The following is a 447,355-nucleotide window of genomic DNA, read 5'->3' as shown; positions in this document are numbered from 1 at the left end:
GCCGAAGATCTGCTCGTCGGGATGAAAGATCACGGTGGTGCCGCGGCGGTTCGGGGCGGGGCCGATCTTTTCCACCGGCCCCTGCGGGATGCCGCGGCTGAAGCCTTGCCGCCACAGCTCGCGGTTGCGGGCAACCTCGACCACCATGCGGTCCGACAGCGCGTTCACCACCGAGGCGCCGACCCCGTGCAGCCCGCCCGAGGTCTGGTACGCGCCTTCGGAGAACTTGCCGCCGGCGTGCAGCGTGCACAGGATCACCTCGAGCGCCGATTTGCCGGGGAACTTCGGGTGCGGGTCGATCGGGATGCCGCGGCCGTTATCGCGCACGGTGACGCTGCCGTTGCCGTGCAGCTCGACCTCGATGCGGCTGGCGTGGCCGGCGACGGCCTCGTCCATGGCGTTGTCGAGGATTTCCGCGACCAGATGGTGCAGCGCGCGTTCGTCCGTGCCGCCGATATACATGCCGGGGCGCTTGCGGACGGGCTCGAGCCCCTCGAGCACCTCGATCGAGGCGGCGGAATAGCTGTCGGAGGCGGCTTGCGCACCCGAAAGAAGGTCGTCGGACATCGGATCTGCCTGCTCGTGATTATGGGGCGTCATGCCACGACGGGGCAGGGCGGGGCAACCCGCCGCTGCCGGGGGCGCGGGACGTGGCGTCAAGCCCGGTCGCGCAGCCAGTCCGCCAGATGGCCGTCGTCAATGAGGCCCTGGGCGAGGGCGATGATCTGCTGGCCGATATCTTCGTGGTTCCAGACCATCTCGATCCCGTTCAGCGCCAGGCAGACATCCATCGCCTGGTGAGCGGTCCGCTTGTTGGCATCGTTGAAGCAATGCCCGCGCGCGATCGCCATGGCGTAAAGCGCCGCCAGGTCGAACACATCCCCGACCAGCCCATACAGAATGCGGTTGTCCACCCGCGCCAGCGCGCTCTCCAGCGACTTGCCCATGGCGCGGCCCTGCAATTCGCCGGGATTGAGCACCGCATCATGAATCGCCTCGACGGTTTCGACCGTCAGAAATACGAAGCTCATTTGTCTTTCAGGTAATCCAGGACCGGTTGGTTGATGGCGCGACGCCGCTCCATGACGGCGCGCACCTCATCCAGGGTGGCGTAACGCGGTTCAGGTTCGGTGGCGGCCTCGGGCACCAGATACCCCACCACCGCCGAATTGCGCAGGATCGCCACCGGCTTGCCGCCCGAGCGTTCCAGCACCTTGTGCGGCTCGCGCAGCTCGGTGATCGTGGCGATGTGGTTGGTCAGAAGGCGGGTCATGGCGAGCACTCCGGCAGGGTTGTGTCCTTTATATTGCATATTGCAGTGGGTATTTCAATGGCGGGCTCAGGGGGCCTCGGCCTCGCGCGCGGCCCACATCTGCCGAAAGCCGTCGCGGGTCTGGCAGGCGGACAGCCACGCCTGCACCGCCGGGAACTGCTGCATCAGCGCGCCGTAGCCCTGCGCATAGCGCAGGATTTCCGCGACGTTCAGATCGGCGACGGTGAAGCGGTCGCCGACCAGATGGCTATGGCGGGACAGGCGATCCTCCAGCACCTTCATCGGGCGGACCAGCCGCTCGGCGGCGTCGGCGACAAGGGTGGCGTCCTCGGCCGGCTGGGACTGGCCGGGGCGGTGCAGCATCTGGATGGTCAGCGACTCGGGCTCGATCGCGGTGGCGGCGTAAAGCGACCATTGCAGCATCAGCGCATCCTCGGCGGCATCAACCGGCGCCAGCGGCCCGCCGTGCTTGCGCGCCAGATACAGCGTGCAGGCCAGCGATTCCGACAGCACCAGCCCGTCATCCTCGATCACCGGGATGGTGCCGGCGGGCGACAGCGCCAGGAACGCGGGCGAGCGGGTGTTCACGGCCGCACCCGGCGCCTGCGGGCTGCCCAGCCGATAGGCCTGGATCACCGGCACCTGCCGGAAGGGCAGGCCGAGTTCGTGGCAAAGCCAGACGACGCGCGAGGCGCGCGAGCGGGTGACGCCGTGGATGGTCAGCATGGAGGGCCTCGTCTGCGATGGGCCTTCATGCAACGCCGCGCGGCTGCCGCCGTCAACCGTCCTTCAGGGCCCTTGCGCAAGCTGTCGGAAACACCTGCTGGAATCCGGCGCCGGATCGGCATAGAGCACGGCGCATGTCCACTGGCGGATGCCCCGCCCATCCCGAGGAAAACGATGGCCGCAGAACCGCGCATCATCACCACGACCGACGAACTTGCTGCGTTCTGCGAACTCGCCAAGGCGCAACCCTATGTCACGCTGGATACCGAGTTCCTGCGTGAACGGACCTATTATTCCCGGCTGTGCCTGGTCCAGATGGCGCTGCCGCCGGCCTCGGGGCCCAAGGCGGCAGGGGGGCCGGCGGTGCTGGTCGACCCCATGGCCGAGGGGCTGTCGCTCGAGCCGCTTTACGACCTGTTCCGACACACCGCCACGGTCAAGGTCTTCCACGCTGCGCGGCAGGATCTGGAAATCTTCTTCCACGATGCCGGGGTGTTTCCCGACCCGCTGTTCGACACCCAGGTCGCGGCGATGGTCTGCGGCTTTGGCGAGCAGGCGGGATATGAAACGCTGGTCAAGCGCATCGTCCGGCAGCCGCTGGACAAATCCTCGCGCTTCACCGACTGGTCGCGCCGGCCGCTGACGCAGGCGCAGGCGGAATATGCGCTGGCCGATGTGACCCATCTGCGGGCGATCTATGAGTATCTGTCGGCCCAGCTGAAAAAGACCGGCCGCGACTCCTGGGTGGCGGAAGAGGCCGCGGCGCTGGTCGATCCCGAAACCTACATCACCCGCCCGGACGAGGCCTGGGCGCGGGTGCGCACGCGCTCGGGCTCGCCGCGGTTCCTGGCGGTGGTGCGGGAACTGGCGCGGTTCCGCGAAACCTACGCCCAGACCCGGGACGTGCCGCGCTCGCGCGTGTTCAAGGACGATGCGCTGATCGAGCTGGCCTCGGCCAAGCCGCTGACGGACGAGGATCTGGGCAAGTCGCGGCTGCTGCTGCGCGAGGCGCGGCGGGGCGAGATCGCGCAGGGGATCCTGGCCGCGATCAAGGCCGGGGTCGAGACCAGCGACCTGCCCAAGCCCGTTCCCGACCAGCCCGGCCTGCCCGGCAATGCGGCGCTGTCGCAGCTGCTGCGGGTGTTGTTGCAGGCCAAGGCCGATGCGGCCGGGGTGGCGCCCAAGCTGATCGCCTCGGCTTCCGATCTGGACGCGATCGCGTCCGGGGTGCGCGACGTGCCGGCGCTGTCGGGCTGGCGCGCCGAGGTCTTCGGCAACGAGGCGCTGTTGCTGACCCAAGGGCGGATTGCCCTGTCGGCGCGCGGCGGCGCGGTGCTGGTGGTGCCGGTGGGCTGAGCCGGCTCAGCTTCGGTCGTCGAGCCCGATGTAGATCAGGCAATAGGGAAAGGCGATCTCGCGGTCCGCGAGCCGGTCCAGATCGCCCACGCTGCACCGGATCACCTCGCAGTCGGGATAGCCCGCGTTCAGCACCAGCGCCATCGCCGTGTCGGCGGGGTAAAGCTCGCGCGCCTTGGCGATCAGCCGCGGCAGGTCGAGGCCCATGCAGAACAGCACCCAGCTGTCGGGCAGGCAGTCGCGGCCGGCCTCCATGAAGGCGGCAAGCCCGCTCAGCTGCAGGCGCTGGTTCTGGTCGTGCAGCAGCGACTGCGCCAGCGCCGCATTGCCGGCGTTGAAGCTGGACACGCCGGGGACCAGTTCCGGCTGCAGGTGGCGGAACGCGGACAGATAGCCGCGATAGGGGCTGAACAGCGCCGCATCGCCGGATTCGAGCAGGACGATGGTCTGCCCCGCCGCATGGGCGGCCTCGATCCGCTGGCGGATCGCATCCTGCTGCCTGGCCGCCTCATCAGGGTCGAGACGGCGCAGGGCGAGATCGTCGAACAGCCCATGGCCGCCGTCGATCACCTGCTTGCCGGCCAGCTCGTCGGCAAAGCGCTTGCGCTGGCTGTCCGAGGCGATGACCAGATCCGCCTGTTGCAGGATCCGGTAGCCCCGCAGCGTGATGTTGTCATGCGCCCCCGCGCCGGCGTTGATGATGAAAAACCGCGATGTCTTCATATCTGTCCGCTTCGCCGTGGGATCGTTCCGTGGATTGCGCGCAGTCTGGCAGGGAAGCGGCGGCAGGCGCAAGCCGGGGGGCCTGCGTCGGATAGGCTGTTGGCAGCGGTGCTGATCGCGTCGCGTGCAGCTTTGGGCGGGGTAAGCCGGAGGTGAACGAGTTGGTCGAGGCGATGACGACTTTCGAGCTGCCGGTGCAACGAGGATCACCACATTCTTCCCTTCCGGCTGTGCCTCTTGAAGGAAGCCCCGATTTCGGACAGTTTGCGGCCGTGCCCGACAGTTCCTTCCCACAGCAGATTGCCGGTCTGGACGCGGTTGCGCTGGCGCGGCGGCTGATCGGGGCCCGGCTTGTCGTCCGCGGCGCCGGCGGCATCGTCATCGAGACCGAGGCTTACGGCCGCGACGATCCGGCCTCGCATAGTTTTCGCGGGCCGACGCCGCGGAATGCGTCGATGTTCGGACCGGCGGGCCATGTCTATGTGTATCGGTCCTACGGGATCCATCTTTGCCTCAACGTGGTGGCGCAGGCGGGCGAGGCGGTGCTGATCCGGGCGCTGGCCCCGGGCACCGGCATCGAGCTCATGCAGGCGCGGCGGGGCCGTGGGCCGTTGTGCAGCGGGCCCGGGCGGCTGGCGCAGGCGCTGGGGCTGGACATGGATGACGATGGCGCGCCCTTCGACGGCGGGGATTTCTCGATCACCCTGCCGGTGGCGTCCCCCAAGCTGCTGGTCGGACCTCGTATCGGCATCAGCAGGGCGCAGGACCTGCCCTGGCGCTTCGGCCTGGCCGGCGCCCAGGGGCTGAGCCGGCCATTCCCGCGCTTGGGCTGAAGGTCACGCCGGAAACCGGTGCCGCGGGGCTGGCGCTACAGCGGCCGGGTTTCCTTCACATAGGTCTCGAAGAAATCGGAAAAGGTAGCGACGCGCAGCGGCAGCCGCTCGTAGGGCGGATAGAACAGCGTCAGCCAGATCGAGGGCGCCGACCAGTCGGGCAGCAGCTGCACCAGCTCGCCCGCGGCCAGCGCCTCCTCGACCATGAAGCGCGGCAGCAGCGCGATGCCCTCGCCCTGCAAGACCAGCCGGGCCAGCAGGTCGCCGTTGTCGGTGCTGAACCGGCCCCGCGCCTTGTGCGCGCGGCGGGCGGGGCCGCGCGACAGCTCCCACACCTCGGTCCGCGCCTCGGGGCCGTAGCTCAGGCAGCTGAAGCGCGACAGATCCTCGGGGGTTTGCGGGGTGCCGTTGCGGGCCAGATAGCCCGGGGCGGCGACCAGCAGCCGCGGCACCGGGCAGACCTTGCGCCAGATGGTCGACTTGTCGCCCGGCGGCCCCGAGATGCGGATCGCCAGGTCGTAGTCCCCCTCCACGATGTCGACGAAGCCGTCCGACAGCGACAGCGCCACATGGGTGTCAGGGTAAAGTGCGGCGAATTGCGACAGCACCGCCGGCAGCACCTTGAGCCCCAGCGAGATCGGGGCGCTGACCCGGATCCGCCCCGAGGCGATGCCCTGCGCCTCGCGCGTGTCCTCGGCCGCCTCGGCCAGCCCCTGCGCCAGCGGCGCCACCCGCGCGGCATAGACCGCGCCCGCCGCGGTCAGCGCCACCTGCCGCGTGGTGCGCACCAGCAGCTGCACCCCCAGCCGCTGTTCCAGCGCCGCGATGGTGCGGGTGACCGAGGCCGGGGTCAGCCCCAGCTGGCGCCCGGCCCCGGCAAAGCTTTCCTGTTCCGCGACGGCCAGGAACACCCGGATGGATTCGAGTTCGCCCATGGCCCGACCGTTACGGCACGCGCAACAGTCTGCGCAAGCTTGCAGCGGTGGCTGGGTGTCATCGGCGGCCCCGGGGTGGGGCCGCCGCCTGCCGGATCAGGCGCGCTTGGCGTCCAGCGCCACCGGGCCCGCGCCGGCCGCCGCCAGATACAGGAAGACGAAGCAGAACAGGATCGCCGCCACCCCGCCGTTCTGCGCCGGATAGAAACCCTGCGGCGCATGGGCGAGGAAATACGCGAACGCCATCAGCCCCGACAGCACAAAGGCCGACAGCCGGGTCCACAGCCCGATCATCACCAGAAAGCCCAGGGTCAGTTCCAGCACGCCGGCGACCCAGGACAGCGAGCCTGCGGGCGGCATGGCGCCCGACGCCGGAAAGCCCAGGATCTTCTGGGTGCCGTAGCTGAAGATCACCAGCCCGGCGACGGCGCGCAGCAGGCTGTGCAGATAGGGTTGGTAGGGTTTGAGCATGGTCATCGGCTCATCCTTCGGTTTGTCGATGTCTGGTGAAAAAATCAGGCGCGGCGCAGGAAATCCGCGATCCGGCCCAGCTCGGCGGGCGCGATCTCGTGGCCGCCGTCGTGCAGGGCCAACTCGGTCCTTGCACCCTGCGCGGCCAGCCAGTCGGCCAGCGCCTGCGTCCGGGGCAGGGGGCAGATCGGGTCGCGCCGCCCGGCGGTCAGCAGCAGCCGGCTGCCCCTTAGCCCCGGCTGGTCGGCCGGGGTCCAGGGGATCAGCGGGTGCATCAGCACCACCCGGTCGAACAGCTCGGGCGCGCCGAACAGGACCGAGGCGAGGATGTTGGCGCCGTTGGAATACCCCAGCGCAAGGACCGCCCGGCCGGGGTTCGCGTCCCGATGCGCGCGCAGGAACGCGGTCATCCGCTGCGTGCGGGCGGCGAGGTCCGGCATGTCGTAGACCCCTTCGGCGGTGCGGCGGAAAAACCGGCTGGCGCCGTGTTCCGACACATCACCGCGGGGGGCGACGATCGCGGCCTCGGGCAGGATCTGCCCGATCAGCGCGGTGAACTGGTGTTCGTCCCCGCCGGTGCCGTGGAAGGCAAAGACCAGCGGCGCCCCCGGGCCGCCGGGCCGGGCGAAATGATGGTAAAGCTGGGTAGCCATGTCAGTCCCTGGTCTCTTCAGTCCCTGGTCTCGTCAGTCCCTGATCTCGGGCAGGAAGCGTTCCAGCTGGCTGCGCAGATGCGCGTGCTGCGCGGGCAGTTTCAGCGCCTCGCCCAGATGGGCGGTATCCTCGTCCCGGTCGAAGCCGGGTTCGTTGGTGGCGATCTCGAACAGCACCCCGCCGGGGGTGCGGAAATAGATCGCCCAGAAATAATCGCGGTCGATCACCGGGGTGACGTGGTAGCCGGTGTCCATCAGCGCCTTGCGCACCCGCAGCTGCGCGGCGCGGTCCTCGACCGCAAAGGCGACGTGGTGGACCGAGCCCGCGCCCTGCCGGGCCGGTTCGGCGACCGCCAGCGTCTCGATGTCGATGTAATCGGCGCCGTTGCCGTCGATGGCAAAGCGGGTGGTGGCGCCCTGTCTGCCGGCCTCGTGGTAGCCCATGAACTTCAGCAGCTCGGCCGTGGCGCCGGCGTCGCGCAGCCGCATGGTGACGCCGCGGAACCCGTGCACCCCCTCGCTGGCCGGAACCGGGCCGGCATAGGGCTGGCGGGGGTCACCCTCGACCTCGACCAGCGCGAAGCCGTCGCCGTCCGGGCCGCGAAACCCCAGCCGGGTTTCGCCGAAACTGTCGTATTCGCGCAGCCCGCCGACGCCCTGCGCCGCCAGCCGCTGCTTCCAGTAGCCCAGAGAGCCTGAGGGGACCGAGAACAGCGTCTCGGACACCTCGCCGGTGCCGGGACGGCCGCGGGCGATATGCGGAAACGGGAAATAGGTCATCACCGTGCCGGGGGTGCCGGTCTCGTCGCCGTAATACAGGTGATAGACGTCCGGCGCGTCGAAGTTCACCGTCTTCTTGACCCGCCGCAGCCCGAGGGTGCGGGTGAAGAAGTCGTTGTTTTCCTGCGCATCCGCCGCCATCGAGGTGACGTGATGCAGGCCCTTGATCTCGGTCAGCATGATGCGTCCGCCTTTGCCTGATTTCGTTGCAAGTGAGATAGAGGCGGGGCGAGGCCGGGAGAATATCCATAATCCGGCATTGATTGTTGCGATAATCGCAACAATTGGCTGGGGGGTGGGGACAGGGGCGCGGAATACCGCGCAAAGAAGGGGGAATGTGACGCTTCGTCGCGATGGCGAATATTCCCGTCGCACTCAGTCACATTTCCGGCGCGGTGGTCCCACAGAATGAGCCAGACCAAATGGCAACCGGGGTGGGGAGACCTCGTGCGGCTCCGCGGAGGAATCCGGTTGTGTGATCAGGGGGAGAATCGATGGTCAAACCTGCATTCCTGTCTTTCGAAAAGGTGGATCGAACGATCTTCCTGGGCGGCATCCTGACGGTCGTGCTCGTCAGCCTGCCGCTGGCGCTGTTTTCCGAGGCCGCGAGCGCCGTCCTCGGCAAGCTGTTGGCCGCGATCACCGCCAATTTCAGCTGGCTCTACCTGCTGACCGGGGCCGGGGCGTTCTTCTTTATGGTGTGCCTGGCGTTCAGCCGCTATGGCAACATCCGGCTGGGCCGTGCCGAGGATGAGCCCGAGTTCAGCAAGTTCAACTGGATCGCGATGCTGTTTTGCGCGGGCATCGGCATCTCGATCGTGAACTGGGCCTTTGTCGAGCCGCTGTATTTCCTGAACTCTCCGCCGCTGGGCCATGTGGCCAACAGCGCCGACGGCGCGGAATGGGCGGCGATGTATCCGATGTTCCACTGGGGCTTCGTGCCGTGGGCGCTGTATCTGATGCCCTCGATTCCGATCGCCTATGCGCTGTTCGTCCGCCAGGAAAACGTCGTCCGGCTGAGCCATGCGTGCCGTGGCGTGCTGGGCCGCTCGGTGGACGGCAATCTGGGGCGCTTCATCGACATGATCGTGATCTTTTCGATCATGGGCGGGGTCGGTACCTCGCTGGGCCTGTCGGTGCCGCTGGTGTCCCGGCTGGTCAGCGAGATGACGGGGCTGACGGTCACCTTTGGCCTGCAGATGGGGATTCTGGCGGTCTGGACGCTGCTGTTCGGCTGGAGCGTGTGGCGCGGCCTGGGCAGCGGCATCAAGATTCTCAGCGACATCAACGTCGGGCTGGCGGTGCTGCTGCTGCTGTTCGTGCTGGTGGTGGGACCGACGGTCTATATCCTGAACCTGTGGACGAACAGCTTCGGCCTGTTCATGGACAATTTCTTCCGCATCAACTTCTGGACCGACCCGATCGAAGGCGGCAGCTTCCCGCGTGACTGGACCGTGTTCTACTGGGCCTGGTGGATCGCCTATACTCCGATGATGGGGTTGTTCGTGGCCCGGATCTCGCGTGGGCGCACCATTCGCGAACTGATCCTGAACGGGGTCGGCTGGGGCAGCCTGGGCTGCTGGGCGTTCTTCGCCATCTGGGGCGGCTATGCGCTGCACCTGGAGCTGAACGACATCATCCCCGCGTCCGAGATCCTTGCGGCCGAGGGCACGCCCGCGACCGTGGTGGCGATCCTCAAGACCCTGCCGGGCGGTTGGCTGGTGCTGCCGGTGTTCACCGCGCTGTGCTTCGTGTTCCTGGCGACCACGCTGGACAGCTCGGCCTATATGGTTGCCTCGATCTGCTCCAAGGACCTGTCGGGCTATGAAGAGCCGGTGCGCTGGCTGCGGGTGGTCTGGGCGCTGGCCATCGCCTTTGTCGGGGTCGGGCTTCTGTCCGTGGGCGGGCTCGAGGCAGTGCAGCTGTCGACTATCATCGTGGCGCTGCCGATGATCCCGGTGCTGGTGATCGTGACGCTGTCCTTCTTGCGCTGGGTCAAGCGCGACTTCGGCTCCGAGATTGCCGCGCGCGAGCTGGTGCTGCCGCACCCTCCCGGCCACCAGTCCCGCTTCCGTACCGACGCCGTGCCCGCGGGCGACGCCGCCGCCGCTGCTGCCGCGCCGGCTGCTGCCGCCAGCCCCGCCCGGCCCGTGATGCCGCCGCAGGCCCTGCCGGCCCACGGCTAGGGCCGCCTGCGCCGGTAATCGGGGCACATGCGGCAGCCCGCATGTGCCCACTCCTGTTCCAACCATTCCCTGCCGTTTCGACATAGGTGTCCGCCATGGCCCATCCCGTCACCACCGTCCGCCGCGACGGCATCCATGAAATCACCCTCGATTGTCCCAAGGCCAATGCCATCGACGTCGCCACCAGCCGCGCACTTTATGACGCCTTTGCCGCGTTCGAGGCTGACCCGCAGGCTCGCGTTGCCATCCTGACCGGCGCCGGCGACCGCTTCTTTTCCGCCGGCTGGGACCTGAAGGCGGCCGAGCAGGGCGAGGCCGTCGATGCCGATCACGGTCCCGGCGGCTTTGCCGGGCTGACCGAGTTCCACCAGCGCCGCAAACCGGTCATCGCTGCAGTCAACGGGCTTGCGGTTGGCGGCGGGTTCGAGCTGGCGCTGGCCTGCGACATCATCCTGGCCAGCGACCACGCGCAATTCTTTCTGCCCGAACCGACGCTGGGCATCGTCGCCGATTCCGGCGGGGTGCTGCGCCTGCCGCGGGTGCTGCCCCGGGCGCTGGCCACCCGGATGCTGCTGACCGGCGAGCGGTTGAGCGCTGCGCAGGCGCTGCAGCACGGGTTGCTGTCCGAGGTGACTACACCGGACGCACTGCTGCCCGCCGCCCGCGCGCTGGCTCGGACCATCTGCGCGGCCGCGCCTCTAGCCGTGGCTGCGACGCGGGCGATCCTGGCGGGAACCGCGCATTTGTCGGTCGAAGAGGGCTACCGCGCCATGCGCGCGGGCGCCTTCCCGGCCTATCAGGCGATGCTGGCCTCGCGCGATTCGCTTGAGGGTGCCCGTGCCTTTGCCGAGGGACGCGCGCCGGTGTGGGAGGGACATTGAGATGGCCGAGACGATCTATCGCGACGGGCTTTTCGCCGGGCAGGCGGCGCTGGTCAGCGGCGGCGGCAGCGGCATCGGGCTGGGCATCGCCCGGCTGCTGGGACGGCTGGGCGCGCATGTCACCATCGCGGCCCGCGACGAGGACCGGCTGCGCCACGCCACCGGCGAGTTGCGGGCCGCTGGGATCGATGCCGAGTGGCGGGCCCTGAACATCCGCGACGACCAGGCGGTGGCGGCGCTTTTTGCCGGGCTTGCCGCCGAGGGGCGGCTGCCCGACATCCTGGTCAACAACGCCGGCGGGCAATTCGCTGCCCCTGCGCTGGAGATCTCTGCCAACGGCTTTCGCAGCGTCGTCGATCTGAACCTGAACGGCACGTTCCACATGACCCAGGCGCTTGCCCGCCACGCCATTGCGGCCGGGCGCCCGGCCAGCGTGGTCAATATCGTGCTGTGCCTGGGTTCCGGGCTGCCGGGCATGGCGCACGCGGCCGCGGCCCGCGCCGGGGTGGTCAACCTGACCCGCACCCTCGCCAACGAATGGGGCCGTCACGGCATCCGGGTGAACGCGGTGGCTCCCGGCACCATCGCCACCGACGGCCTGGAGAACTACGACCCCGCGCAGCTGGCGCGGGTGACGGCGCGACTGCCGCTGGCGCGCTTTGGCCGCATCGACGAGGTGGCCGAGGCCGTGGCCTATCTGGCCTCTCCGGCCGCCGGGTTCATCACCGGCACCACGCTGGAAATCGACGGCGGCGAGCACATGATGGGCGCCAGCGACCAGCTGGTCTTCGACTGAATCGCGGGCGCGGCCGCCCTCGTCCGGGCGGCACCGCCGGCCCATTTCCGGCTGCTTATCCGCCGAAGATCTTGCGGTCGCGCTTGGGCGAGCGGCCGAAGCGCGAGCTGTAGGCGCGCGAGAAATGCGCCGCGGCGCTGAAGCCGCATGCCACCGAGATCTGCGTGATCGACATGTCGGTCTGCTGCAACAGCCGCCGTGCATGGGTCAGCCGCAGCTTCATGTAGAAGTTGCTGGGCGTGTCGTTCAGATGCGTGCGGAACAGCCGCTCGAGCTGGCGCCGGGTCACCCCCACCTTGTCCCCAAGTTCTTCGACATCCAGAGGGGTTTCGATATTGCGCTCCATGGTCTGGATCGCCTGCACCAGCTTGGGGTTCGAGATGCCGAGTTGCTCGACCAGCGACATCCGCTGCGAATCGGACCGCACCCGAAGGCTGTTGTGGATGAATTGCTCGGCCACCCGTACCGCCAGGTCGGTGCCGTGGTCCTCGGCGATTAGTGCCAGCATCATGTCGATGGCCGCCGTGCCCCCCGCGCAGGTGAACAGCCGCGGCGACAGCTCGAACAAGTTCAGCGAGATCTCGATCCCGTCATAGGTTTCCAGAAAGGCCGGCACCGCCTCCCAGTGCATGGTGCATTGCTTGCCGGCAAGCAGCCCGGCTTCGGCCAGCACCCAGGCGCCGGTGTCCAGCGCTCCCAGCACCGCCCCCATCCGCGCCTGCTGGCGCAGCCAGCCCAGCAACTCGGGGGTTACGGATTTCAGCGGCTCGAAACTGGCCTGCACGATAAGGGTCTGCACCGATTTCACGTCGCGGATCGCGGCGTCGGCCGCAACGGGCAGCCCGTTGCTGGCCTGCACCGCGGCGCCGTCCACCGACAGGAACACCCATTCGTAAAGCGGCCCGCCAAAGCGGTTGGCGACGCGCATCGGTTCGATCAACGAGGCCAGCGCCATCATCGAGAACGACGGCAGCAGCAGGATGTGAAAGCGACGTGCCACCGTAATTCTCCGCCCCCCGGGCCGCGATAGTGCAAGTTGCCGACGCGCTCAGTCAAGTTGGCCAGAGCGGTTCCGCTAGCTTTGATCCAAGCCGGTCATGCGGCTGACGATCACGGAATGGAACAGCGGCGCAGGCCCCGTCCCGGCGCCACAGCGGAGGAAAAACCCATGGACTTCAGACTCTCGCTCGAACATCTGGCCTTGCAGAAAAAAGCCCGCGATTTCGTCGACCAGGTGCTGGTGCCGGTCGAGATGGAATGCGAGCTGAACGACGGTCTGTCCGCCGAGACGCTGGCCAGGCTGAACCCGCAGGTGCTCGAGTGGGGCTTCAATGCCATCAACCATTCCAAGGAAGACGGCGGCCAGGGCTATGACGTGTTCGAGCAGACCCTGATCAACGAACAGTTCGGGCGGGTGACCGGGGCGATCTGGGACGTGGTGTGGCAGCCGGCCTGGCCGCTGCGCTATGCCACCCCGGCGCAGCGCGAGGAATACCTGCTGCCGACCAACGCGGGCAAGCGCCGCGACGCCTATGCGATCACCGAGGCCGAGGCCGGCAGCGACCCGCGCCAGGTCCAGACCACCGCGGTCAAGGTCCCCGGCGGCTGGAAGATCAATGGCGAGAAGTGGTTCGTGACCGTTGGCGACGTCGCCGATTATTTCCTTGTCCATGCGCATGTCGACGGCGACCCGGACCTGCCGACGGTGTTCTTCGTGGAAAAGAACCTGCCCGGCGTGATTCTGAAGCGCACCCCGCTTTACACCCATCACTTCGCCTTCAAGCACCCGGAATACATCTTCCAGGACGTGATCGTGGGCGAGGACAAGATCCTGGGCGAGATCGGCCAAGGCTACAACATGACCAAGGACTGGTTCGTCGAGGCCAGGTTGGGCATCGCCGCCCGCTGCATCGGCGGCGCGACCCGCGCGCTTGAGGAAGCGAACGACTACGCCGCCAACCGCAAGCAGTTCGGCCAGAGCATCCGCGACTTCCAGGGCATCGAGTTCATGCTGGCCGACATGGCGGTCGAGATCATGGCCGCGAAAAGCATGATGTACCGCTGCGCCTGGGACATGGCCAACAACTATGACCGCAAGCTTGCCCATGCCCGCATCTCGGCCTGCAAGCTCTATTGCTCCGAAATGGTGGGCCGGGTCTGCGACAAGGCGCTGCAGATCCTCGGCGGGCGCGGCTACATGCGCGAGAACGCCGTCGAGCGGCTGTGGCGCGACACCCGTGTCGACCGGATCTGGGAAGGCACCTCGGAAATCCAGCGCGTGATCATCGCCGGGCAGATCAAGAAACGCGGCATCGGCGTCTATACCGACTGGTTCTGAACCCCCAAGGGCGGAGAAGCGAAATGAGCAAGCAGGACAACCTCAGGCGGTTGCTCGCCCCGCGCTCGGTGGCATTCATCGGCGGCCGCAACATCGCCGCTTCGGTGCAGGACTGCATCAACAGCGGCTTCGCCGGCGAGATCTTCGTGGTGAACCCGAAATATGACCAGATCGCCGGCTTTGACTGCGTGAAGTCCATCGCCGAGCTGCCCGCGCCCCCCGACGCCGCCTTCATTGCGGTCAACAGCGAGGCGACGGTCGAAGCCGTCGCCCAGCTTGCGGCGCTGGGGACCGCGGGATGCGTCTGCTACGCCGCGGGCTTTGCCGAGACCGGCGGCGCCGGGGTCGAGTTGCAGCGCCGGCTGGTCGCGGCGGCGGGCGACATGGCGGTGGTCGGGCCGAATTGCTACGGGGTGCTGAACTACGTGGATGGCGTGTCGCTGTGGCCCGACATCCACGGCGGCCGCCCGGTGCCGCGCGGCGTTGCCATCCTCAGCCAAAGCGGGAACATCGGCCTCAATCTGACGATGGCCGAACGCTCGCTGCCGCTGGCCTATGTCATCAGCGTCGGCAATCAGGCGGTGCTAGGCATCGGCGACTATATCGACGCGCTGATCGAGGACGACCGGGTGGATGCGATCGGCATCTATCTCGAGGGTCTGAACGACATCGCCGGTTTTTCCGCCGCCGCCGCCCGCGCCTTGCAGAAGGGCGTCCCGATCGTGGCGCTGAAATCCGGGGTCTCGGACCTGGGGGCCGAACTGACGCTGAGCCATACCAGCTCGCTGGCCGGCTCGCGCGAGCTTTATCAGGCGATGTTCGAGCGGCTGGGGGTGATTCAGGTCACCTCGCTGTCGCAGATGCTCGAGGCGCTCAAGCTGCTGTCGGCGCTGGAGGCGCCGGTACAGGGGCGGCGGCTGAACATCCTGACCTGCTCGGGCGGAGATTCGGCGCTGGCGGCCGATGCGGCGGCGGAATACGGCTTTGCCATCCCGCGGTTTTCCGACCGGCAGGTCGCGGCGCTGCGCGCGCAGCTGCCCTCCTTCGCCAGCGTCTCGAACCCGCTGGACTATAATACCTCGCTTTGGGGCAATGCGCAGGCGATGGCCGACTGCTTTGCCACCGTGATGGAAGGCGAGGCCGACCTGACCATCCTGATGCTGGACTATCCGCGCGAGGGGCTGGCCGGCCACCAGCCCTGGAATGCCGCCGTCGAGGCGCTGATCCTGGCCAAGGCCCGCACCGGCGCACCTGCGGCGGTGCTGGCCTCGATCCCCGAGCTGCTGCCCAAGGCGGCGCGCGACCGGTTGATCGAAAACCGCATCGCGCCGCTGCAAGGCATCGACATGGGCTTTCGCGGGCTGGCGGCGGTGGTCGGCTATCACCAGCGCCGTGCCGAGATCCTGGCCGGAGACGGGGTGGCCCAGATCCTGCTGTCCGCCCCCGTGCAGATCGACGGGCCGGTCGAGATGCTCGACGAATGGCATAGCAAGCAGGCTCTGGCGGCGCGCGGGCTGGGCATCTCGCCCGGCCGGCTGGTTGGTGCGGCCGATGCCGCCGCCGCCGCCGCCGAGATCGGTTTTCCGGTGGTGGTCAAGGCGGTCAGCCCCGCGCTGGCCCACAAGACCGAACTGGGGGCGGTGCGGCTGAATCTCGAGACCGAGGCCGAGGTCGAGCAGGCGGTGGCCGAGATCGCGGCCAATGTCGCCGCTGTGCCCGGCGCCGGTGAACGGTTCCTGGTCGAGAAGATGATCCCCGGCGCGGTGGCCGAGCTGATCATCGGGATCAGGCGCGACCCGCAGTTCGGCTTGGCGCTGGTGCTTGGCGCCGGCGGCATCCTTGTCAACCTGATCGAGGATTCCCAGGCGCTGATCCTGCCCACCACCCGCGGCGACGTGCGCCGGGCGCTGGGACGGCTCAAGGTGGCGCGGCTGCTTGAGGGTTATCGCGGCAAGGCTGCGGCCGATATCGAGGCGATCGTCGACGCCGCAATGGCGGTCGCCGGTTACGCGCTGGCCCATGCCGACCAGGTGGTCGAGATGGATGTGAATCCGCTTTTCGCCATGCCCGAGGGGAAAGGGGCCATCGCCGCCGATGCGCTGATCCGCCAGGTCACTGCCCGGCCGCTCGACCAGCTTGCCGCCGAGTGACCGGCCGCGCCCGCCCTGCCCGGGGGCGGGCGCCCCCATCCCCGGCCGACAGGAGGATCCCGTGCCGATCTATGAGTTTGAAGGTCTCGTCCCCGTTGTGGACCCGACCGCCTATGTTCACCCGACCGCGGTCCTGATCGGCGACGCCATCGTCGGGCCGAACTGCTATGTCGGCCCCTTCGCCTGCATGCGCGGCGATTTCGGACGGCTGATCCTCAGGGCCGGGTCCAATCTGCAGGATCATTGCATAATGCACGGCTATGTCGACATGGACACGGTGGTGGAAGAAGACGGTCATGTCGGGCACGGCGCAATCCTGCATTCCTGCGTCGTCGGGCGGGGCACGCTGGTGGGCATGAACGCTGTGGTGATGGACGGGGCGGTGCTGGGGCCCGACAGCATCGTCGCCGCCAATTCTTTCGTCCGGGCTGGATTCCGGGGGGCGCCGCGGCAGCTGCTGGCCGGCACGCCCGCTGCCGTCCGCCGCGAGGTCACGGAGGAAGAAATTTCCTGGATGGCGCTGAATACCCGCGAGTATCAGGAGCTTGCCGTTCGCTCGCACCGCGGGCTGCGTCCGGTTCAGCCGCTTGCGGCGGCCGAGGCCGACCGCCCGCGGCTGCGCGGGGCGACCGAGGTGGTGGCGATCCACGCAGCCGCGCGCGGCTGATCCGGCAGGCGGGCGCCCGGGAGCGTCGCGTCAGGAAGCGGCGGCCCGCTTCAGCGCCTCCTGGCAGGCGGCCTCGTCCCCGGCGGCAAGGGCGGCGCGGGCCTCCTGCAGCGCGGTGGCGCGGGCGTCGGTGCCGGATTCGGCCTGGGCCTGCTGGGCGGCGGTGGCTTGGCCTTCCTGCTGCGCCTGCGCGTCCTGGCCGGACATGGCCACGTCGCTGCTGGCCCCGCTGGTGCTTTCCAGCGGCGCGGTGCTGCCGTCCTTGGCGATCTCGTTGCCATCCGCCGCGTCACCCGCGCCAGTGGTGGTGTTAGTGGTGGTGCCAGTTGTCGTGCCCGCGGTCGTGTCGGTGGTTGCCGTGGCCGCCGTGTCTGCGGTTGTCGTGTCCGCAGGTGCCGTGGTTCCGGTAGTCGTGGTCCCGGTGGTCGCAGTTCCCGCCGTGGTGTCTGTGGCAGTATCCCCCTGCAGCGGCGCCAGCGAGCCGTCCTTGGCAATGCCGTCGGCCGCGGCCGAAGTCTCGGCCTCGAACTTCGCCAGGTCGGCGGCGCAATCGGCATAGGCGGTGCCGGTGGCAACCAGCGTCAGGCTGGCGACCAGTATCTTCAAAGATGCGGTCATCTCGATTTCCTCCCCTGCGCCGGATCGGCGCAAGGCATGTGAACCCGCAACGGCCGCAGATGTTCCAGCCGGGCGTATCCGGGTTAGCCGCCGCCGCCCAGCGCCACCGACATGAAGGCGCGGAAGACCGCGGCGGGGCCGGAGAGCGGGCGCGCGCGCGCCCAGGCCAGGCCCACGTCCATCGAGGGGATCGGCTCGGCCAGGTCGCGCAGGTCGAGCCGCTGCCCCTCCAGCGACCAGGGCCGATACACCATGTCCGACAGGATCGTCACCCCCATCCCGGCGGCGACCATGGAGCGCACCGCCTCGACCGATGAGGTGGCAAAGATCACCCGCGGCTCCAGCCCGGCGCGCGCCCAGTAGCGGCCGGCGGTGTCCCGGGCCTCGTCCACGGTCAGCATGACGTAGGGCTCGCGCGCCACATCTGACAGGCTGACCTGCGGGGCGGTGGCGAGGGAATGATCGGCGGGCAGCCACAGCCGGCGGCGCGAGCGCATCAGCGGCTCTTCCTCGAGCCCCTCGTGATCGGCGAGGTTCGAGACCAGCATCACCGCCATGTCCAGCCTGCCGCGGGCCAGGTCCTCCTCGATCGCCGGGCGCGGCAGCTCGACCATTTCCAGCGCGATCTCGGGGTAGGCGCGGCGAAAGCGCGCATAGTGCCGGGTCATGAAATAGCCGGCCACCGTATAGGTGGCGCCCAGCCGCAGCCGGCCGGTGATGCCGCGGCCTTCGCCCATCGGGCTGCGCATCGCATCCTCGACCGCGGCGACGATGTTGCGGGCGCGCGCCAGGAAGCGGCTGCCCTCGATGGTCAGCGTGACGCCCAGCGGGGTGCGTTCCAGCAGCGACACGCCCAGCTGCGCCTCGAGCCCCTGGATCGCCACGGTGACCGCCGATTGCGAGATGTTCAGCTCCATCGCGGCCTGGCTGATCTGTCCGGTCTCGGCGGCGGCGATGAAGTAGCGGACCTGTTTGAACGTCAGCGATATGGCGGGTTGTCCCATGTGCTATCTGTTTTTCCGATACGCTGATCGAAAAATTAGAATTTTACAATCGAATGCGACTCGGCTCAGCATCAGGGCAAGCGATCAGGGCCGGGGCGACGAATGGCGGTGACAATCAACTGCGACATGGGCGAAAGCTTCGGTCTCTACCGGATGGGAGACGATGCGGGCATCATTCCCTTCATCCATGTCGCCAACGTGGCCTGCGGCTTTCACGCCTCGGACCCCGACCACATGCGGGCGACGGTGCGGCTGGCCAGGGCGCACGGGGTCCGGGTCGGGGCGCATCCCTCGCTGCCCGATCTGCAGGGGTTCGGCCGACGCGAGATGAAGATGGGGCGCGACGAGCTGGCGAATGCCCTGATCTACCAGATCGGCGCCCTGACCGGCTTTCTGCGCGCCGAAGGGGTCGAGCTGAACCACATCAAGCCGCATGGCAGCCTGTACGGGATGGCCGCCCGGCTGGAGGACGCGGCCCATGCGGTCTGCGATGCGGCGGATGTGTTCGGGGTGCCGATCCTGGGAATGACCGGCACGCTGCATGAAACCGTCTATCCCGCCCGCGGGCACCGCTTCGTGGCCGAGTTCTATGCCGATCTGGATTACCGCCCCGACGGCAGCCTGATCGTGTCCCGCGAACACGAGGCCAAGGACCCCGCGCTGATGGCCGCGCGCTGCCTGCGTGCGATCACCGAGGGCAAGGGCACCGCGATCGACGGCAGCGACATCCCGGTGCGCTGCGAGACGATCTGCATCCATTCCGACACGCCGAATGCCATCGACATCGCCCGCGCGGTCTCGGCCGTCGTGGCCCCGTTCACCCCCGAAAGGACCGCCTGATGCAGACCATCCTGTCCCCCTTGCCCGGCACCTTCTATCGCGCCTCTTCCCCCGACCAGCCGCCGTTCAAGGCCGACGGCGATGCGGTGGCGGTGGGCGACGTGATCGGCCTGATCGAGGTGATGAAGTCCTTCCACGAGGTCAAGGCCGAGGTGGCCGGCGCCGGCATCCGCTTTGTGGTCGAGAACGAAGAGCCGGTGATGGCCGGCGCCGTCTTGGCGGAGCTGGGCTGATGCTGGAAAGGCTTCTGGTCGCCAATCGCGGGGAAATCGCGGTGCGGATCATCCGCGCGGCGCGGGATCTCGGCATTTCGACCGTGGCTGTCCATTCCGATGCCGATGCGGGCGCCTTGCATGTGCAGATCGCCGATGCGGCGGTGAACATCGGCCCGCCGGCCGCGCGCAAATCCTATCTGAACACCGAGGCGATCCTGCAGGCCGCTGCCGCGACTGGCTGCGACGCCATCCATCCCGGCTACGGGTTCCTGGCGGAAAACGCGGGTTTTGCCGATGCGGTGGCGGCGGCGGGGATGGTGTTCGTCGGCCCCTCGGGCGATGCGATCCGGTTGATGGGGGACAAGGTGGCCGCGCGCTCGGCCGCCCATGCCGCCGGGGTGCCGGTAGTGCCCGGCTCGATGGGGCGGGTGGCTGATATCGGCGAGGCCCGGCATCTGCTGATGGAAACCGGGTTTCCGGTGATGATCAAGGCCGCCGCCGGGGGCGGGGGACGCGGCATCCGCATCGCCCATAACCTGACGGAGTTCGAATCCGGCTTTCCGCAGGCCCAGGCCGAGGCGCTGGCGGCCTTTGGCGACGGCGGCCTCTACATGGAAAAGGTGGTCCAGCGCGCCCGCCACATCGAGGTGCAGGTGCTGGGCGACGGCACCGACGCCATCCATTGCTACGAGCGGGAATGTTCCCTGCAACGCCGCCGCCAGAAGGTCTGGGAAGAGGCGCCCTCGCTGGCGCTGACCGACCGGGCCCGCGACGAGCTGTGCGCCAGCGCGGTGCGGCTGGCCCGGGCGGTGGGCTATTCCGGCGCCGGGACGGTGGAATATCTTTACGACGACCTGTCCGGCGCCTTCTTCTTCATCGAGATGAACACCCGCATCCAGGTCGAGCATCCGGTGACGGAAATGGTCACCGGCGTCGATCTGGTGGCCGAGGGGCTGCGCATCGCGGCGGGCGAGGGGTTGCGGCTGCGCCAGTCCGACATCCGCGTGCAGGGCCACGCCATCGAGGTGCGGCTGAACGCCGAGGACCCCGCCCGCGATTTCGCGCCCTGTCCCGGAACCGTGGGCGAGCTGCGGGTGCCGGGCGGGCCGGGGCTGCGGTTCGACAGCATGCTGTATCCGGGCTGCCAGGTACCGCCCTTCTACGATTCGCTGCTGGGCAAGCTGATCGTCCATGCCGAGGATCGCCCCGCCGCCATCCGCCGCCTGTCGCGGGCGCTGTCCGAACTGTCGATCGGCGGGATGAAGACCACGCAACCGCTGTTCGTCGCGCTGGCCGGGGACCCCGAGCTGCGGGAAGGCGCCGTTCATACCCGCTGGCTGGAGGGCTGGCTGAACCGTCACGCCGGCCGGCTGGCCGCAGACATGGAACCCTGACGCGAGGAGGCCGTCGATGTCCATCCGTTTCACCTTTGGCGGGGATGAACACATCTTTGCCGAAGTGTCCGAGGAAATGTCTCTGGAAGCCTTCTTCAAGGGCATGTCGGTCACCAATGCCCTGCACGAGGCCAGGATCCGCGGGGTGACCGAGATCTGCCCGGCCAATGCCTCGTTCCAGGTGCGCTTCGATCCCGACGTGATCGCCCCCGACCGGATGCTGGCCGAATTGCAGGCGCTGGAGGCGGCGGCCGAGACCGCGCCCGCGGTGCTTCAGACCCGCATCATTGAGGTGCCGGTGCTCTACAACGATCCCTGGACGCACGAGACGCTGATGCGCTTTCGCGAGCGCCATCAGGACCCGGCCTCGACCGACATCGAATATGCGGCGCGGATCAACGGGCTGGACGGGATCGACGGCTTCGTCAAGGCGCATTCCGGCGCGCCGTGGTTCGTGTCGATGGTGGGTTTCGTCGCCGGGCTGCCGTTCCTTTACCAGATGGTCGAGCGCGGCCGGCAGATCCAGGTGCCCAAATACCTGCGGCCGCGCACCGACACCCCGGGGCTGACGGTGGGCCATGGCGGCTGCTTCGCCTGCATCTATTCGGTGCGCGGCGCCGGGGGCTATCAGATGTTCGGCATCACCCCGATGCCGATCTACGACCCGGCGCAGCGGGTGCCCTATCTGCGCGACTTCATGTGCCTGTTCCGGCCGGGCGACATCGTGAAATGGAAGCCGATCACCCGCGAGGAATACGACCACACCTTGGCCGAGGTCGAGGCCGGGCGCTGGACCCCCCGGATCGCGCCGGTCGAATTCTCGCTGGCCGGGTTCCAGGCCGATATTGACGGCACCAACGCCCGCATCATGGAGGCGCTCAATGGCCATTAACGTCGTCAAGCCGGGGCTTTCCACCACCGTCCAGGACCAGGGACGGCCAGGGTATTACCACATCGGCATCCCCATGTCGGGCGGGATGGACCTGCTGTCGCTGACCGCGGCCAACCTGCTGGTCGGCAACGACATGGGCGCCGCGGTGCTCGAGGCGGTCTTCCTGGGCCCCGAGCTGGAGTTCACCGCCGACGCCACCGTGGCGGTCACCGGCGCCGAGATGCCGCCGCGGGTGGATGGCGAGGAACGCCCCGGCTGGACCGCCTTTCGCATCCGCAAGGGGCAGGTGCTCAGCTTCGGGATGCTGAAATCGGGCGCGCGCGCCTATATCGCGGTGTCGGGCGGCATCGACGTGCCGGTGGTGCTGGGCTCGCGCTCGACCTATGCGCTGGGGGGCCTGGGCGGCTACCACGGGCGCACGCTTGCGGCGGGGGATGTGCTGCCGATGGGCGCGGCCGGGCCGCAGGTGGCCGAGGGGCGCAGCGTCCCCGAGGCGCTGCGCCGCAAGCCCGGCCAGCCGGCCGAGCTGCGGATGCTGCCCGGGCTCTACTGGCACCGCATCACCGAAAGCTCGGGCGCGCGGTTCTTCGAGGACAGCTGGAAGGTCGCGCCCGAGGCGGACCGGATCGGCTATCGCTTCCGCGCCGGCAGACCGCTGGAGTTCGTCCCGCGCGAGCAGCCCTTCGGCGCGGGCTCGGACCCGTCGAACATCGTGGACGCCTGCTATCCCTATGGCTCGGTGCAGGTGCCGGGCGGGACCGAGCCGATCGTGCTGCACCGCGACGCAGTGTCGGGCGGCGGTTATTTCATGGTCGGCACGGTGATTTCGGCGGACATGGACCTGATCGGCCAGTTGCAGCCGCATATGCCCACCCGTTTCGTCAAGGTCGATATGGAAGAAGCGCTGCAGGCGCGGCATGATCGGCGGGCCATCCTGGCCGGGATCCGCGACGCCCTGGCCTGAGCGGCACCGATCCGCAGCCGCGCGGGCGCCCGCCCGCCCGCGCCAGAACGCCCGAGGCCCCATGTCCGACGCAGCCTATGTCCCGCTGTCCGCGCCGCCGATCGTGCCGCGCCGCCGCCTGCGCGTGCTGGGCACCTCGGTCACGCTGCTCGAACCGGTGCGGGCGCAGGCCGAAGCGGATCTGGGCTTCGACGTCGAGTTCGACCTGCGGGATTTCCTGTCCTGCCAGCGCCACGCGGCGATGGAGCCGGAAATCTACGATGTCTACGAACAGTGTTTCCACAATCTCGACATCGTGTGGTTCTGGGGGGCGCTGCAACCCATCGATACCGCCCGCATCGGGGAATGGGACAATATCTCCAGCCTGGCGCGGCTGGGCACCAGCAGCCGCTATTCCGAGCGCGGCTTCGGCGATGCGCCGGTCAAGAAGCTGTATATCCAGCCCGGCGGATTCCTGGGGCCGCGGCCCTCGCGCCATATCAGCATGTTGCCGACGGTCCACAACATGGACAGTTTCGGCTATGATCCCAAGGTCTTCGGCCACGGCCCCGATGTGCGGCCCAGCTGGTCCTGGCTGCTGGACCGCCGCGCACGGGGCCGCATCGCGCTGGTGGACGAACCCGCCATCGGGTTCTTCGACGCGGCGCTGGCGGCCGAGGCCACCGGAGAGATCCAGTTCGCCGACATCGGCAACATGACCGTGGACGAGATCAACGCCCTGATGCGGCTGCTGGAACGCCGCCGCCAGGACGGGTTCTTCTGCGGCACCTGGCGCGACGGGGACGAGGCCGGGGCGCTGATCGCGGCGGGACGGGTCTCGGTGCAAAGCATGTGGGCGCCGGTCTACGGCAAGCTGGGCGAGGGACGCGCGCAATTCGTCGACGCCGTGCCGATCGAGGGCTACCGGGCGTGGTACGGCGGCGCCAGCCTGTCGCGGCATCTGCGCGGGGTGCAGCTGGACATGGCCTATGAATACCTGAACTGGTGGCTGTCGGGCTATGCCGGCGCGATCATGGCGCGCCAGGGCTATTACAGCGCCAATCCCGCCTGCACCCGCGAGCATCTGTCCCCCGACGAATGGGACTATTGGTACGAGGGCGCGGCCGCTTCCGGCGATCTCTGCGGCCCGGACGGCGAGGTGGCGGTGCGCGCGGGCGAGCGGCGCGCCGGCGGGTCCTATCTGGATCGCACCCGCCACATCGCGATCTGGAATACCGTGATGGACGAGTACAACTATGCCGCCCGCGCCTGGGAGCGCTTCGTGCGGCGCGTAAACGAGGGGGTGCCGGCATGATCCGCGCGGCCAATCCCCTGGCGCAGGAACCGCGCTACGAACTGATCACCCGGGTGCTGCGCGACAACATCCGGTCCGGGGTGCTGCCCGAGGGCTTCGTCCTGCTCGAGGCGCCGATCGCGGCGATGATGCAGACCAGCCGGGTGCCGGTGCAGGCGGCGCTGCGCCGGCTGCTGGACGAGGGGCTGGTCCATCGCTTCGAGGGGCGCGGCTATCTGGTGGGGTGCGCGCGGCCGGGGCTGCACCCCCGGCGCGGCGATATCCGCGAGCTGCCGATCGACATCCCTTCGGATGTGGACAGCGCCTTGCAGACCCGCGGCGCCTGGCGGCATGTCTATGATCAGGTTGAGGAAGAGATCGCCTCGTGCCAGATCTTCGGCGAGTTCCGCATCGTGGAATCCGAGCTGGCCGATTATCTGGGCGTCAGCCGCACGGTGGCGCGCGACGTGCTGGCGCGGCTGCACGAGCGGGGACTGATTCGCAAAAGCGCCACCTCGCACTGGATCGCCGGGCCGCTGACCGCCCGCACCGTGTGCGAAAACTTCGAGCTGCGCGGCATCGTCGAGCCTGCTGCGCTGCGGCTTGCCGCCCCCAACATCCATTATTCCGAGGTCGAATCCCTGCTTGAGCGGATCGGCACCGACCCGACGATCACCCCGCAGCTTCTGGGTGACGCGCTGCTGGAGCATTGCATCGCGCAGGCACCAAACAGCGCGCTGGTCGAAATGATCCGCAGCAACCGGCTGCTGTTGTCGGCCGTCGACCGGGCGCTGATCCGCCTGGGGTTGCCGCGCGACGAGGACACCATCGAGCAGTATCAGACGCTGTTCGACCTGATATCTCGTCATCCCATTGATTCTGCTTGCGAATATCTGCGCGACCACCTGTCGATCACCGCGCGCCGCTATCTGGCGCGGATGAAGATCGTTGCGCTGATCACCGATGCTGGCGAGTTCGCACCTTATCTCAGTCCTATGTGAACATTGTACTCGATATTCGAATTATTGAATGGCCTTCTGGGCCAGCTTTGCGCCCGCAGCATAGTAAAACCACACTGGAACGCCGGAAAATCGCGGTTTATTTTTCTGTTGACAGACAGATTAGAAGCTATTTCATACAAAGTGCGTTTCAAGATGCTGCTGGAGGAGCCGCATCTCAACCATCCAGACAATAAAGCGGGGCGGCCGCCGCGGCAGGTCGCTTCCATCTTCAGGCGAGGTGATCGTGGACACGGCGGTCTTCAGACTTGAGGGCGTGACCAAGCGCTATGGCGACCTGGTGGCCCTCGACAACGCGACGCTGGAAGCGGGGGCGAACGAATATATTTCGTTCCTCGGCCCCTCGGGGGCGGGCAAGACGACGCTTTTGCGGGTGATCGCGGGGTTCGAGGCCCCCGAGACGGGAAGCGTCTATTTCGAAGGGCGCGACATCACCCATGTGCCCGCGCATGAGCGCGGCATCGGCTTCGTGTTCCAGAATTTTGCGCTGTTTCCGCATCTGACGGTGATCCAGAACGTCGGCTTCGGCCTGGCGCACGGCAAATCCGGGCTGAGCGCCGCCGAGATCGAGCGGCGCAGCCTCGAGATGATCGAGCTGGTGGGCCTGACCGGCATGGAGGGCCGGGGCGTCGACCAGATCTCGGGCGGGCAGCGCCAGCGCGTCGCGCTGGCCCGGACCCTGACCATGCATCCCAAGCTGGTGCTGCTGGACGAGCCGCTGGGCGCGCTGGACGCGAACCTGCGCGGCCGGATGCGCAACGAGCTGCGCGCGATCCGCGAGCGGCTGGGCGTGACCTTCCTGCATGTGACCGGCAGCGAGACCGAGGCGCTGGCCATGGGCAACCGGGTGGTGGTGCTGGACCGCGGCCGGGTGATCCAGACCGGCCGGCCGGGCGACATCTACGACCGCCCGGTGTCGCCGGACGTGGCGCATTTCCTCAACCGCTTCAACCTGTTCGAGGGGCGGCTGTCCGCCGGCGCCTTTACCGGCATCTTCGGCACGGTGCCGGCGCCCCATGCGGTGCGCGCCGACCGCGATGTCTATGCCGTGCGCTACGACCGGATCAGCGTGCTGCCGGCCGGCGCCGGCACCGACGGCCCGCGGGTCGCGGCAAGGTTCCTCACCTCGGAATATCTGGGCTCGTCGATCATCGACTTCTTCGAGGCGGAGGACGGCCAGGTGATCGAGGTCGAGCACCACCTGAGCCTGGGCGCCCCGCAGAGCTTTGAACTGCGGCAGGAATATCTGCTGACCTGGAACCCCGAACAGGCCATCGTCTTTGGCCGCGAGGCACGCTGATGACCAGCCCCACCACGATACAGAAGCGCCAGGCCAGCGTGACGCGCTGGCTGCTGGCGCCCGGCATCATCTGGATGATGCTGTTTCTCGTCCTGCCGATCCTGATGATCGTCTATGTGTCGTTCTGGACGCAGACCACCTTCAACATCTCGCCCGATCCGACGCTGGCCAGCTGGAAGCAGTTCTTCACCTCGGACACCTATGTCGGGTCGCTGTGGACCACGATCCGCATCTGGCTGATCGTGCTGGCCTGCACCTTCATCGTCGGCTACCCGACCGCGCTGTTCGTGGGGCTGTTCGTCAAGTCCCGGACGCTGTCCACGATCCTGCTGGTGATCTGCGTGATCCCGTTCTGGACCTCGTTCCTGATCCGGGTGCTGGCCTGGCGGCCGATGCTGGGCAAGGAAGGCGCGATCAACATCGTGCTGATGAAGCTGGGTATCATCCAGCAGCCCATCGAGGTGCTGCTGTTCACCGAGCTGTCGGTGGTCATCGGCATGACCCAGATCTACTGCGTGTTCATGGTCGGCCCGATCGCCTTCATGCTGTCGCGGATCGACCGCAACATCATCGAGGCCGCCCGCGACCTGGGTGCCGGGTTCGGCCGGATCTTCTGGAAGATCATCTTCCCGCTGTCGCTGCCCGGCGTCGTGGTGGGGGCGATCTTCGTCAGCGTCATGGTGCTGGGCGAGTTCGCTACTTCGGGCGCGCTGTCGGGGCGCAAGGTCAATCTTCTGGGCAACATCATCGTCACGCAGGTCGGCTCGCTCAAATGGGCGATGGCCTCGGTGGTGGGCGTGATCCTGACCGTGGTCATGGGGATCGTGATCGCCGGCTTCCTGCGCATCGTCGATCTGAAGCGGGAGCTTTGAGCCATGGAATCGCGTGTCTTCAAACCCGTGCTGGCCGTCTATGTCGCGCTGTTCGTGCTGTTTCTCTATGGTCCCTTCGTGGTGCTGACGATCCTGTCGTTCCAGCAGGGCCCCGAGGGCGGGCCGCAGTTCCCGATCATCGAGTGGTCGACCTACTGGTATCGGCATCTGTTCGGGCTGACCCCGCCGTCGCGGGTGGCGCCGCTGCCCTTCGGCGAGGCGCTGGTGCGTTCGCTGCTGCTGGCGCTGATGACCATGGTGGTCTCAACCGTGCTGGGGGTGATGTCGGCGCAGGCGTTCCGGCGCCGGTTCAAGGGCTCGGGCCCGGTGTTCTACCTGATCGTGCTGGGCATGATGGTGCCGGGCGTGCTGACCGGGCTGGGCACCTCGCTGCTGGCCAACAACGTGATCGGGATCGAGCGGCACTGGTACACCACCGCCTTTGCCACCCATGTCGCCTATACCTTCCCCTTTGCCTTCCTGGTGATGCTGGCGGTGCTGAACCGCTTTGACGCCTCGGTCGAAGAGGCGGCCTGGTCGCTGGGCGTGGACCCCTGGACCACCTTCCGAAAGGTGACGTTTCCGCTGATCTTCCCGGGGGTGCTGTCGGCGATGCTGTTCGCCTTTACCCTCAGCCTCGACGAGTTCCCGCGCACGCTGTTCGCTTCGGGGCGGGACCAGACGCTGCCGCTGGCGATCTACGGCACCTTCTCGGTCGAGATCCATCCCAACATCTTCGCCTTTGGGGTGCTGACGACGCTGTTCTCGTTCGCGCTGCTGTCGGTCTACGGGATCCTGATGGGGCTGTCGGTGCGCCGGGCGCGCAAGATCGCGATGCAGGAGGATATCGCATGAGCACCATGGGCACTGTCATCGTCACCGGCGCGGGATCGGGGATCGGGCGGGCGATCGCCCTGCGGCTGGCCGCGGACGGTTTCAACGTGATGGTCAACGACTATCGGTCCGAGGCCGCCGCCGCGGTGGCCGCCGAGATCGGCCCCTGGGCCGCCAGCTGTGCGGGCGACGTGTCGGACGAGGGCGACGTCGCCGCCATCGTCGCCGCGGCCGAGGCTGCCTTTGGGCCCGTCACCCATCTGGTGAACAATGCCGGCCATGTGCACCAGGCGCTGTTCCGCGATCTGACGGCCGAGGATTTCGACCGGATGATCGCCGTCCACCTGCGCGGCAGCTTCCTGTGCAGCCGCGCGGTGATCGGGGGGATGCTGGCGCGCGGGGCAGGGGTGATCGTCAACATCGCCTCGCAGCTGGGCCAGATCGGCGGGGTCGAGCTGGTCCACTACAGCGCCGCCAAGGCGGGGATCATCGGCATGACCAAGGCGCTGGCCCGCGAGGTCTCGGCGCAGGGGGTGCGGGTGAATGCCGTGGCGCCGGGGCCGATCAACACGCCGCTGGTGCGCAGCCTGTCCGAAGACTGGCAGCGCGCCAAGGCGGCCGAGCTGCCGCTGGGCCGCTTCGGCGAGCCCGAAGAGGTCGCCGCCGCCGTGTCCTTCCTGTGTTCGCCCGAGGCCGCGCTGTTCGTCGGCCAGACGCTGGGCCCCAATTCCGGAGATGTAATGCTATGACCCAGACCGTGCTGATCACCGGCGCCGGCATCGGTATCGGCCGTGCCACTGCCAAAGCCTTTGCCGCCGCGGGCCATCATGTGGTGGTGACCGACGTGCTGGAGGCCGAAGGCCGGTCCTGCGTGGACGAGATCCGCGCCGCCGGCGGCAGCGCCGAGTTCCACCACCTGGACGTGCGCTCGACCGAGGCCGCCGATGCGCTGGTCGCCCGGATCGAGGCCGAGCGCGGCGGCATCGACGTGATCGTCGCCAATGCCGGCATCGCCCACAAGGTGCCGCTGCCCGCCCTGACCGACGAGAAATGGGACCACACCTTCGACATCGACCTGAAGGGCATCTTCCGCGTGGTCCGTCCGGCGCTGCCGGGGATGCGGGCGCGGGGCAGGGGGGCGATCGTGGCGCTGTCCTCGATCATGGGCGTGGCCTACGGCTGGGACGAGCATGTGCATTACTCGGCCGCGAAGTCCGGGGTGGTGGGGCTGGTGCGCGGGCTGGCGGTCGAGCTGGCGCGCGACGGCATCCGCGTGAACGGGGTGGCGCCGGGCTACATCCGCACCGCGCAGCTTCTGTCCGCGGAAAACTCGCTTGGCCCCGAGGCCGCGGAAAAGGCCGGGGAATTCATTCCCATGGGCCGTCTTGGCGAACCGGAGGACATCGCCGACGTGATCCTGTTCCTGGCGTCCGAGGGCGCCCGCTACATGACCGGACAGGTCGTGGTGGTGGACGGAGGACTGCTCGTCGGGCGCTACTGACGTCCGGCGACGAAGAACAACCGCATACCGAAAAATGGGAGGTAAAAAGGTATGTATCACAAGTCGCTGTCACGGCGCGGTTTTCTGCAGGGAACCGCAGGGACGGTGGCCCTGGCCGCTGCGGGGATGCCGTTCCTTGGCGCCCAGCAGGCCTATGCCGCCGACCTCGCCTCGCAGGAGCTGCGCACCGTCGGCCTGTCCGTCACCGTGCAGGAACGCATCCTGAACGATTTCAAGGCGGCCTCGGGCGTCAGGTCCGTGTCGGGCAAGGCCGACATCTTCCCCAACACCCAGACCGAGCTGCTGTCGGGCTCGACCGCCTATGACTGCTGGGAAATCATCGCCGAGCGCCTGCCCTCGATCGTGCAGACCGATCTGGTGGCGCCGATCCCGGTGTCGTCGCTGACCAACTGGACCGGGATCGGGGAATCCTTCCTCAAGCCCAGCGACAAATGGGAACCGCGCGCCCAGATCACCGGCCAGATCTGGACCGACGAGAGCCAGACCGAGCTTTACATGGTGCCCTCGGTCTACAACTTCGACTCGATCGGCTTCCGCCCGGATCTGGTCGATGCCGAAGAGGCGGCGATGTGGTCGTCGCTGTTCGATCCCAAGTTCAAGGGCAAGACCGGGCTGAACGTTGATCCGCTGATCGCCTTTGGCCAGGCGATCATGGCGATGAACGAGCTGGGGCTGCTCGAGGTCAAGAACCCCGGCAACCCCGACCCCGCCGCGGTGGAAGAGGCCGCGAAGTTCCTGATCTCGAAGAAGAAGGAAGGCCAGTTCCGCGCGCTGTGGGGCGATTTCGGCGAGTTGGTGAACCTGTTGGCCTCGGGCGAGATGATCCTGGCGGATGCCTGGCAGCCGGCGGTGATGGCGGTCAAGGCGCAGGGGGTGCAATGCTCCTACGCCACGATGAAGACCGGCTATCGCGGCTGGGCGATCGGGGTGTCGGCGCTGAAATCCTCGCCCAACTTCGATGCCGTCGTGGCTTACGCCGATTACTGGCTGTCGGGTCCGCCGGCGGTGGCAGTGTCGGAACAGGGCTATTACTCGCCCAACGACAAGGTCAGGAACATCATGGCCCCCGAGAAATACGCCTTCTGGTACGAGGGCGCGCCCTGGGTCGGCCCCGAGGAACGCGGCATCAAGGAAGGAGACCTGCGCGACGGCGGCTCGCTGGCGACCCGCGCGGCCAATGTCGCCTACTGGCACCAGTGGCCGGACGAATACGACCTGCTGATCCAGAAATGGGACGAGTTCCTTTCGGCCTGATCCTGCCACAGCGCGGCCGGGGCCTTGCCGTCCCGGCCGCATATCGCCCGCAATCCGAGGAATACCAGTGGCCTACGACCTGCAACTTTCGCATATCGGCAAGGTGTACGACAACGGCACCCCCGCGGTGATCGACTTCAACCTGGACGTGGAGAAGGGAGAGTTCATCGCCTTCCTGGGGCCGTCGGGCTGCGGCAAGTCCACCACGCTGCGCATGATCGCGGGGTTCGAATCGATCTCGTCGGGCGATCTGCTGATCGCGGGCAGGCGCGTGAACGACCTGCCCCCGGAAAAGCGCCCGACCTCGATGATCTTCCAGAACTACGCGCTGTTTCCGCACATGACCGTGCGGCAGAACGTGATGTTCGGGCTCGAGGTCAAGAAGCTGCCCACCGCCGAGGCACGGCGCAAGGTCGGGCGCGCCCTCGACATGCTGGGGCTGTCCGAGGTGGCCGACGTGCGGCCCACGAGGCTGTCGGGGGGGCAGCGGCAGCGGATCGCGCTGGCGCGGTCGCTGGTGATGGAGCCCGACATCCTGCTGCTGGACGAGCCGCTGGGGGCGCTGGACGCCAACCTGCGCAAATCGATCCAGAACGAGCTGAAGCTGCTGCAGCGCGAGCTGGGCATCACCTTCGTCTTTGTCACCCATGCCCAGTCCGAGGCGCTGGCGCTGTCCGACCGGATCGTGGTGATGAACGCCGGCCGGGTCGAGCAGGTCAGCCCGCCGCGCGAGCTGTATACCCGGCCGCAAAGCATCTTCGTGGCGCGGTTCATCGGCTCGAACACGCTGATCTCGGGGCAGGTGCGGCAGGTGGGGGGCGACTCGGTGTCGATCGAGACGCCCTTCGGCATCTTGCGGGCCGAGCCTGCGGCGCGCCCCGCCGCCACCGGCAACGCCGCCTCGATCGTGCTGCCGGCCGAGGCGATGCACGTCCTGCCCGCGACCATGGGCGAGGCGGAAATCCGCGCACGCCACGGCAGCAACGTCATCCCCTGCATGATCGACCGCCTGCAGCTGGTCGGCCATATCCTGCAGATCGGCATGACGCTGCCGAATGGCGAGCCCGTGTCCCTGGAGGGCCACGCCGACAAATACCGCGACATGCTTGCGACCGGCAGCCCGGCCTATGTGGCCTGGGATCCGGCCGAGGCCACGCTGATCGTGCAATAGGTGACGTGATGGAGTGCAAGACGGCACGGGAACTTGCCGACGACCTGCGCGAGGGACGCCGCGATCCGCTGGATCTGGTGGCCGAGGTCTATGACCGCATCGAGGCGTATGGCGACGATGCGCTGTTCATCCGCCTGACCCGCCCGCGCGCCGAGGCCGAGGCGCGCGCGGCGCGCGAGCGGCTGCGGGCGGGGCTGCCGGCCAGCTGTCTGGACGGCGTGCCGCTGGCCTGGAAGGACCTGTTCGACCTGAAGGGCACGGTGACCACCGCGGGCTCGGCCGTGCTGCGCGATGCCGCCCCCGCCGCGCAGGATGCGGCGCTGGCCCGGGCCGGGATGCGGGCGGGGCTGGTCAGCATCGGCACCGTCAACATGACCGAGTTCGCCTTTTCCGGGATCGGGATCAACCCGCATTACGGCACCCCCCGCAACCCCTGCGATCCGGCGGTGCACCGCTCGCCCGGGGGCTCGTCCTCGGGCAGCGGCGCGGTGGTGGCGGCGGGGATCGTGCCGCTGTCCATCGGCACCGACACCGGCGGATCGGTGCGGATCCCGGCGGCGTTCAACGGCATCGTCGGCTACAAGACCTCGACCGGGCATCACCCGATGGCGGGGGTGTTCCCGCTGTCGCGCAGCTTCGACACGCTGGGCCCGCTGGCCCGCACGGTCGAGGATTGCGTGCTGGCCGATGCGGTGCTGCGCGGGCTGGCCGCGCCGGAGGTGGCGGCCGCCGATGCCGCGGCGCTGGATTTCGTGGTGCCGGATGCGGTGATGCTGGACGATCTGGACCCCGGCGTCGCGCAGGCGTTCGAGGCCAGCCTGGCCCGGATCGAGGCCAGCGGCGCGCGGCTGCGCCGCATCGCCCTGCCCGAACTGCGCGAGGTGATCGAGGTGGGTGCGCGCTTCGGCCCGCTGGGCTCGGCCGAGTCGCTGGACATCCATGCCGAGCGCATCGCCGGGCCTGATGCCGCGCGGATGGACCCGCGGGTGGTGCGCCGGATGCGCATGGGCGAGCGGATGACGGCGGTCGACCTGATCCGGCTGCACGATCATCGCCGCCGCCTGATCGCATCCGCGGCCGAGCGGCTGGGCGATGCGATCCTGCTGTGCCCGACCACCCCCGGCACCGCCATGCCCATCGCGCCGCTCGAGGCCGACGAGGAGGTGTTCTTCCACCATAATTTCCGCACCCTGCGGAACACCTCGCTGGGCAATTTCCTTGACTGGTGCGGGCTGTCGATCCCCAACGGCCGCGATGGCGACGGGATGCCCACCGGGCTGCTGCTCAACGCCCGCCACGGCCGCGACCGGGCGGTGCTGGCCGCGGGCCTGGCCCTGGAACGGACCATAAGGGGATGACGACGCCCGGCCATATCCCGCGCCTGCGGCCGCGCCCGCCGCGCCCGCCGCGCTGACCGCCCCGCCCTGGACTAACTTCTCAACCACCTCAGGAGAAATCCCATGACCAAGAAAATCATCTGCGGCTTCGGCACCGACATCGACTCGGTCGCCGGCTGGATCGGTTCCTATGGCGGCGGCGACAGCCCCTCGGACATCCAGCGCGGCATCTTCGCGACCGAGGTGGGCGTGCCGCGGCTGCTGCGCATGTTCAAGAAATACGACCTCAAGACCTCGTTCTTCATCCCCGGCCACTCGCTGGAAACCTTTCCCAGGGAAATGGAGATGATCGTCAATGACGGCCACGAGATCGGCGCCCATGGCTATCTGCACGAAAACCCCATCGCCATGACCCCGACCCAGGAAGAGGACGTGCTGGTCAAGTCGATCGAGCTGATCAAGGGCCTGACCGGCCAGGCGCCGCGCGGCTATGTGGCGCCGTGGTGGGAAATGTCGAACTCGACCGCGGCGCTGCTGCTCAAGCACGGGTTCAAGTATGACCACAGCCAAGGTTATCGCGACTTCCAGCCCTTCTACGCCCGCGTCGGCGACGAATGGAACACCATCGACTATTCCAAGTCGGCCAAGGACTGGATGCACCCGCTGAAGCACGGCAAGGAAATCGACCTCGTGGATATCGCCGCGAACTGGTATGTCGATGACCTGCCGCCGATGATGTTCATGAAGAAGTCGCCCAACAGCCACGGCTTCGTGAACCCGCGCGACATCGAGGAGCTGTGGCGCGACCAGTTCGACTGGGTGTATCGCGAGATGGACTATGCCGTGTTCGCCTTTACCATCCACCCGGATGTGTCGGGCCGCCCGCAGGTGCTGCTGATGCTCGAGCGGCTGATCGAATATATCTCGGGGCACTCGGGCGTCGAATGGATGACGTTCGAGGACATCGCCGCCGATTTCCGCCAGCGCTTCCCCTTCGACGGTGGCAAGCGCCCCGACGTGATCTGACCCCATCCGGCACCGGGGTTCCGCCCCGGTGCCGTCCCAGACCGGAGGATGTCATGTGCAATGCCTGTGGAAACCCCGCCGCCCCCGGCCACTGGACCGAGGCCGGCGCCGCCACCCCCGGCGACCGGCTGCGCGCCCGGTTCCATCGCGCCGACATGCTGCGCGGTGTGCTGCGCCCCTATGGGCTGACCGCCCATGACGGCGGCGCGGTGCCGGGCATCCAGCTGGGCACGCTGTCGGGCGCGCACACTATCGTCCACAATCTGGAAGAGCTGTGGGCCGAGGCCGAACGCCTGGCCGGCCGGCCCATCGACCCGCTCGACCCGCGGTATCTGGGCGATGACTGACGGCGATCCGGCCGAGACCCGGCTGCGGCTGACCATCCTGGGCGGCTATCTCGGCTCGGGCAAGACCACCTGGCTGCGCCACCAGCTGCATGTCGGCGGTTTCGGCCCGCGGGTGCATGTCATCGTCAACGAGGCCGCGGAAGTGCCGGTCGACGACGCGCTGTTGCAGGGGGCCGAGGGGATCACGCTTCTGGCCGGCGGGTGCTGCTGCTGCGAGGGCAGGGCAGGGCTGATCGCCGCGCTGCGCGAGCTGTGCGATGCCCGCAGCCGCATCCCGGCCGACCAGCCGCGCCTGCGCCATGTGGTCCTGGAAACCAGCGGCCTGGCCGACCCGGGCGCGATCGTCGCCGCGATCCAAGGCGATCCGGTGCTGATCAACCATATCCTGCTGGCCGAGACCGTCGTCGCCGTGGATGCGCTGCACGCGCTGGCGCAGCTGCGCACCGAGCCGCTGGGCCGCCGCCAGATTGCCGCCGCCGACCGGCTGGTCCTGACCAAGGCCGATGCCGCCGATCCCGCCGCGCTGGCGGCTTTGCGCGCGACGCTGGCGGTGCTGAACCCCCATGCCACGGTGTCGGCCAGCAGCCTGGGCGAAGAGGTGCCGCTGCTGCCGCTACCCCCGGATGCGCAGCCCGTCCACCTGCCGCCGCTGGGTCCCGAGGACGAGCGCGGACCGATCCGCCCCACCCAGCTGGCGATCCCGCTCGATCTCGACTGGTCCGCCTTCACCCTGTGGCTGTCGGCGCTGCTGCACGCGCGGGGCGACGATCTGGTGCGGGTCAAGGGGGTGGTGCGCACCCCTGCGGGCCGGCTGCTGCTGCAAACCGTGCGCAAGGTGGTGCAATCGCCGGAAATCCTGCCCGAACAGTCCGACGGCCGGCATGACGACGTGATCGTCTTCATCGGCCGCGGCTACCGTCCCGAGGACCTCGGCCGCTCGCTGCGCCGCTTCCTGGGAGTGGTCTGATCGGGAGGGTGGATATTCATCCTTTCTCGGGCGCCTGACCTGCGCAACCGGGAGGGCAGTGCGTCTGGAACTGCGGTGCCTGGAGGCCGAGGAGATTCTTGGGTGGAGGCACCGTTTGTGCTGCTGGCAACCCGGCAAGCATCCGCCTGCGGAAGCACGCGCCCACCCAGAACTCTGGCCAACTCGTCAAGGTCGAGCGCCAACTGGTGTCCGTGATAGGACGGATTTGTCTGCGTGCAGACGGGGTTAGCCGGGATGCCCGCCGTGCCACGAAACCGCTGCCGTTGCCTGACAGACGTCAACGTCGCCGGGCACTATCGCTATGGCCATCTGCAGCCGCCGGTGCTAGGCATTTCACCCGCCGTCTTTCGTTGCGCTGGAAACTATCGGGTGGGTTAACGGCTACCTGCAATGGCGCGAAGACATCGGTCATTATTCGCTCCTTGGCAGTTCGGGCACGCAAGCACCCGGAGACCGCTATAGCTTGGGTTTAATATCGTACCTGTTTGGCATGGGGTGCAGCTTCTCACAACCCACCGGAGGTGCTGTCGAAACCGCAACGCAGGCGGCTTTTCGCCGGTGCGGGTGCGTTCAGCGGGGGGCGGCGGCGGTCCCGTCATGCCGGGTGCGGGCGCACGCCGCACGGCATCAGCCCAAATTGCGGCCGACCGATATCCCCGGAGTGCGGTCGCGGGTCATGATTTCCAGCTTCGCGCCGGTGCGCATGAAGCCGGCCGGAATGGAATGTAAAGCTGTGCAGCATCGGCATTCCGTTTCATCATCTCGCAGGTCGTCCTATTGCCCTGCACCGGGTTAACGCGGGGTGGTTTCGGCAACCCGATCATCAGCATTTGCCCGCATCCTTTCTCCGAATGGCCGCGTGCCCTCAGCCAGGCGCGTTCTCGCCACGGTTCGGCAGCTTCGGGGCATCGTCGCGTGCGGCGAAGGCCCAGTCGCGGAAAGCCCGGGCCTCGCGCGCCATGGCCATGTCGGCGGCCGGGCCCGAAAGCAGGTAGTAGCCGAACTCCTCCAGTACGCTCAGCTCCGACAGCTGCACCAGCCGGCCGGAATCGAGGTCGGCGCGGATCATTGCGACCGGGCAGAGCGCCACCCCCTGCCCGGCGAGGGCGGCGGCGCGCAGGAGGTTGAAATCCTCGAACACCGGGCCGCCCGACTGTGCCGGCGCCGCGTGGCCGGCGCGTTGCAGCCAGCTGCGCCAGCCCGACGAGTCGGTGTCGTGCAGCAGCCCCAGCGCGAGGATGTCCTCGACCCCCGCCCTGGTCTTGCCCAGCCGGGCGAGGGCGAGCGGGCTGCAGACCGGCACGCTCACCCCCGGCAGGAATGCCTCGGCCCGGATGCCCGGGCGCTCGGGCAGCCCGGCGGCGAAGACGAAGGCCAGATGGGCGTCGCGAAAGTCGATGTCGCGGCCGTGCATGGCGTAGATCACCCGGATCTCGATCTCGGGGTGCAGTGCGCGAAAGCCGGCGAGGCGCGGGATCAGCCAGCAGACCGCGACCGAGGGGATCGCCGCGATCACCAGCGGCCCGTCGCGGTGGCTGCGGACCCGCTGGCAGGCATTCTCGATCTCCGAGAGGCTCAGGCTGAGGGCGCGGGCCAGTTCCTCGCCATGCGGCAGCAGCCGCGGCCGGCTGCCCTCGCGGTCGAAAAGCGGCGTGCCGAGCCAGTCCTCGAGATGCCGGATCTGGTGGCTGACCGCCGACTGGGTGACGAACAGCGCCTCGGCCGCCCGGCGGAACGACCCGGTGCGGGCCACCGCTTCGAAGACGCGCAGGGCATTGAGGGGCAGGTGGGACACGGGACCGGACCCCGGGGTGGTTTAGATTTTCTCATAGACTGCATGAAAAACCGTCTTTTGACAATCCGCCCCCCGAATCGCGATCCTTTTCCCGGGAAGCGAGGCCCGTGCAGCGCCCGCGACAATCGGAGGAGAATTATGGAACGCGAACGTTTTCAGGACTATACGGGCAATGGTGAACCGGCGAAGCCGACCTTTTCCCGGTCCGAGATGCAACGGCGGGTGGATGCGATCCGCGGCCACATGGCCCAGGCCGGAATCGACGCGGCACTGTTCACCTCGTATCACAACGTCAATTACTATTCGGATTTTCTCTACTGCTATTTCGGCCGCCGCTACGGCCTGGTCGTCACCCATGACGCCCTGACCTCGATCAGCGCCGGCATCGACGGCGGCCAGCCCTGGCGGCGCACCTTCGGCGGCCGGAACGTGACCTACACCGACTGGCAGAAGGACAACTACTTCCACGCGGTGCGCCGGCTGACGCCGGGCGTCAAGCGGCTGGGGATCGAGTTCGACCACGTCAACATCGACCTGCTGAACCTGCTGCGCGAGGAGCTGCCGGGGGTCGAGCTGGTGGATATCTCGCAGGCCGCGATGCGGCTGCGGATGGTCAAGTCGGCCGAGGAGATCGCGCATATCGAGAAGATGACGCGCATCGCCGACATCGGCGGCGCCGCCTGCGTCGAGGCGACCGCGGTGGGCGTGCCCGAGCACGAGGTCGCGCTGCACTCGACCGCCACCATGGTGCGCGAGATCGCGAAGACCTTCCCCGATGCCGAGCTGATGGACAGCTGGACCTGGTTCCAGTCGGGCATCAACACCGACGGCGCCCACAACCCGGTCACCAGCCGCAAGATCCAGCGCGGCGACATCCTGTCGCTGAACTGCTTCCCGATGGTCGCCGGCTACTACGTCGCGCTCGAGCGCACGCTCTTTGCCGAGACCGCCAGCGACGAGCATCTTCGCCTGTGGGAGGTCAACTGCCGCGTCCACGACCGTGGCAAGGAGCTGCTGGTGCCCGGCAACAGATGCTCGGACATCGCCAAGGAGCTGAACGAGATCTACGCCTCCGAGAACCTGCTGCAGTATCGCAGTTTCGGTTACGGCCATTCCTTCGGCGTGCTCTGCCACTATTACGGGCGCGAGGCCGGCCTCGAACTGCGCGAGGACTGCGAGACGGTGCTCGAACCCGGCATGGTCGTCTCGATGGAGCCGATGATCACCATCCCGAACCACCTGCCCGGCGCCGGCGGCTACCGCGAGCACGACATCCTCGTCGTCACCGAGGGTGGCAACCGCAACATCACCGGCTTTCCCTACGGCCCGCAGCACCTGATCGTGCCCGGAAAGTCCAATGCCGCCTAAGGTCCGGGCGCGTCCGCGCGCCCCGGTCCAGGCCGATGACCGAAGCGACCGGCCCGCGGGAGGAGACGCGGGCCGGGACCGATAGCCGGTCCGCGACCGGCGACAACCACATGGGAGGAGACCATGGCAGCAACTGTTGCCGTCGGCGGTGCCTACAGCGCCCCGCCGCGCGAGACGGAGGTCGCGCCCGGCGTCCTGCGCAAGGTTCTGACGGCGAGCTTCATCGGCAACTTCGTCGAGTGGTTCGACTATGCCTCATACGGCTATTTCGCCACGGTCATCGCCGTGGTGTTCTTTCCCGATATCGCCCCCAGCGCGGCGCTGATGGCCACCTTCGCGGTGTTCGCGATCTCGTTCATCATCCGCCCGCTTGGCGGCATCATCTGGGGCAGCATCGGCGACAAGGTCGGGCGGCGCACGGCGCTGTCGTGGTCGATCCTGATCATGTCGGGCGCCACCACCGCGATCGCGCTGCTGCCGGGCTATAACCAGATCGGCATGCTGGCGCCGGCGCTGCTGCTGTTGATCCGCATGGTGCAGGGCTTCTCGGCCTCGGGCGAATATGCCGGCGCCGCCTCGTTCATCGCCGAATACTCGCCGGTGCAGAAGCGAGGCTTCTACACCAGCATCGTCCCGGCCAGCACCGCGGCCGGGCTGCTGGCCGGCTCGCTGATGTCGGCGACGCTGTTCTGGCTGCTGAGCGACGCGCAGATGCAGTCCTTCGGCTGGCGGCTGCCGTTCCTGCTGGGGCTGCCGCTGGGCCTGGTCGGGATCTACATCCGGCTGCGGCTCGAGGACACGCCGAAGTTCCGCGAGCTCGAGCAGCGCCACCACGTCCAGGCCATGCCGGTGCGCGAGCTGTTCCGCGACTATCGCCCGCAGATCCTGATCGCCTTCGGCGTGACCTGCCTCAACGCCGTCGGCTTCTACCTGATCCTCAGCTACATGCCCACTTACCTGATCACCGAGCTGGGCATGGGCGAATCCGAATCGTTCCTCGCCGCCAGCATCTCGCTTGCGGTCTATATCGGGCTGATCTTCCTGATGGGGATCCTGTCGGACCGCTTCGGCCGCAAGACGGCGCTGATCGCCGCCTCGCTGCTGTTCATGGCGCTGACGGTGCCGCTGTTCTCGCTGCTCGACGGCGCCTCCCTGGGGACGATCATCCTGATCCAGATTGCCTTCGGCGCGCTGCTGACCATCAACGACGGCACCCTGCCGACCTTCCTGACCGAGATATTCCCGACCAAGGTGCGGTTCTCGGGCTTCGCCTTCAGCTTCAACTCGGCCAACGCGCTGTTCGGCGGCACCGCGCCCTTCGTCGCCACCTGGCTGATCGCGCTAACCGGCAGCAAGATGGCCCCGGCCTGGTATCTGGTCGCCGCCGCCGCGGTGGCGCTGATCGCAATGATCGCAAGCCGCGAGACCGCCGGCAAGCCGCTCGCCGACTGAACCCCCGCGGGCTACCCCGGAAGCGGGCGGCAGCCATGCCGCCCGTTTCGTCATGTCCGCGCCGTCGCCCCCCGAATCAGAGGCGAGGCATCGCAGAAGCCGGCCTCGGGCGCGACTGGCGTTATGCCCCTCCATATCTTCTGATCAGATATCGGCTTTCGCAGCTATCTTTTATTTTTAGGGCTTGTGTGGATTGCCAATCCATCAATGCCATGCTGGGATAATACGTAACCGTGCGCCGCCAAGTACTTGCTCAGCTCTTTTGCTCGTTGTGGCGGCAAGTTTCTGTATTCAAAATTGATGACAGGTGGCAGGAATCTTTCGATGTCGCTGGCGTAGATAACCTGGTCGTCAAAGCCCTCGGCATCGATTTGAAGAACGTCAATAGAGTCAAACATGCCTGCTCGCCTCAAAAGCTCGCGCATATTGACGCAATCCACTGATACATCTTCAATAATGTCGCCTGGTGGAAGCTTTCCCTTATAGTGGTTCGATGCCCAGGTAAGGACGTGATCGTAACTTGAAGAGGTGACGCCTGTGGGGGCTCGATATTCTGGCCATCCCTGTGCATAGGCAGCTGAGCAATCGGGCCAGCACTCTCGCTTTATGCGATACAGCTTCAATGAAGGGTCGGGGCCAATTGCGCCATTGAAGATAAATTTGCCACTGTGGAACTCATAGTTTTTTTCGAGTTCCGGGATCAGGTAGGCTTGAGGCTCGCACAGAATAATTTGGGTGCGTTTCGGGTAATTCGATATGAAGCCGTAGAGTGGATCGTTAATCGCGCCGTCGTTTGCTCCAACCTGGACGATGTTTAATGTTTCGCGAAAATTTGCCAGAAGATGCAGGCAACTTTCGAAATGTGTCAACTCCCGCACGGAAGGAGCAACGGGTTTCCTGCGAATCTCGTATCCAAACTGATCAGCAAGAGCAATAATGCTCTTTTTTATTTTCCGAATCATTGTATCTCACGCTTTATCGCCGTCTCTGCTAGCTTCCGCCCTTTCGATACCGAAGTGGCGGAGGCGGTGGGATTCGAACCCACGGTGGGGTTGCCCCCACGTCGGTTTTCAAGACCGGTGCATTAAACCACTCTGCCACGCCTCCGTGCGCGGGTGTTAGCGTGGGGCGGGCGGGCGATCAAGCGAATGCGGGGTTGGGTTTCCCTGTGGATCACAGCCACCAGCGGCCGGTCAGCGCCAGCCGGGCGAGTGCTGCGCGGCGGGTGAACTCCGATGGGGCGGCGGGGATGGTTGCCGCCAGCGCGGCGTGCAGGGCGGGGCGGATGGCGGGGCCGGGGAACAGCGCCGGGGCGGCCTCGCGCGGGATTTCGCGGCGGGAGCGGGCGGCCTCGGCAAAGGCGGCAGCGGCGGTGCGGGCCAGCGATTGCAGGGCTGCGGGCTCGGGACGGGCGAGGGCCAATCCTAGTTCCTGCAGTGCGGGACGGGCGCGCAGCCAGGCGACCAGCGCGGCGCCGCGGCCTTGCGCGCGCAGGGCAGGCCCATCCGCGGCCCCCAGCGCCTGCGCGGCATGGGCCATCAGCGCGGCGCCGGTGGCGTCGGCATAGGCGACCACCGCGTCGGGGGTGGCAAAGGGCTCGCGGTCGGCGTCGTGCAGCCGCGCCTCGGCCAGCGGGGCGAACGCCGCGGCGTCGGCCCCCCAGGCGGACCACAGCGGCGACAGCAGTTCGTGCGGAGGCGGGGGCGCGTCGCGCAGCGCCGCCAGCTGCTCGACCCACCACTGCACCCGCATCCCGGCCAGCAGCGGGTCGCGCGCCGACAGCGCGGTGCGGGCAAGCTCGGCGTTCAGCGCGTAAAGCGTCAGCAGCCGTGGTCGCGCGGCGGGGGCGGCCAGCATCGCCATCGCCCAGCGGTCCGGGTCCTCGCCCCGCAGTCGCTGCGCGAGCGCGTCGAGCGCCTCAGCCGTCATGCCGCGCCGTCATGGATCAGCTTCCAGCGGATCGCGTCGATCAGCGCCTCGAAACTGGCATCGACGATGTTTGGCGACACGCCCACGGTGGACCAGGCCGCGCCGCTGCGGTCGATGGAATCGATGGTTACCCGCGTTACCGCATCGGTGCCGGCGCCGATGATCCGCACCCGGAAATCCGCCAGCGCCATCTGGTCGATCGAGCCCTGCCACGGCCCCAGATCCTTGGCCAGCGCCCGCCACAGCGCATGGACCGGCCCGGCATCCTCGCCATTCTCGCCCAGCCCGTCGCTGACCGACATCACCCGCTGCCCGCCGACCCGGGCCACCACCACCGCCTCGCTGACCGAAATGCGGTGCCCGAGCGCGTTCATCCGCCGCTCGACGGTGACGCGATAGCGCTCGACCTCAAAGAAATCGGGCAGGGCGCCCAGTTCCTCGCGCGCCAGAAGTTCAAATGATCCCTGTGCGGAATCATAGGCATAGCCCTGATCCTCGCGCTGCTTGACCGTGGCAAGGATGCGCGACAGCGCCGGGTCGCCGGGGGCGACCTCGATCCCCGCACCGGCCAGCCGCGCGCGCAGGTTGGACTGTCCGGCCTGGTTCGACATCGGGATCACCCGTTCGTTGCCAACCGTCGCGGGGTCCACATGTTCGTAGGTCTGCGGTGCCTTGAGGATGGCGCTGGCGTGCAGCCCGGCCTTGTGTGCGAATGCCGAGGCGCCGACATAGGGCGCGGCCCGCAGGGGCACCCGGTTCAGGATCTCGTCCAGCCGGCGCGAAATGCGGGTCAGGCTTGCCAGCGCCTGTGCCCCCACCCCCGTGGTCAGGGTCGAGCGAAAGGGTTCCTTCAGCAGCAGCGTCGGGATCAGGCTGGTCAGGCTGGCGTTGCCGCAACGCTCGCCCAGCCCGTTCAGCGTGCCCTGCACCTGCCGCGCCCCGGCCTCGATCGCGGCCAGCGAACAGGCGACGGCGTTGCCCGTGTCGTCATGGGCGTGGATGCCCAACCGCTCGCCCGGAATGCCGGCGGCGATCACCGCACGGGTAACCTCGCCCACCCGGGCGGGCAGGGTGCCGCCGTTGGTGTCGCACAGCACGATCCAGCGCGCGCCGGCGTCCAGTGCCGCTTGCAGGCAGGACAGCGCATAGGCCGGGTTGGCGGTGTAGCCGTCAAAGAAATGCTCGGCATCGAACAGCGCCTCGCGCCCCTGCGCCACCACATGGGCGACGGATTCGGCGATGCAGGTCAGGTTGTCGTCCAGCCCGATCCCCAGCGCCTCGGTCACGTGGTAATCATGGGTCTTGCCGACCAGGCAGACCGCCCTTGTTCCCGCGTCCAGCACCGCCGCCAGCACATCGTCATTCGCAGCCGAGCGTCCGGCGCGCTTGGTCATGCCGAATGCGGTCATCGTGGCCCGCGTCGTCGGCGCATCGGCAAAGAAGTCGCTGTCGGTGGGGTTGGCACCGGGCCAGCCGCCCTCAATATAGTCCACCCCCAAAGTGTCGAGCATAAGCGCAATTTCGGCCTTTTCCGCGGCTGAGAATTGCACGCCCTGCGTCTGCTGCCCGTCGCGCAGGGTGGTGTCGTAAAGGTAAAGGCGCTGGCGCGTCATGGGCTTGGCCCTTTTGGCTGGCTGAGGGATTATTGCGGCAGTCTTGCGGCATCGAAGCTGGCGCCGGGGATCAGTTCCACTCCTTGCGCACTCATGCGGACCTCGACCCCGGCTGCGTTCAATGCGGTTTTCAGTGCATCCACGGCCGAGAAATCCTTGCTGGCCCTGGCTTCGGCGCGCAGCGCCTCCATCCGTGCGACCAGCGGCGAAAGGTCAGGGGCAGGGGCGATCCAGCCGCCGAGCTCTTCGGTCAGCAGCCCCAGCATCCCCGCGCTGGCGACGAAAAGCCGCCTGAGTTCCAGCGTGTCGCCACCTGTGAGTTGTTGCAGATCGTCGGGGCTGGTAGCACTGCGGATCGCCTCGGCAATGCGGTGCAGTTCGGCAATGGCGCCCGCGGTGTTCAGGTCGTCGGCCAGCGCGGCGACGATGGCGGGCGCCGGGCTTGCCGCGGGCTCGATGCCCGCGACAAGACCACGCCAGCGGCGCAGCACCGCCTCGGCCTCGCGCGCCTTGTCGGCGGTCCAGTCCATCGGCTTGCGGTAATGCGTCATCAGAAACACAAAGCGGATCACCTCGCCCGGGATGCCCTGATCCAGCAGGTCGCGGACGGTGAAGAAATTGCCGAGACTTTTCGACATTTTCTTTCCCTCGACCTGCAGCATCTCATTATGCAGCCAGATCCGGGCGAATTCGTCATGTGGGTGGGCGCAGCAGCTTTGCGCGATCTCGTTCTCGTGGTGGGGGAATTGCAGGTCGATGCCGCCGCCGTGGATATCGAAAGAGCGGCCCAGCAGCGCCTCGGACATGGCGGAACATTCGATATGCCAGCCCGGACGGCCGCGGCCCCAGGGGCTGTCCCAGCCCGGCAGTTCGGCGTCCGAGGGTTTCCACAGCACGAAATCCATCGGATCGCGCTTGAACGGTGCGACCTCGACCCGCGCGCCGGCGATCATGTCATCGACCGAGCGTCCCGAAAGCTGCCCGTATTCGGGGAAGGAGCGCACGTCGAACAGCACATGGCCTTCGGCGGCATAGGCGTGGCCCTTGGCGACCAGCGCCTCGATCATGGCGATCATCTGCGGGATATAGTCGGTGGCCCGCGGCTCGTGGTCGGGGCGCAGCGCCCCCAGCGCGTCCATGTCGGCGTGATACCAGCCGATGGTCTCCTCGGTCCGTTCGCGGATCAGGTCTTCCAGCGGGCGGGGGTCGCCCGCCTGCCGCCGGGCCAGTGCGGCAGCGTTGATCTTGTCATCCACGTCGGTGAAGTTGCGCACATAGGTGACGTGTTGCGCGCCATAGACATGCCGCAGCAGCCGATAGAGCACGTCGAACACCACCACCGGCCGCGCATTGCCCAGATGAGCGCGGTCATAGACGGTCGGCCCGCACAGATACATCCGCAGGTTCTGCGGGTCGATCGGAACCAGTCGCTCTTTCGAGCGACTGCGGGTGTTGGTCAGCTGGATTTCGACCATGAGTTCCCCCTGTGGCGGGGTCCATGTCGCGCGTGAACGGCCCGCCTGCGCTTGCTCAGACGGTAATGCAGATAGTGGTGGAATAACCGTTCATGGCGGTCGCCATAGCAGCGGCAGGGCGCTGCGGCAAGCGGGTTGTCCCCCGGGCAGGCGCGCGGTTTCGCCGCTGTGGCGGGGGCTGCGGGAGCTGCGGGAGCTGAGGTGGTGGTGGGGACTGAGGCGGTCGCGGTGGCTCGGGCGACGAGGCGGACCGGGCGGCGAGGGTGCCTCGGCGGCTCCGGTGGCTTCGGCAGCGAGGGTGCTAAGGCAGCTCCGGCGACAAAAGCAGATCAGCTAGCGTCTGCAAGCCTGGCCCCGGTCCCGTCCTGTGGCGACGGCGAGTTGGTGGCAAGGGCGGATCAGCCACGGCAGCCGGACCGCTCACGCCCCGTCTTCCTCGCGCCAGACCATCAGCCGGTCGCGGCCGCTGCGCTTGGCGCGCAGCAGCGCGGCATCCACCCGTTCTAGCAGCGCTGCAGCCGCCGCGCCCGGCAAGCCTGGCGGCAAGGGCGGGTCAGCCCCGGCAGCCGGGGCGCGCTCATGCCGCGGCTTCCTCGCGCCAGACCATCAGCCGGTCGCGGCCGCTGCGCTTGGCCCGCAGTAGCGCCGCATCGGCCCGTTCCAGCAGCGCCGCAGCCGCCGCGCGGCCGGTGTCGGGGTGGCTTGCCCACGGCTGGCCTTCGCCCGCATGAAGCCTGCCGGCAAGGCTCTCGCCCGGATGGATCAGGCTCGCATGGCTCTCGCCTGCCTGGCTGCCGACGCCATAGGCTCCGCCGGAATGCCCCGCGCCGCCCGGGCCTGCGCCATGGCAGGCGACCCCGGCAGAGAGGGTGATCCGCAGCGCCAGCCCCGGGTCGCGGCCGGGCAGGTGCACGGCGGTCCCCGAGACCTGCGCCCGCATGATCTGTGCCAGCTCGGCCGCCTCGGTCTCGGCAAGGCCCGGCAGCACCGTCAGGAACTCCTCGCCGCCCACGCGGGCCACGAAGCCCGGTGCCGGGACGCAGCGTTCCAGCCGCGCCGCGATCTCGGCCAGCACCGCGTCGCCGGCGGCATGGCCGTAGCGGTCGTTCACCTCCTTGAAGCGGTCGATGTCCATGGCGACCACCGCGCAGCCCGGCCGCCCGGGTCCGTCCTGGCAATGCTCGGCCAGCCGCGGCAGCGCGAAGCGCCGGTTCGGAAGCCCGGTCAGCGGGTCGATCCAGGCCAGCGAGCGTTCGCGCTCGGCCGCCTCGCGCTGGGCGTCGGCGGCCAGCTTGCGGCGGATCAGCGCGGTCAGCCGCAGCGCGGCCTCGTCGGCCGCCTTGCCGCCGGTGAACCCCGAGGTCAGCACGTCCCCCGCCCCCAGGTCCAGCGCCACCGACATCATCTCCAGCCGTGCCGGGTCCAGCACCACCGCAAACGCCGCGTTCCGTGACGAGCGGCGCGAGCGCAGCTCGGACAGCAGCCGCAACCCATCGCCCGGCTGCATCATGTCGGCGGCGACGAGATAGAGATCCGGCACCATCCCCATCGCCGCCTCGGCCAGGGCGCGCTCGGGGTCGGCGATCCGCAGATGCGCCGAGAGCCGCGGCAGCAGCGCGTGGCGCCAGCCCAGCCCGGCGCCGGCATCCCCCGCAATCAGCAGCGCCGTGCAGGGGCGGGGGGGCGCCTCGTGCCGGAACGGCTGCTGCCCCTCGGCCAACCCCGGTCCATGGGCACCGCCATGCCCGGCCACGCCGGCAAGCTGGTTGCGCATCAGCCCGCGGATCCGCGCGAACAGCGCCATCTCGTCGATCGGCATGTCCAGCACCGCCGCCGCCCCGGCCTCGAGCGCGGCGATTCGCCGCTCTTGCGGGACCGTCATCACCACCGGCACCGCCGAGCCGGCAGTGATCCGGCGGCACAGCTCGATCGCGTCCATGTCGCCCGGAGTTCCGCCGATCAGCACCATGCTGGGCCGGGCGCCCTCCAGCGCCTCCAGCGCCTCGGCCCCGGTCCGTGCGGTCAGCGGCTGGTAACAGGCCGCCGCCAGCCGCACCTTGAGCGTGATCCGGTTCGTGGCCGCGCCGTCGACCACCAGGATTGGCCCCTCGATCAATTTTCCGCCCCCGCCGCCTGTGCTCTCCCGACTCACTCCTAGACCGAAACCATTAACAAAGCGTTTCCGCCGCCGCAGTCGGTGCTTGCGAAATCCGCCGGCCGGGGCCAAGCATCGGGCATGATCGACCGGAAATCCCTTGACCTGCTGGCGCAGGCGATCCTCGACCACCTGTTGCGCAACCCCGATCTGATCGAGGCGCTGGTCGCCGAAAGCGGGCTGCTGCCGGGCGATCTGCGGGGTCTTGCCGCCGATCCGACGCCGGCCTTCGCCACCGCGCTGGTCGATTTCATCTGCGCCAGCGACGAGCGCCTGACCGGCTTTGCCGCGGAATCGGGCTGGCCGCCGTTGAAGGTCGCGCAGATGCGCGAGGCGCTGTCCTGCGGATTCCCGGACTGATTCACCGCATCTTAATGTCTGCGGGCCATAGAGGCGGGGCAACAGGGGGAATCGGATGCACGGCCTCGTCAACCGCTCGATCGAATATTTCGCGCGCCAGACCCATGGCGACGCGGTGTGGACGGCGGCGGCGACCGCCGCGGGGGTCGATCCGCGCGGGGTCGAGCTGATGTGCGAACAGGATGATTCGACGGCGCGCCGGCTCTTGCACGAGATTGCGGCGCTGGTCGGCTGCTCGCCCCCGGAACTGGCCGGGGATATCGGCGCCTGGGTCGCGCAGCGCTCGGCGATCCGGCGGCTGCTGCGTTTCGCCGGGCGGGATTTTGCCTCCTTCGTCACCACGCTTGACGAATTGCGTGGCCGGGCACGGCTGGTGCTGCGCGATCTCGAGCTGCCGGCGATCTCGGTGGCGCCGCTGCCGCGCGGCTGGAAGCTCACCCCCGCCTGCGACGAGGTCTGGCTGCACGCGCTGGCCGGGGTGCTGCACGCCATGGCCGATGATTACGGGGTGCTGGCGGTGATCGAGATCCGGGGCAATTCCATCCTGGTCGATGTCCCGGTCGTCGATTTCAACGAGGGGCGGCCGTTTTCGATCAGCGACCCCAGCGTGGGCGCGGCATGAACCTGGAACGCGCCGCGCTGATGCTGATGCCGATGCATCTGCATGTGGATGCCGCCGGGCGGGTGCTGTCGGCCGGCTCGACCCTGCAGCGCATGGTCGGCCCGGTCCGGGATTTCGATGCGGCGTTCGAGGCGGTCGGGCCGGTCGCCGGCGCCAGCCTGGCGCAGCTTGCGGCGGCCGAGCGGGTGTTCCTGCGCAGCCGCGCCGACCCCGGGCAGGTGCTGCGGGGGCGGGCGATCGCGCTGGCGGATGGCGGGCTTGTCTTCAACCTCGGGTTGGGGATCGGGCTGGTCGAGGCGATCCGCAACCACGAGCTGACCGACCGCGACTTTGCGCCCTCGGACCTCGCGATGGAGTTCCTGTTCCTGCACGAGGCCAACAATGCGATGATGGACGAGCTGTCGCAGGCCAATCTGCGGCTGGAGGAGGCGCGGCGGCGGGCCGAGGCGCAGGCCTTCACCGACCCGCTGACCGGGCTGAGCAACCGCCGCGGGCTGCAGCTGTCCTTCGAGGCGCTGCGCCAGGGAACCCTGCACGCGGCGCCCGGCCATTTCGCGCTGGTCGCGATGGATCTCGACCGTTTCAAGGAGTTGAACGACAGCCGCGGCCATGCGGTGGGCGACGCCATGCTGTGCGAGGTCGCGGCGCGGCTGCGCGCGATCACCCGAAGCTGCGACACCATCGCCCGCACCGGCGGCGACGAATTCGTGCTGCTGCTGCCCGGAATTGCGGACCCCGCCGCGCTCGAGCAGCTGGGCCGGCGGATCGTGCGGCGGATCGAGGCCCCGGCCCGCATCGCCGGGGCGGTCAGCCGGATTTCCGCCAGCCTCGGGGTGGCGATCTCCTCGCGCTATGCCCGCATCGACTGGAGCCGGATGGAATCCGACGCCGACGCAGCACTTTACCGCGCCAAACGCGAGGGGCAGGGCCTGCTCCGCATCGCTCCGGGTGATCATGGGGAGGCTGGCCTAGCGGGGGATCGGGGCAATGGCGGGACGTGAGTTGGAGGTGGGGCGATGCGAGGACCAGTGGATTGCCGCCACTATGCGCCAAGGAGCGCCGCGGAGGGGCGAAGGGAGGGAATACAATGGCCTGAATTAAACGGCGGCGGCTGCGCAAGAAGCAGGCAACTGACGGCCGGTGATAACGGCGAAGCCGCTGGCGGGGCGGCTGCAGCGGGCAGGTCGCATCAACTTCCCCCTCAGCGGACCACGTGTGGCGGCGGATGAGGCAAGCAGTCTGGACGCTGGCCTGCGTCGCTTGAAACACGCTGCACGGCCCTCGCAAGCGCACTGCCCCTCGCCAGCACATGCCGACGGTCGCCCCGCCCAGTCGGCCGGCGGTTCAGTTGCGGGCGTAGACGTCGTCGTAGCGGATGATGTCGTCCTCGCCCAGATAGACGCCGGTCTGCACCTCGATCAGCACCATCGGCACCTTGCCGGGGTTCTCCATCCGGTGGACCGCGCCCAGGGGCACGTAGATCGACTGATTCTCCGTCACCAGCGAGACCTTGTCGTCCACCGTCACCTTGGCGGTGCCGCTGACCACGATCCAGTGTTCCGCCCGATGGACGTGGCTTTGCAGCGACAGCGCCGCGCCGGGGTGGACGACGATGCGCTTGACCTGGAACCGATCGCCCATCACCAGCGTCTCGAACCAGCCCCAGGGGCGGTGGTCGCGGCGGAAGCTTTCCGCCTGCCGCAGGCCGCGGGACTTCAGCGCGGTCACCGCCTGGCGCACGTCCTGCGCGCGGTCCATGTCGGCGACCAGCACCGCGTCGCGCGTGGCCACGACCATGGTGTTCTTCAGCCCGATGCCGACGACCTGCATGTCCTCGTCGTCCGAGCGCAGCAGCACGTCGTCGCAGTCGATGGCGGTCGAGCGCGAATCGGCCACCACCCCCCGCCAGGCCGGGCGGTCGATCTGCGCCTCGCGCCAGATCGCGTCCCAGCCGCCCAGGTCCGACCAATGCTCGGCGAATCGCACCACCGACAGGTTGTCGGCCTTTTCCATCACCGCATAGTCGATCGACAGCTCCGGCAGCGTCTCCCAGGGTTCGGGGGCAAGCCGCAGGAACCCGAGGTCGCGGGTGGCGCCGTCCAGCGCCGCCTGTACCGGTTCCAGGAATTGCGGGGCATGGGCGCGGAACGCCTCGATCATGCTGCGGGCGGTGAACAGGAAAATCCCGGCATTCCACAGGAAATTGCCGGCCCTGAGCATGGATTCGGCGGTCTCGGCGTCAGGTTTCTCGACAAAGCGGCGCAGCCTGGTGGGGCCGGGATCGGCGTGCTCCTCGCACTCCAGATAGCCATAGCCGGTCTCGGGGCGGGTGGGCTCGATCCCGAAGGTGACGATGCGGCCGGCCAGCGCCGGGGCGATGCCCTGGTCGACGGCGCGGCCGAAGGCGTCGGCATCTGGCACCACATGGTCCGAGGGCGCGACCAGCAGCAGCGAATCGGGGTTGTCGCGCGCGACATGCAGCGCCGCCGCCAGGATCGCGGGGGCGGTGTTGCGGCCGGCCGGCTCGATCAGGATGCCGGCGGGGGTGATTCCCGCCTCGGCCAGTTGCTCGGTCACGATGAAGCGGAAATCGGCGTTGGTCAGCACCAGCGGCGGCGCGTAGCGCGGCCCCGACAGCCGCAGCGCCGAGGCCTGGAACAGCGATTCCTCACCCGTCAGCGGCGCGAATTGCTTGGGAAAGGACTTGCGCGAGACCGGCCACAGCCTTGTCCCCGAGCCGCCGGACAGAAGAACGGGAATCACGCTGGACATGTCGGCTCTCCGCGATGGGCCCGGCGGCGCGGGCGGATATCTCCCTCATGCACCGCCGCGTGAAAATGCGAAAGCCCGCAGGAATATGCGGGCTTCGCAAGGCCTGCGCCGGAGGATGGACTCAGGAGCCCCAGGTCCGCAGCGGGCCGCAGTCCATATGGACGAAGTTCGAGCGCGAGTATTTGCCGACGCCGCCCGCCCGGCACGAGGCCGCGGCCTTGTACATCTGCCCGACCGAGCGCGATTTCAGCCGCAGATCCGCGGCCTTGCCGCTCATGTGCAGCGAGCTTTTCGCGACGCCGCTGCTTTGGGCGCGCAGCATGGCGTTGGTCTTGGGCGAGCGGTAGCCCGACAGCATCATGTAGGGTTCGTTGGTCTGCAGCAGCCGGTGGCTGGCGGCAGCGATGTCGATGGTCCGCGGGTCGATCCCGATCACCTGCCCGGTGCGCCAGTCCCTCATGAAGATGTTGATCTCATTGAGGGAATCGCGGATATACTTGCCGTCCACCCAATAGACCGTATCGATGCTTTCGCCCGTCCGGCCGGAATACATCCGGACGCGCCGGTAATCGCCGGCGCCGCGCATGAGGCCAAAGGCATTCGCCATAACCGGAGCCGCCGCAACCGTGGTTGCCGCGAACACGCCGAGAATGCCGCGTCGCGAGAATTCGAAGGTCATGTTCAGATCCGCCTGTCCTGCGTTCTTCTTTGCGCCAGTCGCCTGACGGTGCCGGTTTACCCCGGACTGCTTAACAATATGTCACCGCGGGCACGGTTGCGGAACCGTGAGTTCCCGCGGCAGGCGATTTCATGCCATCATAGGCGAAATCCTGCCGATCGTGACCAGGGTGCAGCAGATGGCCCACAGCACTGTATCCGCAATGCAACGCTCGGGGCCGCAATCCCGGCCCTCGCCGGTTCCATCTGCGCGATTCTGTCGCATATGTCTGGGGATGACCTGTCAGGATTCCGCATGATGCTCTGCCCGCCTTTCCTTTGCCGCATGGGGGCGATTCTGCTGGCGGCGGCCGTGGCGCTGCCAACCGCCGCCGCTGCCGGCGCGCCGGCGCCGCGACTCGACTTCGGCGCTACGGATTGGGCGCTGGCGCGGGGGGTGGCGGACGACCCGGGGCTGGCGGCGTGGTACGGCGGAACCGGCTTGCAGCCGGTCTTTGCCGCGCCCGAGGGGGCGCCGCTGCGGGCGGCGCTGATCACCGAGGCGGGACGGGCGGCGGCGCACGGGCTGCCCGATGTCTATGGCGTCGAACGTCTGCGCCGGCTGGATGCCGCGATGCCGGCGCCGGTCGAGACCGAGCTCGCCTTTGCCCGCAGCTTTGCCCGCTGGACCCATGACGTCGGCGGCGGCATCCTCGAGCCGCGCCGCGTTCACCCGGAAATCCGCCGCGATGTGCTGCGAACGCCGCTCGACCAGCTGCTGCGGCGCTTTGTCGAGGCCCCGGACCCAGCGGCCGCGCTGGCCTCGGTCGCGCCGCAGACCCCCGAATACCGCGTGTTACAGGCGGCGCTGGCCGCGCGCAGCGGCCCCGTCATTGCCCCGGACCTGCCGCAGGTGCCCGCCGGCGCCTGGCGCGAGGGCGCGCGCAACCACGCCGTCGCGCTGCTGCGCGCCCGGCTGGCGGCGGCGGGATTCGCGGCCGACTCGGCGGAGCCCGAGCTGTTCGACGCCGATCTCGCCCGGCAGCTTCGCGCCTATCAGGCCCGGGTGGGGCTGGCGCCCGACGGCGTGGCCGGGCCGCGCACGCTCGACCGCCTGAACGGAGGCAGGGATACCGATTCGCGCGACCTGCTGATCGCGCTGGAGCGGATGCGCTGGATGAACGGCCATGACCTGAACGCGCGGATGATCTGGGTGAACCTGCCCGAGTTCAACGTGCGGGTGAAGGACGGCGGTCGCACCATCTATGAAAGCCGCGCGGTGATCGGCAAGGACCGCGACGACTGGCGCACGCCCGAGTTTTCCGACGTGATGCAGAACGTGGTGGTCAACCCCAGCTGGAACGTGCCGCGCAACATGGCGATCCGGGACTATCTGCCGCGGCTGCAGCAGAACCGCTTTGCCGCCGCGCATCTGGACGTGGTGGACAGCCGCGGCCGGGTGGTGGACCGCGCCTCGGTCGATTTCTCGCGCTATACCGCCAAGAGCTTTCCCTATCGGCTGCGGCAGAAACCCAGCGCCGACAACGCGCTGGGCGAGGTCAAGTTCATCTTCCCCAACAGCATGAACATCTATCTGCATGATACGCCGACGAAAGGACTTTTCAGCGAATCGGTGCGCGCGTTCTCCAACGGCTGCATCCGGGTGCAGAAGCCGGTCGAACTGGCGCATGTGCTGCTGGAAGGCGCCAGCGCCGACCCGGCCGCCACCTATGAACGCGCCCGCCAGTCGGGGACCGAGCGGTTCCTGAAGGCCGCCGGGCAGCCGGTGCATCTGGTCTATTTCACCACCACCGTGGACGAGGACGGCACCATCCGCCATTTCCGCGATATCTACGACCGCGACCCCGCGGTGTGGCGCGCCCTGCAGCAGGCCGCCGCCGAGGCTGGGGCCACCGGGCTGGAAACGGCCGCGCTGGCGCAGTAGGACCATCGCAAGGAGAGCGGCATGACGATAACCTTGGAAGACCTTGCGCGCGATCTCGGGGCGCGGCTGTGGGGCGATGGCGCGCTGCGGATCACCGGCGCGGCCGAGCCCGCCGACGCCGCCCCCGCGGCGGGCGGCGCGGCGCGGATCGCCATGGCGATGTCGCCCAAGTTCGCCGCCGACCTGGTGCCCGGCGCCGTGGCGCTGCTGTCCGAAGGCATGGACCCGCAGGCGCTGGGCCTGGCCGGCGCCGCCATCGTGGCGCGGCCGCGGCTGGCGATGGCCGGGGTCACCCGCGCACTGGACCGCGGCGCCGAGTTTCCCGCCGGCATCCATCCCTCGGCGGTGATCGACCCCAGCGCAGAGATCGGCGAGGGCGCCTCGATCGGGCCCTTCGTGGTGATCGGGCCGCGGGTGCGGCTGGGCGGCGGCGCCCGGATCGGCGCCCATGCCAGCATCGGCGCCGAGAGCGTGATCGGCCGGGACGCCACCATCCACGCCGGCGTGCGCATCGCCCATGGCGTGACCGCCGGCGACCGGCTGATCGTGCAGTCCGGGGCGGTGATCGGCGGCGACGGGTTTTCATTCGTCACCCCCGAGGTCTCGGGGATCGAGGAAATCCGCCACACCCTCGGCGCCCGCAGCGAGATTCGCGACCAGCACTGGGTGCGCATCCATTCGCTGGGCGGCGTCACCCTGGGCGACGACGTCGAGATCGGGGCGAACGCCACCATCGACCGCGGCACCATCCGCGACACCTCGGTCGGCTCGGGGACCAAGATCGACAGCCTGGTGCAGGTCGGCCACAACGTCCGCATCGGCCGCGACTGCCTGTTGTGCGGGCTGGCCGGGGTCGCGGGCTCGGCCCGGATCGGCGACCGTGTGGTGCTGGCCGGGCATTGCGGGGTGAACGACAACATCTTCATCGGCGACGACGTGATCGCCGGCGGCGCCAGCAAGATCTTTACCAACGTGCCGGCGGGGCGGGTGGTGCTGGGCTCTCCGGCCACCAGGATGGAGACCCAGCTGGAAATCAACAAGGCGGTGCGCCGCCTGCCGCGCATGGCCGCGCAATTCGCCGAGCTGCAAAAGACCGTGGCCCGGCTGATGCAGAAGGACTGAGACAGAGGCGCTTTCATGTCGACCAGCACCCCCAGCATTCATGACCGCATCGTGGCGATCATCGCCGAACAGGCCATGCTCGACCCCGCGCAGATCACCCCGGATGCCAGCCCGGCCGAGCTGGGGGTCGACAGCCTCGGGCTGGTCGAATCGATCTTCGCCATCGAAGAGGCGTTCGACATCACCATCCCGTTCAACGCCAACGAGCCCGAGAAATCCGACTTCGACATCTCCTCGATGGGCGCGATCATCGCGGCGGTGGAACGGCTGATCGCCGAGCGCGGATGAGCGGTCCGCGGCGGGTCGCGATCACCGGGGCCGGCACGGTCAACGCGCTGGGCCGCGATGTGCCGCAGACCTTGGCGGCGATGCGCGAGGGGCGCTGCGGCATCGGCCCGCTGGAGTTCCGCGACGTCGAGCGCCTGTCGGTCCGCATCGGCGCGCAGGTGCGGGACTGGCGCGCCGAGGATCATTTCAACCGCCAGCAGATCGCGCTTTACGACCGCTTTACCCAGTTCACCATGCTGGCCGCGAAACAGGCGGTGGCGCAATCCGGGCTGAGCTTCCAGGGTGAGCTGGGGCTGTGTTCGGGGGTGGTGCTGGGCACCGCCGGGGGCGGGCTGAACACCTGGGACGAGAATTACCGCGCCGTGTTCGAAGAGGGGAAGAACCGCGTCCATCCCTTCGTGGTGCCCAAGCTGATGAACAACGCCGCCACCAGCCATGTCAGCATGGAGTTCGGGCTGCGCGGCCCTTCGTTCACCGTGGCGACGGCCTGCGCCTCGTCCAACCACGCCATGGGGCTGGCGTTCCAGATGGTGCGCGCGGGCGCGGCGCGGGTGATGCTGTCGGGGGGCGCCGAGGCGATGCTGTGCTTTGGCGGCATCAAGGCGTGGGAGGGGCTGCGCGTGATGTCGCGCGACGCCTGCCGCCCGTTTTCCGCCAACCGCAACGGCATGGTGCAGGGCGAGGGCGCCGGGGTCTTCGTCTTCGAGGACTGGGACCATGCCGCCGCCCGCGGCGCCGAGATCCTGGCCGAGGTGGTGGGTTTCGCCATGTCGGCGGATGCGCAGGACATCGTGATGCCCTCGGCTCAGGGCGCGGAACGCGCCATTGCCGGGGCGATGCGCGACGCCGGGCTGAACCCCGACGAGATCGGCTATATCAACGCGCATGGCACCGGCACCGCCGCCAACGACAAGACTGAATGTGCCGCCGTCGCCCATGCCTTCGGCCAGCACGCCGACCGACTGCTGATCTCGTCCACGAAATCCATGCACGGGCATCTGATCGGCGGCACCGGCGCGGTCGAGCTGCTGGCCTGCATCATGGCGCTGCGCGACGGGATCATCGCCCCCACCATCGGCTATGAAGAGCCGGACCCGGAATGCGCGCTGGACGTGGTTCCGAACCAGGCGCGCGAGGCAAGGGTCGGGGCGGTGCTGTCCAACGCCTTCGCCTTTGGCGGGCTGAATGCGGTGCTGGCGCTGAAACGGGCATGAGCTGATCCTGGCGGCACGGGTCGCATGGGTATTGGGACCAGAAAGAAACCCGAGGGGGTGCGCCCCGGCCAACCCCGCCGCGCGGGCGGGACGGGATGTTTCACCCATGACCGGGGCGGCTTCTCTCTGGGCGGTCATCGGCTCCCCAGCCTGTACCGCGATTCGGACCATGGCAGCGCCGGGTTAAGATTCGGTTGACGGGCTTCTTTCTGGTCCAAATACCCATGCGGCGGCGACGCGGGCTGGGCCGCGCATCTTTTCATCCGTGCCCCCATCGCCTATCTGCGTCGGCGCAGACAAAGGATGGGCCGATGGCGAAGATCACCTATATCGAATGGAACGGCACAAGGCACGAGGTCGAGGTCCGTCCCGGCATGACCGTGATGGAAGGGGCCCGCGACAACGGCGTTCCGGGGATCGAGGCCGATTGCGGCGGCGCCTGCGCCTGTTCCACCTGCCATGTCTATGTCGCGCCCGAATGGGTAGACCGGCTGCCGCCTCGCGACCCGATGGAGGCCGACATGCTCGATTTCGCCTGGCAGCCGGACCCGGTGCGCTCACGCCTGACCTGCCAGCTGAAGGTCACCTCCGAGCTTGACGGGCTGGTAGTCCAGATCCCCGAACGACAGATCTGAGCGCCCGCCCGGGGGGCTCAGCCCCCGGCGGGCCGTCCGGTCAGCAGCAGGTCGACAAGCTCGGCGATGGTGGCCGAGATCTCGGCGTCGAGATCCTGGTGCGGCGGCAGCCAGATGGATTCGCGTCGTTCCAGGATCAGGTCGGTCAGTCCGAACAGCGCCGCCCGCGCCAGCGCGGCGCGGCGGGTGGTGCTGCCCGGTTTGTCCTCGCTCAGATAGCGGCGGACCAGCGGCGCAAAGCTGGCATCATAGCGCCGCACGATCGAATCGGCGCCTGAGGGCTGCAGCAGCCGGCTCGAGATGGCGCCGTAAAGCGCGCGGTTGCGGCGCGCCCAGTTCACATAGGCCTCGGACAGGCCGATCAGCGCGGCGCGGTTGTCGCCGCCGGGCGCCGCGATCAGCGCCTGCGTCATCGCATCGGCCATCTGCACCATCGCAAACCCGGCGAGGGATTCGTTCAGCGCCGCATCCTCGGGAAAGATCGCCCGCGCCTCTTGCCGCGGAATGCCGGCCCGGTCCGCAACCTCGTCCACCCTGACCCGGAACGTGGGGATTTCACGCAGCTGATCCACTGCGGAATGCAGCAATCGGTCCATGACCGAGCGGCCAGCGTCATTTTCCGTCGAAGTCGTCATTTCAGGGTTGTCTGTTTGTCAGATCGCCACCAAGCCGGCGAACCTTGGGTCAGGGTCCGACGGATCGCAAGCGAATTTTCGTGTCTTTGCGCGGAATTGCGGTCCCGGGTCAGGTTTCCGCGCGGGCCTGGCGCTTGCGTTCATGCGGGTCCAGGAAGCGCTTGCGCAGCCGCACGATCTTGGGCGTGACCTCGACCAGCTCGTCGTCGGCGATATAGGCGATCGCCTCCTCGAGGCTCATCCGCACCGGCGGCGTCAGCCGCACCGCCTCGTCCGAGCCCGAGGCGCGGATGTTGGTCAGCTTCTTGCCCTTGAGCGGGTTCACTTCCAGGTCGTTGTCGCGGGAATGCTCGCCGATGATCATCCCCTGATAGACCTGTTCCTGCGCGCCGATGAACAGCCGCCCGCGTTCTTCCAGATTCCACAGCGCATAGGCGACGGACACACCGTCCTCCATGGAAATCAGCACGCCCTGGCGGCGGCCCTGGATCGGGCCCTTGTAGGGGGTCCAGCCGTGGAAGATGCGGTTCAGCACCCCGTTGCCGCGGGTGTCGGTCATGAACTCGCCCTGATAGCCGATCAGCCCGCGCGAGGGCACATGCGCGACGACGCGGGTCTTGCCGTGGCCTGCCGGGCGCATGTCGATCAGCTCGCCCTTGCGGTCGCCGGTCAGCTTCTCGATGACCACGCCGGTGAAGTCGTCGTCGACGTCGATGATGACTTCCTCGACCGGCTCCAGCCGCTGGCCGTCCTCTTCGCGGAAGATCACGCGCGGGCGGGAAATCGACAGCTCGAACCCCTCGCGGCGCATGTTCTCGATCAGCACGCCCATCTGCAATTCGCCGCGGCCCGAGACGACGAAGGCCTCGCCGCCCGGGGTATCCTCGACCCGGATCGCGACGTTGGATTCGGCCTCTTTCAGCAGACGCTCGCGGATGACGCGGGACTGCACCTTGCTGCCGTCGCGGCCCGCGAGCGGGCTGTCGTTGATCCCGAAGGTGACCGAGATCGTCGGCGGGTCGATGGGCTGCGCGGGCAGGGGGGTGTCGACCTCAGGGGCGCAGATGGTGTCGGCGACGGTGGCTTTCGCCATCCCCGCCAGCGTCACGATATCGCCCGCCACCGCCTGGTCGATCGGCGTCTGGGTCAGGCCGCGGAACGCCAGCACCTTGGAGATGCGGAACTGTTCCACCCGGTCGCCGTCGCGCGACAGCGCCTTGACGGTGTCGCCGGCCCGCGCGGTGCCCGCCTCGACCCGGCCGGTCAGCAGCCGGCCCAGGAACGGGTCGACGCCCAGGGTGGTGGCCAGCATCCGGAACGGCTCGTCGCGGCGGGCCAGCTGCCGGGGCGGCTCCACATGGCGCAGGATCAGGTCGAACAGCGCCCCCATCCCCTCGCGCGGGTCGTCGAGCGAGGCCACCGCCCAGCCGTTCACCCCCGAGGCATAGACATGCGGGAAATCCAGCTGCGCGTCCGAGGCGCCCAGATTGGCGAACAGGTCGAAGACCTCGTTCAGGGTCTGGTCGGGGTCGGCGGCGGGCTTGTCGACCTTGTTCAGCACCACGATGGGTTTCAACCCCAGCGCCAGCGCCTTGGAGGTCACGAACTTGGTCTGCGGCATCGGCCCTTCGGCCGCGTCCACCAGCAGGCAGACGCCATCGACCATCGACAGGATCCGCTCGACCTCGCCGCCGAAATCGGCGTGGCCGGGGGTGTCGACGATGTTGATGCGCGTGCCCTTCCATTCGACCGAGGTCGCCTTGGCCAGGATGGTGATGCCGCGCTCACGCTCGATGTCGCCGGAATCCATGATCCGCTCGGCCACGGCCTGGTTCTCGCGGAACGATCCCGACTGCTTGAGCAGCTGGTCGACCAGCGTCGTCTTGCCGTGGTCGACGTGAGCGATGATCGCGATGTTGCGGATGTCCATGCGGGGGGCCTGTCTTGCAGCTTTGGGCGCGACCTATCGCAGCAGCGGCGGGAACGCCACCCGGAATTGCGGGGCCGGCGCCCGTGGCGCTGCGGAACCTTGGGCCGGAACCCGGGGGCTGCCTGCCCCCGGACCCCCGAGCATCCTTGCGGCAAGATGAAAGACCCGGGCACCGCGGGGCGGGGCAGAACGGTCAGCGCAGGCCCAGCATCGACAGGATGAACAGCACGACGACGACCAGCCCGACGATGTAGATGATGGAGTTCATTGCAGAAGTTTCCTTTGTCCCTGGGGGCTGTCCTGTGGGCCAACGGCCGCGCCCCGGGCCGAGTTCCGTTGCGGCACCGGGGAATATGCCCATGGTTCGGCGGCGGTTTCCAGCCCGGGCGGGGTTTACATACATTCGTGAATGTTGGTAAGGGCGGCGGGCACAAATCCAGGCCCGACCCCATATGCGCCGCCGCAAGGACGATTCAGAACAGACCCGCGCCGCGATCCTCGACGCCGCCGAACAGGCGTTCTGCGAACGGGGCTACGCCGCCACCACGCTCGAGATGATCTCGCGCGCGGCGGGGGTGACGCGAGGGGCGTTCTACTGGCATTTCAAGGACAAGGCCGAGCTGCTGGCGGCGCTGCACGCCCGCATCCTGCTGCCGCAGGAACAGTTCCTGGCCGCCGCCGCCGATGCGGGCGGGCCGGGCGATCCGCTGGACCAGCTGCTGCACGCCGGGCTCGAGGCGCTGCGCGACTTCGAGGTGAACGAGAGCCGGCAGCGGATGTTCCGCATCATGTCCGACCTGGGGATCGGCCCGGCCGGGCGGGCGGCGCTGTCGCGGCTCGAGGGCGATCTGTGGAGCCTGATGCTGCGGGTGATGCAGCGGGCGCGCGACGAGGGTTCGCTGCATCCCGATTTCACCCCGCACGAGGCGGCGGTGATGGTCCATGTCACCTTCCTGGGGCTGCTGGGCGAATGGCTGCGGTCGGACCAGGGCTTTCCGCTGGTGGGATACGGCGAAAAGCTGGTGCGCCGCCAGTTCGCGGCGCTGCGCGCGGATGGCAGCGGCCGGGCGGATGCCGGCGGCGCCGGTCCCCGCGACCCGCCGGTTGTTCCCGTCCCCGAGTCGGAGGTTTTGGCGGATTGACAACCAGGCCCGAAACCCGTCGAAAAAACCCAGTCGGGACCGCCGCGAGTCCCGAACCCCCACCTGATCACCGAAAGCTGCCCCCGATGCCTCGCACCCCGATTCTCTTGTCTCTTGGCCTCGCCGCCGCGCTGGTGCTGGGCCCGGTCCCAGCCGCGCGGGCGCAGGAGGACGGCCCGCCGCCGACCCCGGTCACGGTGATCGAGGCCCAGCCCACCGACTACACCGTCACCGCAAGGCTGCCGGGGCGGATCAAGGCCTCGACCGTCTCCGAGGTGCGCCCGCAGGTCGCCGGCATCATCCGCGAGCGCCTGTTCGAGGAGGGCACGGTGATCGAGGCGGGGCAGCCGCTCTACCAGATCGAATCCGACACCTATGCGGCGGCGGTCGCGGCGGCGCAGGCGGCGGTGGCGCAGGCGCAGGCGAATTACGACCTGGCCATCCGCGAGGCCGAGCGCGCCCAGGAGCTGTTCGAGAGCAATACCGGCTCGGCCCAGCGGCTGGACAGCGCCGTCGCCGCCCGCGACGCCGCCGATGCGGCGCTGCAGCTGGCCAAGGCGCAGCTGCAATCGGCCGAGATCGACCTGGACCGCACCACGATCCGCGCTGCCATCTCGGGCGTGATCGGGTTTTCGCAGGTCAGCACCGGCGCGCTGGTCGCCGCCCAGCAGGCCAACCCGCTGGCGACGATCCGGGCGCTGGATCCGGTGCATGTCGACGTGACGCAATCGGCCAACGACCTGCTGCGCTGGCAGCAGACCCAGCACGCCACCACCCCGGAAAACCGCCAGGCGACGCTGATCCTGCCGACCGGCGAGCATTATCCGCTGCGCGGCGAGCTGCGCGCCGCCGAGCCGCAGGTCGAGCCGACCACCGGCATGATCACGCTGCGCATCTCGTTCCCCAACCCCCAGCACCTGCTGCTGCCGGGGCTTTACGTCGAGGTGATCCTGCCGCAGGCCGAGGAAAAGGACGTCTACCTGGTCCCGCAATCGGCGGTGATGCGCGACACCCAGGGCACGCCGCACGCCTGGGTGGTCGAGAACGACACCGTGGCGGTGCGCACGCTCGAGGTGCTGACCTCGGACGGCAGCAACTGGGTGGTGACGGCCGGGCTGGAGCCCGGGGACCGGATCATCACCTCGGGCTTCCAGAAGACCGGGCCGGGCGCCCCGATCACCGTCATTCCCGGCCAGCAGCCCACGCCCGCCGCCGGGGCTGCACCCGATGCGGCCCCCGCCGATGCTGCCCCCGACGCCGCGCCGGATGCCGCGCCGGAAGCGGGTGACGCTGTGAACGCCGATGCGCCGGAAGCGGGTGCGGACGCGGGCGACGCCGGTGATGCCGGTGACGCCGCCGCGGCGCAGGGGAACTGACCCATGGCCCGTTTCTTCATCGACCGCCCGATCTTTGCCTGGGTGATCGCGATCATCATCATGGGGCTGGGCACGCTGTCGGTGCTGCGGCTGCCGATCTCGCAATATCCGACCATCGCCGGGCCTTCGGTCGTCATCAACACCGTCTATCCCGGCGCCTCGGCCGAGACAGTGGCCGACACCGTGGTCCAGCTGATCGAGCGCGAGATGACCGGGCTGGACGGGCTGCGCTACATCAACTCGACCACCACCTCGACCGGCGGCGCGACGATCACCCTGACCTTCGAGATGGGCACCGACGCCGACATCGCGCAGGTGCAGGTGCAGAACAAGTTGGCGCGGGCGCAGGCGATCCTGCCCGAACCCGTGGTCCGCCAGGGCGTGGCGGTGTCGAAATCCGCCACCGGCTTCCTGATGGTGGTCGGGCTGATTTCCAGCGACGGCGCGCGCACCGCGGTGGACCTGGCGGATTACCTCAACTCGTTCATGGTCGAGCCGATCTCGCGGCTTGAAGGCGTGGGCAAGGTGCAGGTGTTCGGGTCGGAATACTCGATGCGCATCTGGCTGGACCCGACGCGGCTGAAATACTACGATCTCTCGCCCGCGCAGGTGGTGGCGGCGATCCGGGCGCAGAACGCGCAGATCTCGGCCGGGGCCTTTGGGGCCATGCCCGCGCCCCCCGGCCAGCAGCTGAACGCCACCATCACGGCGCAATCGCTGCTGCGCACCCCCGAGGATTTCGAGCGCATCGTGCTGCGCGCCGACACCGACGGCGGGCTGGTGCTGCTGCGCGACGTGGCACGGGCCGAGCTGGGGTCGGAAAACTACGAGATCGCCGGCACCTACAACGGGTTGCCGTCCTCGGGGATGGCGATCCAGCTGGCCTCGGGGGCCAATGCGCTGGACACCTCGAAGCTGGTCAAGGACAAGCTGGACGAGCTGGCGCAGTTCCTGCCCGCGGGGATGGAATACGTCATCCCCTATGACACCACGCCCTTCGTGCTGATCTCGATCGAGGCGGTGGTCAAGACGCTGATCGAGGCGATGGCGCTGGTCTTCCTCGTCATGCTGATCTTCCTGCACAACTTCCGCGCCACGCTGATTCCGACGCTGGCGGTGCCGGTGGTGATCCTGGGCACCTTCGGGATCATGGCGGCGCTGGGGTTCACCATCAACACGCTGACCATGCTGGCGATGGTGCTGGCCATCGGCCTGCTGGTCGACGACGCCATCGTGGTGGTCGAGAACGTCGAGCGGATCATGCGCGACGAGGGGCTGGGTCCGCTCGAGGCCACCCGCAAGTCGATGGACGAGATCTCGGGCGCGCTGGTCGGCATCGGGCTGGTGATCTCGGCCGTGTTCGTGCCGATGGCCTTCTACGGCGGCTCGACCGGCGAGATGTACAAGCAGTTCGCCGTCACCATCGTTTCAGCCATGCTGCTGTCGGTGGTGGTGGCGCTGGTGTTCACGCCGGCGCTGTGCGCCACCATGCTGAAGCCCCACGCCCATTCCCATGCGCACGCGCCGCGCCAGGGGCTGCTGGGCCGGCTCGGCTCGGGCTTCGGCAACTGGTTCGAGCGCAACTTCACCCACGTGACCCATGGCTATGTGGCGATCGTGCGGGCGACCACGGCGCGGCCGTTCCGCATGATCCTGGTCTATCTGCTGATCGTGGGCGGGATGGTGGTGCTTTATCAGCGCACCCCCACCGCGTTCCTGCCCGACGAGGACCAGGGCGCGCTCATGGTGATCGTGCAGGGCCCGACCGGCACCACCGCCGAGGCGACCGAGGCGGTGATGGCCCGGGTGTCCGAGTATTTCACCACCGCCGAGGCCGGCAACGTGGAATCGGTGTTCGCCGTGCGCGGGTTCTCGTTCGCGGGGCAGGGGCAGAACATGGGGATGATGTTCGTGCGGCTGACCGATTGGTCGGAACGCCCCGAGCCCGACCAGTCCGCTGCCGCCATCGCCGGGCGCGCCTTCGGCCCGCTGATGGGCGGCATCCGCGAGGCGCTGGTGATCCCGATCGTGCCCCCGGCGGTGCTGGAACTGGGCAACGCCAGCGGGTTTTCCGCCTATCTCTCGGCCGCCGCCGGCCAGAGCCACGAAGAGCTGCTGGCCGCGCGCAACCAGCTGCTGGGCATGGCCAGCCAAAGCCCGGTGCTGACCGCGGTGCGCCCGAACGGGGTCGAGGATGCCTCGCAGTTCAAGCTGAACATCGACTGGGCCAAGGCCGGTGCGGTGGGCGTGACGGCGACCGATGTCGGCTCGTTCCTGGCGACGATCTGGTCGGGCACCTATGTCAACGACTTCCTGTACAACGGCCGCATCAAGCGGGTGTATGTGCAGGGCGAGCCCTGGGCCCGCACGGCGCCCCGCGATCTGGAGCTGTGGCGGCTGCAGAACGGCAATGGCGAGTTCGTCGATTTCTCGACCTTTGCCACCCAGGACTGGGTGTTCGGGCCGCAGCAGGTGACGCGCTACAACGCGCTGCCCGCGATGGCGATCGAGGGCCAGCCCGCACCCGGCTATTCCTCTGGCGACGCGCTGGCCGAGATCGAGGCGCTGGCCGCGCAGCTGCCGCCCGGCTTCAACCTGCAATGGAGCGGTCTCTCGCTCGAGGAAAAAGAGGCCGGGGCCGGGGCGCTGACGCTTTACGCGCTGGCGCTGGCAACGGTGTTCCTGTGCCTGGCCGCGCTTTACGAAAGCTGGACCATCCCCATTGCGGTGCTGCTGTCGATGCCGGTCGGCATCCTCGGCGCGCTGATCGGCGCCTGGGTCGGCGGGCAGGCGAACGGGGTCTATTTCCAGGTCGGGCTGCTGACCGTGGTCGGGCTGACCGGCAAGAACGGCATCATGATCGTGGCCTTTGCCCGCGAACGCATGGAGGGGATGGGCGAATCCGCCCTGACCGCCGTGCGCGAGGCCGCAAGGCTGCGGTTCCGCCCGATCCTGATGACCTCGCTTGCCTTCGGGCTGGGGGTGCTGCCGCTGGTGATCTCGTCCGGTGCCGGCGCCGGCGCGCGCCACGCCATCGGCTACGCCACCTTCTTCGGCACCGTCACCGGCACCCTGCTGACGCTGCTTTTCGTGCCGGTGTTCTTCGTGATGGTGACGCGGCTGTTCCGCCCCCGCCGCAAGGATCCCGCGCCGCAACCGGCCTGACCTGACCGGTACCATGATTTGCAAAGGCCCCGCCCCCACCGGACGGGGCCTTTTGCCGTTCTGCCCGCCCGCTCCTGCTTTGCCGCCCCTGCTTTCATCGTGGGGGAAATATCCCGCGGGATCGTCGTATACGACGGGGCGCGCAGCCCCCGGCGGCGCCGCCCGAACCGCGTCTGGCCCTTTCCCCCCGCCCGCGCCATGATGCGCCCAACCACGAACACCAGGGGATATGATGCCGGCGCCGATCCTGACCGCCTTATCGCTTGGATTTGCCGCCTATCTCGTCGTCATCGGCGTCTACATCATCGCCGAGAACCGCCGCCCCAGCGCCACCCTGGCGTGGATGCTGCTGTTCGCGCTGCTGCCCGGGGTGGGGGTGGTGCTCTACCTGCTGTTCGGGCGCCAGCACCAGAACTTCGGCCTGACCGGCAAGCTGATGCGGCAGGAACTGGACGCGCGGCTGGCGCCGCTGATCGCCGGGCTTGAACCCGAACACCGCGAGGCGCTGGCAAGGATGGAGGCCGAGGACGGCTCGGCCGCCTCGCTGTCCGAGCTGGTGCGCAACACCACCCGCTCGACCGTGACCACCCGCAACCGGATCGAGCTGCTGCAGGACGCGCCCAACGCCTATCCGCGGCTGATCGAGGACCTGCGCGGGGCCACCCACTCGATCCACCTGCAGTATTTCAGCTGGAATGCCGATGATTTCGGCGAAGAGCTGAAGGCGATCCTGACCGAAAAGGCGGCGCAAGGGGTGGCGGTGCGCATCCTCTACGACCCGGTAGGCTCGATCTTCATGCTGCGCCGGCGCTATATCCGCCAGATGCGGGCGGGCGGGGTGCGGTTCGAGCCGTTCTCGAAACTGTGGCGGGTGCACACGATTTCCTACCGCAACCACCGCAAGATCGCGGTGATCGACGGGCGGGTCGGCCATACCGGCGGGCTGAACATCGGGGGCGAGCATATCCACCCGCCGCGCGGCTTCCGGCTGTGGCGCGACACCAATATCCGCATGACCGGATCGTCGGTGGCGCTGCTGCAGGCGGTGTTCGCGGTCGACTGGCGCAACGCCACCGGCGAGGACCTGTTCCAGCCCGACCATTTCCCGCCCACCCCGGCGGAGTTGCAGGACGCGCGGCTGCCGGTGCAGCTGACGCTGTCGGGGCCGGACTCGGAATGGCAGGCGATAAGGCAGCTGTATTTCGCGATGATCGTGGGGGCACGGGAACGGGTCTATCTGCAATCGCCGTTCTTCATCCTCGACACCAGCATCGCCGAGGCGCTCAAGGCGGCGGCGCTGTCGGGGGTGGATGTGCGGGTGATGATCAGCGAACGCGGTGCAAGGCAGTATGTGCCCTATTGGGCGGCGAACACCTATATGCGGGAAATTGCGGCCTCGGGGGCGCAGGTGCTGCTGTATCAGCCGGGCTATCTGCACGCCAAGACGGTAATCGCCGACGGGCGGGTCTGCTCCATCGGCTCGGCCAATATCGACATCCGCAGCTTTGGCATCAATTACGAACTGAACGCGGTGATCTATGACGCCGCGTTCTCGCAGCGGCTGGAACAGGATTTCCTGCGCGACATGCAGGATTGCCGCCAATTCACCGTCGAGGGCTACCGCGCCCGCAACCCGCTGCTGCGGTTCCGCGATTCGCTGGCGCGGCTGTTTTCGCCGTTGATGTAGCGGGGAAAGGGGGCTTTGCCCCCGCGGGCCTTGCGGCCGGCCCCCCCCAGGATATTTTCATGATGAAGAAGCGGCGGGCAGGGTGTGTCAGCCCTTGAGCCGGGCAAGCAGGGACGAGGTGTCCCAGCGGCCGCCGCCCATCAGCTGCACCTCCTTGTAGAACTGGTCGACCAGCGCGGTGACGGGCAGGCTGGCGCCGATCTCGTCCCCGGTCTTCAGGCAGATGCCCAGATCCTTGCGCATCCAGTCCACTGCAAAACCGAAATCATAGCGCCCCTCGGCCATGGTGGCGTGGCGGTTCTGCATCTGCCAGCTGCCGGCGGCGCCCTGGCTGATGACCTCGACCAACTCGGGGATCGACAGCCCCGCCCGCTGCGCGAAGTTCAGCGATTCGGCCAGCCCCTGCACCAGCCCGGCGATGGCGATCTGGTTGCACATCTTGGCCAGCTGCCCCGCGCCGCTGTCGCCCATGCGCCGGCAGATCCGCGCATAGGCGGCGATCAGCGGCTCGGCGGCGTCATAATCCGCCTGCGCCCCGCCGCACATCACCGACAGCTGCCCGTTTTCCGCACCCGCCTGCCCGCCGGACACCGGCGCGTCCACGAAACCGATGCCAAGCTCGCGCGCCGCCGCCGCCAGCTCCCGCGTGACCTCGGCCGACACCGTGGTGTGATCGACGAAGATCGCCCCCGGGGCCATCCCCGCAAAGGCGCCGTCCGGGCCCAGGCACACCGCGCGCAGGTCGTCGTCGTTGCCGACGCAGGCCATGACGAACCGTGCGCCCTGCACGGCCTCTCGCGGGGTGGCGGCGTGGCGGCCGGGATGGCGGCCGGTCCAGTCCAGCGCCCGTGCCGCCGTGCGGTTGTAGACCGTGACCTCGTGTCCCTTGGCGGCCAGATGCCCCGCCATCGGGAACCCCATCACGCCCAGCCCCAGAAACGCCACCTGCGCCATTGCATCCTCCTGTCCGGGCCGCGTTGAAAACCGGCGGCCGCTGCCCTATCAGCCTGTCACATTCCATTGCCCTCTGGCCCCGTCAACCGGGGCCGCCCGTTTTCAAGGACGCCGCCGCCCATGCTTTCGCTGTTTCGCTGGCTGGTCCGGCTGACCATCGGCCTGATTGCGGTCCTTGTCGGCGCGCTGGCGCTGGCGTGGTATTTCGCCGTCCGCTCGCTGCCCGACTATGACGCCGAGCTGGCGCTGGCGGGGGTCGAGCAGCCGGTCGAGATCGTGCGCACGACCGAGAACATCCCCCATATCCTTGCCTCGACCGACCGCGACGCCTTCTTTGCGCTGGGGTTCGCCCATGCGCAGGACCGGCTGTTCCAGATGGTGGTGCTGCGCCGCGCCGCGCAGGGCCGGCTGGCCGAGATGTTCGGCGAACGCGCCTTTGCCGCCGACGACCTGGCGCGCCGTCTGGGGCTGTGGCGCCATGCGCAGGACTCGCTCGCCGCGCAGGACCCGGCGACGCAGACGGCACTGCAGGCCTATGCCGACGGGGTGAACGCCTGGGTCGAGCAGGTCAACCAGGGCGCCCTGGGCCGCGGCGCGCCCGAGTTCTTCCTGCTGCCCGGCGACATCGCCTATTGGCAGCCGGCGGATTCGCTGGCGATCCTCAAGCTGGTCGCCGCCGGCGCCTCGCGTCAGGTCGCGGCCGAGGTGACGCGGGCGCGGGTCTCTCTGGCTGCGCCCGAGCGGGGGGGAGATCTGGTCCGCGCCGCCGGCGAAGCGCCGCTGCCCCCCTATGCGGCGCTGTTCGGAGAGGGCGCGCGCTTTGCCCCCGCCCCCGAGGCGGCGGCCGAGGACTGGTTCGCCGGGCTGGTCGGCTATATCCGCGTCGGCCGCGGCAGCTCTGCCAACGGCTTTGCCGCCGGCGCCAGCCGCACCGCCGCCGGCGCGCCGCTGCTGGCCAACGACCCGCAGGTGGCGCTGACCGCGCCCTCGCTGTGGTATCTGGCGCGGATGGATTTGCGCGCGGGCAGCGTGATCGGCGGCACCATCCCCGGGATCCCGGCGGTGCTGACCGGGCGCAACCAGCAACTGGCCTGGGGGCTGACCCCGGCCTGGGTGGACGACCAGGACATCGTGATGGAGGAGGTCCAGCCCGGCGCCCCCGACCGCTATCTGGCAGACGGCGGCTGGCGCGAGTTCACCACGCGGCACGAGGTGATCCGCATCCACGGCGCCGAGGACCGCCGCATCACCCTGCGCGAGACCGAATCCGGCCCGGTGATCCCGCCCGCGCATCTGGGGCTGCTGGCGGTTACCCCGGGCGGCTATGTCCCGGCGCTGCGCTGGACCGGGCTGTCCGGACAGGACACCACACTCAGCGCGCTGATCGCGCTGATGCAGGCGCCCGACCGCGCCGGCGCCGCGCAGGCCGCGCGCGGCATCGTCGCCCCGGCGGTGCAGGTGACGCTGGCCGATGCCGAGGGCGTGGCGCAGGTCCTGGCCGGGGAAATCCCCCGTCGCCCGCCCGAGCATCCGACCGCCGGGCGGATGCCCGCGCCCGGCCGCGACCCGGCTGTGCGCTGGCTCGAGCCGATGGCGCCCGACGATCCGCTGCGGATGACCGAGCCCGCGCAGGGCATGGTCGCCGCGACCGGGGCCGAGGCCACGGGGGCCAGCGCCCTTGCCCTTGGTCACGACCGCGACGAGCCGCTGCGGCTGCTGCGGCTGTCGCGGCTGCTCGCCTCGCGCGAGATCCATTCCCGCGACAGCTTCATCGACGCGCAGCTGGATACGGTCAGCCCGGCGGCGCGGGCGCTGCTGCCGCTGGTCGGCGCCGACCTGTGGTTCACCGGCGAGGCCGCCGCCCCCGGCACCCCGGAACGCCAGCGCCAGGACGCGCTGGCGCTGCTGGCGGAATGGGACGGCAACATGGGCGAGCACCTGCCCGAGCCGCTGATCTATTCCGCCTGGATGCGCCATCTGCAGGACCGGCTGATCCATGATGAGCTGGGGGCCCTGGCGGCAGAGGTCTCGGCCGAGCTGCGCCCCGCCTTCATCGACCGGGTGTTCCGCGACACCGGCGGCGCCGCGGTCTGGTGCGACGTGGTGCAGTCGGCTCCGGTCGAGGACTGCACCACCATCGCCCGGCAGGCGCTGGACGCGGCGCTGGTCGAGCTGAGCGCGCGCTTCGGCCCCGACGTGGAAAGCTGGCGCTGGGGCGATGCCCATGTCGCGCGCCACGAACACCCGGCGCTGGGGCGGATGCCGCTGATCGGCTGGGTGGTCAGCCTGGTGCAATCCACCTCGGGCGACGGCTCGAGCCTGGCCCGGGCGCCGGTGATGGGGCAGGGCGCCAACCCCTGGGCCGCGGTCGGCGGCGCCGGCTATCGCGGCGTCTACGACCTCGCCGACCCCGACAGCTCGGTCTTCGTCATCGCCACCGGCCAGTCGGGCCACCCGCTGTCACGCCACTACGACGACCTGTCGGAACGCTGGCGGCGCGGCGAATACGTGACGATGTCGCTGGACCCGACCCTGGCGCGCGCCGGCGCCCGCGGGGTGACTGTGCTGCGGCCGCTGCACTGAGCCGGGCCGGGTCGCGCACGGCGGCGCGGCCGGAGCGGGGGCGCTGCCCCCGCGCCCCCGGGATATTTTCGTGATGAAGAAGCAGGCGGACGCAGATGCCGCCTATACTGCCTTCTTCAGCGTCTCGGCCAGATCGGTGCGTTCCCAGCTGAAGCCGCCGTCCGCTTCCGGCGTGCGGCCGAAATGGCCGTAGGCGGCGGTGCGGCGGTAGATGGGCTTGCACAGGTCGAGGTGGTTGCGGATGCCCAGCGGCGTCAGGTCCATGACCTCGCGCAGGGCGCGCTCGATCTCGGCCTCGGGGACCTCGCCGGTGCCGTAGGTGTCGGCATAGATCGACAGCGGCTCGGCCACCCCGATCGCATAGGACAGCTGGATCACGCAGCGTTTCGCCAGCCCGGCGGCGACCACGTTCTTGGCCAGGTAGCGCGCCGCATAGGCGGCCGAGCGGTCGACCTTGGTCGGGTCCTTGCCGGAAAATGCCCCGCCGCCGTGAGGGGCGGCGCCGCCGTAGGTGTCGACGATGATCTTGCGCCCGGTCAGCCCGGCGTCCCCGTCCGGCCCGCCGATGACGAAGGTGCCGGTGGGGTTGACGTGCCAGACGGTGTCCTCGGTCAGCCAGCCCTCGGGCAGCACCTCGCGCACATAGGGTTCCACGATGGCGCGGATGTCGTCCGAGCCTTGCGTCTCGTCCAGATGCTGGTGGCTGACCACGATCTGCGACACCCCGACGGGGCGGCCGTTTTCATAGCGCACCGACAGCTGCGACTTGGCGTCCGGGCCCAGCGTCGGCTGCTCGCCGGACTTGCGGGCCTCGGCCAGGCGGCGCAGGATCGCGTGGGCATACTGGATCGGCGCCGGCATCAGCTCGGGCGTCTCGTCCACCGCATAGCCGAACATGATCCCCTGGTCGCCGGCCCCGTCCTTGTCCACGCCCTGCGCGATATGGGCGGATTGCTCGTGCAGGAAGTTCAGCACGTGGCAGGTGTTCCAGTGGAATTTTTCCTGCTCGTAGCCGATGTCGCGGATCACGCCCCGGGCGATTTCCGGGATCCGCCCCATGGTCGAGGTCAGCCGCCCCTTGTCCTTCAGCCCGATCTCGCCCCCGATCACCACCATTCCGGTGGTGGCGAAGGTCTCGCAGGCGACGCGGGCCAGCGGCTCCTGTTCAAGCAGCGCGTCGAGCACCGCATCCGAGATCTGGTCGCACAGCTTGTCGGGATGCCCCTCCGAGACGGACTCGGAGGTGAAGATGTAATTCTGACGGGACATGATTGCTCCATTGGTTCAGGACCTCTCCACGCCAGGAAGCCGTTGTGGGGGTCGTCGCCCGGGCGATACGCCCTTGTGCCGGTGGCGTCAATGACCGCGGCGGCTGCGCCGGGCGATGGCCAGCGCCGCAGCGGCCAGCGCCATCAGCGCCAGCATCGGCAGATCGCCCCAGCGCCACCACAGCGTCGGCGGCAGCGCGCCCGGCAGCGGTGCGTCCAGCACGCCGTCGCGATTCAGCGCCAGCGTTGCGCGCAGTCCCCCGCGCGCGTCGATCACCGCCGAGACCCCGGTATTGGCCGCCCGCAGCAGCGGCAGCCCGGACTGGATCGCCCGTAGCCGCGCCTGCGCCAGGTGCTGGTAGGGGCCGGACCAGGTGCCGAACCAGGCGTCGTTGGTCACCTGCAGGATCCACTCCGGGCGCTGGCCGCGCAACAGGTGGCGCTCAAAGATCGCCTCGTAGCAGATCAGCGGCTGGAAGGGGGGCAGGCCCTCGACCGCCATCAGCTGCGGGCCGGGGCCGCGGGAATAGCCGTTGCCGTGCTGGGCGGCAAAGGCGGTGATCCCGAACCGCGCCAAGGCATCGCCCCAGGGGATGTATTCGCCGAAGGGGACCAGGTGGAATTTGTCGTAGACCGCGCCGATACGGGCGTCCGGGGTGAACTCGGCCAGGCTGTTGAACCAGGCGGCGCCCTCGGCCCGCTGGATGCCGACCAGGGTGGTGGCGCCGGACTGGGCGGCGATGTCCTCCAGCGCCGGGCCGGCCTCGTTCAGCAGGAACGGCACCGCGGTTTCCGGCCAGACCACCAGATCGGGGCGGCCGCTCCCCAGCGTCGGGTCCAGCGGCAGCGCCGACAGCGCGGTCAGCCGGTCATAGAACTGCGGGGCCCAGAACGGGTCCCATTTCAGCGTCTGGTCGGCGTTGGGCTGGACAAGGCGGATGATCTGGGGCTGGTCCGGGGGCAGGGGCTGCGCCAGCCGTGCGAGCCCCACGCCCCAGGCCAGGGCGATCAGCGCCGCCGACAGCCCGGCGCCCGTGGCGAGACTGCGGCGCGTGCTGCCCAGCACCGGCAGCAATGCCGCCGCCAGCGTCAGCGCCGACAGCCCCGGCGCGCCCAGCCAGGCGGCGATCTGCCCGGCGGGGCTGTCGATCCAGATATGGCCGGTCAGCGCCCATGGCAGGCCGGTGAAGATCCAGCCCCGCAGCCAGTCCGAGACCAGTAGCGCCAGCGCCAGCGCCGCCGCGCGGCTGGTGCGGTTCCATCCGAACCGATGCGCGGCCAGCGCCGGCAGCGCCCAGAACAGCGCCCCGCCAAGTGCGGTCAGCAGCAGCGCAAAGGGCGACATCCAGCCGTAGCGGTCGGCCTCGACCAGAAAGGGCTGGGTGATCCAGGCCAGCGCCAGCGCGAAATGCCCAGCGCCGATGGCCAGCGCCCGCCAGGCGGCCGCGCGGGACGAGGGCGCCGTCGCCACCCGCCAGATCAGCGCCGCCAGCGCCAGCACCGTCACCGGCCAGAGCCCCCAGGGGGCCTGACCCAGCGCCGCCGCCGCCCCGATCAGCAGGTCGGCACCGAGGCGCAGCGCAAGGGGGAGCCGGCGGGCCGGGGTTGCCTGCAAAGCGCCGGACGCCGCCCCCGAGTCGGGCCGCCGCGGGGCCGGGCGCATCAGAAGCGTCAGCCCTGCGCCGGGCCAGCGTCCTTCTGGCCGTCCGCGGGCTTGGTGTCAGCGGCATCCGCGGCCGCGGGTGCGGCGGCATCCGTGTCCGTGCCGGCATCGCCCGCCTTGCCGGCGGCAGCCTTGGTGGACTTGGCAGGCGCCTTGCGGGTGCGCGGCTTTGCGGCGGGTTTCGCCGGCGCCTCGGTCGTTTCGGTTGCAACGTCCGCGGCGGGGGCCTCTGCCGCTTCGGCAGGGGCCTTGGCCGCGGATTTCGCGCTGCGGGTGGATTTCGCGGGCGCCTTGGCGGGGGTCTTGGCCGCGGGTTTCGCGGCGGTCGTGCGGCGGGTGCGCTTGGGCTTTTCCGCGACCCCGGCCTCGGCGGCGGGAGCCTCCGCGGGCGTCTCGCTGCCCGTATCCTGAACCTCGGCCGCCACCTCTGGCGCGGTCGTTTCAGGGGCAGCTGCCGGCACGGCGGCATCGGCCGCAGCAGCGTCGTCGCTGGCCGTTTCCACCGCTGCCGTCTCGGTCGCAGGGGCAACCGACTCGGGCGGCTGATCGCTGGCCGCTTCCGCCTCGACCGCTTCGGTTGCGGGGGTAACCGTTTCGGCGGCAGCCTCGGCCGCCTGATCGCCCACGGCCGTATCCGCGGCCTCGGTCACCACCTCGGCGCTGCGGTCCTTGCCGCGCGAGCGGCTGCGCGAACGGCTGCGACCCGAACCCGAACCCGAGGGCGCGGCGGCCGGGGTCTCGGCCGGGGCCGCGTCTTCCTCGGCCGGCTGCGGCTCGGACTGGCTGCGGCTGGCCATGCGGGCGTCGGTGATCGCCAGCGCCTCGGTGAAGCTGGTGCGCATGAAGTCGGGAACGTGATCGCCCATCCCGGCCACCGCCGGGCCGCGGTCGTGGTCGCGATGGCGGTCGCGCCGGTCATCGCGGCGCTCGTCACGCCGGTCATCCCTGCGGTCGTCGCGGCGATGCTCGCCGCCGTGGCGGCCCTCGCCACCCGACTGGCCGTTGCCGTGACCACTCCGCCGCGGCTCGGCGCTGCGCTCGCTGCGCGGCTCGCTGCGTTCCGGGGCCGCGGCGCGCGGCGCCTCTTCGGGCAGAGCGACGGGGGCGGCGGCGCTGGCCTCCGCCACCTCGGCGCTGTCCTTCGCCGGTTCCCTCAGCCCGCCGCGGCGCGAGCGGCTGCGCGCCGGCGCGCCCCGGGGGGCGCCGCGCTCGGATGCCGGGCGCGGCGGGCGCTGCGCCGCATCGGACAGGCGGAAGCCCTCGGGGACATCCGCGCGGGGCAGGGACTGCTTGACCAGATTCTCGATCGCCGACAGGTATTTCTCGTCCGCCGGGGTCGAGATGGAAATCGCCGTGCCCTGCCGGCCGGCGCGCCCGGTGCGGCCGATGCGGTGGACGTAATCCTCGGCGTGCGAGGGCAGGTCGAAGTTGAACACATGGCTGACCGCCGGAATATCCAGCCCCCGCGCCGCCACGTCGGACGCCACCAGGAAGCGCAGCGAGCCGTCGCGGAACCCGTCCAGCGTCGCCATCCGCACCCGCTGGTCCAGGTCGCCATGGATCGGCGCCGCGTCATAGCCATGCGCCTTCAGCGACTTGGCGACGATATCCACGTCGGTCTTGCGGTTGCAGAAGATGATGGCGTTCTTCAGCCCCTCGCCCTCGGCGTCGATCAGCGCCCGCAGCAGCTCGCGCTTCTGCTTGGCGGACTGGTCCTTGCGGGTGGGTGTCAGCTCGACCAGCTTCTGGGTGATCGTCTCGCTGGTGGTGGCCTGGCGGGCGACCTCGATCCGCTCGGGGGCGTGCAGGAAGGTGTTGGTGATCCGCTCGATTTCCGGTGCCATGGTGGCGGAAAAGAACAGCGTCTGCCGGGTGAAGGGGGTCAGCTGGAAGATCCGCTCGATATCCGGGATGAAGCCCATATCGAGCATCCGGTCGGCCTCGTCCACCACCATGATCTGCACGCCGGTCAGCAGCAGCTTGCCGCGCTCGAAGTGATCCAGCAGCCGGCCGGGGGTGGCGATCAGCACGTCGACGCCGCGGTCGATCAGCAGGTCCTGTTCCTTGAAGGACACGCCGCCGATCAGCAGCGCCTTGGTCAGGCGGGTGTGCTTGGCGTAGATGTCGAAGTTCTCGGCCACCTGCGCGGCCAGTTCGCGGGTCGGGCACAGCACCAGCGACCGCGGCATCCGCGCCCGCGCCCGGCCCCGGCCCAGCAGGGTGATCATCGGCAGCACGAAGCCGGCGGTCTTGCCGGTGCCGGTCTGGGCGATGCCCAGCACGTCGCGGCCTTCCAGCGCGGGGGGGATGGCGCCGACCTGGATCGGGGTGGGGGTCTCATAGCCCGCCTCGGTAACGGCCTGCAGCACCTTGGGGTCGAGCTTGAGATCGGAAAACTTGGTCATCGGGGTCTTTCGTCAGGAAGTATCGCGGTCCGACGCGCGACGCTTGCGCGCAAAATGGGACGCGGCCTTCCATGCGCCCCTCGGTCGCCCGCCGGATGCGGGCTTGCGGCCCCTAGCGCAGAATGGGCGTCGCGTCAATTCTTGACTGCGGTGCGCCACCCCCGGGGCGTTCATCTTGCAACAAATATCCCGCGGGGGAGCCTGAAGGGCGGGGGGGGGGCGCGAAGCCCCCGGTCCGGCCCTGCAAGGTTGCGGCTTTCAGGCCGCTTCGCTACTGCATTGCGGGCAAGAGCGAGAAAGCCCGATGAACATCTTTGCCGATATCCGCGTGCGCGTGCTGGACGCGCTGACCGACATGACCGCCGCCGGGCAGCTGCCCGCGGGGCTGGATTTCGCCGCCGTGGCGGTGGAGCCGCCGCGCGACCCCGCGCATGGCGACATGGCGACCAATGCCGCGATGGTGCTGGCCAAGCCCGCCGGATTGAAGCCGCGCGAGATCGCCGAGGCGCTGGCCGCCCGCCTTGCCGCCGACCCGAGGATCGAGGCCGCGGAGGTCGCCGGTCCCGGCTTCCTCAACCTGCGGCTTGCCCCCGGGGTCTGGACCGGGGTGCTGCGCGCGGCGCTGGAGGCCGGCGACGACTATGGCCGCGCCCCCGCCGGCCAGGGCGCAAGCATCAACGTCGAGTTCGTCAGCGCCAACCCCACCGGCCCGATGCATGTCGGCCACATGCGCGGGGCGGTGTTCGGCGATGCGCTGGCCAGCCTGCTGCATTTCGCCGGCAACGATGTGACCCGCGAATACTACATCAACGACGGCGGCGCCCAGGTCGACGTGCTGGCGCGCTCGGCCTATGAACGCTACCGCGAAGCCCATGGCCAGGAACCCCGCATCGCCGAGGGGCTCTATCCCGGCGACTACCTGATCCCGGTGGGGCAGGCGCTCAAGGACCGCTACGGCGACAGCCTGCTCGACCGTCCCGAATCCGAATGGCTGGCCGAGGTGCGCGACTTTGCCACCGGGCTGATGATGCAGGTGATCCGCGACGACCTGGCGCTGCTGGGCGTGGAGATGGACGTCTATTCCAGCGAAAAGGCGCTGTACGGCACCGGCCGGATCGAGGCCGCGATCCAGCGGCTTGCCGACGCGGGGCTGATCTACGAAGGCGTGCTGGACCCCCCCAAGGGCAAGCTGCCCGAGGACTGGGAGGCGCGCGAGCAGACCCTGTTCCGGTCCACCGCGCACGGCGACGACGTGGACCGGCCGGTGAAGAAATCGGACGGCAGCTGGACCTATTTCGCCCCCGACATCGCCTATCACTGGGACAAGATCGACCGCGGCTTCGACCAGCTGATCGACATCTTCGGCGCCGACCACGGCGGTTACGTCAAGCGGATGCAGGCGGCGGTGGCGGCGCTGTCGGGCGGGCGCGTGCCGCTGGACGTCAAGCTGATCCAGCTGGTGCGGCTGTTCAAGAACGGCGAGCCCTTCAAGATGTCCAAGCGCGCCGGCACCTTCGTCACCCTGCGCGACGTGGTGGAACAGGCCGGTCGCGACGTCACCCGTTTCCACATGCTGACCCGCAAGAACGACGCGGCGCTGGATTTCGACTTCGACAAGGTTCTGGAACAGTCCAAGGACAACCCGGTCTGGTATGTCCAATATGCCAGCGCCCGCATCAACTCGGTGCTGCGCCGCGCGGCCGAGATGGGCGTGGACGTGTCGGACGCGGCGCTGGCGCAGGCGGTGGCGCTGGACCACCCGGCGCAGGGGGCGCTGGCCCGGCGCATCGCCGAATGGCCGCGCACGGTGGAAATCGCCGCCCGCGCGCATGAGCCCCACCGCATCGCCTTCTTCCTCTACGACCTCGCCTCGGACCTGCATGCGCTGTGGAACCGCGGCAACGACGAACCCGGGCTGCGCTTCGTGCAGGATGGTGACATCGGCGCAACAGCGGCGAAAATCGCGCTGGCGCGGGCCGTCGGCGTTGTCATTTCGGCGGGCTTGGGTATCTTGGGGGTAACTCCGGCCAGGGAAATGCGCTGACTCAACGAGGCGTCCGGTCCGGGGAAGGAACGAGCAGTCAACGACAACCGGGTCAACCGGCGGACAGGCAGGACGATAGCGATGACGGTGGTGGATTTCCGCTCCGGCGGGTATGGGGACTCTTCTCACTTGTATCCGGGGCGCGAGGATGGTGATTCTCCCGCGCCCGGGCGTCACGCCGCGGATTGGGGCGTGCAGGACGACGAGGTTCTGGAAGGGCACAGCTGGACCGCGCAGGACTGGGACGAATCGCGCTATGCCACCCATGGCGACGGGCTGCGGCTGACCGACCGCGACAGCGTGCTGGGCCGGGTGGCGCGGCTGACCCATTACCTGGGCGCGCTGGTCTCGGTGTTCCTGATGGCCAGCCTGGCGGTCTGGGGCTACCAGCTGGTGGTGCGCGACGTGTCCGGCGTGCCGGTGATCCGCGCGGTCGAGGGCGACAGCCGCATCGCCCCTGCCGATCCCGGCGGGGTGCTCAGCGACCGCGAGGGGCTGGCCGTCAACGGCGTTGCCGCCGGTGCCGGCGCCGCCCCGGTCGAACGGGTGGCGATCGCCCCTGCGCCGACCGCGCTCGACCAGCAGGACGTCGCCATGGGAGAGCTGGGCGCCACCGCCCGCGAAGCCGCCGCCGAGGATGATTTCGTCGAGGATGCCGGCGCCCCGGTCGTCGCCACCAGCGACGCCGAGGCCGCGCGCCGCGCCGCCGAGCTTGCGGCCCAGGCCGATCTGGCCGTGGGCGTGCCCGCCGTCGGCCCGATGGAGGCCGATGCCGTGCCGGTGACCGCCGCGGTCACCGATGCCGCCGGCCAGCCCGCGCTGGACCACGCCATCACCGCCGCGCTGGCCGAGGCCGGGGCGCAGCCCGCGGTCGCCACCTCGGCACGCCCGATGCCGCGCCCGCGCCGTCTGGCCGCTGCAACCGCTGCCGCCCCGGCCCCCGCGGCCCCGGCTGCCGCCGAAACCGCCGTGGCTGCCGCCCCCGAGGCCGCGCCCGCCGCTGCTGCGCCGGCGCCGGTCAAGGTCGCCTCGGGCGCGCCGCTGGTGCAGATCGGCGCCTTCGACAGCAACGCCATCGCCGAAAGCGAATGGAGCCGCGTGTCGGGCCGCTATGGCGACCTGTTCGCCGGCAAGGCGCCCTTGGTGCAGGAGCACAAGGCCGGCGGCCGGGTGTTCTACCGCCTGCGCGTCGCCGGGTTCGAGACCCGCGACGAGGCCCGCAAGTTCTGCGCCGACCTGATCGCCGCCGGCACCGACTGCATCCCCGCGGCGGCGAATTGAGCCGGACCCCCGGTCCTGGCCCCGCGCATGGCGCCACCATCCTCGGGGTCGAGGGTCTGACCCTCGGCCGCGACGAGCGCGCCTTCCTGCGCGAGGCCGACCCCTGGGGCTTCATCCTCTTTGCCCGCAACGTCGATACTCCTGAACAGCTGCGCCGCCTGACCGCCGATCTGCGCGAGGCGGTCGGCCGCGACGCGGTGGTGATGACCGATCAGGAGGGCGGCCGCGTCCAGCGCCTGCGCGCGCCCCACTGGACCGACTGGCCCGCACCGCTCGACAGCGCAAGCGACGGCGCCGAGGCCGTGCGCCTGCGCCACCGGCTGATGGGCCGCGAGCTGCGCGCGGTCGGGATCGACGCGGATGCCGCCCCCTGCCTCGACATCGCCGGGGACCAGACCCACGAGTTCCTGAAGAACCGCTGCTTCGGCACCGATGCCGCCACCGTCGCCACCATGGGCCGCGCCGCGGCCGAGGGGCTGCTGGCCGCCGGCGTGCTGCCCATCGTCAAGCACATGCCGGGCCACGGCCGCGCGCTTGTGGACAGCCACCACCAGCTGCCGGTGCTGGACACGGCGCTCGACGAGCTCGACGCCAGCGATTTCCAGCCGTTCCGGGCGCTTGCCGACCTGCCGCTGGGGATGACCGCGCATATCCGCCTGACGCAGCTGGACGACCGCCCGGCCACCGCCTCACCCGCCGCGATCCGCCTGATCCGCGAACGCATCGGCTTTAACGGCCTGCTGATGAGCGACGACATCGGCATGAACGCGCTGAGCGGAACCCCGGCCGAACGCACCGCCGCCGCCATCGCCGCCGGCTGCGATGTCGTGCTGGCCTGCAACCTGACCCGCGCGGAACTTGAACAGGTCGCCGCCGCCGCCGGCCGCATGACCAGCCACGTACAGGCCCGCGCCGACCGCGCCCTTGCCCGCCGCACCCCGCCCGATCAGGTGGACGTGGCGGGGCTGCACGCCGAACTCGCCACGCTTCTCGGCTGAGATCGCTTCTTCATCACTCAAATATCCCGGGGTGAGCGCCGCAGGCGCGAGGGGCGGCGCCCCTTTCTTGCGGCCCCTCCGGCAAAGCTACCCCAGCCACCCCCGCGCCAGCGCCGGCAGCGCGTCGAACCCGGCCAGCACATGGTCGGGTTGCAGCCGCGAAATCGCCGCGCCCTCGGGGCCAAAGCCGACCAGCGACACCCGCACGCCGCTGGCCCTTGCGGTCTTCAGGTCGGTCTCGGTATCGCCCAGCAGGAACGACCGCGCCACCGTGCCGCCGGCGCGTTCCACCGCTGCCGCATAGGGGCGCGGGTCGGGCTTCCTGACCGGCAGCGTGTCGGCGCCGATCATGGCGCCGAACAGCCCCCGCACCCCAAGCGCCGCCAGCAGCTTTTCGGCCAGCGCCTCGGGCTTGTTGGTGCAGACCGACAGCAGATAACCCTCGGCCCGCAGCTGCTCCAGCGCCTCTTCCACCCCGTCATACAGCCGGGTCGAATCGGCGATGCAGTCGCCATAGAACCCCAGCAGCCGCGGGAAATCCTCGTCCTCGGCGCCGGGGGGCAGCAGCGTATCGGCCGGGATCCGCCCATAGCCCGCCCGCAGCATCGCCCGCCCGCCGTGGAATGCGATGCCGGCATCCGCCACCGGGTCCAGCAGCCGCCCGAGCCCGCGGGCCGCGAAACAGGCATTCGCCGCCGCGATCAGGTCGGCGGCGGTATCGGCCAGCGTGCCGTCCAGATCGAACACCACCGTGCCGCGATCGCCCCTTGCCGTCATCTTCCGTAACCTTTCGACAGATACCGTGACCGGGCGCACCCTTCCGTCCCGTGCCGGGCCTAGCTACAAGACGCCGAAAGATCAACGAAGGGCAGGCGCGGATGACGGAACGGGCGGTGGCGCTGATCGTGCTGGCGGCGGGGCAGGGCAGCCGGATGCAGTCCGAGCTGCCCAAGGTGCTGCACCGGCTGGGGGGCACGGCGCTGCTGGCGCACGCGCTGGCGGCGGGGCGCAGCCTCGACCCGGCGCTGGTGGTCGTCGTCGCGGGCCATGGCGCCGATGCTGTGACAAGCGCCGTGGCCAGGCTCGACCCTCAGGCGCAGGTGGCGCTGCAATCCGAACAGCTGGGCACCGGTCACGCGGTGGCGCAGGCGCTGCCGCTGCTGGACGGTTTCGACGGCCGGGTGGTGGTGCTTTACGGCGACACCCCCTTCATCGCCCCCGAAACCCTGGCGGCGCTGGCCGCGCACCCGGCCGATGTGGTGGTGCTGGGATTCCGGGCCGCCGATCCGGGCCGCTATGGCCGACTGGTGGCAGATGGCGATACGCTCGACCGCATCGTGGAATACAAGGACGCGGATGAGGCCACCCGCGCGATCACCCTGTGCAATTCCGGGGTGATGGCGGTGGATGCGGGGCTGCTGCGCGATCTGGTTGGGCAGCTGTCGAATGACAACGCCGCCGGGGAATACTACCTCACCGACGTGGTGGCGCTGGCCCGCGCCCAGGGCCGCAGCGCCGCCGTCGTCACCTGCGACGAGGCGGAAACCCTGGGCATCAACACCCGCGCCGAGCTCGCCGCCGCCGAGGCCGCCTTCCAGTCCCGCAAGCGCGCCGAGGCGCTGGAAAACGGTGTCACCATGGCCGACCCGGCCACCGTCTGGTTCGCGCTGGACACCCATGTCGGCCGCGACGCGATCATCGGGCAGAACGTAGTCTTCGGCCCCGGCGTCACCATCGAAAGCGGCGCCGAGATCCTGCCCTTCTGCCATCTCGAGGGCTGCCACGTCAGCGCCGGCGCCACCGTCGGCCCGTTTGCGCGGCTGCGCCCGGGGGCGGAGCTCGGCGGCGACGCCCATGTCGGCAATTTCGTGGAAATCAAGAACGCGGTGCTGGCCGAGGGCGTCAAGGTCGGCCACCTGACCTATCTGGGCGACGCCGAGGTGGGCGAGCGCAGCAATATCGGCGCCGGCACCGTCACTTGCAATTACGACGGGGTGGGCAAGCACCGCACGGTGATCGGGGCGGATGCGTTCATCGGTTCGGACACGATGCTGGTGGCGCCGGTCAGCGTGGGGGCGCGGGCGATGACCGGCTCGGGCTCGGTGATCACCCGGGACGTGCCGGACGGGGCGCTGGCGCTGGGCCGCGCCCGGCAGGTGACCAAGCCGGGGCTGGCCGTGCGGATCATGCAGGCGCTGCGCGCCGCCAAGGGGAGAGCCTGACATGTGCGGAATCATCGGTATCCTCGGCAAGAACCAGGTGGCGCCGCAGCTGGTCGAGGGGCTGCGGCGGCTGGAATACCGCGGCTATGACAGCGCCGGCGTCGCCACCATCGACAGCGAGGGGCGGCTGGACCGCCGCCGGGCGGTGGGCAAGCTGGTCAACCTGTCCGATCTGCTGGTGCATCAGCCGCTGGAAGGCCGCGCCGGCATCGGCCACACCCGCTGGGCCACCCATGGCGCAGCCACCGAGACCAACGCCCACCCGCACAGCCACGGCCCCGTCGCCGTGGTCCACAACGGCATCATCGAGAACTTCCGCGAGCTGCGCGCGGACCTTGCCGCCCACGGCATTGTCGCCCGGACGGAAACCGACACGGAAACCGTGGCCCTGCTGACCGCCCATCACATGGCGCAGGGCATGGCCCCGGCTGACGCCGTGCGCGCCACGCTCTCGCGGCTGCACGGGGCCTTTGCGCTCGCCTTCCTGTTCCAGGGCGAACCCGACCTGATGATCGGCGCCCGCAAGGGCAGCCCGCTGGCGCTGGGCCATGGCGAGGGCGAGATGTTCCTGGGCTCGGACGCGATCGCGCTGGCCCCGTTCACCGACCGCATCACCTACCTTGAGGACGGCGACCACGTGGTGATCACCCGCGCGGGGGCCGAGATCTTCGACGCAGCCGGCCGCCGTGCCAATCGCGACATGGCCCGCATCGACGTCGGCGCCACCGCCATCGACAAAGGCGGCTACCGGCATTTCATGGCCAAGGAGATCGCCCAGCAGCCGGTGGTGTTGGGCGACGCGCTCAGCCACTACATCAAGGACGGCCGCATCGTCCTGCCCGACTCAGTCGATTTCCGCGGCGTGGACCGTATCACCCTGGTCGGCTGCGGCACCGCCTATTACGCCGCCTGCGTGGCGAAATACTGGTTCGAGCGGCTGGCGGGTCTGCCCTGCGACGTCGATGTGGCCTCAGAGTTTCGCTATCGCGAGCCGCCGCTGTCGCCCGAAAGCTGGGCGATCTTCGTCAGCCAGTCGGGCGAGACCGCCGACACGCTGGCGGCGCTGCATTACTGCAAGGACAAGGTGGCGCGCACGCTGGGGGTGGTGAACGTGGGCACCTCGGCCATCGCGCGCGACACCGACATCGCCCTGCCGATCCTGGCGGGGGTCGAGGTGGGCGTGGCCTCGACCAAGGCATTCACCTGCCAACTGGCGGTGCTGGCGGTGCTGGCGCTGAAAGCCGCCGCCGACCGCGGCGCGCTGAAGCCGGCGGAGCTGGCGGCGCATCTGGACCAGCTGATCGCGGTCCCGGCGCTGGTGGCGCAGGCGGTGGGGGCCAGCGACGACTGCCGCCGGCTGGCCGACTGGCTGGCCGAGGCGCAGGACGTGCTGTTCCTGGGCCGCGGCGCGCAATACCCGGTGGCGCTGGAGGGGGCGCTGAAGCTCAAGGAAATCAGCTATATCCACGCCGAGGGCTATGCCGCGGGCGAGCTCAAGCACGGGCCCATCGCGCTGATCGACCGCAATGTGCCGGTGGTGGTGGTGGCGCCCTCGGACGCGCTGTTCGAAAAGACCCTGTCGAACATGCAAGAGGTGATGGCCCGCCACGGGCAAGTGCTGCTGGTGTCCGACAGCGCCGGGATCGAGGCGGGGGCCGAGGGCACCCATGCCACGCTGACCATGCCCGCCGGCGCCGGCGCCTTCGCGCCCATCGTCTATGCGGTGCCGATGCAGCTGCTGGCCTATCACACTGCGGTCGCCAAGGGCACCGACGTGGACCAGCCCCGCAACCTCGCGAAATCCGTCACGGTGGAATAAGCGCCGCCCGCCGGCCCAGCCTGCGGCACAAGCGGCTTCTTCATCATGAAAATATCCCGGGGCTTCCGAGCGCCCGGAATAGAAGGCGGATCAGAAAACAGCCCACAAGGCTGTTTTCCCGCCGGATGGTCCAGTGGACCGTTTTCAGCGAGGAAGGCCGCGGCAGCGGCCCGGGGCAGCGCCCCGGTCCGGCCGCGACTTCAGCCCACCCGCGCCGGCCTGCGGATCAGCGTCGCCGTATACAGCACCAGCGCCGCCCAGATCAGCGGGAAGGCGACCAGCCGCACGCCCGCAAAGGGCTCGTGGAAGATTGCCACCGCGATCAGGAACACCATAGTCGGCGCCAGATATTGCAGCACCGCGATGGTGGACAGCCGCAGCAGCTTGGCGCCGTTGGCATACAGCATCAGCGGCACTGCGGTGATCACCCCGGTGCCCACCAGCAGCAGCGATTCGCCGGCCGAGCGGCCGAAATGCCCGGCTCCGGTCCATTCCAGCCACAGCAGATAGCCGGCGGCGGGCAGGAACAGCAGCAGCACCTCGACGGTGAAGCCCTCGTTCGGGGGCAGCGGCAGGCGGCGCTTGCAATAGGCATAGACCCCCCAGGTCACGGTCAGGGTCAGCGCCACCACCGGCAGCCCGCCCGCGGCGGTGGTCAGCAGCACCACCGCCAGCACCGCCAGCGAGATCGCGGCCAGCTGCGGGCGGCTCAGCCGCTCGCCCAGCAGCGCCCAGCCCAAGAAGATGCTGAACAGGGGGTTGATGTAATACCCCAGCGCGGCCTCGACCGTCTGGCCATGGGTCACGGCCCAGACATAGGTCAGCCAGTTCACGGTGATCAGCACCGCGGTCAGCCCCGCCATGGCCACCAGCCGCGGCTTGCGCAGGGTCGCGGCCACCGTTTCCAGCTGCCCGTTCTGGCGCAGCACGATCAGCGCGATCGGCAGCGACCACAGCACCCGGTGCGCCACCACCTCGCCCGCGGGGACGTCGCGCAGCGTGTAGAGATACAGCGGCATCAGGCCCCAGATCAGATAGGCGCCGATGGCGAAGGACAGGCCGCGGGGGGAATCATGGGGGTTCATGCGGCATGATTAGCGCCGCGCCCCGGCAGCGTCCATCGCGACCATCGGCCCGCCCCGTGGCGTATCAGTGCTTGATGCGCCGCTTGCAGTTGTCGTAACGCTGTCGGATGCGGATACTTTTTCTTGGCGACGTGATGGGCCGCACCGGGCGGCGGGCGATCTCGGAACGGCTCGCGGGGCTCAAGTCCCGGCACCGGGCGGATTTCACCATCGTGAACGGGGAAAACGCCAGCGGCGGCATGGGGCTGACCGGCGCCCACGCGCGGCTGCTGCTCGAGGCGGGGGCCGACTGCCTGACGCTGGGCGACCACGCCTTCGACCAGAAGGACATGCTGAGCTTCATCGAGACCGAGCCGCGGGTGCTGCGGCCGCTGAACTTTGCGCGCGAGGCGCCGGGACGGGGCGCGCGGGTGTTCCAGGATGCGCGCGGGCGCAAGATCCTGGTGGCGCAGGCGCTGGGGCAGGTGTTCATGCGCCGCCCCTTCGACGATCCGTTCAGCGCCATCGACGCGGTGCTGCGCGCCCATCCCGCCGGCGGCATGGTGCAGGCGGCGGTGCTGGATTTCCACGCCGAGGCGACCAGCGAAAAGATGGCGATGGGGCATTTCTGCGACGGCCGCGCCAGCCTGGTGGTCGGCACCCACACCCATGTGCCTACCGCCGACACCCAGATTCTGCCGCGCGGCACCGCCTATCAGTCCGACGCGGGCATGTGCGGCGACTATGACAGCGTGATCGGCATGGACAAGGCGGAACCCATGCGCCGCTTCCTGACCGGCATGACCCGCGAGCGCTTCACCCCTGCCGAGGGTGAGGCCACGCTGTCGGGCCTGCTGGTGGTGACCGACGACCGCACCGGGCTGGCGAGCTCGGTCGAGCCGATCCGCGAGGGCGGCAGGCTGGCGCTGCCCCTGCCGGTCTGAGCTGCGCGCGCCCATGCAAGCCCGCGAAATCCCTTGCGGACAAGTAGGAAATAGCGCATCCGGGGCCGCGTCCGCCCCGCGGCGGTCAGGTGACGAGGTTCGACGATGTTCGATGCAGGACTGACCGGCCATGCAGCCGCGGTCACGACGCTGGTCATCATCGCGGCAATGTTCGTGATGTTCGTGCGCGAGCGCCACCCGCCCGAGGTGGTGGCGGTCGGCACCGCCGCCCTGATGCTGGCGCTGGGGCTGGCGCCCTATGACGATGCGGTGGGGGTGCTGTCCAACAGCGCGCCCTGGACCATCGCCTTCATGTTCATCCTGATGGGGGGGCTGCTGCGCACCGGGGCGCTGAACCAGCTCAGCCGGATGGTGACCTCGCGCGCCGAAGCGGCGCCGCTGCTGACCATTGCGGGGATGTTCGCCTTTGTCTGCATCGCTTCGGGGATCATGAACAATACCCCGGTGGTGGCGGTGATGATCCCCATCGTGATCCAGGTCGCCCGCAAGACCGGCATCCCGGCATCCCGGCTGCTGATGCCGCTGAGCTATTTCACCGTCATGGGCGGGATGCTCACCCTGATCGGCACCTCGACCAACCTGCTGGTGGACGGGGTGATCCGCGCCCGCGAGATGGAACCGTTCGGCATCTTCGACATCATGCCGGTCGGGCTGGCCGTGACCGTGGCCGGTGCGCTTTACCTGGGGCTGGTCGGCTGGCGGCTGCTGCCGGACCGGGGCTCGATGGCCTCGTTCCTGACCGACCGCAGCCAGATGAAATACTTCACCGAGTTCGCCATCCCCGAGGGCAGCAACCTGATCGGGATGGGCCTGTCCGACGTCAAGCTGTTCAAGCGCGAGAACGTGCGGGTGATGGACGTGCTGCGCGGGGACACCTCGCTGCGGCGCAACCTGGCCGAGGTGGTGCTTGAACACGGCGACCGGGTGGTGCTGCGCTCGGGGATGGCCGACCTGCTGGAAATGCAGAAGGACAAGGGGCTGCGCGCCTTCGACAAGCTGTCCTCGGTCGAGACCGAGACGGTGGAGGTGCTGATCTCGCCCGGTGCCCGCATGATCGGGCGGCGGCTGGGCGATCTGCGGCTGCGGCGGCGCTATGGGGTCTATCCCATCGCCGCGCACCGGCGGAACCAGAACATCGGCCGCCAGCTCGACGATCTGGAGGTCCGCGTCGGCGACACGCTGCTGCTGGAAGGCGCCCCGGCCGACATCGCGCGGCTGGCGGCGGACATGGATCTGGTGGACGTGTCCCACCCCACCACCAAGCCGTTCCGCCGCAGCCACGCCCCCATCGCCACCATCGCGCTGCTGGCGGTGGTGCTGCTGGCGGCGCTGGATCTGGCGCCGATCATGGGGCTGGCGTTCCTGGCCTCGGCCATCATCCTGCTGACCCGCTGCGTGGACGCCGACGAGGCCTTCGGCTTCATCGAGGCGCGGCTGCTGGCGATGATCTTTGCCATGCTGGTGGTGGGCGAGGCGCTGGAGGCCACCGGCGCCGTCAACCTGATCGTGGACAACGTGGCGCCGTGGCTGCAGGGGCTCAGCCCGTTCTGGACGCTGGTGGCGGTGTATTTCCTGGGCCTCGTCATGACCGAGGTGCTGTCGAACAACGCCGTGGCGGTGATGCTGACCCCGATCGCGATCGAGCTGGCGCTGCAGCTGGGCCATGATCCGCGCGCCTATGTGGTGGCGGTGATGTTCTCGGCCTCGGTCGCCTTTGCCACCCCCATCGGCTATCAGACCCACATGATGGTCTATGGGCCGGGGGGCTACAGGTTCACCGACTTCATCCGGGTCGGGCTGCCGCTGGACATCGTGACCGGGCTGGCCGCCTGCCTGACGATTCCGCTGTTCTGGCCGCTCTAGGCCCTACACGCGCGGCGGGGGCTCGGGGAAGGGCGCGCGTACCGCGGCCTCGGCTGCGGCGGCCAGCGACTTGCGGTCGTGGCCGGCGACCGGGATCGGCGGGTGCAGGGTCACGGTGACGCTGCCCTGCCGCCACTGGCCCAGCACCGCCAGCAGATGCGGGCCCAGATCCATGTCGCCCCACCAGCCATAAAAGCGCGGCTCGCGCCCCCATGGCGCGGTATAGCGCACGCTTACCGGTTGGATCGCCAGCCCCTGCGGCAGCGCCGGGTCCAGAAAGGCCTGAAACAGCGTCGGCTTGAACGGCAGCACCCGGCGGCCGTCGGTGCTGGTGCCTTCGGGAAAGAACAGCAGCCTGTGGCCAAGCGCGGTGCGTTCGGCGAACTCGGCCGCCTGCACGCGGGCAAGCCGGGGGTCGCGGGTCACGAAATGCGTGTCGGTCACGCGGGTCAGGATGTTGATCCCGGGCCAGCCTGCGACCTCGGACTTGCTGACGAAGAACACCGGCGCCGCCGCGTTCAGCACGAAGATATCCAGCCAGCTCGAGTGATTGGCGACCATCGCGCCCGGGCCGCGCATCCTTGCGCCGCGGCATTGCCAGCGGATGCCCAGCACCAGCAGGCACAGCCGGCACACGCCCTGCACCCACGGCCCGGTCAGCGGCCGCCTGCGCCCCGCGAACAGCCGTTCCGCAGCGCGCAGCGGCAAGAGCAGCAGCACCCCGACCAGCAGCACCGTCACGACCGCGCCCCCGCGCAGCGCCACCAGCACCCAGCCAGCCCCCGAGGGCCGCGGCGGCACGTCGGGGGGCAGTCCGCGCCAGGTGGCGCCGTTCGGCCGCGCGGCGGCGCCCGCTGCCGGATCATCGCCAGAAAGCGCCGCGGCGGCGGGCGAGGGTCGGGGGGGCGCCGTGGTCATGCCCCTTGCCGGCGGTCCTGATAATACTGGCGGTGGCGTTCGGACATGGCGGCGGTATCCATCAGCAGGAACACGTCGGTGGTATTGAACTCGTGGTCGATCCAGGCGCCGTCGCCGACCACCCCGCCCAGCCGCAGATAGGCTTTTATCAGCGCCGGCATGGCGGTCATTGCCGCGCGGCGGTCCAGCGCTTCGGGCGCGATCAGGTCCATGCGCTGGTAATGCGGGGCCCGTGCCACCGGCCGCAACGCCACGGGTGCCAGATGGTGGTGGTGCAGCCAGGACAGGGCCTGCGCCAGCGGCTCGATGCTGGTGCCGTGAAAACTGGCGACGCCGAACAGGATCTCTATCTCGCGGGCCAGCACGTAATCGGCCAGCGCATTCCACAGCAGGAACATCCCGGAACCGCCGCGATAGTCCGGGTCCACGCAGGAACGCCCCAGCTCGACCAGTCGCCGCCCCGACTGGCGCAGCGGGGTCAGGTCGTATTCGCTGTCGCAGTAATAGCGGCCGAACTCCTCGGCCACCTGGCTGCGCAGCAGCCGATAGGCGCCGACCACATGCTCGCCCGCGTCGGGGTCGCGGCGGGTGTCGACCAGCAGCAGGTGATCGACCACCGGGTCGAACTCGTCCCGCTCCAGCCGGGCGTCATGATCGACCAGCGGCCCGTCCCCGCCCAGCTCTTCGACAAAGACGCGATAGCGCAGCCGTTGCGCGGCGCGCAGGTCGCGCTCATCTGCCGCCAGCCGCACCTCGAGCCAGCCCGGATCGGTCTTCATCGGCTCTCCTTTCGCTCGGGCGTTGCAAATGCGCGGCACTCCGCCGACGGCAATCGCCAAATCGGCGGAAAATTGCTTGACACATCCGCAGATTGCAAGGAATTGGTTGTTGCAATTAGAGCAGAAAACATCACGAGGGCGCAGGAGTGAGCAGTTCTGATCCAACACGGCCCGGACCCGCATCCCGCCCGCACCAAGCGCGCCATCGCATCCGGCCCGGGGTGCAGCGGCCATCGGCCGGGACGGCACCGGGGGCGGGCATCCCGGCGATCGGCCCGGCGTCGGGCGCGGCTGTGGACGTCGTGTTCATCTTGGGATCCGCCTCGGCTGGTCTGGGCGCAAAGGCTAGCGGACGATGAGGCCGGTCACAATCCCGGCCGACGCGATCCCGGCCGGCACATCCGGCGGGCTGGGCATCGAACTGGCCAGCCTGGTCGCGGCGCGGTTGTGCCATGATCTGGTCTCTCCGCTGGGGGCGATCGGCAACGGGGTCGAGCTGCTGGAAATGGCCGGCGAATACCCGGGGCTGGCCAAGTCGCCCGAGCTGTCGCTGATCGGCGAAAGCGTCAAGGCGGCGCGGGCGCGGGTGCGATTCTACCGCACCGCCTTTGGCCATGCCACCCGCGACCAGCGCACCGCCGTGACCGAGGTCGCGCAGCTGGCGCAGGATTACGCCCGCGGCACAAGGCTGGCGGTCGAGATCGAGGGCAGCGGCGATCTGTCGCGGGTCGAGGCGCGGATGCTGCTGCTGGCGCTGATGTGCATGGATTCGGCGATGCCCTGGGGCGGGCGGGTGCTGGTCTGCCGCTCGATGTCGGGCTGGCGGGTGGTGGGCGAGGCCTCGCGCACCCGCAGCCAGCCGGGGCTGTGGGGCTGGCTGGCGCCGCTGGGGGCGCCGCTGTCGCCGCCCGAGCCGTCCGAGGTGCATTTCGCGGTGCTGGGGGTGCTGGCGCAGCAGCACCACCGCCCCATCCTGTGGGAGGTGGACGCGACCGGCGGCGAGATCAGCTTCTGACCCCGCCCGCCTGCGCGGTTCAGGGGCGGATGGTGCCGTCCCCGGTCACCAGATACTTGAAGCTGGTCAGCTGCTCGGCCCCGACCGGCCCGCGCGCGTGCAGCTTGCCGGTGGCGATGCCGATCTCGGCGCCCATCCCGAATTCTCCGCCATCGGCGAACTGGGTCGACGCATTGCGCAGCAGGATCGCGGAATCGATGCGCTGCATGAACCGGGCGGCGGTGGCGTCGTTCTCGGTCAGGATCGATTCGGTGTGGCCCGAGCTGTGCTGGTTTATATGGGCAATCGCCCCATCCACGCCGTCGACCAGCTTTGCGGCGATGATCATGTCCAGGAACTCATGCCCGAAATCCTCGGGGCGGGCCGTGGTGGTGCCGGGAATGGCGGCCAGCTCGCCCTCGGCCCGGACCTCGACGCCCGCGTCCAGCAGGTCGCGAATCAGCACCTCGCCGTGGCGTTCGTAAAAGCCGCGGTCGATCAGCAGGGTCTCGGCCGCGCCGCAGACGCCGGTGCGCCGGGTCTTGGCGTTCAGCACCACCCGCCGCGCCTTGTCCAGATCGGCGTCGCGGTCGGCATAGACGTGGCAGATGCCTTCCAGATGCGCAAACACCGGCACGCGGGCCTCGGCCTGCACCAGCCCGACCAGCCCCTTGCCGCCGCGCGGGATGATCACGTCGATCAGCCCCTGCGCGCGCAGCATCGCGGCGACGGCGGCGCGGTCGCGCACCGGCACCATCTGGATCGCGTCCTCGGGCAGCCCGGCCTGCCGCAGCCCCCGTTTCATGCAGTCGAGGATCGCGCCAGAGGAATGGATGCTGTCCGTCCCCCCGCGCAGGATCACCGCATTGCCGGATTTCAGCGCCAGCGCGCCGGCGTCGGCGGTGACGTTGGGGCGGCTTTCGTAGATCACCCCCAGCACCCCGATGGGCGTGGCCACCCGCTGGATATGCAGCCCGTTCGGCCGGTCCCATTCCGCCAGCACCCGCCCCACCGGATCGGGCTGTTCGGCCACCGTGCGCAGCCCGTCGGCGATGGCGCGGATGCGGGCCGGGTCCAGCCGCAGCCGGTCGATCATCGCCGGCGACAGGCCGTTTTGCTCGGCATAGGCCAGATCCTCGGCATTGGCGTTCAGGATGGCGGCTTCCGATTCGACGATGGCATGGGCGGCCCCGATCAGCGCGGCGTATTTGCGCTCGGCATCGGCATGGGCCAGCGCGGCCGCGGCGGCGCGCGCGGCCGCGCCCATGCGGGCGATCAGGGTTTCGGCATCGCGGGCGTCATCCTGCGGCATCTCGGCGGCACCTTCCAGCAAACCTGCCCGCACCAGCGGCGGGCCGGGCGTTGGTCGCACAAGCAGGCGCAAAACGAAAGAGCCCGCGCAGGCCCGCCCGCGCCCAAGCTGCGGGCTTGCGCGGGCCCATTGCGGCGTGGTCCACTTGCCCGACCGGGACCCGGAAACCCGGCAGGGAAGGGGAGGGGCAGGACTTGACCACGGACAGCGCCAGCGACGACCAGCCCGAGCCGCGCCGCTTCACCCCGGCCGAGCTTGGGGCGCTGGCCCATCTCTACCGGGGCGAGATCTATCGCTCGACCGTCTGGCGCACGCGGCTGGACACCACCACCAACTGGTCGGTGGTGACGCTGGGGGTGGCGCTGTCGATCACCTTCGCCTCGCGCGATTCCTCGCCGCTGCCGCTGGTGCTGGTGGGGATCCTGATCCTGCTGTTCCTTGCGCTCGAGGCGCGGCGCTATCGCTATTTCAACGTCTGGCGGGCGCGGGCGCGCTGGATGGAAAAGCATCTCTATGTGCCGATGCTGCGCGACGGGGTGCTGGACGACGGCACCAACTGGCAGCTGACGCTGGCCGACGACTATCGCGCGCCGCGCTATCACGTCAGCTATCTGGTGGCGATGTCGCGGCGGATCCGGCGCAACTACCTGTGGATCCTGCTGATCCAGTCCATCGCCTATGTCGGCAAGCTGCTGGTCCACCCCAACCCGGTCACCTCGCTGTCCCATTTCATCGAACGCGCCCGCATCGGCCCGATCCCGGGCGTCGTGGTGCTGGCGACGGGGCTGCTTTATATCGGGGTGTTCCTGGGGCTGGCGATCTGGGTCCGGCGCGAGGATGCGCGGCGCGCGACCATGCGCGGATCGCAGGGGCCGATGGGATAGCGGAAAAAGGGGGGGGGAAAGTGCAGGATTCTGTTGCCAGGCTCCTGCGGGCCCCGCCTGCCGCGGCTAAGCGACAGGGCTTAGTTTTCGGTTACCCGAGCTGCTTACGCAGCCAGAGCCACCGGAGCACGGTTGTCGTTGGCAACTGTACTTTTCGCACCGATAACGGTGGTAGCTCACCGAGACAAAGCAAACAGCTTTAGACGTTCGTCGATCCTGTTTCGGCCCCATTCGCCCCCAACGAGGGATGGATGGTGGAGCCGCCGGGTACCGCCCCCGGGTCCGATCCGCTTATTACCTGCGCGTTTATGTCCATAGTCCGGGCGAACCCGGACAGGACCAAGATAGGGGGGCCGCCGCCCCCCTGCAAGGCCCGATCGCGGGGCCTCGCGTCAGGGCTTGATATAGACAAAGCCCTCCTGCTGCAGCCGGGCGACCTCGGCCACCCCGGCCTGCACGATATCCTCGGGCCAGACGTCGAACAGGTCGGTCTCCGGGTCGATGTTGCGGCCGACCAGCGTGTTGTTGCAGACGAGGAACCGCACCCCCCGCGCCTTGAGATCCGAGATCGTGGCCTGCAGCGCCTGGTCCTTGTTCGCCGCGGCCAGCAGCCCCAGCCCGTCGCCGTGCATCACCACCCGCAGGTCCAGATTGTCCTCGCCCACCGCGTTCAGGTGGTTGTCAAGGTTGTTCAGCGCCGGCTTGTAGCCCGAGCCGTCGATGCCGCCCGGATAGTTGATGTGATAGACGGCCTTTTGCGGCGCGTATTCCTGCGCCGCCGCTTCCGGCGCGGCCTGTCCAGCGGTCTCGGCAGGGGCAGCGGCGTCCTGGGCCAGTGCCGCAGGGGTAGCCAGCAGCAGCATCAGCGCGGCGGAACGAAGGATGTCTTGCATGTTCATGGTCGGCCTTTCCTGTTGGGGGAACGGCCATGGTCGGGGCTGGGCAAGCTTATTACAACCTCCTTTGCCCGTTTTGTCGGTCCCCCGAGGACGCCCGCGCCGCCGGGGTCAGCCCTTCCAGTCGATCACCATCTGGGTCTGGGTGACGATCGCCGCCACCTTGCCGTCGCCGCGGGTGATGGTGGTCTGCCACACCATCGTCGTGCGCCCGCGGTGCAGCGGGATGCTGCGGCCGGTGGCGGTGTCGCCGACGCGGATCGGGCGCAGGAAATTGGTCTTGCTTTCCACGGTGGTGGTGGTCTTGCCGGGGGGCAGGTTGATCATCGTGGCGGTGCCGCCCAGATTGTCGGCCATCGCCATGATCGCGCCGCCATGCATGACGCCGTTGCGGTTGGCCAGCTCGTCGGTGACCGCGACCTCGCCCACCAGCTCGTCCTGGGTGATGCCGACCAGCCGAAACCCCAGCAGCCGCGCGAAGGCGGGCTGGTCAAGGGCGATGCGTTCCTGTTCGCTGCGGTCCATGCGCTGTTCCCGTTCATGAAGCGGCGCGGCCCGGACGGGGCCGCGCGCAGGTGGAGGTTGGAGTGTTACTGCCCGGCCTGGGCCGAGGTGAAGTAATCGTAGGGCAGTTCCGCCACCCGCAGCCACTGCTGCTGCCGGGTCCAATAGGCCGACCAGTGGTCGTAGATCTTGCGGAAATTGTCGTTCGCCGCCGCGTATTCCGCATAGAGCTTGCGCGATTCCGCAAAGGCCGCCGCCAGCACGTCGTCGGGGAACGCCTGCAGCTGCGCGCCGCTGGACACCAGCCGCATCAGCGCCTCGGGGTTGCCGTTGTCGTATTTGGCGACGCAATGGGTCATCGCCTCGGAGCAGGCGGTTTCCAGCACGGCCTGGTAGGACGCGGGCAGTGCCCCCCAGGCGTCGAGGTTGATGTACAGCCCGACGTTGGCCGTGCCTTCCCACCAGCCGGGGTAATAGTAATAGGGCGCGACCCGCTGGAAGCCCAGCTTCTCGTCGTCGTAGGGCCCCGAGAACTCGGCCGCGTCGATGGTGCCGCGTTCCAGCGCCGCATAGATGTCGCCGCCGCCGATCTGCTGGGGCACCACCCCCAGTCGCGACAGGATGGTGCCGCCCAGCCCGGCGATGCGCAGCTTGAGCCCGTTCAGGTCGGCGACCGAGGTGATCGGCTTGCGATACCAGCCGCCCATCTGCGCCCCGGTGTTGCCCGAGGGGATCGAGCGGACGTTGGCGCTGGCGATGAATTCGTTCACCAGTTCCAGCCCGCCGCCGTAAAGCAGCCAGGCGGTGTTCTGGCGGGTGTTCATCCCGAAGGGCAGCGAAGTGTCGAAAGCCCAGGTCGGGTCCTTGCCGATGTTGTAGGACCCAAGCGTATGCGCGCATTCCACCGTGCCGTCCGACACCGCGTCCAGCGCCTGCAGCGGCGGCACCAGCTCTCCGGCCGCAAAGGGCTGGATCTGGAAGCCGCCGTCGGTCATCTCGGCCACCCGGCGCGCGACATGGTCGGAAATGCCGTAGAGCGTCTCGAGGCTTTTCGGATAGCTCGAGGTCAGCCGCCAGGTGACATTCGGCCGGGCCTGCGCCAGCGCCGGGGCGGCCAGCGCGCCGGCGGCCGAGGCCAGCGCGGCGGTGGACAGGAAGTCGCGACGTTTCATGGGAATATCCTTCCGAGATTCATGGGCGCAAGCTACACAAAGCGGCCGCGGCCGCAATGTGATCCGCCGGGGGCGGGCGCCGCGCGCCCCGGAACCATCCGCCCCCCGCGGCGTTGCCGGGCAGTCACTTACATGATCGAGGTTTTCCATGCGTATCTTCCCCGCCGCCGCCGCCCTGACGCTGACCCTGGGTCTCGCCCCCGCCCTGGCGATCGCCGCGCCGCCGCCCGCCGACGGGCTGAAGCTGTCGCAGATCGTCGCGCAGGTCGAGACCAGCGCCGGCGCCGCGCTCGCCTATATCGACGAGCTGGAATGGGACGACGACGGCTATTGGGAGGTGAAATACATCACCACCGACGGCAGGAAGATCGAGGAAAAGCTGGATCCCCGCACCGGCGCCACCATGCCGCGGCGCTGAGCCTGCCCGAAAAAGAAAAGGGGGGCTGTCTGCCCCCCATCGCGTGGCGGCGATTCCCCCCGAGGATATTTGGGCCACGATGAAAGCCTCGGCTGGTTTCATCGTGGCCCAAATATCCCGGGGGTGCGGGGGCAGCGCCCCCGCGTTCGGGCCGCTCAGTAGCCGGCCTTGATCTTTTCGAACTCGATCAGCTGGCGCTCGCGCTGTTCGGGGTCGTTGGGGACCTGCGCCAGCACCGGGGCGTCGATCTCGGCCAGACCGTGGACCACGCGCGGGTCGTTGGCGACGGTTTCCAGCCCCTTGGTGTTGGTCAGCCCATAGCCGATGGTGTCCAGCAGCCCGATCGCCGAGCCGGGGTCCAGCCAGGCGTTGATGAAGTCATAGGCCTTGTCCTCGCTGCCCGGGCCGTTCTTCAGGTTCACGAAGCCGCAGAAGAAGGTCGAGGAGCCCTCGGTCGCGGTGCGCTGGAAGCCGATCGGATAGCCCTCGGCCTCGAGCAGCGGCAGCACGTCGTTCCACGACCACGCCACGTCCACCGCCCCCGAGGCCATCAGCTGTGCCTCTTCCGCGGGGTCGGCCCAATAGACGGCGACGTTCTGGTGCGCCTTGCGCAGCCAGTCGGCGGCGGCCTGGAACTGTTCGTCGCTGACGTCGGTCCAGTCGGTGACCCCGGTGGCCAGATAGCCCAGCGCCCAGACGTCATCGGCGGAATCGGGCAGCGAGGTGCGGCCCTGATAGGCCGGGTTCACGAAGATCTGCAGGGTCGAGACGTCTTCCTCGGGCACCGTCTCGGTGTTGTAGGCGACGGCGGTCGAGCCGAAATCGGCGGGGATGTACCACAGCCCCTGATCGTCGCGGAACACCTCGGAATCGAGGAAGCGCGGGTCGATGTCGGCCACCGCCGGGATGCGGCTTTCGTCCCAGGGCTCGATCAGCCCGGCGTCGCGGTATTTCGACACCATCTGACTGCACGGATGCGCCACGTCCGCCCGGAACCCCGAGGCGATTTTCTGGTACGCCTCGTCGTCGTCGCCGTAAAAGGCGAAGGTCGGGCCCTGGCCGTGCTTGTCGATGTATTTCTGATAGATCACCGGCTCTTCGAACCCGGCCCAGTCAAAGACGGTCAGCTCGGGATCGGCGGCAAGGGCGGGGGACAGGCTGGGCGCGGCAAGGACAAGCGCCATGGCGGTGGTGCGCAGGATGGACACGGGCTGGACTCCGGGTTGGACGTTTGGTCAGAACGCTAGCGGCGGGTCGGCCGCGGGGCAAGGGCGAAGGCCGCGGGTGCGGCCTGCCTTTGGCAAGACAGAGAATGTCGGCCGCGGCTGGGACGGGAATGGGACGGCAGCGAGGGGATGCGATGAACGGTGATGCAGGCGAAGCGTTCGGCGGGTTGCGCCCGCCCCGGATCGGCGCGGGGCTGCCGGCGGTGGATCTGGTCGCCGGGCGGCCGCTGCTGTTCGTCATGGCCGCGCCCGAGGAATACGGCCCGGCGCTGCGGGCGCGGATCACGCCGCTGATGACCGGCATCGGCCCGGTCGAGGCCGCCATCGCCGTCACCGCCGCGCTGACCCGGCTGGAATCCGCGGGCGCGCTGCCGCTGGCGGTGGTGTCGCTGGGCAGCGCCGGGTCGCGGCATCTGGAACAGGGCGGGGTCTATCAGGCGCAATCGGTCAGCTATCGCGACATGGATGTCTCGGCGCTGGGGTTTCCGCGCGGGCTGACCCCGGGGCTGGACCTGCCGGCCGAGCTGGCGCTGGCGCCGCACATCCCCGGCATCCCGCTGGCGCGGCTGTCCTCGGGGGCGGCGATCGTGTCGGGCGGGGATTACGACGCCATCGACGCCGACATGGTGGACATGGAGACCCATGCCGTCTGCCGCGCCTGCCTGGGGTTCGGGCTGCCGCTGATCGGGCTGCGCGGGATTTCCGACGGGGCCGAGCCGCTGGCGGGTTTCATGGACTGGACCCGCTACCTGGCCGAGATCGACCTGCGGCTGGCCGCGGCGGTGGACCGTCTGTCAGCGGCGGTGGCCGAGGGGCTGCTGGGCTAGGGGACCAGCAACTCGTCGTCGCGGGCGCGCAGGTCGTTGTGGATGGCGACGGCGGCGCGGGCGCCGGTGCCGATGGCGATGCCGATCTGGTCCAGCGCGTCCACCGCGTCGCCGGCCGCATAGACCCCGCTGGCGGTGGTGCGCTGATGGGCGTCGGTAACGAAACACTCGCCATCGACCAGCCGCGTGCCCAGCATCTCGCCCAGGCGGTTGCGGGTATGGGTGCCAAGCGCGGCATAGAGCGTGTCGAACACATGCTGCGAGCCGTCGGCCAGGGTCAGCCGCACCTCGCCCTTGTCAAAGCCGAAATGCGACACCGGCGCGGGGGTCAGCGCCACGCCGGCGCGCTCCGCCTCGGCCCGTTCGGCGGGGTCCAGCGCCAGCCCGGTCAGCGAGACCAGCGTGACGTCGCGGCTGTAGCTGCGCAGGAACACCGCCTCGGCCAGCCCGTGGCGGTCGCCGCCCAGCACCGCGATGCGCTTGCCGCTTTGTTCGTAGCCGTCGCAGATCGGGCAATAGCGCAGCAGCCCTGCGGCGACGGCGCGGTCGTGGGTGGCGGCGTCCAGCGGCGGGCGGTGGTTCACCACCCCGGTCGCCAGCAGCACGGTGCGGGCGCGCACCGGCCGGGCGAGGGGGGCGCCGGTGTCGGCGCCCGCGATCTCGGCCTCGATCACCCCGTCCGCGTGGCGCAGCGCGGTCACCTCGGCCTGAACCAGCGCCGCGCCGTAGCGGGCGGCCTGGCCGCGCATCTCGGACAGCAGGTCGGCCCCGCGGATACCCTGCGGATAGCCGGCAAGATTATGGGTCCGCGGGATCATCTGCAGCCGCCCCTCGCCCTTGTCCACCACCATCACCCGGCGGTGGAAGCGCGCCAGATACAGCGCCGCCGTCAGTCCGGCCGGGCCGCCGCCCACGATCAGGCAGTCAAGCGGGTCGGCGGCGGCGTCGGGCATCTTGCGGCACCTTTCGGGCTGGGGCAGGGCAGGGTCAGCGCATCCGCAACGCGCCGTCGATGCGGATCGTTTCACCGTTCATGTAGCCGTTTTCCACGATGAAGGCCGCCAGCCGCGCATATTCCGCCGGATCGCCCAGCCGCCTGGGGTTGGTGACCTCGGCCGCGAGGCTGTCCTGCACCTCTTGCGGCAGGCCGCGCAGCATGGGCGTGCCGAAGATGCCCGGCGCGATGGCGCAGATGCGGATGTTGTTGCGCGCAAGGTCGCGGGCGATCGGCAGGTTCATGCCCGCGATGGCGGCTTTCGAGGCCGCATAGGCCGCCTGTCCCGCCTGCCCGTCGAAGGCCGCGACCGAGGCGGTGTTGACGATCACCCCGTTTTCCTCGCGCCCGTTCTTCGCCATTTCGGCGGCGGCCAGCCGCAGCACGTTGAAGCTGCCGATCAGGTTGATCTCGATCACGCGGCGGAAGCTGTCCAGCGCCAGCGGCCCCTCGCGGCCAAGGGTCTTGCCGGCGGTGGCCACGCCTGCGCAGTTCACGCAGATGTCGATGCCGCCCATGCGTTCCATCGCCAGCGCGATGGCGGCGGCGACGGAGGATTCGTCGGTCACGTCGGTGCAGGCGAAATGCGCGCCGATGGCGTCGGCCGCCGCCTGGCCGGCCTCGTCACGGTCCAGCACCGTGACCTGGGCGCCGCGCTGGCGGAAAAGCTCGGCAGTGGCGGCCCCCAGCCCCGAGGCGCCGCCGGTGATGATGGCGCGGGCATTCGACAGATCCATGGTGTCCCTCTCCTCAACTTGGTTTCGGTGCCGGTGCTAGGGCGCGGGGGCGGCGCTGACAAGCGCCGCGTGGCTGGCCGCCGCCCGCTACCAGCGCCCCGAGGCGCCGCCGCCGCCCGAGGATCCGCCCCCGAACCCGCCGCCGCCGCCGCCGCCGCCCCCGCTGCGGCCCGGGGCTGGCTCGACCCGTTCCCGGCGCCCGTCGCGGTCGTAATGGGTGATGACCGGCAGCGGGATGGTCCGGTCGCGGCTCCAGCCGCAGGCGGGGCAATGCTGGCGCCGCGTGGCCTCGGCCGTGCGCCAGCCGCCGTCGGGGCGGTCCTCGCGCAGGGGGGTGTCGGCGGTGGAAAGCCCGGCGCCGCATTGCGGGCAGCGGTTGCGGCGGGCCCGCGCGCGCAGCTGCAGCCCGACCATCGCCGCCGCCGCGGCCAGGAATGCCGCCAGCCCGCCCCAACCGCTGCGGTCGCGCGGGGCTGGCACCGGCGGCTGCCCGGCGGCATGGGGGCGGGCGATGTGGTCGATCACCGCCAGCGTGCCGTCGCGCAGCGCGGCCGAGACCTCGCCGCGCCGCAACGCCGGCAGCATCACCCGCGACATGATGTCCTGCGCGACGATGTCGGATTCGACCGGATAGCCGCGCCCGAGCTCGATCCGCGCCTCGCGGTCGTCGCGCAGGAACAGCAGCATGAAACCGTTGTTACGCTGGGCGTCGCCGATGCCCCAGTGGTTGAACAGCCGCGTGGCAAAGGGCTCGAGCGCCTCGCCGCCGTAGCGGGCGCGGTCGGGCAGGGTGACCAGCGTGCCCTCGACGCCGCTGTCCCGGCGCAGCTGTGCCAGCGCCTGGTCGACCGCTTGTGCATCCTGCGGGGCCAGGACCGCGGCGAGGTCGTTGACCGTGGTCGCCTGCCAGTCGGGCAGCGCCTGCGCCCCGGCCCCGGTCGCGGCCCAGACCAGCAGCAGGAACGGCGCAAGGATTCGGCACAGGCGCATGGTGGGTCCGCGGGCGGTTGAAGAATCCGCCTCAGGGTTGGCGCCCGTTAACCCTCTGTCAACCTTGCTGCGCTAGGGAGGGGGTGAGAGGTCCCCATGCGCCTGTTTCGCCTGCTGTCCCTGCTGATCGCGCTCTGCGCCGCCGCCCCGGTGCTGGCGGCGGACGGCAGCTGGACCCAGCTCGACCTGCACCGCGAGGGCGGGCAGCTGGTGGTGCAGGTGGAAAAGGGCCGGCTGCTCTGGGGGATGTCGCTGGGCGAGGATGCCGAGGACCGCTGGGCGCGCGCCTCGGTGCTGTATACATGGCCGCTGGGCGGCGGGCGGGCGCCGTGGAACCTGCGCGCCGGCCCCGCGCTCAAGGCCGAGGAGATCGGCTGGTGGCAGGTTGCGGATTACCGCTGGGCCACCTGCCTGGAGGACCGCGACCGCTGCGGCGCGCTGCGCGCCGGCTGGCGGCTGTCGGCGGATCGCTGGGCGCAATACGGCGACTGGGGGTTGTTCCTGATGGCGGATTTCACCAGCATCGACCGGGCCACGCTGGCGGTGGCGGGGGCGACGCATCTGCCCTCGGGCTGGGGCGGGCAGGTTTCGCTGTGGCACGAGCAGGGCGGAGAGCCGACCCCTACGTTGATGCTGACCCGCCGGCTGGGCAAGCGGCTGACGCTGCGGCTGGGCCACAAGTTCGTTGAGGATGAAACCTTCCTGGGGATCAGCGTCTCGACCTATTGACGGGAGGCGGGACCGCGGCCCGCCCGCCCGGTCGTTCCCGCCCGATCTCGGCCAGGTCGAAGGGCGTGGTCTGGTAGATCTCGTTGATCCAGTTGCCGTAAAGCAGATGCGCGTGGCTGCGCCAGCGGTTCGTGGGCGTGCGCGAGGGGTCGTTGTCGGGATAGTAGTTCGCCGGCACCTCGATCGGCTTTCCGGCCGCCACGTCGCGGTCGTATTCGTCCTTCAGCGTGGTGGAATCATATTCCAGGTGGTTGAAGATATAGAGCCGCCGAGCCGCCGCATCCTCGATCAGGCAGGGGCCGACCTGTTCCGAGGCCAGCAACGTCTGCAATTCGGCGCGCGCGTCGATGTCGGACTGGCGCACCTCGGTCCAGCGGCTGACCGGGATCAGCACGTCGTCCGAGAACCCGCGCAAGTAAGGCGACGAGGGCGCGAGGTTGCGGTGGCGGAAGCAGCCGAAGGCCTTGTCATCCAGCATGTGCTTGGGCAGGCCGTGGAAATGCCAGGCCATCGCCATGCCGCCCCAGCAGACCCCGAAGCTCGAATGCACATGGGTCCGGGTCCAGTCGAACACCCGGCGCAGCTCGTCCCAATAGGTCACCTGGTCGAAATCCAGATGCTCGACCGGGGCGCCGGTGACGATCAGCCCGTCGAAACGCTCGCCCGAGGCCTCGACCTCGGTGAACGGCCGGTAGAAGGATTCCAGGTGGTCGGCGGCGGTATTGCGCGATTCGTGGTCCGACATGCGGATCAGCGACAGGTCGATCTGCAGCGGCGTCGCCCCGATCAGCCGGGCGAACTGGTTTTCCGTCTGGATCTTCTTGGGCATCAGGTTCAGCAGCGCGATCCGCAGCGGGCGGATGTCCTGGCGTGCGGCGCGGTCGGGCGCCATCACCATCACCCCTTCGCGCTTGAGGATTTCAAACGCCGGCAGGTTCGAGGGCAGCGTAATCGGCATCAGGCGTCCTTTCGGTGTTTGCGGGTGATCGCGCGGGCGATCAGCGCGGCGAAATCCGCGGGCGAGGCGACGCGGGCGATCTCGTCGGCCTCGACGGTCACGCCGCGCCGGGCCATGGCCTCGTATCGGGGCTGCCTGTGGGCCAGCGCGCGGGCATAGGTCCAGCGGATGAAGGCGTCGGGACAGACCGGGCCGGGGTGGGTATCGGCGTAATCGCTCCACGCGCGGGACAGGAAATCCGGCTGGTAATACATCGGCTTGGGCGCGCGGTCAAAGCGCCGCACCAGTTCCGCCGTATGCGCCTCGGTCCCGCGGATCCAGACCGGCAGCATCAGCCGGGCGGTCGCCGCCAGCACCGGATCGTCGGGATCGTCGGGGTCCACCACCTCGCACACCGAGCCCGAGGTGTCGCAGACGAAATCGCGATAGCCGTAGATCGCGCGGGCGCGGTCGATGAAATGCCCGCAATCCAGCATCGCCGCGATTTCCGCGGCGCGGTGCTGGTTCTGCCGGGTCATGTAGTCGGGAAACGCCAGCCCGCCCCGTGCCGGATCGCCGGGCTTGCCCAGATACATCGACAGCGGCGCCAGGTTGTCGAAGGTGATGTTCGAGCGGATGCGCACGGAATCGGTCAGCAGCAGCTCGCGCAGCAGCGGCACCTGCATGGCATGCAGCTTGAACTCGTCGGCGATCAGCTCGCCCATGTAGCGGGTGCCGATGCGGTAGTCGACGCTGTAGTGGAACCAGCCGCCGGCGCGGCGCAGCATCGAGGCGACATGGGTTTTCCCCAGCCCGGACATGCCGAACAGCATCACCCGCTTTTCGGGCGCCTCCAGCCACGATTCTGCGCTGTCGTAGATCATCGGTCCCGCCCGTCTGCCTTGCCGCCGCGATAGGTAGGCCGCGACGCGGCAAAGGAAAAGGGGCGGCCGACGGGCCGCCCCCTGTGACACCCCGGTGGAGGGGGTCAGAAGCTGTAGCCGACCTTGACGCCGATGCCCCAGGCGTCGTTGTCGCGAAACTCGGCGCGGGCGGTATCGGGCGTCCCCGTCTCTGCCTCGGCATCGCCGAGCTTGATATAGGTGATCCCGGTCGTGACCTTCCAGTTGTCCTGCGTATAGACTGCCGCGAGGCCGAGGCTCTTGCGCCCGGTGGTGGGCGACAGCGGCGAAACGAGTCGGCGGCCCGATTTCTCGTATCCGAAAGACAGCGCGCCCGACCAGTTCTCGGTGAACTTGCGGGCAACGCCGAGGGTATAGGTGGTGGTGTCCTCAAGATCGACGAGGCCGTCTCCGGTCACCGTTACAAGTCCAACCGGATCCACCCGGAATTCGGACCAGTTGACCCAGCGGATCGAGCCGAACACCAGCGTGTCGGCAGCGACGCCTGTCTGGCCCTCCAGCGTCCAGGATCGCGGGGTTTTCACGGTAGTCTCAGAAGCTCCGTTCAATCCAGGCACCGGCAAGCCGGTTTCCACCGTATCAAAATCGTGCTCGATGGGGGAGTTGTAGGTCAGCGAGACGCGCGCCGCGATCTCAGGCTTTTCCCAGCTTGCGCCCAGCACGTAGCCCCAGCCCCACGCGCTGTCGAGGTCCACATTGTATCCCGATAGGGTCGCGTAAGCGGCACCTTCCAGATTGACCCGGCCATCGGCGCGCGAGCCGCGGATGCCGCCGTGGATACCGAAGTTGTTGTCGAATCGATAGCGCAGCAGTGCAGTGTAGGTGGTCGAGTTCACATAGGCGTAGGTCCCGCCCAGATTGACCGACCCACCGACGGGATAGGAGATGTCCGCCCCGTAAGGCTGCTCAATGATCAGTGCAGCAGAGAGATTCTCGTTGAACTGATGTTTGTAGCCGAGGCCGAAGAAACTATAGTTCTCGGAAATATCACCGCTGCTGCTTCCGCCCGACAACGAGCCCAGCGGCAAGTCCGTTCCCGATACGTCCGGGCTCACCCGCCCGGCCGAGAACTCGACGTAATTCCCTTCCTCGAACAGGATGCCCAGCGACTGCGGCGCGCGCTCGATGGCGCCGGCAAAAACCGGTGCGGCGGTCAGCATCAGCGCCGCGGTGCCCGTCAACAGATGTTTCATCGAATTAACCTCCCCCTGTCTCGCAAAACCGTCATTGCCGGTTTCCTGTCATTTTCGGCCTGTTAAGGCGCTGGTCAATCCATTGTGCATGTGACGCGGCGTTCCGGGGGCCGGGTGGGGCTGTGCGTGGCGGCGGTGCAACGTCCGCGCCGCCGTCTCGCCCCCTGCGCCCGCGCGATTTGCCGCTATGTGCCAGCAGCACCATTGCAAGCAGCAGGACGTCTCGCCCCCCCCCGAGCCTGCGCGATTTGCCGCGCTTGGCAAGCGCGCGCGGGGCTGCGATCATGCGCCCATGACCAGGGACCGCCTGCATTTCGCCATGCCACGCACCGTTCCGCCCGGCCTGTGGCGCCGGGTGCCTCCGGCCGTGTTCCCGCCGGTGCTGGGGGCGCTGGGGCTGGCGCTGGCCTGGCTGGGGGGCGTGGGGGCCTTTGCGCTGCCGCCGGCGCTGGCGCAGCTGCTGGCGGGGATGGCGGTGGCGATCGCGGGGTTCGCGATGCTGGCCTATGCGGTCAAGCTGGCCCGCCGCCCGGCCGTTCTGGCCGAGGAGCTGGCGATCCTGCCTGGCCGCGCCGGGGTCGCGGCGGGGGTGCTGGCGGTCTATCTGGTGGCGGCGCTGCTGGCGGCGCTGGGCATGGTGGGCGCCGGCAAGGCGGTGCTGGGCGTGGGGCTGGTCCTGCACGGGGTGCTGCTGGTGGTGCTGGTCGCGGTGCTGCGCGGCCTGCCGCCCGAACAGCGCCGCGTCGCCCCGGCGTGGCATCTGAGCTTTACCGGCCCCATCGTCGCGGCGCGGGTGGCGGTGGCTGTGGGCTGGCCGGGGCTGGCGTGGTGGCTGTTCTGGCCGACGCTGCTGGTGGCGCTGGCGATCTATGCGGTGAGCGCCCGACAGGCGCTGGCCCTGCGGGTGCCGCCGCCGCTGCGGCCGCTGCTGGCCATCCACCTTGCCCCGATTGCGCTGTTCGGCACGGTGGCGCTGGGGCTGGGCTGGACCGCCGCGGGGACGGCGCTGGCCTGGCTGGCGCTGGCGCTGCTGGTCCTGGGGCTTGCCGCGGCGCGCTGGCTGCTGGCGGACGGGTTTTCCGCGCTGTGGGGGGCGCTGACCTTCCCGGTGGCGGCGACCGCGGGGCTGTGGGTAACGCTGTGGCAGGTCCAGCCGTCCGAGCTGCACCGGCTGATCGCCGGGGTGGTGCTGGTGGTCGCGACGCTGGTCGCCGTCCCGATCCTCGCGCTGGTGCTGAAAGCCTGGGCGCAGGGGCGGCTGCCGGTCAAGACCAACGCTGCCATCGCCTGAGCGCGCAGTCGCCTGACATACATTCTTATGGGCGGCTGGACTTTCCGGCCCGCTCGTGAAATGGGGAACCGCCAAACGAACCCCTGACAGGATTGCATCCCATGCAGATTCGCGAGGCGCTGACCTTCGACGACGTTCTTCTGGTTCCCGCCGCATCCAGCGTGATGCCATCGACGGCGGATGTGACCACGCGGGTCTCTCGCAACATCCGCATGAACATCCCGCTGGTCAGCTCGGCCATGGATACGGTGACCGAAAGCCGCATGGCCATCGCCATGGCGCAGGCGGGCGGCATCGGGGTGATCCACCGCAACCTGTCCCCCGAAAAACAGGCCGCCGAGGTCCGCCGCGTCAAGCGCTTTGAATCGGGGATCGTGTATGAGCCGATCACCCTGCGTCCCGACCAGACCCTGGCCGATGCCAAGGCGCTGCAGGAACACTATCACGTCACCGGGTTTCCGGTGGTGGACGACCAGGGCCGCGTCGTCGGCATCGTCACCAACCGCGACATGCGTTTCGCCAGCGACGACCGCACGCCGGTGCGGGTGATGATGACCTCGGACGACCTGGCGATCCTGCACGAGCCCGCCGACCGGGACGAGGCGATCAGCCTGATGAAGGCGCGGCGCATCGAAAAGCTGCTGGTCACCGACGGGCAGGGGCGGCTGACCGGGCTGCTGACGCTGAAGGACACCGAAAAAGCGGTGCTGAACCCGCTGGCCTGCAAGGACGACCAGGGGCGGCTGCGGGTGGCCGCGGCGTCCTCGGTCGGGGATGAGGGATTCGAGCGCAGCGTGGCGCTGATCGAGGCGGGCGTGGACATGGTGGTGATCGACACCGCCCACGGCCATTCCGAGGGCGTGGGCATCGCCGTGCGCCGCCTGAAAGAGGCCTATCCGCAGGTCGAGATCTGCGCCGGTAACGTCGCCACCGCCAGCGCCGCCCGCGCGCTGGTCGAGGCGGGGGTGGATGCGGTCAAGGTCGGCATCGGCCCCGGCTCGATCTGCACCACCCGGATCGTGGCCGGCGTGGGCGTGCCGCAGCTGACCGCGATTCTGGACGCGGTGGCGGGCGCGGGCGACGTGCCGGTGATCGCCGACGGCGGCATCAAGTATTCGGGCGATTTCGCCAAGGCCATCGCCGCCGGCGCCAGCTGCGCCATGGTCGGCAGCGCCATCGCCGGCACCGACGAATCGCCGGGCGAGGTGACGCTGTACCAGGGCCGCAGCTTCAAGTCCTATCGCGGCATGGGCAGCCTTGGCGCCATGGCCCGCGGCTCGGCCGACCGCTATTTCCAGAAGGACGCGGCCAGCGACAAGCTGGTCCCCGAGGGGATCGAGGGGCAGGTGCCCTACAAGGGCTCGGTCACCGCGGTGCTGCACCAGATGGTCGGCGGCCTGCGCGCCGCCATGGGCTATACCGGCTGCGCCACCATCGAGCAGATGCGCACCGGCTGCGAGTTCGTGCGCATCACCGGCGCCGGGCTGCGCGAAAGCCACGTCCACGACGTGCAGATCACGCGGGAATCGCCCAACTATCGGCTGGGGTGAGCCGCGCGGTGCGGCGGCCCGCAGGGGCGGCCCGCCCCCGTGGATTGCAACACCGCCCCCGGCGAGACCCACCGCAGCACCCGGCAGCAGTTCCAGCAGCCGCGCCGGCTGCGGGACCCGTCACCCCACATCGGTGAGCCAGCCCAGCCCGGCCTCGGTGGTGGTGGCGGGGATGTATTCGGCCGACACGAACCCGTCATAGCCCGAGGCCGCCAGCCGCCGGAAGAACGCCGGATAGTCGATGTCGCCGCCCCGTGGCTCGTGCCGCCCGGGGGCGCCGGCGATCTGGACGTGGCGGGCGCGGGCGCCGTGGCGGTCCCAGCAGGCGAGCGCGTCGCCGGTGATGCGCTGCGCGTGATAGGCGTCGAATTGCAGGCCGATATTCGGCGCCCCGATTTCGTCCAGGATCTCGGCGGCGAGGTCGAAATCATCCAGGAAATAGCCGGGCAGGTCGGCGGTATTGGCGGGCTCGATCAGCAGGCTGGCCTGCGGCGCCCGTGCCGCCGCCCAGGACAGGTTGCGGATGAAGCTCTGCCGCGCCTCTGGCCCCTGGGCGCGTCCGGCCATGACATGGATATGCTGCGCGCCCAGCTCGCCGGCAAAGCGCAGCGCGCGGTCGAAGTCGCGGCGAAAGCGATCCTCGCCGCCGGGGATGGCGGCAAAGCCGCGCGGCCCGCCCGCCCAGTTCGGGGGCGGGGTGTTCAGCGCCACGAACTCCAGCCCCTCGGCGCGGGCGGCGCGGGTCAGCTCGCGCGTGGCGAGGTCATAGGGGAACAGCACCTCGACCCCGGAAAACCCCGCCCGCCGCGCCGCGGCAAAGCGCTCGGTCATCGGCAGTTCGGTGAACAGAAAGGTCAGGTTGGCCGCCAGCCGCGCCATTCAGCCCTCCAGCGCGAAGCTGGCCCCGCGCGAGCGCAGCACCAGCCGGCCCGCTTCATCCTCGGACGCGGCCTCGACTAGCCGGTAAAAGGTCTTGCGGTCGATCAGCGCATCGAGCCCGCCGCGCACATGCACATAGGGGCGCGGCTCGCCGTCGCGGCTTTCGACCCGGATCGGGTTGTCAGGACCTGCCACAACCTCATCCCCGATATTGGTGACAAAGCGGATCTCGTCCGCGCCGATCTCGGCGTCCACGGCCAGGAACGGTGCGTCCTGCACCTTGATGCCCAGCTTTTCCACCGGGGTGACCAGGAAGAAACGGTCCCCCTCGCGTTTCAGGACCGAGGCGAACAGCTGCACCATCTCGGGGCGGCCGATGGGGCTGCCCACGTGGATCCAGCGCCCGTCGGCGCGGATTTCCAGGTCCATCTCGCCGCAATAGGGCGGGTTCCACAGATGCACCGGTGCGGGCCCGCGGCCCTTGGCCTGCCGCGCCGCGGCGATGATGCCGGCGCCCGGGGTGGTCGCCGTCGCGCGATCGTGCGGCGAATCTGCCTGTCTGTCCGTCATTGCTGGTGGAGCCTCTGCATTTCTCCTCATATGCTCGGGATAACGCAGAGCAGGGGCAGAGTCATGGCCGCACACGCCGATATCGCCGCAGGGCAGGATCTTGCCGCCGAGGCCGGGCAACTGGCCGCGCGGCTGACCGCGGCCCGCGCCAGCATCGAGCGCCGCTTCGTCGGCCAGCACGAGGTGGTGGAACAGGTGCTGGCCGCGATCCTGTCGGGCGGGCACGCGCTGCTGGTGGGGCAGCCGGGGCTGGGCAAGACCATGCTGGTCGATACGCTGTCCACCGTGCTGGGGCTGGACAGCGCCCGCATCCAGTTCACCCCGGACCTGATGCCGGCCGATATCCTCGGGTCCGAAGTGCTGGACATGAATGCCGACGGCAGCCGCGCATTCCGTTTCGTGCAAGGGCCGGTGTTCACGCAGCTGCTGATGGCGGACGAGATCAACCGCGCCAGCCCCCGCACCCAGTCGGCGCTGTTGCAGGCCATGCAGGAGGGCGAGGTCACCATCGGCGGCGCCCATCGCCCGCTGGGTCGGCCTTTTCACGTGCTGGCGACGCAGAACCCCATCGAGCAGGAGGGCACCTATCCGCTGCCCGAGGCGCAGCTGGACCGCTTCCTGGTGCAGGTGGACATCGACTATCCCGACCGCGACACCGAACGCGCGATCCTGCTGGCCACCACCGGGGTGGAACAGGACCGCCCCCATGCGGTGCTGGACGCGCCGGCGCTGATCGCGGCGCAGCATCTGGTGCGGGCGATGCCGGTGGGGGAAAGCGTGACCTCGGCCATTCTCGACCTGGTGCGCGGCGCAAGGCCCGGCGCGCCCGAGGCCGACGCGTGGCTGTCCGAGACGCTGGTCTGGGGGCCGGGGCCGCGCGCGGCGCAGGCGCTGATGCTGCTGGTGCGGGCGCGGGCGGTGCTGCAGGGACGGCTGGCGCCGACGCTGGACGACGTGGCCGCGATGGCCGCGCCGGTGCTGCGCCACCGCATGGCGCTGTCCTTTGCCGCGCGGGCGCGGGGCGCCACCTCTGACGAGGTGGTGGCGCGGCTGATCGAGGGCAGCCTGCTGGCGGCCGCCTGACATGCGGGGGGCTGGGTCCAGCCGCGGATTCGCGGCGACAGGAACGGGCGGGGCGGCGGCGCTGCGGTTGCGGGCCGAGGCCGCAGCGCTGGGCCTGCCCGAGCTGATGCTGGCGGCCGAGCGGCTGGCCTCCAGCGTCGATCCGGGCGCGCATGGGCTGCGCCGCGCCGGCACCGGCGAGGATTTCTGGCAATACCGCGCCGCGGTGCCGGGCGATCCGGCCGGGCTGATCGACTGGCGCCGCTCGGCGCGCTCTGACGCGGCTTTCGTGCGCGAACGCGAATTGCAGGCGCCGCAGGCGGCGGTGCTGTGGGTGTCCGGCGCGCCCGGCATGGGGTGGAGCGGCGATCCCGCCCGGCCGGCCAAGCGCGACCGCGGCCGGGTGCTGGCGCTGGCGCTGGGGCTGCTGATGCTGCGCGGGGGTGAACGGGTGGGCATCGGCGCCTCGCCCGCGCGGCCCGGCCGCACGCAGGCCGAGGCGCTGGCCCGCGATCTGCTGGCCGCGACGGATGAGCTGCCGGATGAAGCCGCGCTGCGCCCGCATCGCCGCGTGGTGCTGGTCGGGGATTTCCTGGGCGATCTGACGGGCCTGCGCGGGCTGCTGGGGCAGGCGGCGGCGCTGAATTGCCGCGGCGCGCTGCTGCAACTGCTCGATCCGGTTGAGGAGACTTTTCCTTTTTCCGGGGCGGTGCGGTTCCGTGCCCCTTCGGGGGAACGCCACGCCACCGGCAACGCCGCCGCCCTGCGCGACGCCTATCTGGCCCGGCTCGCCGCCCGCCGCGACGAGCTTGCGCAGCTGGCCGCGGGCGCGGGGTGGCGGTTCGGCACCCATGACACCGGCGCCCCCCCTGCAACCGCGCTGCTCTGGCTGCATGGGGCGCTGTCGCCATGATGACGCTGGGCCCCCTTGGCTTTGCGGCGCCGTGGCTGCTGGCGGCGGGGCTGGCGCTGCCGCTGCTGTGGCTGCTTCTGCGCGCCGTGCCGCCCGCCCCGCGCGAGGTCGAGTTTCCCGGCACCGCGCTGCTGCTGGGGCTGGCCGACCCGGCGCCGGTCACCCGCCATACGCCCTGGTGGCTGCTGGCGCTGCGGCTGCTGGCGGTGGCGGCGGCGATCATCGCCTTTGCCGGACCGGTCTGGCGTCCGCAGCCGCAGGCGGCCGGCGGCGATGGCCCGCTGCTGGTCCTGATGGACGCCGGCTGGGCGGCCGCGCCCGGCTGGGCCGAGGCGCAGGCCCGCGCCCGCGCCGCGCTCGACCGCGCGCAGGCCCAGGGCCGCCCGGTGGCGTTTTGGCTGGCCGACGGGCAGGGCGGGCGGGGGCAGGGGCCGGTGTTCGGCACCGCCACCGATGCCGCTGCGACACTACGTGCCGCCAGCCCGCAGCCGTGGGAAACCCGCTATCCCGCCGATCTCGCCGCGATGCTGGGCGATGCGCCCGCGCAGTTTCAGACGCTGTGGATCGCGGACGGGCTGGACCATCCGGGGCGCGCTTCGCTGCTGGCGGCGCTGGCCGCGCGCGGGGCGGTGACGGTGGCGCTGCCTGCCCGCCCGCTGCTCTCGTTGGCCGTGCAGGATAGTGCGCAGCCCTCGCTGATCCTGCGGGCACATCCCCCCGGCCCGCTGCCCGAGGTGCTGGCGATGGGGCCGGACCCGCAAGGCATCCCGCGCCAGCTCGCCCGACTGCGCGCGGCCGCGGACAGCGACCCCGCGGCCGCCGTCATCCCCATCGACCTGCCGCCCGAGTTGCGCAACCGCATCACCAGCTTCGCGGTTGAGGGCGCGGCCTCGGCCGGGGCGGTGGTGCTGGCCGACGACCGGATGCGGCGGCGCAAGCTGGCGCTGGTCGGCGACGCCCGCGCGACCGAAGGCCAGCACCTGCTGTCGCCGCTGCATTACCTGCGCCAGGCGCTGGCGCCCTCGACCGACCTGATCGAGGGCACGCTGGCCGATGTGCTGCAGGCAAGCCCCGATGTGGTGGTACTGGCCGATGCCGCCCCCGGTGCGCAGGCGCAAGAGCTGGCGGAATGGGTGGTGCAGGGCGGGGTGCTTGTGCGGTTTGCCGGGCCGCGGATGGCGGCGCAGCCCGATCTGTCGCAGGACGGGCTGCTGCCGGTGCGCCTGCGCCCGGGGGGCCGCGATGCCGGCGGCGCGCTCAGCTGGGGCGAGCCGCGGGCGCTGGCGCCATTCACAGCGGACGGGATTTTCGCCGGGCTGGCGATCCCCGCCGATGTGCTTGTGCGCGCGCAGCTGCTGCCCGAGCCGGACCCCGACCTTGCCGCCCGCACCATCGCGCAGCTTGAGGACGGCACCCCCCTGGTCACTCGCGACAGCGTGGGCGCGGGCCGGATCCTGCTGGTCCACACCACCGCCAACGCGGAATGGGGCAATCTGGCGCTGTCGGGGCTGTTCGTGGCGATGCTGGACCGGATCGTGCAAAGCGCCCCGGGTGCGGCGGGGGCGGATGCCCCGGATACCGCGCCCGCCGAGACCGGCCATTGGGCGGCGCAGCTGGTGCTGGACGGCTTCGGCCGCCCCCGCGCGCCCGAGGGGCTGGCCCCGGTCGCGGCCGAGGATTTCGCGCAAGGGCCCGGGCCGCTGGCGCCGGCGGGAGTCTACGCCTCGGGCGAGCGTCGGGCGGCGCTGAATGCGGGCGGGCCGATGGTGGCGGCGGACTGGCCCGGCGCCACGGTCGAGGCCGCCGAGGCCGCGCCCGGCACGCCGCTGGGCGGCTGGCTGCTGGCGCTGGCCGGGCTGGCGCTGGCGGCGGACGCCCTTGGCAGCGCGGTGGTCGCGGGCGGGCGGCGCCGGATGGGGGTGGCATGAGCAGGCGCATCCTTTCCCTGGCGCTGGCCCTGCTGCTGGCCGCACTGCCCGCGGCGGCGCAGGAGCCGCCCGCGCCCGAACCGCGGCTGGTCGCCGCGGCGGCGGATTCGGCGCTGGCCTATGTGATCACAGGCGATCCGCAGCTGGACCGCGCCTCGGAGCTGGGGCTCGCCGGGCTCAGCGCCGCGCTACGCGCCCGCACCACCGTCGAGCCGGGCACCCCGGTCGGCGTCGATCTGGACCAGGACGACCTGTCGCTGCTGACCTTCCTCTACTGGCCGGTGACGGCGGATCAGCCGCCGCCCTCGCCGCTGGCCTATGCGCGGCTGAACCGGTTCCTGCGCAGCGGCGGCATGATCCTGTTCGACACCGGCGACGGCGATCTGGAAGGGATCGGCGGGCTTGAGGGCACCGGCAGCGGCACCCTGCAGCAGCTGGCGGCGCCGCTGGAGATCCCCCCGCTGGCGCCGGTGCCGCCCGACCATGTGCTGACGCGCTCATACTATCTGCTGAGCGAGTTTCCCGGCCGCCACCGCGGCGGCACGCTCTGGGTCGAGGCGACCTCGGCCAGCGCCGAACAGGGGGCGCTGGGGGTGACCAACGACGGGGTGTCGCCGGTGGTCATCGGCGGCAACGCCTGGGCCGAGGCCTGGGCCGAAGACGACTCGGGGCGCCCCGCCTATGCGATCGGGCCGGGCTATGACAGCGGCCGCCAGCGCGAGCTGGCGCTGAGATTTGGTATCAACATCGTGATGTATGCGCTTGGCGGCAATTACAAATCCGACCAGGTGCATGTGCCGGAACTGCTGGAGCGGCTGGGCCGCGAACAGGGCGGGTATGATTTCAGTGCCCCCGACTATGCCCCGCTGCCGCAAAGGCTGCTGCCATGAGCGTGGCGGGTCTCGGGCTGGGTTTCGCGCCGCTGCTGGGCTGGGGCGTGGTCGCCGCCGCTCTGGCACTTGCGCTGCTGGCCGCTGCGCTGGCGTGGTGGCGCGGCCTGCGCGGCTGGCCGTGGCGGCTGGCGGCGGGGCTGGCGGCGGCGGCGGCCATGGCGGGGCCGATGCTGGAAACGGGCGTGCGCCGGGCGCTGTCCGACATCGTGCTGCTGGTCGAGGATCACAGTGCCAGCCAGTCCCTGCCGGGTCGGGCCGCGCAGCTGGCGGCGGCCTCGGAGGCGATGGCCGCGCAGATCGCCGCCCGCCCGGATACCGAACTGCGCCGCGTGACGCTGGCGGACGACCCTGACGGCACGCTGCTGGGCGAGACCATCGCCCGCGCACTGGCGGCGGAACCCGAGTCGCGCCTCGCCGGGGTGATTGTGATCACGGACGGGCGGCTGCACGATCCCGCGGCGCTGCCGGCCGAGGCGCCGGCGCCGGTGCATGTGCTGCTGACCGGGCAGGCGGAGGACTGGGACCGCCGGCTGGTGATCGAGGAATCCCCCGGTTTCGGGCTGATCGGCCAGCCGGTGACGCTGCGGCTGCGGATCGAGGATCAGGGCGCCGTCCCCGACGTGGTGGCCGGCCGCGCCGCCACCCTGCGGCTGTCGCTGGACGGCGAGGACGAGCAGATCATCTCGATCCCGCCGGGGATGCCGCTGGATATTCAGGTGACGCCGGAACACCCGGGGCAGAACGTGGTGGCGCTGGCGCTGGACCCGCCGGACGCCGGCCCGCCGCAGCTGACCGAGCTGAACGACCGCGCCGTGGTCCGCATCGAGGGCGTGCGCGACCGGCTGCGGGTGCTGCTGGTGTCGGGCGAGCCGCACCCGGGTGGAAGAGTCTGGCGCAACATCCTGAAATCGGACACGAATGTCGATCTGGTCCATTTCACCATCCTGCGGCCGCCGGACAAGATGGATGGGGTGCCGGTGGACGAGCTGGCGCTGATCGCCTTTCCGACCGAGGCGCTGTTCCACGACCGCATCAACGATTTCGACCTGATCATCTTTGACCGCTACCGGGTGCGCGGCATCCTGCCGCCGCAGTATTTCGACAATATCCGCCGCTATGTCGAAGCCGGGGGCGCGCTGCTGGTCGCCTCGGGGCCCGAGATGGCGGGGGTGGAAAGCCTACATCTGTCGCCGCTGGGTGCGATCCTGCCGGCGCGGCCGACGGGGCGGTTCGTTGATGCGCCGTTCCGGCCGCAGCTGACCGAGGCCGGGCGCCGCCACCCCGTCACCGCCGCGCTGCAGGGCGCGCCGGGCAGCGACGGCGCGCCCTGGGGGCGCTGGCTGCGCATGGGTGAAGTGGTGGCCGACCCCCGCGCCGAGGTGCTGATGACCGGCGAGGGAGAGCGCCCGCTGCTGGTCGCCGGCCGCGCGGGTCAGGGGCGGGTGGCGCTGCTGACCTCGGACCAGGTGTGGCTGTGGGGGCGCGGCTTCGAGGGCGGCGGTCCGCAGGCCGAGCTTTTGCGCCGCGTCGCGCATTGGTCGATGAAGGAGCCGGATCTGGAGGAGGAGACGCTCTCGGTCCGGGTCGCCGAGGGGCCGGTGCTGGCGATCACCCGCCGCACCATGGAGGACGCCATCGGCCCGGTCGAGATCATTCGCCCCGATGGGGCCACCGCGACGCTGGCGCTGGAGCCCGAGGGCGCCGGGCGGTTCTCGGGGCGGTTCCCGGCGCCGGCGCCGGGGCTGTATCGGCTGGCCGAGGGCGAGTTGACGCGGGTAGTCGCCGTCGGCCCTGCCGCCCCGCGCGAGTTCGAGCAGACCGTGGCTGATGCCGCGGCGCTGGAGCCGCTGGTGGCGGCGATGCAGGGCGCGGTGCTGCCGCTGTCCGAGGGCGTGCCGGACCTGCGCACGGTGGCGGTCGGGCGGCAGGCGCATGGGCAGGGCATCGCGCGCCCGTGGATCGCGATCACCCCGCGCGGGGCCGAGGCGGTCGAGGGGCTGGCGGTGCGGCCGCTGCTGCCGCCTTGGGCGTGGCTGCTGCTGATCGCCGGGCTGGCGCTGGCGGCATGGCTGGCCGAAGGCGGACGGCTGCGGACACGACGTGAGGATTCCGGGGTTCGATGATGAAAAGGCGTGAGTTTCTGCTGGCGGCCTCGGCTGCGGTTCTGGCCGGTCCGGCATGGGCCGGGCGGCCGCGCCGCAAGCCCGCGCCCTCGGTCGCGCAGCTGTTCGCGGGGGCGGGGCTGGGGGACGCCTCGCTGGGGTTCGCGGCGATCGACCTGGGTTCGGGCGCGGTCCTGCAGGCCGAGGGCGCAGAGCTGGCGCTGCCCCCGGCCAGCACGCTCAAGACCGTGACCGCGCTTTATGCGCTGGACCGGCTGGGGCCGCAGCACCGGTTCACGACGCGGGTGCTGCGCGACGGCGACACGCTGGTGCTGGCGGGGGGCGGCGACCCGGCGCTGGACACCGATGCGCTGGCGGTGCTGGCAGCCGAGACCGCGCAGGCGGTGGGCGACTGGCGGCCCTTGCGCTTTGCAGTCTGGGGCGGGGCGCTGCCGCAGGTGGAGGAGATCGCGCCGGGGCAGGCGGCGCATCTGGCCTATAATCCAAGTGTTTCCGGGATGATCCTCAACTATAACCGCGTCTATCTGGGCTGGCGCTGCGAGGTGGATTGCACGCTGGACCTGCAGGCGCGCGGGTCTGCGCAATCGCCGCGGGCCTGGACGATCAGCGCCGGCACCAAATCGGGCGGCGGCTTTGGCCACAGCATCGCCGAGGGGCGCGAGCATTGGCAGGTGCCGCGCGCCGGGCTGGGGCGCAGCGGTTCGCGCTGGCTGCCGGTGCGCCGCCCCGAGGCCTATGCGGGCGACGTGTTCCAGACGCTGGCGCGCGCGCAAGGCCTGCCGCTGCCCGCGCCGGAGGTGGCGCAGGCCGCGCCCGCGGGGGTCGAGATCGCGCGGCTGGACAGCGCACCGCTGACCGTGCTGCTGCGCGGGATGCTGGAACATTCCACCAACCTGACGGCCGAGGTGGTGGGGCTGGCCGCCAGCGGGGCTATGAGCCAAGCGGATTCGGCCCGGGCGATGGGCGAGTGGCTGGCGGCGGCGGGGATCACCGGCGCGGTGCTGGCGGATCATTCCGGGATGAGCCCGCAGAACCGCATTTCCGCGCAGGCGCTGGCGCGGCTGCTGGCGCGGCCGCAGGCCCGCGCGGCGCTGCGGCCGCTGCTGAACACCGACCCGCTGCGCGAGGTGCTTGGCGAGGCGGCGCAGGGCCACGGCCGCAACGGCGCCCCGCTGGTGCAGGCCAAGACCGGGACGCTGAACTTCGTGTCCTGCCTGGCCGGTTATGCGGCGGCGGAGGGGCGCGAGATCGCCTTTGCCACGCTGATGGCGGATGAGCCGCGGCTGGCGGCCACGACCGGGCAGGACTGGCCCCAGGGCTCGCTTTCCTGGGTCAAGCGCGCCAAGATCTTGCAGCGCGACCTGGTGGCGGCGAGCCTGCGCGACGATGCCGCACCCGCCACGCTGCCGCCGGAAATCTAGAGCTGGCGGTTGCGGGCGTTGGCGGCCAGCTCGATGGCGGCGGCGTGCAGGCGGTCGATCTGCAATTCCTCGCGCAGCTCGACCAGCAGCCGCAGCTCGACCTGATCGGCGCGGCCGTCGGCGGCGGCGACGTCGCAGGCCAGCACATAGGCGGTTTCGTAAAGCGATTCGGGCAGCGCGTCGCGGATCAGCCCGAACAGCGCGTCCAGCCCGTCCTCTTCCTCGAAGATCGACAGCACGGTCTGCGACACCCCCCGCACCCGGTCGATGTCATAGGCGGCAAACACCGGGGTGTGGTTCACCAGCCGCTCGATCGCCACCATCTCGGCGGTGCCCAGGCCCTGTCCGGCGGCCGAAACCGCCACCATCACGGCGACAAGCGCGTCGCAGGGCGACATTGCGGGCAGGGGCAGGGTCATGGGGGCCTCGGGGTCGCGGGCGGCGCTTGGGCGCGCCTGTGTTGACGATATCTGGACCGCCCGCTACGGCAGGGCCGAACGGACGGAGAATGACGATGACCACCCTGCGCGATGCCGCGATGAATTCCAAGGCCTGGCCTTTCGAGGAAGCGCGCCGGGTGCTGAAACGTTACGCCAAGAAGGACCCCGAAAAGGGCTATGTGCTGTTCGAGACCGGCTATGGCCCCTCGGGCCTGCCGCATATCGGCACTTTCGGCGAGGTGGCGCGCACCACCATGGTGCGCCGCGCGTTCGAGATCATCAGCGACATCCCCACACGGCTGTTCTGTTTTTCCGACGACCTGGACGGGATGCGGAAGGTGCCGGACAACGTGCCGCAGACCGAGATGCTGCGCCAGCATCTGCAAAAGCCGCTGACCAGCGTGCCGGACCCGTTCGGCGAATACCCCAGCTTCGGCGACCACAACAACGCCATGCTGCGCCGGTTCCTGGACACCTTCGGGTTCGAGTACGAGTTCATCAGCGCGACCGAGTTCTATCGCTCGGGGCAGTTCGACGCCACGCTGCTGCTGGCGGCGGAACGCTATGACGCGATCATGGAGATCATGCTGGCCAGTCTGCGCGAGGAGCGCCAGCAGACCTACAGCTGCTTTCTGCCGATCCACCCGGAAACCGGGCGGGTGCTGTATGTGCCGATCAAGAACGTCGATGCGGCCAACGGCGAGATCACATTCGACGACGAGACCGGGCGCGAATGGACGCTGCCGGTCACCGGCGGCAACGTGAAGCTGCAGTGGAAGCCCGACTTCGGCGCCCGCTGGGCGGCGCTGGACGTCGATTTCGAGATGTATGGCAAGGACCATTCCACCAACACCCCGATCTATGACGGCATCTGCGAGGTGCTGGGCGGCCGCGCCCCCGAGCATTTCACCTATGAGCTGTTCCTGGACCAGCACGGGCAGAAGATCAGCAAATCCAAGGGCAACGGCTTGTCGATCGACGAATGGCTGACCTATGCGGCCACCGAGAGCCTGTCCTATTTCATGTATCAGAAGCCCAAGACCGCCAAGCGGATGCATTTCGACGTGATCCCCAAGGCGGTGGACGAATACCACCAGCAGCTGCGCGCCTATCCGGGGCAGACGGTGGACCAGCAGCTGGCGAACCCGGTCTGGCACATCCACGGCGGCAAGGTGCCCGAATCGAATCTGGTGGTGCCGTTCCAGATGCTGCTGAACCTGGCCTCGGTTTCGGCGGCACAGGACAAGGAAACGCTGTGGGGCTTCATCCGCCGCTATGCGCCCGAGGCGACGCCGGAAACCCACCCCGACCTGGATGCGGCGGCCGGGTTTGCGGTGCGGTATTTCAACGACTTCGTGGCCCCCACCCGCGCCTTCCGCGCCCCCACCGACAAGGAGCGCGCGGCGCTGGAGGATCTGGCGGCGCGGCTGGCGGCGTGGGACGGGCCTGCGGATGCGGAAGCGTTGCAGACGATGGTCTTTGCCATCGGCAACGCGCACGGGTTCGAGCCGCTGCGCGACTGGTTCCAGGCGCTGTATCAGGTGCTGCTGGGCGCCGATCAGGGGCCGCGGTTCGGCGGCTTCATCGCGCTTTACGGGGTGGCCGAGACCCGCGCGCTGATCGAGCGGGCGCTGGCCGGAGAGCTTGAGGCGGTCTGAGGACAGGCGGTGCGTGCAGAGCACGCACCCTACAGAGCTTCCGGTGCGCGCTCTGCACACGCCATTCCTCGCGCCTCACCTGCGTAGGGTGCGCGCTCTGCACGCACCGCCCCCCGCATCTGCGTTGCCGTCCCCCTTCTTGCACCGCGCGGCTGGTTAACCGGGCGTCAACCCTTGCGCGGCAGTGTTCCGGGCTGCTGCGGGGCGTGTCGTGACCTCGCATCCTCAAGGGGAAGGACGAGCGCATGAACATCGCCATCACATCGGGGTTGCAGCTGATGCCGCCGGGGTTCGCCGCGGGGCTGGCGGCCTGGTCGCAAGAGGACGGGCGGTCGGGCCAGACCACCTGGGCCAGCGCCGCCAACGCGGCCATCGTCCCGGCCGATCAGGATTTCGGTGCCTGCCTGGAAATCGTCAAGCAGGCGAACGAGACCCGCATCCGCTTTACCGGGGAAACTCCGATCCTGCCGGGGACCTATCTGCGGGTCTCGGCGCGGGTCAAGGCGGTGGCGGGGAACCTGCCCTCGGTCCGCATCGCGGGCTGGCCGGGGAACGCGCAGCGCCAGCGGGTGAACGGGGTCACCGTCACCGGCCCGGTGGTGGCGCTGCCGGGGCACGGGCAGGTGGTCGAGGTCTCGGCCATCGTCGGCACCTCGGCCCGGCCGGGGGTGCATATGGGCTGGGGGCCGACGGCGGTGTTCGGCCATCTGGGGCTGGACATCACCGGCCCGAATGGCGGCGCCGTCCGTATCGAGAGCATCCGCATCGAGGACATCACCGCCGCCTTTGTCCCCGCGATGATCGACTGGGTGGATGTGCGCGACTATGGCGCAAAAGGCGACGGGGTGACCGACGACCGCGCGGCGTTCCAGCTGGCCGACGCGGCGGCGGCGGGCGGGCAGGTGCTGGTGCCGGCAGGCAGCTATTACATCGGCGGCAACCTGACCATGAACGAGCCGGTGCGCTTCGTTGGCACGCTGGTGATGCCCCGCACCGCCCGGCTGGGGCTGCGGCGCAATTTCGACCTGCCCTCCTACGCCGATGCCTTCGGGGACGAGACCGAGGGGATGAAGCGCGGGTTGCAGGCGCTGCTGGATTACAGCGACCACAACATCTTCGACCTGTGCGGCCGCAAGGTCGACCTGACCGAGCCGCTGGTGATCGGCGACATCATCCCCGGGCTGACGCAGTTTTCCGCCCGCCGCGTCATCGCCAACGGCCAGATCGCCATCGTGGACGGCCCCGCCTGGGAAACCGGCACGCTCACCGCCACCGCCACCTATGACCCCGAGCGCCCGCTGGAGCTGCGCGCCGTGGGCCAGATCGCCGCGATCGAGGTCGGCTCGCGCATCTCGGGCCCGGGAGTCGGGCGCGAGATCTATGTGCGCGACAAGAACATCGCCACCGGCACGCTGACCCTGTCGCAGGCGCTCTATGGCGGCGCCGGCACCCGCAGCTATACGTTCGAGCGCTACCGCTACGCCTTCGATTTCTCGACCGTGCCGCAGGTCGACCGCTTCTATTTCATGAACGTGGATTTCGGGCTGGACGGGCGGGCCAGCGGGGTGATGCTGCCGCCGCAGGGTGAGCTGTGGTCGTTCCGCGACTGTTTCATGACAAGGCCCAAGGACCGCGGCATCACCTCGATCGGCGAGGCGTGCCAGGGGATGCTGATCGACCGCTGCGAGTTCATGTCCCACGACATGGGCCAGCCGGTGCAAAGCCGCACCAGCGTCTGCCTGAACGTCAACGCCAACGACGTGAAGATCCGCGACAACCGCTTTGTGCGCTTCGGGCATTTCTGCGTGGCGGCGGGGACCGGGCACCTGGTTTCCGGCAACCACTGGTTCCAGGGCGACAGCCAGAACACCGGGCTGCGCAGCGCCGGGCTGGTGCTGACCGGGCGCAATGCCCAGGTGACGATTACGGGCAACTATATCGACAACGCCAGCATCGAATGGACGAACGAGCACCACCCGGTGCCGAACTCGTCGGGCCAGCCGCCGTTCGGGGGGGTGACGATGACCGGCAACACCTTCCTGTGCTCGCACACGGTGGCCAGCTTTTCGTGGATCGTCATCAAGCCCTTTGGCACCAACCACTGGCTGCACGGCTTGACGGTGATGGGCAACGTGTTCAAGTCGCTTTACGCGCAGATCGACCGGGTCGAGCGGGTGGACACCAGCTTTGCCAATCTGGACGTGGCGCGGATGCGCAACGTCCGGTTCGAGGGCAACACCTTCAGCGGCGTCCGCACCCCCACCGCCAACCCGCTGACCGTCAGCCACCGCCAGAACACCGCCGCCGCGCGCTGGGTGGTGGGAACGGGCGGCGCGCTGCCGTTCAGCGCGCAGGCGCTGCGGGTGGAATCGGTGGTGGCCGAGGGCGCGGTGACCACCGCCAGCGGCGCCCGCAACACCGACCTGCCCTCGGTCACCGCGGCGCAGGGGACGGCGAAAGACCAGCTCTATCTGGATTTCTCGCAGGCGGTGCGCGGCGCCATGGCGCTGAAGATCCGCATGGATCAGGCGGAATGACCCGCGTTCCGCGCTGAACATCCTGCCCGGCAGCCTTGTGCTGCCGGGGCTTTTTCGCGTCAGCTCAGATCGGCCGGGCCCAGCTGATAGGCCCGGCCGAAACCTGCGTTCAGCAGCCCGCCGCGGGGTTGCAGCCGCCACAGCCGGAAATCCGGCAGCCGCGCATAGACCGCTGCCTTGGGGTCGCGGGCCAGCCAGTCCGCGCGCAGGGTGGCGTCTTCGGCGGGGTCCCGCAGCTCTTGCGCCTCGACCTGCAGCGACAACCGCGCCCGCGCCAGGGCGATGCCGCGCGCATCCGGTGCGGCAGGGGCGTCGATCAGCAGCGCTGCGCGCGGGTCGCGGCGCAGCGCGGCGGTGTGCAGTGCCAGCCCCGACAACATCGCCCACAGCCCCCCGGCAGCATCCCGCTGCACCGCGATCCGCGACGTCATCGGCCAGCCCTGCGCGTCCAGAACCGCCAACACCGCGCTGTCTGCCGCCCGCAGGATCGCCTCTGCCTGCGCGCGGGCGGGGTCGTCGGCGGGACGATGCGGGCCGGTTGGCGGGTTCTCGCCGGTTTTGCCCGCGACAAATTGCCCAATTCCCATGATTATGTCCCCGAAACCGATGGTTTTTTACAGTATACGCAAGAAACAGGGTTTATTTTGCAATTTTTGCATATGACAACCGCGCCGGGCGCTTCTAGGCTCCGTCCTATCGTCGGCCGCTTGTGCCGGCGGTTCGCGGCGTTGAGGATCGCTGCGGTTCTGGACGGCTAGGGAGGTTATATGTCTGTCGCACCAGTGGCCAAGCACCCTGTTCCCGAAGGCTATGAAAAGGCTCATGTGACGCCCGAATCCTATCGTGCGCTCTATCAGGAATCCCTGTCCGACCCCGACGGGTTCTGGGGTCGCGAGGGGCGGCGGCTGGACTGGATCAAGCCCTATACAAGGGTGAAGAACACCGATTTCATGATGGGTCAGGTCTCGATCAAGTGGTACGAGGACGGGATCCTGAACGTCTGCGTGAACTGCGTGGACCGGCACCTGCCCAAGCGCGCCAACCAGACCGCGATCATCTGGGAACCCGACGATCCCGACACCCCCGCCCGCCACATCACCTATGCCGAGCTGTCGGAAAAGGTGAACCGGATGGCGAACGTGCTGCTGAGCCAGGGGGTGATGCGCGGCGACCGGGTGGTGATCTACTTGCCGATGATCCCCGAGGCCGCCTATGCGATGCTGGCCTGCGCGCGGATCGGGGCGATCCATTCCATCGTCTTTGCCGGGTTCTCGCCCGATGCGCTGGCCAACCGGATCAACGACTGCGGCGCCAAGCTGCTGATCACCGCCGACACCGCCCCGCGCGGCGGCCGCCGCACCGCGCTGAAATCCAACGCCGATGCGGCGCTGCTGCATTGCTCGGACAGGGTGCGCTGCCTGGTGGTCAAGCACACCGGCGACCAGACCACCTGGGTGCAGGGCCGCGACGTGGACGTGCTGGCGCTGATGGAACACGCCAGCCCCGACTGCCCGCCGCGCCCGATGGGGGCCGAGGATCCGCTGTTCATCCTGTATACCTCGGGCTCGACCGGCAAGCCCAAGGGCGTGGTCCACAGCTCGGGCGGCTATCTGGTCTATGCGTCGCTGACGCATCAGAACACCTTCGACTATCAGGACGGCGACGTGTTCTGGTGCACCGCCGACGTGGGCTGGGTCACCGGCCACAGCTATATCGTCTATGGGCCGCTGGCCAACGGCGCCACCACCATCATGTTCGAGGGCGTGCCGAACTATCCCGACCCCGGCCGCTTCTGGGCAGTGTGCGAAAAGCACAAGGTGACGCAGTTCTATACCGCGCCCACCGCGATCCGCAGCCTGATCAGCCAGGGCACCGAATGGGTCGAGAAATACGACCTGTCCAGCCTGCGGGTGCTGGGCTCGGTCGGCGAGCCGATCAACCCCGAGGCGTGGAACTGGTACGACAAGCACATCGGCAAGGGCCGATGCCCGATCGTGGACACGTTCTGGCAGACCGAGAACGGCGGCCACATGATCACTTCGCTGCCCTATGCGATCGAGACCAAGCCCGGCTCGGCGACGCTGCCCTGCTTCGGGGTGCGCCCCGAGGTGCTGGACCCGACCACCGGCGCCGTGATCGAGGGCAACGGGGTCGAGGGCGTGCTGTGCTTCGCCGACAGCTGGCCGGGGCAGATGCGCACGCTGTGGGGCGACCACCAGCGTTTCGAGGAAGCGTATTTCCAGCAATATCCCGGCTATTACTTCACCGGCGACGGCTGCCGCCGCGACGAGGACGGGTATTACTGGATCACCGGCCGGGTGGATGACGTGATCAACGTCTCGGGGCACCGCATGGGCACCGCCGAGATCGAAAGCGCGCTGGTCGCCCATCCCAAGGTGGCCGAGGCCGCGGTCGTGGGCTATCCGCACGACCTCAAGGGGCAGGGCATCTACGCCTATGTCACGGTGATGAACGGGGTCGAGCCCTCGGACGAGCTGCGCAAGGAGCTGGAGACCTGGGTCCGCACCGAGATCGGCCCCATCGCCAGGCCCGACCTGATCCAGTGGGCGCCGGGGATGCCCAAGACCCGCTCGGGCAAGATCATGCGCCGGATCCTGCGCAAGATCGCCGAAAACGACTATGGCAGCCTGGGCGACATCTCGACGCTGGCCGACCCGGGCGTGGTCGACGAGCTGATCGAAAACCGCATGAACCGCGGATAGCCCCGACAAGCGCAGCGCCGGCCGGATCGAGGAGGTCCGGCCGGCCACCGGCGAGCTGGCCGGATCCGTGACGGGCCCCCGTGGCCGCGCCGCGCGGGCAGATTGTCAAAGAATATCATTTTACTCGTGGGAGGATTTCTCCATGCAGGACTCGATGCTCGAACGTATCGCTTCCGACCCGAACTATCAGGAGCTGCGACAGAAACGGCTGCGATTTGGCTGGCGGCTGACCATTGCGATGCTGGTCGTCTATTACGGCTTCATCACGCTGATCGCCTTCAGCAAGGAAACGCTGGCTGCGCGCATCGGCGACGGCGTCATGACCTGGGGGATCCCGATCGGCTTCGGCGTGATCCTGTTCACCATCGTCATCACCGGGGTCTATGTCGCCCGCGCCAACAGCGAATACGACGACCTGAACGAGCGGATCAAGCGGGAGGCGCTGAAATGATGCCGGGACTTTCCATGGGCCGCTTCCTGGGCCTGTCCACGCTGCTGCTGGTGCCCTCGCTGGTCGTCGCCGCCCCCGCGCTGGAAGGCGAGATCCAGAAACAGGCGACCAACTGGACCGCGATCGGGATGTTCGCGATCTTCGTGGCGGCGACCCTGTTCATCACCAAATGGGCCGCCTCGCGCACCAAGTCGGCGGCGGATTTCTATACCGCCGGCGGCGGCATCACCGGGTTCCAGAACGGGCTGGCGATCGCCGGCGACTACATGTCCGCGGCCTCGTTCCTGGGGATCTCGGCGGCGGTGATGTCGAACGGCTATGACGGGCTGATCTATTCGATCGGCTTCCTGGTCGGGTGGCCGATCCTGACCTTCCTGATGGCCGAGCGCCTGCGCAACCTGGGCAAGTTCACCTTTGCCGACGTGGCCTCGTTCCGCTTTGCCCAGACCCCGGTGCGGGTGTTCGCCGCCAGCTCGACGCTGGTGGTGGTGGCCTTCTACCTGATCGCGCAGATGGTCGGCGCCGGGCAGCTGATCAAGCTGCTGTTCGGGCTGGAGTACTGGATGGCGGTGGTCATCGTCGGCGCGCTGATGATGGTCTATGTGCTGTTCGGCGGCATGACCGCCACCACCTGGGTGCAGATCATCAAGGCCTGCCTGCTGCTGGGCGGCGCCTCGTTCATGGCGTTCATGGTGATGATGTCGGTGGGCTTCAGCCCCGAGCGGCTGTTCGCCGGTGCGGTGCAGATCAAGACCGACCTGGCGCTGGGCGCCGGCCAGACCCCGGAACAGGCGGCGGTCGCCGGCCAGTCGATTATGGGGCCGGGCAACTTCATCAAGGATCCGATCTCGGCCATCAGCTTCGGCATGGCGCTGATGTTCGGCACCGCCGGGCTGCCGCATATCCTGATGCGCTTCTTCACCGTCCCCAGCGCGAAAGAGGCGCGCAAGTCGGTGATGTGGGCGACCGTCTGGATCGGCTATTTCTACCTGCTGACCTTTATCATCGGCTTTGGCGCCATCCTGTTCGTGCTGACCAACCCCGAGTTTCTTGAGGCGGACGGCGGGCTGATCGGCGGCGTCAACATGGCGGCGGTGCATCTGGCCGACGCGGTGGGCGGCAACATCTTCCTGGGCTTCATGTCGGCGGTGGCGTTTGCGACCATCCTTGCGGTGGTGGCGGGGCTGACGCTGTCGGGGGCCTCGGCGGTGTCGCACGACATCTATTCCAGCGTGCTGCGCAAGGGGAACGCCGACAGCGCCACGGAACTGCGGGTGTCGCGGATCACCACGATCGCGCTGGGAATCATCGCCGTGATCCTGGGGATCGCCTTCGAAAAGCAGAACATCGCCTTCATGGTGTCGCTGGCCTTTGCGGTGGCGGCCTCGGCGAACTTCCCGGTGCTGTTCCTGTCGATCCTGTGGAAGGACATGACCACCCGCGGCGCGGTGATCGGCGGCTTCCTGGGGCTGATCTCGTCGGTGCTGCTGACCGTGCTGTCGCCTTCGGTGTGGGAGGCCACGCTGGGCAACCCGGCCGGGTCCGCGCCCTTCCCCTATACCTCGCCCGCGCTCTTCTCGATGACTCTGGCGTTCCTGGGGATCTGGCTGTTCTCGGTTACCGACAAGAGCCGGCGCGCCGCGGTCGACCGCGCGGGCTTCCTGGCGCAGCAGGTCCGGTCCGAGACCGGGATCGGCGCCGCCGCGGCCTCGGCGCATTGACGCCTGCGGGGCTCAGGGAAAACGACGGTGCGGCCGGGCCTTCGGGTCCGGCCGTGCCGCTGGCGTCTGGCGGCGGCGACCATGCCCGGCGCGAGACGCTGACGCTGATCACTTCGCGCGTGGGGGACGCGCCGGTGCGCAAGCCGTTCTTTCTGGACGCGGGCACCGACATCGTCAGCGCCTGCCGGCAGATGGCGGCGGCCGGCGTCACCGACGTGCTGGTGCAGGACGGCGGCGCGGCGGGGGACCGGCTGGGCATCTTCACCACCACCAACCTGCGCGACGTGCTGCTGATGGACCGCCCGCCCGCGTCCATCACCCTGCGCGAGGTCGCGGCCTTTCCCGCCATCACCATCGAGCGCGGCGCCGAGCTGTTCGAGGCGATGATCCTGATGCTGCGCCACGGCGTCCACCGGCTGGTGGTCTGCGAGCGCGGGCAGGTGGCGGGGGTGCTGCGGCAGCTGGACCTAATGGGGTTCCTGGCCAACCATTCGCATCTGATCGCGCTCGAGGCGGCCGAGGCCGGCAGCGTCGCGGCGCTGAAACGCGCCGCCGACCAGATCGCGCCGCTGGTCGCGGTGCTGCATCAGGACGGGGTGCGCATCGAGGTCATCGCCAGGCTGGTGGGCGAGTTGAACCGCACCGTGTTCCGCCGCCTGTGGGAACTGGTGGCCCCCGAGAGCTTGCGCGAGAACTCCTGCCTGATCGTGATGGGCAGCGAGGGGCGCGGCGAACAGATCATGCGCACCGATCAGGACAACGGCCTGATCCTGCGCGACGGCGTGGCGCCTGAAATCGCGGCCGCCGCCACCGCCGCATTCACCGCCGCGCTGGTCGATTTCGGCTATCCGCCGTGCCCCGGCGGCATCATGGCCAGCCGCCCGGACTGGTGCCGGCCGGTGGCCGGGTTCCGCCGCGCCATCGGGCAATGGGTGCATGGCGACGACCCCGAGGGGCCGATGAAGCTGGCGATCTTCATGGATGCGCTGGCGGTGTCGGGCGATGCGGAGCTGCTGGCCGGCCTGCGCGCGCATCTGGCGCGGCTGATGTCGGACAGCGACGCCTATCTGGCGCGGTTCGCGGGGTCGGTGAACAGTTTCTCGCAGGATCGCAGCTGGTGGTCGCGGCTGCCGGGGATGACCGGGCGCGGCTCGGCCGAGATCGACATCAAGAAGCTGGGGATCTTTCCCATCGTGCAGGGCGCGCGGGCGCTGGCCCTGAAATACCGGGTGTCGGACCTGCCCACCACCGCCCGGCTGGCGGCGCTGGCGCAGGCGCGGCGGATCACGCCTGCGCAGGCCCGCGACCTGTCGGATGCGCTGCATTTCCTGATGGGGGTCAAGCTCGACAGCAACCTGCGCCAGATCGAGAACGGCCGCGCCCCCGACAACCTGATCCGGCTGGACGCGCTGGGGGCCTTGGACCGCGAGGGGCTGAAGGAGGCGCTGGCCATCGTGCGCGGTTTCCGCGACTGGATCACCCAGCATTTCCGGTTGCAGACATGATCGGGCGCGGCGGTCCCCCGGCGCCCGGCGCCATGGAAGCGCCGCATGACGACGAGGTGTTGGCCGCTGCCGTCCACGAATTGCGCACGCCGCTGACCGCGATCCGGGCGCTGGCCGAACTGATGCAGGACAGCCCCGACATGGACCCTGCCGAGCGCGAGGGCTTTCTGTCGATCATCGCCGATGAGGCGGCGCGGCTGGGGCGGCTGGTGGACGGCATCCTCGACGCCGCCCGGCTGGGCACTGCATTTGCCGAATGTGAGATGGCGGCGCTGGACCCGGCTGCGCTGCTGCGCGACGCGGCGGCGGTGGTGCGGCCGCTGCTGGCGGCGCGGGGGGTGGCGCTGGAGCTCGATCTTGCGCCGGTGCCGGTGATGCGCGGCGACCGCGACCGGCTGTTGCAGGTGGCGCTGAACCTGCTGTCCAACGCCGCCAAGTTCGCGCCTGAGGGCCGCGGCCGCATCACCGCCGCGCTGCATCCCGTGCCCGCGGGAATCGAGATCTCCGTCACCGACAACGGCCCCGGCATCCCCGAGGGCGAGGCCGAGGCGATCTTTCGCCCCTGGCACCAGTCCGGCGCGCCGGGCGCGCGCCCCAAGGGCAGCGGGCTGGGCCTGCCGCTGGCCCGCAGCATCGTCGCCCGCCACGGCGGCCGCATCGTCGCCGGACCCGCGCCGGACGGCGGCGCGCGCTTCGTCGTCACCCTGCCGCTGGACCCGGGCCCGGCAGGCGACGCTGCGGCAGGCGGAAAGGAGGAGACCCCATGACCCACACCGTGCTGATCGCCGACGACGAGCCGAACATCGTTGTCTCGCTGGAGTTCCTGCTGAAACGCGAGGGCCACCGCGTGCTGATCGCCCGCGACGGCGCCGAGGCGCTGGCGATGATCCGCGCCGAGCGCCCGCGGCTGGTGCTGCTGGACGCGATGATGCCCGGCCTGTCCGGCTTCGACCTGTGCGAGACGCTGCGCAGCGACCCCGCGCTGGCGGGCACCTGCATCGTCATGCTGACCGCCCGTTCGCGCGAGGCCGATCAGGCCCGCGCCATGGGGGCGGGGGCGGACGCCTTTGTCGCCAAGCCGTTCTCGACCCGCGATCTCGCGGCCCGCATCCGGGGGCTGCTGGCATGAAGCCCGGGCGGCTCGCACCCCTGATCGCGCCGGGGGTGGCGCTGGGGCTGTGGTCGCTGGGGGGCGCGGTGGTGTTCCTGTCGGTGCTGGGACCGCGGGGGGCGGCGCTGCGCCAGGCAGTGTTCCAGGCGCTGGAAGCGACCTGGATGGTGATGTTCCTGTGGTGGCTGGGGGCGGCGGTGCTGCTGGGGTGGCTCGCGCAGCGCGCCCGCCACCGGCTGATCGTCGCGCCCCAGCGCCTGCTGGGCGCGATGCGCATCGCCGCCGCCGATGAGACGATGGATTCCGTCCCCGACATCGCCCACACCCCCGAAACCCAGGCGCTGGCGCAGGAAATCGACCGGCTGCTGGGCCAGCGCCGGGCGCTGGCGTCCTACATGGCGCGGCTGGTCGCCGACGCCAGCCGCAGCGTCGCCGAGCAGCGCGACCAGCTGGCGGCGCTGATGACCGAGCTCGATCACGCGGTGGTGGTCTGCAACCGCGAGGGGCGGATCCTGCTTTACAACGGCCGGATGCGGGCGCTGGCGCGGCGGATCTCCGGGCGCGGCGGCGGCGACAGCGCGGGGGCAGAGCTGATCGGGCTGGGCCGCTCGATCCACGCGCTGATCGACAAGGCGGCGTTGGACCACGCGCTGGACCGGGTCGAGGCCCGCATCGCCCGCGGCGCCGACGGCAGCGCGGCGGCCGCGCAATTCGTCACCGCCTCGGACGCCGGGCATCTGCTGCGCGCCAGCGTGGCGCCGGTGCGGCGCACCGATTTCGCCGAGATGGGGGGCGAGGCCGACGACAGCGACGGGAGCGACCCCGAGGCGCTGACCGGGTTCCTGCTGATGCTCGACGACATCACCGAGGATCACGAGCGCCAGACCCGCCGCGACCGCGCCCTGCAGGACATGTATGAACGCAGCCGCGCCGCGGTCGCCAACATGCAGGCGGCGCTGGACATGCTGGAATATCCCGACCTTGGTGCCGCCGACCACGACCGCTTCCTGTCGGTGATCCGCGACGAGGTGGCGGCCATGCACCGGCGGCTGCTGGCGGACGAGGAGGCGGCGGCGCAGGACATCGGCTCGCGCTGGCCGCTGCACGACATGCTGGGCACCGACCTGCTGGCGGCGGCGGTGCGCCGGCTGGCCGCCACCGCGGGCGCGCCGATCACCACCCAGCCGATGGCGCAGGACCTGTGGCTGCGCATCGACAGCTTCGGGCTGATCGGGGCGCTGGACCATCTGGCGCGCCGCATCCTGGCGCTGCACCCCGACCCGGTGCTGTGGCTGCGGCTGACCCCGGCGGGGCCGCGGGCGCATCTGGACCTGGGCTGGGTCGCCGATGGCCCGGCGCTGGACCCGCGCGACTATTCGGCGCTGCCCGACGAGCCGATGGCGCAGCCGGTGGCCGGGGCGCTGAGCGTGCGCGAGGTGGTGGACCGCCACGGCGGCGAGATCTGGCTGGAGCGCGAGCGCGACGGTTTCGGGGGCAGTGGCGGCGGGCGGTTCTTCCGGCTGCTGCTGCCCCGCGCCACCGCCGACACCGCGCCCCCCGAATCCGCCATCGGCAGCCGCCCCGAGTTCTACGACTTCGGCCTGTTCGCCGCCGGCCACGCCAGCGCCGACGACAACCGCAAGCTGTCGGAACTGGCCTTCACTGTCTTTGACTGCGAGATGACCGGCCTCGACCCCGCCGGCGGCGACGAGATCATCCAGATCGGGGCGCTGCGTATCGTCAACACCCGCATCCTGCGCGGCGAGACCATCGACCAGCTGGTCGACCCGCAGCGCTCGATCCCCGAGGCGGGCATCGCCATCCACCACATCACCCCGCAGATGGTCCGCGGCCAGCCCGCCATCGCCGAGGTGCTGCCGGTGTTCCACCGCTTTGCCGCCGACAGCGTGCTGGTCGGCCACAACATCGCCTTTGACATGCGGTTCCTGAAGCTGAAGGAAGCCGCGACCGGGCTGCGCTTCGACCATCCGCTGCTGGATACGCTGCTGCTGTCCAGCGTGCTGCACCCGGCCGAGGACAGCCATTCGCTGGAGGCCGTGGCCGCGCGGCTGGGGGTGGAGATCGGCGCCCGCCACACCGCGCTGGGCGACGCCATCGCCACCGCCGAGGTGTTCGTGCGCATGATCCCGCTGCTGGCCCGGCAGGGGATCGAGACGCTGGGGCAGGCGCGGGCGGCCTCGGACCGCTCGCAATTCGCGCGGCTGCGCTATTAAAGCTCGATCTGCGGCAGCAGCGGCGGCGGGCTGGGCGGGTCGGACAGCGGCGGATGCCCGGGCGGCAGCACGCCGGGGCTGCGCGGCATCAGGTTTTCCACCGGCGGCGGCGGCGGTGCGCCCGGCTTGCGGCGGATCAGGATGTCGCCGTTCGCCAGCCGTTCGGGCGGCAGCTCGTAATTGCCGATGTCGTCCATCAGCCGCCCGAGGTCGTCGAGCATGGGGCGGTAGTCCTCCATCAGCCCGCCCATGTCCTCGGCCAGCCCCTCCAGATGCGGCTGCGCGCGGTCGAAAAGCTCCATCAGGAAGCCCTCGAGCACGCTTCCGGCGGGGGCCTCGTCGGAGGGCGCCCCGGGCGCGGGATCATCCGCGCGCGGCATCTGGAAGGGCGTCTCGGGGGCTTGCTGCGCGGCGGCGGGCAGGGCGGACAGCGCCAGTGCGAGGGCCAGTGCGAGGGCCGTGGCCAGGGTGAAACGGGACATCGGCACTCCTGCAACCGGAAAACGGGACGGGCCGCGGGGCCCGGTTCCCAAGGAACACCCTGAGCAGATGGGAGTTCCGCCGCGGGCGGTCAACCGGAGTGGGGGGCTCAGCCGAACTCGGCGCGATAGGCGGCCCAGGCGGCGTTGATCGCGCGGGTGCGCGATTCCGCCAGCCGCACCGCCTCGGGCGGCAGGCCGTGGGCCTGCGCGCGGTCGGGGTGGTTCTCGAAGATCAGCCGGCGATAGCGTTCGCGCGCCATCTCCAGCGGCGTGCCGGGGGTCAGCCCCAGAACCTCGCAGGGCAGGCAGCGGTGGTCGGGCACGCGACGGGCGCGGATCGCCGCATGGTCGCGCGGGGTGATGCCGAAGATGCGCGCCACCTCGTCCAGGAACACCCGCTCGGCCTCCAGCAGCCGCGGCTGGTCGCCGGCGGTGGCGATGACGTAAAGCCCGTCCAGCACGTCGACCAGCACCGGGTCGCCGGGGGGAAACAGCCGCGCCAGCCGTTCCGCCCACAGCTCGAACCCGGCCACGTCCTGGCGGGCAAGGTCGAAGACCCGCGCGGCGTGGCGTTCCTCGGACCGCGGGATCTTGAAGATGCGGCGGAAGGCGGCGACCTCGTCGCGGGTGACGCGGCCGTCGGCCTTGGCCATCTTGGCCCCCAGCGCGATCACCCCGATGGTGAAGGCGACCGAGCGTTCCGGCGGCACCGCGGCCCGCCGCGCCCCGATCAGCGCCGCCAGGCGATCGCCGATTCGCTGCCAGAACCCGCGGGGCGGGGGCAGCTGCGGCGCCGGGGTGCCGATATGGGCGTGGGTCGGATCGTCCATGCGCGCCAACCTATCCGACCGGGGCGGTGCGCGAAAGAAGAACCCTCGGGTTTGGTGGGGCGAAGCGCGGGGTTCGCGATCACAAGACGGACAGCTTGCCGTGCCTGCCGGTGGAAGCGGCGCAGGGCAGGGGCGCTGCGCCCGTCGCGCCTTGCGCGACTCCCCCGGGGTAGTTGGGCAAGGAAGAAACACCGGCACCACGGGCATTTGGCCGAGTGCTGGCTGCGGCCGGGCTTCGGGCGGTCTTAAATATCCCGGGGTCCGGGGCAGCGCCCCGGTTCGGCCGCGCCGCCGGGACCGCGCGTCAGGCCCGGCGCACGCCCTCGGCCAGGCTGCGCACGAAGCCCAGCACCTGATCCACCGGCTTGCCCTCGGCGATCTGGCGCACGATGGCAGAGCCCACCACGCAGCCATCCGCCACCGCCGCCACCGCCTGCGCGGAATCGGGGGTCGAGATGCCGAAGCCCACCACCACCGGCAGGCCCGAGGCGTTGCGGATGCGCGCCACCTCGGGGGCGACCTCGGCCGCGTCGGCGGCGGGGCCGCCGGTGATCCCGGTCACGCTGACGTAATAGACGAAACCGCTGGTGTTCTGCACCACCGCCGGCAGGCGCCGGTCGTCGGTGGTGGGCGTCGCCAGCCGGATGAAGCTGATCCCGGCCTCTGCGGCGGGGATGCAGAGCTCGGCGTCCTCCTCGGGGGGCAGGTCGACGACGATCAGCCCGTCCACCCCGGCCTCGGCCGCATCCGCCAGGAACTGCGCCACCCCGCCCGCGCGCGCATAGATCGGGTTGTAATAGCCCATCAGCACGATCGGGGTGTCGTCGTCGTGCTGCCGGAACTCGCGCACCATTCCCAGCACCCCGGTGGCCGACCCGCCCGCGGCCAGCGCCCGTTGCCCCGCCGCCTGGATCGTCGGCCCGTCGGCCATCGGATCGGTGAAGGGCATCCCCAGCTCGATGATGTCGACGCCCGCGCCCGGCAGCCCGCGCAGCACCTGCATCGAGGTTTCCCGGTCGGGGTCGTAGCCCATGGTATAGGTGGCGAACGCCTTGCGGTTTTCGCGGCCCAGCCGCTGGAACAGCCGGTCGATGCGCGTGCTGGGGCGGGTGGTGGGGCGGGTGATGGTGCGCGCGGTCGCGTCGGTCATGGGCGGGGCCTTTCCTGCATAGGGAAATCCTTAGCCGGGCCACGGCGAAAGGGAAAGATGCGCGGGGCGCCGCTCCCGCTTTACCCGCCCCCGCTTTACCCGGCCCCGCCCGTGACCTAGAACCCCGGCGAAACCGGGAAAGGATGCAAGATGGGCTTTCGCATGGGGATCGTCGGGCTGCCGAATGTCGGCAAGTCCACGCTGTTCAACGCGCTGACACGCACCGCCGCCGCGCAGGCCGCGAACTTCCCCTTCTGCACGATCGAGCCCAACGTGGGCGAGGTCGCGGTCCCCGACCCGCGGCTGGACCAGCTGGCCGAGATCGCCGGATCTAAGCAGATCATCCCGACCCGGATCACCTTTGTCGACATCGCAGGCCTGGTGAAGGGTGCCAGCCGCGGCGAGGGTCTGGGCAACCAGTTCCTGGCAAATATCCGCGAGGTCGACGCCATCGCCCATGTGCTGCGCTGTTTCGAGGACGGCGACATCACCCATGTCGAAGGCCGCGTCGACCCGGTGGCGGATGCCGAGACCATCGAGACCGAGCTGATGATCGCCGATCTCGAATCGATCGAGCGGCGGCGGGCCAACCTGTTGCGTAAGCTCAAGGGCGGCGACAAGGAGGCCGCGGACCAGGACCGGCTGCTGAAACTGGCGCAAGAGGCGCTCGAGGCCGGGCGCCCGGCCCGCAACGTTGCGGTGGCCGAGGACGACCGCCGCGCCTGGGGAATGCTGCAGCTGCTGACCGCGAAGCCGGTTCTTTACGTCTGCAACGTCGCCGAGGTGGATGCCGCCACCGGCAACGACCAGACAAGTGCCGTGGCCGAGATGGCGCGCGCGCAGGGGGCGGGGCATGTGGTGATCTCGGCCCGGATCGAGGAAGAGATCAGCCAGCTGCCCGAGGACGAGGCGCAGCTGTTCCTGTCGGAAATGGGGCTGGAGGAGGCCGGGCTCGACCGGCTGATCCGCGCCGGCTACGAGCTGCTGGGCCTGCAGACCTATTTCACCGTCGGTCCGAAAGAGGCCCGCGCCTGGACCATCACCCGCGGCACCCTGGCCCCGCAGGCGGCCGGCGTGATCCACGGCGATTTCGAAAAGGGCTTCATCCGCGCCGAAACCATCGCCTTTGACGATTACGTCGCGGGCAAGGGCGAGGCCGGCGCCCGCGAGGCCGGCAAGTTCCGCGTCGAGGGCAAGACCTATGAGGTCAAGGACGGCGACGTGCTGCATTTCCTGTTCAACGCCTGACCTTAAAAGCCATTCAGGAGAGCCCCGGAGATTCCGGGGTTTTCGTTTCCGGTGAAATGTCCGGGCTGCGAGGCGGCAGAGGACGCTTTTCCCCGGGCGCCGGATTTTCAAGGGCAGCACATGCACAACCGTTACGGAAAACTCGCCGCCTGGGTTTACAACCTGGACAAGCCCGTCGGCCGCTCTTTCGGTGACGTCGAGTTTTATCGCCGCCGCCTGGAACGCTGCGACGGCCCGATTCTGGAACCGGCGGTCGGCAACGGGCGGATGCTGGTTCCGCTGCTTGAATCGGGGCTGCGCGTCGAGGGGTTCGACAGCTCGGACGAGATGCTGGCCTATTGCGAAGCCGAGTGCCGGCAGCGCGGGCTGGAGGCGGGGCTGAGCCGGCAGAGCTTTGAGGATTTCAGCTATGAAACGCGGTTCTCTGCCATCATCCTGCCGGCAGGGTCTTTCCAGCTGATTACCGATGGCACTGCGGCCGCCGCGGTGCTGCGGCGGTTCCACGACCATCTTGCCCCCGGCGGGCGCCTGATTGTCGATCTCGACCCGATCGGCAGTTTCCTTGCGGGCGGCACATCGGTGCGCAGCTGGGTGACCGGGGACGGCGATCTTCTGACCCTGAACGACCAGCATGTCGAAACCTGCTACATCGCCCAGACCACGCTGTCCCATCTGCGTTACGAGCATTGGCGCGAGGGCAGCCTGGTCCGCAGCGAGCTCGACCTGTTCAAGCTGCGCTGGTGGGGTGTCGACGAGTTTTCCATGGCGCTGCGGGCGGCGGGTTTTGCCGAGGTGGAGGTCTCGGGCAATTACGAACACGGGCGCGCGCCACGGGAGGGCGATGCCATCATCAGCTTTGAGGCCACGCGCGGGGCAGGGTGAGAGCGCGGGGCGTTCCGGCTGACCGCCTGTTGTTTGGGGGCGCCCCTGCGAGGTATCTCAATCGTCATTCGGCAGCGGGATTTCCGGGTGTCCGAGCGTTCTTTGGATATTTGGACAAGGAAGAATGGCACAGGCCGGTCCCCGGCAGGCGATTGGTTTGGCGGGATGGAACGAAAGCGCGGCTCTGACGTTTCCGTGAGCGGGGGATATCCCCTGTTTTTCCCGGAAAAAAAAGGAGCCCACTCATGCGCAAGTTCCTGACCATGCTTGCGGTGTCCTCGGCCTTTGCGCTGCCGGTGGCGGCGCAGGACGCCGCCCCGCCCGCGACCGATGCCGTCCCCATGGCCCCCGATGCGGCCGCTGCCGCGGCCCCCTGGCTGACCAGCCTGATCACCGAGACCCCGCAGGCGGGGTTCGACCTTGCGGTCACCATGGCGCGCAAGGCGGTCACCACCACCCAGACCGACAAGGACACGCTGCACAAGCTGCGCCCGAACTACGCCCATGACCCGCAAAGCCTGATCGGGGTGTCGGGGGTGGCCGCGACCTGGTTTGCCACCATCGCCGCCGCCAACGATTACTGGCGCCAGTAAGGGGACGCGGCCATGTCGGATATCCATTTCCCGAAATCCACCCCCGACATCGCCCGCCGCCGGCATGAGCTGGCCCCGGCGATGGACGACGCCTTCAAGGCGTTCTCGCAGGCGGTGTTTGCCGATGGCGCGCTGGACAAGCGCACCAAGCAGCTGATCGCGGTGGCGGTCGCCCATGTCACCCAATGCCCCTGGTGCATCGAGGGCCACGTCAAGGGCGCCCGCCACGCCGGCGCCACCGACGCTCAGATCATGGAGGCGATCTGGGTCGCGGCCGAGATGCGCGCAGGCGCGGCGTTCGCGCATTCGATCAAGTCGCTCGACCTGCTGGGGCCCGCACAGGGGCAGGGACAGGAGGGCGGATGAGCGCGCGCCCCGCCATCCATCTGGCGCGGGCCTGGGACGGGCCCGGGGCGATGGTGGGCGCGCGGCTGCTGGTCGACCGGGTGTGGCCGCGCGGGGTGGCCAAGGACGAGTTGCGGCTGGACGGCTGGCTGCGCGACATCGCCCCCAGCAGCGCGCTGCGCAAGTGGTTCGGCCACGACCCCGCCCGCTGGGACGAGTTCCGCGACCGCTACCGGGCCGAGCTGGACCGGAACCCCGACGCCGTGGCGCAGGCGCTGGACTGGTGCCGCAAGGGGCCGGTGACGCTGATCTTTGGCGCGAAGGATCGCGACCGCAACCAGGCGGTGGTGCTGCGCGACTATCTGGCCGGGCGGCTGTAGCGGCGGGGTTTTCCGGCGCGGGCTGCCGGGGTTGCGGGCCGCCTGCGGCAACTTGTCGGCGTGCGGGGGGCGGCCCTACGGCCTTAGGCTGAAAGGCGGAAAGCCACGTCACGCACGTCTGCTGTTCGCATCCAGCCAGTGTCGCCGCATCCCGGGACCCGCCAGATCAAGAAGGAAGACCAATGACCAAGCCAGATCCCGCGCCTCGTCAGGGGGTGCTGCCACGCCTGCGTTCGCTGCCGTTGCTGGCGCTGATCCTGTGGGGCGCCGCCATCCCCGCCGCCGTCCCCGCCGCCGCCCAGGCCCCCGCCGCCAAGCCCGAGCCGCCCGCGGCCGCGCAGCCCGCCGCCCCGGCAGCCGAGCCCGCCGGGGCCGCGCCGCAGATGATGCCGGTCGAGCGGGTGCCGTTCTATCACGACTGGGCGCAATCGCCGCACGCCAAGGCCGATGCGCAGGCCTTCAACAACTGGAACGAGCAGGGCGAGATCCCGGAAGCCTGCGCGCGCTGCCACTCGACGCCCGGGTTCCTCGACTATATCGGCGCCGACGGCAGCGCCCCGGGGGTGGTCGACAAGAAGGCGCCGACCGGCTCGCTGATCGGCTGTTCGGCCTGCCACAACGAGACCACGCGGATGATGACCTCGGTCACCTTCCCCTCGACCCTGCGGGTGGAAAACCTCGGCGCCGATGCGCGCTGCATGACCTGCCACCAGGGCCGCACCGCCGGCGCCACGGTGGACGCCGCCGTCGCCGGGCGCGACGAGGACACGGTGGTCCCCGAGCTCGAGTTCATCAACGTCCATTATCGCGCTGCGGGCGCCACGCTGATGGGCACGCTGGCCCGTGGCGGCTATGAATACCCGGGCCGCGCCTATGCCTCGGCGCGCAACCACCCCGGCCCGTTCAACAGCTGCACCACCTGCCACGAGCTGCATACGGTGGCGCCGAAATCCGAACCCTGCGCCGCCTGCCACGACGGGGTGAGCAACCGCGAATCGCTGGCCTCGATCCGCAAGGGCAAGATCGACTTCGACGGCAACGGCAACGTGACCGAAGGCATCGCGGTTGAGATCGCCACCCTGCACGAGCGCCTGCTGGCTGCGATCCGCGCCTATGCCGTCGACACCGCCGGGGCGCCGATCGGCTATGACGGCCATGCGCATCCGTATTTCTTCAACGACAGCGACGGCGACGGCGCGATCAGCGAGGCCGAGGCGCAGGGGACGAACAAATACGCCTCGTGGACGCCGCGGCTGCTCAAGGCGGCCTACAACTATCAGTTCGTGGCCAAGGACCCCGGCGCCTATGCCCATAACGCGCCCTATGTCATCCAGCTGATGCACGATTCGCTGGCCGACCTGGCCGAGGCGAATGTCGCGGGGCTGACCCGGCCCTGAGCTTTCCCCGGCCTTGCTGTGCGCCCGGCCGCGCCACCGCGCGCGGCCGGGTTTGCGTTTCCGCCGCTTGCCTGCCGCCCCGGCGCGCGCTAGGGCGCAGCCATGTCGGACACCCCCTCACTCGCCCCCTTGCAGCCGGTCGTGATCCTCGTGCGGCCGCAGATGGGGGAAAACATCGGCGCCGCCGCCCGCGCCATGCTGAACTTTGGCCTGACCGAGATGCGGCTGGTGGCGCCGCGCGACGGCTGGCCGAACCCGCGCGCGGTGGCGATGGCCTCGGGCGCGGCGGGGCAGGTGCTGGACCGGGCACGGGTGTTTCCGACGCTGGCCGAGGCGATGGAGGATATCCACCACGCCTATGCCACCACCGCCCGCGGGCGCGAGCTGACCAAGACCGTCCACACCCCCGCCAGCGCCATGGCCGAGGCGCGACAGATCGCCGCCGGGGGCCGCCGCGTGGCGCTGATCTTTGGCCCCGAACGCGCCGGGCTGGAAAACGACGACGTGGCGCGCGCCAGCGCGGTGGTGACCGTGCCGGTGAACCCGGAGTTCCCCTCGCTCAACCTCGCGCAGGCGGTGCTGCTGCTGGGCTATGAATGGGCGCGCGAGGCGCTGCCCTCGCAGCCCGCGCCGCCCGGCCGGCGCCCGCCCGGTGAAACCCCCGCCACGCGGCTGGAGATCGAGCGGCTGGCCGACCACTGGGAGGAGCGGCTGGAGGCGGCGCGGTTCTTTTTCCCGCCCGACAAGGGGGCCTCGATGCGGCTGGCGCTGCGCAACCTGTGGTCGCGGATGCCCCTGATGCGGGCGGATGTGCAGATCCTGCACGGGGTGGTGCGGCAGCTGACCTGGAAGCCGCGCGACGATTGACCTTTGGCGCCGTCGCCGCCAATGTCCGGCCGCGGTTGCGCCACTGCGGCAGCCGCGCTTTCGCGCCCCTAACTCCGAAAGGCCCCGCCATGGCCAAGCGCCCGATCTTTCAAGAGGTGTCGAGCCAAACCCCGCCGGCACAACCGCCCGCGGGCGGCATGATCGACGCCCGCCCCAAGGGCGCGCGCGGCGCGATCCGCATCTGGCTGGTGGCGCTGTTCGTGATGGTCGCCGCGATGATCGCGCTGGGCGGTGCCACCCGGCTGACCGGCTCGGGGCTGTCGATCACGGAATGGAAGCCGGTCACCGGCGCGCTGCCCCCCAGCGGCCAGGCCGCATGGGAGGCCGAGTTCGCCAAATACCAGGCGATCCCGCAGTTCCAGGTGGACAACCCCACCATGGACCTGGCCGGGTTCAAGCGCATCTACTGGTGGGAATGGGCGCATCGGCAGCTGGGCCGTGCGGTCGGGCTGGTCTGGGCGCTGGGGTTCCTGTTCTTCTGGGCCTCGGGGCGGATGCCCGCGGGCTGGGCGCCGCGGCTGCTGGTGCTGGGGGCGCTGGGCGGGCTGCAGGGCGCGGTCGGCTGGTGGATGGTCAGTTCCGGGCTGGTCGAGGGGATGACGGCGGTGGCGTCCTACCGGCTGGCGGTGCATCTGGGGCTGGCCTTTGCCATCCTCGGGCTGATCGCCTGGCAGGTGCTGCAGCTGTCGCGCCCGGAATCGCAGCTGCTGCGCGCCCGCCGGGCCGGCGAGCCCAAGCTGTTTTCCATGGCCACCGGGCTGATGCATCTGGCCTTCGTGCAGATCCTGCTGGGGGCGCTGGTCGCCGGCATCGACGCCGGACGGCAGTATACCGGCTGGCCGAAAATGGGTGGCGAATGGATCCCGGCGGCGATCTGGGACGTCGGGCTGGGCTGGCGCAACTTCTTCGAAAACGCTGCCACGGTGCAGTTCACCCATCGCATGGTCGGCTATCTGCTGGCGGTGTTCGCGGTGGTGGTGTGGCTGCGCGCCCGCCGCTCGCCCCACCCGGTCACGCGGGGCGCGTTCACCGCGATGATCGCCGCCGTGGGCTTGCAGATCGCGCTGGGGATCGTCACCGTGATCCATGGCGCGCCCCTGGGCGAGGCGCTGGCCCACCAGTTCGGCGCGGTGGCGCTGTTCGTCCTGATCATCCGCGCCCGCCATCACGCGCGCTATCCTTTTGAAACCAGCGTCCGGGGGACGATCCGATGATTTCCGCAAATGCCGCGATGAACGAGCTGCTGGAATACCAGCGCCAGACCGAGGCGCTGTCGTCGGTGGCCGAGCGGCTGGTCTGGGACCAGGAAACCGTGATGCCACGCGGCGCCACCGAGCAGCGCGCCGAGGAAACCGCCGCGATGGAGGCGATGCTGCACGAGCGCCGCACCGATCCGCGCATCGGCGAGTGGCTGGACATCGCGGTGCCGCAATCGCCCTCTGAAGAACGCATCCTGGCGCTGATCGCCCGCGACTATGCCCGCGCCGGCGCGGTGCCGGCGCAGCTGGCCACCGAGATCGCCCGCCAGACCAGCCTGGGGCAGGGGATCTGGGCGGCGGCGCGCGCCAACGAGGCGCCCGAGGATTTCATGCCGCTGCTGGATCAGATCCTCAGCCTCAAGCAGGACGAGGCCCATGCGCTGGTCGCCGCCGGCTTCGGCAACGGCGACCCCTATGACGCGCTCCTGGACGATTACGAGCCCGGCGCCACCCAGTCCCAGATCGCCGGGCTGTTCGAGACCATGCGCCCGCGGCTGGTCGCGCTGCGCGAGGCGGTGCTGGACGCCGACGGCCAGCCCGAGCCGCTGCGCGGCCGTTTCGCGCAGGAAGCGCAGCTGCGGCTGGCCCGGGCCTGCGCCACCGGCTTCGGCTATGACTGGACCCGCGGGCGGATGGATATTGCCGTGCACCCGTTTTCCAGCGGTCGCTGGCAGGACAGCCGCATCACCACCCGCATCGTCGAGGCCGACCCCTTCAACTGCATCTACTCGACCATCCACGAGGTCGGGCATTCCAGCTACGAACAGGGCATCGACCAGGACCACGCCTTCACGCCGCTGGGCCGCGGCGTCTCGATGGGCGTCCACGAAAGCCAGAGCCGCATCTACGAAAACCAGCTGGGCCGTAGCCGCGCCTTTACCGGCTGGCTGTACGCGCGCATGGGCGACATGGTGGGCGGGCTGTCGATTGCCGACGCGGACGAGTTCTACCGCACCGTGAACCGCGTCACCCCCGGCTATATCCGCACCGAGGCCGACGAGGTGCAGTACAACCTGCATATCCTGATGCGCTTCGACCTGGAGCGCGAGCTGATCGCCGGGCGCCTGTCCACCGACGACCTGGAAGAGGCGTGGAACGCCCGCTTCCTGCGCGATTTCGGGGTGGGGGTCGACAAACCCTCGAACGGGGTGCTGCAGGATGTGCACTGGTCGGTGGGGCTGTTCGGCTATTTCCCCACCTATGCGCTGGGCAACGTCTATGCCGGTGCCCTGCACCGGGCGCTGCGGGCGGCGGTCCCCGATCTTGACGACAGCCTCGAGGACGGCGACGCCACCCCGGCGGCCGAGTGGCTGCGCGAGAACGTCCACCGCCACGGCGCGCTGTTCGAGCCGGGCGAGCTGATCGAAAGCGCCGTCGGCGGCCCGGTCACCCCCGAGCCGCTGCTGGCCTATCTGGAAGAGAAGTTCGGCGCGATCTACGATCTTTGATCGGCGCGGGTGATGGGGGCGCTGCCCCCGTCGCCCTGACGGGCGACTCCCCCGGGATATTTTCATGATGAAGAAGCGCGCCGCGGCCGTGGGCGGGGGAGGGCAGGGGGGCTGTTCTCGGCTACGCCGCGGCCTTCTTCGCTGAAAACGGTCCACCGGACCATCCGGCAAAAACGGCCTTGTGGGCTGCCTGATCCGCCTTCCATTCCGGGCGCTCGAAAGTCCTGGGATATTTCTGCAAGGAAGAAGGACGCCGCGGTCTTCCTCGCTGAAAATGGTCCACCGGACCATCCGGCGGGAAAATAGCCCGAGGGTTGTTTTCTGATCCGCGTTCCATTCCGGGCGCTCGGAGCCCCCGGGATATTTTTACAAGGAAGAAGAACGCCGCGACTTTTGAGGCGGAGCTTCTGGCTGCCTTGCCGCCGTCATGCGGTCGGTGACCCGTCAGAGCCCCCGAGGCGCGCACTGGCTGGCCTCGGCTTGGGATGCCGTTGGCCTGCGCACCGGGTCTGAAGTCTGGTTCAGTCGGCCAGTTCCGCCAGGATCCGTTCCGCCTCGGCCACGCAGGGGGTGAGGGCGGCGCGGTCCTCGCCGGGGTAGAAGCGGGCGCGCAGCGCGGTCGGCATCGGCTGGGGGGCGGCGATCACCACCTTGGGGCCGAGCCTGCGGTTTTCCGTCTGCCAGCTGCGGGCGAAGGCGATCTGCGCGGCCTTGGTGGCGCCATAGGCGCCAAAGAACGGCTGGCCGCCGCGGGGGTCGTCGAAGAACAGCGCCGTGCCCGCGCGCGCGCGCAGCAGCGGCTCGAACAGCACCGCCAGCCCATGGGTAGCCAGCAGGTTGACCGCGACCGAGCGTTCCATGTCCTTGGGATCGACATGCGGGGCGGGCGACAGGGGGGCGGCGTGGATCGCGGCATGGACCCACAGGTCGCAACCGCCCCAGCGTTCCAGCACCGCCTTGGCCAGCTGGATCATCGCTGCGGGCTGGGTGATGTCCATTGGCGCCAGCGTCGCCGCGCCGCCGACCGCGCGGATGCGGTCGTCGAGTTCCTCGAGCGCGCCGACCGTGCGGGCCACGGCCACCACGTGATGGCCGCGCGCCGCCAGCAGCCGCGCCATGGAAGCGCCAAGGCCGCGCGAGGCGCCGGTGACGATGGCGATCTTGCCGCCTTGGGCAGTCGCGGATTGCAGGGCGGGATCTTGATCGGTCTGGGTCATGCCCGCCCCTTGCCACCCCGCGCCGCTTATCGCAAGCGGTGAATGGCCGCAGGGGCGCGGGCGGGGCGGGGGCGGCGCGGCGGCCTAGACGTTCAGCAGCAGATGTTCGCGTTCCCAGGGCGAGATGACCTGCAGGAACTCCTTGTATTCGTTGCGCTTGACCGATTCGTAGACATCGACGAACTCGGACCCCAGCACCTCGCGCATGGGGTCGGATTCGACCATCAGGTCCAGCGCGTCGCCAAGGTTGGTGGGCAGCTCGTCCTCGGACATATAGGCGTCGCCCAGGCATTCGGCGCGCGGGCTGTCCTGATGGGTCAGCCCCAGATAGCCGGTCGCCAGCGAGGCCGCGAGCCCGAGATAGGGGTTGCAGTCCATCCCCGCCAGCCGGTTTTCCACCCGCCGCGCCACCGGCCCGGAAATCGGCACCCGCAGCCCGGTGGTGCGGTTGTCGCGCCCCCATTCCAGGTTGATCGGGGCCGCGAAGTCCGGGACATAGCGGCGATAGCTGTTCACATAGGGCGCCAGCAGCGCGATGGCTGCGGGCAGATGCGCCTGCATCCCGGCGATGAAATGCATGAAGGCGGGGGTCTCGCGCCCCTGTTCGTCGGAAAAGATGTTGCGGCCCGCGGCGTCCACCACCGAGTGGTGGATATGCATGGCGCTGCCCGGCTCGCCCTCGATCGGCTTGGCCATGAAAGTGGCGAAACAGTCGTGGCGCAGCGCGGCCTCGCGGATCAGGCGCTTGAAATAGAAGATCTCGTCGGCCAGCGCGACCGGATCGCCATGCGCGAGGTTGATTTCCACCTGCCCGGCGCCGCCCTCTTGCAGGATGCCGTCGATCTCGAACCCCTGCGCCTCGGCGAAATCATAGATGTCGTCGATCACCTTGCCGTATTCGTCCACCGCCGACAGCGAATAGGCCTGTTTCGCCGCCGCCCGCCGCCCGGATCGCCCCATCGGCGGCTGGATCGGCTGGTTGGGGTCGATGTTGCGGGCGACCAGGAAGAACTCCATTTCCGGTGCAACGATCGGCCGCCAGCCGCGTTCCGCATACAGCGCGACGATGCGTTTGAGCACGTTGCGCGGCGCCACCGGCACCGGGTTGCCCTGCTGGTCCAGCACGTCGTGGATGACCTGCAGCGTCACATCCGCCGTCCACGGCGCGGCCGAGACGGTCTCGAAATCCGGCACCAGCACCATGTCGGGTTCGGTGAACGCACCCGAGGGGTTGTCGGCCCATTCCCCGGTGATCGTTTGCAGGAAGATCGAGTTGGGCAGGAAGAAGCTTTCCTGCCGGGCAAACTTGGACGCGGGCATGGCCTTGCCGCGTGCGACCCCGGCGATGTCGGGGACGATGCACTCGACCTCGTCGAGCCTGCGGCCGGCGATGTATTCGCGCGCCGCTTCGGGGATTTTCGTCAGCCAGTCTGACATGGGAACTTTCCGCCGGGCTGTCCGGCTTTCGCTGTTGGGCGCCCGGGGGCGCGAGGGTCACGGGGCCGGGCGGCTCTGGCGAAAGAACGCCTCGATCCGGTCGGTGATGGGCGAGGGGTCGGCGCGGCCCTGCCGGTCGCGGGCGGCATCCAGCAGCGCCGGCGGGATCGCGGCGCCGCGATGCGCCATCAGCCCCTCGATGAACTCGTCGCGGAACTCGGGGTGGGCCTGCACGGTAAAGGCGTGGTCGCCATAGACCAGCGCGGCATTGGCGCAGAAGGCGTTGTGGGCCGCGACCTCGGCCCCCTCGGGCGGGGTCACCACCTGGTCCTGATGCCAGGCGTTCAGGGAAATGGTCTCGCCGCCGAAATCATAGTCCTGCGCCCCCACCGCCCAGCCGGCCGGGTGCTTGCCGACCTGCCCGCCAAGCGCCTGCGCGACGATCTGGTGGCCGAAGCAGATGCCGACCAGCGGCACCCGCGCCGCCACCGCCTTGCGGATGAAATCCTCCAGCGGCGGGATGAACGGGTGATCCTCGTAGACGCCGTGGCGAGAGCCGGTGATCAGCCAGCCGTCGGCGTCGTGGACGGAGGCGGGAAACTCCATCGCCTCGACGTGGTAGCTGGTGAAGTCGAAGCCGCGCCCGGCCAGCAGCCGTTCGAACATGTCGTCGTAGTCGCCGTGTTCGGCGCGGATTTCGCCGGGCGGCTGCCCGGTCTTGAGGATGCCGATGCGCATCGCGGTCTTTCCTGGTGCTGTCGCACCCAAGTTAGGCGCGGGGGCGGGGGGCTCGCAAGGGGGGCGGGGGCACGCATGGGGGCCGCCCAAGGTGGCAGGGGGCGGCGCGGATGCTGGCACAGCCGCGCATCCGCCGCTAGGATCGCGCGGTCACATGCAGGGGAAACGCAGATGTCGGGATTGCGCGCGGATGGTCACAGCAAGGTCGACCCCGAGGGGTTGATCGAGTTCTCGGTGGTGTTCACCGACCGCAGCCTCAACCACATGTCGCAGAAGTTCCAGCAGGTGATGCGCGACATCTCTGCCATCGCGCGCGAGGTCTATAACGCGCAAGCGGTGGCGCTGGTCCCGGGCGGCGGCACCTATGCGATGGAAGCGGTGGCCCGCCAGTTCGCCCGCGAATCGGACGCGCTGATCGTGCGCAACGGCCTGTTCAGCTTTCGCTGGAGCCAGATCATCGAGACCGCGGGCTTTGACGGCACCGCTATCGTGCAGCCGGCCCGGCCCGAAGGGAACGCCCCCCGCCCCGCCTATGCGCCGCCGCCGATCGAGGATGTAGTGGCCGAGATCCGCAGCAGCCGCCCCTCGGTGGTGTTCGCGCCGCATGTGGAGACGGCGGCCGGGCTGATCCTGCCCGACGACTATATCGCGGCGCTGGCGGCGGCGGTGCATGAGCATGACGGGCTGATGGTGCTGGACTGCATCGCCTCGGGGACGATCTGGGTCGACATGCAGGCGCTGGGGGTCGACGTGCTGATCTCGGCCCCGCAAAAAGGGTGGAGCGCGCCGCCCTCGGCCGGGATGGTGATGTTCTCGGCCCGCGGGGCGGAACGGCTTGCCGCCACCAGTTCCGACAGTTTCGCGCTGGACCTGAAGAAATGGCGCGCGATCATGCAGGCCTATGAGGACGGCGGCCACGCCTATCACGCCACCATGCCGACCGACGCACTGCTGACCCTGCGCGACGCGATGGTGGAAACCCGCGAGATGGGGTTCGAGGCCGCCCGCGAAGCGCAGTGGGAGCTGGGCCGCAAGGTGCGGGCAGTGCTGGCGGAACGCGGCTTCGCCTCGGTCGCGGCCGAGGGGTTCGGGGCGCCGGGGGTGGTGGTCAGCTACACCGACGACCCCGACATCCGCTCGGGGCGCAAGTTCGTGGAACAGGGCGTGCAGATCGCCGCCGGCGTGCCGCTGCAGGTGGGCGAGGGGCAGGATTTCTCGACCTTCCGGCTGGGGCTGTTCGGGCTGGACAAGCTCAAGGATGTGGACGGGACGGTGGCGCGGCTGACCCGCGCGCTGGACGCGGTGGCAGAGGGCTGAGGTTTCCGGCAGGCGGCGGAGCGTTTGCGTCGCCGTTGCAATGGGTATTTGGGCCAGAAAGAAGCGGCGTGCGCTGGTTTCCCGCCGCCCGGGCGCGTGGCTGCGGGGGTTTGGCAGCAAGTAAATCCGGCGTGGTCGGCGTGTGCCGGGGAGAGGTGGTGCCAGCGCTGGAACGCGGAGAGGCGTTTGCATGGGCAGGGGCTGGCCCAGACATTAACCCCCCGGTGCCGTTTTCCGCTGCGCAGGCTCGTCTTTGGTGCGGAAATATCCCGGGCTTCCGAGCGCCCGGAATAGAAGGCGGATCAGAACACAGCCCCTAGGCAGTTTTCCCGTCGGATGGTCTGGTGGACTGTTTTCAGCGAGGAAGGCCACGGCAGGGGCGGGGCTGGTGCCAGCGCTGGAACGCGCAGAAGCGTTTCGCAGGGGCTGTTCCAGACACCAACCGCCGAGGCCGTTTTCCGCCGCGCAGGCTTCTCTTTGGTGTGAAAATATCCCGGGCTTCCGAGCGCCCGGAAAACAGTCCAACGGACTGCTTTCAGCGAGGAAGGCCACGGCAGTGGCCGGGGGCAGGCCCCCGCTCCGGCAGTGCCGTTCTCAGGCGCCGATCATTTTCCGCGCCGCGCGGGCGATCACCAGCTCCTCGTCGGTCGGGATCACCATGATGGTGGTGCGGGAAAATGCGGTCGAGATTACCGGCGCGTTGTCCTGGTTGCGGCTGTGGTCGAGCTCGATCCCCATCCACTCGGTCCGCTCGCAGACGCGGGCGCGGATCAGGCGCGAATTTTCCCCGATGCCGCCGCAGAACACCAGCGCATCGACCCCGCCCATGGCGGCCGCCATCCCGCCCAGCTCGCGTTGCAGGCGGAACACGTAATAGTCGATGGCCTCGCGCGCGTGGGGGTGGTCCGAGGCCTCCAGCTCGCGCATGTCGTTGGAAATCCCCGACAGCCCCAGCATGCCCGATTGCGTATAGAGCAGCTCGGCGATCTCGTCGGGGGACAGGCCCTCCTGCTGCATCAGGTACAGCACCGCGCCCGGGTCCAGCTGCCCGCAGCGGGTGCCCATCGGCAGACCGTCCAGCGCCGAAAACCCCATGGTCGAGGCGACCGAGCGCCCGTGCTGCACCGCGCACATCGAGGCGCCGTTGCCCAGATGCGCGATCACCACCCGCCCCGCCGCCAGCGTCGGCGCGATGCGGGCGAGTTCCCCCGAGACATATTCGTAGCTGAGCCCGTGGAAGCCGTAGCGCCGCACCCCGCGGTCGTAGAAGCGCCGGGGCAGGGCGAAGGTGTCGTTCACGAAGGGCTGGTTGCGGTGGAAGGCGGTGTCGAAACAGGCGATCTGCGGCACGCCCGGATAGGCCTCCATCGCGGCGCGCACCCCATCGAGGTTGTGGGGCTGGTGCAGCGGCGCGAATGGCGACAGCGCGCGCAGTTCGTCAAGCATCGCCGCGTCCAGCATCACGGGGCGGTCGTGGAAGATGCCGCCATGCACGATCCGGTGCCCGATGGCGATGGCGCGGGCATCGGGGAACGCGCCGCGCAGGCTGCCCAGCACCCGCGCCACCGCGTCGTCGTGATCGCAGAGCGGCCCCGGCGCCACCGGCAGCGCCGCCCCGTCCGCGTCCTTCATGGTCAGCGTGGCGTCGGGGCCGATCCGGTCCACTTGGCCGCGGGCCAGCAGCGCCTCGGACTGGGCGTGATACATTGCGAATTTCAGCGAGGACGACCCCGCGTTCAGGGTCAGGATCACCGGGGTGGTCATGGTTTCGCCCCGCTCAGCCGCGCGTGATGCAGCGCCGCCACCGCGCAGGAGGCCAGCCGCGACATGGCACTGTCCGAGCGCGAGTTCAGGATCACCGGCACCCGCGCCCCCAGCACCAGCCCGGCGCTTTCGGCGTGGCTGATATAGGACAGCTGCTTGGCCAGCATGTTGCCGGCGTCGATCCCGGGCGCGACCAGGATATTGGCGCGGCCCGCCACCTCGCAGCGCAGCCCCTTGGTGCGGGCCGCGGCCAGGTCGACGGCGTTGTCCATCGCCAGCGGCCCCTCGACCAGCCCGCCGGTGATCTGGCCGCGATCCGCCATCTTGGACAGCAGCGCCGCATCGACCGAGGACTGGATGTCGGGATTGACCGTCTCGACCGCCGACAGCACCCCCACCAGCGGCTGCTGCGACCCCAGCGAGATCGCCAGGTCGATGGCGTTCTGCACGATATCGACCTTGGTGCGCAGGTCGGGGGCGATGTTGATCGCGGCGTCGGTGACCATGATCGGATGCGCCATCCCCGGCACGTCCATCACGAACACATGGGTCAGCCGCCGGTTGCCGACCCGCAGCCCGGTCTGCCGGTCCACCATCGGGCGCAGCAGCTGGTCGGTGTGCAGATGCCCCTTCATCACCGCGTCGGCGCGGCCCTCGTGGACCAGCGCGCAGGCGCGGGCGGCGGCTTTCAGGTGGTCGGGCTCGTCGATGATCTCGACGCCCGCCAGCGAGTCCTCACCCGCCGCCGCGGCGATCAGGGCCTTGTCGCCGATCAGGATCGGGGTGATCAGCCCCTCGCGCCAGGCCAGCAGCGCGCCGGACAGCGAACGGTCGTCCTCGGGTGCGACCACAGCGGTGCGCATGGGCGGCAGCGGGCGCGCGCGCTCCAGCAGCGCCTCGAAATGGCGGTGGCGCTGGACGACCAGCCCGGGGATCTCGATGTCGTCGCGGGCAAAGCGCACACGGGGGGCGCTAACCAGCGCCTCGCCCGACAGGATCAGCGCGCCATCGGCCGGGCGCGTCACCCTGATCGCCATGGTGACGCTGCCGTCATCATGTTTCGCGGCCACGGTCAGGCGGCTTTCCAGCTCGTCCCCTTCGCGGGCATGTTCGTGGAATTGCAGCGATTGCGTGCGATAGAGCGTCCCCGGCCCCGGCAGCAGCGTCCCCAGCACCGCCGAAACGAGCGAGGCCACGAACATCGCCGGCGCCAGCCCGTCCGGCACCCCGTCGCCGTCGCCATCCTCGCCCGGCAGGTGCATCGGGTTGTAGTTCCCCGAGGCCGCCGCGAATACGTAAAGGTCGTCGGCAGTGATCAGCCGCCGCAGGCAGGCGGTTTCCCCCGGCTGCAGCTCATCGAAGATGCGGTTTGTCAGGTGCATGGCGGTTCCCCGTCGCGTGGTCGGGCCGGTTATGGTCCGCCGGGCGGCCGCGGGGCAAGGGTTCCGTCACGGCCCGATCGCCGCAGGGGCGAGTTGCGGCAAGGCGGCGGTTCCACGAGACTGAGTTTCGGGGCCGGGTTTGGGCCGTGGGGTGCTGCTGCCCGTGCGGGGCCGGGTGGGAAGAGGAGCTCCTTCCCGATGCCGGAGCGTCCGGTCTGGTTCTGGAGCGGCCTCGGGCGCAGATTTGTGCGCGAGATGCGATGCGTCAAGGACTGCCAAGTCACGGAATTGTCGGGAGATTTCCCCCGTCAGAGGGGAAATGGTGCCGCAGAAGTGCTTCGGGAATAAGGACCCAACTTGCAGCAATCCGCGTTAAGCGCCATGGTATCAATAGCTTACTAAGGGCGGTCCGCCCCGGACTGCCCCGCCGTGTGTGCTTGGCGAGTGTGGACAGTGTGCCTATCCTAAGCCCTGCAAGGCCCCCTGCGCAACGGGTTACGGGTCTCAATTTGGCGGAAAAATCCGAGGCCCTATTTAGTCAAGATGAGCTCTGCTCGCTCCCCCCGGAGGGTAGGTCCAAGCAGACACAGCATGATCGCGCTTCCTTCCCTTCCAGAAAGCAACCCCACCCCCCCTCCGCTTTCCTTTTGTCAAAGCTAAAAGTTTTAGCGACACGCGCGCAACCAGTTTACATCTCAAACGTCCGTTGAAGATTGACAAATACCCCTGACGGCTCCACCTTCAGGGGAACTTGACGGGCAGCGCAGAGGGCCACGGGGGCATGAAACAATTCGTCACCTATCGCCGGGTCAGCACGGCTGGACAGGGCCGCAGCGGGCTGGGGCTTGAGGCCCAGGACCGCGACATTCGCTTGTATCTCGACAACTACGCCGATGTTCCTCACGAGGTCTTGGCAGAGTTCCTGGAGGTTCAGTCAGGCGCTGACGGGGATCGCCCCGAACTGTCCAAGGCTCTGGACCTCTGCCGAAGGACCGGGGCAGAACTGCTGGTCGCCAAGCTGGACCGGCTGTCCCGGCGTGTGTCCTTCATCGCTGCCCTGATGGATGATCCGAAGGTGAAGCTACGCGTGGCCTCCATGCCGAACGCCGACAAGTTCCAGCTTCATATCTATGCAGCTCTTGCCGAACAGGAGCGGGACTTCATCTCCATGCGCACCAAGGCTGCGCTGGGGGCCGCGAAGGCCCGAGGGGTGAAGCTGGGTGGCAACCGCGACGTGCTGCTGCAACGGGCAGAGGCGGTGAGGCGGGATGCCCAAGACTTCGCCCGCAAGGTGGCCCCTATCGTGCAACCGCTGCGGACCTCTGGGGCCACGCTGACGACCATTGCGGAGGCGCTGGACGGGGCAGGGATCGCCACCGCAAGGGGCGGAAAGTGGACCGCAACCCAGGTCAAGCGCGTTCTGGACAGGCTCTAAGCTCCTAGGGAGACTCAAGGAATTAGTCACTATATCACAACTAAATCAATGGTTTACATCTAGTCCCTTATATGGAATATAGGATGCACGGCACCTGCCGGACGGCTTCTGCCGTACAGAACTGATCCAATGAGGGACACCACCATGAACATGCACACCGCCACCGCCACCGCTGATGCTGCGCCGTCTATCCTTGACCACCTTGTCGCCGCAGCCGACGCGCTGGACCGCAACGCCACCGCGACGGCCCCCGATGATGCAAGTCTGCTGGACACCGTGCGGGCCCTGCGCGCCGCCGCTGACTTCCTTTATGAGGCCACCGAACGGGTCAGCCTCGGGGATGCCCTCAACGCTCCCAGCGTGGCCCAGAGGGTGACTTGGGCGCTGTCTAAGGTCGAGGAAGCCCGGAGGGTCCGCGCAACAGCGGCCTGACAGGACCCCGCGCCATGGGGGGCGTTGTGCTTCTATCTGTCTGTCTCCTCATGGCCGGGGGTCTGCCCCTCAGTGCCCCCGTAGGCCCCCGTAGGCCCCCGTAGGGCCCTCTACAGGCCCGAGTTCATTTCGCGCTAGGTAAGTAGCCGGGCGGGTCGCCCGTCCTGTCACGCCCCCTGTGGCCCTAAGGCCCCGTGACCTCCTCGCTATGGCCCCCTCCATGGTGCGGGTTCGTCCAGCAGACTTGCGTCCAGCAGACTTGCGTCCAGCAGACTTGCGTCCAGCAGCGCCAGGGCGGAAAAGTGTTGATTTTCACCCAGAACTGAGCCGGGTTTTCCATCGAGAATTGAGCCACCTCTGACTATGGATTGAGGGTCAAGCTGGGGTCAAGGCATGTGACGTCCCCTCCTTTTTCTGGGCTGCTGCGGCTGAACTGGCCTTGAAGCGGAAGCTGTCGTTTCCGGTCTCCAGGATGTGGCAGCGATGAGTAAGCCGGTCGAGCAGCGCGGTGGTCATCTTGGCATCGCCGAAGACCGTCGCCCATTCGCTGAAGCTGAGATTGGTGGTGATAACGACGCTGGTGCGTTCGTAAAGCTTGCTCAGCAGATGGAAGAGCAATGCACCGCCGGAGGCGCTGAAGGGCAGGTATCCCAGTTCGTCGAGGATCACGAGGTCGAGGCGGGTCAGGCTTTCGGCGACCTGCCCGGCCTTGCCCCTGGCTTTCTCCTGTTCGAGGGTGTTGACCAGTTCTATGGTCGAGAAGAAGCGAACCTTTCGGCGGTGATGCTCGATGGCTTGGATGCCGAGTGCGGTCGCGACATGGGTCTTGCCGGTGCCCGGCCCGCCGATCAGCACGATATTTTCGGCGCCGCTCATGAACTCGCAGCGGTGCAACTGGCGCACCGTCGCCTCATTCACCTCGCTGGCCGAGAAGTCGAAGCCCGCCAGATCCTTGTAGGCAGGGAAACGCGCGGCTTTCATGTGATAGGCGATGGAACGGACTTCACGCTCAGCCAATTCGGCCTTCAGCAGCTGCGACAAGATCGGGATGGCGGCTTCAAAGGCCGGGGCGCCTTGCTCGATCAGATCAGTGACAGCCTGCGCCATGCCATGCATCTTCAGGCTGCGAAGCATGATGACGATGGCGCCGCTGGCGGGATCATGACGCATGGCGGCCTCCGGCGATTTGGGTGCGCAACCCGTCATAGCGCTCGACATTGGCCTTGGGCTCACGGCGCAGGGCCAGCGCGTGTGGCGTATCCAGCGGCGGTCCCCCCACCACCTTGCCGTCGACCAGCCGGTGCAGCAGGTTCAGGACATGGGTCTTGGTGGGCACGCCCTCGGCCAGGGCCAGTTCCACGGCGGTGAGCACGGCTTGCTCATCGTGATGGAGCACGAGAGCGAGGACATCGACCATCTCGCGATCACCACCGGGCTTGCGTAACATGTGCTCCTGCAACTGCCGGAAAGCCGGCGGCAATTCCAGGAAGGGCGCGCCATTCCGAAGCGCCCCGGGCTTGCGTTGCACGACCGCCAGGTAATGTCGCCAGTCATAGATCGTTCGCGGTGGTAGCTGGTGGCTGCGCTCGATGATCCGCCGGTGTTCGCACAGGATGTTGCCCTCGGCCGCCACGACCAGCCGGTCCGGATAAATCCGCAGGCTGACAGGCCGGTTCGCAAAGGGTGCCGGAACGCTGTAGCGATTGCGCTCGAAGCTGATCAGGCAGGTGGGCGAGACGCGCTTGCTCTGCTCGACGAAGCCATCAAAGGCTGTGGGCAACGGCATCAAGCTCGCCCGCTCCTCGCCCCAGACATCGGCGATCGAGCCCGGCAAGGTGCCGTGTGCCGTCTCGCGCCACAGGTCCTGACAGCGCTGCTCCAGCCAGACATTCAGCGCGGCAAGGTCGGGAAAGTCCGGCATCGCTTGCAAGATCTGGTGGCGGGAATCCCGGACGTTCTTCTCGACCTGCCCCTTCTCCCACCCTGCCGCCGGATTGCAGAATTCCGGCTCAAAGACATAATGGTTTGCCATCGCGAGGAAGCGGATGTTGATCTGCCGTTCCTTGCCGCGGCCGACGCGATCCACCGCCGTCCGCATATTGTCGTAGATCCCGCGACCGGGCACACCGCCGAAGACGCGGAAGCCATGCCAATGGGCATCGAACAGCATCTCGTGTGTCTGCAAGAGATAGGCGCGAACCAGAAAGGCGCGGCTGTGCGCCAGCTTGATATGGGCCATCTGCAGCTTCGTGCGCTCGCCGCCCAGAACGGCAAAGTCCTCGCTCCAGTCGAACTGGAAGGCTTCGCCTGGGCGGAAAGACAGCGGAACGAAGGTTCCGCGCCCCGTGGTCTGCTGCTCACGCTGCCGATCTGCCCGCCATTGCCGTGCAAAGGCTGCAACCCGGCCGTAAGAGCCGGTGAAGCCGAGCGCCTCAAGATCGGCATGCAATTGCTTCAGCGTCCGCCGCTGCTTGCGCGACTTCCCGGCCTCGGTCTTCAGCCAGCCGGCCAGCTTCTCGGCGAAGGGGTCAAGCTTGCTCGGCCGCTCCGGCGTGGCAAAGGTCGGCTCGATCGTGCCCGCCGCAAGATGCTTCGTCACGGTATTCCGTGACAGTCCCGTGCGCCGCGCAATCTCGCGGATCGACAGATTCTGCCGCAAATGCATTCGTCGGATGATGTTCAAAAGTCCCATGTGGATCACTCCGTTGCCCCCGCCGCTCACTGCGTTGGGGAAAGGTTCACATGGCTCAATTCTCAGTGAAAATTATGCGCCTACCCGGCTCAGTTCTGGGTGAAAATCAACAATGCCGGGTTCATGGCGCAAGCCGAGAATACTCTCTCAGGGGTAGGCGCGAACGTCGCCCTTCTGTCCGAGTTCTGCACTGATGACGAACTGCGGCAAGCGCGCCAAGCCACCGTATTCGGGGCCAGCGATCGGCTTCAAGAGATTGGCAAGGCTGCCGTCGAGCGCCTCGCCCGGATGCCCGAACAGGACCCCGAGGGGTTCCGCGAGATGGTCGAAGGGATGACCGCAGAGGAACGCAAGATGCTGCACAAGCGGGACGATGGGGGCTGGACTCTCCGCGCCCCCGGGCACCCTGAAATGTCCTTCGGTGCTGCCGTGCTGGCCGGGCTGGTGCGCATATGACCCCCGCCCCCTCCATGCTGGCAGTCGCTCTTACGGAAACGCATCTGGGCAACCTCCGCAGCGTGGCGCTGGACGGGGAACCGTGGTTCGTGGCCGTGGACGTCTGCAAGGCCCTCGGCATCAAGAACAGCAGGTCCGCGCTGATTAAAGTCGACTCAACCGACAAAAATACCGCCAAGGTCACCGAGGGGCGCGGACGCCCCGTCGCTGTCATCAACGAAAGCGGGCTATATGCGCTGGTATTGCAGTCGCGCAAGCCAACCGCAAAAGCCTTCCGACGCCTTATCACGACCGAGGTCATCCCGTCTCTTGTTCGGCACGGCGTCTATGTGGCTGGGCAGGGCGCAATGACTGACTGCGAGCTACAATCGGCCCTCCAGAGTCGGGGGGAATTACTGGTGAACCGGACGCGGGAACAGCGCCGCATCGCCTATCAGCAGGAAATTGCCCGGATCGAAGCCCTATTTGGCCGCAGGGCAACCCGCTGGGAACGCTTCGTGGCAGACAAGCCGTAGGAAAGCTGCGGCGCGGGTGTCCGGCGGCACGGCAATCCTGAACACGGATAAAACCCGTGTTTGTGATTTCCGCTTCCCCGGGGCCCGCCTCCCCCTCCCTCTGCTGCACTAATACCAATGAAGGAAGAACCCAGATGAACTGTTGCGCGCCACCGCCCAGCGCCCCACCGCCGCCTCTGCCGTGCACCCCACCGCGCCCCCGCAGCGCCCCACCAGCGGGGATTGTGCATATTCCCCTTAGCGGGAAAGCCGCCCGGCTCCCTGACGGGGGCACCCTGACTGCCACCATGTCGGCCCATCAATGGGACTATTTGCAGGAACATTGCGGGATTTCCGGTCCCCTGATCCTGAACGACAACGGCGGCGGGAGGCTCTATGTCAGGGCCATGCGTCGGAGGGCTGACGGGACCCCTCCGCGCCTGGTGGTGGTCGCCCGGGAACTGCTGGGGGCTGGACCCCGGGTTCAGGTCAGGTATCGCAACGGCAACCGCCTGGACCTACGCCCCGGGAACCTGATCGCTGTAGTGGTGACCCCCGGGAAGCGCCGCCGGAAGGGGTCCTGATCGACGGGGAACCGTGGTTTGTGGTCCGCGAGGTCTGCGACGTTCTTGGGCTCCAGCTGGTCGGCCGGGCTCTGCTGAACATTCACGAAATGAATGTTGGGGAGTTCCGCTTCCGCAAGGACGGAGGCAGGGCCAACAAAATGGTCAACGAGGCTGGCCTCTACGCCCTCGTGATGCGGTCCAACAAGCCGAACGCCAAGGCTTTCCAGAAGTGGACGCCAGTCGGCTGGTCATTGGCACGGTCCTGCCCGCGATCCGCAAGGACGGGGCCTACAAATGGTCCGCGAGGTCTGCGACGTGTTGGGCCTCAAGCAGGTCACTTACGCACTGGCTAACGTGGATAAAACCCACCTTAGCGAACACCGCTTCAACCCTCGCTTCGGGAGGCCCAACAAAATGGTCAACGAGGCTGGCCTCTACGCCCTCGTGATGCGGTCCAACAAGCCGAACGCCAAGGCTTTCCAGAAGTGGACGCCAGTCGGCTGGTCACTGGCACGGTCCTTCCCGCGATCCGCAAGGGCGGCCTTGGGAAATAGCTACATTAATCGGACGGATGCAGGTCTGAACCCCGGCAGGAACCTCACCCGCTGCCCGGCCTCCTACGGCTCCCCTCCATCCTCCCCGAGCAATGCCCTGCGCATGGCCCGCGTGGTCACCCGCAACACCACCGGCGTTCCCCCATAGACCCGATCACCGATCCCGCCCAGCGCGTGGCCCAGGATAAGGTTCTGGTCCAGTGACGACACCTCGGCAAGCTGTAGCTTGTCCTTGAGGTTGTGCCGCAGGGAATGGACGGTGTGACGTGGGTCAGTGGTCACCGCCCTGATGTGCTTCATCAGCGCAGCCGACACCGCGTCAGGCCCTCGTGGGGTGGCATAGCGGGCAAACAGCATGGTCCCCGCGGGGTCCCTCTCACGGGCCGCAGCGACCGCCTCACGGGCTGCCTCAAGGCCATCCCCGACCAAAGGAACATGACGCAGGGATGCCGCCGTCTTGATCCTCCGCCCCTCGTGCCATGTCACAAGCACGTTGGGGGTCTCTCCGGCCAGTGTCACGTCCTCGACGCGCAACCCCACAACCTCGCCCAGCCGACAGCCGGTCCATTCCAGCAGCTGCCATATGAGTTGCAACTCGGGGATAGCCCCCGCAAGCACTCGTTCCCTGACTGCGCCCAGCACCTTGTCGGGCAGGGGCAACCGCCGGTCTCTCTCTGTCGCCGCCGCCTCTGCGCCCCCTCGCGCTCCCTTGGGGGTTACGGGAAGGGCGTCGAAGGGGCTCTTGTAGGTGGCCGGAAAGCTGAACTCACGGGCCGCCACGGACAGGATCGCCCGCAGCGTGTTCATGTCCCTGCGCACCGTGGCGGGGCTGACCGGCTTGCCTGTCCGCTTTAGCCTTCCAAGCATGTGGTCTCTGATGATCCGGGCATCCTCGCGCGTCAGGTCCAGCAGCGCCATGCTCTCGCCCCGCTTGCCCAGCGCCCCACGCACAAGACCCACTACGCGGTTCACCCGTGCTTCCTCATCCCCGCCCGGGTTCTCCGCCAGATACATCTTGCGGGCATCCTCCAGGGTCACCTTCGGGGGCTGATAGCTCCTGTGCGGTTCCAGCCGCAGCAGGTTCACCGCATGACGGTCCACGTCAGGGACCCCGGCCGGCTCCCCCGTCTCGGGGTCATCTGGGTAGGCGGCAAGGATCGCGTCGGCAGCGACGTCCCTCTCGCGTGTGGCAGCGGTCAGACTGGGGTCCTGCGCCTCCCACCGCTGGACCATCAACCGGGCCGCGCCATAGGCTTCCCTGTCGGTGACCTCTCCGCGCCTCACGGCTTCCTCGTGGACGGCAACGCGCTGGGCAGCGGCGATCTCCCTCTCCACAGCGGCATGGACCCGGGGCCACGCGTTCCGCGCCTCGCTCTCCGTGTCCCCCAACTTCTGCTTGAACTCCCGCTTCGGGATCACCGCAGAGACAGCCTTCGGGACCCTGCGCCGATACTGCCAGCCTCCCGCCTTGGTCCGCTCTACGTGCTTCAAGTAAAGCCTCTCCCGTTGTCCCATGTGTGCCCCGTGTGTGCTTGAATGTGCACCGGGGGGACCGTTATCTATCGGAAGTTATTGATATTTCTGCCCCATATCGGGGGAAATGGTGCCGCAGAAGGGACTCGAACCCCCGACCCCATCATTACGAATGACGTGCTCTACCAGCTGAGCTACTGCGGCCTGACCCGCGCGAGTTAGCACCTTCGCGCGGGCAGGGAAAGGGGGTCAGCGCGATTCCGCGGTCGCGGCGGCGGTCTGCTCGGGCGGTTCGACGTCGGGGCGCACCGGCGGGTCGCCTGCCGTGGGGGTGGGAGTTGCGGTCGGGGCCGCGGAGGATGCGGCGGCCGGGGCGGGGGGCTCCGTCTCGCTCACCGTAGGGCGGGCCCCAGTGATCGCGTCGATGCCGTCGCCGGGCGGGGTGATCGCGGCTGTCGCTTTCGGCGGGGCCGGGGCGGGCGCTTCGCGGTGGGTCAGCGTGACCGAGGGCGCATAGTCCGATTCGCGCGGGATGTAGCCGGGGCGGACCACCGGCACCTCGGCCGCCACCTTCTCGGGGGTCGGGGGGTGCGGGGGCGGCTCGGTCGCGGGGACGGGGCGCAGCGCCGGGGTTTCCGGGCGGGCGGTGTCCGCGGATGGCGCGCTCGCCCCCGCCTCGGTCGGGCGGCCGATGATCAGCGGCAGCATCTCGACGCCGTTGCCGGCGGTGGCCATGCGGGCGGCGACCGGGGGCTCGCGCCAGCTCAGCGTGTCGAAGCCGTGGCAGCTGTCGCAGACCGGCGACCATTCCGACATGATGTTGTGGCAGTGGTCGCAGACCCATTGCGGGCCGCGGCTGGCGTTCATCGCGCGCGCCAGCCACGCCCGCACCACGCTGTCGTCAGCGCCCGAACCGCGTTCCACCGCCGCCATGATCGCGATCGAGCGCACGGTCGGGTGCGTCTCGGCCAGATCGCCAAGCGCGCGGCGGGCGGCGGGGAAATCCTCGGCCGCCAGCGCCAGCTCGGCCTGCAGCAGCCGCGATTCCTCGTGGTCGGGGTTCTGGCGGATCAGCTCGCCGAACCGGCGCAGCCGCTGGGCCGGGGTCTCGTCCGGCTCGATCTCGGCATAGGCGGCGGCGAGCGAGGGGTGGGGCTGCACCGCCCAGGTCTTTTGCAGCAGCCGCGCGGCGTTGCGCGGGTCCTTCTGCGCCAGATAGCTGCGCGCGGCCAGCACCGCGGCCGGCACCAGGTCGGGCGAGGCGCGGTTCGCGCTGATCGCGGCCTCGCGCGCGCTGATCGAGTTGCCCTGCGCCAGCACTTCCGAGGCCTCTTGCAGCGCCAGCACCGCGTCGCGGCGGATCGCCACGTCCTTGGGCAAGAGCCCGTGGCGGCGCTTGTCCTTGATGGTGGTGCGCGCGCCCTTCCAGTCATGGGCGCGGGTCTGCAGGTCCAGCAGCGCGTCCTGCATCCCGATATGGGCGGGCTTCAGCGCATAGGCTTTCTCGGCCAGCCGCAGCGCGGTGGCGGTGTCGCCCATCGCCAGCCGCTGCTGCATCAGCCCGCGGATGCCGACGAAGCGGGTGCGCTGGTCGGTCAGCATGGTGCGATAGACCTGCTCGGCATGTCTGGCGTCGCCCGCGGTCTCGGCCGCCTGCGCGGCCAGCAGGTTGGTCAGATGCGGCTGGTCCAGGTATTTCGCGGCCTTCTGGGCATGGGCCTGCGCGGCCCGCCCCTCGCCCGAGGCGACGGCCAGCATCCCCTCGGCCAGCGCCCGGTAGCCCTTGCGCTCGCGCGAGCGGTCGAAATAGCGGTCGATGGCGGTGCGGTCCCCGGCCAGGAAGCGCAGGAAGGCCCAGAGGATGCGCAGCGCCTGCACCGCCAGCCACGCCAGGAACAGCGCCAGGATCGCCGCCACCGCCGCCTGCACCGGGCCCAGCGTGTATTCCATCCCGTTGAACTGGATGATCAGCGGCGCGCCGTGTTCGGCCAGATAGACCGCCCCCAGCGCCGCCGCCAGAACGACGCCGAAGAAGAACGTGACCTTGAGAAGCGTGAGCAGCATCTTCGGAGGACCTCAGTTGGATGGGGCGGCAGCAGAGGGGGCGGCGGCGGTTCCGGCGGGCGGCGACTGGCCCGGGGCGGGTGCCGGCGCGGATGCGTCGGGGGCAGGGGCCGCAGATGGCGCGGCCTCGCCTGCGGCGGGGGGCGCGACCAGCGCGCCAAGCGCCGCCTGGGCGGCGACATAGGCCTGCGCCTGCGCGGTCCAGTCGGCCATGGCCGGGCGGGCGGGTTCGGGCAGGGCGGCAAGCTCGTCCAGCGCCGCGGCGATGGCGCCGCGCTGCACCGCATCGCCCGCGCGCGACAGCACCGCATCGGCGTCCGCGCCCTCGCGCGGGGCGACCGAGCGGGCGCCGGTCTGGGCGCGCAGGAAATTGCCGATGACGCTGCCGGTGCCCTGCGCAGGCTCGGCGGCGCGGGCGTCGCGCAGCGCGGCGCGGGCGGCGGGGGCGAACCCCGCGGCCAGCGCCTCGAGCGTCGGCAGCTCGCCGGTCAGGGCGGGCGAGGGCTCGACCCCGGCCTCGGCCAGCGCGCTCAGCGCCTGCTGGCGGGGGGCGCCGGTCTGCAACGCCTCGGACAGGGCCACGGCGGCGCTGGCGGTGCGGGCGCGGCGGGCGGCCTCGTCCGCGGCGGCGGCAAGCTCGCCCGCGCGCGATTCGGCCTGTGCGAGCTGCGCCTGCGCCTGCTCGGCGGCTTCCAGGATGCGGGCGGTGGCGGATTCGGCATCGGCGCGCAGCTGCGCCAGTGCCTCGGGGTCGACGGCGGGGCGTTCGGCCAGCGCGGCAAGCTGCCGTTCCAGCGCCTCGATCCGGGGGGCGAGTTCGGCCGCGGGCGCGGCCCCGGCATCCGTGGCGGGTGCGGCACGCAGTTCCGCCAGCGCGTCGTTCAGCGCCTTGTCCAGCGCGGCCAGCTGCTGCGCCTGCGCGGCCAGCGCGGCCTGCACCGAAGGGTCGGCCTCGCCGTTGGCGCCGGCGGGCGCCTCGGCCAAGAGCTTGGTGGCAGCCTCGGCCCCGGCCTGCCGTGCCTGTGCCAGCAGCGCGTCCCCCTGCGCCAGCCCCTGCGCGAGGCTGGCATCGGCGGCAGAGGTGGCGGCTGCGGCAGCAGCCTCGCGCGCGGCCTCGACGGCGCGCGATTCGATTTCGGTGCCGGCGCGGGCCAGTTCGGTGCGCGCGGCCTCGGCCCCGGCCTCGCGGGCGGCCCCGGCCAAGGCGGCGGGGTCGGGGGCAGGGGTGCTGGTGGCGGGCTGCCAGGCGGCGGGCAGGCGCGGGATGGCGACCCACGCCGCCCCGGCGCCCAGTCCCGCGGCGACGATGCCGCCCAGCACCATCGGCGCAAATCCGCCGCGCCGCGGGGGCGGGGCGGCGGGGGGTGCTGCGGCGGGGATGGGGGCGGAGGCGGTTTCAGAGGAGGCCGGTGGCGCAGCGGATGCGGTGCGGCCAGTGGCTGCGGCCGCAGAGGAGGCCGGTGGCGCAGCGGATGCGGCTGCCTGAGTCGGCGCAGCAGTTGCGGCGGGAGCCGGCGTCTCGGCCGCGACCCCTGCGGCAGTCTCGCCCGGGCGCGGCAGTCCGGCGCCCGCCACGGCCTTGCCCGCCTTGGCCGCCGTCCCGTCCTCGGCAGTCCCTTTCGCGCCGGGCTGGTCCTTGCCGGCCTCGGTCGCGCCGTGAGCAGCTTCGCCCGCCCCGCCGGCCGCAGGAGTCGCCGCCCCGGCCGCGGCTTCAAGTCGCAGCGGCGCGTCCCGGTTCTCGGCCCCGGATGCGGCGGGGCGCGGACTCATCGGGGGCAGTTTGCCGCCCGTCCCGACCAGCGTCGATTCGATTGCGGGGGCCGGGTCGCGCGGTGGCGCGGTGCCCGCCCGCCCGTCCCCGATCCCGTGCGAGGGGACCAGCGTGCCCGGCGCGGCCGCCTGTGCCGCCGGCTTTGCGGGCGTTTCCGGGGCGGTTTTCGAGGTGCCCTTGGGCGGGGCGGCATCGGGGCGTTTGGTCATGGCGCGGCGAGTCCTTGCAGTCGAGGGGCGCAATCCGGGGGCTGGGCCGGCCCGCGGAACGGTCGAAAACCTTGGTCTGGATGGCGCCGCAGGCGGCGCGATTGCGCCAAACCTAGACGGGCCGGGGGAACTGCTCAACCCGCCGCGATGTCGCTGCGTTCCCCGCGCTCTTGCGGGGAAAGCGCGCGCAGCACCCCCTCGGCGTCGGGGGTGTCGGTCACCACCGCGGGCAGCGGCGGGTGGGGCCAGTGCGACTGCCACGCCTTGCGCGCGGCCTCGCTGATGGCGATCAGTCGCAGCGGCGCCAGCGGCCCCTCGGCGGCCAGCGGCGCGAAGGCCTGCGCCGCCAGCTGCGCCGAGCGGGGCGAGAACAGCGGCAGGATCACCGGCGCGCCCCCGCGCAGCAGCGCCTGTGCCGGCGCCGACAGCGGCAGCGCCTGCTGGTCGTAGACCACCACCCCCGGCACCGGCAGCCTGGCCGCCAGATGGGTGCCATGCGCGTGCAGCCAGCCGGGCCCGAGGTCGGAAATCAGCGGGATCAGCCGCGCCGCATCCCCCGGGCCGGTGATGGCGTCGTAACCGGCGGCGGCGGCGACCTTGGCCGTCCTCGGCCCCACGCACCACGCCGGCCGCCCGCGCCCCGGCCCGGCAAAGCGCACCCCGTTTTCCGAGGTGAACACCAGCCCCCGCGCCGCCTGCAACGCCGCCGCGTCATGGGGCACCGGCACGATCCGCAGCATCGGCGAGATCAGCGCGCGCAGCCCCATGGGCGCGATCCTTGCGGCAAAGCGCTCGGCCGCCTCTTGCGGGCGGATCAGCAGCACCACGGGCGCAGAATCGGGGGGAGCAGACTCAGGGGGCGCTGGCTCTTGCATGGCGTTTCCTCGCAACCGGTGTTACCCCCCCGATAAGCCGCAGCAGACCCGTGAATACAACCATGACCCTGACCGTGCTTGGGATCGAGAGCAGTTGCGACGACACCGCCGCCGCTGTCGTGACCGGGGACCGGCGGGTGCTGTCCTCGGTCGTGGCGGGGCAGGCGGCGCTGCACGCGGATTTCGGCGGCGTGGTGCCGGAAATCGCCGCCCGCGCCCATGCCGAGCGGCTGGACCACTGTGTCGAATCCGCGCTGGAACAGGCCGGCGCCACCCTGCGCGATCTGGATGCGATCGCGGTGACGGCGGGGCCGGGGCTGATCGGCGGGGTGATGGCCGGGGTGATGCTGGCCAAGGGGCTGGCGGCGGGGACCGGGCTGCCGCTGGTCGGCGTCAACCACCTGGCCGGGCACGCGCTGACCCCGCGGCTGACCGATGGCATCGGCTTTCCCTATCTGATGCTGCTGGTCTCGGGCGGGCATTGCCAGTTCCTGCTGGTCCGGGGGCCCGAGGATTTCACCCGGCTGGGCGGCACCATCGACGACGCCCCGGGCGAGGCCTTCGACAAGGTGGCCAAGCTTTTGGGCTTGCCCCAGCCCGGCGGCCCGGCGGTGGAAGCCGAGGCCGCGCGCGGCGATCCCGCCGCGGTGGCGCTGCCCCGGCCGCTGCTGGACCGCCCGGGCTGCGACCTGAGCTTTTCGGGGCTGAAGACCGCGGTGCTGCGGCTACGCGATCAGGCGGTGGCGGCGGACGGCGGGCTGCGTCAAGGCATGCGCGCCGATATCTGCGCCGGGTTCCAGCAGGCGGTGGCCGAGGTGCTGGCCGAAAAGACCCGCCGCGCGCTGGCGCTGGCCGGGGTGCCGGTGCTGGCCGTCGCCGGCGGCGTCGCTGCGAATCGCGCCATCCGTTCGGCGCTGGAACAGGTGGCCGAGGCAGAGGGCGTGCGCTTTGTCGCGCCGCCGCTGGCGCTGTGTACCGACAACGCCGCGATGATCGCCTGGGCGGGGATCGAGCGCTTTCGCCTTGGCCATCGCGACGGCATGGATCTGGCCGCGCGGCCGCGCTGGCCGCTGGACGAACGCGCCGCCCCGATGCTGGGCGCCGGCAAGCGGGGGGCAAAGGCATGAGCGGGAATATCGCGATCCTGGGCGCGGGCGCATTCGGCACCGCGCTGGCGGTGGCGCTGTCGGCGAACGGGCCGGTCACGCTCTGGGGTCGCCGCATCGGCTGGAGCGGCGAAAACCCGGCTCTGCCCGGGGTGGCGCTGCCGGATGCAGTGACGGTGACCGAGACGCTGCCCGCGGCGGACATGATGCTGCTGGCGGTGCCGGCGCAGGCGCTGTCGGGGTTTCTGGCCACCCATGCCGCGCATCTGGACGGGCGCGCGCTGGTCAGCTGCGCCAAGGGCATCGACCTGGCCAGCGGGCAGTCGCCGGCGCGGATGATGACCTCGGCCTGCCCGGCGGCGGTGGTCGCGGTGCTGACCGGGCCCAGCTTTGCCGCCGACATCGCCCGCGGCCTGCCGACGGCGCTGACGCTCGCTTGCGCCGACCCGGCGGCCGGGCACCGGCTGCAACATGCGCTGTCGACCGCGGTGCTGCGGCTTTACCGCACCACCGACGTGACCGGGGCGGAACTGGGCGGCGCGCTGAAGAACGTGATCGCCATCGCCGCGGGTGCGGCCATCGGCGCGGGTCTGGGCGATTCCGCCCGCGCCGCCATCATCAGCCGCGGATTTGCGGAAATGACCCGCTTCGCCGTCCACCGCGGGGCCGAGGCCGAGACTCTGACCGGGCTTTCCGGCCTGGGCGATCTGGTGCTGACCGCGACCTCGGAAGGGTCGCGCAACTTCCGCTATGGGCTGGCGCTGGGGCGGGGTGAGCGCTTCGATCCCGCGATCACCGTCGAGGGCGCCGCCACCGCCCGCGCCGTCGCCGCCATCGCAGCCGCCGAATCGGTCGAGATGCCGATCTCGACCCTGATCGCCGGGCTTGCCGCTGGGCAGGTTGACGTTAAAAAGGCAATGCGACTTTTGCTCGCACGTCCGCTCAAGGAGGAATGATGCCGCTTTATGCCGTGATCTGCCGGGACAAGCCCGGCCGTGTCGAGACCCGCGCCGCCACCCGCCCCGCGCATCTGGACTGGCTGGCCGCCCATGGCGGCGTGCAGTTCGCCGGGCCGCTGATCGAGGACGGCGCCCCCATCGGCTCGCTGGTGGTGATCGAGGCCGGGGATCTGGCGGCGGCGAAAGCCTGGGTCGCGACCGACCCCTATGCGGCGGCGGATGTGTTCGCCGCGGTCGAGGTGATCGAGTGGAAGAAGGCCATCGGATGAGGCTCTGGCTGTTCAAGTCCGAGCCGGACGTGTTTTCCTGGGACGATCTGGTCGCGAAAGGCGCCGCCGGCGAGGAATGGGACGGGGTGCGCAGCTATCAGGCCCGCAACTTCATGCGCGAGATGCGGCTGGGCGACCGCGGGTTCTTCTATCACTCCAACATCGGCAAGGAAATCGTCGGCATCGTCGAGGTGAGCGCCGAGGCGCACCCGGATTCGACCGCCGACGACCCGAAATGGGAATGCGTGGACGTGCGCGCGGTGGAAAAACTGCCGCGGCCGGTGCCGCTGGCCACGATCAAGACCGACCCGCAATTCGCCGCCATGATGCTGGTGACGCATTCGCGGCTGTCGGTGCAGCCGGTCACGCAGGACGAATGGGACGCGGTGCTGCGCCTGTCCCGCGACGCGCAGGGTGGGGAGTAGCCGGATGGAGCTGATGATCGTGATCGCCGCCGCGATCCTCGCCTGGGTGATCGGCGCCATCATCTATCGGCTGGCGGACGGGGTCTATGCCAGCGCCTCGGCCCTGCAGGTGCGCAATATCGGCGACCCGCGCGACCGCCCGGTCACCCCCTATCTGCTGGCCGGGGTCGGGCTGGTGGCGGTGTCGGCGATGATCCGGGTGCTGTTCCTGCGCGCCGGCATCGACGGGATGATCGCCGGCGCCGGCTGGGGCGCGCTGATCGGCGCGGCGCTGGTCTCGCCCTGGCTGGTGATCGAGAACACCCACGCCTCGCGGCCCATGCTCACCACGCTGATCGACGCCGGTTTCGCGGTCGCCGCCTGCGCGGCCATCGGCGCGGTGATGGGGGCGGTCTAGGGGGCAGCGCGGCGCTTGTGGCGCTGTCGGAGCGGGGGCCAGCCCCCGCACCCCCGGGATACTTGGATGATGAAGAACCCCGCGCCCTCCGTGACGGGGCGGTCTCGAGCTTGTCGCGAGGGCCGAGTGGCCGCCGGCGCGCGCTGGTGGCGGGCGTGGGCCGCGGGGGCACGGGTTGCCCTGCGGCCCCCCCGCGCCTAAACGGGGCCAGTCCCATGAACCGGGAGGCAGAATTGGCCCGCTCACCCTCGACCCCTGTCGATCGCCCGACCACCAGGCGCATCGGCGCGCTGAAGGCGCTGTGGCCCTTCATGCGGCCCTATCGGCTGCGGTTGCTGGCGGCGCTGGCGGCGCTGCTGCTGACCGCCGGCGTGAGCCTGGTGCTGCCGGTCGCGGTGCGCCGGATCGTGGACGGCTTCGATCAGGGCGCGGGGCTGTTGGACCAGTATTTCCTGGCGGCGCTGGCGATCGCCGCGCTGCTGGCGGTGGGCACGGCGCTGCGCTACGCGCTGGTCACCCTGCTGGGCGAGCGGGTGGTGGCCGACATCCGCCGCGCGGTCTTCGACCGGGTGATCGGTCTCTCGCCTGCGTTCTACGAGCGGGTGATGACCGGAGAGATCATCAGCCGTATCACCACCGACACCACGCTGATCCTGTCGGTGATCGGCAGCTCGGTGTCGCTGGCGCTGCGCCAGACCGTGGTGGTGATCGGCGGCATGGTAATGCTGCTGTTCACCTCGTTGAAGCTGACCGGGCTTTTGCTGCTGCTGGTGCCGCTGGTGCTGGTGCCGATCATCGTGCTGGGGCGGCGGCTGCGGGTGCTGTCGCGCGAAAACCAGGACTGGATCGCCAATTCCTCGGGGGCGGCGTCCGAGCATCTGCTGGCCGCGCAGACCGTGCAGGCCTTTACCGCCGAAGAGCCCGCGCGGCAGGGCTTCGCCCGGGTGACCGAGGCCGCCTATGCCTCGGCCGAGCGGCGCATCCGCATCCGGGCGCTGATGACCGCGGCGGTGATCTTCCTGATCTTTGCCGGGGTCGTCGGCGTGCTGTGGATCGGCGCCCGCGACGTGCGCGCCGGGGCGATGACCGTGGGCGAGTTGGTGCAGTTCGTCATCTATGCGGTGCTGGTCGCCGGTTCCGCCGGGGCGCTGTCGGAAATCTGGGGCGAGCTGCAGCGCGCCGCCGGCGCCACCGAGCGTCTGGGCGAGCTACTGGCGACCGAGGATTCCCTGCGCGACCCCGCCCATCCGGTGGCGCTGCCGCGCCCGGCCCGCGGCGGGATCGAGTTCGCCGGCGTCAGCTTCCATTACCCGACGCGGCCCGATGTCTCGGCCCTGCGCGACGTGACGCTGACCATCCGGCCCGGGGAAACCGTGGCGCTGGTCGGGCCCTCGGGCTCGGGCAAGACCACGGTGGTGCAGCTGATCCAGCGCTTCTGGGACCCGGCCGAGGGGCATGTCGCCATCGACGGCATCGACCTGCGCGCCATGGCCCGCAGCGATTTCCGCCGCGCCATCGCGCTGGTGCCGCAGGACCCGGTGATCTTTGCCACCACCGCGCGCGAGAACATCCGCTTCGGCCGCCCCGAGGCGACGGATGCCGAGATCGAGGCCGCCGCCCGCGCCGCCAACGCGCATGAGTTCCTGATGTCGCTGCCGCAGGGCTATGATTCCCAGGTGGGCGAGCGCGGGGTGATGCTGTCGGGCGGGCAGAAACAGCGCATCGCCATCGCCCGCGCCATCCTGCGCGACGCCCCGATCCTGCTGCTGGACGAGGCCACCAGCGCGCTGGACGCGCAGTCCGAGCGGCTGGTGCAGGACGCCATCGACGCGGTAGCCGAGGGGCGCACCACCATCATCGTGGCGCACCGGCTGGCGACGGTGAAAAAGGCCGACCGCATCGTGGTGCTGGACGAGGGCCGCATCGTGCAGCAGGGCACCCATGACGAGCTGGTGGCGCAGGGCGGGCTTTACGCGCGGCTGGCGCGGCTGCAGTTCACCGATGGGGCCGAGGCCGAGGTGGCGGCGGTGGTCGACGCCTGAGGCGGTCGCGCCGGGGTTGGCGCGGCTGGTGCAGGTGGCCCGGCCGGAGCGGGGGTTTTCCACCCCCGCACCCCCGGAGGATATTTGTGACCGCCCGAAGCATTGGAGGCCGGGCAGGGGAAAGCGGTTGCTTTTCTGGGGATGGCGCCGCGCGTCGTTCAGAAGCTGGGGAAGAACTTCCCGGCGGGCGAGAGGGTGAAGATCTCGCAGCCGTCGGCGGTGACGCCGATTGCGTGTTCGAACTGCGCCGACAGCGACTTGTCGCGGGTGACGGCAGTCCAGTCGTCGGCCAGTACCTTGGTTTCCGGGCGGCCGAGGTTGATCATCGGCTCGATGGTGAAGAACATTCCTTCCTCCAGCAGCGGGCCTTTGCCGGGGCGGCCGAAATGCAGCACGTTCGGGGGCGCGTGGAAGACGCGGCCGATACCGTGGCCGCAGAAATCGCGCACCACGGACATGCGGTGACCCTCGGCATAGGCCTGGATGGCGTGGCCGATGTCGCCGAAGCTGTTGCCGGGGCGCACCGCCTCGATCCCCTTCATCAGCGCGTCATGGGTGACCTGCATCAGCCGCCGCGCCTTGACCGAAGGCGTGCCCGCCACATACATCCGGCTGGAATCCCCGAACCAGCCGTCCAGGATCACCGTCACGTCGATGTTCAGGATGTCGCCGTCGGCCAGCCGCTTGTCGCCCGGAATCCCGTGGCAGACCACGTGGTTCACGCTGATGCAGCTGGCGTGCTGGTAGCCGCGATAGCCGATGGTTGCGCTGGTCGCGCCCAGCTCCTCGACCCGGCGGCGGATGAAATCGTCGATCTCGGCGGTGGTGGCGCCGGGCTGGACGTATTCGCCCACCTCGTCGAGGATGCGCGCCGTCAACTGCCCGGCCGCGTGCATCCCGGCGAAATCCTCGGCGGCATGGATACGGATCCCCTCGCGGGTGACGCGGGCTTCGTTCATCGGACGGTCCTTTCGCTTTAACGTCCGAGATAGACCCGGCAGCGCGGTTGTTCCAGCCCCCCGCCGCCTGCGGGACGGCCTTGTCCCGGCCCGGCAGCCTGTCATTATGGCGCCCGAAGCGAAGGGAACCCCGATGCAGTCCGACAATCCGACCGCCGCCATCCTGCTGATCGGCGACGAAATCCTGTCCGGTCGCACCCGCGACCTGAATGCCCATCACCTGGCCGGCGTGCTGAACGCGATCGGTATCGACCTGCGCGAAATCCGCGTGGTGGCCGACGATCACGCGGCCATCGTGGCGGCGCTGCGGGCGCTGGACCGGCATCTGGGCGGCGCCTGGGACATGGTGTTCAGCTCGGGCGGGATCGGGCCGACCCATGACGACATCACCGCCGACGCCGTGGCCGAGGCCTATGGCGCGGCGCTGGAGCTGAACCCGGATGCCCGCCGCGTGATGGAGGAGCACTGGGGCGCGCGCGGGGTCGAGATCACCGAAAGCCGCCTGCGCATGGCCCGCATCCCCCGCGGCGCCACGCTGATCCGCAATGCGGTGTCGGCGGCGCCGGGGTTTTCCATCGGCGGGCTGCATGTGATGGCGGGGGTGCCGTCGGTCTTTCGCAGCATGGTCGAGGCGATCGTGCCGCAGCTGGCCACCGGCCGCCCGGTGCAATCCGCCACCATCGAGGTGCTGCGCCCGGAATCCGAGGTCGCCGAGGATCTGCGCGCCGTCGCCGACGCCCATCCTTCGCTGTCGCTGGGCAGCTACCCGTTCCGCGACGACCGCGGCTACGGCACCAACGTGGTGGTGCGCGGTCTGGACGCGGGCGAGGTCGAGCGGGCTCGCGCCGCGCTGGTCGAAAGATTCGGCGCATGATCTCGGGGGCGTTCGATGCGGCCTGGGCCGCGACCTGGCCGGCGGCGGAATATGTGCTGGCCGGCGGGCTGGTGGTCGGGCGCGGCGCCGGCGGCGGCGGCCGCGTCAGCTGCGCGCGCCGGCTCGAGGATGCGGCCCCGGCCGGCCAGGGCGGCATCGGCGCCGATGTCGAGGCCGCCGAGGCCCGCCACCGCGCCTGGGGCCAGCCGGCGCTGTTCGCGGTCGAGCGCGAGGACGCGGCGCTGGCCCACGCGCTGCGCCGGCGCGGCTACGCCGAGAGCGAGCCGACGCTGATCCTGTCCAGCCCGGTGGCGCCGCTGTGCGAGCCCGAGATCCCCTCGGTCACCGCCATGGCGCTGTGGCCGCCGCTGGCGATCCAGCGCGAGCTGTGGCTGGCCTGCGACGTCGGCCCCGAGCGGCAGGCGATCATGGAGCGGGTGCAGACCCCCAAGGCCGCGATCATCGGCCGGATGGACGACCGCGCCGCCGGGGCCTGTTTCGTCGCCGTGCAGGGCGAGGTCGCGCTGATGCACGCGCTGGCGGTGCTGCCGCAATGGCGCGGCCGCGGCCTGGGCGCCTGGATGGTGCGCCGCGCCGCCCGCTTTGCCCGCGCGCAAGGCGCGGCGCAGCTGGGCCTGTCGGTGACCGAGGACAACGCGGTCGCGCGCGCATTCTACGCGCGGCTGGGGTTTTCCGAGATCGGCGGATATTCCTATTGGCGACAGGGGTGATTTCGACACCGTCCGAGCGGGGCTAGTCCCCGCACCCCCGGGATATTATTACAAGGAAGAAGGAGAGCGGGTAAACGGGGTTCTGTTGCCTGAGCCGCCCCCTGTTGTGGGTGCCGGGAAAGCCGGTATTTGCAAGAACGACGAAGCCGGGAAAGCCGGTAACGGGCTTCTGTTTTCTAACTCGCCCCCTGTTCCGGGTGCAGGGAGGCAGAAATGTTCTTACAAGAAAGAACGGGATATTTTTACAAAGTAAGCCGGAAAGCGGGTAACGGCCTTCTGTTCTTTGACCCGCCTCCTGTTTCGGGCGCTGGGAAGCCCGGGGCTATGTGAGGCAAGATGAAAGAGGACAGGCGGGGGCCTTGCGGGCTGTGCGGCGTCGTTTCCCGGGCGTTCGAAAGCAAGGGACAGTGGGCAGCGGCGGGCAGCCGGGGCGGCAGCCGGACAGCAGCCACGGCGTCCTGACCGGGCGCCGGGGAGTGCCGGGAGCTGCGGTAGCCCGGGCGCCACGGCATCGTTCAGCCGGGCCGCTGCAATCCTGTCGCCGCAGGACGCGCGGCAGCTCGGCTCAGCCAGTGGCGAGGCGGCGGAGTTCGGGTTTGGGCAGGTCCAGCTACGGGGTCCTGAACGGGCATCATGCCGGGCGCCGGGGAGTTGCGAGCAGCTGCGGTATCCCACCAGCCGCGGCATCTTTCAGCCGGGCCGCCGCAGTCCTGCCGCCGCAGTCCTGCCGCCGCAGTCCTGCTGCCGCGGGACGCGCGGCAGCTCGGCTCAGCCCGTGGCGAGGCGGCGGAGTTCGCGTTTGAGCAGGTCCATCTCGGCCCGCAGCAGGTCGATCTCGGCGCGCAGATCGTCGGCCAGCGCCTCGCCGGCCAGCAGCGGCAGATGCGCCAGGCGGGTGGCGCCGGGGCGGGGGTCCTCGGTGCCGTCGCCGTCGTCGGCGACCAGCAGATAGGTCTGGGCGCCGTCGGCCAGGGTTTCCGGGGGAATCCGGGCGCTGGCGCGCCAGCTGCCTTCGCCCTCAGGCGTCAGTTGGGCCAGCGCCACCGTGCGCCCCTCGAGCGTCAGCGCCACGCGCGGCGGCGGGGCGGCGCTGCGCCAGGTGCATTCCCACACCCCGCGGCGAAGCCCCAGCGACGAGACATCTGCGGCGGTGATCCGTCCGGGCATGGCGTTTCCTTTGTCAGACCTGGGCGCGGGGGTGGCGCGACAGGAACAGGTCGCGGATCCGGGCCGCGTTCATCTGCGGCGCCTCGAAGATCAGGTCGAGCCACATCTTTTCCAGCCGCCGCTCGTTGATGTCGAGATAATGCAGGTCGAACTCGACCACCCTCGGCGTGGTCTCGTCGGGGCGGAAATCGCCCAGGTGGCGCAGGGCGCTGTCGGTGTTCGGGCCGTGGCCGATGTTCAGCCGCGCAAAGATGCTGAGCGGGCGTTCGACGCTGAGCACGCTGTCCAGCCGCAGGATATGGCCGCGCGTCAGCCCGGCAAGGCTTTCCGGCGGCAAGTCGATGGCGATGGACAGATAGCTGCCCCGGAACCCCATGGTTTCCAGCTGCAGCCCATAGGGGGCCAGGTCGGCGGCCGAGCGGTTGGGCAGCTGCCGCAGCACCAGCGCCCGCGAATCGCAGTCGTGCCAGAGGCCGGTTTCCTCGCCCAGCCGGGTGCCGCTGTCGGGGGCGGCGATGCCGGGGCGGTCCAGCCGCGCCAGCAGCACCCCCGGGCGCCAGCGCCAGTCGGTGCCCGGCGGCAGATGCGGCACATCCGCCGCCCGCCCGGTCCCGTCCAGCCGCAGCTGCGCGCGGGCGATGAAACGGTCGAGGTCGCGGCGCAGCGCCCGGCCCTCGTCGCGCAGCCGCCGCAGCCGCCCCGGCGGCAGCGCCCCGGCCCGCTCGGCCAAGGCGTCCCATTGTCCGCAGCCGTGCAGCCGCAGCCGGTCGGCCAGCCAGCGCCGCGGGCGCAGCTTCATCGCCGCCGCTCCGTCATAGCCCCCGTCCCGTCACTGGTCCATGTAGACGTGGGTTTCTTCCTTGGCGCCGGGGTGGGTGACGGCGCCGTAGCGGGCCGAGCCCACCAGCTGCGCGTATTTCCACAGCGCCCCCGAGGCATAGTCGGTCTTGCGCGGGCCGGCCCAGTCCTGCTTGCGGCGGGCGAGTTCCTCGTCGGACAGGTCCACCGAGATCTCGCCTTTGATCGCGTCGATGGTGATCATGTCGCCGTTCCGGATCAGCGCGATCGGGCCGCCATGCGCGGCCTCGGGGCCGACGTGGCCCACGCAGAAGCCGCGGGTGGCGCCGGAAAACCGGCCGTCGGTGATCAGCGCGACCTTCTTGCCCATGCCCTGGCCGGACAGCGCCGCGGTGGTGGCCAGCATCTCGCGCATCCCCGGGCCGCCGGCGGGGCCCTCGTTGCGGATGACGAAGACGCAGCCTTCCTGGTAGGTGCGGTTCTGCACCGCCTCGAACGCGTCTTCCTCGCATTCGAAGACCAGCGCCGGGCCGGTGAAGATCTGGTCTTCCTCGGCCATGCCGGCGACCTTGACGATGGCCCCGTCGGGGGCAAGGTTGCCGCGCAGCCCGACCACGCCGCCGGTCTTGCTGAGCGGGTTGGCGACGGGGTGGATCACGCGGCCGTCGGGCTCGCCCCGGATGTCGTCCAGCTCTTCGCCCAGGGTGCGGCCGGATGCGGTGATGCAGTCCAGATGCAGCAGGCCTTCGCGGGCCAGCTCCTTCATCACCACCGGGATGCCGCCGGCCTCGTACAGGTCCTTGGCGACATATTCGCCGCCCGGGCGCAGGTTCACGAAATAGGGGGTGTCGTGGAAGATGTCGCAGACGTCGAACAGGTCGAAGTCGATCCCCGCCTCATGCGCGATGGCCGGCAGGTGCAGCCCGCCGTTGGTCGAGCCGCCGGTGCAGGCGACCACGCGGGCGGCGTTTTCCAGCGACTTGCGGGTCACGATGTCGCGGGGGCGGATGTTCTTTTCCAGCAGGTTCATCACCGCCACGCCCGAGGCATCCCCGAACGCGTCGCGCGATTCATAGGGCGCCGGCGCCCCCGACGAGTTCATCAGCGCCAGCCCGATCGCCTCGGACACGCAGGCCATGGTGTTGGCGGTATACTGGCCGCCGCAGGCCCCGGCCGAGGGGCAGGCCAGTTTTTCCATGATCGCCAGTTCCGCATCCGACAGCAGCCCGGCGGCGTGCTGGCCGGCGGCCTCGAACATGTCCTGGACCACGATGTCGCGACCCTTGTACTTGCCCGGCAGGATCGAGCCGCCGTAGATGAAGACCGAGGGCACGTTCAGCCGCACCATCGCCATCATCATCCCCGGCAGCGACTTGTCGCAGCCCGCCAGCCCGACCAGCGCGTCGTAGCAATGGCCGCGCATGGTCAGTTCCACCGTATCGGCGATGGCATCGCGCGAGGCCAGCGACGAGCGCATCCCCTCGTGCCCCATGGCGATGCCGTCGGTCACGGTGATGGTGGTGAACTCGCGCGGCGTGCCGCCGCCCTTCTTGACGCCCATCTTCACCGACTGCGCCTGGCGGTTCAGGGCGATGTTGCAGGGCGCGGCCTCGTTCCAGCAGGTGGCGACGCCGACGAAGGGCTGGTGGATTTCCTCTTCGGTGATGCCCATCGCGTAAAGATAACTGCGATGCGCGGCACGCGACGGCCCCTCGGTGACGTGACGGCTGGGCAGTTTCGACTTGTCGAAGCGCGTGTTCTTCATGGCAATCCCCTCTGGCTGAAGGTGGAATAGTCCCGCAGGGCGCGGCGGGCAAGGGTGCTGGGACGGGGGAAGGGCGCTGTCTCAGATCGCCAGCCAATAGGCCGCAACCCCGGCCAGCGTCGCCAGCCCGGCATCGCGTCGCCACAGCATGACCGCGGCGGCGGCGGCCGATCCCAGCGCAAAGGGGCGCCAGGCGTCGGCGGCCAGCGCGGCGCGGGCCTCGGGCAGCAGCACGGCGACGGCGATGGCGGCGAGGATGCAGGGGCCGAGCGCGTCCAGCCACGCAGGCGGCGGCGCCCCGCTGCCGCGGCGGCGCGACAGCAGCGGCAGGGCGCGGGTCAGATAGGTCAGCGCCCCGATCACGGCAAAGGCGAGCCACAGCGCCGCGCTCAACGGAACCACCTTGCGCTCAGGCACGCCAGCGCACCGCCGGGGATGGCCAGCTGCGCATGGCCCGACAGCACGGCCAGCGCGGCGATGGCGGCGGCAAGCGCCACCGGCACCGCGACCTCGCGCCGCAGGGCGCCCAGCATCAGCCCGATGAACAGCGCGGGCAGGGCAAAGCCCATGGCGGCGGCGGCCGATTCGCTTAAGCGCCGCAGCGCGTCGCCCGCGGCGGCGCCGGCAACGCTGCCCAGGCTCCACGCCGCCCAGGCGGTCAGGGCCAGCCCGATCAGCCAGCGGCCGCCGGGACGAGCCTTTCCATGATCGCCGGTGCTGGCGGCAAGGGCGGTGGCGAACACCTCATCCGTCAGCCCATAGGCGAATGCGGCGCGCTGGGGACGGCTGCCGCCGATGCGGTCGCGCAGCACCAGCCCGTAAAGCAGGTGCCGCAGGCTGGCGGCGGCGGTCAGCGCCACCATCAGCACGACCGGCATCCCTGCGGGAATCGCGGCCAGCAGGAACGCCTGGTTGGCGCCGGAAAACACGATGGCCGACATGGCGCCGACCTCGGGCGCGCTCAGCCCGATGGCACTGGCCGCGGCGCCAAAGGCGAAGGCCGCGGGCAGATACCCCAGCGCCACCGGCAACCCGGCCCGCATCCCTGCGGCGATCCTGTCCCAGTCCGTCCCGTCCATGCCGCGGTGATTGCCGCGCAGCGGGCGGGATGGCAAGCGGGCTTGGGTGGCGCGGCCCGAGCGGGGGCTGTCTGCCCCGGACCCCCGAGGATATTTCTTGCAAGATGAAAGAAGGTGGCAGATTGCGCTGTCCGCTCTTTCGGGCGGTTCTTAAATATCCCGGGGCTTCCGAGCGCCCGGAGAATGGTCCGGTGGACCATTTTCAGCGAGGAAGGCCGCGGCAGGGGCCCGGGGCAGCGCCCCGGTCCCAAGGGTCGGCGCGGCGTGCAGCGCCGGTGCGGTAGTCCATGGCCGCCCCCGGATTCCGGCTTTGCGTTGCATCATCCGTTCCGGCGGCCTATTTCACGCCCGAACCGTCAGGCAGGGGCAACAGGATGAACTGGATCACCAACTACGTCCGGCCGCGCATCAACTCGTTGTTTTCGCGGCGCGAAGTGCCCGAGAACCTGTGGACCAAATGCCCCGAATGCGGGACGATGCTGTTTCACCGGGAACTGGCCGACAACCTCAACGTCTGCTCGAACTGCGATCACCATCTGGCGATCTCGCCGCGCGCGCGGTTCACCGCGCTGTTCGACGGCGGGGTCTTCGTCGAGGTCAAGGTGCCCGAGCCGCTGGCCGACCCGCTGGGGTTCCGCGACCAGAAGAAATACCCCGAGCGGATGAAGGCCGCGCAGAAATCCACCGGCGAGAAAGAGGCGATGCTGGTCGCCGAGGGCGAGATGGGGCGCACCCCGATCGTTGCCGCCGCGCAGGATTTCAACTTCATGGGCGGCTCGATGGGGATGTATGTCGGCAACGCCATCATCGCCGCCGCCGAACGCGCGGTGGCGACGCGCCGCCCGCTGGTGCTGTTTTCCGCCGCCGGCGGTGCGCGGATGCAGGAAGGCATCCTGTCGCTGATGCAGATGCCGCGGTCCACCGTCGCGGTGCAGATGCTGAAAGAGGCCGGGCTGCCCTATATCGTGGTGCTGACCCATCCGACCACCGGCGGCGTCACCGCCAGCTACGCCATGCTGGGCGACATCCAGATCGCCGAGCCCAACGCGCTGATCTGCTTCGCCGGCCCGCGGGTGATCGAGCAGACCATCCGCGAGAAGCTGCCCGAGGGTTTCCAGCGCGCCGAATACCTGCTGGAACACGGGATGCTGGACCGGGTGACCCATCGCAAGAAGCTGCGCGAGGAGCTGATCTCGATCCTGCGGATGCTGGGCGGGCTGTCGGCGCCGGTGGTGGCCGACCTGCCGGCGCCCGGGGTGCTGCCCTCGGCCCTGCCGGCCGCGCCGGCCTCGACCCCGCCCGCCGCACCGGAAACCGCCGAAAACGGCGCCGAGCCCGCGCCCCCTGCCACCGGGCGCGACTGAGTTGACCGCCGCCGTCGATGCCATCCTGCAGCGCCTGACCGCGCTGCATCCCAAGGTGATCGACCTGTCGCTGGACCGGGTGCAGCGGCTGCTGTCCGATCTGGGCGACCCGCAGGACCGACTGCCGCCGGTGATCCATGTGGCGGGGACGAACGGCAAGGGCTCGACCCAAGCCTTCATCCGCGCGGGGCTGGAAGCGGCGAGGCTGCGGGTCCACGCCTATACCTCGCCGCATCTGGCCTGGTTCAACGAGCGTATCCGGCTGGCAGGCGCACTGATCCCCGACGACATGCTGGCCGCGACGCTGGCCGAGGTCGAATCGGTCAACGCCGGCCGCCCGATCACGTTTTTCGAGGTGACCACCGCCGCCGCATTCCTGGCGTTTTCGCGGGTGCCTGCGGATTTCACCCTGCTCGAGGTCGGGCTGGGCGGGCGGCTGGATGCGACCAACGTGGTGGCGCGGCCGCGGCTGACGATCCTCACCCCGATCAGCATCGACCACACGCAATATCTGGGCGAGACCCTGCCCGAGATCGCCGGCGAGAAAGCCGGTATCCTCAAGCGCGGGGCGCCCTGCGTGGTGGCCCGGCAAGAGGATGCGGCGCTGGCGGTGATCGAGGCGCGCGCCGCCCGGCTCGGCTGCCCGCTGTCGGTCGCCGGCCAGCACTGGACCATCGCGCGCGAGGGCGAGGCGCTGGTGTTCCAGGACGAGCGCGGGCTCCTCGACCTGCCGCTGCCGGCGCTGCCGGGGCCGTTCCAAACCGGCAACGCCGGCACCGCGGTGGCGGCGCTGCGCGAGCTGGGCTTCGGCCAGGCCGAGGCCGCAGCGGCGATGACCGGGGTCGAATGGCCCGCGCGGATGCAGCGGCTGCGCCACGGGCCGCTGGTGGCGGCGGCGGCGGGCTGCGAGCTGTGGCTCGACGGCGGCCACAACCCGGCCGGAGGGCAGGCGGTCGCCTCGACGCTGGCCGAATTGCCGCCGCGGCCCACACATCTGATCTGCGGGATGCTGAACACCAAGGACGTCGGCGGCTATCTGCGCGCACTGGCGCCGCAGGTGGAAACCCTGACCGCGGTCAGCATCGCGGGCGAGGCCGCGACGCTCTCGGCCGACGACACCGCCGCTTTTGCCCGCGATGTCGGCATCCCCGCCAGCACCGCGCCCGACGTGGCGCAGGCGGTTGCGGCGCTGGCCGCTGCCCATCCGGGGGCGCGGCTGCTGATCTGCGGCTCGCTGTATCTGGCCGGGCGTGTGCTGCGCGAAAACGGCTAGGGCACGGTTTCGTCTGTAACGATCCGGGGACATGGCCGGTTTTGCCCGCAAGGTCGGCATTCCCGCCAGCATCACGCCCGATGTGGCGCAGGCGGTCGCGGCGCTGGCCGCTGCCCATCCGGCGGGGCGCGGCTGCGCAAAAACGGTTAGGGCGCGGTTTCGCCAGTAGCGCGATCCGAGGCCCAGTCGGCGGCCTGCATCTCGTTCAGGCGGCTGGCGGTGCGTTCGAATTCGAAGGCGCCGCGACCCTCGGGGTAGAGCCGCTCGGGCTCGGCGGCGGCCGAGGCGTAAAGCTTGACCTTGGCCTCGTAGAGCGCGTCGATCAGGGTGACGAAGCGTTTCGCCATGTCGTAGTTCCCCGGGCCCAGCCAGGGGATATCGTCGATGATCAGCGCATCGAACGCCTCGGCGATGGCCAGGTAATCCGCCGGTCCCAGCGGCCGCCCGCAGAGGTCATAGAAATCCGCCCGGGCCACCCGTTCATGCGCGGCCGGAATGGTGACGCTGCGGCCCTTGAGTTCCAGCGCGCGCGGGCGGGCAGGGGCGGCGCCGGTCAGCTCGTCCCAGATCTCGTCCAGCGTGGCGCGGCGGTTGCCGTCCTCGGGCGTGAACCAGACCTGCCCGCCCGCGGCCCGGCCCTGCCGGTGGTCGCGGTCGGAATCGAGCCGGATCACCTGCATCCGTTCCCGGATCAGCGCGATGAAGGGCAGGAAAAGCTGGCGGTTGAGGCCATTCTTGTACAGATCCTCGGGCACCCGGTTCGAGGTGGTGACCACCGTCACCCCTTTCTCGAACAAGAGCTGGAACAGCCGCCCCACGATCATCGCATCGGCGATGTCGGTGATCTGCATCTCGTCGAAGCACAAAAGCCGGGTCGAAGCGGCGATGGACTCGGCCACCGGGCGCACCGCATCGGCGTCGCCGCGCAGGCGGGCGTCGTTGAGCCCGGCCTGGACCTCTTGCATGAACTCGTGGAAATGGACGCGGCGCTTTTCCGCGATGGGTGCGGCGCCGACCACCAGGTCCATCAGCATCGACTTGCCGCGCCCGACGCCCCCCCACAGGTAAACCCCGCGCGCCACCGGACCGGGCGGAGGCTTGGCGGCCGCCCCGAAGATGCGGCCCAGAAGCCCGCCGGGCTTGCTGGCCGCCGGCGCGCGCGCCACCGCCGCGACCAGCCGGTCGAGCGCCGGCAGCACCGCGCGCTGGGCGGCGTCGTCCTTGATCCGCCCTTCGGCGACGATGCGGTCATAAGCCGCGGTGACGGGGTGCGAAACGGGATCGGCCATGCCCCGGCCGTGCCAGAGTTTCGCCTTGCCTGCAAGCCGCAGTGCCGCGTGGGGTGCTGCTCGGTCAGCGGCCACGGCCTTGTTCGCTGAAAGCGGTCAGCCGGAGCATCCGACGAGAGACAGCCTCGGGGCTGTTCCCTGATCCGCTTGCAGTTCCAGCCGCTATCACCGGGGCTCTGCCCCGGGCCGCTGCAGCGGCCTTCCTCGCTGAAAATGATCCACCGGACCATCCGGCGGGGAAACAGCCTTGTGGGCTGTTTTCTGATCCGCCTCCTATTCCGGGCGCTCGGAAGCCCCGGGATATTCACGAACAGCCCCAAAGAGGGGACACCGCGCCGCGTCCTTACCTTTCATCTTGCTGGAAATACCCCGGCTTCTGAGCGGCCGGAAAACAGCCGGAGGAGTGTTTCCAGCGAGAAAGGTGGCAGCACGACGCCTGATCTTCGGGCGGTTCTAAAATATCCCGGGGGTGCGGGGGCTGGCCCCCGCTTGCGGCGCGCGGCCTCAGCGGGTCTCCGCAGCGATGCGGTCCAGCACGCGGCGTTTTTCGGCGTCGCTCATCCGGCTCCAGCCGCCGATTTCCTCCAGCGTGCGCAGGCAGGCGGTGCAGGTCCTCGTGTCGCGGTCGAGCGTGCAGATGTTCAGGCAGGGGCTTTCGACGCTCATTCCAGATAGCCCAGCCGGTCCAGCGCGCCTTGCAGGATATAGGCGGCGGCCACCTGGTCGATCACCTCGGCGCGCTTGCGGCGCGAGGCGTCGGCCTCGAGCAGGGCGCGTTCGGCGGCGACGGTGGACAGGCGCTCGTCCCAGAAGGCCAGCGGCAGGGGGGTCAGCCGTTCCAGGTTGCGGGCGAAGGCGCGGGTGGATTGCGCGCGCGCGCCTTCGGTGCCGTCCATGTTGCGCGGCAGGCCCAGCACCAGACCGGCCAGCCCGCGCTCGGCGGCGATGCGCAGCAGCTCGGCGGCGTCCAGGGTGAATTTCTGCCGCCGGATCACCGTCAGGGGCGAGGCGACGCTGCGCAGCCCGTCGCTGACCGCTACGCCGATGGTCTTGGTCCCCAGGTCCAGCCCGGCGATGGCGCCGGTGCGGGGCAGGGCGGCGGCGAAATCCTCGATCCGCTCGCAGATCATTCGGCTGCCGCCGCGGCGGCGGGAGTGGGTGCGGCCGCGGGTCCGGCGTCTGCGCCCGCCTCGGCGTTGCCGTCCAGCCCGACCTCGGCCGCGGCGGCCTCGATCACCGCGGCGGCTTCCGGGGTGGCGCCGAAGCGCGCCCGTGCCTCGGCCAGGATCTCCTGCGCATGGGAATCGTCGCCGATCCGCACCAGCGAGGTGATCAGCCGCGCCCATTCCTCGGGGGTGCCGCCCTCGGTCGCCAGCCGGGTTTCCAGGTTGGTGACCATGCCGCGGACCATCTGCTCGCGTTCCTCGGCGCTCATCTCGCCGGCGGCGGCCATGGCGTCGGCATCGGGGCCGGGCAGGGCGGGCATCCCCGGCGCGGCCGCTTCCGGCGGGCGGTATTCGGGATGGCCGGCGAACCAGGCCAGCTCGGGCATCAGCTGGCGGATGGTCAGGTTCCAGGGCGCGCCGGGGGCCGAGGTTTCCAGCAGGTCGCGCCACAGCTCGAAGGCCAGGTCCGGCCGGTCGTTCTGCGCATAGGCCAGCCCCTGCAGATAGCGGGCCTGCGGCAGCCGCGGGTCCAGGCGCAGCGCGGTCGCCACCTCGGCGGCGGCCTCGGCCGAGACCACGCCCCCCGCCGCCTCGACCCGCAGCAACGCCAGCCGCGCGTGGTCGAAGGGCTCGGCCGCGTCGCCGCGCAGGGCGATCAGCCGGGTCTGCGCCTCGGTCGCAGCGGCGATATTGCCCAGCCGCGCTTCGTGCTCGGCCAGCAGCTCCAGCCCCTGCTGGTCGTCGGGGTTGCGCGCCACGGCCTCGCGCAGCTTCTCGATCAGCTGCGCATATTCGGGGTCGGCGACCGGAGGCTCGCGCACGGGGGCGCGCGCCTCCAGCTCGGCCTGCGCGGGCAGGGCGGCAAGCCTTGCGTCGGCGGCGGCGATACGGCCCTTCAGCGGCACGTCCGGCATCCGCGGGCTGCCCTCGCGCCAGTAGACCGCGGCGCTGGCGGCCACCGCCAGCACCAGCAGCGCCACCGCCAGCCACGGCCGCGCCGCCGGGCCGTCGCCCGCGGCATGGCGGCTCAGCGCCCGGTCGGCGTCGAGGATCTTGCGCCCGATCTCGGTGCGCAGCCGCCCGGCCTCGGCCTCGGTCAGCACGCCGCGCTTCACGTCGCGGTCGACCTCGCGCAGCTGGTCGCGATAGACCCCCAGGTCATAGGCGGCGGCGGGAATGGCCCGGGCCTGTCCGCCACGCAGGAACGGCCGCAGGATCGCCCCCGCCACCACCAAGGTCATTGCCGCCGAAATGATCCAGAACATCGCCGCCTCGCTTGTGTCCCCGGGGTGATAGGCAGTTTCGCCGCCGGGCGAAAGCGCTGCGAGGCCGCAGGCAGTTCACGCGCGCGTGGGGCCGGGTCGGGCGCGGGCGGTTTCCGCGGTGAAAAACCGCAGCGCGGCGACTATCGCGCTGATGGCGCTTGATATTGCTGCGCCGCAGCGTATGAGTCGGGCCATATCAACGGAGTAATTGAAATGGCCTCGACCAACGAAAGCAAGAACCTGTGGTACCTCGTCGGCGCGGTGGTCGTCGCGGCGGCGGCGGCCTTCTGGTATTTCGGTTCGGATGCACCGACCCCGGCGGGCGATGTCTCGGTCGAGACCGCCCCGGTCGTGGAAGCCCCTGCCGTCGAGGCGCCTGCCGCCGATGCCCCGGCGGCTGACGCGCCCGTCACCGTCGAGCCTGTGACGGACGACGCCGCCGATGACGCGGCCGACGACGCCGACGACGTTGCCGAAGACGCGGCCGACGATGCCGCCGAGGCAGAGACCCCGGCGGTCGAGGTCGAGCCGGCAGCCGACGCCGAAACCACCGGCAACTGATTCCCGGCGCGGGGGCGGCAACGCCCCCGCGATGCAGGCCGAAACCGCGGCGCGGGTCGCGGCGTTGGGACAGTCCCACGGTGGCCCGCACCGGACGATCCGGCGCGGGCCCGGATCTGTTCCAAAGGTGCTTCCAATGGCTTTACCCCGCGAAACTTCCGGCATCGGCATCTGGCCCCTCATTCTCGGCGTTGCCGCCGTCATCCTGGCGGCGGTGCTGTTCTTCATGCTCGTCCCGATCCAGAGGCCGGTGCCGACGCCCGACAGCCCGGCCGCGCTGGGCATCGAGGGCGCCCCGGCCGGCGTCACCGGCGACGGGCTGCGCCCCGGCGCCCCGGAAGGCACCGAGGTGCCCCCCGCCGTCGTGCCGGTCGAGCCCGCCCCCGCCGCGCCCGCCCCGGCGGAGTGATCCCGGGCCGCGGCGCTGCCGCAGCTTCCTGGCCCCGCACCGCCGCTGGCGGGGCCAGTGCGGATCCGGCGCCCCTCCCGATCGTCTTTGGTGCCAAAATATCCTCCGGGGATCGCCCTATACGACGATGGGGTGGAAACCCCCGCTCCGGTGGCGCCGAAAGCAAAGGGCCCGCCAGTCTCGGCGGGCCCTCGCAATCACGTCTTCAGTCCCGCGCGATCACATCCGCGAGGCGACGTTTTCCCAGTTCACCAGCTTGCCCAGGAAGTTTTCCAGGTATTTCGGCCGGGCGTTGCGGAAGTCGATGTAGTAGCTGTGCTCCCACACGTCGCAGCCCAGCAGCGCGGTCTGGCCGAAGCACAGCGGGTTCACGCCGTTCTCGGTCTTGGTGACCTTCAGGCTGCCGTCCTGGTCCTTGACCAGCCAGGCCCAGCCCGAGCCGAACTGGCCGGCGCCGGCCTCGGCGAATTTCTTCTTGAATTCGTCGACCGAGCCAAAGCTTTCGGTCAGCGCCTTTTCCAGCTCTCCGGGGATGGCGCCGGGGGTGGGGGTCATCATTTCCCAAAACTGCGCGTGGTTCCAGTGCTGGCTGGCGTTGTTGAAGATGCCGTTCTGGGCGACCGCGCCGTCCTTGTAGTTGCCGCGCACGATGTCCTCGAGTGAGGCATTTTCCCACTCGGTCCCGGCGATCAGCTCGTTGAGCTTGTCGACATAGGCCTTGTGGTGCTTGTCGTGGTGGTATTCCAGGGTTTCCCGCGACATGCCCCCGCCGGCCAGAGCGTCGTGGGCATAGGGCAGATCGGGCAGAGTGAAAGCCATGGGTCTCAATCCTTTCAATGAGTTTCGGGCAGAGCCTCGAGCGTGGCTCGTCCAGCCGGCGGGCAGTCTCGCTGCCGGCCGAACGCGGGTCAAGCGGATAGGGTTCCACCGGCCTGCCTGCGGCCCCGCGCGCCGCCCTGCCGTTGCCCGCGTCGCTGCCGGTGCCGCCGCGCGGGCGTTGGCAAACCCCCGGCCGCATGTGTAGAAGGGCAAAAACCGGATCAAGGCAGGCGCGGACCCTTCATGGCGAACCAGAACGACCATTTCATCGACGAGGTGACCGAGGATCTGCGCCGGGACCGGCTGTTCCAGATGATGCGCCGCTATGGCTGGATCGCAGGGCTGCTGGTGGTGGCACTGGTGGGGGGCGCCGCATGGCGCGAATACGACCGCGCCCGCGACACCGCCTCGGCGCAGGCATTCGGCGATGCGATCCTGGCCGCGCAATCGGCGGGCGAGGACGCGGCCGCCCGCGCCGCCGCCATTGCTGCGGTGGCGGCGGACAACCCGCGCCAGGCGGTGCTGCGCGACATCCTGGCCGGGAATGCGCTGGTCGAGGCCGGCGACATTGCCGCCGCCGCGCAGCGCTATGACACCGCCGCCACCGCCGCCGGCAATGACGTGGTGATTCGCGACCTCGCGGCGCTGAAATCGGTGATTGCGCAGGGCCCCGACATGGACCCCGCCGCCCGCGATGCGGCGCTGTCGCGCCTGTCGGCGCCCGGCGCCCCGTTCGAGATGATCGCGCTCGAGCTCAAGGCCGTGGCGCTGTCGGGGGCCGGGCGCAGCCAGGATGCCGTCACCCTGATCCGCCAGATCCAGAAGATGAACGGGCTGAGCCCTCAGATGCGCCAGCGCCTGGCCGACCATCTGGTGACGCTGGGCGCCGACCCCGACCCCGAGGCCGCCAGCCAGACCGCCCCCGACCCCACGCTCGCCCCCGAGGTGGTCCAGCCCGCCGACGAGGACTGAGCCTCTGCCGACCCCCTTGACCGCCGACCCACCGCCTGCACCGCACCGGAGCCACAGATGTCCAGACTGAACGCGCTGCTGCCCCTGATCGCCCCGATGGTTGCCGTCGCCGCGCTGTCGGCCTGTGCCCCGCGCGAAGTGATCCTGACCGGCGAGCGGCTCGACCCCCGCGACATCGCCTCGGCCGAAGGCCCGGCGGTGCTGGGCGAGCCGGGCGTGACCTCGACCGCGCTGAACCTTGCGGCGCCGGTGTCGACCGAATGGACCACGCGGGCGGCGAATGCGGCGCATCTGATGCCGCACGCGGCGCTGGCGGGCGGCGGGCTGCAGCGGATCTGGTCGGCGCCGATCGGCCAGCCCTCGGGCAAGCGCCACCGCATCACCGCCGACCCGGTGGTGGCGGGGGGGCGCGTCTTCACGCTGGACAGCCGCGCGCAGGTGGTGGCCACCGCGCTGTCGGGCGGCACCGCGTGGATCGCCGATCTGCGCCCCGCGGCCGAAAGCGGCGACGGGGTGTCGGGCGGCGGCATTTCCTATGAAGCGGGCCGGGTCTTCGTGACCACCGGCTATGGCGAGCTGGTGGCGCTGGACGCGGCCAGCGGCCGGGTGCTGTGGCGCCAGCGCGTGCAGGCGCCCATCGGCGGCGCCCCCACGGCCGCGAGCGGGGTGGTCTATGTCGCGGCGCGCAACGCCACCGGCTGGGCGGTGCGGGCCGAGGACGGCAAGGTGCTGTGGACGGTTTCCGGCATCAGCGCGCCCTCGGGCGTGACCGGGGTCTCGGCCCCGGCGGTGGCGGGGGGGCAGGTGATCTTCCCCTTCGCCTCGGGGCAGCTGCTGGCCGTGGACACCGCCACCGGCGCCGAACGGTGGAGCGCGCAAGTCGCCGGCTCGCGGCTGGGCCGGGCCATCGCCTTTATCCGCGACCTGACCGGCGACCCGGTGATTGCGGGGAACGTGGTGCTGGCGGGGTCGTCCTCGGGGCGGATCAACGCCTTTGACCGCGACAGCGGCGCGGTGCTGTGGTCGGGTCGCGATGGTGCCAACAGCCCGGTGGTGCTGGCCGGCGGCTCGGTCTTTGCGGTGAACGACCAGGCCGAGCTGGTGCGGCTGGACGCGCAGACCGGCGGCCGCATCTTTGCCACCCCCCTGCCGCTGTTCGTCGAGCAGAAGACCAGGAAACAGGCCGCGATCCATGCGCATTACGGGCCGGTGCTGGCCGGGGGGCGGCTGTTCGTCGCCTCGTCCGACGGCTATCTGCGCGCCTTCGACCCGCGCTCGGGCGGGCTGGTCGGGCAGGCGGCGATCCCCGGCGGTGCGGCGACCGCGCCGGTCGTGTCGGGCGGCACGCTTTACGTCACCGGCCAGGACGGCCATCTGCACGCCTATCGCTGATGAGCTTTACCCTCGCCATCGTCGGGCGCCCGAATGTCGGCAAGTCCACCCTGTTCAACCGCCTGGTCGGCAAGCGGCTGGCGCTGGTCGATGACCAGCCCGGCGTCACCCGCGACCTGCGCGAAGGCGACGCACGGCTGGGCGACCTGCGCTTTGTCGTGATCGACAGCGCCGGGCTGGAAATGGTCGAGGACGACAGCCTGCAGGGAAGGATGCGGCGGCTGACCGAACGCGCGGTCGACGAATCCGACATCTGCCTGTTCGTGATCGACGCCCGCGTCGGCGTGACCGCCGCCGACGAATATTTCGCCGACATCCTGCGCAAGCGCGCCAAGCACGTGATCCTGGCCGCCAACAAGGCCGAGGGCGCTGCGGGGGAAGCCGGCGCCTCCGAGGGCTGGGCGCTGGGGTTGGGCGAGCCGCTCCAGATCTCGGCCGAGCATGGCGAGGGGATGGAGGATCTCTACCGCGTCCTCAAGCCGCTGTCCGAGATTGTGGAAAGCGAACGCCCCGCCCCCATCGCCCCCGCCGTCGAGGTGACGCTGACCGAGGCCGAGGCCGAATCGGGCGAGGGCGCCGAGGACTGGCGCCCCAGCGCCGCCCGCCCCCTGCAGATCGCGGTGATCGGGCGGCCGAACGCAGGGAAATCCACGCTGATCAACAAGATCATCGGCGAGGACCGGCTGCTGACCGGCCCCGAGGCCGGGATCACCCGCGATTCGATTTCCGTGCGGACCGAGTTCATGGGCACTCCGACCCGCATCTTCGACACCGCGGGGATGCGGCGGAAATCGCGGATCACCGACAAGGTGGAAAAGCTCTCGGTCGCCGACGGGCTGCGGGCGGTGCGGTTTGCCGAGGTGGTGGTGGTGCTGCTGGACGTGGCGATCCCCTTTGAGCAGCAGGACCTGCGCATCGCCGATTTCGCGGAAACCGAGGGTCGCGCAGTGGTGGTCGCCGCCAACAAATGGGACCTGGAAGAGGACAAGCCCCACAAGCTCAACGAGCTGCGCGAGGCGTTCGAGCGGCTGCTGCCGCAGCTGAAAGGCGCGCCGTTGGTCACGGTCTCGGCCCGCACCGGCAAGGGGCTGGACCGGCTGCACGCCGCGATCCTGCGCGCGCATGAGGTCTGGAACCGCCGCGTCCCCACCGCACGGCTGAACCAGTGGCTGAGCGCGATGACCGAGGCGCACCCGCCCCCCGCCCCGGGCGGCCGCCGCATCCGCCTGCGCTACATGACGCAGGTGAAGACAAGGCCGCCGGGCTTCGTGGTGATGGCGACCCACACCGACCAGCTGCCCGAGGCCTATCGGCGCTATCTGGTCAACGGGCTGCGGGCGGATTTCGACCTGCCCGGCACCCCGATCCGGCTGAGCTTCCGCGACCAGGGAACCAAGAACCCCTACAAGGACCGCTCGAACAAGCGGCCCACCGGGGCGCTGGCCAAGCACAAGGACCGGCAGAAGCCCAAGGGCAGCTGAGCTTCCGGCGGCGCGGCCGCAGCGGGGGCTTTCCACCCCCGCACCCCCGGAGGATATTTGCGCAAGAAAGAACGGCGCGGCATCCCCTCGTTCGGGCGGTTGTTAAGTATCCCGGGGCTTCCGAGCGCCCGGAAAATGGTCCGGTGGACCATTTTCAGCGAGGAAGGCCGCGGCAGCGGCCCCGGGGCGGGCATCTAGAACAGCAGGCGGATCAGGAAGCAACCCTCGAAGCTGTTTTCCGCCGGAGGGTCCCGGCGCGCTGTTTCAGCGAGGAGCGCCACGGTAGAGCCCTGACCACGCGAAACTGTGGACGGCTCAGCCTGCCGCCGCCATCGCATCCATGACCCGCACCAGCTCGGCGGCGATGCGGGGTTCGGTCAGGGCGTGGCCCGAGGCGGGGACCATGCGCAGCTCCGCCCCCGGCCAGCCGCGCGCCAGCTCCCACGCGCTTTGCGGCGGGCAGACCATGTCGTAGCGACCCTGTACGATCGCGGCGGGCAGGTGCTCGATGCGGTGGCGGTCGCGCAGCAGCTGCTCGGGTTCCAGAAAGCATTGATGCGCGAAATAGTGGTTTTCCAGCCGGGCGAAGGCGCGGGCATAGGCCGGCGGAATGTGGCTGGTGGTCGGGGTGTCCAGCCCGGCCAGCGCGTTTTCCCAGGCCAGCCAAGGGATGGCGTGGCGGGTCTCGGTCGGCTCGTCGCCGCTGAAAAGCCGGCGGTGATAGGCGGCGATCAGGTCGCCGCGCTCCTCGGGCGGGATCGGCGCGACGAAGCGTTCCCACAAATCGGGCCAGAACCGCCCGGCACCGCCGCCATAGAACCAGTCAAGCTCGCTCTGCCGTCCCAGGAACACCCCGCGCAAGACCAGCGCCGACACCGCCTCGGGCCGGGCCTGCGCATAGGCCAGCGCCAGCGTCGCGCCCCACGAGCCCCCGAACAGCACCGCCGGCGGCAGCGCCAGCGCGTGGCCGATCGCGTCGATGTCCGAGATCAGATGCGCGGTGGTGTTGGCCACCACCGACGCCTGCGGGCGCGAACGGCCGCAGCCGCGCTGGTCGAACAGCACCACCCGCCAATGCGCCGGGTCGAAGAAGCGCCGCATCACCGGGCTGGTGCCGCCGCCCGGGCCCCCGTGCAGCACGATCACCGGCCGCCCCTCGGGGTTGCCGCATTGCTCGACATGGATGTGGTGGCCGTTGTCGCGCGCGATCAGGCGCTGGTCGAACGGCTCGACCTGCGGATAAAGCCGCCCCTGCGACGATGATGCGGCGTTTCGGTCTGCCAAGCGGTCCATGTTTCCGCTATACACCCTGCGCCGGGCCGACGCCAATCGGTCGCCGAAGGAGATGGGCCATGACCACCGCGCACAGCAGCATCGACCGGGCCGAGGTCGCCAAGTTCCAGGCGATGGCCGAGGAATGGTGGGACCCCGCCGGCAAGTTCAAGCCGCTGCACATGCTGAACCCGCTGCGGCTGGAATACATCGTCACCCAGATCGCGGCCGAATTCGCCCGCGACCGCAGCAGCCTGCGCCCGCTGGACGGGTTGCGGCTGCTGGACATCGGCTGCGGCGGTGGGCTGGTGTCGGAACCGATGGCGCGGCTGGGGGCGCAGGTCACCGGCGCCGACGCGGCCGCGGAGAACATCGAGATCGCCCGGCTTCATGCCGAGCAGTCGGGGCTGCAGATCGACTATCGCGCCACCACCGCCGAATCGCTGCTGGCAGAGGGCGGCGGCTACGACGTGGTGCTGGCGCTGGAAATCGTCGAGCATGTCGCCGATCCGGCCGAGTTCATCGCCACCTGCGCGCGGCTGCTGCGGCCGGGCGGGGTGCTGATCGCCTCGACCGTGAACCGCACCCCGCAAAGCTTTGCCGCCGCCATCGTGGGGGCGGAATGGATCATGCGCTGGCTGCCGCGCGGCACCCACGACTGGCGCCGCTTCATCCGCCCCGATGAGCTGGCGGCGATGTTCGATGCCGCGGGTGCCAAGGTGGTTGACCGCGCCGGCATGGTGTTCAACCCGCTGGGGTGGAGCTGGTCGCTGTCGCCCCGCGACCTGGCGGTGAACTATCTGATGACCGGGATCCGGCGCTAGCTTTCATCCTCGAGCCGCTCGCGCAGGCGGCGCAGGACCGGCAGGGCGCGGCGCACCTCGGGCGCGCCGAGATCGCGCACGATGGTCGAGATCCGCGGCAGGAACGCCGCCAGCGCCGCATCGCGCGCCGCCCGTCCGGCGGGGCTGATCGCCACCCACTTGCGCCGCGCGTCGTCCCAGTCGGGGCGGACATGGACGTGCCCCGCCCATTCCAGCCGGGAAATCGTGTTGCTCATGGCGCTGCGGTTGACGTGGAACGCCTCGGCCAGCTGGGCGGGGGTGCGTTCCTCGTTCAGATGCGCCAGCAGGTTCAGCACCGAGAAATGCGACAGCTGCATCCCGCCGGGCAGGCTGCGGGTGACCAGCGCCCTTGCCAGCTGTTCGCTGGCCAGCAGCTCGGCAAACAGGCTCGCGGCCAGCGCCGGGATGGTGTCGAGATCGTCGCTCATGGTCCCCAGATCACCGGATCGTGCCGCCAGGCGGGAACGCGGGCGCGGGCCTCGGCCACGCGGGCGGGATCGAGATCGACCAGCGTCACCCCCGGCGCCGTGCCCGCGTCGGCCAGCACCTCGCCCCAGGGCGCGACCGCCAGCGAATGGCCGTAGCTGCGGCGGGGCTCTCGCCCCGGGCTATGGGGGGCGGGGTGGGTGCCGGTCTGGGCGGCGGCCAGCACGAAACAGCCGGTCTCGATGGCGCGGGCGCGCAGCAGCACATGCCAATGCGCGGCGCCGGTGGTCGGATGAAAGGCCGAGGGCACGGTCAGCAGCTGCGCCCCCGCCAGCGCCAGCCGCCGGTAAAGCGCCGGAAAGCGCATGTCGTAGCAGATGGTCAGCCCCATCGGCCACGGCCCCTGCGCCAGCACTGCCCGCGCGCCGGGGCGGAAGGCCGCGCTTTCGCGGATGGCGCGGCCGTCGATGTCGACATCGAACATGTGGATCTTGTCATAGCGCGCCGCGATCCGTCCGTCCGGCGCGATCAGGAAGCTGCGGTTGACGAAGCGCGGCTCGTCCGGGTCGTCGTGGCGCAGGGACAGCGAGCCGATGGACAGCCAGATCCCCCATTCCGCCGCCGCTGTGCGCAGCGCCGCCAGCGTCGGGTCGTCGGCCTCATGTCGCAGCAGCGCGCGCTGGCGTTCGCGGTCCGGGGTCAGCAGGTTGGTCGCCTCGGGCGTCAGCACAAGCTGCGCGCCGCCGCGCGTGGCCTCGGCAACAAACGCCAGCGTCCCCGGCAGATTCGCCGCCGGGTCGTCGCCGACATTCAGCTGCACCAGCGCCGCGCGCAGCATCGCTTACAGCCCCAGCATCGGGTCGAGCTTGCCCTGCCGGTCCAGCGCGTGGATGTCGTCGGACCCCCCGACGCCCACCCCGTCGATGAAGATCTGCGGCACCGTGCGGCGGCCATTGGCGCGCTGGGTCATCTCGGCGCGGCGGGCAGGCTCGCGGCCGACGTCGATCAGCTCGTACTCCACGCCCTTGCCCCGCAGCAGGGCGCGGGCGGCGATGCAATAGGGGCAGCTCTGGGTGGCATAGACCTCGACGCGGGCGGTCATGGCATTCTCCTGTCTTCGGGTCAGACGTATCTGGGATGAAACCGCGGCTTTCGCCAGCCCCACCGTGTCCCCGAACGCCGGCGGCTTCTTTCTGGCCCAAATACCCATGCCCCCGCGCCACAGGGCGCCGCGCCGCCGGTCCGGGCGCTGCTTGTCTCTTGGTCCGGTCTTGCCTATATCCCGGCTTTCCCTTTCCGCCCCGAGGGTTCCGCCGCCCATGACCCACCCGACCGACCCGCAGACGCCGTTCTACCTGATCGACCGCTCGCGGCTTCAGGCGAACATGGACAAGATGGCCCGGCTGCGCGAGCGGTCGGGGGCGAAAACCCTGCTGGCGCTGAAATGCTTTGCGACCTGGGGGGTGTTCGACCAGATGTCGCGGTTCATGGACGGGACCACCTCGTCCTCGCTGAACGAGCTGCGGCTGGGGCGGGAAAAGTTCGGGGGCGAGACCCACGCCTATTCCGTCGCCTGGGCCGATCACGAGATCGACGAGGCGGTGTCCTATGCCGACAAGATCATCTTCAACAGCCTGGGCCAGCTGGACCGTTTCGCCGACCGCGCGCAGGGGATCGCGCGCGGGCTGCGGCTGAACCCGCGGTTTTCCACCAGCGGCTTCGACCTGGCCGACCCGGCGCGCAAATTCTCGCGGCTGGGGGAATGGGACATGGCGCGGCTGGAATCGGCGCTGGACCGGATCAGCGGGGTGATGATCCACTACAACTGCGAAAACGACGATTTCGGCCTGTTCTCGACCCAGCTCGACCGGATCGAATCCGTGTTCGGCGATTTCCTGAAGAAGCTCGACTGGGTGTCGCTTGGCGGCGGCATCCATTTCACGGGTCAGGGCTATCCGCTGGATGCCCTCGCCGACCGGCTGCGGGCGTTTGCCGACCGCTTCGGGGTGCAGGTCTATCTGGAGCCGGGCGAGGCCGCGATCACCGGCACCACCACGCTGGAGGTGACGGTGCTGGACCTGCTCGACAACGGCAAGCGCATCGCCGTCGTGGACAGCTCGATCGAGGCGCATATGCTCGACCTGCTGATCTATCGCGAAAACGCCACCTTGCCGCAGGAGGGCGCCCACGGCTATCAGATCGCCGGCAAGTCCTGCCTGGCTGGCGACATCTTCGGCGAGGCGCGTTTCCCGGTGCCGTTGCAGGTCGGCGACCGCATCAGCGTGCAGAATGCGGGCGGCTATACCATGGTCAAGAAGAACTGGTTCAACGGCGTGGCCATGCCCGCCATCTGCATCCGCGAGACTGACGGGACCATCACCCCGGTGCGTTCGTTCTCGTACGAAGACTATCGGGACTCGCTGTCCTGACCCCGTTCCCGGCCAGATCCCCTGGCCCGATCCCCGGAAAGGAGACCGCTGCGGTGGCAAAACCCAACGTCCTCATCATCGGCGCCGGCGGCGTCGCACAGGTCGCGGCGCACAAGGTGGCGCAGCGGGCGGATGATTTCGGCGAAATCCACATGGCGAACCGCACCCGCGCCAAGGCCGACGCCATTGTCCAGAGCATCAGGGACAAGGGCCATGCGTCGGGCCGCACCATCACCACCCATACGCTGGACGGGATGGACAGCGCCGCCGTGGCCGCGCTGATCCGCAAGACCGGCGCCAAGATCGTGATCAACGTCGGTTCCCCCTTCATCAACATGACCGTGCTGCAGGGCTGCATCGACACCGGCGCCGCCTATATCGACACCGCCATCCACGAGGACCCGGCGAAGATCTGCGAAACCCCGCCGTGGTATGAAAACTACGAATGGAAGCGGCGCGAGGACTGCGAAAAGGCCGGCGTCACCGCCATTCTGGGCGCGGGGTTCGATCCGGGCGTGGTCAACGCCTATGCGCGGCTGGCCGAGGACGAATATTTCGACAAGATCGACGAGATCGACATCGTCGACATCAACGCCGGCAGCCACGGCCGCTATTTCGCCACCAACTTCGACCCCGAGATCAACTTCCGCGAGTTCACCGGCACGGTGTATTCCTGGCAGGGCGGCGAGTGGCGCGAGAATGCGATGTTCGAGGTCGGCCGCGAATGGGACCTGCCGGTGGTGGGCAAGCGCACCGCCTATCTGGCCGGGCATGACGAGATCCACTCGCTGTCCGCCCGCTATCCGCAGGCCGACGTCCGCTTCTGGATGGGCTTCGGCGAGCATTACATCAACGTGTTCACGGTGCTGAAGAACCTCGGCCTGCTCAGCGAGCAGCCGGTGACCACGGCCGAGGGGCTCGAGGTGGTGCCGCTCAAGGTGGTCAAGGCGGTGCTGCCCGACCCGGCCAGCCTTGCCGCGGGCTATACCGGCAAGACCTGCATCGGCGATCTGGTCAAGGGCTCGCGCGACGGCAAAAAGGGCGAAGTGTTCATCTACAACGTCGCCGACCACGAGGAAGCCTTTGCCGAGGTCGGCAGCCAGGGCATCAGCTACACCGCGGGCGTGCCCCCGGTCGCGACGGCGGTGCTGATCGCGCGCGGCGACTGGGACGTGAAGCGAATGGTCAACGTCGAGGACCTGCCCGCGCGCCCGTTCCTGGAACTGCTGGGCGAGATGGGCCTGCCCACCCGCATCATCGACGAGAACGGCGACCGCCCGCTGTAAGCGCCGCCCCCCATCGCGACCGGCCCGGCCCCCCCGGGCCGGTTCTGCATTTCTGCGCTCCGGATTCTTTCATCTTGTCCCAAATATCCGGGGGATCGTCGTATACGACGATGGGGCAGGCCCCCGCCGGGGCCGCGCCGTCAGCACCGCCCGCCGCTGCGGCTCTTTCATCTTGCCCCAAATATCCTGGGGCTTCCGAGCGCCCGGAATGGAAGGCGGATCAGAAAACAGCCCTCAAGGCGTTTTCCCGCCGGATGGTCCAGTGGACTGCTTTCAGCGAGGAAGGCCACGGCAGTGGCCGCGGGGCTGGCCCCCGCCGTGGCCGCGCCGTCAGCACCGCCCGCCGCTGCGGCTCTTTCATCTTGCCCCAAATATCCTGGGGCTTCCGAGCGCCCGGAATGGAAGGCGGATCAGAAAACAGCCCTCAAGGCGTTTTGCCGCCGGATGGTCCAGTGGACTGCTTTCAGCGAGGAAGGCCACGGCAGTGGCCGCGGGGGCAGCGCCCCGCTCGCGCCCTGCCGCCAGCCCCGGGGGGAACCAATCCGCACCGCCGCCGTTGGACGCTGGACCACGGGCGCCTGCAACGCCCCGATATGTATGCGGAAAGGCGGCGATGGCGCAGGATTCCTCTGACAGGCTGATGTTCCCGCCGCTGGCGGCGCGGCGGCGGCTGCGGCCGGCGAACTGGGCGATCATCGGCATCTTCATCATCCTTGCCTTCGACATGATCGCACGGGCGCGCGAGTTCCTGATGCCGGTGGCGCTGGGGGTGCTGCTGTTCTTCGTCTTCGTGCCCTTCCGGCGCTGGATGGACCGGCGCGGGGTCAAGCCGGGCATCACCGCCGGCATCGTGGTGCTGGGAATCCTTGCCACCATCGGCATGATCGGGTTTTCCGTCTCGGGCCCCGCGGGGCAGCTGATCGACGATGCGCCCCAGATCAGCCGCCAGCTCAAGCAGAAATACGAGGATTTCCGCGAGAACTTCCGCGGCATCGCCGAGGCCACCAGCCAGCTGTCGGGGGGCGAGCCGGGGGCGGTGGTCAGCTCGGTCACCTCGGACCCCGGGCAGGGCGTGACCACGACCACCACCACGCCGGCGGTGGACGGCGTCCCGGTCACGGTGCCGGTGCCGGTCCCCCCCGCTGGGGGGACGCTGCCGCAAGAGGAAATCGGCGGCGCGCCGGGGGCGGTGGCGACGGCCTCGGGGTCGGTCACCGCCTCGTCCACCGTCCGCCAGGGCGGGGACGAGGCCCCGGTCACCAACGACCTGCGGGTCGAGGTCCACACCGCGTCCCAAGGGACGTCGCTGACCGACACGCTGTTCAGCCTGGGCCCGGCGATCGTCAGCCAGACCGTGTTCACCCTGATCTTCCTGTTCTTCCTGCTGGCCTCGGGCGACCTGCTCTATCTGCGCATCGTGCAGAGCTTTGATTCGCTGGCCCGCAAGCGCGCCGCCTATGAGGCGCTGCGCCAGATCGAGGCCAACCTGGGCTCTTATCTGGGCACGATCACCGTGATCAACGTCGGGCTGGGGGTGGTGTCGGGGCTGGCGATGTGGGCCTGGGGAATGCCCTCGCCGCTGCTGTGGGGGATCGGGGCGGCGGTGCTGAACTACATCCCCTATATCGGCGCGGCGCTGGGCTATGTGGGGGCGGCGCTGGTGGCGCTGGTGGTGTTCGACGACGCCTGGACCGCGCTGCTGGTCGGCGGCACCTATTTCGGCCTGACCGCGATCGAGGGGCAGTTCGTGACCCCCTATTTCGTCAGCTGGCGGCTGCAGCTGAATCCGGTGGTGGTGTTCCTGACCGTGGCGCTTTGGGCCTGGCTGTGGTCGGTCATCGGCATGGTGGTGGCGGTGCCGCTGCTGGTGGTGGTGCGGGTGCTGTCCGAGCATATCCCGGCGCTGCAGAGCTTCGGCAATTTCCTGGCCGGGGAATCGCCCCCGGGGCTCGAGGACGAGCCGCAGGCCGACACCCCGGCGGTGTGAAGCCTGCGTCGCGGAGGAAAGGGGCTCCGCCCCGGCGCGTTGCCGCTGCCGCGGCCTTGTTCGCTGAAACAGTCCACCGGACCATCCGGCGGGAAAACAGCCTTGGGGGCTGTTTTCTGATCCGCCTCCTCCGGGCGCTCACAAGCCCCGGGATATTTGGGCAAGGAAGAAACTGCCGGCGGGTTGGCCTTGCAAGCGGGGGCCGGGCGGTCTATATGCTGGGTCACAGCGGTGCGGGGGTCCAAACCTCGCCCACCGGGACTTACGCACGGGCCGCCCTGACGGCCCGTTTTCTTTTTTCGGGATCGGACCATGACCGACCTTATCGCCAAGACCGCCATCGACCGGCGCCTGGCCGAGATCATCCAGCCGGTGATCGAGGGCATGGGGTATGAGCTGGTGCGCATCCGCCTGCAGGGCGGGCGCACCGCCACGCTGCAGATCATGGCCGACCGTCCCGAGGGCGGCATCGACGTCGAGGATTGCGCCGACATCTCGACCGCGGTCAGCGCGGTGCTGGACGTCGAGGACCCGCTCGAGGAGGCCTATCACCTTGAGGTCTCCAGCCCCGGCATCGACCGGCCGCTGACCCGGCTGAAGGATTTCGCCACCTTCGAGGGGTATGACGCGCGGCTGGAAACCGCCCAGCCCATCGACGGCCGCCGCCGCTTCAAGGGGGTGCTGGCCGGGGTCGAGGGCGACGAGGTGCTGCTGAACATCGAGGAGCAGGGCGAGACCCACACCATCGGGCTGGAGTTCGAGCTGCTGTCCGACGCCAAGCTGTTGCTGACCGACGAGCTGATCGCGCTGATGCTGAAGCAGCGCAAGGAGGCCGGCACCCTGCCGCCCGGCGCCGAGGCCGGTGCGGGGATCGGCGACGGCAAGGGCACGGCGGCCGAGGGCTTCGATTTCGACGAATCCGCCTTTGACGAGATCGAGGCCGATACCGATATCACCGACACCGACACCGACGACACGGAAACAGACCAGCGCGGCGATCCTGCCGCAACCAAGGAGTGAGCATGGCCATTACCTCTGCCAACCAGCTCGAACTGTTGCAGACCGCCGAGGCGGTCGCGCGCGAGAAGATGATCGACCCCGGTCTGGTGATCGAGGCGATGGAGGACAGCCTCGCCCGCGCGGCCAAGTCCCGTTACGGCGCCGAGATGGACATCCGCGTCACCATCGACCGCAAGACCGGCAACGCCCGCTTTACCCGAGTCCGCACCGTGGTCGAGGATGACGCGGTCGAAAACTATCAGGCGCAGTTCACCGCCGCTGAGGCGCGCGCCTATTTCGAGCCGCGCAAGGACACCCGCTGGCTGCGCGACGGCGCGGTGGTCGAGGATTTCGCCGGCGGCCCGCAGCCCGGCGACGTGTTCGAAGAGCTCGTCCCCCCGGTCGAACTTGGCCGGATCGCCGCGCAATCGGCCAAGCAGGTGATCCTGCAGCGCGTCCGCGAGGCCGAGCGTGACCGCCAGTACGAAGAGTTCAAGGACCGCGCCGGCACCATCATCAACGGCATCGTCAAGCGCGAGGAATACGGCAACATCATCGTGGACGTGGGCCGGGGTGAGGCCGTGCTGCGCCGCAACGAAAAGATCGGCCGCGAGAGCTATCGCCCGAACGACCGCATCCGCGCCTATGTCAAGGACGTGCGCCGCGAGGTTCGCGGCCCGCAGATCTTCCTGTCGCGCACCGATCCGCAGTTCATGGCCGAGCTGTTCAAGATGGAAGTGCCGGAAATCTACGACGGCGTCATCGAGATCAAGGCGGTGGCCCGCGACCCGGGCTCGCGCGCCAAGATCGCGGTGATTTCCTATGACAACTCGATCGACCCGGTCGGCGCCTGCGTGGGGATGCGCGGTAGCCGCGTGCAGGCCGTGGTGGGCGAGCTGCAGGGCGAAAAGATCGACATCATTCCGTGGTCCGAGGATCAGGCCACCTTCCTGGTGAACGCGCTGCAGCCGGCGCAGGTCGCCAAGGTGGTGGTGGACGAGGATGCGACCCGCATCGAGGTCGTGGTCCCCGAGGAACAGCTGAGCCTGGCCATCGGCCGGCGCGGCCAGAACGTGCGGCTGGCCAGCCAGCTGACCGGGCTCGACATCGACATCCTGACCGAGGAAGAAGAATCCAAGCGCCGGCAGGCCGAGTTCAACACCCGCACCCAGCTGTTCATGGACACGCTGGACCTGGATGAGTTCTTCGCCCAGCTGCTGGTGGCCGAGGGCTTCACCGACCTGGAAGAGGTCGCCTATGTCGAGCTGGACGAGCTGCTGTCCATCGAAGGCGTGGACGAGGGCACGGCCGAGGAATTGCAGGCCCGCGCCCGCGACCACCTGGAAGCCGCCAGCAAGGCTGCGCTGGAAAACGCCCGCGCGCTGGGGGCCGAGGACAGCCTGATCGGCTTTGACGGGCTGACCGCGCACATGATCGAGGCGCTGGCCAAGGACGGCGTCAAGACGCTCGAGGATTTCGCCACCTGCGCCGACTGGGAGCTGGCCGGCGGCTGGACCACCCAGAACGGCCAGCGGGTCAAGGACGACGGCCTGCTTGAACCCTTTGGCATCACGCTGGAACAGGCGCAGGACATGGTGATGACCGCCCGGGTGATGCTGGGCTGGGTGGACCCCGACGAGCTGCACCGCGCGAGCGGTGACGACGAAGCCGCCGACGCAACCGAGGAGGCCGGGGTGTAACGCCCCGGAACGCTGGTTGACGCGCGGGGGCCGGGACAAGGACCGCGAGGCGCCGTCGGAACGGCGCTGCCTCGTCACGGGCGAGGTACAGCCCAAGGCCGGGTTGATCCGCTTTGTTGCGGGGCCCGAGGGCATGGTCGTGCCGGATCTGGCCGAAAAACTGCCCGGCCGCGGCTTCTGGGTCGCGGCCGACCGGACGGCCCTGCAAAAAGCTGCCGACAAGGGGCTGTTTTCCCGGGGTGCAAAGGCCCACGTAAGGGCGGAACCGGATCTCGTGGAGGGAATCGAGACGGCGCTGGCGCGGCGGGTGATCGAACTGATCTCGCTGTCGCGCAAGGCCGGCGATGCGGTCGCGGGATTCGAAAAGGTCAAGGGCTGGCTGGCCGACGGCAAGGCAAAGGTGCTTTTCCAGGCCAGCGACGGGTCGGACCGTGGCAAGGGCAAGTTGTGGACGCCACCCGGCGGCCGCTGGTTCGGGTGCCTGACGGCATCGGAATTGGGTTTGGCATTCGGGCGCGATCATGTCATACACAGCGCGCTCGCACCCGGGGGTCTGACCGACAGGGTCATCAGGGACGCCGGCAGGCTGAATGGTCTGCGCGGGCAAATCGGCAGTTCCTCTGCCGGGAAGGATTCGAGAGCGGATGAGCGATAGAGACGGAAAGAAACCCCTGGGTCTGGGCGGCGGCGCAGGCGGGCGTTCGGGGCAGGTGAAGCAGAGCTTCAGCCACGGGCGCACGCATAACGTGGTTGTCGAGACCAAGCGCAAGCGCGTTGTGACGCCCAAACCCTCGGCCGCAGCGGCGACGGGGCTGCGCGCGAACACGCCTGCGGCAGTGGCCTCGGACCCGTCCAAGCGCCCGGCAGGGATCTCGGAAGCCGAGATGGAGCGGCGGCTCAAGGCGCTTGCCGCCGCCAAGGCGCGCGAGGCCGAGGATATCGCCCGCCGCGCCGCCGAGGAAAAGGCGCGCGAGGAAGAACGCGAACGCCGCCGCGCCGAGATCGAAGCGAAGGAACGCGAGGAGCGCGAGCGCGAGGAAGCCCTGCGGCTGAAGGCCGAAGAGGACGAGCGCCGCGCCCGCGAGGCCGAGCTGCGCGCGCAGCGCAAGGCCGAGGTGACGGCGAAGCCCGCCGAGCGCAGCTCTGCCACCACCGACCGCGCCGCCGCCGAGGCCGCGGCCGCGCGCGCCGACAAGGGCACGGCCCCGCGCCGCACCCCCGAACGCGCCCGTGCCCCCGAACCCGACCGCGATCGCGGCAAGGGCCGTGGCGGCGACACCCGCCGCGAGGGCAAGCTGTCGCTGACCCAGGCGCTGTCGGGCGAGGGCGGCCGCGTCCGCTCGCTGGCCGCGATGAAGCGCAAGCAGGAAAAGGCCCGCGCCAAGGCGCTGGGTCAGTCGCATCGCGCCGAAAAGCAGGTGCGCGACGTGCAGCTGCCCGAAACCATCACCGTCGGCGAGCTGGCGAACCGCATGGCCGAGCGTTCGGCCGATGTGGTCAAGTCGCTGATGAAGATGGGCATGATGGTCACCGCGAACCAGACCATCGACGCCGACACCGCCGAGCTGGTGATCGAGGAGTTCGGCCACCGTGCCGTGCGCGTGTCCGACTCTGACGTGGAACAGGTCATCGACACCGTCGACGACCGCGAGGAAGACCTGCGTCCCCGGCCCCCGATCATCACGATCATGGGCCACGTGGACCACGGCAAGACCTCGCTGCTGGACCGCATCCGCCAGGCGAACGTGGTGTCCGGCGAGGCCGGCGGCATCACCCAGCATATCGGCGCCTATCAGGTGCGCGCCGAAAGCGGGGCGCTGCTGACCTTCCTCGACACCCCCGGCCACGCGGCGTTCACCTCGATGCGGGCGCGCGGCGCCAATGTCACCGACATCGTGGTGCTGGTGGTGGCCGCCGACGACGCGGTGATGCCGCAGACGGTCGAGGCGATCAGCCATGCCAAGGCCGCGGGCGTCCCGATGATCGTCGCGATCAACAAGATCGACAAGCCGACCGCCAACCCGCAGAAGGTCCGCACCGACCTGCTGCAGCACGAGGTGGTGGTCGAGGCGATGTCGGGCGACGTGCAGGACGTCGAGGTCTCGGCCCATACCGGGCAGGGCGTCGACCAGCTGCTGGAAGCCATCGCGCTGCAGGCGGAAATCCTGGAACTGCGCGCCAACCCCGAGCGCGCGGCGCTGGGGGCGGTGATCGAGGCCAAGCTGGACGTGGGCCGCGGCCCCGTCGCCACGGTGCTGGTCCAGAACGGCACGCTGAAACAGGGCGACATCTTCGTCGTGGGCGAGCAGTGGGGCAAGGTCCGCGCGCTGATCAACGACAAGGGCGACCGCGTGTCCGAGGCTGGGCCGTCGACCCCGGTCGAGGTTCTGGGCCTGAACGGCACCCCCGAGGCCGGCGACGTGCTGAACGTGGTCGAGACCGAGGCCCAGGCCCGCGAGATCGCCAGCTACCGGATCCAGGCCGCCAAGGACAAGCGGGCCGCCGCCGGTGCCGCCACCACGCTGCAAGAGCTGATGGCCAAGGCCAAGGCCGACGAAAACGTCGCGGAACTGCCGGTGGTGGTGAAGGCCGACGTGCAGGGCTCGGCCGAGGCGATCGTGCAGGCGCTGGAAAAGGTCGGCAACGACGAGGTCCGCGTCCGCGTGCTGCATTACGGCGTCGGCGCGATCACCGAATCGGACGTCGGCCTGGCCGAGGCCTCCAGCGCCCCGGTCATCGGCTTCAACGTGCGGGCCAACGCGCCGGCGCGGGCCAGCGCCAACCAGAAGGGCGTCGAGATCCGCTATTACTCGATCATCTACGACCTGATCGACGACATCAAGGCGGCGGCCTCGGGGCTGCTCTCGGCCGAGGTGCGGGAAAACTTCATCGGCTATGCCGAGATCAAGGAAGTGTTCCGCGTCACCGGCATCGGCAACGTCGCGGGCTGCCTGGTCACCGAAGGGGTGGCGCGGCGCTCCGCCGGTGTCCGCCTGCTGCGCGACAACGTGGTCATCCACGAGGGCACGCTCAAGACGCTCAAGCGCTTCAAGGACGAGGTCAAGGAAGTGCAGTCGGGCCAGGAATGCGGCATGGCGTTCGAGAACTACGACGACATCCGCAAGGGCGACGTCATCGAGATCTTCGAGCGCGAGGAGGTCGAGCGGAAGCTCTGACCTGCCTGGAAAACGGAAAGACGGCGCGTCCCTTGGGGACGCGCCGTTTTCGTTTCGGGGGGCGGTGATTGGAGGAGGGGGCGCTGGCGTCGGCGGAGTGTCCGGGTATTTGGGCCAGAAAGAAACAGGCGTTTGGGTGCCGGCTGCGGACGGGGGGCGGTTTTCCGATGAGGGAAGCCGTGGCCGTGAAGTGTTTGGGTGTCTGGGCCAGCAAGAAATAGGCTTTCGAACGCTAGCTGCGTCACCAGGGGGTGTGACGACTGCCCGGCGAGGAAGCACTGGTGGATGCGAAGTGTTTGGGCGTGTGCTGGCTGCGGCGGCTGGGTCGGCGCTGCGGGGGTAAGATGTCAGCGCAGGAGGGCGTTGGCGCAGTCCCGGGTCAGGCCGAGGGCGATGCCGTCGGCGGTCTCCGCCACGGTGCCGCACCATGTTCCCTGCGGCGAGAACAGCGATTTCGTCCGCCCGCCGCCGGGGCGATAGGCGATGCGGTGGCCGCGGCGGTCGAACAGGTTCAGCGTGCCGCCGTTGCGGGTGTAATAGCCGACCGGCTCGTCACCCGCCCAGATCGTGCGGCCGCCGCCGGGCAGGTTCGCCGGATTGTCGGGGGCGTTGGCGCGGATGCCCGAGCCGTTCCCGGGCGCGGCGCCGCTGTTGCCGGGGGCGTGCGGCAGGTTTCCCGCCCGCGCCGGCTGGTTGCCGGGCGCGCCGGGGCCCAGGTCGAAGGGCATCTGCGACGGCTCGACGATGAACAGCGGCGCATCGGCAAATGCGGCGGACGGCAAGACGGGCGCCGCCAGCAGCGACAGGACCAGCAGGGCAGGGACCCGAAGCGAGGGTACCCTTAGCGACGGAGCCCGCAGCATGGAAAGCGCCCGCAGCGACCGGGCCGGCGGCAGGGCAGGGGCGCCCCGCCCGCTCACACCATCCGTTCCTGTTCCTTGGCGGCGCGGATGAAATCGGCGAACAGCGGCGCCGGGGCGAAGGGCTTGGATTTCAGCTCGGGGTGGGCCTGCACGCCAATGAACCACGGGTGGCCCTCGATCTCGACCACCTCGGGCAGGCGGTTGTCGGGGGACATGCCGGAAAACACCAGCCCCGCCGCCTCGAGCTGCTCGCGATAGGTCACGTCGACCTCGTAGCGGTGACGGTGGCGGTCCTCGATCTCGGTGGCGCCGTCATAGACCCGGCTGATCAGCGAGCCGGGCTTCAGCACCGCCGTATAGGCCCCCAGCCGCATGGTGCCGCCCTTGGCGTCGTCGGGCTTGCGTTCCACCTTGCGGTTGCCCTGCACCCATTCCTTGAGGTGATAGACCACCGGCGTGCAGCGCCCGGGGCCCAGGTCGCGGTCGAACTCTTGCGAGCCCGCGTCGGTGATGCCGGCCAGGTTGCGCGCCGCCTCGATCACCGCGGTCTGCATGCCCAGGCAGATGCCCAGATAGGGGACGCGCTTTTCGCGGGCGTATTGCGCGGCGACAATCATCCCCTCGGTGCCGCGCTCGCCAAAGCCGCCGGGCACGATGATGCCGTGATACCCGTCCAGCAAATGGGTGCCGCCGTCCTGTTCCAGATCCTCGGCCGCGATCCATTCCGGGCGCACGCGCACCCGATTGGCCATGCCGCCATGGGTCAGCGCCTCCGACACGGATTTATACGCGTCCTCCAGCTCGGTATATTTGCCGACCACGGCGATGCGGACCTCGCCCTCGGCATGGGTCAGCCGGTCCATCACGTCTTCCCAGCGCGACAGGTCGGGGCGCGGGGCGGGGCTGATCTGGAAGGCGTCCAGCACCGCCCGGTCCAACCCGGCGCGGTGATAGGCCAGGGGCGCCTCGTAGATCGACTTGAGGTCATAGGCGGGGATCACCGAATCCGGGCGCACGTTGCAGAACAGCGCGATCTTGGCGCGTTCGCGGTCGGGGATCAGCTGTTCGGAACGGCAGACCAGCACGTCCGGCTGCAAGCCGATCGAGCGCAGTTCCTTGACCGAGTGCTGCGTCGGCTTGGTCTTGAGCTCGCCGCTGGCGGCAAGCCAGGGCAGCAGCGTCAGATGCATCAGGATGACCTTGCCGCGCGGGCGTTCCTGCCCGAACTGGCGGATCGCCTCGAAGAAGGGCAGCCCCTCGATATCGCCGACGGTGCCGCCGATCTCGCACAGCATGAAATCGACCTCATCTTCGCCGATGGCAAGGAAGTCCTTGATTTCGTTGGTGACGTGCGGAATGACCTGGATGGTCTTGCCCAGGTATTCGCCGCGGCGTTCCTTTTCCAGCACGTTGGAATAGATGCGCCCGGCGCTGATCGTGTCGCTGCGCCGCGCGGAAACCCCGGTGAAACGCTCGTAATGCCCCAGATCCAGGTCGGTCTCGGCGCCGTCGTCGGTGACGAAGACCTCGCCATGCTCGAACGGCGACATGGTGCCGGGATCGACGTTCAGATAGGGGTCCAGCTTGCGCAGCCGCACCGTATAGCCGCGCGCCTGCAACAGCGCCCCCAGGGCGGCCGAGGCGAGCCCCTTGCCCAGCGAGGACACGACACCGCCGGTGATGAAGATATAGCGCGCCATTCAGGGTCCCCGTGATCGTCTAGGCAATGCGGAACTGGGCCGGTTGGACCGGCATCACGGGACCCGGCCTATAGCCGATTCTTCGCAAAACCGCAACGGACACAGCAAGATGTCGTGGGGGCACAGGCGGCGCGCCCCCGCATGTCGGTCGGTCAGTTGGCCGCCGGCGTGGCCGGGACCGGCGCGGTGGCCGGGGCCGATTCGGTGGTCCCAGCGACAGGCTCGGTGCTGGTGGCGTCGGTTGCGGGCTCTGCCGGGGTCTCGGCCGCCGGTGCGGGCGGGGTGACCGGAGCCGCCGGAGCGTCGGTTGCCGGGGCCTCAGCCGCGGGGGCTGCATCCTCGGCGGCCGACGCCTCGGCCGCGGGCGCCTCGGTTGCGGGCGCGGCGCCGGGCGGCAGCACCGGCTGGCCCACCCCGGGCGGCGGCGCATAGGTCGGCAGCGTCGGCAGGTTGCCCGCGGGCGCGGCCGGCGCCGGGGCGATGCGGTCCACCACCGAGCCGCCCACAGAATTGCGCGCCGCGATCACGGTCAGCGCGATCGAGGTGATCAGGAAGGCGGTGGCGATGATCCAGGTGCCGCGCGACAGCGCGTTCGCCGCCTGCCGCCCGGTCATCACGTTGCCGCCGCCGCCGCCGATGCCAAGCCCGCCACCCTCGGATCGCTGAAGCAGCACGATGCCGATCAGCAGCAGCGCAAGGATGAGATGCACGGTCAGGACGACGTTTTCCACGGGGCGGCAGCCTTATCTTTTCGGACCGGTGTTATCTATGCAGAGCCCCCGCGGAAGGCAAGCGATGCTTCCCCCAGCCCGACCCGGCAGCCCGTCTTTGGTGCGGAAATATCCCGCGGGCTTCCGAGCGCCCGGAATAGAAGGCGGATCAGAAAACAGCCCTCAGGGCTGTTTTCCCGCCGGATGGTCCAGTGGACCGTTTTCAGCGAGGACGGCCACGGCAGTGGCCCGGGGGCGTGAAGCCCCCGGCTGCGGCTCAGGCCAGTGCCTGCAGCGCCTGCGTCAGGTCGATGGCCCCGTCGTAAAGCGCCCGGCCCGAGATCGCCCCGGCGATCACGCCGCTGTCGCGCAGCTCGATCAGGTCCGACAGCCGCGACACCCCGCCCGAGGCGATCACCGGGATCGAGACCGCCCGTGCCAGCGCCGCGGTCGCGGCGACATTCGGCCCCTGCATGGCGCCGTCGCGGTCGATGTCGGTATAGATGATCGCGGCGACCCCGGCGTGCTCCAAGCTGCGGGCCAGGTCCGTGGCCATCACCTCGGTGTCCTGCGCCCAGCCGCGGGTGGCGACGCGGCCGGCGCGGGCGTCGATCCCCACCGCGATGCGGCCGGGGAAACGCTGCGCGGCCTCGGTCACCAGCGCGGGGTTCTCGACCGCCACCGTGCCCAGGATCACCCGGCGAACGCCGCGGTCCAGCCAGAAGCCGATCGTCTCCATGTCGCGGATGCCGCCGCCCAGCTGCACGGGGATGGAGACTGCGGCCAAGATCGATTCGACCGCCGCCGCGTTCACCGGCCGCCCGGCAAAGGCGCCGTTCAGGTCGACCAGATGCAGCCAGCGCGCCCCCGCCTGCTGGAATGCCAGCGCCTGCGCCGCGGGGTCGGTGCCGAACACCGTCGCCGCCTCCATGTCGCCGCGCAGCAGCCGCACGCAATTGCCGTCCTTGAGGTCGATGGCGGGGTAGAGGATCATGTCGCGCTCCGTTCAGCCGTGGCGGGGTTGCCCGCGTCCATGCCACAGCCGCCCCCTCCGGGAAAGCCCGTGCGGGCCGGGCGCGCGACCTCACGTCACGCTTGCCAGAACGCCGGCGCCGCGGCCCAATCGCCCCAGAGGAACCGGAGGAGATATCCATGCGAACCATCACCCTGGCCGCCGCCCTGTCGCTGGTGGCGGGCGCCGCGCTTGCCGCCGACCCGATCGAGGGCATCTGGCAGACCCAGCCTGACGAGGGCTCGGTCGCGCTGGTGCAGATCACCCCCTGCGGCCCGGCGTTCTGCGGCACGATCATGCGCACCTTCAAGGGAACCGAGGAATACCGCTCGCCCAATATCGGCAAGCAGATCGTGATCGACATGGTGCCCTCGGGCGGCGGCGCCTATGCTGGCAAGGTGCTGCGCCCGGCTGACAACAAGATCTACAACGGCAAGGCCAGCGTCAGCGGCACCTCGATGAAGCTGTCGGGCTGCGTGGCGGGCGGGCTGATCTGCAAGTCGCAAAGCTGGACCAAGCTGAAATAGCGGGGTGCAAGGCGGCGCGGCCGGAGCGGGGGTTTTCCACCCCCGCACCCCCGAGGATATTTCGATGATGAAGAGATACTAGAACAGGACGCTCGCCCCTTCGTCGGCCGCCGAGGCATTGGCGCGGAACAGGGCGAAGAGTTCGCGGCCCAGGCCTTCTTCGTTTGCCGACAGGTCGGCAGCGGCGGCGGGGCGGTTGGCGAAATCCGGCGTCAGGCAGTCGAGCGTGCCGGTGATCGCGTCCAGCCGCAGCAGGTCGCCGTCGCGCAGTTGCGCGAGCGGCCCGCCGGCGGCGGCCTCGGGCGTGCAGTGGATCGCGGCCGGCACCTTGCCCGAGGCCCCCGACATCCGCCCGTCGGTCAGCAGCGCCACCCGCAGCCCGCGGTCGAGCAGCACCGACAGCAGCGGCGTCAGCGTGTGCAGTTCCGGCATGCCGTTGGCGCGCGGGCCCTGGAAGCGGACGACGACGATGCTGTCGCTGGTGAACTCGCCCGCCTGAAACGCCGCCTTGACCTGCGCCTGGTCGGTGAAGATGCGGGCAGGGGCCTCGATCACATGCAGCTCGGGCTTGACGGCCGAGACCTTGATCACTGCGCGGCCGAGATTGCCGGACAGCATATGCAGCCCGCCGGTGGCGGCAAAGGGCGCGGCCACCGGGCGCAGGATGCGGTCGTTGAGCGTTTCGCGCGCGCCTGCGACCCATTCGGCGTGCTCGCCCGCCAGCCGCGGTTCCTGGCGGTAGCGGTCGAGCCCCGGGCCGATGATGGTGCGCGCGTCCCCGTGCAGCAGCCCCGCGTCGAGCAGCTGCGCGATCATGAAGCCCAGACCCCCGGCGGCGTGGAAATGGTTCACATCGGCCAGCCCGTTCGGATAGACCCGCGCCAGCAGCGGCACCACCGCGCTGATTTCGTGAAAATCCTGCAGATCCAGCAGGATGCCTGCCGCCCGCGCCATCGCCGGCAGGTGGATGACGTGGTTGGTCGAGCCGCCGGTCGCCATCAGCCCGACGATTCCGTTGACGAAGGCGCGCTCGTCCAGGATCGCGCTGATCGGGGTGTAGTCGGGGCCGAGCGCGGTGATCCCGGCGGCGCGATGGACGCCTGCGATGGTCAGCGCCTCGCGCAGGGGCGTGCCGGGGTTGACGAAGCTGGACCCGGGCAGTTGCAGCCCCATGAACTCCATCAGCATCTGGTTCGAATTGGCGGTGCCGTAGAAGGTGCAGGTACCCGGCGCGTGGTAGGAGGCCATCTCGGCCGCCATCAGCGCCTCGCGCCCGATATTTCCGGCGGCGAATTCCTGCCGCACCCGGGCCTTTTCGTCGTTGGGCAGGCCCGAGGGCATCGGCCCGCCGGGCAGGAATACCGCCGGCACATGCCCGGCGGTGGCGGCGGCGATCACCAGCCCCGGCACGATCTTGTCGCAGATCCCCAGCCAGACCGCGGCGTCATAGGTGTCGTGCGACATCGCCACCGTGGCGGCCAGCGCGATCACGTCGCGGGAAAACAGCGACAGCTCCATCCCGGCGCGGCCCTGGGTCACGCCGTCGCACATGGCGGGGACGCCGCCCGCCACCTGGGCGGTGGCGCCGGCGACATGGGCGGCGCGGCGGATCAGTTCGGGGTAATGCTCATAGGGCTGATGGGCCGAGAGCATGTCGTTATAGGCGGTGACGATGCCGATATTCGGCCGCCTTGTGGTAGCGAAATCCTGCTTGTCGTCCATCGCTGCATAGGCATGGGCCTGATTGCTGCACGACAGATGGGTGCGGCGGGGGCCGTCCTCGGCCGCACGCGCGACCCGGGCCAGATAGGCGGCGCGAGGGCCGGCCGAACGCTGCCGGATGCGGTCGGTCACGCGGTCGATGACGGGATGCAGGGCCATGGCTCGTTCGCTTGCTTGGCAATCGCCAGAGCTTAGCGCGTTAGCGATAACGGGGCAAATGTGGATTTACTCGGGCTGTCCGCGCGCCAGTTGTCGGGGCAGGGCTTTCCCGCGTGGGGCGTGTTGCCGAGGGTCCTGTCATCAGGCGAGATCAGGGATTGACCGCGCGCAGATATGGCGTCGGTCCGGATCCATATACGGGCATCCCGGCGCTTGCCGGCATACGGGCGCAAGCGGGGTTTCCGGTGTATTTTACCAAGCCTTGGCCCGGCTTGCGCATTGCCAGATGCACGGCCGGAGGGCGGCGGACAGGCCGCCGCACCCCTGGGATCAGCCCGCGGCGGCCGAGTCCTTTTTCGCCTCGGCGTGGATCTGCAGCGGCCGGGCGGCGGGGTTCTCCACCGCTTCCTCGTTCACCACGATCTCGGTGACGCTGTCCAGCCCGGGCAGCTCGAACATGCTGTCCAGCAGGATGTCCTCCATGATCGAGCGCAGCCCGCGGGCGCCGGTCTTGCGCTTGATCGCCCGCCGCGCAATCGCCTTCAGCGCGTCCTCGGTGAAGGTCAGCTTGACATCTTCCAGATCGAACAGCCGCTGATACTGCTTGACCAGCGCGTTCTTGGGCTTGGTCAGGATCGCGATCAGCGCGTCCTCGTCCAGGTCGGTCAGGGTGGCGATCACCGGCAGGCGGCCGACGAATTCGGGGATCAGGCCGAATTTCAGCAGATCCTCGGGCTCGAGGTCCTTGAAGATCTCGCCCACGCCGCGGTCGTCCTGTTCCTTGACCGAGGCGCCAAAGCCGATGGCGCTGCCCTTGTTGCGCTGCGCGATGATCCGGTCCAGCCCGGCAAAGGCGCCGCCGCAGATGAACAGGATGTTGGTCGTGTCCACCTGCAGGAACTCCTGCTGCGGATGCTTGCGCCCGCCCTGCGGCGGCACGCTGGCGACCGTGCCCTCCATGATCTTCAGCAGCGCCTGCTGCACCCCTTCGCCCGAAACGTCGCGGGTGATCGAGGGGTTGTCGGACTTGCGGGTGATCTTGTCGACCTCGTCGATATAGACGATGCCGCGCTGCGCGCGTTCGACGTTGTATTCCGACGCCTGCAGCAGCTTGAGGATGATGTTCTCCACATCCTCGCCGACATAGCCGGCCTCGGTCAGCGTCGTCGCGTCGGCCATGGTGAAGGGCACGTCGAGGATCCGCGCCAGCGTCTGCGCCAGCAGCGTCTTGCCGCAGCCGGTCGGGCCGATCAGCAGGATGTTCGACTTGGCCAGCTCGATGTCGGATTTCGAGCTGTGGTTCAGCCGCTTGTAGTGGTTGTGCACCGCGACCGACAGCACCCGCTTGGCGTGTTCCTGGCCGATCACGTAATCGTCCAGCACCGCCATGATCTCGCGCGGGCTGGGCACGCCGTCGCCGGTCTTGAGCCCGGCGCTCTTGGTTTCCTCGCGGATGATGTCCATGCAGAGTTCGACGCATTCATCGCAGATGAACACGGTCGGGCCCGCGATCAGCTTGCGGACCTCGTGCTGGCTCTTGCCGCAGAAGCTGCAATAGAGCGTGTTCTTGCTGTCGCCGCCGGGCTGGTTTGCCATCGTCGTCATCCTTGCCTTGTCTGGACCGCGCGGAGCCATCCGCCGCGCGGTTCGGCGCGTCCTGTCGGTTCCGCCCATGTTAGGGGGGGCGGCGTCCGGTCACAATCCCGCATTTCCGGGCCCGATTTCGGACCTGCGGTTTTCAGGCCCAGTCCCTCGGCCCCGCATCCCGCGGCCGGGCGATCTTCGCCGCCCTTGCCGCGCCGGCTCAGCTTTCGGGCACGGCCTTGCCGCGCGCCGCGAGGATGTCGTCGATCAGCCCCCAGTCCTTCGCCTCGTCCGGGGACATGAAGCGGTCGCGTTCCAGCGCCGCCTCGACCTCGGCCAGGGTGCGGCCGGTGTGCTGCACATAGATCTCGTTCAGCCGTTGCTTTAGCTTTTCGGTCTCGCGCGCGTGGATCAGGATGTCCGAGGCCGTGCCCTGGAACCCGCCCGAGGGCTGGTGCACCATGATCCGGCTATTGGGCAGCGAAAACCGCGCGCCCTTTTCCCCCGCGGCCAGCAGCAGCGAGCCCATCGAGGCCGCCTGGCCGATCACCAGCGTCGAGATGCGGGGGCGGATATACTGCATCGTGTCGTAGATCGACAGCCCGGCCGTCACCAGCCCGCCGGGGCTGTTGATATACATGCTGATGTCCTTGGACGGGTTTTCCGCCTCGAGAAACAGCAGCTGCGCGCAGACCAGCGTCGCCATCCCGTCATGCACCGGGCCGGACAGGAAGATGATGCGTTCCTTGAGCAGGCGCGAGAAGATGTCATAGGCGCGTTCGCCCCGGCTGGTCTGTTCCACGACCATCGGGACGAGCGTATTCATGTAATATTCTGCCGGATCCTGCATCTGCCCTGCCCGTTGCCTGATTTTCGATTCGCCTGCACTGGCCCTTGATCGGACCCGTCATAGCGGCGAACAGTTGACAGAGTCTTAGTTACGGGCGAGGTCCGCCGCAAGGGATGGGCTGAAAGCGCGGAAAATGCCGATGATCTTGATGGTGGGGCTTGGCAATCCCGGCGCGAAATACGCCGGCAACCGGCATAACGTCGGGTTCATGGCCGTGGACCGGATCGCCGCCGACCACGGGTTCTCGCCGTGGAAGCCGCGGTTCCAGGGGCTGGCGGCCGAGGGGCGGCTGGGCGACAGCCGGGTGACGCTGCTCAAGCCGCAGGGCTACATGAATCTGTCCGGCCAGTCGGTGGGCGAGGCGATGCGCTATCTCAAGCTGACCCCGGCCGAGGTGGTGGTGCTGCATGACGAGCTCGACCTTGCCCCAGGGGTGTGCCGGCTCAAGACCGGGGGCGGGCACGCGGGGCACAACGGGCTGCGCTCGATCCACCAGCATGTCGGCGAGGGCTACCGGCGGCTGCGCATCGGCATCGGCCACCCCGGCCACAAGGACCGGGTGACCGGCCATGTGCTCTCTGACTTCGCCAAGGCCGAGCAACCGATGCTGGAGGATCTGCTGCGCGGCATCTCGGACGGGGCCGCCGCGCTTGCCCGCGGCGACGGCGCCGCCTTTGGCACCGCGCTGGCCGCCCGGATGGCGCCGCCGAAACCCCCGCGCCCGGCCGCGCCCCCGGTTCCGGCCGACCCCGCCAAAGCCACCCCCACCCCCACCGCCCCGGAACCCCGCACGATGACCGACCGGCTCAGATCGCTCGCGGACCGGTTCCGCTAGGCCGGCTTCTCCCTTGTCCAAATATCCTCCGGGGGGGCCGGGGGTGGAAAACCCCCGGTCCGGCCGCAACGAAAGGAACCCCCGATGGAACCCTCGCTCAACGTCCTCGGCCAGCGGCTGCAGCCCTGTTCCACCGACCCGCTGACCGGGTTCTACCGCAACGGTTGCTGCGACACCGGGCCCGAGGACCGCGGCCGCCACACGGTCTGCGTGGTCGTCACCGCCGAGTTCCTGGCGCTGTCGAAATACCTGGGCAACGACCTGTCCACCCCGCGGCCCGAGTTCCGCTTTCCGGGGCTGAAGCCCGGCGACCGCTGGTGCCTCTGCGCCGCGCGCTTCCTGCAGGCGGCCGAGGAGTTCGCCGCCCCCAGGGTGGTGCTGGAGGCCACCCACGCAAGCGCCACCGAGATCGTGCCGCTGGAACTGTTGCGCGCCCATGCGGTAGATGTTTGAAATTACCGGGATAATATTTTCTGATCGGGCGTCCTGCCCAAGTGATTGAAGGGTATCTTTTTTGACCAGAAAAAACATTCTGCTGATCAGTTTCGATGATGCCGTGGCCCCCTGGCCCTACAAGAGCGTATTCAACGAGCCGATGCGGACGCCAAATCTGGATCGGTTCTGCGAGATATCAACGGCATTTCATGCAGCCTACGCTCAGGCGCCCATCTGCGGACCTTCGCGGGCCAGCATGATGACTACGCTGATGCCACATGAAACCGGTATTCTCGACAACGGAGTCTACGCATTCGATCGCATCACGCCGCAGTCGATCTGGACCTTCCTGCTGAACTCGGGGGGGTATTACTGTTCATCTGGCGGCAAGTTGCATCATGGTTATCGGCCGCTGAAGCCGGTGAACCATAATGTCCTGTATTCCGATGGAAGAAAGAAGTTTCCCGACGACATGAGCTTGCCAAAAGAGCTTCGAAAGCGAAGCAAGGCGTTTGGCGGGTTCAAAAAGGGCTGGGGAACGCCGGACGGAATCGACGACGATTTCTATTACGATGCAAAATCTGCAGATTCCGCGGTGAAGTTCCTGGCGGAGTATGACGGCGATCAGCCGTTCTACCGGGAGGTCGGCTTCTTCAGCCCGCATGTGCCATGCGCGACCCCGGCAAGGTTCAAGGAGATGTACGACGCCTCGAATCTTCGGCGGCCGCCGGAGTGGAATGGTTATGCCCCGGAAAGCGATTATATTGCGTCGCTGTTCCCGGAAAATGAGGATTTCCGTTCCGAGAAATATTGGCAGGACAGTATCAGGAACTATTTCTCGGCCTATAGTCACGGCGATTATCACTTTGGCCGCGTCATGGATGCGCTGAAAGCTTCCCGACATGCGCGGGACACCATTGTCATTGTCGTCTCTGACCACGGCTTCCATCTCGGGAACCGCAATCTGTTCAGGAAGACGACACTCTGGGAGCAGTCATTGCGGGTCCCGTTCATCATCTTTGATCCGGAAAATCCCGTTGGTCAGGAGATCCACGACCCGGTGGCGCTGATCGACCTTGGTCCTACCGTGCTCGATTTCGCCGGGATTACGCCAGCAGAACGCCGGCATGGGCGCTCGCTCCGGCCATTCCTCCACGGAGAGCGGGATGCAAGCCGGGTAATTCCGTCCTTCTACAAGCATCATGTTTCCATACGGAAGGGCGATTACCGTATCATCCGATATGAGGACGGGAGCATGCAGCTTTCCAATGTCGAGACGGATTTCTGGCAGTTGAGAGATCTTGGCGCCCAGCACGAAGAGTTCGCGCCAATGTATCAGGCCCTGAAAGAATGTTCGGCGGATTGCGGGTTCGATTTCAAGAACGCGATCAGCGCAGCAGTTGATCCGGCTGCGGGCGACGCTGGCTTGCAATCCATGTGACAGTCGGGGCGCCCCGGTTCGTGCGGTCAGAGGTCACCATGGGTTTCATCGAACATTTCGGAAAACAGCAATGTCGAAGATGAAAGCGCCTTGCGGCTGTTTGCCTGGATCGGGACAGGAGGCCGGAACAGTCAGCGACGACGTCGCGCCATGTGGTGCATCGGATTCCCTGCGCGCGGCGATATCGGCAGAGATGCGCCCGATTCCGGGCGGATTTTTCGAGATGGGCACCCCGCTGTCGCGTTATGAGGTCGATCTTGACAGCCCGCGGCGGCGGATCTGGGTCGATGGCTTTTCCATCAGCGCAACGACCGTGACGAACCGCTTGTTTGCGCGTTTCATCGACGAAAGCGGTTATCGCACGACGGCCCAGCGGGAAGGCTGGTCCTTTGTTTTCGCGAATTTCTTGCCGGATGCCGCCGCCTGGCCGAAACATCCGCCGCTGACTCCGTGGTGGCGGCAGGTTTTCGGGGCGGACTGGGCGCATCCTGAAGGACCGGGCAGCGATATCGCCCAGCGGATGGACCATCCCGTGGTCCATGTCTCATGGCACGACGCCGCCGCCTTTGCCCGTTTTACCGGCACGAGGCTGCCTTCGGAAGCACAGTGGGAATATGCGGCCCGCGGGGGACTGAAGCGCATGAAATTTCCATGGGGCAATGCGCCATCGTCGGGCAGTGTTCACCGCCACAATGTCTGGCAGGGACAATTCCCGAATGAAAACAGCGCAGACGACGGATATAGCGGTACAGCGCCGGCCCGCAGCTTTCCGCCCAATGCTTTCGGCCTTTTCAACATGACCGGAAACATATGGGAATGGGTCGCGGACTGGTTCGGTCCGCTGCCGGCGGCGGAAATGCCGCCGTTACGCAACCCCGAGGGACCGCGATCCGGCGCGGCCAAAGTCATGCGCGGGGGATCGCATCTGTGCCATGACTCATACTGCGCCCGGTATTTCGTGCATTCCCGCACCCGCAACACACCGGACAGCACCACGGGCCACATCGGCTTTCGCCTTGCAAGTGGCCCGCTTGCCGCGCGGTAGCGGACCGCGCCGGGGTTAACCCTCGATCTCCACGCCCAGGTGGCGGGCGACGGTGAAGATGTCCTTGTCGCCGCGGCCGCTGAGGTTCATCACGATCAGGTGGTCCTTGGGCAGCGTGGGCGCGATCTTCATCACATGCGCCAGCGCGTGGCAGGGCTCGAGCGCGGGGATGATGCCTTCGGTCTCGCAGCACAGGGTAAAGGCGGCCAGCGCCTCGGTGTCGGTGACGCTGACATATTCGGCGCGACCGATGTCGTGCAGCCAGGCGTGCTCGGGGCCGATGCCGGGATAATCCAGCCCGGCGCTGATCGAATGGCCTTCCAAGATCTGGCCCTCGGCGTCCTGCAGCAGATAGGTGCGGTTGCCGTGCAGCACGCCGGGGCGGCCGCCCGACAGGCTGGCGCAATGCTGCATGGTCTCGTCCACGCCCTTGCCGCCGGCCTCGACCCCGATAATCCGCACCGAGCGGTCGTCGAGGAACGGGTGGAACAGCCCCATTGCGTTGGACCCGCCGCCGATCGCCGCGACCAGAGTGTCGGGCAGGCGGCCCTCGGCCTCCATCAGCTGGGCCTTGGTCTCGCGCCCGATGATGGTCTGGAAATCGCGCACCATCGCCGGATAGGGGTGCGGGCCGGCCACGGTGCCGATGCAATAGAAGGTGTCGCGCACATTGGTCACCCAGTCGCGCAGCGCGTCGTTCATTGCGTCCTTCAGCGTGCCGCGGCCCGACTGCACCGGCACCACCTCGGCGCCCAGAAGCTTCATGCGGAACACGTTGGGCTGCTGGCGGCGCACGTCCTCGGCGCCCATGTAGACCACGCATTTCAGCCCGAAACGCGCGCAGACGGTGGCGGTCGCCACCCCGTGCTGGCCGGCGCCGGTTTCCGCGATGATCCGGGTCTTGCCCATGCGCCGCGCCAGCAGGATCTGGCCCAGCACGTTGTTGATCTTGTGGCTGCCGGTGTGGTTCAGCTCTTCGCGCTTGAGATAGATGCGCGCGCCGCCCAGATGCGCGGTCAGGCGCTCGGCGAAATACAGCGGCGAGGGGCGGCCGACATAATTTTTCCACAGATCGTCCATCTCGGCCCGGAAGGCGGGGTCGGTCTTGGCGCGCTCATATTCCGCCTGCAGATCGAGGATCAGCGGCATCAGGGTCTCGCTGACGAAACGGCCGCCGAAAATGCCGAAACGGCCGCGGTCGTCCGGTCCGGTCGTGTAGCTGTTGATCAGATCTTCGGCCATCGTGCTCTCCCGCGCGGCTGACTGGGGGCCTGCCTTGCCCGTCGAAGGAGCCCGTCAGAGAGGTTTCTTAAATCCGATGTGCGATGGGGTAAACCCGGCCCCCTGATAGAAGCGCAGCGCGTCGCTGCGGCTGGCGTTGCTGGTCAGCTGCAGCAGCCCGCAACCGGCGGCGCGGGCACGCGATTCGGCGTCGGCGATCAGCCGCGCGCCCAGGCCCTGGCCGCGCAGGCTGGCGGCGATGCGCACCGCCTCGATCTCGGCGCGGCGGGTGGCGGACAGCGACAGGCCGGACATGACGATCAGCTGATAGCAGGCGACGACGCGGCCGCCGGCATCCTCGGCCACGATCAGCTGGTTGCCGGTTTCGCCCTGCATGGCCTCGAAGGCGGCAAGATAGCGGTCGAGCCCGGCGGTCTCGCGCCCCGCACCCAGGATGTCGTCGGAAAGCAGCGCCACCACTTCGGGCACGTCCTCGCGGGTGGCAGGGCGGAAACGGATGCTCATGACCCGGCCTTGGCCCCGGCGGCGGCGACAAAGCGGCGGATGCGCTCCGCGTCCTTGATGCCCGGCGCGGATTCGACGCCCGAGGACACGTCGACCATCGGCGCGCCGGTCAGCCGCACCGCCTCGGCCACATTGTCGGGGGTCAGCCCGCCCGCCAGCATCCACGGCCGGAGCAGCCGCCGCCCGGCCAGCAGCCGCCAGTCAAAGGCCAGCCCGTTGCCCCCCGGCAGCGCCGCCCCGGGGGCGGGCTTGGCATCGACCAGCAGCAGGTCGGCGACCAGCCCGTAATCCCACAGCGCATCCAGATCCTGGGGGGCGGCGATGCCCACCGCCTTCATCACCGGCAGGCGGGTGCGGGTGCGGATCTCGGCCACGCGGGCAGGGGATTCGCTGCCGTGCAGCTGGATGATGTCCAGCGCCACCTGCGCCAGCACCGCATCCAGCGCCGCGTCGTCGGGGTCCACGAACAGCCCGACGCGGGCCAGCAGGTCGGGGGCATTCCCCGCCAGCGCGGCGGCCGATTCGATCGAGAGATGCCGCGGCGATTTCGGAAAGAACACGAATCCCGCATAGCGCGCCCCGGCCTGCGCCGCGGCCTCGAGATCCTCGGGGCGGGTCAGGCCGCAGATCTTGACCTGGGCCATCAGCTCTTGGCGGGCAGCGCCGCCGTACCCGCTGCCGGAGTCGTACCGGTCGCCGGCGGCTTGGGCGCGTCGAGAATCGCCAGCACCTCGTCGCGGGGGGCGTGGTGGGTCTTGCGCAGGCTGCCGACCTCGCGCTCCAGCACCTGCAGCTCATGCGCGCGCTGGGCGGATTGCCGGCGCAGCGACGATTCGCGCAGCCATTCCCAGACCACCCCCAGCAGCATCCCGGCCAGGATCGCCAGCAGGATGATCAGGAACAGCGGCATCCGCGCGCTCCACTCGCCGGGGACCCATTGGTCCAGCCCGGCCGGAATCAGGCTGACCTCGACGAACTGCCGGTTGGCCAGCGCGACCACGATCAGAACCGCCGCCAGCACCACGACGAACAGCAAGCGCAGATAACGCATCGGCAAGACCTTTCGCTGCCCGATCCTTACGCGCCCGATCCCGCCGGGCGTCGGTTTCGGGTGTCGGGCGCAAGTTTCCTAGAACCGGCGGCGGGACGCAACCACCCTGAACCACACTTGGCCCCGCCGGGACAACAGGGCGCAGGGCGGGGGTCAGTCGGCGTCGGTGCCGTCCGCGTCCAGCCCGTTCAGCCGGTCACGCAGCAGCTTGCCGGTCTTGAAGAAGGGGACGTGTTTTTCCTCGACCTGCACGGTCTCGCCGGTGCGCGGGTTGCGGCCCAGCCGGGCCTGCCGCTGCTTGACCGAAAACGCGCCGAAGCCGCGCAGCTCGACCCGCTCGCCCCGCGCCATGGCGCCGATGATCTCTTCGAACACGGTCGTCACGATCCGTTCCACGTCGCGCTGGAAAAGATGGGGATTTTCTTCGGCGATTTTCTGAATCAGTTCTGACCGGATCATGGGGCGTCCCGTTTTGTCTGTAGCACTGTCCGCGCGAGGAGATTCCAGGGAAGGAAACGCAACAGGACTGAAAAGGTTGCAGGTTTTCAGGGATATTACCATCCCCTTGCCATGAAAAAAGACCGCCCCCCGAACTGGGGGGCGGCCCGATGGCGCCGGCGCGGGGATTTTCCCGCGCCAGACCGGGATCAGCTGCGGCTCTTGAGCGCGGCGCCCAGGATGTCGCCCAGCGACGCGCCCGAATCGGACGAGCCGTACTGGTCGATGGCTTCCTTTTCCTCGGCGATCTCGCGGGCCTTGATCGACAGGCCCAGGCGGCGGGTGCGGGTGTCCACGTTGGTGACGCGGGCATCGACCGAATCGCCGACCTGGAAACGCTCGGGGCGCTGGTCCTGGCGGTCGCGGGCCAGATCCGAACGGCGGATGAAGGACTTCACGCCGTTGAACTCGACCTCGATGCCGCCGTCCTCGATCGCGGTGACAGTGGCGGTGACCACGTCACCCCGCTTCACGCCATCGACGGCCTCGGACATGCTGTCGTTTTCCAGGGCCTTGATCGACAGGCTGATGCGTTCCTTGTCGACGTCGACTTCCTGAACCACGGCCTGGACGACATCGCCCTTGCGGTAGTTCTGGATCGCATCCTCGCCGCGCTGGTCCCAGGACAGGTCGGACAGGTGCACCATGCCGTCGATGTCGCCTTCCAGACCCACGAACAGACCGAACTCGGTGATGTTCTTGACCTCGCCCTCGATGGGCGTGCCGGCGGGATGGGTTTCGGCGAACACTTCCCACGGGTTGCGCATGGTCTGTTTCAGACCCAGCGACACGCGGCGCTTCTGCTCGTCGATCTCCAGCACCATCACGTCGACCTCTTGCGAGGTGGACACGATCTTGCCGGGGTGGACGTTCTTCTTGGTCCAGCTCATTTCCGAGACGTGGACCAGACCCTCGACACCGGCTTCCAGTTCCACGAAAGCGCCGTAGTCGGTGATGTTGGTCACGCGGCCCTTGTGGACCGAGCCGATCGGGAACTTGTCCGACACGGTATCCCACGGATCCGACTGCAGCTGCTTCATGCCCAGGCTGATGCGGTGGGTGTCCTTGTTGATCTTGACGACCTGGACCTTGACGGTCTCGCCGATCGACAGGATCTCGGACGGGTGGTTGACGCGGCGCCAGGCCATGTCGGTGACGTGCAGCAGCCCGTCAACACCACCCAGATCGACGAAGGCGCCGTATTCGGTGATGTTCTTGACCACGCCGTCGACCACCTGACCTTCGTGCAGGTTGGCGATGACCTCGGCGCGCTGTTCGGCGCGGCTCTCTTCCAGGATGGCGCGGCGCGACACCACGATATTGCCCCGGCGGCGGTCCATCTTGAGGATCTGGAACGGCTGCTTGAGCCCCATCAGCGGGCCGGCGTCGCGCACGGGGCGCACGTCAACCTGCGAACCGGGCAGGAAGGCCACGGCGCCGCCCAGATCGACGGTGAAGCCGCCCTTGACGCGACCGAAGATGGCGCCTTCGACGCGCTCTTCCTTGGCGTAGGCCTGCTCCAGACGGTCCCAGGCCTCTTCGCGGCGGGCTTTCTCGCGCGAGATGCTGGCCTCGCCGCGGGCGTTCTCCACCCGGTCCAGATAGACCTCGACCTCGTCGCCGACGCTGAGTTTCGCGTCTTCGCCGGGGGCTGCGAATTCTTTCAGATCGACGCGGCCTTCCATCTTGTAGCCGACGTCGATGATGGCCTGCCCCGCCTCGATGGCGATGACGCGGCCCTTGACGACCGAGCCCTCTTCGGGCGTGTCGATTTCGAAGCTTTCGTTCAGGAGGGCTTCGAATTCCTCCATGGATGCGGTTTTCGCCATGCGGCAGTCGTTTCCTTTGAAGCTGTTACGGGCCGGGCGGTTGGCTCCGCCGGTCTATGGTTTGCGTCCCCCGCGGCAACGACAAAGGGTCGCGGCATGACGCCCGACCCGTGTACTGCCGGCCTGTTGTGGCCATGTCGCCCGAAAAGACTGTCGCGCCTATAGCGCGGAACGGGGTTCGGCGCAAGGCTGCGGGGCGGGGCGGGGCCGGACCGGGGCGCTGTCCCGGCCGCTGCCGCGGCCTTCCTCGCTGAAAACGGTCCACCGGACCGTTTTCCGGGCGCTCGGAAGCCCGGGATATTTCGGGCAAGATGAAAGCGCGGAGGGTCAGCGGGGGGTGAGCCCGCCCAGGGCGGCGGCGAGTTCGTCGCGCAGCTGGCGGCGTTCCTCGGGCGAGAGCAGGGCGCCGAGCTCGATTTCGCGCTGGCCGTCGGTCAGGGTCAGGTAGTCCTCGACCGGGCCGTCGCGGCGCAGGGTCAGCCGCACCCAATAGGGGTTGGCCTGCCACTGTCGCGGGGGGCGGCCGGGGTCGTGGCGGCTCACCAGCAGGGTGTCGGGGGTCAGGGTCAGCTCCTCGAAGCTGCCGCCGCCGCGCCAGTGGCGCTGCATCGCCCACCAGAGCCCGGCCAGCGCCGCCAGCGCAAACGGCAGCAGCCCCCACATCACCGCCGAGCCGGTCAGCGCCACCAGCGGCAGCACCAGCAGCAGCGCGGTGGCGCCGATGAACCAGACGAAACCATGGACGGTCAGCGAGCGGTGGCGCCAGATCAGCAGCCGGCGGGCGCCGTCCGGGGCATCAGGCTGCCAGGCATAGGGCATCGAAGGGGCAGGGTCCGTAAGGGGCACGAAAAACGGCCCCGGATCGCTCCGGGGCCGCGGGACTTGCCGGGGCGGGATCAGTGGGCGCGCGCCCGGTCCCAGTCCTCGGGCCTGGGCAGCTGCTCGAACGTATGCTCGGGCGGCGGCGAGGGCAGGCTCCATTCCAGCGTGTCGGCGTATTCGTTCCAGTAGTTGTTCTCGGTCACGCGCTTGCCGGCGAACAGCGTGTAGAACACGATGCCGATGAACAGCAGGAACGAGGCGAACGACAGATAGGCGCCCAGCGACGAGATGTTGTTCCAGTAGGCGAAGGCCTCGGGATAGTCGATGTAGCGGCGCGGCATCCCTTGCTGGCCCAGGAAGTGCTGCGGGAAGAAGATGAGGTTCGAGCCGATGAACATCATCCAGAAATGCAGCTTGCCGGCCCATTCGGGATACTGGCGCCCGCTCATCTTGCCGATCCAGAAATACGACCCGGCGAAGATGGCGAAGACGGCGCCCAGCGACATCACATAGTGGAAATGCGCCACGATGTAGTAGGTGTCGTGATACACCCGGTCCAGCGGCGCCTGGCTGATCACCACGCCGGTCACGCCGCCGACGGTGAACAGGAACAGGAAGCCGAAGGCCCAGAGCATCGGCGTCTTGAACTCGATCGAGCCGCCCCACATCGTCGCGATCCACGAGAACACCTTGATGCCGGTCGGCACCGCGATGGTCATGGTGGCCAGCATGAAATAGGCCTGCTGGGTCAACGACATGCCGGCGGTGTACATGTGGTGCGCCCAGACCACGAAGCCCAGGATCGCGATCGCCGCCATCGCCAGCACCATCGGCAGATAGCCGAAGATCGGCTTGCGCGCGAAGGTGGCGATGACGTGGCTGATGATCCCGAAGCCGGGCAGGATGATCATGTAGACCTCGGGGTGGCCGAAGAACCACAGGATATGCTGGTACAGCACCGGGTCGCCGCCGCCGGCGGGGTTGAAGAAGTTGGTGCCGAAGTTGCGGTCCATCAGCAGCATGGTGATGCCGCCCGCCAGCACCGGCAGCGACAGCAGGATCATCCAGGCGGTGATGAACACCGACCAGGCGAACAGCGGCACCTTGAACAGGGTCATCCCCGGCGCGCGCATGTTCAGGAAGGTGGTGATGATGTTGATCGCCCCCAGGATCGACGAGGCGCCCGAGACGTGCACCGCAAAGATCGCCAGGTCCATCGAATAGCCGGCCTCGGTCGTCGACAGCGGCGGGTAGAGCACCCAGCCCACGCCCGAGCCCATCTGGTCATTGCCACCCGGCGCGATCAGCGACGCCAGCCCCAGCGCCACGCCGCAGACATACATCCAGTAGGACAGGTTGTTCAGCCGCGGGAACGCCATGTCCGGCGCGCCGATGTGCAGCGGCAGGAAATAGTTGCCGAAACCGCCGAACAGCGCCGGGATCACGACGAAGAACATCATCAGGATGCCGTGATAGGTGATCATCACGTTCCACAGATGCCCGTTGGGGGTGCATTCGGCGCTGGCATCGGCGATGAAGCGCGCGCCCTCAAGGCACATGTACTGCACGCCGGGGTGCTGCAGCTCCATCCGCATGTAGACGGTGAAGCAGACCGAGATCAGCCCCACTATCCCGGCGGTGAACAGGTAAAGGACCCCGATATCCTTGTGGTTGGTGGACATGAACCAGCGGGTGAAGAACCCGCGGGTATCATGCTGCGCACCATGGCCGGGAACGGCGGCGTCTGCCATGCGAATGCTCTCCTCAGAATCTTGCCGGACCGGCGGGGCCGGTGGGACTCAGCCGAAACTCTAGAGCAGGATTCCGGCTGGGGCAATGTGTCGCGCCGCCCCGAGTGCGACAAAAAAGCCCAAAGGATGAGGCAGGTGGGGCTGGGCAGCGGCAGGGCCGCGAAAACCGGGCAGGAGAGGGGCGCGGGAAGGGAAGGGGGAAGGAAGATGCCCCCGGCCGGTGTCGCCGTCGGGGGCAGGCAGAGGCGGACCCGCCGGGTCCGCCCGTGTGGCCGCCGGGGAACGGCGGCCGGTGCGGGATCAGCCCTCGTCGCCGCCGGCAGCGGCCTCGCCCGCCTCGGGCGAATGCGCGGCCAGGAACGCGGCCACGTCGGCCTGGTTCTTGTTCAGCTTGAAGGTCATCTTGGTCTTGGCCTTGTCGTCGCCGGTGTGGGCTTTCAGATAGGCGCCCGGATCGGTCATGTATTCGATCAGCGACGCTTCGTCCCAGACCATGTCGGGGTTCTTCTCGGCCAGTTCGAGAATGCCCTCACCGTATTTGAAGCCCTCTTCCGCAGCCGGCTTGGAACCGACGATGCCGTACAGGTTCGGGCCGGTCTTGCCGCCCTTGACGATGTCGGTGCCGTCCGGCGCCTGCACCATGTGGCAGGCCTTGCACTTGTTGAATTCCTTCTGACCCTTTTCGGCATCGCCGTCCTGGGCAACGGCCGGCACTGCCAGAGCAAGCGTGGCGAGCGTGGCATAAAGGCTGATTCTCATTCGTCTTCCGTCCTTCCTCAGCGGTTCCATCCCTGCGAGGGACACCCCTCGCGCCGGGCATATCATTCCAGTCCCCCGCACGACACTACAAAAGTCATACGGATTCGGTTCCCGGTCCCATTGCACGAACAAATCCGTTCAGCAACGCGTGATCCAGGTCGGCCATGGTCACCGGCAGGCCCAGATCGACCAGGCTGGTGACCCCGTGGCCGCTGATTCCGCAGGGCACGATGCCGGCGTAATGCGACAGGTCGGGCTCAACGTTGATCGCCAGCCCGTGGAAGCTGATCCAGCGGCGCAGCTTGATGCCGATGGCCGCGATCTTGTCCTCGCGCGCGGTGCCGTCGGGCAGGGGGGGCTTGTCGGGGCGGGCGATCCAGACGCCCACCCGGCCCTCGCGGATCTCGCCGCGCAGGCCGAACTCGGCCAGGGTTGCGATCACCCAGCCCTCGAGCGCCCGGACGAAATGACGCACGTCGCGACCGCGGCGGTTGAGGTCGAGCATGACATAGACCACCCGCTGCCCCGGCCCGTGATAGGTATACTGGCCGCCGCGCCCGGTCTGGTGGACCGGAAACCGATGCGGGTCGGTCAGGTCCCCTGGGCGGGCCGAGGTGCCGGCGGTGTAAAGCGGCGGATGCTCGACCAGCCAGATCGTCTCGGGCGCGGTGCCGGCCGCGATCCCGGCGACGCGGCTCTCCATCCAGGCGACGGCCTGCGGATGCGGCATCAGGCCGGGGGTCAGCAGCCATTGCGGCGCGGGGGCGGCGCCGGGGGTGGCAAGCGGCAGCGTGTCGGGCGTGGGCAGGGTCATCGGGACGAGAGATAGCGGCCGGGCGGGAATCCGCAAGGCTTGTGGCCTTGGCCGCGCCGGAGCGGGGACCAGCCGCCGCGCCCTCCGGGATATTTTTCACAAGGAAGAAAGGGGCCGGGGGCGCGGCGCGCCGCCGTCAGGGCTTTTCCCCCAGCGGGCGGTGGATGGTGCGGCGGCGGCGGCGCACCTCGCGCAGATGCGACATATGGGCCGCGTTGGGGCCGGGGGGCGGCAGATCCAGCACCGCCCGGCGCAGCGCCTCGATCCCCTCTTCCGAGCGGGCGGGCAGCGAGGCGGAATCGATCGGCTGGCCGATGGTGATGCGATAGGTATGGCCGGCCTTGTTCAGCACCTCGTGGAACAGCGTCACGTCGCGCAGCGTCGGGTGGATCGCGTCCAGCAGGTAGAACAGCGCCGAGTTGCGCGCCCGGATGTGCAGCGGGATCACCGGGGCGCCGAACTTGCGCGCGATCATCGCGGCGCTGGCCATCCACGGCCGTTCGTGCAGCGTCAGCCCGCGGCGCTTGGCCAGCCGCCCGGAGGGGAAGATCAGCCCGATCCGCCCCTGTCCCAGCGCGGCGCGGGTATAGTCCATCGTCTGCTTGGTCTTGGCGTGGCTGCGCTTTTCCAGCCGCCACTCCACCGGGGCGATCAGCTCTTCGGTCTGGGGCAGCACCCGGATCATGTCGTGATTGGCATAGATGAACAGATCGTCGCGCACCGCCGAGACCACCGCGTGCAGCACGATCCCGTCGGCGATGCCGGTCGGGTGGTTGGCCACGATCAGCGCCGGGCCGGTGGCGGGGATATGTTCCAGCCCGTCCACCCGCAGGTCGCGCAGGATCAGCCCCGAGATGCGGCGCATGATCTCGGCCGTGGGCAGGTCGCGGAACTCGGCCGCCAGCTCGATCGAGCGGGGGTATTGCAGCAGCTGCATCATCAGCAGCCGCGCCGCGGTATGGTGCGGCCGCCCCGAATAGAGCCAGGGCGCACGTTCCTCGATCAGCGGGTCCAGCCGCTGCTGCATCTCGGTCCGGGCCGGCAGGCGGCCCGTCGGGTCTGGCGATTCTCTCGGCGGCATCTGGCTCATCTGTCTGTGATTCCGATGGTTGCCCCTGAGGATTGACGCGGACAAGCCCCGTCGGGTTCCCCTCAGCCCCCGGCGGCAAGAATGCGCCGGACCATCTCGGCGCTGTTGACGGACAGCGACGGCATCGCGGCGATCCGTTCCAGCGCCGCGCGGGCCGCGGCGCGGCGGCTGGCGTCGTGCCGGGGCCAGGTTTCAAAGGCGGTCATCATCCGCGCCGCGGTCTGCGGGTTCGCCGGATCCAGCCGCATCAGCCATTCGGCCACGAAGTCGTAGCCCGAGCCGTCGGCGGCGTGGAACGCGGCCGGGTTCGCCGTCACCGCCCCGATCAGCGCGCGGAAGCGGTTCGGGTTCTTCCAGTCGAAATCGGGACGCGCGGCGAGGCTGCGGGCGATGGCGACGGCGCGGGCGGGCGGGGCGGCCATCGGCTGGATAGTGAAGAACTTGTCCATCACCAGCCGGTTGTCTGCGAACTGCGATTCCATCTGCGCCAGCGCCGGGCCGGCGCGGTCCAGTCGCACCAGCGCCGCCAGCGCCCCCATGCGCTGGGTCATGTCGGGGGCGGCGTCCCACAGCGCCTGCGCCAGCGCACCGCCGTCCAGCCGCGACAGCAGCCCCAGCGCCGCCAGCCGCAGCGAGCGCCGCCCGGCCGAGGCCGCATCGGGCGAATAGGGGCCGGCCGGGTTCATCCGCTCGTAAAGCGCCGTCAGCACCGGGCGGTGGTCGCGGGCAATGGTTTCGGCCAGCGCCTCGCGCGCCTCGTGGATGCGGTCGGGGTCGGGGATGGCGCCGCGGGCTGCGATCGCGGCCGCAATCTCGTCCTCGGACGGCAGGCGCAGCACCAGCGCCACGAAGGCGGGGTCGAGCGTCTCGTCCCCCAGCACCCCCGACAGCGCCCGGGAAAACGCCGGGTCGGGGTCGCCGCCCTGCGCGGCGGCAACCAGCGCATCCACTGCCAGCTCATGCCCGGCCTGCCAGCGGGCAAATTCGTCGCTGTCATGGGCCAGCAGCAGGGCGCGGTCGGCGGCGCTCATCCGCCGCTCGACCGTGACCGGGGCGGAAAACCCGCGCAGCAGCGACACCACGGGCCGCGCGCCGAGGCCCTCGAAATGCCATTCCTGCTCGGCCTCGGTCATTTCCAGCAGCTGCGTCGGCAGCACCTCGTCGCCGTTGGGCGAGATCAACCCCAGCGCGATCGGGATCACCCGCGGCGGCTTGTCGGGCTGGCCGGGGGTGGGGGCGGTCGCCTGCGCAAACCGCAGGGTCAGGCGGCCGGCGTCCTCGTCCCAGCTTTCCGCCATGGTCAGCCGCGGGGTGCCGGCGTCGGTATACCAGCGCTTGAACTGCGCCAGGTCGCGGCCGGTGGCGTCCTGAAACACCAGCAGCCAGTCCTCGATGGTGCAGGCCTGCCCGTCGTGGCGGTCGAAATACAGATCCATCCCGGCGCGCCAGCCATCCTCGCCCACCAGCCGGCGCAGCATCCCGATCACCTCGGCGCCTTTTTCATAGACGGTGGCGGTGTAGAAATTGTTGATTTCCTCATACCGGTCCGGCCGAGGGGGATGCGCCAGCGGCCCCGCATCCTCGCGGAACTGGCGGGCGCGCAGCGTCACCACATCCTCGATGCGCTTGACCGCGGCCGAGCGCAGGTCCGAGGTGAACTGCTGGTCGCGATAGACGGTCAGCCCCTCTTTCAGGCACAGCTGGAACCAGTCGCGGCAGGTGATGCGGTTGCCGGTCCAGTTGTGGAAATATTCATGCGCGATCACGGATTCGATGCGCTCATAATCGGCATCGGTGGCAGTGTCGGGGCTGGCCAGCACCAGTTTCGAGTTGAAGATGTTCAACCCCTTGTTTTCCATGGCCCCCATGTTGAAATCGTCCACCGCGACGATGTTGAACACATCCAGGTCGTATTCGCGCCCGTAAGCCCGTTCGTCCCACGCCATCGAGGCCTTCAGCGCCTGCATCGCAAAGCCCGCGCGGTCCAGATCGCCCGGCCGCACCCAGATGTTCAGCGCTACCTCGCGCCCCGACATGGTGGTGAAGCGGTCGGAAAGCGCGCGCAGCTCGCCCGCCACCAGTGCGAACAGATAGGCGGGCTTGGGCCAGGGATCGTGCCATTCCGCCCAGCCCTGACCCTGCGCCACCGGGTTGCCGTTCGACAGCAGCACCGGCAGGTCGGATCGCACCACCACCCGGAACGGCGCCATCACGTCGGGGCGGTCGGGATACCAGGTGATGTGGCGGAAGCCCTCGGCCTCGCATTGGGTGCAGAACATGCCGCCCGAGAGATACAGCCCCTCGAGCGCGGTGTTGTCGGCGGGGTCGATCTCGACCTCGGCGGCAAAGGTGAAGGGACGGTCGGGCAGGGCGGCCTCGGCGATGCTCAGCGATTCCGCGCCGATGGTCAGATGCGCGGGATCGACCGGGCGCCCGTCGATGGCGACCGCGCGCGTGCGCAGCCCCGCGCCGCCGTCCATGACCAGCGGCCCCGGCCCGCTGCGCTCCATCGCGATGTCCGAGCGCACCATCGTCCCCCGCGGCGCCAGCGCGAACTCCAGCCGCGTTTCGGTGATGCGGAACGGCCAGGGGCGATAGTCGTCAAGCAAGCGGGTTTCCGCCATTTCTGCCTCCGCTGGGGAAATATGTTCGAACCGGGGAACTTGTGTCGAAGCAGAGTGTTAAGCGCAGGATTACGGGGTCGCAACCCGGGCTGTCCTCGTCTATGACGGCGCGGCAGAACCGGTCCCGAAATACCGAACAGCTTCAAGGAGTCACACACATGGCCAACTACGACCCCAACGATCCGCGCCGCACCGATGCCACCGACCCGCACCGTCCCGTGGATCCGGCCGGTCGCACCACCGCCGTGAACGAAACCTATGTCGAGCCGGTCGAGAAGAAAGCCTCGCCGCTGCCGCTGATCATCGGGATCCTGCTGGCCTTGGCGCTGGCCTGGTGGCTGCTGTCGAACTTCATGGGCAACGACACCGACACCGCGGGCGACACCACCACGACCACCACCACGGTGACCACGCCCGAGACCGACACCGCCCCGGCCACCACCACCACCGCCCCGGCAGTGACCGAACCGGCCGACACCACCACCGAAACCACCACCACCGAGGTGCCGGTGGAAGAGCCCGCGGCCGACACGGCGACCGACATCACCACGGATACCGCGCCCGCGGCCGATTCTGCCGCGACCGAGGCCGAGACGGCGGTGGATGACGCCGAAGCCGCGGCCGACGCCGCCGAGGATGCCGCGGCCGAGGCCGAGGCTGCCGCCGACGCGGCCGCCGATGCCGCCGCCGATTCCGCGACCGACACCACCACCCCGGGCACGGTGGTCCCGCCCGCCACGAACTGACGGTCCTTTGCGGCCGCTCGGGTGCCGGGGTCATCCCTCGCCCCGGCACCCACCGACCGGCCTCAGGGCCCCTCCGACCGCCGCGTCCCCAGCGCGGCGGTTTTTTGCCGTCCTCGCGCGTGCGCGTATGGCGTCCGCCCCGCTCTCAGGCTTGTGAAAGTCCGAAACGCGGTGCTAATGCAGGTGCAGCAACGGACAAAGGGGGGCGGGCCCGGTGAGAATTGGCGCGTTGAAGGAGATTTTCGAGGGAGAGGCGCGGGTTGCCGTCACTCCGTCGTCTGCGGGGCATCTGCAGAAGCTCGGGCACGAGGTTCACGTCGAATCCGGCGCCGGGGCGCGGTCCGGGTTTTCGGACGCGGCCTATGAGCGGGCGGGGGTGATCGTGCATCCTACCGCCGCGGCGCTGCTGGCGGCGGTGGATGTGGTCGCCAAGGTGCGGCCCCCGACCGAGGACGAACTGGCGGCGATGCGCGAGGGGCAGACGCTGATCTCGTTCTTCTATCCCGGGCAGAACTCGGAACTGCTGGAACAGGCGCGGGCGCGGGGCGTCGACGCCATCGCCATGGACATGGTGCCGCGGATTTCGCGGGCGCAGAAAATGGACGCGCTGTCCTCGATGGCCAATATCGCCGGCTACCGCGCGGTGATCGAGGCCGCGAACAACTTCGGCCGCTTTTTCACCGGGCAGGTGACGGCGGCGGGCAAGGTGCCGCCGGCCAAGGTGCTGGTGGTGGGCGCGGGCGTGGCCGGTCTGGCCGCGATCGGCGCCGCGACCAGCCTGGGCGCGCAGGTCTACGCCTTCGACGTGCGCCCCGAGGTGGCCGAGCAGATCGAATCGATGGGCGCCGAGTTCGTGTATCTCGACTTCACCGATCAGGTGCAGGACGGGGCCGCGACCGGCGGCTATGCCGCGCCCTCGTCGCCCGAGTTCCTGGCCAAGCAGCTTGAGAAGTTCCGCGAGCTGGCGCCCGAGATGGACATCGTGATCACCACCGCGCTGATCCCCGGCCGGCCCGCGCCGAAGCTGTGGACCACCGACATGGTCGAGGCGATGAAGCCCGGCTCGGTCATCGTCGACCTGGCCGCCGAGCGCGGCGGCAACTGCGACCTGACCGTCCCGGACGAAAAGATCGTGACCGAGAACGGCGTCACCGTCATCGGCTATACCGACTTCCCCTCGCGCATGGGGGCGCAGGCCTCCGAGCTTTACGGCAACAACGTGCGCCACATGCTGGCCGACCTGACGCCGGCCAAGGACGGCACGCTGGTCCACGACATGGACGACGACGTGATCCGCGGGGCCACCATCACCCGCGACCACGACATCACCTGGCCGCCGCCGCCCCCCAAGGTGCAGGCGATCGCCGCGCAGAAGCCGCGCGAGAAGGTCAAGGAGCCGACGCCCGAGGAACGCAGGGCCGCGGAACACGCAGCCTTCCGCCAGCAGACCCGCAACCAGGTGACGCTGCTGGTCGCCGGCGGCGCGGTGATGGCGCTGGCCGGGCTGTTCGCGCCGGCGTCGTTCCTGCAGCATTTCATCGTCTTCGTGCTGGCGGTGTTCATCGGCTTCCAGGTGATCTGGAACGTCGCGCATTCGCTGCACACGCCACTGATGGCGGTCACCAACGCGATCTCGTCGATCGTGATCCTGGGGGCGCTGCTGCAGATCGGCTCGGGCTCGGCCTGGGTGATCATCCTGGCGGCGCTGTCGGTGCTGATGACCGGCGTCAACATCTTCGGGGGCTTCCTGGTCACGCGCCGGATGCTCGCCATGTTCCAGAAGTCGTAAGGGTCGATGATGGAGAATACCGTGATCACCACCGCCCCCGCCGCGCCCCTGAACGTCGTCCTGGACGTGCTGCCGGCCTACGGCTTCACCACCGCGGCCTATGTTGTCGCCGCGGTCCTGTTCATCCTGTCGCTGGGCGGGCTGTCCGGCCAGGAAAGCGCCAAGCGCGCGGTCTGGTACGGCATCGTCGGCATGGCGCTGGCGGTGCTGGCGACGCTGTTCGGCCCGGCCTCGGCCAACTGGTGGCTGACGGTCATCATGCTGGCCATCGGCGGCGCCGGCGGCTGGGTGCTGGCCACCCGCGTGCAGATGACCGAGATGCCGCAGCTGATCGCCGCGATGCACAGCCTGGTCGGGCTTGCCGCCGTGTTCATCGGCCTGAACGCGCAGCTTGAACTGGGCCGGGTGATCCGCGCCCGGGCCGAGGGCGTTGTCGAGGGCTTCGGCGGCTTTGCCGCGATGCTGGCGCAGAAGACCCCGGCCGAGATCGCCATGCTCAAGATCGAGGTGGCGCTGGGCATTTTCATCGGCGCGGTCACCTTTACCGGCTCGGTCGTGGCCTATGGCAAGCTGGCCGGCAAGATCGACGGCAAGCCGAAGAAGCTGCCGGGCGGGCACATGCTGAACCTGACGGCGGCGCTGCTGTCGCTGCTGCTGACCATCCTCTACGTCACCGGCTGGGGCCCGGCGGTGCTGTGGCTGCTGATCCTCGCGGTGATCGCGGGCTTCATCGGCTGGCACCTGATCATGGGCATCGGCGGTGCCGACATGCCGGTGGTGGTGTCGATGCTGAACAGCTATTCCGGCTGGGCGGCGGCGATGATCGGCTTCACCCTGTCGAACGACCTGCTGATCGTGACCGGGGCGCTGGTCGGCTCTTCGGGTGCGATCCTGTCCTATATCATGTGCAAGGCGATGAACCGCTCGTTCATCAGCGTGATCCTGGGCGGCTTCGGTGGCGAGGCCGGCCCCGCGATGGAGATCGAGGGCGAACAGATCGCCATCGACGCCGACGGCGTGGCCGCGGCCCTGAACGAGGCCGACAGCGTCATCATCGTCCCCGGCTACGGCATGGCGGTGGCTCAGGCCCAGCAATCGGTCAGCGAGCTGACCCGCAAGCTGCGCGCCGCCGGCAAAGAGGTGCGCTTTGCCATCCACCCGGTCGCCGGCCGACTGCCCGGGCACATGAACGTGCTGCTGGCCGAGGCCAAGGTCCCCTATGACATCGTGCTGGAAATGGACGAGATCAACGAGGACTTCCCCTCGACCGACGTGGCGATCGTCATCGGCTCGAACGACATCGTGAACCCGGCGGCACAAGAGGACCCGAACAGCCCCATCGCCGGGATGCCGGTGCTGGAGGTCTGGAAGGCCAAGCAAGTGTTCGTGTCGAAACGCGGCCAGGGCACCGGCTATTCCGGCATCGAGAACCCGCTGTTCTACAAGGAAAACACGCGGATGTTCTATGGCGACGCCAAGAAGTCCATCGACGCGCTGCTGCCGATGATCGACTGAGACCGGCGGCGGCTGGAAACAGGAAACCCCCGCTTCGGCGGGGGTTTTTTGTTGGAAACGGCGGAGCGGTTTGAGGCGCGGGACCGGGGCTCTGCCCCGGACCCCGGGATATTTAAGAACCGCCCGAAGGGCCAAGGGGAGCGCGGCGCTCAGGGGCGCGGCCCCCTGGGCAGGGCGAGAGAGCCGGGGCCGATCGGGGCTCCTGCCGGCGGTGTCTCAGGGGGTGATCAGGACCGGGGTGCCATCGCGGACCATGGCATAGATATCCTCGATCTGGTCGTCGTTCACCGCGATGCAGCCGGCGGTCCAGTCGCGCTTGTGGGGCGCCAGCGCCCGGCCCTCGGGGCCCCAGCCGTGGATGAAGATGTCCCCGCCCGGGTCCTGCCCCTGCGCCAGCGCGAAACCGGCATCCTGCGGGTTCGGATAGGAAATCCCCAGCGACAGGTGATACTTGCTGTCGGGGTTGCGGCGGTCGATGTAATAGAGCCCCTCGGGGGTCTTGCCGTCACCCGAGAACTGCTTGTGGCCCACCGGCTCGTTCCCCAGCCCGACATCATAGGCCGCGATCACGCTCGACCCGCTGAAGAACAGCATCTGCCGCGCCGATTTGTTCACCACGATCTGGGTTACCGGAGGGCCGTCATAGCTCTTGAACTTGCTGGGCGCGCAGGACGCCGCCAGCGCCAGCAGCATCGCCGCGATCGGCAGTCTGAACGAGGGTCTCATGATCTGTCCCGTGATTATTGCCCCGATCTTGCCGCAGCCGCCGCCTTTGGACAACCGGGGCGGCGATCACGATAGGCTCAGCGGCGGGCCGGCGGCGGGGAATGGCCGGCGGGCCTTGCGCCGCGAAGCGCTTGCGCGGGCGGCGGTTTGCGGGTTGATGTCGGGGCATGGAAAAGCACCCGCCCCGCACCCCGAGCCCGCTGGACCACCCGCTGCGCTACGAGATGGTGAACGAGCTGCACGCCCGCCCATCGCCGCGGCTGAACGTGCCCTGCACCGCGGTCTATGTCGCGTTCAAGGAACCGCGCGACGCCGCCAGCCGCGACCGCAGCGTCGATCTTGCGCATCTGGCCGAGCTGGTGGCGCGCCACGGCGCCCCCGCGCCGCCGCCGGAAGCCGGGCATTACGCCGCCCAGCTGGGCCGGCACGAGCTGCGCTGGGAAAGCCACAGCGAGTTCGTCAGCTACGCCAGCTTCTCGCCCGGCCGGCCGCATCGGCCCTTCGATCCGGCGCTGGCCGAGCTGTTTCCCGACGAATGGCAGGCCCGCGCCCCCGGGCGGCGGGTGGCGGCGGCGATCGTGCAGGTGCTGCCGATGCCCGAGGACCCGGCCGCGATCACCCCGCTGCTGGGGCAGTGGTTCGCCGCCGACGGGCTGGTCGCGGTGCAGGTGCTGGACGGGGCCGGGGTCGCCGCCACCGATTTCCGCGTCGATCCGGCCGGCTGGATGCGCTTTGCGGTATTCGTCGCCCCCGATGTCGGCGCCGGGCGCATCGGCCGCATCGTGCAGCGGCTGCTGGAGCTGGAAACCTATCGCGCCATGTCGATGCTGGGTCTGCCGCGGGTGCGCTCGCTGACCGCGACGATGAACACGCTGGAAACGAGGCTCGCCACCCTGCTCGAGCGGCTGGGCGACGACAGCGGCAGCCCCGATTCGGCGCTGCAGGAGCTTCTGGACCTGGCGCAGCAGCTGGAATCCGCGGCGACCCAGCACGGGTTCCGCTTTGGCGCCACCCGCGCCTATGAGGCCATCGTCCACGACCGCATCGCCACCCTGCGCGAGACCCGTTTCCAAGGCCGCCAGACCCTGACCGAGTTCATGGTGCGCCGCTATCAGCCCGCCATGCGCACCGTGCACTCGGCCGAGCGGCGGCTGGCGGCGCTGGTCGACCGGGCGGCGCGGGCGGGCGAGTTGCTGCGCACCCGTGTCGACGTGCAGCGCAGCGGCCAGAACCAGGCGCTGCTGGAGCGCATGGACCGCCGCGCCGACCTGCAGCTGCGGCTGCAGCACACGGTCGAGGGGCTGTCGGTGTTTGCAATCAGCTATTATGCCGTGGGGCTGCTGGGCTATGCCGCGACGCCCTTGGCCGGCGAGTTCGGGGTGGACCGCGCGGTGCTGGTCGCGGTGCTCACCCCGCTGGTGGTGCTGGCGGTCTGGGCGGCGATGCGGCGGGTGCGTGCCCGGCTTCACGATGCGGCGGGGAATCGTTCCGGCCGCGGGGATCTTTGACGCAAGGAAAATGCGATGAGCGACAAGCGGTTAGAGATATACGGTCTGGCGCATTGCTCGACCTGCCAAAAGGCGATCGCGGCGCTGCAGGATGCGGGCTGGGTGGTGGATTTCCGCGACGTGAAGACCGCGCCGCTGTCCGAGGCGGAACGCGCGCGGCTGGTCGATGATTTCGGGCCCAAGCTGGTCAACCGCGCCAGCCTGACCTGGCGGGCCATGTCCGAGGCAGAGCGCGCCGAGGAGCCGGTGGCGATGCTGGGCGCGCGCCCCTCGGTGATGAAACGCCCGGCCATCGTCGCAGGCGACCAGCGGCTGCTGGGCTGGACCGCCAACGTCAAGCGCGCGCTCGGGGTCGAGGCCTAGACGATATAGCGGTCGCGGCGGTGGTTGATCGCGATGACGAGGTTCAGCACCGCCGCCCCCAGCGCCGACCACAGCACCCGCTGCCACGGCATCAGGGCGAAGGCGGCGGCGAACAGCGCCGCATCGAACCCCATCTGCACCCAGCCGGCGCGGATGCCGAGCCGGTCCTGCACATCCAGCGCCACCGCGCCGATGCCCCCTAGGCTGGTGCGGTGGCGAAACAGCGCCAGCAGGGCCGAGCCCGACACGAACCCCGCCAGCACCGCCGCCGCGCCGGGGTGCAGGTGGTCAAACCCGATCAGCCGCGGCAGCGCCATCGAGGTCGCCACCATCAGCAGCACCGCGACTATGGTGCGGATCAGGAACCCCGCCCCCAGCCGGCGGTAGCCGAAACCGTAGAACGGCAGGCTCAGCACCAGATAGACCGGCCCGAAGCCGTAATCCGTCGCGTTCGAGATCAGCAGCGCCAGCCCCGCCAGCTGCCCGGTAATCAACCCGGCGCTGCCCAGCAGCATCGCCCCGAATGCCGCCATCACGCCGCCAAAGGCGATGCCCTGCGCATCCTCCAGGACACTGTGGCGATGGGGCGCGGGTGGGGTGGGGGCGGGCTGGCTGCTCATGTGCGCGGGATGCCGGACTGCGCGGGCTCTGTCCAGAGGGAGCGGTGCGGGGCAGCGTCGAGGGGGGGGACCGGGGCAATGTGGCACTGCGTGAAACAGGAGGTGGCGTGGCCAGTTGCGACGACACGGTCATGAGGGTGGCGAGTGGCGCGGGCGGAACGAGCGACCTTGCGGCCAGAATCGGCGGTGAAGGTTCTGCTGGCGATGTTGCAGGGGTATTTGGACCAGAAAGAAGCCCGGTGGCGGCGAGTGGGCGCGCTTGCGGCCAGCGCGAGGCTGAGCGAGCGGCGCTGACAAGAGTTGGTGACAAGGGCGACGGAGGTGCTGCTGGCATTGCAGATGTGTTGGAGCCGGAAAGCAGCTCCGCTGCAGTGAGCGGGCTGTGGCGTCAGAGCAGTGCCGGCCAGCGGCGAGGGCGGCAAGAGCAGGCGGCGAAGGTCCTGCTGGTGGTGTTGCAGGGAGTATTTGGACCGGAAGAAGCCCGACAGCGGCAGGTGAGCGCGCTTGCAGCCGGGCGACGGAGGTGCTGCTGGCCTTGCAGCTATGATGGGGTTGGCAAGAAGTTCTGCTGCGGTGTGTGGGCGCTGTGGCGCCAGAGCAGTGCCGGCCAGCGGCGAGGGCGGCAAGAGCAGGCGACGAAGGTCCTTCGGGTAGTGTTGCAGGGGTATTTGGGCCAGAAAGAAGCCCCGGCAACGGCGAGTGGGCGCCCTTGCGGCCGGGTGCGAGGCTGAGCGGCGCTGGCGGCAAGAGTAGGGGATAAGGGCGACGTGCTGCTGGCGTTGCAGATGTGCGGAACTCCACTGCGGTGAGCGAGCGCCGTCGCGTCAGAGCAATGCCGGGCCAACGGCGGGGGGGGGGGCAGGAACTGGCCGCGGGGTGACGCAACTCCTGCTTGCGACGTCGCAAAGGTGCTGGGCCCGCCAGCCCCACCCCGGTTGCCGCCCTTCATGACCTCGACCCCGGAGCAAGAGGCCAAGCCGCAAGCTGGGGCTGGGCGCGCGGACCTGCATATCGGCGGCGCGGCGGCTGTGTATTCGGCCCGGAAGATACCCTGCCGCGGTGAAGCGGGCAGCCATTGTATCAGCACGCCGGCTGCGGTGAAGCGGACAGCCGTTACGTCAGGGCGTGGGGTTGCGGTCAAGACTGGCGATGCGGGTCGAGAGCAGGCGGAACAGCCCGTCGCGGTCGACCTCGCGGATGAACAGCGCATTGGGCGGGCGGCCGGTCACCCCCCACCAGTCGACTACGGTCATGCCGCGGGTCATGCGGCCCTCGGTCTCGATCTCGACATTGACGCGGCGGCCGGAAAACAGGTCGGGCGCAATCAACCAGGCCACCGCGCAGGGGTCGTGCAGCGGTGCGCCCTCGGCCCCGTATTTCGCCCGGTCGAAGCGCTCGTAGAACGAAGTCCAGCTGGCGACGGCGCGCCCGACCGGGCCGGTCTGTCGCATCGCCTCGGTCCAGTCGCGGCTGGTCAGCGCCTTGTGGGTCGCATCGAGCGGCAGCACCACGATCTCGGCGCCCGAGCCGAACACAAGCGCGGCGGCCTCGGGGTCGACGTGGATGTTGAACTCGGCGGCCGGGGTGACGTTGCCCAGCTCCGACCAGGCCCCGCCCATCAGCACGATCCGGCGCAGCCTGGGGATGATGTCGGGGGCGCGCTCGAAGGCGGTGGCGAGATTGGTCAGCGGCCCGATCGCGACCAGGGTGACGCTACCGACGGGTTCGCGGCGCAGGGTCTCGATGATGAAATCGACCGCGTGGCCGGGGGCGGGCTGCATCGTCGGCGCCGGCAGTTCGATCCCGTCGAGGCCCGAGGCGCCGTGCACATGTTCGGCCGTGACCAGCGCGCCCTTCAGCGGCCGGTCGCAGCCGGCATGGACGGGCAGGTCCGGCCGTCCGCCCAGTTCGCAGACGGTCAGCGCATTCTGCAGCGTCCGCTCCAGCGGCACGTTGCCCGCGACCACCGTCAGCCCCAGCAATTCGAGTTCGGGCGAGGCCAGCGCCAGCAGGATCGCCACCGCGTCGTCCTGGCCGGGATCGGTATCGATGATGAACTTCTGCGCCATGGCCACCCCCTCTTGCGCCCCGGCTGTTCCGGGGTCGCCCACACGCCCCAAGGGCGCCGTTCCGCCCGCAGCCTAGCGGCCGGGTTGCGGCGCCGGAAGGGCTCTCGCCACAATGCCCTTGTGCTTCTTTCTGGCCCAAATACCCCTGCAACGGCGCAATCAGGACCGCCGCCTGCGGTCACAGCCCCACCGCCATCCGCTCTGCCAGCGCCGCTTCCTGCGGGTCGCGCAGCACATAGCCGCGGCCCCAGACCGTCTCGATGTGGTTTTCGCCCCCTAGCGCCTCGGACAGTTTCTTGCGCAGCTTGCAGATGAACACGTCGATGATCTTCAGCTCCGGCTCGTCCATGCCGCCGTAGAGATGGTTCAGGAACATCTCTTTCGTCAGCGTGGTGCCCTTGCGCAGGCTGAGCAGTTCCAGGATCTGGTATTCCTTGCCGGTCAGGTTCACCGGCCGCCCATCCACCTCGACCGAGCGCGCGTCGATGTTGACCACCATGCGGCCGGTGCGGATCACCGCCTGGGCATGGCCCTTGGAGCGCCGGATGATCGCCTGGATGCGGGCCACCAGCTCTTCGCGGTGGAAGGGCTTGGTCATGTAGTCGTCCGCCCCGAAACCGAAGCCGCGCAGCTTGATTTCGGTGTCGTCGGCCCCGGTCAGGATCAGGATCGGCGTGTCGATCCGCGACAGCCTGATCTGGCGCAGCACCTCCATCCCGTTCATGTCGGGCAGGTCGAGGTCCAGCAGGATCAGGTCGTAGTCGTAAAGCTTCGCGAGATCGATTCCCTCCTCGCCCATGTCGGTCAGATAGACGTTGAAACTGGCGTGATTCAGCATCAGCTCGATGCTTCGCGCCGTGGTTGGGTCGTCCTCGACCAGCAGGATCCGCATTGACGTGGTCTCCGTCTTTTCGCCTCGATGCCTCCAGCATTGGTCCAATAGGTTAATATCTGGTGAACAGGTCAAGGATTGTTCGCCGCGGCATTCCGCGCGCCACGGTTTTTCGGGATCGCCTTGATTTTCAAGGCGGCGGGGCCAAGTTCCGCGACAGTTTCGATCCAGCCGTCCAGCTCTTCCTCGGTCAGGCCGTAGCGCTCGATCGCCTCGTCGCGGGCCAGCAGCCCGTGGGTGATCGCTTCGACCACCACGGCCTTGCGCCGCGCGACCCAGCGTTCCTGTCCGCTGGGCAGGTCGGCCAGCGTCAGGATGCGGCCGTCGCCCAGGGTGACGGTGCGCGGCCGCGTGGATTTTCGGACAAACATGGATGCCCCCTCAGCAATGCTCATGGGGCCATCTGGCATGACGGGTCTTAAGCCGGGGTGAACGGCTCGGGTTGTAAACAACCGCATTTTTCCTATATTTCGCGCGAACCCCGCCATCCGATGGACCGTTTCCGTGACAATGCACGACCCGCGCGGCGCGACGCGCCCGCTCAACAGCCTTGGTTTTGCGCGCCCGCCGGCCGAAACGCGGGTGGTCGTCGCCATGTCCGGCGGCGTCGACAGCTCGGTCGTGGCCGCGCAGCTCAAGGCCGAGGGGTATGACGTCATCGGCGTCACCCTGCAGCTTTACGACCACGGCGCGGCGCTGAAGAAAAAGGGCGCCTGCTGCGCGGGGCAGGACATCCACGACGCGCGCCGGGTGGCGGAACGCATCGGCATCCCGCATTACGTGCTCGACTATGAGAACCGGTTTCGCGAATCGGTGATCGAGGAGTTCGCCGACGCCTATCTGGCCGGCGCCACCCCGGTGCCTTGTATCCGCTGCAACGAGCGGGTGAAGTTCCGCGACCTGCTGCAGACCGCGCGCGAGCTTGACGCCGACTGCATGGCGACCGGCCACTACATCCGCCGCTTCGACGGGTCCGAGGGCGCCGAGCTGCACATGGCCGCCGACCCCGACCGCGACCAGAGCTATTTCCTGTTCTCGACCACGCAGGAGCAGCTGGATTTCCTGCGGTTTCCGCTGGGCGGGCTGGCCAGCAAGGCGCAGACAAGGGCGCTGGCCGCCGAACACGGGCTGATCGTTGCCGACAAGCCCGACAGCCAGGACATCTGCTTCGTCCCCGAGGGCAACTATGCCGCGGTGATCGAAAAGCTGCGCCCGGGCGCGGCCGAACCGGGCGATATCGTCGATCTGGATGGCAACATGTTGGGCCGGCACCGCGGGGTGATCCACTACACCATCGGCCAGCGCCGGGGCCTTGGCATCGGCGGCCTGGGCGATCCGCTGTATGTGGTGCGGCTGGACCCCGATTCGCGGCAGGTAATCGTCGGCCCGCGGGCGGCGCTGGCCACGCGCATCGTGCCGGTGGCCGAGGTCAACTGGCTGGGCGGCGGCGATTTCGCCGACGCGGGCGAACGCGAGATCATGGTCCGCATCCGCTCGACCCGCCCGCCGGCGCCGGCGATCCTGCGCCCCACCGGTCCGACCACCGCCGAGGTCGAGCTGGCCGCGGCCGAGGAAGGGGTCAGCCCCGGCCAGGCCTGCGTGTTCTACGAAGCCGGCTCGACCCGCGTGCTGGGCGGCGGCTGGATCACCATCAGGGAGTCGCGTCGATGACCGGACAGCTGGGCGATATCGCCCTCACCATGAACGACGGCAGCCCCGCCAGGCTGGATGACTGGCGGGGCAAGGTGCTGCTGGTCGTCAACGTCGCCTCGAAATGCGGGCTCACCCCGCAGTATGAGGGGCTCGAGGCGCTGTATCGCGCCAGGAAGGACCAGGGGCTGGTGGTGCTGGGCGTGCCGGCCAACGACTTCAAGCAGCAGGAACCCGGCACCGACGCGGAGATCTGCGAGTTCGCCCGCTCGCGCTTTGACGTGACCTTCCCGCTGGCCGCCAAGACCGAGGTGACGGGGCAGGGGAAGCACAAGCTCTATGCAACGCTGACCGCCGCCGCCCCCGACGCCGTGGGCGAGGCCGATTGGCGCGAGCGTATCGGCACCGGCGTCAACCCGAACCCCGAGGTGATGTGGAACTTCGAAAAGTTCCTGATCGGCCGCGACGGCAGCGTGGCGGGGCGCTTTGCCCCCGGGGTCAAGCCCGACGACCCGCGGCTGGTGGCGGCGATCGACCGCGCGCTGGCGCAGGACTAACCGAACGCCGGGACTTCTTTCTGGCCCAAATACCCATGCGACCGCGCCGCGGGACCGCCCGCGACGCCCCGCCGCGCTCAGCCCACAGCGGCCGCTGAGGCCTGTTCGCGGATCCGCTGCACCATCGCCCGCAGCCCGTTCGAGCGCTGCGAGGACAGATGCGCGTCCAGCCCCAGCCGGGCCAGTTCGGCCGGCGCGTCCACCTCGGCCACCTGCTCGACCGGCAGCCCGGAATAGAGCGCATGCAGCACCGCGATCAGCCCGCGCACGATCAGCGCATCGCTGTCGCCCTGGAAATCGAAGCGCCCGTCCTCGATCCGGGGCAGGATCCAGACCTGGCTGGCGCAGCCCTCGACCTTGGTGGCCGGGACCTGCAGCGCCGGGTCCATCGGCGGCATCGCCCGGCCCAGCTCGATCACGTGGCGGTAGCGCTCTTCCCAGTCGTCCAGAAAGGCGAAAGTGTCGGCGATGTCTTCAAAGGCGGGCGTGGCCATGCTGGTCCTCGCGTCTGGTCAGGGGGTCTCGATACCGCGTCTGGCCGACAAGGTCAAAGCTGCTGTCCCTTCGCCGCAACGGCGCCACGCCACCCCTTCCGGGCGCGGGGGCGATGTCCTATCAAGACGCAGACGCAGCTTGGGGAAGGGCAAACGATGAACCGCGTATTTTGGCCGCTTGCCGCCTGTCTGATGCTTGCCGGCTGCGGCGGCGACAGCAGCCTCAACCCTCTGCGCTGGTTCGGGGGTGGCAAGGCCGCGCCGCGCGCGACCGACTCGCTGGCGCCCAAGGGCGGGTATGAGGGGACAGAGGCCAACCGCCTGCCCGTCGCCCAGGTGCTGACCGCGCGCTGGGAGCCGACGGTCGAGGGGCGGCTGCTGGTCGTCACCGCGCTGGCCCCGACCAAGGGCTGGTGGGATGTCGAGCTGGTGACCGCGACGCCCATGCCCGAAGGCCGGGTGCGCCCCGATGCCGACGGGGTGCTGCGGCTGCAGCTGGTCGGTGCCCCGCCTGCGCCCGGCAGTGCCGCGGCCGCGATGCCGGCGCAGCAAGGCGCCGATACGCTGACCGTTGCCTTCCCGATCAGCCGCGCGGCGCTGGACCGGATCGATTCGGTGCTGGTGCAGGCCGGGCAGAATGCGGTGACGCTGCGCCGCTAGGGCGCAGCCTAAGGGCCTCAGCCCATCCGCCGCAGATAGGTCCAGGTCGGCACCCGCGCATCGCGCGCCACCGACCAGCTTTCCGCATCGCCCAGATAGGAAAACCCGGCGTTGGTCAGCACCTTGGCCGAGCCGGGGTTGTCCTGGAACGCCTCGGCGAACAGCGTGCGCGAGCCGTGCGGGTTGGCCGCGACCAGCGCCTGCACCGCCTCGGTGGCAAAGCCGGTGTTCCAGAACCCCGAGCCGATCCAGAACCCCAGTTCGGATTGTTCCGGCTCGATCCGGGTCAGCGACACCACGCCCAGCAGCTCGCCCAGGCCCGATTCGCTGGCGTCGATCGCCCAGACATCCTCGTTGCGGTCGGGCGACATGGCGCGGGCGACATATTGCCGGGCGGCGCCGGGAGGCAGCGGGTGGGGGATGGCGCGGGTGCCCTCGGCCACCCGGCGGTCGGCGGTGTAAAGCCGGATCAGCCCGGCATCCGATTCACGCAGCGGCCGCAGCAGGAACCGGCCTGCGGGGATGGTCTGCTGGGCGTCGGGCGCAGAGCCCTCTGTCGGGCGGGGCTCGGTGGTCCGGTCGAAAACCTGCACGTCCGGCGCGGATTTCGTCACGAGTCTGGTCTGGTTCATCCTGCTCCCCATCGGCGGCCCGTCCTCCTCCTCAAGGCAGGGCGACCCTGAAACGACAACGGGGACCGGCAGCGCGCCGATCCCCGTTGCAATGATCTGCTGCGATCGGCTTACTCGGCCGCGGTGGCCGCGGGCTGGATCGAGATATAGGTTCGGCCCTTCAGTCCCTTGCGGAACGCAACGGTGCCTTCGGTCAGGGCGAACAGCGTGTGGTCGCGGCCCATGCCGACGTTCTCGCCCGGCCACCAGGTGGTGCCGCGCTGACGCACGATGATGTTGCCGGGAACGGCCGACTGGCCGCCGAACAGCTTGACGCCCAGGCGGCGCCCCGCGGAATCGCGGCCGTTACGGGACGAGCCGCCTGCTTTCTTGTGTGCCATGGATCAGTCTCCTCAGCGGCTGGTGGCGGCTTCGGCCGCATAGGCGCGACGGGCCGCACGGGCGCCGGTCGCGGCCTTGATGTCGGACTTGTCGGCGCCGGTTTCAAGGATGTCGGTCACGCGCAGCAGCGTCAGCTGCTGGCGATGGCCGCGGGTGCGCTTGGACGAGTGCTTGCGGCGGCGCTTGACGAAGGTGATGACCTTGTCGGCCTTGATGTTGTCGATGACCTCGGCCACGACGCCCGCGCCCTCGACCAGGGGCGCGCCGACGGTGGCGCCGACCATCAGGATTTCATTGAACTGGACCTTGTCGCCGGCGGCGGCGTCCAGTTTCTCGACGCGCAGCACGTCGCCGGGCTGGACCCGGTACTGCTTGCCGCCGGTCTTGAGGACTGCGAACATCTGTCGTCTTTCTCTTCTGCCGCGCCCTGTGGCCCCGGTTTCCCGGCGTTCGGCGGGCTTTCGCCCCTGCCTCGGACAGCGCATCCTTCGGGGGATGGTGTTGAAATCATCTGTGCCGGCAGCGGGTAGAACCCGGCCGGTGCGCGGGTATATGGCGGATCGCCCGTCCCAAGTCAACGCGCAACAGCGCCGCAGGCTGCGTCTTCATCACGGAAATATCCCACGGGCTTCCGAGCGCCCGGAAATAGGAGGCGGATCAGAAAACAGCCCCCAAGGCTGTTTTCCCGCCGGATGGTCCGGTGGACCGTTTTCAGCGAGGGAGGCCACGGCAGTGGCCGGGGCGCGAAGCCCCGGTCGCGACGATTCAGCCCTCATCCCGCCCGGCCAGCTCCAGCCATTCCTCTTCGGCCGCGGCCAGTGCCGCCTGCCGCTCGGCCAGCCCCTCGCTGGCCTTGGCGAACTTGGCGGGGGCGGTCTGGAACAGGTCGGGCTGCGACAGGAACTCGGACAGCTTCGCGATCTCGGCCTCCAGCCGTTCCATGATCGCGGGCAGGGCCTCCAGCCGGTGCTTTTCCGTGAAGCTCAGCCCCGGGGGGCGCGCTGCCGCCGTGGCCCGGGCAGGGGCAGGGGCTGGGACAGGGGACATCGCAACCGCAACAGCAGGCGCGTCCTCGCCCCGCTGCGCGCGATAATCGTTCCAGCCGCCGGCGTAGATGATGGCGCGGCCGTCGCCCTCCATCGCCACGGTGGTGGTGGCCACGCGGTCGATGAAGTCGCGGTCGTGGCTGACCAGCAGCACGGTGCCGTCGTAATCGCCCAGAATATCCTGCAACAGGTCCAGCGTCTCGATGTCCAGATCATTGGTCGGCTCGTCCAGAACCAGCAGGTTCGAGGGTTTCGCCATGATCCTTGCCAGCAGCAGCCGCGCCTTTTCCCCGCCCGAGAGGCTGCCGACCGGGGCGCGGGCCTGCGTCTCGTCGAACAGGAAATCCTTGAGATAGCCGACCACATGCCTGGGCTGGCCGCGCACCATCACCTGATCGGCGCGCCCCGACACCCGCATGTCGGGATCGCCCGCCAGCGCATCCCACAGCGTGACGCTATCGTCGATGGCGGCGCGGGCCTGGTCGAAGACGGCAATTTCCAGATTGGTGCCGTGGGTGACGCTGCCGGTGTCGGGGGCGATCTCGCCGGTCAGCATCTTGATCAGCGTGGTCTTGCCGGCGCCGTTGGGGCCGACAAAGGCCACCCGGTCGCCGCGCAGCACCCGCAGGTCGAAGGGGCGCAGGATCACCCGCTCGCCGAAGCTTTTCGAGATGCCGCGCGCCTCGATCACCCGCTTGCCGGTCTGTGGGCCGGCGTCCAGCGCCATCGCCGCCGTCCCCTGCCGGCGGATCTGCGCCGCGCGTTCCTCGCGCATCGCCTGCAGGGCGCGCACCCTGCCCATGTTGCGCTTGCGGCGCGCGCTGATGCCTTCGACCGCCCAGCGGGCCTCGGCCTTGATCTTGCGGTCGAGCTTGTGGCGGGCCTCGTCCTCGGCGGTCCAGACCGTCTCGCGCCATTCCTCGAAGGCGTCGAAGCCGCGGTCCTGCCGGCGCACCTCGCCGCGGTCGATCCACAGCGTCGCGCGGGTCAGGCGGCGCAGGAACGCGCGGTCGTGGGAAATCAGCACGAAGGCGGCGCGGGTGTCGGACAGCTGCTCTTCCAGCCAGCCGATCGCCTGAATGTCCAGGTGGTTGGTGGGTTCGTCCAGCAGCATCAGCTCGGGCGCCTCGGCCAGCAGCCGCGCCAACGCCGCACGCCGGCGTTCCCCGCCCGAGGCGGTGGCGACGGGGCGGTCGGGGTCGAACTTCAGCCCCTCGGCGGCCATGGCGACGCGGTATTCCTCGCCCGGATCCAGCCCGGCGGCGGCGAAATCGCCCAGCGTGGCAAAGCCGGAAAGGTCGGGGTCCTGCTCCATATACCCGACGCTGGTCCCGGCCGAGGCCACGACCTCGCCCCGGTCTGGCTCGACCAGCCCGGCCATCACCTTCATCAGCGTGGATTTGCCGGAACCGTTGCGCCCGACCAGCGCCACCCGGTCGCCCGGCTGGACGGACAGCGACAGCCCGTCGAACACGGGGTTGCCGCCGAAGGTCAGGGAAATACCGGAGAGTTGCAAAAGCGGAGCGCGCGCCATGCCCCGGCTGCTATCCGCGCGCCGCCACCGCGTCAACTGCCCCGCGCCGGGCGATGCTGGACAAGCGCGGGCGGGGCTGGCTAGACCGGGCGCAAAGGGCAGGGATGGGCACGTGACAGCAGGGCAGGACCGGGACGACACCACAGCGGCGGATATGGCTGGCCGCATCGCCACGCTGCGCGACCGCGTGGCCGAGGCCGATGTCGCCTATCACCGCGACGACGCGCCGGTGATGTCGGACGCCGATTACGACGCGCTCAAGCGCGAGCTGGCCGCGCTCGAGGCCGCGCACCCCGAACTGGCCGCCGCCGACAGCCCCACCCAGACCGTCGGCGCCGCCCCGTCCGAGCGTTTCGCCAAGGTCCGCCACGCCCAGCGGATGATGTCGCTGGAAAACGCCTTCACCCCCGAGGCGGTGGCGGATTTTGCTGCCCGGGTGCGCAGCTTCCTGGGGCTGGCCCCCGACGCGCCGCTTGCGATGACCGCCGAGCCCAAGATCGACGGGCTGTCGCTGTCGCTGCGCTATGAACAGGGGCGGCTGGTGCAGGCGGCGACCCGCGGCGACGGCACCACCGGCGAGAACGTCACCGCCAACGCCCGCACCATCGCCGACATTCCCGCGACCATCCCCGATGCGCCCGAGGTGCTGGAGGTGCGGGGCGAGGTCTACATGACCCACGAAGATTTCGCCGCGCTGAACGATTCGGGCGCGGACCGGGTGTTTGCCAACCCGCGCAACGCCGCCGCGGGCTCGCTGCGCCAGCTGGACCCGGGCGTCACGGCCCGCCGGCCGCTGCGGTTCTTTGCCTATGGCTGGGGGCAGATCAGCGCGCCGCTGGCGGACACCCAGTCCGGCGCCATCGCGCGGCTGGCGGCGATGGGGTTCCCGACCACCTCGCCGCAGCTTTGCACCTCGCTCGAGGGGCTGCTGACGGTGTGGACCGACCTGGAACAGCGCCGCGCCACGCTGGGCTTCGACATCGACGGGGTGGTCTACAAGGTCGACGACCTGTCCTTTCAGGACCGGCTGGGCTTCCGCTCGACCACGCCGCGCTGGGCCCTGGCGCACAAGTTTCCCGCCGAGATCGCCTGGACCCGACTGGAACGGATCGAGATCCAGGTCGGCCGCACCGGGGCGCTGTCGCCGGTGGCGCGGCTGGCGCCGGTCACCGTCGGCGGCGTCGTGGTGCAGAATGCCACCCTGCACAACGAGGATTACATCGCCGGCCACGATTCCCGCGGCCAGCCGATCCGCGAAGGCCGGGATATCCGCGAGGGCGACTGGGTGCAGGTCTATCGCGCCGGCGACGTGATCCCCAAGGTCGCCGACGTGGACCTGTCGCGCCGCACCAATCCTGCGCCCTACGTCTTTCCCACCACCTGCCCCGAATGCGGCAGCGAGGCGATCCGAGAGCCGGGCGATTCCGTGCGCCGCTGCTCGGGCGGGCTCGGCTGTCCCGCGCAGGCCATCGAGCGGCTGCGCCATTTCGTGTCCCGCGCCGCCTTCGACATCGAGGGGCTGGGCGCGAAACAGGTCGAGGCGTTCCATGCCGACCCGACGCTTTGGGTCCGCGAACCTGCCGACATCTTCACCCTTGCCGCCCGCGATGCCGCCTCGCTGGCGAGGCTGAAGAACCGCGACGGCTGGGGCGAGCGTTCGGCGGAAAACCTGTTCCGCTCGATCGAGGAACGCCGCTCTATCCCCTTGGCACGGCTGATCTTTGCGCTGGGCATCCGCCATGTGGGCGAGGTCGCGGCCGCCACGCTGGCCCGCCATTACGGCACGTGGGAGGCGCTGGTGGCCGCACTCGACGCCGCCGCCCCCGCCGCCGCCCGCCACCGCGCCGCCGATGAGGCCGCCGCCGCCGAGCGCGCCGCCGCCGCGGCCGAGGGCCGCCGCGCCGCCATCGCCGCCGCCCGCGCCGCCGTCTGGGACGCCGACCCGCCGCTGCCCGCGGGCGCCCGCGCCGCGTGGGAGGATCTGACCGGCATCGAGGGCATCGGCGCGGTTCTGGGCGAATCGATCACCGCCAGCTTCGCGCAACCGGCCGAGCGCGGGGTGATCGACCGGCTGCTGGCGCAGCTGACCGTGGAACCCGCGGCACCGCTGGCCGCCGCCGACAGCCCCATCGCCGGGCTGACCGTGGTGTTCACCGGCACGCTGGAACACATGACCCGCGCCGAGGCCAAGGCCCGTGCCGAGGCGCTGGGCGCCAAGGTCGCGGGCTCGGTTTCCGCCCGCACCGATCTGGTGGTGGCCGGGCCGGGCGCGGGGTCCAAGGCCGCAAAGGCAGAGGAACTGGGCGTCAAGGTGATCGACGAGGACGCATGGCTGGCGATTGCCCGGGCGTGACGGGGGCAGCGGGAAGGGGCCGGGCGTTGCAGGAGCGGCGACATGCGAAGGCAGCGGAACCGGAGCTGCGGGTGATCGACGAGGACGCTTGCCCGGCGATTGCCCGGGCGTGACGGGGCCGGGGGCGATGGGGCGAGATGTGGCAGGACCGGCGACAGGGCCGGAGGCAAGGGCCAGACCCGCAAAGGCTGCGGAACCGTTGCTGCGGGTGATGGACGAGGACGCCGGCTCGGCGATTGCCCGGGCGTGACGGGACCGGGGGCGAAGGGGTCGGACGTGGCAGGACCAGCGACAGGGGCGGGCGGACAGAAACCCGAAGCGGCGGACCCCGGGGCCACCGGGCTGCACGACCCTGCCGCTGTCGCCCCGCGTCCGCCGCCCAAGGGCCGCCCGCCGATCCTGTTCCCGCTGTTCGCCGGCGCCGACACCCTGCCCGGCGTCGGTCCCAAGGCTGCCGAGGCGTTGGAATCGCTGGCCATCACCCGCCCGCGCGACCTGCTGTTCCACCTGCCCGCCGCCGGCATCGCGCGCCGCCACGTCGCGAAGCTTTCCGACCTGCGCCCGCCGGAAATCGCCACCGTGACGGTGCGGGTGGTGCGCCATCACCCGCCCTCGGGGCGCGGGCGGCCGTGGCGGGTGCTGTGCAGCGACGACTCGGGCGAGCTGACGCTGGTGTTCTTCCATGCCCGCCAGCCATGGATCGAATCGCAGCTGCCGGTGGGCGCGACCCGCGTGGTCTCGGGCAAGGCCGAGCTGTTCGACGGGCTGGCGCAGATGGTCCACCCGGACCATATCCTGACCCCCTCGGACCCCCTCCCGCCGGGGTTCGAGCCGGTCTATCCGTTGGCCGGCAGCCTGACCCAGCGCACGATCTCTCGCGCCGTCGCCGCGGCCATCGAGCGCGCGCCGCCGCTGCCGGAATGGATCGAGCCCTCGTTGCTTGCGCAACGACTCTGGCCCGGCTGGCTTGATGCGATCAAGGCTGCCCATGAACCCGCAGGCATGGACCAGCTCTCCGCCCGCGCCCCCGCGCGCGAACGGCTGGCCTATGACGAGCTGCTGGCCCATCAGATGACGCTGGCGCTGGTGCGCCGCGACCGCCGCCGCAGCGCCGGGCGGGTGACGCAGGGCGACGGGCGGCTGCGCGAACGGATGCTGGCGGCGCTGCCCTGGCCGCCGACCGGGGCGCAGACCCGCGCGGTGGCGGAAATCACCGCCGACATGGCCAGCCCCCAGCGGATGAACCGGCTGCTGCAGGGCGACGTGGGCTCGGGCAAGACGCTGGTCGCGGCGCTGGCGCTGGCGGCGGCGGCCGAGGCGGGCGGGCAGGGGGTGCTGATGGCGCCCACCGAAATCCTCGCCCGCCAGCATCTTGCCGGGCTGCAGCCGCTGGCCGAAGCTGCGGGGCTGCGCATCGCCGTGCTGACCGGCCGCGACAAGGGCGAGGCGCGGGAACAGTTGCTGGCCGATCTGGCCGCGGGCCGAGTCGACCTGCTGATCGGCACCCATGCGGTGTTCCAGCCCGGGGTCGAGTTTGCCGACCTGCGGCTGGCGGTGATCGACGAACAGCATCGTTTCGGCGTGGCGCAGCGGCTGGAGCTGGCGCAGAAGGGGCTGCGCCCGGACATGCTGGTGATGACCGCGACCCCGATTCCGCGCAGCCTGGCCTTGGCGCAGTTCGGCGACATGGACCTGTCGGTGCTGGACGAAAAACCGCCCGGCCGCCAGCCGATCACCACCACCGCGCTGCCCGACAGCCGCATGGAACAGGTGGTGGCGCGGCTCGACGCGGCGCTGGCGCAGGGGGCGCGCGCCTATTGGGTCTGCCCGCTGGTCGAGGAAAGCGAATCCGTCGACCTCACCGCCGCCGAGGAGCGTTTCCGCCAGCTGCGCGCCCGTTTCGGTGATCGCGTGCGGCTGGTCCACGGCCAGATGCCGCCCGATGCCCGCGACGCCGCGATGGCGGATTTCGCCGCAGGCCGCGCGCAGCTGCTGGTCGCCACCACGGTGATCGAGGTCGGCGTCAACGTCCCCGAGGCGACGATCATGGTGATCGAGCGCGCCGAAAGCTTCGGCCTCGCGCAGCTGCACCAGCTGCGCGGCCGGGTCGGGCGCGGCACCGGCGCCTCGAGTTGCCTGCTGCTTTACCACGAACCGCTGTCCGACTCCGGCCGCCGCCGCCTGCAGATCCTGCGCGAGACCGAGGACGGGTTCCGCATCGCCGAGGAAGACCTGATGATGCGCGGCGCCGGCGACGTGATCGGCACCGCGCAATCCGGCCTGCCGCGGTTCCGCGTCGCCGACCTGGAACGCCAGTCCGAGCTGCTGGCGCTCGCCCGCCAGGACGCAAGGCTGCTGCTGGAACAGGACCCGGCGCTCGCCTCAAAGCGCGGCCTCGCGATCCGCAACCTGATGTGGCTGATGGAGCAGGACCGTGCCATCGCGCTGATGGCGGCGGGCTGACGCTGCTGGCAATCCGCACCGCCTGTGCCCCGCGCTCTATCATCTTGCCTGAAACATCCCGGGCTTCCGAGCGCCCGGAATAGAAGGCGGATCAGAGAACAGCCCCCAAGGCTGTTTTCCCGCCGGATGGTCCAGTGGACTGTTTTCGGCGAGGAAGGCCACGGCAGTGGCAGGGGGCAGCGCCCCCGCCTTGCCCGAACCGCCCTAGCCGCCGTTCCCGCGCAGGAACTGCGCCGCGCCCTCGGCGGCGCGCACCATGGCGCGGGATTTATGCACGCATTCCATGTATTCGCTGGCCGGGTCGCTGTCATAGACCACGCCGCCGCCGGCCTGCACGTAAAGCTTGCCGTCCTTGACCACGCCGGTGCGCAGCGCGATGCACATGTCCATCTCGCCGTTGGCCGCGAAATAGCCGATGGCGCCGCCGTAGATGCCGCGTTTCTCCGGCTCCAGCTCGTCGATGATTTCCATCGCGCGGACCTTGGGGGCGCCGCTGACGGTGCCGGCGGGCAGCCCGGCCAGCAGCGCCGACAGCGCGTCCTGATCCTCGCGCAGCTCGCCCACCACGTTCGAGACGATATGCATGACGTGGGAATAACGCTCGATGATGAACTCTTCGGTCGGGCGCACGGTGCCGGGCTTGGCCACCCGGCCGACGTCGTTGCGGCCGAGATCCAGCAGCATCAGATGCTCGGCCAGCTCCTTTTCGTCGGCCAGCAGGTCGGCCTCGTTCGCGCGGTCCTCGTCGGGGGTGGCGCCGCGGGGGCGGGTGCCGGCGATGGGGCGGATCGTCACCTCGCCGTCGCGCAGCCGCACCAGGATTTCCGGCGAGGCGCCGACGATCTGGAACCCGCCCATGTTGAGATAGAACATGAAGGGCGAGGGGTTCGTGCGCCGCAGCGAGCGATACAGCGCGAAGGGCGGCAGCGGAAACTCGATGGTCCAGCGCTGCGCCGGCACCACCTGGAAGATGTCGCCGGCGCGGATGTGGTCGCGGGCGGTTTCTACTGCGGCCATATAGGCGTCGCGGGTAAAATTGGACTGCGGCTCGCCGATGGTGCGGCCCTCGCCAAGCGCGCGCGGCTCGGCCGGCTGGCGGTCCAGCGCGCGCAGCGCCTCCATCACCCGCTCGGCCGCCTGCGCATAGGCGGCGCGAGCGGGCACCGCGGGGTCGTGCCAGGCGGGGGCGCACAGCAGCACCTCGCCCTTGACCCCGTCCAGCACCGCCACGACCGAGGGGCGCAGCAGCATCGCATCGGGGACCCCGATCGGGTCGGGGTTCACGTTCGGCAGATGCTCGACCAGCCGGATCATGTCGTAGCCCAGATAGCCGAACAGCCCGGCGCCGCTGGCGGGCACGCCCTCGGGCATCTCGATCCGGCTTTCGGCGATCAGCGCGCGCAAGCTGTCCAGCGGCGGGCGCGGGTCGTCCTCGAAAGCGTCGGAATAGCGGGCCTGGCGATTGATCCGGGCCTGGGTGCCGCGGCATTCCCAGATCAGGTCCGGCTTCATGCCGACGATGGAATAGCGGCCGCGGAGCTCGCCGCCGGTGACGCTTTCCAGCATGAAGGACAGGGGCGCTGCCTCGGCCAGCTTCAGCATCAGGCTGACCGGCGTGTCGAGGTCGGCGGCCAGCCTGATGGTCACCAGCTGGTTGCGGCCTTCGGCCCAGCCGCGCTCGAACGCCGGGAAATCGGGGGAAAGTTCCATCACTGGATCATCGCATTGGCAGCGTTCAGCGCGCTGTCGTTGAGGGTGACGCCGTGGCTGGCCTGCAGCGCCCGCACATAGGCCTCGAACAGGTCCGACTGCACCGATTCGGTCAGCCGGGCCGCGACGCCGGACAGCACCGGCTGCGATTCCGCCGCCGACAGATCGGCGGGGCGGATCGCGTCCAGCCGGATCAGGAACACCCGCCCCTCGGCCTCGACCGCGGCGGCATCGCCCACGGTTTCCAGCTGGAAGCCGCGGGTGACCACCTCGGCCGGGACGCCTTCGATGCCGTAGTTGCGTTCGACATCGGTGGCGGTCTGGAACCCGGCGGCGGGATCGGGCGCGGCCGCATCGGTTTCGGCAGCGGGGGCGGGCGCGTCGCCATTGGCCTCGGAATCCAGCAGCAGCTCGCGTTCCTCGGCGCGGATCTTCAGCTCGCGGCGGGTCTCGGCGGCGGTCCAGTCGGCCAGCACCAGCTCGCGCACCTGCTCGAACGGGATCAGCTCGGGCTCGATCAGCTCGTCCAGCCGCAGCGCGAACACCCCGCCGTCGTCCAGCTCGTGCAGCTGCAGGAACTCGCCCTCGGTCACCGCCGCGGCGCGTTCGCGGAACGCCTCATAGGCGGCGATGCCTTGCGAGGGGGTCTCGGCCGAGAACTCGATCTCGCCCAGCTCCATGTCGGTTTCCGCGGCCAGATCCTCCAGCGAGGCGCCCCCGGCCAGCAGGTCCTCAAGCGCATGGGCCTGTTCGTCGATCACCCGGCGGGCGCGGTCGGCCGCGGCCTCGCCGCGCAGCTCGGGCACGGCCTGCTCGAAGCTCACGTCCACGGGATCGAGGATGGCGTTCATGGAAAACAGCGCCGGGCCGAGATCGGTGGGCAGCGGCCCCACGACGCCGGGCTGGTCCAGCGCGAACACCGCCGCACCGGCGGCGCCCAGCTCGGATTCCGAACGCTCGCCCAGGTCGATGTCGGTCAGGGTCAGGCCGCGTTCGGCCGCGAGCTGTTCGAAGCTGACCTCGCCTGCGTCCAGCCGGGCCTTGGCAGCCTCGGCCTCGGCTTGCGAGGAATAGACCAGCCGCTCGACCATGCGGCGCTCGGGCTGCTGGAACTCGTCGATGCGGGACTGGTACAGCTCGCGCAGCGCGGCCTCGTCCAGCTGCACGGTGGATTCCAGCATGTCCGGGGTCAGCCAGGCATAGGTGATGCGGCGGCGTTCGGGGGCGGTGAACTGGGCGGCATTGGCCTGATGCCAAGCGACCAGGGTTTCCTCGGCCGGGGCGGCGATCGGCGCGGCCAGATCGTCGGCGGTCAGCTCGTCCCAGGAGAAATCCCGGCGTTCCAGGATCCAGCGGGCGGTGGTGTCGCGCAGCGTCTGGGGGGCGGTGACGCCCCCGACCACCGCGCCCTGCAACAGCAGCCGCGCGGCATCCATGCGCATGTCTTCCTCGAACCGCGCCGGGGTCAGCCCCTCGCGGCGCAGCACGTCCTGATAGACCGCCGCGTCGAACTGTCCGCCGGCGGTCTGGAAGGCGGGGGCGGAGGTGATGTCGCGCAGCACGGTCTCGTCGCCGACCGACAGGCCGATGCGGCGCGCCTCGGCCTCGAGCGCGGCGGCGGCGAACAGCCGTCCCTGCACCTGCTGGGGGATGCCGATGGCGCGGGCCTGGTCGGGGGTCAGCACCTGCCCGGTCTGCATCGCGAACCCCTGCATGTCCGAGCGCACGCCCCGCACATAGTCGCGGCTGTCGATCTCGGCGCTGCCGACCGCGCCGATCGCGCCCGAGCTGACGCCCGAGAAATTGGTGATGCCGAACCCGCCCAGCCCCAGAAGCAGCAGCCCCATCAGCAACCAGACCACCGTCGATTTGCCCTTGGTGCGCAAGCTGCTCATGGGTTCGTCCCTTTTTGCGGTTTCTGCCGGCTTCTTAGGCAAGGCCCCGCGGGCGGGCAAGGCAAAGAAGTTCGCAGCCCTACGGAATGGCGCGGCCCGCCAGCGCCCGCAGCCTGTCGGCCAGCGCCGCGATCCCGGCCGCGTCGACATTGGCAAAGGCGATGCGCAGGTGGCGGGCGCCGTCGGGGTCGCCCTCGGGCATGAACATGGTGCCCGGCAGCAGCAGCACGCCCGCCTCATGCACCAGCCGCTGCGCCAGCGTGGCGGAATCCTCGGCAAAGGGATGCTCGACCCAGGCGAAATACGCCCCGCAGCCCTTAAGCCGCCAGCCGTCGAGCCCCGCCACCGCCCGTTCCATGGCGGCGCGGCGGCGCAGGATCTCCTGCCGTTCCCCGGCCAGCCAGCCCTGCAGATTCTGCATCCCCCACAGCGCCCCGATCTGGCCCAGCTGGGCGGTGCAGATCGACAGCGTGTCCAGCAGTTTCTCGACCTGCACCTGCCGCGCGCCGCTGGCGACCAGCGCGCCGACGCGGTGGCCGGTCAGCCGATAGGCCTTGGAGAACGAATAAAGCTGGATCAGCACCTCGCCCCAGTCGGGGTCCGAAAACAGCCCGTGCGGTGCGGTGTCCCGCGAATCGAAGTCGCGATAGGTCTCGTCCACGATCAGCGCCAGCCCATGCGCCCGCGCAAGGTCGTAAAAGCCGCGCAGCACCTCGGCCGGGTATTCTGCCCCCGAGGGGTTGTTGGGCGTGACCAGCAGGATGGCGCGGGTGCGGGGCGTGATCAGCGCCGCTGCCGCCTGCGGGTCGGGCACCATCCGGGGGCCGCATTTCAGCGGCACCGCCTCGATCCCCTGCATGTCCAGCCACATCTTGTGGTTGAAATACCACGGCACCGGCACGATCACCTGATCGCCCCGCTGCGCGACCGAGGCGGCGGCGATGCAGAACGCCTGGTTGCAGCCGGGGGTGATCGCCACATTTTCGGCCCGCAGCGTGGCGCCGTAAGCGGTTGAGAACGCCGCGGCCACCGCCGTGCGCAGATCGGGGTTGCCCAGCACCGGACCATACAGATGCGCCTCGGCCCTTGTCAGCGAGGCCTCGGCAATGGCGCGGCGCAGCCCCTCGGGCGGGGGCTCGACCGGGGCGGCCTGGCTGACGTTGATCAGCGGCCGGTCGGCGGGAAAGCTGGCGCCTTCGAGCCAGCGCCGCGCCTCCATCACCGGGGGGCGGAAGGTGGCGGCAAGATCGGGGTTCAGCGGCAGCATCAGCGGGTTTCCTCGGGTAGCGGGGTGTGCGGGCCGGGGCCGGCCGCGCTGCCGAGCCCCGGCAACGACAGGTCGGGCAGCGACAGGTCGGGGGCAGGGCGGGGCGCGCGCGCCTGCGCAGAGGCGGCGGTCGGCGGGCGCGGACCTGCCGGGGTTACGGCGGGGGCGGTGTCGGCCGGGCTGTCGAGGCCGGTTCGTGCAGCCGCATCCGCGCCGGGGGCGCTGTCCCCGGTCGCGGTTTCAGCGGGAGGCTCTGCTGCGTCAGGAGCGGAGTCCGCTGCCGGGGAAGCCGAGGCGCCGGTCGGGACTTGCGCGGCCGGATCAGGGTCAGCGCTCGAGGCTCCCTCCGCCGCGGTGGAGGTTTCCCGCGGTTCGGCCGGATCCGCAGCCGGAGCGGCCCCCTCTGCCTCGGCGGCGCCAGAGTCGATCTCCGCGGTCTGGGGCAGGGCGGTTGCCGCTGCGTTCGGCGTGTCAGAGCCGGTTTCGGCCTGCGGCCCCGGGTCCTGGGCCGCTGTAAAAGCACCATCCGCAGCGGCAGGGCCGGTATCGTCTTGCTCGCCCTCTGCACCCGGGGCGGGCGCCTCCGGCTCGGCGGAGCCGGCTGCGAGTCCCGCAGCAGCGACGTCGGCTTCGGCAGCAGGAGGAGAATCGCCGCCAGAAATCCCGCCACCGTCGCCAGTGGCCATGCCATCCATGACCCTGCCGTCCGTGCCGGTTGCATCCTTCCGCGGCAAGGCCGCGCCGGGGGGCGCGGGAGAAGTCGCGGCCGGGGAGGCCGGGGTTTCCGCTGCATGCCCCGGCGTCGCGGCCTCCGGTTCCACGGCGCCCTCGGCCGTCTCCTCGTCCGCGGCATTGCGGCCCGGTTGCGGGTCGGGATCGGGCGCGGGCAGGCGTCCGGGCGTCAGCGCCGGAGTGCCGGGCTGCGGTTGCGGCGCGGGTTCCGGTTCGGGGTCCGCGGTTTCGGCCAGCACCGCCGGGACTTGTGGCGCGGCGGCCTCGGCCGGGCGTTCGGCCGGGGTGGCGGGGGCGGGCTGGGGTTCGATCCCGTCGCTGTCGCCGTCGTTGCGGCGGGGCGGGGGCGCTTGCTGCGGCGCCAGCGCGGCGGCGGGCGCCACGGGGGGCAGGTCGGCGCCGCGCAGGAACTCCGACCCCACCGGATCGCGCAGCTCTGCCAGCGGCGGGCGCCGGAGCGGAGAGGCGGGGCCCGCATCAGCCGAGACCGCACCCGCTGCGCCCTCTGCGCCCGGGTCGGTTACGACGTCCGCCTGCGCCTCTGCTGGTGTCGCCGCCGCCATATCCATGGCGGTGTCCGTATCGGACACGGCTTCCGCGGCTGTATCCGACGCGGCGTCCGCCGGTGCCGCTCCTGTCGCTTCCGTGGCCGAAGCCGGTGCGGCCTCCGCGGTCACCGTATCCGCTGCGCCCGGCACAGGCGCCGTCGCCACGGATTCCTCGACCAGCCCCGCGGGCAGGGCGTCGGTTGCGTCCGGGGCGGGTAGCGCCTCGGTCGGCGACTCGGCGGGCAGCTCGATCGCGGCGGGCCGGGCGGGGGCCGCCGGGGAAGATGCCCCGGCTGCGGGCTCTGCCTCTCGGGGCGCGGGGCGGGGAAAACCCAGCGACAGCGCGGCCAGAGTCGCCCCGCACAGCAGCGTGCCGTGAACCAGTCCGGTCCAGAAACCCGCCATCCGCCTGTCCCCTGCACGTTGCCCCTGCCGCTCGACGCGCGCCCCGGCGGCGGAAAAACCGCGGCCCGGGACCCGCGGCGGGGGTTGACCCCCCGCGCGGCTTGGGACCATCTATATCCAACCGCCGGTGGCGGGCCACCCCCTTTCCTTGCCCCTTTCGGGCCCCTTCTTTGCCCCCGTGTCCCCAAGCGCCCCATCTGTCCGCGAGCCTGAAGCGAGTCGCATGACCTTCCTTTCCACTGTCCCGGCGGTCCGTGCCGCCTCGGTTTCCGCCGAAGCCGGTCCGGCGCCGCGGATCCTGATGATCGACAATTACGACAGCTTCACCTGGAACCTCGTCCATTATCTGGCCGAGGCCGGCGCCACGGTGGAAATCGCCCGCAACGACGCGCTGTCGGTGGACGAGGCGCTGGCGCGGCGGCCGGCGGGGCTGCTGGTGTCGCCCGGCCCCTGCACGCCGGGCCAGGCAGGGATCATCGTGCCGCTGATCCGGGCTGCCGCGGAAACCGGACTGCCGGTGCTGGGCGTCTGCCTGGGCCACCAGGCCATCGGCGAGGCGTTCGGCGGCCGCGTCATCCGCGCCCCCCGCATCGTTCACGGCAAGACCGACATGATCACCCATGACGGCAGCGGGGTGTTTGCCGGGCTGCCCTCGCCGCTGCGGGCGACGCGCTATCATTCGCTGTGCGTGGACCCGGACAGCCTGCCCGACTGCCTGCGGGTGACCGCCACCGCTGCCGACGGCACCATCATGGGGCTGGCGCACCGCAGCCTGCCGGTCGAGGGCGTGCAGTTCCACCCCGAAAGCATCCGCTCGGAACACGGGCACGAGATGATCGCCAGCTTCCTGCGCCGTTGCAGCAACTCGACCGAGGCCGCATGACCGCTTCTGCCACCCGTCCCGCTTCCGACCCCCGCCCCGCCACCGACCCGCGTCCCGTCACCGATATCCGCCCGCTGATCGGCATCGCCGCCACCCGTCCCCTGACCGGGGCCGAGGCCGAGGCCGCCTTCGGCGCGCTGTTCGACGCGCGGGCGACGCCGGCGCAGATCGGCGGGCTGCTGATGGCGATGCGGGTGCGCGGCGAGACGGTCGAGGAAATGGCCGCCGCCGCCCGGGCCATGCGGGCGCGGATGAACCGCATCACCGCCCCCGAAGGCGCCATCGACATCGTGGGCACCGGCGGCGACGGCAAGGGCACGCTGAACATCTCGACCGCCGCGGCGCTGGTGGTGGCCGGCGCCGGGGTGCCGGTGGCCAAGCACGGCAACCGCAACCTGTCCTCGAAATCCGGCAGCGCCGATGCGCTGACCCATCTGGGGCTGGACGTGATGGGCGGCCCTGCGGTGGCGCAGCGGGCGCTGGACGACTGCGGCATCTGCTTCATGATGGCGCCGACCCACCACCCGGCGATGCGCCACGTCGGCCCGGCGCGGGCGGAACTGGGTACGCGCACCATCTTCAACCTGCTGGGGCCGCTGACCAACCCGGCCGGGGTGCGCGCGCAGCTGACCGGGGCGTTTTCCAGCGACTGGCTGCGGCCGATGGCGGAAACCCTGCGCGAGCTCGGCTCGACCTCGGCCTGGCTGGTCCATGGCGGCGACGGCACCGACGAGCTGTCCATCGCCGCGCCCAGCCGGGTGGTGCAGCTGAAGGACGGCGAGATCACCGAGTTCGAGATCTCGCCCGCCGACGCCGGCCTGCCCACCCACAAGTTCGAAGAGATCATCGGCGGCGAGCCGGCCGAGAACGCCGCCGCCCTGCGCGCGCTGCTGGCCGGCGCCCCCGGCGCCTATCGCGACGCGGTGCTGCTGAACGCCGGCGCTGCGCTGCTGGTCGCGGGCCGCGCCGCCGACCTGCGCGAGGGGGTGGCGCTTGCCCGTGACTCGATCGATTCCGGCAAGGCGGCCGAGCGGCTGTCGCGGCTGGCCGCGATCACCGGCGCGCCGGAAGCCTGACGGCACGATGCCCGGCGCGATCTCCTCTCTTGTCCCCAAATATCCCCGCCGGAGGCTCCGGCGGTGACGCAGCCGCTGCCGCCGCCGGCCTGGGCGCATCTGCCCTTCTTCACCCGCGACTGGCCGGCAATCCGCGAGCGGCTGCGCGGCAAGGACTGGCTGCCGGGGCCGGGGCGGGTCTTTGCCGCGCTGGAGGCGGTGCGGCCGCAGGATGTGAAGGTGGTGATCCTGGGGCAGGACCCCTATCCGACGCCGGGCCACGCCAACGGGCTGGCATTCTCGGTCAATCCGGGGGTGAAGCTGCCGCGCTCGCTGGCCAATATCTTTGCCGAGCTCGAGGCCGACACCGGCGCGCGCCCGCCCTCAGGCGACCTGAGCCACTGGGCGCGGCAGGGGGTGCTGCTGCTCAACACCTCGCTGTCGGTGCTGCCGGGGCAGGCGGGGGCACATGCGGATTGGGGCTGGGACCGGCTGGCGCGCGAGGCCATCACTGAGGCGCAGTCCCATGGGCCGCTGGCGTTCATCCTGTGGGGCGCCCATGCCGCCCGCGTCGCCCGCGGCCTGCCGCGCCCGCAGGACCTGGTGATCGAAAGCCCGCATCCCTCGCCCCTGTCGGCGCGGCGCGGGTTTTTCGGCTCAAGGCCGTTCAGCCGGGTGAACGCGTGGCTGCTGGCGCAGGGGCGCGATCCGATCGACTGGTCGGGGTGACGGCGCGGCGGGGACCGGGGCGCTGCCCCGGCCACTTCCGTGGCCTTCCTCGCTGAAAACAGTCCGCCGGACCATCCGGCGGGAAAACAGCCTCGGGGGCTGTTTTCTGATCCGCCTCCTATTCCGGGCGCTTGGAAGCCCCGAGGATATTTATGTGGTGAAGAAAAGCCGCGCGTTGCCGTGTGGGCGCGGGCGGTGTGGGGGGGCAGTTGCGTCCGGCCCTGCCGTGGCGCTATCTGTGTGCATGGATATTCTGGAACGCATCAAGAGCTACAAGCTCGAGGAAATCGCCGCCGCCAAGGCCGCGCGCTCGCTGTCGGCGGTCGAGGCCGAGGCGCGCGCCGCCCCGCCCCTGCGCGGCTTTGCCCGCGCCCTGGCCGACAAGGCCGCGTCCGGCCCGGCGCTGATCGCCGAGATCAAGAAGGCCAGCCCCTCCAAGGGCTTGATCCGCCCCGACTTCGACCCGCCGGCGCTGGCCCGCGCCTATCAGCAGGGCGGCGCCGCCTGCCTGTCGGTGCTGACCGATGCGCCCTCGTTCCAGGGCGCGCCCGAGTTCCTGACCGCCGCCCGCGAGGCCTGCGAGCTGCCGGTGCTGCGCAAGGATTTCCTGCACGACCCCTATCAGGTCGCCGAGGCCCGCGCCTGGGGCGCCGACTGCATCCTGATCATCATGGCCTCGGTCGACAACGCGCTGGCGGCCGAGCTTGAGGATGCGGCGCGCCACTGGGGCATGGACGCGCTGATCGAGATCCATGACGAATGGGAACTGGACCGCGCCATGCGGCTGGATTCGCCGCTGATCGGGGTGAACAACCGCAATCTCAAGACCTTCGAGGTGGATCTTGAGACGACGCTGCGGCTGGCCCCGCGCATTCCCGACGACCGCGAGGTGGTCTGCGAAAGCGGGCTGTTCACCGCTGCCGATCTGGCGCTTGTGATGCAGGGCGGCGTCCGCCGCTTCCTGATCGGGGAAAGCCTGATGCGCCAGCCCGACGTTGCCGCCGCCACCGAAGCCATCCTGAAGGTCGAGCGATGCTGACCCATTTCGACGCCGCCGGCCAGGCGCATATGGTCGATGTCTCGGGCAAGACCCCCACCACCCGCGAGGCTGTGGCCGAGGCTGTGGTGATCATGTCCCCGAAAACCCTGGCGCTGGCCCAGGGCGGCGCCGCCAAGGGCGACGTGCTGGGGGTGGCGCGGCTGGCCGGGATCATGGGCGCCAAGCGCACCGCCGACCTGATCCCGCTGTGCCATCCGCTGCCGCTGGACAAGGTCTCGGTCGATCTGGTGGCCGACCCGGCGCTGCCCGGCGTCCGCATCACCGCCACCGCCCGCACCACCGGCCGCACCGGCGTCGAGATGGAGGCGCTGACCGCGGCCTCGGTCGCGGCGCTGACGGTTTACGACATGCTCAAGGCGGCGCAGAAGGACATGCGGATCGAGGGCATCCGCCTGCTGAAGAAGACCGGCGGCAAGTCCGGCACCTTCGAGGCCGCGCCGTGACCGCGCTGAGTGTCGATCAGGCGCTGGCCTTAGTGCTGGGGCTGGCGCGCGAGCCGCAGCCGGAACGGCTGGCGCTGGCCGAGGCCCGCGGCCGGGTGCTGCTGACGGACGCGGTGTCGCAGATGACGCAACCGCCCTTCGATGCCGCCGCGATGGACGGCTATGCGCTGCGCCGCTCCGACCTGCCCGGGCCGCTGCGTGTGGTGGCCGAGGCCGCCGCCGGCCGCGGCTGGGGCGGCACGCTGGGGCCGGGCGAGGCCGCGCGCATCTTCACCGGCGCCCCGGTGCCCGACGGCGCCGAGCTGGTGGTGATGCAGGAGGATACCACCCGCGACGGCGATCTGGTCACCGTGACCGTGCCACAGGGGCGCAGCAATATCCGCCCGCGCGGAAATGATTTTTCCGCCGGCGACCGGGTGGTGGCGGGGCGGGTGCTGTCGGCGGTCGACCTGGCGCTGCTGGCGGCGATGAACGTGCCGCAGGTGACGGTCGGGCGGCGCCCGCGCGTGGCGGTGCTGGCCGGCGGCGATGAGCTGGTGGCCCCCGGCGGGGCGCCGGGCCCCGGCCAGATCATCAGCTCGAACGATCTCGCCGTGGCGGCGCTGGCCCGCGATGCGGGGGCCGAGGCCCGGATCCTGCCGCTGGCCCGCGACACCGAAGCCAGCCTGCGCGAGGCGTTTGCCGCGGCCGCTGGCGCCGATCTGGTGGTGACCATCGGCGGCGCCTCGGTCGGTGAGCACGACCTGATCGCCCGCGTCGCCGCCGATCTGGGGATGGAGCGCGCCTTCCACCGCATCGCCATGCGCCCCGGCCGGCCGCTGATGGCCGGGCGGCTGGGCGATGGCGCAATGCTGGGGCTGCCGGGCAACCCGGTCTCGGCGATCGTGACCGCGGTGCTGTTCATGCAGCCGCTGATCCGCGCGATGCAGGGCCACGCGGCGCCGCAGCCGGTGGTCCGCCACGCCGCTTTGGCCGGCGACCTGCCGCCCGAGGGCGGGCGCCAGCATTATCTGCGCGCGGCGCTGCGCGAGGACGGGCGCGGCACCGTGATCGCCCCTTTCGGCGACCAGGATTCCGCCCGGCTGGCGCTGCTGGCGCAGGCCGATGCGCTGCTGGTCCGCCCCGCGGGCGACCCTGCGCGGCGTGCGGGCGAGCTGATGCAGTATATTCCGCTGCCGCGTTAACGGTTTCTTCATCCAAATCGGGATATGCGTTGACCTGAAAGGTGAACGTGCCTAGAACATTGGATGAACCTGCCCCGTTCCGGGGCCGTTTTTGCGGGGATTATGCGGTGCTGACCAGAAAGCAGATCCAGTTGCTCGAGTTCATCCAGAAACGGGTGGCGCGCGATGGTGTGCCGCCCTCTTTCGATGAAATGAAGATCGCGCTCGACCTGCGGTCGAAATCGGGCATCCACCGGCTGGTCACCGCGCTTGAAGAACGCGGCTTCATCCGCCGCCTGCCGCATCGCGCGCGGGCGCTGGAAATCATCCGCCTGCCCGACGCACTGGCGCGGGGCGAGGAAGGGGCGGGTGAGGGGGCGGGCGGCTTTCAGCCGCGGGTGATCTCGAACGACCGCCCGGCGCCGCCGCCGCGCCCGCGCGGGGCGATGCCCATCGTCGACAGCCCGGCGGTGGAACTGCCGGTGATGGGTCGCATCGCTGCCGGAGTGCCGATCGAGGCGATCTCGGAAATCTCGCATCATATCGCGGTGCCCGGCTCGATGCTGTCGGGGCGCGACCATCACTATGCGCTCGAGGTCCGCGGCGATTCGATGATCGAGGCCGGGATCAACGACGGCGACGTGGTGGTGATCCGCGAACAGGACACCGCCGACAACGGCGACATCGTGGTGGCGCTGATCGAAGGCGCCGAGGCGACCCTGAAACGCTACCGCCGCCGCGGCGGCATGATCGCCCTTGAGGCCGCCAACCCGGCCTATGAGACAAGGGTCCTGCCCGAGGACAAGATCCGCATCCAGGGCCGCTTGGTTGGGCTGATCCGCAGCTATTGATTCGCGAGCGGCTGCGGCGGCAGTTCTGTGGCAAGCGCGGGTGATAGAAGCGCACGGTGCGGAGGCCTGCGCCGACGCATGACGCGTTGTTGCCGGAGCGGCGCGGTGGTTGCTGTGTCTCTCGCTTGGCCTGCTGCAAGGCAGAGGCTGCAATGTCGCTTCTCGAAGCTGCGCCGGGGTACGCCGGGTGAGCAAGGGCACTGCCTCGTATGATCGCATTGTCACAGGAATGTCGGCCTCGACCGACCCCGCAGCAGGATCCGCGGCAGGACAGAGGTGCAATGCGGGGCGACATCAAGTGCCATGGAGTGCTGCGCCGTCGCGGGAATTCTACTCATGCAGTGATACTTCAACTACCTAGCCCACGGAGAGCTTGGTAGCGGCATTCGAAATCCAGCCTCACGGAAGCGGCGTCGGGAGGTCTGCATGGTACGAGCGCATCATTGCAGGGATGCTGGCCTTAGCTGCTCCGCAACAGGATCTGCAGCGAATAAAGGTTGCAATGCTTGGCGACATCAAGCGCAGCTATGGGGCTGCTGCGCCGTTGTGGGAATTGCGTTCCTGGAATGCGGTTCTAGCCGCCGAGCCCGTGGGTAGCTTTAACGGAGTCAGCGGTAGAACTGTGGCATACAGGGTTCAGCAGCATGGCGCGCCATTGCCGGAGCGGCTTGCGTTTCATGGCCCCTGGGAAAAATTTGCGGCAGGGCCGGACCGGAACCTTCCCTTATGGACAATGCCGCGGAGATGCTGGTTCGGCACTGTGCTGTTGGGATTCAGCAGGGCTCTGTCGGTGTAGCGCGACAGCGTAGGCCTGCAGCGGATGCGACGGTGATGACGGAAGCCGTGTCGGAAAGAATCCGATGTCGTGCATCGAGAAGCGTCCCTTGGAACCGCACTGGTCTGATGCGCCGCTGACCTGCGCGATTCTGCGGCAAGGAAGCGCGTCAGAGAAGCCGGACAATGGCCTGCGTGCTTGGGATTCCGGTCGTTGCCTGCCAGTCGGATTTCACCCGCTTTGTGCTCGGGCTGAGCGGCCAAGCGTGGGGAAACCTTACAGACGCGCCCAGTGCAGGGCGGCATTCCAGAGGCGTGGAAATCGCTGGAGAATCCTTGTGACCGCCGTTCCGCCTGCGCTCAGCCCAGCCAGAGCACGGCGATGGTGGCCAGCGAGATGGCGGCAACTCCCAGCATATCGGCGATCGCTTCGGGCAGCTTGGACAGGGGGAACATGAGTGTCTCCATGTGTGTTTTTATTTTGTTCCCATTATTTTTACCCTTTGTAAAGAACAATCGTGGAACATGGTTGGAGATGAGAGCTGCTAGGGGAGGCGATAGGATGATGCTCTGCGGTTGAAACACCGCGGCGCGCCGCCTCGATTCGTTCGGGGTGGCGCGGATCCGCGGATATGCTGTGGAAACAGGTGCCGCGGTTGCGCCGAAAGACCGCACCGAGATGCAACCCTGCGCCCGCGCCGCACGTTGTGAAGCGAACGGAAAAAGGCTCCGGCCACGACCTCAGCCCGAAAGGAGAGAGCCATGGGCAATCTGCCCTTCGAACGCAACCGCTACAACCCGGTCCGCGACACCACCCCGGAGGAAGCCGAACGAAACAAGCGCCGCCAGGCCGAACAGGACGCCGCTCAGGACCAGGGCGAGCCCGGGCGCAGTGTGCCCCCTGAAGGCGAGGACAAGATCCCGGGTGAAAGTGGCGAGTGATTGGACCCACCGGTACCGGAGAAGGGGCCCATGTTGAGATGACAGGATCGAGCCCAGCTGCTTGGCCCCGTGCTTCCTGGTCGGGGGAACTCTTCCGCGGCGTGTTTGTTGAAAGTTCCTAGCTTTGAACGGCCTCTCGCCAATGCGAGTTCTTGCGCAAGTTGCACTGCCGTCGGCTCTGCTCGCACCGGGAAGAGCAACACCGCTTGTCTGCTGAAATCGGACGGGCTCGCGATATGGCTATACGTCTGCATGAGAGGTCCCCACGGAAGGAAGAACCCAGAGGTTGTGAATGACGTTGGTGATGGGGGCGGTAATGTGAAACGTCTGCCGGGCGTATCCGAGGAACCAGGCGTATCCGGGGAAGCTCCAACGCCTTCCCCATAAAATCAGCTAATTCCCGCTGAGGCTCGACGTGTTGCAGCACGAAGTCCTAGGGAATGACGATCGCGCTACCTTGGCTGAAGTCGCCGACATAAGAACGTCCGCCCTACCCGTCTCTGGCGAAGAACTGCAACGCGTCGCCCCGGGAAATCAGTCGTCCGGCAGTCCGTGGCCTTGTCGACACAGGAGCGCCGGCTCTGCACACACTTGGAAAAAGCGACAACTTCTCGCCCCAAAAAATCGGGCGCTCTCGCCGTACAGCTCAACATATTTCAGCGGCAGATCCCGCGGGAAGCCTCAGATGCCCTCGCTGACCTCGGTGATACAGCGGTGTTTGCGCGGAACGCATCTCGGACAGAGCGACAACGCTTCGCCTCAGAGAATCAGATGGGCTTCCCCTCAGAAAATCAGACGATCCCGCCGCACAGCCCGACCTATTGCAGCGTCAGGTCCTAGGGAAGGAGGCCCCAAGCCTCCCGGCTGACCTCGACATAGGAACCTCCACCCCGACCCGCATCCGGGAAGCCCCCACCCGAAAGATCAGTCGCTCCCCCGATACGGCTCGACATATTGCAGCGCCAGGTCCCAGGGGAAGAAGATCCAGGTGTCCTGGCTGACCTCGGTGATATAGGTCTGGGTCATCGGCTGGCCCTTGGGCTTGGCGTAGACGGTGGCGAAATGCGCGCGGGGGTAGAGCTTGCGCACCAGTTCCAGCGTGCGGCCGCTGTCGACCAGGTCGTCGACGATCAGCACCCCCTCGCCGTCGCCCATCATCTCGGCATCGGGGGCTTTCAGCACCTGCAGCTCACCCTGTTCGCCCTTGCGATAGGATTTCACGCTGATGGTGTCGATGGTGCGGATGTCGAGCTCGCGCGCGACGATCATCGCCGGGACCATGCCGCCGCGGGTGATCGCCACCACCGCCCGCCACTCGCCGCCGCCCTGTGGGGCCTTGTCCTGCAGCCGCCAGGCCAGCGCCCGGGCGTCGCGGTGCAGCTGGTCCCAGCTGACGTGAAAGCCGCGCTCATGCGGCAGGCGGTCGGGGCGCGAGGTGGAGGGCGGGACGGACATGGGGGTGGGCTCCTTGGGTTCTTGTCAGTTGCGAAGCATCAGCGTCAGGCCGAGTGCCCCGATCAGCGTGCCGGCAATGCGGTCGATCGCGGTCTTGGCGGCGCGATAGGCGCGGCGCATCGGGCCGGTCGCCATCAGCGCGGTGACGGCGGCGTAGAACCCCAGCTCGACCGCCAGCGCCACCAGATAGACGACGGCGCCGCCGAGGCTGGACAGGCCGGGAAACAGGGTCAGGATGACGCTGCCATAGAACAGTGCGGGCTTGGGGTTGGACAGGTTCAGCGCCAGCCCCTGGCGAAAGCCGGGGCCGGTGGCGGCGGCGCCCTGCATCTCCAGCGGCTCGGCGGCGTGGCGCCACATCTGCACCGCGATCCAGATCAGATAGGCGCCGCCCAGCAGCCGCAGCAGCGTGTAGGCTTGCGGCACCACCCGGAACAGCACCGTCAGCCCGAACAGCGCGAACAGGCACCAGACCGAGGCGCCGACGGCCAGCCCCATCGCATAGGGCATCGACGCCTGCCGCCCGCGCGCCGCGGCCGAGCGGCTGGCCGCGATGATCGCCGGCCCGGGCGAGAGGATGGCGAACCCCAGCGTGGTGACGAACAGCGCCAGCGCGGGCAGGGTGATGGCCTGCATCAGCGTCGTCCCGCGCCCGCAAGTGTCATTCGGCGGCCTTGCGGCCCGTCACCGCGTCGATGTCGGGGGCGTCCACCGCCTTCATGCCGACGACGTGATAGCCGGCGTCGACGTGGTGGGTTTCCCCGGTCACCCCGGACCCGAGGTCGGACAGCAGATACAGCGCCGACTTGCCCACGTCGTCGGTGGTGACGTTGCGGCGCAGGGGCGAGTTCAGCTCGTTCCATTTCAGGATATAGCGGAAATCGCCGATGCCGCTGGCGGCCAGGGTCTTGACCGGCCCGGCCGAGATCGCGTTGACGCGGATCCCGTCCTTGCCCAGATCTTCGGCCAGATAGCGGACCGAGGCCTCCAGCGCGGCCTTGGCCACGCCCATGACGTTGTAATGCGGCATCACCCGCTCGGCCCCGTAATAGGTCAGGGTCAGCACCGAGCCGCCGTCGGGCATCATCGCCGCCGCCCGCTGCGTCACCGCGGTGAGGGAATAGACCGAGATATCCATCGTCATCAGGAAATTGTCGCGGGTGGTGTCGACATAGCGGCCGCGCAATTCGTCCTTGTCGGAAAACCCGATGGCGTGGACGACGAAATCCAGCTTGCCCCAGCGATCGTTCAGCGCGGCGAACAGCGCATCGACCGATTCCATGTCGCCCACGTCGCAAGGCAGCACGATGTCCGACCCCAGCTGTGCGGCCAGCGGCTCGACCCGCTTCTTCAGCGCCTCGCCCTGATAGGAAAAGGCCAGTTCGGCGCCCTGCGCCGCCACGGCGCGGGCGATTCCCCACGCCATGGACTTGTCATTTGCAAGGCCCATGATGAGCCCCCGCCTGCCGGCCATCAGCCCCATCGCCGGGGTATCGCTTGACATGGGTTGTCCCTCGCGCTTTCAAACTTGCTCCGAGAATTAGGCGAAAGGCCGGAAGGCATCAAGATGAGCGACCGCACCGGGATTTTTCAGGGCGAGGATCCTTTCGCCATTGCCCGCGCCTGGCTGGACGAGGCCAACGCGACCGAGCCCAACGACCCCAACGCCATCGCGCTGGCCACGGTGGACGCGGACGGGCTGCCCGACGTGCGCATGGTGCTGCTGAAAGAGATCGAGCCGGGGCCGGACGGCGGCTTCGTGTTCTATACCAACTACGACAGCGCCAAGGGCCGCCAGATCGCCGCGACCGGCAAGGCGGCCTTTGTGATGCACTGGAAGTCGCTGCGCCGGCAGATCCGCGTCCGCGGTAGCGTCACCCGCGAGGAAGGCGCCGCCGCCGACGCCTATTATGCCAGCCGCGCGCTGCAGTCGCGCATCGGCGCCTGGTCCAGCCGGCAAAGCCAGCCGCTGGACAGCCGCGGGACGCTGATGGCCGAGGTGGCGCGGCAGGGGCTGCGCCACGGGCTGACGCCCGCCCGGCCGCCGTTCTGGGGCGGCTTCCGCATCACGCCGGTGCAGATCGAGTTCTGGGCCGACGGCGCCTTTCGCCTGCACGACCGTTTCCGCTGGACCCGCCGAGACGCGGCCGCGGGCGGCGGCTGGGACATCCAGCGGCTGCAGCCCTGAGTCCGGGCGCCGCTGCCGCGCCATCCCGGCCGTTCCGACGGGCCCGCGTGCCCGCCTGCGCCGGGCCGGCCTCAGGCCGGCCGCGGACAACTGCCGCCGGGGCCGCGCGCCGCCCTTCGGGTCAACATTGTTTGTGGACAAACTTGTCGCATCCGACCTTGCGCAGCTTTTCCTGCGCCCGGACGGGTGTTAGCTTGTCCCCGAAGCCGGTTTGCGGCACGACTTTGCAACTTGTGCCCGGCGCGACAGGAATATCTCCGCGCCGAGCCTCAGAGGTATAATCTTGTAATGAATGGCGAAGAACCCGGGATCGGCGAATACGTCAAAGGCCAGATCAAGTGGTTCGATCCGGTCAAGGGGTTCGGATTTCTGGCGGATGCGGAAGGCGGGCCCGACGTGCTCGTCCACGCCAATGTGCTGCGCAACTTCGGGCAAAGCTCGGTGGTAGAAGGCGCGCTGGTCGAGGTGCTGGCGATCCGCACCCCGCGCGGCCGGCAGGCGTCCGAGGTGGTGGCGGTGGTGCCGGCCCCTGCCGAATCCATCGCGCCGATCGCCGATCTCGAGCCGCTGGAGGATGCCGACCTGAACGCGCTGCCGCTGCTGCCGGCGCGGGTCAAGTGGTTCGACCGGATGAAGGGCTTCGGCTTTGCCAATATCTTCGGGCGCAAGGGCGACGTGTTCCTGCATGTCGAGGTGCTGCGCCGCTGGGGGTTCGCCGATCTGCAATCGGGCGAGGCCGTGGGGCTGCGCGTGGTCACCGCGCCCCGCGGGCTGATGGCGGCGCAGATCCTGGCCTGGGAACGCGCAGTGTCGGATTCGCTGGACCCCGAGCGTTCGGGTGAGGGCGAGTCGCAAGAGGATACCGGCCCCGCCTCCGCCCCCGCGGCTTCGCTGGAATCGCGGTCCGATCTGTCTGCGCCCCGGGGTGAGCCCCGCGCCGACCCGCCCGCCGCTCGTGGCGAACGTCGCGTCGCGGCCGGGCGGCTGCTGCAGGGCGGCTCGGCGCTGATGCCGATGTCGAAACAGGCGCTGTGAGCGGCGCCCGGCGCATCGTCGCCGGGGCGCTGTTGCCGCTGGCGCTGTCGGCGGGGGCGGCGGCTGCGCAGGGCAGCTGCGACCCCGGGCAGGTGATGCTGACCACGCCATCGGGGTCCCATGCGGTGTTTTCCGTCGAGATCGCGGCCGATCCGGCCACGCGCGCCCGCGGGCTGATGGGGCGCCGGCAGCTGCTGCGCAGCCACGGGATGCTGTTCGTCTATGAAGCGCCGCAGCCCGCCGGGTTCTGGATGAAGGACACGCTGATCCCGCTGGACATGCTGTTCTTTGACGAAAAGGGCGTGCTGCGCCACGTCCACCCGCAGGCGCAGCCCCACGACCTGACCATCATTCCCGGCGCCGCCCCCGGCGACCCCGACCCCGAGCGGCTGCTGGTGCTGGAGCTTGCGGGCGGCGAGGCCGCGCGCCGCGGGCTGGTCCCCGGCACCACCCTGCGCCACCCCGCCGTGCCACAGGCCACCGCTGCCGCCCCCTGCGACTGAGTTTCGCCCTTTCGCCCGCCGCGCCGCTGGTCTAGAACACGCTCGGTCCGGGGCGTGGCGCAGCCTGGTAGCGCGACGGTTTTGGGTACCGTAGGCCGGAGGTTCGAATCCTCTCGCCCCGACCAGCAGTCAGGCGGTTCCCGGGTGGGCCGTTTTGCAGGGCATTTTGCAGGATGGTTCTTGAATGACCCGCATGATCCATGTCCTCAACGGACCGAACCTGAACCTGCTGGGCCAGCGCCAGCCCGAGGTCTACGGGCACGAGACGCTGGCCGATGTGGAAACCCGCTGCATGGCGCTTGCGGATCAGCTGGGGCTGGGGCTGCGGTTCCGGCAGTCGAACCACGAGGGCCAGCTGGTCGACTGGATCCACGAGGCCCGCGCCGAGGCCGCCGGCATCGTCATCAACCCCGCCGCCTACAGCCATAGCTCGGTCGCGATCCTCGACGCGCTGAACGCCTATGACGGGCCGGTGATCGAGGTGCATATCTCGAACATCCACCGGCGCGAGTCCTTCCGGCACCATTCCTTCGTCAGCGCCCGCGCCGAGGGGGTGATCGCCGGCTGCGGGACCGAGGGCTATCTGCTGGCGCTGCGGCGTCTGGCCTCGATCCTGGGGCAATAGCGGCTTCCCGGGGCGATCTTTCGGGGCTATACCGCGCCCCGCGCACGTGACCAAAGGAATTGTGATGGCGAATGTGGTGGTGGTCGGCGCCCAGTGGGGCGACGAGGGCAAGGGCAAGATCGTCGACTGGCTGTCCGAGCGCGCCGACGTGATCGCGCGGTTCCAGGGCGGCCATAACGCCGGGCACACGCTGGTGATCGGCGGGCAGGTGTTCAAGCTGTCGCTGCTGCCCTCGGGGATCGTGCGCAAGAACAAGCTGGCGGTGATCGGCAACGGCGTGGTGCTGGACCCCTGGGCGCTGTTCTCCGAAATCGACAAGCTGTCGGGGCAGGGGGTCGAGATCTCGACCGCGAATCTGGTGATCGCGGAAAACACCCCGCTGATCCTGCCGCTGCACCAGGACCTGGACCGCCTGCGCGAGGAAGCCGCCGGCAAGGCCAAGATCGGCACCACCGGCCGCGGCATCGGCCCGGCGTATGAGGACAAGGTGGGCCGCCGCTCGATCCGCGTCGCCGATCTGGGCGACGAACAGACGCTGGACGACCGGCTGGACCGGCTGCTCGCCCATCACGACCCGCTGCGCCAAGGGCTGGGGGCGGACCCCATCGACCGCGCGGCGCTGCGCGCGCAGCTGCTGGAGATCGCGCCCAAGCTGCTGCCCTATGCGCAGCCGGTGTGGAAGGTGATGGCCGACGCCCGCAAATCCGGCAAGCGCATCCTGTTCGAGGGCGCGCAGGGCTCGCTGCTGGACATCGACTTCGGCACCTATCCCTATGTCACCTCGTCGACCACCATGTCGGGGGCGGCGGCCTCGGGCACCGGGATGGGGCCGGGGGCGATCGGCTATGTGCTGGGCATCGTCAAGGCCTATACCACCCGCGTGGGTTCCGGCCCGTTTCCGACCGAGCTCGAGGACGGGATCGGCCAGCGGCTGGGCGAGCGCGGCCGCGAGTTCGGCACCGTCACCGGCCGCAAGCGCCGCTGCGGCTGGTTCGACGCGGCGCTGGTGCGCCAGACCTGCGCCATTTCCGGCGTCCACGGCATCGCGCTGACCAAGCTCGACGTGCTGGACGGGTTCGAGACGCTGAAGATCTGCACCGGCTACACCGTCGACGGGGTGCATTACGACCACCTGCCCACCGCCGCCGCGCTGCAGGCCCGCGCCGTTCCGGTCTACGAGGAAATCGAGGGCTGGTCGGAATCGACCGAAGGCGCGCGCTCCTGGGCCGATCTGCCGGCGGCGGCGGTGAAATACGTCCGCCGCATCGAGGAACTGATCCAGTGCCCGGTCGCGCTGCTCTCTACCAGCCCCGAACGCGACGACACCATCCTTGTCCACGACCCTTTCGCGGATTGATCCGATGGCGGGGCCGGGCAACGGAAAAGAGATGTCGCTGAAGGCCCGCAAGCGCTGGTCGCTGGTGCTGCTGCTGGTCTGGCTGCCGATCTGGATCGTGATCGCGGTCACCCTGATGAACTGGCTGGACGCGCGCTTCGGCCGGATGCCGATCTGGGCCGAGGTGCCGGTCTACATCTTCCTGGCCTTTGCCTGGGCGATCCCGTTCCGGCATGTGTTCCGGGGGATCGGCCGCGGCGAATGACGCCGCTGCTGTCCAGCGCGCAGGGCGTCACCCTGATCGGCGGCGGCGCGGTGCCGGACGTCGATCTGGCGCAGGCGACGACGCTGGCCCCGGCGATCATGGCTGCCGACAGCGGGTCCGAACGGGCGCTGGCGGCGGGGCTGATGCCGCTGGCGGTGGCGGGGGATTTTGATTCCCTTTCGGCTGAAGTGCGGGCGCAAATCCCCGCCGGCCGGCTGCACCATATCGCCGAGCAGGAGAGCACCGATTTTGAAAAATGCCTGTCGCGGATCGCCGCGCCCTTCGTGGTGGCGGTGGGCTTCGCCGGGCCGCGCCATGACCATCTGCTGGCCAATCTGACCACGCTGACCCGGCTGCGCCACCCGCCCTGCCTGCTGCTGGCGGGCACCGACGTGATGATCGCGGCGCCGCCGCGGCTGGCGCTGGACCTGCCGGCGGGCACGCGGGTCTCGCTCTATCCGCTGGGGCGGGTGAGCGGGGAAAGCCGCGGCCTGCGCTGGCCGATCTCCGGGCTGGTGTTCGAGCCGGCGGGCCGGGTCGGCACCTCGAACGCCGCGCTGGGGGGGGCGGTCGAGCTGGCGCTGGACGGGCCCTGCATCCTGATCCTGCCGCGCCGGCATCTGGCCGATGCGGTGGCGGCGCTGACCGGGGGCTGATCTCGCCGCAACGGCTTGCGCCCGCCCCGCCGCGCTGTAGCCTGCCCGGGTCACAGGAGTTGCGCCATGCCCGTCAGGAACCGCTTTGCCGAACTGCTGCCCGAGATCACCGGCTGGCGGCATGATTTCCACCGCCACCCCGAACTGGACTATGCCGTCCACCGCACCGCCGCCCGCGTGGCCGAGCTGCTGCGCGGCTTTGGCGCCGACGAGGTGACCGAGGGCGTCGGCCGCAGCGGCGTGGTGGCGGTGATCCGCGGCGGACGCGATACGCGCGCGCGGGTGGTGGCGCTGCGCGCCGACATGGATGCGCTGCCGATCACCGAGATCACCGGCGCCGCATATGCCTCGACCACGCCGGGGGTCATGCACGCCTGCGGCCACGACGGCCACACCGCGATGCTGCTGGGGGCGGCGAAATACCTGGCCGAGACCCGCAATTTCGACGGCACCGCCGTGCTGGTGTTCCAGCCGGCCGAGGAAAACGGCGCCGGCGGGCTGGCCATGGTCCAGGACGGGCTGGTCGAGCGCTGGGGCATTCAAGAGTTCTATGCGCTGCACAATCTGCCCGGCCTGCCCGTCGGGCAATTCGCGATCCGCGAGGGCGGGATCATGGCCGCCGCCGACCAGTTCGACGTGGTGCTGACCGGCCGCGGCGGCCACGCGGCGCGGCCGCAGGATTGCGTCGATCCGGTGCTGGCCGCGGCGCAGCTGGTGACGGCGCTGCAATCGCTGGTGGCGCGCAACCTCGACCCGTTGCAGGCGGGGGTGGTCTCGGTCTGCTCGGTCGAGACTTCCAGCCACGCCTATAACATCATCCCGCAAGAGGTGCGGCTGCGGGGCACCGTGCGCTCGCTCGATGCCTCCGTGCGCGACCTGCTGGAACAGCGCTTTCACCGGGTGGTCGCCAGCACTGCCGAGGCGCTGGGGGTCAGCGCCGCCATCGACTATCGCCGCGGCTATCCGGTGACGGTGAACCACCGGGACGCCACCGCCCACGCGGCCGAGGTCGCCCGCGCCGTCGCCGGGTCGGTCGACACCGCCGCGCCGCCGCTGATGGCGGGCGAGGATTTCAGCTACATGCTCGAATCGCGGCCGGGGGCCTATATCTTCCTGGGCAACGGCGACAGCGCTATGCTGCACCACCCCGCCTATGATTTCGACGACAGCGCCATCCCGGCCGGGGCCAGCTGGCTGGCCGGGATGGTCGAGGCGCGGATGCCCGCCGGATGAGCGGCCGCGAGTCCCTGCCGCCTGTGTTGGCGGCGGGGCTGGATGCGCTGGGGCTGGCGGCGCCGGGCTTCGTGCCGCCCCCCGAGGTCGCGGCGGCAGCGCAGCAGGGGCTGGCGCTGCGCGCGCGCCACGGCCGCGGCGGCACCGAGGTCGGGCTGGCCCGGGCGCAGGCGCTGGCCGCGCGCCGCCCGCAATCCGCGCGCGAGATGCGGGTGATCGCCGGCTGGTTCGCCCGCTTCGCTAGCCTGCGGGCGCGCGAGGGCTGGGGCGAGGGCGCGCCCTCGGCCGCCTATATCGCCTGGCAGCTGTGGGGCGGCGACCCCGGCCGCGCCTGGGTCGAACGCCATCGCCCCGACTGGAGCTGAGCCCGCCGTCAGTTCCGATACACCTCGACCTCGGGCAGGTCGGTCAGCCCCACCCCCAGCGTGGTCAGCACCGGCAGCGACACCTGGCTGCCGGCCGAGGCCGGGCCGGGCAGGGGGATCAGGTCGACATTCACCGATTTCCCGGTCGCGGGGTCCACCAGCCGCCCCTTGCCCGGGGCCTGCACCAGCGGCGTGCGGATCCAGAACCCGCCCTTGGTCGCATCCCCCAGCGAGGCGATGGTGGTCCCCAGCCGCGCCCCTGCGGCGGCAGGCCGGCTCGCCGCCGCCTTTTCTGCCGCCGAGGCATCCAGCGACGCGACCGAGCGCGCGCTGGCCGGGCGCTGCAACGCGGTTTCGGTCACGCCCGAGGGGGCGGCCGGGGCCGTGGCCCGCGGTGGCGGCTGCGGCGTCCCGGTGGCCGCCAGGTCGCAGCCGGCCAGCGCCAGCAGCGGCAGCAGCAGCGCCAGTCGGTTGAACGCTTGTGCGGTGGTCATGGATCGGTCCCCGGGGTCTGTTGGCTTTCGCCCCAGACTGCCGCGCCCGGGCGCCGCTGTCCACGCCCGCGCCGGTTCTTCGGCGCCCCGCCGCCGCTCTTGCCGGGCCTTGAGCCGCCGCCCCGCGCTGCCTATGTTGCGGCCATGTCCTGCGCCCCGCTGATCGACCCCTTCGCCCGCCCCATCACCTACCTGCGGGTCTCGGTCACCGACCGCTGCGATTTCCGCTGCACCTATTGCATGGCCGAGCACATGCAGTTCCTGCCCAAGGCCGAGCTGCTGACGCTGGAGGAACTCGAACGCCTGGCGGGCGCCTTCATCGACCTGGGCGTGCGCAAGCTGCGCATCACCGGGGGCGAGCCGCTGGTGCGGCGCAACATCATGTCGCTGTTCCGGGTCATGTCCGGGCGGCTGGGCAACGGGCTGGACGAGCTGACCCTGACCACCAACGGCAGCCAGCTGTCGCGCTTTGCCGACGAGCTGGCCGATTGCGGGGTGCGGCGGGTGAACGTCTCGCTCGACACGCTCGACCCCGACAAGTTCGCCGCCATCACCCGCTGGGGCCGGCTGCCGCAGGTGCTGGGCGGTATCGCTGCCGCCAGGGCCGCGGGGATGCGGGTCAAGATCAACACCGTGGCGCTGAAGGGCTTCAATGAGGACGAGCTGTTCCCCCTGCTCGACTGGTGCGCGGGCGAGGGCCACGACCTGACCTTCATCGAGGTCATGCCGATGGGCGAGATGGGCGAGGAGGACCGGCTGGACCAGTACTGGCCGCTCAGCGACCTGCGCGCGCGGCTGGCCGAACGCTTCACCCTGACGCCGCTGGCCGAGCGCAGCGGCGGCCCGGCCCGCTATGTGCGGATCGAGGAAACCGGACAGAAGATCGGCTTCATCACCCCCTTGACCCATAATTTCTGCGAAAGCTGCAACCGCGTGCGCGTCACCTGCACGGGCGAGCTTTACATGTGCCTGGGGCAGGAGGACCGCGCCGACCTGCGCGCGCCCTTGCGCGCCAGCCCCGACGACGGCCCGCTGCGCGAGGCGATCCGCGCCGCCATCGCCCGCAAGCCCAAGGGCCACGACTTCGACTATTCCCGCGGCGTCGCCGGCAAGGTCTCGCGCCACATGAGCCACACCGGCGGCTGAGGGCGGTGCGCAAGCGCCCGGAAACTTGCGCCGATCAGGCAGATGCCCCGTCAACAACCTGCGAATCGAGCGCCCGCGCATCCACCCCGTCCAGACAGTTGACGTTCACTGCCACGATCGTCTGGCCGTCCTGTTCCCCGGTCGCATAGGGCTGGATGCCGCAAGTCGGACAGAAACGGTGCGAGATGACGTGCTTGTTGAAGCGGTATTCCGTCGTCGGACCGTCTGCGGTCAGCCGGAATGCCGCCGCCGGAACAAAGGTCAGCACCGCCCCCAGCCGCCGGCAGCGCGAGCAGTTGCAGGTGATGGTGCGATCCACATCCGCCGTGACCTCAAAGGCGATGGCACCGCATTGGCAACTGCCGGTATAGGTCTTGTCAGGCATGGCGAACCCTCGCGCGTTAACCGCTTGCAACGCCATTCTGCCATAGATGCAGCCATGCGCAAGTTCATATTCCGTTCCGTCTCGGCCGTTGTCTTTCAACAGCTGCCTGCCTATCTGTTGCCCCTGTCCCCCGAAAAGGCCCCCGCATGGAACAGAAGTTCATCGAGGTGCGCGGCGCGCGCGAACACAACCTCAAGAATGTCGACATGGACATCCCCCGCGACCGGCTGGTGGTGATCACCGGGCTGTCGGGGTCGGGGAAATCCAGCCTCGCCTTTGACACCATCTATGCCGAGGGGCAGCGGCGCTATGTCGAAAGCCTGTCGGCCTATGCGCGGCAGTTCCTCGACATGATGGGCAAGCCGGATGTGGACCACATCACCGGCCTGTCGCCGGCGATTTCCATCGAGCAGAAGACCACCAGCAAGAACCCGCGCTCGACCGTCGGCACGGTCACGGAAATCTACGACTATCTGCGGCTGCTGTTCGCGCGGGCAGGGACGCCCTATTCGCCGGCCACCGGCCTGCCGATCGAGGCGCAGCAGGTGCAGGACATGGTGGACCGGATCATGGCTCTGCCCGAGGGGACCCGCGCCTATCTGCTGGCCCCGATCGTGCGCGACCGCAAGGGCGCCTATGAGAAAGAGCTGCTGGAGCTGCGCAAGAAAGGCTTCCAGCGGGTCAAGATCGATGGCACGTTCCACGAGCTCGACACGCCCCCCACGCTGGACAAGAAGTTCCGCCACGACATCGATGTGGTGGTGGACCGCATCGTGGTGCGCGAGGGGCTGGAAACGCGTCTGGCCGATTCCCTGCGCACGGCGCTGGACCTCGCCGCCGGCATCGCGGTGCTGGAAACCGCACCAGCGGAAGGCGAGGGCGAACGCATCACCTTCAGCGAGAACTTCGCCTGCCCGGTCTCCGGCTTCACAATCCCGGAAATCGAGCCGCGGCTGTTTTCCTTCAACGCGCCGCTGGGGGCCTGCCCTTCCTGCGACGGGCTGGGGGCGGAGCTGGTGTTCGACGAGCGGCTGATCGTGCCCGACACCGGCCTGTCGCTGGCGCAGGGCGCCATCGCGCCCTGGGCGAAGTCGAAATCCGCCTATCTGACCCAGACCATCAACGCGCTGGCGAAACACTACGGCTTCGACCGCAAGACCCCGTGGCGCGACCTGCCGGACGAAATCCGGCAGCTGTTCATGCACGGCTCGGGCAGCGAAGAGATCCGTTTCCGCTTCGACGACGCCGGCCGGGTCTACGAGGTCAGCCGCACCTTCGAGGGCGTGATCCCCAACATGGAACGCCGCTACCGCGAAACCGACAGCGCCTGGTCGCGCGAGGAGATGGAGCGTTACCAGAACGCACGCCCCTGCCATGTCTGCAACGGCTGGCGGCTCAAGCCCGAGGCGCTGGCGGTGAAGATCGCCGGCACCCATATCGGCCAGGTCACCGACCTGTCGATCCGCGAGGCGCTGGCCTGGACCGAGGACGCCCCCAACCACCTGACCAAGCAGAAGAACGAGATCGCCCGCGCCATCCTCAAGGAAATCCGCGAACGGCTGGGGTTCCTGGTCAATGTCGGGCTGGATTACCTGACGCTGAGCCGCGCCGCCGGCACGCTGTCGGGCGGCGAAAGCCAGCGCATCCGGCTGGCCAGCCAGATCGGCAGTGGCCTCACCGGGGTGCTCTATGTGCTGGACGAGCCCTCGATCGGGCTGCACCAGCGCGACAACGACCGGCTGCTGGGCGCGCTAAAGGGGCTGCGCGATCAGGGCAACTCGGTGATCGTGGTCGAGCATGACGAGGACGCGATCCGCCATGCCGATTACGTCTTCGACATGGGGCCGGGGGCGGGGGTCCATGGCGGACAGGTGGTGGCCAAGGGCACGCCGGCCGAGATCGAGGCCAACCCCGACAGCCTGACCGGGCAATATCTGTCCGGCGCGCGCGAGATCCCGGTCCCCGCCGAGCGCCGCAAGGGCAACGGCAAGGCCGTGACCGTCGAGGGCGCCACTGGCAACAACCTGCGCGACGTGACGGTGGATTTCCCGCTGGGGCGGTTCGTCTGCGTGACCGGCGTCTCGGGCGGCGGCAAGTCGACGCTGACCATCGAGACGCTGTTCAAGACCGCCTCGATGCGGCTGAACGGCGCCCGCCAGACCCCGGCGCCCGCCCGCGCGGTCAAGGGGCTGGAACAGCTGGACAAGGTGATCGACATCGACCAGCGGCCCATCGGGCGCACCCCGCGCTCGAACCCGGCCACCTATACCGGCGCCTATACCCATATCCGCGACTGGTTCGCCCGGCTGCCGGAATCCAAGGCCCGCGGCTACGGCCCCGGCCGCTTCAGCTTCAACGTCAAGGGCGGCCGCTGCGAGGCCTGCCAGGGCGACGGCGTCATCAAGATCGAGATGCATTTCCTGCCCGACGTCTACGTCACCTGCGAGACCTGCAAGGGCAAGCGCTACAACCGCGAGACGTTGGAGGTCGAGTTCAAGGGTCGATCGATCGCCGACGTGCTGGACATGACCATCGAGGACGCGCAGGAGTTCTTCCGCGCGGTGCCCTCGATCCGCTCGAAAATGGATGCGCTGGTCGAGGTCGGGCTGGGCTATGTCAAGGTCGGCCAGCAGGCCACCACCCTGTCGGGGGGCGAGGCGCAGCGGGTCAAGCTGGCCAAGGAGCTGTCGCGCGCCTCGACCGGGCGCACGCTCTATATCCTCGACGAGCCCACCACCGGGCTGCATTTCGACGACACCCGCAAGCTGCTCGAGGTGCTGCACCGGCTGGTCGAGCAGGGCAACACCGTGGTGGTGATCGAGCACAACCTCGACGTGATCAAGACCGCCGACTGGATCATCGACATCGGCCCCGAGGGCGGCGATGGCGGCGGGGTGATCGTCGCCACCGGCACGCCCGAGGATATCGCCACCGTTCCCGACAGTCACACCGGCCGCTATCTGGCGCCGCTGCTGGAACGGACGGCCGCGGCGCGGCCCGCAGCCGCGACCAAACCGCGCAAGGCCGCCAGCGCCTGACCCGGCCCGGGCGGCGGCCGGCGGTGCGAGGGAAGGGGGGCTGTCCGCCCCCCATCGCCTGGCGGCGATTCCCCCCGAGGATATTTGCGGCAAGGAAGAAACACCGCGTGGCTGCTTCTTTCTGGTGAAAATACCCGATGGCGCGGCCGGGCCGGCAGCGATTCCGTCCCAGCGGGGGCGTGGCGCCCGGTCGGCGGGGGGATCCGGGCAGCGGCTGGAAAACCCGGGCGCCGCGCCCCGGCTTTGGCGCCATGGTTGCATTGACCACCGGGCGGGGGAGGGATAAACGAAACCCCAGCCACACAGCCACGCGGCACCCGAGGGTCGCCGCCGTCAGGGGAGCCCTCTCGTGGACTATCTTCTGTCCGAATATCTGCCCGTCCTGGTCTTCATCGGCATGGCCGCGGCGCTGGCGATCATCCTCGTCCTTGCGGCTGCCGTGCTGGCGGTGCGCAACCCGGACCCGGAGAAGGTCAGCGCCTATGAATGCGGCTTCAACGCCTTCGACGATGCGCGGATGAAATTCGACGTGCGGTTCTATCTCGTGTCGATCCTGTTCATCATCTTCGACCTCGAGATCGCGTTCCTGTTCCCCTGGGCGGTGAATCTGTCGTCGCTCAGCGATGTGGCCTTCTGGTCGATGATGGTCTTCCTGGCCGTCCTGACCATCGGATTTGCCTATGAATGGCGGAAAGGGGCGCTGGAATGGGCGTGATGACCGGGGCCAATACTGCGGGCGCCGACCGCGAGGTCGCGACGGCGCAGCTGAACCGCGAGCTGCAGGACAAGGGTTTCCTGCTGACCACCACCGAGGACATCATCAACTGGGCGCGCAACGGCTCGCTGCACTGGATGACCTTCGGCCTGGCCTGCTGCGCGGTCGAGATGATCCACGCCTCGATGCCGCGCTACGACCTGGAACGGTTCGGGACGGCGCCGCGGGCCTCGCCCCGGCAGTCGGACCTGATGATCGTCGCGGGCACGCTGACCAACAAGATGGCGCCGGCGCTGCGCAAGGTCTATGACCAGATGCCCGAGCCGCGCTATGTGATTTCCATGGGCAGTTGCGCCAACGGCGGCGGCTATTACCATTATTCCTATTCCGTCGTGCGCGGCTGCGACCGGATCGTGCCGGTCGACATCTACGTCCCCGGCTGCCCGCCCACCGCCGAGGCGCTGCTGTACGGCATCCTGCAACTGCAGCGGCGCATCCGCCGCACCGGCACCTTGGTGAGGTAAGCGATGGCCGTCTATCCCGATCCGCAGGCGCTGGCCGAGTTGGGCGAAATGATCGCCGCCCGCCGCCCCAACGACGTGCTGAAATCCGAGGTCGCCTTTGGCGAGCTGACGCTGACCGTCCATGCGCAGTCCATCGTGGCGCTGGTGCAGGCGCTGCGCGATGATCCGGCCTGCCGCTTTTCGACCCTGGTCGACATCACCGCCGTCGATCACCCGGAACGCCCGGCGCGCTTCGACGTGGTGTGGCATTTCCTGTCCATGTACACCAACCAGCGCATCCGGCTGAAGGCGGCGGTGCGCGAGGACGAGCTGGTGCCCTCGATCACCGGGCTGATGCCCTGCGCCAACTGGTTCGAGCGCGAGGTCTTCGACATGTTCGGGATCCTGTTCTCGGGACACCCGGACCTGCGCCGGCTGCTGTCGGACTATGGGTTCCGCGGCCATCCGCTGCGCAAGGACTTCCCGACCACCGGCTATCTGGAAGTGCGCTGGGACGACGCCGAAAAGCGCGTGGTCTATGAGCCGGTCGATCTGGTGCAGGAATACCGGCAGTTCGATTTCCTCTCGCCGTGGGAGGGTGCGAAATACGTGCTGCCCGGCGACGAGAAGGCCCCCGCCACCACCGGCGTCACCGCAGAGGGCAAGAAGTGATGGACGGCGACATCCGCAACAACCAGTATGACGACGGCAGCGCGGACGTGCTGACCGACGAACAGCGCATCCGCAACTTCAACATCAACTTCGGCCCGCAACACCCTGCGGCGCATGGTGTTCTGCGCATGGTGCTGGAGCTTGACGGCGAGATCGTCGAGCGCGCCGACCCCCATATCGGGCTTTTGCACCGCGGCACCGAAAAGCTGATGGAAAGCCGCACCTATCTGCAGAACCTGCCCTATCTGGACCGGCTCGACTATGTGGCGCCGATGAACCAGGAACATGCCTGGTGCCTGGCGATCGAGCGGCTGACCGAGACCGAGGTGCCGCGCCGGGCGCAGCTGATCCGGGTGCTCTACAGCGAGATCGGGCGGATTCTGAACCATCTGCTGAACCTGACGTCGCAGGCGATGGACGTGGGCGCGCTGACCCCGCCGCTGTGGGGCTACGTCGAGCGTGAAAAGCTGATGGTGTTCTACGAGCGTGCCTGCGGGGCGCGGCTTCACGCCAATTATTTCCGCCCCGGCGGCGTCCACCAGGACCTGCCGCCGCAGCTGATCCAGGACATCGACGACTGGGCGGTGGCCTTCCCCAAGGTGGTCGACGACCTGCATGTGCTGCTGACCGAAAACCGCATCTTCAAGCAGCGCAACGTCGATATCGGCATCGTCAAGGAACAGGACATCCTCGACTGGGGCTATTCCGGGGTGATGGCGCGCGGCTCGGGCCTGGCCTGGGACCTGCGCCGCAGCCAGCCCTATGAATGCTACGACGAGTTCGAGTTCCAGGTGCCGGTCGGCACCAACGGCGACTGCTACGACCGCTATCTGGTGCGGATGGAGGAGATGATCCAGTCGACCTCGATCATCCGCCAGGCCTGCGCCAAGCTGCTGGCGGAACCGCCCGGCGACGTGCTGGCGCGCGGCAAGCTGACGCCGCCCCGGCGCGCCGAGATGAAGCGCGACATGGAAGCGCTGATCCACCATTTCAAGCTGTATACCGAAGGGTTCAAGGTTCCCGCCGGCGAGGTCTATGCCGCGGTCGAGGCCCCCAAGGGCGAGTTCGGCGTCTACATGGTCGCGGACGGGACCAACCGTCCCTATCGGGCCAAGCTGCGGGCGCCGGGCTACCTGCACCTGCAGTCGATGGACTGGCTGTCGCGCGGGCACATGCTGGCCGATGTCGCGGCGCTGCTGGGCTCGATCGACATCGTGTTCGGAGAGATCGACCGGTGAGCATGTCGTCCCTCGGCCCGTCCCCGGCGCACGCCGCCGCCCCTCGCACCGGAGAGTTCGCCTGATGCTGCGCCGCCTGTCCCCCGTCCAGCCCGAGTCGTTCGAGTTCACCCCTGCGAACCTTGAATGGGCGCGGGCGCAACTGACCAAATATCCGCAGGGCCGGCAGGCCTCGGCGGTGATCGCGCTGCTGTGGCGCGCGCAGGAGCAAGAGGGCTGGCTGTCGCGGCCGGCCATCGAATATGTCGCCGATTTCCTGGGGATGCCCTATATCAGGGTGCTGGAGGTCGCGACATTCTACTTCATGTATCAGCTGCAACCTGTTGGGAAGATTGCGCATATCCAGATCTGCGGCACCACCACCTGCATGATCTGCGGCGCCGAGGAGCTGATCGCCATCTGCCGCGAGAAGATCGCGCCGACCCCGCATACGGTCTCGGCCGACGGCAATTTCTCGTGGGAAGAGGTCGAGTGCCCGGGCGCCTGCTCGAACGCGCCGATGGCGCAGATCGGCAAGGATTACTACGAGGACCTGACCGCCGAGAAGCTTTCGGCGCTGATCGACGCCATGGCCGCGGGGCAGGTGCCAGTGCCGGGGCCGCAGAACGGCCGGTTCTCGTCGGAGCCGCTGGGCGGGCCGGTGGCGCTGGCCGCGACCGAGCGGGTGGAGCAGGCGAATGCCTCGGTCGCCCGGGCGACGCGGCTGCGCGACACGCTCAAGCGCATCGACGGGACCGAGGTGCCGATCCTGACCCCCTGGGTGCGCCCCGACACCGCCGATGGCGATTCCGGGGTTGAGCCCAAGCCCAGCCTGGGCCGGCCCGCCGACAAGACCGGCGTGACCGTGCAGGAGGCGGCGGCGACATCTCCGGGGATGCCCGTTTCCAAGATTGAACCGGCCGGCCAACCCGCCGATGCGAAAGACACCGACTGACCCCGAACCCCAGCTGTAAAGGACCCCGCCATGACCAATTGCGCACGGAACTGCTGGATCTTCGCTGCGGTGATGGGGCTGGTCGTGCTGCTGTTCTCGCTGGGCGGGGTCGGCTTCATGGGCGGGCTGTTCCTGGGTTTCGTGACCGCGTGGCTGCTGGGCGGGCTGGGGGTGTTCCTGCTGTGCCAGGGCGCCGAGGCCGATGAGAGCTGGGTCCCGGTCGAAGACGCCCGCGACCCCGACGAGCCGGTGCGGCAGTCGATCCGCCGCGACGGCGGGGCGGCGGCGCAGGTGGCGATCGCGCGGCCGCGGCGCCCGGCCGGGATGGCCGGCGCACCGGCCGAGGCCTCGGTCGGCGGCGGGCAGGCGGTGACGTTTCAGCCGGGCAAGGGCAGCGCCACGAAGGCCAAGCCGGCGCCGCGGCGCAAGGGCGCGCGCGCGCTTGCAGCCGACGGGGATTCGGCGCATGCCCCCGCCGGCGGTGACGCTGCCGGCAGCGGCGGGACGACATGACGGCGCCGCGTCGGCCGCCCGGCCCTGCGCCGGGCCGGGACGACAGCGGCCAGATGCGGCTGGTGGCGCTGGTGATCGCGGGGGCGATGCTGGCGTGGCTGGCGGCGAACTGGGCGGGGCGGCGTTACGGCTGGCCCGCGGAATATGCCTTTCTCGCCGATCTCGCGGCGATCGGGGCGCTGGTCTGGTCGCTGATGGTGACCTGGCGGATCTGGCGGCGGCGCGCTGATGCGCCGCACGAACGATAGGACGACGACGCGATGCTGAGCGATCAGGACCGGATTTTCACGAATCTCTACGGCATGGGTGACCGCAGCCTGCGCGGCGCCCGCGCCCGCGGCCACTGGGACGGCACCGCCGGGATCATCGCCCGCGGCCGCGATGCCATCATCGACGAAATGAAGAAATCCGGCCTGCGCGGCCGGGGCGGCGCGGGGTTCCCCACCGGGATGAAGTGGTCCTTCATGCCCAAGGAAAGCGACGGGCGCCCGTCCTATCTGGTCATCAACGGCGACGAATCCGAGCCCGCGACCTGCAAGGACCGCGAGATCATGCGCCACGATCCGCATACGCTGATCGAGGGGGCGCTGATCGCCGGCTTCGCCATGGGCGCGCATACCGCATACATCTATATCCGCGGCGAGTTCATCCGCGAACGCGAAGCGCTGCAATCCGCCATCGACGAATGTTATGACGCGGGGCTGCTGGGGCGGAACGCGGCAGGCTCGGGCTGGGATTTCGACCTGTTCGTGGCGCATGGCGCCGGCGCCTATATCTGCGGCGAGGAAACCGCGCTGCTGGAAAGCCTCGAGGGCAAAAAGGGGATGCCGCGGATGAAGCCGCCGTTCCCGGCCGGGGCGGGGCTTTACGGCTGCCCGACCACGGTGAACAACGTCGAATCCATCGCGGTGGTGCCGACGATCCTGCGCCGCGGCGCGGAATGGTTCGCGGGCTTCGGCCGCCCGAACAACGCCGGGGTCAAGCTGTTTGGCCTGACCGGCCACATCAACACCCCCTGCGTGGTCGAGGAATCGATGTCGATCCCGATGCGCGAGCTGATCGAGCGTCACGGCGGCGGCATCCGCGGCGGCTGGAAGAACCTCAAGGCGATCATCCCCGGCGGCGCCTCGTGCCCGGTGATCCCGGCGCATCTGTGCGAGGATGCGATCATGGATTTCGACGGGATGCGCGAGCTGCGCTCGTCCTTCGGCACCGCCTGCATGATCGTGATGGATCAGCAGACCGACATCATCAAGGCGATCTGGCGGCTGTCGGCGTTCTTCAAGCATGAAAGCTGCGGCCAGTGCACGCCCTGCCGCGAAGGCACCGGCTGGATGATGCGGGTGATGGAACGGCTGGTCCGCGGCGACGCCGAGGTCGAGGAAATCGACATGCTGCTGGACGTGACCAAGCAGGTCGAGGGCCACACGATCTGCGCGCTGGGTGACGCCTCGGCCTGGCCGATCCAGGGGCTGATCCGCCATTTCCGCGAGGAGATCGAGGACCGCATCAAGGCCAAGCGCACCGGCCGCATGGGCGCCATGGCGGCCGAGTGACCGCTTTTCCCGCATATCCCGCCGCTGCGGCGGCCGCGGCGCCCGCCGCCCGCGTCCCCACCGGGGCGCGTGTCGCTGCCTGCGCAGGGGTTGCGGCATGAAAGGGCAGATCCTGCATATCGACCCGCGCACCGGCGAGGGGGTCGTCACCGGCGCCGACGGGCGGCGCTATGCGTTCGCGGCCGAGGACCTGCTGGGCAGCGGCCAGATCGCGCGGCCCGGCGTCGCGGTGGATTTCCAGCCCCGCGGCGAGCGCGCGGCCGAGATCTATCCCGACCCCGGCGCCCCGCAGCCTGCCCGCCACTACGGCAAAAGCCGCATGGTCGCGGGGCTGCTGGCGCTGTTCTTCGGCTCGGTCGGGGCGCATAAGTTCTATCTGGGCTACAACCGCGCCGGGCTGATCATGCTGGCGGTCACCGCGCTGGGGTGGCTGCTGTTCTTCATCCCCTCGGGGGTGGTCTGGCTGATCGCCTTTGTCGAAGGGGTGATCTATCTGACCCGCACCGACGAGCAGTTCCACGACACCTACGAGCTGGGCGAAAGGGACTGGTTCTGATGCGCGGCGCGGTGGTCCAGCGCGGCTTTCGGCGGCGCGCTCACGCGGGGTTGACCCATTCGTGCGGCCGCCGGGCGCCGCGGCGGGCCTATGTTGCAACTCTGTGCAACAAGGATATCGCCATGACCCGCAAGATCACCGCCCCCCTGAAACCCCTGGCCGCCGCAGCGCTGGCGCTTGCCGCGCTGAGCGGCCCGGCACTCGCGCTCGAGCCGCTGGCGCAGGAACGCTATATCAACGACCGGCTGATCGCGGCGCGGATCGCCGACCGCATCCGGCGCGAATGCCCGACGATCAACGGGCGGCTGATCTACGCCTATGGCCAGGCGCGCGCGCTGGAACGCTATGCGCTGGACAAGGGCTATTCCCGCGCCCAGGTCGACGCGTTTCTGGACAGCAAGGAAGAGCGCAAGCGCATCTATGCCGTGGCCGAGGACTACATGGCCCGCAACGGCGTCACCAAGGGCGATCCGCAAAGCTTCTGCCGGCTGGGGATGCAGGAAATCGCCAACCGGACGGTGACCGGCTCGCTGCTGGTGGCGAAATGAAGCGGGCGGTGCGCTGGATCGGGCTGGGGATCACCGCGGCCGCGGCGGCGACGATGCTGCTGGCGGACCTCGCGCTGGCGGCGCCCGCGCAGGCCCGTGGCGCCACGACATTCATTCCCGCGGAAACCCGCGGCGCGATGACATTTATCATTGCCGGACCCGGCGACGGGGCCGAATATCCGCACAAGTCCATGGCCCCGTCGGGCCAAGGCACAGGCAAGGCAGTCAGATGAGCAACCTTCGCACCATCAAGATCGACGACCGGCTGGTTGATGTCGACCCGAACCTGACGCTGCTTCAGGCTTGCGAACAGGCGGGGATCGAAATCCCGCGGTTCTGCTACCACGAGCGGCTGTCGATCGCGGGCAACTGCCGGATGTGTCTGGTCGAGGTGGTGGGCGGGCCGCCCAAGCCCGCGGCGTCCTGCGCGATGCAGGTCAAGGACCTGCGCCCGGGGCCCGAGGGCGCGCCCTCGGAAATCCGCACCAACAGCCCCATGGTCCGCAAGGCCCGCGAAGGGGTGATGGAGTTCCTGCTGATCAACCACCCGCTGGACTGCCCGATCTGCGACCAGGGCGGGGAATGCGACCTGCAGGACCAGGCGATGGCCTATGGCGTCGATTTCTCGCGCTTCCGCGAGCCCAAGCGCGCGCTCGAGGATCTGGACCTCGGCCCGCTGGTCGAGACGCACATGACCCGCTGCATCCACTGCACCCGCTGCGTGCGCTTCATCGACGAGGTGGCGGGGGTGCCGCAGATGGGCCAGACCGGCCGCGGCGAGGACGAGGAAATCACCACCTATCTGGGCGCCTCGCTGGACACCAACCTGCAGGGCAACATCATCGACCTGTGCCCGGTGGGGGCGCTGGTCAACAAGCCCTATTCCTTCACCGCCCGCCCGTGGGAACTGCGCAAGACCGAATCGATCGACGTGATGGACGCGCTGGGGTCGGCGATCCGCATCGACACCAAGGGCCGCGAGGTCATGCGCATCCTGCCGCGCAACAACGACGACGTGAACGAGGAATGGATTTCCGACAAGACCCGTTTCGTCTGGGACGGGCTGCGCCGGCAGCGGCTGGACAAGCCCTATATCCGTGAAAACGGCCGGCTGCGCCCGGCGGGCTGGGACGAGGCGCTGAACGCCGCCGCCGCCGCGATGAAGGGGCGCCGCGTTGCCGGGCTGGTCGGCGATCTTGCCCCGGTCGAGGCCGCCTTCGCGCTCAAGCAGCTGGTCGAGGGGCTGGGCGGCGCGGTCGAGTGCCGCACCGACGGCGCGCGGCTGCCGGCGGGCAACCGCTCGGGCTATGTCGGCACCGCCACCATCGCCGACATCGACGATGCCAAGCGCATCCTGCTGATCGGCACCAACCCGCGCGACGAGGCGCCGGTGCTGAACGCGCGCATCCGCAAGGCCTGGATCAACGGCGCGCAGGTCGCGCTGCTGGGGCAGGCGGTGGACCTGACCTACGACTACCACCACCTGGGCACCGACCGCGAGGCGCTCTCGGGGCTGCTCGACGAGGATCTGGCCAATACCGAGGGCACGCCCGGCATCGTCATCATCGGCCAGGGCGCGCTGCGCGAGGCTGACGGCGCCGCCGTTCTGGGCCACGCCATGCGCGTCTGCGAGCTGGGCGACTGCAAGCTGCTGGTGCTGCACAGCGCCGCGGCCCGCGTCGGCGCCATGGACGTGGGCGCGGTGACCGAGGGCGGGCTGACCGCCGCCATCGAAGGGGCCGAGGTGATCTACAGCCTGGGCGCCGACGAGGTCGAGATCGCCCCGCGCGACCAGGGCGGGCCCTTCGTGATCTATCAGGGCAGCCACGGCGACCGCGGCGCCCATCGCGCCGACCTGATCCTGCCCGCCGCCTGCTACACCGAGGAAAACGGCATCTTCGTCAACACCGAGGGCCGGCCGCAGCTGGCGATGCGCGCCAATTTCGCGCCGGGCGAGGCCAAGGAGAACTGGGCGATCCTGCGGGCGCTGTCGGCCGAGCTGGGCCGCACCCAGCCCTGGGACAGCCTGCCCGAGCTGCGCCGCGCGGTGTTCGAGGCGGTGCCGCATCTGGCCGAGATCGACATGGTCCCGGAAAACGACTGGCAGCCGCTTGAACCCGGGCCGCTGGGCCGCGCCAGCTTCCGCAACGCGATTGCGGATTTCTACCTGACCAACCCGATCGCGCGGTCCTCGCCGATCATGGCCGAACTGTCGGCGATGGCGGCGGCACGCCGCAACCCGGCGCTGGCGGCGGAGTAGGCGGGATGCGTGTCGCGGTCACTGCGCTGATCGCCGCGGCGGGGCTGGGCCTCGGGCTGGCCGGCTGCGCGCCGACGGGCGCGAACAAGGGTGCGATGGGACTGGCGGCGCCGCCCCCGGCCAAGCCGGCCGAGGTGGGCGTGCGCATCGTCGACCGCAGCGCCGCGGGCACCAGGCTGACGCGGGCGCGGGTCTCGACCAAATCGGGCGAGATCCTGATTCTGGAACCCGACGGCTCGACCTCGCAGGTGGCGCTGGACAGCCCGCAGGGCCGCGACGTGTTCGAGGTAACCGAGGACGAGCTGGCGGCGCTGGCCGACAACCTGGGGCTGAACCTGTCGCCCGCCGACATCGCCAATTTCCGCGTCGTCGCGCCGCAGTTGCGGCGGATGCCCACCGCGCAGGAACGCGCGCTCGCGGAGTTCGCCGCGCGCACCCGCCCGGCGCTGCCCGAGTTTCCGGCCGGATTCACCGCCGATCCCGAGGATTTCATCGCCGTCCGCGTGGACCGGCTGCAGCCCGGGGCAAATCAGCGCACCTCGGGCGACGAGCTGGTCGAGGTGACCGCGAATCTCAAGGCAGGGGTGGACGCCGATGTGGCCTTCGCCTATGCAACCTGCGCGCTGGCGGGCTGGGCAAACGGCAATGGCAAGGGCTATGGACGGCATATCCGCACCGTGCAGAACAAGCGCAACGGCAAGCTGCTGCTGGGCGCGGTATTCACATTGTCCGACACGCAGCCGATGGGGCTGCGGGTCATGGAAACCGATGATACCTTGCGCGTGTGCAAGGACCGCGGCATTCCCGCGGCATGACTAGGGGAAACCGAAAGCATGGCTGATTTCCTGGCATCCCCCATCGGGCATTTCCTGATCCTGCTGCTGCAGGGGCTGGCGATCATCGCCTTCGTGATGCTGTCTCTGGTGTATCTGGTCTATGGCGACCGCAAGATCTGGGCCGCCGTGCAGATGCGGCGCGGCCCGAACGTGGTCGGCCCCTGGGGCTTGCTGCAGACCTTTGCCGATGCGCTGAAATATCTGGTCAAGGAAATCGTGGTGCCCGCGGGCGCCGACAAGTTCGTGTTCTTCCTGGCCCCGTTCCTGTCGATGACGCTGGCGCTGGTCGGGTTCGTGGTGATCCCCTTCGCGCCGGGCTGGGTGATGTCGAACCTCAACATCGGCATCCTGTTCGTGCTCGCCGTCTCCTCGCTCGAGGTCTACGGGGTGATCATGGGCGGCTGGGCCTCGAACTCGAAATACCCGTTCCTCGCCTCGCTGCGCTCGGCCGCGCAGATGGTCTCCTACGAGGTCTCGCTGGGGCTGATCATCATCGCGGTGATCATCTCGGCCGGCACCATGAACCTGTCGGGCATCGTCTACAGCCAGCAGGGCGCCTACGGGATGCTGAACTGGTACTGGCTGCCGCATCTGCCGATGCTGGTGCTGTTCTTCGTCAGCGCGCTGGCGGAAACCAACCGCCCGCCCTTCGACCTGGCCGAGGCGGAATCGGAACTGGTCGCCGGCCACATGGTCGAATATTCCTCGACCCCCTATCTGCTGTACATGGCCGGCGAATATATCGCGATCTGGCTGATGTGCGCGCTGATCTCGCTGCTGTTCTTCGGCGGCTGGCTGTCGCCCATCCCCGGCATTCCCGACGGCGCGCTGTGGATGTTCGCCAAGATGGTGTTCTGGTTCTGGATGTTCGCGATGGTCAAGGCGATCGTGCCGCGCTACCGCTACGACCAGCTGATGCGCGTGGGCTGGAAGGTGTTCCTGCCGCTGTCGCTGGGCTGGGTGGTGCTGATCGCATTCCTTGCGCGCTATGACGTGCTGGGCGGGTTCTGGGCACGCTGGGACCAGATCGCCCCGGCCGTGGGGGGCTGAGCCATGGTTCGTGCAACCGCTGACAATCCGGGCCGACGCGCCCTGCCGGTGACTTCTGCAAGGGAGGCGCGCTGAAATGGCCCTCGATCTCGTCCGCGCGACGAAATATTTCCTGATGTGGGACTTCATCAAGGGCTTCGGCCTGGGGGTCCGCTACTTCTTCGGTCCCAAGGAAACCATCAACTATCCGCATGAAAAAGGGCCGCTGTCGCCCCGGTTCCGCGGCGAACACGCGCTGCGCCGCTATCCCAACGGCGAGGAACGCTGCATCGCCTGCAAATTGTGCGAGGCGATCTGCCCCGCGCAGGCGATCACCATCGACGCCGAGCCGCGCGAGGACGGCTCGCGCCGCACCACGCGCTATGACATCGACATGACCAAATGCATCTATTGCGGCTTCTGCCAGGAAGCCTGCCCGGTCGATGCCATCGTCGAGGGGCCGAACTTCGAGTTCGCCACCGAGACGCGCGAGGAACTGTTCTACGACAAGGCCAAGCTGCTTGCCAACGGCGAGCGCTGGGAGGCCGAGATCGCCCGCAACATCCAGCTCGACGCGCCCTACAGATGAGCGACGGTTTCACCAGATTGTTCCAGCAGATGCTCCAGTCCGGGCAGGAGATGGCGCGCGCCTTCAACCCGGCGCTGGAAAGCCTCGATCCGCGAGCGATGGAAAAGCTGATCCCCACCATGTCCGCCGACATGATGGAGATGTGGTTCGGCAAGACCTTCAACCGCGAGGGGCTGGACGCCAAGACCCGGTTGCTGTTGACCATCGCCGCGCTGACCGTGCAGGGCGCGCTGGCCGAGCCGCAGCTGCGGCTGGCCGTGCGCCACGCCCGCGCCGCCGGTGCCAGCCAGCGCGAGATCGCGGAAACCATCTGGCAGATGAGCGTATTCGGCGGCCTGCCCGCCATGCAGAAGGCGCTGGAACTGGCGCAATCGGTCTTTGCCGAGGAGGACACCCCCGAATGATGGTATTCGCCTTCTATCTGTTCGCGATCTCGGTGCTGACGGCCGGGTTCATGGTGGTGATCTCGCGCAACCCGGTGCATTCGGTGCTGTGGCTGATCCTGTCCTTCGTGTCGGCCTCGGGGCTGTTCATCCTGCAGGGGGCGGAATTCGTCGCGCTGCTGCTGGTGATCGTCTATGTCGGCGCGGTGGCGGTGCTGTTCCTGTTCGTCGTGATGATGCTGGACGTGGATTTCGCCGCGCTCAAGGGCGAGATGGCGCGCTATCTGCCGCTGGGGCTGATGATCGCGCTGGTGATGATGGCGCAGCTGGGCATCGTGTTCGGCATGTGGGAATCCGCGCCGACGGCCGAGGCCGCCCGGGTGGCGCCGATCCTGGCCGATGTGCAGAACACCCACGCGCTGGGGGATGTGCTTTACGACCGCTATCTGCTGCCGTTCCAGCTGTCGGGGCTGATCCTGCTGGTGGCAATGATCGGGGCGATCCTGCTGACGCTGCGCCACCGCCGCGACATCAAGCGCCAGGACGTGCTGCAGCAGATGTGGCGCGACCCGGCCAAGGCGATGCGGATGACCAACCCCAAGCCGGGGCAGGGGCTGTAACCAACCCCGCCCCCGCCGCCAGGGCGGGGCGCGAGATACAAGGAACGGGGCGCCGCCGCGGCGTCCGACACGAACAACCGGGCCACGAACCCGAGAGGGACGAAGCGAATGATCGGACTGACACATTACCTGGTCGTGGGGGCGATCCTCTTCGTCACCGGCGTGTTCGGCATCTTCGTGAACCGCAAGAACGTCATCGTCATCCTGATGTCGATCGAGCTGATCCTGCTGTCGGTCAACATCAACTTCGTCGCCTTTTCGGCGCATCTGGGCGATCTGGCCGGGCAGGTGTTCACCATGTTCGTGCTGACCGTCGCCGCGGCCGAGGCGGCGATCGGCCTGTCCATCCTGGTGGTGTTCTTCCGCAACCGCGGCACCATCGAGGTCGAAGACGTCAACGTGATGAAGGGCTGAGGCGGTCATGGAACAGTTCATTCTCCTCGCTCCTCTTGCCGCGTCGGTGATCGCCGGGTTCCTCTGGCGGGTGATTTCCGAAAAAGGCGCGCAATACCTGACCACCGGGGTGCTGTTCGTCTGCGCGGCGCTCAGCTGGATGGTGTTCCTGAACTTCGACGGGGTGCCGCGGCAGATCCCGATGATGGACTGGATCGTCTCGGGCGATTTCGCGGCGCAATGGACCATCCGGCTGGACCGGCTGACCGCGATCATGCTGATCGTGGTCACCACGGTGTCGGCATTGGTGCACATGTATTCGCTGGGCTACATGGCCCATGACGACAACTGGTCCGGGGACGAGCCCTATCGCGCCCGCTTCTTCGCCTATCTGTCGTTCTTTACCTTTGCCATGCTGGCGCTGGTGACCGCCGACAACCTGCTGCAGATGTTCTTCGGGTGGGAGGGCGTGGGCCTCGCGTCCTATCTGCTGATCGGCTTCTACTACAAGAAACCCAGCGCCAATGCCGCCGCGATGAAGGCGTTCGTGGTCAACCGGGTCGGAGATTTCGGCTTTCTGCTGGGGATCTTCGGGATCTGGTGGCTGACCGGCTCGATCCGCTTTGATGACATCTTCGCGCAGGTGCCGATGATCGCGCAGACCGAGGTGCCGTTCCTGTGGACGACCTGGAACGCCGCGAACCTGCTGGCGGTGCTGCTGTTCATCGGCGCGATGGGGAAATCGGCGCAGCTTGGCCTGCACACCTGGCTGCCCGACGCGATGGAAGGCCCGACCCCGGTATCCGCCCTGATCCACGCCGCCACCATGGTGACCGCAGGGGTGTTCCTGGTCTGCCGGATGTCGCCGCTGTATGAATTCGCGCCCGAGGCCAAGAACTTCATCGTTCTGGTCGGCGCCGCCACCGCGTTCTTTGCCGCGACCGTGGGTCTGGTGCAGAACGACATCAAGCGGGTGATCGCCTATTCGACCTGTTCGCAGCTGGGCTACATGTTCGTCGCGGCGGGGTCGGGGGTCTATTCGGTGGCGATGTTCCACCTGTTCACCCACGCCTTCTTCAAGGCGATGCTGTTCCTGGGCGCCGGTTCGGTCATCCACGCGATGCACCACGAACAGGACATGCGCAATTACGGCGGGCTGCGGAAGAAGATCCCCTATACCTTCTGGGCGATGCTGATCGGCACGTTGGCGATCACCGGCGTCGGCATCCCGCTGACCACCATCGGCTTTGCCGGCTATCTGTCCAAGGATGCGGTGATCGAAAGCGCCTTTGCCTCGGGTCACTCCTACGCCTTCTGGCTGCTGGTGATCGCGGCCTGTTTCACCAGCTTCTATTCCTGGCGGCTGATGTTTCTGACCTTCTGGGGCGCGCCGCGCCCGCAGCGGGCCTGGGACACCGAGACCGAGGAAGAAGTGCAGCCGGGTTCCCCCGCCGCCGCCGAGGCGCATGAGCATCACGACCCGATGCACGCCCACGACCACGCGCATGAAAGCCCCGGCGTGATGCTGGTGCCGCTGGGCGTGCTGGCGGTGGGCGCGGTGTTTGCGGGCATGATCTGGTATGCGCCGTTCTTTGGCGACCACGACCGGGTGACGCAGTTCTTCCACATGCCGCATGTCGAGGCGGTTGCCGTCGAGGCCGGCGCCGAAACCGAGGCTGGTGCAGGTGACGAGATCGCCACCGCCGCGGCCCCGGTCGCCGTGGCCGACGCAGGCACCGTGGGCGGCGCGATCTACATGCACCCCGACAACCACGTCATGGACGAGGCGCACCACGCGCCCGCCTGGGTCAAGGTCTCGCCCTTTGTCGCGATGCTGCTGGGGCTGCTGGTCGCCTGGGCCATGTATATCCGCAATCCGGCGCTGCCGGCGCGGATGGCCGAGGTGCAGCGCCCGCTGTATCGCTTCCTGCTGAACAAGTGGTATTTCGACGAGCTTTACGACTGGATCTTCGTGCGTCCGACGCGGCTTCTGGGCCGGGTGCTGTGGAAGGGCGGCGACGGGCGCGGCATCGACGGCGCCATCAACGGCGTCGCGATGGGGCTGATCCCGCGCCTGACCCGCTTTGCCGGGCGGGTGCAGTCGGGATATCTTTTCCACTATGCCTTCGGCATGGTCCTGGGCCTGCTGGGCCTGCTGATCTGGGTGATGGCGCGGGGCATGAACTGAGATGACGACCTATCCGCTTCTTTCGATCATCACCTTCCTGCCGATCGTCGCGGCGCTGATCCTCGCGCTGTTCCTGCGGGGCGAGGACGTCGCCGCCGGGCGCAATGCCAAGTGGCTGGCGCTGGTTGCCACCGTCGCGACCTTTGCGGTGTCGCTGGTGGTGCTGGTCGGGTTCGACCCGCAGAACACCGGCTTTCAGTTCGTCGAGGACCAGCCCTGGGTGATGGGGCTGCGCTACAAGCTGGGCGTGGACGGGATCTCGATCCTGTTCGTGATGCTGACCACTTTCCTGATGCCGCTGGTGATCCTGTCCACCTGGCAGGTGACCGACCGGGTCAAGGACTACATGATCGCCTTTCTGGTGCTGGAAGGGCTGATGATCGGCGTTTTCGTCGCGCTGGACCTGGTGCTGTTCTACCTGTTCTTCGAGGCCGGGCTGATCCCGATGTTCCTGCTGATCGGGATCTGGGGCGGCAAGGACCGCATCTACGCGGCGTTCAAGTTCTTTCTGTATACCTTCCTCGGCTCGGTGCTGATGCTGGTCGCGATGATCGCCATGTGGCGCATGGCGGGCACCACCGACATCCCGACGCTGCTGGGCTTTGATTTCCCGGCCGAGCCGATGGCGGTGCTGGGCATCCGTATCGGCACCGGGGTGCAGATGCTGCTGTTCTTGGCGTTCCTTGCGTCCTTTGCGGTCAAGCTGCCGATGTGGCCGGTCCACACCTGGCTGCCCGACGCGCACGTGCAGGCGCCGACTGCGGCCTCGGTCCTGCTGGCGGCAGTGCTGTTGAAGATGGGCGGCTACGGCTTCCTGCGCTTCAGCCTGCCGATGTTCCCCGAGGCGTCATACGCGGCGCAGCCCTATATCTTCTGGCTGTCGGCGATCGCCATCGTCTACACCAGCCTTGTGGCGCTGGCGCAGTCCGACATGAAAAAGCTGATCGCTTATTCCTCGGTCGCGCATATGGGCTATGTCACGCTGGGCATCTTTGCCGCCAACCATCAGGGGGTGGACGGAGCCATTTTCCAGATGCTGTCGCACGGCTTCATCTCGGGGGCGCTGTTCCTGCTGGTGGGCGTGATCTACGACCGGATGCACACGCGCGAAATCGACGCCTATGGCGGGCTGGTGAACCGGATGCCGGCCTATGCGCTGGTGTTCATGTTCTTCACCATGGCCAACGTCGGGCTGCCCGGCACCTCGGGCTTCGTGGGCGAGTTCCTGACCCTGCTGGCGGCGTTCAAGGTCAACACCTGGGCGGCGGTCGTGGCGACCTCGGGGGTGATCCTGTCGGCCTCTTACGCGCTGTGGCTCTATCGCCGCATCACGCTGGGGGCGCTGGTCAAGGAAAGCCTGGCCGGGATTTCCGACATGAGCGCGCGCGAGCGCTGGATCTTTGCGCCGCTGATCGCGATGACGCTGCTGCTGGGCGTCTATCCGCGGGTGGTGACCGACATCACCGGCCCGTCGGTGGCCGCGTTGCTGAACAATTACCACGCCAGCCTGTCTGCCGAGGCCGCGACCGAGTTCGCCGCCCTGCCGGCCGACGGCAACTGAGAGGCCCCGCCATGAGCTCGATCGAACTGTCCATCCTGATGCCCGAGGCGGGGCTGGCGCTGTTTGCCCTGGCGGCGCTGATGTTCGGCGCCTTCGCCGGCAAGGACCGGGTCGCGGGGCCGGTGCTCTGGGCTGCGGTGGCGGCGCTGCTGGTCGCGGGCTTCGCCATCGGCTGGGGCGGGCGCAGCGACGGGCAGGGCTTCTTCGGCATGTTCATCGACGATGCCTTCGCCCGCTTTGCCAAGGTGACGGTGCTGCTGTCCGCCGCCGGCGTGCTGGCGATGAGCGCGGCCTGGCTGCAGCGGCAGGGGCTGCTGCGCTTCGAGCTGCCGGTGCTGATCGTGCTGGCGGTGATCGGCATGATGATCATGGTCTCGGCCGGCGACCTGCTGACGCTGTACATGGGGCTGGAACTGCAGTCGCTGGCGCTTTACATCGTCGCCGCGCTGCGCCGCGACAGCGTGCGCTCGTCCGAGGCGGGGCTGAAATATTTCGTGCTGGGCTCGCTCAGCTCGGGGATGCTGCTTTACGGCGCCTCGCTGGTCTATGGCTATGCGGGCACCACCAACCTGGCCGGGATCATGCAGGCGCTGGACGGCGGGCTGTCGGTGGGGCTGCTGTTCGGGCTGGTGTTCCTGCTGGTCGGTCTGGCCTTCAAGGTCTCGGCGGTGCCGTTCCACATGTGGACCCCCGACGTCTACGAGGGCTCGCCCACTCCGGTGACCGCGTTCTTCGCCACCGCGCCCAAGGTCGCCGCCATGGCGCTGATCGCGCGGCTGGTCTGGGGCGCCTTCGGCAGCGTGCCGGCGGAATGGTCGCAGATCATCGCGCTGCTGGCGGTGCTGTCGATGTTCCTGGGCTCGATCGCCGGTATCGGCCAGCGCGACATCAAGCGGCTGATGGCCTATTCCTCGATCGCGCATATGGGCTTTGCCTTCATCGGGCTGGCCGCGGGCACCGCCTATGGCGTGCAGTCGATGCTGCTCTACATGGCGATCTATGCGGTGATGAACGTCGGCACCTTTGCCTTTATCCTGTCGATGGAGCGGGGCGGACGTCCGGTCACCGCGCTCGAGGATCTGAACCTGATGGCGCGGACCGAGCCGCTGAAGTCGCTGGCCATGGGCATCCTGCTGTTCAGCCTGGCGGGGGTGCCGCCGATGCTGGGCTTCTTCGCCAAGTTCGGGGTGCTCAAGGCGGCGGTCGATGCGCAGATGGGATGGCTGGCGCTGCTGGGGGTGGTCGCCTCGGTGATCGGGGCGTTCTATTACCTGCGCATGGTCTACTACCTGTATTTCGGCAGCCCCCGTGACGACATCGCCGAGGCCCGCACCGATGCCGCGCAATGGCTGGCGCTGGTCGGGGCCGCCGCGGCGATGGTGATCGGGGCGTTCTCGATGTTCGGCACCGAATCCGCGGCGCAGCGCGCGGCCGAGGCGCTGGTGCTGGCCGAGGCTGCCCCGGCGCCCGCCGCCGCAGCCGCCGCCGCTGCGCCTGCCGCTCTTGACTGACCCGGCCGCGCAACGGCCGCAGCCATGGCCCGCCGGTGTCGGCCGGGTCGTGCTGCCGCGCGTCGACAGCACCAACGCCGAGGCGCTGCGCCAGGCCGCCACGCTGGGCGCGCCGACCTGGATCATGACCCGCGACCAGACCGCCGGCCGGGCCCGCCGCGGCCGCGGCTGGGTGATGCCCGCGGGCAATTTCGCCGCCAGCTTGGCGGCGCGGCCGCCGGGCACCCCCGCCGATCTGTCGCTTTACAGCTTCGTCGCCGCGCTGGCGCTGCACGAGGCGCTGGCCGCCGCCTGCGGCCCCGCCGCGCGGCTGGCGATCAAATGGCCCAATGACGTGCTGCTGAACGGCGGCAAGGTCGCTGGCATCCTGCTGGAAAGCACCGGGCAGGGCGGCCGCGGCGGCATCGCGCTTGCCGTCGGCATCGGCGTGAACCTCGCCGCCGCCCCCGATGCCGCGGCGCTGGAACCCCGCGCGGTGGCGCCGGTGTCGGTGCTGGGGGAAACCGGGCACAAGGTCTCGCCCGAGGACTTCCTCGACCTGCTCGCCCCCGCCTTTGCCCGCTGGCAGCAGCAGTTGGAAACCCTGGGCTTCGCGCCCATCCGCAGCGCTTGGCTGGCGCGCGCCGCAAGGCTGGGCCAGATCATCACCGCCCGCATCGGCAGCAGCACCCGCAGCGGCCGGTTCGAGGGCATCGACGACAGCGGCGCGCTGATCCTGCTCACCGCCGCCGGGCGCGAAGCCATCCCCGCCGCCGAGATATTCTTTGAAGAGGACGCCTGATGCTGCTGTGTATCGACACCGGCAACACCAACACCCAGTTCTCGATCTGGGACGGGCGGCGGTTCCTGTGCCACTGGCGTTCGGCCACCGACCACCGCCGCACGGCGGACCAGTATTACGTCTGGCTGCGCTCGATGATGTCGCTGACCGGGATCGAGGTCGACATCGACGCCTGCATCATCAGCTCGACCGTGCCGCGGGTGGTGTTCAACCTGCGCGTGCTCTGCAACCGCTATTTCGAGACCCGCCCGCTGGTGGTGGGCAAGCCCGACTGCCTGCTGCCGGCGCCACCGCGGGTGGACCCGGGCACAGTGGTCGGCCCCGACCGCATCGTCAACACCTGGTCGGCCTTTGACCGCTACGGCCCCGATCTGGTGGTGGTGGATTTCGGCACCGCCACCACCTTCGACGTGGTGGACAGCGACGGCGCCTATGTCGGCGGGGTGATCGCGCCGGGGGTGAACCTGTCGCTTGAGGCGCTGCACATGGGCGCGGCCTCGCTGCCGCATGTCGACGTGACCCGCCCGGCGCAGGTGATCGGCACCAACACCGTCGCCTGTATCGAATCGGGGGTGTTCTGGGGCTATGTCGGGCTGGTGCGCGAAATCTGCGCCCGCATCGCCGAAGAACGCGGGCAGGCGATGAAGATCATTGCAACCGGCGGGTTGGCCGCGCTGTTCCATCAGATCGAGGATCTGTTCGACACCTGGGACGACGATCTGACGATGCACGGGCTGCGGCTCATCCATGATTACAACAAGGAGATGGGCAATGTCTGAACGCCTGATCTATCTGCCGCTGGGCGGCGCGGGCGAAATCGGCATGAACGCCTATGTCTACGGATATGGGCAGCCGGGGCGGGAACGGCTGATCCTGGTCGATCTGGGGGTCACCTTCGGCGACATGGACAGCGCGCCGGGCATCGACCTGATCATGCCCGACATCCGCTGGCTCGAGGATAACCGCGACCGGCTGGACGGCATCTTCATCACCCACGGGCACGAGGATCACGTCGGCGCCCTGGGCCTGCTGTGGAGCCGGCTCAAGGCCCCGATCCATACCCGCCGCTTTACCGGCGCGCTGGCGCGGATGAAGCTGGAAGAGGCCGGCCAGCCCACCGACAGGCTGCGCATCGTCGAGCCCTATCCGCATGTGGTCGAGGCCGGGCCGTTCCGCGTGCAGTTCGTGCCGGTCAGCCACTCGATCCCCGAAAGCGCGGCGCTGGTCATCGACACGCCCGCCGGTCGCATCGTCCATTCCGGCGACTTCAAGCTAGACGGCACCCCGGTGGTGGGCGAGGCGTTCGACCCGGTGCTGTGGCACAAGATCGCCAGCGAGGCGCCGGTGGCGGCGCTGATGTGCGATTCGACCAACGTGTTCAGCACCCATCCCGGGCGCTCGGAATCGGCGTTGGCGCAGCCGCTGCTGGAATTCGTCAGCGCGCAGAAACAGCTGGTGGTGGCGACGACCTTCGCCTCGAACGTGGCGCGGCTCAAGACGCTGGCCGACGCCGGCGTGGCGGCAGGGCGGCAGATCTGCCTGCTGGGCCGGGCGATGCGCAAGATGGTCACCGCGGCGGTCGAGGCCGGGATCCTGCGCGACTTTCCCAAGGTGATCGGCCCGGATGAGGCCGCGGATCTGCCCCGCGACAAGGTGATGCTGATCGTCACCGGCAGCCAGGGCGAACGCCGCGCCGCCTCGATGCAGCTGTCGATGGGCCGCTATCTGGGGCTGCAGCTGCGCGAGGGCGACAGCTTCCTGTTTTCCAGCCGCACCATCCCCGGCAACGAACGCCCGGTGATCCGCATCATGAACAACCTCAGCCGCATGGGGGTGAATGTGTTCGATGCGGATTCGGGGTTCTTCCACGTCTCGGGCCACGCCAACCGCCCTGATCTGGAAGCGGTGCACGAGCTGCTGAAACCGGCGGTGGTGATCCCGATGCACGGCGAACACATGCATCTGCGCGAACACGCCAACCTCGCCCGCGCCAAGGGGCTGTCGGCGGAGGTGGTGACCAACGGCACCATGATCGACCTGGCCGGCGGCGGCATCCGCGTCGTCGACCAGATCGAGACCGGCCGCATCTATCTGGACGGCAACGTGCTGATCGGCGCCATGGACGGGGTGGTGCGCGACCGCATCCGCATGGCGCTGAACGGCCATGTCACCGTCTCGGTGATCGTCGACGAAAACGACGAGGCGCTGCCCGACGCCTGGGTGGAAACCATGGGGCTGGCCGCGCAGGGCCGCGCCGGCGTGCCGCTTGCCCGGCATCTGGAAAGCGAGCTGGGCGAGTTCCTGGAACGCGCCGACCATGCCACGGTGATGAGCGACAAGAAGCTGGAAGAGGGGCTGCGCCGCATCACCCGCCAGGTCGCGATGGAAGAGATCGGCAAGAAACCCGAGGTCAAGGTCGTCATCAGCCGCCTCGCCGCCGACTGAGCCGGCCCCCCGCGGCCCGCCGCTTGCGCGCAGAAGCTTCTTTCTGGCGAAAATACCCCGGGGGGCCGCCCCCGGGCGGCGGGGGCAGCGCCCCCCTGAACCTTGCCGCTTGACCTTCGCCCGCCGTCGCGGCATCGCGCCTGCATGAGCGAGTTCGACCCCACCCCCCCGCGCCGCAATTTCTACGGCCGCCGCCACGGCAAGACCCTGCGCCAAAGCCAGAAGGGCTATCTGTCCGAGGATCTGGGCAGCCTGCGCCCGCGCGGGATCACCACCGCCGAAAACCCCGACCGCACCCCCATCGACCCGGCGGCGATCTTTGGCGACGCCCGCCCGGTCTGGCTGGAAATCGGGTTTGGCGGCGGCGAGCATATGGTCGCCATGGCCGCGCGCTATCCGGAGATCGGGATCATCGGCTGCGAGCCCTTCATCAACGGCGTCGCCATGCTGCTGGGCAAGATCCGCGCGGCGGGCGTGTCGAACGTCAGCGTGCATCCGGGCGATGCGCGCGACCTGATGGACGTGCTGCCGGATGGCTCGATTGCCCGCGCGTTTCTCAATTATCCCGACCCCTGGCCCAAGGCCCGCCACCACCGCCGCCGCTTCGTCACGCCCGAGCATCTGATCCCGCTCTACCGGGTGATGGCGCCGGGGGCCGAGTTCCGGGTGGCGACCGACATTCCCGACTATATGCGCCAGACGCTGGAAGAGGTCCCGGCCGCCGGCTTCACCCTGGTCCACGAAGGGCCCGCGCCCTGGGACGACTGGCACTCGACCCGCTACGAGCAGAAGGCGCTGCGCGAGGGCCGCGTGCCGCATTACGCGACCTTCCGGCGCTAGGGGGGAGGTCGCTGGCACGGCCTGCCTCCGGCGGGGATATTTTTGCAAGGAAGAAGGGCATGGCCGCGCCCCTTTGGCCACGCTATCACTGCCGCGACCAAGGAGCCGATCATGTCCCACAGCACCCAGCCGCAACCGATGACCGCCCGCCGCTCGGGGCCCCTCAAGGGGAATGCGCTGGTGCCGGGGGACAAGTCGGTCAGCCACCGGGCGCTGATCCTGGGCGCGCTGGCGGTGGGCGAGACGCAGATCACCGGGCTGCTGGAATCGCAGGACGTGATCGACACCGCCCGCGCGATGGAAGCCTTTGGCGCCAGCGTCGAGCAACTGGGCCCGGGTGAATGGCGGGTGCGGGGCGTCGGCGTTGGCGGGTTTTCCTCGCCCGAAACCGTGATCGACTGCGGCAATTCCGGCACCGGGGTGCGGCTGATCATGGGCGCGATGGCGACCACGCCGATCACCGCCACCTTCACCGGCGACGCCAGCCTGTCGCGCCGGCCGATGCGGCGGATCACCGGCCCGCTGGAACTGTTCGGGGCGCAGGTTGTCGCGCGCGAGGGCGAGTTCCTGCCCGTCACCATCACCGGCGCCGCCGATCCCGTGCCGCTGCGCTACCCCACCCCGGTCGCCAGCGCGCAGATCAAGTCCGCGGTGCTGCTGGCCGGGCTGAATGCCCCCGGCGACACCGTGGTGATCGAGGCCGAACCGACCCGCGACCATACCGAGCGGATGCTGGCCGGTTTCGGCGCCACCATCCGCACCGAGATCACCGACGAGGGCCATGTGATCACCCTGACCGGCCGCCCCGAGCTGCGCCCCTGCGCGGTGGCGGTGCCGCGCGACCCGTCCTCGGCGGCCTTCCCGGTGGCGGCCGCGCTGATCGTGCCGGGGTCGGAAATCCGGGTCGAGGGCGTCAGCCGCAACCCCACCCGCGACGGGCTTTATCACGTGCTGGCCGAGATGGGCGCCGACCTGACCTGGGAAAACGACCGCATCGAGGGCGGCGAGCCGGTGGCAGACCTGACCGTCCGCCATGGCCCGCTGCATGGTGTGACCGTCGCCCCAGAGCGCGCCGCCAGCATGATCGACGAGTTCCCGATCCTGTCGGTGATCGCCGCCTTTGCAGAGGGCAGCACGGTGATGAACGGAGTGGCCGAGCTGCGGGTCAAGGAAAGCGACCGTATCGACGCCATGGCCCGCGGGCTGGAAGCGAACGGCGGCCGGGTCGAGGAAACCCGCGACAGCCTGACCGTCCACGGCACCGGCGGGCTGAAGGGCGGCGCCACCGTCGCCACCCATCTCGACCACCGCATCGCCATGTCGTTCCTGGTGGCCGGGCTGGTCTCGGAACGCCCGATCACCGTCGACGACGCCGGGCCGATCGCGACCAGCTTTCCCGATTTCGTGGCGCTGATGCGCTCGCTGGGCGCCGAGCTGGGCTAGGTCGCATCCGCATTAACCGGGTTGCCATGCCAGGCAAGTTGACAGCGACGCTGCGCGACGGTGTTGCCGCGCGGGGTGCCAAGGCGGACATCCGGCCGATGCCGATGCCGATGCCGATGCCGATGCCGATGCGAAGCGGAGCCCGGATTTCGGCCGGATGCTCTCTCGACGCAAGAACCAGATTGCCGGTTCTTCAGCCACGGCAAGTCCGCGCCGTCGCAACCCGTTATGACAAGCGCAACGACCATATCCTTACCTGCGTCCAGCTCGTTTCACCCGCATAAGGTTGCGAACATCTGAGTTGGCCTTGGGACAGGAGCGACACAAGAACCAGATCGACCGGTTCCTTAGCAAGCTCAGGCAGGTCCGCGCCGTCGCAACCGGCCTTGACCAGCGCGGCGACAACGTCCTTGTCTCCACCCACCGCGTTTCCATCCGCATAGGGGTGTGAACATCTGAGCCGGCTACCCAGCGGGGCAGGGCGCCCGGGGCGGGCTCAGCCGCCCGCCAGCCCGATCTTTTGCAGCGCCGTGCGGATCTCGTCCAGCACCGCCGGGTCGTCGATGGTCGCCGGCATCTTGAAATCCTCGTTGTCGGCGATCTTGGCCATGGTCGCGCGCAGGATCTTGCCCGAGCGGGTCTTGGGCAGCCGATCGACCACCACCGTGGTCTTGAAGGCGGCCACCGGCCCGATCTGATCGCGCACCATCTGCACCACCTCGCGCGCGACCTGCTCGGCCGATGCCGCCGCGCCTTTCTTCAGGCACAGGAACCCCAGCGGCGTCTGCCCCTTGAGCAGGTCTGCCACCCCGATCACCGCGCATTCGGCCACGTCGGGATGCGAGGACAGCACCTCCTCCATCGCGCCGGTGGACAGGCGGTGGCCCGCGACGTTGATCACGTCATCGGTGCGCGCCATGATGTAGAGATAGCCGTCCTCGTCGATGAAGCCGGCGTCGCCGGTCTCGTAATAGCCGGGGAAGGCGTCGAGATAGGATTTGCGGAACCGCTCCTCGGCGTTCCACAGCGTCGGCAGCGTGCCGGGGGGCAGGGGCAGCTTGATCGTGACCGCGCCCAGCGTGCCGGCGGGGACCGGGTGGCCGGCCTCGTCCAGCACCTGCACGTCATAGCCCGGCATCGGCACGCTGGGCGAGCCGTGCTTGACCGGCAGCAGCCCCAGCCCCAGCGGGTTGGCGACGATGGGCCAGCCGGTCTCGGTCTGCCACCAGTGGTCGATCACCGGCACCTGCAGGTGCTCCTCGACCCATTTCACCGTGTCGGGGTCGGCGCGCTCGCCGGCCAGGAACACCGCCTGCAGCGACTTGAGGCTGTAGTCCTTGATATAGCTGCACTCGGGGTCCTCGCGCTTGACGGCGCGGATCGCGGTCGGCGCGGTGAAGAAGGACTTGACCTTGTGGTTCTGGATGATGCGGCCGAAGGTGCCGGGGTCGGGGGTGCCGACGGGTTTGCCCTCGAACACGATGGTGGTGGCGCCGGCGAACAGCGGCGCATAGCAGATATAGCTGTGGCCCACGACCCAGCCCACGTCGGAGGCCGCCCAGAACACGTCGCCGGTGTCGATGCCGTAGATGTTCTTCATCGTCCAGTTCAGCGCCACTACATGGCCGCCGGTGTGGCGCACCACCCCCTTGGGCTGGCCGGTGGTGCCCGAGGTATACAGGATATAATGCGGGTGGTTGCCGGCGACCGGCACGCATTCGGCCGGCTCGATCCCGTACTGGAAGCTGTGCCAGGCGACGTCGCGCCCCTCGACCAGCTTGGCGACCTCTTGCTCGCGCTGCAGGATCACGCAGAATTCGGGCGCGTGTTCGGCCAGTTCCAGCGCCCGGTCCAGCAGCGGCTTGTACTGCACGATCCGCCCCGGTTCCAGCCCGCAGGAGGCCGCGATGATCGCCTTGGGGGTGCAGTCGTCGATGCGCACTGCCAGCTCATGCGCGGCGAAGCCGCCGAACACGACCGAATGGATCGCCCCCAGCCGCGAACAGGCCAGCATCGCCTCCAGCGCCTCGGGCACCATCGGCATGTAGATGATCACCCGGTCGCCCTTTTCGACGCCCTTGGCACGCAGCGCGCCCGCCAGGCTGGCGACGCGGGATTGCAGGTCGCGATAGGTGATGCCGCGATAGGAATGGGTGATCGGGCTGTCGTGGATGATGGCCAGCTGGTCGCCGCGCCCGGCCTCGACATGGCGGTCGACCGCATTCCAGCAGGCGTTGAGCTGCCCATCGGCGAACCACTCGTAGAAGGGCGCGCGCTCGTCGAACAGCGCCTTGCCGGGTGGGGTCATCCAGTCGACGCGCGACGCCGCCTCCATCCAGAACGCTTCGGGATCGTTCTTCCACGCGGCGTAGACTTCCTGATAACTCATACCCCGGCTCTCCGCTGATCTTCCCTGTCTTCTGGTAAGACCCGGGCGCGCGGGGATCAAGAATATTGCCCCGGGAAGGCCGGGCAGGATCGAAAAATACCCGCGCTTTCCGGCAGGTGGGTTTGCAAACCTCGGGGGCCGGGTTTGCAGCCGCGGGCGCGACGCCGTGGTCTTGCAAACCCGGCGCCGCGCGCCCGGGGCGCGGCGCGCGATTCGCCCTAGCCGTAATGGGCGACCGGGGTCCCGGCCAGCGCCGAGATGTTCAGCAGCCCCCGCGCGGTGATCGAGGGAGTGACGATATGCGCCTTGTTGCCCATGCCCATCAGGATCGGCCCGACCTCGAGCCCCTGCGCCCGGGTCTTGAGGATGTTGCGCACCCCCGAGGCCGCGTCGGTGCTGGCAAAGATCAGCACGTTCGCCGGGTCGTCGCCCAGCCGGGACGAGGGCAGCAGCCGCGCCCGCACCGCCGGGTCCAGCGCCGCGTCGACGTGCATTTCGCCGTCATAGAGGAAATCGACCTCGCGCTCGGCCAGGATATCCATCGCCTCGCGCATCTTGCGCCCCGAGGGGGTGTCGAGGTTGCCGAACTGCGAATGGCTGCACAGCGCGATGCGCGGGGTCAGGCCAAAGCGGCGGACGTGGCGGGCGCAGCCGATCGCGGTCTCGGCCACGTCGGCGGGGCTGGGGTCGTGGTGGACCTGGGTGTCGGCGATGAACAGCGGCCCGTCCTGGATCATCATCGACAGCGCCCCGATCGGGTGCAGCCCCTTGCGGGCCAGGATCTCGCGGATATAGCGCAGATGCCAGGTGTATTGCCCGAAGGTGCCGCAGATCAGGCTGTCGGCCTCGTCCCGGTGGACCATGACCGCGCCGATGGCGGTGGTGTTGGTGCGCATGATGGCGCGGGCGATGTCGGGGGTGACGCCGCGGCGCGCCATCAGCCCGTGGTAGGTTTCCCAGTAGTCGCGATAGCGGGGGTCGTCCTCGGGGTTGACGATCTGGAAATCGACATGCGGCCGGATCGGCAGCCCGGCGCGCTTGGCGCGCGTCTCGATCACCTCGGGACGGCCGATCAGGATCGGCACGCCGTTGGTCTCCTCGAGCATGGCCTGGGCGGCGCGCAGCACCCGCTCGTCCTCGCCCTCGGCAAAGACGATGCGGCGGGCGGCGGTGGCGGCGGCCTCGAACACCGGGCGCATGATCAGCGAGCTGCGGAACACCGAGGCGTCGAGCTGCCGCTTGTAGGCGTGGATGTCGGCCAGCGGCCGCGTCGCCACCCCCGATTCCATCGCCGCGCGGGCGACGGCGGTGGCCACCACGCCGATCAGCCGCGGGTCGAAGGGCTTGGGGATCAGGTAGTCGGGGCCGAAGTTCATGGTCTCGCCGCGATAGGCGGCAGCCGCCTCGGCGCTGGTGGTGGCGCGGGCCAGCGCTGCGATCCCCTCGATGCAGGCCAGCTGCATGGCGTCGTTGATCTCGGTCGCGCCCACGTCCAGCGCGCCGCGGAAGATGAAGGGGAAACACAGGACGTTGTTGACCTGGTTGGGATAATCGCTGCGGCCGGTGGCAATCAGCGCATCGGGGGCGACGGCGCGCACCTCTTCGGGCAGGATCTCGGGGGTGGGGTTGGCCAGCGCAAAGACGATGGGGCGCGGTGCCATGCGCGCGACCAGATCGGGGGTCAGCACCCCGGGGCCCGAGAGGCCCAGGAACAGGTCGGCGCCCTCGATCACCTGGTCCAGCCGGCGCAGCTCGGTCGCCTGGGCAAAGGCGGCCTTCTGCGGGTTCATGTCGTCGATCCGGCCCTCGTAGATCAGCCCGTGGATATCGCAGAGCCAGACGTTTTCCCGCCGCACCCCCAGCTTCAGCAGCATGTTCAGGCAGGCGATGCCCGCGGCGCCGCCGCCGGTGGACACCACCTTGATCTGGTCGAAGCTGCGCCCGGTCACGCGCAGCGCGTTGGTGGCGGCGGCGCCGACCACGATGGCGGTGCCGTGCTGGTCGTCGTGGAACACCGGGATGTTCATCGACTCGCGGCACAGCCGCTCGACCACGAAACAATCGGGGGCCTTGATATCCTCGAGGTTGATGGCGCCGAAGGTCGGCTCCAGCGCGCGCACGATCTCGGCCAGCTTCACCGGGTCAGTCTCGTCGATTTCCAGGTCGAAACAGTCGATGTCGGCGAATTTCTTGAACAGGACCGCCTTGCCCTCCATCACCGGCTTCGAGGCGCTGGCGCCGATATTGCCCAAGCCCAGCACCGCGGTGCCGTTCGAGACCACCGCGACCAGGTTCCCGCGCGAGGTATAGCGGGCGGCGGTGGCGGGATCGTTGCGGATCTCGAGACAGGCCTCGGCCACGCCCGGCGAATAGGCCAGGCTGAGGTCGCGGCCGTTGGCCAGCGGCTTGGTCGCGCGGATCTCGAGCTTTCCGGGCCGCGGAAACTCGTGATAGTTCAGCGCCGCCTGCCGGGCATTGTCCTGCCGCCGTTCTTCCATGGTCCGATCTCCTGCTGCCTGCAGGTTTTTCCTAATCCCGCGCCCGCCCGGTCACAAGCGCGCCCCGCTGCCATCCCGTCTGGCGAAAGCCCGCCTGCCGGGGCCGAAGCGCTGCGGCCGCGCGTGGTGGCCCCGGGGAAAGCCCTACGGCGCGCCCGTGGGTGTCCCGGAAGCCAGGCCCCGTGGCTGCCGCCCGTGGTTGCTCCGAGGCCCCGCGGCGCGCCCGTGGTTGCCCGGGAGCGAAGCCCCCGCCGCTGCCGCCCGTTGGTTGCCGCTGTGCGCAGGTTCTTCCCGCATGTGGTCCTTCACGCTCCTTTCTGCTCCTGCTCGCCGCGCGATTTCGGCGCCCGGATTGTTGCAGCCTGCCGTCTCGTTCCTTCGCCTCCTCATCGTTGCACTTGTCCGTCCTGTCGCACCCCGGCAGCGACGCCGTGCTGCTGCCCCGGCGCACCTCACCGTCCCACCGGCCCGTCGCGCCCATGTCCCCGTCCACCTCGCACCCAACCTTGCGCGCAAGCGCCGCCCCGGGAATGATGGCCCGGCAACCAGAGGGTAAGCCCATGTCCCTGATCGACGCCGCCCGGCGGGTCCGCGAGGCCGCCTATGCCCCCTATTCCGGCTTCAAGGTCGGGGCCGCCGTACGCGGGGCCTCGGGCGCGATCTATGCCGGGTGCAACGTCGAGAACGTCGCCTACCCCGAGGGCACCTGCGCCGAGGCCGGCGCCATCGCCCGCATGGTCGCCGCCGGCGAGACGGTGATCGTCGAGGTCTGCGTCATCTCGGCCAGCGCCCAGCCGGCGCCGCCCTGCGGCGGCTGCCGCCAGAAACTGGCCGAGTTTGCGCGCAGCGACACGCCGGTGCTGCTGGCCACGCTGGACGGCAAATCCGTGACCACCACCGTGGGCGAGCTGCTGCCCGGCCGCTTCGACGCCGGCCACCTGGGCCGATAGGAGTGTCAGTTTCGCTGCATGGTGCCGGTCCTTTCGATTCGCCCGCCTTGCCCCAGTTGCGCATGAAAACCTTGCCAAAAGATTGACGCCGAAGGAGCCTTGATGACCCTGCACCCCAGCCTGACCATCGTCGATCACCCGCTGGTCCAGCACAAGCTGACGCTGATGCGCGACGAGGGCGCCTCGACCGCCACCTTCCGCCGGCTCTTGCGCGAAATCAGCCTGTTGCTGGCCTATGAGGTCACCCGCGACTTGGAGCTGCGCACCACCCGCATCCGCACCCCGATGTCCGAGATGGAGGCGCCGCTGCTCGCCGGCAAGAAACTGGCGCTGATCTCGATCCTGCGGGCGGGAAACGGGCTGCTGGACGGGATCCTCGAGCTGGTGCCCTCGGCCCGGGTCGGGTTCATCGGCCTGTATCGCGACCCCGAGACGCTGCGCCCGGTACAATATTACGACAAGGTGCCCGGAGAGCTGGGTGCGCGCATGGTGATCGTGGTCGATCCGATGCTGGCGACGGGCAACAGCTCGGCGGCGGCGATCGACCTGCTCAAGGAAAAAGGCGCGCGCGACATCCGCTTCCTGTGCCTGTTGGCCGCGCCCGAAGGCGTGCGCCGGATGGCCGAGGCCCATCCCGACGTGCCGATCTATACCGCCGCGCTGGACGATTGCCTGGACGAGCATGGCTATATCGTGCCCGGGCTGGGCGACGCCGGGGACCGGCTGTTCGGCACGAAATGAGCGCGCGTTAACCGGCAGTTAGCGACTGCTGCGCTATGGATCGGTCCAGGGCCCGCGAATCGGGGCTGGAAGGGAAGGGCCGGCGATGTGGCTGCGGGTTGTCGCGCTGTTGTTATACATGCTCCCGGGGCTGGTCCTGGCCCAGGGGGCCGAGACTGCCGTGCCGCGTCCCGAAGGGCCGGTCGCGGGCGCCCTGGACCCGCGCCGCCCGGCCGAGCCGCCGCCGCCGGATTTCACCGGCCGGCAATATATCGATTCAGGCGGCTGCGTGTTCCTGCGGACCGAGGCGGGCTGGCGCGCCCGCCTGTCCCGCGACGGCGCGGCGATCTGCGGCTGGCCGCCGACGCTTGCCGCCCGCGGGGCCGATGCCCCGCCGCTGCCCGGGGCGGAACCGCGCGCGGCGCAGATCGAGCGGCTGCTGACCGAGACCATCATCACCAACCTGCACGAGGGCGAACTGGTCGCGGGCGAAGCGCTGCCTCCGGTCGGGGGCGCTGGGGATTCCGCGACAGACCAGGCCTCGCGCGCGGCCAGGCCGGACGCCGATCCGCTGGGTATCGGCCGCATGATCGCGACCGCCCCGGACCTGCGCCGGCAGCTGGTCGGCCCCGCCCGTGCCGAGCATATGTGCCAGCTGATCGGCGCAGGTGACCCCTTGGGCCTCTGCGGCCCTGCGGAAAACCAGCTGGCGCTGGCGCCCCGGGTCCCGGTCGCGACAGCCGGTCCGAAGCTCGTGACGGCAGCACCCGACATTCCGCCCACTCCGTCTGCTACTGATGCGACGGCCCCGCAGATCGCGCCTCGGGCCACGACTCTATCGGCCGCTGCTGCGACAGCCCCACAGGTGGCGCCTCCGGTCTCGGCTCCGCCGGGCGCTGTTGTGGCGGCTGCGCAAGCCGTGCCTGCGGCCACCACTCCGCCCGCCGCTGCTGCGACGGCCCCGCAGGTCGCGCCTCCGGCAGCGACTCCTCCAGCCGCTACAGTGGCGGCTGCGCAAGCCGCGCCGGCAACAACCTCTCCTCCGACGCCGGCAACTTCACCGCCCACCGCTGCTCCACCGTCCGCCACCTCGCCCGCCTCCAGCCCGGCCACCGTGTCGCGCACCGCTCCCGGTCCGACGGGGGCGCGGCCCGAGGTTCCTCTGCTGATCCCGCCGGGCGCGCGATATCTCGAGGTCGGCGCCTTCAAGGATCCGCTTGACGCACATAGGCTGGCGCAGAAACTGGTTGCCATGGGTCTGCCGGTGGTGCGCAGCAAGCCGGGGCAGACCACCCTCAGCGCCGTCATGGTCGGGCCGCTGGAGGGGCGAGAGGCGATGGTGCGCATGGCCGACCGGCTGCGCAAGGCGGGTTTCGTCCGGCTGGTGGCGCGATGAGTTCGTTACATCCGCAACGTCGTCTTCAGGACGCGCCGCCGCGGTTCCGCCGGGTGCCGCCCCCCTCCGGCCCGAGGCTCAGTGGGCACAGATCTGTTGCAGCTGCAACCACTCTCCCTCGCTGGCCAGCGGCTCGGGCTCGGACGATCGCCAGGGATCGGCCTCGATCAGCGTCAACACGGTTTCCCCGGTGGGGTCGAGCGAGCGCGCATAGGGTTGGCTGGACACGCCCGCCTCTTCCATCCGCGCCAGCAGCGTCTCGTCATCGGGACGCGGCGCGGGGCGTGACAGCAGCGCCGCGCCCTGTCCGGCGATGGCTTCGGCCGCCAGCTCGCCCGAGGTCAGCATTGTCAGCGCCGCGCGGATCCCGGCCGCGCGCAGCACCGCCTCGAGCGGATCCGCATCCGCCGCCACCGCATCGGCCGCGAGCACATGCCCCGCCGCCACCGCCGGCCCCGGCTCGCCCGCGATCATGTCGTCGCCGATCACCACGATGCGCCCCGGCAGCGCCCGCGCCCCCCGCATCGTCGCCGGCAGCACCACGATCCGCCCCTCGGGGCCCAGCAGCCGCGCCGACAGCCGGTCGAGCACCGCCGCCCCCGCCGGCCGGTCGCAAGGGGTGCCGGCCGCTTGCCGCATGTCGGCCAGCAGCGCGAGCCCGACCGCCGTGCGCTGCGCCGGCGGCGCCACCCGTGCCGCATGGGCGATCACCGCGCCGGGCAGCCAGACGGCCGCGGCCAGCGCCCCAGCAGCAACGGCTGACCAGACCAGCGCGCTGCGCAACCGGCCCTTGTGCGGGCGGCTGGCGGCGATGGCGGAATGGACGCGCTCGATCGCCTGCACCATCAGCCGGTCGTCGATCTCCACCACCTCGTCCTGGGCGGCGTCGCCGGGGGCGAAGATCGCGGGCAGCTGGCCGGGATTGAGCCGCGTCACCGCCGGCAGCGACCAATGCGACAGCGGCTCTTCCGAGCGGGGATCGCGCAGGATCAGCGTGGCATCCCCGAAGGACACGATCACGTCATGCAGCCGCCCGCCCGGTTCGGGGCGCCACACCCCCGCGGCCTCGAGCCGCTGGAACTGCGTCAATGCGGTCACGGTGGCCGAATTCTCCGTTGCGGTTGTGCCGGGCGAACCGCCGATCGCGGCCTGGCCCGACGATGATTGTGCCGATTCCGGGCAATTCGTCCAGCCCCGTGGGCGCGGGTGCCATTTCAAGACCTGCTGAACTTTCCCGGCACGGGGCACATGCTGCCGTTGTGCGGGCAGGCGCCGGATTTTGGGGCTGTATCGGCCGCGGGGTCCGGGGGCGGCGTCAGGCGGAGAGGCTCGTTCCGGTTGCTCCCCCTGACCAACTAGCGCGGCGACCCGTCTCGGACCTTGCCGGGTTGTGGAGTGCTTCGGCTACGCCAAGCGGGCAATTCATGCCGAGCGCTATGCCCGAGAAGCAGCCATCAGCTGGAACCCGTTCCGGACTATTCGTCCAGCCGCGGGGACGTGGGTTTTCTCAAAGCTTTGCCGAACTTCCCGGGGGCATATGCGGATGTGGTACGGAACAGGCATCGGGCTTCTGGCCGTTGCCAGTTGTGGGGCCCGCAGGCAGCACCAGTCGATAAAGCTAAGTGCGGTCGCTCATCCCTGGCCGGGGTGGGGGTATATTTGGACTTTGCCGGCAATATCGGCCGTGCCGAGCGCGCGATCCGCGTCAGGCGTACGATATCCGAAAAGCAACCACCCGTTGAAATTCGGGCCATTTGTTCGGTCTCGAGGCGCAGGTGCCATCCGGACCCCATCGAAATTTCCCAGCACGGAACACATGCTGCCGTTGTAGGAACAGGTGTCGATTCCTGGGCCGTTGCCTGCCGCGGAGCCCGCAGACGGTCCCTGCAATAAAGCTCGTTCCGGCCGCTTTTCTTGCTCCCGAGAGCGGCCTCTCGTTCCAGACTCGGGCTGCTGTGTGCACCCGCTGCGACGAGCGGGCGATATGACCGCGACCTGCACTGCGTAAAAAAGCATCCACCAGTTGGAATTTGTTTCGGGCCATCGTCCAGCCTCGTGGACGCAGGTGCCATCCGAACCCTGCCGCACTCCCGCGGCACGAGCGACATGCTGCCGTTGTGCGGGCCCCTGCCGGTTTTGGGGCGAGGGGCGCGCGCGGGACGTCCGTCCAGATCCCGAGGCTACCCAGCCGTCAAGCCTGTTCTGCGGTTCGTCGTGCCGCAGGCGGGCAGGATTTCCAAACTAGAGGGAGTTCCCCCGGCGTGGCACAGGCTGCTTTGCCGGCGACTGCCCGTGGACGCGTCAAGCTGCTGTCGCGGGCAATTACCGTGTTCCGGGACCGGGGTCGCGGCTGGGCGCCTGATTCCAAGCCGGTCGTTTATCCAGCGGTCGGGCCGGCTCTGTGGCTTCCGCCGTCCCGCAAGCGGGCGTGCATTCCGATCCGGGGAACTCCGCCGCACGACACATGCCGTCTTGCCGGCAACTTGCACGCCCGCGCCCGAACTGCTGCCTGGTGGGCCACTGTCGGCTTCGCGGAAAACGGGGGCTGCGCTGGCTCTGGCTCCAGCCCTCGTGACCCAACCTTCAGGCGGGGTTCTTGGTGTCTTCCCGTCCCGCCGCAGTGCGCATTTCCGATCCCTTGAGATCTACCAAACGGCATATATCCCACTTTGCCGGGAACTCCCCCGCGTGCCCTCAGCTGCCGCCCGGCTTACGAGCATCAGCCTTGCGGGATCCACGGCCGCTTACGCGGACAACTGCCGGACCTCCGGAGGAGCGGAACCGCATGTTCCTCTTCCCCACCCATGCCTCCCAGCCTCACCAGCCGATGAAGCTCGAAAACTCCGAGGCGCCGACCCGCCACATGTCCAGCGCCAGTTCAAAGCCGTTGTCGCTGAGCCCGTCGGGGCCGAGCGGCACCAGCATTTCCAGGAACGGGTCGCCCTCGTCGTCGATCCAGGCCTTGCCGAAGCGTTTGGTGCGGTTCCACTCGTTCACCTTTGCCGCGCTCAGCGGGGTGTCGAGGTCGAAGCCGGCGCGGAACTCGAGCGAGGTGCAGGAGGCATCCTCGCAGCCGTAGAACCAGATCGAGAAGCGGATCCCTTCGATCCGCGATTCGATCTTGGGGTCGCCTTCGGAATCGAGGCTCGTGTCGGCCTTGAGCCCGTAGTCCCGCAGCGCCGCGGCGACGGAATCGGCGGTGCCGACGACCTGCGCGGACGAAGGTAATGCCAACAAGGGAGTCGCCAGTGCGGAAGCAAGCAGGACCGGAACCAGAGCTTTCATCGCGACCACCCTTGCATCATCGCGCGGACCGCCCCGCGCCGCCCCCAGATGCCGCGGCGGCGCCAAGGGCGCAAGGGGTTCCGCCGCGCGGGCCTATTCCTCGCCGATCTCCAGCCCCTTCTCGCTGGCCAGCCGGTGCATCCGGTCCTGCAGCTTTTCAAAGGCGCGGACCTCGATCTGGCGGATGCGCTCGCGCGAGACGCCGTAGCGTTCCGAAAGCTGTTCCAGCGTCACCGGGTCGTCACGCAGCCGGCGCTCGGTCAGGATGTCGCGCTCGCGGTCGTTCAGCACGTCCATCGCCGCGGCCAGCATCGAGCGGCGGGTGTCCAGCTCGTCGGCCTCGGCGTAATCGCCGGCCTGGTCGGCGCTTTCGTCCTCGAGCCAGTCCTGCCACTGCGCGGTCGAATCGCCGTCGGCCGAGCCCACCGTCGCGTTCAGCGAGGCGTCGCCCCCCGACAGGCGCCGGTTCATCTCGATCACTTCCTGCTCGGTCACGCTCAGGTCATGGGCGATCTGGGCGACGTTTTCCGGGCGCAGGTCGCCCTCTTCAAAGGCGCCCAGCTTGGCCTTGGCCTTGCGCAGGTTGAAGAACAGCTTCTTCTGGGCCGAGGTGGTGCCCATCTTCACCAGCGACCACGAGCGCAGGATATATTCCTGGATCGAGGCGCGGATCCACCACATCGCATAGGTGGCCAGCCGGAACCCCTTGTCGGGGTCGAAGCGCTTGACCGCCTGCATCAGCCCGACATTGGCCTCGGAAATCACCTCGGCCTGCGGCAGGCCGTAGCCGCGGTAGCCCATGGCGATCTTGGCGGCCAGCCGCAGATGCGAGGTCACCAGCTTGTGCGCGGCCTCGGCGTCCTGATGGTCGACCCAGGCCTTGGCCAGCATGAACTCCTCTTCGGGTTCAAGCAGGGGGAACTTGCGGATCTCTTGCAGATAGCGGTTGAGACCCTGTTCGGGGCTGGGCGCAGGCAGTTTCGTGTAATTCGCCATCGTCATCCTTGTGCGGCATCGGGCCGCAACTCATATATCAGAACGCAGGGTGTCCGGGCCGGTTCCACGCAGGGCGGCGGCCAGTGTCGTCATGTCCGCGGGCATGGGGCTGTCGAAGCTCAGCCTGCGGCCGTCGGCGGGGTGGTCGAAGCCCAGATGCGCCGCGTGCAGCGCCTGCCGGGGAAACTCGGCGATGGCGGCGGCAGCCTCGGGCCCCAGCGCCCGGACCGAGGCGCGGCGCGCGCCACCATAGACCGGATCGCCGATCAGCCCCAGCCCGCAATAGGTCAAATGCACCCGAATCTGGTGGGTGCGCCCGGTTTCCAGCCGGCATTCCGCCAGCATCGCCGCCGGGGGCTGGCCGAAGCTTTCCAGCATCCGCGCCCGCGTCACCGCATGGCGGCCCTGGGTGGTGCTGACCGCCTGGCGCTGGCGGTCGCTGGGGTGGCGGCCGATGTTGGTCGCGATCCGCAGCACCCCGCCGGGCTCGAAACTGATGCCGGGCAGGCCGCGCAGCCGCGGGTCGGCGGGGTCGATCACCCCATGCGCCAGCGCCAGATAGCGGCGCGAGGCGCTGTGATCCTCGAACTGCCGGGCCAGCGCGTGATGGGCGCGGTCGGTCTTGGCGACGACCAGCAGCCCCGAGGTGTCCTTGTCGATGCGGTGCACGATGCCGGGGCGCAGCGCGCCGCCGATCCCCGACAGGCTGCCCGCGCAATGCGCCAGCAGCGCGTTGACCAGCGTCCCCGAGGGGCTGCCGGGCGCCGGATGCACCACCATGCCGGCCGGCTTGTCGATGACGATCAGTTCGTCGTCCTCATAGGCAACGGTCAGGGGGATGGCTTCGGGGCGGGCGTCGATGGGCTCGGGCTCGCCGAATGTGATCACATATTCACCGGGGGTGGCACGGGCCTTGCCGTCGCGCACCATGCCCTCGGGACCGCGCACCGCGCCCTCGGCGATCAGCCGCACGATGCGGGACCGCGACAGCGACGCCGACGCTGGCGCCGCCGCGGCCAGCGCCTTATCAAGCCGCAGATGGTCGGTCGGCGGGATGTCGGCCGCAAGGGTAAGGACGAGGTCGGGCATGGCTGCGCATGATAAGGCAGAGAGCGGCGCGGGGAAAGTGCCCGAACTGGCCTGGCTGCGCCGGCTGGTGACGGCGCTGGCGCTGGTGATGATGCTGGGCATCGCGGCGGTGGCGGCGACGCTGTGGCTGCGGCTGTCGCCATCGCTGCCGGAACTGCCCGCAGCCATCACCCTGCCGCAGGGGGAAACCGCCGCCGCCGTCACCTTTGCTCGCGACTGGACGGTGGTGGTCACGGGCGCCGGAACGATCCTGCTGTTCGACCGCGGCGGCCGGTTACGGCAGAGCGTGACGCCCGATTCCTGAGCCGCGGCGTTCCGATCAACTCGCCCGCCCGGCGTCGCCGCTGCATGGGTATTTGGACCAGAAAGAAGCCCGCAGCCCGGCGCGCGCGCCTCGTGGCTTCTTTCTGGCTCAAATACCCATCGCAGCGCGGCCGCAGGCGCGGCGCCCGACTGTTGGGCTCAGCCGACCGGCTGGTCGGGCTCGGATCCCTGCAGCGCGGCGATCATCGCGCGCAGCTCGGCGTTTTCGGTGCGGGCCTTGATAGCCATGTCGCGGACGGCCTCGAATTCCTCGCGGGTGACAAAGTTGCGGTCCGCCAGCCAGCGGTCCACCCAGCTTTTCATCGCGGTCTCGGCCTCGTCCCGGGCGCCCTGGGCCACGCCCATCGCATTGGTCATCAGCCGGGACATGTCGTCCAGAAAACGGTTCGGCCCGCTGCCCTGGGTGGTCATGGTGTCGTCCTTTCGCGTCCTGCGTCGGGGCTCTATATGGCGCCGCCGCGCTCTCGCTTCAATGATCGGCTGTCAGCGGCGGCGCGGTTGACAGCGCCGCCCGGCCCGGCCAAGCAAACCCGGCCAATCCCCCGGCGGTCCAGGAGGAAACCATGATCCCATTCCCCGAAATCTCGCCGGACGTGTTCGCGATCACCATCGCCGGGCGCGAGTTCGCGCTGCGCTGGTATGCGCTGGCCTATCTGGCCGGGCTGCTGATCGGCTGGCGGATCATCGTGGCGCTGATGCGGCGCCCGCAGCTTTGGGGCGGGACCGCGCCGATGCGCCCCGAACAGGTCGAGGAGTTGCTGACCTGGGTCGTCGTCGGGGTGATCCTGGGCGGGCGGCTGGGCTTCGTGCTGTTCTACGAGCCCGGCTATTACCTGTCGCACCCGGGTGAGATCATCAAGGTCTGGCAGGGCGGCATGTCGTTTCACGGCGGTTTCCTGGGGGTGGTGCTGGCCGCCTGGGCCTGGGCGCGCCGCCACGGCATCGCGGCGCTGCGGCTGGCCGATGCGCTGGCGGTGGCGGCGCCGGTCGGCCTGCTGCTGGGGCGGCTGGCCAATTTCATCAATGCCGAGCTGTGGGGGCGGCCGACCACCGCGCCCTGGGGGGTGATCTTCCCCGGCGAGGCCGCGCAGGACTGTCCCGGCATCGTCGGCGCCTGCGCCCGCCATCCCAGCCAGCTGTATGAGGCCGGGCTGGAGGGGCTGCTGCTGGGGCTGGTGCTGCTGGTGCTGGTGCGCCGCGGCGGGCTGGCGCGGCCGGGGCTGGCGCTGGGGGTGTTCCTGGCCGGCTACGGGCTGGCGCGTTTCGTGGTCGAGTTCTTCCGCCAGGCCGACGCCCGCTTCATCACCCCGGACAATCCGCTGGGCCATGTGCTGGGCGGGCCGGTCTGGGGCGTGACCATGGGACAGCTGCTGTCGCTGCCGATGGTGGCGGTGGGCGCCGGCTTTGTCCTGTGGGCGCTGAGGTCGCGGTGACGCCGCTGGCCCGGATCATCGCGGCCCGCATCCGGGCCGAGGGGCCGATGCCGCTGGACGAGTACATGCGGCTGTGCCTGATGCACCCGCAGCACGGGTATTATTCCACTCGCGACCCGTTCGGCGCGCAGGGCGATTTCACCACCGCGCCGGAAATCAGCCAGATGTTCGGCGAGCTGGTCGGGCTGGCCATCGCGCAGGCGTGGCTGGACCAGGGCGCGCCGGCGCCGTTCACGCTGGCCGAGCTGGGGCCGGGGCGGGGGACGCTGATGGCGGACGTGTTGCGCGCCACCGCCCGCGTGCCCGGGTTCCGGCAGGCGGCGACGGTGGCGCTGGTCGAGGCCTCGCCGCATCTGCGCCTCGTGCAGCGCCAGCGGCTGGGCGAGGTGCTGCATCTCGATTCGGCGGCCGATCTGCCGCAGGCGCCGCTGTTCCTGATCGCCAACGAGTTCTTCGACGCGCTGCCGATCCGGCAGGTCCAGCGCACCGCGCAAGGCTGGGCCGAGCGCATGGTGACGCTGGACGCCGCGGGCGCGCTGGCGCTGGCGCTGGGCGCGCCGCAGCCGCTGCCCCTGGACGGGCCCGAGCGCGAGGTCCGCGAGAGCTGCCCCGAGGGCGCGGCGATCATGGCCACCGTCGCCGGGCGCATCGCCAGCCACGGCGGCGCGGCGATCGTCATCGACTATGGCACCTGGGACGGGCGCGGCGACAGCCTGCAGGCGCTGCGGGCGCACGCCCATGACGACCCGCTGGCCCATCCGGGCGAGGCCGACCTGACCGCCCATGTCGATTTCGCGCCGCTGGCCGCTGCCGCGATCCGCGCTGGTGCGCTCGCATCCCCGCCCGAGCCGCAGGGCCCGTGGCTGCAGGCGCTGGGGATCGAGGCGCGGGCGGCGCGGCTGGCCGCTGCCGGCGATGCGGGGGCGACCGAAGCACTGGACCGCTTGACCGCGCCTGCGCGGATGGGTCACCTGTTCAAGGCGATGGCCGTCTGGGCCAAGGATTCGCCGCCGCCGCCGGGGTTCCGCCCGCTGCCGCTGCGGGACGGACCCGCGCCGCAAGACCGACCTGGCCCCGGCGGGGCTGGCCCTGCAACCTGACGCTCGATCCCCTTGACCCGGTGACGCTGACCCGATGACGCTGGAAATCCTGACCCATCCCGCCCTGCGCCCGCTGAGCCACGGGTTCTTCACCCGCAAGGGCGGGGCCTCTTCGGGGCTGTTTTCGGGGCTGAACTGCGGCCGCGGCTCGACCGACCAGCGCGAGATTGTGGCGATCAACCGCGCGCGGGTGGCGGCGGCGATGGGGGTGGGGCCGGACCGGCTGGCGACGGTGCACCAGACCCATTCCGACCTGGTGGTGACCCTGACCGGGGGCGAGGATCTGGACAGCGTGGCCGCGACCGAGGCCGACGCCATCGTCTCGACCGTGCCCGGGCTTGCCATCGCGGTGCTGACCGCCGACTGCCAGCCGATCCTGCTGGCCGACCGCCGGGCCGGGGTGGTCGGCGCCGCCCATGCCGGCTGGAAAGGCGCGCTGGACGGGATTCTGGACGCCACGGTCGCCGCCATGCGCGCGGCCGGCGCGCGCGAGATCAGCGCGGTGATCGGCCCCTGCATCAGCCAGCGCGCCTATGAGGTGGGCGAGGATTTCATGGACCGCTTCCTGGTCGAGGACGACCGCCACGCGCGGTTCTTTTCCGGCGGGCCCAATGGCCGGCCGATGTTCGACCTGCCGGGATTCGGGCTGGCGGCGCTGCGCGATCTGGGGGTCGAGGCCGAATGGATCGGCCATTGCACCTATTCCGACCCCGACCGCTTCTTCAGCTATCGCCGCGCCACCCATCAGGGGGCGGCCGATTACGGGCGGCTGATCTCGGCGATCACGCTCTAGCGCGGCTCGACCAGTTCGAAGGGCACGCCGGGCTCGTCCTTGGCGCAGCGGATCACCAGGCTGGTCTTGACGCTGGCCACGTTGTCGGCGGCGGTCAGCTGTTCGGTCAGGAAGCGCTGGAAGGTGGACAGGTCCGGCGCCACGCATTTCAGGATGAAGTCGATCTCGCCGTTCAGCATGTGGCATTCGCGCACCAGCGCCCAGCCGCGGGCGCGGTCCTCGAAGGCGGTCAGGTCGCGTTCGGACTGGCTGTGCAGGCGCACCATGGCAAACACCTGCACCTCGAACCCCAGCTCGCGCGGGGCGACGTCGGCGTGATAGCCGCGGATGAAGCCCTGTTCTTCCAGCGTGCGGACCCGGCGCAGGCAGGGCGGGGCCGAGATGCCGACCCGGCGGGCCAGCTCGACGTTGGTCATCCGCCCGTCCGCCTGCAATTCCGCCAGGATCAGTCGGTCGATGTCATCCAGCCTGGCGCCTGCCATGTTCTGCCCACTCCTGCGTTCCGGCGCGGAACTTACGGGTTCGCGGCGGGCGGCGCAATATTGTTTCAAAAGATCGCCACGCGACGCAGCGCTTAGCGGAAAGACCCCCGGGGGCAGAGGGGTGCGACAGGGGGTGCGGCATAATGCGCAGTTATCGTATATACGAATGTAAACATATCTGGTCCCGAACAATTCTCGGAGACCATTCATGTCCGCCATCCTGTCCTTTGGGGAAAGCCGCCCCGGCTATGACGTGCCGGTGCTGAACGAGCGCGAGGCCCGCGCCGCCGCCGGCATCCTGCTGCTGCTGTCGGTGATCGCCGCGATCAATGCGGCGCTGCTGGAAAACTTTCTGCCGATGCGGCTGGTCGTCACGCTGTTCTTCGTCGATTTCGCGCTGCGGGTGCTGGTGAACCCGCGTTTTGCCCCCAGCCTGGTGCTGGCGCGGCTGATCGTCGGCAACCAGCAGCCCGAATTCACCGGCGCCCCGCAGAAGCGCTTTGCCTGGTCGCTGGGGCTGGGGCTGGCGGCGGCGGTGATGGTGATGATCTGGGGCTTCAACATCGCCGGGCCGTGGCTGATGGCGGCCTGCATGGTCTGCATGGCGCTGCTGTATCTGGAAGCGGTGTTCGGGATCTGCGTGGGCTGCAAGCTCTATCCGCTGGTGATGCGCCGCGCGGTCAGCCACTGCCCGGGCGGGGTCTGCGCGATGAAGCCGCGCCGCGACCCGATGACCCGCGCCCGCAAGGCCGAGGTCGCGGTGCTGCTGGCGGTGCTGCTGGGCATCGCCGCGCTGATCCCGGTGGTGGCGACGATGGAGCCGCCGGCGCGGCCGGGCGCGGCCACCACCCCGGCCACGGCGCCGGCCCCCCTCTCGATCACTGCGCCGGGCCCGGGCGAATAGCCCGCTTGTGAGCCACGCCCCGCGGCGCTACATCCTCAAGGTTCAGGAAGGAAATCCCATGGCCCAGACCCGTCACACCCGCGTTCTGATCATCGGCTCCGGCCCGGCCGGCTATACCGCCGGGGTCTATGCCGCCCGCGCGATGCTGGACCCGGTGCTGATCCAGGGGATGCAGCCGGGCGGGCAGCTGACCATCACCACCGACGTGGAAAACTGGCCGGGCGACGCCATGGTCACCGGCCCCGAGCTGATGGCGCGCATGGAAAACCACGCCCGCGAGGTCGGGACCGAGATCATCTCCGACACGGTGACCCGGCTCGACCTGTCGCAGCGGCCCTTTGTCGCCGAATGCGACAGCGGCGCGCGGTGGACGGCCGATGCGGTGATCCTGGCCACCGGGGCGCAGGCGCGCTGGCTGGGGCTGGACAGCGAGACCCGGTTCCAGGGCTTCGGCGTCTCGGCCTGCGCCACCTGCGACGGGTTCTTCTATCGCGGGCGCGAAGTGATCGTGGTCGGCGGCGGCAATACCGCGGTCGAAGAGGCGCTGTTCCTGACCAATTTCGCCAGCAAGGTGACGCTGGTCCACCGCCGCGACAGCCTGCGGGCGGAACGGGTGCTGCAGGACCGGCTGTTCAAGCATCCCAAGGTGGAAATCCTCTGGAACCACGAGATCGCCGAGATCACCGGCACCGACCAGCCGCTGGGGGTGACCGGGGCGGTGCTGCGCTCGACCGTGGACGGCGCCACCCGCAACATCGCCGCGGACGGGGTGTTCATCGCCATCGGCCATTCGCCCGCGTCGGAACTGGTCAAGGACCAGCTGAAGCTGCGCGAGGGCGGCTATGTCTGGGTCGAGCCGGGCACCACCCGCACCTCGATCCCCGGGGTGTTCGCGGCGGGCGACCTGACCGACGACAGCTATCGGCAGGCGGTGACCAGCGCCGGCATGGGCTGCATGGCGGCGCTGGATACCGAGCATTTCCTGGCCGCCGAGGGCATGGCCGAGCGCGCCACCACCCCCGCCGCGGCGACCGATGTGCACCACGCGCCCGAGCGCGCCGGCACCGCCTGAGCCGTCGCAGACGCGCCCGCACCGCCGGCAGGCGGGCAAGCGGGCGCGCAACGGCAAAACCGCCGGGAAAAAATCGCAACGACTGGCTGTTGCAGCGCAGCGGCACGGCGGCTAAGGCTGGATTCGCGCACCGCAGCAATTCGCGGCAGGCGCATGTTTTGTCCTGATGATCGAGTGTGCAGATGAGCCAGCCCAACCTCGTGCCGATTCCGGAACTTTACGTCAACGCCGACTCGGCGCAGAAGCTCAAGGCCGATGCGGGCGAGATGCCGTCCTGGGACCTGACCCAGCGGCAGCTGTGCGATCTGGAACTGCTGATGAGCGGGGGGTTCCATCCCCTCAAGGGGTTCCTGACCGAGGCCGATTATGACGGCGTGGTCAACGATATGCGGCTGTCCTCGGGGGCGCTGTGGCCGATGCCGATCACGCTGGACGTGTCCGAGGAATTCGCCGCAAAGGCCGAGCCGGGCACCGACATCGCGCTGCGCGACCCGGAAGGGGTGATCCTGGCCATCCTGTCGGTCACCGACCGCTGGACCCCCGACAAGAAGCACGAGGCCGAAAAGGTCTTTGGCAACGGCGCCGACGACATCGCGCATCCGGCGATCAACTATCTGCACAACGTGGCCGGGCCGGTCTATCTGGGCGGGCCGATCACCGGCATCCAGCCGCCGACGCATTACGATTTCAAGGCCCGCCGCGACACCCCGAACGAGCTGCGGGCGTTCTTCCGCAAGATGGGCTGGCGGCGGATCGTCGCGTTCCAGACCCGCAACCCGCTGCACCGCGCCCATCAGGAGCTGACCTTCCGCGCCGCGCGCGAGGCACAGGCCAACCTGCTGATCCATCCGGTCGTCGGCATGACCAAGCCGGGCGACGTGGACCATTTCACCCGCGTGCGCTGCTACGAGGCGGTGCTGGACAAATATCCGTCCGCCACCACCCATCTGTCGCTGCTGAACCTGGCGATGCGCATGGCCGGCCCGCGCGAGGCGGTGTGGCACGGCATCATCCGCCGCAACCACGGGCTGACCCACATGATCGTCGGCCGCGACCATGCCGGCCCCGGCAAGAACAGCCAGGGGCAGGATTTCTACGGCCCCTATGACGCGCAGGAACTGTTCCGCAAGCACCAGGCCGACATCGGGGTCGAGATGGTCGACTTCAAGCAGATGGTCTATGTGCAGGAACGTGCGCAGTATGAGCCTCGGGACGAGGTCGAGGAGGGCGCGACCATCCTCGACATCTCGGGCACGGAACTGCGCCGCCGCCTGCGCGAGGGGCTGGAAATCCCCGAGTGGTTCAGCTTCCCCGAGGTGGTGACCCAGCTGCGCCGCACCTCGCCGCCCCGCGACAGGCAGGGATTCACGGTGTTCTTCACCGGGCTGTCGGGGTCGGGGAAATCCACCATCGCCAATGCGCTGATGGTCAAGCTGATGGAGCTGGGCGGACGTCCGGTGACGCTGCTCGACGGCGATGTGGTGCGCAAGCACCTGTCCTCGGAACTGGGGTTCAGCAAGGAACACCGCGACATCAACATCAAGCGCATCGGCTATGTCGCGTCCGAGATCACCAAGAACGGCGGCATCGCGCTCTGCGCCCCGATCGCGCCCTATGCCGCCACCCGCCGCGCCGTGCGCCAGATGATCGAGCAATACGGCGCCTTCCTTGAAGTCCACGTCGCCACCAGCCTTGAAGAATGCGAGCGCCGCGACCGCAAGGGGCTCTACAAGCTGGCGCGCGAGGGCAAGATCAAGGAGTTCACCGGGATTTCCGACCCCTACGAGGTTCCCGAAAACCCCGAACTGCGCGTCCAGACCGAGGGCGTGGACGTGGACTATGCCGCCCAGCAGGTGCTGCTGAAGCTGGAAAGCATGGGGCTGATCGGGCTGGCGTGAGCGGCTGACGGCAGGGCGGCAGGCCCTGCCCGACACTCCCCTGTCCCCGGTTTCATCCGCGGGGCAGGGAACCCGGATGCTGCGCCGGGATTTCCTTCTGACGGCGTGACGGCCGCATGACCGGGCAGGGTCCCCTGCCGCCGTGTCGTGCAGCGTTGCGCCCCGGGAGGGATCGCAGATGTCGCTGCATATCGTCACCGGCTCGGACGACAATTACGTCCCCGGCGTGCTGGTGCTGCTGGCCTCGGTCAATTTCCACAACCCGGGCGCAAGGTTCACCGTGCTGGACCTGGGGATCTCGCCTGAAAACCGCGCGCGGCTGGACCGGCTGGGCGAGCGGCTGGGCGCGCGGGTGGACCGGGTCGAGGTGCCGGTGGACGTTTTCGACCATGTGCCGGTGCGCCGCGCGCATCTGACCCGCGGCACCTTCCTGCGCCTGCTGGTCCCTGAACTGCTGCCGGCCGACGACCGCGTGGTCTACATGGATTGCGACATGGTGGTGCTGGGCGATCTGTCGCCGCTGGCCACCGTGGAGTTGGGCGAACAGCTGGTCGCCGCCGTGCGCAGCCCCGGCAACCGCGACAACAAGGTCAACGCCGGGCTGCTGGTGATGAACCTGCCGCGGTGGCGCGCCGAGGACATGGGGCGGCGCTGCCTCGCGCGGTTCGTTTCCGATGAAAAGCCGGTGCTGAACGGGGATGAAGCGACGCTGAACCTGATGGCACGCGGGCGGATCGTGTTCCTGCCGCCGGGGTTTAACCTGTTCGCCTTTTCCGGGTTCTACCCCGCGCCGGCGGCGCTGCCGCCGGAGGTGCGGGTCGTGCATTACGTGGTGGACCGCAAGCCCTGGCGGCTGCGCACCGAGATGGACCGGCTGTGGTGGTTCCACGCCCGCCGCATCGCCGATCTGCTGCCGCCGCCGCGGCCGCTGCCGCTGCGGGCGCGGCTGTCGCAGCTGAACCGCGCGCGGCGCAAGGCGATGGGTCTGTGGCTGGGGCGGCGGAAATATCGCGCGCGGCGCGAGGTGGCGCGCGCGATGGAGCAGGGGATTGTCGAGCCCTATCTGGCCCGCTGGGCCGCCGCGGCGACCCAGGGCGCAGCGACTATCAGTGCACGCTGACCGGGTTCAGTTCATTCTGGCGAGCCAGCATGAAGGCCAGGCCGCGGTCCGCGACCAGCGCCAGCCGCTCGCCGTCGATGCCGTGGACGGCGTAAAGCGCCTGCAACTCGGGCGCCTGCTGGCGCACCTCGGCGGGCAGGCTGTCCATCTCGACCCGGCGGACATAGACGGTGTTGCCCTCAGCGGTCGGAAAATTATGTTTCATGTTCATGGCGATCCCCTTTACTTGCGGCTGATCGGTATGGTCTGGACGATGCTTTGCGGCGCGATCCGCCGCAGGTCGACGTGGAGCAGCCCGTTTTCCAGCGCCGCGCTTTCGACCTCGATCCCCTCGGCCAGCACGAAGCTGCGCTGGAAGGCGCGCGAGGCGATGCCGCGGTGCAGGAACACCCGCTCGGCATCGGCGTCGGCCTGGCGGCCGCGGATCACCAGCTGCCGGTCCTCGACCGTCAGCGACAGGTCGTCCTCGGCGAAACCGGCGACGGCCAGGGTGATGCGGAACCCGTCCGGGGCGCGATGCTCGATGTTGTAGGGAGGGTAGCCCTCGGCCCCCTTGGCGGCGCGTTCGGCCAGCCGTTCGAGCTGGTCGAAACCCAGCAGATAGGGATGCGTTCCCAAGCTCATCTTGGTCATCGGCGTCCTCGGTCAAGCGACTGCTTTTCCGGGCCCCGATTGCGGCGACCCGGCCACGGGACAGATATGTGATCCGGCGGACGCATCCGCAAGAGCCCGGGCGGGTCGAGCCAAACTTCCCCTTATCGAAGCGCTGCGGACCCTGTATCCTGCCGCCAGCCCCGCACGGCCCCCGCACCACGGACCCGCACCATGACCACCCCGCAAGAAATGTCGCCCGAGGACATCGCCCGCGCCCGGCTGGCCGCTCTGCGCCGCCAGCACCGCGAGCTGGACGAGCAGATCGCGGCCATGGCGGCGGGGGGCGTGGTGTGCAGCCTGACGCTGGGGCGGCTCAAGCGGCAGAAGCTGGCGCTCAAGGACCAGATCGCGCGGCTCGAGGACGAGCTGACCCCCGACATCATCGCCTGACTGCGCGCTTTTCCCCCGTTGCGCCCGCCCGGCGCGCGGCTATGATCCCGGCTTTCCGCGGGGTGAAGGGGTGACGAATGACGGTTCCGGTGGGCATCATCATGGGCAGCCAGTCCGACTGGGCCACGATGCGAGAGGCGGCGCAGGTGCTGGACGAGCTGGGCATCGCCCATGAATCGCGCATCGTCAGCGCGCATCGCACGCCGGACCGGCTGTGGGATTACGGGCGCGCCGCCGTCGGCCGGGGCTTGCAGGTGATCATCGCCGGGGCCGGGGGCGCGGCGCATCTGCCGGGGATGATGGCCTCGAAAACCCGGATCCCGGTGATCGGGGTGCCGGTGCAGACCCGCGCGCTGGGCGGGGTCGATTCGCTGTATTCCATCGTGCAGATGCCCAAGGGGTTCCCGGTCGCGACCATGGCGATCGGGGCGGCGGGGGCGGCGAACGCCGGGCTGATGGCGGCCGGGATCCTGGCGCTGTCCGATCCGGCGCTGGCCGCGCGGCTGGACGCCTGGCGCGCGGCGCTGAGCGCCTCCATCCCGGAGGCGCCGGAGGACATCCGGCCCGAGAGCTGACGCCCCGCCTGGGGTTTTCGCAGGCTGCCGCACCTCGGGCATTCCATCAGGGGTAGGTGAGACGGACGATGAGCAAGCCCAAGCAACTGCCGCCGGGCGCGGTGATCGGCATCCTCGGCGGCGGCCAGCTGGGGCGGATGCTGTCGGTCGCGGCCAGCCGCCTGGGCTATCGCTGCCATGTCTATGAACCCGGCGCCGCGCCCGCGGGCGACGTGGCCCACCGCCTGACCACCGCCCCTTACGAGGACGAGGCCGCGCTGCGCGCCTTTGCCGCCTCGGTCGATGTGGTGACCTATGAGTTCGAGAACGTCCCGGCCGAGGCGCTGGACCTGATCGAGAGCATCGTCCCGATCCGCCCCAACCGCCGCGCGCTGGCGGTCAGCCAGGACCGGCTGGCGGAAAAGGATTTCCTGTCCGGGCTGGGGCTGTCGGTCGCGCCCTATGCCGCCGTGGACAGCGCCGAGGACCTTGCCGCCGCGATGGCAGGCCGCGCGCGCGGCATCCTCAAGACCCGCCGCTTCGGCTATGACGGCAAGGGGCAGGTGCGGGTCGCCGCGGGCGACGACCCCGCCGCCGCCTGGGCGCAGGTGAATGCGCCCGCGGTGCTGGAAGGCTTCGTCGAGTTCTCGGCCGAGATCAGCGTGATCGCGGCGCGCGGGCAGGACGGCGCCGTCGCCGTCTATGACCCCGGGCTGAACGTGCACCGGGACGGGATCCTGCGCACCACCACCGTGCCCTGCGGCCAGCCCGCGCGGCTGATCCCCGAGGCGGTGCTGCTCGCCAGCCGCATCGTCACCGCGCTTGACTACGTTGGCGTGATGGGGGTCGAGCTGTTCGTGACCCCGCAGGGGCTGGTGGTGAACGAGATCGCGCCGCGGGTCCACAACTCGGGGCACTGGACGCAGGCCGGCTGCGCGGTGGACCAGTTCGAGCAGCATATCCGCGCCGTGGCCGGGCTGCCGCTGGGCGACGGGCAGCGCCATGCCGACGTGGTGATGGAGAACCTGATCGGCGACGACATCCAGCGCCTGCCGCAGCTGCTGGCCCAGCCCGACACCCAGATCCATCTTTACGGCAAGGCCGAATCCCGCCCGGGCCGCAAGATGGGGCATGTGAACCGGATCCGGCGCTAGGCTTGCCGCCGGGCCGGACTGCCGGGCGCGCCCTCTGCCGGGGTGCCGCACCCGGGCGCCTTTGCGACGTGCGGAAACGCTTGACCGCGGGCGACCCGCTCCGCCATATCCGCGCATCGTCGAGTGCCGCAGCGGCTTCGTGGCCCGCGCAGATGCGCCCCCGACCCCCGCTGCCAGAAGAGGAATGAGTTCATGGGCGGCCTGTTGGCCCTGTCGCGCGGCATCGACCGCATCAACACGGTGATCGGGCGCAGCGTCAGCTGGCTGATCCTGATCGCCGTGATCGTGAGTGCGGGGAACGCGATCATCCGCAAGGTCTGGTCGATCTCGTCCAACGCCTGGCTGGAACTGCAGTGGTATCTCTACGGGGCGGCATTCCTGCTGGCCGCGGCCTATACGCTGCTGGAAAACGAACATATCCGAATCGACATCCTGTATGGCGCGCGGTCGCGGCGCACCCAGCACTGGATCGACCTGATCGGGCATCTGCTGTTCCTGATGCCCTTCGTCACGCTGATGATCTGGCTGATGATCCCGTGGTTCGAGCGGTCCTACCTGTCGGGCGAGCGATCGATGAACGCGGGCGGGCTGATCCTGTGGCCGGCCAAGGCGCTGCTGCTGGCCGGGTTCATCCTGCTGTTCTTCCAGGGGATTTCCGAAATCATCAAGAAGATCGCGGTGATGCGCGGGCTGATCCCCGACACGCAGGCGCAGTTCACCAGCCACGGCGAGCTGGAGATCGACGAGCAGCTGCTGGCCGAGGCGGGCTTTGTCCAGCCCGGCGCCGACACTGACGACACCGACGGCAGCAAGCGGGGAGAGCCGCGCAAATGATGGCCCTCATCGCGCAGAACATGGCGCCGATCATGTTCATGAGCCTGGTGGTGTTCCTGCTGCTGGGGTATCCGGTCGCCTTCGCGCTGGCCGCCAACGGGCTGCTGTTCTTCGTCATCGGGGTGGAGCTCGCGCCGCTGTCGGGCGGCTCGATCAACCTCAGCTGGCCGCTGCTGCAGGCGATGCCGGAACGGCTGTGGGGGTTGCTGAGCAACGAGACCCTGCTGGCGATTCCCTTCTTCACCTTCATGGGCATCGTGCTGGAGAAATCCGGCATGGCCGAGGATCTGCTGGATACCGTGGGCCAGCTGTTCGGCCCGGTGCGCGGCGGTCTGGCCTATGCGGTGATCATCGTCGGCGCGCTGCTGGCGGCGACCACCGGCGTGGTGGCGGCCTCGGTCATCGCCATGGGGCTGATCTCGCTGCCGATCATGCTGCGCTACGGCTATGACCGGCGCATCGCCTCGGGGGTGATCGCGGCCTCGGGGACGCTGGCGCAGATCATCCCGCCCAGCCTGGTGCTGATCGTGCTGGCCGACCAGCTGGGGCGTTCGGTCGGCGACATGTACAAGGGGGCGATGATCCCCGGGCTGGTGCTGACCGGGCTCTACATGGCCTATGTGTTCGTGATGACGCTGGTGCGGCCGAACTCGATGCCGGCGCTGCCGAAAGAGGCGCGGACGCTGGGTTCCGGCGTCGCCTCGCTGCTGGTGGCGACCGCGGCGACGGTGGCGATGGCCTGGCTGGCGTTCCGCTGGCTGCATCCGACGCAGGGCACCAATGCCGACATCCTCGCCCCGGCGCTGGCGGTGGTGGTGATCTATATCGTGGCGCTGCTGGACCGCGCCCTGCGCATCAACGCGATGAGCCGGCTGGCGCAGCAGGTGATCATCGTGCTGATCCCGCCGCTGGCGCTGATCTTCCTGGTGCTGGGCACGATCTTCCTGGGCATCGCCACCCCCACCGAGGGCGGCGCCATGGGCGCGGTCGGCGCGCTGGTGCTGGCCGCCGCCAAGGGCCGGCTCAAGGGCGGGGTGATCAGCCAGGCGCTGACCGCGACCACAAGGCTGTCGGCCTTCGTCATGTTCATCCTGGTGGGGGCGCGGGTGTTCTCGCTGACCTTCTACGGGGTGAACGGGCATCTGTGGGTCGAGCATCTGCTGACCTCGCTGCCCGGCGGCGAATACGGGTTCCTGATCGTGGTCTCGATCCTGGTGTTCCTGCTGGCGTTCTTCCTCGATTTCTTCGAACTGGCGTTCATCATCGTACCGCTGCTGGCCCCCGCGGCCGAGGCGCTGGGGATCGACCTGATCTGGTTCGGGGTGCTGCTGGCGGTGAACATGCAGACCTCGTTCATGCACCCGCCCTTCGGTTTCTCGCTGTTCTTCCTGCGCTCGGTCGCGCCCAAGGCGCCCTATCGCGACAAGGTGACCGGGCGGATGATCGAGCCGGTGCGCACCGGGCAGATCTACTGGGGGGCGGTGCCCTTCGTGGTGATCCAGCTGGTGATGGTGGCGGTGGTCATGCTGTTCCCGGGGCTGGTCATGCATTACAAGGGCCCGCCGATCGACACCTCGAACGTGCAGATCAACATCCCGATGAGCGGCGGCCTGGGCGGCGGCGGTCTTGGAGGGCTTGGCGGAGGCGGCCTTGGCGGTCTGGGCGGCAACCCGTTCGGCGCCCCGGCCACCCCGCCCTCGCCGGGCGAAACCCCCGCCCCGGCCGCACCCCCCGCCGGCGGCCTGGGCGGCCTCGGCGCGCCCCCGAGCTTCGGCACCCCGGCCCCGGCCGCGCCGGAGGCAGCACCCGCCGCGCCTGCGGCAGGTGGGCTGGGCGGGTTGGGCGCGCCGCCGAGCTTCGGCACGCCCGCACCGGCTGCGCCGGGGGCCGCGCCCGCTGCCCCGGCCGTGCCGGGGGCGGTAGTTCCCGCAGCTCCGGCGGGTGGTCTTGGCGGGCTGGGTGGGCCGCCGAGCTTTGGCGCTCCGGCCGCCACCGCCGACTGAGCCGGCAAACGAGACGACGAAAAAGGGCGCCCCTGTGGCGCCCTTTCTGCTGTCCGAAATCGGGAAAGATGCAGCGCCCGGACCTCGTGCCCGAGCTGCGGCCCGGCTGTGGTCCCTGACGGGCGGACGCAGGCGCTGCTCGCATCAGCCGCGCATGAAAAAACCGCCGCCCTGATGCGGGGCGGCGGTTCTTGAGTGGCGGTCCTTACAGCTTGCCGTTGCGCTGCTGGATCATCATCATCGTGTCGAAGGTGTATTCGCCGGTCTGGCTGTAGAGATACCAGTCGGCGAGGAAGGGCTTCTGCGCCTCCCACATGCGCTTGAACTCGGGGTTCTCGGCCGAGAGCTCGTCATAGACCTGGCGCGAAGCCTCGAAACCCGCGACCATCACGTCCTCGGGGAAGGGCAGAGGCTGGGCGCCGCTCTGCGCCAGCCGCTTCAGCGCCGCCGGGTTCTTGTAGTCGTATTCGGCCAGGGTGTTCATGTCGACCGCCATGCAGGCGGTGCGCAGGATCGACTTGTAGGACTCCGGCAGCTCGTTCCACTTGGCCAGGTTGAAGAACATGCCCACCGTCGGCGCGCCTTCCCAGAAGCCGGGGTAGTAGTAGTAGGGCGCGACCTTCTGGAAGCCCAGCTTTTCGTCGTCATAGGGGCCGACCCATTCGGCCGCGTCGATGGTGCCCTTTTCCAGCGCTGGGTAGATGTCGCCCCCCGCCAGCTGCTGCGGCACCACGCCCAGCTTCTCGACGATGCGGCCCGCCAGCCCGGCGATGCGCATCTTCAGCCCCTGCATGTCGGCCAGCCCGGTGATCTGCTTGCGATACCAGCCGCCCATCTGCACGCCGGTGTTGCCGCAGGGATAGCAGATCAGATTATGCTTCTGCAGGAACTCGTTATAGGCGTCGATCCCGCCGCCGTGATAGTTGTAGGCGGCCTTGCCGCGGGCGTTGAAGGTCCAGGGCAGGTCGGCGCCGCAGGCGAATGCCGGGTCCTTGCCCCAGCTGTAGTAACCGACCGAGTTCGCCATTTCGACCGTGCCGTCGGTGGCCGCGTCGATCGACTGCAGCCCGGGGACGATCTCGCCGGCGGCAAACACCTGGATGTTGAACTTGCCGTCGGTCGCCTCGCGCACCCGGTCGGCGACGTCGACGCCGCTGCCATAGATGGTTTCCAGCGACTTGGGGAAGGACGAGGCGCAGCGCCAGTTGATCGTGGGCTGCTCCTGCGCGATGGCGGGGGCGGCCAGCCCGGCGCCGGCGGCTGCGGCCGCGCCGCCGACCGAGGCGGTGGTCAGGAACCGGCGGCGATCCAGTCGGGTGGTGTCGGTCAAGTCGTATCCTCCTGTCGAGTGATCCGGGCGCGCTCTTGACCGGAGCGCTGCCCGCTTGCGCTGCAGATTGCATTCTTGCCGCGGCGCTGTCCACAAGCCGATGCAAGGGTTTGCCCGGTTCCGGCCCGCGCGGCGATGGCGGGCGCGCCAGCCCCCGTGTTTTGCGTCTTTCCCTTCTGTGCCGACTGTGGAATCCATGGTGAAAACAAGGACCGACAGGGACGGCAATGGCAGCAAGCGGCACAGAGACGGGGCAGGGCCTGCGCATGATCACGCCGCCGCTGCTTTATGCGGTGCTGATGCTGGCGATTCCGCTGCTGACCATCCTGACGTTTTCCTTCATCCGCGACGGCTACCAGATTGTCATCTGGGAGTTCACGCTGGAGAACTATCGCGCGGTCTGGGCCGACCAGATCTTCCGCGCGCTGATGCTGCGCTCGCTGGGGGTGGCGATGCTGGTGACGCTGGCCACAGTGGTGCTGGCGTTCCCGGTCGCCTATTTCCTGTCCTTCGTGGTGGCGCCGCGGCGCAAGGCGATGTGGATCTTCCTGATCACCATCCCGTTCTGGACCAGCTACCTGATCCGGGTGTTCCTGTGGAAGGTGATCCTGGGCTATAACGGGGTCATCAATTCGGGCCTGAAATCGCTGGGGCTGATCGAGCAGCCGCTGTCCTTCCTGCTCTACAACACCGGCTCGATCGTGGTGACGCTGGCCCATGCCTATGCCCCCTTTGCGATCCTGCCGATCTATGTGGCGCTGGAACGCATCGACCGCTCGCTGCTGGAAGCCGGGCGCGATCTCGGCGAAAGCCGGGCGATGACCTTCTGGCGGGTGACGCTGCCGCTGGCGATGCCGGGGGTGCTGGCGGCGGTGCTGATCGTGTTCATCCCCACCATGGGCGATTACGTCACCCCCACCCTGATCGGAGGCGGCAAGATCCCGATGGTGGCCAACCTGATCCAGGCGCAGATGCTGGACATCGACAACAAGCCGCTGGGCTCGGCGATCGCGGTCACCGCGATGCTGATCGTCACCCTGCTGGCGGCGCTGTTCCTGCTGCTCAACCGCCGCTTCCTGCGGGTGCGGACATGAGGGGCGGGGGCTTGCGCGCCTATGCGCTGCTGTATCTGCTGTTCCTTTACGCGCCGATCCTGCTGCTGCCGGTCTTTGCCTTCAACTCGGGCACCATCGTCGCCTTTCCGCTGAACGAGTTCACCACCCAGTGGTTCTCGCAGCTGTGGGGCAACACCACCCTGCGCCGCGCGCTGGTCAATTCGCTGACCATCGCGGTCAGCGCCGCGGTGCTGGCGACGGTGCTGGGGATGTTCGCGGCCCGCGCCTCGACCCGCTACCGCTTTCCGGGGCAGGGGGCGGCGCTGGGGCTGATCATGCTGCCGCTGGTGCTGCCGGAGATCATCGTCGGCGTGTCGCTGCTGGTGGTGCTGCTGGCGGTCGGGGTCGAGCTGTCGGTGCTGACCGTCATCATCGGGCACACGCTGATCTGCACCCCCTATTCCGTGGCGATCCTGACCACGGCGTTTTCCTCGCTGGACCAGTCGCTGGAGGAAGCGGCGCAGGACCTGGGCGAATCGCGCTGGAACGCGTTCCGGCTGGTGATCCTGCCGCTGGTGATGCCCGGCATCATGTCCTCGCTGCTGATGAGCTTCACCATCAGCCTGGACGAGTTCATCATCGCCTTTTTCCTGGCGGGGAACGAGCCGACGCTGCCCACCTATATCTTCAGCCAGCTGCGTTTCCCCAAGGCGATCCCGATGATCATGGCGCTGGGGACGGTGCTGGTGGCGGCCTCGATCCTGCTTCTGGCGCTGGCCGAATATTTCCGCCGCCGCGGCGCCGCCCGCACCGGCCAGACCAACAGCGGAGGATTCCTGTGACCGCCCAGACTTCCGGTCCCGCCCTGAACCCGGGCACCGCGCCTGCGCCCGCCGCCGCCGGCCCGGCCCGCGATGCACAGGGCCGCCCCACCCCCATCTCGTCGCGCCGGGCGATGATCGAATGCCGGGGCGTGCATAAATATTACGGCGACTACCACGCGCTACGCGGCATCGACCTGACCATCCGCGAGGCCGAGTTCTTTTCCCTGCTCGGCCCCTCGGGCTGCGGCAAGACCACGCTCTTGCGCACCATCGCCGGGTTCGAGGATATTTCCTCGGGGGTGGTGCTGATCGACGGGCGCGATATGGCCAGGGTGCCGGCGAATGCGCGGCCGACCAACATGGTGTTCCAGTCCTACGCCATCTTCCCGCATCTGACCGTGGCGCAGAACGTGGCCTTCGGCCTGCGCCGCGACCCGCGAAGCCGCGCCGAAAAGGCCGCCGCGGTGGACGAGGCGCTGGCGATGGTCGGGCTGAAGGGCTATGGCGCCCGCGCAGCGCACGCGCTTTCGGGCGGGCAGCGGCAGCGGGTGGCGCTGGCCCGGGCGCTGATCCTGAAACCCAAGGTGCTGCTGCTGGACGAGCCGCTGTCGGCGCTGGACCGCAAGATGCGCGAGCAGATGCAGGTCGAGCTGATCAAGCTGCAGCGCCAGGTCGGCATCACCTTCGTGCTGGTCACCCACGACCAGGAAGAGGCGCTGGTCATGTCCGACCGCATCGCCGTGATGTTCGAGGGCGAGATCGCGCAGCTTTCCTACCCCGAGGAGCTTTATTCCCGCCCGGTCAGCCGCCGCGTCGCCGATTTCATCGGCATGATGAACTTTCTGCCCGTCCGCATCCTCGGCGACAGCGACGCGGGCGTGCGCGTCGACGTGCCGGGTTTCGGCGAGTTCGACATTCCCGCCGCCAATGTCAGCCGCGCCGATCCGGGCGACCCCGGCCCTTCGGTCGGCTTCCGCCCCGAGGCGGTGACGATCCTGTCCCGCGACGCCCCGGCGCCGCATCGCGAGACTCCGGGGGTGATCGAAGAGGTCGTCTATTACGGCGACATGACCTATTACGACGTGCGGCTGGAGGGGGCCGAACGCCCGGTCCGCATCTCGATGCGCAACGTCTTCGGCCGCGACATCCAGGACCTCGGCACCCGCACCCGCGTCAGCTGGTCCCCCGGCTCGCTGATCCTGTTCCGCTGACGCCGCCTGCGGCCGCGCGGCGCTTCTTCATCACTCAAATATCCCGGGGCTTCCGAGCGCCCGGAAAACGGTCCGGTGGACCGTTTTCAGCGAGGAAGGCCGCAGGCGCGAGGGGCAGCGCCCCTCCGCCCACCTTGCCGTCAGGCCGCGTCGAGCGCCGCGATAATGGCGCCGAAATCGCTGGCCTTGAGGCTGGCGCCCCCGACCAGTGCCCCGTCGACATCGGCAATCGCAAAGATCTCAGCCGCGTTCGCGGGCTTGACGCTGCCGCCGTAGAGCAGCCGGAACCCGGCGCCGTCACCGAAACGGGCGACCAGAGCCGCGCGCATGGCGGCGTGGACCTCGGCAATCTGCTCGTTCGTCGGGGTGCGGCCGGTGCCGATGGCCCAGACCGGTTCATAGGCGATCACGGTGTTGGCCGCGGTGGCGCAATCGGGGACGGACCCCGCCAGCTGCCGGGCGATCACGTCCAGCGTCTCGCCGGCGTCGCGCTGCGCCTCGGTTTCGCCCACGCAGATCACGCTGGCGATGCCGGCGCGATGGGCGGCGACGGCCTTGGCGCTAACGGCCGCGTCGGTCTCGCCATGATCGGCGCGGCGCTCGGAATGGCCGACGATCACATAGACCGCGCCGGCGTCGCGCAGCTGCTCGGCCGCGATGTCGCCGGTATGGGCGCCCGAGTCTTTCGCATGGCAATCCTGCCCGCCGACCGCGACCACCCCTTGCCCGGCGCGTTCCACCATCGGATGGACCAGCGTCGCGGGCGGGCAGATCAGGATCTCGCAGCGGGCGCTGCCATGCTCGCGCATCAGGGTTTCCACCTCGGCCAGCGAGGCGATCGTTCCGTTCATCTTCCAGTTGCCGGCGGCAAGCTTGCGGGGCGCCATGTGATCCTCCGTATGGGTCGGCCCTCGCCTAGCCCGGCAGGGCGGCGGGGATCAAGGGCGGCAGCGCCGCAAGCCCGCCCGGACATGAGCTGCGTTCATGTAAAGCCTGCAAGACATGAATTACACATCTTGCCGCGCCTGCCCTATACAGGCGGCAATCCCAGCCGAACCCGATAGGTCGCCATGTCCTTCCAGTCCCAGCCCACGCTGTCCCCCGTTTTCGATGCCATCCGCGAAGCCGCCGCAAAGCGTATCCTGATCCTCGACGGGGCGATGGGGACGCAGATCCAGCAGCTGGGCCTGTCCGAGGATGATTTCACCGGCCACGGCGCAGGGTGCGGCTGCCATATCCACTCGAACCACCCGCAAAAGGGCAACAACGACCTGTTGAACCTGACCCAGCCCGCGGCGATCGAGGAAATCCATTACCGCTATGCGCTGGCCGGCGCCGATATCGTGGAAACCAACACGTTTTCCTCGACCAGCATCGCGCAGGCCGATTACGGGATGGAAGCGCAGGTGTTCGAGCTGAACCGGCAGGGCGCGATCCTCGCCCGCCGGGCGCTGGACCGGGCCACCGCGCAGGACGGGCGGCCGCGCTGGGTCGCGGGTGCGCTGGGGCCGACGAACCGCACCGCCTCGCTCAGCCCCGACGTGAACAACCCGGGCTTCCGCGCCATCAGCTTTGACCAGCTGCGGGTGGCCTATGCCGAACAGATCCGCGGGCTGATCGCCGGCGGCGCCGACCTGATCCTGATCGAGACGATCTTTGACACGCTGAACGCCAAGGCCGCGATCTTTGCCGCCGACGAGGTGTTCGAGGATACCGGCCTGATCCTGCCGCTGATGATTTCCGGCACCATCACCGACCTGTCGGGGCGCACCCTGTCGGGGCAGACGCCGACCGCGTTCTGGCATTCGATCCGCCACGCGCGGCCGCTGACCGTGGGGCTGAACTGCGCTCTGGGGGCGGATGCGATGCGCCCGCATCTGGTCGAGCTGTCGGATATCGCCGACACGCTGACCTGCGCCTATCCCAACGCCGGGCTGCCGAACGAGATGGGCGCCTATGACGAAACGCCCGAGCTGATGGCCGCGCAAATCGGCGGTTTCGCGGCCGAGGGGCTGGTCAATATCGTTGGCGGCTGCTGCGGCTCGACCCCGGAACATATCGCCGCCATTGCCGCGGCGGTGGCCGCGCATCCGCCGCGCCGGGTGCCCGAGATCGCGCCACAGCTGCGGCTGTCGGGGCTGGAGCCGTTCATCAAGACCGACGCGATCCCCTTCGTGAACGTGGGTGAGCGCACGAACGTCACCGGCTCGGCCCGGTTCCGCAAGCTGATCACCGCCGGGGATTTCCCCGCGGCGCTGGAGGTCGCGCGCGACCAGGTGGAAAACGGCGCCCAGATCCTCGACGTGAACATGGACGAGGGGCTGATCGATTCGGCCGCCGCCATGACCACCTTCCTGAACCTGATCGCGGCGGAACCCGACATCGCCCGCGTGCCGCTGATGATTGACAGCTCGAAATGGGAGGTGATCGAGGCCGGGCTGAAATGCACCCAGGGCAAGGCGGTGGTGAACTCGATCAGCCTGAAAGAGGGAGAGGAACAGTTCCTGCACCACGCCCGCCTGTGCCGCCGCTATGGCGCCGCGGTGGTGGTGATGGCCTTCGACGAAACCGGGCAGGCGGATACCGAGAATCGCAAGGTCGAGATCTGCTCGCGCGCCTATGAGCTGCTGGTGAACACGGTCGGCTTCCCGCCCGAGGACATCATCTTCGACCCCAATATCTTCGCCGTGGCGACCGGGATCGAGGAACACGACAATTACGGCGTCGATTTCATCCGCGCCACCGCCCGCATCCGGCAGGGGCTGCCGCACGCCCATGTCTCGGGCGGGGTGTCGAACCTGTCCTTCAGTTTCCGCGGCAACGAGCCCGTGCGCGAGGCGATGCACGCGGTGTTCCTCTATCACGCGATCCAGGCCGGCATGGACATGGGCATCGTGAACGCGGGCCAGCTGGCGGTCTATGACCAGATCGACCCGGCGCTGCGCGAGGCCTGCGAGGATGTGGTGCTGAACCGCCGCCCGGCGGGCGAGGGCACCGCGACCGAGCGGCTGCTGGACCTTGCCCAGCGGTTCAAGGGCGAGGGTGGCGCCAAGGCCCGCGAAAAGGACCTGAGTTGGCGGGAATGGCCGGTGGACAAGCGGCTGGAACACGCGCTGGTCAACGGCATCACCGAATATATCACCGAGGACACCGAAGAGGCCCGTCTGGCCGCCGCCCGTCCCCTGCATGTCATCGAAGGCCCGCTGATGGCCGGGATGAACGTGGTCGGCGACCTGTTCGGGGCCGGCAAGATGTTCCTGCCGCAGGTGGTGAAATCGGCCCGGGTGATGAAACAGGCCGTCGCCCACCTGCTGCCCTTCATGGAGGCCGAAAAGTCCGAGGGCGGATCAAGTTCCGCCGGCAAGGTCCTGATGGCAACGGTGAAAGGCGACGTGCACGATATCGGCAAGAACATCGTCGGCGTGGTGCTGGCCTGCAACAACTACGAGATCATCGACCTGGGGGTGATGGTCCCGGCGCAGAAGATCCTGGAGACCGCGCGGGCGGAAAAGGTCGACATCATCGGGCTGTCGGGGCTGATCACGCCCTCGCTTGACGAGATGGTGCATGTCGCCTCGGAAATGGAGCGTGAGGGCTTCGACATCCCGCTGCTGATCGGCGGCGCCACCACGAGCCGCGTGCATACCGCGGTCAAGATCAACCCGCGCTATCACAAGGGGCAGACCGTCTATGTGACGGATGCCAGCCGCGCGGTGGGGGTGGTCTCGAACCTGCTGTCGGATGAGAAGGTCAGCTATATCAGCGACCTGCGCCGGGAATATGAGGAGGTCGCGAACCGCTATAACCGCGGCGACGACAACCGCCCGCGGCTCTCGATCGAGGATGCGCGCGCCAACGCGGTCAAGCCCGACTGGTCCGCCTATCAGGCGACGCCGCCGCAGTTCACCGGCACGCTGGCGCTGCCCGACTGGGATCTGGCCGAGATCGCGCGCTATATCGACTGGACCCCGTTCTTCCAGACCTGGGAGATGAAGGGGGTCTATCCCCGCATCCTCGACGACCCGAAACAGGGCGAAGCGGCGCGGGCGCTGTTCGCCGACGCGCAGGCGATGCTGGCGCGGATCATCGAGGGGCGCTGGCTGAACCCGCGCGCGGTCATCGGCTTCTGGCCGGCGAACCGGGTCGGCGACGACATCCGGCTGTGGGCGGACGAGAACCGCGCCACGCCGCTGGCCACGCTGCACACGCTGCGCCAGCAGGTGATCAAGCGCGATGGCCGCCCGAACGTGGCGCTGGCCGATTTCATGGCGCCCGAGGGCCAGCGGGACTGGATCGGCGGCTTCGTGGTGACGGCGGGCGACGAAACCGACCGGGTGCAGGCCTTCAAGGATGCGCATGACGATTTCTCGGCGATCCTGCTGCAGGCGCTGGCCGACCGCTTCGCCGAGGCGCTGGCCGAGCTGGTGCACGAGCGGGTGCGCCGCCAATACTGGGGCTATGCGCAGAACGAATCCTTTACCCCGCAGGAACTGATCGCCGAACCCTATCAGGGCATCCGCCCGGCGCCCGGCTATCCCGCCCAGCCCGACCACACCGAAAAGCGCACGCTGTTTGCGCTGCTGGACGCCACCGCGGCGACGGGGGTGGAACTGACCGACGGCATGGCGATGTGGCCGGGGTCCTCGGTCTCGGGGCTCTATCTGGCGCATCCCGACGCCTATTATTTCGGCGTCGCCAAGGTCGAGGCCGACCAGGTGGCCGATTACGCCGCCCGCAAGGGGATGACGCTGGCCGAGGCCGAGCGCTGGCTGGCGCCGCTGCTGAACTATACCCCCGGCGCGGTGATCGCCGCCGAGTGACGAAAACCGGCCCCGAAATCTGCCGCGCCCCCTTTTCAAACGCCGCGGGCGCGGCTATGTCAGCGCTCACCACGGATATGCGGTCGTGGCGGAATTGGTAGACGCGCAGCGTTGAGGTCGCTGTTCCTTAACCGGAGTGAAAGTTCGAGTCTTTTCGACCGCACCATGACAAAGGCGCCCCTAGCGGGCGCCTTTTCGTTTCTGCTGCGCCCGGGCCCGGCGCTGCCGCCGGTGCAATCGCCGGCGGGATCGGCCAGTTTCACCAAAATACGGCATTGCGGGACGATTGTGGCGCTGGTTAGAGTGTCCATGCGCAGACAAGAACGACGGGGAGCGAGCGCCTTGACCACTGCCTTCGGCAACGACGGTTTCGTCGTCTTCGACCATGTCCAGAAAAGCTACGACGGCCAGACCCTTGTCGTGAAGGACCTCAACCTCTCGATCGGCAAGGGCGAGTTCCTGACCATGCTGGGCCCCTCGGGGTCGGGCAAGACCACCTGCCTGATGATGCTGGCGGGGTTCGAGACCGCCACCCATGGCGAGATCCGGCTGGACGGACGCAACATCAACGACGTGCCGCCCCACAAGCGCGGCATCGGCATGGTGTTCCAGAACTATGCGCTGTTTCCGCATATGTCGGTGGGCGAGAACCTGGCGTTTCCGCTGGAAGTCCGCGGCATGGGCAAGGCCGAACGCGAAAGCCGCATCACCCGCGCGCTGGACATGGTGCAGATGGGCAAGTTCCGCAACCGCCGCCCGGCGCAGCTTTCGGGCGGCCAGCAGCAGCGGATCGCGCTGGCCCGGGCGCTGGTCTTCGACCCGCAGCTGGTGCTGATGGACGAGCCGCTGGGCGCGCTGGACAAGCAGCTGCGCGAGCATATGCAGTATGAAATCAAGTCTCTGCACGACAGTCTTGGAATCACCGTGGTCTATGTGACCCACGACCAGGGCGAGGCGCTGACCATGTCGGACCGCATCGCCGTGTTCAACGACGGGCGTATCCAGCAGCTTGCCGCGCCCTCGGTGCTGTATGAGCAGCCGGAAAACAGCTTCGTCGCCGGATTCATCGGCGAAAACAACAAGCTGCTTGGCACGATCGAGAAAATGGACGGCTCTCGCGCGCTGGTCCGGCTGGCCACGGGCGAGCTGATCGACGCCACCGCCGTCAATGTCAGCGGTATCGGGCAGCAGACGCTGGTGTCGATCCGCCCCGAACGGGTCGAGTTCAAGCCCGAGCTGATGCCCTCGGACGCCCACACCATCGATGCGCAGGTGCGCGACGTGATCTACATGGGCGAACTCCTGCGCGCCCGGATGACCGTCGCCGGCAGCGAGGATTTCGTGATGAAGTTCCGCAACACGCTGGGCCAGACCCGGCTGGAGCCGGGCCAGCGCATCAGGATCGGCTGGCACCCGCAGGACGCGAGGGCGCTTGATCCGGTCTGACAAGAATCGCACTCAACGGGAGGAAAGACATGAAGAAACTGCTGATCGCCTCGACGGCACTGGTCGGGATGGCCTCGATGGCCTCGGCCCAGGGCAGCGGCGTGCTGAACATTCTCGACTGGGGCGGCGCCTATGGGGCCTCGCACGCGACGGCCTATAACGCCCCCTTCGAGGCCGAAACCGGCATCCGCATCACCGTGGCCGACGCCGACAACCCCTCGACCCCGATCAAGGCGATGGTCGAGGCTGGCAACGTCACCGCCGACGTGGCCTCGGTCGAATATGCCGACGCGCTGCGGCTGTGCGACGAAGGCGCGCTGGAAGAAATCGACCTGTCGGTGCTCAAGCCCGGCCCGGACGGCTCGACCCCCGAGGATGATTTCCTGCCCGGCGCGCTGACCGAATGTTTCGTCGCGACCGACGTGTGGTCGATGGTCATGGCCTATGACGACAGCAAATTCCCCGATGCAAAGCCCTCGTCCCCGGCGGATTTCTTTGACACCGCCGCGTTCCCCGGCAAGCGCACCCTGCGCAAGGGCGCCAAGTTCAACCTGGAATTCGCGCTGATGGCGGACGGGGTGGCGCCGGCGGATGTCTATGACGTGCTGGCCACGCCTGAGGGTGTGGACCAGGCCTTTGCCAAGCTCGACACCATCAAGGGCGACGTGGTGTGGTGGGAAGCCGGGGCGCAGCCGCCGCAGCTGCTGGCCGACGGCGAGGTGACGATGGCCTATGCCTTCAACGGCCGCATCTTCAACGCCGCCATCGGCGAGAACAAGCCGTTCAACATCGTCTGGACCGGGCAGGTCTACGAGATGGAGGGCTGGATCATCCCGAAAGGCGCGCCGAACAAGGACAACGCGCTGGAATACATCGCCTTCACCACCGAGGCCGAGCGCCTGGCCCGCGCCGCCGAGCTGATCAGCTATGGCCCGACGCGGAAGTCCTCGTCCGGGCTGGTCGGTAATGTCGACGGCAAGGACATCCCGATGGCGCCGCATCTGCCCACCACCCCCGGCAATATCGAGCAGGGCATCAACTCGAACGCCGATTTCTGGGTCGACCACGACAGCGAGCTGAGCGAGCGTTTCAACGCCTGGCTGGCCAGCTGACCTGACAGGGTGGGGGCGTCGCCGCGGCGTGGCGCCCCCATCGACCGCCCCCGCAACCGACCCCATCAACGGGAAGGAACCCTTATGACGAAACGACTGATCGCGGGCACCGCGCTGGCGCTGATGGCGGCCACAGCGGTTTCGGCCCAGGACGGGATCACCATCACCACCTATGGCGGCGCCTTTGGCGAGGCACTGAACGAATCGCTGGCCAAGCCCTTTACCGCGGAAACCGGCATCCCGGCGATGATGGTCGACAACTCGGACCCGCCGGCCAAGCTCAAGGCCGAGGTCGAGGCCGGCAACGTCACCGGCAACGTGTTCGACGTGGAACAGTCCGACGTGATCCGGCTGTGCGACGAGGGGCTGATCGAGCCCATCGACCCCGCGATGCTGGCGCCGGGCGCCGACGGCTCGACGGCCGAGGACGATTACCTGCCGCAGGCGCTGCACGAATGCGCCACCGCGATCATGGTCTGGGCCACGGTCATCGCCTATGATGTCGGCGCGTTCGACACCGCGCCGACCAAGGTCGCGGATTTCTTCGACCTCGAGAACTTCCCCGGCAAGCGCGGGATCATCAAGCGCCCGAAATACGCGCTGGAGTTCGCGTTGCTGGGCGACGGCGTAGCCCCGGACGAGGTGTATGACGTGCTGTCCACCCCCGAGGGCGTGGACCGCGCCTTTGCCAAGCTCGAATCCATCAAGGACCAGGTGGTCTGGTGGGAAGCCGGCGCGCAGGCCCCGCAGCTGCTGGCCGATGGCGAAGTCGCGATGACGCTGGCCTATAACGGCCGGATCTTCGATGCGATGGTCGGCGAGGGCAAGGACTTCGGCTTTGTCTGGGACGGCGCCAACCTCGACATGGACTACTGGGTGATCCCGAAGGGCGCCCCCAACATGGAGGCGGCGCAGAAGTTCATCGCCTTCGCCTCGGACCCGGCGCGGCAGGCGGATCTGTCGAAATACATCGCCTATGGTCCGCCGCGCAAATCGGCCGCGCCCAGCGTCGGCACCTACAAGGACGGCACCACCGAGATGGCGCCCTATCTGCCGACGACGCCCGAGAATGCCGAAAGCGCGCTGGTCAACGACGCCGGGTTCTGGGCCGACCACGGCACCGAGCTGACCGAGCGTTTCAACGCCTGGCTGGCCGGCTGAACCAGACCGGGGCGCGCGCAGACCCGCGTGCGCCCCGACCCCGCAAAGGCAATTCGATGCTCAAGCCGCTGATCCTGTCCGCTGTCCTTCTGCCGGCCGCCGTTCTGGTCCCCGCGCTGGCGGATGATGCGCCCCTGACCGTGGTGTCCTGGGGCGGGGATTTCGCGGCCATGCAGGATGCGGCGCTGGCGCAGCCCTTTGCCGCCGCCACCGGCCGCAAGCTGCGCTTCGTCGACACCGACGACCCGGCCGGGCTGGTCAAGGCCCAGGTCGAGGCCGGCAATGTCACCACCGATGTGGCCAGCGTCGGGCAGGGCGCCGCCATGCGCCTGTGCGCCGAGGGCGATGTCGAGCCGATCGACCCCGCCACCCTGCCGCCCGCCCCCGACGGCACCCCCGCGGTGGCGGATTTCATGCCCGGCACGCTGGGCGAATGCTTCGTGCCGACCGACATCTATTCGACCGTCATCGCCTATGACGCAAGCGCCTTGGATCCCGCGCCGCAGACCGCGGCGGATTTCTTTGACCTGCAGCGGTTCCCGGGGCGGCGGGGGCTGGGGCGCACCCCGCAGTTCACGCTCGAGCTGGCGCTGATCGCCGACGGGGTGCCCGCCGGGCAGGTCTATGAGCTGCTGGCGACCGAGGCGGGCGTGGAACGGGCGCTTGCCCGGCTGGACGGTATCCGCGACCAGATCGTCTGGTGGGACGCCGGCGCGCAGCCGATCCAGCTGCTGGCCGATGCCGAGGTCGCCATGGCCCACGCCTATAACGGCCGCGTCTACAAGGCGGCCGAGCTCGACGGGCTGCCGCTGGCGATCCTGTGGGATGCGCAGCTTTACGAGGTCGAGGGCTGGGTGATCCCCAAGGGCGCGCCGCTGGCCGAGCAGGCGCGCGCGTTCGTGGCGTTCTCGACCTCGGCCGAGGCGCAGCTGCGCAGCGCCGCGATCCTGCCCTATGGGCCGCCGCGGCTGTCGGCGCAGGCGATGCTGGCCGACGCGGGCACGGGGCTGGCCCCGCATCTGCCGACCGCCCCCGCGAACATGGCGAATGCGCTGTTCGTGGCCCCCGAGTTCTGGGCCGACCATGAAACCGAGCTGCGCGAGCGCTTTACCGCGTGGCTGGGACAGGATTGACTGGTCCCGGGCAACCGCCGGACCGATAGATATGACGAAGGACGCCATGCAGACCGCACTCGATCCTCACGCCGCAGTCGTCTCGGAAGCCTCGGGCGGGGCGGCAACGCTGCTGACCACCGCAGACGGGCAGCCGCTGGCGCGGGCGCTGGCCCGCAGCTCGGCCCGGGCGCGGCGGCGGGCGTTCCTGCTGGTGGCGCCGCTGCTGCTGTTCGTGGTGATCACCTTCGTGATCCCCATCGGGCAGATGCTGCACCGCTCGATGTACAACGCGGGGTTCGCCGACAACATGCCGCAGGTCTCGGCGTGGTTCCAGGACAACCCGCCCGGCACCCCCATCGACGACGCCGCCTGGGGGGCGCTGGCCGCCGATCTCAAGGCCGCGGCCGAGAACCGCACCATCGGCATCGTCGGCACCAGGATCAACTATGACGTGCCGGGCACGCGCTCGCTGTTCACCTCGACCGGGCGCAAGGCCCGCGACGGGTTCGAGCCGCCCTACCGCGATGCGCTGCTGGCGGCGGATGCGAAATGGGACAACCCGACCCTGTGGCGGGCGATGCGCAGCGCCTCGTCGGCCTATACGGCCAATTTCTACCTGGCGGCGCTGGACCGCACCCGCGACGACGAAGGCAACGTCACCACGGTCCCCGAGCGCCAGCAGGTCTATGTGATGCTGTTCAAGCGCACGCTGGGGTTGTCGCTGCTGATCACCGGCATGACCTTCCTGCTGGGCTTCCCGATCGCGCATCTGCTGGCGACGCTGCCGATGCGGAAATCGAACCTGCTGATGATCCTGGTGCTGCTGCCGTTCTGGACCTCGCTGCTGGTCAGGACCACCGCCTGGATGGTGCTGCTGCAGCAGCAGGGGGTGCTGAACGACATCTTCGTCTGGCTGGGAATCGTGAGGCCGGACGGGCGGCTGCAGATGATCTACAACCGCACCGGCACGATCATCGCCATGACCCATATCCTGCTGCCGTTCATGATCCTGCCGCTGTATTCCGTGATGCGCACGATCAACCCCAGCTATGTGCGCGCCGCGCGCAGCCTGGGCGCGACCAGCTGGACGGCGTTCCGGCGCGTCTATTTCCCGCAGACCCTGCCGGGGCTGGGGGCGGGGGCGCTGCTCGTGTTCATCCTCGCGGTCGGCTACTACATCACGCCGGCGCTGGTCGGCGGCTCGACCGGGCAGCTGATTTCCAACATGATCGCCATGCACATGACCGAGACGCTGAACTGGTCGATGGCGGCGGCGCTGGCCGCGCTGCTGCTGGGTGGCGTGCTGGTGCTTTACTGGGTCTACGACCGTCTGGTCGGGATCGACAATCTCAAGCTGGGGTAATCCGATGGCGCTGCCGACCTACGCCTCGCCGCTGGAGCGGATCTGGCACTGGACCTATATCGCGCTGTGCGTCGCGATCTTCACCTTCCTGATCGCGCCGATCCTGGTGGTGATCCCGCTCAGCTTCAACGCCGAGCCGTATTTCACCTTTACCGCCAGGATGCGCAGCTTCGACCCCGAGGGATATTCGCTGCGCTGGTACGACACGCTGCTGACCTTCGGCATGGCGCGCCCCGACGCGCCGCGCGACGCGGCGTGGTGGGCGGATGTCTGGGCCAATGCGCGCTGGATCAACGCGGCCAAGAACTCGGTGATCATCGGCATCTTCTCGACCATCCTGGCGACGGTGCTGGGGACACTGGCGGCGCTGGGGCTGTCGCGGCCGGAGATGCCGTTCCGCCGGATGATCATGGCGGTGCTGATCTCGCCGATGATCGTGCCGATCATCATCACCGCGACGGGGATGTTCTTCTTCTACTCCTCGGCCTGCGTGGACAGCACCACCACGCTGGGGCGGCTGCTGGCGCCGGTGCTGTCGAACAACGGCTGCCTGGCGAATACCTATCTGGGGGTGATCCTGGCCCATGCCACGCTGGGGATTCCGTTTGTCATCATCACGGTGACCGCGACGCTGATCGGGTTCGACCAGTCGCTGAACCGGGCCGCGGCCAGCCTGGGGGCCAACCCGCGGCGGGTGTTCTTCAAGGTGACGATGCCGCTGATCCTGCCCGGGGTGATCTCGGGGGCGCTGTTCGCCTTCGTCACCTCGTTCGACGAGGTGGTGGCGGTGCTGTTCATCGCCGGCCCCGACCAGCAGACCATCCCGCGGCAGATGTGGAACGGCATCCGCGAACAGATCTCGCCCGCGATCCTGGCGGTGGCGACGCTGCTGGTGGTGTTCTCGATCGCGCTGCTGACCACGGTCGAGCTGTTGCGCCGGCGCGGCGAAAGGTTGCGCGGCCTGACCCCGGCATGACCCCCGCATGACCCCGGACGAGATCGAGGACGACGCCGCCCGGCCCCGCGCGCCAGAGTTCGCCCTGACGCCGTTCCAGGAGCTGAACGGCAAGGGGCTGGCGGCGATCCACCGCTGGTATCTGCGCGACCTGTCGGCGGTGGGGGCGCTGATGGGCGACATCCGCGCCGGACTGGCGCAGCCGGGGGAACTGGCCCCGGCGGTCAGGGGGATGCCGATGGCGCGGAACCTGGCGCTGTTCGGCACCGCCTGCGGCCAGCAATGCCGGGCGATCACCACCCACCACCAGATCGAGGATTTCCACCTTTACCCGGCGCTGGAACGGCAGGGAAACCCGGGGCTGAACGCGGTCCTTACCCGGTTGCGCGCCGAACATCGCGGGCTGGAGGTGCTGATCGAGACGCTGGCCGCCGACGCCGATGCGCTGGCCGAGGACCCGGCGCCCGCGCGTTTCGACGCCTGCGCCGCGGGTTTTGCCGCGCTCGACCGGGCGGTGCGCTCGCATTTCCGCTATGAGGAAGACGAGATCGGCCCGGCGCTGGGGTATTACGAGGTCCGGGTCTGACGGCGCGCGCCTAGGGCAGCAGCCCCAGCCAGAACCATGCGGTCAGCAGGCTCAGCGCCGTGGCGACCAGTACGCTGGACGCCGCCACCCGCTGCGCGCGCCCGTAAAGCGCCGCGAACAGATAGGCGTTGACCCCCGGCGGCATCGCCGCGGTCAGCACCGCCGAGCGTACCCCGGCGGGCGGGGTGCCGAAGGCATGGGTCAGCGCCAGCGTCACCGCCGGGTGGATGACCAGCGAGGCCGCGCAGCATAGGGCGACCAGCCGCAGCTCACCCTCGGGGCGGTAGCGATAGAGGATGCCGCCCAGCCCGAACAGCGCCGCCGGCAGCGCCGCGCGCGCGATCATCCCCGCGGCGGCCCAGAACCCCTCGGGCAGGACCAGCCCGGCGGTCTGCGCCAGGTTGACCGCCAGCCCGGCGAGGATGCCGATCACCAGCGGCGTGCGCAGCACGCCCCCCAACGCCCGCAGCGCCACGGTCGCCACCGACAGGTTCTGGCCGCGGGCGCGGGTGAACTCCATCACCGTGATCCCGAAGGTGTAAAGCAGCGGCGAATGGATCGAGATGATCGCATAGTTCCCCGTCAGCGCCTGCGCCCCGTAAGCGCGTTCGGTGATCGGCACCCCCAGCAGCAGCGAGTTGGAAAACAGGCACACGAAGCCGATCGCCACGCAATCCTCGGGCGGGCGGCCAAGCGCCTGCGCGCCGAAATACCCCAGCGCGAACCCCAGAAAGGCGCCGGCATAGAACGCCCCCAGCATCCCCGCATCCAGATCGGCGCCCAGGTCCATCGCCGCCATGGATTGGAACAGCAGCACCGGCAGGGCAAAGTTCTGCGCAAAGCGCTGGATGCCGTCGATGGCGGAATCCGACAGCATCCCGCGCCAGGTCACCACATAGCCATAGCCGAGGATCAGGAAGACCGGCAGGACGACGGTGAAAAGGACGCTCACAACTCGATCACCATGAGGTCGTGGGCGGGGACCACATTCGCGGGCGTTTCGGCCAGCAGCTTGTCGTGGTCGAGGTCGATATGCATGTTCGTCAGCACCCCGCGCCGCGCGCCTGAGCGCCGGATCCAGTCCAGCGACAGCGCCAGATGCGCGTGGCTGGGGTGCGGCGTGCGGCGCAGCGCGTCGCAGATGAACACCTCGGGGTGCATGATCGCGGGCCAGGCCTCGTCGGGGATCTCGCGCACGTCGGGCAGATAGACCAGCGCCTTGCCGCCCTCGGCCTCGGCGATGCGGAACCCCAGCGAGGGGATGCCGCCGTGGTCGACCGTGAACGGGGTGAAATGCAGCCCGCCGCCCGCGCCCTCGATGGTGAAGGGGCCGTCGATCAGGTTCAGCTGCAGGATCGGCGGATAGGTCGAGCCGGGCGGCGTCTCGAACGCATAGCCGAAGCGGTGCAGCAGCGCCTGCGCCGTGGGCTGGTCGGCCCAGCCCGGCAGCAGCGCGCGGCGGTTGTGGACGATCTGGCGCAGGTCGTCGAGCCCGTGGATATGGTCGGCGTGCGGATGCGTCCAGACCACCGCGTCCAGCAGCCCCACCCCCGCGTCGGTCAGCTGCGCCACCATGTCGGGGCCGCTGTCGATCAGCACCTGCGTGGCACCCAGGCGGCCCGGAAGCTCGACCAGCAGCGAACAGCGGCGGCGGCGGTTCTTGGGGTTGGCGGGGTCGCATTCGCCCCAATGCCCGCCCAGCCTCGGCACCCCCCCGGACGAACCGCAGCCGAGGATCGTGGCGCGGATCACCGCGCTGGCCCCGCGGCCCGGGTAAACAGCCGGTCGAAATTGGCGCTGGTGGCGGCGGCGAACTCGGCCTCGGTCAGCCCGTAAAGCGCGGCGCCGGCGCGGGCGGTGTGCACGACATAGGCGGGTTCGTTGCGCTTGCCACGATAGGGGGGCGGGGCCAGATAGGGCGCGTCGGTTTCGACCAGCACCCGGTCGAGCGGTGCTGCGGCAAAGATCTCGCGGATCTCGGTCGAGCGGGGGAAGGCCGCGATCCCCGACATCGACAGATAGAACCCCAGGTCCAGCGCCACCTGCGCAAGCCTTGGCCCCGAGGTATAGCAGTGCATCACGCAGGAAAACGCCCCCGCCGCGTGTTCGCGCGCGAGGATCGTGGCCATGTCGTCGTCGGCGTCGCGGGAATGGATGATCAGAGGCAGCCTGGTGCGGCGCGCGGCCTCGATATGCACCACCAGGCTTTCGGCCTGCGCGCGGGCGCTGTCGGCAGTGTAGTGATAGTCGAGCCCGGTTTCGCCGATACCGACGAATTTCGGGTGCGCGGCCAGCGCCTCCAGCGCCTCGACCGTGACCAGCGGTTCCTCGGTCGCATACATCGGATGGGTGCCGGCGGCGTAGAACACGCCGTCATGCGCCTCGGCGATGGCGCGGACCTGCGGTTCCAGCCGCAGCCGGGTGCAGATGGTCACCATGCGGCTGACCCCGGCGGCGCGGGCGCGGATGACCAGATCGCCGTGTTTTCCGTCGAAATCGGGGAAATCGAGGTGGCAATGGCTGTCCACCAGCTGCGGTGGCGCGGTGTCGGGGGTCATCGGTTCATCCTCGGCCGGGCGTGTCGGCGCGGCCTTGCGCAAGGGTCAGAAGCATATCCATCACCAGCGCCGCAGGGTCAAGGTTGACCGCCCGACCGGCGCGGGCGCGCGCCGACAGTTCGGCCAGCGCGGCGGCCCAGTGCCGGGCGGCACGGTCGTCGGGGGATATGCGGGCGAGGGTGGCGGATTCCTGCGGCGCGGCCTCGGGCAGGGGCGGGCCCAGCAGGCCGCTGCGGGCGGCACGGGCCAGGAACAGTTCGATCAGGGTCATGGTCAGGTCGAAGGGGTCGCCTTCGGCCCCCGGCCGTCCGGCGGCGGCCTGCGCGAACGCCGCCGCGGCGTGGCGGTCCATGTCGGGATGGCGCGAAAACAGCGCCACCAGCTGCGCATAGCGGTCGAGCCCGTCCTGCCCGGCCAGCCGCAGCGCCTCGCCCACCGAGCCGCCCGACAGCGCCGCCAGCCGCGCCGCGTCGCCCGGCACCTGCAGCGGCGCGAGCGCCCGCGCCATGTCCTCGGGCGACAGCGGCGCCAGCCGCAGCTCGCGGCAGCGCGAGCGGATGGTGGGCAGCAGCCGCGCCGGCCGATGCGCGACCAGCAGCAGCAGCGCGTCGCGCGGCGGTTCCTCCAGCAGCTTGAGCAGGGCGTTGGCGGCGTTGGGGTTCATGTCGTCGGCGGCGTCGATGATGGCGACGCGGCGCCCGCCCTCGACCGCTGAAAGCTGAAAGAACGACAGCAGCCGGCGCATGTCGTCGACGACGATCTCCCCTCGCAGCCGGCCCTTGTCGTCAAGGCTTCGGCGGACGAGATGCAGCCGCGGCTCGGACAGGGCCAGCAGCCGGCGGGCGACGGGGTGGTCCGGCGGCACCGACAGGTCGGGGCTGTCGGCGTCCGCCAGCAGCCAGCGGGCAATGCGCCAGGCGAGCGTCGCCTTGCCGGTGCCGCGCGGGCCGGTGATCAGCCAGCCGTGGTGCAGCCGCCCCGAGGTGGCGGCGGCGTGGAACTGCGCGATGGCGGCATCCTGGCCGACCAGAATGGCGGTCTCGCGCGGGTGGGGGGCGCCGGGAACGCGGTCGGATTCGACGGGGATATCCTCGGTCATGGCGCGGCCAGCGCCTCGCGCACGCGGGCGGCAACGACACCCGCATCGCCGCGCCCGTCGATCAGCTGCACCCGTGCGGGGTGGCGGCGGGCAAGGTCGCGGAACCCCGCGCGCAGGCGTTGCTGAAAGCCCAGCCCCATGGATTCATAGCGGTCCTCGGCCTGTGGCGTGGCTTGTCCTTCGGCCCGGCCGGTGGCCCGGGCCAGCGCCTCGGCGGGGTCGAGGTCGATGACCAGGGTCCGGTCGGGCTCGACCCCGATCACCAGCCGGTGCAGTACCTCGACCAGTTCGGCGAACCGCGCCTGTTCGGCCGGATCATCGCCGCGCGCCGCGCCCTGATAGACCCGGGTCGAATCGGCGAAACGGTCGCTCACCACCCAGGCGCCGCGGTCGAGCGCCGGGCGGATCAGGCGTTCCAGATGGTCGCGGCGGGCGGCGGTGAACAGCAAAAGCTCGGTTTCCGGTGACCAGCGGTCGGGCGGCCCCTCGACCAGCAGCCGGCGGATGTCCTCGGCGCCGGCCGAGCCGCCGGGCTCGCGGGTCAGCACGACCTCGTGCCCCTCTGCCCGCAGCGCCTCGGCCAGCAGCCGCGCCTGGGTGGATTTTCCCGACCCGTCGATGCCTTCGAAGCTGATGAACACGCCGCCGCCGGTCAGCCGCGGACCGCGGCCATCGCCCGCTGCCCCAGCCGCAACGCCGCGTTCTGCAACCGCCCCATGAAACCGGCCCGCGCCACATCCGTGGCCGCAAACAGCGCCAGCCGCGATTCGACCGAGCCGGGGACCGAGATCACCAGCTCTCCCAGCCGCTGGCCGGCGGCGATGGGGGCCTCGACCGGGCTGTCGAATACCGCTTCGGCGGTGACGCCGGAGGCCGCGCCCGCGGGGATCAGCACGTTCACCCCGTCGTCGGTGGTCAGCGCCACCCGCCGCGATTCGCCCAGCCAGACCGGCGCCCAGGCCACCGTCTCGCCCTTGGGGATCACGGTCTGCATGGTGAACTGGCCAAAGGCCCAGTTGACGATCCGTTCGGATTCCTCGGCCCGCGCCCGTTCCGAGCCCAGCCCGTTCAGCACGAAGATCACCCGCCGCCCGTTCTGCACCGCCGAGCCGACCAGCCCGTAGCCCGCCTCTTGCGTGTGCCCGGTCTTGAGCCCGTCGGCCCCCAGCCCCATCCCGAGGATCGGGTTGCGGTTGTGGATATTGGCCGGCGCGCGGTTGTCGTATTCAAAGGTCTTGAGCGCGAAATTCGTGTAAAGCTGGGGGAAATCGCGGATCAGCCGCTCGGCCAGCAGGCCGAGATCGGCCGCGGACATGACATGGCCCGGCGCCGGCCACCCCGAGGCGTTCACCAGCCTTGTGTCGTTCAGCCCCAGTTCGCGGGCGCGGGCGTTCATCTGGCGGGTGAACTCTTCCTCGCTGCCGGCCAAGCCTTCGGCCAGCACCACGCAGGCGTCGTTGCCCGACAGCACGATCACGCCCTTGATCAGCTCGTCCACCGTGGGACGGTCCTGTTCGTTCAGGAACATGGTCGAGCCGCCCATCTGCCGCGCCTTGGTCGAGACCGGCATGGTGGTGTCCAGACTGATGCGGCCTTGCCGCAGCGCTTCGAACACCATGTAGATGGTCATCAGCTTGGACATCGAGGCCGGGGGCAGGGCCTCATGCGCGTTCTTTTCCAGCAGCACGGTGCCGGTGGTCATGTCATAGACCCAGGCGGCGCGGGCCGAGGTGTCGAACCCCTGTGCCGCGGCGGGAATCGCCAGCAGCAGCGCCAGCGCCGCCGAGAGACCGGCCAGAACACGGGACAGAAGCGTGCGCATGAGTGGTCCTTTGCCTGTTTGGCGACAGGGTTAACCGAGCCGGCGCCATCTCGCAACGCCGTCCTCCCGCACAGCCTGCACCGGCACAGGTAAAGATTCGCTGAACGCGCGCAGAGAAACTGCGCGCGTTCGTTCTTCCTTGCAGAAATATCCCGCGGGCTTCCGGGCGCCCGGAAAACGGTCCGGTGGACCGTTTTCAGCGAGGAAGGCCACGGCAGTGGCCCGGGGGCGCGTAGCCCCCGGATGCAACCTAGCCCTGAGACGCCCTCGGCGCGCGCGAGGGCCGCCGGGCCGGGCGCTTGCGCGCCGCAGCAGGCGCCGCCCCGCGGGACGGGCGGGCAGAGGGGGCAGGAGCCCCCGCCGGAACCTCGCCCCCGATCACCGGGATCGCGGTCTTGATGGTCTTTTCGATGGCCCGCAGCTCGCCCAGTTCGGCGGGCGCGCAAAAGGCCACGGCGCGGCCGTCGCGGCCGGCGCGGGCGGTGCGGCCGATGCGGTGGACATAGTTTTCCGGCACGTTCGGCAGGTCGTAGTTATAGACATGCGCGACCTGCGGAATGTCGATGCCGCGCGCCGCCACGTCGGTGGCGACCAGCACCTGCGTATCCTCGGACCGGAACGAGGCCAGCGCCCGTTCCCGCTGCCCCTGGCTCTTGTTGCCGTGGATGGCGGCGACCTTGAAGCCCCATTTCTCCAGCAATTTAGACAGTTTTTCCGACCCGTGCTTGGTGCGGCCAAAGACGATCGCCAGCTCGCCCGGGTGCTTGGCCAGATACTCGGCCAGCAGCGTGGCCTTGTCGCCCTGGTTCACGAAATGCACGCCTTGCGCGATCTTCTCGGCGGGGCGGCCCGGAGGGTTCGCTTCGACCCGCACCGGATCGGTCAGGTAGCTGTCGGCCAGCTCCTCCATCAGCTTGGGCATGGTGGCGGAAAACAGCAGCGTCTGGCGGTTGCGGGGCAGCAGCTTGGCGATGCGGCGCAGCGCGTGGATGAAGCCGATGTCCAGCATCTGGTCGGCCTCGTCCAGCACCAGATAGCTGGTGTCGTCGAAACGGATGGCCTTGCGCTCGATCAGGTCGATCAGGCGGCCGGGGGTGGCGATCAGCACGTCGACGCCGCGCGACAGCCGGTCGATCTGCACGTTGATCGAGGCGCCGCCGACCACGCGAAAGGCGCGCAGCCCGGTGCCCTGGGCGAAGGCCTCGACGTTCTGGGCGATCTGCGTCGCCAGTTCGCGGGTCGGCGCCAGGATCAGGGCGCGGCAGGTGCCCGGCTCGGGGCGCTTGCCGGCGACCAGCAGCCGGGTCAGCATCGGCAGGCTGAAGGCCGCGGTCTTGCCGGTGCCGGTCTGTGCCAGCCCCAGCAGGTCGCGCCCCGCCACGATGGACGGAATCGCCTGCGCCTGGATCGGCGTCGGCTCGTTCAGCCCCAGCGGCGGCAGGTTGATCGCCACGCGGGCGTCGATGCCCATGCGGGTAAAGGCGGTGTCGATATCGGGAATGGCGCGGCGGACAAAGGGCTCGGCCTCGGCGCGGGCCTTCTTGGCGCGGCCGGGGCCGCGGCGGGCGTCGAACCCGGCCGAGCGCGGCTTGCCGCCCGCCGGGCCGTCCTCGTCGCGGAAGCGGCTGCCGCCCTGCGGCTTGCGGTTGCCCGAGGGACGCGAGCTATCGGGGCGGGAATTGCGGATATGTTCGTTCATTCTGGTTTTCCGTGCCGCGATTCCCCGTATCGGAAACGCAGCGACATGGGCCGCGGGCAGCGCCGGCGGCAGGGCAAGGGTCGCGGGTCAGATACGAAACCCGCCGGCAACCCTGCGTGAAATGGGGAACCAGTCGATTGTCGGACCCTGACGGAAACGGCGTTTCCGCGGCTGCTCACGCGGCAGCGGGTGGCGACCGGGCCAAGATGGCGATCCGGCCGCAAAAGTCAAGGGGTTGAGGGATTACCCCTCGGCCAGCAGCTCGCGCACCATCGGGATCACCTCTTGCCCGTACAGCTGGATGCAGGACATCAGCTGGTCGTGCGGCATCGGGCCGGTGGCGTATTTCAGGTCGAACTGCGCCACCCCCAGCGCGCGCACACTGGCGGCGATCTTGCGCGCCACCGTCTGCGGGCTGCCGACGTAAAGCGAGCCGTGCTCGATCTCGGCCAGATAGCGGTCGCGGGTGACCGCGGGCCAGCCGCGTTCCCGGCCGAGGCGGTTGGTGAAGTCGCGGTAATGCGGCCAGAACGCCTCGCGCGCGGCCTCATCGCTGGCGCCGACGAAGCCGGGCGAGTGCATCCCGATCGGGCGCGGCGTGCGGCCAAGCCGGGCGCAGGCGTCGTGATACAGATCGACAAAGGGGCGGAACCGCGCCGGCTCGCCGCCGATGATCGCCAGCATCAGTTGCAGATCGTGGCGCACGACCCGCAGCACGGATTGCGGCGAGCCGCCGACGCCGACCCAGACCCGCATCCCCTCGGGCCCCAGCGACGGATAGACCGCGGCATCCACCAGTGGCGCGCGGGTGCGCCCCTGCCAGGTCACGCGATCTTCGCGCAGAAGCCGGGCGAACAGCTCCAGCCGTTCCTCGAACAACGCCTCGTAATCCTGCAGGTCAAAGCCGAACAGCCCGTAGCTTTCGGTGAAGGACCCGCGCCCGAGAATGGGTTCTGCCCGACCGGAGGAGACCGCATTCAGCGTCGAGAACCGCTCGAACACCCGCACCGGGTCGTCGGTGGACAGTACCGTCACCGCCGTGCCCAGCCGGATGCGCGAGGTCCGCCCCGCGATCGCCGCCAGCAGGATTTCCGGCGCCGAGATGGCGAAATCGGGGCGGTGATGCTCGCCCAGCCCGATGAAGTCGATGCCCAGCCCGTCGGCCAGCACCGCCTGTTCCACCACGTCGCGCAGCACCTGCTGCATCGGCACCGGCTGCCCATCCGCGCCGAGGTTCACGTCGCCGAAACTGTCCAGCCCCAAGGCGATTGCGGTCATGCGATGCTCCTGCTGCGGGTCCGGTGCGATGCCCTAATCCGCGACCTTCTTCACGAATTGCGATTTTAGGCCCATCTGCCCGATTCCCGGGATCTTGCAGTCGATATCGTGGTCGCCGTCCACCAGCCGGATGCCGCGGACCTTGGTGCCGACCTTGACGACCGAGGACGAGCCCTTGACCTTCAGATCCTTGATCACCGTCACCGTGTCGCCGTCACGCAGGACGTTGCCGACGCTGTCCCGCACCTCGGGCGCCTCGTCGACCGTCCCCGGCTGCCATTCGTGGCCGCACTGGGGGCAGTTCAGCAGGGCATCCACCTGGTAGGTGTAGGTCGAGGCGCATTCGGGGCATGGAGGCAGGATATCGGACATGCCGCCTGCTATAGAGGCAGCAAGCGCCGGAGGCCAGACATGCTGCGGAAAGTCCGGCGCCGTATCGGGCGGAACTGCGCGCGCCGGCGTGACGAAGCCGGGGGCGCTGCCCCCGGACCCCCGGGATATTTTCAGACAGAAGAGAAGGCAGGCGCGCGCGGTTGCGCCCTGTCCATTGAGGCGCATCACCCGGCACCCGAGGTTTCGGTTTCCGAGGCGCTGGGCGAAGCCGCCGTGCAGAACTTTCGCCATCGCGGGATCGAGGTCGATTACCTGCCGATATGCCGGCGCGGCATGGTCTCATTTCGCCCCGCTGGCGTCTTTTCCTGTCCTAAAGACCAAGGCCGAGGCTTGCTCAATATTCTTGGAGCGACGGGGGGTTCCGTGTTAAACAGGCAGGAAGTTCTGCACGAGACCCGTGACCGGATGTCGATAGATTTGCAGGGGACCGAGGGATGGCATTTGTCAGGGTCGGGCAGAACTTCTCGGGGCGTTTCGCGATGGCGGCCGGGCTGCTGGTCCTGGCCGTGGCGGCGCTGGTCGCTTTCGGCTTTCTGGGCATCGGCCGCGGGGGTGGCGTCTACGGTTTCGACATGCGCTACATTCATGTCGCCGGCGAAATGTGGGACAATCTGCGAAACCCCTATGACGCTGCCGACTTCAAGGCTCATATGAAGTCGATTGCCGATTTCGATTCCGAAATCTTCGCCTATCCGCCGAACTCGGCACCGCTCGCGATGTTGCTGTCGATCGGCGATCTCGACTATGCCAGAATGGCGATGGGGGTGTTGAATATTGCCTCGATCCTGTTTCTGGTCCTGTTCCTCTGCAATGGGGCGTTGAAGGCGGGGGCGATCGACGCGGCCGATCAGGCCCGGATGCGCGCGGATATCCTTTTTGCCTCGGCCGTGGTCATCGGCAATCCCTTTACCGCCCATGTGGTGTGGATGGGGCAGACCACCTTGGTCGCAGCCGCGCTGCTGATGGGCTGCTGGCTGCTGGCCGACCGGCGCCGGGACCTCCTGGCGGGCGTGCTTCTGGGCCTGAGCGCCTTCAAGCCGCAGCTGGCGCTGCTCGTCGGCCTCTGGTTCCTTCTCGACCGCAGATGGTCGCTGCTGCTGGCCGCCGCTGCGGCCACGCTGGCCGCCACCGCCTGGCCGATCATTGCGGCCGGGATCGAGGGCTCGTGGATCGCGTGGATCCGGTCGCTGGGCGAATATTCGGACAGCGAGTTCAACACCGCGACGTTCCGGCATGTGTTCGGCCTGCGCAGCGTCCTCGCGTCGGCGGGAATCGAGACGCCGTCGCTGATGCCGCTGGCCGCAGCCAGCGTGTTCCTGCTTTACCTTGTGCGCGAGGGATACGAGAATATCTGGCTGATCGCGGCTATCCTCATCATCTCGGCGCTGCTGTTCATGGCGCATGACTACGATCTGGCGCCGGCGGCGGTGATCACCTACCCGCTGCTGCGGGCGGCGCGGGGACGAAGGACCCTGCTTGCCATCATCGCGGTTCTGGCCTGCATCCTGTTCTTCCCGCAGAGGATCTGGGAACGGCTCGACCTCGGCGCCGTTGCCCGCTCGCGCGAGCTGGCGCTGCTGGCGCTGCTGGCGATCTATCTGGTCATCTGCCGCAATCCGGTCCGCTCTGCCGCGGCGTTGCAGACAGGCAGGTCGGCATGACCGAAATACGCCCCGCACCGGAACTGCTCTCGATCGTCTGCCCCTGTTTCAACGAAGAGGGCGGGCTGGGTGAGTTCGTGAGCCGCCTTGGCCAGGTCCTGAGGCCGGTCGGGCAGGGCTACGAGATCGTCTTTGTCAATGACGGCAGCAGCGACGGCACCCTGACCGAGATGCATGGGCTTGCCGAGCGCGAGGGCAACATCACCATCGTCAACCTGTCGCGGAACTTCGGGAAAGAGATCGCCCTGACCGCAGGCCTGTGCCACGCCTCGGGCGATGCGGTGGTGGTGATCGACGCCGACCTTCAGGACCCGCCCGAGCTGATCCCGGCGTTCATCGAACGCTATCGCGACGGCTACGACATCGCTTATGGCCGGCGCATCGAGCGGCAGGGGGACAACTGGCTGAAGCGGGCGACCGCGCGCGTCTTCTATCGCCTGATGCGCCGCCTTGGGCCGGTGCCGCTGCCCGAGAACGTCGGGGACTTCCGGCTGATGAGCCGCCGCTCGGTCGATGCGCTGCTGCGGCTGCCGGAAACGCATCGCTTCATGAAGGGGCTGTTCGCCTGGATCGGCTTTCCCGCGGTCGCCGTGGATTACGTGCGCAAGCCGCGCTTTGCGGGCTCGTCCAAGTGGAATTACGGGCAGCTGGTGAATCTGTCCATCGAGGGCATCACCTCCTTCACCATCGTGCCGCTGCGGCTGACCGCCTATCTCGGATTCGCCATCGCGCTGGTCGCCTTCCTGGCCGGCACGTTCTATTTCCTCCGCACGATCTTCTTCGGCGAAGAGGTGCAGGGCTTTCCGACCCTGTTCCTGACCATCCTGCTGCTGGGCGGCGCGCAGCTGATCGCGCTGGGGGTGATCGGCGAATATCTGGGCCGCATCTTCAACGAGACCAAGCGCCGGCCGCTGTTCCTTGTCGATGACGTCCGCTGGTCGGGCCCCGCCGCCGGGCGCCGGCCCGAGGACAGGCTGGCCCCCGGGATGCCACTGTCCCGGGTGGATGAAGCGGCGCCCGACATCATGTGGCTGACCGCGAACCCGGCGCTGCCCCTAGCGCGGACGGAAGATGGCCCGCGATGACAGCATGTAGTTGATGACCGAGGCGATTGCGATTGCCGCCGCCAGGGCAACCGGCAGCGGCAGGCCGAGGGTCTGGAAGCCCAGAAGCATCGCGGCGCGCAGCGCAAACACCACCCCGCTCCACAGCATGAAGGCGGTGTAGCGCCGCGATTTTCCGCGGGTTCCCGCGGCGCCGAAGGTGATGTGCTCGTGCCAGAAGAACACCCCGGTGGCGCTGACCAGCATCGCCAGCCCCAGCGCCACCGCAGAGGACAGGCCGAACAGCCCGACCGCGCCGAGGGTCACGACGTAATCGACCACGGCGCCAAGCGCCGAGCCTCCGGCAAACAGGCCGTATCGCCGTAATATCCGCAGCATGTCCGCCTTGCGCTTGCCTGTGTCGTTCCCCGTGGCCCGCTGGGCGTTCCGCCGTGCCGGCACCGGCATGATCCCCCGGGCCGAGCGGTCCGGTCTGGAAATTAGGGCAGGACCGGCGCGCGGTCCATCGGAATGACGATTCCCGGCGCCGCTGGGCGTGCCTCGGCTTGAAACGATCGCGCGTCGGCGGTAATCTGGGCAAATGCATTAGGCTGATGTGATGGGCGTGGAATATGCCCTCCGTCAAAGTGCCGATTATCTGGGCGGGGGCGGAATTGGATCGGAGAAGCCTGCTTTTCGGTGCCGGATTATCGGGGCTTTTCCTGATTGCGTCCGGCCGTGGCATTCCGGCCGCGGACAAGGATGATTTCAGCCTGCGCGTCGTCGAGTCCGGTCATAGCCTGACCGATGGCATCATGCCGCCGCTGGAGAGTTTCGTCCGCCTCAAGGGATCTCGTCGCGGAGTGCTGGTGAAGTCGACAATTCCCGGCAGCCCGATGGAATGGCGCTGGGAACATGCGCCCGAGGGCGACGCTCCCGATATTCGCGATCCCAAGGTAATGGCCAATTTCGACGTTCTGGTCATCACCGAGCGGGTATCGCTGGCCAACACCGCCCCCTATCACCGCTCGTCAGAGATGGCGCTGCGCTGGGCCGAACATGCCTGGCGGCATGGCAGCGACGGTGCCGGGGCGCGCAGCATCCTGTTTGCGACCTGGGTCGATATGACCTCGGGGCCGGATCACCCCAATCCCTACAACGACCCGGAAGGGCATATTGCCTTCCGTGAGCGGTTGCCGCTCGAGATGGCCCGTTGGGAAGAGATTCGAAGCCATGTGAATGCAGGATTGGCCGACGGGATGCCGCAAATGGCGATGATCCCCGGGCCATTGATCATGGCGGCGGCGCATGACGATATTCTGGCTGGCAAGGCGCCGGGGCTGGGCTCTTTGTCCGATCTGTTTGCGGATGACATCCATCTCAACGACAGGGGCAATTACCTGATCGCCCTGGCGCATTTCGCGGTGATCTACAACAAGGATCCCCGCGGCCTGCCGGCGAATATTCCCCCCCGCACCGGCCCGGATCAGGCACAGGCCGCATGGATGCAGGATCTGGTCTGGCGGGTGCTTGCAGAATACCGCGGCGGGAACGGCGGCGATTGACGCTGGCGCGGTGCAGGGTCGCGATGCGGAAGGCGCCGCGCCCCGATTTTCCAAGCTGGCGACCCCGAGAGGATTCGAACCTCCAACCTGCCCCTTAGGAGGGGGCTGCTCTATCCAGTTGAGCCACGGGGTCGCTGGCGGTCTTGTCGCATGGGTGGCGGGGGCGTGGCAAGGTTGCGCCGGTATCTTGTCGTGCGCTAACACGATTCCATTCCCTGCCGCGCAACCCGGTGATTTCCGCATGAGCCCTGAACCCCGCCGTCGCCCGCTGACCCTTCGCGACGTGTCGCTTGCCTCGGGGGTCAGCGAGATGACCGTCAGCCGGGTGCTGCGCAACCGCGGCGATGTCTCGCCCGCCACCCGCGAAAAGGTGCTGACCGCGGCGCGGACGCTGGGCTATGTGCCCAACAAGATCGCCGGCGGGCTGGCCAGCCAGCGGGTCAATCTGGTGGCGGTGGTGATCCCGTCGCTGTCCAACCTGGTGTTTCCCGACGTGCTGGGCGGGATCTCGGCCGAGCTCGACGACACCGGGCTGCAACCCGTCGTGGGGGTGACCAACTACGGCCCCGCGCGCGAGGAAACCGTGCTTTACGACATGCTCAGCTGGCGGCCCTCGGGGGTGATCCTGGCCGGGCTGGAACACAGCCGCGCCTCGCGCGCGATGCTGGGCAATGCCGGGGTGCCGGTGGTCGAGATCATGGATGTCGACGGCGAGCCGATCGACTGCGCCGTCGGCATCAGCCACGAGCGCGCGGGCGAAGAGATGGCAGCGCAGATCCTGGCCGCGGGCTATCGCCGCATCGGCTTCATCGGCACCCACATGCCCGAGGACCACCGCGCCCGCAAGCGGCTGGTCGGGTTCGAACGGGCGCTGGCGCAGGCCGGGCTGACGCTGGTGGCGCGCGAATATTACCAGGGCGGCTCGTCGCTGGCCAAGGGGCGCGAGCTGACCGAGCGGATCCTCGCGCGCGAGCCGGACCTGGATTTCCTGTATTATTCCAACGACCTGATCGGGGCGGGCGGGCTGATCTGGGCGCTGGGGCAGGGGATCGACATCCCCGGGCGGCTGGGGCTGGCCGGGTTCAACGGCGTCGACCTGCTGGACGGGCTGCCGATGCGGCTGGCGACCACCGATGCGCGGCGGCTGGACATCGGCCGGCGCGCGGCGCGCATCGTCGCCGGCAAGGACCCGCGCCCCGAGGACGGCATCATCGCGCTGGCCCCGACCTTTCTGCCCGGCGACACCATCCGCCCCCGGCGCGGCTGATCGCCGCGGCTCCTCGCGCTTGCCCGCCAGCAGCGCGAAACCCGGAAACGCCGCAGCGGCACTCGGGGGCCGAATCCTTGCGGCAGGCGGTTTCCTCCCCATATGGTGGCGACGTCACGCCGCAGGACCGCCGCAGCACGCCGGCCACCGCCAGACGCGGCGCAAGAGAACGGCGCGAGAAAGCGGCGCGCAGGACATGCGCAGGACACGGGCGCAGGATACGGGGGCCATTCGGAATGGGCAGGGCACCAGACAGCAGGCTGCAGGATTGCGCGGTCATGGTGGTCGAGGATGAATTCTTCCAGGCCGACGACCTTGCCTCGGCGCTGGGCCGTGCCGGGGCGCGGCTGGTCGGCCCCTTCGCCACGGTCGAGGCGGCGCTGGCCGCGCTGGAGCGGGGCGAGCATGTGGATGCGGCGATCCTTGACACCAACCTGCGCGGGGCCGCGGTCACGCCGGTGATCGCGGCGCTGACAAGGCGCGAGATCCCCTATGCGCTGGCCACCGGCTACGACCGCGACATGCTGCCGGCGGACTGGCGCGAGGCGCCGGTGTTCCAGAAACCCTTCGAGATTTCCGCCCTGCTCGAGGCGATCGCCGAGCTGTGCTGCCATCGCCGCCAGGCGGGGCGCGGCAAGGGCGCCACCGACGGCGCCGGTCCCCCGGGGCGGGGCACGGTCTCGGCGCCGCGCTTCATGTAGGGGCGCGCCCGCCGTCAGCCCCGCGGCGTCAGCCCCGCGCGGCACGGATCCAGCCGCCGCTGGGGCCGTCGCTGTCGGCGCTGCTGGGAAGCGGCAGGGCGATGGTGCAATGAACCCCGTTCGGGGTCAGCTCATAGCTGGTCTCGGCCCTCAGCTGATAAGGCAGCGCCCGCTCGATCAGCTCGCGCCCCGAGCCGCTGCGCGGCCGCGGTCCCGGCCCGCGGTCGGGCCTGGGCACCGCCACCCCGCTTTCGCGCCACTCGACCCGCAGCACGCGCTCGCAGTCCCCATCCCCGTCCCCCGCGTCCTCGCCCTCGCCGGGCGCGCGATCCTCGAGCCGCCATTCGACCGACAGCCGCCCCTCGGGCAGCGACAGCGCCCCGTATTTCAGGGCGTTGGTGGCCAGCTCGTGCAGCCCCAGCGCCAGCGGCTGCACCATGGACGAGCGCAGGCGGATCCCCTCGGGCCCGTGCAGCCGCAGCCGCCCGCCATAGTCCGAGCCGTTCGAGACCCCGTGCGCCGCCAGTTCCACCCGCAGCAACTCGTCAAAGGTGATGCGGTCGCCCTCGGACAGCCGCGACAGCAGCCGGTTCACGCGGGCCAGCGCCCCCAGCCGGTCGCGGAAGCGGTCGCTGAACTCCTCCAGCGAGGCGCTGCCGGCCAGGGTCCGGTCGGCGACCGAGCGCACCACCCCCAGCAGGTTGCGGGTGCGGTGCTGAAGCTCGGCGACCAGGATCTCCAGCCGCTCGGCGGTCTCCTGCTCTTCGGTGCCGTCGTGGCAGACGCCGCCGATGCGGGTGACCCGGCCCATCGGGTCGCGGATCGGGAAATCGGTATTGCGCAGCAGCCGCACCCGCCCGTCCGAGGGGCGGCGGATGCGCAGGTCGTAGGTCAGGTGCTCGCCCTGCCGGATTCTCTCGAACGCCTGCCGGGCGGCGGCGCGGTCCTGCGGGACCACCAGCTCCAGCCAGTCGTCCAGCCCCTTGCCCTGCGCGGCCCAGTCCGGCGGCAGGCCGAACATCCGCGCTGAGGCCGGGCTGAGATATTCCAGCGCCAGCGTGCCCGCGTTGCGGATCCACAGCACGTCCGAGGACGCCTCGCCAAAGCTGCGCAGCCGTTCCTCGCGGTCGCGCAGCTCTTCGGCGGCGCGGCGGGCCTCGGTGACGTCGGCATAGAACACCGAGAACCCGTTCTCGCCCCCGAACGGCGCCACCCGCAGCGAGAACCAGCGGTCGAGGTCGGGGACGAGATCCTCGACCCGCTCGGCGCGGCCGGTGCGCAGCACCCGGTCGGCGATCGCCATCAGCGTCGGATGGTGCAGCGGGAACACCGCGCTGGCCAGCGTGCCCAAGGCGCGGGCCCGGTCCAGCCCGGTCTGGCGTTCATAGGCGGGGTTCAGCTCGACATAGCGCGCGTCCACCACCCGCCCGTCGCCGTCGCGCAGCGCCGCGCAGATCGCTACCCCTTCGTCGATGCGGTCGAACAGGGTGCGGTAGCGGGTCTCGCTGGCCTGCTGCGCGGTTTCGGCGCGGGCGCGCTGCACCGCGGCCCAGACCCGCTCGGCGGTTTCCTCGACCAGCGCCACGTCCAGCGGCGACCAGTCGCGCGGGGCGGTGTGGATGACGCTCATCACCGCGCGGAACATGCCGTCCTTGATGATCGGCACTCCGATGACCGAGCGCGCCTGCACCTCGGCAAAGCTCTCGCGGCCGGGGTCGTCGCCGGGCAGGGCGGCGGTGTCGGCGCAGACATAGGTCTGGCCGGCGGCATAGGCGCACCGCGGGCCGGGGCCGAAATCCTCCAGCCGAAAGCGCAGCTGGTGCGGCGGCTCGCCGGCATTGCCGCGCTGCAGGGTGGCGAACTGCCCCGACGGGTCGATCTCGTAATATTCGGCGCGGGCGACGCCCAGGTGGCGGGCCAGCACCTGCATCGCCAGCGCCTGCATCGCCTGCGGGTCCGACACCGGCCGCAGCGCATCGGCCAGCCGCAGCAGGAACTCGTGGCGCTGCTCGCGCTGGCGCAGCTCGTGCTCGGCCTGCCGCCGCTCGGTGATGTCGCTGCACACCACGGTGATCCAGCCGGAGTCGCGGGCGCCGACCGGGGCGAAATGGACCTCGAACCAGCGCCCGCGCAGGTGCAGGGGCGGGCCGGGGCGGATGCCGGTGCCGTCGCGGCGGATGCGCGCGAACGCGGCCATGCAGCCGGGGACCAGATCGGGCAGCAGCTCGGCCATGCTGCGCCCGACCGCCGCGCCGATGCCCGAGCCGAGGCCGAACTGCCGGGCAAAGGCCGGGTTCACCTCGCGGAACACCAGGTCCGACACCGCGCCGGCGCCGTCGGTCACCGCCTCGATCAGGGCAATGCCCTCGTTGATGGAATCGACGATGGCGCGGTACTTGGCCTCGCTGGCGCGCAGGGCGGTCTCGGCGCGGGCGCGCTCGACGGCGGCGCGGGTGCGCTCGGCCACCTCGGCGATCAGCTCCACCTCGGCGTCGGTCCAGCGCCGGGCCGAATGGTGGTGGCAGCCGAAATGCACCACCTCGCGGCCGTTGCGCAGCAGCGGCACCGCCACAAGGGCCAGCACCCCGGTGGCCAGCCAGGCGCGGCGCACCGCCGTGTCCAGCCGCCGGTCGGTGGCGGCGTCGGCGACCACCACCGGCCGGCCCAGCCGCAGCTGCGCGCTGACCCAGCCGAGGCTGCTGGCATCGTCGTCGAACCGTTCGGGCAGCGGCGGGAAATGCCGGCTGTACTGGCCGCGGACGTGGCACTGCCGCTCGCCGTCCGCGTCCTCGATGCCCAGATACAGCGTCCGGTCCGCGTCCAGATGCTCGCACAGCAGCCGGGCGCTGGTCTGCATGATCGCGGCGGGATCGTGCAGCGCGGCATGGGCGTCGCCCAGCTGCAGCAGGAACGCCTGCTGCCGGTCGGTGCCGGGCAGGGGCGGGACGAGGCGGCGCCCCTGCGGCGCATCCCCAGGTGCAATCGCGTCAACGGACATCGGCTCCTCCGGCGCTGCGTCGGGCCGTTGCCGCCCGGACCATCCTTGCCTGTGTGATCCTATCAGGAAACCCCGCGCTGGCGACGGCGTTTCCGCGCCGGGCGGCCGCTCAGGTGGTGGTGCGCACCACCACCACCGCCACCGCCGAAATACCCAGCACGCAGGCGGTTGCGATGGTGATGCTGGTGCCGGCGGTCGCGGCCGCGATGCCGATCATCGCCCAGATCGCGGCGGCAGAAAACATCACCAGCCGGGGCAGGCGCAGCTGCACCCAGGCCGCGGCCAGCGCCGCCACCAGCAGCCCCAGCAGGATCGCGCGTTCCAGCCCCATCCCCAAGTCGAACAGCACCAGCCCCAGCGCGCTGGTCGCCGCCATCACCACCCAGCCCGCGACGAAGGCCAGCGCCGAGGCCCCCGGCGCCCGCGGGATCTCGACCCCCGGGATCGGCTCTGCCTGTCCCTGCACGGCATCGCATTGCCAGGCGAGCCCCAGCGTCAGCGCGGTGCAGGCACCCGCGGCCAGCGCCAGCCCCGGCAGCGGCGCGGGGCCGATCACCCAGGGCCACAGCGCCGCCATCGCCAGCCCCAGCGCGATCGCCGGGGGCTGCGGCGCCGCCCGCCGCGCCCGCAGCCGGGCTGCCAGATGCAGCACCACCGCCGCCAGCACCGCCGCCAGCAGCGCCCACAGAATCGCCGTGGTCGGCTGCGCCACCAGCCCCAGCAGCGACAGCTCGCCCGCGCCGCCGCCCAGCGACATCCGCCCCGTCAGCGTGCGCTCGAAGGACAGGGGGGTGCTGGTGACCGGCGCCCAGCCTGACAGGGTGCGCAACGACGTCAGCAGGGCCGAGACGGCAAAGCCGCCCGCCGTCGCCACCTCGATCAGCACCTGCAGGTTCCGGTTCATGGCTCTGCAACGCCCCGTGCCGGGCCCGGGTCCATCGCAATCCCGGCATCATATGGTTTTCCCGGGGTCAGGAAAGCTCTCCGCCGGCGGTCAGCCGCGATGCGCCGCCCAGATAGGGCTTCAGCACCGCCGGCAGCTCGACCGAGCCGTCCGCCTGCTGCCCGTTTTCCAGCACCGCGATCAGCGTGCGCCCCACCGCCAGCCCCGAGCCGTTCAGCGTGTGCACGAACTCGGGCCTGCCGCCGCCCGCGGGCCGATAGCGGGCGTTCATTCGCCGCGCCTGGAAATCGCCGCAATAGCTGACGCTGGAAATCTCTCGGTAGCGGTTCTGTCCGGGCAGCCAGACCTCGAGATCATGGGTGATGCGGGCGCCGAACCCCATGTCGCCGGTGCACAGCACGATGGTGCGATAGGGCAGCCCCAGCGCCTCGAGCACGGCCTCGGCGCGCCGCGTCATCGCCTCATGCTCGGCCAGCCCCGACTCGGCGTCGGTGATCGACACCATCTCGACCTTTTCGAACTGGTGCTGGCGCAGCATCCCGGTGGTGTCGCGGCCCGCCGACCCGGCTTCGGAGCGGAAGCACTGCGAATGCGCGACCATGCGGCGGGGTAGGGTGGCGTGCTCGACCAGATCGCCGTGGACGGTGTTGGTCAGCGTCACCTCGGCGGTCGGGATCAGCCACCAGCCCTCGCGGGTCTGATAGCTGTCCTCGCCGAACTTGGGCAGCTGGCCGGTGCCCTCCATCATCGCGGGCAGCACGAGGACCGGCGCCCAGACCTCGGTCAGCCCGTGGCGGTCGACATGCAGGTCCAGCATGAACTGCGCCAGCGCCCGGTGGATGCGCGCCACCGCGCCGGTCAGCATGACGAAACGCGCCCCCGACAGCTTGGCGGCGGTGGCGAAATCCATGCCCGGGCGGACACCGGCGATCTCGAAATGCTCGACGGGGGTGAAGTCCAGCGCCCGCGGCTCGCCCCAGCGGCGGATTTCCAGGTTGTCGTTTTCGTCCGCCCCCTCGGGCACGCTCTCCAGCGGCAGGTTCGGGATGGTCATCAGCAGGTCGCGCAACTCGGCGTCCAGCGCCTCGGCCTCGGCCTGCATGGCGGCGACCTCGGCCTTCTTGGCGGCGACCAGCGTGCGCAGTTCCTCGAACGCCGCCTCGTCGCCGCGCGCCTTGGCGGCGCCAACCTCCTTGCTGGCGCGGTTCTGCTCGGCCTGTGCGGTCTCGGCGGCGTTGATGCGGGCGCGGCGCTCGGCGTCCAGCGCCAGGATTTCAGGCGACAGCGGCGCCAGCCCGCGCCGGGAAAGCGCGGCATCAAACGCGGCCGGGTCGTCGCGGATCACGCGGATGTCGTGCATGAGGGGGTCCTTTCGCCGTGTCGCCGGTGGATACAGGCACCCCCTTAACCCAGCGGGCGGCTTGACAAAAGCCCCGCGGCACTCAGCCCGCCGCGGCCATAAGCGCCCCCAGCTCGCGCCAGAACCATGAGGGCGATTCATAGCCCTGAAAGCGCCCGACCTCGACCCGGTCGCGCAGCAGGATGAAGGTCGGCGTCGCATAAGGCGCGCCCGCCAGCGCCAGCCCGTCGGGCCACGGCCCTTCCAGCGGCACCGGCACGACGGGCGCCGCCCGCCCCTCGGCCCGCGCCGCATACCCCGGCAGAACCTCGCGCCGGAACGCCGCGCAGAACGGGCAGCCCGGCGATTCCACCAGCAGCAGCGCCAGTCCGCCCGGCACCGCCGCGGGTTCCCGCAGCGGCGCCGCCCCTGCCGGAGCGGCGGCAGCAAGTGCAAACCAGGACAGCAACGCGCGCCGGCGGATCATGCAAGGCTCCTTCCAGAAACCCCCGTGGTCTCGACCAGCGGCCCGCAAGGTGCAAGGGCCCGAGTTCTTCCTTGTGAAAATATCCTCGGGGTCCGGGGGTGCAAAACCCCAGGTCCTGCCGCGCGGAAAACAATTCGGTGGACTGTTTTCAGCGAGGACGGCCAGGGAAGTGGCCGGGGCTGGCGCCCGCTCCGGCCGCGACGCAAGCGCGCCTCAGCCCGCCGCCAGCTTCCGCTCGATCGCGATCAGCGCCTGCTTGCGCCACAGCCCGCCGGCATAGCCGGTCAGGCTGCCGTCGGCGCCGATCACCCGGTGACAGGGCACCACGATGGCGATCTGGTTCGAGCCCACCGCCCGCGCCACCGCCCGCACCGCGCTGGGCCGCCCGATGCGGGCGGCAAGCTCGCCATAGCTGACGGTGGCGCCGGGGGGGATGCGGCGCAGCTCTTCCCAGACCTGGCGCAGGAATTGGGTGCCGTGCAGGGTCAGCTGCAGCTCGAAATCGCCGCTTTCGCCGGCGAAATAGCGCTGCAACTGCGCCTCGGCCGCGTCGGTGACGCTGGTGCGGCCCAGCCCGATCCGCCCGCCCGCCGCCTTGGAGAGGCGCTGCAGTTCGGCCGCCAGCCCCTTGCGGTCGGTGAACTCGAGCAGATGCAGGCTATGCGCATCCGCCACCGCGATCATCCCGCCCAGCGGCGTGTCGAGCCATTCCGCCACCAGCCCCTGCGCGCCCCCCGCCATCGCCGCCGGCGGATGGCCGAACAGCCGCGCGAAGGCGTCGCGAAAGCCACTGGCGCTGTCAAATCCCGCGTCCAGCTGCGCCGCGATCACCGGCGCGCCCTCGGCCAGCGCCCGCGCGCCTTCGCGCAGCCGCATCTGCCGGGCGAGTTCCAGAAAGCTCATCCCGTAATGGCGCTTGAAGGCGCGGCGCACCGTCGAGGGGTCCAGCCCCAGCGCGGCCACATCGGCCTCGGTCCAGCGCCGCCCGGGATCGGCCTCGAGCGCGTCGAGCATCCGGCGCAGCACCGCATCGCCCTCGGCCTCGGCGCCCAGCGGGTGGCAGCGCCGGCAGGGGCGAAATCCCGCGGCCAGCGCCTCGGCGGGGCTGGCGAACCAGCGGCAGTTTTCCGGGCGGGGTTTGCGCGCCGGGCAGGTCAGGCGGCAGAAGATGCCGGTGGTGGCGACGCCGACCCAGGCGCGGCCCTCATAGGCCGGGTCGCGGCGGATCAGCGCCTGGTAAAGCGCGGCGGAATCGGGGGTGAGGGGCAGCGTGTCCATACCCTTACCATATCCGATTCGCGCGGGCGCGCAGCCGCGGATCGGGCGTTTATTTCCGGGCTGTCAGGGCGGGGGCCAGCCCCCGCGCCCCCGGGATATTTGGGCACCAAAGACCGGGCAGAGGTCAGCCGAGGAAGTCGAGCATGTCCGCGGCGGCGGCCACCGGGTCGGCCTGGCCGGCAGCCACCTGCGCGCCGAGCGTGGCCAGCTTCGATGCGGCGGGTTCGCGCTCCAGCCGGGCGAGCAGCCCGGCGCGGACCTCGGACAGGAACCAGCTTTGTGCCTGTTCGGCGCGGTGGCGGTCGAAATGGCTGGTCTCGCGCCGCCATCGGGCCAGCGCCTGCATCTCCTCCCAGGCGCGCGACAGCCCGCCGCCCTCGACGGCCGAGACTGGCAGCGCCTTGGGAAACCCCTCGGGATCCTGCGGGCGCTTGCGCAGCAGCCGCAGCGCGCCCGCGTAATCCGAGACGGTGCGGTTGGCGGTGGCCTTGAGTTCTCCATCCGCCTTGTTGACCAGGATCAGGTCGGCCATTTCCATGATCCCGCGCTTGACGCCCTGCAATTCGTCGCCGCCCGCGGGAGCCAGCAGCAGGACGAACAGGTCGCTCATCTCGGCGACAAGGGTTTCGCTTTGTCCGACGCCCACCGTCTCGATCAGCACCACGTCAAAGCCCGCGGCCTCGCACAGCCGCACGGTCTCGCGGGTGCGGCGGGCGACGCCGCCCAGTTCCGCGCGCGAGGGCGAGGGGCGGATATAGGCGTTTGGATTGCGCGACAGCTGCTCCATCCGCGTCTTGTCGCCCAGGATCGAGCCGCCCGAGCGCGCCGAGGACGGATCGACCGCCAGCACCGCCACCCGCAGCCCCAGCCCGGTCAGCATCAGCCCGAAGGCCTCGATGAAGGTGGACTTGCCCACCCCCGGCGTGCCCGACAGCCCGATGCGCAGCGCCTGCCGCCGGGGCAGGGCGGCCAGCAGCGCCACCGCCTGTTCGCGGTGATCGGCCCGGGTGCTTTCGATCAGCGTGATCGCGCGGGCCAGCGCGCGGCGTTCCCCCGCCGCCACGCGGGCGGCAAGCTCTGCGGCGGGATCGGCGGCAGGATCACGGGCGGCGGCAAGAGTCTCGGGCATCGTCGGTCCCTCTGGCTGGCGGTTGCCGGTGTGGTATTGGTCCGGGGCGCCATTGCCAAGCCTGCGGGCCGCCGCAGGGGGGCGCGGCGATTCGGGGTTGACGCAGGACGCGGGCGACCCTATCCACGCACAACGGATTTCCGGGCGCTGCCTTGGCAAGCGCCCTTTCAATTTCCGGCACCGGCCGCAGCGGGGCCGGTCGCTGCAACGAAGGATCAAGATCATGTCGCGCGTCTGCGAACTGACCGGCAAGGGGCCGATGTCCGGCAACACCATCAGCCATGCCAACAACAAGAACCGCCGCCGGTTCCTGCCGAACCTGAACGATGTCACGCTGATGTCGGACAAGCTGGGGCAGTCCTATTCGCTGCGCATCTCGGCCGCGGCGCTGCGCTCTGTCGACCACCGCGGCGGGCTGGATGCGTTCCTGGCCAAGGCCAAGGACGATGAGCTGTCGCCCCGCGCGCTGAAGATCAAGCGCGACCTGGCCAAGGCCTGACCGCCCGCGGGCGGGTCGCGGCGCCATGGCCCACAGGGTCCGCTGCGATTCGCCCCCGTTCTGTCCATGCCATGCTGCAAGCCCTGCCCGAGCGGCGGGGCTTTGGGCGTTGCGCGCCCGGCGGTCCCCCTGTCCCGCCGGCGCCGCTGCCGGACGCACCCCCTTGGTCCCCGGCCTCTCACGGCGTAGACTGCCGGCGATGATCCCGATGCTGCGCCTGTCCCTCGTCCTGCTGATGCTGCTGACCAGCATTGCGCTGGGGATGGCGCGCGGGCAGCTGCGCCACGGGTCCGAGATCGTGCTGTGCACCGGCAGCGCCGTGGTGGTCGTCACCCGCGCCGCCCTGCCGGGCGACCCGGCCCCCCAGAGCCACGCCCATTACTGCCCCGACATGGCGACGGCGCTGATCGCCGCGCTGGACCTGCCGCCGGTGCTGCCCCGGCGCCCCGCCGGGCCGCCGCAGGCAGCGCTGCTGGCCGTCGCCTCCGTTCCTGCCACGGCGGATCGTCCTGCCCCCCAGGCCCGCGGCCCGCCGCCGGCGTTGGGTTGAGTCGACGATACTGCCACATCAGGAACAAGAGATTTCCCATGAACCGCACTTCCTTCATCGCGGCCGCGCTGGCGGCCATCCTGCCCGCGGCCGTGCTGGCGCAGGACATCACCGTGACCAACGCCTATGCCCGCTCGACCAACCCCTCGGTCGGCGCCGCCTTCATGTCGATCACCAACAATGGCAGCGCCGATTGCGTCTTGGGCGCGGCCAGCGCCCCGCAGGTCACCGACCGCGCCGAGCTGCACACCCATGTCGAGGAAAACGGCGTGATGTCGATGGTGCAGGTCGACAGCATCACCATCCCCGCCGGCACCACCCACGCGCTGGAGCGGGGCGGCGATCACGTCATGTTCATGGCCACCAAGGCGCCGATGGCGCAGGGCGACGAGTTCGAGCTGACGCTGGACTTCGGCGCCTGCGGCACGGTGCCGGTGGCGCTGCGGGTGGACAACGACTTCGCCCCCGCCGGCGGAAATGACGATCACAGCGGCCACGGCGCCGCGCACTGAACCAGAGGGCTTCTTTCTGGTGAAAATACCCTCCGGGGATCGTCGTATACGACGATGGGGGTGGAAAACCCCCGGTTGCGGCCGCGCAGATCGCGCGGCCGTTCCCTTTACAGACCCTGCGGATGCAGCCCGGCCACCGCGGCCTCGACCCGGGCGGCGGCATCCTCCAGCCCGGCCGCGTCCAGCCGCTCGACCCCGATCACCGCGCGCTCAAGCGCGTCGTGGCGGGCGCGGTGCTTTTCATAGCGCGGGTCGTAGTGGTGGCGCATCAGCCCCTCGGCCAGCGCCGCCCATTCGCCGCGCTGCGCCAGGGCGCGCCAGTCCTCGATCCGCTCGGCCGGGTGCAGGGGGGCAAGCCGGGCGACGGTGGCCTCGACCCGGCCGGGTTCCAAGACCGCATCGGCATAGGCGCGGGCGGTATAGGCGGCGCGGGCCGCCACCGGCACCGACAGCCGCAGCCGCGGCGCCTCGCAGATCGCCCGCCACATCGCCCGCGGCAGCGCCAGCCCGCCGATGCGAGAGCTTTCCGCCTCGACCACCACCGGCCGCGCGGGATCGAGCCCGGCCAGCGCCATCGCCAGCCGCGTCTCGAACAGCTTCTGCGCCGGCTGGCCGCCGGGGCGCGCGCCGAACAGGCTGCCGCGGTGGTTGGCCAGCCCCTCGAGGTCGACCACCTGCACCCCGCGCGCGGCCAGAAGATGCAGGATCTCGGTCTTGGCGGCGCCGGTATTGCCGTCCAGCACCACCACCGGCGCGGGCGGGCCGCGGCGTTCGACCTGATCCAGCACCAGCGCGCGCCAGCTTTTCCAGCCGCCCGACAGCCGCGCGGTGCGCCAGCCGATCTGCGCCAGGATCGTCGCGAATGCGCCGGAACGCTGCCCGCCGCGCCAGCAATAGACCAGCGGCCGCCAGCCGCCACCGTGGCCCGCCAGCGGCCCCGCCACATGGCGCGCGACATTGGCCGCGGCCAGCGCGCCGCCGATCTTGCGGGCGTGAAAGGGCGAGACCTGCTTGTAGATGGTGCCGACCTCGGCCCGCTGCGCGTCGTCCAGAACCGGCAGGTTGATCGCGCCGGGCAGGTGGTCCTCGGCGAACTCGGACGGCGAGCGCGCGTCGATGATTGCATCGAACCCGGCGCCTGCCAGCCCGGTCAGCGCGTTCAGCTGGAATTCGGTCGGCTGCAAGCTCAGTAGACGTAGACCGGGGTGCCCAGCGGCACCTTGTCGAACAGGTCCATCACCGCCTCGTTGCGCATCCGGATGCAGCCGTTCGACACCGCCCGCCCGATCGATCCCGGCTCGGTGGTGCCGTGGATGCGGATCGAGGTGTCCTGCCCGGAGACGGTGTGCAGATACAGCGCCCGCGCCCCCAGCGGGTTCTGCGGCCCGCCCGGCATCCCGTTGGCATATTTGGCATATTGCTCGGGCTTGCGCTCGATCATCGCCGGCGTGGGGGTCCAGCTGGGCCATTCGACCTTGCGCCCGACCACGGCGCGGCCCTTCCAGACCAGCTCGGCGGTGCCGACGGCGACGCCGTAGCGCACCGCCCGGCCCGGGGCGATGACGTGGTAAAGGTAATACTGGTTCGACACCACGATGATCGAGCCGACCTCGAACCCGTCGCGGATCGCGACCTCGGTCGGGGCGGGGTCATAGGGCGCGCGGCTGCGCGGTGCCGCCGGGGTCGCGGCAGCAGCGGCAGGCGCGGCGGCAGCCGTGGGCCTTGCCGCCTGCGCCAGCAGCGCCGAGGGCGCGGCCATGAGCGGCAGCGACAGCATCATCATCTGGCGGCGGTTCATGCGGCCGGTCATCGGTGTCCTGTCCCCCGTTGATTTCGGGCGTGGTTCCAGACTTGGTTTTGGCCCCCAGCGCTAACCTGCGGCGGCGGCGGTTTCAACTCAAAGCAGCGTGACGGTTGCAGCGGCGCGGTTTCGCGCCCATATCGTGATGGCGTAAGGAACCCCGCCCATGTGCTGCAACTCCAGCAAACCGACCCCTGCCGCTACCCCGGCGCGCCGTGCCGCGGTGCGCCCGGCGCATCTGTGCCGCGGGCAGGGCGGGCGCGGCTGCCGCTGTCACCAGCGCGGGCGGCGGGTCACCGCGCAGCCCCCGCGCGTCGCGCAGCCCCGGGACCGGATGCCGCCGCGGCGCCCGGCCGAGGCTGCGGCCGAGCCGCCGGGCCGCCCGCAGGGCCCGCCGGCCCGCTTCTTCGATCCTGACATCCATGCGAATCGAAGAGGCATCCCATGCAACACCCCAGACAGATCGAACTGCAGCTCGAGGGCCTGAGCTGCGCCTCCTGCGTCGGCCGGGCCGAGCGCGCGCTTGCCGCCGTGCCCGGCGTTGCCGCGGCCAGCGTCAACCTGGCCACCCGCCGCGCGCGGCTGGAGCTTGATGACGCGGCCGCCCTTGCCCCGGCGATCGAGGCCGTGGGCCGCGCCGGCTACCCCGCCGCGCTGGACAGCACCCGGCTGTCGGTCGAGGGCATGACCTGTGCGTCCTGCACCGGGCGGGTCGAGCGCGCGCTGCTGGCCCTGCCCGGCGTCACCACGGCGGTGGCCAACCTCGCCACCCGCTCGGTCACCGTCACCCATGCGCCGGGGATTTCCCCGCAGGCACTGGCAGGGACGGTGACGCGCGCGGGCTACAAGGCCAGCGCGCCCGAGGATGCCCCCGACGCCCCGCCGCCCGAGGATGAGGCCGGCGCGATGCGCCGCCGGATGATCCTGTCTGCGACGCTGACCCTGCCGGTGTTTATCATGGAAATGGGCGGCCACGCCTACCCGCCGTTCCACCACTGGCTGATGTCGATGGTCGGCACGCAGCCGCTGTGGATCCTGCAGTTCCTGCTGACCCTGGCGGTGCTGGCCGGACCGGGGCGGATCTTCTTTACCATCGGCATTCCGGCGCTGCTGCGCGGCGCGCCGGAAATGAACAGCCTGGTGGCGATGGGGGCGGGGGCGGCGTTCCTTTACTCCACAGTCGCCACATTCGCGCCCGGCGTGCTGCCCGAGGGCGGTGTGCATGTGTATTACGAGGCCGCGGCCGTCATCGTCACCCTGATCCTGCTGGGCCGCTGGCTCGAGGCGCGGGCACGGGGCCGGGCGGGGCAGGCGATCCGGCGGCTGGTCGAGCTCGCCCCCGCCACCGCCCGCGTCATCCGCGCGGGCGAGCCGGTCGAGGTCGCGGTGGCCGAGCTGGTCCCCGGCGATCTGGTGCAGCTGCTGCCCGGCGGCCGCGTCGCCGTCGATGGCGAGCTGGTCAAGGGCGAAGGCGCCATCGACGAATCCATGCTGACTGGCGAGCCGCTGCCCGTCGCCAAGGCCCCCGGCGATCCGGTGACCGGGGGGACTGTGAACGGAGCCTCGGCGCTGGTCTACCGGGTGACGGCCACGGGCGCCGACACCGCGCTGGCGCGGATCGTGCGCATGGTCGAGGACGCGCAGGCCGCCAAGCTGCCGGTGCAGGGGCTGGTCGACAAGGTGACGCGGGTGTTCGTGCCGGTGGTGATCGCGCTGGCGGTGCTGAGCTTTGCGGTCTGGCTGGCGCTGGGGGCCGGGCTGGCGGTGGCACTGGTGTCCGCCATCTCGGTGCTGATCATCGCCTGCCCCTGTGCGATGGGGCTGGCGGTGCCGGTCTCGATCATGGTCGGCACCGGGCGCGGGGCCGAGCTGGGCATCCTGTTCCGCCGCGGCGACGCCTTGCAGCGGCTGGCCGACGCGCGGGTGGTCGGGTTCGACAAGACCGGCACCCTGACCATGGGCCGCCCGGCGCTGGTCGCGCTGGAGGTTGCGGGCGGGGTTGCCGAGGATGAGGTCCTGCGGCTGGCCGCGGGTGCCGAGGCGCAGTCCGAACATCCGCTGGCCGCGGCGGTGATCGAGGCGGCGCGGGCGCGCAGAATTGCGCCTGCCGCGGCCAGCGGCGTGTCGGCCTCGGCCGGGCGCGGGCTGGCGGCCACGGTCGAGGGCCGTGCGGTGCTGATCGGCAACGCCCGCGCCCTGTCCGAGGCCGGGATCACCCCCGAGCCCGCGCTGATCGCCCGCGCCGAGGCGCTGTCGGCCGAGCCCGCGACCCCGGTGCATGTGGCGCTGGACGGCGCCCATGTGGCGGTGATGGCGATGGCCGACCCGCTGCGCGAGACCTCGGCCGCGGCGATTGCCGGGCTGCATGGGCTGGGCATCCAGACGCGGCTGATTTCCGGCGACGTGCAGGCGGCGGCGGATGCGGTCGGCGCCCGGCTCGGCATGGACCACGTCACCGGCGGCGTCCTGCCCGAGGGCAAGCTGGACGCGATCCGCGCCATGGGCGAGGGCAGCGTCTTCGTCGGCGACGGCATCAACGACGCCCCGGCGCTGGCCGCCGCCGAGACCGGCATCGCCATCGGCTCGGGCACCGACGTGGCGATCGAGGCGGCCGAGGTGGTGCTGTCCTCGGGCGATCCGGCCTCGGTCCCCCGCGCCATCCGGCTGAGCCGGGCGGTGATGCGCAATATCCGGCAGAACCTGTTCTGGGCCTTCGCCTATAACGTGGCGCTGATCCCGGTGGCCATGGGGGTGCTGGTGCCCTTCGGCGGGCCGCGGCTGTCGCCGATGCTGGGGGCGGCGGCGATGGCGCTGTCCTCGGTGTTCGTGGTGACCAATGCGCTGCGGTTGCGGCGGTTTTCGTGATGGCGAGAGTGGGACCGGGGCTCTGCCCGGGCCACTGCCGTGGCCTTCCTCGCTGAAAACAGTCCACTGGACTGTTTTCCGGGCGCTCGAAAGCCCGCGGGATATTTCCGGACAGAAGAAAAGGGGGCCGGAACGGCGCGCGCCTCAGTCCAGCAGCGCCGCGACCCAGGCGGGGACGGTGCTGGTGGCGGGGCCCGCGATCACCCGGTCGAAGCGGCCGGGGGCGGTTGCGGCGAGGTTGAGCTCGATCGTTTCCGCGCCGTTGTCGCGGGCCACGTCGACGAAGCCCGCAGCCGGGTAGACATTGCCCGAGGTGCCGATGGCCGCGAAGATATCGGCGCGGTCGAGCGCCTGTTCGATCCGGTCCATGTGATAGGGCATCTCGCCGAACCACACGATGTCCGGGCGCGCCCCGGGGGTGGCGCAATCGGGGCAGGGCAGGCCCACCGCCATGGTCCGGGGCGCCGGCCAGCGCCGGTCGCAGGCGGGGCAGAGCGCCTGGTCCAGCCGCCCGTGCATGTGGATCACGTCGCGCGCGCCTGCATGTTCCAGCAGCGTGTCGACATTCTGGGTGATCAGGGTGACGCCCTCGGCCCGGCTCAGCCGCGCCAGCGCCTGATGCGCGGCATTGGGGCGGGCAGCCGCCGCTCCGGCGCGGCGCTGGTCGTAGAAGCGCAGCACCAGCGCCGGGTCGCGGCGGAACGCCTGCGGCGTCGCCACATCCTCGACCCGGTGCTGTTCCCACAAGCCCCCGCCGTCGCGAAACGTGGCCAGCCCGCTTTCGGCGGACAGCCCCGCGCCGGTCAGCACCACGATGCGGGCGCGGCGGCTCATCGCCCGCAATAGGCCTCGGCGGTGCTGGCGAAGGTCTTGTAGCGCGCCCAGAACTGGTTGTCGGCGGCGGTCTTGGACATGCGCACGTCCTGCGCCTGCTGGGCGTCCTTGAAGAACCCGGCCGCCCGCCGCTGGTCGGCGCGCGACAGCGTCATGTTGGCGACCTGCTGGATGCAGCCGCACAGCCCGGGGCTGCGCGCGCCGCGGTCGGAACGGATGCAGGCGTTGTCGATGGGACCGGCCACGGCAAAGGGGGTGGTCAGCAGGATGGCGGCCACGGCCACGACGGGTTTCATCATGGGAATCTCCTGTCCTCGGGGTGCTGCGCTTGCGGCAGTCGTTTGTCTTGGTGTCCGCCGGTGGCGGCTGTGCCGGAAAATACCACCGCCGCGGGTGCGGGGCAACAAAACCCGCGCCCGTTCCATGGGCAGTGGTGTCGCAGGCGGCGGCCACCAGATGCGGCCCTTGCGGGGCGCGGCGGTCCGGTGGCCCGGGACGCGCGGGCGCGAATCGCGCGCCAGTCAGGTCGCGGGGGTGGCGCTGTAGCCGGCCTCGGCCAGCACCGCGGTGGCGCGGGCGGCGTCAAGCCCCGAGATGGTCACCGTGCGGCTGTCCAGGTCGACCGAGACGGTCCCCCCGGCGGCGGCGATCGCCTGTTCGATGGCGGCGCGGCAGTGGCCGCAGCTCATGTCTGGAACGTGGAACTTCATGCTGGCGCCTTTGGTGCTTGACGGAACGCGGGCAGTCTAGCACTGGCTGGGACATGACCGCCATATTCGCCACCATGAGGGTGCCATGAAATCCGGTGCCATGAACGGTAATGCACGCCCACAGCCGGTTCCACAGCCTGGTTCCGTACCGGACGCCGCGCCGATCCCGGGCGCGATCCCGGTGGCGCCGGCGCTGCCGTCCTCGATCCGGCCCGCACCGCCGGCCGTTCCCGACCCGGCGGCGGGAAATCGCCAGGCGGTGATGCTGATGACCGGCTCGATGGCGGCCTTCGCGTTTGAGGATGCGCTGATCAAGACCCTGTCGGCCAGCCTGCCGGCGGGGCAGGTGCTGGCGACCATCGGCGTGCTGGGGATGGTGGTGTTCTGGGTGCTGCTGGCCCGGCAGGGCGGGCGGCTGTGGACCCGCGACCTTCTGGCGCGGCCGGTGCTGCTGCGCAACCTGGGCGAGGTCGTGGGCTCGATGGGTTTCGTCATGGCGCTGGCACTGACCGACCTGTCCTCGGCCTCGGCGATCCTGCAGGCGCTGCCGCTGGCGCTGGTGCTGGGCGGCGCGCTGTTTCTGGGCGAGCGCGTGGGCTGGCGGCGCTGGACCGCGATCCTGGTGGGGTTCGCGGGGGTGCTGATGATCATCCGCCCCGGCACTGGCGGGTTCGAGCCGCGTTCGGTGCTAGCGCTGATCGGGGTGGCAGGGCTGGCGCTGCGCGACCTGGCCACGCGGCGAATGCCGCGCCACATCCTGTCGCACCAGCTGTCGGCCAGCGCCTTTGCCACGCTGATCCCGGGCGGGCTGGCGCTGGCTCTGCTGCGGGGCGAGGCGCTGCGCCTGCCCACCCCGGCCGAGGCCGCGGGCTTTGCCGCCTGCATCACCGTCGGCGTCGCGGGCTATGCGATGATGATCGTGGCGACCCGGGTGGGCGAGGCCTCGCTGGTCGCGCCTTTGCGCTATACGCGGCTGGTCTTTGCGCTGGTGGTGGCGGTGGTGGTGTTCGGCGAACGCCCCGACGCGCTGACGCTGGCCGGGGCCGCGCTGATCGTGGGTTCCGGCGCTTTCGCCATGTGGCGCGAACTGCGGCTGGCGGGGCGCCGCTAAGCCCCCTTTCCGCAACGCGCGGGGCGCTGTAATAGCGGCGCATGACCCAGCTTGATCTCATCCGCAACTTCTCGATCGTGGCCCATATCGACCACGGCAAATCCACGCTGGCCGACCGGCTGATCCAGCTGACCGGCACCGTCGCCGAGCGCGACATGAAAGAGCAGATGCTCGACAGCATGGATATCGAGCGCGAGCGCGGCATCACCATCAAGGCCAACACGGTGCGGATCAGCTATCCGGCCAGGGACGGCCAGACCTATGTGCTGAACCTGATCGACACCCCCGGCCACGTCGACTTCGCCTATGAGGTCAGCCGGTCCATGCGCGCGGTCGAGGGCTCGCTGCTGGTGGTGGATGCGACGCAGGGGGTCGAGGCGCAGACGCTGGCCAATGTCTATCAGGCCATCGACGCGGGGCACGAGATCGTCCCGGTGCTGAACAAGATCGACCTGCCCGCGGCCGAGCCCGCGCGGGTCAAGGAACAGATCGAGGATGTGATCGGCATCGACGCCCAGGACGCGGTGGAGATTTCCGCCAAGACCGGCCTTGGCATCCCCGACGTTCTGGAAGCCATCGTCACCCGCCTGCCGGCCCCCAGGGGCGACCGCGATGCGCCGCTCAAGGCGATGCTGGTCGACAGCTGGTACGACCCCTATCTGGGCGTGGTGGTGATGATCCGGGTCATGGACGGGGTGATCCGCAAGGGCGACCAGGTCCGCATGATGCAGACCGGCGCCAGCTACCGGCTGGACAAGCTGGCGGTGCTGACCCCGGCGATGAAGGACATCGCCGAGCTGGGCCCGGGCGAGATCGGCGTGTTCACCGCCTCGATCAAGCAGGTCCGCGACACCCGCGTCGGCGACACCATCACCCATGAGCGCAAGCCGACCGAAGTGCCGCTGCCCGGCTTCAAGCCCGCGCAGCCGGTGGTGTTCTGCGGCCTGTTCCCGGTCGACGCCAACGACTTCGAGGCGCTGCGCGACGCCATCGAGAAGCTGGCCCTGAACGACGCCAGCTTCAGCTATGAGATGGAGACCTCGGCCGCGCTCGGCTTCGGCTTCCGCTGCGGGTTCCTGGGGCTCTTGCATCTCGAGGTGATCCGTGACCGGCTGGAACGCGAATACGACCTGGACCTGATCACCACCGCCCCCAGCGTGGTGTTCCACCTGTTCATGCGCGACGGCGAGATGCGCGACCTGCACAACCCCGCCGACATGCCCGACCTGACCCTGGTCGACCATATCGAAGAGCCCCGCATCAAGGCTACGATCATGGTGCCCGACGAATATCTGGGCGACGTGCTGAAACTGTGCCAGGACCGCCGCGGCATCCAGCTGGACCTGACCTACGCCGGCAACCGCGCCATGGTGATCTATGACCTGCCGCTGGCCGAGGTGGTGTTCGATTTCTACGACCGGCTGAAATCAGTCACCAAGGGCTACGCCAGCTTCGATTACCAGATCAGCGAATACCGCGAGGATCACCTGGTCAAGATGTCGATCCTGGTCAACGACGAGCCGGTGGACGCGCTGTCGATCATGGTCCACCGCGACCGCGCCGAGGCCAGAGGCCGCGCCATGGTCGAAAAGCTGAAAGACCTGATCCCCCGCCACATGTTCAAGATCCCGATCCAGGCGGCAATCGGCGGGAGGGTGATCGCCCGCGAAACCCTCGCCGCCCTGCGCAAGGACGTGACCGCGAAATGCTACGGCGGCGACGCGACCCGGAAAAAGAAGCTGCTGGAGAAGCAGAAGGCCGGGAAGAAGAAGATGCGGCAGTTCGGCAAGGTGGAGATCCCGCAGAGCGCATTTATTTCGGCGTTGAAGATGGATGGGTGAAAATGGCAAGAGTTGGTGAGGTCTTTGTTGCTGGCGGTATGCCTGTTCTGACTTATGTTCAGCGAGATAATCTTAAGCTTGAGGAAAAGCTTCAGACCGCACTAGACGACAAGTATCAGATAATTTGCATTACAGGCCCTACAAAATCGGAAAATCAGTTCTTTGCCAACGTGTATTGAGCAAACGTGAAAGTGTCTCTATACAGGGTGGGCAGGTTGAATCAGCGGAAGAGTTTTGGAAAACCGCCGCTGAGAAAATGGGTTTGCCTAGCGAGGTGAGCTCTAGTTCCTCTACGAAATCAAGCGCTGGCTTGAGATATGTCGTTAAAGTCGACAGGGAGGAAGTAGCAACGGAACAAGTTAAGTATTTTTCTACTGCTAAGCAGGCAGTCTTGTCAACCTGTAAGCAGTTAAATACCTGCTTAGTTGTAGACGATTTTCATTATATGAGCTCTGAGATTCAGAAAGCAATTATCAGGAGCTTTAAGTCGGAGATTTTTGAGGGACTGGACGTAATTCTGATTGCTGTACCGCACCGCGCTTTCGATGCAATCGCGGCAGAGCCTGAAATGCAAGGAAGATTTGTCCACATTGAGATACCTAGTTGGAAAGAACTGGAACTGCAACAGATCGCCCGACGCGGTTTCCCGGAATTGCACATTCAGGCTGCGGAAACCGACATCTCTGAGTTTGCAGCTGAGGCTCACGGTAGCCCAATCCTTATGCAGAGGTTCTGCAATAATGCGTGTAGAGCGATAGGTGTTACGGAGACAGTCAATCCTTGGATGGATCTTGATATTAGCAAGGCAGATAAGGAAAGAATATATTCTCAGGTCGCAGAGAATTTTGGCTTTCCAACCTATAAGGTTCTTGCCGATGGGCCCCAAACAAGAACGGATCGTAGTCCACGAAAGCTAAGAAAATCCAGTAAAACTGTAGATATTTATGAAGCGGTGTTGCTTGCCATTGCTTCTACGGGTCCTCGCGACGCCACAAAATATGACGACATCCGTGATGCTCTTCGAAATACATTGGTGGAAAGTGATCTTCCTCAAAAGCAGCAGATTACAAATACCCTTAACTACATGGTAAGAGAAGCCAAGGAGAAGCTCAAGGGAGAGCCGCCTATCGAGTGGAAGGACGATGTGCTGTATATTACTGATCCTATGTTACAATTCTATCTGCGCTGGATGGCAAGGTAAGCAAACGTACGTGCGTGCTCCGCACGCACCACCCCACCGCACAACGGTGCGTGGAAACCACGCACCCTACGTGGCCGTCGCCCATTCCCATCGCGGCCCGCCGATTTCGCGGTGAACCGAGGAGAGCGGCCAATCCTGCGCCCGCGCCACCAGCCCGTGCTTCACCGGATTGAACCAGCAATAGCGCAGATGCGCCGCGAAATCCCCTTCATCCCGGATGTGATGGTCCCAGAACCGCCGCTGCCACACCGCGCGCTCGCGCCGCGCCACATGGCTGGCGCGCCGTGGACCGGGCTCCACACCCCGCGAAAACCGCGCCTTGATAAGACGCCATCGCGTCGCGTAATCCGTATCCCCCTCGGGCAACCGCCAGATGCAGTGCAGATGATCCGGCAGCACCACCCATGCCTCGATCGCAAACGGGCGTTCTGCGCGGGTGTCGCGGACGGCCCGCCGCAGCAGCTCCACTTCGGCGACCAGCAGCTGCGACCCGCGTGTCGCCAGCGCAACCGTGAAGAAGATCGTGGCGCCATGGCGGCGCGGTCTGATGTAACGCGACATTCCCGCAGTCTGCACCGCGAGCGGTTAATAAAGCCTCACCGCCGAAACTCGCGGCGCAGCTTCTGACAGCTGCGCGCAAAGCCCGCACCTGCCCGCGACCTTCGGCCCTCTGCGGGCCACTTGACGCAAGCCGTTGTCTCGCCCCACTCTCTCCCGAACGACCGGAGAGAGCCATGACCCCCGAGACTGCCCGCAAGATCCTGACTGCCCGCCGTGATGAGCTGCTGGCCTCGCTGCTGTCGATCGAGGATCAGCTCGACGACCCCATGCCGCAGGACTGGGACGATGCCGCGACCGAGCGGCAGGGGGATGAGGTGCTCTCGGCGCTGGGGCTTTCCGATCAGGCCGAGCTGCGCCGGATCGACGCGGCGCTGGCGCGGATCGAGGCGGGGGAATACGGCGATTGCGTGCGCTGCGGCAACCCGATCCCGCCCAAGCGGCTGGAACTGCTGCCCGACACGCCATTCTGCGCCAATTGCGCGGTCTGATCTGGATCAAGGCGCCGGCGGCGAAGTTATTCAGAATAGGGCGGAAATCTGCTGAAAGGGTCGCGAATGCCGCGTCTGTTCCTGCTGCTTCTGTCGGTCTCGATGGCCACGCTTGCCGGTGTCGGCGTGATCGTGGCGCTGGTCATGGGGTATTATCACTGGCAGCCGATCGCGCTGTCGGCGGCGATCGGGGCGGCGATCTCGCTGCCGGTCAGCTGGTATGCGGCGGGCCGGATCCAGGACATGGATCCGCTGGACGGCCCCGAGTAACGCCCCTCAGCCGTTCAGGAACGCGGCCACTCGGCCGGCCACCTCGGCCGGCTTTTCCGCGTGCAGCCAGTGACCGGCGCCGGGGAGACAGGCGATCTCGGCCTGCGGGAACAGCGTGCGGATGGCGGCCTTCCCCTCGGCCTCGACATAGGGGCTGTCGCCGCCATGCAGGAACAGCGCCGGGCCGGTGAACTTGGCGCTGCCGCCGGGCCAGCCGGTCAGCTGCCCCATCTGCGTGCGCAGCGCTGCCAGGTTCATCTTCCACCGCGGCGGCTGGGCTTTCAGGTCCAGCGACTGCAGCAGGAACGCCCGCACCCCGGGGTCATCCAGCTGCGCGGCCAGCGCCCGGTCGGCGGCGCTGCGGCTGCTGATGCCGGTCAAGTCGGTGGCCTCGAGCGCGTCGATGATGCCGGTCTGGCTGTGCTCATAGGCGACCGGGGCGATGTCCAGCGCCACCAGCCGCCGCACAAGCTCGGGCCGGGTCAGCGCCAGCCACATCGCGGCCTTGCCGCCCATGGAGTGCCCGACCACATCGGCGCGCCCGCCATGGGCGGCGATCACCCCGGCCAGATCCGCGGCCATCGCCTCGTAATCATGCCCTGGGTCCCAGGGCGAATCGCCGTGGTTGCGCATGTCGACGGCGATCACCTGCCGCGTCTCGGCCAGGGCGCGGGCGATCACCCCCAGGTTGCGGGCCTGCCCGAACAAGCCATGGGCCAGCAGGACGGGGGGCAGCGGGCCGGCAGCGCCGGTGATGGTCAGCGACAGTTCCATGCCCCTGCTCTAGCCGTTCTGGCGAAGCCGCGACAAGGGGCATATCCTGCCGTCAGGAATCGCGGAAAGCAGGGGACCGATGGCGCAGGACGACGTGCGGGCGATGGCTGACGAGGTCGCCGCCCTGATGGCGCAGCGGCTGGGCGGCGCGCGGCGGGGCAGCCAGCCCGACCTCGCCACCATGATCCGCCGCCGCGGCGGTGCGCTGCCGCGGCGGCAGCGGCGGGCGGCGCGGGTGCTGCTCAGGGCGCAGGCGCAGGCCGCCAGCCCCAAGGTCGCGCGGCAGATGGACAGCACCGCCGCCGCCCGCGCCCATGCCGAGCTGCTGCGCTATCTGCGCCCGCTGGGCGCCTCGGCGCGCTGGCAGGCGGGGGCGCTGAACGTGGCGGCGGCGGTGATGATGGGGCTGCTGCTGGTGGGCGCGGTCGCCGTCTGGATCATGGTCCGCCGCGGTCTGGCCTGACGACAAAAGGCGCCCCGGCAAGGGCGCCTCTTTCTTCCTTGTGAAAATATCCCGGGGGCTTCCGAGCGCTTGGGAAACAGTCCAGTGGACTGTTTTCAGCGAGGAAGGCCGCGGCGGCGGCCCGGGGCAGGGCTCCGGTCCGGCGGCGTCGCCGTGCGCTCACATCCCCGCGTAAAGCGGAAACTTCGCGCACAGCGCTTTGACCTCGGCGGCCACGCGGGCCTCGACTTCGGCATTGCCGTCCTCGCCCTCGGCGGCGAGCCCGTCGACCACCTCGACGATCCAGCGGGCGATCTGGCGGAACTCGGCCTCGCCGAAGCCGCGGGTGGTGCCGGCGGGGGTGCCCAGGCGGATGCCGCTGGTCACGAACGGCTTTTCCGGGTCGAAGGGCACGCCGTTCTTGTTGCAGGTGATATGAGCGCGCCCCAGCGCGGCCTCGGTCGCCTTGCCGGTCACCCCCTTGGGGCGCAGGTCGGCCAGCATCAGGTGGTTGTCGGTGCCGCCCGACACGATGTCGATGCCGCCCTTCATCAGCTCATCCGCCATGGCGCGGGCATTCGCCACCACCTGCGCGGCGTAGTCCTTGAACGAGGGCTCCAGCGCCTCGCGCAGCGCCACCGCCTTGGCGGCGATCACATGCATCAGCGGCCCGCCCTGCAGCCCGGGGAACACCGCCGAGTTGATCTTTTTCGCGATATCCGGGTCGTTGGTCAGCACCATGCCGCCGCGCGGCCCGCGCAGGGATTTATGCGTCGTGGTGGTCACCACATGCGCATGGGGCAGGGGCGAGGGATGCTGCCCGCCCGCGACCAGCCCGGCGATATGGGCCATGTCCACCATCAGATACGCGCCAATCTCGTCGGCGATGGCGCGGAAGGCGGCCCAGTCCCAGACGCGGGAATAGGCGGTGCCGCCGGCCACGATCAGCTTGGGCTTGTGCTCCAGCGCCTTGGCGCGGATCTCTTCCATGTCCAGCAGCTGGTCCTGGGGCCGCACGCCATAGCTGAGCACGTTGAACCACTTGCCCGACATGTTCACCGGCGAGCCGTGGGTCAGGTGCCCGCCCGAGTTCAGGTCCAGCCCCATGAAGGTATCGCCGGGCTGCAGCAGTGCCAGGAACACCGCCTGGTTCATCTGGCTTCCCGAGTTCGGCTGCACGTTGGCGAAATTGCAGCCGAACAGCTGCTTGGCGCGCTCGATCGCCAGATCCTCGACGATATCGACGAACTGGCAGCCGCCGTAATAGCGCTTGCCCGGATAGCCCTCGGCATATTTGTTGGTCAGCACCGAGCCCTGCGCCTCGAGCACGGCGCGGCTGACGATGTTCTCGGATGCGATCAGCTCGATCTCGTCGCGCTGGCGGCCCAGCTCCTTGCCGATGGCGTCAAAGATCTCGGGGTCGCGCTGCGAAAGGGGGGCGGTGAAAAACGCGCTGTCGGTCATGTTGTCCTCCGGGCCGGGGTTCGACCGCCTGTTAGCGGCTTTGCGCGGGGGTGGCCAGCGGGGGCAGTAGAAAACCTGCGCCCACATCGGGTTGCGCGGCTGCAAACAGCCCGGCCGCCCTTGCCAAGCCCGCGCTCAGGTGCATGGATGCGCGCCATGACTGCGATCCATTTCTGCGCCAGCGACACCGATACCGCCCTGACCGCGCTGGGGCGGCTGATGCAGCGCTATGGCCAGGTGCCGGCGACGCGGGCCGATGTGGTGGTGGCGCTGGGGGGCGACGGGTTCCTGCTGTCCACGCTGCGCCAGAACCTGGGCAAGCCGGTCTACGGGATGAACCGCGGCACCGTCGGCTTTCTGATGAACGATTATTCCGAGGACGGTCTGCACGAGCGCATCGCCGCGGCCGAGGAAACCGTGATCAACCCGCTGTCGATGGTGGCGGGCGCCCCCGACGGCACCGAATCCCGGGCGCTGGCGATCAACGAGGTCAGCATGCTGCGCACCGGCCCGCAGGCGGCCAGCGTCCGCGTCACCGTCGACGGGCGCGTGCGGATGGAAGAACTGGTCTGCGACGGGCTGATGGTGGCGACGCCCGCGGGCTCCACCGCCTACAACTATTCCGCCGGCGGGCCGATCCTGCCGATGGGCTCGGACGTGCTGGCGCTGACGCCGATCGCCTCGTTCCGGCCGCGGCGCTGGCGCGGCGCGATCCTGCGCCATGATTCGGTGATCCGGCTGGACGTGCTGGACGCGGCCAAGCGCCCGGTGATGGCGGACGCCGATTCCAAGCAGGTCGACCGGGTGCTGTGGGTCGAGATCCGCAGCGAGCCGCGCATCGCGCACCGGCTGCTGTTCGACCACGGCCACGGGATGGAGGAACGGATGATGCGCGAGCAGTTCCTGTAACCAGGCCGCTCGCGCGCCGGGCGGGGCTCAGCCCTGCCAGTCGAAGCTCAGCTGCTCGCGAAAGGCGAAGCGCTCGATATGGGCGTCGATGACCCGCTGCGTGGCCGCGGCCGATTCGGCTGGGGCGGTCAGCGCGATGGTCAGCGCCTGCGGCCCGGCGGTCAGCGTGATCACCCGGTCCTCGGGCATCGCGATCCGGCCCCGGTTCGGATCGAACTCGACCTCGAACTTGTGGGCCCAGTGCTTGCAGAGCTGTTGCAGATATCGGCTGCCGTGTTCGGTGGCGACGGTGCAGGTGGTGTGGGTCAGATTCTGGGTCATGTCCCCGACCTAAGACGGCGCCGCGCGATAGACAAGCGCGGCGCGCAGCGCCCGGCTCAGCGCAGTCCGGTGGCTTCCAGCAGCCCCTTGCGCTTGGCCTCGTAGTAATAGCCGCGCGCATACCATTTGACCGCCGCGTCATGGTTGCCGTCGGCGACCATATAGGCGCCGCGCAGGTATTTGACGCCGTATTTCAGGTTGGTTTCGGCGTCCAGCAGCCCGGCGGGCTCTCCGCGATAGCCCATGCCGCGGGCAGTCGCGGGCAGGATCTGCATCAGCCCGTAATAGGGGCCGTTGCGGGCGCCGGGGCGATGGCGGCTTTCGCGGATCACCACCCGGTGCACCAGGGCCTCGGGGACGCCGTAGATCCGGGAATATTTCTGGATCAGCGCCCGCAGCTCGGGGGTCTCGTTGGGATGCAGCGCGGCCTGCGAGGCCCGCGGCTCGACGAAATACATGGCGTCGGGCTTGCCGCCGCCACAGGCGGAGAGCGCTGCGACCAGCGCCAGCGCGCCAAGCCGGCGAGTGGTGGGCCGGGGGATGGAAAGGGTCATCACTGCCTCGGGTGGTTTCTGCCTGTGATTGCGTCCTGCTTAACGTGCCGGACCCGGCGCCGTCAGTCGCAAAACAGGGCCGGCAGGCCGCAAGCGCCGCTGTCGGCGAGAAATCGCCGAGGCTTCTTTCTGGTAAAAATACCCCCGCCGGAGGCAAGGCCGGGCACCCGCCCGGCCTTTCCCGCCGTCCCGGGGCCGCGTGTCAGACGTGGATGGCGCCGTCGCCGCAGGCCAGCGCGGCCTCGCGCACCGCCTCGGAGACGGTGGGATGGGCGTGGCAGGTCAGCGCCACATCCTCGGCCGAGGCCCCGAACTCCATCGCCACGCAGATCTCATGGATCATCTCGCCGGCGCCGGGGCCGATGATGTGGCAGCCGAGGATGCGGTCGGTGTCGGCATCGGCGATCAGCTTCACGAAGCCCTCGGCCTGCAGCATCGCCTTGGCGCGGGCGTTGCCCATCAGGGGGAACTTGCCGGTCTTGACCTTGCGCCCCGAGGCCTTGGCGGCTTCCTCGGTCAGCCCGACCGAGGCGATTTCCGGGGTGGTGTAGATCACGCCGGGGATCACGTCGTAATTCACATGCCCATGCTTGCCGGCGATCACCTCGGCCACGGCCATGCCCTCGTCCTCGGCCTTGTGGGCCAGCATCGGGCCGGGCACCGCGTCGCCGATGGCGTAGATGCCGGGGACGTTCGTCGCCCATGTCGCATCCACCGCGATCTGGCCGCGGTCGGTCAGCTGCACCCCCAGCGCCTCCAGCCCCAGCCCGTCGTGATAGGGGCGCCGGCCGGTGGCGACCAGCACCACATCCGCCGCGATCCGCTGTTCCTCGCCGCCCTTTTTCGGCGCATAGACCACGGTCGCGCCGCCGTCGCTGGCCTCGACCCCCGACACCGCGGCGCCGAGGATGAACTTGAAGCCCTGCTTGGTCAGAATCTTCTGGAAGCTCTTCTGCACTTCGGCGTCCATGCCGGGGGTGATCGCGTCCAGATATTCGACCACCGTCACCTGCGCGCCCAGCCGGCTGTAGACCGAGCCGAGTTCAAGCCCGATCACGCCCGCGCCGATCACCACCATGGTTTCGGGGATCTTCTTCAGCGCCAGCGCGCCGGTGGAATCGACCACCACGCCTGCGTCGTTGTCGACCTGCACCCCTTTCAGCGCCGAGGGCACCGAGCCCGAGGCGATGACGATGTTCTTTGTCTCATGCACGGTATCGTCGACCTTGACCTTGCCCGGCGCCTCGATGCTGGCCCAGCCCTTGAGCCAGTCGATCTTGTTCTTCTTGAACAGGAACTCGATGCCCTTGGTGTTGGTGCCGACGGTTTCGTCCTTGTAGCCCTGCATCCGGCCCCAGTCGATGTCGGCCGTCGCGTTCATCAGCCCCAGCTTGGCAAAGTTCTCGTGCAGCTCATGCGCCATGTGGCTGGCATGCAGCAGCGCCTTGGACGGGATGCAGCCCACGTTCAGGCAGGTGCCGCCCAGGGTCTCGCGCCCCTCGACACAGGCGACCTTGAGCCCCAGCTGCGCCGCGCGGATGGCGCAGACATAGCCACCGGGGCCGGCGCCGATGACGATCAGATCATACATCACTTGGTCCTTTGTTGATGACCGCCGGCCCGGGGGCTTCGCGCCCCCGGACCCCCGCGGGATATTTGCAGACAGAAGATGCTCACAGGATCGCCGCGAGAATCATGGCCATCGTCGCGACGAAGCCGATGCCGAAGATGACGGAGCGCCACGGCACCCAGCCGAGCGCATAGGCCGGGACATAGAGGATGCGGGCGACCAGATAGGCCCAGGCGCAGGCGGCGGTCAGGGTTCCGTTCGAGCGGGTGAACTGCACCAGCACCACGGCAATGGTGAAAAACACCAGCGCCTCGAAATGGTTGTCCACCGCGCGGCGCAGCCGGCCGGTCAGGGGCGAAAACGCGGGCGCGCTGTCGCGGGGGCTGGCATTCCATGCCGCCAGCCCGTCGCGGTTCATCGACCATGCCGCCAGCCCGATCTGCACCGCCTGCAGGATCGCGGCGAGCCCGAGGACCAGCAGTTCGGCCGAAAGGGCGCTCATGCGGTCTGCACCGCGTGGTATTCGGCTGCCTGCACCCCGGCGCGGCTGGCGAAGACCTCGCCCCCGGCGCCCTGCAGGTAATCGAGCGCGCGCTTGCCGTCGGCGATGGCGTAGAGCACCCAGACGCGGGTCTCGCCCTCGCGCCAGATCTGCAGCACCGACAGCGAGGCATGGCCCCGGTCCTCGGCATCGGCGTCGAACTCGGTGCGGAACTGCGGATAGTCGGCGATGTCGTAGCGGGCGATCAGCTGGTTGGTCATGGTATGGTTCCTTGTGGCTTGCGGGGCGCGTCCCCGGCAGGGAACGCGCCGCGCCGGATCACAGGTCCATCAGCAGCCGGCGCGGATCCTCCAGCGCTTCCTTGACGCGCACGAGGAAGGTGACCGCGCCCTTGCCGTCGACGATGCGGTGATCGTAGCTCAGCGCCAGATACATCATCGGGCGGATCACGATCTGGCCGCCGACCACCACCGGGCGATCCTGGATCTTGTGCATCCCCAGGATCCCCGATTGCGGCGGGTTCAGGATCGGCGAGGACATCAGCGAGCCATAGACCCCGCCGTTCGAGATGGTGAAGCTGCCGCCCTGCATGTCGGCCATGGTCAGCTTGCCGTCACGCGCGCGCAGCCCCAGCTCGGCGATTTCCTTTTCGATCTGGGCGAAGCTCTTCTGGTCGGCGTCGCGGACCACCGGCACCACCAGACCGTTGGGGGTGCCGACGGCGACGCCCATGTGCACGAAGTTCTTGTAGACGATGTCGCCGCCGTCGATCTCGGCATTGACCTCGGGCACTTCCTTCAGCGCGTGGCAGCACGCCTTCACGAAGAAGGACATGAAGCCCAGCTTGACGCGGTGCTTCTTTTCGAACTGGTCCTTGTAGCTGTTGCGCAGCTCCATGATGCCGGACATGTCCACCTCGTTGTAGGTGGTCAGGATCGCGGCGGTGTTCTGCGCGTCCTTCAGCCGGCGGGCGATGGTGGCGCGCAGTCGGGTCATACGGACCCGTTCCTCGCGATGCGCATCCTCGGGCGAGGAGGGCGCCCGCGGGGCCGAGGCCGGGGCGGGCGCAGGCGCGGGGGCAGGGGCTGCGGCGCCGCGGGCCACGTCCTCTTTCATCACCCGCCCGTCGCGGCCCGAGCCCTGCAGCTGGTCGCGGCTGAGCCCGGCTTCCGCCATGGCCTTCTTCGCCGAGGGCGCGTCCTCGACGTCGCTGCGCAGGGTCAGCTGTTCGGGGCCGGCGCCGGGCGAGTTCACGATGTCGGCCTGTTCCTGCCGCTTGTCGGGGTCGCTGACCGGGGCGTCGCCCGGGCCCGCGCCGCCGGTCGAGCCGCCCGCCGCGCCTTCGGTGATGATGGCCAGCCGCGCCTTGGCGTCGACGGTGGCGCCTTCCTCGGCGAGGATCTCGGCCAGCACGCCCGCGACCGGGCTCGGCACCTCGACCGAGACCTTGTCGGTTTCCAGCTCGCACAGCATCTCGTCCTGTGCGACGGCGTCGCCCACTTTCTTGAACCAGGTGGCGACCGTGGCTTCGGTCACGCTTTCGCCCAGCGTGGGCACCATCACGTCAACGGATTTTCCGGCCATCTTCGGCTTACCCCTGTCTGCGGTCTCGTCTGCGGCGGGCTGCGCCGCGCCGGTGGTTGCATCGCGCGGGGCGGCGGCCGCCCCCGTCTCGTCGATCTGCGCCAGCAGCGCGTCCGGGCCGACCGTCTCGCCCTCGGGCGCGACGATTTCGGCCAGGATGCCGGCGGCGGGGCTGGGAACCTCGACCGTCACCTTGTCGGTCTCCAGCTCGCACAGCATCTCGTCCATGGCGACCGCATCGCCCGGTTTCTTGAACCAGGTCGCGACCGTCGCTTCCGAGACGCTTTCCCCCAGGGTGGGGACGCGGACTTCGATGGCCATGCTATCCTCCGATCGTGATCGCCTCGGCGACCAGCGCATCCTGTTCCGCCTTGTGGCGGCTGGCCAGCCCCGTCGCGACCGAGGCCTGCGCCACCCGCCCGACATAGCGGGCGCGCGGGTGGTCGGCGCCGACGCGGTTCAGCACCCATTCCAGGTTCGGCTCGACAAAGCTCCAGCCGCCCTGGTTCTTGGGCTCTTCCTGGCACCAGACGATCTCGGCGTGGCGGAAGCGTTCCAGCTCCTTGGTCAGCGACTGCGCCGGGAAGGGGTAGAACTGTTCCAGCCGCAGCAGATAGACGTCATCGGCCCCGGCCTCGTTCCGCGCCGCCAACAGGTCGTAGTAGACCTTGCCCGAGCAGATCACCACGCGGCGGATCCGTTCGTCGGGCGCCAGCTGGAAATCGACCGTGCCGCGCTGCGCGTCGTCGTGCAGCACCCGGTGGAAGGTCGAGCCGGTCAGGAACTCGGCCGCGGTCGAGACCGCCTGCGGGTGGCGCAGCAGCGATTTCGGCGTCATCAGCATCAGCGGCTTGCGGAACGGCCGGTGGATCTGGCGGCGCAGGATGTGGAAATAGTTGGCCGGGGTGGTCAGGTTGGCCACGATCCAGTTGTCCTCGGCGCACATCTGCAGCCAGCGTTCCAGCCGGGCCGAGGAGTGTTCCGGGCCCTGGCCCTCGAAGCCGTGCGGCATCAGCACCACCAGCCCCGACATCCGCAGCCATTTCTTTTCGCCCGACGAGATGAACTGGTCGAACATGATCTGCGCGCCGTTGGCGAAGTCGCCGAACTGCGCCTCCCACATGGTCAGGGCGTTGGGTTCGGCCATGGAATAGCCGTATTCGAAACCCAGCACCGCGTATTCCGACAGCATCGAGTCGATGACCTCGTAGCGGGCCTGACCGTCGCGGATGTGGTTCAGCGGATAGTGGCGTTCCTCGGTGGCCTGATCGACAAAGGCAGAGTGCCGCTGGCTGAAGGTGCCGCGGGCGCTGTCCTGGCCGGCCAGCCGGACGGGATGGTTTTCCAGCAGCAGGCTGCCGAAGGCCAGCGCCTCGCCGGTGGCCCAGTCGAAGCCCTGTCCGGTCTCGAACATCTGCTTCTTGGCTTCCAGCAGGCGGGCGACGGTGCGGTGCAGGTTGAACCCTTCGGGCACGCGGGTCAGCGCCGCGCCGACATCGGCCATGGTCTCGGCCGAGATGCAGGTCTCTCCGGGGTGATAATCCTCGCCCTCGGCAGTCAGCCCGGCCCATTTGCCGTCCAGCCAGTCGGCCTTGTTGGGCTTGAAGTTCTTGCCGGCCTCGAACTCCTCGTTCAGATGCGCCTGGAACGCGGCCTTGAGATCCTCGATCTCGCCCTCGGGGATCAGCCCGTCCTTGACCAGCCGCTCGGTATACAGCTGCAGCGTGGTCTTGTGGGACTTGATTTCCTTGTACATCACCGGGTTGGTGAACATGGGCTCGTCGCCCTCGTTGTGACCGAAGCGGCGATAGCAGAAGATGTCGATCACCACGTCCTTGTGGAACTTCTGCCGGAACTCGGTCGCGACGCGGGCGGCATGGACCACCGCTTCGGGGTCGTCGCCGTTGACGTGGAAGATCGGCGCCTCGACCATCAGCGCGATGTCGGTCGGATAGGGCGAGGTGCGGCTGAAATGCGGCGCGGTGGTGAAGCCGATCTGGTTGTTCACCACGATGTGGATACAGCCGCCGGTGCGGTGGCCGCGGATTCCCGACAGCTGCAGGCACTCGGCCACCACGCCCTGGCCGGCGAAGGCCGCATCCCCGTGCAGCAGCACCGGCAGGCAGGCGATGCGTTCCTCGGTGTCGTGCATCTGGTCCTGCTTGGCGCGGACCTTGCCCAGCACCACCGGGTTCACCGCCTCAAGATGCGAGGGGTTGGCGGTCAGCGACAGGTGCACCTCGTTGTTGTCGAAGACCCGGTCCGAACTGGCGCCAAGGTGATATTTCACGTCGCCCGAGCCGTCCACGTCCTCGGGCTTGTAGCTGCCGCCCTGGAACTCGTGGAAGATCGCGCGATAGGGCTTGCCCATCACATTGGCCAGCACCGACAGCCGGCCGCGGTGCGGCATCCCGATCACGATGTCCTTGACCCCCAGCGCGCCGCCGCGCTTGATGATCTGTTCCATCGCCGGGATCAGCGCCTCGCCGCCGTCAAGGCCAAAGCGCTTGGTGCCCATGTACTTGACATGCAGGAACTTTTCGAAGCCTTCGGCCTCGACCAGCTTCTTGAGGATGGCGCGCCGGCCTTCCTGGGTGAACTGGATTTCCTTGCCGTAGCCCTCGATCCGCTCTTTCAGCCAGGCGGATTGCTCGGGGTCGGAAATATGCATGAACTGCAGCGCGAAAGTGCCGCAATAGGTGCGCTTCATCAGCTCGGTGATCTGGCGGATCGAGGCGACCTGCAGCCCCAGCACGTTGTCGATGAAGATCGGCCGGTCGAGATCGCTGGCGGTAAAGCCGTAGGTGGCGGGGTCGAGCTCGCCCAGCGGCGGCATCTCGCGCATCCCCAGCGGGTCGAGATCGGCGAACAGATGCCCGCGGATGCGATAGGCGCGGATCAGCATGATCGCGCGCACGCTGTCCAGCACCGCGCGGCGCAGCTGCTCGTCCGACAGCGACACGCCCTTTTCGGCGGCCTTGGCGGCGATCTTGTCCTGCGCGCCCTTGGCTTCGGCCTTTGCCGCCGGCCATTCGCCGGTCAGCGCGGCGGTGTTGTCGTCGGCGGGCAGCGGCGGCCAGTCGCGGCGGGCCCAGCTGGCCCCCTGCGCCTCGCGGGTGACGGACGAAAGATCGTCGCCGAGGCTGCGGAAATACTCGTCCCAGGCCTGGTCGACGGCCGCGGGGTCGTTGGCCCACTGGCCATAAAGCTGTTCCACCCAGGCGGCGTTCGCGCCCTGAAGGAACGAGCTGTCACGGAAGGCGGCGTTGGGGGATTGATCGTTCATCGCGCTAGAGCCCTGCTGAACCGGTCTTGTTGAAGCGGCGCCGCACGAGCACCGGGCGGCACCCGGTCGTCCATCCGCCCCAGACTAGGCCGGGGCGGACCATCCTCCAATAGGCTTACCTGCCCATGGCCTTGAGCACCGCTTCGCCCAGCCCGGCGGGGCTGTCGGCGACGATGATGCCGGCCTCTTTCATCGCGGCGATCTTGGATTCCGCGTCACCCTTGCCGCCCGAGACGATGGCCCCGGCGTGGCCCATGCGGCGGCCGGGGGGGGCGGTGCGCCCGGCGATGAAGCCGGCGGTGGGCTTCCAGCGGCCGCGCTTCTTCTCGTCGGCCAGGAACTGGGCGGCCTCTTCCTCGGCGGAACCGCCGATCTCGCCGATCATGATGATCGATTCGGTTTCCGGGTCGGCCAGGAACATCTCGAGCACGTCGATATGCTCCATCCCCTTGATCGGATCGCCGCCGATACCGACCGCCGAGGACTGGCCCAGCCCCACGTCCGAGGTCTGCTTGACCGCCTCATAGGTCAGGGTGCCGGACCGCGAGACCACGCCGACCGAGCCGCGCTTGAAGATCGAGCCGGGCATGATGCCGATCTTGCATTCGTCGGGGGTCATGATGCCGGGGCAGTTCGGCCCGATCAGGCGGCTGGCCGAACCTTCCAGCGCGCGCTTGACCCGCATCATGTCCAGCACCGGAATGCCTTCGGTGATGCAGACGATCAGCGGGATTTCCGCGTCGATCGCTTCCAGGATCGAGTCGGCCGCGAAGGGCGGCGGCACATAGATCACGCTGGCGTTGGCGCCGGTGCGCGCGACCGCCTCGTGGACCGAGTTGAAGACCGGCAGGTCCAGATGGGTGGTGCCGCCCTTGCCCGGCGTCACGCCGCCGACCATCTGCGTGCCATAGGCGATCGCCTGCTCGGTGTGGAAGGTGCCTTGGGATCCGGTGATCCCCTGGCAGATGACCTTGGTGTTTTTGTCAACGAGAACGGCCATGTTTTCCGTGTCCTTCGTTCAATGCTGAATCAGCGCTGCATCAGCGCCAGTATGATTTCGTTGTCGTGGGGGCCGAGAGGGTTGCGGGTGATGCCGATCCCTTCGCCGGGGCGACGGCCGGTCACCCAGATCTCGGATGCGCCAGAGTTCCTGACCTTTACCGCCTGCGGGAACCACGTGCCGATGGCGGCGTGGATGGCGACGGTCTGGCCGGTCGAGGCCCGTGCCCCCACCGCGCAGGATCTTCCGTCGCGGGTCAGGCGGACCAGCGGTCGCCGGTCGTTGGTCACGAAGTCCCGCACCCCTCGGCGCCAGCCCCCGGCCGGGACATATCCGGCCGCGCGCAGTCGCGCCGAGCGGGATGCGGGGTCGGCAGCGCCTTCCAGGCAAAATTGCTGGAACACCCGGACCAGACGCCAGCCTTCGGCCTTGTTGACCGCCACGCGGGGCGAGGTGTTGGCCAGTTCCTGCCGCTCGGCAAAGGTCGAATCGTCGTCGCCGCTGCAAGCGGCCAGCGCCGCCAGCGACAGCGCCGACAATCCGACCCGCAGAGCAGCCCGGCCCTGCATCAGCCCTTGACCGCCTTGACGATCTTCTGCGCGCCGTCCTTCAGGTCGTCGGCGGCGATCACGTTCAGGCCGGATTCGGCGATGATCTTCTTGCCCAGCTCGACGTTCGTGCCCTCGAGCCGCACGACCAGCGGGACCTGCAGCCCGACTTCCTTCACCGCGGCGATGATGCCCTCGGCGATGATGTCGCAGCGCATGATGCCGCCGAAGATATTGACCAGGATGCCTTTGACGTTCGGGTCCGAGGTGATGATCTTGAACGCCTCGGTCACCTTTTCCTTGGTGGCGCCGCCGCCGACGTCCAGGAAGTTCGCCGGTTCCGCACCATACAGCTTGATGATGTCCATCGTCGCCATGGCGAGGCCCGCGCCGTTCACCATGCAGCCGATCTCGCCGTCCAGCGCGATGTAGTTGAGGTCGTATTTCGAGGCTTCGAGTTCCTTGGGGTCTTCCTCGGTCTCGTCGCGCAGCGCCAGGATGTCCTTTTGGCGGTAGAGCGCGTTGTTGTCGAAGCCGACCTTGGCGTCCAGCACCTTCAGTTGGCCCTGCTCGGTGACGATCAGCGGGTTGATCTCAAGCATCTCCATGTCCTTCTCGACGAAGGCCTTGTAGAGCAGCTTGACCAGCGCGCCGCATTGCTTGACCAGATCGCCCTCCAGCCCCAGCGCAAAGGCGACGCGGCGGCCGTGGAAATCCGACAGGCCCGAGGCCGGGTCGACGCTGAACGAGACGATCTTTTCCGGGGTCGAGGCCGCGACTTCCTCGATGTCCATGCCGCCCTCGGTCGAGGCGACGAAGCTGATGCGCGAGGTCGAGCGGTCGACCAGCAGCGCCAGATACAGCTCGCGCGCGATGTCGCTGCCGTCTTCCAGGTAGATCCGGTTCACCTGCTTGCCGGCGGGGCCGGTCTGGTGGGTGACCAGCGTGTTGCCCAGCATCTGGCGGACGTTCTCGACCACCTCGTCCACGGATTTGGCCAGCCGCACGCCGCCCTTGTCGCCGGCCTCGGGCTCTTTGAAGCGGCCCTTGCCGCGGCCGCCCGCATGGATCTGCGACTTGACGACCCACAGCGGGCCGGGCAGTTCACGGGCCTTGGTCGCCGCGTCGTCGACGGTAAGGACCGCGCGGCCCTCGGACACCGGGGCGCCATATTGCTTCAGCAGCGCCTTGGCCTGGTATTCGTGGATGTTCATGGGAACCTCGCAAGGAAACTCGCCCACTCCCTTGGCACAAGCTGCGGGCAAAGCAAGCGCGACGGCGGGGATTCGGCGGGCTTCCGCCGTTTTGCCAGCTTCCGTGATCACAGGCTGCGCGCGTGTGATCACAAGCCCGCATACCGTGGCATCCAAGGGGTGCGGGGGCTTGTCGCACCCCCGATGCGGGCGCCGGATCGGGCGCTGGATCATGCGGCCATCGGCACCCCCTCGGGCATCGGAAGCACGTCGCCCAGCAGGTCGCGGCGCAGCACCGCCGCGATGCGCGCCGCCGCCCTGCCGTCGCCATAGGGCGAGTGGTGGCGCGCCATCGCCGCATGGGCGGCGGGGTCGTCCAGCAGCTGTTGCGCGGCGGCGCGGATGGTCTCGGTCTCGGTACCGACCAGCCGGGTGACGCCGGCCATCACCGCCTCGGGGCGTTCCGTCGTGTCGCGCAGCACCAGCACCGGCTTGCCAAGCGCCGGCGCCTCTTCCTGCACCCCGCCCGAATCCGACAGGATCAGCGTGGCGCGCTGCATGGCGCCGACAAAGGCGGCGTAATCCAGCGGCTCGCACAGGATCACCCGCTCTGCCGTGGCGAAGCGGGCGCGGATCACCTCGCGCACGTTGGGGTTGTGGTGGACCGGCAGCACCATCTGCACCTCGGGGTTGTCCCGGATCAGCGCCGCCAGCGCGTCGCAGATCCGCTGCAGGGGCGCGCCGAAGTTCTCGCGCCGGTGCAGGGTGACCAGCAGCATCCGCCGCGCCGGATCCAGCCCCAGCCCGGGGTCGGGGGCGGTGGCCGCGACATGGTGCAGCGCGTCGATCACGGTGTTGCCGGTGATGTGGATGCGGGCGCCGTCGTGCCCCTCGGCCAGCAGCCGGTCGGCGGCCAGCCCGGTGGGCGCGAAATGCCAGCGGGAGAGCTGGCTGGCGACGACGCGGTTCATTTCCTCGGGGAAGGGGCTGTCGAGGTCGCCGGTGCGCAGCCCGGCCTCGACATGGCCGAAGGGGATGCGCTCGTGGAACGCGGCCAGCGCCGTGGCCAGCACGGTGGTGGTGTCGCCCTGCGCCAGCACCGCGTCGGGTCGCTCGCGGGCCAGCACCTCTTCCAGCCGCAGCAGCAGCCGCCCGGTCAGCCCGCTGAGCGTCTGGCCGGGCTGCATGATGTCCAGGTCGATATCGGGAATGATCCCGAAGATGCCGAGCACCTGGTCCAGCATCTGGCGATGCTGGGCGGTGGCCAGCACCCGGCAGTCGAAATCCGGGTCGGCCTGCAGGGCGCGGATGAGCGGTGCCATCTTGATCGCCTCGGGGCGGGTGCCGATGGTGCAGAGGATCTTCTTCATGGCCGGTGGTCCCTGGAAATCAGCGCCGAGGCGCGGTCGTAAAGTGCAAGGTCCTGCGCATTGGCGCGGACCAGCCGGTCGCGCAGCGCCTGGGGCAGGGGGTCGAGCACTGCCGCGACCTGGGCGTCTGTCGAGCCGGCGTCCTGCCGTGTGACGTTGTGGCGGGTCTGGGCGGGCAGGGTCAGCGCCAGCCCGTGGTCAGCGAGGATGGCGCCGAAGCGGGCCACGTCGCTTTCGAAACTCTCGGCCCGGCCCAGCAACTCGACCCCCGCCAGCATCCGCAGCGCGGTGGCGAGGTCGTAGTCGATGCCGGTGCCGCTGCGGCGCAGCAGCGGCCGGTTGCGGAACGGCGCGGCCAGGAAGCGGGTCTGCGCGTTCGAGACATGCACGGTCTCGGCCGGGGTCGCCAGGCAATGCGCCACCCAGCCGGCGAAGTCATGCTGCCGCGCCGCAATCCCGGTCGAGGTCATGTCGACGGGCGGCGGCTCGGCCAGCCCGCAATCCGCCAGCGCCGCCGGCAATTCGCCGGGCGGCAGCGCCGCCAGCGGCACCCCGTCGCCACGCTCCGGCCCGCGCTTGAAGCGGTAGATCGAGGCGATCCGCAGGAACGGGTTGCGCAGGAACAGCGCCGCGAACACCCGATACTCCAGCGACGAGGGCTGCGGCAGCACCACCTGATGCGAGGAGAACGCCACCGTGTCCGGCCGGCGCATGATGATCCGGTCCAGCTGTTCCTGGTCGATGGTGAAGAACGGATAGGGCCCGTCGAAACATTCGTGCCGCGCCCCGAAGTTGTGGCGCAGCACATGGTCGAACGAGGTGCCGGCGTTCTTGTAGAGATGGTAGTGCACGATCACCGGCCGCGGCCCCGGTTGAGGGGCGGGCGCCGGTCCGGCAGGGCGATTCTGTTGGCTTCGGGTCCACATGATCTGAACCTGCCACGCAAGGATGAAGATCCGGTTAAGCGGGCTCAGCGCGCGGGCAGGCTGCCGGCGGGGCGGCGCTCGCGATAGCGATGCGGGGTCCATGCCCCCCAGCGCCCCTCGAAGATCGCGCGGTTACGGGCGAACAGCGCCTGTTTTTCACCGGACGGCAGGGCGCCGAAGCTGGCGGAAAGATGGTGGTGGCAGAACGCATCCTCGGCCAGCGCCATCCCCAGCCCGGCGGCGCGGAAGGTCGCGCAATGGTCGTCGTCCTCGAACATGCCGCGGCCGTAGATTTCCGGCAGATGCCCCAGCCGGTCGAGGTCTTCGCGCCGGAACATCGCGCAGAAATAGGCGCAGACCCGCAGCGGGGTCGCGCGGCCGCGGTGGCCGGTGGCCAAGGCGCGCGCAGCCAGGGCCATCTGCTCCATGTCGGCATAGGCGATCTCGACCCGGGCCTCGTTGCCGATGTTGTTGGTCAGGGGCCCGACGATGCCGATCTGCGGGTTGCGCTGCAGGTGGCGCAGCATCGCCAGCAGCGCCCCGGGCGCGAGGAAGGTGTCGTTGTTCAGCAGCACCACATATTCGCCGCGCGCCGCCGCGATGCCGCGGTTGTTGCCCCCCGCAAAGCCCAGATTCCGGTCGTTTTCGACCAACAGGATGCGCGGATCGGCGGCAGCGCGGGCCCGCAGCACCTCGCGCACCGGCGGCGCCGAGCCGTTGTCGACCAGCACCACCTCGAGATTGGGATAGACCTCGCCGCGCCCCAGCAGCGCGTGCAGCGCCGCCAGCGTCATGTCGGTGTCGTCGCCGTAATGCAGCACGATCACCGACAGCAGCGGCTCGTCCCGCATATGGGACAGCATATCGGCGGCGCGGAAATCCCAGGCATTCTCAAGCGCATAGCGCCGCAACCTTGCCGCAAAATTTGCATCGCGCGCCAGAGGCGCGGCCCGGCGGATGGCGGCGGCGAACTCCTCGGGAGAGTCGGCGCGCAGCACCAGATCGCCGGCCCGCGCCAGTTCCGGCAGCGAGGTCGAGACCGTCGGCCGTCCCACCGCCGCATATTCGTAGAACTTGACCGGATCGCAGGCCTTGATGATCGGCAGCAGCTGGAAGGGGATGATCAGCGCCTCCATCTGCTGCAGGAACGCCGGCACGTCGGCATAAGGGATTTCCCCGTGCAGCGTGACGTTGTCGAGCCTGCCCAGCCGCAGCGGCGGCTCGGCCGTGACCGCGCCGCACAGGTGGATGTCGAAATCCGGGTTGGCGCGGGCGACGCGTTCCAGCAGGTCGCTGTCGAACCACTCGGCGATCGCGCCGACATAGCCGACCCGGATCGCCCCCGGGCGCAACGGACCCAGCCAGTCCGGCGCGGGCTCGTCATGGTTGCGGATGAAATGGCTGACATCGGTGCCGTTGCGCACCAGCGCCACCTCGCGCAGCGGACCGAAGCGGTCGGCCAGATACTGCGAGCTGACCACCATCTTGTCGACGCTGGCCGCCATCTCGTGCTCGGCTGTGAGCACCTGTGGCTCGGTGTTCGAGAACCCGCCGATGTCGTCCATGCAGTCGAAGGTCAGCTGGAACTCGGGCGACAGGTGGCGGGCGAGATGCCACCAATAGGGGTGCTGGATCACCACATGGCTGACCGGCGAGGCGCCCACCGCATCGGCCAGCGCGTGGAAATGATCGACCCAGGCCCGCGCCTGCGCGGCCGAGGGCACGCCGGTATAGGCCGCGATCCCGCGCATCCCCCGCAAGGGCAGGCGGATGGCATGGACCCCCGGCGCAACCTCGCGCGCGCTGCCGTTTCCGGGCGAGCTTTCCATTTCCAGATAGAACACCCGGTGGCCGGCGGTGGCCATGCGGGTGGCCAGATGCTGCGGGCGCTGGGTGCGGAAATCCCAGCCGATGATCGAGAGGATGAAGATGTCGGGCTTGTCGCCCTGGCGCGGCGGGATGCCGGCATAGCCGCAGCCGGGCGCGGTCGGGGGGGCTTCGGCAAAGGCCAGCGCGCGCGGGATCCCGCCCGGTTGCGGCAGCTGCCGGCGCAGCCGCTCGACCGCCGGCCCGGGCAGCACCCGGCGCAGCGCCCGCCCGCCGGCGCGCCAGGCACGGCGGTAGATCGGCTTGAGCACGGTCAGCCGCTCACGGTTCAGCCAGTCCGCGGTCTCGGCCAGCACCCGCTCGGTCGCGGCAAGATGCCCGCGCAGCCGCGCCTCATGCTCGCGCAGCTCGGCGAGGGTCTGGGCCTGCTGCTCGGCCTGCTCGGCCAGCTCGTCGCGCTGCGCCTCGGCAGCGGCCGCACGGTCGCGGCTGGCGGCGGCATCGGCCAGCGCGGCGTCGCGCTGCGCACTGGCGTCGGCAAGCTGCGTGGCCAGCGTGGCCGCCGCTTCGTCGTTCTGCGCCCGTGCTGCGACCAGCGCGGCAGAGGCGGCATCGCGCTGCGCCGCGATGTCCGCCTGCACGGCAACGGCCTGGTCGCGCTGCACCTCGGTCGCCTGCAGCTGCGCCGTCAGGAGGGCAATGGATTCGCCCCGTTGCGCCTCGGTTGCTTCCAGCCGCGCCGTCAGCGTCGCCACTGCGTCCCGTTGCGCTTCGGTCGCCTGCAGTTGCGCTGTCAGAAGGGCGATGGATTCGTCCCGCTGCGCCTCGGTCGCTTCCAGCCGTGCCGTCAGTACCGCCACCGCCTCATCTCGCTGCACCTCGGTCGCTGCCAGCTGCGCGCGTAGCGCGGCAAGCCCCCGGTCCCGCTGGGCCTCGGTGGCGGCAAGCTGCTCGCTGCGCGCCGCCAGCGCCTCGTGCAGCGCCGCGGCAGAGCGGTGGCCGGCGCGCAAGGCTGCGGCCGAGGCGGCCTCGACCTCGGCGGCGACTGCGGCCAGCGCATCATGGCGCAGGCGGAACCCGGCCAGCGCGGCTTCGCCGGGGAAGTTCTTCATCACCGAAATATCCTCGGGGGTCCGGGGGCAGACAGCCCCCGGTCCGACATCGCCCATGGACCCCGACAGCGCCCGGTAAAGCGCCCCCGCCAGCCGCGCGGCGGGCGTGTCGGGCAGCGGCGCGCCCGCCCCATGCACCGCCGCCGGCAGGAACATCGCCGCGGCCTGCGCCTGTGTGGCCGCGTCAGCCTCGCTGCCGCACAGCGCCCCGATCCGGGCCAGCGTCGCCCCCGGATCGGCGGTCCAGCCCGGGAAGGGCACCAGCAGCCGCGGCATTTCCCGGCCGTGCTCCAGCACCGACAGCATGTGCTGGACCCAGGACAGCATCGCCATCTCGGCGCCGGTGCGGTTGCGGCGGGCCAGCGACTGCGCGACCTCGGCCGGGTCGCGCAGGGCGATCAGCAGCGCCGCGCCGATTCCGCGCGCGTCGAGCCAGGCTCGCCACAGCGGCAGGGTCAGCGACAGCCGCGGGTCCTTGATCACGATGCGCCGCGCGGTGCCGAAGCTTTCCGCCACCGCCGCGTCCATCCGCGCCAGCAGCGCCGCGTCGGGGGCGGGCAGGTCCAGCCGTCCGGCGCGCAGCCAGACCGCGCCCTGCTGCGCCAGGATCGCGTCGTTCAGCGCCACCACCGCGCGTGGCTCGAAATGCCCACGCGGGTTGTCGGGGGCGGGGCCGCCCGCATCACGCGGCAGCGCCAGCCCCAGCGCCCCGCAGCATTCGCCCAGATATGAGGTGCCGCTGCGGTGCATCCCCGCGATCAGCAGCGCAAAGTCGGTCCTGCCCAATGTCCTGCCCGAAACCATGGTCTTTCGGGCAGGCTAGCGGCGGCGGGTTAATTTCCCCTTAACGGCAGCTCAGATCTCGCCCTCGGCGCGCAGCCCGTCGAACACCTGTTCCAGCGCGCGGTCGAGCTTCTGGAACATCTCGTCCATCTGCGCGTCGGTCAGGATGAAGGGCGGGCACAGCACGATCGACTGCCCCAGCGGCCGGCAGATCAGCCCCAGGTCGGTGCAGGTGTTGGCGATGCGCTCGCTGACCGAGAGATGCGGCGGGAAGGGCTGGCGGGTCTCGGCGTCCTTCACCGCCTCGAGCGCCCACATGAAGCCGACGCCGCGCAGCTCGCCGATGTTCTCGTGGCGCTGCATGATGTCGCGCAGGCCGGCCTCCATCCGCGGGGCCTTGTCGATGACGTTCTGCGCCAGCCCCTCGTTCATCACCACGTCGATCGCCTTCAGCGCGATGGCGCAGCCGACCGGGTGGCCCGAGGCGGTGAAGCCGTGCGGAAACTCCTCGATCGGGGCGATGGCGGCGTCGAGCCGGTCCGAAAGCTCCGGGCCGAGGATCACCGCCCCCATCGGGAAGAACCCGGCGGTCAGGTTCTTGGACGAGATGATCGCGTCGGGGGTAAAGCCATAGGTCTCGCAACCCCAGGTATTGCCGGTGCGGCCGAACCCGCAGATCACCTCGTCCGAGATCACCGGGATCCCGTGTTTCTTCAGGATCGGCACCAGCGCCTGGAAATACCCCTGCGCCGGCGGGATCACGCCCCCCGCGCCCTGCACCGGCTCGGCAAAGAACCCGGCGATGGTGTCGGCGCCTTCGCGGGCGATCACCTCCTCCAGCTCGGCGGCGAGGCGGGCGACGAACTCGGCCTCGGATTCGCCGGGTTTGCCCTCGCGCCAGAAATGCGGGCAGGTCAGGTGGATGAAGCCGGGCAGCGGCAGGCCGAACACCTCGTTATAGGGCTTGCCGGTCATGCTGGCGGACACGGCGGTGACGCCGTGATAGGCGTTCCAGCGGGTCAGGATCTTGCGGCGGTTCGGGTTGCCCTCGGCCCGGTGCAGGAACCACAGCATCTTGACCATGGTGTCGTTCGCCTCGGACCCCGAGTTGGTATAGAAGACCTTGCCCCGCGCGAAGGGAGAGACCTCAACCAGCTTTTCGGACAGCATCACCGTCTGGTCGGACATGCGCCCGAAGAATGCGTGATAGCCGGGAAAGCGGTCGTATTGCGCCTTGGCGGCCTCGGTCAGGCCCTTGTGGTCAAAGCCCGCGACCATGTTCCACAGGCCCGAATTGGCATCCAGCCAGCGCCGCCCCTGGGTGTCGATGACATAGGGCCCCTCGCCATGGGTCAGCACGATGGTGCCGCGCCGCTCCACGCTGGGCAGGTCGGTAAAGCCGAACATCGACACGGTTTCGGCGCGGGCCGACCAGCTTTTCTCGTCCATGATGCAAACACCTCTCTCTGGTTGGGATCAGGCTAGCGCCGCCGTGGCGCGGGTTCAACGCGGCAAGGGGCGGCAGAATGGCCGGTCGCGCCGGCAGGCTGCCGGGCGGGCGCGGGTCATCCCTTGGTCTTGGGTGCCGGCGGCAGTGCTGGATCGGGGCGGCGGCCGCGGGCAGGCTGGGCGGATGATGTCCCTGTCTCGCACCCGTGCGCTTGTCTGCGTGGCTGCCCTTGCGGCCCTCACCGCCGGACCGGCAGCGGCCGAGGTGGTGGCGCTGCTGCCGGTCAAGTTCCTCGACACCTCGGGCGAGGCCGCGGACCAGGGCGCGGCGCATCTGGCGCGGCTGGAGGATTTCGGCGCCACGCTGGCCGAGGAAATGGCGGCCGGGCAGGGCGCCAGCATCGCCCGCATCGACGCCGCCACCGTCGCTGCCGCCTGCTCGCCCGAAACCCCGGAATGTCTGGTGGCCCTTGCCCGCGACCAGGGCGCCGAGCGGGCGCTGTTCGTCGTCGTGCTCAAGACCAGCACGCTGATCATGCAGGGCTTCGCTACGCTGGTCGACACGAAGGCCGAGACCGTCACCGCACAGCGCGACCTGAGCTTTCGCGGCGATTCCGACGACAGCTGGACCCGCGCCGCCCGCTTCCTGGCCCGCGACCTGCGTTAAGCGGCGCGGGTTCCCATGGCCCGCCCGGGCCGCTATATGTGCCGGGTTCGACCGGCCGGCATATCGCGGCCAGCATAAGGGCAGGGCGCGCCATGACCGACCAGACGCCGAAGAAGCTGTTCATCAAGACCTACGGCTGCCAGATGAACGTCTATGACAGCCAGCGCATGGCCGAGGCCATGGGCGCCGAGGGCTATGTCCAGACCGACCGCGCCGAAGATGCCGACATGGTGCTGCTGAACACCTGCCATATCCGCGAGAAGGCGGCCGAGAAGCTGTATTCCGACCTGGGCCGGCTGCGGCCGCTGAAGGGCGCGCGCCCGGATCTCAAGATCGGGGTCGCCGGCTGCGTGGCGCAGGCCGAGGGCGAAGAGATCATCCGCCGCGCGCCGCTGGTCGATCTGGTCGTGGGCCCGCAGTCCTATCACAACCTGCCCGCCATGGTGCGCGGCGAGGCCCCGGCCGTGAACACCGAGTTCCCGCCCGAGGACAAGTTCGACCACCTGCCGCAACGCCGCGCCACCCGCCGCGCGCCCGCGGCCTTCCTGACCGTGCAGGAGGGCTGCGACAAATTCTGCGCCTTTTGCGTGGTCCCCTATACCCGCGGGGCCGAGGTCAGCCGCCCCATGGCCCGCATCATGGCCGAGGCGCGCGACCTGGTGGCGCGCGGCGTGCGCGAGATCACCCTGCTGGGCCAGAACGTCAACGGCTGGCACGGCGAGGGGGGCGAGGGTTTCGGCGCGCTGATCCGGCAGCTGGCGGGGATCGAGGGGCTGGACCGCATCCGCTACACCACCAGCCACCCCAACGACATGGGTGACGACCTGATCGAGGCGCATCGCGACATCCCGCAGCTGATGCCCTATCTGCACCTGCCGGTGCAGTCGGGGTCGGACCGCATCCTCAAGGCGATGAACCGCAAGCACACGGCCGAGCAGTATCTGCGGCTGATCGACCGCATCCGCGCCGCCCGGCCCGACATCATGCTGACCAGCGACTTCATCGTCGGCTTCCCCGGCGAAAGCGATCAGGACCACGCGGCCACGCTGCGGCTGGTGGAACAGGTCGGCTTCGGCACCGCCTTCAGCTTCAAGTATTCGCCGCGCCCCGGGACACCTGCCTTCGGGCGCGAGATGGTTGCCGATGAAATCGCCGACGCGCGGCTGCAGGAACTGCAGGCGCTGCTGGACCGCCAGCAGAAGGCCGCGCAGGAATCCATGGTCGGGCGCACCCTGGGGGTGCTGTTCGAGAAACCCGGCCGGATGCCGGGGCAGATGGTCGGCAAGTCGGACTATCTGCACTCGGTCTTCGTCCACGCGCCCGAGGTGGCGCCGGGCGAGCTGCTGCAGGTGCGGATCAAGGCCAGCGCGCCGAACTCGCTTGAAGGCGAGCTGGTCTGACGCTGATCTTGTGAAGACCTGGCGCGGCTGCGCCCCGTGGGCGCAGCCGGACGGGGGCTGTCTGCCCCCGCGAGGCCTGCGGCCTCTTCCCCCGAGGATATTTTCGACCGCCCGAATCCTCGCCCGCGGGAATAGTCGGGGGCGGATTCTTCCTTGTGCAAATATCCTCGGGGGTCCGGGGGCGGACAGCCCCCGGTCCGGCCGTGCCGCCGGCAGAACGCTCAGAAGCCGAGGTCGTCGGTGCCTTTCAGGTCCAGGATCTCGCGCGCCTCTTCCGGCGAGGCGATCTCCAGCCCCAGCCCTTCGATGATCTGGCGCACCAGCCGCACCTGCTGGGCATTGGTCTCGGCCAGCTTGCCGGGCCCGGCCCACAGCGAATCCTCCAGCCCGACGCGGACATGGCCGCCCATCGCCGCCGCCATCGCCGCGATCGGCAGCTGGTTGCGGCCCGCGCCCAGCACCGACCAGCGATAGTTGTCGCCGAACAGCCGGTCAGCGGTGCGCTTCATGTGCATCACGTCGTCGGGGTGGGCGCCGATCCCGCCCATCAGCCCGAACACGGTCTGGATGAACAGCGGTCCCTTGACGATGCCGCGGTCGTAGAAATGCTTGAGGTTGTAGAGATGCGAGGTGTCGTAGCACTCGAACTCGAACCGCGTGCCGTTGGCGCCCAGGTCCGTCATCACCTTTTCCAGGTCGCCGAAGGTGTTGCGGAACACGATGTCGCGGTTGCCCAGATAGGTCTTTTCCCATTCGTGCTTCAGCTTGCCCTCGAAGCGGTCGAGCATCGGGAACAGGCCGAAGTTCATGGTGCCCATGTTCATCGAGGCGACCTCGGGGCGGTAGGTCGCGGCGGGGCGCATCCGCTCCTCGATGGTCATGGTGGGGGCGCCGCCGGTGGTCAGGTTCACGATCACCGGCGAGCGCTGCTTGATGACCTGCAGGAAGGGCAGGAACGCCTCGGGCGACTGGTCGGGACTGCCGTCCTGCGGGTTGCGGGCGTGCAGGTGGACGATGGCGGCGCCGGCCTCGGCCGCGCCGATCGCGGCCTCGGCGATCTCGGACGGGGTCACCGGCAGATGGGGCGACATCGACGGAGTATGGATGGCGCCGGTCACGGCACAGGTGATGATCGTCTTGCGGGGAGTCTTGGCCATGATGGGTCAGTCCTTGTCGGTCTTGGAATCGGTTCGGAAACGAAGATGGCGGTCCAGCGCCGCCAGCTCGCGGTCGCGCCAGGCGGTGCGGTCACGGATAGCCTGCGGATCGGTCTCGGGGAAGGCGGCGGCGACGATGGCGGCGGCACGTTCCGAAAACGCCTCGGACCCCGCGCCGTCGTCGGCCAGCCGCCCCATGGTCGGGCCATAGCGGCGCATGTAGTCGTGCACCCCCGCCGGCGCGTTCAGCGAGACGGTTTCCAGCGGCCCCATCAGCGTCCAGCGCCGGCCCAGCCCGTGACGCATGGTGTCGTCGAGCGCCCGCACGGAGCAGACCCCCTCGCCGACCAGCCGCAGCGCCTCGGCCAGCAGCACCGCCTGCAGCCGGTTCAGCACGAAGCCGGGGATTTCCCGGTTCAGCACCGCCGGCACCTGCCCGGCGGCGCGATAGATCGCCTCGGCCCGCGGCAGCACCCAGGGTTCGGTCTGGGGCGAGGGGCAGAGCTCGACCACCGGCACCACATGCGGCGGGTTGACCGGATGCGCGACGATGCAGCGCCCCGCCCCCGCCAGCCCGACCGCGAATTGCGAGGCGACCAGCGCCGAGGACGACGAGGCGAGGATCACCCCCGGCGCCGCCGCCGCGTCCATGCGGGCGAACAGCTCGCGCTTGATCTCCAGCACCTCGGGGCCGCTTTCCTGCACCAGCGCCACCCCGTTCAGCGCCTGCTCCATGCTGTCGCAGGTGGTGACGCGGGCGGCCGCTTCGGGGTCGTCGCCCGCCTCGAGCAGCATGGCGCGCAGCAGCTCGGGCATCTGGGCGCGCAGCGTCGGGTCGGGGTCCCACAGCTGCACCTGGTGCCCGGCGCGGGCAAAGACGCAGGTCCAGGCCCGGCCGATCAGCCCGGCGCCGACGATGCCGATGATATCCTTGTTGTCCATTCCCTCTCTCACAGCCACAGCACCTTGCGGCGCAATTCAAGATCCTCGGCCAGTTCGCGCGACGGGCCGTCGTGGAAGATGCGCCCGCGTTCCAGCGCCACCGTGCGGTCCGACAGCGCCAGCGCCAGGTCGAGGTTGTGGTCCACGATCACGATGGACAGCCGGTCGCGCAGCCGGTCGAAGGTGCGGAACAGCTGTTCGACGACCGCGGGAGCCAGCCCCTCGAAGGGCTCGTCCAGCAGCAGGATCTTGGTGTCGCCCGACAGCGCCCGGGCCACGGCCGCCATCTGCTGCTCGCCCCCCGACAGGCGGTCGGCCTCGGTCTCCATCCGTTCGGCGAGGCGGGGGAAATATTCCAGGATCTCCTCGTCCGACCAGTGGGTGCCGGCGCCGGTGCGGCGGCGGATGCGGCCGAGTTCCAGGTTGTCGCGCACGGTCATCCCGGCGAACAGCCCGCGGCCCTGCGGCACATAGCCCACCCCCGCCCGCGCCACGGCAGAGGGCGGCAGGCCGGAGATCTGCTGACCGTCCAGCGTGATGGTGCCCGAGCTGACCGGCGCGATCCCGATCATCGCCTTGAGCAGCGTCGATTTCCCGGCGCCGTTGCGGCCCAACAGCGCGAGGATCTCGCCCTTGCGGATGTCGAAGCCAACGTCGTGCAGGATGTGGCTCTTGCCGTAATGGACGTTCACACCCTCAAGCCGGCACAGGGTTTCCGTGCCCGCCTGCCCGTGATGGGCGGTCGCCGCCACCGCCGAGGTGCCCGAGCCGATGTAGATTTCCTGCACCTTGCCCGAGCTGCGCGCCGCCGCCACGTCGCCGTCCAGCAGCACCTTGCCCTCGTTCATCACCGTCACGTGGTCGGCAAGGCTGAACACCCGGTCGATGTCGTGTTCGACCAGCAGCACCGGTACGTCCTGCGACACCTGCTTGATCAGGTTGCCCACGCGTTCGCGTTCCGCGACCGACAGCCCGGCCAGCGGCTCGTCCGCCAGCAGGATGCGCGGGCGGGTGGCCAGCGCCAGCCCGAGGTCCAGCAGCCGCTGCCCGCCGTAGGAGAGCGAGCCCGCGCGGGCGCTTTCCATCCCGCCAAGCCCGACCCACTCGATGATCTCGCGCGCCTGCGCGTTCACCCGCTCGATCGCGGCGGCCGAGCGCCAGGCGTTCATCCGCTGCGGGTCGGTGGATTGCACCGCCAGGCGGACGTTCTCGAACACGGTCAGTTCCGGGAACAGGCTGGTGATCTGGAACGAGCGGCCGATACCCTGCCGGGCGATCTCGTCGGCGCTTTGCCCGGCGATCTCGGCGCCTTCCAGTGTCACCCGGCCGGCGTCGGGGCGCAGCATCCCGGTCAGCAGGTTGAAGGCGGTGGTCTTGCCGGCGCCGTTCGGCCCGATCAGCGCGTGCAGGGTGCGGTCGCGCACGGTCAGGCTGACCCCGTCCACGGCCTTGAGCCCGCCGAAGCTCTTGGCGATCTCGTCGGCTTTCAGCACCTCGTCCGGCCCAGGCGCGCCGTCGCGGCGCAGCATCGCGGGCAGGGGCAGGGCGGTGGCGCGACGGTCGGCCATGGCCGCGGCCAGCGTCGGGCCGGGGCGCAGCCGCGCCATCACCTGCCGGCCGATGCCCACCAGCCCCTCGGGCGCGAACATCACGAAGCCGACGAACACCAGCCCGAACCAGAACAGCCAGTTTTCCGTCCACATCGACAGGTATTCGCGGAAGAACACGTAGAACAGCGCCCCCAGCGCCGGCCCCAGGAAGCCGCGCATCCCGCCGATGACGGCCATCGCCAGCAACTCGCCCGAAAACGCCACCGACATCGGCTCGGCCGAGGTCATGCGGTTCTTGAACATCAGAAGTGCGCCGGCCAGCGCCGTGACCGAGGCCGAGGTGACGAAGGCCGCCAGCTTGTAGCGCACCACCGGGAAGCCCAGCGCCATGGCGCGGGTCTGGTTCTCGCGGATCGCTTCCAGCACCCGGCCCAGCGGCGCGTTGACCAGCCGCCACAGCCCGAACGCCACCGCCAGCGCGATCAGCGCGGTGACGATATAGAAGTTCATGTTGTTGTTCAGGTCGAAGCCGCCCCAGGCAGGACGCTCGACCCCGCCCAGGCCGTTTTCGCCGCCGGTCAGCGCGGTCCAGCGGAAGGCGATGGTGAACCCCAGCGCCGACAGCGCCAGCGTCATCAGCGAGAAATAGACGCCACGCCGGCGCAGCATCAGCACGCCGAACCCCGCCGCCAGCACCGCCGACACCGCGAGCGCCGCGGCCAGCGGCAGCCAGAAGGCATGGCCGGGCAGGGCGCGCGCGGCCAGTGCCGCGGCATAGGCGCCCAGGCCGAACCAGGCGCCGTGGCCGAAGCTGACCAGCCCGGTATAGCCCGACAGCAGGTTCAACCCCATGGCGGCGACGGCGAAGATCACCACCTCGACGGCCGAGGTCGTGGTCAGCCCGATCCATTGCAGCGCAAAGGGCAGTGCGGCCAGCGCCGCGGCGGCGATCAGCAGGGGATGGATGCGCATGAAGCCCCTCATTCGAAACGCAGGATGCGTTCGCCCATCAGCCCGCGCGGACGCAGCAGCAGCACGACGAACATCAGCAGATAGATGGCGGCCATGGACATCGCCGACTGGCCGATGGCGATCATGAAGCCCTTGACCAGCCCGACCAGCAGCGCGGCCACGACCACCCCCCAGAACGAGCCGAGGCCCCCGATCACCACCACGACGAAGGCCGCGGTCAGGATCTCGGCCCCCATCGCCGGGTGCACGGGATAGATCGGCGCCATCAGCACCCCGGCCAGCCCCGCCAGCCCGATGCCGATGCCGGCCACCGCCGACAGATAGGGGCGCAGGGAAATCCCCATCGCGCCCAGGATGTCGGGGTTCTGGATGCCGGCGCGCACGATGCGGCCAAAGGCGGTGCGGTTCAGCAGCACCCACACCGCCGCCACCACCGCGATCGCCACCGCGATCTGGAACAGCCGGTAGCGGGAATAAACAAAATCGCCCAGGAACACCTGCCCGGTCAGCACCGAGGGCATGGAATAGGCCTGCGGCGAGGCGCCGAAATACCAGCGCAGCGCCTGCTCGATCACCATGGCCAGACCAAAGGTCAGCAGCAGCGAATAGAGCGGGTCGGCCTTGTAGAAGCGGGTGAACAGCAGCCGCTCGGTCACCATGCCCAGCCCCGCGACCAGCAGCGGCACGATGACCAGCACGGGAAAGAACCCCAGATACGGGGTCAGCAGGAACGCGAGATAGGCCCCCAGCGCATAGAACGCCCCATGCGCCAGGTTCACGATCCCGCCCAGCGAAAAGATCAGCGACAGCCCCAGCGCGATCAGCAGGTAATAGAAGCCGTCCAGCAGCCCGTTCAGGAGCTGCGCGGCAAAGAGAAACAGGTTCATCGCTTGGCCCTTCCGGCAAAGGGAAGGAGCGCGGCCGCCGCCGCGCCCCGCGGTTTCAGGTCAGCCGCCGAAGCTGCATTCGCCCCCCACGGCAGCCTCGATCAGCGTCTCCAGCGGCTGGTCGGCGGCCGGCACCGGCGCCGAGGTGGTGAAGATGTCCCACTGGTTCTGCTGCTCGCCCGGGGGCAGCGCCGTGATCGTGTAGACCTCTTGCATCAGCTGGTGGTTCTTGGGGTTGAAATAGGCGGGACGCGATTTCATCACGTCGAAGGTGTTTTCCGGGTTCTCCAGATAGCCCACCAGCGCCTCGCCGTCGGTGCCCACCGCCTCGATCGCCTGCTTGAGGATATACATCGCGGTGTAGTCGCCGAAGGCCTGGTTTTCCGGCGGCTTGCCGTATTTGTCGGTGAACGCCTTGACGAAGGCCTGCGAGCGTTCGGTATCGACCTGATGGGTCCAGACCGTCGGCCAGGTGCCCTTGAAGTTCTCGCCCCCCGCGGCCCAGGCCGAGGCGGTGTCGAAGCCGAAGCCGCCGACCGGCGCGTCCAGCCCGAACTCGGTATACTGCTTGAGGAAGCTGGTGATCTGCGTCCCGGCCAGGTTCGAGACCACGACATCGGGCTTCGCCTCGCGCACCTTCAGCAGATAGGACGAGAAATCGGTGGCGTCGGTCGGCACCAGGTCGTCGCCGGCGATATTGCCGTTGCTGCGGTCAAGGAACGCCTTGGCCGCGTTCAGCAGGTCGTGGCCGAACGCATAGTCGGCGGTCAGCAGATACCAGTTCTTGCCGTCGACCAGTCCTTCGTTCTGCAGGTACTGGCCCTCGGCGTTCACGTACATCGCGTTCTGCGTCTCGACGTGGAACATGTAGCGCTTGCAGTCGCTGCCGCGCAGCGTGTCCGAGTTGGCGCCGGTGTTGATGAACGGGCGCTGGGCGCGGTCGGCGACCTGCGAGATGGTCAGCGCCGAGGCCGAGCTGATCTCGCCGACGATGGCGACCACCTCGTCGCGCTCGATCATGCGCTCGGCCTTGGTCGAGGCGGTCTGCGGGTTGACCGAGTCCTCCTTGATGATCTCGATCATGCGGCCGTTGACCCCGCCGGCGGCGTTGATCTCTTCGACGGCAAGATCGGCGGCCATGACCGCATATTCGCCCAGCGGGCCCAGGAACCCGGTGCGCGGCGTCAGGTGGCCGATGCGGATCGGCCCGTCGTCCTGCGCGAAAGCGCCCAGCGGCAACAGCGCGGCCCCAAGGGTCAGCGCGGTGGTGGCGGCAAGCAGCCGGCGGCGGTGAAGCATGGATTTCTCCTCCCCAGGAAAATCTCGTGGATCGCGGTCCTGCCGTGATCTGAGATCACAGTTGCAGCCGATTTCGCCTGCGTCAATCAAAAATTCATGCTGCAACTGCGAAATAGACCCGAGATATTATGGCCTTGCCTTGCGCGCGATCTGAGATCACAGTTAGGGCAAGCCGAGGGTGAAATGACCAGTCAGGATAAGACGATAACGCCGCTTCGGGTCGCCTCTCTGGCGAGCCAGGTCCATGATGCGCTGACGGAAATGCTGCTGTCGGGGGAGCTGCGTCCCGACGACCGCATCCCGATGCGCGAGCTGGCCGAACGGCTGGGGGTGTCGGTGATGCCGGTGCGCGACGCGGTGGCGCGGCTGGTGGCGCAGCAGGCGCTGGTGGTGCTGCCCAACCGCGCCGTGGCGGTGCCGCTGCTGACCAGGGGCCAGTTCCGCGACCTGACCGAGGTGCGCGTCCACAACGAGACCCACGCCGCCGCGCTGGCCGCACGCCATGCCACCCCCGCGCAGGTCGCGGCGCTGCGCCAGGCCGATGCCGCATTCGCGCAGGCGCTGGGCGCCCCTGACGCCAAGCCCTCGGTCCGCGCCAACAAGGAACTGCATTTCCTGCTGTACGAGGCCGCGGGGTCGGCCGTGCTGGTCGAGGTGATTCGGGCGCTGTGGCTGAAGGCCGGGCCGATCATCAACCTGGACCTGGAACAGGACACCCGCCGCCGCCGCACCGCGGTGTCGCGCGCCCTGCACGGGCAGTTGGTGCAGGCGGTCGAGGCCCGCGACCCGCAGGCCGCCGCCGATGCGGTCGAGGCCGACATCCGTTCGGCCGCCGAGTTCATCCTGTCGCGCGACATCCTGCCTGCGTGACCTCTCAACAGGGAAACCGCCCATGAATCTGGATCTCAACGGAAGCCGCGTCATCGTCACCGCCGGCGCCGCCGGCATCGGCCGCGCCATCGTCGAGGGGTTCCTCGCCGAAGGGGCGCAGGTCGCCACCTGCGACATCGACGAATCGGCACTGGCGACGCTGCCCGACGCGGTGTTCGCCCGCCGCGTCGATGTGGCCGATGCCGAGGCACTGCGCGGCTTCGTGGCGGATGCCGCGGCGGCGATGGGCGGGCTGGACTGCCTGGTCAACAATGCCGGCATCGCCGGCCCGACCGCCAGGGTCGAGGATGTGGCGCTGGACCAGTGGAACGCCACGCTGGCGATCTGCCTGACCTCGCATTTCGTGGCCGCCGCCGCCGCCGTGCCGCTGCTGCGCAAAAGCGGCAACCCCTCGATCGTGAACCTCTCGTCGCTGGCCGGGCGGCTGGGGTTCGCGCTGCGCAGCCCCTATGCGGCGGCGAAATGGGGGGTGATCGGGCTGACGAAATCGCTGGCGATCGAGTTGGGCGGCGATTCCATCCGGGTCAACGCGGTGCTGCCGGGGATCGTCTCGGGCGACCGCCAGCGCCGGGTGATGGAAGCCCGCGCCCAGGCCCGCGGCGCCTCGTTCGCCGAGATCGAGGCTGAGGCGTTTTCCCACAGCGCGATCCGCGAATACGTCACCCCGCAGCAGATCGCCAATCAGGTGCTGTATCTGGCCAGCCCCCTGGGGCGCACCATGTCGGGGCAGGCGATTTCCGTCTGCGGCGGCACCGACCGGCTGGGCTGAGCGGAAAACACCCCGCCGCGGGCAGGTGCCGCGGCGGGGGGATCGTCATTCGGGGAACGGCGTGCCGCCGTGGTCGAGGAACCGCTCGAGCGCGGCCCGCCACGGCGCGATGTCGATGTCCTCGCGCGCCAGCCACTCGGGGTTGTAGTAGCTGTCGGCATAGCGGTCGCCGCTGTCGCAGATCAGCGTGACCAGCGAACCGCCCTGACCCTCGGCCATCATCGCCGCCGCCACGCAGCACAGCGCAAAGAAATTGGTCCCGGTCGAGCCGCCGACCCGGCGGAACAGCCGGTCCGACAGCACATGCGCGGCGGCGATCGAGGCCGCGTCGGGCACCCGGATCATGTGGTCGATCACGCTGGGAATGAACGACGGCTCAACCCGCGGCCGCCCGATCCCCTCGATGCGAGAGCCCGGCGCCTCGGTGTCGTCGCGGCCGGTGGCCCAGGCGTCGTAGAAGGCCGAGCCCTCGACATCGGCCACGCACAGCCGGGTGCGAAAGCCGCGATAGCGGATATAGCGCCCCAGCGTGGCGGCGGTGCCGCCGGTGCCGGCGCTGGTGACGATCCACTCCGGGACCGGGGCTTCCTCGCCCTCCATCTGGCGAAAGATGCTGTCGGCGATGTTGTTGTTGCCGCGCCAGTCGGTCGCCCGCTCGGCATGGGTGAACTGGTCCAGGTAATAGCCGCCATGCTTGGCGGCCAGCCTTGCCGCGACCTCATAGACCTCGCCGGTGTGCTCGACGAAGCTACATTCGCCGCCGAAACTGGTGATCGCCTCGATCTTGGACGGGCTGGTCGAGCGCGCCATCACCGCGATGAAGCGCAGCCCCAGCAGCCGGGCGAAATACGCCTCGGACACGGCGGTCGAGCCCGAGGACGCCTCGACCAGCACGGTGTCGCGGCGGATGCGGCCGTTGCAGATCCCGTAGAGGAACAGTGAGCGCGCCAGCCGGTGCTTGAGACTGCCGGTCGGGTGGGTGCTTTCGTCCTTGAGATAGACCGAGATCCCCGGCAGCCCCGGAAAGATCGGCTTCAGCAGATGGGTGTCGGCGGAACGGTGGCTGTCGCCCGACAGCACCGCCACCGCCTGCCGCGCCCAGGCCCGGTCGCGACATTCAGGCAGCGCCGGCAGCAGGCCGGGACCGGGGCCGGAACCGGCGCCCGGGTCGGCCGGGAAGAAAAGGGAGGGCATCGTTACTCCTGCAACGGTAGCCGGCTGCGCACCAGCGCGGTCCAGTAGGACACGCCCCAGGCGATGGCATCGTCGTTGAAATCATAGGCGGGGTGGTGCAGCCCGGCGCTGTCGCCGTTGCCGATGTTGATCATCGCGCCCGGCACCTCGTTCAGCATGAAGGAAAAATCCTCGCCCCCCAGCGTCTGCGGCATATCGCGGTGGACCCGGCCCGCGCCCGCCACGGTTTCCGCCGCTAGCGCCGCGTATTCGGTATGCGCGTCGTGGTTGACCGTGACCGGATAGTGGCGGCCATAGTCCAGCCGCGCGGTGGCACCATAGGCGGCGGCGATGCCCTGCACCATCTCGCCCATCCGCGCCTCGATCAGGTCGCGGACCTCCTCGCGCAGGGTGCGCACGGTGCCGGCCAGCGCCAACGTCTGCGGGATCACGTTATAGGCGTCGCCCGCCTGCACGCGGGTGACCGAGACCACGGCCGAATCCACCGGGTCGAGATTGCGCGACACGATGGTCTGCAACCCCTGGATCAGTGCCGCCATCACCGGCATCGGGTCGATGGTGCGGTCGGGCTGGGCCGCATGGCCGCCCTTGCCGGTGATCTCGATGTCGAACATGTCGACCGAGCCCATGATCGGCCCCGGCGCGATGGTGAACTCGCCCACGGGCAGGCCGGGGCGGTTGTGCATCCCGTAGACCTCGTCCACCGGAAAGCGCTGGAACAGCCCGTCCTCGATCATGGCGCGAGCGCCGGCGCCGCCTTCCTCGGCCGGCTGGAAGATCAGCACTGCGGTGCCGTCGAAGTTGCGGCTTTGCGCCAGCCCCATGGCGGCGCCCAGCAGCATGGCGGTGTGGCCGTCATGGCCGCAGGCGTGCATCTTGCCCGGCACTTCCGAGGCCCAGTCGGCGCCGGTGGCCTCGACGATCGGCAGCGCGTCCATGTCCGAGCGCAGGCCGATGGTCCGGCCCGAGCGGTTGGAGCGCCCGCGGATCACCGCCACCACGCCGGTGCGGCCGATGCCCTCGTGTACCTCGTCCACCCCGGCCTCGCGCAGCGCCTCGGCCACGCGCGCCGCGGTGCGGGGCAGGTCGTAGAGCAGTTCCGGGTTGCGGTGCAGGTCGCGGCGGAAGTCGACCAGCTGGGTGATACGGTCGGAAATCCAGTTCTCGACGGCCATTTTCGGTTCCTATTCTTCCTTGGTGTCCATGCGATAGCGGAAATCGCAGTGGGAGGCGCCCTGCATGATGGTCTGGCTGCGGGTCAGTTTCATGTCGGGGTTGTAGCCGATGCAGAAATCGCCATCGCGGTTGCAGGACAGCAGATGCCCGATCCGGCCCACCCCCATTTCGCGATACATCTCGGCATAGCGGCAGCGGGTGACGTTGAACTCCATCTTTTCGTCGTCCACGCCCAGCATCTCGATCTCCAGCGAGCCGCCGGCGGTCCAGTTGGGCATGATCGCGGCGAAGTCGTGGAAATCGGGGGTGTGGCCCAGCTCTTCGGCAAAGGCCTGCCCCTGCTGGATCGCCGATTGCGTCACCGCGGTGCCGATGATCTCGTCGGCGGTGTCGGTGCCGTAGCGGGTCTCGAGCACCTCGTGCACGTTCTTGAGGATCTGCGCCTCGATCCGGCGGCGCTCGATGATGGGAAGCTGGCTCACTGGCTGGCCTTTCGGGTCTTGGGGGGTGGTCATTTCATTTCCTGCAGGTCCTTGCGGCGCATCCACGCCAGATAATTCGGCGCGATCCGGCGGGCGAAGCTGTGGAAGGGCAGGGGCCGCGGTTCGGACAGCGGCAGGGCCAGCGTATCGAGCGCGACACCCGACACCGCCCGCGCCATCTCGCGCCCCAGCGCCACCCCCAGCGCCACGCCGCGGCCGTTGCAGCCGATCCAGGTCCAGGCGTCGGGGCCCAGCTGGTGGATGCGCGGGAAACGGTCCCAGGTCATGCCGATATAGCCGGACCAGACATGGCTCATCCGCGGGGTGCCCAGCTGCGGATAGGCCTCGGCCAGGCTGCGGGCGGCCTTGTCGGCGACGCGGCGGGCCATGTCGCGCCGGCCCATCACCGCGCCGCCGGTGATCAGCCGGTTGCGGGCGTCATAGCGGAAGAACCGCAGGTCGCCGCGGGTGTCGGACACCGCCTGCCGCCCGGGCAGGATGCTGGCGCGCAGCTCGTCCGGGATCGGGTCGGTGGACATCTGCCAGGACAGCACCGGTACGATGGTATGGGCCAGCTTGCGGGCCAGCCGCGGCACCAGCTCGCCGGTATAGGCGTTGGTGGCCAGGATCATGTGGCGGGCGCGGACCTTGTGGCCGGCGGTGGTGCGCACGAGCCAGCGGTCGCCCTCGCGCGACCAGCCGGCGACCGGGGTCGCCTCGTGGATCACCGCGCCATGGGCGGCGGCGGCGCGGGCGAGGCCGCGGGCAAGGCCCAGCGGGTTGATATGGCCGCCGGTGGGGTTCAGCATCCCGCCATACCAGAAATCCGTGCCCAGCAGCGCCGTGGTTTCTTCGCGGTCGAGCAGGCGGGCGGGAAAGCCGTAATGCTGCCAGGCCTCGACCCGGGCGCGCGACAGCCTGACCCGGCCCGGCGAATGGGCGGGCTGGAACCAGCCGGTCTGTTCGGCCTCGGCCTCGGCCTCGATCCCTTCGCGCCGGGCGATGTCGAACAGCGTGTCCGCGCTGCCGCCCACCAGCCGCACGAAGCGTTCGCCCGCCGCGCCCCAGCGCTCGGCCATGGCGCGGGGCTCGGCCGCGGTCAGGGTCGGGATCACCTGGCCGTTGTTGCGCCCCGAGGCGCCCCAGCCCACCGCCTGCGCTTCCAGCAGCAGCACCCGCTGCCCGGCGCGTGCAAGTTCCAGCGCCGCCGACAGCCCGGTGAAGCCGGCGCCGATCACCACCGCATCCGCTTCGGCGTCGCCGGCCAGCGGCGGCGCCTGCGGGGGCCGGGGGGTTACGGCAGCCCAGATCGAGTCGGGAAACACTACGTCGGCCATGGTCTTATCCTTGCTCCGCGCTCAGGCGGCGTCGGTCAGTTTCGGCGGCTGCCAGTCGCGGCCCGGGATCGAGGCCAGCAGCGCCTGGGTGTAATTGTGGCGGGGGTCGGCAAAGACTTCGGCGGTGGGGCCGGTCTCGACGATCTCGCCCTTCTGCATGACGATGATGCGGTCGCAGAGCTGGGCGGCGACGCGCAAATCGTGGGTGACGAACAGCAGCGACAGGTTCAGCCGGTCGCGCAGATCGGCCAGCAGCCGCAGCACCTGCGCCTGCACCGACACGTCCAGCGCCGACACCGGCTCGTCCGCGACGATCACCTTGGGCTGCATGGCGATGGCGCGGGCGATGCCGATGCGCTGGCGCTGGCCGCCGGAAAATTCATGCGGATAGCGCTCGGCGGCCGAGGGCGACAGCTCGACCAGCGACAGCAGTTCGCGCGCGCGGGCGTGAGCCTCGGCCTTGGGCATGCCGTGGACGATGGGGCCCTGCGCGATCAGGTCCACCACCCGCTTGCGCGGGTTCAGCGAGGCCATGGGATCCTGAAAGATCATCTGGATGTCGCGGCGCATGGCGCGCAGCTGTCGGCGGTCGGCGTGGATCAGGTCGCGCCCGCCGATCACCACCTCGCCCCGGTCGGGCGGCAGCAGCCGGGTCACGATCCGCGACACCGTGGTCTTGCCCGAGCCGGATTCGCCGACCACGCCCAGTGTCTCGCCCTGCCGCAGCTCGAAGCTGAGATCGCGCACCGCCGTCACCGCCTGCCGCCGCCCCGACAGCAGGCCGCCGCGGGCGGCAAAGGTCTTGGCCAGCCCCTGCGCCCGCAGCACCACCGGCGCGGCCGACAGGTCCTTGTGCGCGGGCGGGGTCAGCGCCGGGACCGCGGCGATCAGCGCCTGCGTATAGGGGTGGCGGGGGTGGTTCAGGATCTGCGCGGCCGGGCCGGATTCGACCAACTCGCCCAGCCGCAGCACCGCGATGCGGTCGGCGATTTCCGCCACCACCCCGAAGTCGTGGGTGATGAACAGGATGCCGGTGCCGTGCTGGCGCTGCATTTCCTTGATCAGATGCAGGATCTGCTTTTGCGTGGTCACGTCCAGCGCGGTGGTCGGCTCGTCGGCGATGATCAGCCGCGGGTTCAGCACCAGCGCCATGGCGATCATCACCCGCTGCCGCTGCCCGCCGGAAATCTGGTGCGGATAGGCGTTATAGGCCGAGGCCGGGTCGGGGATATGCACGTCGCCCAGGATCTCCAGCGCCCGCGCCCGCCGCGCCTTGCGGTCAACGTCGGTGTGCAGGCGCAGCACCTCGTCGATCTGCCAGCCGACGGTCTTTTGCGGGTTCAGCGCCGTCATCGGTTCCTGAAAGATCATCGCCACGCGGTCGCCGCGGAGGGCGCGCATCTCGGATTCCGACTTGGCGCAGATGTCCTCGCCGTCCAGCAGGATGCGCCCGGCCGAGACATGCACATGCGGTTCCGGCAGCAGCCGCATCACCGCATTCGCCGCCAGCGACTTGCCCGAGCCGGATTCGCCGACAAGGCAGACGATTTCCCCGGGGTTCACGGTCAGGTCCAGATGCTCGAGCGCATAGGGCCGGTCGCCCCCGGGGGGCAGCGAGATGCGCAGGTCCTGAATTTCAAGGATCGGGGCCGTGGTCATTTCTTTTGCCTCGGGTTCAGCACGTCGTTGAGGCCCTCGCCCAGCAGGCTGAAGGACAGCACGGTCAGCAGGATCGCGATGCCGGGGATCACGGTGCAGTACCAGTCGGTGCGCAGCACCGCGCGGCCCTGGCCGATCATGTTGCCCCAGCTGGCATAGTTCGGGTCGCCAAGCGCCAGGAAGGCCAGCGCGCTTTCCATCAAGATCGAGGTCGCCATCACCACCGAGGCGAAGACGATCACCGGCGGCAGCGCGTTGGGCAGGATCTCGCGGAAGATGATCGAGACATTGCCGACGCCGAGGTTGCGGGCGGCGTCGACGAACTCGCGCTTGCGCAGCGACATGAACTCGGCCCTGACCATGCGGGCGGGGGCGGTCCAGGACACGATGCCGATGGCGATCACGATGTTCTCGATGGTCGAGCCGAAGATCGCCACCAGCGCCAGCAGCAGCACGAAGCTGGGGATGGTCTGGAACGCCTCGGTCACGCGCATCAGCAGGTCGTCGATCCAGCCGCCGAAATAGCCCGAGACCGCGCCGATCAGGATGCCGATGGTTATCGAGATCAGCGTCGCCACCACCCCGATCAGCAGCGAGATGCGGGCGCCGTGCAGGATGCCGGCCAGGATGTCGCGACCCAGCTGGTCGGTGCCCAGCGGCGTCGCCGGATCGGCAAAGGGCGCGGTCAGCGGCACGCCAACCCGGCGCAGCGGGTCGCCGGGGGTGATCACCCCCGCCAGCAGCGCCGCCAGCACCACCGCGACGAACAGCACCAGCCCCAGCATCGCCGCGCGGTTGCGGCGAAAGCGCCGCCACAGCACGCCCGCACGCGACGGGCGCGTCAGCTGCGGCTCGAGAACGGGTTCGATGTCGGGAACGCTCATTTCAGTTCGATCCTCGGGTCGAGCCAGGCATAGACGAGATCGGTCAGGATATTGACCACGACGACGATGATCGAGCACAGGAAGATGATGCCCATCAGCGTGTTCAGGTCGCGCTTGACGACCGAGGTGTAGGCCAGCTGCCCCAGCCCGGGCAGGGAAAAGATGGTCTCGATCACCACCGAGCCGCCCAGCACCGTGGAAATCTGCAGCCCCAGCAGGGTGATCACCGGCAGCAGCGCGTTGCGCATGATGTGGTGGAACATCAGCCGCGAGCTGCCCGCGCCCTTGGCCCGCGCGGTGCGCACGAAGTCGAGGTCCATCACCTCGAGCACGCTGGTGCGCATCAGCCGCATGTAGAAGGCCAGGTAGATCAGCGACAGTGCCAGCGTCGGCATCAGCAGATGGGTGGCGATGTCCAGCCACAGCCGCCAGCCGGTGTGAAAGGCGCCGATGTCGCGGATGCCGCCGACCGGCAGCCAGTTCAGCTTGACCGAGAACAGCAGCACCAGCAGCAGCGCCAGGAAGAACGACGGCATCGCATAGAACACCAGCCCCAGCGTCGAGATGATGTTGTCGGCTGCCGAATAGGCCCGGCGCGCCGCGAACGCCCCCAGCGCCACCCCGACCACAAAGGCCGAGGACAGCGCCCCCAGCATCAGCAGCAGCGTCACCCACAGCCGCGAGGCCAGCACCTGCGTCACCGGCTGCTCATAGACATAGGACCAGCCCAGATCGAGCTGCGCCAGCTTGACCAGATAGCGCCACAGCTGCACCAGCACCGGCTGGTCCAGCCCGTATTCCTGCCGCAGCCGCGCGACAAAGGCCGGGTCGGCGCCGCCCATGTCGCCGACCAGCGCATCGACGGTATCGCCCGGGGCCAGCTTGATCAGCAGGAAGCTGCCCACGATGATCAGCAGGATCACCGGCAGCGCCTGCAGAAGGCGCCGCAGAAGATAAAGTAAAAGCGACATCGGTTGCCTGAACAATCATCCCGCGGGCGCCGCTGCGGACAGCCGGCGCCGGGGGATCGTGGTTGCGGAAAGGGCCGGGGCGGCGTGCGCGCCCCGGCCGGCGCCTGTCACTCGTCGATCCACAGGTCGTACCAGCTGGAGCTGTCCCAGCGTGGCGTGTTGTGGTGGTTGATCAGCTTCTTGTTGGTGATGCCGACGAAGGGATGCTCGATGGCGAAGATCACCGGCAGGTCGGTCATCGCCAGCCGCTGGATCTGGTGATAGAGATCGGCGCGCTTTGCCGGGTCCAGCTCTTCGGCGGCGGCGTCGATCAGCCCGTCCATCTCGGCCGATTCATAGCCGAACTGGTTCGACCAGGCGGTGCCCACCGGCGCCCCCGAGCGCAGCCACACCGTCGTCGAGACCGCGGGGTCCGAGCGGAACTGGTGCCAGCCGTTGGCGGTGTCGAAGTCGTGGTCGCGGTAGACCCCGTTCAGGAAGCCCGGCGCGTCGTTGGTGACCAGATCGACCTGGATGCCGATTTCCTTCATCGCCTGCGCGAAATATTCGCCCCACAGCTGGGTGTATTCGCCCCAGGGCGCCGGGCGGTGGCGCAGCTTGAAGCGGATGCCGTCCGGCCCGACGGGATAGCCGGCCTCGTCCAGCAGCGCCTTGGCCTTTTCCACGTCGTATTCATAGACCGGCACGTCGTCGGTATAGTTGGCGCCGCCGACGCTGGGGATCGGGCCGTGGCCCGGCTTGGCAAAGCCGCGCATGATGGTGTTGATGGCGAAATCCAGGTCCAGCCCGTGATAGATCGCCTGCCGCACCTTCAGGTCGGCCAGGATCGGGTTGCGCAGGTTGAACTCGACCGTCGAGTGGGCGACGTTGTTTTCAAAGCCCTGCGTGCCCATGTCGAAGCGCGGATCCTTGCCCAGCCGCTCGAGGTCGGCCATCGAGATGCCGTTGAAGCCGGATTCATGCAGCTCGCCCGCCTCAAGCGCGGCGGCCGCCGCGGCCTTGTCGGGGATGAAGCGCCAGATCACCCGGTCCAGATAGGGGTATTCCGGCCCGCGCCAGTAATCGTCGTTGCGCACCCCGATGATATACTGGCCGCGCTCGTATTCCTGGAACTTGAACGGGCCGGTGCCGACCGGCGCCTGGTTGTGCGGGTTCTTGAGGATGTCGGTGCCTTCGTACAGGTGCCTGGGCACCGGGTGGCCCAGGTCGGGCATCGCCGCCACGATCAGGTCCAGCGGCATCGGTTCGGAATAGTTGAACACCGCGGTCAGCGGATCGGGGCAGTCGACCGATTCCAGGTTCGCCTGCAGCGTCGAGGAATAGTTCAGCAGCGGCTTCCACAGCTCCATCGCCGAAAACGCCACGTCGTCGCACTGGAACGCCTCGCCGTCGTGCCAGCGCACCCCGTCGCGCAGCTTGAAGGTGATGGCCTTGCCGTCCTCGCTGGACGACCATTCGGTGGCCAGCACGCCGACATAGCCGTCATAGGTCTTGTCGATCAGCGGCTCCATGAAGCGGCCGGTGATCTGGTAGACCCCGGTCGAGGCCCGCAGCGCCGGGTTCAGCACCCCCTGTTCGCTGTTCATGTGCACGAACACCGTGCCGCCGCGCTTGGGCTCGGCCGGTTGCTGCGCCGCCGCCTGCTGCGCCAATGTCGCCGCGCTCAGCGCCGCGATGCAGGCACCCAGCATCAATCCGCCATGCGTTTTCCGCATTGATCGTTCCCCCCTGGACGGGCCGGCTACGGAATTTCCGGCACTATGTGTGATCTCACCGACCTTCCGCCACCCTGCCGCGCATGTCAATGGATAACACTACCAATATCCTCAAAGTCGTATAAACTGACCTCGTAACGCCGAAAACTCGGCACAGTTTTTCGATATGAGCGGTAACATGGGAAATTATTCCTTGGATAACCCCGTGGCCGGGACGGTCTGGATCACCGGGGCCGGATCGGGCATCGGCGCGGCCCTGGCGCGGCGCTTTGCGCAGGAAGGTTTTCCTGTGGCGCTGTCGGCGCGGACCGAGGCACCGATCGCCGCGCTGGCGACGGAAATCAACGCTGCGGGCGAGCAGGCGCGGGCATTTGCGCTGGATGTGCTGGACCGCGCGGCGGTGTTCGACACGGTGCGGCGAATCACCGACTGGCAGGGCGGCATCGCGGTGCTGTGCAACAACGCCGGGCTGAACAACCCGCACCGGCACTGGGACGACATCGATTTTGCCGAATGGGACGCGGTGATCGCGACCAACCTGTCCGGCGCGATCAACGTCATCGCCGCCACCCTGCCGGTCATGCGCGCGGGCGGCGGCGGGGTGATGATCCACACCGCCAGTCTGGCCGGGCGCCACCACATGCCGGCGGCGGGGGTGCCCTATGGCGCCTCGAAACACGCGCTGGTCGATCTGTCCGCCAGCCTGAACGCGGCCGAGGGCAGGAACGGCATCCGCTCGACCGCGCTCTGCCCCGGAGAGGTGGCGACCCCCCTGCTGCTCAAGCGTCCCGGCTTCGACCCCGGGCTGATGCAATGGATGATTCAGCCCGAGGACGTGGCCGAGCTGGCCCTGACCGTGGCGCGGATGAACCCCGCCGTCGCCATCCACGAGATCGTGTTCGCGCCCCTGCAACGCGACAGCAAGCGAAAGGAAAGCCCGATGTCCCATCCCGTCAAAGGTGTCGACCACCTGTTCCTGCTGACCGCCGACCTGGACGGCAGCGCCGACAGATGGCGCCGGCTGGGCTTCACCCTGTCGCCGCGCGGCACCCACAGCCCGGAAAAGGGCACGGCGAATTATACGATCATCTTCGAGCATGATTATTTCGAACTGCTGGGAATCATCGCCGACACCCACGCCAACCAGCACCAGCGCGACATGATCGCCCGCGACGGCGACGGGCTGCGCGCCATCGCCTGCCGCATCGACGACGCCCATGCGGCGCGGCGGCTGCTGGCCGCGCTGGGGATTGGCGCCGAGCCGGTGGCCGAGTTCTCGCGCCCGCTGCCGCTGCCCGACGGCGGTACCGGCACCGCCGCCTTTGCGGTGACGCATTTCGCCCGGCAGGACACGCCCGCCGGCTTCATGTTCATGTGCCAGCACAAGACCCCGGACATGGTGTGGCGCCCCGAGCTGCAGACCCACGCCAATACCGCGCGGGGGCTGGCCGGGATCGTCGCGGTCTCGGACGACCCCGAACAGGCGGCGGGGCGCTATGCGCGGTTGTTCGCGGCCGGGCAGGTGACACCGGCCGACGGCGGCTGGCTGGTCGCGACGGGGGCGGATTCGGCGCCGATCCTGTGCCTGTCGCCCGCGGCCGCGGCGGCGCGCTGGACCGAGGCGGCGCTGGCCGCCACCCCGGCTTCGGCATTCGCTGCGATGCGGGTGGCAGTGCGCGACCTTTCGGCAGCGCGGGCGGCGGTGGCCGCGGGCGGCGTCGCGACCCATGATCTGCCCGGCGGCTTCTGGGTCGCCCCCGCCGACACCTCAGGCGTCATCCTGGAGTTCGTCGCATCATGAAATCCCCCGCACGGCGAATGAGCGATTCGCGCCGCCGCTCGGGCGAGCACGCCAGTTTCGACGAGGTGGATCGCCAGATCCTCGACCTGCTGCAGGAACGCGACCGCCCGGTGGCGGTGCTGGCCGAAGAGGTCGGGCTGTCGCAGACCCCCTGCTGGCGCCGGGTCCGGCGGCTTGAGGAAGCCGGTGTGATCCGCGGCCGGGTGGCGCTGGTCGACCACAAGCGCGCCGGGGTGCCGATGATCATTTTCATCGGCATCACCGCGCCGCGGCACGAGATCTCGTGGCTGAACCATTTCCGCGAGCTGATCGAGACCATCCCAGAGGTGGTCGAGGCCTACCGGCTGACCGGCTCGACCGATTACATCATGAAGGTGATGGTCCCCGACATCGAGGCCTTCGACCAGGTGTACAAGGCGATGATCGAGCGGCTGGAGTTTTCGCAGATCAACTCGTCGATCGCGATGGAGGAGCTGAAGTTCACCACCGCGGTGCCGACCACCTATCTGACCCCGCCCACGGTCGAGCCCGAGGGTGGGGTGGGCTGACCCGCTCGCCGCTGAGGGACAAGGCCAGGCGAGCTGATCCCGCCCCACGCTGGGCCCGCGGGTCAGGCGAGCTGATTTGCCCGCTGCCAACCCCGCCGAGGGTGGGGTGAGCTGATCCGCCCGCCGCTGAGGGGCAGCCAAGTAAACTGCCCGCCGTCGCGCCCGAGAGCCAAGCGGGCTGACCCCGCCCGTCACTGGCAGGGCTGGTGCTGGGACGGCTGGGTGAGGCTGGGAAAATCGCCGCCGGTGGCGCCGCGTGCGCGCGCCCCGGCTCAGCTGCGCTCGGCGGTGTCCATCCAGATGGTGACCGGGCCGTCGTTGACCAGCGCCACCTGCATGTCGGCGCCGAACTCGCCGGTCTCGACCTGCAGCCCCTGCTCGCGCAGCGCCTGCGCAAAGGCGAGATACAGCCGCTCGCCCTCGCCCGGGGCGGCGGCGGTGGAAAACCCGGGGCGGTTGCCGCTGCGCGTGTCGGCGGCAAGGGTGAACTGGCTGACCACCAGCGCCGCGCCGCCGCTGTCCTGCACGGAACGGTTCATCCGCCCCTGATCATCGCGGAAGATGCGCAGCCGCGCCACCCGCCCGGCCAGCTTGCGCGCCACCTCGGCGTCGTCGCCCTGCATGGCGCAGACCAGCACCAGCAGCCCGGCACCGATGCGCCCGGTCGAGCGGCCGGCAACGGTGACCTCGGCCTGCGCGACGCGCTGGATCAGAACCCGCATGATCGTCCTTTCGACGGCTGCCTCAGCGCAGCATGATCCCCATGATCACGGCCATCAGCCCCAGCACCGAGGCCGCCAGCGCCCCCATGTTCACCGCCACCACCCGCTGCATGGTGGCGCGCATGGCGGCATCCTCGAGCCGCGCGCGGCGGGCGCGGGTGACCGCCAGGATGCACCACAGGATCCCCGCCAGCCCCAGCGCGGTCAGCACCGCGCCGCCCCAGATCAGCATGTCGTAGATGGTCATCGCGCCCTCGTTCGCCGCCCGGATTGCCGTGGCCCGGGCCTAGCGGCGATTGCGCCGGGCGGCAAGTCGGCCTATGGCAGCGGCTTACCCCGCGGCGCGGTCCGCGGCGACCCACGGCAAGGGACAGCAAGCGACATGAGCGACGATCAGGCCTATGGCATCGCAGCCGGAGAGCTGCGCCAGTTCATCGAACAATTCGAACAGCTCGACGCCGAAAAGGCGGATATCGCCGAGCGTCAGAAAGAGCTGATGGCCGAGGCCAAGGCCCGCGGCTACGACACCAAGGTGATGCGCAAGGTCATCGCCCTGCGCAAGCGCGACAAGGACGACGTGGCCGAGGAAGAGGCGATCCTGGAGATGTACAAGGCCGCGCTGGGGATGTGATCCTGCAGCCGCGGTCGCGCGGGTTGCGCTGCCGGAGCCGGGGGTTTTCCACCCCCGCACCCCCGGAGGATATTTGAGACCGCCCGAAGCAGCGGTGCAGGGCAGGCGCGGGGAGTGTATGCAGAAGGGGCCACCCTTGCGGCCCGGAGGGGAGGCGCGGTTGCGTCTGTGAGACCTGGACGGGTCAGGGGCCGAGGAACTCGACCCCGGGCAGGGCGGCGATCATCGCCACGTCTTCCTCGTAGGTGTCGGTGATCTCGTCGACCAGATCCTGGGTCCAGCCGGGGATCAGGATCTCCTGCTGGATCGTCTCTGGGTGGGCGTGGCGGCCCAGCATCTCGGCGAAGATGGCGCGGCGGGCGGCGACGGTCAGTGGGCCGGCGCGGGTCAGCGCCTCGCGCAGCTCAACCATCCCCGCGGGGGGCAGCAGGTCGCCCAGCACCGCGAGCCCGGATTTCAGCGGCACATCGGCGGGCATCCGGGCGATGCGGCGCACGGCCTCGGGCCAGACCAGCGGCGTGTCCTCGTAGCACCAGACGATCACCCGCCGGCCCTGCATCGATTCCACGATGCGCTGCATCGCCGGACCCCAGCGCAGGCTGCGCGGGTCGCAGCCCGCCAGCGCCCGCACCCCCGGCGGATCGGGCAGGCGCGACAGCAGATGCGGGATCTGCAGCGCCGGGTTCTGGATCGCCAGCGAGACCTCGACCTCGGCCGAGGGGAACAGCCCCGCCACCGCCCGCATCCGCGGCCCGGCCTGCGGAAACAGCCCCTTTTCGGTCAGGCAGCGCACCGGCGCCCCGATCAGCGACGCCTGCGAGATCACCATCCGCCGCACATTGTCGGATTCCAGCAGCGCGTCGTAGATCACCTCTTCCATCGCCGGCGACGCCTCGCCCCCGCGCAGCGAGGTCAGCGATTCGTCCAGCACCCCCTTGTAGCGGCCGGGCGGCACCACCTCGACCCCGTTCGCCAGCAGCCAGTCGCGGTTCTCCATCAGGGTGCGGATCATGCGCTCGGGTTCGGTCCCGTGGGTGCCGAAATGGATGGCGACCTGCATTTGCAAAAAATCCTTGTTAGAAACCCGGGTGTTCCGTCGCCTCCCGTGCCGCCTGCGTCAAGGGGAAATGCCCATGGCCGCGGCGCGACCCTGCGCGCTTGCACGAAAGGGGCGGCCCGCGTATCTCAGATGTCGGGCCGGTTTAGCTCAGTGGTAGAGCGTCTGATTTGTAATCAGGGGGTCGGGGGTTCAAATCCCTCAACCGGCACCATGCTTTCAATGGATTGCGGGATTCCGGCATCCGGTCCCGGCGCATTTCCCGATGCCCGGCGGGTGCGCTCACCCGCCCCAGCTGCGTTCCGCCAGCGACAGCCAGTTGCGCCAGGCGATGCGCTCGACCAGGTCGCGGCCATAGCCGTGGGCCAGCATCGCCTCCAGCAGCCGGGGCATGGCGGCGGCGTCGGGCAGGTCGGCGGGCATCACCGCGCCGTCGAAATCCGACCCCAGCGCCACGCCGTCTTCGCCGAGGATGCCCAGCAGGTGGTCGAGATGGCGCAGCATCGGCCCAAAACCCCGGAACGGCTCGCGCCGCCCGTCGGGGGCCAGGAAGCCGGTGTTGAAGTTCAGCCCGACCACGCCGCCCGAATCGGCGATCTGGCGCAGCTGCCGGTCGGTCAGGTTGCGCGAGCTGGGGCAGACCGCGTGCGCGCCGGAATGGGTGGCGACCAGCGGCGCGTCGCTCAGCCTCGCCACGTCATCGCAGCCCTTTTCGTTCAGATGCGACAGGTCGATGATGATGCGCAGCGCGTTGCATTCGCGCACCAAGGCCCGGCCGCGCTCGGTCAGCCCCTCGCCGCGGTCGGGGGAGGAGGGGAAGGCAAAGGGCACCCCCTGACCATAGGCGGTCGGCCGCGACCATACGAAACCCAGCGAGCGCAGGCCGATCGCGTGCCAGACATGCAGCGCGTCAAGGTCGGCCAGCGGCTCGGCGCCCTCCATATGCAGGATCGCGGCGATGCGGCCGGCCTCCATCGCGGCGCGGATCTCGGCGGCGCTGCGGCAGATCGACAGCGTGCCGCTGCGTTCCAGCGCCAAGAGCGCCGCGGCCTGGGCAAAGGCCTGGGGCAGGGCGGTGCGGCTGTCCACCGGCGGCGGCAGCGGCAGTTCGAAGGGTGGGTTTTCCTTGAGCAGCACGATCCCGGCGACGTCGCCCGGGTCCGGGTCCGGGATCCAGACCGCGAAGAACCCGCCCGCCATGCCGCCCCGGCGCAGCCGCGGCAGGTCGATGTGGCCGGTGCCGTCGCCCTGCGTCCACATCCGGTCCGCATCGGCCCCCGCCGCCACCGCCCGCTGCAGGTAATCGTTGTGTCCGTCGAAAACCGGGATCATCCGCGCCCTCCGCTGCCTTCGGGGACCAAGCACCGCCCGCCTGCGGGATGCAAGCCCCGCGGCACTTGCCCTTGCCGCGACCCCGTGCAACGCAAGGGGCGGGACAGGGCGCGGGGGGCGGCAATGGCCGGACGGATCATCACGGTGGCCCAGCAGAAGGGCGGCTCGGGCAAGACCACGCTGACGGTGAACCTGGCCGTCGCACTGCGCCGCCGGGGCCTGAGCGTCGCGGTGCTGGACACCGACCCGCAGGGCAGCCTCGGCCGCTGGTTCATGGAGCGGCTGGACCGTCAGGGCGAGGACGAGGGGCTGGAGTTCACCACCTCCTCGGCCTGGGGGGCCAGCTATGAAAGCGAAAAGCTGAAGAAGCGCTTTGACGTGGTGCTGATCGACACCCCGCCCAAGATCGAAAGCGATCTGCGCCCGGCCTTGCGGGTGGCGGATCTGGTGCTGGTGCCGGTGGCGTCCAGCCAGGTCGATCTGTGGGCGACCGAGGGGGTGCTGGACCTGGCCAGCCGCGAACGCCGCCCGGTGCTGGTGGTGCTGAACCGCACCCGCCCGAACACCCGGCTGGGGGCCGAGGTCGCCCAGGGCGCCGCGCAGCTGGGGGTGGCGGTGGCGCAGGCGCAGCTGGCCAACCGCGTCGCCTATGCCGAAACCCTGGGCCGCGGCGGCGCGGTGTCCGAGGGCCCGCCCGGCCCCGCCCGCGACGAGATCGCCGCGCTGGCCGACGAGATCCTGCGCTACGTTGGCGGCGGGGACTGAGGATCCGACGTCCTGGCGCAAGCGGACGGATGGGCGGACTAGGGTGTCCGGGACGAGGGGCGGCGGCGATGGCTGAGGGCTTAAGCCTCGGCTTCGTGCACGGCGAAATCGCGGCACTGACCACCCGTGATGCGTTGCGCCGCCGCGCATCCCGATCTTGTCGTCAGCATCTGCCGTAGGGATGTGGCAACGGGCGGTGGTGTGTGACGGCGGTCGCTGGGGAACACGGTGGTCGCCGGGCTCGGCCCGATGAAATCCTAGCATTGGCCGAGATCACGCCCTGATCGAGATCGCGTCCACATCACCTGCGCGTCTTAACCTTATCTTCAACTTCCTGCCGTAGACCGGATCCCACGGACGGATGCCGTCCGAACGCTTGGGCAGGAGGGGCGCGCATGACGGCAGATTTCACCGATATTTCCGGGGCGCAGCCGATTCCGCCGCCAGAGGGACCGCTGTCAGGCGCCGACCTCCGAGCCCGCGTCGCCGAATTGGGGCCGTGGTTCCACAATATCAAGCTTGCCCCCGGCATCGCCACCCGCGGCATCGCCCCTGCGCCCGGCCCGCAGCCTGCCGACCATCCGCTGCGGCGCTGGCAGGTGTATCGCGAGGTGCTGCCCGCGGACATGGCCGGGATGCGGGTGCTCGATCTCGGCTCGGCGGACGGGTTCTTTGCGCTGGAGATGGCGCGGCGCGGGGCGCTGGTGCTGGCGCAGGACAGCTGGGGCGCGATGATCGCGCGGCTGCGCCTTGCCGCGCAGGCAGCCGGGCTGCAGGACCGAATCTGGACACGGGTGGGCGAGGTGACCGCGATCCGGCCCGGCGAACGCTATGACGCGGTGCTGGCGCTGGGGCTGCTCTATCACCTGCGCCACCCGTTCCACGACCTGGAAATCATTGCCAGCACCACCGATCTGCTGTGGCTGGAAACCACGCTGCATCCGGGCGCAGGCAGCTTCATCCACTTCAAGCCCCCGGCCGCGGGCGTCCATCACATCCGCAAATGGTTCCCCACCCGCGACTGCGTGCGCGACATGCTGGACGAATGCCGCTTCACCAGTATCGAGACCATCCCCGACCCCACCCCCAACCGCGGCTCGTTCCTCGCGCGCCGCTAGAGCTTGTCAGTGCATGGCCCTCATCTTGCAGAAGATATTCCAGCGACCGGGGTGGTCTCCGATTCCGTCGAAGCCTGTGTATCCCCGTCGTCTTCACGCCCATGGTCGTCATCTCGGGGCTGGAACGGACCATCGCCCGGTGCAAGGCCGGGATCGTCGGTTTCTTCCCCGCGCTGACGCGCGAAACCCCGGCCCTCACTCCGGTCTCGGGGATCAGCCCCGCCGCCTGCTGCGCTTGTTGCCGCCGCGCTGCCCGGCGCGGCCGGCGGTCGAGCGGCCGCGAGCCTGCACCGCGGCCTCGGCGGCGTCTTCCACCGCCTGCTGCCGGGCCAGCGGGTCGTCCGAGACCGCCAGCTCGACCGCTTCCAGCCGCTTGACCTCGTCGCGCAGCCGCGCGGCCTCCTCGAACTCGAGGTTCTCGGCCGCCTTGCGCATCTGCGCGCGCAGCGCGTCGAGATGCGCGGCCAGGTTGGCGCCGACCAGGGGCTTCTCCACCGTGGCGGTGATCCGCGACTGGTCGGTGTCGCCCTGCCACAGCCCGGCCAGCACGTCGTCGACGTTCTTGCGCACCGTCTGCGGGGTGATGCCATGCGCCTCGTTATAGGCCTGCTGCTTCTGGCGGCGGCGCTCGGTCTCGCGCATGGCGCGTTCCATGCTGCCGGTGATGCGGTCGGCATACATGATCACCCGCCCGTCCACGTTGCGCGCGGCCCGGCCGATGGTCTGGATCAGCGAGGTCTCGCTGCGCAGGAACCCCTCTTTATCCGCATCGAGGATCGCCACCAGCCCGCATTCCGGGATGTCCAGCCCCTCGCGCAGCAGGTTGATCCCGACCAGCACGTCATAGGCCCCCAGCCGCAGATCGCGCAAGATTTCAATGCGTTCGATGGTGTCGATGTCGCTGTGCATGTAGCGCACGCGGATACCCTGCTCGTGCAGATATTCGCTCAGATCCTCGGCCATGCGCTTGGTCAGGGTGGTGACCAGGGTGCGGTAGCCGGCGGCGGCGACGCGGCGCACCTCGTCCAGCAGGTCGTCGACCTGGGTCTCCACCGGCCGGATCTCGATCACCGGGTCCAGCAGCCCGGTGGGGCGGATCACCTGCTCGGCAAAGACGCCGCCGGTCTGGTCCAGCTCCCAGTTGCCGGGGGTGGCGGACACGAACACCGATTGCGGACGCATCGCGTCCCATTCCTCGAATTTCAGCGGCCGGTTGTCCATGCAGCTGGGCAGGCGGAAACCGTGCTCGGCCAGGGTGAACTTGCGCCGGAAGTCGCCGCGATACATGCCGCCGATCTGCGGCACGCTGACGTGGGATTCGTCCGCGAACACGATGGCATTGTCGGGGATGAACTCGAACAGCGTCGGCGGCGGCTCGCCGGGGGCGCGGCCGGTCAGATAGCGGGAATAGTTCTCGATTCCGTGGCAGACCCCAGTGGCTTCAAGCATTTCCAGGTCGAAATTCGTGCGCTGCTCGAGCCGCTGCGCTTCCAGCAGCTTGCCCTCGTCGTTCAGCTGCGCCAGCCGCGCCTGAAGTTCGGCGCGTATCCCCTTGATTGCCTGCTGCAAGGTCGGCCGCGGGGTGACATAGTGGCTGTTGGCGTAGATGCGGATCTGCTTGTAGTCGCCGTCCCTGGCGCCGGTCAGCGGGTCGAACTCGGTGATGCTCTCCAGCTCGTTGCCGAAGAACGAAAACCGCCAGGCCCGGTCCTCGAGGTGGGCCGGCCACAGCTCGACCACGTCGCCGCGCACCCGGAAGGCGCCGCGCTGGAAGGCGCTGTCCAGCCGCTTGTATTGCTGGGCCACCAGCTCGTTGATGAAGCCGCGCTGGTCGTAGCTTTCCCCGACCACCAGGTCCTGGGTCATCGCCGAATAGGTCTCGACCGAGCCGATGCCGTAGATGCAGCTGACCGAGGCCACGATGATCACGTCGTCGCGTTCCAGCAGCGCCCGGGTGGCCGAGTGGCGCATCCGGTCGATGGCCTCGTTGATCTGGGATTCCTTCTCGATATAGGTGTCCGAGCGCGGCACATACGCCTCGGGCTGGTAGTAGTCGTAGTAGCTGACGAAATATTCCACGGCGTTTTCGGGGAAGAACCCCTTGAACTCGCCGTATAATTGCGCGGCCAGGGTCTTGTTCGGGGCCAGGATGATTGCCGGGCGCTGGGTTTCCTCGATCACCTTGGCCATGGTGTAGGTCTTGCCGGTGCCGGTCGCGCCCAGCAGCACCTGGTCGCGTTCGCCGCCGCGCACCCCCTGCGCCAGCTCGGCAATGGCGGTGGGCTGGTCGCCGGCGGGCTGGAACTCGGAATGCATGACGAAGCGGCGCCCGCCTTCCAGCTTTTCCCGCGGTTGGGGCGTCAGCAGCAGCGGTGCGGGGGCGTTGGTGTTGTTGTGAGCCATGAGGATCCCTGACCGGGCCGGCCGACGCGGCCACCTGCCCGACCACGCAAGTTGGGCCCGAAGCGGCCGGGATTCAACCCGCAAGGGCCGCCCGCGGCACGGCGGGCGGCTCTTTCCGTGGCGTCTGCGCCGGTGCCCGGGCCCGCGATCACGGGTCTGCGATCACCAGTTCTGCGATCACGAGGCGTCCAGCACCCCGCAGGCGATCCGGTCGCCGGCATTCCCTGCTGGCTGCGAGATATAGTCGTCGGCATCGGCATGGATCACGATGGCCGAGCCGTCGCTGTCCAGCACCTCGTCCATGGTGACGTTGTCGGTCAGCACCTCGCCCTGATAGCTGCCGTCGGCGCCGATGGTGATGTTGGGCATATCGCCCGCGTGCATCCCGCCGGGCGCCTGCGCGCCATGGTCGCGGCCCCCGGTCAGGTGCCCGCCGGCGCTGTCGAAGCCCGGCGGCTCGCAGCTGCCGGTCTCGTGGATGTGGATGGCGCGGGTGCCCTCGGGCAGGTTCTCGAGCGTGAAGCTCAGGTGGATCTGGCCCGAGGCGGTCTCGGCCACGGTCACCGTGCCGAAGGCTTCGCCCTCGGGGCCAGCCATCTGGGCGGTGGCGCTGCGGGCGGTGCCGGTTGCCGAGGCGCTGTCGTCCGCTGCCGGAGCGGCCGCGTCGGCAGCCGGGGCCGCGGCATCGGCCGCGGGGGCAGCCGTGCCGGCGGCTGTGGCCGCAACGTCAGGCTGCGGGGCCGGGGCGGGGGACTGGGTGTCGTCTTCGGCTGGCTCGGTTGCGGCGGGGGCGGGGGTCGTGGTGGTCCCGGTCGCGGACAGGGTCTCGGCCGGGGCGCCGGCGGTGGGGGACTCGGCGTCCGAGCCCTGGGCCGCGGTGTCGGCCCCGTCGCCCGAGTCCTGGGCAAGGGCGGCCATCGGGGCCAGCGCCAGCAGGGCGCTCAGCGTGACTGCGCCAATCTGCCGCGGCCGGCCGGGCACGCGGGGGGCGATCTGGAAACGGGTCATCGGATCAGCTCCTCTGGGTTGTCGCGGCGTAACTCCATCAGCGCCCGGATGTTCCTGCCGCGGCGGAAACGCGGGCGCATCGGCTTGATTGCGCCGGCGCTCTGCGCCAAAAGAGGGCAGCCCGCGTCCACGCCGCCAAAGGGGGTCTTCATGCGCGTCCGCATCTATCAGCCTGCCCGCAACGTCATGCAGTCGGGGGCCCGCAGCAAGGGCTGGGTGCTCGAGTTTCCGCCCGCCGATCCGCGGGCGCTGGACCCGCTGATGGGCTGGACCTCGAGCGACGATACCCAGTCGCAGGTCCGGCTGCGCTTCCGCACCCGCGAAGAGGCCGAGGCCTATGCCAAGGCCAAGGGGCTGGATTACGTGACCACGCCCCCCAAGTCGCGCGCCCAGAACATCCGCCCGCGCGGCTATGGTGAGAACTTCGCCACCGACCGCCGCGCGCCCTGGCCGCACTGAGCCGGGGCGGAGTTTAGGGGCTAGGGGCTGCGGGCTGACGGCGGCGGCCGCTCAGCCCAGAAAGCGGCGGAACTGCTGCAGCGCCAGCCAGAACAGCGCCGCGCCGATCACCGCCAGCGCCAGCAGCTGCGGCCAGACCACCGCCAGTCCGGCGCCGCGGAACAGGATCGCCTGCGACAGAATCACGAAATGCGTGTCCGGCGCCAGCGACATGATCGCCTGGATCACCTCGGGCATGGATTCGCGCGGTGTCATGCCCCCCGACAGCACCTGCAGCGGCATCAGCACCAGCATCAGCAGCAGCGCGAATTGCGGCATGGTCCCGGCGACGGTGGCCAGGAAGATCCCCATCGAGGTGGTCGCGAACAGCATCAGCGCCGCCGCCGCCACGAACAGCGGCACCGAGCCCGCCACCGGCACCCCCAGCGCCATCTGCACCACCACCGTGATCGCGAACCCGGAAGCCAGCAGCACCACCAGCGCCATCGACCAGATCTTGGCCAGCATGATCTCGGCCGCGGTGACCGGCATCACCAGCAGATGCTCGACCGTGCCGTGTTCCTTTTCGCGGATCAGCGCCGCCCCGGTCAGGATGATCGACAGCATGGTGATTGCGTTGATGACGCTGTTGATCGCGCCGAACCAGCCCGGCTCCAGCGCCGGGTTGTAGCGGGCGCGCAGCGACAGGGCCACGGCGGGCTCGGTCACCTCGCGGTGGCCGGCGGTGAATTCGGCGATCTCGGCCGCGACGATCTGCTGGACATAGCCGCTGCCGGTGAAGGCCTGCGTCATCCGGGTCGCGTCGATGTTCAGCTGGATTTCCGGGTGGCGGCCGGCCAGCAGGTCGCGTTCGAAATCGGGCGGGATATGCAGGGCGAAAGTGTCCAGCCCCGCGTCCATGCGCGGGTCGATCTGGTCGGGCGAGATCATCCGCGGCGTCAGGAAATAGGGCGGCGTGAAGGCCGAGACGATGCGCCCCGACAGGGCGGACTGGTCCTCGTCCACGATGGCGATGGCGGCATCCGCCAAGGTCTCGGGCATCGCCTTGGATTCGGTGTAGATAGACAGCGAAAAGGAATAGACGATCAGCAGCAGCATCACCGGCTCTCGCCACAGGCCGCGCAGCTCCTTGATGCCCAGGTTCCACAGATTGCGCGCCCTCATTTCGCCTGTTTCCTCAGCGACAGGACGCTCAGCCCCAGGATCACCGGCACGGCGAGGCCGAGCGCCAGATAGACCATGCCGAAATCGCCGAACCCCAGCGCTTTCGAGAATGCCCCGCGCGAGGCGATGATGAACCAGGTGGTCGGGTAGATTTCGCCGATAAGGCGGCCCAGCCCCTGCAGCGACGACACCGGGTCGATCAGCCCGGAAAACTGCCCGGCCGGGATCATGGTCAGCATCACCGTCGCGAACAGCGCCGCCACCTGGCTGCGCATGAAGGTCGAGATCAGCAGCCCCAGCCCGGTCGCCGCCACCAGATACAGCAGCGCGGCCAGGCTCAGCGCGGTCAGGCTGCCGGTGAAGGGCACGCGGAAGGCAAAGACCGCAAACGCCATCAGCAGCGCAAAGTTCACCGCCCCCGCCAGCAGATAGGGCAGTTGCTTGCCCAGCAGGAACTCCAGCCGGGTGACCGGGGTGACGTAGAAATTGATGATCGAGCCCAGTTCCTTTTCGCGCACCACGCTCAGCGTGGTCAGCACCGCCGGGATCATCAGCAGCAGCATCGGGATCACCGCCGGAACCATCGCGATAATGCTTTTCACGTCGGGGTTGTAGCGAAAGCGCGGGACCAGCTCGAATTGGCCCCGGATCGCCTCGTCGCCGTACTGGCGCCGGGCCATGCGCGTCAGCCAGTCGGCGTGCATTCCCTGCACATAGCCCTCGACCGTGCCGGCGCGGGCGGGGGCGGCGCCGTCGATCCAAGCGCCGATCTGCACCGGGCTGCCCCGCGCCACGTCGCGGGCAAAGCCCGGCGGGATCTCGATCGCCAGGCTCAGCTCGCCGCTTTGCATCCGCGCGTCCAGCTCGTCATAGCTTTCCAGGGGCGGGCGCTCGATGAAATAGCGCGAGCCGGCGATGTCGGCGATATAGTCGCGGCTGGTCGAGGTCCGGTCGCGGTCCAGCACCGCAAAGGTCAGGTCGCGCACGTCCATGTTGATGCCGTAGCCGATCACGAACATCAGGATCAGGCTGCCCAGCATCGCCATGGTCATGCGGATCGGGTCGCGGCGCAGCTGCAGCATTTCCAGCTGCGAATAGCTGAGCATCCGGCGCAGGCTGAACGGCGCCCGCCCGCGCGGCGGGCGCGGGGGCGCGGCGGCGGGCAGGCTGGCGGCGGTGGGGCCGTCCGACACCGCGCTTTCAGGGGAGGCGTCCGCAGCGATCGCCTCTTGCAGATAGGCGATGAAGGCGTCGTCCAGCGTGGCCGCGCCCTTGCTTTCGCGGATCGCCGCGGCGGTGTCGCTGACCAGCACCCGCCCCGCGTGCATCAGCGAGATGCGGTCGCACCACTCGGCCTCGTTCATGAAATGGGTCGAGACGAAGATCGTCACCCCGTCCTCGCGCGACAGCTCGCCCAGCATCCGCCAGAACCCGTCCCGCGCCACCGGATCGACGCCCGAGGTCGGCTCGTCCAGGATCAGGATCTCGGGGCCGTGGATCATCGCCACCGCCAGCGACAGCCGCTGCCGCACCCCCAGCGGCAGCGCCTCGGGCAGGTCGCCCGCGCAGCCCCCCAGCCCGAAGCGGTCCAGCATCTGCGCCACCCGCCCGGCAATAAGCCCGGGCGCCATCCCGAACAGCCGCGCGTGCAGTTCCAGGTTCTGCCGCACCGTCAGCTCGGAATACAGCGAGAACGACTGGCTCATGAACCCCACGCGCCGGCGCAGCCCCATGTCGTCGTGGTCGAGTTTCTGCCCGAACAGCCGGGCCGTGCCCTCGCTGGGTTCCAGCAGCCCGGTCAGCATCTTCATCACCGTGGTCTTGCCGCAGCCGTTCGAGCCGAGAAAGCCGAAGATCTCGCCCTTGCCGATGCGGAAGCTGACGTCGTGGACGGCGGTGAAATCGCCGAAGCGCTTGGTGAGGTGCTGCGCCTCGATGGCGATTTCGGCGCTGGCGGGGCGCGGCGGGATCGCCACCGGCTGGTGGCCGCGGCGCGCGGTGTCCGGCAGCAGCGCGACGAAGGCCGCGTCCAGATCGGGGGCGCCGGTGCGCGCCAGCAGCTCGGGGGGCGTGCCGGTCGCCAGCACCCGCCCGGCCTCCATCGCCACCAGCCAGTCGAAGCCGGCGGCTTCCTCCATATAGGCGGTGGCGGTGATCACGCTCATCCCCGGGCGGTCGCGGCGGATTCGGTCGATCAGCTCCCAGAACTGGCGGCGGGACAGCGGGTCGACGCCGGTGGTCGGCTCGTCGAGGATCAGCAGCTCGGGGTCGTGGATCAGCGCGCAGCACAGCCCCAGCTTCTGCTTCATCCCGCCCGAGAGTTTCGCGGCCGGGCGGTTGCGGAACGGCGACATGCCCGTCGCCGCCAGCAGCGTGTCGATGCGGCGCTCGCGCTCGGCGGTGCCGTGGCCGAACAGCCGGCCAAAGAAATGCAGGTTTTCCGCCACCGACAGCGTGGGATAGAGGTTCCGCCCCAGCCCCTGCGGCATATAGGCGATCTGCGGGCAGACACGGGCGCGATGCGCCGCGGCCGCCATGTCGCCGCCCAGCACCTCGACGCGCCCGGTCTGCATCTGTCGCGCGCCCGCGATCAGCGACAGCAGCGTGGATTTGCCCACCCCGTCCGGGCCGATCAGCCCGACCATCCGTCCGGCCGGAATCTGCAGCGAGACCTCGGCCAGCGCCTCGGTGCGGCCATAGCGGTGCGTCACCGCCTCGATCCGGGCGACCGGGGCGGGACCCTGCGGCCCCGGCTGCGAGCGGTCGCCGCTCATTGCACCAGGTTCGACAGCGATTCCGGCCAGTCGACCGCGGGGTCGATGCGGACATAGGCCACGCCCGGCAGCCCGGTCTTGACGTAATTGGCGTATTTCTGCAGCAGCTCGGGGTCGACGCGGGCGCGCACCCGGAACATCAGCTTTTCGCGTTCCTCGGCGGTCTCGACCGTGCGCGGGGTGAATTGCGCCACATCGGCGACATAGGACACCTGCGCCGGGATCACGTAGCCGGGGGCGGCGTCCATCACCAGCCGCACCTCGGTCCCGACCTCGACCAGCCCGGCCTGCGAGGTGGGCAGGAAGAAGGTCATGTAGACATCGCCCAGATCGACCAGGTTCAGGATGCGCCCGCCGGGGGCCACGATTTCGCCCTCTTGCGCGATACGGTACTGCACCCGCCCGTCGCGGGGCGAGGTCAGCGTGGCATCGGCGATCAGCACCTCGATCGAATCGATGGCGGCCTCGGCGGCGTCCACCGCGGCCTCGGCATCGACCACCTGCGCCCGGGCGGTGCCGATTGCGGCCTCGGCCGCTGCCAGCCCGGCCTCGGCCGAGGCCAGCGCCGCCAGCGCCTCGCGCGACGCCGCGCGCACGTCGTCCAGCACCTGCTGCGAGGCGACGTTGCTGCGCGCCAGGCTTTCGGTGCGCGCCAGCCGCGCCTCGGCCGCGTCGGCACCGGCGCGGGCCTGTTCGACCGCGGCACCGGCGGCCTTGTGCTGGGCCTCGGCCTGCACCACCAGGCTTTCGGCGGTCTGGACCCCGATCCGCGCCCGGCGCAGCTGCGCCTCGGCCTGCAGCTTCTGCGCGTCCAGCTGGCGCAGGTCCATCTGCACCAGCGGCTGGCCCCTGGTGACGAACTCGCCCTCGTCCACGCGGATGCTGGCGATGCGCCCGGCCGACAGCGCCGAGATATCGACCTCGGTCGCCTCGATGCGGCCGTTGCCCGAGGCGATGCCGGCGGGCTGGCCGTTCCCCGACAGGTTCTGGAAGGCAAGGACCCCGACGACCGCCATCAACACCAGCGCGGCCGCCACGCTCCACCAGGATCGAATGATGCTCATCAGGGCCTCGAATCGTGACGCGCCACGATCTTAGCGGCTGCGGCGCCGGAATACCCGGCGCAAAATGCCACGGAACCGGCCGCGGTGCCCGTGCTGGGGGCGGTGGCGGCTTGACCCCGGCGCGCGGCGCGGTGAAACCGGCCGCCACCACCGCTGCCCGGATGCCCGCATGACCCTGACCGTTGCCCTCGAAAGCCCGCTTGCCCCCGATCTGGACCTGCTGTTCGCCCGCCATGTCGAGGCGATGCATTCCGACACGCCCCCCGAATCGATCCACATGCTGCCGCGCGAGGATCTGGCGGTGCCGGGCATCGACTTTCTGGTGCTGCGCGACGGGCAGGGGACCGCGGTCGCCATGGGCGCGATCAAGCGCATCGACGCGACCCATGGCGAGCTGAAATCCATGCATGTGCTGGCCGAGCGCCGCGGCGAGGGGCTGTCGCGGGCGATGCTGTCGGCGCTGGTCGCGCAGGCGCGGGCGCGGGGGTTTCGGCGGCTGTCGCTGGAAACCGGCGTGCAGCCCAGCTTTCAGGCGGCGCGCGCGCTGTACGCGAAATGGGGGTTCACCGAATGCGGCCCGTTCGAGGGCTATGGCCCCGACCCCAACAGCCTGTTCATGACGCTGGCGCTTTAGGGTTGCGGCTTGCCTCGGGCCCGGCTTTGCCGCATGACTGCGCGCGTCGTGCCACGGCGACGGCCCCGTAGCTCAACTGGATAGAGCAGGGACCTTCTAAGTCCAAGGTTGGGGGTTCGATTCCCTCCGGGGTCGCCAGTGCAGCAGCCACGAAAAAGCCCGGCGCAAGCGCCGGGCTTTCGTCGTTTCCGGGGGTGGGGCAGGTTATTCCTGCTGCCCCATGAAGCTGAGCAGGAACTGGAACAGGTTGAGGAAGTCCAGATACAGCGTCAGCGCGCCCATGATCGCCGACTTGCCCAGGAAATCCGGGTCGGAGTTGGCCAGTTCCAGATAGGTATTCTTGATGTTCTGGGTGTCATAGGCGGTCAGCCCGGCAAAGATCAGCACCCCGATCGCCGAGATCGCCAGCTGCACCAGCCCCGAGCCGACGAAGATGTTGACGATCATTGCCACGATCAGCCCGACCAGGCCGATCATCATGAACCGGCCCATCGCCGACAGGTCGCGCTGGGTGGTGTAGCCGTAAAGCGACAGCGCCGCGAAGCCCGCGGCGGTGGCGACAAAGGTCGCCGCGATCGAGCTGCCGGTATAGCGCAGGAAGATCGAGCTGATCGACGCCCCCATCACCGCCGAGAACGCATAGAACAGCATGGTGACCGCCTGCGTCGACAGCCGCTGGATCGCGGCGCCGAAGGCAAAGACCATCACCAGCGGCAGGAACAGGATCACCCAGCGCAGCGGGGTGGTGTAGACCAGCCGCCCGAACTCGGTCCAGGCGCCGGGACCGCCGGCCATCTGCGCAAAGCTCCAGGCCACGACGGCGGTGACCAGCATCCCTGCGGTCATCAGCCCGTAGACCTTGTTCATGTAGGCCCGCAGGCCCTCGTCATAGACCGCAGCACGCTGGGCCGTCGTGGCCGGGCGGCGGATCGTGTTGAAATCGGTCATGGTATTCCCTCTTGGACCGGCCCGCTGCCAGATACGGGCTTTCGTGCCCGGAAATATCGGGGCTTCGCATCGGATTATCAACCGCTTCCGCTCCGCGGCAGGGCGTTTTTTGCCCGCGGCTGACGGGTTGTTGACCGGCGGGGTGCGGGCAGGGCGGCGCGGGACGGCCTAGTCGCCGCGCGCGGCCTCCTCGCTCATGGTCAGGATCACCTTGCCGACCGCCTTGCGGCTGCGCAGCAGCGCATAGGCCTCGGCCGCGCGGTCGAGCGGCAGCACCGCGGCGGCGGTGGGGCGCAGCCGGCCTTCGTCATACATCCGCAGCAGGTCGGCCATGCTTTCCTGCAACGCCGCCGGGTCGAGCTGGCGATAGCCGCCCCAGTAGAAGCCGTGGATCGAGATGTTCTTGACCAGCGCATGGTTCAGCGGCAGCGCCGGCGGCTGCCCGGCGGCAAAGCCGATCAGCAGATGCCGCCCGCCCGGCTTCAGCGCGCGAAAGGCGGCGGCGCCGGGCGCATCGCCAAGCGCGTCATAGACCACATCCACCCCGCCCAGGGCGCGCAGGGCGCCGCGCAGGTCGTCGGTGGCGGCGCTGTCGATGGCCTCGGCCGCGCCCATGGCGCGCGCGGCGGCCAGCTTGTCCTGACCGCGGGCGATGGCGATCACCCGCGCCCCCAGCGCCGCGCCGATCTCGACCGCGGTCAGCCCGACGCCGCCGCCGGCGCCCAGCACCGCCAGCGTCTCTCCGGCCGCCAGCCGCGCCGGGCCGGTCAGGGCGAGGTGGCTGGTGCCATAGGCGACCTGGAAGCCGGCGGCGTCGCGCCAGGACATGCGGTCGGGGATCGGGGTGCAGCAGTCGGCGGCAAAGATCCCGCGGTCGGCCAGCGTGCCCTGCGCCGACACCGCCACCCGCGTGCCGGGGGCCAGCAGGGCGCCCGGGCCCGCGGCCTCGACCACGCCCGCGCCCTCGAGCCCGGCGGTAAAGGGAAACGGCGGGGTGTCCTGATAGCGCCCCTCGGCCATCAGCAGGTCGGCGAAGTTCAGCGCCGCCGCGTGCAGCCGCACCCGCAGCTGCCCCGCGCCCGGCTGCGGCTGCGGCTGCCCGGCATGGGAGAGCCGCGGACCCTTGCCCGCCGCGTCGATCGAGATGATTCGGTCCATGGTCGTCCCCGTTCCTCGCCCTGTCGCGCCATCTTCTGCGCCAACTGCCCGGTAACCGTCAAACCGACCTGTCTTTTTCGTCAGAAAGCCCTGCATTTACCGTGTTTCTTCTCGCCCAGGATGATGGGGCGCGCTAATGCCCCGTCAGGTTGAGTAAGGGGTTTAACGATGAAACATCATGTCGATGTGCACGTCGGGCAGCGAATCCGTCAGCGGCGTTGGGCGATCGGCATGACCCAACAGCAGCTGGCCGATGCTGTCGGCATCAAGTTCCAGCAGATCCAGAAATACGAGACCGGGATGAACCGGGTCTCGGCCTCGCGGCTGTGGGATATCGCGGTGGCGATGCAGGTGCCGGTGGCGTATTTCTTTGAAGGGCTGGGCGAGCAGCCGCAGCCGGAAGAGCTGGACCCGCTGGCCGCGAAGGAGGCGCTGCAGCTGGTGCGCGCCTATTACTCGATCCCCGAGGCGCAGCGCCGCCAGCTGTTCGAACTGGCGCGGGTGCTGTCCGAGGCGGCCTGACGCGGCGGCTGGCACCCGAGGCGCGGCGGCGCTAGTCTGGCCGCGGATATGCGCAGCCGGGGGCCGACCATGCAGATTTCGCAACCGGAACAGTCCGGCGGCCCGCAGGCGGCGGGGCTGGACCCGGCGGAACTGGCCGCGATCCGCACCACCGCCGCGGCGCTGGCCGATGCCGCGAGGGTGGAAACGCTGCGCCATTTCCGCCGCCGCGACCTGCCCACAGACAACAAGGCCGGCGCAGGCTTCGACCCGGTGACCGAGGCCGACCGCGGCGCCGAGCGGATCATGCGCGAGATCCTGGCGCAGCAACGCCCGGACGACGCCATCCTGGGCGAGGAATACGGCCACCAGCCCGGGCGCAGCGGGCTGACCTGGGTGCTCGACCCGGTGGACGGCACCCGCTCTTTCATGTGCGGGGCGCCGACCTGGGGGGTGTTGATCGGGGTGACCGACGCGCGCGGGCCGCTTTACGGGTTGATCGACCAGCCCTGGACCGGCGAGCGGTTCGAGGGCGGCGGCGGCCACGCAATTCTGACCGCGCCGCAGGGCGACAGCGCGCTTGCCGTGCGCCGCGAGGTGGCGCTGGCCGGGGCGACGCTGCTGACCACCTATCCTGACGTGGGCAGCGCCGCCGAAACCGCCGCCTTTCGCCGCCTGTCGGCGCAGGTGCGGCTGACCCGCTACGGGCTCGACTGCTATGCCTATGCGCTGCTGGCGCTGGGGCAGGTGGATCTGGTGGTCGAGGCCGGGCTGCAGCCCCATGACATCGTGGCCCCGATCGCGGTGATCGAGGCCGCGGGCGGCATCGTCACCGACTGGCAGGGCGGCCCCGCCCATCACGGCGGGCAGGTGATCGCCGCCGCCACCCCCGCGCTGCACCGGGCGGCGCTGGCGCTGCTGGCGGGCTGATCGCCGCCGCCACCTGCCCGGCAGGCACGCTTGCGGTTGCCGCACGGCGGCGGCGGGCATAATGTCGCGGCGCAGCAATCCCCTTTGGCAGCAAGGCAGGTGGCCCATGTCCGAAATCCGCACCG

Annotated in this window: 414 protein-coding genes, 7 tRNA genes, 1 other RNA gene, 1 pseudogene and 1 riboswitch (2 of these 424 cut by a window edge); of the genes and pseudogenes, 230 read left to right on the top strand and 193 right to left on the bottom strand. The window is 69.3% G+C overall.

What is annotated here, in order from left to right; genetic code table 11:
- From parE to RSP45_RS05710, 4 genes are all read right to left on the bottom strand, one after another.
- Nucleotides 1–567, bottom strand: the 5' portion of a protein-coding gene (parE, locus tag RSP45_RS05725) for a DNA topoisomerase IV subunit B (RefSeq protein ID WP_415393576.1). 1,398 nt of this gene lie to the left of the window's left edge; the window shows 567 of its 1,965 coding nt (coding positions 1–567); the start codon lies at nt 565–567; its stop codon lies off the left edge, out of view.
- An 89-nt stretch (nt 568–656) separates the two neighbouring features.
- Complete coding sequence (locus tag RSP45_RS05720) at nt 657–1,031, bottom strand: type II toxin-antitoxin system death-on-curing family toxin (protein ID WP_415393575.1); 375 nt, start codon at nt 1,029–1,031, stop codon at nt 657–659.
- Complete coding sequence (locus tag RSP45_RS05715; RefSeq protein ID WP_324327462.1) at nt 1,028–1,273, bottom strand: hypothetical protein; 246 nt, start codon at nt 1,271–1,273, stop codon at nt 1,028–1,030. Before RSP45_RS05715 ends, RSP45_RS05720 begins: the two co-directional genes overlap by 4 nt.
- Before the next feature lie 66 nt (nt 1,274–1,339).
- Nucleotides 1,340–1,999 (bottom strand): glutathione S-transferase family protein, encoded by a 660-nt coding sequence (locus RSP45_RS05710; RefSeq protein WP_415393574.1) that lies wholly within the window; start codon nt 1,997–1,999, stop codon nt 1,340–1,342.
- A gap of 174 nt (nt 2,000–2,173) precedes the next feature.
- On the opposite strand from RSP45_RS05710, the gene rnd reads away from it, so the two are divergent.
- Entirely contained in the window at nt 2,174–3,355 is a 1,182-nt protein-coding gene (gene rnd, locus RSP45_RS05705; protein ID WP_415393573.1) for a ribonuclease D, read from the top strand.
- 6 nt (nt 3,356–3,361) lie between these two features.
- On the opposite strand, the gene RSP45_RS05700 is transcribed toward rnd, so the two are convergent.
- A complete protein-coding gene (locus tag RSP45_RS05700) occupies nt 3,362–4,078 on the bottom strand; it encodes an SAM-dependent methyltransferase (RefSeq protein ID WP_415393572.1) in 717 nt (238 codons plus the stop codon).
- 272 nt (nt 4,079–4,350) lie between these two features.
- Between RSP45_RS05700 and RSP45_RS05695 the strand changes: the two genes are divergently transcribed.
- On the top strand, nt 4,351–4,911 hold the full coding sequence (locus tag RSP45_RS05695) for a DNA-3-methyladenine glycosylase (protein WP_415393571.1): 561 nt from the start codon (nt 4,351–4,353) through the stop codon (nt 4,909–4,911).
- Nucleotides 4,912–4,946: 35 nt separating this feature from the next.
- Here the strand turns inward: RSP45_RS05695 and RSP45_RS05690 are convergent, their stop codons facing one another.
- From RSP45_RS05690 to RSP45_RS05675, 4 genes are all read right to left on the bottom strand, one after another.
- The gene (locus RSP45_RS05690) at nt 4,947–5,846 is read right to left on the bottom strand and encodes a LysR family transcriptional regulator (RefSeq protein ID WP_415393570.1); all 900 of its coding nucleotides are present in this window, start codon (nt 5,844–5,846) and stop codon (nt 4,947–4,949) included.
- A gap of 96 nt (nt 5,847–5,942) precedes the next feature.
- Nucleotides 5,943–6,323 (bottom strand): DoxX family protein, encoded by a 381-nt coding sequence (locus tag RSP45_RS05685; RefSeq protein ID WP_415393569.1) that lies wholly within the window; start codon nt 6,321–6,323, stop codon nt 5,943–5,945.
- 38 nt (nt 6,324–6,361) lie between these two features.
- Complete coding sequence (locus RSP45_RS05680) at nt 6,362–6,970, bottom strand: alpha/beta hydrolase (RefSeq protein WP_415393568.1); 609 nt, start codon at nt 6,968–6,970, stop codon at nt 6,362–6,364.
- 33 nt (nt 6,971–7,003) lie between these two features.
- Nucleotides 7,004–7,930 (bottom strand): VOC family protein, encoded by a 927-nt coding sequence (locus RSP45_RS05675; protein ID WP_415393567.1) that lies wholly within the window; start codon nt 7,928–7,930, stop codon nt 7,004–7,006.
- Nucleotides 7,931–8,277: 347 nt separating this feature from the next.
- Between RSP45_RS05675 and RSP45_RS05670 the strand changes: the two genes are divergently transcribed.
- From RSP45_RS05670 to RSP45_RS05660, 3 genes are all read left to right on the top strand, one after another.
- Nucleotides 8,278–9,936 (top strand): BCCT family transporter, encoded by a 1,659-nt coding sequence (locus tag RSP45_RS05670; protein WP_415393566.1) that lies wholly within the window; start codon nt 8,278–8,280, stop codon nt 9,934–9,936.
- Nucleotides 9,937–10,031: 95 nt separating this feature from the next.
- Nucleotides 10,032–10,817, top strand: a complete 786-nt coding sequence (locus tag RSP45_RS05665) for an enoyl-CoA hydratase-related protein (RefSeq protein ID WP_415393565.1) — start codon at nt 10,032–10,034, stop codon at nt 10,815–10,817.
- A gap of 1 nt (nt 10,818) precedes the next feature.
- Nucleotides 10,819–11,613 carry an SDR family oxidoreductase gene (locus RSP45_RS05660; protein WP_415393564.1) on the top strand — a complete coding sequence of 265 codons (795 nt, stop codon included), beginning with the start codon at nt 10,819–10,821 and terminating at the stop codon, nt 11,611–11,613.
- A 55-nt stretch (nt 11,614–11,668) separates the two neighbouring features.
- Here the strand turns inward: RSP45_RS05660 and RSP45_RS05655 are convergent, their stop codons facing one another.
- Nucleotides 11,669–12,613 (bottom strand): GlxA family transcriptional regulator, encoded by a 945-nt coding sequence (locus RSP45_RS05655; RefSeq protein ID WP_415393563.1) that lies wholly within the window; start codon nt 12,611–12,613, stop codon nt 11,669–11,671.
- A 168-nt stretch (nt 12,614–12,781) separates the two neighbouring features.
- Here RSP45_RS05655 and RSP45_RS05650 point away from each other — a divergent pair, with 168 nt between their 5' ends.
- From RSP45_RS05650 to caiE, 3 genes are all read left to right on the top strand, one after another.
- A complete protein-coding gene (locus RSP45_RS05650) occupies nt 12,782–13,951 on the top strand; it encodes an acyl-CoA dehydrogenase family protein (protein ID WP_415393562.1) in 1,170 nt (389 codons plus the stop codon).
- A 23-nt stretch (nt 13,952–13,974) separates the two neighbouring features.
- Nucleotides 13,975–16,101 (top strand): acetate--CoA ligase family protein, encoded by a 2,127-nt coding sequence (locus tag RSP45_RS05645; protein ID WP_415393561.1) that lies wholly within the window; start codon nt 13,975–13,977, stop codon nt 16,099–16,101.
- A gap of 61 nt (nt 16,102–16,162) precedes the next feature.
- On the top strand, nt 16,163–16,768 hold the full coding sequence (caiE, locus tag RSP45_RS05640; protein WP_415393560.1) for a carnitine operon protein CaiE: 606 nt from the start codon (nt 16,163–16,165) through the stop codon (nt 16,766–16,768).
- 30 nt (nt 16,769–16,798) lie between these two features.
- On the opposite strand, the gene RSP45_RS05635 is transcribed toward caiE, so the two are convergent.
- Both RSP45_RS05635 and RSP45_RS05630 read right to left on the bottom strand, forming a co-directional pair.
- The gene (locus tag RSP45_RS05635) at nt 16,799–17,386 is read right to left on the bottom strand and encodes a hypothetical protein (RefSeq protein ID WP_415393559.1); all 588 of its coding nucleotides are present in this window, start codon (nt 17,384–17,386) and stop codon (nt 16,799–16,801) included.
- An 83-nt stretch (nt 17,387–17,469) separates the two neighbouring features.
- Complete coding sequence (locus tag RSP45_RS05630; protein WP_415393558.1) at nt 17,470–18,390, bottom strand: LysR family transcriptional regulator; 921 nt, start codon at nt 18,388–18,390, stop codon at nt 17,470–17,472.
- 102 nt (nt 18,391–18,492) lie between these two features.
- Between RSP45_RS05630 and RSP45_RS05625 the strand changes: the two genes are divergently transcribed.
- From RSP45_RS05625 to RSP45_RS05540, 18 genes are all read left to right on the top strand, one after another.
- Entirely contained in the window at nt 18,493–19,230 is a 738-nt protein-coding gene (locus tag RSP45_RS05625; protein ID WP_415393557.1) for a LamB/YcsF family protein, read from the top strand.
- Nucleotides 19,230–19,463: an acetyl-CoA carboxylase gene (locus tag RSP45_RS05620; RefSeq protein WP_324327513.1), complete on the top strand. Its 234-nt coding sequence runs from the start codon at nt 19,230–19,232 to the stop codon at nt 19,461–19,463. The genes RSP45_RS05625 and RSP45_RS05620 overlap by 1 nt, the downstream gene beginning before the upstream one ends.
- Nucleotides 19,460–20,839: an acetyl-CoA carboxylase biotin carboxylase subunit gene (locus RSP45_RS05615; protein ID WP_415394004.1), complete on the top strand. Its 1,380-nt coding sequence runs from the start codon at nt 19,460–19,462 to the stop codon at nt 20,837–20,839. The genes RSP45_RS05620 and RSP45_RS05615 overlap by 4 nt, the downstream gene beginning before the upstream one ends.
- 16 nt (nt 20,840–20,855) lie before the next feature.
- A complete protein-coding gene (locus tag RSP45_RS05610; protein WP_415393556.1) occupies nt 20,856–21,731 on the top strand; it encodes a 5-oxoprolinase subunit B family protein in 876 nt (291 codons plus the stop codon).
- Entirely contained in the window at nt 21,721–22,695 is a 975-nt protein-coding gene (locus RSP45_RS05605; RefSeq protein WP_415393555.1) for a biotin-dependent carboxyltransferase family protein, read from the top strand. The genes RSP45_RS05610 and RSP45_RS05605 overlap by 11 nt, the downstream gene beginning before the upstream one ends.
- A 61-nt stretch (nt 22,696–22,756) precedes the next feature.
- A complete protein-coding gene (locus RSP45_RS05600; protein ID WP_415393554.1) occupies nt 22,757–23,989 on the top strand; it encodes an ABC transporter substrate-binding protein in 1,233 nt (410 codons plus the stop codon).
- Complete coding sequence (locus RSP45_RS05595) at nt 23,986–24,969, top strand: GntR family transcriptional regulator (protein ID WP_415393553.1); 984 nt, start codon at nt 23,986–23,988, stop codon at nt 24,967–24,969. Before RSP45_RS05600 ends, RSP45_RS05595 begins: the two co-directional genes overlap by 4 nt.
- A gap of 244 nt (nt 24,970–25,213) precedes the next feature.
- The gene (locus RSP45_RS05590; protein ID WP_415393552.1) at nt 25,214–26,287 is read left to right on the top strand and encodes an ABC transporter ATP-binding protein; all 1,074 of its coding nucleotides are present in this window, start codon (nt 25,214–25,216) and stop codon (nt 26,285–26,287) included.
- Entirely contained in the window at nt 26,287–27,159 is an 873-nt protein-coding gene (locus RSP45_RS05585; protein ID WP_324327445.1) for an ABC transporter permease, read from the top strand. The genes RSP45_RS05590 and RSP45_RS05585 overlap by 1 nt, the downstream gene beginning before the upstream one ends.
- 3 nt (nt 27,160–27,162) lie before the next feature.
- Nucleotides 27,163–28,014, top strand: a complete 852-nt coding sequence (locus tag RSP45_RS05580) for an ABC transporter permease (protein WP_415393551.1) — start codon at nt 27,163–27,165, stop codon at nt 28,012–28,014.
- On the top strand, nt 28,011–28,742 hold the full coding sequence (locus tag RSP45_RS05575; protein WP_415393550.1) for an SDR family NAD(P)-dependent oxidoreductase: 732 nt from the start codon (nt 28,011–28,013) through the stop codon (nt 28,740–28,742). Before RSP45_RS05580 ends, RSP45_RS05575 begins: the two co-directional genes overlap by 4 nt.
- Nucleotides 28,739–29,494 carry an SDR family NAD(P)-dependent oxidoreductase gene (locus tag RSP45_RS05570; RefSeq protein ID WP_415393549.1) on the top strand — a complete coding sequence of 252 codons (756 nt, stop codon included), beginning with the start codon at nt 28,739–28,741 and terminating at the stop codon, nt 29,492–29,494. The genes RSP45_RS05575 and RSP45_RS05570 overlap by 4 nt, the downstream gene beginning before the upstream one ends.
- Before the next feature lie 51 nt (nt 29,495–29,545).
- On the top strand, nt 29,546–30,769 hold the full coding sequence (locus RSP45_RS05565; protein ID WP_415393548.1) for an ABC transporter substrate-binding protein: 1,224 nt from the start codon (nt 29,546–29,548) through the stop codon (nt 30,767–30,769).
- A 67-nt stretch (nt 30,770–30,836) separates the two neighbouring features.
- Nucleotides 30,837–31,940 carry an ABC transporter ATP-binding protein gene (locus tag RSP45_RS05560; protein WP_415393547.1) on the top strand — a complete coding sequence of 368 codons (1,104 nt, stop codon included), beginning with the start codon at nt 30,837–30,839 and terminating at the stop codon, nt 31,938–31,940.
- Between the two features lie 8 nt (nt 31,941–31,948).
- Nucleotides 31,949–33,298, top strand: coding sequence for an amidase (locus tag RSP45_RS05555; protein WP_415393546.1), 1,350 nt, complete (start codon nt 31,949–31,951; stop codon nt 33,296–33,298).
- Nucleotides 33,299–33,400: 102 nt separating this feature from the next.
- Nucleotides 33,401–34,303 carry a polysaccharide deacetylase family protein gene (locus tag RSP45_RS05550; RefSeq protein ID WP_415393545.1) on the top strand — a complete coding sequence of 301 codons (903 nt, stop codon included), beginning with the start codon at nt 33,401–33,403 and terminating at the stop codon, nt 34,301–34,303.
- 53 nt (nt 34,304–34,356) lie between these two features.
- Nucleotides 34,357–34,650, top strand: a complete 294-nt coding sequence (locus RSP45_RS05545; RefSeq protein ID WP_324327437.1) for a hypothetical protein — start codon at nt 34,357–34,359, stop codon at nt 34,648–34,650.
- Nucleotides 34,643–35,617 (top strand): CobW family GTP-binding protein, encoded by a 975-nt coding sequence (locus RSP45_RS05540; protein ID WP_415393544.1) that lies wholly within the window; start codon nt 34,643–34,645, stop codon nt 35,615–35,617. The genes RSP45_RS05545 and RSP45_RS05540 overlap by 8 nt, the downstream gene beginning before the upstream one ends.
- 886 nt (nt 35,618–36,503) lie before the next feature.
- Here RSP45_RS05540 and RSP45_RS05535 read toward each other — a convergent pair.
- On the bottom strand, nt 36,504–37,433 hold the full coding sequence (locus RSP45_RS05535) for a LysR substrate-binding domain-containing protein (RefSeq protein ID WP_415393543.1): 930 nt from the start codon (nt 37,431–37,433) through the stop codon (nt 36,504–36,506).
- A 138-nt stretch (nt 37,434–37,571) separates the two neighbouring features.
- Between RSP45_RS05535 and RSP45_RS05530 the strand changes: the two genes are divergently transcribed.
- Nucleotides 37,572–38,801 (top strand): aminopeptidase P family protein, encoded by a 1,230-nt coding sequence (locus tag RSP45_RS05530; RefSeq protein ID WP_415393542.1) that lies wholly within the window; start codon nt 37,572–37,574, stop codon nt 38,799–38,801.
- A gap of 123 nt (nt 38,802–38,924) precedes the next feature.
- On the top strand, nt 38,925–40,253 hold the full coding sequence (locus tag RSP45_RS05525; RefSeq protein WP_415393541.1) for an MFS transporter: 1,329 nt from the start codon (nt 38,925–38,927) through the stop codon (nt 40,251–40,253).
- Nucleotides 40,254–40,417: 164 nt separating this feature from the next.
- On the opposite strand, the gene RSP45_RS05520 is transcribed toward RSP45_RS05525, so the two are convergent.
- From RSP45_RS05520 to RSP45_RS05490, 7 genes are all read right to left on the bottom strand, one after another.
- Entirely contained in the window at nt 40,418–41,215 is a 798-nt protein-coding gene (locus RSP45_RS05520) for an FkbM family methyltransferase (protein ID WP_415393540.1), read from the bottom strand.
- A 55-nt stretch (nt 41,216–41,270) separates the two neighbouring features.
- Nucleotides 41,271–41,360, bottom strand: a tRNA-Ser gene (locus RSP45_RS05515).
- Nucleotides 41,361–41,426: 66 nt separating this feature from the next.
- Nucleotides 41,427–42,182 (bottom strand): squalene/phytoene synthase family protein, encoded by a 756-nt coding sequence (locus tag RSP45_RS05510; protein ID WP_415393539.1) that lies wholly within the window; start codon nt 42,180–42,182, stop codon nt 41,427–41,429.
- On the bottom strand, nt 42,179–43,795 hold the full coding sequence (cimA, locus tag RSP45_RS05505; protein ID WP_415393538.1) for a citramalate synthase: 1,617 nt from the start codon (nt 43,793–43,795) through the stop codon (nt 42,179–42,181). Before cimA ends, RSP45_RS05510 begins: the two co-directional genes overlap by 4 nt.
- A gap of 29 nt (nt 43,796–43,824) precedes the next feature.
- Entirely contained in the window at nt 43,825–45,270 is a 1,446-nt protein-coding gene (gene cysS / locus RSP45_RS05500; RefSeq protein WP_415393537.1) for a cysteine--tRNA ligase, read from the bottom strand.
- A gap of 420 nt (nt 45,271–45,690) precedes the next feature.
- Complete coding sequence (locus RSP45_RS05495) at nt 45,691–45,816, bottom strand: hypothetical protein (protein ID WP_415393536.1); 126 nt, start codon at nt 45,814–45,816, stop codon at nt 45,691–45,693.
- Between the two features lie 31 nt (nt 45,817–45,847).
- Entirely contained in the window at nt 45,848–47,386 is a 1,539-nt protein-coding gene (locus tag RSP45_RS05490; RefSeq protein ID WP_415393535.1) for a diguanylate cyclase domain-containing protein, read from the bottom strand.
- Nucleotides 47,387–47,506: 120 nt separating this feature from the next.
- On the opposite strand from RSP45_RS05490, the gene RSP45_RS05485 reads away from it, so the two are divergent.
- Genes RSP45_RS05485 through RSP45_RS05475 form a run of 3 tightly spaced genes read left to right on the top strand, consistent with a single transcriptional unit; the run spans nt 47,507 to nt 49,408 of the window.
- Nucleotides 47,507–47,785, top strand: coding sequence for a DUF3572 family protein (locus RSP45_RS05485; protein ID WP_415393534.1), 279 nt, complete (start codon nt 47,507–47,509; stop codon nt 47,783–47,785).
- A gap of 55 nt (nt 47,786–47,840) precedes the next feature.
- On the top strand, nt 47,841–48,407 hold the full coding sequence (locus RSP45_RS05480) for a heme NO-binding domain-containing protein (protein WP_415393533.1): 567 nt from the start codon (nt 47,841–47,843) through the stop codon (nt 48,405–48,407).
- Entirely contained in the window at nt 48,404–49,408 is a 1,005-nt protein-coding gene (locus tag RSP45_RS05475; protein ID WP_415393532.1) for a diguanylate cyclase domain-containing protein, read from the top strand. Before RSP45_RS05480 ends, RSP45_RS05475 begins: the two co-directional genes overlap by 4 nt.
- A gap of 343 nt (nt 49,409–49,751) precedes the next feature.
- Here RSP45_RS05475 and RSP45_RS05470 read toward each other — a convergent pair whose 3' ends face one another.
- Together RSP45_RS05470 and RSP45_RS05465 are read right to left on the bottom strand one after the other, a co-directional pair.
- Nucleotides 49,752–51,179, bottom strand: a complete 1,428-nt coding sequence (locus RSP45_RS05470) for a mannose-1-phosphate guanylyltransferase/mannose-6-phosphate isomerase (RefSeq protein ID WP_415393531.1) — start codon at nt 51,177–51,179, stop codon at nt 49,752–49,754.
- A gap of 121 nt (nt 51,180–51,300) precedes the next feature.
- The gene (locus RSP45_RS05465) at nt 51,301–51,858 is read right to left on the bottom strand and encodes a YcbK family protein (RefSeq protein WP_303730854.1); all 558 of its coding nucleotides are present in this window, start codon (nt 51,856–51,858) and stop codon (nt 51,301–51,303) included.
- A gap of 324 nt (nt 51,859–52,182) precedes the next feature.
- Between RSP45_RS05465 and RSP45_RS05460 the strand changes: the two genes are divergently transcribed.
- The 5 genes from RSP45_RS05460 to RSP45_RS05440 all read left to right on the top strand — a co-directional run bounded on the left by RSP45_RS05460 (nt 52,183) and on the right by RSP45_RS05440 (nt 57,040).
- Nucleotides 52,183–53,781 carry a L,D-transpeptidase family protein gene (locus tag RSP45_RS05460; RefSeq protein WP_415393530.1) on the top strand — a complete coding sequence of 533 codons (1,599 nt, stop codon included), beginning with the start codon at nt 52,183–52,185 and terminating at the stop codon, nt 53,779–53,781.
- A gap of 21 nt (nt 53,782–53,802) precedes the next feature.
- Nucleotides 53,803–54,903 carry a UDP-3-O-(3-hydroxymyristoyl)glucosamine N-acyltransferase gene (locus RSP45_RS05455; RefSeq protein WP_415393529.1) on the top strand — a complete coding sequence of 367 codons (1,101 nt, stop codon included), beginning with the start codon at nt 53,803–53,805 and terminating at the stop codon, nt 54,901–54,903.
- Between the two features lie 15 nt (nt 54,904–54,918).
- Nucleotides 54,919–55,191, top strand: a complete 273-nt coding sequence (locus RSP45_RS05450; protein ID WP_073063132.1) for an acyl carrier protein — start codon at nt 54,919–54,921, stop codon at nt 55,189–55,191.
- On the top strand, nt 55,188–56,405 hold the full coding sequence (locus RSP45_RS05445; protein WP_303730850.1) for a beta-ketoacyl-[acyl-carrier-protein] synthase family protein: 1,218 nt from the start codon (nt 55,188–55,190) through the stop codon (nt 56,403–56,405). The genes RSP45_RS05450 and RSP45_RS05445 overlap by 4 nt, the downstream gene beginning before the upstream one ends.
- A 311-nt stretch (nt 56,406–56,716) precedes the next feature.
- Nucleotides 56,717–57,040, top strand: coding sequence for a 2Fe-2S iron-sulfur cluster-binding protein (locus RSP45_RS05440; RefSeq protein WP_415393528.1), 324 nt, complete (start codon nt 56,717–56,719; stop codon nt 57,038–57,040).
- Nucleotides 57,041–57,057: 17 nt separating this feature from the next.
- Here the strand turns inward: RSP45_RS05440 and RSP45_RS05435 are convergent, their stop codons facing one another.
- The 3 genes from RSP45_RS05435 to RSP45_RS05425 all read right to left on the bottom strand — a co-directional run bounded on the left by RSP45_RS05435 (nt 57,058) and on the right by RSP45_RS05425 (nt 59,966).
- Nucleotides 57,058–57,636, bottom strand: coding sequence for a WHG domain-containing protein (locus RSP45_RS05435; RefSeq protein ID WP_415393527.1), 579 nt, complete (start codon nt 57,634–57,636; stop codon nt 57,058–57,060).
- A 148-nt stretch (nt 57,637–57,784) separates the two neighbouring features.
- Entirely contained in the window at nt 57,785–59,605 is a 1,821-nt protein-coding gene (gene typA / locus RSP45_RS05430) for a translational GTPase TypA (RefSeq protein ID WP_415393526.1), read from the bottom strand.
- 193 nt (nt 59,606–59,798) lie between these two features.
- The gene (locus RSP45_RS05425) at nt 59,799–59,966 is read right to left on the bottom strand and encodes a hypothetical protein (protein ID WP_415393525.1); all 168 of its coding nucleotides are present in this window, start codon (nt 59,964–59,966) and stop codon (nt 59,799–59,801) included.
- Between the two features lie 91 nt (nt 59,967–60,057).
- Between RSP45_RS05425 and RSP45_RS05420 the strand changes: the two genes are divergently transcribed.
- From RSP45_RS05420 to cls, 4 genes are all read left to right on the top strand, one after another.
- The gene (locus RSP45_RS05420) at nt 60,058–60,747 is read left to right on the top strand and encodes a TetR family transcriptional regulator (RefSeq protein WP_415393524.1); all 690 of its coding nucleotides are present in this window, start codon (nt 60,058–60,060) and stop codon (nt 60,745–60,747) included.
- Nucleotides 60,748–60,833: 86 nt separating this feature from the next.
- Nucleotides 60,834–62,123: an efflux RND transporter periplasmic adaptor subunit gene (locus RSP45_RS05415; RefSeq protein ID WP_415393523.1), complete on the top strand. Its 1,290-nt coding sequence runs from the start codon at nt 60,834–60,836 to the stop codon at nt 62,121–62,123.
- A gap of 3 nt (nt 62,124–62,126) precedes the next feature.
- Nucleotides 62,127–65,288, top strand: coding sequence for an efflux RND transporter permease subunit (locus RSP45_RS05410; RefSeq protein WP_415393522.1), 3,162 nt, complete (start codon nt 62,127–62,129; stop codon nt 65,286–65,288).
- A gap of 232 nt (nt 65,289–65,520) precedes the next feature.
- On the top strand, nt 65,521–66,975 hold the full coding sequence (gene cls / locus RSP45_RS05405) for a cardiolipin synthase (RefSeq protein ID WP_415393521.1): 1,455 nt from the start codon (nt 65,521–65,523) through the stop codon (nt 66,973–66,975).
- Nucleotides 66,976–67,062: 87 nt separating this feature from the next.
- Here cls and RSP45_RS05400 read toward each other — a convergent pair whose 3' ends face one another.
- Nucleotides 67,063–67,929 carry an NAD(P)-dependent oxidoreductase gene (locus RSP45_RS05400; protein WP_415393520.1) on the bottom strand — a complete coding sequence of 289 codons (867 nt, stop codon included), beginning with the start codon at nt 67,927–67,929 and terminating at the stop codon, nt 67,063–67,065.
- 120 nt (nt 67,930–68,049) lie between these two features.
- Here RSP45_RS05400 and RSP45_RS05395 point away from each other — a divergent pair, with 120 nt between their 5' ends.
- Nucleotides 68,050–70,512, top strand: a complete 2,463-nt coding sequence (locus tag RSP45_RS05395) for a penicillin acylase family protein (protein ID WP_415393519.1) — start codon at nt 68,050–68,052, stop codon at nt 70,510–70,512.
- Nucleotides 70,513–70,614: 102 nt separating this feature from the next.
- On the opposite strand, the gene metK is transcribed toward RSP45_RS05395, so the two are convergent.
- The 3 genes and pseudogenes from metK to RSP45_RS05380 all read right to left on the bottom strand — a co-directional run.
- Nucleotides 70,615–71,781 (bottom strand): methionine adenosyltransferase, encoded by a 1,167-nt coding sequence (gene metK / locus RSP45_RS05390; RefSeq protein WP_415393518.1) that lies wholly within the window; start codon nt 71,779–71,781, stop codon nt 70,615–70,617.
- Between the two features lie 3 nt (nt 71,782–71,784).
- A riboswitch (SAM-SAH riboswitch) is annotated at nt 71,785–71,835 on the bottom strand.
- A gap of 33 nt (nt 71,836–71,868) precedes the next feature.
- Nucleotides 71,869–73,443: an apolipoprotein N-acyltransferase gene (gene lnt / locus RSP45_RS05385; RefSeq protein ID WP_415393517.1), complete on the bottom strand. Its 1,575-nt coding sequence runs from the start codon at nt 73,441–73,443 to the stop codon at nt 71,869–71,871.
- Nucleotides 73,444–74,306: 863 nt separating this feature from the next.
- Nucleotides 74,307–75,848 (bottom strand): annotated as a pseudogene (locus tag RSP45_RS05380) (DEAD/DEAH box helicase); the annotation flags it as partial.
- 304 nt (nt 75,849–76,152) lie between these two features.
- Between RSP45_RS05380 and argS the strand changes: the two are divergent.
- From argS to nagZ, 3 genes are all read left to right on the top strand, one after another.
- Complete coding sequence (gene argS, locus RSP45_RS05375; protein WP_415393516.1) at nt 76,153–77,892, top strand: arginine--tRNA ligase; 1,740 nt, start codon at nt 76,153–76,155, stop codon at nt 77,890–77,892.
- Nucleotides 77,893–78,084: 192 nt separating this feature from the next.
- Nucleotides 78,085–79,173, top strand: a complete 1,089-nt coding sequence (locus RSP45_RS05370) for an SPOR domain-containing protein (protein ID WP_415393515.1) — start codon at nt 78,085–78,087, stop codon at nt 79,171–79,173.
- The gene (nagZ, locus tag RSP45_RS05365; RefSeq protein ID WP_415393514.1) at nt 79,170–80,171 is read left to right on the top strand and encodes a beta-N-acetylhexosaminidase; all 1,002 of its coding nucleotides are present in this window, start codon (nt 79,170–79,172) and stop codon (nt 80,169–80,171) included. Before RSP45_RS05370 ends, nagZ begins: the two co-directional genes overlap by 4 nt.
- 87 nt (nt 80,172–80,258) lie before the next feature.
- Here nagZ and RSP45_RS05360 read toward each other — a convergent pair whose 3' ends face one another.
- On the bottom strand, nt 80,259–80,948 hold the full coding sequence (locus RSP45_RS05360; protein ID WP_415393513.1) for an HAD-IA family hydrolase: 690 nt from the start codon (nt 80,946–80,948) through the stop codon (nt 80,259–80,261).
- A 101-nt stretch (nt 80,949–81,049) separates the two neighbouring features.
- Here RSP45_RS05360 and glmU point away from each other — a divergent pair, with 101 nt between their 5' ends.
- Together glmU and glmS are read left to right on the top strand one after the other, a co-directional pair.
- Nucleotides 81,050–82,393, top strand: coding sequence for a bifunctional UDP-N-acetylglucosamine diphosphorylase/glucosamine-1-phosphate N-acetyltransferase GlmU (gene glmU / locus RSP45_RS05355; protein WP_415393512.1), 1,344 nt, complete (start codon nt 81,050–81,052; stop codon nt 82,391–82,393).
- A gap of 1 nt (nt 82,394) precedes the next feature.
- Nucleotides 82,395–84,212, top strand: coding sequence for a glutamine--fructose-6-phosphate transaminase (isomerizing) (gene glmS / locus RSP45_RS05350; RefSeq protein ID WP_415393511.1), 1,818 nt, complete (start codon nt 82,395–82,397; stop codon nt 84,210–84,212).
- Between the two features lie 200 nt (nt 84,213–84,412).
- Here the strand turns inward: glmS and rarD are convergent, their stop codons facing one another.
- Nucleotides 84,413–85,297: an EamA family transporter RarD gene (gene rarD, locus RSP45_RS05345; protein ID WP_415393510.1), complete on the bottom strand. Its 885-nt coding sequence runs from the start codon at nt 85,295–85,297 to the stop codon at nt 84,413–84,415.
- A 107-nt stretch (nt 85,298–85,404) separates the two neighbouring features.
- Between rarD and RSP45_RS05340 the strand changes: the two genes are divergently transcribed.
- Nucleotides 85,405–86,220, top strand: a complete 816-nt coding sequence (locus RSP45_RS05340) for a TIGR00282 family metallophosphoesterase (protein ID WP_073063074.1) — start codon at nt 85,405–85,407, stop codon at nt 86,218–86,220.
- A gap of 105 nt (nt 86,221–86,325) precedes the next feature.
- Nucleotides 86,326–88,104 carry an SLC13 family permease gene (locus RSP45_RS05335; protein WP_415393509.1) on the top strand — a complete coding sequence of 593 codons (1,779 nt, stop codon included), beginning with the start codon at nt 86,326–86,328 and terminating at the stop codon, nt 88,102–88,104.
- A 3-nt stretch (nt 88,105–88,107) separates the two neighbouring features.
- Here RSP45_RS05335 and RSP45_RS05330 read toward each other — a convergent pair whose 3' ends face one another.
- Both RSP45_RS05330 and RSP45_RS05325 read right to left on the bottom strand, forming a co-directional pair.
- Nucleotides 88,108–89,022: a lysophospholipid acyltransferase family protein gene (locus RSP45_RS05330; protein WP_415393508.1), complete on the bottom strand. Its 915-nt coding sequence runs from the start codon at nt 89,020–89,022 to the stop codon at nt 88,108–88,110.
- Complete coding sequence (locus RSP45_RS05325; RefSeq protein WP_415393507.1) at nt 89,019–89,801, bottom strand: GNAT family N-acetyltransferase; 783 nt, start codon at nt 89,799–89,801, stop codon at nt 89,019–89,021. Before RSP45_RS05325 ends, RSP45_RS05330 begins: the two co-directional genes overlap by 4 nt.
- Nucleotides 89,802–90,156: 355 nt before the next feature.
- On the opposite strand from RSP45_RS05325, the gene RSP45_RS05320 reads away from it, so the two are divergent.
- Nucleotides 90,157–90,816, top strand: a complete 660-nt coding sequence (locus tag RSP45_RS05320; RefSeq protein ID WP_415393506.1) for a histidine phosphotransferase family protein — start codon at nt 90,157–90,159, stop codon at nt 90,814–90,816.
- A gap of 19 nt (nt 90,817–90,835) precedes the next feature.
- On the opposite strand, the gene RSP45_RS05315 is transcribed toward RSP45_RS05320, so the two are convergent.
- Complete coding sequence (locus tag RSP45_RS05315) at nt 90,836–92,107, bottom strand: glutamate-5-semialdehyde dehydrogenase (RefSeq protein WP_415393505.1); 1,272 nt, start codon at nt 92,105–92,107, stop codon at nt 90,836–90,838.
- Between the two features lie 194 nt (nt 92,108–92,301).
- On the opposite strand from RSP45_RS05315, the gene RSP45_RS05310 reads away from it, so the two are divergent.
- Complete coding sequence (locus tag RSP45_RS05310) at nt 92,302–92,991, top strand: DUF2270 domain-containing protein (protein WP_415393504.1); 690 nt, start codon at nt 92,302–92,304, stop codon at nt 92,989–92,991.
- Nucleotides 92,992–93,010: 19 nt separating this feature from the next.
- On the opposite strand, the gene ssrA is transcribed toward RSP45_RS05310, so the two are convergent.
- The 4 genes from ssrA to RSP45_RS05290 all read right to left on the bottom strand — a co-directional run bounded on the left by ssrA (nt 93,011) and on the right by RSP45_RS05290 (nt 95,563).
- Nucleotides 93,011–93,365, bottom strand: a transfer-messenger RNA (tmRNA) gene (gene ssrA / locus RSP45_RS05305).
- Between the two features lie 18 nt (nt 93,366–93,383).
- On the bottom strand, nt 93,384–93,890 hold the full coding sequence (locus RSP45_RS05300; protein WP_415393503.1) for a DsrE family protein: 507 nt from the start codon (nt 93,888–93,890) through the stop codon (nt 93,384–93,386).
- A gap of 108 nt (nt 93,891–93,998) precedes the next feature.
- Entirely contained in the window at nt 93,999–94,412 is a 414-nt protein-coding gene (locus RSP45_RS05295; protein ID WP_073063057.1) for a PaaI family thioesterase, read from the bottom strand.
- Between the two features lie 65 nt (nt 94,413–94,477).
- Nucleotides 94,478–95,563 carry a TRAP transporter substrate-binding protein gene (locus RSP45_RS05290; RefSeq protein ID WP_303731233.1) on the bottom strand — a complete coding sequence of 362 codons (1,086 nt, stop codon included), beginning with the start codon at nt 95,561–95,563 and terminating at the stop codon, nt 94,478–94,480.
- Nucleotides 95,564–95,711: 148 nt separating this feature from the next.
- Here RSP45_RS05290 and RSP45_RS05285 point away from each other — a divergent pair, with 148 nt between their 5' ends.
- The gene (locus RSP45_RS05285; protein ID WP_073063051.1) at nt 95,712–95,981 is read left to right on the top strand and encodes a PepSY domain-containing protein; all 270 of its coding nucleotides are present in this window, start codon (nt 95,712–95,714) and stop codon (nt 95,979–95,981) included.
- Between the two features lie 155 nt (nt 95,982–96,136).
- On the opposite strand, the gene RSP45_RS05280 is transcribed toward RSP45_RS05285, so the two are convergent.
- A complete protein-coding gene (locus RSP45_RS05280; RefSeq protein WP_415394003.1) occupies nt 96,137–97,165 on the bottom strand; it encodes an ABC transporter substrate-binding protein in 1,029 nt (342 codons plus the stop codon).
- Nucleotides 97,166–97,341: 176 nt separating this feature from the next.
- Between RSP45_RS05280 and RSP45_RS05275 the strand changes: the two genes are divergently transcribed.
- Complete coding sequence (locus RSP45_RS05275) at nt 97,342–98,034, top strand: 5'-methylthioadenosine/S-adenosylhomocysteine nucleosidase (RefSeq protein ID WP_415393502.1); 693 nt, start codon at nt 97,342–97,344, stop codon at nt 98,032–98,034.
- On the opposite strand, the gene RSP45_RS05270 is transcribed toward RSP45_RS05275, so the two are convergent.
- From RSP45_RS05270 to RSP45_RS05260, 3 genes are all read right to left on the bottom strand, one after another.
- The gene (locus tag RSP45_RS05270; RefSeq protein WP_415393501.1) at nt 98,031–98,987 is read right to left on the bottom strand and encodes an NAD(P)/FAD-dependent oxidoreductase; all 957 of its coding nucleotides are present in this window, start codon (nt 98,985–98,987) and stop codon (nt 98,031–98,033) included. The two genes, RSP45_RS05275 and RSP45_RS05270, sit on opposite strands and share 4 nt — an antisense overlap.
- Nucleotides 98,988–99,021: 34 nt before the next feature.
- A complete protein-coding gene (locus RSP45_RS05265; RefSeq protein ID WP_415393500.1) occupies nt 99,022–99,765 on the bottom strand; it encodes an SDR family NAD(P)-dependent oxidoreductase in 744 nt (247 codons plus the stop codon).
- 87 nt (nt 99,766–99,852) lie between these two features.
- Nucleotides 99,853–100,755, bottom strand: coding sequence for a TPM domain-containing protein (locus tag RSP45_RS05260; protein WP_415393499.1), 903 nt, complete (start codon nt 100,753–100,755; stop codon nt 99,853–99,855).
- Nucleotides 100,756–100,851: 96 nt separating this feature from the next.
- On the opposite strand from RSP45_RS05260, the gene RSP45_RS05255 reads away from it, so the two are divergent.
- Complete coding sequence (locus RSP45_RS05255; RefSeq protein ID WP_415393498.1) at nt 100,852–101,484, top strand: hypothetical protein; 633 nt, start codon at nt 100,852–100,854, stop codon at nt 101,482–101,484.
- Here the strand turns inward: RSP45_RS05255 and metA are convergent.
- The 3 genes from metA to RSP45_RS05240 form a co-directional block, all read right to left on the bottom strand.
- Nucleotides 101,465–102,442 (bottom strand): homoserine O-acetyltransferase MetA, encoded by a 978-nt coding sequence (gene metA / locus RSP45_RS05250; protein WP_415393497.1) that lies wholly within the window; start codon nt 102,440–102,442, stop codon nt 101,465–101,467. The two genes, RSP45_RS05255 and metA, sit on opposite strands and share 20 nt — an antisense overlap.
- Nucleotides 102,442–103,305, bottom strand: a complete 864-nt coding sequence (locus RSP45_RS05245) for an ATPase (RefSeq protein ID WP_415393496.1) — start codon at nt 103,303–103,305, stop codon at nt 102,442–102,444. The genes metA and RSP45_RS05245 overlap by 1 nt, the downstream gene beginning before the upstream one ends.
- A gap of 104 nt (nt 103,306–103,409) precedes the next feature.
- Nucleotides 103,410–104,537, bottom strand: coding sequence for an OmpP1/FadL family transporter (locus RSP45_RS05240; protein WP_415393495.1), 1,128 nt, complete (start codon nt 104,535–104,537; stop codon nt 103,410–103,412).
- Nucleotides 104,538–104,856: 319 nt separating this feature from the next.
- Here RSP45_RS05240 and RSP45_RS05235 point away from each other — a divergent pair, with 319 nt between their 5' ends.
- Together RSP45_RS05235 and guaB are read left to right on the top strand one after the other, a co-directional pair.
- Nucleotides 104,857–105,828, top strand: a complete 972-nt coding sequence (locus RSP45_RS05235; RefSeq protein WP_415393494.1) for a tellurium resistance protein — start codon at nt 104,857–104,859, stop codon at nt 105,826–105,828.
- 101 nt (nt 105,829–105,929) lie between these two features.
- Nucleotides 105,930–107,378, top strand: a complete 1,449-nt coding sequence (gene guaB / locus RSP45_RS05230; protein ID WP_415393493.1) for an IMP dehydrogenase — start codon at nt 105,930–105,932, stop codon at nt 107,376–107,378.
- A gap of 120 nt (nt 107,379–107,498) precedes the next feature.
- On the opposite strand, the gene RSP45_RS05225 is transcribed toward guaB, so the two are convergent.
- Nucleotides 107,499–108,257 carry a hydroxypyruvate isomerase family protein gene (locus RSP45_RS05225; RefSeq protein WP_415393492.1) on the bottom strand — a complete coding sequence of 253 codons (759 nt, stop codon included), beginning with the start codon at nt 108,255–108,257 and terminating at the stop codon, nt 107,499–107,501.
- Entirely contained in the window at nt 108,258–108,827 is a 570-nt protein-coding gene (locus RSP45_RS05220; RefSeq protein ID WP_415393491.1) for a DUF1285 domain-containing protein, read from the bottom strand.
- Nucleotides 108,828–108,890: 63 nt separating this feature from the next.
- On the opposite strand from RSP45_RS05220, the gene RSP45_RS05215 reads away from it, so the two are divergent.
- Genes RSP45_RS05215 through RSP45_RS05190 form a run of 6 tightly spaced genes read left to right on the top strand, consistent with a single transcriptional unit; the run spans nt 108,891 to nt 117,167 of the window.
- On the top strand, nt 108,891–109,910 hold the full coding sequence (locus tag RSP45_RS05215; RefSeq protein ID WP_415393490.1) for an AAA family ATPase: 1,020 nt from the start codon (nt 108,891–108,893) through the stop codon (nt 109,908–109,910).
- Between the two features lies 1 nt (nt 109,911).
- A complete protein-coding gene (locus RSP45_RS05210; protein WP_415393489.1) occupies nt 109,912–110,802 on the top strand; it encodes a DUF58 domain-containing protein in 891 nt (296 codons plus the stop codon).
- The gene (locus RSP45_RS05205; RefSeq protein ID WP_415393488.1) at nt 110,799–112,730 is read left to right on the top strand and encodes a BatA domain-containing protein; all 1,932 of its coding nucleotides are present in this window, start codon (nt 110,799–110,801) and stop codon (nt 112,728–112,730) included. Before RSP45_RS05210 ends, RSP45_RS05205 begins: the two co-directional genes overlap by 4 nt.
- Entirely contained in the window at nt 112,727–113,620 is an 894-nt protein-coding gene (locus RSP45_RS05200) for a DUF4159 domain-containing protein (RefSeq protein ID WP_415393487.1), read from the top strand. Before RSP45_RS05205 ends, RSP45_RS05200 begins: the two co-directional genes overlap by 4 nt.
- Complete coding sequence (locus RSP45_RS05195; protein WP_415393486.1) at nt 113,617–115,746, top strand: hypothetical protein; 2,130 nt, start codon at nt 113,617–113,619, stop codon at nt 115,744–115,746. The genes RSP45_RS05200 and RSP45_RS05195 overlap by 4 nt, the downstream gene beginning before the upstream one ends.
- The gene (locus RSP45_RS05190) at nt 115,743–117,167 is read left to right on the top strand and encodes a D-alanyl-D-alanine carboxypeptidase/D-alanyl-D-alanine-endopeptidase (protein ID WP_415393485.1); all 1,425 of its coding nucleotides are present in this window, start codon (nt 115,743–115,745) and stop codon (nt 117,165–117,167) included. Before RSP45_RS05195 ends, RSP45_RS05190 begins: the two co-directional genes overlap by 4 nt.
- Here RSP45_RS05190 and RSP45_RS05185 read toward each other — a convergent pair.
- Nucleotides 117,164–117,586 (bottom strand): tellurite resistance TerB family protein, encoded by a 423-nt coding sequence (locus RSP45_RS05185; protein ID WP_073062998.1) that lies wholly within the window; start codon nt 117,584–117,586, stop codon nt 117,164–117,166. The genes RSP45_RS05190 and RSP45_RS05185 overlap by 4 nt on opposite strands.
- A gap of 95 nt (nt 117,587–117,681) precedes the next feature.
- Between RSP45_RS05185 and RSP45_RS05180 the strand changes: the two genes are divergently transcribed.
- On the top strand, nt 117,682–119,265 hold the full coding sequence (locus tag RSP45_RS05180) for a lysine--tRNA ligase (RefSeq protein ID WP_415394002.1): 1,584 nt from the start codon (nt 117,682–117,684) through the stop codon (nt 119,263–119,265).
- 245 nt (nt 119,266–119,510) lie between these two features.
- The gene (locus tag RSP45_RS05175) at nt 119,511–121,802 is read left to right on the top strand and encodes a glycosyl hydrolase family 28-related protein (protein WP_415393484.1); all 2,292 of its coding nucleotides are present in this window, start codon (nt 119,511–119,513) and stop codon (nt 121,800–121,802) included.
- 59 nt (nt 121,803–121,861) lie between these two features.
- On the opposite strand, the gene RSP45_RS05170 is transcribed toward RSP45_RS05175, so the two are convergent.
- On the bottom strand, nt 121,862–122,389 hold the full coding sequence (locus RSP45_RS05170) for a HugZ family protein (RefSeq protein ID WP_415393483.1): 528 nt from the start codon (nt 122,387–122,389) through the stop codon (nt 121,862–121,864).
- 180 nt (nt 122,390–122,569) lie between these two features.
- On the opposite strand from RSP45_RS05170, the gene acs reads away from it, so the two are divergent.
- The 7 genes from acs (at nt 122,570) to RSP45_RS05135 (ending at nt 131,547) form a co-directional block, all read left to right on the top strand.
- On the top strand, nt 122,570–124,525 hold the full coding sequence (gene acs / locus RSP45_RS05165) for an acetate--CoA ligase (protein WP_415393482.1): 1,956 nt from the start codon (nt 122,570–122,572) through the stop codon (nt 124,523–124,525).
- Nucleotides 124,526–124,667: 142 nt separating this feature from the next.
- The gene (locus RSP45_RS05160) at nt 124,668–124,976 is read left to right on the top strand and encodes a DUF485 domain-containing protein (RefSeq protein WP_073062984.1); all 309 of its coding nucleotides are present in this window, start codon (nt 124,668–124,670) and stop codon (nt 124,974–124,976) included.
- Nucleotides 124,976–126,697, top strand: coding sequence for a cation acetate symporter (locus tag RSP45_RS05155; RefSeq protein ID WP_415393481.1), 1,722 nt, complete (start codon nt 124,976–124,978; stop codon nt 126,695–126,697). The genes RSP45_RS05160 and RSP45_RS05155 overlap by 1 nt, the downstream gene beginning before the upstream one ends.
- 53 nt (nt 126,698–126,750) lie before the next feature.
- Nucleotides 126,751–128,202 (top strand): DUF294 nucleotidyltransferase-like domain-containing protein, encoded by a 1,452-nt coding sequence (locus RSP45_RS05150; RefSeq protein WP_415393480.1) that lies wholly within the window; start codon nt 126,751–126,753, stop codon nt 128,200–128,202.
- A gap of 32 nt (nt 128,203–128,234) precedes the next feature.
- Nucleotides 128,235–128,969: a sensor histidine kinase gene (locus RSP45_RS05145; RefSeq protein WP_415393479.1), complete on the top strand. Its 735-nt coding sequence runs from the start codon at nt 128,235–128,237 to the stop codon at nt 128,967–128,969.
- Nucleotides 128,966–129,331, top strand: coding sequence for a response regulator transcription factor (locus tag RSP45_RS05140; RefSeq protein ID WP_415393478.1), 366 nt, complete (start codon nt 128,966–128,968; stop codon nt 129,329–129,331). The genes RSP45_RS05145 and RSP45_RS05140 overlap by 4 nt, the downstream gene beginning before the upstream one ends.
- The gene (locus RSP45_RS05135; RefSeq protein WP_415393477.1) at nt 129,328–131,547 is read left to right on the top strand and encodes an exonuclease domain-containing protein; all 2,220 of its coding nucleotides are present in this window, start codon (nt 129,328–129,330) and stop codon (nt 131,545–131,547) included. Before RSP45_RS05140 ends, RSP45_RS05135 begins: the two co-directional genes overlap by 4 nt.
- On the opposite strand, the gene RSP45_RS05130 is transcribed toward RSP45_RS05135, so the two are convergent.
- From RSP45_RS05130 to trpA, 3 genes are all read right to left on the bottom strand, one after another.
- Nucleotides 131,544–132,029: a hypothetical protein gene (locus RSP45_RS05130; RefSeq protein ID WP_415393476.1), complete on the bottom strand. Its 486-nt coding sequence runs from the start codon at nt 132,027–132,029 to the stop codon at nt 131,544–131,546. The two genes, RSP45_RS05135 and RSP45_RS05130, sit on opposite strands and share 4 nt — an antisense overlap.
- Nucleotides 132,030–132,136: 107 nt before the next feature.
- A complete protein-coding gene (locus RSP45_RS05125) occupies nt 132,137–132,859 on the bottom strand; it encodes a TerB family tellurite resistance protein (protein ID WP_415393475.1) in 723 nt (240 codons plus the stop codon).
- A gap of 304 nt (nt 132,860–133,163) precedes the next feature.
- Entirely contained in the window at nt 133,164–134,009 is an 846-nt protein-coding gene (trpA, locus tag RSP45_RS05120) for a tryptophan synthase subunit alpha (protein ID WP_415393474.1), read from the bottom strand.
- Between the two features lie 150 nt (nt 134,010–134,159).
- Here trpA and ychF point away from each other — a divergent pair, with 150 nt between their 5' ends.
- From ychF to RSP45_RS05075, 9 genes are all read left to right on the top strand, one after another.
- On the top strand, nt 134,160–135,257 hold the full coding sequence (gene ychF, locus RSP45_RS05115; protein WP_415393473.1) for a redox-regulated ATPase YchF: 1,098 nt from the start codon (nt 134,160–134,162) through the stop codon (nt 135,255–135,257).
- Between the two features lie 120 nt (nt 135,258–135,377).
- Nucleotides 135,378–136,139, top strand: a complete 762-nt coding sequence (locus tag RSP45_RS05110) for a class I SAM-dependent methyltransferase (protein ID WP_415393472.1) — start codon at nt 135,378–135,380, stop codon at nt 136,137–136,139.
- A 245-nt stretch (nt 136,140–136,384) separates the two neighbouring features.
- Complete coding sequence (locus RSP45_RS05105; RefSeq protein WP_415393471.1) at nt 136,385–136,732, top strand: hexameric tyrosine-coordinated heme protein; 348 nt, start codon at nt 136,385–136,387, stop codon at nt 136,730–136,732.
- 12 nt (nt 136,733–136,744) lie between these two features.
- A complete protein-coding gene (locus RSP45_RS05100) occupies nt 136,745–137,098 on the top strand; it encodes a carboxymuconolactone decarboxylase family protein (RefSeq protein WP_415393470.1) in 354 nt (117 codons plus the stop codon).
- Entirely contained in the window at nt 137,095–137,457 is a 363-nt protein-coding gene (locus RSP45_RS05095) for a DUF488 domain-containing protein (RefSeq protein WP_415393469.1), read from the top strand. The genes RSP45_RS05100 and RSP45_RS05095 overlap by 4 nt, the downstream gene beginning before the upstream one ends.
- Before the next feature lie 182 nt (nt 137,458–137,639).
- A complete protein-coding gene (locus RSP45_RS05090; RefSeq protein WP_415393468.1) occupies nt 137,640–138,854 on the top strand; it encodes a polyheme membrane-associated cytochrome C in 1,215 nt (404 codons plus the stop codon).
- 102 nt (nt 138,855–138,956) lie between these two features.
- A complete protein-coding gene (locus tag RSP45_RS05085) occupies nt 138,957–139,721 on the top strand; it encodes an RNA methyltransferase (RefSeq protein WP_415393467.1) in 765 nt (254 codons plus the stop codon).
- Between the two features lie 89 nt (nt 139,722–139,810).
- Entirely contained in the window at nt 139,811–140,956 is a 1,146-nt protein-coding gene (gene ctaA, locus RSP45_RS05080) for a heme A synthase (protein WP_415393466.1), read from the top strand.
- A gap of 17 nt (nt 140,957–140,973) precedes the next feature.
- Nucleotides 140,974–142,449, top strand: coding sequence for a carboxypeptidase M32 (locus tag RSP45_RS05075; RefSeq protein WP_415393465.1), 1,476 nt, complete (start codon nt 140,974–140,976; stop codon nt 142,447–142,449).
- 521 nt (nt 142,450–142,970) lie between these two features.
- Here the strand turns inward: RSP45_RS05075 and RSP45_RS05070 are convergent.
- The 3 genes from RSP45_RS05070 to RSP45_RS05060 all read right to left on the bottom strand — a co-directional run bounded on the left by RSP45_RS05070 (nt 142,971) and on the right by RSP45_RS05060 (nt 145,841).
- Complete coding sequence (locus RSP45_RS05070) at nt 142,971–143,666, bottom strand: SDR family NAD(P)-dependent oxidoreductase (RefSeq protein ID WP_415393464.1); 696 nt, start codon at nt 143,664–143,666, stop codon at nt 142,971–142,973.
- An 84-nt stretch (nt 143,667–143,750) separates the two neighbouring features.
- Nucleotides 143,751–145,103 carry a glutamine synthetase family protein gene (locus RSP45_RS05065; protein ID WP_415393463.1) on the bottom strand — a complete coding sequence of 451 codons (1,353 nt, stop codon included), beginning with the start codon at nt 145,101–145,103 and terminating at the stop codon, nt 143,751–143,753.
- A gap of 57 nt (nt 145,104–145,160) precedes the next feature.
- Entirely contained in the window at nt 145,161–145,841 is a 681-nt protein-coding gene (locus tag RSP45_RS05060) for a type 1 glutamine amidotransferase (protein ID WP_415393462.1), read from the bottom strand.
- 171 nt (nt 145,842–146,012) lie between these two features.
- On the opposite strand from RSP45_RS05060, the gene RSP45_RS05055 reads away from it, so the two are divergent.
- Nucleotides 146,013–147,158: an aminotransferase class V-fold PLP-dependent enzyme gene (locus tag RSP45_RS05055; RefSeq protein WP_415393461.1), complete on the top strand. Its 1,146-nt coding sequence runs from the start codon at nt 146,013–146,015 to the stop codon at nt 147,156–147,158.
- A gap of 594 nt (nt 147,159–147,752) precedes the next feature.
- On the opposite strand, the gene RSP45_RS05050 is transcribed toward RSP45_RS05055, so the two are convergent.
- A complete protein-coding gene (locus RSP45_RS05050; RefSeq protein WP_415393460.1) occupies nt 147,753–148,922 on the bottom strand; it encodes an acetate/propionate family kinase in 1,170 nt (389 codons plus the stop codon).
- Nucleotides 148,919–150,304, bottom strand: a complete 1,386-nt coding sequence (locus RSP45_RS05045) for a bifunctional enoyl-CoA hydratase/phosphate acetyltransferase (RefSeq protein WP_415393459.1) — start codon at nt 150,302–150,304, stop codon at nt 148,919–148,921. The genes RSP45_RS05050 and RSP45_RS05045 overlap by 4 nt, the downstream gene beginning before the upstream one ends.
- 781 nt (nt 150,305–151,085) lie before the next feature.
- On the opposite strand from RSP45_RS05045, the gene RSP45_RS05040 reads away from it, so the two are divergent.
- Both RSP45_RS05040 and RSP45_RS05035 read left to right on the top strand, forming a co-directional pair.
- Nucleotides 151,086–151,739: a recombinase family protein gene (locus RSP45_RS05040; protein WP_415393458.1), complete on the top strand. Its 654-nt coding sequence runs from the start codon at nt 151,086–151,088 to the stop codon at nt 151,737–151,739.
- 144 nt (nt 151,740–151,883) lie between these two features.
- A complete protein-coding gene (locus RSP45_RS05035) occupies nt 151,884–152,171 on the top strand; it encodes a hypothetical protein (RefSeq protein ID WP_415393457.1) in 288 nt (95 codons plus the stop codon).
- A 375-nt stretch (nt 152,172–152,546) separates the two neighbouring features.
- Here RSP45_RS05035 and istB read toward each other — a convergent pair whose 3' ends face one another.
- On the bottom strand, nt 152,547–153,341 hold the full coding sequence (gene istB, locus RSP45_RS05030) for an IS21-like element helper ATPase IstB (protein ID WP_072464014.1): 795 nt from the start codon (nt 153,339–153,341) through the stop codon (nt 152,547–152,549).
- Entirely contained in the window at nt 153,331–154,863 is a 1,533-nt protein-coding gene (istA, locus tag RSP45_RS05025) for an IS21 family transposase (protein ID WP_083539302.1), read from the bottom strand. Before istA ends, istB begins: the two co-directional genes overlap by 11 nt.
- A gap of 99 nt (nt 154,864–154,962) precedes the next feature.
- On the opposite strand from istA, the gene RSP45_RS05020 reads away from it, so the two are divergent.
- The 4 genes from RSP45_RS05020 to RSP45_RS05005 all read left to right on the top strand — a co-directional run bounded on the left by RSP45_RS05020 (nt 154,963) and on the right by RSP45_RS05005 (nt 157,081).
- Complete coding sequence (locus tag RSP45_RS05020) at nt 154,963–155,319, top strand: hypothetical protein (protein WP_415393456.1); 357 nt, start codon at nt 154,963–154,965, stop codon at nt 155,317–155,319.
- Between the two features lie 14 nt (nt 155,320–155,333).
- Nucleotides 155,334–155,834, top strand: coding sequence for a Bro-N domain-containing protein (locus tag RSP45_RS05015; RefSeq protein WP_415393455.1), 501 nt, complete (start codon nt 155,334–155,336; stop codon nt 155,832–155,834).
- Nucleotides 155,835–156,417: 583 nt separating this feature from the next.
- The gene (locus RSP45_RS05010) at nt 156,418–156,732 is read left to right on the top strand and encodes a Bro-N domain-containing protein (RefSeq protein ID WP_415393454.1); all 315 of its coding nucleotides are present in this window, start codon (nt 156,418–156,420) and stop codon (nt 156,730–156,732) included.
- A complete protein-coding gene (locus tag RSP45_RS05005; RefSeq protein WP_415393453.1) occupies nt 156,674–157,081 on the top strand; it encodes a Bro-N domain-containing protein in 408 nt (135 codons plus the stop codon). The genes RSP45_RS05010 and RSP45_RS05005 overlap by 59 nt, the downstream gene beginning before the upstream one ends.
- Here RSP45_RS05005 and RSP45_RS05000 read toward each other — a convergent pair.
- From RSP45_RS05000 to RSP45_RS04980, 5 genes are all read right to left on the bottom strand, one after another.
- Nucleotides 156,997–158,448 (bottom strand): tyrosine-type recombinase/integrase, encoded by a 1,452-nt coding sequence (locus RSP45_RS05000; protein WP_415393452.1) that lies wholly within the window; start codon nt 158,446–158,448, stop codon nt 156,997–156,999. The two genes, RSP45_RS05005 and RSP45_RS05000, sit on opposite strands and share 85 nt — an antisense overlap.
- 86 nt (nt 158,449–158,534) lie before the next feature.
- A tRNA-Thr gene (locus RSP45_RS04995) sits at nt 158,535–158,610 on the bottom strand.
- A gap of 45 nt (nt 158,611–158,655) precedes the next feature.
- Nucleotides 158,656–160,470, bottom strand: a complete 1,815-nt coding sequence (locus tag RSP45_RS04990; protein WP_415393451.1) for a heme biosynthesis protein HemY — start codon at nt 160,468–160,470, stop codon at nt 158,656–158,658.
- Between the two features lie 12 nt (nt 160,471–160,482).
- Complete coding sequence (locus RSP45_RS04985) at nt 160,483–162,450, bottom strand: hypothetical protein (RefSeq protein ID WP_415393450.1); 1,968 nt, start codon at nt 162,448–162,450, stop codon at nt 160,483–160,485.
- Between the two features lie 134 nt (nt 162,451–162,584).
- Entirely contained in the window at nt 162,585–163,274 is a 690-nt protein-coding gene (locus RSP45_RS04980) for a uroporphyrinogen-III synthase (protein WP_415393449.1), read from the bottom strand.
- 113 nt (nt 163,275–163,387) lie between these two features.
- On the opposite strand from RSP45_RS04980, the gene tsaD reads away from it, so the two are divergent.
- The 6 genes from tsaD to RSP45_RS04950 all read left to right on the top strand — a co-directional run bounded on the left by tsaD (nt 163,388) and on the right by RSP45_RS04950 (nt 168,523).
- Complete coding sequence (tsaD, locus tag RSP45_RS04975) at nt 163,388–164,452, top strand: tRNA (adenosine(37)-N6)-threonylcarbamoyltransferase complex transferase subunit TsaD (RefSeq protein WP_415393448.1); 1,065 nt, start codon at nt 163,388–163,390, stop codon at nt 164,450–164,452.
- Nucleotides 164,449–165,387, top strand: coding sequence for an NAD(P)H-dependent glycerol-3-phosphate dehydrogenase (locus RSP45_RS04970; protein WP_415393447.1), 939 nt, complete (start codon nt 164,449–164,451; stop codon nt 165,385–165,387). Before tsaD ends, RSP45_RS04970 begins: the two co-directional genes overlap by 4 nt.
- Nucleotides 165,384–165,659, top strand: a complete 276-nt coding sequence (locus RSP45_RS04965; RefSeq protein WP_415393446.1) for a YciI family protein — start codon at nt 165,384–165,386, stop codon at nt 165,657–165,659. Before RSP45_RS04970 ends, RSP45_RS04965 begins: the two co-directional genes overlap by 4 nt.
- Nucleotides 165,656–166,084 carry an EVE domain-containing protein gene (locus RSP45_RS04960; protein ID WP_415393445.1) on the top strand — a complete coding sequence of 143 codons (429 nt, stop codon included), beginning with the start codon at nt 165,656–165,658 and terminating at the stop codon, nt 166,082–166,084. The genes RSP45_RS04965 and RSP45_RS04960 overlap by 4 nt, the downstream gene beginning before the upstream one ends.
- Before the next feature lie 4 nt (nt 166,085–166,088).
- Nucleotides 166,089–166,481, top strand: coding sequence for a DUF1761 domain-containing protein (locus RSP45_RS04955; RefSeq protein ID WP_415393444.1), 393 nt, complete (start codon nt 166,089–166,091; stop codon nt 166,479–166,481).
- 233 nt (nt 166,482–166,714) lie between these two features.
- Nucleotides 166,715–168,523 (top strand): ABC transporter transmembrane domain-containing protein, encoded by a 1,809-nt coding sequence (locus tag RSP45_RS04950; protein WP_415394001.1) that lies wholly within the window; start codon nt 166,715–166,717, stop codon nt 168,521–168,523.
- A 158-nt stretch (nt 168,524–168,681) separates the two neighbouring features.
- Here RSP45_RS04950 and map read toward each other — a convergent pair whose 3' ends face one another.
- Nucleotides 168,682–169,482 (bottom strand): type I methionyl aminopeptidase, encoded by an 801-nt coding sequence (gene map, locus RSP45_RS04945; RefSeq protein WP_415393443.1) that lies wholly within the window; start codon nt 169,480–169,482, stop codon nt 168,682–168,684.
- A gap of 133 nt (nt 169,483–169,615) precedes the next feature.
- Between map and RSP45_RS04940 the strand changes: the two genes are divergently transcribed.
- Nucleotides 169,616–170,356 (top strand): competence/damage-inducible protein A, encoded by a 741-nt coding sequence (locus RSP45_RS04940; protein WP_415393442.1) that lies wholly within the window; start codon nt 169,616–169,618, stop codon nt 170,354–170,356.
- Nucleotides 170,353–171,087, top strand: coding sequence for a GNAT family N-acetyltransferase (locus tag RSP45_RS04935; RefSeq protein ID WP_415393441.1), 735 nt, complete (start codon nt 170,353–170,355; stop codon nt 171,085–171,087). Before RSP45_RS04940 ends, RSP45_RS04935 begins: the two co-directional genes overlap by 4 nt.
- A 768-nt stretch (nt 171,088–171,855) precedes the next feature.
- Here the strand turns inward: RSP45_RS04935 and RSP45_RS04930 are convergent.
- The 5 genes from RSP45_RS04930 to RSP45_RS04910 form a co-directional block, all read right to left on the bottom strand.
- A complete protein-coding gene (locus RSP45_RS04930) occupies nt 171,856–172,254 on the bottom strand; it encodes a hypothetical protein (protein ID WP_415393440.1) in 399 nt (132 codons plus the stop codon).
- Nucleotides 172,255–172,267: 13 nt separating this feature from the next.
- Nucleotides 172,268–173,053, bottom strand: a complete 786-nt coding sequence (locus RSP45_RS04925; RefSeq protein WP_415393439.1) for a DUF6478 family protein — start codon at nt 173,051–173,053, stop codon at nt 172,268–172,270.
- 30 nt (nt 173,054–173,083) lie between these two features.
- A complete protein-coding gene (ilvD, locus tag RSP45_RS04920; protein ID WP_415393438.1) occupies nt 173,084–174,817 on the bottom strand; it encodes a dihydroxy-acid dehydratase in 1,734 nt (577 codons plus the stop codon).
- 81 nt (nt 174,818–174,898) lie between these two features.
- Nucleotides 174,899–175,210 carry an AzlD domain-containing protein gene (locus RSP45_RS04915; protein WP_415393437.1) on the bottom strand — a complete coding sequence of 104 codons (312 nt, stop codon included), beginning with the start codon at nt 175,208–175,210 and terminating at the stop codon, nt 174,899–174,901.
- On the bottom strand, nt 175,207–175,896 hold the full coding sequence (locus RSP45_RS04910) for an AzlC family ABC transporter permease (protein WP_415393436.1): 690 nt from the start codon (nt 175,894–175,896) through the stop codon (nt 175,207–175,209). Before RSP45_RS04910 ends, RSP45_RS04915 begins: the two co-directional genes overlap by 4 nt.
- Before the next feature lie 374 nt (nt 175,897–176,270).
- On the opposite strand from RSP45_RS04910, the gene accD reads away from it, so the two are divergent.
- A complete protein-coding gene (gene accD, locus RSP45_RS04905) occupies nt 176,271–177,260 on the top strand; it encodes an acetyl-CoA carboxylase, carboxyltransferase subunit beta (RefSeq protein ID WP_415393435.1) in 990 nt (329 codons plus the stop codon).
- A 1-nt stretch (nt 177,261) separates the two neighbouring features.
- Nucleotides 177,262–178,533, top strand: coding sequence for a bifunctional folylpolyglutamate synthase/dihydrofolate synthase (locus RSP45_RS04900; RefSeq protein ID WP_415393434.1), 1,272 nt, complete (start codon nt 177,262–177,264; stop codon nt 178,531–178,533).
- Between the two features lie 146 nt (nt 178,534–178,679).
- On the opposite strand, the gene zapE is transcribed toward RSP45_RS04900, so the two are convergent.
- The 4 genes from zapE to ccmI all read right to left on the bottom strand — a co-directional run bounded on the left by zapE (nt 178,680) and on the right by ccmI (nt 182,253).
- Nucleotides 178,680–179,822, bottom strand: coding sequence for a cell division protein ZapE (zapE, locus tag RSP45_RS04895; protein WP_415393433.1), 1,143 nt, complete (start codon nt 179,820–179,822; stop codon nt 178,680–178,682).
- Between the two features lie 504 nt (nt 179,823–180,326).
- Complete coding sequence (locus RSP45_RS04890) at nt 180,327–180,488, bottom strand: DUF1289 domain-containing protein (protein WP_415393432.1); 162 nt, start codon at nt 180,486–180,488, stop codon at nt 180,327–180,329.
- The gene (gene ruvX, locus RSP45_RS04885; protein ID WP_073062808.1) at nt 180,485–180,952 is read right to left on the bottom strand and encodes a Holliday junction resolvase RuvX; all 468 of its coding nucleotides are present in this window, start codon (nt 180,950–180,952) and stop codon (nt 180,485–180,487) included. Before ruvX ends, RSP45_RS04890 begins: the two co-directional genes overlap by 4 nt.
- Complete coding sequence (ccmI, locus tag RSP45_RS04880; RefSeq protein ID WP_415393431.1) at nt 180,949–182,253, bottom strand: c-type cytochrome biogenesis protein CcmI; 1,305 nt, start codon at nt 182,251–182,253, stop codon at nt 180,949–180,951. Before ccmI ends, ruvX begins: the two co-directional genes overlap by 4 nt.
- Nucleotides 182,254–182,466: 213 nt before the next feature.
- On the opposite strand from ccmI, the gene RSP45_RS04875 reads away from it, so the two are divergent.
- Together RSP45_RS04875 and RSP45_RS04870 are read left to right on the top strand one after the other, a co-directional pair.
- On the top strand, nt 182,467–182,814 hold the full coding sequence (locus RSP45_RS04875; RefSeq protein ID WP_415393430.1) for a hypothetical protein: 348 nt from the start codon (nt 182,467–182,469) through the stop codon (nt 182,812–182,814).
- 136 nt (nt 182,815–182,950) lie between these two features.
- Nucleotides 182,951–183,223: a hypothetical protein gene (locus RSP45_RS04870; RefSeq protein ID WP_073062799.1), complete on the top strand. Its 273-nt coding sequence runs from the start codon at nt 182,951–182,953 to the stop codon at nt 183,221–183,223.
- 219 nt (nt 183,224–183,442) lie between these two features.
- Here the strand turns inward: RSP45_RS04870 and RSP45_RS04865 are convergent, their stop codons facing one another.
- Nucleotides 183,443–184,042, bottom strand: a complete 600-nt coding sequence (locus tag RSP45_RS04865; RefSeq protein WP_415393429.1) for a superoxide dismutase — start codon at nt 184,040–184,042, stop codon at nt 183,443–183,445.
- Between the two features lie 243 nt (nt 184,043–184,285).
- On the opposite strand from RSP45_RS04865, the gene RSP45_RS04860 reads away from it, so the two are divergent.
- From RSP45_RS04860 to der, 3 genes are read left to right on the top strand one after another with little or no spacing between them, the layout of a single operon-like run.
- Nucleotides 184,286–185,014 carry a tetratricopeptide repeat protein gene (locus RSP45_RS04860; protein ID WP_415393428.1) on the top strand — a complete coding sequence of 243 codons (729 nt, stop codon included), beginning with the start codon at nt 184,286–184,288 and terminating at the stop codon, nt 185,012–185,014.
- Nucleotides 185,015–185,071: 57 nt separating this feature from the next.
- Nucleotides 185,072–186,406 (top strand): PQQ-binding-like beta-propeller repeat protein, encoded by a 1,335-nt coding sequence (locus tag RSP45_RS04855; RefSeq protein ID WP_415393427.1) that lies wholly within the window; start codon nt 185,072–185,074, stop codon nt 186,404–186,406.
- Nucleotides 186,406–187,887, top strand: coding sequence for a ribosome biogenesis GTPase Der (gene der / locus RSP45_RS04850; RefSeq protein WP_415393426.1), 1,482 nt, complete (start codon nt 186,406–186,408; stop codon nt 187,885–187,887). The genes RSP45_RS04855 and der overlap by 1 nt, the downstream gene beginning before the upstream one ends.
- A gap of 315 nt (nt 187,888–188,202) precedes the next feature.
- Here the strand turns inward: der and pip are convergent, their stop codons facing one another.
- On the bottom strand, nt 188,203–189,180 hold the full coding sequence (gene pip, locus RSP45_RS04845; RefSeq protein WP_415393425.1) for a prolyl aminopeptidase: 978 nt from the start codon (nt 189,178–189,180) through the stop codon (nt 188,203–188,205).
- Nucleotides 189,181–189,239: 59 nt separating this feature from the next.
- Between pip and ubiG the strand changes: the two genes are divergently transcribed.
- Nucleotides 189,240–189,983, top strand: a complete 744-nt coding sequence (gene ubiG / locus RSP45_RS04840) for a bifunctional 2-polyprenyl-6-hydroxyphenol methylase/3-demethylubiquinol 3-O-methyltransferase UbiG (RefSeq protein ID WP_415393424.1) — start codon at nt 189,240–189,242, stop codon at nt 189,981–189,983.
- On the opposite strand, the gene RSP45_RS04835 is transcribed toward ubiG, so the two are convergent.
- From RSP45_RS04835 to grxC, 3 genes are read right to left on the bottom strand one after another with little or no spacing between them, the layout of a single operon-like run.
- Nucleotides 189,980–190,432, bottom strand: a complete 453-nt coding sequence (locus RSP45_RS04835) for a MarR family winged helix-turn-helix transcriptional regulator (RefSeq protein ID WP_073062777.1) — start codon at nt 190,430–190,432, stop codon at nt 189,980–189,982. The genes ubiG and RSP45_RS04835 overlap by 4 nt on opposite strands.
- Nucleotides 190,429–191,265 (bottom strand): carbon-nitrogen hydrolase family protein, encoded by an 837-nt coding sequence (locus RSP45_RS04830; protein ID WP_415394000.1) that lies wholly within the window; start codon nt 191,263–191,265, stop codon nt 190,429–190,431. Before RSP45_RS04830 ends, RSP45_RS04835 begins: the two co-directional genes overlap by 4 nt.
- A gap of 6 nt (nt 191,266–191,271) precedes the next feature.
- A complete protein-coding gene (gene grxC / locus RSP45_RS04825) occupies nt 191,272–191,532 on the bottom strand; it encodes a glutaredoxin 3 (RefSeq protein ID WP_303730262.1) in 261 nt (86 codons plus the stop codon).
- 217 nt (nt 191,533–191,749) lie between these two features.
- Here grxC and RSP45_RS04820 point away from each other — a divergent pair, with 217 nt between their 5' ends.
- The 7 genes from RSP45_RS04820 (at nt 191,750) to infB (ending at nt 202,007) form a co-directional block, all read left to right on the top strand.
- Nucleotides 191,750–192,859: a carboxynorspermidine decarboxylase gene (locus RSP45_RS04820; RefSeq protein WP_415393423.1), complete on the top strand. Its 1,110-nt coding sequence runs from the start codon at nt 191,750–191,752 to the stop codon at nt 192,857–192,859.
- A 53-nt stretch (nt 192,860–192,912) separates the two neighbouring features.
- The gene (locus tag RSP45_RS04815; protein WP_415393422.1) at nt 192,913–194,145 is read left to right on the top strand and encodes a saccharopine dehydrogenase NADP-binding domain-containing protein; all 1,233 of its coding nucleotides are present in this window, start codon (nt 192,913–192,915) and stop codon (nt 194,143–194,145) included.
- Between the two features lie 613 nt (nt 194,146–194,758).
- Complete coding sequence (locus RSP45_RS04810; protein WP_415393421.1) at nt 194,759–196,132, top strand: AI-2E family transporter; 1,374 nt, start codon at nt 194,759–194,761, stop codon at nt 196,130–196,132.
- Between the two features lie 312 nt (nt 196,133–196,444).
- Complete coding sequence (gene rimP / locus RSP45_RS04805; RefSeq protein WP_415393420.1) at nt 196,445–197,152, top strand: ribosome maturation factor RimP; 708 nt, start codon at nt 196,445–196,447, stop codon at nt 197,150–197,152.
- 2 nt (nt 197,153–197,154) lie between these two features.
- Nucleotides 197,155–198,831, top strand: coding sequence for a transcription termination factor NusA (gene nusA, locus RSP45_RS04800; RefSeq protein WP_415393419.1), 1,677 nt, complete (start codon nt 197,155–197,157; stop codon nt 198,829–198,831).
- Between the two features lie 16 nt (nt 198,832–198,847).
- The gene (locus RSP45_RS04795; RefSeq protein ID WP_415393418.1) at nt 198,848–199,486 is read left to right on the top strand and encodes an RNA-binding protein; all 639 of its coding nucleotides are present in this window, start codon (nt 198,848–198,850) and stop codon (nt 199,484–199,486) included.
- The gene (gene infB, locus RSP45_RS04790) at nt 199,476–202,007 is read left to right on the top strand and encodes a translation initiation factor IF-2 (protein WP_415393417.1); all 2,532 of its coding nucleotides are present in this window, start codon (nt 199,476–199,478) and stop codon (nt 202,005–202,007) included. Before RSP45_RS04795 ends, infB begins: the two co-directional genes overlap by 11 nt.
- A gap of 347 nt (nt 202,008–202,354) precedes the next feature.
- Here infB and RSP45_RS04785 read toward each other — a convergent pair whose 3' ends face one another.
- From RSP45_RS04785 to hisA, 4 genes are all read right to left on the bottom strand, one after another.
- Nucleotides 202,355–202,870 carry a hypothetical protein gene (locus RSP45_RS04785; protein WP_415393416.1) on the bottom strand — a complete coding sequence of 172 codons (516 nt, stop codon included), beginning with the start codon at nt 202,868–202,870 and terminating at the stop codon, nt 202,355–202,357.
- Nucleotides 202,871–202,923: 53 nt separating this feature from the next.
- A complete protein-coding gene (locus tag RSP45_RS04780) occupies nt 202,924–204,570 on the bottom strand; it encodes a CTP synthase (RefSeq protein ID WP_415393415.1) in 1,647 nt (548 codons plus the stop codon).
- A gap of 152 nt (nt 204,571–204,722) precedes the next feature.
- Nucleotides 204,723–205,301 (bottom strand): preprotein translocase subunit SecG, encoded by a 579-nt coding sequence (gene secG / locus RSP45_RS04775; RefSeq protein WP_415393414.1) that lies wholly within the window; start codon nt 205,299–205,301, stop codon nt 204,723–204,725.
- A 256-nt stretch (nt 205,302–205,557) separates the two neighbouring features.
- A complete protein-coding gene (hisA, locus tag RSP45_RS04770) occupies nt 205,558–206,274 on the bottom strand; it encodes a 1-(5-phosphoribosyl)-5-[(5-phosphoribosylamino)methylideneamino]imidazole-4-carboxamide isomerase (RefSeq protein WP_415393413.1) in 717 nt (238 codons plus the stop codon).
- Between the two features lie 158 nt (nt 206,275–206,432).
- Here hisA and RSP45_RS04765 point away from each other — a divergent pair, with 158 nt between their 5' ends.
- Nucleotides 206,433–206,819: a DUF2147 domain-containing protein gene (locus RSP45_RS04765; RefSeq protein ID WP_415393412.1), complete on the top strand. Its 387-nt coding sequence runs from the start codon at nt 206,433–206,435 to the stop codon at nt 206,817–206,819.
- A gap of 78 nt (nt 206,820–206,897) precedes the next feature.
- On the opposite strand, the gene edd is transcribed toward RSP45_RS04765, so the two are convergent.
- From edd to RSP45_RS04750, 3 genes are all read right to left on the bottom strand, one after another.
- Nucleotides 206,898–208,700 carry a phosphogluconate dehydratase gene (gene edd / locus RSP45_RS04760; RefSeq protein ID WP_415393411.1) on the bottom strand — a complete coding sequence of 601 codons (1,803 nt, stop codon included), beginning with the start codon at nt 208,698–208,700 and terminating at the stop codon, nt 206,898–206,900.
- Nucleotides 208,701–209,030: 330 nt separating this feature from the next.
- Complete coding sequence (gene clpX, locus RSP45_RS04755; protein ID WP_073062743.1) at nt 209,031–210,296, bottom strand: ATP-dependent Clp protease ATP-binding subunit ClpX; 1,266 nt, start codon at nt 210,294–210,296, stop codon at nt 209,031–209,033.
- A gap of 208 nt (nt 210,297–210,504) precedes the next feature.
- A complete protein-coding gene (locus RSP45_RS04750) occupies nt 210,505–211,134 on the bottom strand; it encodes an ATP-dependent Clp protease proteolytic subunit (RefSeq protein ID WP_303730309.1) in 630 nt (209 codons plus the stop codon).
- Between the two features lie 139 nt (nt 211,135–211,273).
- On the opposite strand from RSP45_RS04750, the gene pth reads away from it, so the two are divergent.
- The 4 genes from pth to RSP45_RS04730 all read left to right on the top strand — a co-directional run bounded on the left by pth (nt 211,274) and on the right by RSP45_RS04730 (nt 214,890).
- The gene (gene pth, locus RSP45_RS04745) at nt 211,274–211,969 is read left to right on the top strand and encodes an aminoacyl-tRNA hydrolase (RefSeq protein ID WP_415393410.1); all 696 of its coding nucleotides are present in this window, start codon (nt 211,274–211,276) and stop codon (nt 211,967–211,969) included.
- A gap of 84 nt (nt 211,970–212,053) precedes the next feature.
- On the top strand, nt 212,054–212,422 hold the full coding sequence (locus tag RSP45_RS04740) for a DUF2237 family protein (RefSeq protein ID WP_415393409.1): 369 nt from the start codon (nt 212,054–212,056) through the stop codon (nt 212,420–212,422).
- A gap of 61 nt (nt 212,423–212,483) precedes the next feature.
- A complete protein-coding gene (locus tag RSP45_RS04735; protein ID WP_415393408.1) occupies nt 212,484–213,845 on the top strand; it encodes a sulfatase-like hydrolase/transferase in 1,362 nt (453 codons plus the stop codon).
- A 70-nt stretch (nt 213,846–213,915) separates the two neighbouring features.
- Nucleotides 213,916–214,890 (top strand): formylglycine-generating enzyme family protein, encoded by a 975-nt coding sequence (locus RSP45_RS04730; protein ID WP_415393407.1) that lies wholly within the window; start codon nt 213,916–213,918, stop codon nt 214,888–214,890.
- Nucleotides 214,891–214,905: 15 nt separating this feature from the next.
- Here RSP45_RS04730 and trpB read toward each other — a convergent pair whose 3' ends face one another.
- From trpB to pepN, 12 genes are all read right to left on the bottom strand, one after another.
- Complete coding sequence (gene trpB, locus RSP45_RS04725; RefSeq protein WP_415393406.1) at nt 214,906–216,132, bottom strand: tryptophan synthase subunit beta; 1,227 nt, start codon at nt 216,130–216,132, stop codon at nt 214,906–214,908.
- A 54-nt stretch (nt 216,133–216,186) separates the two neighbouring features.
- The gene (locus tag RSP45_RS04720; protein WP_415393405.1) at nt 216,187–216,636 is read right to left on the bottom strand and encodes a GNAT family N-acetyltransferase; all 450 of its coding nucleotides are present in this window, start codon (nt 216,634–216,636) and stop codon (nt 216,187–216,189) included.
- A complete protein-coding gene (locus RSP45_RS04715; RefSeq protein ID WP_415393999.1) occupies nt 216,633–217,283 on the bottom strand; it encodes a phosphoribosylanthranilate isomerase in 651 nt (216 codons plus the stop codon). Before RSP45_RS04715 ends, RSP45_RS04720 begins: the two co-directional genes overlap by 4 nt.
- A complete protein-coding gene (locus RSP45_RS04710) occupies nt 217,280–217,687 on the bottom strand; it encodes a lipopolysaccharide assembly protein LapA domain-containing protein (protein ID WP_415393404.1) in 408 nt (135 codons plus the stop codon). The genes RSP45_RS04715 and RSP45_RS04710 overlap by 4 nt, the downstream gene beginning before the upstream one ends.
- A gap of 153 nt (nt 217,688–217,840) precedes the next feature.
- Nucleotides 217,841–218,146, bottom strand: coding sequence for an integration host factor subunit beta (gene ihfB, locus RSP45_RS04705; protein ID WP_073062723.1), 306 nt, complete (start codon nt 218,144–218,146; stop codon nt 217,841–217,843).
- A 188-nt stretch (nt 218,147–218,334) separates the two neighbouring features.
- A complete protein-coding gene (gene rpsA / locus RSP45_RS04700; RefSeq protein ID WP_415393403.1) occupies nt 218,335–220,014 on the bottom strand; it encodes a 30S ribosomal protein S1 in 1,680 nt (559 codons plus the stop codon).
- A 327-nt stretch (nt 220,015–220,341) separates the two neighbouring features.
- Complete coding sequence (locus RSP45_RS04695; protein WP_415393402.1) at nt 220,342–220,833, bottom strand: DUF2244 domain-containing protein; 492 nt, start codon at nt 220,831–220,833, stop codon at nt 220,342–220,344.
- Nucleotides 220,834–220,910: 77 nt separating this feature from the next.
- Entirely contained in the window at nt 220,911–222,587 is a 1,677-nt protein-coding gene (locus tag RSP45_RS04690; RefSeq protein ID WP_073062711.1) for a cytochrome c oxidase subunit 1, read from the bottom strand.
- Nucleotides 222,588–222,887: 300 nt separating this feature from the next.
- On the bottom strand, nt 222,888–223,346 hold the full coding sequence (locus RSP45_RS04685; RefSeq protein ID WP_415393401.1) for a c-type cytochrome: 459 nt from the start codon (nt 223,344–223,346) through the stop codon (nt 222,888–222,890).
- A gap of 94 nt (nt 223,347–223,440) precedes the next feature.
- Nucleotides 223,441–224,076: a lipoyl(octanoyl) transferase LipB gene (lipB, locus tag RSP45_RS04680; RefSeq protein WP_415393998.1), complete on the bottom strand. Its 636-nt coding sequence runs from the start codon at nt 224,074–224,076 to the stop codon at nt 223,441–223,443.
- A gap of 220 nt (nt 224,077–224,296) precedes the next feature.
- A complete protein-coding gene (locus tag RSP45_RS04675; protein ID WP_234951982.1) occupies nt 224,297–225,241 on the bottom strand; it encodes a lysophospholipid acyltransferase family protein in 945 nt (314 codons plus the stop codon).
- Nucleotides 225,242–225,312: 71 nt separating this feature from the next.
- Nucleotides 225,313–227,874 (bottom strand): aminopeptidase N, encoded by a 2,562-nt coding sequence (gene pepN, locus RSP45_RS04670; protein ID WP_415393400.1) that lies wholly within the window; start codon nt 227,872–227,874, stop codon nt 225,313–225,315.
- Between the two features lie 158 nt (nt 227,875–228,032).
- Between pepN and RSP45_RS04665 the strand changes: the two genes are divergently transcribed.
- The 3 genes from RSP45_RS04665 to RSP45_RS04655 all read left to right on the top strand — a co-directional run bounded on the left by RSP45_RS04665 (nt 228,033) and on the right by RSP45_RS04655 (nt 231,924).
- Nucleotides 228,033–228,620 (top strand): hypothetical protein, encoded by a 588-nt coding sequence (locus RSP45_RS04665; protein ID WP_415393399.1) that lies wholly within the window; start codon nt 228,033–228,035, stop codon nt 228,618–228,620.
- Nucleotides 228,621–228,834: 214 nt separating this feature from the next.
- On the top strand, nt 228,835–230,409 hold the full coding sequence (locus RSP45_RS04660) for a Re/Si-specific NAD(P)(+) transhydrogenase subunit alpha (protein ID WP_415393398.1): 1,575 nt from the start codon (nt 228,835–228,837) through the stop codon (nt 230,407–230,409).
- Between the two features lie 6 nt (nt 230,410–230,415).
- Nucleotides 230,416–231,924: an NAD(P)(+) transhydrogenase (Re/Si-specific) subunit beta gene (locus tag RSP45_RS04655; protein ID WP_415393397.1), complete on the top strand. Its 1,509-nt coding sequence runs from the start codon at nt 230,416–230,418 to the stop codon at nt 231,922–231,924.
- 216 nt (nt 231,925–232,140) lie between these two features.
- Here the strand turns inward: RSP45_RS04655 and RSP45_RS04650 are convergent, their stop codons facing one another.
- Nucleotides 232,141–232,650, bottom strand: coding sequence for a L,D-transpeptidase family protein (locus RSP45_RS04650; RefSeq protein ID WP_415393396.1), 510 nt, complete (start codon nt 232,648–232,650; stop codon nt 232,141–232,143).
- A gap of 167 nt (nt 232,651–232,817) precedes the next feature.
- Between RSP45_RS04650 and RSP45_RS04645 the strand changes: the two genes are divergently transcribed.
- Together RSP45_RS04645 and RSP45_RS04640 are read left to right on the top strand one after the other, a co-directional pair.
- On the top strand, nt 232,818–234,158 hold the full coding sequence (locus RSP45_RS04645) for a DUF3422 family protein (protein WP_415393395.1): 1,341 nt from the start codon (nt 232,818–232,820) through the stop codon (nt 234,156–234,158).
- A gap of 15 nt (nt 234,159–234,173) precedes the next feature.
- Complete coding sequence (locus tag RSP45_RS04640) at nt 234,174–234,521, top strand: arsenate reductase family protein (protein WP_415393394.1); 348 nt, start codon at nt 234,174–234,176, stop codon at nt 234,519–234,521.
- Here the strand turns inward: RSP45_RS04640 and RSP45_RS04635 are convergent.
- The 4 genes from RSP45_RS04635 to RSP45_RS04620 form a co-directional block, all read right to left on the bottom strand.
- Nucleotides 234,518–235,141 (bottom strand): YitT family protein, encoded by a 624-nt coding sequence (locus RSP45_RS04635; protein WP_415393393.1) that lies wholly within the window; start codon nt 235,139–235,141, stop codon nt 234,518–234,520. The genes RSP45_RS04640 and RSP45_RS04635 overlap by 4 nt on opposite strands.
- 1,118 nt (nt 235,142–236,259) lie before the next feature.
- A complete protein-coding gene (locus RSP45_RS04630; protein WP_415393392.1) occupies nt 236,260–237,210 on the bottom strand; it encodes a nucleoside hydrolase in 951 nt (316 codons plus the stop codon).
- A 178-nt stretch (nt 237,211–237,388) separates the two neighbouring features.
- Nucleotides 237,389–238,102, bottom strand: a complete 714-nt coding sequence (ctrA, locus tag RSP45_RS04625; protein ID WP_324328484.1) for a response regulator transcription factor CtrA — start codon at nt 238,100–238,102, stop codon at nt 237,389–237,391.
- A 71-nt stretch (nt 238,103–238,173) separates the two neighbouring features.
- Nucleotides 238,174–238,497, bottom strand: a complete 324-nt coding sequence (locus RSP45_RS04620) for a DUF1153 domain-containing protein (protein WP_415393391.1) — start codon at nt 238,495–238,497, stop codon at nt 238,174–238,176.
- A gap of 115 nt (nt 238,498–238,612) precedes the next feature.
- On the opposite strand from RSP45_RS04620, the gene mnmA reads away from it, so the two are divergent.
- On the top strand, nt 238,613–239,773 hold the full coding sequence (mnmA, locus tag RSP45_RS04615) for a tRNA 2-thiouridine(34) synthase MnmA (RefSeq protein WP_415393997.1): 1,161 nt from the start codon (nt 238,613–238,615) through the stop codon (nt 239,771–239,773).
- Nucleotides 239,770–240,309 carry a glutathione peroxidase gene (locus tag RSP45_RS04610; RefSeq protein ID WP_415393390.1) on the top strand — a complete coding sequence of 180 codons (540 nt, stop codon included), beginning with the start codon at nt 239,770–239,772 and terminating at the stop codon, nt 240,307–240,309. The genes mnmA and RSP45_RS04610 overlap by 4 nt, the downstream gene beginning before the upstream one ends.
- Before the next feature lie 77 nt (nt 240,310–240,386).
- Here RSP45_RS04610 and RSP45_RS04605 read toward each other — a convergent pair whose 3' ends face one another.
- Nucleotides 240,387–240,803: a SufE family protein gene (locus tag RSP45_RS04605; protein WP_415393389.1), complete on the bottom strand. Its 417-nt coding sequence runs from the start codon at nt 240,801–240,803 to the stop codon at nt 240,387–240,389.
- A 156-nt stretch (nt 240,804–240,959) separates the two neighbouring features.
- Here RSP45_RS04605 and RSP45_RS04600 point away from each other — a divergent pair, with 156 nt between their 5' ends.
- A complete protein-coding gene (locus RSP45_RS04600) occupies nt 240,960–241,463 on the top strand; it encodes a hypothetical protein (protein WP_303731578.1) in 504 nt (167 codons plus the stop codon).
- Nucleotides 241,464–241,480: 17 nt separating this feature from the next.
- Here the strand turns inward: RSP45_RS04600 and RSP45_RS04595 are convergent, their stop codons facing one another.
- The 4 genes from RSP45_RS04595 to RSP45_RS04580 form a co-directional block, all read right to left on the bottom strand.
- Nucleotides 241,481–242,095, bottom strand: a complete 615-nt coding sequence (locus tag RSP45_RS04595) for a GNAT family N-acetyltransferase (RefSeq protein WP_415393388.1) — start codon at nt 242,093–242,095, stop codon at nt 241,481–241,483.
- 110 nt (nt 242,096–242,205) lie between these two features.
- Nucleotides 242,206–242,475 (bottom strand): 50S ribosomal protein L27, encoded by a 270-nt coding sequence (gene rpmA / locus RSP45_RS04590; protein WP_073062648.1) that lies wholly within the window; start codon nt 242,473–242,475, stop codon nt 242,206–242,208.
- Nucleotides 242,476–242,487: 12 nt separating this feature from the next.
- Nucleotides 242,488–242,877: a 50S ribosomal protein L21 gene (gene rplU, locus RSP45_RS04585; RefSeq protein WP_073062645.1), complete on the bottom strand. Its 390-nt coding sequence runs from the start codon at nt 242,875–242,877 to the stop codon at nt 242,488–242,490.
- 364 nt (nt 242,878–243,241) lie between these two features.
- The gene (locus tag RSP45_RS04580; protein WP_415393387.1) at nt 243,242–245,056 is read right to left on the bottom strand and encodes an ABC-F family ATP-binding cassette domain-containing protein; all 1,815 of its coding nucleotides are present in this window, start codon (nt 245,054–245,056) and stop codon (nt 243,242–243,244) included.
- A 154-nt stretch (nt 245,057–245,210) separates the two neighbouring features.
- On the opposite strand from RSP45_RS04580, the gene ligA reads away from it, so the two are divergent.
- Entirely contained in the window at nt 245,211–247,409 is a 2,199-nt protein-coding gene (gene ligA, locus RSP45_RS04575; protein ID WP_415393996.1) for an NAD-dependent DNA ligase LigA, read from the top strand.
- A gap of 408 nt (nt 247,410–247,817) precedes the next feature.
- The gene (gene recG / locus RSP45_RS04570) at nt 247,818–249,872 is read left to right on the top strand and encodes an ATP-dependent DNA helicase RecG (protein WP_415393995.1); all 2,055 of its coding nucleotides are present in this window, start codon (nt 247,818–247,820) and stop codon (nt 249,870–249,872) included.
- Nucleotides 249,873–250,076: 204 nt separating this feature from the next.
- On the opposite strand, the gene trpE is transcribed toward recG, so the two are convergent.
- From trpE to RSP45_RS04550, 4 genes are all read right to left on the bottom strand, one after another.
- Nucleotides 250,077–251,582 (bottom strand): anthranilate synthase component I, encoded by a 1,506-nt coding sequence (trpE, locus tag RSP45_RS04565; protein ID WP_415393386.1) that lies wholly within the window; start codon nt 251,580–251,582, stop codon nt 250,077–250,079.
- A complete protein-coding gene (locus RSP45_RS04560; protein WP_415393385.1) occupies nt 251,582–253,477 on the bottom strand; it encodes a SurA N-terminal domain-containing protein in 1,896 nt (631 codons plus the stop codon). The genes trpE and RSP45_RS04560 overlap by 1 nt, the downstream gene beginning before the upstream one ends.
- A 79-nt stretch (nt 253,478–253,556) precedes the next feature.
- Nucleotides 253,557–254,747 (bottom strand): aminotransferase, encoded by a 1,191-nt coding sequence (locus RSP45_RS04555; RefSeq protein WP_415393994.1) that lies wholly within the window; start codon nt 254,745–254,747, stop codon nt 253,557–253,559.
- Complete coding sequence (locus RSP45_RS04550) at nt 254,744–256,153, bottom strand: hypothetical protein (protein WP_415393384.1); 1,410 nt, start codon at nt 256,151–256,153, stop codon at nt 254,744–254,746. Before RSP45_RS04550 ends, RSP45_RS04555 begins: the two co-directional genes overlap by 4 nt.
- A gap of 577 nt (nt 256,154–256,730) precedes the next feature.
- On the opposite strand from RSP45_RS04550, the gene RSP45_RS04545 reads away from it, so the two are divergent.
- The 8 genes from RSP45_RS04545 (at nt 256,731) to RSP45_RS04510 (ending at nt 264,329) form a co-directional block, all read left to right on the top strand.
- On the top strand, nt 256,731–257,312 hold the full coding sequence (locus tag RSP45_RS04545) for an anthranilate synthase component II (RefSeq protein ID WP_415393383.1): 582 nt from the start codon (nt 256,731–256,733) through the stop codon (nt 257,310–257,312).
- A complete protein-coding gene (gene trpD / locus RSP45_RS04540; protein WP_415393382.1) occupies nt 257,309–258,388 on the top strand; it encodes an anthranilate phosphoribosyltransferase in 1,080 nt (359 codons plus the stop codon). Before RSP45_RS04545 ends, trpD begins: the two co-directional genes overlap by 4 nt.
- A 63-nt stretch (nt 258,389–258,451) precedes the next feature.
- Complete coding sequence (locus RSP45_RS04535; RefSeq protein WP_415393381.1) at nt 258,452–259,096, top strand: uracil-DNA glycosylase; 645 nt, start codon at nt 258,452–258,454, stop codon at nt 259,094–259,096.
- A 244-nt stretch (nt 259,097–259,340) separates the two neighbouring features.
- A complete protein-coding gene (trpC, locus tag RSP45_RS04530) occupies nt 259,341–260,135 on the top strand; it encodes an indole-3-glycerol phosphate synthase TrpC (RefSeq protein WP_415393380.1) in 795 nt (264 codons plus the stop codon).
- A complete protein-coding gene (gene moaC / locus RSP45_RS04525) occupies nt 260,129–260,599 on the top strand; it encodes a cyclic pyranopterin monophosphate synthase MoaC (protein WP_415393379.1) in 471 nt (156 codons plus the stop codon). The genes trpC and moaC overlap by 7 nt, the downstream gene beginning before the upstream one ends.
- Nucleotides 260,596–261,783 (top strand): gephyrin-like molybdotransferase Glp, encoded by a 1,188-nt coding sequence (gene glp / locus RSP45_RS04520; protein ID WP_415393378.1) that lies wholly within the window; start codon nt 260,596–260,598, stop codon nt 261,781–261,783. The genes moaC and glp overlap by 4 nt, the downstream gene beginning before the upstream one ends.
- Nucleotides 261,784–261,890: 107 nt before the next feature.
- Entirely contained in the window at nt 261,891–262,613 is a 723-nt protein-coding gene (gene lexA / locus RSP45_RS04515) for a transcriptional repressor LexA (protein WP_415393377.1), read from the top strand.
- Nucleotides 262,614–264,149: 1,536 nt separating this feature from the next.
- Nucleotides 264,150–264,329 carry a hypothetical protein gene (locus RSP45_RS04510; RefSeq protein WP_073062601.1) on the top strand — a complete coding sequence of 60 codons (180 nt, stop codon included), beginning with the start codon at nt 264,150–264,152 and terminating at the stop codon, nt 264,327–264,329.
- Nucleotides 264,330–265,253: 924 nt separating this feature from the next.
- Here the strand turns inward: RSP45_RS04510 and gpt are convergent.
- From gpt to fabI, 3 genes are read right to left on the bottom strand one after another with little or no spacing between them, the layout of a single operon-like run.
- Nucleotides 265,254–265,784: a xanthine phosphoribosyltransferase gene (gene gpt / locus RSP45_RS04505; RefSeq protein WP_415393376.1), complete on the bottom strand. Its 531-nt coding sequence runs from the start codon at nt 265,782–265,784 to the stop codon at nt 265,254–265,256.
- Between the two features lie 24 nt (nt 265,785–265,808).
- Nucleotides 265,809–266,420 (bottom strand): LysE family translocator, encoded by a 612-nt coding sequence (locus RSP45_RS04500; protein ID WP_415393375.1) that lies wholly within the window; start codon nt 266,418–266,420, stop codon nt 265,809–265,811.
- Between the two features lie 25 nt (nt 266,421–266,445).
- The gene (gene fabI / locus RSP45_RS04495; RefSeq protein ID WP_415393374.1) at nt 266,446–267,288 is read right to left on the bottom strand and encodes an enoyl-ACP reductase FabI; all 843 of its coding nucleotides are present in this window, start codon (nt 267,286–267,288) and stop codon (nt 266,446–266,448) included.
- Nucleotides 267,289–267,351: 63 nt separating this feature from the next.
- On the opposite strand from fabI, the gene pdxH reads away from it, so the two are divergent.
- From pdxH to RSP45_RS04445, 10 genes are all read left to right on the top strand, one after another.
- A complete protein-coding gene (gene pdxH, locus RSP45_RS04490) occupies nt 267,352–267,972 on the top strand; it encodes a pyridoxamine 5'-phosphate oxidase (RefSeq protein ID WP_415393373.1) in 621 nt (206 codons plus the stop codon).
- 288 nt (nt 267,973–268,260) lie between these two features.
- Nucleotides 268,261–269,007, top strand: a complete 747-nt coding sequence (locus RSP45_RS04485) for a cold-shock protein (protein ID WP_415393372.1) — start codon at nt 268,261–268,263, stop codon at nt 269,005–269,007.
- On the top strand, nt 269,004–269,510 hold the full coding sequence (locus RSP45_RS04480) for a DUF192 domain-containing protein (RefSeq protein ID WP_415393371.1): 507 nt from the start codon (nt 269,004–269,006) through the stop codon (nt 269,508–269,510). The genes RSP45_RS04485 and RSP45_RS04480 overlap by 4 nt, the downstream gene beginning before the upstream one ends.
- A gap of 48 nt (nt 269,511–269,558) precedes the next feature.
- Nucleotides 269,559–269,635 (top strand) — tRNA-Pro (locus tag RSP45_RS04475).
- 59 nt (nt 269,636–269,694) lie between these two features.
- Nucleotides 269,695–270,135 (top strand): type II 3-dehydroquinate dehydratase, encoded by a 441-nt coding sequence (gene aroQ / locus RSP45_RS04470; protein WP_415393370.1) that lies wholly within the window; start codon nt 269,695–269,697, stop codon nt 270,133–270,135.
- Between the two features lie 64 nt (nt 270,136–270,199).
- A complete protein-coding gene (locus RSP45_RS04465; RefSeq protein ID WP_415393369.1) occupies nt 270,200–271,492 on the top strand; it encodes an adenylosuccinate synthase in 1,293 nt (430 codons plus the stop codon).
- 31 nt (nt 271,493–271,523) lie between these two features.
- Nucleotides 271,524–271,736, top strand: a complete 213-nt coding sequence (locus RSP45_RS04460; protein ID WP_073063605.1) for a DUF2842 domain-containing protein — start codon at nt 271,524–271,526, stop codon at nt 271,734–271,736.
- Nucleotides 271,733–272,392 carry a thiamine diphosphokinase gene (locus tag RSP45_RS04455; protein ID WP_415393368.1) on the top strand — a complete coding sequence of 220 codons (660 nt, stop codon included), beginning with the start codon at nt 271,733–271,735 and terminating at the stop codon, nt 272,390–272,392. Before RSP45_RS04460 ends, RSP45_RS04455 begins: the two co-directional genes overlap by 4 nt.
- Before the next feature lie 66 nt (nt 272,393–272,458).
- Entirely contained in the window at nt 272,459–273,625 is a 1,167-nt protein-coding gene (locus RSP45_RS04450; protein WP_415393367.1) for a M20 aminoacylase family protein, read from the top strand.
- A complete protein-coding gene (locus tag RSP45_RS04445; RefSeq protein WP_415393366.1) occupies nt 273,622–273,990 on the top strand; it encodes a hypothetical protein in 369 nt (122 codons plus the stop codon). Before RSP45_RS04450 ends, RSP45_RS04445 begins: the two co-directional genes overlap by 4 nt.
- Nucleotides 273,991–273,998: 8 nt before the next feature.
- Here the strand turns inward: RSP45_RS04445 and RSP45_RS04440 are convergent, their stop codons facing one another.
- Nucleotides 273,999–274,484: a hypothetical protein gene (locus tag RSP45_RS04440; protein ID WP_303729832.1), complete on the bottom strand. Its 486-nt coding sequence runs from the start codon at nt 274,482–274,484 to the stop codon at nt 273,999–274,001.
- Between the two features lie 144 nt (nt 274,485–274,628).
- On the opposite strand from RSP45_RS04440, the gene moaA reads away from it, so the two are divergent.
- Complete coding sequence (moaA, locus tag RSP45_RS04435; RefSeq protein ID WP_415393365.1) at nt 274,629–275,630, top strand: GTP 3',8-cyclase MoaA; 1,002 nt, start codon at nt 274,629–274,631, stop codon at nt 275,628–275,630.
- A 34-nt stretch (nt 275,631–275,664) separates the two neighbouring features.
- Here the strand turns inward: moaA and RSP45_RS04430 are convergent, their stop codons facing one another.
- The gene (locus RSP45_RS04430; RefSeq protein WP_415393364.1) at nt 275,665–276,015 is read right to left on the bottom strand and encodes a GFA family protein; all 351 of its coding nucleotides are present in this window, start codon (nt 276,013–276,015) and stop codon (nt 275,665–275,667) included.
- 146 nt (nt 276,016–276,161) lie between these two features.
- Between RSP45_RS04430 and uvrA the strand changes: the two genes are divergently transcribed.
- The 27 genes from uvrA to aroA all read left to right on the top strand — a co-directional run bounded on the left by uvrA (nt 276,162) and on the right by aroA (nt 303,167).
- The gene (gene uvrA / locus RSP45_RS04425) at nt 276,162–279,053 is read left to right on the top strand and encodes an excinuclease ABC subunit UvrA (protein ID WP_415393363.1); all 2,892 of its coding nucleotides are present in this window, start codon (nt 276,162–276,164) and stop codon (nt 279,051–279,053) included.
- Between the two features lie 349 nt (nt 279,054–279,402).
- Nucleotides 279,403–279,768, top strand: a complete 366-nt coding sequence (locus RSP45_RS04420) for an NADH-quinone oxidoreductase subunit A (protein ID WP_415393362.1) — start codon at nt 279,403–279,405, stop codon at nt 279,766–279,768.
- Nucleotides 279,768–280,292, top strand: coding sequence for a NuoB/complex I 20 kDa subunit family protein (locus tag RSP45_RS04415; RefSeq protein ID WP_073063602.1), 525 nt, complete (start codon nt 279,768–279,770; stop codon nt 280,290–280,292). Before RSP45_RS04420 ends, RSP45_RS04415 begins: the two co-directional genes overlap by 1 nt.
- Before the next feature lie 3 nt (nt 280,293–280,295).
- Entirely contained in the window at nt 280,296–280,943 is a 648-nt protein-coding gene (locus RSP45_RS04410; RefSeq protein ID WP_073062526.1) for an NADH-quinone oxidoreductase subunit C, read from the top strand.
- Nucleotides 280,943–282,181: an NADH-quinone oxidoreductase subunit D gene (locus RSP45_RS04405; RefSeq protein WP_073062523.1), complete on the top strand. Its 1,239-nt coding sequence runs from the start codon at nt 280,943–280,945 to the stop codon at nt 282,179–282,181. The genes RSP45_RS04410 and RSP45_RS04405 overlap by 1 nt, the downstream gene beginning before the upstream one ends.
- Nucleotides 282,182–282,245: 64 nt before the next feature.
- Nucleotides 282,246–283,115 (top strand): NADH-quinone oxidoreductase subunit NuoE, encoded by an 870-nt coding sequence (gene nuoE, locus RSP45_RS04400; protein ID WP_415393361.1) that lies wholly within the window; start codon nt 282,246–282,248, stop codon nt 283,113–283,115.
- 30 nt (nt 283,116–283,145) lie between these two features.
- Complete coding sequence (locus RSP45_RS04395; protein WP_415393360.1) at nt 283,146–283,628, top strand: hypothetical protein; 483 nt, start codon at nt 283,146–283,148, stop codon at nt 283,626–283,628.
- Nucleotides 283,625–283,876 carry a DUF5337 domain-containing protein gene (locus RSP45_RS04390; RefSeq protein ID WP_073062517.1) on the top strand — a complete coding sequence of 84 codons (252 nt, stop codon included), beginning with the start codon at nt 283,625–283,627 and terminating at the stop codon, nt 283,874–283,876. Before RSP45_RS04395 ends, RSP45_RS04390 begins: the two co-directional genes overlap by 4 nt.
- A 12-nt stretch (nt 283,877–283,888) precedes the next feature.
- A complete protein-coding gene (nuoF, locus tag RSP45_RS04385; RefSeq protein ID WP_415393359.1) occupies nt 283,889–285,184 on the top strand; it encodes an NADH-quinone oxidoreductase subunit NuoF in 1,296 nt (431 codons plus the stop codon).
- Between the two features lie 97 nt (nt 285,185–285,281).
- Nucleotides 285,282–285,740: a TM2 domain-containing protein gene (locus RSP45_RS04380; RefSeq protein WP_073062510.1), complete on the top strand. Its 459-nt coding sequence runs from the start codon at nt 285,282–285,284 to the stop codon at nt 285,738–285,740.
- A gap of 122 nt (nt 285,741–285,862) precedes the next feature.
- Nucleotides 285,863–286,288, top strand: a complete 426-nt coding sequence (locus RSP45_RS04375) for a DUF5333 domain-containing protein (RefSeq protein ID WP_415393358.1) — start codon at nt 285,863–285,865, stop codon at nt 286,286–286,288.
- Nucleotides 286,285–286,521: a hypothetical protein gene (locus tag RSP45_RS04370; protein WP_415393357.1), complete on the top strand. Its 237-nt coding sequence runs from the start codon at nt 286,285–286,287 to the stop codon at nt 286,519–286,521. The genes RSP45_RS04375 and RSP45_RS04370 overlap by 4 nt, the downstream gene beginning before the upstream one ends.
- Nucleotides 286,518–288,548 carry an NADH-quinone oxidoreductase subunit NuoG gene (gene nuoG / locus RSP45_RS04365; protein ID WP_415393356.1) on the top strand — a complete coding sequence of 677 codons (2,031 nt, stop codon included), beginning with the start codon at nt 286,518–286,520 and terminating at the stop codon, nt 288,546–288,548. Before RSP45_RS04370 ends, nuoG begins: the two co-directional genes overlap by 4 nt.
- A gap of 5 nt (nt 288,549–288,553) precedes the next feature.
- Entirely contained in the window at nt 288,554–289,363 is an 810-nt protein-coding gene (locus RSP45_RS04360; RefSeq protein WP_415393355.1) for a hypothetical protein, read from the top strand.
- Between the two features lie 18 nt (nt 289,364–289,381).
- Nucleotides 289,382–290,434 carry an NADH-quinone oxidoreductase subunit NuoH gene (gene nuoH, locus RSP45_RS04355; protein ID WP_415393354.1) on the top strand — a complete coding sequence of 351 codons (1,053 nt, stop codon included), beginning with the start codon at nt 289,382–289,384 and terminating at the stop codon, nt 290,432–290,434.
- 76 nt (nt 290,435–290,510) lie between these two features.
- Nucleotides 290,511–291,002, top strand: a complete 492-nt coding sequence (gene nuoI, locus RSP45_RS04350) for an NADH-quinone oxidoreductase subunit NuoI (RefSeq protein WP_073062494.1) — start codon at nt 290,511–290,513, stop codon at nt 291,000–291,002.
- Nucleotides 290,999–291,406, top strand: coding sequence for a carboxymuconolactone decarboxylase family protein (locus RSP45_RS04345; protein ID WP_073062491.1), 408 nt, complete (start codon nt 290,999–291,001; stop codon nt 291,404–291,406). The genes nuoI and RSP45_RS04345 overlap by 4 nt, the downstream gene beginning before the upstream one ends.
- Nucleotides 291,403–292,005: an NADH-quinone oxidoreductase subunit J gene (locus RSP45_RS04340; protein WP_324327695.1), complete on the top strand. Its 603-nt coding sequence runs from the start codon at nt 291,403–291,405 to the stop codon at nt 292,003–292,005. Before RSP45_RS04345 ends, RSP45_RS04340 begins: the two co-directional genes overlap by 4 nt.
- A 108-nt stretch (nt 292,006–292,113) precedes the next feature.
- The gene (gene nuoK, locus RSP45_RS04335; RefSeq protein WP_073062485.1) at nt 292,114–292,419 is read left to right on the top strand and encodes an NADH-quinone oxidoreductase subunit NuoK; all 306 of its coding nucleotides are present in this window, start codon (nt 292,114–292,116) and stop codon (nt 292,417–292,419) included.
- 7 nt (nt 292,420–292,426) lie between these two features.
- The gene (nuoL, locus tag RSP45_RS04330; protein WP_415393353.1) at nt 292,427–294,586 is read left to right on the top strand and encodes an NADH-quinone oxidoreductase subunit L; all 2,160 of its coding nucleotides are present in this window, start codon (nt 292,427–292,429) and stop codon (nt 294,584–294,586) included.
- A gap of 1 nt (nt 294,587) precedes the next feature.
- A complete protein-coding gene (locus RSP45_RS04325; protein WP_415393352.1) occupies nt 294,588–296,147 on the top strand; it encodes an NADH-quinone oxidoreductase subunit M in 1,560 nt (519 codons plus the stop codon).
- An 11-nt stretch (nt 296,148–296,158) separates the two neighbouring features.
- Nucleotides 296,159–297,658, top strand: coding sequence for an NADH-quinone oxidoreductase subunit NuoN (gene nuoN, locus RSP45_RS04320; RefSeq protein WP_415393351.1), 1,500 nt, complete (start codon nt 296,159–296,161; stop codon nt 297,656–297,658).
- Nucleotides 297,659–297,707: 49 nt separating this feature from the next.
- Nucleotides 297,708–298,439, top strand: a complete 732-nt coding sequence (locus RSP45_RS04315) for a biotin--[acetyl-CoA-carboxylase] ligase (RefSeq protein WP_415393350.1) — start codon at nt 297,708–297,710, stop codon at nt 298,437–298,439.
- The gene (locus RSP45_RS04310) at nt 298,439–299,218 is read left to right on the top strand and encodes a type III pantothenate kinase (protein WP_415393349.1); all 780 of its coding nucleotides are present in this window, start codon (nt 298,439–298,441) and stop codon (nt 299,216–299,218) included. The genes RSP45_RS04315 and RSP45_RS04310 overlap by 1 nt, the downstream gene beginning before the upstream one ends.
- Nucleotides 299,211–300,884 carry a ribonuclease J gene (locus RSP45_RS04305; RefSeq protein ID WP_415393348.1) on the top strand — a complete coding sequence of 558 codons (1,674 nt, stop codon included), beginning with the start codon at nt 299,211–299,213 and terminating at the stop codon, nt 300,882–300,884. The genes RSP45_RS04310 and RSP45_RS04305 overlap by 8 nt, the downstream gene beginning before the upstream one ends.
- Before the next feature lie 144 nt (nt 300,885–301,028).
- The gene (trmB, locus tag RSP45_RS04300) at nt 301,029–301,724 is read left to right on the top strand and encodes a tRNA (guanine(46)-N(7))-methyltransferase TrmB (RefSeq protein ID WP_415393347.1); all 696 of its coding nucleotides are present in this window, start codon (nt 301,029–301,031) and stop codon (nt 301,722–301,724) included.
- Between the two features lie 111 nt (nt 301,725–301,835).
- Complete coding sequence (gene aroA, locus RSP45_RS04295; RefSeq protein WP_415393346.1) at nt 301,836–303,167, top strand: 3-phosphoshikimate 1-carboxyvinyltransferase; 1,332 nt, start codon at nt 301,836–301,838, stop codon at nt 303,165–303,167.
- Between the two features lie 496 nt (nt 303,168–303,663).
- Here aroA and RSP45_RS04290 read toward each other — a convergent pair whose 3' ends face one another.
- Nucleotides 303,664–305,556 (bottom strand): propionyl-CoA synthetase, encoded by a 1,893-nt coding sequence (locus tag RSP45_RS04290; RefSeq protein WP_415393345.1) that lies wholly within the window; start codon nt 305,554–305,556, stop codon nt 303,664–303,666.
- Between the two features lie 218 nt (nt 305,557–305,774).
- A complete protein-coding gene (locus RSP45_RS04285) occupies nt 305,775–308,054 on the bottom strand; it encodes an NADP-dependent malic enzyme (RefSeq protein WP_415393344.1) in 2,280 nt (759 codons plus the stop codon).
- Nucleotides 308,055–308,614: 560 nt separating this feature from the next.
- Here RSP45_RS04285 and RSP45_RS04280 point away from each other — a divergent pair.
- The 3 genes from RSP45_RS04280 (at nt 308,615) to RSP45_RS04270 (ending at nt 311,120) form a co-directional block, all read left to right on the top strand.
- Complete coding sequence (locus tag RSP45_RS04280; protein WP_303729947.1) at nt 308,615–309,004, top strand: cytidine deaminase; 390 nt, start codon at nt 308,615–308,617, stop codon at nt 309,002–309,004.
- 102 nt (nt 309,005–309,106) lie between these two features.
- A complete protein-coding gene (upp, locus tag RSP45_RS04275) occupies nt 309,107–309,745 on the top strand; it encodes a uracil phosphoribosyltransferase (RefSeq protein WP_415393343.1) in 639 nt (212 codons plus the stop codon).
- An 85-nt stretch (nt 309,746–309,830) separates the two neighbouring features.
- Nucleotides 309,831–311,120 carry an SPOR domain-containing protein gene (locus RSP45_RS04270; RefSeq protein ID WP_415393342.1) on the top strand — a complete coding sequence of 430 codons (1,290 nt, stop codon included), beginning with the start codon at nt 309,831–309,833 and terminating at the stop codon, nt 311,118–311,120.
- 78 nt (nt 311,121–311,198) lie between these two features.
- On the opposite strand, the gene RSP45_RS04265 is transcribed toward RSP45_RS04270, so the two are convergent.
- The 4 genes from RSP45_RS04265 to RSP45_RS04250 form a co-directional block, all read right to left on the bottom strand.
- On the bottom strand, nt 311,199–312,218 hold the full coding sequence (locus RSP45_RS04265; RefSeq protein WP_415393341.1) for a hypothetical protein: 1,020 nt from the start codon (nt 312,216–312,218) through the stop codon (nt 311,199–311,201).
- Nucleotides 312,219–313,937: 1,719 nt separating this feature from the next.
- Entirely contained in the window at nt 313,938–314,405 is a 468-nt protein-coding gene (locus RSP45_RS04260; RefSeq protein WP_415393340.1) for a YbjN domain-containing protein, read from the bottom strand.
- 93 nt (nt 314,406–314,498) lie between these two features.
- Nucleotides 314,499–315,401 carry an RNA polymerase sigma factor RpoH gene (rpoH, locus tag RSP45_RS04255; protein ID WP_073063589.1) on the bottom strand — a complete coding sequence of 301 codons (903 nt, stop codon included), beginning with the start codon at nt 315,399–315,401 and terminating at the stop codon, nt 314,499–314,501.
- Nucleotides 315,402–315,431: 30 nt separating this feature from the next.
- Entirely contained in the window at nt 315,432–316,490 is a 1,059-nt protein-coding gene (locus tag RSP45_RS04250) for an RluA family pseudouridine synthase (protein WP_415393339.1), read from the bottom strand.
- Here RSP45_RS04250 and RSP45_RS04245 point away from each other — a divergent pair.
- On the top strand, nt 316,489–316,794 hold the full coding sequence (locus RSP45_RS04245; protein ID WP_415393338.1) for a DUF6476 family protein: 306 nt from the start codon (nt 316,489–316,491) through the stop codon (nt 316,792–316,794). The two genes, RSP45_RS04250 and RSP45_RS04245, sit on opposite strands and share 2 nt — an antisense overlap.
- Nucleotides 316,795–316,952: 158 nt before the next feature.
- Here the strand turns inward: RSP45_RS04245 and RSP45_RS04240 are convergent, their stop codons facing one another.
- Nucleotides 316,953–317,225: an accessory factor UbiK family protein gene (locus tag RSP45_RS04240; protein WP_415393337.1), complete on the bottom strand. Its 273-nt coding sequence runs from the start codon at nt 317,223–317,225 to the stop codon at nt 316,953–316,955.
- Nucleotides 317,226–317,377: 152 nt separating this feature from the next.
- On the opposite strand from RSP45_RS04240, the gene lgt reads away from it, so the two are divergent.
- The 3 genes from lgt to pgeF are packed head-to-tail and all read left to right on the top strand — an operon-like array spanning nt 317,378 to nt 320,140.
- Entirely contained in the window at nt 317,378–318,247 is an 870-nt protein-coding gene (lgt, locus tag RSP45_RS04235; protein WP_415393336.1) for a prolipoprotein diacylglyceryl transferase, read from the top strand.
- Nucleotides 318,244–319,347 carry a class I SAM-dependent methyltransferase gene (locus RSP45_RS04230; RefSeq protein WP_415393993.1) on the top strand — a complete coding sequence of 368 codons (1,104 nt, stop codon included), beginning with the start codon at nt 318,244–318,246 and terminating at the stop codon, nt 319,345–319,347. Before lgt ends, RSP45_RS04230 begins: the two co-directional genes overlap by 4 nt.
- A gap of 34 nt (nt 319,348–319,381) precedes the next feature.
- On the top strand, nt 319,382–320,140 hold the full coding sequence (gene pgeF, locus RSP45_RS04225) for a peptidoglycan editing factor PgeF (RefSeq protein WP_415393335.1): 759 nt from the start codon (nt 319,382–319,384) through the stop codon (nt 320,138–320,140).
- Here the strand turns inward: pgeF and RSP45_RS04220 are convergent.
- Nucleotides 320,137–320,622, bottom strand: coding sequence for an Lrp/AsnC family transcriptional regulator (locus RSP45_RS04220; protein WP_415393334.1), 486 nt, complete (start codon nt 320,620–320,622; stop codon nt 320,137–320,139). The two genes, pgeF and RSP45_RS04220, sit on opposite strands and share 4 nt — an antisense overlap.
- 208 nt (nt 320,623–320,830) lie before the next feature.
- Here RSP45_RS04220 and RSP45_RS04215 point away from each other — a divergent pair, with 208 nt between their 5' ends.
- From RSP45_RS04215 to RSP45_RS04200, 4 genes are all read left to right on the top strand, one after another.
- A complete protein-coding gene (locus tag RSP45_RS04215; RefSeq protein ID WP_415393333.1) occupies nt 320,831–321,526 on the top strand; it encodes a DUF4395 domain-containing protein in 696 nt (231 codons plus the stop codon).
- Between the two features lie 58 nt (nt 321,527–321,584).
- The gene (trxB, locus tag RSP45_RS04210; protein WP_415393332.1) at nt 321,585–322,598 is read left to right on the top strand and encodes a thioredoxin-disulfide reductase; all 1,014 of its coding nucleotides are present in this window, start codon (nt 321,585–321,587) and stop codon (nt 322,596–322,598) included.
- A gap of 182 nt (nt 322,599–322,780) precedes the next feature.
- Complete coding sequence (locus RSP45_RS04205; protein WP_415393331.1) at nt 322,781–324,496, top strand: bifunctional sulfate adenylyltransferase/adenylylsulfate kinase; 1,716 nt, start codon at nt 322,781–322,783, stop codon at nt 324,494–324,496.
- A 178-nt stretch (nt 324,497–324,674) separates the two neighbouring features.
- The gene (locus RSP45_RS04200) at nt 324,675–325,616 is read left to right on the top strand and encodes a glycosyltransferase family 8 protein (protein WP_415393330.1); all 942 of its coding nucleotides are present in this window, start codon (nt 324,675–324,677) and stop codon (nt 325,614–325,616) included.
- Here RSP45_RS04200 and RSP45_RS04195 read toward each other — a convergent pair.
- Nucleotides 325,603–325,827 carry a DUF1150 family protein gene (locus RSP45_RS04195; RefSeq protein WP_415393329.1) on the bottom strand — a complete coding sequence of 75 codons (225 nt, stop codon included), beginning with the start codon at nt 325,825–325,827 and terminating at the stop codon, nt 325,603–325,605. The two genes, RSP45_RS04200 and RSP45_RS04195, sit on opposite strands and share 14 nt — an antisense overlap.
- An 11-nt stretch (nt 325,828–325,838) precedes the next feature.
- Nucleotides 325,839–326,249: an Hsp20 family protein gene (locus tag RSP45_RS04190; RefSeq protein ID WP_073062438.1), complete on the bottom strand. Its 411-nt coding sequence runs from the start codon at nt 326,247–326,249 to the stop codon at nt 325,839–325,841.
- A 192-nt stretch (nt 326,250–326,441) separates the two neighbouring features.
- Between RSP45_RS04190 and RSP45_RS04185 the strand changes: the two genes are divergently transcribed.
- From RSP45_RS04185 to RSP45_RS04165, 5 genes are all read left to right on the top strand, one after another.
- Nucleotides 326,442–326,660, top strand: a complete 219-nt coding sequence (locus RSP45_RS04185) for a YdcH family protein (RefSeq protein WP_073062434.1) — start codon at nt 326,442–326,444, stop codon at nt 326,658–326,660.
- Between the two features lie 77 nt (nt 326,661–326,737).
- Nucleotides 326,738–327,235, top strand: coding sequence for a 5-(carboxyamino)imidazole ribonucleotide mutase (purE, locus tag RSP45_RS04180; protein WP_303729931.1), 498 nt, complete (start codon nt 326,738–326,740; stop codon nt 327,233–327,235).
- Between the two features lie 68 nt (nt 327,236–327,303).
- On the top strand, nt 327,304–328,368 hold the full coding sequence (locus RSP45_RS04175) for a 5-(carboxyamino)imidazole ribonucleotide synthase (RefSeq protein ID WP_415393328.1): 1,065 nt from the start codon (nt 327,304–327,306) through the stop codon (nt 328,366–328,368).
- Nucleotides 328,369–328,560: 192 nt separating this feature from the next.
- Nucleotides 328,561–329,202, top strand: a complete 642-nt coding sequence (locus RSP45_RS04170; protein WP_415393327.1) for a TRAP transporter small permease subunit — start codon at nt 328,561–328,563, stop codon at nt 329,200–329,202.
- Complete coding sequence (locus RSP45_RS04165; protein ID WP_415393326.1) at nt 329,199–331,205, top strand: TRAP transporter large permease; 2,007 nt, start codon at nt 329,199–329,201, stop codon at nt 331,203–331,205. Before RSP45_RS04170 ends, RSP45_RS04165 begins: the two co-directional genes overlap by 4 nt.
- A gap of 205 nt (nt 331,206–331,410) precedes the next feature.
- Here RSP45_RS04165 and RSP45_RS04160 read toward each other — a convergent pair whose 3' ends face one another.
- Entirely contained in the window at nt 331,411–332,517 is a 1,107-nt protein-coding gene (locus RSP45_RS04160) for a TRAP transporter substrate-binding protein (RefSeq protein WP_415393992.1), read from the bottom strand.
- A gap of 284 nt (nt 332,518–332,801) precedes the next feature.
- On the opposite strand from RSP45_RS04160, the gene RSP45_RS04155 reads away from it, so the two are divergent.
- The 3 genes from RSP45_RS04155 to RSP45_RS04145 all read left to right on the top strand — a co-directional run bounded on the left by RSP45_RS04155 (nt 332,802) and on the right by RSP45_RS04145 (nt 335,625).
- Nucleotides 332,802–333,629, top strand: a complete 828-nt coding sequence (locus RSP45_RS04155) for an ABC transporter permease (RefSeq protein WP_415393325.1) — start codon at nt 332,802–332,804, stop codon at nt 333,627–333,629.
- Complete coding sequence (locus RSP45_RS04150) at nt 333,626–334,432, top strand: ABC transporter permease (protein ID WP_303729908.1); 807 nt, start codon at nt 333,626–333,628, stop codon at nt 334,430–334,432. Before RSP45_RS04155 ends, RSP45_RS04150 begins: the two co-directional genes overlap by 4 nt.
- 113 nt (nt 334,433–334,545) lie before the next feature.
- Nucleotides 334,546–335,625, top strand: a complete 1,080-nt coding sequence (locus tag RSP45_RS04145) for an ABC transporter ATP-binding protein (protein ID WP_415393991.1) — start codon at nt 334,546–334,548, stop codon at nt 335,623–335,625.
- Between the two features lie 140 nt (nt 335,626–335,765).
- Here the strand turns inward: RSP45_RS04145 and tpiA are convergent, their stop codons facing one another.
- Entirely contained in the window at nt 335,766–336,512 is a 747-nt protein-coding gene (tpiA, locus tag RSP45_RS04140; RefSeq protein WP_415393324.1) for a triose-phosphate isomerase, read from the bottom strand.
- Nucleotides 336,513–336,695: 183 nt separating this feature from the next.
- Between tpiA and metH the strand changes: the two genes are divergently transcribed.
- The 9 genes from metH to RSP45_RS04095 all read left to right on the top strand — a co-directional run bounded on the left by metH (nt 336,696) and on the right by RSP45_RS04095 (nt 348,183).
- Nucleotides 336,696–340,445 carry a methionine synthase gene (gene metH / locus RSP45_RS04135; protein ID WP_415393323.1) on the top strand — a complete coding sequence of 1,250 codons (3,750 nt, stop codon included), beginning with the start codon at nt 336,696–336,698 and terminating at the stop codon, nt 340,443–340,445.
- A 79-nt stretch (nt 340,446–340,524) separates the two neighbouring features.
- Nucleotides 340,525–340,611 (top strand) — tRNA-Leu (locus tag RSP45_RS04130).
- Between the two features lie 176 nt (nt 340,612–340,787).
- Nucleotides 340,788–341,891: an ABC transporter ATP-binding protein gene (locus tag RSP45_RS04125; protein WP_415393322.1), complete on the top strand. Its 1,104-nt coding sequence runs from the start codon at nt 340,788–340,790 to the stop codon at nt 341,889–341,891.
- Between the two features lie 29 nt (nt 341,892–341,920).
- The gene (locus RSP45_RS04120; RefSeq protein ID WP_415393321.1) at nt 341,921–343,003 is read left to right on the top strand and encodes an ABC transporter substrate-binding protein; all 1,083 of its coding nucleotides are present in this window, start codon (nt 341,921–341,923) and stop codon (nt 343,001–343,003) included.
- An 84-nt stretch (nt 343,004–343,087) separates the two neighbouring features.
- Nucleotides 343,088–344,164, top strand: coding sequence for an ABC transporter substrate-binding protein (locus RSP45_RS04115; RefSeq protein WP_415393320.1), 1,077 nt, complete (start codon nt 343,088–343,090; stop codon nt 344,162–344,164).
- A 56-nt stretch (nt 344,165–344,220) separates the two neighbouring features.
- Complete coding sequence (locus tag RSP45_RS04110; protein WP_415393319.1) at nt 344,221–345,297, top strand: extracellular solute-binding protein; 1,077 nt, start codon at nt 344,221–344,223, stop codon at nt 345,295–345,297.
- A gap of 46 nt (nt 345,298–345,343) precedes the next feature.
- Nucleotides 345,344–346,642 (top strand): ABC transporter permease, encoded by a 1,299-nt coding sequence (locus RSP45_RS04105; RefSeq protein WP_415393318.1) that lies wholly within the window; start codon nt 345,344–345,346, stop codon nt 346,640–346,642.
- A 4-nt stretch (nt 346,643–346,646) separates the two neighbouring features.
- Nucleotides 346,647–347,618: an ABC transporter permease gene (locus RSP45_RS04100; protein WP_303731140.1), complete on the top strand. Its 972-nt coding sequence runs from the start codon at nt 346,647–346,649 to the stop codon at nt 347,616–347,618.
- A gap of 7 nt (nt 347,619–347,625) precedes the next feature.
- On the top strand, nt 347,626–348,183 hold the full coding sequence (locus RSP45_RS04095) for a hemerythrin domain-containing protein (protein WP_415393317.1): 558 nt from the start codon (nt 347,626–347,628) through the stop codon (nt 348,181–348,183).
- A gap of 10 nt (nt 348,184–348,193) precedes the next feature.
- Here RSP45_RS04095 and RSP45_RS04090 read toward each other — a convergent pair whose 3' ends face one another.
- From RSP45_RS04090 to RSP45_RS04050, 9 genes are all read right to left on the bottom strand, one after another.
- Nucleotides 348,194–349,135 (bottom strand): AEC family transporter, encoded by a 942-nt coding sequence (locus tag RSP45_RS04090; protein WP_073062382.1) that lies wholly within the window; start codon nt 349,133–349,135, stop codon nt 348,194–348,196.
- A complete protein-coding gene (locus tag RSP45_RS04085) occupies nt 349,132–349,935 on the bottom strand; it encodes an MBL fold metallo-hydrolase (RefSeq protein ID WP_415393316.1) in 804 nt (267 codons plus the stop codon). Before RSP45_RS04085 ends, RSP45_RS04090 begins: the two co-directional genes overlap by 4 nt.
- Nucleotides 349,932–350,741 carry a TatD family hydrolase gene (locus tag RSP45_RS04080; RefSeq protein ID WP_415393315.1) on the bottom strand — a complete coding sequence of 270 codons (810 nt, stop codon included), beginning with the start codon at nt 350,739–350,741 and terminating at the stop codon, nt 349,932–349,934. The genes RSP45_RS04085 and RSP45_RS04080 overlap by 4 nt, the downstream gene beginning before the upstream one ends.
- A 4-nt stretch (nt 350,742–350,745) precedes the next feature.
- Entirely contained in the window at nt 350,746–351,840 is a 1,095-nt protein-coding gene (locus RSP45_RS04075; protein WP_415393314.1) for a DNA polymerase III subunit delta', read from the bottom strand.
- Entirely contained in the window at nt 351,837–352,481 is a 645-nt protein-coding gene (tmk, locus tag RSP45_RS04070; protein WP_415393313.1) for a dTMP kinase, read from the bottom strand. The genes RSP45_RS04075 and tmk overlap by 4 nt, the downstream gene beginning before the upstream one ends.
- An 11-nt stretch (nt 352,482–352,492) precedes the next feature.
- Complete coding sequence (locus RSP45_RS04065) at nt 352,493–353,662, bottom strand: D-alanyl-D-alanine carboxypeptidase family protein (RefSeq protein WP_415393312.1); 1,170 nt, start codon at nt 353,660–353,662, stop codon at nt 352,493–352,495.
- A 250-nt stretch (nt 353,663–353,912) separates the two neighbouring features.
- Nucleotides 353,913–355,133 carry a DEAD/DEAH box helicase gene (locus RSP45_RS04060; RefSeq protein ID WP_415393990.1) on the bottom strand — a complete coding sequence of 407 codons (1,221 nt, stop codon included), beginning with the start codon at nt 355,131–355,133 and terminating at the stop codon, nt 353,913–353,915.
- A gap of 471 nt (nt 355,134–355,604) precedes the next feature.
- The gene (locus tag RSP45_RS04055) at nt 355,605–356,639 is read right to left on the bottom strand and encodes an LLM class flavin-dependent oxidoreductase (protein WP_415393311.1); all 1,035 of its coding nucleotides are present in this window, start codon (nt 356,637–356,639) and stop codon (nt 355,605–355,607) included.
- 33 nt (nt 356,640–356,672) lie between these two features.
- Nucleotides 356,673–357,011 (bottom strand): zinc ribbon domain-containing protein YjdM, encoded by a 339-nt coding sequence (locus RSP45_RS04050; RefSeq protein ID WP_415393310.1) that lies wholly within the window; start codon nt 357,009–357,011, stop codon nt 356,673–356,675.
- A gap of 527 nt (nt 357,012–357,538) precedes the next feature.
- Between RSP45_RS04050 and RSP45_RS04045 the strand changes: the two genes are divergently transcribed.
- Entirely contained in the window at nt 357,539–358,693 is a 1,155-nt protein-coding gene (locus RSP45_RS04045) for a glycosyltransferase family 87 protein (protein WP_415393309.1), read from the top strand.
- Nucleotides 358,690–359,778 carry a glycosyltransferase family 2 protein gene (locus tag RSP45_RS04040; RefSeq protein WP_415393308.1) on the top strand — a complete coding sequence of 363 codons (1,089 nt, stop codon included), beginning with the start codon at nt 358,690–358,692 and terminating at the stop codon, nt 359,776–359,778. The genes RSP45_RS04045 and RSP45_RS04040 overlap by 4 nt, the downstream gene beginning before the upstream one ends.
- On the opposite strand, the gene RSP45_RS04035 is transcribed toward RSP45_RS04040, so the two are convergent.
- Nucleotides 359,749–360,135, bottom strand: a complete 387-nt coding sequence (locus RSP45_RS04035) for a GtrA family protein (RefSeq protein ID WP_415393307.1) — start codon at nt 360,133–360,135, stop codon at nt 359,749–359,751. The genes RSP45_RS04040 and RSP45_RS04035 overlap by 30 nt on opposite strands.
- 233 nt (nt 360,136–360,368) lie before the next feature.
- Here RSP45_RS04035 and RSP45_RS04030 point away from each other — a divergent pair, with 233 nt between their 5' ends.
- Nucleotides 360,369–361,301: a hypothetical protein gene (locus RSP45_RS04030; protein WP_415393306.1), complete on the top strand. Its 933-nt coding sequence runs from the start codon at nt 360,369–360,371 to the stop codon at nt 361,299–361,301.
- A gap of 56 nt (nt 361,302–361,357) precedes the next feature.
- Here RSP45_RS04030 and RSP45_RS04025 read toward each other — a convergent pair.
- A tRNA-Arg gene (locus RSP45_RS04025) sits at nt 361,358–361,434 on the bottom strand.
- 108 nt (nt 361,435–361,542) lie between these two features.
- Here RSP45_RS04025 and RSP45_RS04020 point away from each other — a divergent pair.
- On the top strand, nt 361,543–362,568 hold the full coding sequence (locus RSP45_RS04020; RefSeq protein WP_415393305.1) for a LacI family DNA-binding transcriptional regulator: 1,026 nt from the start codon (nt 361,543–361,545) through the stop codon (nt 362,566–362,568).
- A gap of 236 nt (nt 362,569–362,804) precedes the next feature.
- Entirely contained in the window at nt 362,805–363,269 is a 465-nt protein-coding gene (locus tag RSP45_RS04015; protein ID WP_415393304.1) for a response regulator, read from the top strand.
- A 28-nt stretch (nt 363,270–363,297) separates the two neighbouring features.
- Here the strand turns inward: RSP45_RS04015 and RSP45_RS04010 are convergent, their stop codons facing one another.
- The 6 genes from RSP45_RS04010 to meaB all read right to left on the bottom strand — a co-directional run bounded on the left by RSP45_RS04010 (nt 363,298) and on the right by meaB (nt 371,404).
- Entirely contained in the window at nt 363,298–366,267 is a 2,970-nt protein-coding gene (locus RSP45_RS04010) for a PAS domain S-box protein (protein WP_415393303.1), read from the bottom strand.
- Nucleotides 366,268–366,376: 109 nt separating this feature from the next.
- Nucleotides 366,377–367,171 (bottom strand): hypothetical protein, encoded by a 795-nt coding sequence (locus tag RSP45_RS04005; RefSeq protein ID WP_415393302.1) that lies wholly within the window; start codon nt 367,169–367,171, stop codon nt 366,377–366,379.
- Nucleotides 367,172–367,238: 67 nt separating this feature from the next.
- Nucleotides 367,239–368,531, bottom strand: coding sequence for a serine--tRNA ligase (gene serS, locus RSP45_RS04000; protein ID WP_415393301.1), 1,293 nt, complete (start codon nt 368,529–368,531; stop codon nt 367,239–367,241).
- Nucleotides 368,532–368,613: 82 nt separating this feature from the next.
- Nucleotides 368,614–368,997: a SoxS protein gene (locus RSP45_RS03995; RefSeq protein WP_415393300.1), complete on the bottom strand. Its 384-nt coding sequence runs from the start codon at nt 368,995–368,997 to the stop codon at nt 368,614–368,616.
- Nucleotides 368,998–369,210: 213 nt separating this feature from the next.
- A complete protein-coding gene (locus RSP45_RS03990; protein WP_415393299.1) occupies nt 369,211–370,275 on the bottom strand; it encodes a bifunctional transcriptional activator/DNA repair enzyme AdaA in 1,065 nt (354 codons plus the stop codon).
- A 124-nt stretch (nt 370,276–370,399) separates the two neighbouring features.
- A complete protein-coding gene (gene meaB / locus RSP45_RS03985; protein ID WP_415393298.1) occupies nt 370,400–371,404 on the bottom strand; it encodes a methylmalonyl Co-A mutase-associated GTPase MeaB in 1,005 nt (334 codons plus the stop codon).
- Nucleotides 371,405–371,627: 223 nt separating this feature from the next.
- Here meaB and rpmB point away from each other — a divergent pair, with 223 nt between their 5' ends.
- The 3 genes from rpmB (at nt 371,628) to RSP45_RS03970 (ending at nt 372,965) form a co-directional block, all read left to right on the top strand.
- Nucleotides 371,628–371,903, top strand: coding sequence for a 50S ribosomal protein L28 (gene rpmB, locus RSP45_RS03980; RefSeq protein ID WP_073063571.1), 276 nt, complete (start codon nt 371,628–371,630; stop codon nt 371,901–371,903).
- 208 nt (nt 371,904–372,111) lie between these two features.
- Nucleotides 372,112–372,453 carry a hypothetical protein gene (locus RSP45_RS03975; protein ID WP_415393297.1) on the top strand — a complete coding sequence of 114 codons (342 nt, stop codon included), beginning with the start codon at nt 372,112–372,114 and terminating at the stop codon, nt 372,451–372,453.
- Between the two features lie 38 nt (nt 372,454–372,491).
- Nucleotides 372,492–372,965: a copper chaperone PCu(A)C gene (locus tag RSP45_RS03970; RefSeq protein ID WP_415393296.1), complete on the top strand. Its 474-nt coding sequence runs from the start codon at nt 372,492–372,494 to the stop codon at nt 372,963–372,965.
- Between the two features lie 107 nt (nt 372,966–373,072).
- Here the strand turns inward: RSP45_RS03970 and mnmH are convergent, their stop codons facing one another.
- Together mnmH and RSP45_RS03960 are read right to left on the bottom strand one after the other, a co-directional pair.
- Entirely contained in the window at nt 373,073–374,149 is a 1,077-nt protein-coding gene (gene mnmH, locus RSP45_RS03965) for a tRNA 2-selenouridine(34) synthase MnmH (protein ID WP_415393295.1), read from the bottom strand.
- Nucleotides 374,150–374,151: 2 nt separating this feature from the next.
- Complete coding sequence (locus RSP45_RS03960; protein ID WP_073063568.1) at nt 374,152–374,763, bottom strand: L,D-transpeptidase; 612 nt, start codon at nt 374,761–374,763, stop codon at nt 374,152–374,154.
- A 447-nt stretch (nt 374,764–375,210) separates the two neighbouring features.
- On the opposite strand from RSP45_RS03960, the gene RSP45_RS03955 reads away from it, so the two are divergent.
- Nucleotides 375,211–377,631 (top strand): heavy metal translocating P-type ATPase, encoded by a 2,421-nt coding sequence (locus RSP45_RS03955; RefSeq protein WP_415393294.1) that lies wholly within the window; start codon nt 375,211–375,213, stop codon nt 377,629–377,631.
- A gap of 144 nt (nt 377,632–377,775) precedes the next feature.
- Here RSP45_RS03955 and RSP45_RS03950 read toward each other — a convergent pair whose 3' ends face one another.
- From RSP45_RS03950 to RSP45_RS03940, 3 genes are all read right to left on the bottom strand, one after another.
- Nucleotides 377,776–378,465: an NAD-dependent deacylase gene (locus RSP45_RS03950; RefSeq protein ID WP_415393293.1), complete on the bottom strand. Its 690-nt coding sequence runs from the start codon at nt 378,463–378,465 to the stop codon at nt 377,776–377,778.
- Nucleotides 378,462–378,764 carry a hypothetical protein gene (locus RSP45_RS03945; RefSeq protein WP_073062300.1) on the bottom strand — a complete coding sequence of 101 codons (303 nt, stop codon included), beginning with the start codon at nt 378,762–378,764 and terminating at the stop codon, nt 378,462–378,464. Before RSP45_RS03945 ends, RSP45_RS03950 begins: the two co-directional genes overlap by 4 nt.
- 222 nt (nt 378,765–378,986) lie before the next feature.
- Nucleotides 378,987–379,175, bottom strand: a complete 189-nt coding sequence (locus RSP45_RS03940) for a heavy-metal-associated domain-containing protein (RefSeq protein WP_415393292.1) — start codon at nt 379,173–379,175, stop codon at nt 378,987–378,989.
- 262 nt (nt 379,176–379,437) lie between these two features.
- Between RSP45_RS03940 and RSP45_RS03935 the strand changes: the two genes are divergently transcribed.
- From RSP45_RS03935 to RSP45_RS03925, 3 genes are all read left to right on the top strand, one after another.
- Nucleotides 379,438–380,286, top strand: a complete 849-nt coding sequence (locus RSP45_RS03935; RefSeq protein WP_415393989.1) for a DMT family transporter — start codon at nt 379,438–379,440, stop codon at nt 380,284–380,286.
- Nucleotides 380,287–380,327: 41 nt separating this feature from the next.
- Nucleotides 380,328–382,127, top strand: a complete 1,800-nt coding sequence (gene lepA, locus RSP45_RS03930) for a translation elongation factor 4 (RefSeq protein ID WP_415393291.1) — start codon at nt 380,328–380,330, stop codon at nt 382,125–382,127.
- A gap of 175 nt (nt 382,128–382,302) precedes the next feature.
- The gene (locus tag RSP45_RS03925) at nt 382,303–383,328 is read left to right on the top strand and encodes a hypothetical protein (protein ID WP_415393290.1); all 1,026 of its coding nucleotides are present in this window, start codon (nt 382,303–382,305) and stop codon (nt 383,326–383,328) included.
- A gap of 66 nt (nt 383,329–383,394) precedes the next feature.
- Here RSP45_RS03925 and RSP45_RS03920 read toward each other — a convergent pair whose 3' ends face one another.
- Nucleotides 383,395–383,889 (bottom strand): REP-associated tyrosine transposase, encoded by a 495-nt coding sequence (locus RSP45_RS03920; protein ID WP_415393289.1) that lies wholly within the window; start codon nt 383,887–383,889, stop codon nt 383,395–383,397.
- A gap of 173 nt (nt 383,890–384,062) precedes the next feature.
- Here RSP45_RS03920 and RSP45_RS03915 point away from each other — a divergent pair, with 173 nt between their 5' ends.
- Together RSP45_RS03915 and RSP45_RS03910 are read left to right on the top strand one after the other, a co-directional pair.
- A complete protein-coding gene (locus RSP45_RS03915) occupies nt 384,063–384,377 on the top strand; it encodes a TraR/DksA family transcriptional regulator (protein WP_073062291.1) in 315 nt (104 codons plus the stop codon).
- A 66-nt stretch (nt 384,378–384,443) separates the two neighbouring features.
- Nucleotides 384,444–384,647 carry a hypothetical protein gene (locus tag RSP45_RS03910; protein ID WP_073062288.1) on the top strand — a complete coding sequence of 68 codons (204 nt, stop codon included), beginning with the start codon at nt 384,444–384,446 and terminating at the stop codon, nt 384,645–384,647.
- A gap of 6 nt (nt 384,648–384,653) precedes the next feature.
- On the opposite strand, the gene RSP45_RS03905 is transcribed toward RSP45_RS03910, so the two are convergent.
- A complete protein-coding gene (locus RSP45_RS03905; RefSeq protein ID WP_415393288.1) occupies nt 384,654–385,421 on the bottom strand; it encodes an alpha/beta fold hydrolase in 768 nt (255 codons plus the stop codon).
- Between the two features lie 79 nt (nt 385,422–385,500).
- Between RSP45_RS03905 and RSP45_RS03900 the strand changes: the two genes are divergently transcribed.
- Nucleotides 385,501–385,884 (top strand): hypothetical protein, encoded by a 384-nt coding sequence (locus tag RSP45_RS03900; RefSeq protein ID WP_415393287.1) that lies wholly within the window; start codon nt 385,501–385,503, stop codon nt 385,882–385,884.
- A 159-nt stretch (nt 385,885–386,043) separates the two neighbouring features.
- On the opposite strand, the gene glyA is transcribed toward RSP45_RS03900, so the two are convergent.
- Complete coding sequence (gene glyA / locus RSP45_RS03895; protein WP_415393286.1) at nt 386,044–387,327, bottom strand: serine hydroxymethyltransferase; 1,284 nt, start codon at nt 387,325–387,327, stop codon at nt 386,044–386,046.
- Nucleotides 387,328–387,483: 156 nt separating this feature from the next.
- Here glyA and RSP45_RS03890 point away from each other — a divergent pair, with 156 nt between their 5' ends.
- Nucleotides 387,484–388,236 carry an NAD kinase gene (locus tag RSP45_RS03890; protein WP_073063561.1) on the top strand — a complete coding sequence of 251 codons (753 nt, stop codon included), beginning with the start codon at nt 387,484–387,486 and terminating at the stop codon, nt 388,234–388,236.
- Between the two features lie 27 nt (nt 388,237–388,263).
- Here RSP45_RS03890 and RSP45_RS03885 read toward each other — a convergent pair whose 3' ends face one another.
- From RSP45_RS03885 to RSP45_RS03820, 14 genes are all read right to left on the bottom strand, one after another.
- Nucleotides 388,264–388,557, bottom strand: coding sequence for a DUF2218 domain-containing protein (locus tag RSP45_RS03885; protein WP_415393285.1), 294 nt, complete (start codon nt 388,555–388,557; stop codon nt 388,264–388,266).
- Nucleotides 388,558–388,613: 56 nt separating this feature from the next.
- Nucleotides 388,614–389,111 carry a transglycosylase SLT domain-containing protein gene (locus tag RSP45_RS03880; RefSeq protein WP_415393284.1) on the bottom strand — a complete coding sequence of 166 codons (498 nt, stop codon included), beginning with the start codon at nt 389,109–389,111 and terminating at the stop codon, nt 388,614–388,616.
- Nucleotides 389,112–389,313: 202 nt separating this feature from the next.
- Complete coding sequence (gene lpdA, locus RSP45_RS03875) at nt 389,314–390,702, bottom strand: dihydrolipoyl dehydrogenase (protein ID WP_415393283.1); 1,389 nt, start codon at nt 390,700–390,702, stop codon at nt 389,314–389,316.
- 82 nt (nt 390,703–390,784) lie between these two features.
- Complete coding sequence (locus tag RSP45_RS03870) at nt 390,785–391,183, bottom strand: MAPEG family protein (protein WP_415393282.1); 399 nt, start codon at nt 391,181–391,183, stop codon at nt 390,785–390,787.
- Nucleotides 391,180–391,443 (bottom strand): hypothetical protein, encoded by a 264-nt coding sequence (locus tag RSP45_RS03865; protein ID WP_073062262.1) that lies wholly within the window; start codon nt 391,441–391,443, stop codon nt 391,180–391,182. Before RSP45_RS03865 ends, RSP45_RS03870 begins: the two co-directional genes overlap by 4 nt.
- 58 nt (nt 391,444–391,501) lie before the next feature.
- A complete protein-coding gene (odhB, locus tag RSP45_RS03860) occupies nt 391,502–393,088 on the bottom strand; it encodes a 2-oxoglutarate dehydrogenase complex dihydrolipoyllysine-residue succinyltransferase (protein ID WP_415393281.1) in 1,587 nt (528 codons plus the stop codon).
- Between the two features lies 1 nt (nt 393,089).
- Nucleotides 393,090–396,053, bottom strand: coding sequence for a 2-oxoglutarate dehydrogenase E1 component (locus tag RSP45_RS03855; RefSeq protein WP_415393280.1), 2,964 nt, complete (start codon nt 396,051–396,053; stop codon nt 393,090–393,092).
- Nucleotides 396,054–396,168: 115 nt separating this feature from the next.
- Nucleotides 396,169–397,053 carry a succinate--CoA ligase subunit alpha gene (sucD, locus tag RSP45_RS03850; protein WP_073062252.1) on the bottom strand — a complete coding sequence of 295 codons (885 nt, stop codon included), beginning with the start codon at nt 397,051–397,053 and terminating at the stop codon, nt 396,169–396,171.
- A gap of 29 nt (nt 397,054–397,082) precedes the next feature.
- Nucleotides 397,083–397,622, bottom strand: a complete 540-nt coding sequence (locus RSP45_RS03845; protein WP_415393279.1) for a hypothetical protein — start codon at nt 397,620–397,622, stop codon at nt 397,083–397,085.
- Nucleotides 397,622–398,815, bottom strand: coding sequence for an ADP-forming succinate--CoA ligase subunit beta (gene sucC / locus RSP45_RS03840; protein WP_324328934.1), 1,194 nt, complete (start codon nt 398,813–398,815; stop codon nt 397,622–397,624). The genes RSP45_RS03845 and sucC overlap by 1 nt, the downstream gene beginning before the upstream one ends.
- 209 nt (nt 398,816–399,024) lie before the next feature.
- Nucleotides 399,025–400,164 carry a non-hydrolyzing UDP-N-acetylglucosamine 2-epimerase gene (wecB, locus tag RSP45_RS03835; protein ID WP_415393278.1) on the bottom strand — a complete coding sequence of 380 codons (1,140 nt, stop codon included), beginning with the start codon at nt 400,162–400,164 and terminating at the stop codon, nt 399,025–399,027.
- Entirely contained in the window at nt 400,161–401,021 is an 861-nt protein-coding gene (locus tag RSP45_RS03830; RefSeq protein ID WP_415393277.1) for a hypothetical protein, read from the bottom strand. The genes wecB and RSP45_RS03830 overlap by 4 nt, the downstream gene beginning before the upstream one ends.
- Before the next feature lie 113 nt (nt 401,022–401,134).
- Entirely contained in the window at nt 401,135–404,815 is a 3,681-nt protein-coding gene (locus tag RSP45_RS03825) for a glycosyltransferase (RefSeq protein ID WP_415393276.1), read from the bottom strand.
- A gap of 69 nt (nt 404,816–404,884) precedes the next feature.
- Nucleotides 404,885–406,261 carry an aminotransferase gene (locus RSP45_RS03820; protein WP_415393275.1) on the bottom strand — a complete coding sequence of 459 codons (1,377 nt, stop codon included), beginning with the start codon at nt 406,259–406,261 and terminating at the stop codon, nt 404,885–404,887.
- Between the two features lie 184 nt (nt 406,262–406,445).
- Between RSP45_RS03820 and RSP45_RS03815 the strand changes: the two genes are divergently transcribed.
- Nucleotides 406,446–406,928, top strand: coding sequence for a DUF2380 domain-containing protein (locus tag RSP45_RS03815; protein WP_415393274.1), 483 nt, complete (start codon nt 406,446–406,448; stop codon nt 406,926–406,928).
- 92 nt (nt 406,929–407,020) lie between these two features.
- Nucleotides 407,021–408,328 carry a tRNA (N6-isopentenyl adenosine(37)-C2)-methylthiotransferase MiaB gene (gene miaB, locus RSP45_RS03810; RefSeq protein WP_073062208.1) on the top strand — a complete coding sequence of 436 codons (1,308 nt, stop codon included), beginning with the start codon at nt 407,021–407,023 and terminating at the stop codon, nt 408,326–408,328.
- 221 nt (nt 408,329–408,549) lie between these two features.
- On the opposite strand, the gene RSP45_RS03805 is transcribed toward miaB, so the two are convergent.
- Genes RSP45_RS03805 through RSP45_RS03785 form a run of 5 tightly spaced genes read right to left on the bottom strand, consistent with a single transcriptional unit; the run spans nt 408,550 to nt 415,135 of the window.
- Nucleotides 408,550–409,485: a 3-keto-5-aminohexanoate cleavage protein gene (locus RSP45_RS03805; RefSeq protein WP_073062203.1), complete on the bottom strand. Its 936-nt coding sequence runs from the start codon at nt 409,483–409,485 to the stop codon at nt 408,550–408,552.
- 6 nt (nt 409,486–409,491) lie between these two features.
- Complete coding sequence (locus tag RSP45_RS03800; RefSeq protein ID WP_415393273.1) at nt 409,492–410,427, bottom strand: 3-hydroxyacyl-CoA dehydrogenase; 936 nt, start codon at nt 410,425–410,427, stop codon at nt 409,492–409,494.
- 8 nt (nt 410,428–410,435) lie between these two features.
- On the bottom strand, nt 410,436–412,949 hold the full coding sequence (locus tag RSP45_RS03795; protein ID WP_415393272.1) for an ATP-binding cassette domain-containing protein: 2,514 nt from the start codon (nt 412,947–412,949) through the stop codon (nt 410,436–410,438).
- 8 nt (nt 412,950–412,957) lie between these two features.
- The gene (locus RSP45_RS03790) at nt 412,958–413,836 is read right to left on the bottom strand and encodes a branched-chain amino acid ABC transporter permease (protein WP_073062190.1); all 879 of its coding nucleotides are present in this window, start codon (nt 413,834–413,836) and stop codon (nt 412,958–412,960) included.
- Between the two features lie 60 nt (nt 413,837–413,896).
- The gene (locus RSP45_RS03785) at nt 413,897–415,135 is read right to left on the bottom strand and encodes an ABC transporter substrate-binding protein (RefSeq protein ID WP_415393271.1); all 1,239 of its coding nucleotides are present in this window, start codon (nt 415,133–415,135) and stop codon (nt 413,897–413,899) included.
- Between the two features lie 183 nt (nt 415,136–415,318).
- Here RSP45_RS03785 and RSP45_RS03780 point away from each other — a divergent pair, with 183 nt between their 5' ends.
- Nucleotides 415,319–416,005, top strand: a complete 687-nt coding sequence (locus tag RSP45_RS03780) for a GntR family transcriptional regulator (protein WP_073062183.1) — start codon at nt 415,319–415,321, stop codon at nt 416,003–416,005.
- 22 nt (nt 416,006–416,027) lie between these two features.
- Nucleotides 416,028–416,795, top strand: a complete 768-nt coding sequence (locus RSP45_RS03775; protein ID WP_415393270.1) for an SDR family oxidoreductase — start codon at nt 416,028–416,030, stop codon at nt 416,793–416,795.
- 45 nt (nt 416,796–416,840) lie between these two features.
- Here the strand turns inward: RSP45_RS03775 and RSP45_RS03770 are convergent, their stop codons facing one another.
- The 8 genes from RSP45_RS03770 to RSP45_RS03735 form a co-directional block, all read right to left on the bottom strand.
- Entirely contained in the window at nt 416,841–417,989 is a 1,149-nt protein-coding gene (locus RSP45_RS03770) for a PLP-dependent cysteine synthase family protein (protein ID WP_415393269.1), read from the bottom strand.
- A 2-nt stretch (nt 417,990–417,991) separates the two neighbouring features.
- Nucleotides 417,992–419,164, bottom strand: a complete 1,173-nt coding sequence (locus RSP45_RS03765) for a M20 aminoacylase family protein (RefSeq protein ID WP_415393268.1) — start codon at nt 419,162–419,164, stop codon at nt 417,992–417,994.
- A gap of 9 nt (nt 419,165–419,173) precedes the next feature.
- Nucleotides 419,174–419,647, bottom strand: coding sequence for an L-2-amino-thiazoline-4-carboxylic acid hydrolase (locus RSP45_RS03760; protein WP_415393267.1), 474 nt, complete (start codon nt 419,645–419,647; stop codon nt 419,174–419,176).
- A 29-nt stretch (nt 419,648–419,676) separates the two neighbouring features.
- Complete coding sequence (locus tag RSP45_RS03755; protein ID WP_415393266.1) at nt 419,677–420,984, bottom strand: NAD(P)/FAD-dependent oxidoreductase; 1,308 nt, start codon at nt 420,982–420,984, stop codon at nt 419,677–419,679.
- A gap of 21 nt (nt 420,985–421,005) precedes the next feature.
- Complete coding sequence (locus RSP45_RS03750; protein ID WP_415393265.1) at nt 421,006–422,643, bottom strand: ABC transporter ATP-binding protein; 1,638 nt, start codon at nt 422,641–422,643, stop codon at nt 421,006–421,008.
- Nucleotides 422,640–423,527, bottom strand: coding sequence for an ABC transporter permease (locus tag RSP45_RS03745; RefSeq protein ID WP_073062161.1), 888 nt, complete (start codon nt 423,525–423,527; stop codon nt 422,640–422,642). Before RSP45_RS03745 ends, RSP45_RS03750 begins: the two co-directional genes overlap by 4 nt.
- Nucleotides 423,524–424,498, bottom strand: coding sequence for an ABC transporter permease (locus tag RSP45_RS03740; RefSeq protein WP_073062158.1), 975 nt, complete (start codon nt 424,496–424,498; stop codon nt 423,524–423,526). Before RSP45_RS03740 ends, RSP45_RS03745 begins: the two co-directional genes overlap by 4 nt.
- Before the next feature lie 107 nt (nt 424,499–424,605).
- Nucleotides 424,606–426,213 (bottom strand): ABC transporter substrate-binding protein, encoded by a 1,608-nt coding sequence (locus tag RSP45_RS03735; RefSeq protein WP_415393264.1) that lies wholly within the window; start codon nt 426,211–426,213, stop codon nt 424,606–424,608.
- 193 nt (nt 426,214–426,406) lie between these two features.
- Between RSP45_RS03735 and RSP45_RS03730 the strand changes: the two genes are divergently transcribed.
- Together RSP45_RS03730 and RSP45_RS03725 are read left to right on the top strand one after the other, a co-directional pair.
- The gene (locus RSP45_RS03730) at nt 426,407–428,014 is read left to right on the top strand and encodes an SDR family NAD(P)-dependent oxidoreductase (RefSeq protein WP_415393263.1); all 1,608 of its coding nucleotides are present in this window, start codon (nt 426,407–426,409) and stop codon (nt 428,012–428,014) included.
- A 17-nt stretch (nt 428,015–428,031) separates the two neighbouring features.
- Entirely contained in the window at nt 428,032–428,562 is a 531-nt protein-coding gene (locus tag RSP45_RS03725; protein ID WP_324328896.1) for an Lrp/AsnC family transcriptional regulator, read from the top strand.
- A gap of 272 nt (nt 428,563–428,834) precedes the next feature.
- Here RSP45_RS03725 and dtd read toward each other — a convergent pair whose 3' ends face one another.
- Nucleotides 428,835–429,284 (bottom strand): D-aminoacyl-tRNA deacylase, encoded by a 450-nt coding sequence (gene dtd / locus RSP45_RS03720; RefSeq protein ID WP_415393262.1) that lies wholly within the window; start codon nt 429,282–429,284, stop codon nt 428,835–428,837.
- Between the two features lie 22 nt (nt 429,285–429,306).
- Nucleotides 429,307–429,531, bottom strand: coding sequence for a hypothetical protein (locus RSP45_RS03715; protein WP_415393261.1), 225 nt, complete (start codon nt 429,529–429,531; stop codon nt 429,307–429,309).
- A 135-nt stretch (nt 429,532–429,666) separates the two neighbouring features.
- On the opposite strand from RSP45_RS03715, the gene RSP45_RS03710 reads away from it, so the two are divergent.
- Entirely contained in the window at nt 429,667–429,915 is a 249-nt protein-coding gene (locus RSP45_RS03710; RefSeq protein WP_036704162.1) for a DUF2312 domain-containing protein, read from the top strand.
- Between the two features lie 184 nt (nt 429,916–430,099).
- On the opposite strand, the gene RSP45_RS03705 is transcribed toward RSP45_RS03710, so the two are convergent.
- Nucleotides 430,100–430,975 carry a hypothetical protein gene (locus RSP45_RS03705; protein ID WP_415393260.1) on the bottom strand — a complete coding sequence of 292 codons (876 nt, stop codon included), beginning with the start codon at nt 430,973–430,975 and terminating at the stop codon, nt 430,100–430,102.
- Nucleotides 430,976–431,111: 136 nt separating this feature from the next.
- On the opposite strand from RSP45_RS03705, the gene RSP45_RS03700 reads away from it, so the two are divergent.
- A tRNA-Thr gene (locus RSP45_RS03700) sits at nt 431,112–431,186 on the top strand.
- 68 nt (nt 431,187–431,254) lie between these two features.
- Here RSP45_RS03700 and RSP45_RS03695 read toward each other — a convergent pair.
- Nucleotides 431,255–432,304, bottom strand: a complete 1,050-nt coding sequence (locus tag RSP45_RS03695; protein WP_415393259.1) for a dipeptidase — start codon at nt 432,302–432,304, stop codon at nt 431,255–431,257.
- A gap of 123 nt (nt 432,305–432,427) precedes the next feature.
- Here RSP45_RS03695 and parA point away from each other — a divergent pair, with 123 nt between their 5' ends.
- Nucleotides 432,428–433,069 carry a ParA family partition ATPase gene (gene parA / locus RSP45_RS03690; protein WP_415393258.1) on the top strand — a complete coding sequence of 214 codons (642 nt, stop codon included), beginning with the start codon at nt 432,428–432,430 and terminating at the stop codon, nt 433,067–433,069.
- 395 nt (nt 433,070–433,464) lie between these two features.
- Nucleotides 433,465–434,187: a methyltransferase domain-containing protein gene (locus RSP45_RS03685; protein ID WP_415393257.1), complete on the top strand. Its 723-nt coding sequence runs from the start codon at nt 433,465–433,467 to the stop codon at nt 434,185–434,187.
- Nucleotides 434,188–434,400: 213 nt separating this feature from the next.
- Here the strand turns inward: RSP45_RS03685 and uvrB are convergent, their stop codons facing one another.
- The 3 genes from uvrB to RSP45_RS03670 form a co-directional block, all read right to left on the bottom strand.
- Entirely contained in the window at nt 434,401–436,590 is a 2,190-nt protein-coding gene (uvrB, locus tag RSP45_RS03680; protein ID WP_415393256.1) for an excinuclease ABC subunit UvrB, read from the bottom strand.
- A 177-nt stretch (nt 436,591–436,767) separates the two neighbouring features.
- Complete coding sequence (locus RSP45_RS03675) at nt 436,768–437,598, bottom strand: superoxide dismutase family protein (protein ID WP_415393255.1); 831 nt, start codon at nt 437,596–437,598, stop codon at nt 436,768–436,770.
- On the bottom strand, nt 437,595–437,750 hold the full coding sequence (locus RSP45_RS03670) for a hypothetical protein (RefSeq protein ID WP_415393254.1): 156 nt from the start codon (nt 437,748–437,750) through the stop codon (nt 437,595–437,597). Before RSP45_RS03670 ends, RSP45_RS03675 begins: the two co-directional genes overlap by 4 nt.
- Between RSP45_RS03670 and RSP45_RS03665 the strand changes: the two genes are divergently transcribed.
- Nucleotides 437,749–438,057 carry an ETC complex I subunit gene (locus RSP45_RS03665; RefSeq protein WP_073063551.1) on the top strand — a complete coding sequence of 103 codons (309 nt, stop codon included), beginning with the start codon at nt 437,749–437,751 and terminating at the stop codon, nt 438,055–438,057. The genes RSP45_RS03670 and RSP45_RS03665 overlap by 2 nt on opposite strands.
- A gap of 51 nt (nt 438,058–438,108) precedes the next feature.
- Here the strand turns inward: RSP45_RS03665 and RSP45_RS03660 are convergent, their stop codons facing one another.
- From RSP45_RS03660 to RSP45_RS03650, 3 genes are read right to left on the bottom strand one after another with little or no spacing between them, the layout of a single operon-like run.
- Nucleotides 438,109–439,221 carry an ABC transporter permease gene (locus RSP45_RS03660; protein ID WP_415393253.1) on the bottom strand — a complete coding sequence of 371 codons (1,113 nt, stop codon included), beginning with the start codon at nt 439,219–439,221 and terminating at the stop codon, nt 438,109–438,111.
- Nucleotides 439,218–441,995: a ribosome-associated ATPase/putative transporter RbbA gene (rbbA, locus tag RSP45_RS03655; RefSeq protein WP_415393252.1), complete on the bottom strand. Its 2,778-nt coding sequence runs from the start codon at nt 441,993–441,995 to the stop codon at nt 439,218–439,220. Before rbbA ends, RSP45_RS03660 begins: the two co-directional genes overlap by 4 nt.
- A complete protein-coding gene (locus tag RSP45_RS03650; protein ID WP_415393251.1) occupies nt 441,992–443,059 on the bottom strand; it encodes an HlyD family secretion protein in 1,068 nt (355 codons plus the stop codon). Before RSP45_RS03650 ends, rbbA begins: the two co-directional genes overlap by 4 nt.
- Before the next feature lie 169 nt (nt 443,060–443,228).
- Between RSP45_RS03650 and RSP45_RS03645 the strand changes: the two genes are divergently transcribed.
- On the top strand, nt 443,229–443,693 hold the full coding sequence (locus RSP45_RS03645; RefSeq protein ID WP_415393250.1) for a GNAT family N-acetyltransferase: 465 nt from the start codon (nt 443,229–443,231) through the stop codon (nt 443,691–443,693).
- Nucleotides 443,694–443,754: 61 nt separating this feature from the next.
- Nucleotides 443,755–443,831: transfer RNA gene (locus RSP45_RS03640), tRNA-Arg, on the top strand.
- Between the two features lie 66 nt (nt 443,832–443,897).
- Here RSP45_RS03640 and RSP45_RS03635 read toward each other — a convergent pair.
- Together RSP45_RS03635 and RSP45_RS03630 are read right to left on the bottom strand one after the other, a co-directional pair.
- A complete protein-coding gene (locus tag RSP45_RS03635; RefSeq protein WP_073063491.1) occupies nt 443,898–444,641 on the bottom strand; it encodes a Bax inhibitor-1/YccA family protein in 744 nt (247 codons plus the stop codon).
- Nucleotides 444,642–444,809: 168 nt separating this feature from the next.
- Nucleotides 444,810–445,799 carry an NADPH:quinone oxidoreductase family protein gene (locus RSP45_RS03630; protein ID WP_415393249.1) on the bottom strand — a complete coding sequence of 330 codons (990 nt, stop codon included), beginning with the start codon at nt 445,797–445,799 and terminating at the stop codon, nt 444,810–444,812.
- Nucleotides 445,800–445,967: 168 nt separating this feature from the next.
- Between RSP45_RS03630 and RSP45_RS03625 the strand changes: the two genes are divergently transcribed.
- The 3 genes from RSP45_RS03625 to mgtE form a co-directional block, all read left to right on the top strand.
- Nucleotides 445,968–446,321: a helix-turn-helix domain-containing protein gene (locus RSP45_RS03625; RefSeq protein ID WP_073063486.1), complete on the top strand. Its 354-nt coding sequence runs from the start codon at nt 445,968–445,970 to the stop codon at nt 446,319–446,321.
- 69 nt (nt 446,322–446,390) lie between these two features.
- Entirely contained in the window at nt 446,391–447,230 is an 840-nt protein-coding gene (gene hisN, locus RSP45_RS03620) for a histidinol-phosphatase (protein ID WP_415393248.1), read from the top strand.
- A 106-nt stretch (nt 447,231–447,336) separates the two neighbouring features.
- A protein-coding gene (gene mgtE / locus RSP45_RS03615) for a magnesium transporter (protein WP_415393247.1) crosses the window boundary here: on the top strand, nt 447,337–447,355 show its 5' portion. 1,364 nt of this gene lie beyond the right edge of the window; only the first 19 of its 1,383 coding nucleotides appear in the window; it begins with the start codon at nt 447,337–447,339; its stop codon lies beyond the right edge, outside the window.

Source organism: Paracoccus sp. SJTW-4 (genome assembly GCF_047716885.1).
GTDB classification, from domain to species: domain Bacteria; phylum Pseudomonadota; class Alphaproteobacteria; order Rhodobacterales; family Rhodobacteraceae; genus Paracoccus; species Paracoccus solventivorans.
Note: the sequence above shows the minus strand (reverse complement) of the source record. Positions and strands in the feature narration are given on the sequence as shown.

Excerpts from the sequence above, each read along its gene's own strand:
- RSP45_RS05530 (WP_415393542.1), top strand. The coding sequence starts at position 37,572 with ATGGAACGCGAACGTTTTCAGGACTATACGGGCAATGGTGAACCGGCG.
- RSP45_RS05050 (WP_415393460.1), bottom strand. The coding sequence starts at position 148,922 with ATGACCACCCCGGTGATCCTGACCCTGAACGCGGGGTCGTCCTCGCTG.
- RSP45_RS04710 (WP_415393404.1), bottom strand. The coding sequence starts at position 217,687 with ATGCGTTATCTGCGCTTGCTGTTCGTCGTGGTGCTGGCGGCGGTTCTG.
- RSP45_RS04205 (WP_415393331.1), top strand. The coding sequence starts at position 322,781 with ATGAGCCAGCCCAACCTCGTGCCGATTCCGGAACTTTACGTCAACGCC.
- RSP45_RS04375 (WP_415393358.1), top strand. The coding sequence starts at position 285,863 with ATGACCCGCAAGATCACCGCCCCCCTGAAACCCCTGGCCGCCGCAGCG.
- RSP45_RS05180 (WP_415394002.1), top strand. The coding sequence starts at position 117,682 with ATGACCACCCTGCGCGATGCCGCGATGAATTCCAAGGCCTGGCCTTTC.
- RSP45_RS05285 (WP_073063051.1), top strand. The coding sequence starts at position 95,712 with ATGCGTATCTTCCCCGCCGCCGCCGCCCTGACGCTGACCCTGGGTCTC.
- lnt (WP_415393517.1), bottom strand. The coding sequence starts at position 73,443 with ATGCGCCCGGCCCCGCGGCGGCCCGACTCGGGGGCGGCGTCCGGCGCT.
- RSP45_RS04685 (WP_415393401.1), bottom strand. The coding sequence starts at position 223,346 with ATGAGAATCAGCCTTTATGCCACGCTCGCCACGCTTGCTCTGGCAGTG.
- RSP45_RS05450 (WP_073063132.1), top strand. The coding sequence starts at position 54,919 with ATGTCGACCAGCACCCCCAGCATTCATGACCGCATCGTGGCGATCATC.
- RSP45_RS05140 (WP_415393478.1), top strand. The coding sequence starts at position 128,966 with ATGACCCACACCGTGCTGATCGCCGACGACGAGCCGAACATCGTTGTC.
- RSP45_RS04720 (WP_415393405.1), bottom strand. The coding sequence starts at position 216,636 with ATGAGCATCCGTTTCCGCCCTGCCACCCGCGAGGACGTGCCCGAAGTG.
- RSP45_RS05105 (WP_415393471.1), top strand. The coding sequence starts at position 136,385 with ATGCGCAAGTTCCTGACCATGCTTGCGGTGTCCTCGGCCTTTGCGCTG.
- RSP45_RS04250 (WP_415393339.1), bottom strand. The coding sequence starts at position 316,490 with ATGCCCGACCTCGTCCTTACCCTTGCGGCCGACATCCCGCCGACCGAC.
- RSP45_RS05690 (WP_415393570.1), bottom strand. The coding sequence starts at position 5,846 with ATGGGCGAACTCGAATCCATCCGGGTGTTCCTGGCCGTCGCGGAACAG.
- RSP45_RS05320 (WP_415393506.1), top strand. The coding sequence starts at position 90,157 with ATGAGGCCGGTCACAATCCCGGCCGACGCGATCCCGGCCGGCACATCC.
- sucD (WP_073062252.1), bottom strand. The coding sequence starts at position 397,053 with ATGGCCGTTCTCGTTGACAAAAACACCAAGGTCATCTGCCAGGGGATC.
- nuoK (WP_073062485.1), top strand. The coding sequence starts at position 292,114 with ATGATCGGACTGACACATTACCTGGTCGTGGGGGCGATCCTCTTCGTC.
- RSP45_RS04050 (WP_415393310.1), bottom strand. The coding sequence starts at position 357,011 with ATGTCCGATATCCTGCCTCCATGCCCCGAATGCGCCTCGACCTACACC.
- RSP45_RS04910 (WP_415393436.1), bottom strand. The coding sequence starts at position 175,896 with ATGGACGGGACGGACTGGGACAGGATCGCCGCAGGGATGCGGGCCGGG.
- rpsA (WP_415393403.1), bottom strand. The coding sequence starts at position 220,014 with ATGGCGAAAACCGCATCCATGGAGGAATTCGAAGCCCTCCTGAACGAA.
- RSP45_RS04020 (WP_415393305.1), top strand. The coding sequence starts at position 361,543 with ATGAGCCCTGAACCCCGCCGTCGCCCGCTGACCCTTCGCGACGTGTCG.
- RSP45_RS04100 (WP_303731140.1), top strand. The coding sequence starts at position 346,647 with ATGGCGCTGCCGACCTACGCCTCGCCGCTGGAGCGGATCTGGCACTGG.
- RSP45_RS05440 (WP_415393528.1), top strand. The coding sequence starts at position 56,717 with ATGGCGAAGATCACCTATATCGAATGGAACGGCACAAGGCACGAGGTC.
- serS (WP_415393301.1), bottom strand. The coding sequence starts at position 368,531 with ATGCACGACATCCGCGTGATCCGCGACGACCCGGCCGCGTTTGATGCC.
- RSP45_RS05620 (WP_324327513.1), top strand. The coding sequence starts at position 19,230 with ATGCAGACCATCCTGTCCCCCTTGCCCGGCACCTTCTATCGCGCCTCT.
- RSP45_RS04080 (WP_415393315.1), bottom strand. The coding sequence starts at position 350,741 with ATGACCCCCGACACCGCGCCACCGCAGCTGGTGGACAGCCATTGCCAC.
- parA (WP_415393258.1), top strand. The coding sequence starts at position 432,428 with ATGGCCGGACGGATCATCACGGTGGCCCAGCAGAAGGGCGGCTCGGGC.
- RSP45_RS05325 (WP_415393507.1), bottom strand. The coding sequence starts at position 89,801 with ATGAAGACCGATCCGGGCTGGCTCGAGGTGCGGCTGGCGGCAGATGAG.
- RSP45_RS05625 (WP_415393557.1), top strand. The coding sequence starts at position 18,493 with ATGGCGGTGACAATCAACTGCGACATGGGCGAAAGCTTCGGTCTCTAC.
- cls (WP_415393521.1), top strand. The coding sequence starts at position 65,521 with ATGCCGGCGCCGATCCTGACCGCCTTATCGCTTGGATTTGCCGCCTAT.
- RSP45_RS05040 (WP_415393458.1), top strand. The coding sequence starts at position 151,086 with ATGAAACAATTCGTCACCTATCGCCGGGTCAGCACGGCTGGACAGGGC.
- RSP45_RS04580 (WP_415393387.1), bottom strand. The coding sequence starts at position 245,056 with ATGGCGCGCGCTCCGCTTTTGCAACTCTCCGGTATTTCCCTGACCTTC.
- moaA (WP_415393365.1), top strand. The coding sequence starts at position 274,629 with ATGTCCTGCGCCCCGCTGATCGACCCCTTCGCCCGCCCCATCACCTAC.
- RSP45_RS04645 (WP_415393395.1), top strand. The coding sequence starts at position 232,818 with ATGGAAAAGCACCCGCCCCGCACCCCGAGCCCGCTGGACCACCCGCTG.
- RSP45_RS03975 (WP_415393297.1), top strand. The coding sequence starts at position 372,112 with ATGCTGCGCCTGTCCCTCGTCCTGCTGATGCTGCTGACCAGCATTGCG.
- RSP45_RS03865 (WP_073062262.1), bottom strand. The coding sequence starts at position 391,443 with ATGACCAACCAGCTGATCGCCCGCTACGACATCGCCGACTATCCGCAG.
- rpoH (WP_073063589.1), bottom strand. The coding sequence starts at position 315,401 with ATGGCGAATTACACGAAACTGCCTGCGCCCAGCCCCGAACAGGGTCTC.
- RSP45_RS04405 (WP_073062523.1), top strand. The coding sequence starts at position 280,943 with ATGGACGGCGACATCCGCAACAACCAGTATGACGACGGCAGCGCGGAC.
- RSP45_RS05190 (WP_415393485.1), top strand. The coding sequence starts at position 115,743 with ATGATGAAAAGGCGTGAGTTTCTGCTGGCGGCCTCGGCTGCGGTTCTG.
- RSP45_RS03630 (WP_415393249.1), bottom strand. The coding sequence starts at position 445,799 with ATGGACCGAATCATCTCGATCGACGCGGCGGGCAAGGGTCCGCGGCTC.
- RSP45_RS05360 (WP_415393513.1), bottom strand. The coding sequence starts at position 80,948 with ATGACGGCAAGGGGCGATCGCGGCACGGTGGTGTTCGATCTGGACGGC.
- RSP45_RS03710 (WP_036704162.1), top strand. The coding sequence starts at position 429,667 with ATGAGCGACGATCAGGCCTATGGCATCGCAGCCGGAGAGCTGCGCCAG.
- RSP45_RS03995 (WP_415393300.1), bottom strand. The coding sequence starts at position 368,997 with ATGATCCGCCGGCGCGCGTTGCTGTCCTGGTTTGCACTTGCTGCCGCC.
- miaB (WP_073062208.1), top strand. The coding sequence starts at position 407,021 with ATGACCGACCAGACGCCGAAGAAGCTGTTCATCAAGACCTACGGCTGC.
- RSP45_RS04765 (WP_415393412.1), top strand. The coding sequence starts at position 206,433 with ATGCGAACCATCACCCTGGCCGCCGCCCTGTCGCTGGTGGCGGGCGCC.
- RSP45_RS05205 (WP_415393488.1), top strand. The coding sequence starts at position 110,799 with ATGATGACGCTGGGCCCCCTTGGCTTTGCGGCGCCGTGGCTGCTGGCG.
- RSP45_RS03695 (WP_415393259.1), bottom strand. The coding sequence starts at position 432,304 with ATGATCCCGGTTTTCGACGGACACAACGATTACCTGCAGCGGGCGGTG.
- RSP45_RS03920 (WP_415393289.1), bottom strand. The coding sequence starts at position 383,889 with ATGTCGCGTTACATCAGACCGCGCCGCCATGGCGCCACGATCTTCTTC.
- moaC (WP_415393379.1), top strand. The coding sequence starts at position 260,129 with ATGCTGACCCATTTCGACGCCGCCGGCCAGGCGCATATGGTCGATGTC.
- RSP45_RS03635 (WP_073063491.1), bottom strand. The coding sequence starts at position 444,641 with ATGACCGATTTCAACACGATCCGCCGCCCGGCCACGACGGCCCAGCGT.
- RSP45_RS05045 (WP_415393459.1), bottom strand. The coding sequence starts at position 150,304 with ATGCACCTGACAAACCGCATCTTCGATGAGCTGCAGCCGGGGGAAACC.
- RSP45_RS05660 (WP_415393564.1), top strand. The coding sequence starts at position 10,819 with ATGGCCGAGACGATCTATCGCGACGGGCTTTTCGCCGGGCAGGCGGCG.
- RSP45_RS03650 (WP_415393251.1), bottom strand. The coding sequence starts at position 443,059 with ATGAGCATCATTCGATCCTGGTGGAGCGTGGCGGCCGCGCTGGTGTTG.
- RSP45_RS05555 (WP_415393546.1), top strand. The coding sequence starts at position 31,949 with ATGGAGTGCAAGACGGCACGGGAACTTGCCGACGACCTGCGCGAGGGA.
- RSP45_RS03750 (WP_415393265.1), bottom strand. The coding sequence starts at position 422,643 with ATGACCACGGCCCCGATCCTTGAAATTCAGGACCTGCGCATCTCGCTG.
- ubiG (WP_415393424.1), top strand. The coding sequence starts at position 189,240 with ATGACCACCGCGCACAGCAGCATCGACCGGGCCGAGGTCGCCAAGTTC.
- RSP45_RS05295 (WP_073063057.1), bottom strand. The coding sequence starts at position 94,412 with ATGGACCGCAGCGAACAGGAACGCATCGCCCTTGACCAGCCCGCCTTC.
- RSP45_RS03915 (WP_073062291.1), top strand. The coding sequence starts at position 384,063 with ATGACCCCCGAGACTGCCCGCAAGATCCTGACTGCCCGCCGTGATGAG.
- RSP45_RS03905 (WP_415393288.1), bottom strand. The coding sequence starts at position 385,421 with ATGGAACTGTCGCTGACCATCACCGGCGCTGCCGGCCCGCTGCCCCCC.
- RSP45_RS04310 (WP_415393349.1), top strand. The coding sequence starts at position 298,439 with ATGCTGCTGTGTATCGACACCGGCAACACCAACACCCAGTTCTCGATC.
- RSP45_RS05545 (WP_324327437.1), top strand. The coding sequence starts at position 34,357 with ATGTGCAATGCCTGTGGAAACCCCGCCGCCCCCGGCCACTGGACCGAG.
- RSP45_RS04955 (WP_415393444.1), top strand. The coding sequence starts at position 166,089 with ATGGAGCTGATGATCGTGATCGCCGCCGCGATCCTCGCCTGGGTGATC.
- RSP45_RS05710 (WP_415393574.1), bottom strand. The coding sequence starts at position 1,999 with ATGCTGACCATCCACGGCGTCACCCGCTCGCGCGCCTCGCGCGTCGTC.
- RSP45_RS05110 (WP_415393472.1), top strand. The coding sequence starts at position 135,378 with ATGCACAACCGTTACGGAAAACTCGCCGCCTGGGTTTACAACCTGGAC.
- RSP45_RS04305 (WP_415393348.1), top strand. The coding sequence starts at position 299,211 with ATGTCTGAACGCCTGATCTATCTGCCGCTGGGCGGCGCGGGCGAAATC.
- RSP45_RS05650 (WP_415393562.1), top strand. The coding sequence starts at position 12,782 with ATGGACTTCAGACTCTCGCTCGAACATCTGGCCTTGCAGAAAAAAGCC.
- RSP45_RS05540 (WP_415393544.1), top strand. The coding sequence starts at position 34,643 with ATGACTGACGGCGATCCGGCCGAGACCCGGCTGCGGCTGACCATCCTG.
- RSP45_RS05565 (WP_415393548.1), top strand. The coding sequence starts at position 29,546 with ATGTATCACAAGTCGCTGTCACGGCGCGGTTTTCTGCAGGGAACCGCA.
- RSP45_RS03755 (WP_415393266.1), bottom strand. The coding sequence starts at position 420,984 with ATGGCCGACGTAGTGTTTCCCGACTCGATCTGGGCTGCCGTAACCCCC.
- cimA (WP_415393538.1), bottom strand. The coding sequence starts at position 43,795 with ATGACGCGCCAGCGCCTTTACCTTTACGACACCACCCTGCGCGACGGG.
- RSP45_RS05520 (WP_415393540.1), bottom strand. The coding sequence starts at position 41,215 with ATGATTCGGAAAATAAAAAAGAGCATTATTGCTCTTGCTGATCAGTTT.
- aroQ (WP_415393370.1), top strand. The coding sequence starts at position 269,695 with ATGACCCGCATGATCCATGTCCTCAACGGACCGAACCTGAACCTGCTG.
- fabI (WP_415393374.1), bottom strand. The coding sequence starts at position 267,288 with ATGTCAAGCGATACCCCGGCGATGGGGCTGATGGCCGGCAGGCGGGGG.
- rarD (WP_415393510.1), bottom strand. The coding sequence starts at position 85,297 with ATGAACCCCCATGATTCCCCCCGCGGCCTGTCCTTCGCCATCGGCGCC.
- RSP45_RS05600 (WP_415393554.1), top strand. The coding sequence starts at position 22,757 with ATGTCCGACGCAGCCTATGTCCCGCTGTCCGCGCCGCCGATCGTGCCG.
- RSP45_RS05155 (WP_415393481.1), top strand. The coding sequence starts at position 124,976 with ATGCCGGGACTTTCCATGGGCCGCTTCCTGGGCCTGTCCACGCTGCTG.
- RSP45_RS05330 (WP_415393508.1), bottom strand. The coding sequence starts at position 89,022 with ATGACCACGGCGCCCCCCCGACCCTCGCCCGCCGCCGCGGCGCTTTCT.
- RSP45_RS05510 (WP_415393539.1), bottom strand. The coding sequence starts at position 42,182 with ATGACGGCTGAGGCGCTCGACGCGCTCGCGCAGCGACTGCGGGGCGAG.
- RSP45_RS03715 (WP_415393261.1), bottom strand. The coding sequence starts at position 429,531 with ATGACCATCTACGACATGCTGATCTGGGGCGGCGCGGTGCTGACCGCG.
- RSP45_RS04415 (WP_073063602.1), top strand. The coding sequence starts at position 279,768 with ATGACCGGGGCCAATACTGCGGGCGCCGACCGCGAGGTCGCGACGGCG.
- gpt (WP_415393376.1), bottom strand. The coding sequence starts at position 265,784 with ATGTCCGTCCCGCCCTCCACCTCGCGCCCCGACCGCCTGCCGCATGAG.
- RSP45_RS04865 (WP_415393429.1), bottom strand. The coding sequence starts at position 184,042 with ATGGCTTTCACTCTGCCCGATCTGCCCTATGCCCACGACGCTCTGGCC.
- clpX (WP_073062743.1), bottom strand. The coding sequence starts at position 210,296 with ATGGCAAACCAGCCCGGCGGCGACAGCAAGAACACGCTCTATTGCAGC.
- zapE (WP_415393433.1), bottom strand. The coding sequence starts at position 179,822 with ATGGCCGATCCCGTTTCGCACCCCGTCACCGCGGCTTATGACCGCATC.
- upp (WP_415393343.1), top strand. The coding sequence starts at position 309,107 with ATGACCCTGCACCCCAGCCTGACCATCGTCGATCACCCGCTGGTCCAG.
- nuoG (WP_415393356.1), top strand. The coding sequence starts at position 286,518 with ATGAGCAACCTTCGCACCATCAAGATCGACGACCGGCTGGTTGATGTC.
- metH (WP_415393323.1), top strand. The coding sequence starts at position 336,696 with ATGTCCTTCCAGTCCCAGCCCACGCTGTCCCCCGTTTTCGATGCCATC.
- RSP45_RS04960 (WP_415393445.1), top strand. The coding sequence starts at position 165,656 with ATGAGGCTCTGGCTGTTCAAGTCCGAGCCGGACGTGTTTTCCTGGGAC.
- grxC (WP_303730262.1), bottom strand. The coding sequence starts at position 191,532 with ATGACCGCCCGCGTCGAGGTCTATGCCACCCAGAGCTGCCCCTATTGC.
- RSP45_RS04730 (WP_415393407.1), top strand. The coding sequence starts at position 213,916 with ATGTCGAAGATGAAAGCGCCTTGCGGCTGTTTGCCTGGATCGGGACAG.
- RSP45_RS04325 (WP_415393352.1), top strand. The coding sequence starts at position 294,588 with ATGACGACCTATCCGCTTCTTTCGATCATCACCTTCCTGCCGATCGTC.
- RSP45_RS04190 (WP_073062438.1), bottom strand. The coding sequence starts at position 326,249 with ATGACCAAGATGAGCTTGGGAACGCATCCCTATCTGCTGGGTTTCGAC.
- RSP45_RS04095 (WP_415393317.1), top strand. The coding sequence starts at position 347,626 with ATGACCCCGGACGAGATCGAGGACGACGCCGCCCGGCCCCGCGCGCCA.
- RSP45_RS03660 (WP_415393253.1), bottom strand. The coding sequence starts at position 439,221 with ATGAGGGCGCGCAATCTGTGGAACCTGGGCATCAAGGAGCTGCGCGGC.
- RSP45_RS05065 (WP_415393463.1), bottom strand. The coding sequence starts at position 145,103 with ATGTCAGACTGGCTGACGAAAATCCCCGAAGCGGCGCGCGAATACATC.
- RSP45_RS04465 (WP_415393369.1), top strand. The coding sequence starts at position 270,200 with ATGGCGAATGTGGTGGTGGTCGGCGCCCAGTGGGGCGACGAGGGCAAG.
- RSP45_RS05480 (WP_415393533.1), top strand. The coding sequence starts at position 47,841 with ATGCACGGCCTCGTCAACCGCTCGATCGAATATTTCGCGCGCCAGACC.
- RSP45_RS05425 (WP_415393525.1), bottom strand. The coding sequence starts at position 59,966 with ATGGGCATATTCCCCGGTGCCGCAACGGAACTCGGCCCGGGGCGCGGC.
- RSP45_RS05260 (WP_415393499.1), bottom strand. The coding sequence starts at position 100,755 with ATGCGCCTGTGCCGAATCCTTGCGCCGTTCCTGCTGCTGGTCTGGGCC.
- RSP45_RS04345 (WP_073062491.1), top strand. The coding sequence starts at position 290,999 with ATGAGCGACGGTTTCACCAGATTGTTCCAGCAGATGCTCCAGTCCGGG.
- RSP45_RS04750 (WP_303730309.1), bottom strand. The coding sequence starts at position 211,134 with ATGCAGGATCCGGCAGAATATTACATGAATACGCTCGTCCCGATGGTC.
- lgt (WP_415393336.1), top strand. The coding sequence starts at position 317,378 with ATGATCCCATTCCCCGAAATCTCGCCGGACGTGTTCGCGATCACCATC.
- RSP45_RS05135 (WP_415393477.1), top strand. The coding sequence starts at position 129,328 with ATGAAGCCCGGGCGGCTCGCACCCCTGATCGCGCCGGGGGTGGCGCTG.
- cysS (WP_415393537.1), bottom strand. The coding sequence starts at position 45,270 with ATGGTCGAAATCCAGCTGACCAACACCCGCAGTCGCTCGAAAGAGCGA.
- RSP45_RS03900 (WP_415393287.1), top strand. The coding sequence starts at position 385,501 with ATGGCGCAGGACGACGTGCGGGCGATGGCTGACGAGGTCGCCGCCCTG.
- RSP45_RS04780 (WP_415393415.1), bottom strand. The coding sequence starts at position 204,570 with ATGGCGCGCTATATCTTCATCACCGGCGGTGTCGTGTCCTCGCTGGGC.
- RSP45_RS05460 (WP_415393530.1), top strand. The coding sequence starts at position 52,183 with ATGGGGGCGATTCTGCTGGCGGCGGCCGTGGCGCTGCCAACCGCCGCC.
- RSP45_RS05290 (WP_303731233.1), bottom strand. The coding sequence starts at position 95,563 with ATGAAACGTCGCGACTTCCTGTCCACCGCCGCGCTGGCCTCGGCCGCC.
- RSP45_RS03950 (WP_415393293.1), bottom strand. The coding sequence starts at position 378,465 with ATGAGCCGCCGCGCCCGCATCGTGGTGCTGACCGGCGCGGGGCTGTCC.
- RSP45_RS05005 (WP_415393453.1), top strand. The coding sequence starts at position 156,674 with ATGGTCCGCGAGGTCTGCGACGTGTTGGGCCTCAAGCAGGTCACTTAC.
- RSP45_RS04015 (WP_415393304.1), top strand. The coding sequence starts at position 362,805 with ATGGGCAGGGCACCAGACAGCAGGCTGCAGGATTGCGCGGTCATGGTG.
- RSP45_RS04635 (WP_415393393.1), bottom strand. The coding sequence starts at position 235,141 with ATGAGCAGCCAGCCCGCCCCCACCCCACCCGCGCCCCATCGCCACAGT.
- RSP45_RS04810 (WP_415393421.1), top strand. The coding sequence starts at position 194,759 with ATGGCGCAGGATTCCTCTGACAGGCTGATGTTCCCGCCGCTGGCGGCG.
- RSP45_RS05195 (WP_415393486.1), top strand. The coding sequence starts at position 113,617 with ATGAGCGTGGCGGGTCTCGGGCTGGGTTTCGCGCCGCTGCTGGGCTGG.
- RSP45_RS03765 (WP_415393268.1), bottom strand. The coding sequence starts at position 419,164 with ATGGCCGTCGAGAACTGGATTTCCGACCGTATCACCCAGCTGGTCGAC.
- RSP45_RS03670 (WP_415393254.1), bottom strand. The coding sequence starts at position 437,750 with ATGAAGACCCCCTTTGGCGGCGTGGACGCGGGCTGCCCTCTTTTGGCG.
- RSP45_RS03880 (WP_415393284.1), bottom strand. The coding sequence starts at position 389,111 with ATGACCCTTTCCATCCCCCGGCCCACCACTCGCCGGCTTGGCGCGCTG.
- RSP45_RS04270 (WP_415393342.1), top strand. The coding sequence starts at position 309,831 with ATGTGGCTGCGGGTTGTCGCGCTGTTGTTATACATGCTCCCGGGGCTG.
- RSP45_RS04030 (WP_415393306.1), top strand. The coding sequence starts at position 360,369 with ATGCCCTCCGTCAAAGTGCCGATTATCTGGGCGGGGGCGGAATTGGAT.
- RSP45_RS04200 (WP_415393330.1), top strand. The coding sequence starts at position 324,675 with ATGTCGCTGCATATCGTCACCGGCTCGGACGACAATTACGTCCCCGGC.
- RSP45_RS05635 (WP_415393559.1), bottom strand. The coding sequence starts at position 17,386 with ATGACCGCATCTTTGAAGATACTGGTCGCCAGCCTGACGCTGGTTGCC.
- RSP45_RS04820 (WP_415393423.1), top strand. The coding sequence starts at position 191,750 with ATGACCCACCCGACCGACCCGCAGACGCCGTTCTACCTGATCGACCGC.
- nuoF (WP_415393359.1), top strand. The coding sequence starts at position 283,889 with ATGCTGAGCGATCAGGACCGGATTTTCACGAATCTCTACGGCATGGGT.
- RSP45_RS05630 (WP_415393558.1), bottom strand. The coding sequence starts at position 18,390 with ATGGGACAACCCGCCATATCGCTGACGTTCAAACAGGTCCGCTACTTC.
- ilvD (WP_415393438.1), bottom strand. The coding sequence starts at position 174,817 with ATGAAGAACACGCGCTTCGACAAGTCGAAACTGCCCAGCCGTCACGTC.
- RSP45_RS03790 (WP_073062190.1), bottom strand. The coding sequence starts at position 413,836 with ATGAACCTGTTTCTCTTTGCCGCGCAGCTCCTGAACGGGCTGCTGGAC.
- RSP45_RS03675 (WP_415393255.1), bottom strand. The coding sequence starts at position 437,598 with ATGACCCGTTTCCAGATCGCCCCCCGCGTGCCCGGCCGGCCGCGGCAG.
- RSP45_RS05265 (WP_415393500.1), bottom strand. The coding sequence starts at position 99,765 with ATGGATCTGTCGAATGCCCGCGCCATCATCACCGGCGGCGCCTCGGGG.
- RSP45_RS04110 (WP_415393319.1), top strand. The coding sequence starts at position 344,221 with ATGCTCAAGCCGCTGATCCTGTCCGCTGTCCTTCTGCCGGCCGCCGTT.
- ihfB (WP_073062723.1), bottom strand. The coding sequence starts at position 218,146 with ATGATCCGGTCAGAACTGATTCAGAAAATCGCCGAAGAAAATCCCCAT.
- glyA (WP_415393286.1), bottom strand. The coding sequence starts at position 387,327 with ATGACCGACAGCGCGTTTTTCACCGCCCCCCTTTCGCAGCGCGACCCC.
- RSP45_RS04430 (WP_415393364.1), bottom strand. The coding sequence starts at position 276,015 with ATGCCTGACAAGACCTATACCGGCAGTTGCCAATGCGGTGCCATCGCC.
- RSP45_RS03745 (WP_073062161.1), bottom strand. The coding sequence starts at position 423,527 with ATGAGCGTTCCCGACATCGAACCCGTTCTCGAGCCGCAGCTGACGCGC.
- rimP (WP_415393420.1), top strand. The coding sequence starts at position 196,445 with ATGACCGACCTTATCGCCAAGACCGCCATCGACCGGCGCCTGGCCGAG.
- RSP45_RS04655 (WP_415393397.1), top strand. The coding sequence starts at position 230,416 with ATGATGGAGAATACCGTGATCACCACCGCCCCCGCCGCGCCCCTGAAC.
- RSP45_RS05125 (WP_415393475.1), bottom strand. The coding sequence starts at position 132,859 with ATGGACGATCCGACCCACGCCCATATCGGCACCCCGGCGCCGCAGCTG.
- ctaA (WP_415393466.1), top strand. The coding sequence starts at position 139,811 with ATGGCCAAGCGCCCGATCTTTCAAGAGGTGTCGAGCCAAACCCCGCCG.
- RSP45_RS05445 (WP_303730850.1), top strand. The coding sequence starts at position 55,188 with ATGAGCGGTCCGCGGCGGGTCGCGATCACCGGGGCCGGCACGGTCAAC.
- odhB (WP_415393281.1), bottom strand. The coding sequence starts at position 393,088 with ATGGCCATCGAAGTCCGCGTCCCCACCCTGGGGGAAAGCGTCTCGGAA.
- RSP45_RS05340 (WP_073063074.1), top strand. The coding sequence starts at position 85,405 with ATGCGGATACTTTTTCTTGGCGACGTGATGGGCCGCACCGGGCGGCGG.
- RSP45_RS05720 (WP_415393575.1), bottom strand. The coding sequence starts at position 1,031 with ATGAGCTTCGTATTTCTGACGGTCGAAACCGTCGAGGCGATTCATGAT.
- nusA (WP_415393419.1), top strand. The coding sequence starts at position 197,155 with ATGGCCATTACCTCTGCCAACCAGCTCGAACTGTTGCAGACCGCCGAG.
- RSP45_RS03815 (WP_415393274.1), top strand. The coding sequence starts at position 406,446 with ATGATGTCCCTGTCTCGCACCCGTGCGCTTGTCTGCGTGGCTGCCCTT.
- RSP45_RS05085 (WP_415393467.1), top strand. The coding sequence starts at position 138,957 with ATGTCGGACACCCCCTCACTCGCCCCCTTGCAGCCGGTCGTGATCCTC.
- pgeF (WP_415393335.1), top strand. The coding sequence starts at position 319,382 with ATGACGCTGGAAATCCTGACCCATCCCGCCCTGCGCCCGCTGAGCCAC.
- typA (WP_415393526.1), bottom strand. The coding sequence starts at position 59,605 with ATGGACATCCGCAACATCGCGATCATCGCTCACGTCGACCACGGCAAG.
- RSP45_RS04605 (WP_415393389.1), bottom strand. The coding sequence starts at position 240,803 with ATGGCCACGCCCGCCTTTGAAGACATCGCCGACACTTTCGCCTTTCTG.
- RSP45_RS05415 (WP_415393523.1), top strand. The coding sequence starts at position 60,834 with ATGCCTCGCACCCCGATTCTCTTGTCTCTTGGCCTCGCCGCCGCGCTG.
- RSP45_RS03870 (WP_415393282.1), bottom strand. The coding sequence starts at position 391,183 with ATGAGCGCCCTTTCGGCCGAACTGCTGGTCCTCGGGCTCGCCGCGATC.
- lepA (WP_415393291.1), top strand. The coding sequence starts at position 380,328 with ATGACCCAGCTTGATCTCATCCGCAACTTCTCGATCGTGGCCCATATC.
- sucC (WP_324328934.1), bottom strand. The coding sequence starts at position 398,815 with ATGAACATCCACGAATACCAGGCCAAGGCGCTGCTGAAGCAATATGGC.
- rpmB (WP_073063571.1), top strand. The coding sequence starts at position 371,628 with ATGTCGCGCGTCTGCGAACTGACCGGCAAGGGGCCGATGTCCGGCAAC.
- RSP45_RS05485 (WP_415393534.1), top strand. The coding sequence starts at position 47,507 with ATGATCGACCGGAAATCCCTTGACCTGCTGGCGCAGGCGATCCTCGAC.
- RSP45_RS04925 (WP_415393439.1), bottom strand. The coding sequence starts at position 173,053 with ATGAAGCTGCGCCCGCGGCGCTGGCTGGCCGACCGGCTGCGGCTGCAC.
- metA (WP_415393497.1), bottom strand. The coding sequence starts at position 102,442 with ATGCCGATTACGCTGCCCTCGAACCTGCCGGCGTTTGAAATCCTCAAG.
- map (WP_415393443.1), bottom strand. The coding sequence starts at position 169,482 with ATGAACGAAGCCCGCGTCACCCGCGAGGGGATCCGTATCCATGCCGCC.
- lpdA (WP_415393283.1), bottom strand. The coding sequence starts at position 390,702 with ATGTATGATCTGATCGTCATCGGCGCCGGCCCCGGTGGCTATGTCTGC.
- RSP45_RS04260 (WP_415393340.1), bottom strand. The coding sequence starts at position 314,405 with ATGAAAGCTCTGGTTCCGGTCCTGCTTGCTTCCGCACTGGCGACTCCC.
- RSP45_RS04935 (WP_415393441.1), top strand. The coding sequence starts at position 170,353 with ATGATCTCGGGGGCGTTCGATGCGGCCTGGGCCGCGACCTGGCCGGCG.
- meaB (WP_415393298.1), bottom strand. The coding sequence starts at position 371,404 with ATGCCCGAGACTCTTGCCGCCGCCCGTGATCCTGCCGCCGATCCCGCC.
- RSP45_RS03735 (WP_415393264.1), bottom strand. The coding sequence starts at position 426,213 with ATGCGGAAAACGCATGGCGGATTGATGCTGGGTGCCTGCATCGCGGCG.
- RSP45_RS05610 (WP_415393556.1), top strand. The coding sequence starts at position 20,856 with ATGTCCATCCGTTTCACCTTTGGCGGGGATGAACACATCTTTGCCGAA.
- RSP45_RS03800 (WP_415393273.1), bottom strand. The coding sequence starts at position 410,427 with ATGGACAACAAGGATATCATCGGCATCGTCGGCGCCGGGCTGATCGGC.
- der (WP_415393426.1), top strand. The coding sequence starts at position 186,406 with ATGAGCTTTACCCTCGCCATCGTCGGGCGCCCGAATGTCGGCAAGTCC.
- RSP45_RS05100 (WP_415393470.1), top strand. The coding sequence starts at position 136,745 with ATGTCGGATATCCATTTCCCGAAATCCACCCCCGACATCGCCCGCCGC.
- RSP45_RS04245 (WP_415393338.1), top strand. The coding sequence starts at position 316,489 with ATGGCTGCGCATGATAAGGCAGAGAGCGGCGCGGGGAAAGTGCCCGAA.
- RSP45_RS05400 (WP_415393520.1), bottom strand. The coding sequence starts at position 67,929 with ATGGCGCAGGTGGCGTTTCTGGGGCTGGGCGTGATGGGGTTCCCGATG.
- RSP45_RS05470 (WP_415393531.1), bottom strand. The coding sequence starts at position 51,179 with ATGTCCAGCGTGATTCCCGTTCTTCTGTCCGGCGGCTCGGGGACAAGG.
- RSP45_RS05665 (WP_415393565.1), top strand. The coding sequence starts at position 10,032 with ATGGCCCATCCCGTCACCACCGTCCGCCGCGACGGCATCCATGAAATC.
- ccmI (WP_415393431.1), bottom strand. The coding sequence starts at position 182,253 with ATGTTCTGGATCATTTCGGCGGCAATGACCTTGGTGGTGGCGGGGGCG.
- RSP45_RS03955 (WP_415393294.1), top strand. The coding sequence starts at position 375,211 with ATGCAACACCCCAGACAGATCGAACTGCAGCTCGAGGGCCTGAGCTGC.
- RSP45_RS05580 (WP_415393551.1), top strand. The coding sequence starts at position 27,163 with ATGGAATCGCGTGTCTTCAAACCCGTGCTGGCCGTCTATGTCGCGCTG.
- RSP45_RS04065 (WP_415393312.1), bottom strand. The coding sequence starts at position 353,662 with ATGCGCACGCTTCTGTCCCGTGTTCTGGCCGGTCTCTCGGCGGCGCTG.
- trxB (WP_415393332.1), top strand. The coding sequence starts at position 321,585 with ATGGCCCAGACCCGTCACACCCGCGTTCTGATCATCGGCTCCGGCCCG.
- tsaD (WP_415393448.1), top strand. The coding sequence starts at position 163,388 with ATGACCCTGACCGTGCTTGGGATCGAGAGCAGTTGCGACGACACCGCC.
- RSP45_RS04150 (WP_303729908.1), top strand. The coding sequence starts at position 333,626 with ATGAGGGGCGGGGGCTTGCGCGCCTATGCGCTGCTGTATCTGCTGTTC.
- RSP45_RS04870 (WP_073062799.1), top strand. The coding sequence starts at position 182,951 with ATGGCTTTACCCCGCGAAACTTCCGGCATCGGCATCTGGCCCCTCATT.
- RSP45_RS05255 (WP_415393498.1), top strand. The coding sequence starts at position 100,852 with ATGCGCCTGTTTCGCCTGCTGTCCCTGCTGATCGCGCTCTGCGCCGCC.
- RSP45_RS05225 (WP_415393492.1), bottom strand. The coding sequence starts at position 108,257 with ATGGCGCGGCTGGCGGCCAACCTGACCTTTCTGTTCACCGAACTGCCG.
- lipB (WP_415393998.1), bottom strand. The coding sequence starts at position 224,076 with ATGCCGCATCCGCAGGCCGTCGCCTGGATGGAGAGCCGCGTCGCCGGG.
- RSP45_RS04500 (WP_415393375.1), bottom strand. The coding sequence starts at position 266,420 with ATGCAGGCCATCACCCTGCCCGCGCTGGCGCTGTTCGTCACCACGCTG.
- guaB (WP_415393493.1), top strand. The coding sequence starts at position 105,930 with ATGCAGATTCGCGAGGCGCTGACCTTCGACGACGTTCTTCTGGTTCCC.
- pepN (WP_415393400.1), bottom strand. The coding sequence starts at position 227,874 with ATGGCGGAAACCCGCTTGCTTGACGACTATCGCCCCTGGCCGTTCCGC.
- RSP45_RS05525 (WP_415393541.1), top strand. The coding sequence starts at position 38,925 with ATGGCAGCAACTGTTGCCGTCGGCGGTGCCTACAGCGCCCCGCCGCGC.
- purE (WP_303729931.1), top strand. The coding sequence starts at position 326,738 with ATGACGGTTCCGGTGGGCATCATCATGGGCAGCCAGTCCGACTGGGCC.
- RSP45_RS04035 (WP_415393307.1), bottom strand. The coding sequence starts at position 360,135 with ATGCTGCGGATATTACGGCGATACGGCCTGTTTGCCGGAGGCTCGGCG.
- nuoL (WP_415393353.1), top strand. The coding sequence starts at position 292,427 with ATGGAACAGTTCATTCTCCTCGCTCCTCTTGCCGCGTCGGTGATCGCC.
- RSP45_RS03685 (WP_415393257.1), top strand. The coding sequence starts at position 433,465 with ATGACGGCAGATTTCACCGATATTTCCGGGGCGCAGCCGATTCCGCCG.
- RSP45_RS04395 (WP_415393360.1), top strand. The coding sequence starts at position 283,146 with ATGACCAATTGCGCACGGAACTGCTGGATCTTCGCTGCGGTGATGGGG.
- ligA (WP_415393996.1), top strand. The coding sequence starts at position 245,211 with ATGGCTGGCCGCATCGCCACGCTGCGCGACCGCGTGGCCGAGGCCGAT.
- RSP45_RS05270 (WP_415393501.1), bottom strand. The coding sequence starts at position 98,987 with ATGCCCGACGCCGCCGCCGACCCGCTTGACTGCCTGATCGTGGGCGGC.
- pdxH (WP_415393373.1), top strand. The coding sequence starts at position 267,352 with ATGAGCGACCGCACCGGGATTTTTCAGGGCGAGGATCCTTTCGCCATT.
- RSP45_RS04600 (WP_303731578.1), top strand. The coding sequence starts at position 240,960 with ATGAACCGCGTATTTTGGCCGCTTGCCGCCTGTCTGATGCTTGCCGGC.
- RSP45_RS05060 (WP_415393462.1), bottom strand. The coding sequence starts at position 145,841 with ATGCGCATCGGCATCCTCAAGACCGGGCAGCCGCCCGGCGAAATCCGC.
- RSP45_RS03890 (WP_073063561.1), top strand. The coding sequence starts at position 387,484 with ATGACTGCGATCCATTTCTGCGCCAGCGACACCGATACCGCCCTGACC.
- trmB (WP_415393347.1), top strand. The coding sequence starts at position 301,029 with ATGAGCGAGTTCGACCCCACCCCCCCGCGCCGCAATTTCTACGGCCGC.
- RSP45_RS03885 (WP_415393285.1), bottom strand. The coding sequence starts at position 388,557 with ATGACCCAGAATCTGACCCACACCACCTGCACCGTCGCCACCGAACAC.
- RSP45_RS05315 (WP_415393505.1), bottom strand. The coding sequence starts at position 92,107 with ATGCCGCAGGATGACGCCCGCGATGCCGAAACCCTGATCGCCCGCATG.
- RSP45_RS04965 (WP_415393446.1), top strand. The coding sequence starts at position 165,384 with ATGATGCCGCTTTATGCCGTGATCTGCCGGGACAAGCCCGGCCGTGTC.
- RSP45_RS04485 (WP_415393372.1), top strand. The coding sequence starts at position 268,261 with ATGAATGGCGAAGAACCCGGGATCGGCGAATACGTCAAAGGCCAGATC.
- RSP45_RS04240 (WP_415393337.1), bottom strand. The coding sequence starts at position 317,225 with ATGACCACCCAGGGCAGCGGGCCGAACCGTTTTCTGGACGACATGTCC.
- RSP45_RS05715 (WP_324327462.1), bottom strand. The coding sequence starts at position 1,273 with ATGACCCGCCTTCTGACCAACCACATCGCCACGATCACCGAGCTGCGC.
- RSP45_RS03945 (WP_073062300.1), bottom strand. The coding sequence starts at position 378,764 with ATGATGAAACCCGTCGTGGCCGTGGCCGCCATCCTGCTGACCACCCCC.
- RSP45_RS05240 (WP_415393495.1), bottom strand. The coding sequence starts at position 104,537 with ATGAAACATCTGTTGACGGGCACCGCGGCGCTGATGCTGACCGCCGCA.
- wecB (WP_415393278.1), bottom strand. The coding sequence starts at position 400,164 with ATGAAGAAGATCCTCTGCACCATCGGCACCCGCCCCGAGGCGATCAAG.
- RSP45_RS05575 (WP_415393550.1), top strand. The coding sequence starts at position 28,011 with ATGAGCACCATGGGCACTGTCATCGTCACCGGCGCGGGATCGGGGATC.
- RSP45_RS03770 (WP_415393269.1), bottom strand. The coding sequence starts at position 417,989 with ATGCCCTCCCTTTTCTTCCCGGCCGACCCGGGCGCCGGTTCCGGCCCC.
- RSP45_RS04450 (WP_415393367.1), top strand. The coding sequence starts at position 272,459 with ATGCCCGTCAGGAACCGCTTTGCCGAACTGCTGCCCGAGATCACCGGC.
- RSP45_RS04860 (WP_415393428.1), top strand. The coding sequence starts at position 184,286 with ATGGCGAACCAGAACGACCATTTCATCGACGAGGTGACCGAGGATCTG.
- acs (WP_415393482.1), top strand. The coding sequence starts at position 122,570 with ATGTCTGTCGCACCAGTGGCCAAGCACCCTGTTCCCGAAGGCTATGAA.
- RSP45_RS04285 (WP_415393344.1), bottom strand. The coding sequence starts at position 308,054 with ATGGAAGAACGGCGGCAGGACAATGCCCGGCAGGCGGCGCTGAACTAT.
- RSP45_RS04690 (WP_073062711.1), bottom strand. The coding sequence starts at position 222,587 with ATGGCAGACGCCGCCGTTCCCGGCCATGGTGCGCAGCATGATACCCGC.
- glmU (WP_415393512.1), top strand. The coding sequence starts at position 81,050 with ATGACGGAACGGGCGGTGGCGCTGATCGTGCTGGCGGCGGGGCAGGGC.
- rbbA (WP_415393252.1), bottom strand. The coding sequence starts at position 441,995 with ATGAGCGGCGACCGCTCGCAGCCGGGGCCGCAGGGTCCCGCCCCGGTC.
- RSP45_RS05395 (WP_415393519.1), top strand. The coding sequence starts at position 68,050 with ATGCTTTCGCTGTTTCGCTGGCTGGTCCGGCTGACCATCGGCCTGATT.
- RSP45_RS04370 (WP_415393357.1), top strand. The coding sequence starts at position 286,285 with ATGAAGCGGGCGGTGCGCTGGATCGGGCTGGGGATCACCGCGGCCGCG.
- RSP45_RS05475 (WP_415393532.1), top strand. The coding sequence starts at position 48,404 with ATGAACCTGGAACGCGCCGCGCTGATGCTGATGCCGATGCATCTGCAT.
- nuoE (WP_415393361.1), top strand. The coding sequence starts at position 282,246 with ATGCTGCGCCGCCTGTCCCCCGTCCAGCCCGAGTCGTTCGAGTTCACC.
- RSP45_RS05645 (WP_415393561.1), top strand. The coding sequence starts at position 13,975 with ATGAGCAAGCAGGACAACCTCAGGCGGTTGCTCGCCCCGCGCTCGGTG.
- RSP45_RS04445 (WP_415393366.1), top strand. The coding sequence starts at position 273,622 with ATGAGCGGCCGCGAGTCCCTGCCGCCTGTGTTGGCGGCGGGGCTGGAT.
- RSP45_RS04145 (WP_415393991.1), top strand. The coding sequence starts at position 334,546 with ATGATCGAATGCCGGGGCGTGCATAAATATTACGGCGACTACCACGCG.
- RSP45_RS05335 (WP_415393509.1), top strand. The coding sequence starts at position 86,326 with ATGTTCGATGCAGGACTGACCGGCCATGCAGCCGCGGTCACGACGCTG.
- rnd (WP_415393573.1), top strand. The coding sequence starts at position 2,174 with ATGGCCGCAGAACCGCGCATCATCACCACGACCGACGAACTTGCTGCG.
- RSP45_RS05075 (WP_415393465.1), top strand. The coding sequence starts at position 140,974 with ATGAACGAGCTGCTGGAATACCAGCGCCAGACCGAGGCGCTGTCGTCG.
- RSP45_RS03990 (WP_415393299.1), bottom strand. The coding sequence starts at position 370,275 with ATGGACACGCTGCCCCTCACCCCCGATTCCGCCGCGCTTTACCAGGCG.
- RSP45_RS04890 (WP_415393432.1), bottom strand. The coding sequence starts at position 180,488 with ATGAGCGTCGAAAGCCCCTGCCTGAACATCTGCACGCTCGACCGCGAC.
- RSP45_RS03935 (WP_415393989.1), top strand. The coding sequence starts at position 379,438 with ATGCTGATGACCGGCTCGATGGCGGCCTTCGCGTTTGAGGATGCGCTG.
- RSP45_RS04455 (WP_415393368.1), top strand. The coding sequence starts at position 271,733 with ATGACGCCGCTGCTGTCCAGCGCGCAGGGCGTCACCCTGATCGGCGGC.
- RSP45_RS04835 (WP_073062777.1), bottom strand. The coding sequence starts at position 190,432 with ATGAGCGACGATCTCGACACCATCCCGGCGCTGGCCGCGAGCCTGTTT.
- RSP45_RS03845 (WP_415393279.1), bottom strand. The coding sequence starts at position 397,622 with ATGCAGGGCCGGGCTGCTCTGCGGGTCGGATTGTCGGCGCTGTCGCTG.
- RSP45_RS04440 (WP_303729832.1), bottom strand. The coding sequence starts at position 274,484 with ATGACCACCGCACAAGCGTTCAACCGACTGGCGCTGCTGCTGCCGCTG.
- trpC (WP_415393380.1), top strand. The coding sequence starts at position 259,341 with ATGGATATTCTGGAACGCATCAAGAGCTACAAGCTCGAGGAAATCGCC.
- nuoI (WP_073062494.1), top strand. The coding sequence starts at position 290,511 with ATGGCCCTCGATCTCGTCCGCGCGACGAAATATTTCCTGATGTGGGAC.
- RSP45_RS05160 (WP_073062984.1), top strand. The coding sequence starts at position 124,668 with ATGCAGGACTCGATGCTCGAACGTATCGCTTCCGACCCGAACTATCAG.
- rpmA (WP_073062648.1), bottom strand. The coding sequence starts at position 242,475 with ATGGCACACAAGAAAGCAGGCGGCTCGTCCCGTAACGGCCGCGATTCC.
- RSP45_RS04560 (WP_415393385.1), bottom strand. The coding sequence starts at position 253,477 with ATGAGCAGCTTGCGCACCAAGGGCAAATCGACGGTGGTCTGGTTGCTG.
- RSP45_RS05700 (WP_415393572.1), bottom strand. The coding sequence starts at position 4,078 with ATGAAGACATCGCGGTTTTTCATCATCAACGCCGGCGCGGGGGCGCAT.
- RSP45_RS05070 (WP_415393464.1), bottom strand. The coding sequence starts at position 143,666 with ATGACCCAGACCGATCAAGATCCCGCCCTGCAATCCGCGACTGCCCAA.
- RSP45_RS04040 (WP_415393308.1), top strand. The coding sequence starts at position 358,690 with ATGACCGAAATACGCCCCGCACCGGAACTGCTCTCGATCGTCTGCCCC.
- argS (WP_415393516.1), top strand. The coding sequence starts at position 76,153 with ATGAACATCTTTGCCGATATCCGCGTGCGCGTGCTGGACGCGCTGACC.
- RSP45_RS04510 (WP_073062601.1), top strand. The coding sequence starts at position 264,150 with ATGGGCAATCTGCCCTTCGAACGCAACCGCTACAACCCGGTCCGCGAC.
- RSP45_RS05275 (WP_415393502.1), top strand. The coding sequence starts at position 97,342 with ATGAACGGTGATGCAGGCGAAGCGTTCGGCGGGTTGCGCCCGCCCCGG.
- aroA (WP_415393346.1), top strand. The coding sequence starts at position 301,836 with ATGTCCCACAGCACCCAGCCGCAACCGATGACCGCCCGCCGCTCGGGG.
- RSP45_RS04115 (WP_415393320.1), top strand. The coding sequence starts at position 343,088 with ATGACGAAACGACTGATCGCGGGCACCGCGCTGGCGCTGATGGCGGCC.
- RSP45_RS04610 (WP_415393390.1), top strand. The coding sequence starts at position 239,770 with ATGACCGGACAGCTGGGCGATATCGCCCTCACCATGAACGACGGCAGC.
- nuoN (WP_415393351.1), top strand. The coding sequence starts at position 296,159 with ATGAGCTCGATCGAACTGTCCATCCTGATGCCCGAGGCGGGGCTGGCG.
- RSP45_RS05015 (WP_415393455.1), top strand. The coding sequence starts at position 155,334 with ATGCTGGCAGTCGCTCTTACGGAAACGCATCTGGGCAACCTCCGCAGC.
- RSP45_RS04410 (WP_073062526.1), top strand. The coding sequence starts at position 280,296 with ATGGCCGTCTATCCCGATCCGCAGGCGCTGGCCGAGTTGGGCGAAATG.
- RSP45_RS03855 (WP_415393280.1), bottom strand. The coding sequence starts at position 396,053 with ATGAACGATCAATCCCCCAACGCCGCCTTCCGTGACAGCTCGTTCCTT.
- RSP45_RS03725 (WP_324328896.1), top strand. The coding sequence starts at position 428,032 with ATGAGCGATTCGCGCCGCCGCTCGGGCGAGCACGCCAGTTTCGACGAG.
- RSP45_RS04855 (WP_415393427.1), top strand. The coding sequence starts at position 185,072 with ATGTCCAGACTGAACGCGCTGCTGCCCCTGATCGCCCCGATGGTTGCC.
- RSP45_RS05595 (WP_415393553.1), top strand. The coding sequence starts at position 23,986 with ATGATCCGCGCGGCCAATCCCCTGGCGCAGGAACCGCGCTACGAACTG.
- RSP45_RS05130 (WP_415393476.1), bottom strand. The coding sequence starts at position 132,029 with ATGTCCCGTTTCACCCTGGCCACGGCCCTCGCACTGGCCCTCGCACTG.
- RSP45_RS04010 (WP_415393303.1), bottom strand. The coding sequence starts at position 366,267 with ATGTCCGTTGACGCGATTGCACCTGGGGATGCGCCGCAGGGGCGCCGC.
- RSP45_RS04620 (WP_415393391.1), bottom strand. The coding sequence starts at position 238,497 with ATGAGCATTGCTGAGGGGGCATCCATGTTTGTCCGAAAATCCACGCGG.
- RSP45_RS04545 (WP_415393383.1), top strand. The coding sequence starts at position 256,731 with ATGATCGACAATTACGACAGCTTCACCTGGAACCTCGTCCATTATCTG.
- RSP45_RS04165 (WP_415393326.1), top strand. The coding sequence starts at position 329,199 with ATGATGGCCCTCATCGCGCAGAACATGGCGCCGATCATGTTCATGAGC.
- RSP45_RS04695 (WP_415393402.1), bottom strand. The coding sequence starts at position 220,833 with ATGCCCTATGCCTGGCAGCCTGATGCCCCGGACGGCGCCCGCCGGCTG.
- RSP45_RS05300 (WP_415393503.1), bottom strand. The coding sequence starts at position 93,890 with ATGAACATGCAAGACATCCTTCGTTCCGCCGCGCTGATGCTGCTGCTG.
- metK (WP_415393518.1), bottom strand. The coding sequence starts at position 71,781 with ATGTCCCGTCAGAATTACATCTTCACCTCCGAGTCCGTCTCGGAGGGG.
- RSP45_RS04675 (WP_234951982.1), bottom strand. The coding sequence starts at position 225,241 with ATGCCGCCGAGAGAATCGCCAGACCCGACGGGCCGCCTGCCGGCCCGG.
- accD (WP_415393435.1), top strand. The coding sequence starts at position 176,271 with ATGAACTGGATCACCAACTACGTCCGGCCGCGCATCAACTCGTTGTTT.
- RSP45_RS04930 (WP_415393440.1), bottom strand. The coding sequence starts at position 172,254 with ATGCCCGGACGGATCACCGCCGCAGATGTCTCGTCGCTGGGGCTTCGC.
- RSP45_RS03970 (WP_415393296.1), top strand. The coding sequence starts at position 372,492 with ATGAACCGCACTTCCTTCATCGCGGCCGCGCTGGCGGCCATCCTGCCC.
- RSP45_RS04120 (WP_415393321.1), top strand. The coding sequence starts at position 341,921 with ATGAAGAAACTGCTGATCGCCTCGACGGCACTGGTCGGGATGGCCTCG.
- RSP45_RS05410 (WP_415393522.1), top strand. The coding sequence starts at position 62,127 with ATGGCCCGTTTCTTCATCGACCGCCCGATCTTTGCCTGGGTGATCGCG.
- RSP45_RS03775 (WP_415393270.1), top strand. The coding sequence starts at position 416,028 with ATGAATCTGGATCTCAACGGAAGCCGCGTCATCGTCACCGCCGGCGCC.
- RSP45_RS03795 (WP_415393272.1), bottom strand. The coding sequence starts at position 412,949 with ATGCGCATCCATCCCCTGCTGATCGCCGCCGCGGCGCTGGCCGCACTG.
- trpD (WP_415393382.1), top strand. The coding sequence starts at position 257,309 with ATGACCGCTTCTGCCACCCGTCCCGCTTCCGACCCCCGCCCCGCCACC.
- uvrB (WP_415393256.1), bottom strand. The coding sequence starts at position 436,590 with ATGGCTCACAACAACACCAACGCCCCCGCACCGCTGCTGCTGACGCCC.
- RSP45_RS05220 (WP_415393491.1), bottom strand. The coding sequence starts at position 108,827 with ATGACGGACAGACAGGCAGATTCGCCGCACGATCGCGCGACGGCGACC.
- RSP45_RS05245 (WP_415393496.1), bottom strand. The coding sequence starts at position 103,305 with ATGATCTACGACAGCGCAGAATCGTGGCTGGAGGCGCCCGAAAAGCGG.
- RSP45_RS05210 (WP_415393489.1), top strand. The coding sequence starts at position 109,912 with ATGCGGGGGGCTGGGTCCAGCCGCGGATTCGCGGCGACAGGAACGGGC.
- RSP45_RS03785 (WP_415393271.1), bottom strand. The coding sequence starts at position 415,135 with ATGCTTCACCGCCGCCGGCTGCTTGCCGCCACCACCGCGCTGACCCTT.
- RSP45_RS05175 (WP_415393484.1), top strand. The coding sequence starts at position 119,511 with ATGAACATCGCCATCACATCGGGGTTGCAGCTGATGCCGCCGGGGTTC.
- RSP45_RS04640 (WP_415393394.1), top strand. The coding sequence starts at position 234,174 with ATGAGCGACAAGCGGTTAGAGATATACGGTCTGGCGCATTGCTCGACC.
- trpE (WP_415393386.1), bottom strand. The coding sequence starts at position 251,582 with ATGGAACTTTCCCCCGATTTCCCGGCGTTCGAGCGCGGCTGGGCCGAA.
- RSP45_RS05145 (WP_415393479.1), top strand. The coding sequence starts at position 128,235 with ATGGAAGCGCCGCATGACGACGAGGTGTTGGCCGCTGCCGTCCACGAA.
- RSP45_RS05280 (WP_415394003.1), bottom strand. The coding sequence starts at position 97,165 with ATGGCGCTTGTCCTTGCCGCGCCCAGCCTGTCCCCCGCCCTTGCCGCC.
- RSP45_RS03910 (WP_073062288.1), top strand. The coding sequence starts at position 384,444 with ATGCCGCGTCTGTTCCTGCTGCTTCTGTCGGTCTCGATGGCCACGCTT.
- RSP45_RS05215 (WP_415393490.1), top strand. The coding sequence starts at position 108,891 with ATGGCCGCACACGCCGATATCGCCGCAGGGCAGGATCTTGCCGCCGAG.
- RSP45_RS03960 (WP_073063568.1), bottom strand. The coding sequence starts at position 374,763 with ATGAACCGCCGCCAGATGATGATGCTGTCGCTGCCGCTCATGGCCGCG.
- glmS (WP_415393511.1), top strand. The coding sequence starts at position 82,395 with ATGTGCGGAATCATCGGTATCCTCGGCAAGAACCAGGTGGCGCCGCAG.
- RSP45_RS05435 (WP_415393527.1), bottom strand. The coding sequence starts at position 57,636 with ATGGACCGATTGCTGCATTCCGCAGTGGATCAGCTGCGTGAAATCCCC.
- RSP45_RS04390 (WP_073062517.1), top strand. The coding sequence starts at position 283,625 with ATGACGGCGCCGCGTCGGCCGCCCGGCCCTGCGCCGGGCCGGGACGAC.
- RSP45_RS04220 (WP_415393334.1), bottom strand. The coding sequence starts at position 320,622 with ATGGCAGGCGCCAGGCTGGATGACATCGACCGACTGATCCTGGCGGAA.
- ctrA (WP_324328484.1), bottom strand. The coding sequence starts at position 238,102 with ATGCGGATCCTGCTGGTCGAGGACGACCCAACCACGGCGCGAAGCATC.
- hisN (WP_415393248.1), top strand. The coding sequence starts at position 446,391 with ATGCAGATTTCGCAACCGGAACAGTCCGGCGGCCCGCAGGCGGCGGGG.
- RSP45_RS03625 (WP_073063486.1), top strand. The coding sequence starts at position 445,968 with ATGAAACATCATGTCGATGTGCACGTCGGGCAGCGAATCCGTCAGCGG.
- RSP45_RS05235 (WP_415393494.1), top strand. The coding sequence starts at position 104,857 with ATGCCACGCACCGTTCCGCCCGGCCTGTGGCGCCGGGTGCCTCCGGCC.
- RSP45_RS05680 (WP_415393568.1), bottom strand. The coding sequence starts at position 6,970 with ATGGCTACCCAGCTTTACCATCATTTCGCCCGGCCCGGCGGCCCGGGG.
- RSP45_RS05420 (WP_415393524.1), top strand. The coding sequence starts at position 60,058 with ATGCGCCGCCGCAAGGACGATTCAGAACAGACCCGCGCCGCGATCCTC.
- hisA (WP_415393413.1), bottom strand. The coding sequence starts at position 206,274 with ATGATCCTCTACCCCGCCATCGACCTCAAGGACGGCAATTGCGTGCGG.
- nuoH (WP_415393354.1), top strand. The coding sequence starts at position 289,382 with ATGGCTGATTTCCTGGCATCCCCCATCGGGCATTTCCTGATCCTGCTG.
- RSP45_RS03665 (WP_073063551.1), top strand. The coding sequence starts at position 437,749 with ATGCGCGTCCGCATCTATCAGCCTGCCCGCAACGTCATGCAGTCGGGG.
- dtd (WP_415393262.1), bottom strand. The coding sequence starts at position 429,284 with ATGCGGGTTCTGATCCAGCGCGTCGCGCAGGCCGAGGTCACCGTTGCC.
- RSP45_RS03940 (WP_415393292.1), bottom strand. The coding sequence starts at position 379,175 with ATGAAGTTCCACGTTCCAGACATGAGCTGCGGCCACTGCCGCGCCGCC.
- RSP45_RS04665 (WP_415393399.1), top strand. The coding sequence starts at position 228,033 with ATGGCCAACTACGACCCCAACGATCCGCGCCGCACCGATGCCACCGAC.
- RSP45_RS04005 (WP_415393302.1), bottom strand. The coding sequence starts at position 367,171 with ATGAACCGGAACCTGCAGGTGCTGATCGAGGTGGCGACGGCGGGCGGC.
- RSP45_RS04630 (WP_415393392.1), bottom strand. The coding sequence starts at position 237,210 with ATGGCGCAGAAGTTCATCATCGATACCGATCCCGGCCAGGACGACGCG.
- RSP45_RS03820 (WP_415393275.1), bottom strand. The coding sequence starts at position 406,261 with ATGGACGAGAAAAGCTGGTCGGCCCGCGCCGAAACCGTGTCGATGTTC.
- RSP45_RS04460 (WP_073063605.1), top strand. The coding sequence starts at position 271,524 with ATGTCGCTGAAGGCCCGCAAGCGCTGGTCGCTGGTGCTGCTGCTGGTC.
- mnmA (WP_415393997.1), top strand. The coding sequence starts at position 238,613 with ATGCACGACCCGCGCGGCGCGACGCGCCCGCTCAACAGCCTTGGTTTT.
- RSP45_RS05090 (WP_415393468.1), top strand. The coding sequence starts at position 137,640 with ATGACCAAGCCAGATCCCGCGCCTCGTCAGGGGGTGCTGCCACGCCTG.
- RSP45_RS04195 (WP_415393329.1), bottom strand. The coding sequence starts at position 325,827 with ATGAACATGAAACATAATTTTCCGACCGCTGAGGGCAACACCGTCTAT.
- ychF (WP_415393473.1), top strand. The coding sequence starts at position 134,160 with ATGGGCTTTCGCATGGGGATCGTCGGGCTGCCGAATGTCGGCAAGTCC.
- RSP45_RS05000 (WP_415393452.1), bottom strand. The coding sequence starts at position 158,448 with ATGGGACAACGGGAGAGGCTTTACTTGAAGCACGTAGAGCGGACCAAG.
- RSP45_RS05570 (WP_415393549.1), top strand. The coding sequence starts at position 28,739 with ATGACCCAGACCGTGCTGATCACCGGCGCCGGCATCGGTATCGGCCGT.
- RSP45_RS04360 (WP_415393355.1), top strand. The coding sequence starts at position 288,554 with ATGCGTGTCGCGGTCACTGCGCTGATCGCCGCGGCGGGGCTGGGCCTC.
- RSP45_RS04185 (WP_073062434.1), top strand. The coding sequence starts at position 326,442 with ATGACCACCCCGCAAGAAATGTCGCCCGAGGACATCGCCCGCGCCCGG.
- RSP45_RS03780 (WP_073062183.1), top strand. The coding sequence starts at position 415,319 with ATGACCAGTCAGGATAAGACGATAACGCCGCTTCGGGTCGCCTCTCTG.
- RSP45_RS04990 (WP_415393451.1), bottom strand. The coding sequence starts at position 160,470 with ATGCTGCTCACGCTTCTCAAGGTCACGTTCTTCTTCGGCGTCGTTCTG.
- RSP45_RS05455 (WP_415393529.1), top strand. The coding sequence starts at position 53,803 with ATGACGATAACCTTGGAAGACCTTGCGCGCGATCTCGGGGCGCGGCTG.
- RSP45_RS03705 (WP_415393260.1), bottom strand. The coding sequence starts at position 430,975 with ATGCAGGTCGCCATCCATTTCGGCACCCACGGGACCGAACCCGAGCGC.
- RSP45_RS05200 (WP_415393487.1), top strand. The coding sequence starts at position 112,727 with ATGAGCAGGCGCATCCTTTCCCTGGCGCTGGCCCTGCTGCTGGCCGCA.
- RSP45_RS05185 (WP_073062998.1), bottom strand. The coding sequence starts at position 117,586 with ATGACCCTGCCCCTGCCCGCAATGTCGCCCTGCGACGCGCTTGTCGCC.
- RSP45_RS04290 (WP_415393345.1), bottom strand. The coding sequence starts at position 305,556 with ATGAGTTATCAGGAAGTCTACGCCGCGTGGAAGAACGATCCCGAAGCG.
- RSP45_RS04970 (WP_415393447.1), top strand. The coding sequence starts at position 164,449 with ATGAGCGGGAATATCGCGATCCTGGGCGCGGGCGCATTCGGCACCGCG.
- RSP45_RS05605 (WP_415393555.1), top strand. The coding sequence starts at position 21,721 with ATGGCCATTAACGTCGTCAAGCCGGGGCTTTCCACCACCGTCCAGGAC.
- RSP45_RS03645 (WP_415393250.1), top strand. The coding sequence starts at position 443,229 with ATGACCCTGACCGTTGCCCTCGAAAGCCCGCTTGCCCCCGATCTGGAC.
- RSP45_RS04340 (WP_324327695.1), top strand. The coding sequence starts at position 291,403 with ATGATGGTATTCGCCTTCTATCTGTTCGCGATCTCGGTGCTGACGGCC.
- RSP45_RS04595 (WP_415393388.1), bottom strand. The coding sequence starts at position 242,095 with ATGAACCAGACCAGACTCGTGACGAAATCCGCGCCGGACGTGCAGGTT.
- RSP45_RS04740 (WP_415393409.1), top strand. The coding sequence starts at position 212,054 with ATGGAACCCTCGCTCAACGTCCTCGGCCAGCGGCTGCAGCCCTGTTCC.
- RSP45_RS04105 (WP_415393318.1), top strand. The coding sequence starts at position 345,344 with ATGCAGACCGCACTCGATCCTCACGCCGCAGTCGTCTCGGAAGCCTCG.
- istA (WP_083539302.1), bottom strand. The coding sequence starts at position 154,863 with ATGGGACTTTTGAACATCATCCGACGAATGCATTTGCGGCAGAATCTG.
- trpA (WP_415393474.1), bottom strand. The coding sequence starts at position 134,009 with ATGACCGACGCGACCGCGCGCACCATCACCCGCCCCACCACCCGCCCC.
- RSP45_RS05055 (WP_415393461.1), top strand. The coding sequence starts at position 146,013 with ATGTCGGGATTGCGCGCGGATGGTCACAGCAAGGTCGACCCCGAGGGG.
- RSP45_RS04940 (WP_415393442.1), top strand. The coding sequence starts at position 169,616 with ATGCAGTCCGACAATCCGACCGCCGCCATCCTGCTGATCGGCGACGAA.
- tpiA (WP_415393324.1), bottom strand. The coding sequence starts at position 336,512 with ATGGCGCCCCGCAAGCTTGCCGCCGGCAACTGGAAGATGAACGGAACG.
- RSP45_RS05170 (WP_415393483.1), bottom strand. The coding sequence starts at position 122,389 with ATGGGAATTGGGCAATTTGTCGCGGGCAAAACCGGCGAGAACCCGCCA.
- RSP45_RS04985 (WP_415393450.1), bottom strand. The coding sequence starts at position 162,450 with ATGACCAAACGCCCCGATGCCGCCCCGCCCAAGGGCACCTCGAAAACC.
- RSP45_RS03740 (WP_073062158.1), bottom strand. The coding sequence starts at position 424,498 with ATGTCGCTTTTACTTTATCTTCTGCGGCGCCTTCTGCAGGCGCTGCCG.
- RSP45_RS04280 (WP_303729947.1), top strand. The coding sequence starts at position 308,615 with ATGTCCCTGATCGACGCCGCCCGGCGGGTCCGCGAGGCCGCCTATGCC.
- RSP45_RS04175 (WP_415393328.1), top strand. The coding sequence starts at position 327,304 with ATGAGCAAGCCCAAGCAACTGCCGCCGGGCGCGGTGATCGGCATCCTC.
- RSP45_RS04075 (WP_415393314.1), bottom strand. The coding sequence starts at position 351,840 with ATGACCGAGGATATCCCCGTCGAATCCGACCGCGTTCCCGGCGCCCCC.
- RSP45_RS04650 (WP_415393396.1), bottom strand. The coding sequence starts at position 232,650 with ATGAGACCCTCGTTCAGACTGCCGATCGCGGCGATGCTGCTGGCGCTG.
- RSP45_RS05675 (WP_415393567.1), bottom strand. The coding sequence starts at position 7,930 with ATGCTGACCGAGATCAAGGGCCTGCATCACGTCACCTCGATGGCGGCG.
- RSP45_RS05585 (WP_324327445.1), top strand. The coding sequence starts at position 26,287 with ATGACCAGCCCCACCACGATACAGAAGCGCCAGGCCAGCGTGACGCGC.
- RSP45_RS03805 (WP_073062203.1), bottom strand. The coding sequence starts at position 409,485 with ATGGCCAAGACTCCCCGCAAGACGATCATCACCTGTGCCGTGACCGGC.
- RSP45_RS04785 (WP_415393416.1), bottom strand. The coding sequence starts at position 202,870 with ATGCTGCGGGCTCCGTCGCTAAGGGTACCCTCGCTTCGGGTCCCTGCC.
- pip (WP_415393425.1), bottom strand. The coding sequence starts at position 189,180 with ATGGACCGCTTGGCAGACCGAAACGCCGCATCATCGTCGCAGGGGCGG.
- uvrA (WP_415393363.1), top strand. The coding sequence starts at position 276,162 with ATGGAACAGAAGTTCATCGAGGTGCGCGGCGCGCGCGAACACAACCTC.
- RSP45_RS04155 (WP_415393325.1), top strand. The coding sequence starts at position 332,802 with ATGATCACGCCGCCGCTGCTTTATGCGGTGCTGATGCTGGCGATTCCG.
- RSP45_RS04380 (WP_073062510.1), top strand. The coding sequence starts at position 285,282 with ATGAAAGGGCAGATCCTGCATATCGACCCGCGCACCGGCGAGGGGGTC.
- RSP45_RS05035 (WP_415393457.1), top strand. The coding sequence starts at position 151,884 with ATGAACATGCACACCGCCACCGCCACCGCTGATGCTGCGCCGTCTATC.
- istB (WP_072464014.1), bottom strand. The coding sequence starts at position 153,341 with ATGCGTCATGATCCCGCCAGCGGCGCCATCGTCATCATGCTTCGCAGC.
- RSP45_RS05465 (WP_303730854.1), bottom strand. The coding sequence starts at position 51,858 with ATGACCTTCGAATTCTCGCGACGCGGCATTCTCGGCGTGTTCGCGGCA.
- trpB (WP_415393406.1), bottom strand. The coding sequence starts at position 216,132 with ATGGCCGAAGATCTGATCAACAGCTACACGACCGGACCGGACGACCGC.
- ruvX (WP_073062808.1), bottom strand. The coding sequence starts at position 180,952 with ATGATCTGCGAGCGGATCGAGGATTTCGCCGCCGCCCTGCCCCGCACC.
- RSP45_RS04170 (WP_415393327.1), top strand. The coding sequence starts at position 328,561 with ATGGGCGGCCTGTTGGCCCTGTCGCGCGGCATCGACCGCATCAACACG.
- RSP45_RS04055 (WP_415393311.1), bottom strand. The coding sequence starts at position 356,639 with ATGACCGCAATCGCCTTGGGGCTGGACAGTTTCGGCGACGTGAACCTC.
- RSP45_RS04215 (WP_415393333.1), top strand. The coding sequence starts at position 320,831 with ATGTCCGCCATCCTGTCCTTTGGGGAAAGCCGCCCCGGCTATGACGTG.
- infB (WP_415393417.1), top strand. The coding sequence starts at position 199,476 with ATGAGCGATAGAGACGGAAAGAAACCCCTGGGTCTGGGCGGCGGCGCA.
- rplU (WP_073062645.1), bottom strand. The coding sequence starts at position 242,877 with ATGTTCGCAGTCCTCAAGACCGGCGGCAAGCAGTACCGGGTCCAGCCC.
- RSP45_RS05095 (WP_415393469.1), top strand. The coding sequence starts at position 137,095 with ATGAGCGCGCGCCCCGCCATCCATCTGGCGCGGGCCTGGGACGGGCCC.
- RSP45_RS05685 (WP_415393569.1), bottom strand. The coding sequence starts at position 6,323 with ATGACCATGCTCAAACCCTACCAACCCTATCTGCACAGCCTGCTGCGC.
- RSP45_RS05550 (WP_415393545.1), top strand. The coding sequence starts at position 33,401 with ATGACCAAGAAAATCATCTGCGGCTTCGGCACCGACATCGACTCGGTC.
- RSP45_RS04060 (WP_415393990.1), bottom strand. The coding sequence starts at position 355,133 with ATGGGCATCGACGCCCGCGTGGCGATCAACCTGCCGCCGCTGGGGCTG.
- RSP45_RS04875 (WP_415393430.1), top strand. The coding sequence starts at position 182,467 with ATGGCCTCGACCAACGAAAGCAAGAACCTGTGGTACCTCGTCGGCGCG.
- edd (WP_415393411.1), bottom strand. The coding sequence starts at position 208,700 with ATGGCCCTGCATCCCGTCATCGACCGCGTGACCGACCGCATCCGGCAG.
- pth (WP_415393410.1), top strand. The coding sequence starts at position 211,274 with ATGATCTTGATGGTGGGGCTTGGCAATCCCGGCGCGAAATACGCCGGC.